Origin of the sequence: Paenibacillus sp. FSL R7-0333 (assembly GCF_038000365.1) — a bacterium.
GTDB classification, from domain to species: domain Bacteria; phylum Bacillota; class Bacilli; order Paenibacillales; family Paenibacillaceae; genus Paenibacillus_AQ; species Paenibacillus_AQ silagei.
Map to the genome: position 1 here is coordinate 7,149,623 of NZ_JBBOBZ010000001.1, position 461,373 is coordinate 7,610,995.

Genomic DNA, 461,373 nt, shown 5'->3' on the forward strand with positions numbered 1-461,373 from the left:
CAATGCCTTCTATATCTTCATCACCCGTACCTTCTTCCAGCAGACGATCCCGGAGGAGATGATTGAATCCGGCAAGCTGGACGGGGCCTCGGAATGGCGGATATTCTTCCAGCTTGTGCTTCCGATCTCCCTGCCTGTTCTGGCTACGATCGGTCTGTTCACTACGCTGATGTATTGGAATGACTGGTTCAACTCCATGCTATTCATTAATGACACCGACAAGTTCTCCCTGCAATACGTCATGATTCAGATGATCCGTCAGGCGGAATTCTTCAAAACCCAGCTTGCCGGCAGCGGTGTCGCCCTGATGGTACAGGAATCCGTTCCGACCGAAAGTCTGCGGATGGCTATGGTCGTGCTGTCGATTGGTCCGATTCTGTTCATCTATCCGTTCTTCCAGAAGTACTTCACCAAGGGCCTTACTATAGGGGCAATCAAAGGTTAAGCGGTCTAGCTCTGGCGTAAATGCCGGTTAGAATATATGATCTAATTATCATTCGAGGAGGTTCATACAAATGAGAACAACAAGAAGCTCAGGCACGGTGCTTGCCGCTCTGACTGCCGTGATACTGGGCATTACCGGATGCGGCGGGGGCAATTCAGGTGCATCCGCCCCGTCCAAGGCAGAATCGACAGCAGCCGCCGCAACAGCAGGCACGGAAGGCAGCACGAATCCTGATACCTCAACGTTCCGGAAGCTGAAAGTTTACACGGTCGGGAATTTCCCGCAGAATGATACCAAGGCGGTTGTAGATGAGATCAATAAGTATCTCAAAGAGAAAATCAACGCCGAGATTGACTTCCAGGGACTCCCTTGGTCCTCCTGGGCCGAGAAGATGGCACTGGCTTACCAGTCCGGTGAACAGGTCGATCTGACCTTCGCCCCCAACTGGGCAGACTTCGCCAATAACGTAGCCAAGGGCGCGTTCCTTCCGCTGGATGATCTGTTAGCCAAATATGGACAAGGCATCAAGGAGACCCTTGATCCCCGCTTCCTTGACGGCGGAACCGTAGACGGCAAAATCTATGCGATTCCTACCAATAAGGAAATTGGTGAGAGCCATACCATTATGTTCCGCAAGGATCTGGTAGATAAATACGGATTCGATGTGAACTCGATTGAGACGCTGGAGGATCTGGAGCCATGGATGCAGACGATCAAGGAGAAGGAACCGGCTATTGCACCGATCTGGCTCTCCGGCAGCGGCTCCGATACCCTGGGCTACTTCGACAAGACCAGAGAGAGCATGAAGGAGAACTTCCGTTATGAGCTGGTGGCCGGCGCTCCTGCCGGAATCGTACTGGATACCAAGACTGATAAGATGGTGATCAGCTCCATGGAGTCCGACACCGCAATCTACCGGATGAAGCTCTACGGCGACTGGTTCAGCAAAGGCTACATCAATAAAGATGCTGCAACGACCAAAACCAGTACTGAAGACGCTTTCAAGGCCGGCAAGACCTGGATGAAGTTCGGTTCAGACAAACCGGACTCCGACAAGGAAGACTCCATCGCCACCGGCATTGAGCTGGTGAAGCTGAAGGGCAATGAGCCTGAGATTAGTACGGCCAGCGTCAGCAACTCCATGATGGCGATCGGGCGTACCTCCATTGATCCGGAGCGGACGATGATGCTGCTGAACCTGCTGCATACCGACCCGGTTCTGGTCAACCTGATTGACTTCGGCGTAGAAGGACGGCAGTATGTTAAGGTGGAAGGCAAGGACAACTTCATCAAGCTGCCTGACGGCATTGCTACCCGTGCCGATACCGGCTGGGCGCCGGGCATTGAATGGATGTTCGGTAACCAGACTATAACCTATCTGTGGGAAGGCGAAAGCGCCGACAAGTGGGAGAAATTCAAGGCCTATAACGAGAGCGCCCATAAGGTGAAGTCCTTCGGCTTCAACTTCAATACCGACGCTGTCAAAACACAGGTCTCCGTGGTCAGCAACATTATCAAGGAATTCCGCCCGCTGCTGGAAACGGGCAGCCTGGGTGTAGATAAGGTGCTTACGGAGTACAATAAGAAGCTTAAGGCTAACGGCATTGAAGAAATCCGCGCCGAGGTTCAGAAGCAATACGATGCCTGGAAGGCCAAACAATCCTAAACAAACAAGTGGAAACGACGATGCCGTCCTTATAAGGACGGCACCCGTTTCAGCGAGAAATATAAGGATAAGTTGTCGTGTGGAACATACAAATTCTTATATTTTAAGCTAAGGGGAAGGACGGCTGCCGTCCTTCCCCTTTCCTGCCGCTCAGCGTGTAAATGTACCTAAGGATAAGGGGGAAGACTGTGAAACTATCATTGCGATTCAAAGTGAGTGCCCTTGTCCTGCTGCTGGTCACGCCGCTGTTCCTCTTTCTCTCCTACACCAACCTCTATTCCACCAACATTGTCCGGGAGAAGGTTGCGAAGTCCGCTTCGGACACGTTGACCCTGCACTTAGGTACGCTCGATGAGCTGCTGGAGCAGACCAGCCATTATCTGCTGCGTACGGCCAATGAAAACATGCTGCTGGAGCTCTATTCCGACAGCGGTCCCGACAGCGTCAATTATTATCTGTCCATCCGTAAGCTGATGGACCAGTGGTACAGCGATGTCAGCTACTATACCATTATCCGCAGTGTCTTCGTCTACCATCAGGACCGGGATGAACTCTTCCTGAGCAGCCAGAAAGAGTATTACCAAGAGAAGGAGATGATTGCCTCGGGGCTGTCTTCACACCTCAAGACCCCTAATCTCCAGGCCTCCCTGAAGTGGGAGACCGTGACTCTCGGCGGAGAGCCGGTGTTATTCAAGGTGCTGCCGGACAAGAGCGGCCGGCTTCTCATGGGGGTACTGGTCAGCATCGACTCTCTGGCCCAGCCCCTGACCCAGCTGGAGTCTACCGGGGGCAGCGGACAGGTCGGCATGATCGACAATGACGGTAAATTACTCTGGGGCCAGTTCGCCAGTGAAGATCTTGCGCTCATCCGCAGCCGGCTTAATCAGCCCAACCCTCGTGCGGATGCCTCGATTCGCCTGAGTAACGGCAATTCGTATCTGCTGATTGACAAGCCATCCCAATATTCCAATCTGAATGTCTTTTTCCTGCTCGACGAGAAATCCATTCTGGACGAGCTGCCGATCTTCCAGCAGATCATCAAGGTGATTCCCTTCGTCATTATCCTCGTAATGGTTATCCTGCTGGCTCTGCTTAGCAGACTGGTGTTCAAGCCTATCCAGCAATTGACCAGCGGGATGCGCATCCTGGGGAAGGGACAGCTGGAATACCGGCTGAAGGATGGCAACAGCAGGGAGTTCCAGATCATTACGATGCAATTCAACCAGATGGCGGAGCAGATCGGCAATCTCAAGATTGATGTGTATGAGGAGCAGATGAAGGTGCAGCAAGCGGAGCTGAAGCATCTTCAGGCGCAGATCAATCCCCATTTTTTCATGAATTCCTTGAACATCGTCTTTCATCTGGTAGAGCTGAAGCAATATGCGCTAATCAAAAAAATGATCGGACATCTGGTCTCCCACTTCCGGTTCATCATGAATACCAACGACGCCTGGCTTCCGCTGCGCGGCGAGCTAGGTCATATTCAGAACTATATTGAGATCCAAATGGTCATGTATCCGAACAAGCTGTCTTATGAGGTGCTGCTTCCGCAGGAGCTTGAGTCTACTCTGATTCCGCCGCTGCTGATCCAGCCCTTCGTCGAGAATGCCATCAAGCATGGCTTCATTAACAATTCGAAGCCCTTCAATGTCGGCATCACAGTCAGTGAAGAAGCCGGAGAGAGCGGCGATTCCTGTATTGCCATTCAGATCCGCGATTCCGGGCCGGGCTTCTCCGCGGCTCAGCTCGACAGGCTCAATCATGGCGTATATGAGCGCAAGCCGACAGACCGCCATCTGGGAATATGGAACGTATACAGACGCATGCTGATGTTCTATAACAACCGGGCACGGCTTACCTTCCACAATGCTCCAGACGGAGGCGCGGTTGTGGAAATCAGACTACCCGTTCAAAAGGAGCTGTGACGTTCAATGTACAGAGTTCTAATCGTTGACGACCAATACTTCGCCTTGCTCGGCCTCCAGCAGGGGGTGGATTGGAGCGCGCTTAGCGTGTCAGATGTCTGTCTGGCGGAGAACGTAGACCAGGCGATTGCCGTTCTTGAGCAGCAGCCTGTAGACCTGCTGATCTGCGATATCGAAATGCCGGGCAGAAGCGGCCTGGAGCTGCTGGCCTGGGTGAAGCAATCCGCTCCCGGTACGCTGACAATTATGCTGACCTGCCATGCCGATTTCGAGTATGCCCAGCGCGCGATTTATCACGGTGCCTTCCATTATCTGCTCAAGCCGGTAGACTATGAGGAATTGATGAAAATCTCCCGTGAGGCGCTATTCGAGATCAGCAAGCAGAGAGAGCAGCAGCAGTTCGAGGCCCTGATCCAGAAGTACCGGAGACAGTGGGAGCATCAGCTCCCCCTGCTGGTGGAACGGTTCTGGCAGGATATTCTCAGCCAGCGGGCAGCGCCCGTGCTGGAATCGCTCACCCTTCCGGCGAACACCTACAATCTGGATCTGCAGCCTGGAGACCGCTACTTCCTCGCTCTGCTGGGGTTGGAGCAGTGGAAGGAGAACCTTAGCGCACGGGATGAGACGATTATGGAATATGCACTGCGCAACATGGCCCATGAGCTGCTGCTAAGCGGGCTGGAAGGCACTGTGCTGCAGGATCAGGTCGGCCATAATCTGGCGGTCATCTACGTGCGTGGCGATATGAACGCCGTCCGGCATACGCTGGAGCAGAATGGCCGCACCTTCCTGGATACCTGCGGACGGCTGCTGCATTGCTCCCTGTCGATTTACATCAGCGCGGGTGTCCCTCTGTCTGGAATCATGAGCGCTTACACGGATGTCACGGAGCGGGAACAACGCAACCTGAACCGTTCGCGTCAGGTATTCGGACCGGAGGATCAGGCATATAGCCGAGATCAGCCGCTTGCGCCGGTGCCTCAGGCAGCGCCTATGCATATCTTCGGAGAGTGGGCGACCCTCCTGGAGCTTGGCGAGCTGGAGGAGCTGGAGCGCCGCGTGACGCTGTGGTTCTCGGGCATCGGGCCCGGCCGCTGGACCAGTGAGCTGCACCGCCAGCTTATCCACGGCATCCTGTTCATTGTACACACCGTTCTCGCCAAAAAAGGCTTATCCGCACACGCCTCAGCGGAGCTGAAGCCCTTGATGGATAAGGAAAATTATCCGAAGCAGTCCGCTTCGCTCCAGAGCTGGGCGATGGAATGCCTGCGAGCCGTAATGCACTTATTGCAGACCAGCAATAACGTATCCTCGGCCACGGTGTCCAAGATTAGGCAGTATATCCGCTCGCGTCTAAGCGAGGAGATCACCCGCGACGAACTCGCGGCCTATGTCTACCTGAACCCGGCCTATTTGTCCCGGCTGTTCAAGAAGGAGACCGGGCTGTCAATCTCCGATGTGATCATTCAGGAACGGCTGCAGAAGGCCAAGCAGCTGCTGGAGGAGACAGAGCTGAAGATCACCGATATCGCCGAGCAGGTCGGATACACCAGCCTCGGCAGCTTTTCCAACCTGTTCAAGCGGATCGTCGGCGCCACACCGCAGCAGTACCGTGCGCGGAATAAGAAGTGAGCGGGGCGGGCGGGGACGTTAGGGACACCAGGGGCACTAGGCATACGAACCGCCGGGCGGGGACATTAGGCCCGTGAATCGCCGCGCAATTGCATTGTAGTCGGTTTTTCGATTACATTTGGTCCGCGCGCCCCCATCCGCTGCATTGTAATCGGTTTTTCGATTACATTTGGTCCGCGCGCCCCCATCCGCCGCATTGTAATCGGTTTTTCGATTACATTTGGTCCGCGCGCGCCCATCCGCCGCATTGTAGTTGGTTTTTCGATTACATTTGGTCCACGCGCCCCCATCCGCCGCATTGTAATCGGTTTTTCGATTACATTTGGTCCGCGCGCGCCTATCCGCCGCATTGTAGTCGGTTTTTCGATTACATTTGGTCCGCGCGCGCCCATCCGCCGCATTGTAGTCGGTTTTTCGATTACATTTGGTCCGCGCGCCCCCATCCTTCCCGGCGGGGCAGGCAGATGTCTTTGGCATACCGCCGCCGCGCCCACCATATCTGCCAAACAAAAAGAGCGAGAGGGCTATATGCCTCCTCGCTCTTTTTAACATCTACATGCTGTTCACTTTAAAGTAACTCAATTACTTAATAATCACGTATTCCAGACCCACCAGCTTGGCGTAGGTAACGATTTGGTCGGTAGTCAGGTTGAGCGATACGACCGTGTGGTGTCCGCCGCCGTTCTCGATCCAGGCTCTTACTCCGTCCTGGAAGTTCGGCTTCACCTGCCACAGTACACGGGCTACCGGCAGATTCGGAGCCGGAACGGTAGGTTCGAAGGCGGTAACTTCGTTGATCAGCAGCTTGTAATGAGTGCCGAAGTCGGCCATCGATACTACGACGCCTTCGCCTGCCTTGCCGTCGAAGACGAGGCGGGCCGGATCTTCACGGTCGCCAATCCCAAGCGGGGAGACAATGATCTTCGGCTGGTTGCTGGCCAGGCTCGGATCAACCTCCAGCATGTGGGACTGGAGAATCGCTTCCTGTCCAGCAGCCATTTCGTAAGTGTAATCCTCCATGAACCCGGTGTTCAGGTTGTGGCTCATCACCTTCATCAGGCGGTCCAGAGCCGCAGTCTTCCAGTCCCCTTCACCGGCGAAGCCGTAGCCTTGGGCCATCAGGCGCTGAACAGCCAGACCCGGAAGCTGCTTCATGCCGTGCAGGTCCTCGAAGTTGGAGGTGAAGGCATTGTAGCCGCCTGCATTCAGGAAGCGCTTAAGGGCAATCTCGTAGCTCGCCTGCACCTTCACGCTGGCTTCCCAATCTTCCTTGCTGTACGTGCCGTAATCAACGGCATACAGCTTAGTATATTCTGCGAACAGGGCATCGATCTCTTCCTGCTTCACTTCATTCACATAAGCGACCAGATCGCCGATGCCGAAGTAGTCTACGGTCCAGCCGAACTGGATCTGGGCTTCTACCTTGTCGCCTTCGGTCACGCCGACGTTGCGCATGTTGTCGCCGAAACGGGCAACCTTGATATTGAAGCCTTCGTTATACGCTACGGCAACATCCATCCACTCGGCAATTTGCTTCTGGACTTCCGGGCGTTCCCAGTATCCTACAACGACCTTATTCTGCTTCTTCAGGCGGGCATTGATGAAGCCATACTCACGGTCGCCATGGGCAGCCTGGTTCAGGTTCATGAAGTCCATGTCAATCGTTGCCCAAGGGATGCTCTCATTGTACTGGGTAGCCAGGTGAAGCAGCGGCTTCTGCAGCAGCTTCGTGCCGCGAATCCACATTTTGGCCGGGGAGAAGGTGTGCATCCAGGTAATAACACCGCCAACCTCGTCACGGTAGTTTACTTCTTTCATGATGGAGGTGATTTTGTCTGCGCTAACGGCCAGATCTTGCAATACCAGCGGATAAGGAAGCACCCCGCTGTTGTTGAGCGCATCGGTCATTTCCTGGGCATGTGCCTTCACCTCACCCAGCGCTTCATCTCCATACAGGTGCTGCGATCCTACGACGAACCAGAATTGCTTGTCGCTTACTGTTGACATATCATTCATCCTCTTCTCTATTATATTGGTAAAAGTCAGTTACTTCTGTCCGTAATACGCATCCTTGCCGTGCTTGCGCAGATAATGCTTGTCCAGAATCCGCTGCGGCAGCTCCTCGGCGAACGTATTCAACTGGCGGGCGAAGTGGTTCATCTTGGACACTTCCTCCAGCACCACACTGTTCATTACAGCGGCGTGGGCATCCTTGCCCCACGTGAACGGCGCGTGGCCCTTCAGCAGAACGCCGGGAATCGCCATCACATCCAGCCCCCGCTGTTCAAAAGTCTCAATGATCACATGCCCGGTCTCTGCTTCATAACCGCGGTCAATCTCTTCCTGTGTCAGGAACCGGGTGCATGGTACAGAACCATAGAAGGTGTCTGCATGTGTCGTCCCCATAACCGGAACATCCAGTCCGGCCTGAGCCCAGATGGTTGCCCACGTGGAATGCGTATGCACGATGCCACCGATCTCGGCGTAATGCTTGTAGAGTACAGCATGAGTGGCTGTATCCGAAGAAGGCCGCATCTCTCCTTCCACCACATTGCCATCGAAGTCCACAACGACCATATCGCTCGGCTTCATCTTGTCATAGCTGACTCCGCTCGGCTTGATAACGAACAGACTGCTCGCCCGGTCCACCGCGCTCACATTGCCCCAGGTGTATTTGACCAGCCCGTGCTTAGGCAGCTCCAGATTGGCCTCGTACACCTCTTCCTTCAGTTGCTCCAGCATGTGTTAATGCCCCCCGTTCTCTACGAGATGATCTACAGCGGCCTGCTCAATCGCCAGACCCGCCGTGTAGCGTTCCATGAACAATTCAAAGCCCTTTACATCCGCCGCAACCGGATGAATGGTCTCGCCTTCGATATCCTTAAAGACCTTCTGGTCGAGGAAATCATCCAGACGCTCCTGCTGCGCTCCGTTCTTCATATAAGAAGCCAGAATCGCCATGCCCCACGCGCCGCCTTCTCCGGCTGTTGCCATCACAGAGACCGGAACATTCATCGCAGCAGCCACGATTCTCTGTCCGACAACAGGCGTCTTGAACAAGCCGCCGTGCGCCAGAATGCTGTCGATGGACACCTGCTCCTTCAAGGTCAGAATATCCATCCCAATCTTCAGCGCGCCAAAAGCGGAGAACAGATGCGTCCGCATAAAGTTGCCCAGCGTGAACCGGCTCTCCGGCGAGCGGACAAACAGCGGCCGTCCCTTCTCCATCCCGGTGATGTTCTCACCCGAGAAATAGCCGTAGCTGAGCAGCCCGCCGCCATCGGCGTCTGCCTCCAGCGCTTTGTTGAACAGAACACTGAATAACTTCGCCGGATCAGCCTTGAAGCCCATCGCCTCTGAGAATTCCCTGAACAAGCCGACCCAGGCATTGATATCGCTGGAGCAGTTGTTGGCATGCACCATCCCAACCGGACTGCCATCCGGGGTAGTCACCATGTCGATCTCAGGGTATACCGCTGTAAGGTCCTTCTCCAGCACGATCATGGCGAACACGGAGGTGCCTACAGAGATATTACCGGTCCGTTTGCGCACACTGTTCGTAGCGACCATTCCTGTTCCGGCATCGCCCTCTGGAGGACAGAGCGGAATGCCTGCCAGCAGGTCCCCGGACTCATCCAGCAGTCTCGCTCCGGCTTCCGTTAACGCCCCTGCCTGCTCGCCTGCAGCGTAGACCTTGGGCAGAAGATCACTCAGCTTCCAAGGGTAATTCTTAGCGGCAATCAGCTCATCGAACTGGCTGACCATGGCCGGGTGGTAATCCTGTGAAGCTTCATCTATAGGGAAGACCCCGGAGGCATCGCCAATCCCGATCGCCTTGCTGCCGGTCAGCAGCCAATGAATGTATCCGCCCAGCGTCGTTACGAACGTCGCCTGCGGAACATGCTCTTCCCCGTTCAGAATCGCCTGATACAGGTGGGCAATGGTCCAGCGCTCCGGAATATTGAACTGGAACAGCTCTGTTAATTCCTTGGCCGCCGCACCGGTTGTAGCATTACGCCAGGTCCGGAACGGAACCAACAGCTCCCCCGCGCTGTCAAAGACCATATATCCGTGCATCATTGCTGAGAATCCGATCGAGCCGACAGTAGTAACCGTTACTCCGTATTTCTGTGCAACCTCCTGCTTCATCTCACGGTAAGCCGCTTGCAGCCCCTTGATGATATCGGTGAGGGGATACGTCCAGTACCCGCCTTCCAGCAGGTTCTCCCACTCGTAGCTTCCGGATGCAACCGTCTCGAATCCCTGATCAATCAGGACGGCCTTGATACGTGTGGACCCAAATTCGATACCCAGTGATGTCTCTCCCTTAAGTATCGCTTGCTTGATGTTCTGATCCATGCCCACGTTACTCCTCTCTGAACCAAACTGTGTGACTTACCAATCTAAAGAATGCGCTTCCTTTATGAACAGGTTTAGTATATTTTTTGTTCGTACATTTGTCAATAATAGATATAAGATATACCTACAAATTTACCGGAAAATCACCCGTATTTTACGAAAAACATTATATACAGTAGACACCGGAGGATAATAAGCTTATATTCAAGCTATAATATGTACGTACAACTACAGAATATTTCTTGTTTTATATAAGAACAACTATGAAAGAAGTGACCCGTGTGAGAACCAAGTACCAGATCATCTTCGATGAACTCAAAAGCAATATCCTGTCCGGCACCTACAGTGTGGGCGAACAAATCCCTACGGAATCTGCGCTGCAGGAGATGTACGGCGTCAGCCGCCAGACCGTGCGGAAGGCCATTCTGGAGCTGTCCAACGAGGGGTTCCTGCGCAGCGAAAAGGGCTCGGGCACCTATGTCAGCCACCAGTTCCGGTCCAAATCCGGGAACAGCGCAGGCAAACGGACAATCGGTGTAATAACTACCTACCTCTCCGATTATATTTTCCCGTCCATTATCCGGGGCATTGAAGGCAGGCTGAATGAAGACAACTATTCGCTGCTGCTCGCCAGCACCAATAACGATGTCGCCCAGGAGAAGAAAGCGCTGGAGATGATGCTGTCCTACGGGGTAGACGGGCTGATCATTGAGCCAACCAAGAGCAACCTGTACAATCCGAACATCGCTTACTACTTGTCATTCAAGGAGCAGGACGTCCCGTTCATCATGATCAACGCTTATTATGAGGAGCTGGAGGTGCCGTTCTTCTGCCTAGATGACGTACAGTCGAGTTATCTGGCGACCCGGGAGCTGATCTCGAAGGGCCACACTCAGATCGGGATTATTGCCAAAATGGACGATCTTCAGGGCAAATACCGTATGAAGGGCTACATCAAGGCGCTCGGCGAAGCCAAGCTGCGCTTCCACCCGGAGCAGGTCCTCTCCTTCGATACCGAATCGAAGCAGGCGCTGTCGTCCAATCTGGAGCAATTCCTGACAGATAACAGAGAGGTGCTGACCGCTATCGTCTGCTATAACGATGAAGTGGGCCTGGAAGTGGTCAAGATGTGCCGTGAGCTGGGGATTTCGATTCCGGGGGAGCTGTCCATTATCGGGCAAGACAATTCCTATATCGCCAAGAATGCAGGGATCAAGCTGACGACGCTGACCCACCCGCAGGAGAGAATGGGCCGTGACGCCGCCGAATGGGTCATTAAGAAGCTTCAGGGTAAAAAAGACCTGAAGAACAGCAACTACTATCTGCCAGAGCTGGTAGAGGGGGAGACGGTGCGGGTGCTGGAGCCGGCTCCAGTAGAATAGGAAGTCCGCCCGGGAATATGCAGACAAAAGACAAACAGCCCTGACCGCTTCATGACCGTTACAGGCCGTGAAGCGGCAGGGCTGTTCTTATTCAATCCCGCTGAACCGGCTCAATGTTTAGTCCAGCAGAGTAGAGATGCTTATGCTTTCAATCTTAGCGCCCTTGACGTGGAACAGCATATAATCCACATAGTTGCTTGGGGCAAACCGGAAGTCATCCTCTTCCTCAGGTGCACCGTCTCCGGTCAGCTTGCCTTCGGGATAGGCTTTTTTGAGCGTATCCAGGCTGTCTCCGACCTTGATATTACGGACCGTAGTGTACTTCGGATCGGTGATCTTCATGCTGAAGATGTAGAACTGCTTGCCGTCACCCGAATCAATGGTCTTAATCTCAAGGCCCGGGAAGGTATACGTATTCTCTGTTCTGCCGATCAGGGTATCCATGTTCTTACCGTCATCCAAGGAATAAGTGTGCGATTTCTTCGCCGTTGCCTTGCCCAGCATACTCTCCAGCTTAGCATCATCCACAATGTCGGAGAGGGCAATGGTCTGGTCCTTATAGACAAAAGCCAGCTCCTTCAGAATCACATTCCCTTCCTTCTCGATGGTTCCCTCCTTGATCGCCTCTGAGCTGCCCGCTGAAGCCGCAGGGGTTGTCTCGGCCGTAGCAGCTTCAGTCGCCGCAGGCTCAGCAGCCGGGGTAGCCGAAGCCTCCGGTGCCGCCGTGGCCACCGCTTCAGCTGTAGGTTCTGCCGAAGGGGTGGCCGCCGGAGCGGCCGAATCGGACTGGCATCCGGCCAGAAGTGTCATTAATAATACTGCGGGCAGCAGCAGCGCTGCCGGTTTTTTAAATGTTCCCATAAGTAATCCCTCCATGGATGTACGCGATGAACGCGTTGTTTGTTTGGTATGAGGTTAGTATACGAAAAGCATTTATTAGTGTAATAACAGAGTTGTATCATTCTTGTAACGTCAACTAAGCGGCAGATGGATGGAGACGGTGGTTCCCGCGCCGAGCTGGCTCTCTATATCCAGGTGCCCGCCGAACTTCTCGGCGATCTCCTTACAGATGGATAACCCCAGCCCCGTTCCGCCTGCCGCGCTGGCATTCCTTGCCCGGTAGAACCGTTCCTGTACACGGGTAAGTTCATCCGCACTGATTCCAATCCCCTGATCGCTGATCTGTACAATGGCTTCCTGCTCACGGACCGAAGTTTCAATACTTACCCGGGTACGGGGACCGGAGTATTTAATCGCGTTGTCCAGCACATTCGCGATGGCATGGGACATCAGCACCTGATTGACATTGACGAAGGCCGGCGGCCCCTGCCGGATCGTAAGCTCTATCCCCTTACTGTCAGCCTTGGTCCTCAATCCAGCGGCTACCCCCGCAGCCAGCTGCGCCAGGTCCGTCTTCTCAGCATCGATGCCATCCTGCCCTGCCTTATCGAAGCGCGACAGCATGAGCAGCTCATTGACCAGCCGGGTCAGGCGGTCCGATTCATTCACCAGATGGAAGTAGATCCGCTGCAGCTCCTCATCCTCGTCCTCACCTTCGTACAAATATTGAGAGAATCCCTTGATAGCAGCAAGCGGCGTCTTCAGCTCATGCGATACGTTCGAGACAAACTGCTTCTGATACTGGATATAATCACTGAGCTGAATACCCATCCGGTTCAGGCCCGCAGCCAGCATGCCCAGCTCATCCTTCCTGTTCAGGTGAACCTCCCGGAACTGCTGCCTGGAGAAGCTCTCTGTGGCGCCAAGCAGGTATTTGATCGGCTTCGTCGTATTGCGGGCGATGAACAGACTGGAGAGCGCAATCAGAATAATGAATCCTCCCGCACCGGCGAACAGGATATACCTGATCTGGTCCATCATCGTATAGAAATAAGAGACATCCTCCACGAACTCGTACACATAGCTGTTCTGATAATACTTGTCTTGGATCGGAACCGCGAAGTACAGCAGGTGATCCTCAGAGACCGTGTATGCATAATTGCCCTTAAGGGCGTTCTGGATATTCCCGGGAAAAATGACGGGGGTCTTGTTATTAATCACAATTCCGTCAACTGCGAGTCCCAGCAGCTTCTGGCTGCTGTCGTAGATCCGCACCTCCTTGACGGAGGCTTTTAACGTCTCCAGCGCGCTTCTCGCCACCTCCTCCATTTGCCCCGCATCTACCTCCTGTTCGTGTCTGGAGAGCACTTCGCGGAAGGACATCTCGCCCAGATCGGCCTTCTCCATCATTTGCTTCTCAATGGTTACGAAGCTGAAATAGTCAATCGCCTTATTCACCGAAATAATGATAACGGCAAAGGACAGCACCGAGAACAGCAAATACATTAGCACCAGCCGGGTCGCGTATTTCAGGCGGAGCCACCTCCCAGCTGATAACCGAAGCCGTAGACGGTGCGGATATATTTCGGATTCTCGGCATCATCCTCCAGCTTCTTTCTTAAGCGCATGATCGTCATATCCACGCTGCGGCTGTCGCCCATGAAGTCATAGCCCCAGACGATCTCCAGCAGCTCATCCCGGGTATAGATTTTGTCCGGGCGCTTCAGCAGGGTCTCCAGAATCCGGAATTCCTTGGCTGTCAGAGCCACCGGAACGCCGCCTTTTTGCACCACCCGGGTCTCCAGATCGAAGGTCAGCTCCTCATGAGTGATCCGGGTATCTTCACCATCTGTCGGCATGCCGCTGTTCTGGGCTCTTCGGAGCACCACCTTGATCCGCGCCAGCAACTCCCGGTTATCGAACGGCTTGGTCATGTAATCCTCAGCCCCCAGCTCAAGCCCCAGCACCTTATCGATAATCTCATTCTTGGCCGACAGCATAATGACGGGAACCGCCTGCCGCTTGGTGATTTCCTTACACAGGTCATAGCCGGAGCAATCGGGCAGCATCAGATCCAGTACCACCAGATCCGGCTGAAAAGCATCCAGGGCCATAAGTCCTGCACTTCCGTTCTCCGCTGTCCGCACCTCATAATTCTCTCTGCGGAGCACAAGCTCGATCAGATCTCTAAGAGCCGCTTCATCGTCGATTACGAGAATTTTGTTCATCCGATCCCTCCTCCTATACTTAATATTAACACCGGCAAAGGACGTTAATCTCCCCGCAGCGCAGATCACCTGTTTCACCGCTTTCCAAAAATAAACCTTCGCAGATGGTTCACCTTGCCCGCTTCTCAACATACCTTGAATAAACCAACTAGAAAGGGGACAAATCAATGTATCTGCTCTGGGTAATCATCGTAGGGGGACTCATCGGCTGGCTAAGCGGCAATCTAATCGGGCGTGATGTTCCGGGAGGCGTACTGGGCAATGTAATCGCCGGGTTCATCGGTTCCTGGCTGGGCTCCGAGCTGCTTGGTCCAAGAGGCCCTGTAGTAGGTGGCTTCCACATTGTTCCGGCCATTATCGGCTCCATCGTTGCGCTATTGATCTTCTTTGCCCTGGCCCGCGGCGGCGCCTTCCGGCGTCGTTAATCCTTCCTGCCGGCTGCTGCAAAGTCAACACAGAGCCCCTCCTGTTCAACCAGGCAGGGGCTCTGCCATGTCATCCTTACAGAATCCTTAGAATCTGCCCTTAGAGTATAGGGAGAGAAAGGATGATATACTATGCAGGAACATATTCTGGAAATACAGGATCTATGCAAAAGCTTCAAACGCCAGACAGCCGTAAACAACGTATCGTTAACTGTTGCACGTAATTCGGTCTACGGGCTGCTCGGTCCGAACGGTGCAGGCAAATCGACCCTGCTCAAAATGATTACCGGCATGCTGCGGCCCGATTCCGGGACAATCCGCTTCCAGGGCCAGGAATGGACCCGGAAGGACTTAAGCCGGATCGGCGTATTAATTGAAGCACCTCCGCTGTACGATAATCTGACCGCCCGGGAGAATCTGAAGGTACGCACGCTGGCCCTCGGACTGCCGCAGTCGCGTATCGAAGAGGTACTTGCCGTTGTCGATCTGACCGCAACCGGGAAGAAGCGGGCCGGACAATTCTCCATGGGGATGAAGCAGAGGCTCGGCATCGCGATTGCCCTGCTGAACCAGCCGGAGCTGCTGATTCTGGACGAGCCGACGAACGGGCTGGACCCGATCGGGATTCAGGAGCTGCGGGAGCTGATCCGCTCCTTCCCGGAGCAGGGAATCACCGTCATCTTGTCCAGCCACCTGCTCTCCGAGGTGGAGCAGACAGCCGACCATATTGGCATCATCGCGGGCGGCGTACTGGGCTATCAAGGTCCAATCTCCCCGGACCAGGACCTGGAGGCGTTGTTCATGCAGGTCGCTGCGGCCCACCGGAGGGACGGTGCGGTTCATGCTTAATGTCATACAGGCCGAACGCCTGAAATGGCGGCGGACCTTCATTCCCAAGCTGACTTGGCTTGCCCCGGCGGTTGCGCTTCTGCTGTGTGCGGTGCTCATGGGCGGCAGCCTGTTCCAGAGCGGCTCCTACAACTGGTGGTACACCCTGTTCCTGCCCGGAGCGCTGAGCCTGATCTGTTCGCTGGCACTGCAGAAAGATGCCAAGCTGAAATACCGCAGCCTGCTGGCCCTGCCCTTTACACCGGGTACGCTCTGGACCAGCAAAATCCTTGCCTGCACCGGTTGGCTGCTCACTACTCTAGCTGTGTTCCTGACCGGCGTGACCGCCGGGGGCCTGCTGTTCGGCCAATCGATTCCGCTGCTGAGCAGCCTGGCGGGCAGCGCACTGATCTTCCTGACCTTCCTGTGGCAGATTCCGCTGTGCCTGTTCCTGGCTGCCCGGCTCGGATTATTCGCAGCCATCCTGCTGAACCTGTTCGGTACTATTCTAGGTGTAGTTCAATTCGACAAGGGCGGCTTATGGGATTACATTCCTTATACAATTACCGCAAGGCTCATGTGTCCGGTGCTGTCCATCCTGCCGAACGGCCTGCCGGTCCCGGCGGACAGCCCGCTGCGCAGCACAGATATGATTCTTCCCGGTACGCTGGTCTCCCTCGGATGGTTCGCCCTCCTGTTCCTGCTGACCACCTTATGGTTCCGTAGACAGGAGGCGAAGTAGCATGAATACACTGCCGGGTCTGCTCAGGGCCGATCTGCTCAAAATGCGGCGCACCCCGTTTCTCCTGACCCATCTGCTGACTCCGCTGATCGGGGCTGCCCTATTCATGGCTTACTACTCCATTTCCTCTGCCAGCGAAGGGGTTAAGGTGATGGCGTTCATGCAGGCGGTCGCCTGTGCGTTTCCTACCCTCATCGGGCTGCTCTGTGCGATGGCAGCGGAGCAGGAGGCTGCCGCCGGAGGATTCCAGGGAATGCTGGCCTTGCCTGCGGCAAGAAGCACAACCTATGCAAGCAAGCTGCTGCTCCTGCTGGGCTCCAGCCTGGGGGCTGTCCTGCTGATCTTTGTCCTGTTCAGCCTGGGCTTTGCCGGAATGCTGGGGCAGGACCGGCACGGCATACTCTTTTATCTGACCGGGGCCGTGATCCTGTTCGCAAGCAACATCCTGCTCTATCTGATTCACTTCGCTGTCAGCCTGCGGTTCGGCCGGGGCGTCTCCATCGGCATAGGAATCACGGGGAGCCTGCTCGCCGCCCTGATGCTGACTGGTCTTGGCGATATCCTGTGGCCGTATATCCCCTTCGCCTGGGGCGGACGTTTCCTCTCCCTGCTGGAGATTCAGCATTCGGGACTCCGGCTGCCCCGGGCTGAAACGGGACTGGCCACCGGCATATCCATCTGTACAGGAGCAACAATAGCCGCTGGCCTCCTCAGTATGTTATGGTTCAACAAATGGGAGGGCCGCTCTACTGATAACTAGCCTCCTAATCTGCAAATGAAGGAAACAATGACTATGGCCAAAATACTTGTGGTAGACGACGAACCCGCTATCCTCTCCCTGATTCATAACGCGCTGAGCACAGACCAGCATCTGGTGACCGCCATTTCCAATCCGGCGGAGATGCACAGCACCGATCTGGGGGCATATGATTTGATTCTGCTGGATGTGATGATGCCGGGAGTGGATGGCTTCACGCTCTGCCGGGAGATCCGCAGCGCAGTAGATTGCCCGATCCTGTTCCTGACGGCCAAAACACAGGAGACGGACCTGATGTACGGACTCGGACTGGGGGCGGATGACTATATTACGAAGCCCTTCGGCATCGGCGCGCTGCGCGCGCGGATTCAGGCCCATCTCCGGCGGGAAGGCCGGGAGCGGCGCAATATGCTGTACCTGGACCCCGTGCGCCTGAACCTCTCCGGTAAGGAGCTGTATATACGCGAGAATAAGGTTCCGCTGACCAAAAGCGAATATGAAATCTGCGAATTCCTGGCCCGCCACCGCGGACAGGTCTTCTCCAAAGACCATATCTATGAAGGAGTCTTCGGGATGGACGGGGACAGTGACAGCAGTGCGATTACCGAGCATATCAAGAATATCCGCGCTAAGCTGGCCCGGCACGGGCTGGAGGCCATAGAAACCATCTGGGGGATCGGATACAAGTGGAAGCTGTGAAACAACGTAAAGCCGTGCGTCTGCGCACTTTTTTCCTAAAATACCTGCTGCTGCTTAGTCTGGGCACCATTCTGCTGCTGGGAGGACTGCTCGGTGTATTCGCGCTGGCGTTCGCCCGGGGGGCGCTGCTGCCTGCCAACTATGAGGAGAAGGCAATTGCCCAGTTCAAGCAGCAGTTAGCTGCTGATGTAACAGATACGGTTCCCCGGGTCCCGGACCGGCTGAATTACACCGTATTCACCTTGGACGGGAAGCCGCTGGCCGGCAACCTGACGGCTAAGGAGGCGGAGCAAGCCTGGAGAATAATCCGGGAGGGGAACAACAGAAGCGCCTACTACTATACCACCGCCGAGCATGGGCAGGAGCTATGGATCTTCCGCTATGTCCTGACACCGCAGTATGCTTCTCCAGTGCTGCGCAGCGCGCTGCCGAATCCCCAGCTCCTGGGCCCCTTGCTCTTCGTGCTCGGGTTCCTGGTGATGGCCGCCCTGCTCGCGGCCCGGTTCGGCCGGAAGCTCTCGGAGCGGATGGCCGGACTGCAGGAAGCGACCGAGAACATCCGGCGCGAGAATCTGGAGTTCGCCGTCCATCCCAGCGGCATTGTGGAGATTGATGAGGTACTGGGCTCGCTGGACCGGATGAAGGATGCCCTGCAGACTTCACTGGAGAAGCAGTGGGAGCTGGAGCGCTCCCGCAGAGAGCAGATCTCCGCGCTGGCCCACGACATCAAGACGCCGCTGACCATTATCCGGGGCAACGCCGAGCTGCTGCAGGAGATTGTAGAGACGGAGCCGCAGCGTGAATACAGCGGCTATATCCGCCGCAGCGCTGAAGACATTGAAGCCTTCGTGCAGGAAGTCATTGATCTGTCCAACCAGCAGGCCGGCTCCTCCCGCCAGAAGGCGCTGGTCCCGGCAGCAGAGATCATAGCTGAGCTGGAGCTGCAGATGAATGCCCTCAAGGCAGGCAGGAACCTGAAGACCTCTATCCGGCAGGAGAAGCTGCCGGAATACCTGTTCATTCACAAGGAGCTGCTGCTGCGGGGCATGATTAACGTGATTACCAATGCCGCCGAGCATACCCCGCCCGGGGGCAGCATTGCCCTGCTTGTCCAGAGCGGGCCGGATGCGGTTCAGTTCACGGTTACCGACACCGGCAGCGGCTTCTCGGCGGCCGACCTCCGGGAGGCCACCAGCCAGTTCTACCGGGGCGACCCGAGCCGCAGCTCCGGGAATCATCACGGAATGGGGCTCTATATTGCACGCTCTGTGGCCGAGCAGCACGGAGGCAGCCTAAGCCTAAGCAATGTCTCCCCTTCCGGGGGCGGGAAGGTGACGATGCGCATTGCCACGCCTGAGTAGCAGCACATCCAGCTCGTGGCTGAATTCCATTGTTCTTAATATTGCTCTTCCTGCGTTCATTGATGGTTCCTCCTAATTAAAAATTCAGGCTTCTCCCCAGTTCCGCTGATACAAGCGGCGGGAGGGTGTGTGTTCCGTATGCTCTGTGTACAGGTTGGTCGCGGTTATAAGCGCAGCCACCTTGTCCAGGAAGACCGCCTTCGGCAACTCCTGGCCGAGAATCACCTCGTAGACCTGCTGCAACTCGGCCAGGGTGAATTGCTCAGGCATTAAGAGCAGCGCGATTCCGGTTCTTTCCGTCTCCTGACGCAGCCGTTCAATGGCATAGGCAATGATCTTGGCGTGATCAAAAGCAAGTCCGTCATTGGACAAGACGGCATATTGCACCGATCTGGCCGACGGTGTCACCGTCACCGTCTGTTCGATCACTGCTGCCAGCTCCTGCCCGCCCGCTTCCAGCCGAAGCTCATAGGTACATGTGCGGATGCAGCCTTGCTCCAGCAGCTCTTTGTGCTCCTGCCGGAGCTGGTAGCGTACCTTGAACCAGGCCGCAGCCTCGGCATCATCCCCTGCCTCTAATTGGCTACGGCGGCTGTCGACCAGCGCCATATAACTGCTGCTGATCACCCAGGTGCGGGGATCGCGCCCGGGGTCTGAGAAGGTGTGCAGCTGCTCCAGATAGACACCGGCCACGCCGGTCTCCTCCTCCAGCTCTCGCGCGGCCGCCTGATCTGTGGTCTCGTCCGGCTGGACGAAGCCGCCCGGCAGTGCCCACTTCCCGAGGCAGGGATGCCCGCCTCTGCTGATCAGCAGGAGGCGCAGCCCCTTCGCTCCAGCCCCGGGTTCCTGATCCGCCGCTGCATCCGCAACGGTGAAAATCACCATATCCGCCGCCACGGAGGGCCGCTCATAATCCCCGGCCCGGTATTGCTCCAGGAATTCACGCTCTGTAAGTCCGTTACCATCTCTCAATTCCACATTCTCCGCCTCCTCTGCCCTCTGGTTCAATGCTCCAGCTCTCCGAAATAATTCCCGTACGGCTTGAATTTTGCCAGTACACTGTCCACCTTGCTTATACGTTCCGTAAGCGTGCCCCTAAGGGTTATATAGGGAATCCGCCTCTCCTTCAGATCTGCGATAATCTGCTTGTGAAACACCTGCCGCTTCTGATCCCCGCTGCGGTCCCACGTATCGTCATACGGAATATCATCGTCGCACAGGAAGAACAGGTCATAGCGCTGCGCGTTCTCCAGGGCCAGCCGGGTCAGCAGTTCAGGTGCCTTCCCATGGTAATCCAGCGCATACATATATGTGGTAATCGCATTCGTATCGACGAATAAATACCTATTGGCGTCAAGCAGTGCCTGCTCTTCCCGCTCCAGATGCCCCACCGCGATCTCATCGAACGCCTCAAGCCCGATCCGGCGGTCCACCTGATGCTCTGTCCAGTAATCCCGCCCGTATTCACTGGCGAAGGACGTGCCGTATCTCCGGGCAAGTGCTTCGGTGATTGTAGACTTGCCGGTAGACATCGCCCCTACAAATACGACCTTGGTAATTAGATCGCGGTACACTAGCCCGCTGACATAACCCCGGTATTGGTAAGGGTCCGAGCGGACCATCGTGGCCGATACCGGAACCTGCACCCTCGCCTCATCCACCCGCCGGTCAATAGCACCCAGCGCCAGACTCATATGCTCTCCATAGAATTCACTCGAATAAAAATGGGTCACCTGCTCGCCCTTCAGCAGCCCGAGAATATACTGCTCCTCCCGGATCTCATGCTCCCTGTCATCCGAGTATCCATCGGGGCCATCCCAGGCCTCGATTACCCGGACCGCAGGATAGAGCCTGCGAATCCAGTTGGCCCGGATCTGCAGCGGTACCGGAGAGACCTTGGTCTCATAGATCACCACAATCAGCTCGTCAACCTCCCGCAGCGCCGTCTCGAACATGAACTGGTGCCCTTTATGCAGCGGGGCGAACTTCCCGAGTGTTAATCCAAGTGTTTTCATGACAGCGCCTCCCTAGCCCCTTTGTTCCAGTTGTAGTAGCCGTAGACCGCATTGATCAGATAGGCGCTCCACATAACAATCATCAGCAGACCCTCCCCGCTGCCTTCCAGCGTCCGGATCACCCAGAGCAGCACGGTGAACATATTCAGCACAATATAGACCAGCCACTGCTCCTTGAAACGGCGCACCATCAGCATCGTTGCCACTACCGATAACACGGTAGTCAGGGCATCGATGTAAGGTGAATTCTGCGCGGGAATGAACGATAAGCCGAAGCCCAGCAGCAGCGCTCCCGCCACACAGACTGCAACGGTGAGCAGGATGCCCCTCGTTTCCATTTGGCGCATGGACAGCTTGCCGCCGTGCATGTTTCTTTTCCACATATAGAAGCCTACAATGTTCATCGGCACAAAAAATAGCAGATTCAGCATAACCTCGCCGAATAATCCGTTGATATAGGCCAAATAAGCATATCCGAACGTATTATACATCCCGAATCCATAGCTCGCCAGCTTCCCCTTCGCCGTCAGCACCACGCATAGTACCCCGGTGATGAAGACCGTGAACCCGAAGAGCGAATCCTTGGACATCACCGTAAAAGTAACAGCGATCAGCGTAAATATCACCAGCCAGGCGAGTTCAAACCCGCTCCAGTTGCCGGGTGCCTTCTTCATGCTCATCCCTCCGCCTCTCTGTATCCTGAGAAATTGATTACTTAATAACTTATTGATAATTACATTTTGTTAATATCAAAATAACAGAATTTATGGCTGAATGCAAGCCCGATTTTCCACAACTTCGGCCCTATTTGTCGTCCTCATACTTTTATTCCATTTGTTGTTGCCTAAACCTCTTTATGCAAATACGATAGATTTATATACTCCAATATCTTACATATTCTCCACCCTATTAGCGAACATATAAGGAGGAACGGCAGCAATGTTCAGGACAAGGATCATGAAACGGAGCTTCACTCTGTTTGTCATTCTGGTATTAGTATTATCGTCTCTTCAGCTCAAGCCAGCTTTAGCACAGGAAGACACGGGCGGGAAGCAGGAAACAACTTACACAGGAGAGGGTTATGAGGTAACCTACACGATTTCCTCCAAGTGGGAAGGCGCCTTTAACGCAGATGTTACGATCAGGAATACGGGTAACCAGACGCTAGAGAACTGGAGTATTGATTTTACATCCCCTTATGAAATTACGAATATCTGGAACGGACAAGTACAGGCCTACGAGAACGGAGTTTATACCATCAAGAATACAGGCAGCAATCAGGACATTCCGGTGGGTGGCAGTGTGAATTTCGGCTTCACGGCTTCTTTTGAAGGAGAGCTGCTGCTACCGGCGTCATTTGATATGCACAACACCGGACAGATCGTACCGGGCGCGCAATACGAGACAAGCTTCACAGTGACAAATGATTGGGGAAGCGCTTTTAACGGCGAAATTACCATTAAGAATACATCGCAGTCAGCCATTGAGGATTGGACGCTGGAGTTCGATTATGACGGGAACCTGGACCGGTTCTGGACGGCTGAAATTACCGGGTATACTGGCAATCATTACGTCATACATAATGCGGGCTATAATGCCAACATTCAGCCGGGCGAGATACTGATCCTAGGCTTCTCCGGGAACCCGGGAAATGTTGTAAGTGCGCCTTCGGGCTATCAGCTAACGCAGATCTCAACCGGGGAAAAATCCCCGGAGCCTGAGCCGGGCAGGGTCTCCGTGCAGCTTGAAACGTACAGTCTCCAGCTTCAGAACAGTCCGGACGGAGACTATTACTTCCTGACCTCCAAGATGGACAAGCTGACGGGAACGCTGGGAGGAGTATCACAGGTCAAGGCCTTCAATTATGAGATTACGGACAAAAACAAAGCAGTCCTCCAGCAAGGGACGATCCCTGTAAGTACAGCATGGTCTGCGGAAGGAATCGGACTTGGCATCGGATACAATCTGCTGAAGCTGAGCGCACAAGTTCAAGATGGGACTGAAGTGACCAAAGAGTATATTATCGTGAACTTCGACGAGAACAATCTGGATAACCTCGGGATTGACCGGGAGAAGGACAGCGATAATGACGGCATCAGCGATTACTATGAGGAGCATTATGGCCTCTCCGCTACCAGCAAGGATACTGATGGTGACGGCTTAAGTGACCGGGATGAGCTGCTCGTGCTGAAGCTGAATCCACTTGAAACGGACAGTGATAAGAATGGGATCGCTGACGGTGATGAGGACTACGATAAAGATGGATTAACCAACCTGGAGGAGCTGATGCTGGGCACCAGCCTCAGCAGCGAGGACAGTGACGGCGATGGTCTTACGGACGGCGAAGAGGTTCATACGCACAAGACCGATCCCCTGAAGGCCGACACCGATGGCGACGGACTCTCTGACGCGTGGGAACTCCAGATCGGAAGCGACCCGCTTGTGCCTGAGACGAAGTTCACAAGAACAATGAAGGCAGAGGATGTCGGGGGCAAGGCTGTTCCAACTGTAACTGTAGAAGGGATCACTGCGGAGCAGGTAGACAGCTTATCTGTTCAGCCGGTCCAGGACGGCATTCTTAGTGATACAACTATTCCCGGATATATTGATCAAGGCTATAATTTCTCCATCGACGGAAGCTTTGAGAAGGCCACAATCTCCTTTGAGTTTGACAAAATTTTACTGAGTCAGGCAGGCTTTGTGCCGCGAATCTACTATTACAATGAGGAGTCGCAGCTGTTCGAAGAGCTACCGGATCAGCAGGTGGCCGGGAATATGATCTCGGTCCAGACGGTTCATTTCTCCAAATACATTCTGTTAAACAAGACAGTATACGACCAGGTCTGGTTATATAAGTTCCTGTATGATGAGGGACAGGAGCATTATGCGGGGATGGATATTGCCTTCGTCATCGATTCATCGGGCAGTATGTCAGATAATGACCGAAGCAATGTGAGAATCAGCGTAACCAGACAGTTCGTCAATCTGCTGACGGACAGTGACCGCGGGGCTATTGTTGATTTTGACGACTCTGCCAAGGTGTTATCCGGCTTCACTTCAGACAAGACCGTGCTGAGTCAGGCTGCGGGGCGGATTGATGCGAACGGCGGAACGACTCTGAGCAGCGGGATTTCCAGTGCAATTAATCTGTTCGCCACCACCAGCAGAGCGGATGTTCTGAAGTACATTATTATGCTTACTGACGGGGAGGGCTCTTATGATACCGCACTAACCAAACGGGCTGCCGATCAGGGTATTGTGATTTATACGGTAGGCCTGGGCAGCAGCATTTCTACGAGTGTCCTGACCAGCATGGCCCAAGGCACCGGCGGCAGCTATTATCATGCAAGTAATGCCAGCCAATTGTATGGGATCTTCGATACCATTGCCGAGACTTCCGACCTGTACAAGGATACAGACCAGGATGGCATCAGCGATTATCATGAGAAGGAGATGCAGGCCGGAAGACTGCGTGTCGGTACTGGCGGTGCGGCGGTCAGGTTGAACTATCTGGATGCGGACAGTGACAACGACGGGCTTAAGGACGGGCAAGAGATCCACATTGTCAAAGCCGGCGACAAGGTCTACGCTTATTTGTACTCCAATCCCAACCTGGCCGATACGGACGGCGACGGCTTGAACGATGCGGTGGACAGCAGAAGACTGATTCCAGATGTGGAGCAGGCATTAATCCTTCAATCGAATCACAGGGAAGGGATTCTGAAGACTGCTGCGCAGGGAACGTCCCCAGTCTCCGATGACCTGACGTTCAATGACTATACGTATTTTGAATTACTCAAGCTGGGCCCGGTATTCTCGGTGGCCAGAATTACTTCCGAGCCCATGATCTGGGGCGAGATGGCCCTCCTGTTCGTTGTCGGCACAATAGGTGCAACGGATGATATGAAACTCGTTCTTGGCGATCTGATCTCAACGTTCAAGTACAGCAAAACCATTAATGAAGGAACCTCGGTAACCCTTGGTGACACCTTCGATACCAGCAAATATATTAAGTATCATAACAGCAAGCTGGATAATGCCGTCATCTCGGACGCCAGCACCCAGAGTTATGTACAATTAATCCGTAATTTCGTGGTGCAGGAGCTGCGCAGTAATCATGGCGATCTGTCCAGGCTGAGATTTGACCCGAACGGAAGCCAGAATGTGGTGAATAGTTACGTGAATCAATTCTCGACCAGCCCGTATCCGGTATTTACGGAGAAGAGCAATTTGGCGTTATCTCTGGCCATCCATGCCTTCCATGGTCATAATATTACCATTAAGGACTTCAACAACAACGGAGGTAAATTCAGCGGCAAGCTGGTGTTCCATTTCTATGATCATTTCGGCCTGGATGCTGATGATGAGATCAATAATCCGGGATTTGTGGACTGGTTCACTTTGCAGCACTACGAACGGTTCAACGGCAAATATGTACCGTTCATTACAACGATTGACTACGAGCTGCCTTTTAGCGGCTCCGTGTATTAATTTCAATCCAATCTAGGCAGGTGAAGCTATTGAGCGTCAGGACACGAGTCTTACTTGGCATTACAGTTATACTGATGCTTGCGGGAATAGGCTCCATCATCGGCTACGATTCCTCCAAGGCAAAATATAAACTATTCCGAGAGCATCGCGCACAGTTTGATGCTGTGAAGACGGAGGCCCTACTGCTGATGGACAGCCTGGATGAACGGAGTGATGTCGGGAATACCTTTATCTACTCCAATAATGGTAATACCACCTCTCCGTTTCATGACAGTGTGAATACAGAAATGCAAGACAAGATCGCGCAGATCGCTGCATGGTCCGGAGACAGCCTGGACTTCGTGCGCTACAGCAGGCAGGACGGGAAGCCGCTCCTCCGGTTCATATTCGACTGGGAAAGGGAGCATGGTCCCACCTATCATATCGTGTATTGTGCAAGTCAGAGCATGGTGGAGCAGGCCTATGCCGCAGAGCCGGTTAAGTATAAGCTGACTCCGCTGGCCGACGGCTGGTACGGAATCGAGATAGAATAGGTACCGTCCTAACAGGTGAAGGATGCTGGTGCTTTTCTCGTCGTCCGCTTGTAAGGAGCAGGATTGTTGCAGGATTTCTCTTATTCAAAGAACTAACAAAAGAAAGGGGTGTCCCACGCCGTATCATGGCTGAGACACCCCTTTCTTTTTTGAATAAACCGGTTGCCCGCTCTGCTCACACCACATATTCGGCCATAATCTGCTCAATGTGGTATGGAGTCACTCCCTGAACCACCGAGAATACGGTATCGGCCTGCTGCGGTGAAGCGGCCAGTTCGCCGCGGGCTTTGGCGTGAAGCGTGAACAGTTCATACAGATCGGGCTTTCGGAGCGAGGTCATCGCCTTGCCGATGATTACCATCCCCTTCTGGTTCCCCTCCACGTTATTCACATGGAACGGATCTCTGGTCAGGGACAGGTCTGTCCAGATCACGGTCCGCTCCGCCAGATCGAGTATCACAGGAATGGCGATTTGGGTATCCGCCGTGACATCAATCTTGTTCGACACTGTGGCTGGCTCATAGATTTCACCAGACCCTGGCTTCTTCCGCATCATCCAGCCCGTGAAGCACTCCGGCAGATTGCAGTACGGCTGTCCAGTGAAAGAATGGAGGGTAGCCACCACATACCTTCCGCCATACTCAACAATAGAAGGAATATGCAGATCAATGAACTCACTGGCCCCGCAGGGCGCCGTTACAATATCCCCGCTATGGGCTGCATGATATTGTGCCGAGCGCAGATTGGTATAAGAGATATGCTCTACGTACTTCCAGTTCTGATCATACATCACGGCGGACAGGTCAATATCTACGCGGCCTGTGGATGAACCGTCCACCTTCCCTTCCTTCCACCAGCAGAAGAAGCGGATCGTGTTCCCTTCGGCCATCGGAATCCGGCTTCCCCGTACCAGAGTATGCAGCGCTTTACTGGCCGATCTCTGGGAGAACGGCACAAGATAATTCTTCAGGCGCTCGTCAACATATACCTTCCCCAGGGAAGGCTGTGCAGAGAAGCGCGCAACCAGCGTCTGCTCGCAGAGATCCACAATATCCCGGCAGGCTTCTTCACTGATCTCTGGCAGGGTATTAGGGGTGGCCCAGGCTTTGGCGACATTTCCCTTGGGGAAAAACACCCTCAACTCCGGCAGCTCCCGCTGGCGCTCAAAGTAGTTCTTCACCTGTAGCAGCACCGGGGTCGATACCTGATCGGCCACTTCGCCGAAGGCCATCACGACATACTCAGGCTCCCGGGTCATCCGCAGCAGCTTCGCCAATCTTCGTGCGAATTCACCCGGACGCTTCGCCAGCAGATCCAGCGCCGTCCACATCTGGTGATACTGAAGGGCCAGCTCCACACTTCCGTTAAAGGTCGTGAAGGCTTTTTTGTTACGCAGGATATCAAAAGCTTCCTCACAGCGCTTATACCGCAGCCTGTATTCAGATGGATGCAGGATCTCGCCGAGACGAATCCAGCGCTCCCTGTACCTAAGCATATCCTCCGTGATCGGCTGACACCGTTCCAAGAGCCCCAGCAGCAGCCGGCGTTCACTACGCTTGAACTTGCGGAAACGGGTGGGCAAGGCCAGACTAACATCGCCCCCCGACCAGGCCACCGCCAGCCGCAGCACATCGGTTGCCGTCTTGAAGTAAGGGCTTATTCTCGCCACATCCGCCTTACCATGCTTAAGCAGCGACGACGCCACATAACCGGCATTCTCCTTGAACGGGATCTCCTGCGGCAGGAGTTCATCCAGCTCTTCGTTGGCTGTATTCGCAATCACAGCATCGATATCCTTCTGATCCTCTGCCGAGATCGAGCCTCTGGCCTCCATCAGCTGGCGGATTAGGGTCCGGAACTCCGTGATGCTGCCCAGGTCAATGACCTTCAGCGTGGCTTTCTCCTGAAGCGGTTCTCTCTGCACAGGCTCAGCACCCGGCACTTCCCAAGTGTAGTAATGGAACATCGCATTGAAATACAGCTCCGCTTCGTCCTCCTGCATGACCTGCTCCGGGAACCCCGGATACATCGGTGCATAATGCACATGCGCGCCAACCATCCGTCTTATATCTGCAATCAGCGGATAGTACAGCTGCTCGAAGGCCTCGCGGGGCAGCCTCTGGACCGCCCGGAGCAAGGCAGGCGACAGGGTATACCCGAGCCCCTGCAGATTGCGGAGAGCTGCGGCCAAGTACCCCTTCGGGAGCTGTTTCGTGTCAGCAGCGTCAGGTGTGTGTTTCAGCATCATTTTGCCTGCTCTACGCAGGTAAATTCGGTTTATTTTCATAGTAAAAGTGTCCAGGAGAGCCGTATCCCTACTCGGTTTCAGTCCATGGGTAGAAGGAAGGAATACAATAGCCTGGACGCCTCCTCTCTGGATAAGCATCCTTCAGGAGAGCTGCGGCTCTAATTCATCCAATTGAGTAGAAGGAAGAACCGCAATAGCCTGAAGATCTCCCGGCGATCTTGCCGCCGTTTGATGAATCCATCATCGCACACGGTCCAGCAGGCCAACAGGGCGGAAGTATTACGACAGAGGGAAATTTTAACTTATAGCTCGTCCCGCCTCTTATCGCACCCTATATTTTTGTTTTCCTTAAGAATATGTTATCATTTTTAATGTAAGTTAAATTTTAAATGTTTAGGAGGGATACCTGATGAAAAAGAGATCTATTCAACATCTGTCTGCTGGAATCGGGTATTCGACTGCTGTTTTTTTCTAGAATTCATGTAGACGGGATAGGTCTGTCCAATATGAAGTAATACTATAAAAAACAGCCCATTTAAAAGGAGACTTATAAGCAATGAGCCTAAATAACAATGTCATTCAAAGATATAATCCGGAAAATATAGCAAAACCGGTTGGAAGCTACAGCCATGTCACTAAGATCAGCAGAGACGCTGAAATGTATGTCTTTTCCGGTCAAATCGGGATCGATCAGAACAATAATATCCCCGCAGAATTCAACCAGCAAGTGACCCATACGATGAGCAATATTGTTGACATTCTGTCCTCTCAAGGACTAACCCCGGATCATGTGATTAAAATCAACATCTGGGCCACGGAGGAAATCGATTGGGATCATTTCTATTCCATCTGGAATAAGGTGTTCGGCCCCACGCCTCCCTCCATGACGGTGGCCTATATCCAAGGCTTAGGCCTGCCTGAGCTGAAGATTGAACTGGATGTTTGGGCCGCTGGTTAGAGCGTAGAGTAAATTAATACACCCAAAACAAGCCCTAGAAGTATTCTAGAGGCTTGTTTTGGGTTTTATTTTTTTACCCATGAATTATGATAAGGTTCAGCATATCATGACAAAAGCAAAACTCAATTGTTAGAAGAGAACAATTCCATGCATCCACTCCTTATCCAATTGTCCCTATTCAATCTTTACTTGTCCTAATTCTTTCCGTTAAAACCTGTCCATCCTTGGTTATCATATGTATCTAATGTCCTTATTCTGTCCTTATTCCGTCCTTAATTGTCTCTATTCCCGATTTAATACATACCTAGCGCCCATTCCATGACCTATAACTTTAACTCCATCTGTCACAAGGTCTTTTATAACTCGCTGAACCTGTTTACTGGTTAGACCTGTCATCTGCCTAATCTCTCTATTCGTTAGCTCTCGCTCCCGCAAGATTGATAGTAACCGAATCTTAATAGCTTCTTTATCCAAGCTCTGTTGTCGCTCATACGTCATGTTACCTTTCAGATGCTCATATGCCGTTCTGGTTAGAGTGTAGTAGCGTCCTCTCCCACGACCGACAGATTCAATTAGATTCATGTTGTGTGCAAGTCTACTAAGCAATTCCCTTGCTTGCTCCAGACTTCTTTGTGTGACTAGAGCAGCATTATGCGTATCAATATCTTCATGCCGCATCAAGTACTGAATAATCAGAAGATGATCGACATCAACAAGCTGATTACTTTCAGTCACTTTATTAATCAAGTTCATAAAACCAGTATTTAAAGGGGAAGCTGTGAATGTTAGTTCGATATGGTTTCCCACTTCCCTGTATATCGGTGGCTCCTTACCCTCAACTAATAGAGAGCGGTAAATGCGGGAGACACCCAGATTAGAACGGTTAACGAGTTTTAAGCGATCCAACAAGTCCATCAGATGATTATTTCTAGCTACTGGAGGATGATGGAGAATATTTAGAGGGGTTATTCCGCCTATGAACTGGCCAGGATTAGTTATGATTAGCTTATCTCGATAATGTTTAAGCATCACTGCACCTATCATTCTAAAATCGCGATGACCGAACGCATTTAGCAACGCTTCACGTAGTGCAATTCGAGGGTAAGTGCTGAACTCTGGATGCACTAATCCAGATTCGATTGTCACCATTGGATTGTCCACAGCTATAAAACGTTCTAATTCGTGTAATGCAATAGGTATTGCTTGCGTTCCATCGTCACGATGGGAGTAGTCTGTATCACTCATCATCTTGCGGTAGGACCAACGATATTCAGGTACTAGACGAGCAATTGCATCAGGCCTTCCAACAAGGAGAATTGCGCCTTTTGTAAGGTGATTTCCTTTCAATGCTCCGATTGAGCTAAGTAAATCCTCATCATTTAAATCTTTTAGTCCATCAGGCGCTCTTTCAGCAGACATCATTTCTCTTATCCGTTCGACTGCAGATGGAGATATGTTATCTTTCCAGTCTTCGTAAACAATCTCTGCAGTTAAATCCACTTGACCTGTTGTCTCAACCAGTTGTCTTCTTAAAGTACCTGTGAATGGAATACAATCTTTTCCTTGTCTAATTGTTGCAGCGCCGTCTGTTAAGGTGTATGGGGGTATACCGGGATACACATGCATCAGAAGAATTCTCCCTGTACCTTCAAAGATTCGGATCTCTTCAAATACAGGCGTTATATGGGGTTCGCTTCTTTCGTATACACACTTCTGTAAAGTAAGCACATCCACCTCATACGGCACACCAATTAGGGCTTTACTCTTTCCTCTAACGCGATCAGCCACACCGAAGACGACTGTACCTCCACCTCCATTAGCCATACAAACTGCCATTTTCACCATAAGAGAGAGGTTATCATTTAAGCTGCGATTGCCCCATTCCTTAAAATCCAAATCCTGCCCTTCAAGATCGTCAGCGACTACAATATCCAACTGATCCAGCAAAGATATGATTTCGATCTTAGACTTCATTATCGCGCTCTCCCTTCTTTGTTAAAATGCAAATCTCGTACTGTATAGTTTTGTCATTACTATTTACGTTTAACCCAAGCTCATGCAACTCCGTCTTCTCTATCCACTCACCTTATATTGCTTTATTATCCCATATGTCTTCCATTTCTGTCCTGAATAATTTCACTTTTTACTTAATCGCAGTATGCACTTTTCTATACTGTAGAAAACAGGCCGCTATCCTTCCTCTGGATACGGCCTGTTCCTTATCTGCCTACATAGGCAGCTCTCTTAAAGAGACCTGTCTAGTCTCCTCTTGTCATCCTTACGCTGTTCATTCCAACTTCATATCACTCCGCCTTCTTCGGCGCAGGCCGCTCATACACCACAGCATAACTCTCGCTGCCCAGCAGAATCCGTTTGCCCTGGAACTCGTCATAGATGTTCACCCGCACCGTGCCGCCGTTAAGGGCCTTGTATGCTTTGTTGTTCAGCGGGAAGGACAAGAAGCCTGTGACTCCCGCACCAGCCGGTCCGTCTCCCAGAGGCAGAAGCTGCTCCGACGGCTGACCGAACGGATCGATCAGCTCGGCCACGAGCTTATGCTCATTCGCCTCAGCAACATACTGCTCACTGCGGGTTAACCGGTAGTTCATCTGTACCTCTATGGACTCCCGGTCTTCAGGCATCGTAGCGGTCACCTGGTTAACGGACAGGGAGTACGGGAACAGGTCCAGCTTCTGAAGGGACGGCTGCGGAGCAGGATTGACCGGACTCAGCCCCAGGCCCACGGTCTCGATATAAGCTGTCGGCACTGCGCCGGGTGCGGTCAGCTTGCCTTCGGCGATGCCTTCCCCGAGGAAGAGAGTTAGATCCGACGCGTTGATCTCCAGAGGAAGCTTGCTCCAGACGGTTACGAGACTCTTCTCTTTGGGGTTGAGGGCCGCGGCGGACTGCGAGATTACCGCCTCGAAATACTGATGATCCGGGGTCCGGTAATACCCCACCAGCTGCGCCGGCTGGGTCTTGCGTAATTCCTCGTTGGTCATCACCAGTTCAGTATAGACCAGCTTGGAATCCGTGCCGGGATAGATCCGGGTCTGCCGCTCCAGAATCTCTGCCTTCTTGTCGGTCAGCTCCAGGCGGAACGGTTCCCCGGCTGCTACGGTTCTTAAAATATTCTCCACTTGGCTGGTGAACAGCGTAAGGAAATTCGCCTGGGTCTCTTCCGAAGAATACTGGAGGATCACCTTCAGCTTCGTCAGTTGATAAGAATAGGGAAGGTTCCCCGTAATGTACAGAACCGCTGTCTCCTGCGGGGCCAATTGGCTCTTGGAGCCTTCGATCACCATCTGCGCACTGCCGCTGATATCTAGATCCCCCGCCTTCAGAAGCGCTGTAAGGGCCGGAAGCTGCACATTCGTGGACCCTGAGTTGCGGAGGCTGATCTTAGTCACGACCTGATCGCGGTCCAACCATGGCAGGCGTTCCACCGATTCCAGCTTCACTACAAAGGTACCCAGACTGTTCTGCACGGGGTACTCAGTCGCCAGCAGATGATTCGGCTGTAAGGAGTAGGGAATCTGATAGTAAGCCGCCGGGAAGGCGATCCGGCCCTCTTCTGCCGGCTCGTTCATCTGTAGCTGGAGCACTCCCTGATTAAGCTTCAGGGGCAGCTCTGCGCTGAGCTCGACCACCCGCTCTTCCAGCGGCTTCAGACTGAGACCGGCCAGTGCCTTATTGCTGACCGGATAGCTGTACCCTTCGGCAGTCGTCAGGCTGAAGGGGTAGGCCGGAATCGTCACCGCTTGGTTGCCTGTGTTGCGCACCCGGAATTTCAGGCTCCATTTCGCCAGATGATCCTCCGAATACACCGCCGCGCTTGCGAGCTGTGTCTCAATTGTATAGTTAGCAATCTTAAGCTTCGCGACGGCATTAGCGGGTACGGTGAAGTTGGGCGACTGTGCAGCAGGCAGCTTATACTCAGCCACTGGCAGGTTCAGCTGCAGCTCGCTGTCTTCCTGGACGAATTGCAGGGACATATTGTCCGTCTTCGTATAGGAGGGGATGTCCGCCAAATACTGCACGGTCCGTTTCTCCTTGGGCTGAATCTGGTAATCGGCAGGAGCGGCATTCAGTTCAAATCTGGAGCCTCCCGAGGATATCAGATATCCCTTCAGGCCCGTGTCCTTAAGCACCTTGGTACCCGAATTGGCGAAGCTGATGCCCACCCTGGCATACACTTTTCCGTTAGCCTTAACGATCTGCAGGCTCTCGGCCTTACTGATCACCGGCATACCCGCCAGGACCAGCTTCTTGCTCTGCCCTCTGGCGGTGGCTACCGAGTAGGAACCTGGAATCGTGAACATCCCCAGCTTCTTCTGGTAATTCGCCTGGCTGAAATCCCAGCCGAATAAGGCGATGCGGACTCCGGTTATTTTGGCAGCCTTACCCGCATTGACATAATACGTGACCGACTGGCTGCTATTAGCCGGAATAGATTTGACGGCAGCACTGCCCGTCACCGGCTTGCCTTGAATAACTGCGCCGCTTGAGGTAGTAACCTTGGAGAAATAATCAATCAGGCTCACGTTGCTGTTACTCCCGTTGACGTAATTCAGGGTGTACGTAATCATATTCCCGCTCTCCTGGGGCTGAAGGGCAGCGTCCAGCAGCTTCACGCTCACCCCGCTCTTCAATGAGACCGCCCCCAGTCCCTCCAGCGTGGACCCGGCGGCTGTAGCCGCCTTTCCCGCTGAAGGCCCGGCCGCCGCATAGGCTCCGAAGGCGATGGACTGGCTGAGAACCGCCAGGCTTAGCATGGCGACAGCATATTTTCTAGTGGTATGATTCATAATTCTCTCCTCCCTTAACTTCGCTTAAGCTTGCGGCAGCCGGACCTCGAACCTCGTCCGCAGCTCATTGCTCTCTACAGACAGGCTCCCGTCATGCTGCTCTACAATATTGCGTGCAATGAACAGTCCCAGGCCGGTCCCGCCCTCCTGATGTGTCCGTGCCCGGTCCCCCGAGTAATACATCTCGAAGATATGCGGCTGCTCCTCCGGCGGAATGGGATTTCCGTAATTGATGACCTCAACCGCTACTGAACCTGAATCAGGGCGGCTGTTAATATCCACATAACCGCCTTCCTGCCCGTAACGGGCGGCGTTAGTCAGCAGATTGCCTAATACGCGTACCAGCAGATCCCCGTCCCCGTAGATCATTAGGCCAGGAGTCACATTCAGCCGGGAGGTCAGGCCATTGCGCTCGAATACCGGGTACATCTCCTCGTTCAATTGCCGCAGCAATTCGGTAATATCCAGATATGTCTTCACCACAGGCAGTGTGCCATGGTTCATCCTGGTGATCTCGAACAGCTCGTCAATCAGCTTCTCCAGCCGCTGGGACTTGGTGAAGGCAATCGTCGCATAATGCCGGATCGTCTCCACTGGTAATTGCTCATCCCTCAGAATCAGATCCAAATATCCGAGAACGGACGTCAGCGGTGTACGCAGATCATGCGCCAGATTGACGACTAGCTGGTCCTTGCTGCTCTCGGCGAAATCACCTCTTTGTACCGCCTCCTGCAGCTTGGCTCCGGCCACATTCAGATCCTCTGCGATGGCGCTGAACTCATCCCTTGAGGCAATCCGCACCTGATTCTGGAAATCTCCGCCCGCCAGATGATGAATCCCCTTGGAAATCTCGTTAAGGTAGCGGATGTACGGCTTGGTGAACATGAAGAATAAGATCAGCATGATTGGAATGAACAGCATCAGAGACACATTGAAGTCTCCGATCCTGTAGATGAACCGGCGGATTTCCGCCTCCGGGTCCTCCCACTTCACCCCGGCGTAATAGAGCTGAAGCAGCTTGAAGATACCGTAGGTGATCCCGGCGGAGAGCAGCATGCTTACGCCCAGTAACTGAACCAGTCTGGTTCTGAAGCCCCGGCTTCTCTTAGGCATTGAACGTGTACCCAACACCCCAGATGGTCTTGATGAACTGTTCCTTGTTCTGATCCTCCCCCAGCTTCCTGCGCAGGGTGCGGATATGTACCATCACTGTATTCCCGCTCTCATAGTACGCCTCGCCCCACACCTGCTGAAATATGCTCTCTGCACTGAACACCTGCTTCGGGTGGCTCGCCAGCAGATGGAGGATGTCGAATTCCTTCGGCGTAAGGTCAATCTCTTCTCCATACAGTGTAACGGTGTGCTGGTCAGGGGAGATGATCAGCCCGCCCAGCTCCAGAACCGAAGTCAGAGGGGCACCCTTAGGCTGGCTGAACTGCAGGGAGCGCCGCAACTGGGAATTGACCCGGGCCAGCAGCTCCATTGGATTGAACGGCTTGATCATATAATCGTCCGCGCCCATGACAAGACCGGTAATCTTATCGAAGTCAGAAGTCTTGGCACTGAGGAAAATAATCGGAAGATTATGCTTCACCCGCACCTGACGGGTGACCTCGTATCCGTCCAGCTTCGGCATCATAATATCCAGGATGGCCAGATCAATGGATTGGGACTGAATAGCCTGCACGGCCGCTTGACCGTCGAATACCTGAATGCAGTGATACCCTTCCTTCTCCAGGTGCAGGGCAATCAGGCCGGCAATCTCTTTCTCGTCCTCTGCGATCAGAATAGTAACTCGCTTCATACCGGGACCCTCCTAGGCCTGAATCTATTCGTTCAGGTAGGTAGTCGCCTTGTTCTGAATCAGCTTCGCCACTTCCTCGGCTGTCTTCTGTCCGCTGAAGAAGGAGACCGCCTCTTCTCCGGCGATGTTCAGAATTTTGACATCCAGCATGGCGAAGTTATCCGCAGTATTCATCCTCTCTCTGAATACCTTGAATTGCTCGTCAGGCACACTTGCAGACTTGCCGTTTGGAAGCTTATACGCCCCGCCCTTCACTTCCTGCTGAAGCTCGCCAAGCTGCTTGTCGTTTACCGACTTCAGCAGGGAGAAGCCTTCTTCACGCTGCAGGTTCTGCACTTCCTCTGACAGCAGGAATTCCATGAACTTCCAAGCCTGTTCTGCCACCGGCGATTTGGCCTGGATCGAGAAGGTGGAGACCGGAATAATCCGCATGGTGCCGGAATTTCCGCTATGCGGCTTATCCAGCAGCTGCGGATTGGTAAAGTAAGCATACGGAACATTGACGAAATCAGCCGGGGTTTGCAGAACGGCGGAATAGAACAATTGATTATCGGCTTCCCCCGAGCCGGCGCTCATCACTCCATCGTCATACATCTCTTTAATCTGCCGCATCATAAATATGAAGGCAGGGGAATCGAATTTGGCTTTGCGCGCCGCAGCGTCTACGAACTGGTTATAGCCGTCCACGACCATCTCCTGAAGCAGCATCTCCGGCGGATACTCCTGGAGCGCGAAGCGGTGCCCGGACCCTGCCTTCTGCCCGGCTTCAATCACCGGTTTGGCAATACTGCTGAATTGCTGCCAGGTCCAGCTCTTATCGTCCACATTCGCATTCTTAAGCGCATCCCCGTCTCCAATGAAAGCTCTCAGATTGTACCCGGAAGGAATGAGATAGGTGCCCCCGTTCAGCTTCAGGGCGTTCAGCACATTAAGCTCCAGATTCTCCTGCTTCAGCGTTTGTGACTGCTTCAGGTAATCATCCATGTTCAGGAATAGCTGCTTGTTCACGTAATCACTGACCGGCAGAGTGCTGGTCTCGTAAATATCGGCGCCTTTGCCCGAGAGCAGTGCCGTTCCGGTGCTTTTGATGTATTTCTCATAATCCTGCGCTTTCTCACCGATCGCCTTGTAAGCCTGCACCTGCAAGTCAATATCAGGGTAGGCCTGTTCAAACTTCTTCTCCAGCGCACGGTAGAATTCACTGTCCTGCCTAACCGATAACGTCAGAACGGTCTTGCCGTCTGTGCTTGGAGCTTCCGCGCTGCTCCCCGAGCTGCATGCGGTCATCACCGTTGTAAAAGCAAGAATCATTCCTAGAAAGCCCATCTTCTTCTTCATCTTCATTCTCAAATACCTCCCAATAATTATTCGTAGAAAATGCCTTACTCCTATGGCTACTGCAGACGTACACGGTTCCCGTCCTGCAGGGGCTCGCTGCTCTCCAGAATAATCAGCTCATCCTCATACAGGTTATCCGTCTGGATGATGCTGTCTATGCCATTGGTTGTACTGGAGCGGATCGTAACCTCGCGGGCGATAAAGGTATTGCCCAGCGCCCCCCTCTGCTCCTCGATCTTATAGATATAGCTTCGCTCACCCAATTGGTGGATAACCTTATTGGATACGAGGAGTCCGTCCTCCCGGGAAGGCTTCTTCAGCTTAATCTGAACCTGCTCACCCCCCTTAAGCGACTCTTCATTCAGCACAATGAAGACATTCTTCTGCGCAATTTGCTCCACCCTGCCGTTCTCCTCAGCGGATTCGCTGCCGGTACGCGTCTGAGCGTCCTTGATCTCTGCAACCTTACCCTGCAAGGAACGGGCTTGCTGGCCCTCTGCCGGATGAACCTGCACCTCAAGCTGCTCCCCTAAGGTAACCCCGAGGCTGGATAACAGCTCCGCGTCCGCCGTGAAGTCGAACTGATACCCCTTGCTGCTGCTCGACAGGACCAGATCCGCTTCACCCGCGGACAGCATTCCCGCAATGGCATTCACCTGGGTGACCACCCCGTCGAAGGGTGCCGTAAGCTGCTGCTGCTCCGTTAACCGCTCTCTCAATCCGGCAATTTTCCGCGCCTGGGTGACCTGATCCACCTTACCCGCTTCAATCTCGCGCCGGGCCTTGCGAATCTGAAGCTCATCGCCTTCCGCATACGTCTGAATGAACTGATCCTGCAGCGTCTGCTGCGCGATCTTTTGCTTATCGAGCGCCGCGACTTCATCCTTCAGCTCCGCTTCGGCGGCCTGGCTGTCATAGCGGATCAGCGTTTGCCCCTTCGTGACCCGGTCCCCCTGCTTCACAAGAACCTGCCGGACCTTCCAGCCGCTGGCATTCAGGAGCTTCGCTTCACTCACGGGCGTAAGCTTTCCGCTGCCCTCCAGCGTGAATTCGAGGCTCTTGGTCTGCGGCTTGACCGTGGTCACCTTGGGCAGGGTCAACGACTGCAGCGTATTGCTGAAGAAGGTGAAGAAGAGTAACACGCCCAAGAGCAGAAGGAAGGCTGTTCTGATATTTTTTTTGCGCCTGCGGTCTGCGGGTACTCCTGTAGTCTCCATATTCCGTCTATCTCCTCCTGCCATTGAAATCCCTCACACACGAACATCAGCCCTTGATTCCTGACAATTGAATCCCTTCGATGAAGTACGTCTCCGCATACAGAAACAGCAGAACCATCGGTGCCATGTAGATCATAGATGCGGCGAACGCCAGGCCCTTCTCGCTGCTGACATTCGATAAGTAGACGGATAAGGGCTGCCTGAGCGGGTCGTCCAGGAAAATAAGCGGCTGCTCCACCATATTCCAATAATCGACGAATAACAGAATCGTCAGGGCAGCCAGCCCTGGCTGGACCATCGGAACAATAATCGTATAGAAAATCCGCAAGTGTCCGGCCCCATCCATCTTAGCCGCTTCAATATAGGCATACGGAATATCCAGCATGAACTGCCTGAGCATGAACACACCGAAGGCCGCAAAAATTCCAGGCAGGATAATGGCCCCCGGGCTATTTAACAACCCCAACCGGTCAGCCATAATATAATTGGGCACCAGCGTGACCTGAAAGGGCATCAGCATCGTCAGGACATAGACCAGGAACAGGAATTCCCGGCCCCGGAATCTCAGCTTGGAGAACGCATAGGCTGCCAGCGCAGCGATAAGCGTCTGTCCGGCAATGATGGGCACCACCAGGAATACCGAATTCCAGAACATCGACAGGTACAACGGGCTCTCCAGCAGCACCTTGCCGTACTGCTCCAGGGAGACCTGATCGGGCAGCCATTTCAGATTGGCGAACGGATCGCTCCTGCCCTCCACAACCTTGTTCATCTGTCCGATGGGGCCGTAATTGATCCCGATTTCGCGGCTGCTCATGAACGAATTGATGAGGGTCACCCCGATCGGGAACAGCATCAGGAGGGCAACCGCCCCCATCAGGACGGTTAATGTCAGCCTTTGTATGACTTTACCAACTGCCAAGACCTCTTTCACCTCTATTCCATATACCGCCGGTAGCGGCGTTCCATAGTGAACAATCCCAGCACGATGATCAGAATGCCGCCGACCATCAGGGTGGATGCAGCCGTCATCTTCTGGAGGTCGAGCGACAGGAACATGTTGTTCATATAATGCTGAAGCATATAGATACTGTCATGCGGGTAAGCTCCGGCAATCAGATACGTCTCCCGGAAGACCTTGAAGGAATTAATGACCGACATAATGACGACAAAAAACATCGTAGAGGTTAAATAGACCAGCGTAATGCTCCGGAACTGCCTTAGACGGCCGGCCCCCTCAATCTGGGCGGTCTCGTAATAATCCTTCGGAATCTGCTGCAAGCCGGCCAGGAACAGGATCACGTTATACCCGATGTTTTTCCAGACATACATCAGCATGATTACATTCCGCGCCGCCTCCGTCTTCATCCAGTCCACCCGCGTCCGGCCGAAGCCGCTCAGCCAGGCATTAAGCACCCCGTTCCAGTCGAACAGGATCTGCCAGACCAAGATAATCGAGGCTACAGGCACGACCAGCGGGAGTACGTACGCAGTTCTCAGCCATTTCTGAAAATACAATTTCCTGTGCAGCAACAGCGCTAGTCCCAGCGACAGCACAATCAGCAGCGGAACACTCACCATACTGAAGTAGAGGGTATTAGAGGCTGCCTTCCGGAAGGACTCGCCCGCAATGACCTCCCGGTAATTATCCAGTCCCACATAGTGGCCCCCCACCGTGCGGTCCATGAAGGAGTAGAACAAGCCCATGCCGAACGGAATCAGATAAAACAGGGCAAACCCCGCCGCACTGGGCGCCAGAAATAACCATGCAATTGTTGAATCTTTACGGGCCCAATTCTTCAAGTCGCTCCCTCCCTGTAATCAAGAATAGGCACAACTGTTTAAGAAGAAGTCGGGTAAAGATTAAAAGTTTCTTAAATTCTCAGCGCAGCAGCACATTCGGCCTGATCGCCCTCCCGCCAGCAGCAAAAAAAGCCGCAAACGGATGCTTCATCCATTCGCAGCTATATTCGTGTAGCGCAAACTCACTACTTCACCGGCTGTACCTCCATGACCTTATCCTTGAACCGGTACGTCACACTAACATTCTCGATAACCGCTGTGTCGTCGTAGGCCAGAGAACCCTCGAACGCTAACGTGTCATTATCTTTCCACATGAGTTGACTCGGATAACTGTAATTCTCATGATCACTGCGCGTCCAAGTATCCAGCTTGCGCTGAGCGCCATGTCTGATTCTCGCCGACTCTACCAGCTCCGGGCTAATGGTTCCCTTCTCCACATCCAGGATTTGCACAAATTCACTCTTATTAGAGCTGGTGACCACCGCAAGGAGCTTGCGGTCCGGAGACGGGAGAATTTCCTTAATATACATCGAAGGGGCCGCGAAGCTGAAATACGGTTCAAGCACATCATCTTGTATACGCCAGAGTACATTCTGGGTACCGTAATCTGAATAATTGTTGAATAAGGCAAATACGATGCTCCCGTCAGCCATTTTGTAGAGATATGGACTCTGATAGCTTTTGGACAGGATATCTGTGGCAAAAGCAGCCGACTCCGCGATCTTCGCGGAATCACTGGTCAAGAACGGCTGCAGCTTCTGCAGCGCCAGCTCCCGGGCCTGCGGGTCATTGAAGCTCTCCACCAGCCGGTTCACCGCAATGTATACATATTCATCGTTGCCGCTGGCTAACGCCTTCAGGAATTTGTCCGCCTCATATTGAGCAGGAGGGGCCAGCTCCATTTCCTCCGCTGTCAGATAACGGATGTAGGGCTCCTCCGTTTTATTTCTGGTGTATTCTGTGGCGAGCAGCACTGTAGAAGTTGAGCTGTACACGACCAGACAGGCGACCAGTGCGATCCATCTTTTGGAGAACCTGTGTCTCCTGTCCCTTCCCCTTACTCCGCTGTGTTCAGCCGCCGCAATCAGCTCCTCGTCAATCTGCCCGATCTCCTTATACAAGTCCTCCCGCTTCATAGGTGAACGCCCTCCTGGTCTAAATGAATTCTAAGCTTGTTCCGGGTCCTGAATAGGCTCGACTTCACCTTACTGCTGCTCATATCGAACCTGCCGGCGAGGGATTCTATGGAATCCGCATACCAATACCGCCTGATGAATAAATTTCGTGTCCCCTCCTCCAGCCCATACAGGAATTCATTGATCAACCGCGCGGTTTCACCGGCGGCATACTCGGTCTCCACCGTCTCTGCTGCGGGCAGGCAGTCCTCCAGCTCCTCCAGAATCACCTCAAGCTGGCGGCTCCGCTTCTTGGCCGTATTATACCCATACTTATCGAGCGCGATATTGCGGGTGATCCGCCCCAGGAATACCGGCAGCCTTCTCGGCTGGTTAGGCGGAATAGCGTTCCATGCAGCCAGGTATGTATCGTTCTCACACTCTTCGGTATCGGAAGGGTTCGCGACAATGTTCCTGGCAATCGCCCGGCAGTAAGCACCATATTTGTTCCGGGTCTCCGTGATGGCCTGCTGTGAGCGCTGCAAGTATAGCTGAATGATTCCCTGATCTTCCATCTGCTAGTTTCTCCTTTAGCATCCTCTTATCTATATAGTAGAGAATTCCGGGTAACGGTTGCACTTATACGCTAATTATTTTTAGCACAAAAAAATCCTGGCACATAAGCATCACTGCTCACACACCAGGATGGGGATATAAATCTCTTGTTAACCGAGGACCGGCGGTTTCAGCTCAGTGGTGCTGTCACCCTCCGCATCTGCCGGTTTCGTGATGACCTTAATGTCCATAATCAGGGAATCCGTCAGCTCCGTATCGGCCCAGGCTGTGCCGTACCATACCTGCTTGCGGTAGATAACCGTTATCTTGTAATCACCTGGGGCAGAAGGAACATAGGCAGCCTGATAGACCTCATCCGTTACGGTGAATACACCCGCCATGCCTTCCTCCGTGGAGCTCCATGCTTCCGGATAATAACGTTCATCTCCGGGTGCTACAGGTACCAGGCTCTGGTTATGGCCTTCAGCCGTCAGAGTAAGTGTCTCTCCTGCAAGCGGGCTGCCCGGGCTAAGGCTGAGCCGGTTGCCTTCAGGCGTAACCGCTTCATACACATCTTGGGTTACCGTCTTAAGCGCATTGGCCGTCACCTTGTGTATCCCTGTAACGCGGGCATTATCGAACACCGCATTCTGGGAGGTTGTTCGGAAGCCGATCTTCCCTGCAGTTAATTCCGTTTGCGGGTTCGTCCATTCGAGCTTTAACTGGCCGTCCACAAAGCCTAGAATTCTATTCCCTTTGATGACCGCCTTCAGGGTATACCACTGGCCCGCAGCCGCATCGGCAAAAAGTGAACTGGACACGGGGGTCAACGTTCCGTTTACTGCCTTGAACAGCTCCAGCTTCTTGTCGTTGACATTGATCCGGTACATGTAATAGTTATTGGCGTCCTGCACCCGGAAGAGAATGCCGGCATTGGCATTCGCGATGGGAACCTTCACCTTGGCTTCCATAGCAATATCTTGCCATGAATCCCCGGCTGTAATGAGCCCCGTTGAATTTCCTTTTGTCTGGATCAATGCTTTCGTACTGCCGTCAGTGGTTACACTCCAGGTCCCGCTGGCAGCCGTCCAGCCCGTCGTATTGCCATCCTCAAAGTTATCCGTGAACCGGACCGAATTAGGATTGGCATCAATCGGGGTCTCATCCACATCGGTAACCTGAATCGTGAAGCTTTTTTCCAGAGACAGGCCATTGGCGTCAATGCTCTTCACCCGGATGCTGTAGCTGCTCTTCGCTTCATAATCCGGCGTGGTGCGGAGGATCAGCCTGTCTCCCTGCGGGGCAATGGAGAAGCTGCTGTTATCGGCGTCTCCTTGCCCCGGAACCAGCGCGTAAATAAAGGTCTGGCCCGCATCCGGATGGGCTGTCGTGAAGGTGCCCACTAGACCGCCTGGTGTAGTCAACTCCGGCACCTGGGTAGCGCTGAGAGTGATATCAGTGGGCGGATTGTGAATGGCGGTCACCTTGGCATCGTCATACCAGACCCCGGCTGAAGTGGTGCGGAAGCCGATTCCGCCCGAGGTTAATTCATTGACCGGATTGGTCCATGTCGTCTTCAGCACTCCATCCACATACCCTTTGATAGTATTGCCCTGAACCGTCGCCTTAAGGGTATACCATTGGTTCTTGACAGGCACAAACGAAGTATTGGAGACCTGCGTCAACGTTCCAGCTACAGCCTTGTAGAGCTGCAGCTGGCTTGTGCTGGCATCGATCCGGTACATATAGAAGTTGTTCTGATCCTGCACCCGGAAGACAATGCCTGCGTTCTCGCTTCCATTAATGAGAGGCAGTCTGGCTCTGGATTCATACGTGTAATCTGTCCAGGATGTACCGGCCTTGGCGGTAATCAGCGCCGTCGTGGTCTGGCTGGTGGACAGCACCCGGTTCCCTGTTCGATCGGTTACCGCCCAACTGTTGGCACCTGAAGCCACGGTCCAATCCGGGAGCAGCCCGGAGGTGAAGTGATCGCTGAACCAGGCCTGATCCGTATTCGCGAAGACGACTCCGCTTACATTCTCATTCTTGATGCTCACCTTCAGATCACTGAGATTCTTCGCCAGCGTTCCTTTGACCACCACATTTTCAAAAGTAACCCCGTTCACCATCCCGCCTCTGGTGGGATTGCCCTGAATAGGAGAATCTCCTCCAGTCTCGCGGACATTGATGTTCCGGAGAATAACATTGCTTACATCCCCTGCTGTACTGGTGGAGACCCGCAGCCAGTAATTGCCGAACTGGTTGATGCCCACCCGTTCAATATCGATATTCTCGAAGGTCACATCCTGGGCCCAGCCTTCGACCGGGAGCGGATTCTCTGTATAGGCATGATCCACCAGCAGCGCCCGCGCGCTTTGATAGACATACGAATTGCGGATGGTTACGCCAATCTGCGGCGTGCATATGCCCATCCCCAGCTTGAAGGCGGCGCAGCGTGTCCAGGCGAAGCAGTCCTCGAAGACCACATTCTCCAGATGCTCGATGGCTCCCGGCCAGTCCTTGGACATTCCTTTCTGCGGCCAGGTCTTGGTGGAGAAGGTATCGTCATCCGAGATGGCAAGCGCATGCTTCACCAGCACGTTCTGGCTCTCGTTAATATCGATGGCATCATCCTCAAGCGTAAATAAATCCTGGTATCCCTTATAGTTGGTGATGGTTACGTTATCGGAGCGGACGACCAGGAACGCCCAGAAGCCGCCGTCCCGCAGGGTTAATCCGTCGAACTTGAAGTTGCTGGTCGCCATCGGCACCACCAGGTTATTAATGAATCCTTCTCCCTGCTTATGGGTTGCAGGCGGGTTCGTCATCTTGCGTTTGCGCATTTCTATCCCTTTGCCGTCAATGGTTCCGCGTCCCCGCATGGTGATATTCACGGAATTGGTGGCCGTGCGGATGAAATAGGTTCCATCCGAGATCGAATCCTTGCGGAAGTCATTCCGGTAGTCCTCGCCCCGGCCTGTTCCAACAATGACGGCTCCTCCGGCCAGGTAGAAGGTGACATTGCTTTTGAGGGTCAGGTTGCTGCTCTTATATACGCCCGCCGGAATATAGACGATACCGCCTCCGGCCTGATTGGCAGCATCAATCGCCTGCTGGATGGCGCCCGAGGTGATCGTTGCCCCCGTCTTGTCTGCGTTGTACGGTGCAGCGGTCACATTGTAGATTCCCGGGCCGGAGGACGCGGGGATGTCAGTCTCCAGCGGATCGGCGGCGATGACGAGTCTTTTGCGGCGCTTGTCCGGGTCCTTCTCATTCGGGTCTTCGTTCGCAGGTGCATTAATGTCGACGATCACATAGGTAGAGGCCGACAGGGTGAAGGTCAGCTTGTTGCCGTTGACCGTTCCCGTGATGTTCTTGGCCAGCGGGCTGATCGAATACGAGGTGATTGGCTTGTCTGCCGTCACCTCAAGGCTAATGGTTCCTTCAAAGGAGAACTGGGCATAGTCATAGTCGGGTAAATACTTGACGACGGGGACCGCCTCATTGTTCACCTTCAACGAGTAAACAGAAGACGGAGTATAGATAGACGGCATCGGGTAATTCTGGATGGTTGCGGGGCCAGCGGCGGCCACCTGCGGCACCGGTTCCGTTCCCGGTTCCGGTTCAGCCGCACCGGCGGTCTGCGGGATGAACCCCGTGAATGCAATGGCAAGCACCAGCAGCAATCTCATGACTTTGTGAGTAAGCATAAATACCTCCTCCAGATCGATTTGGCTCCAGGCAACCGCTTTCAATTCCCAGCAGGATACATAGAGTCATTCCTTACTATAATCCCGGGCCAAAAAGAAAGGAGGGTGGCAAACCCACTCTCCAGGGACACAATTATACTGTTCTAAACCGCTCTCCGGTCTAGATTAAAGCGCCGAAATGGCCCTCACATCCCTGACCGCGCTGCTTCCGGTATGACCGGTTTCTTTCCACATGAAAAAAAAGAACCGCCGGAGCACCGTCCGGCGGGTATTATTTATAAATCTGCACCATTGCTTTCAATCACTTTCTTGTACCAATAGAAGGAGTCCTTGCGTGATCTCTTCAAGGTTCCCTTGCCAGAGTTGTCTTGATCAACATAGATGAAGCCATAACGTTTCTCCATTTCAGAAGTCGAACAACTAATGATATCAATCGGCCCCCAACTGGTGAAGCCCATCAGCTCTACTCCATCCTGAACCGCTTCTCTCATTTGCTCAATATGCTTCTGGAGATAATCGATCCGGTATGAATCATGAATAGAGCCATCTTCTTCCACAACATCCTTCGCCCCAAGACCGTTCTCTACAATGAACAGAGGCATCCGGTAGCGGTCATACAGGCGGTTCAGCGTAATTCTCAGGCCAATCGGATCAATCGGCCAACCCCATTCCGAAACCTGAAGATGCGGATTCTTGATCTGGCTAACGAGCACACCTGAGTTGCTGTTGTCATTCGGGTCGTATTTGCCAATATAGGTCATATAATAGCTGAACGCGATGTAATCAACCGTATTGTCCTTTAGAATCTGATCGTCACCGGGTTCTTTCACCAGTTCGATCTGGTTCTCCTTGAAGTACCGGTCCATGTAAGCCGGGTATTCCCCGCGTGCCTGAACCTCCGGATAGAACAGGTTCATCTGATCTTCCTTGAGCGTCTGCAGCGCATCTTCCGGCTTGGTGGATGCGGCATAGGTCTCCAGACGGCAGATCATACAGCCGATTTGAGCGCCAGGGATTTTTTCCTTGCAGCTTTTGACCGCCAGCGCACTGGCCACGAACTGGTGGTGGGTAGCCTGATAAGCCACCTGCTCCTTGGTTCCCTGAATGCGGTCTTCGAGAATGCCTCCTCCGGTGTACAGGCTGGTCAGGATCATGTTCATTTCGTTGAAGGTGATCCAGTACTTCACTTTATCTTTGTAACGGTCAAATAGAGTATTGGCAAACTTCAGATACAGGTCAATCATGATACGGTTTTCCCAGCCGTTATATTTCCGAGACAGCTCCACGGGCATTTCATAATGGGACATCGTAACCAGCGGCTCAATGCCATGCTTCAGCAGCTCATCAAAAACCTTATCGTAAAAAGCCAGACCAGCTTCATTAGGCACTGTTTCTTCTCCTGTAGGGAAAATACGCGTCCAGGCTACTGAAATACGAAGGACCTTAAATCCCATTTCGGCAAAAAGGGCAATGTCTTCTTTATAATGATTATAGAAGTCTACGCCCTTCCGCTTGGGAAAATAAACTTCGCTATTGCCGCTGAGGTACTCCTCAAGCTGTACAGAATCTACATCGAACGTAAAGTCCTTGCCGCCCCGCAATTCATGCGGAACAAATGGTGCCATATCGGAGGTGGACAGGCCTTTGCCATCTGCATCGTAAGCCCCCTCCAATTGGTTGGCGGCTGTAGCTCCTCCCCATAAGAATCCTTGTGGAAACGATAATCCCTCAGTATGTTTTAACATGATTCATCGAACTCCTTCCAAAATTATATTATTTTTAGAATTGCTAATTATTTAATTGTGAACAGCAGGATTCCGTTCATTGGAATCACCCCCTTCACGTGAACAGGAACAACATCCAGATAGTCCGGCGTATTGGTCACAATGACCGGCGAGACTATATTCAGACCCTTGGCTTCAATAGCCTCCAGATCGAACTCGACCAGCAGGTCGCCTTTTTGCACCTTTTGCTCGGGTACGACTTTTACCTCGAAATGCTGGCCCTTAAGCGAAACGGTATTTAATCCGATATGAACCAGCACCTCCACCCCATCATTGGAGCGCAGCATTACGGCGTGCTTCGATTTGGCAACCATCGTAACCACTCCGTCAAAAGGAGCATTCATCCGCCCTTCGGTAGGCTTAACCGCAATCCCTTTACCTGTCAGCTCGTTGGCAAAGGTCTTGTCCGGCAAGTCACGAAGCGGAACCAGCTCGCCATGGAAGGGACTGAAGATTTCATTCTTTTTGTCCTGTACAGATTGGATAGCCTCAGGTACAGCGGAAGTTGCTTCGCTCTGCTCGCCTCCAGCCTTCCCCTTATGCTTAACCCTGCCGGGCTTTGCAGGATCTGACTCCTTCCAGAGGATTAACGTCATCACGAAGGAGACGACGAAGCTGATGGCGATTCCGATCAGCGCATAACTGAAATTCCTCATTCCCCCACCTGGCTCAATATAGAGCGGGAGCGATAACAGGCCCGGGACGGCAAAGCCGTAACATTTCAGGCCCACGGCAGTGATGAACCCGCCTCCTGCCGCCCCACCGATAATTGAAGCGTAGAAGGGCCTTTTGAGCTTAAGGCTAACGCCGTACAGTGCAGGCTCCGTAATTCCCAACAATGCGGAAATCCCGCTCGACAGGGCCACCGACTTCATCTTCGGATCTCGGGTACGGAGAAATACGGCGAGTACCGCTCCCGCTTGACTCAGATTGGTAATTAGATTAATCGGCAACAACAGAACGTCGTATCCCAGTTTGCTTAAATTCTGCAAGGTTCCCGGGAAGAAAGCATAATGCATACCTGTCATTACAATCAGCGGCATCAACCCTCCAAGCACAATCCCTGTCAGCGGCCCGGAGTGGGCGAACAGCCAGGAGACACCCTTCTCCAGATAGATTCCCCCGAAATTCCCCAGGGGGCCGATAGCGATAAGCATGATAGGCACCGTAATAGCGAGAACAAGCATAGGTGTGAAGATGATTTTGAGCGTATTCGGAATGAACCGGTCGATTAGGCGATAGACATAACTGAGCAACCATACGCCCAGAATGATTGGAATCACCGATTGTGTGTAATTTACAATGGAGACAGGTAGACCTAGAAAGGGAATCGCTTCAAGCTTTCCGGCAGTATACGCATCCAAGATCGTTGGATACAGCAGGGTTCCGGCCAGTGTCAGAGCCAGATATTCATTCACCTTAAACTTTCTGGCAGCAGAGACGGCAAGCAGGAACGGAAGAAAATAAAACGAGGCATTAGAAATCATTGTAAATACGCTGTATTCTCCGCTGCTCTGTGAAATCCAACCCAGTGAGACCAATAGAGCAAGTACGCCCTTGAGCATTCCCGCGCCTACTATCGCCGGCAGAATAGGTGTGAATATTCCGGAGATCGTATCAAGCACGGCATTTAAGCCTCTCGCTCCTGAGCCTGAGCGGTCTGCTCCGCTTGACTCAGACGATGCAGTTTCCTTCATAACATTCTCTACCTCGGTATAGACGGAAGCCACGTTATTTCCGATCACGACCTGGAACTGGTCATTCTGAAATTGTGCCCCAAGCACCCCCGGCAGCTTCGTAATTTCAGCGACCTGAACCTGCTTCTCGTCCTTTACATTGAAGCGCAGCCTTGTAATGCAGTGCCAGGCTTGAACGATGTTCGCATTTCCCCCTATACGGCTGATAATCTCCTCTGACATTTCTCTGTTGTTCACTTGTCATTCCTCCTAAGAATGTAGGCATAAAAAAAACCAAATGTAATCCCGTTCTGCTTGAGCCGCAGAGTCGGCAACATTTGGTGGTGCCTGATCGAGTCAGTAACACTCCATATTTCAAGGACCGGGAATCACTCTGTACCGGAGCGCGAAGTCATTCGCTCCACATGAATGATTAGATAGACCATTTCGTCCTTGTTAATTGAGAAACCGTATTCCTTTTCTACAAAGTGCTTAATCTTTCCTACACACTCGTAACTGTCGGGATATCTTGACGATAATACGTCATATAGAAAATGCTCGTCCTTGAACGAAAGCACAACCTTGTTCATTTGCCTGACAATAAAATACCGCAAATGCGTGATAAATCTAGAGTAATTAATCGAATCCTGCTCCAGCTTGATATTGAAATGCTCCGTCATCAGCCCGATAATCTGATTAATAATCGTTGTAACCTTCATCGTCTGACTCATAGTCCCGCGGTCAATCTGGGCATTCACGAAATGCAGTGCGATGAAACTGGCTTCGGAATCATGCAGCTTCACCTGGAAGGCTTCATTAATCAGGCTTACAGCCGTTTGTCCTGTCATGAACTCTTTGGGGTAGAGATTCCTAATCTCCCATTGCAGCGGATTCTGAATCTCCAGCTCATTCTTCAGACGCTCCAAGGCATAATGGATATGATCGGCCAATGGCAGAAGAATGGAATCATTTAGCTTCGTACTGATATTCTGTTTGCCTAACTGAATAATCTGATCCGTGACATCTATGACCTGCAAAGGGATTTCATTGAAGAATTGCTCCATCCGCTGGTATCGTTCGTCAGCGCCGATTCGGAACGTTTTTTGGATGTCTTCCTGCTTAAGCTCCTGCCCCTTTACCTTTTTGAAACCCACTCCGGTTCCAATGACTATCAGCTCATTCCCTTCCAGGTCTTCTGCCAAGGCGATGTTATTGTTTAGGGATTTCTTGAATTTCATCTACATTTCCTCCCTCTGAAAACAAAAAACCACCACAGTCAGATACACAAGAAAAAACATTTCTTGTAGAATCATCGACAATGGTGGTGCCTGATCGTATCAGTGACACTCCTTAATATAGCCATATTGTATGTTTTTAATCAGACGATGTCAATGCTTTTTTAAAGCGCTTTATTCCAGGAAATTATGGGTGAGTCATAATGGATTAAAGGAAATTTTTGACTCTCGGCTTAGATTAAAGCATCGAAACGCCCCTCTGCATTCACCGTTGCCGTCCGGGGATCGGTCTGGCCGATACCCTTAAGGCCGCCCTTCCACTCCATCCGCCAAGGCGGAGCCTGAACCTTCTGGGCGGCAGTGCTTACATCCGTGACCGCGCTGCTTCCGGCTTTGTGCGCGAGCTGAACCTCAAGGAGGCGGATCTGCCGCTGGAGCTGCTCTCGGCGGTAGGAAGTCGACTGCCCGCCCTGCGCCGCGTTCACCCGGTCCAGCTCCATCATCAGCCGGTTCCGCTGCTTCTCCAGGGAACTGACATCGCTCTGTGTGCCGCCGTAGGCCATGATGACCTGTACCGGACTGATTCCTGATACACTCTGTCCTATCATGATCCATCCCTCCAGTCCTTGGCTCCCGCCTCAAATCCAGATATTTGGAAGCTCCTATTCCTATCTATTACCCTGCTGCTTCCGGTATGACAACATTAAGAAGTACTGCTGACTTACCTTTTTCTATGAAAAATCTCCGAAAACAATTTACATAATATCCTATATATGGTATCCTCGATATGGATGCGCTTACATATTATGTCGGGAGAGGAGGAGGCGGCTCCGTTTCTGTAGAGGGAGGGCAAATAGGCTTCACCAATCGAATGAAGGAGGAGATATGAAATGAAGAAAATAATGACCCGAATTGCAAGTCTGGCTCTGGCGACAGTCCTGCTGTTGCCTGCAATGTCTTTTGCATCACCTGTAGCAGAAGAGCAGGAGTTGAGCCTCTCTGCGGATGCCGCTGCGGCTGTAACCAGCACCATCACTCCCGCTCCGCAAGGCTATGACGGATACCGTAATAATATTCCCCACGGCAACGTACAGCAGATTTCTTATTATTCGACTACTGTAGGCAAGTCAAGAAACGCGATGGTGTACACCCCTCCGGGTTATACCCCTTCCAAGACCTACAACGTGCTCTACCTGCTGCACGGCATCGGCGGGGATCAGAACGAATGGCTGAACGGGATGAATCCGCGGAACATTCTGGACAACCTGTACTCCCAGAACAAGCTGGAGCCGATGATTGTCGTGTTCCCGAATGGCCGCGCCATGGCGGATGACCGCCCGATCGGCGATATTTATGCACCGGACAAGGTAGCCGCCTTCGAGCGGTTTGAATTTGACCTGATTAATGATCTCATTCCTTATGTAGATTCACATTTCCCGGTATACAAAAACAAGCAAAACCGCGCCCTGGCTGGCTTATCCATGGGCGGCGGACAAACGTTGAACTTCGGCCTGAAGCATCTGGACAAGTTCTCCTGGATCGGCGCGTTCTCCTCTGCTCCGAATACGAAGTCGGCCTCACAGCTGATCACTAATCCGGCGCAGACGGCCAGCCAGCTGAAGCTGCTCTGGATCTCCTGCGGCGCTTCGGACGGCCTGCTCTATGTCAGCCAGAATTTCCATAACAGCCTGACCAGCATGAATGTTCCGCATCTGTGGTATCTGGATGTAGGCGGACATGAAGGCAAGGTCTGGAGCAGCGGACTCTATCAGTTCTCGCAGCGGATCTTCAAGTAACTCCCGTCATAGCCTGCCCTCCCCCGATCCGTTAAGGTAGGGGGAGGGCAGTTGTGCTTAATAAGGCCCGGCCAACGATAAGGAGGGCAATATGGTGAGTGCGATAACGGATTACTATGATTCCTATGATGAGGAGGGAAGGCTGTTCAGGGATAACGGGCATCAGATCGAATGGATCACAACGATGTCTTACTTCAAAAAGCTATTTAAGCCGGAAGCCTACATTCTTGACGGCTGCGCAGGAACGGGGAATTACTCCTTTCAGCTTGCAGAATTGGGGCATAAGGTCGTTGCCGGAGATATTGTTCCTCATAATGTAGAACTCATCAGAGAGAAGCAGCGCATACGCCCGGTATTAGCTGATATGTATACAGGAAGCATCACGGATTTATCCCGTTTTGACAGTGAAGTCTTTGATGTTGTCCTGAACATGGGCGCTTTTTACCATATCGGCAATGAAGACAGACAGCTGTCCATGACCGAATGCCTTCGCGTGCTGAAGCCGGGAGGGCTGCTTGCGGTCTCCTATATTAACAATGCAGCAGTTTCGTTATTAGGCGTAGGCGATAGACTAGGAAATATGGAAGATGTACTTACCTGGCATGCCAACCAGACGAAAGATGGCCTATTCCTACATATGTCTCCCTCTGAAATGGAACACATGGCAGCTGCCTATCACACAGAGATCGTGGCCCATATTGGAACAGACGGGGTCGGTTATCTGTTTGCTACGCAAATTAATGAGGCACAGCAAGAAGATTTTGAACGCTGGCTTCAGCTTCATCTGCAGACCTGTGAGGATAAGAGTCTGCTCGGGTATAGTTTGCATGGACTGGCTATTTTGCGAAAATTATAGAAATAGACCTACCATTTGGCCCACGCGCCCACACAACGCCGAATGTGATCGGTTTTTCGATTACATTTGGCCCACGCTACCACGCAACGCCAAATGTGATCGGTTTTTCGATTACATCTGGCCCGCGAGCCCACGCAATGCCCAATGTGATCGGTTTTTCGATTACATCTGGCCCGCGAGCCCACGCAATGCCCAATGTGATCGGTTTTTCGATTACATTTCGCAGACGCACTCTCCCAAGAGCAGAACAAAATCACCCTGCGGGTGAACAAGATTACCTTCGCGCGAAGACAATGTATGCTGTTTTTCACATACATTCAGGTCGTGTGCCTGCTTGCGAGTATAATGTATGCTGTTTTTCACATATATTCAGGCTGTGTGCCTGCTTGCGAGCACAATGTATGCTGTTTTTCACATACATTGGGTCCATATTCCGCTGTAACAGCCCATTGTATTCGGTTGTAAGCATCCCCTCAGCCTTCAGTCACATTCAGCATCAAAGTCATTCTACAATCATTCAAAGAACTCTTATCCACAAATTTACACACACCTTTTCCACAGCAGAAGGAAACTATAGTTTCCTATACCACAAGAAAACTGCACGCTTATCACGTGCAGCCCTTCTCAAACCCTCTTATGGTGTGCCAACACGTATGATTAAGAATGACATCCTGGTCGTCATTCACATATCCCACGAACACTGGTGCGACGTAGATATAGTTTTCTTTTGCAGAATAGATCTGGTCAAAGGTATTGGAAATGTAGAGAGCGACTTGGGTAATCCCCGCCTCTTCCCGAACCTCCCTTAATGCAGCCTCCCACGCTTGCTCCCCTTCTTCAATACCTCCGCCGTTATATCTCTACTCTATTCAAGCTCGGTATAGATCTGGAAGGTCACCCCGAACCGGTCCGTCAGATCGCCGAAGCCTGGGCTGAACGGCTCCTCCCGAAACGGCATATTGACTTGTCCGCCCTCCTGCAGCGCATCAAAAATTCTCCGGGACTCCTCCACACTGTCCGTAGTAACGCAGACCGTTACCCGCTTCCCGCTCTCAACTGGTGTACCACCGGGAGTATCCGAGAACATCAGCTCCGTGCCGCCCACCTGTACCTTGGCATGGGCCACCAGACTCCGCACCTCATCCGGGAACGTGTCCGGGAGGTCCGGCATATCACCATACGTCAGGATAGAGAGGACTTCAGCACCCATAGTCTGTGCATAGAATTGAATAGCCTCCCGCGTGCGCCCCTCCAGGGTGATGTAGGGAGTAAGTTTGATAGTCATTGTGTGTTCCTCCTTGAGTTCGGAATGGTCTCGCTTGTGCGTTTCATTAGTATAGACGTTCCGGCCGCGGCAGAATCATCGGTGTTCCGGCAATCCGAAGCAAATAAATAATTCAGCATCTATAAAATGATGAACATGCGCGATCTTCCCCCCGCTCAGCTCAAGCACATGAATCGCCCACGGGACCAGCAATCCATCTTCTCCAGAGGGAACGTACTGGGCAAATGCGGGCCGGTTCCCGTTCACCCGGACCGGCAGCAACCGCGAGCCCACACAGTGACTGCTTGTGATCTGGTAGAAGGCCGCGAGATCCGCGCCGCCCTGCACCCACATCGTAAACGGCGGCATCGACAGGCTGCCATTCTCCTGGAATAAGGCCAACAACGCATTAATATTGTATTGTTCAAAAGCCTCCACGTACCGGGTAATCAGTCCTTCGTCCACTTCGTCATCGTCAGCCTGCAGTGCCTCGGACCGGAGCTGTGCCTTGGCCATGGTTGCCCGTGCCCGCTGCATCGCGCTGTTCACCGCGGCCACGGTCATCTCCAGTGCCCCGGCGGTCTCGGCTGCCGACCACCGGAACACCTCCTGCAGAATCAGCACGGCACGCTGCCGGGGCGGCAGCAGCTGCAGCAGCGCGATGAAGGACAGCCGGAGGGTCTCTCTGCTAACCAGAATATTACCAGGATCATCCACATAGCCCGGAGCGGGCCAGATCCAGGAATGCTGAGGTAGGCTCTCCCGAGGCTCCGTAACGGCAGCGGCCGGTTCCGAGAGATCCATCGGCAGCGCCCGCCGCTTGGCGCTTCTCAGCCGGTCAAGACAGACATTGGTGGCAATCCGGTACATCCAGGCTCGGAGAGAGTCCTGCTGCCTCATCTGCTCCTGGTGCTTCCAGGCCCGGATCATAGTATCCTGGACGGCATCCTCCGCCTCGAAGATAGAGCCCATCATCCGGTAACAGTACCCTGTTAGCTCGGAGCGCATGCCCTCCAGCCCGTCCAGGGTCTCAGGGGTCTCATGGTTATAATTCACTTCAGACAGTCTCTCCTTCATGATCCGTCCAGCTCTCCCTCCATGAACTGTATGAGGTAGTGTTCAGGCTGCGCAACAAATTCCGGGAAGCTGCACAAATCTGCATACGTCTGATGCTCCACATCGTAACAGCCGAGCTGCCCCTTCTTCTGCGGATTCCAGACCAGCACCAGACCGGAGTAATTATCGATATCGGCAGACAGCCGCAGCAGCTTGCGCCGCCCGGCCTTCATCTCTATCGTGTCAGTGAAGCTGAAGAAGTCGATGTACCCGATCTTATACTCATTCGGGGCAAGCGTCAGGCGCAGCTCGTCCCCTATAAGGAAGCGGACCAGTTCATCCGGCAGTTTATATTTGGCCAGCTCGTATTTCTTGTTCTCCACATCATGAACATCCGGCGGTTCCAACGCTTTCAGGTATTCCGCCATAGCGGTATGCTTGCTGCTGACCGCAATCGTATACGGCCGCTCGCCGTCCTTCTCCGTCATCATAAGGTCCGCACCGCGTTCCACCAGGAAGCGGACCATGTTCAGATTGCCCAGCCGTGCAGCCACTGTCAGCGGCGTCGCCCCGTAAGGATAGACCATATCCGGCTTGTTGTAGTTGATGTCCACTCCCTGATCCAGCAGATAGGTAAGCGTCTTCAGATCATGGTCCGAGGCGGCTTGCCGCAGCACGGCACCGGCATGTTGCCGGATGTCCAGACCCAGCTCATGGATCAGCGGGATATTCTTCTTGTTGCCGTAGTAGGCCTGTGAATAAGCACCCGATCCCGTCCGGTTAAGCAGGTCCAGCTTCGCGCCCTGTGCAGCAAGGTAGCAGATGATGTCCTCCTTGCCATAACGGACCGCCCGCAGGAAGGCCGGATTCTGAGGTACATTCAGCTTCGCGCCATGCTCCACCAGCAGCTTCACCACCTCGGTCTGCTGCGTGATAATCGCCAGGTCGAGCGGGCTGACTGTGGTATGCTTGCTAAGCTCTAGCCCCGCTTCAATATCCCAGCCCGCAGCAATGGCAGCCTGCAAGGCCGGAACATCCCCCTGATAGATCTGCATCGCCCGCTCCGGCAGCACCTCGAATTTCCCTATGTCCTTCAGGACAATCATCCGCACTCCTCCTTAACTTCACTCCCATGAATACTGCTCGCATCCCTTCGACAGAAGCCACTCTTTCATCTTGGCCGATACCTGCCCGGCAGCCTGCTCATAGAAGACGGCTACTTCCTGCCCACCCGCCAGATTCAGGCGGATATAGCCGCCCAGCTCCCGATAGAACAGATAGCAGGTGTACGGATTCTCGATGACGAGATCCGGCGAATGATCCATCCGGCACTGGGCAGCCAGCTCCGTGAGCGCCAGCTGGCCCTCTCCCGGCGGCATCCGCAGGAAGAGATGCCCGCGGGTTCCCGTCCATGGCTCATAATAGACGCTCTCCTCCTGGCTCCGCCCATACATCCGGCGGTAGATGCCGTCTAGGATCAGGGCATAGCTCTCTTCCTTCTCCTGTTCCCCGGATGGCAGCGGGATTGCTTGAATCTGTTCCGCATGACGAGGCAGCCATAGCAGCCCGTCCACCTTGGGATGAACCGCCAAGAAATCACCGTCCACAGTGGTCCCGATAGCGGTACACTCGCCGATCTGTTGCTCCGTTATAGGGCTATCCTGATCATGCTCCCATAATCCGTATTCGGCAAACGGCCGCAGCACTTCTGTGTCAGGGGTCTGCACATTCATCCAGCCCCGATACGTTCCTTCGCCGTACTGCTGCAAGAACCGGATATAGGCTGGAGGATACAGACCTGCGTTCTCCACTTCAAGCAGGCGCCTGTGATGCTCTGACAGCCCCTTGGGCTCAGATACGATATACATTCATCATTCCCCCGGTTTCCTGCGTGAGTTATTCATCAATAACCTTATTCTGCCGCTTCCGCCAGCCAGGCCCGCATCGCCGGAGCTTCCGCCCGGTTCAGCCGCAGGGCAATGTCCGTATTCCCCTCATCCGGCGGCATCACTTCGGCAAGCACACATACGTCCTCCCTGGGCTGATTGAGCGCGAACAGACCCTCAGCATCCAGCATCCGCATCGCCAGCTCCATGGCCCCCAGCCTCATAGTGAACTCATCGTTCCATGCCTCATCCTCAAGCTCCGCAATAGACGGACGCGCCTGGAATAACCGCTTGACCTCATCGAAATACTCATCTCCGAAGCAGCAATACGGCGAATCGGCATACGACCACTTGATCAGCTCGGCGATCTCTGTAGCCGGTGTGCTGTCTTCCTCTGCCTGTCTGTCCGCCTCCTGCTCCAGGGCCTCCCGTGACCAGGCGGAGAGGCTTGGCGCATGTCCCTCGCCCGTTGTATATAGCGTACAGTAATAATAATGCTCCCCATTCGCAAAAAGCGCGCGGAACGACCTCCGGGCCGCCTCCGCAATCTCCGCCGCCAGCCGCTCCACTTCCTTCTGTGCCGCATTCATGGCTACTTCCTCTCGTCGATCAGCTGTTCCAGGAATCCGGCGAACGTGGGGGCATACTCCTCGATCAGATCATTCATGAGGTCATAACGCATGACCGGGAATTCCCCCTGTTCATCGGGGGCAGAGGTGTCAAAGTAATAGAGCTCATCGCTGTCCGGCACGAACAGGTCCATTCGATGTGGAAACCGGGCTACCCACCAATCCTCCGCCAGATTCAGCCGGTGGATATACAGCAGATCCCAGTCGGTATACTCCCTATCCTCAGGAGCAACCAGCGTCAGAATTTGGCCTTCCCCCAGGCTCCCACCTCCATAACGGGCCAGCCACCAGCGGTAGGACGGCGGCAGCTTGAAGCCTAATTCCGCCTCGGCTTCAGCAATCCAGCTCTCCTCGGCCTCATGCCCCGGAAACCACCTTATCGCGGAAGGCTTGCTCAATTTCTCGGTCAGATGCTCATACATAGATTTGCTCCCCTTTCCCTGCTAAGGGTTGATTATAGATTGTCAGGATGATCAGCAGCTGGCGCATCATTATTCATGCTCAGCAGGATATACTCAATCTCCTCCAGCGGCAGCTTCAAGGTCCGGCTAACCTCATGGAGTCCCATCTCCCGGGAGAGGAGGAGGCGTGCCTGATGGATTTTCCCTTCCAGCCAGTTATTGGCCAGCATCCAGCTCTTCACCCGTTCCAGCAGCTCTGCTTGGGCAGTCTTACCGGCATGCTTGGTATACTTGGAAATAGATTCTGCCAGATAGCTGTACAGGTGAGTGCCCAGAGCCTCGCGCTGCTCATTCTTGGACATACGCTGGTACTGCTCATAGCTGAGGCTGATATCCAAATAGAGGGTATGATCCCCGCTGTCAAAGCGTCTGAACGTTCTCCGCCCGTAGCTATCAGGTAACACCCGGAACACAACGAAGATATCGTAGGGGAACTCCAATGTATTCGCCAGCTCCTCTAACGGCAGCAATTCATCTCTGAGTACACCCACACATGTTCCATGGGTATCCAGCGTAAAACCCAGTTGCATATTAGCACCCCTCCCCCGCTTAAGACACGCTTGAACTATTTCCCCCTTCTATAGGCATCTGCCAGCTGGACCAGATACCAGACGGCCGCACCGGTCAGGGCTGCGAACAGCAGATTAATACAGCCGAATACAAGAAATAACTTGGCTTTGCCCGGCCCGATCTGTACAGCAGCAACGAGCTGGAGAATCGCAGGGAGCAGGAACATCAGCCAGGAGACGGTAATCAGCTTTTCGGTCTTGAAGCTCCACCATACCGCACAGCATGATAGAGCCAGCACTCCCCAGGTACAGATCAACTTCAGCGCCATCGGCTCCCCTCCCTTTCATGGATAACCCAGTACATCAGCTAGGCCCTGATTGCCCATGGATCACGAGTCCATATTGTCTGACCATCCACGAGTTGCTTAAATCTTCAGCCGCAGCATTGCTTATGCGTACAGAAGGCTTCTGTTCCTCCATCGCCTCCGGGTCTTGCGCCGAGAAGCGGAGAGGCTTGGTCATTTTTTGAATAGAGCCGGTAATTTCCTTGTACAGGGCATAGCTCAGCGGCTTGTGCTCCCGGACATCCTCATAGAAATAATACTCCCCTTGCTCATCCTGAGCATTGACGCGGTGCCCCTTAGGGCAGGAGATCAGAATACAGGGCAGCTCATTCTCTGCCCATTGCCCGTGATAGGGAATAGAAACCCCCTCATTTCTCGCAAAAAAACCAAAGCTCTCCGTATCCGGCAGAACCGACATCGAATAGATGAAGAAGGGGCGCACCCCGCTCTCTTTTTCCATGGCTGTATAATATTGATAGAAGGCGCGATACGCATCCACCACCTGATTCTGATCATGCTCTGTATGGGTATAATTGGTTAAATAGTACCGTACTTGCGAAGGCTCCAGAAGCTCTACGACTCTCTTAAGCTCCTCGGGTGTGATGAAGAAGCGCAGCTTGTAGAATCCGCTGTTTTTTAGCATCTTCTTCTACCATTCATAGGTAACAAAGCGTGCTCTGAGCGTCTCTTCATACGGTAACCATTCCGCATCGCTCCATAGAGACATTCCAGTAATTTCGGACAGCCGCTCCACCGCTTGCTCCGGGCTGGTAAGGCTGATGAATCCGCCGAAGTTCTCCTCCTCAGTTTGCATGCCGAGCACCCGCTGGATATATTCGTCTGCTATACGCTCTTCCCGCAGCTGTTCATACTCCTCCCGGGTCCACGGCTCACAGAAGATTCGTTCGGCCTGGATCTCCCCCTGTTCAAAGAACGACAGCTCGAAGATCTCCTCATTCATATATGCCACCGTCATCACCGGCTCCTCCAGCAGCCCGGACAACGTTCTGCCAACCTTTTTCACCGTACCCCATACGAAATAATCGTGAAGCACACTGATCCAGCCCTCATTACTTTGGCTTACATAGATAACGGCCTTACGCTCCGGCGTCTCAGAATCAGGATAACCCAGAAGCTTGCCATGCTTGGCGCTCAGCTCCTTCAAGGCTTGAAGGGTCTTATCCAGGTCACCGGACTTGATATGCAGATTTGCAAACGATCTTCCCACGGGTGGATGGCCTCCTTTAATGGCTTGTCTATAGTTACTTGGCATACTAACATATAAACTAGATTTCATTTATTTTACCAAATTAATGTAAGGAGGGGCTACCTTGAATAAGAAATTCCTCTTGGCTAGATGGCAGGACGACCAGCTCTCTGAAGTGAACCGGCGTCTGGCCGCTATTTCAGGCAAACATAATCTCCATCAAAAGGACCGCTCCTTTCCCATCTCCCCTTATGGACAGACGGAGGCAGGACTGGAAGATTACCGGGGAGTTACTCTGATAGAGAGCATACAGTACCTCACTCTACAGGGCATTGATTTCTCTTATTCACGCTTCGAGGATGCGGCAAGCTTAAACACCTCAACGCTTACCCATTGTTGCCTGGACGGTGTCAGACTGGACAACAGGTTCGTGACCCATACCTTTGGCCACTGTTCCTTCCGGGGAGCGAAGCTGAATCGTGCCCGAATCAGCAAGGAGTTCCATGATTGTGATTTCACCGGCTGCAACTTAAGCAAAGTGATTGCAAATGATGTTTCTTTCACCCGCTGCCGCTTTGATGGGGCCAACTTTCGGGGCGCCTTACTCTTGTATTGCCGGTTCGAGGAATGCAGCTTTGAGGGTGCGCAGTTTCAAGATGGCTCGATCGCCGGAAGCCGCTTTGCGGGAAAGGCCCGCTTGCTCCCTGAGTGGGGGAATACGATACTAGACCATGTCAAATTTGAGGAGTGATGCAGGTATACGCACACCCCTCCACTATTTCCAAGGGAGGGGTGTGCTGATATAAGCCTGACCATAGTTCAAAGCAATTTCAAAATAATGTTATCCTTCGAGTATCCGAATAGCAGCTATAACAGCCTCCGCCTGACTCAGTGGAATTTTGTCTTGTTCTCTAAATACATAAATATTTTGCATACGCAAATACTCTTCATGAAAATTCATGTCAGTAAGGAGATCATGTAGATAGCGAAAGTCTTTAATCAAACAATCTGACGGAATACCACCAGAACGTACTTGCTCTTCTTCCCGCTTTAGTCCAATTAGGTACTGAAGGTTAACTTTTTCTGTAAATAAATTTCGGATTTTTTCGTTAGTAAAAAGCACCATTAAATCATACAAATGTTTAGCAACATCAAATGCAAAATCACTTGGATTATCTGTTCTGGAGTTTATATATTGTCTGTATCTTTGATAATAAAACTCGGTAGCAAATACTTTGTCTATAAAGATGCGCTCTAGTTTTATGGTTAATATCTTAAAAGGCCGAACATTAAACTTTGTATCTAGTATATCTTGTGATTCTTTTTGGGCGTACAAGTAAAGAGCTGGGGCTATCAGCATAGGCTCTACAGGTTCGCTTTTAGTAAACGAAGTAGCTTCAATCTTCACTCTTCCAAATCTTTGTAGTGGATCAGTCCCCTCACTACCATTAAAGATGGGATCATATCCATAAACTGTGGTTATATTGCCCTTGCCTTTGCTCGATTGCTGATCATCTGAAAGCTTTTTTAAGCACGAGTAGCCCTCCGCTGACAATTCTAGCCGTTTTTTCTTTTGGGTGTTTGAGCTTACATCATCCACACACACCGTTAAGTCAATATCCTCTGAGAACCGATTAATGGACAACAACGCTTTATATAGTGCAGTTCCGCCTTTAAAATAAGCCTTCCATTGTTCTTGATTCCGAGCCAGCTCCTCAAGCATCAGCGTAACATAATAATCTTTTTCTAAAACATCAGCCCTTATGCCAGCTTTCATACTAACTTGCAGTATGATTTCCTCAAAATCATCCTTACTTTCATGCAATATCATAACCGGGTGCCCTCTGCAACTTTACCTAGGCGCCAAACTATATCCTTAGCGTAGTTCATAGCGGCATATCCTAATAGCTTGCCATAGTCTAACTTGTTAGCTTCAATAAATTTGTTAATTATCCCTTCAGGGTGGGGAGCATCCCAGACCACCTGGTCTTTATTCTCAATGGCATCTAGGATCTGCAAATATAAATAGTTATCAATATTCACTTCCATACGCGGCTTACGTAATACAGTATGCAGCTCTTTCACAACCTTTGGAGCAGCTACGTTAGTTGCAATAAAATTATATTTGGGCATTTGAGTTGTAAGCCCCAATCGGTGTTGGAGCGATGCTCCTGTTTCATAACCGACTCTAATATTTTCTTTAGGTGATACGTACATTTTCTTTACAACCTGATCCGGATTTAAATGGGACTTTCCAAATGCAGTGGTTTTAGGCTTGTAGTAGATTCCCTTCCTAAAGCTCTCCAATACTACACCATTTAACCGGTTTAAATTTGTGTTCACAATTTTCCTTGCCTGAGTTTCTTCAAGCCCAAACTCCTCCATAACCCTCTCAGTAACTTCAGCAGTAAAAATTGGAGTTCCATATGGCGACTGAGCAATATAATTCGTAATGAAATCAACATACTTCCCCTTAATCGCTAATGTCATATATAAGCCACCTCCAATGCACTTGTTATTATTGTATACAAAAAACCAACAAATGATACATATATAATAACACCAGATAAGTGTTGAAGGCCACCCTTCATACCATTTCTCCTTTATATTTCCGTCTCTCCCTTAGGACCAGTCCTCCTCGGTATACGGGCCTACGTGCTGCTTATGTCCCTCCCCAATGGCTCCGAAAGCAGAAGTTAGCACCGCACGTTTGGCCAGCAAGAGACCCTTGAGGAGATCTCCGCGCTCATCCGGCTTTTTCATAAATAATAACGATCCATCCTAGCCATAATAATTCAGATTCTCTTATCCCATCCAAAGGAGCAGTTGATCTTGAAAAAGCTATGGCTAATGGTGTTCACTCTGGGGCTCGTCTTCAATCTGGCGCAAGCTGGAGGAACGGTGCAGGCTCAGGCAGGCGGCAGCAAAAAGGCAGCGGCCTGCTGGAGCCCGCAGAAGATGCAGCTGAGATTCGAGATGCAGCAGGTGTGGATCGACCACACCATATGGACACACAACTATATTGTCAGCGCCCTCTACAATAACCCGGATCAGAAGGAAGTGTTAGCGCGGCTGCTAAGGAACCAGGAGGACATCGGTACTGTCTTCAAGCCTTATTACGGGGAGGCGAACGGCAACAAGCTGGCCGGACTGCTCAAGGAGCATATTCAGATAGCTGGACAGATTGTCGCAGCCGCCCAGAAAGGCAATGCGGCGGAGGTGCAGAAGCTGCAGGTGGATTGGCACAGGAACGCCGATGAGATTGCCCGATTCCTGAGCGGACTGAATCCGAACTGGTCCTTCAAAGAAGTGCAGAACATGCTGTACGAGCATCTTCAGCTCGTCACGGACATCGTGCTTGATATCCTCAAGGGAGACTACGCTGCTTCCATTGCTGCCACCGATAAAAACGAGGTCCACATGATTCATTTTGCCGACCTGCTGACGGAAGGCATTGTGAAACAGTTCCCGGAGAAATTCCGAGGGAAATAGGATACGTGTTCCGTATGACACATAACAAAACAGGCTTTTCACCTCCCCAAGGGATCGTGAAAAGCCTGTTCCTGCGTTTAATCTCTGCGCGCTTTAGTAGATCTTCCCCAGCAGCGCGGTCACTTCCTCCAGCGTAAGGCCGAAGGACTTGTAATACTGAATGTCGCTCTCCATCTGCTTCAGGACCATCTCGTTACGTATCCGCAGCATCTCCTCTGGGGTGAATTCGGCGACAAAGCAGCCTTTGCCGGTTACCGTGTTGATCAGCCCGCTCCGCTCCAGCTCCTCCCAGGCCTTCTTGACCGTGATGACACTGACACCCAGCTCCAGCGCGGCCTGGCGGATTGGCGGCAGACAGTAGCCGCTCTCCAGCTCCCCTTGCAGAATCTGGGCGCTGATCTGTTCATATAGCTGCTGGTAGATCGGCTTCTCGGAGGTGCTGGATATCGTTACATTCATAAGATCTCCACTCTCAGGAATCGTCTCACCGCAATCCGGTAGGCCAGCAGGTTACAGGCAATGAAGATCAGGACGCCGCCAACCAGCATGGAGAACTGCAGCCCTGTCCGGTCCAGCCCGGGGCCGTAGAACAGGCTATGCAGCCAATCATTCTGGATACCTGCCCACTGGACCACGGTGGCGAACAGGACGGCTGCAACGGTCGATGCTGTGGTTGCTAGACCATACTTATAGGCTGTCTTATAGTATATCGGAATGAAGATGAGGTTGAAAAGAGCCATCATCAGGAAACACATTCCCCAAAAGCCCATATGCGGCGCAAAGAAGAAATATTGCATCTTCGGGTATAGCTGAAAGGTAAATATACTGGCAATCATGGCGACCAGCAGATGCATCAGCTCCAGAATGACAAGTACAGCGACTCTGGACTTCACAATATCGCTCTTGGTCACAGGCAATACGGTGCTGAACATCAGATCATTCTGGCTTTTGAAGCCGCCGAAAATATTTGGTACCGTGATGAAGCAGAAATACAGCGGAACCAGGAAGTAGACCCACCCCGGAATGAGCATCAGACCGCCTAAAATTAAAGGTAATACGAAGAACCAGGGATTAACGCCTAGCTTCAAATCCTTCAGCACCAGATTATACATATACACCCTCCTTTTTCGCAAAGTAGATCATGATGTCGTCGAGAGTCGGGATGGCCGTGTTAAGCGCCCAAGCGGGATCGATATCTCGGGCATGAATCAATCCGGTGAAGCCGAAGGAGTTGATTTTGCAGGAGATCAGCTTCCCCTTCACTTCGTTAAGCTGCGACTCGCTGCCGCTAAGTAACCGGTACGACTCCTTGAACTCGTTCTTCTCGCTACTTGCCACAATCTGCCCTTGCTCAATGAAGGTGATATAATCCGCACAGCGCTCGAGGTCAGAGGTAATATGCGTGGAGAACAGAATGCTGATCTCGCCGCCCATGATAAGCTCCTGGAAAATATCCAGCAGATCGTCTCTGGAGACCGGATCGAGTCCGCTGGTCGGCTCATCCAGAATCAGCAGTCTGGCGCCATGCGATAAGGCTAGAGTCAGGCTGTACTTCACCTTCATCCCGGTGGACAGCTCCGCTATTTTTTTATTCTCATCCAGCTTGAACCGGTTCAGATAGCTGTAATACGTCTCGTCACTCCAGTTCTTATAGAACTTCTTCGTAATACCCGTCAGCGTCTTAAGCCTGCTGCGTGTATAGAAATCGATATCGCCGAAGGCGCAGCCGATGTCCTGCTTCAATTCTGTTTCATGTTCAGCGATGTTCTTGCCCAGAATGCTGATCTCGCCGCTGTCGGCCTGAACCATATTCAGGATCGATTTGATCGTGGTGGTCTTGCCCGCACCGTTGACCCCGATGAAGCCCATGATATAACCCTGCTCCAATTGAAAAGAGACGTCTTTGATCTGAAAATTAGGATATTTTTTATTTAAATTCCGGATATCTAAAGCCAGCATAACTAACCCCCTCAACAAATTGTGTATTCCGTGTATATACAATGTATCATGGGGGTTATGAAAAAGTCAATCCTATGCGGCTGTAGACGATGAGGACTCCTTCGGCTTGCGCCGGAAGAACGGCTTGCCTTTGGACCAGTTAATGAACGGCTGTTCTATGGCGTAATACGAAATAGTGGCCGCTGCGTAAGAGATGACCACAACAGACATACTGATGCCCAGCCAGCGCCACACATCCCTGACCCCGGAGTAGTGGAAATCCTGAATGCCGTACTTCTCGATTAAGGTAATGAACAGATAGTGCCATATGTAGAGGCCGAAGGACACTTTGGCCGTATACCGGAACAAGCGGTTATCCAGCACACGCCCGGCGTACCGGCTGAACGGTGCCGAGAACAGCACGATTCCGAACAATATGGCATAGACCGGGAATAGATACGGCTGCTGCTGGAGACTGAAGTCGAATTCGCCTGCGTGACGCATCCGCCAGATCAGGAGACCGGCAAGACCCAGAGCAAGTACTGCGGCGGCATCGAACACGCCCAGTCTGATGAGCCGTTCCACTCTGGAGCGGCGCTGCTGCAAAGCATTCGTTATGCCCGCCGCCAGAATCCCGATGGTGAAGTGGCCGAAGAAGCCGACCGGATTGTATCTCGGCATCCAGAATTTCGCGCCGCCGACCTGGCCATAGTCCCAGCCCCTTCCCTGCTCGCCGGGTGTGAACCAATGATGAATGAGGGCATTGGCGGCAAGCACCAACCCAAATACGGCGACCCAGAACAGGATCGCCTTACCGAAGGAATGCCGCTTGCCGAGCAGGAATAACACCGCCATGAAGAGTGGCATCAGCAGGTAGCAGAATACCTCGAAGCTGATCGACCAGAGCGGCCCGTTCAAGTCGGAGGGGAAGAACGTGGTGTAGTGGAAGCCCGATGTGAAGGTGAAGGCTGTGACAATACGCCGCCCTAAGTACTCCATCGGAATATCCAGCCTCCAGGTCAGGAACAGACACACCAGCAGGGACACATAGAAGCCGGGCATGATTCTCGCGGCACGGCGTAGGGTGTACGTCCGCAGGCTTGGATATGGATCGTTATTCAGATACGCACTCCAGAAGGGGAACGACAGCAGGAAGCCGCTTAGCAGAAAAAACAAGCTGACCCCGCTGTTCCCCAGAAGCAGCACGGATTGCAGCTCCTGGAGCCAGGGTTTTTGTGCGGGCATGATCAGCTTTTGCGACAAGTGATGCAGGATGACTGACAGGCAGGCGATCGCACGAACGCCATCCGCTCCAGATAACCGGGTATTGCTCAGACGAAGGTTTGACATCAGCTCAACTTCCTCTTTTCACCAATGATTCCTGAACGGATGGCCGCCAGCAACACAACCACCACAGCTGTAAAATCACTACTCTTATTCGCTTAGGCGATATACACCGGTATCAGGTACTCCTATCTTTCAATACATGATGGATAAATCCTTCCACTCTTCCGCATTCTGCCAAAATATTTCAGAGCTTGCCCCGGCTGGCCAGCACATTATCAAGGAATTGCACGGCATCACTGTTGAATTTCCACCCCACACCATACTGATCCACCAGCAAGCCGAAGCACGAAGACCATGGTGTAGCGGATAAAGGCATGATGACATGTCCGCCGGCAGACAGGCCCTTAAAGTACGCTTCCAGCTTCTGCTTGTCCTCAATGACCAGGCTGATCGTGAGGTTGTTCCCCTTCACCAGCTCTCCCATTACCGCTTGCATCGAGGGCAGAAGGTCGGACATCATAATTTTGCCGCCTGCGAATTCTATAGAGGATTCCATAATCATCGCTGACTCCTTGTCCGACAGGGGATAATTCGGGTCCTGCGGCATATCTCCGAATTTGACCTTTTTCACCTGGGTGGCCTGTAGAGCCTCTGTGTAGAATTCAATCGCCTGTTCGGCAACACCATCGAAATTAAGATAAGCAATCGCTGACATTGAGCATAACCTCCTTCGTAAGATAAATGTAGTATAATACACGATAGGTGACGGCTGTATGTCACCGTTTCACACTCAACTCAAGAAAGAGGGAACCGGATGGACAAGGTGGAGCGGCTGATTACCATCATCATGATTCTGCTCAAAAAAGACATTGTGCCCAGCTCAGAGTTCGCACAATTATTCGGCGTGTCCAAACGGACAATTCTCCGCGATATGGAAGCGCTCAGCCTGGCGCACATTCCTATATACGCCACACCCGGCGTGCAGGGCGGGTATGGCATTATGGAAGAATACAAGATGGACAAGCGGCTGCTGAGCAGCTCCGACCTGGAGAATATACTGGCTGCGCTCGGCGGGCTGGAGCAAATTCTAATCAGCGAAGATGTGGCCATGACGCTACGAAAAATAGAAGCGATGGTGAGTCCAATCGCTCCTAAGGGGTCGGTTCAGCTGTCCTTCTATGATTGGGAGGGCCGCGCAGAGCTTGCCGGAGCCTTGAAGACCTGCCAGGAAGCCATCGCCGGGAGCTGGCTGCTGTCCTTCGGCTACACCGACAGATCCGGCACTCCGACGACACGGACAGTGGAGCCCTACCAGCTTCATTTCAGTGAATCGAGCTGGTATTTGAAGGGCTTTTGCCTGGAGCGGATGGGAGCACGGATGTTCAAGCTCTCCCGGATGGAGCAGCTGGAGCGGAAGGAACAGACCTTCAGCCCCAGAGCGGATATGCTGAATCAGGCACGGGAGGCTGAAGTTCCGCCGCAGTTAACCGAAGTGAAGGCGCTGATCTCGCCGGGGATTAAGGATCAATTCATTGAACGTTATGGCCGCAAGAGCATCGAAGCCTATAACGCGGAACAACTGCTGGCTACGTTCTATATTCCTCAGCACCCGATCGGATATCAATTTCTGGCCGGCTTCGGCACCCGTCTGGAGATTATGGAGCCGAAGGCCTACCGTGAAGAATTCCGTAAGTACCTGCATGAAATGATGAGCCGGTATACGTAGTAATTACGGTGTTAAGGGAGCGGGCTGCTATTCCAGCTCCTTAAGGAATTCCCCAATCCGATCCATATAGCCTGGAACTGTAATGTGGCGCGGGGCGAAGAGGCTGATCATGAGCGCTCTGAAGCTGGAATCCGCCGTCTTCTTGCTCAGCATCGAATGCTCAGCCTCCGGGAAGACCGCCACGCTCAGCAGCTCCGGCCGGACGAGCTTGCGGTACACCTGCTCTGTCTCCTGCCAGTCTACATGAATATCCTGCTGGCCCAGCAGCAACAGCACCGGGGAATGGAATTGCTTAAGATCCTCCCCTGCATCCGACAGGTAATTCTTGCTGACAAAGGTCCACCGCTCCCGCGTCATCGGGTCATCTTCCTTCACTACAGCCAGATAGTCTTCATAGCTCGCCTTCCGCGCCAAAAGCTCCAGAACCTCGTTGTTAGATACCACTTCCGCTTGAATCTCTGCTTCCGATTTCCCTTCCTGCAGCATTTGCTGCCGGGTATGATAGGCACCCTGGCGCAGCCAGTTAATAGCCGGGGAGACCAGGATGCTGAAGGCGAGCGGCTCCTTGCCCGCCAGCTTGGGAATCACCCAGCCTGCCTGACTGGCGCCCCACACCCCGATCCGGTCCGGATCGATATTCGGCTGCTTCCGGGCCCATGCGATAGCCTCGCGGGCTTCCTCCACCCGGTCATCTATACTCTGATCCAGCCAATTGCCTGCGGAACCACCGATCCCTCTTTTATCAAGAGACAAGGAGGCATACCCCAGACTGGCCAACCGCTCCCATAGCGGCTTATATCCGTCATCATGCGAGGCATTAATCGGCCCGTCTCCATGAATGAAGAGGACTAATCCCAGCTTGCCGGAAGCGGAAGACTCCTTAGGCAACACCAGCGTTCCGGTCAGCTTGCCTTCGGGCGATGCAATCTGGATGGCCTGCTCCGTCATCTCAAAGCGGTTCTGCTGCACAATGTATATCCCCGCACCGCTAAGGAGCAGCACTATAGTTAGCAGAGATATCCATAGCTTCTTCGTTGTCTTCATTTCTGTATCCGCCTCTCTTCTGAACCATGTATTCCCAGCGCAGTTCATTGAACAATAAATACAGGGTATAACGTGTCTCCCGGGCTTCCGTATGGAAGGACCACTTCCCGTATAGCTGACGGGCATGCGGATTACCGGCTGATACATGCAGGCTGAGACGATTCAGTCCCGGGTCTCGATCCACAAGCTTCTGCGCCCACTCTACAAGCAGCCTTCCTACCCCTTTGTTCTGATGCTCCGGGTGGACCGCAAGGTCGGTAATATAACACTCGCCTGCTGCCGGGGTATGGTCTAGTACATAGAGGCCGATCAGCATTCTGATCATGCCCCGTTTGCCTAATAGCTGTGAGGTTCCCGGTAACGGAGGCGTCTGCCTTTTCCCCAAAAGGCGGGCTTCAGGTGTACACTTAATCGCGATGCTGCCAATCACCTGGCCCTGCTGCACAGCAACCATCCTGTGTGTATAGGGATCAGCCGGAGCATACTGAAGCAGAATTTCGAAGCACTCTGCCAGTTCTGCCTCCTTCAGCCTGATCCGGTTCTGGAATTTCCCCTGAAAAGCTTGAGCCAGCAGCCCCCCCACCGCACAATTATACTTCGCTTCCATAAGCTCGATAGTTACTGGCGCTGTACTTATTGACGTTGTACCTGGTGGCATCGTTCTCATACGGAACCTCTCCCTTCCACGGGTGCAGCCGGGTCGATGCAGGCCCTCAGCTCATAATGCAGCTTGCCCGGAACGAACAGGGAGAGATAAGAGCGTTCAATGACCACCAGCGGTCCCGCGAGAGGAATCGCTTGTGCAGCAGCATGCTCCAGCAACCGGCCGGTCCACTGCTCCAGCTCCTCCTCGCGGGCCACACATTGCAGAGTCAGATACTCCCCTTCCGGTAAAATAACTCCGCCCGCCTCCGGCTGCTCCAGACACAAGGTCACAGCGCCCGACTCCTCCAGCACATAATACATATCCGATTCGAACAGATCCGGTATCCCTGCCGCCTGCTCCGCAAGCAGCGCTGCACTCAGCTTCCTGTGTGAATCCAGCTTCATCACCTGCATAAGTCTTGTAGCCTTACACTTCTTGATCTGAAAGGTCTCAGGGGAGGTGCTGTAGCTCTGCTGTTCCTCCAGCATCTTGCGGATGAACTGCCGTAGCTCCCGGAGGCGGCGCAGCTCTTGCTCAATCCCTTCGAGAGAGTTCTCCAGCAGCCCGCGATGCTGCTCCGGACTATAGGTCATACATTCGTTAATCGACTGAACAGGCACTTCAAGCTTGCGGAGCAGCAGGATATGCGCGAGCTGATACACTTGTTCCATACTGTACATTCTGTACTGATTCTCACCGGTATAAGCAGGCTGCAGCACACCCTTCTCTTCAAAATACCGGATCTGGTGGACCGACACATTCATCAGCTTGGCCAGTTCACTAATCGTTATTTCATTTCTCATCCTAATCACTCCCCGGACTGCGGCTTGGAATAGCTCTACGATACACCCTGGGTCTGACCTAAGGTCAAGGGGAGGATTCGAGATCCCGGGCCAGATGGATAAAAGCCTCAATTGCCGGGGAGAGCCATTTCTCCTCATGCCAGAACATTTGGGTGGCAAAAGATACTGCGGTCAAATCCCACGGCAGGGAGATCAGCTCCCCCCGCTTCAATTCTTCGCTTACGGCCATTTCAGGCAGGATGGCGATGCCCATGCCCAGCTTCGCACATTGTTTGATGGCTTCTGCGCTGTGAAACTCAAGTTCCGTAATGCCCGCCATCCCCTTCTGCGACAGGCTGCGCTCGAAGAAGCTGCGGTAGGAGCACCCTTGCTCCGTCAGTAAGAACGTTTCACCGTGGAAATCCTCGATAGCCAGCGCCGGACGCGACGCCAGCGGATGATCGGGAGCAGCCAGAAGGCAGAAGCGTTCCTCCCTTATTTTTTCTCCGCAAAATCCGCTCTCGCCCTTCACTTCATCCAGCATGAAGATAACATCGACATCCCCGTCCCGCAGACTCTGTCTGAGGCTTGGACTCACGAGCGGCAGGAAGATCAAGCGGACTCCGGGATGAAGCTGCCGGAACTTCTGCAACACAGCGGGGAGCCGGTAGGTGCATAATGTCTCATCTGCGCTGATCACGATGGTGCCTGTCAGTTCGCCGGGCTGCTTGAGCGCGTGCTGCGCCTCCTCCACCATACACAGGATGTTATCCGCATAACGCAGGAACGTTTTTCCGGTATCGGTTAACGTCACATTTTTGCCGAGCCGGTCCACCAGCTTCACTCCTAATTCTTCCTCCAGGGCCTTCATTTGCATCGTAACCGTTGAGGGAACGTAGTTCTGCGCTTCGGCGGCGCGGGCGAAATTGAGTGTGGAAGCCAGCGTATAAAAGGTTTTAAGTTGGCGTAATTCCATCTATGTCACTCCTTCATTCAAAAAAAATGAACGTTCCATTCAGAAACGTTTCTTTGACTTAACCTTAGCAGCATCGTAGAGTGATGACAAGAACGGCGGCCGATTCCGTTATGCATGTACAAGGATATGAAACCACAAGGAGCGAATGAACTTGAATAACCGATTGACGATATATATTCTGGCACTTGCCGTTTTTCTGATCGGGACGATTGAATATATTATTACCGGCGTCATTGAGATGATGGCGGCAGATCTTAGCGTATCCACCTCCGAAGTGGGGCTGATGGTGACCGTATTCGCGCTGTCCGCAGCGGTTATTGCCCCGGTTCTCATTGCACTCACCCTTAATATGGACCGCAAAAAGCTGCTGCTGACCGCCCTCGGCGTGTTCATTGCCAGCAACGGGCTGATGCTTCTGAACCTGCCTTATGAAGCTATGCTGGGGGTACGGGTTATCCAAGGGGCAAGCGGGGGCATAGCGACCGTAGTCGCTATGGCTGTAGCTACACGGCTCGTGGAGAAGGAGCGCAGAGGCAATGCGATTGGCATTATTCTGATGGGACTGAGCAGCTCGCTGGTTCTGGGCGTTCCGGCCGGCACTTTTTTCAGCGAACACTTTGGGTGGAGGGCTCTGTTCATCATCGTCGGGGGGCTGAGCCTTGTTCCGCTGTTCATCATCTCTGCCAAGGTCCCTGCCATCAAAGAAAAAGAAGCCGTCACCCTCAGGATGCAGCTGTCTGTGCTGAAGGATTCCAGAATTGTTACTGCTCTGGCGATCACCTTACTATATGTAGGGGGTTACGCTACACTCTTCACTTATATTACCCCTTACCTGCAGGCCGCATCCTCACTGTCTGTGACCGAAATCAGCGGTGTGCTCTTCCTGGCGGGAGTCTGCAGCTTCATGGGCTCCAAGTTAGGCGGGCAATTGGCTGATTCCAAAGGATCGAAATTCACCATAATTACGGGGCTTCTGCTACAGGCAGCCACGCTCCTCCTGTTCGCAATGGCAGGCGTTCATGTAATCGTCCTCCTCCTGATCCTGATGATCTTCATGCTGGGGACCTGGAGCATCTCCCCCGCGCAACAGCTCCTGCTGGTCACCCTGGTTCCCCGGAACCCAGATATGGCCCTGAGCGTCAATACTTCCTTCATCCAGTTCGGATTCGCGCTGGGATCGGGCCTAGGCGGCTATGTGATCAGCCGTACCTCTGTGCTCCACCTGAACTGGGCGGGTCTCGCGGCTGTAGCGGTGGCTCTGATTCTGGCCATCCGGCTGTTCAAGACTCATAAGGCTTGATCTCTTTCTGGTAAACAGCAAGACAAAGAGGCTATCCCAAGGGATGGCCTCTTTACACGTATACAAAAGCTGGCAGGCTTGTGGTCAGCCGCACGCCAATCTTTTCTATAGATGATTGACCGCGGCTGGCGGCTCATGCCCATCTGTTCCATTCGTCAGGCCCAGCGTGTGCGCTGCGGAAGCATGAATGTCGTTCAATAGCTTCGGGTTAGCGGACAGGGACATGCCGTAGGCAGGAATCATCTGCTTGATCTTCGGCTCCCAGGCCTTGATCTGCTGCGGGAAGCACTTGGTGATTACCTCCAGCATGACAGAGACGGCCGTTGACGCCCCTGGAGAGGCTCCCAGCAATGCGGCGATGGAGCCGTCCGCGCTGCTGATCACTTCCGTTCCGAATTGAAGCATGCCTTTACCGGCTGCTGTATCCTTAATAATCTGCACCCGCTGGCCCGCCACCACCAGCTCCCAATCGTCGCTGCTGGCATCCGGGATGAACTCCCGCAGCGCTTCCATGCGCTGTTCTTTGGACAGCATGACCTGCCCGATCAGATACTTGGTCAATGACAGGTTCTTCGCTCCTGCTGCAAGCATCGTAACCAGATTATCCGGCTTGACCGAGGTAATCAGATCGAACATGGAGCCGTATTTCAGGAACTTGGGCGAGAAGCCGGCAAACGGCCCGAAGAACAGGGATTCCTGCTTATCGATCACCCGGGTATCCAGATGCGGAACAGACATCGGAGGCGCACCCACAGCAGCCTTACCGTACACCTTGGCATGATGTTGGGCTACAATCTCCGGCTTCTTGCAGACCATGAACAGTCCGCTTACCGGGAATCCGCCAATCTTTTTACCTTCCGGGATGCCGGATTTCTGCAGCAGATGCAGGCTTCCTCCCCCGCCGCCGATGAAGACGAACTTGGCGTTATGACGCTCTGTTACGCCGCTGGCGAGATTCTTCACCTTCAGCTCCCAGGAGCCGTCCTTCGCGCGCTTCAGGTCATCCACCTGATGATTATACCTAATATCGGTGTTATTGCTCTGCAAGTGGTTGAACAGCATACGGGTCAGGGCGCCGAAGTTCACATCCGTTCCCGAATCGATTTTGGTAGCCGCTATCGGCTGGTCCAGCTTCCGGTTCTTCATCATCAGCGGTATCCATTCCATCAGCTGCCTTGGGTCATCGGAGAATTCCATGCCTTGAAATAGCGGACTATTTGAAAGCGCTTCATATCGTTTTTGTAAAAATGCAACGTCCTTCTGTCCTTCCACAAAGCTCATATGTGGCACAGGTACAATGAAATCCTGCGGATTGTGTATTCGTTTCTGGCTCACCAGATAGGACCAGAATTGCTTGGAGAACTGAAATTCCTCGTTCACCTTAATCGCCTTGCTGATGTCGATCGATCCGTCCGGCTGCTCTGTAGTATAGTTAAGCTCGCAGAGTGAAGAATGCCCCGTTCCCGCATTGTTCCATTCCCCCGAACTTTCCTCCCCGGCACCCGCACGCCGCTCAAACACGGTTATTTGCCAATCCGGTACTAATTCCTTTAACAGTGAACCAAGTGTTGCACTCATGATTCCAGCACCAATTAAAATAACGTCTGTTTTTGTTTGTTGGTTGCTCATATTATACCGTCCTTCTACCCTACGATTTGCAGGAAGGATGCAGACACTCCTGCTTAGGCGCCATAGCAAGCCAGCGCGGACCAGGTCACACACCGTTTGGATCAATCCTGATCCTAGTTTATCACTAATGAAACTAAATTTTAAGATTTATCTTAATTTTTATAAACTTTTTAATTAATAATCACGGGCCGCATCGAACCAGCCCTGCGCCGCTTCCTCTGTTATAGGCTGGCCGAGCTGGTGCTCTGACTGGCTGAGCTGCCATACCGCTTCGCCCAGGTCTTCCCTCTCGGTAGTCTCGATGCCCTTCAGCGAATTGAAGCGCAGGGTGAAGGCGGTAATGGCTGCTTCCGCCTCTTCAAGATTGCGGGCCTCCGCCATAGCTGCTTGTGCAGCATCGTAGGCTTCGTTCGCCAGCTTGGCCAGACGCTTCGGCCAGGCGGAGAACGGGCGGCCGTACTCGCTCACCCACCACTCGGGCTTTCTCAGCTGGCTCACCGAGGCATACTCATCCCAAGGGCGCACCTTGGCCCGCGCCTTCATCTGTTGCCTTAGACGCTTGCCGCCGGCCTCTTCCACATTGAAGGCAATGAACCGGTCCAGCAGCGGCCACGTATCCAGCGAAGGCAGACCGTCAAGCTCCGGCATGAAGCGCAGCTCCAGGCTGGTCAGCCCGGTAAGGCGGGCAAGTGCGTCAAGATCACAGAAGCTGCCCCACAAGCTCAGGGATTCCAGGTTCGGGAACTGCTCCAGGCCCGCCAGCGAGACGGGCTGGCCCAGCGGCGGGCTATTCAGCGCCAGAGTGGTCACCTCACTCAGCATGCCCAAGTCCGGCAGCCGGAAAGGCGCATCGCTCTTGCGCCGGCTTGTGTCCGGCACCAGGGCTAGATAAGCCGGCAGATGGCCGGAAACCGAGAAGCGTGTCAGATCGCCGGACAGGCTCAGGTTGTACAGCTTCTCCGGCAGAACCAGGCTCAGCTGTCCATTTGCCAGAGGACCCAGTTTGATACCCAGGGTATAGATATCCGCCCGGCTACCGTCCAAGGGTGCAGCCTCCGGCAGCACCGGGGTCCAGCTTATACTCTCAATAGGCCGCCGCTCCGCCCACTCCAGGAAGCCCGTGTCACCGCCGGTATAGCTTAGATAACGCGGCCAAGGGGAGCCGGCCGGGGTGGCGAAGGGCTCGAAGACAGACCAGTTGATGCGCTCATCCGCAGCGACCAGCAACTCCGCTGGTTGCTTCGATTCCCTGGGGCCGATCGATAAGCTGCCCATACCGGGCTTGCGGTCAAGCGTGTGGCTGCCGGGCCCCGTCAGATCAAGGACATACCGTCCGGGTTCTGTAATCGGAGCCGGGGGAAGAGCTTGGTTATCTGTGGACATTTGCTTCATCCTTTCTGCTTGATCCTACCTGTATTCTCGATACTACTAATATTCTCCATACTACTTTTGTTTGCTATACTAACTCAACCATACGATATCCTGGGGCTCACAGCAACTTTGCCCTATAACGCGAACAAGCCCGGGCCGTTACCGGCCCAAGCGCTCATCTCTATTTAGTTTGGAGTGCAGCTATTACACGCTCTGCCCTTCATTCGTCCCTGCCTTGTACATACTCTCTGCTTCAACCGGATTCTCTTTGGCTGTCAGATGCTGCGGAGTGATCCGGTACACTTGTACGGGCCCGCCGTACACAGCCGACCGGTATTTCTCGACATGCTGCTTGGACAGAGGCCGGTTATAGTATCCGGGCACATACTTGTTCATCATCTCCTGCAGGACCTGCGTAGCCTCATCCAGATCCATCACCGGCTCTGCCTGCCCGAAGACCATCACGCTCATATAGGCGGTATCCGTCTTGGCGGGCACGGGGTTCGTGATTGTCCCATACTCCTCACAGACTGTGAAGCATACCTCTGAGTTCTCACTCATCACCTGATTGCGTCTTCCATCCCCGGCCCCGTGGATATACAGCTTCCCGTCCATCCATACATAGTTAAGCGGCACAACATACGGGAGATTACCATCCGCTAATCCCAGAAACCCAATTCTCGCCTGATTCAAAAACTGTTCAATTCTCGCCTCATCCTTACATTCCCTAACCTTGTAACGAACCGGATTCATATCGAACCCTCTCCTTCCCGCGTCCTCCGCGTATACGTTATTCGGTAGTATATCAGCTATTGGATTGTGCTAAAATATCCAAAGAGCACAGTTTCAACCAATCCATAATTTAGACGCTGTAACGAAACTACGACCGGGAGGGATTCCTTATGATGTTCGTCAACCGTGAGGATACAAGCCCGATCTGGCAGCAACTGCTGAATCAGGCCATTTATAATATTACACAAGGCATCTGGACCCCGGGTGAGCTGCTGCTCCCTTCCCGTGAACTCGCCGAGCAGCTTGGAGTCTCCCGCTCCACGGTGCAGCTCGTCTATGAGGAACTGCTGAGCAGAGGGTATACCATAACCTCCCGGCGGGGCGGAACACGGGTAAGCCATTGGAACCCGGTTCCTGAAGCGGCACAGGAGGAGTCGGTGCCGGAAGGACCTGTTCCACCTTCAATTCCCCTGCTCAACTCAGCGGTAGATCAGCTGCAAGACTGGTTCGGAGGCCATCAGCCTCAGGAGGTGATGATCGATTTCACCCCCCACGAGCCTTATGTGGATAGGACCTTCCAGAACCACTGGCGGCAATCTCTGCTTCACGCCTCTGCCGCAATGGACGTATCCGATTGGTCCTACGGCAATCCCTATGGTCTCCTGCCGCTCAGGGAACAGATTCAGCGTTACTTGCTGCTTGAGCGGGGCATACGGATTGAGCTCAATCAGATTCTGTTGACCTCAGGAGCGCAGCACAGCCTTGACCTGATTGCCCAATCCCTGCTCACGGAAGGAGATACCGTCTCTGTGGAAGATCCCGGCTTCCCTGCGGCCTGGATGGCGATGAATTACCGGCGGATGCACGTAGCCCCTGTCCCGGTAGACGGACATGGCCTTGTGGTTGACCAGCTTCACCCGGAATCGCGTCTGGTCTTCGTAACTCCATCGCATCAGTGCGCCATAGGCTCCGTGATGTCAGAGCCGCGCAGGCAGCAGTTGCTGCATCAGGCCGTGCAGGAGCAGCTATGGATTATAGAAGACGGCTATGACAGTGAATTCCGCTACCGTGGCGACCCGCTGCCCACACTCTATAGCCAGGCGCCGAATAATACCCTGTATATGATGAGCTTCTCTAAAATGATCGCCCCGGCCATCCGTATCTCGGCGATTGTCGGCCCGGCGCGGGCCATTGCCCAGCTGGCCCGCGTACAGGAGCTGACCTACCGCCACCTTCCAGTGATGGACCAGCTCACCTTGACCCATTTTATTCAAAAAGGGCACTTCATGCGCCATATGCGCAGAGTCCGCAATGTGTACCGCCGCAGACATGAGGCCATCACCAAGGCGATTACCGCAAGCGGTCTAGCCGAGCGGTTCACCCTGAGCGGAGCAGAGACGGGACTGCATGTCTTCCTTGAGGCAGAATCAGACTACGATGAGGAAGCCGTGACCCGGTTAGCCCTGGAGCAGGGAATCCGGGTATATCCTCTTGCACACTACTGTCTGGAGAGCCGCAGGAAGGGTTGGGTGCTGGGGTTCGCCAAGGTGGATGAGACCTTGATTGAGCAGGGGATTCACCGGCTGGCCGGACTGTTATTATAAGCCCCTGCTTATGGTCCCGGATGATCTGCCGCCCCTGCTCCCCAATATAGCAAGGTGTATCACACAATACGCTTGTCCTAATCCAAGAGTGAGGTAACGCCCAGTGCAGCAAATAGGAGCAAGCCCAGCCCCAGCAGAATGCCTCCCATCAGCGAATACCGTACCTCCCGCTGAAACGATGCGGTGCCTGGGCCTCCAGGTGCCGGCGGGCCGGGCTGGGCTACCGCGCCTTCCAGACGGGTTCTCCGGCCTGTGCGCCGCCGTTGATAGCCAATAATGAGTAATACAATCCCCAGCAGACTCAAGAAGCTGCCAGGGTAGACGAATGCCATCCACAGGTTGTCCATAGTACACCTCCCTGTCCGTGATCTTGATCTATACTTAACCAAGTCACGGTACGCCAAACAGGGAGATGCCGCCAGGCTAGAAGCAGGTGAACGAGCTAACCCGGTTCAAATCAACGCCGTAGTATCCCCAGAAGAAGCCATTCCATCTGAAGCCTGCGACCGAATTACGGCCCACGAATACCGGATAGAACCAGAACTGCTCACCATTATTCAGCCAGATATAAGTGTTGCGGAACAGGCATCCTCTGATGCCCCCGGGGTCAACCGCATAAGCCGTGACCGCTGGTGCTTGCGGTACGAATTGCGGTGGTGGCGCCGTCGGGGCGGCTACTCCTCCCGGCGCACCCCCGGGCGTCCCCGGAAATCCCCCAGGCCCTCCGCCTGGTATCCCTGGAATCCCCGGCCCTCCCGGCAAGCCTGGTCCACCCGAAAATCCCGGTATCCCCGGAAATCCTCCGCCGCCTCCCGGCACTGGTATAAATCCCATATCTATCGCTCCTCTCTCGTTTCATTAGGCATAATCATCATATGCATTCGCGGAGAAGATGCCTGGGCGGATGCCCAGGTGCAATGGGCTTTTAACAGCATCCCGCCTAGCGGAGGGTAATCGGCGTTACAGCTCCTTTTGTATGCGGCCATAATAATCCGATAACTCGAACTCCTTGAGCGGAATATACCCCTGCCCTGTAAGAACAGTCCTGCGTGCTTCCGCAGCGTCGATGGCTTTGGTCATGATCCATTTCACACCGAATTCATGGTAGAAATGCTCCTGCACCAGCTCCAGGACAGCGCTCAGCACCTCTTCCTGCTCATATACGCTCATCACATCTATGCGCAATACGCCATGCACCCCATAGCCGGGAGCCTCCCCGCGATTAAACATCTCCACACTTCCGATGATCTCGTTAGTAGAATTCCAGATGATCGTCATGCGGACAAACTGCTCTGTGTCATAGCTGTACTTCCAGAAATCAAGCGCCTGCTTCATCCGCTCCGCTGTTGGATAGTAGAACGTATCGCCGTTGCAATTATCCGCGTTGAACAAGGGCACCGCCTTCTGATCTGCGTAACAGTTAAGCAGACCTGCAACATCCTCCTCTTGCACCGGCCGCAGCGTGATCTGTTCATTTTTAAATACCGGACAATGCTTATAGATGGTGTACATCCCCGTCTTCCTCCTCCTCATGGATCATCAGACTATATCGTAAGAGCGGAACTCATCAATGAACTCCTCCAGCCAGTCTTCCGTGTAATCCAGCGCCCCGCTATCACTGATGAACTCGACATCAAGTCCCATCACCCACAACCGGCGGGCAATCATAAACAGATCAATTACAGATTCATCTTGTTCGGAGAAGTCTCTGACCGAGCGGTAGCCCGACATTAACGCCTGCCACAGCGGTTCCTTCTTCTCCTGAGGCAGGCGTTTTCTATGCCGGACCTGGGCCAAGTCGTAGGCGCGCCAGCCTTGTGCCGCCCATTCAAAATCATAATGCGTGAACGCATCGCCCTCCTGGAAGGCATTGTTATTCCCGTGCAAATCTCCGTGGCAGATGCCCCAGTCCAGGCCCGGACTAGCAGCATTGATCCGTTCCGTTAATGCACCGGCGAACTCGCGCAGGTACGCAGCAGAGCGGTGTCCCTCACCTAGATAATCCACAATACGGTCCAGCGGCTGGGAGATCAGAGCGCGGGTATCCAGATCCGGTCTAGGCAAATCTAAGGAGACCCTGTCCATGGCAGCATGCAATTCAGCAGCGGATTTTCCGAAGGAAGCACATGATTCCTCATCATGCAGCACGTTCTCAGTGCCTGTCAGATAGCTGTAAATCACGGCAACTCTCGGGCCCTCCGGCGCATCGATGACCGTATATAAGCTGCTGTTCTTTTGAGGGAGGGGAACGGAAACCTTTGTATTTACTGCGCTTAATTGGTGTTCCAGCTGTGTCAGGAGAGACAATTCATAGACAACATCACTTTCAGCTATCGATTGGCGGTAGATCCGAAGAATATAAGTGCCTCTGCTGGTACGGATTCTGTAAGTATCGTTCAAGCCGCGTAACCAGAACAAGCAATCTCGCCAATCTCCAATGTCGTACAGAGGACTAAGGCAATATTCCAAATACTTTGGATCTAGAACGGAACGCATGGCCTTCGGTTTATGATACATTTAGCTCTCCCCTAGCTTGCTGCTCCAGCCGGACAACGGTCTCCTCGAACGTTTTGACCGGACTGTAGCCGAGCTCGTTTTTTATTTTGTCGCAGCTATACGCCGTTCTTATAGGGTCTCCGCCCGGTATAATGAACTTCTTATTCAGGGCAAGCCCAATACGCATCGTAAAATCTTTTTCCGGATAATTTCCGTCAATTGCGTTATAGCACTGGTTCCCAGCCGCAGGCTGCGTCGCTGCCAGTACACACATCTCAGCCAGGTTGTCCGCGTGCACCCAAGGCGTTAAGTCCTCCGGATGAATCCAGTCCACTTCCCCGGAATCAGCAAGCTTAGTGATCAGTCGGTCGCCCCAGTGCGAGTTGGATTCGGAGCAAATCACTCCAGGACGCAGGATCACACTTGTCAAACCGTTAGCCCTTGCAGCTTGTACAATCCGTTCCGATTCACATTTGGTTGAAATGTATACCTCCCCGTGGCCGAAGGCAAGGCTGCTAGCCTCATCCAGCTCCACCTCTCCATCAAAATGACCATAGACCGATACCGTAGAAATATGCACGAAGCGTTCCACTCCCGCAGATACAGCACCGTCAACCAGACTCTGAACCCCCTGAACATTGGACGCCTCGGCAATCGCCCGGTCCTCCCCCAGATACGCCGCAGCGTGAATGACAATATCCACATTCCGAAGCGCTCCCACAATAAAAGCTCTATCTGTCAAGTCTCCGATGACGGGTGTAACGCCGAGCTCTTCACATAGCGCGCTCTGGTCCGCATTTCGGATAAGTCCCTTGACCTCTGCTCCCTCACTAACGCATCTTCTGGCAATTTTATCTCCTGCCGTGCCCGTAACGCCTGTGACGAGAACGACTTTATCTCGAAGTCTCATGGAGATCCCCCTCTAGTATATAGTTTCTTTTATCGCCTTCTTATCTATTTTGCCTACGGATGTTCTGGCAAGTGACTGAGTAATCACTAAGCGGGTAGGCAACTTATATTCGGCTATCGATTGACCGCAGAATTGTTGCAAATCCTCTAGAGCGAGTGTCTGCTCATCCTTAAGTACAACTACCGCTGTGACTTCTTCACCTTCATCCGGCAAGGGCGTTCCTATAACAGCAGCCTCAAGAATAGAAGGATGTACGCTTATTGCCTGCTCCACTTCAGCACAGTAGACATTAGAAGCCCCTACTATAATCATGTCTTTCTTCCGGTCCGCAATGTATAAATAACCGTCTTCGTCCAGTCTGCCGAGATCCCCCGTATGGAGCCATCCATTTCGGATGGTTTTGTCCGTCTCTTCCGGATTGTTCCAGTAACCAAGCATGATTTGTTCACTTCGGCATATGATTTCGCCAATATCTCCTTGCTCTACATCTTGCCCTGAGTCATTGACTATACGCACCTCAAAAGGCTTCTGGCCCCAGCGCTCCATATGGGATGGATTTCCGACCGATTGCAGCCGATGTAGCTTCCCCTCTGCAAGGCACTCTTGTACAGATAAAAAGCTGATAAATTGGCCGCTCTCTGTCTGTGAATACACCTCGGATAACTGTGCGTTAGGAAAGACCTCAAGAGCTTGATACAAGGTCTTCTCACTGATCGGAGCACCTCCGCAGGATATGCCTGCAACAGTTCCAACTTCTCTGGAACGGGCCCCTGCCAAGACGGTAATATCCCTAAATAGAAGTCCGACTGTTCCCAGAAATCTGATTTGCTCACGCTCAATAATGTCTATGACCTCGTTAGCCTGCAGCGGATAGGAGTCCGGATAAATGAGACAGCCCCCTTCATAAAGAGTTGTCCAAAGTATAAATTGTCCGGTAAGATGGGCTTGATTGGGAACAAGCGATTTTTTGGCCGGATTATGCCCTCCGCCTCTTGCTGGATTCATGAAAGCCCACTTTCTGATCGCCCGATGAGAGTGCATCACTCCCTTGGAGCGTCCCGTCGTACCTCCGGTATATATAATAAGAGCGACATCATCCGGCTGTGCTGTGTACCATGCTGTTAATGGAGAGGAAGTCGCGATTAAATCTTCTAAGGACAGGCCGCCGTTGACCGGCTTGAATGTGATGGCAAAAGCTATATTGGACGCCGAAAGAGAAGAGGCAATTCTCGGATGCTCCGCATCATACACGATAGCTGTTGGGGCAGCATCATCAAGGATCTGATTCATCTCTGCAGGGGCCAAACCTGGAAAGATTGTAACTGGAATAGCACCTATAGCCATTACGGCACATTCTGCAATCACAAGATATGGGCAAGGATCACCTGCAAGCGCCACCCGTTCACCGGGTCCTATTCCCAAGTCCTTCAGACCTCCCGCCACACAGCTCACCTGATGCAGTAATTGTTGATAGGTCAGATACTCATTTCTGTACTTTGTAGCATAGTAATCTGGCTGTAACCGGGCCACATGAGGCAATATTTCTGAAAGAAGCATACGTATACCCTCCAAGAGTGTTTATCCTGCTATTTGCTTATCACAGAGGCCCTTACAAAGACAGATTTTAGCGGGGAACATCCGCTCAGCCCAAATAATCATCCGGCAGGTGCAGCTCCCGCAAGCAAGCGGTGAATTTCTCCCTGAAATTAGGATTTCCTTTGTATTCGGGCCATATCGCCTTATAGTAAGGCAGCAGTTTCTCATGTGGAATAACGTCCCAATGTGAAATGGAGCTGCGCAGTACCTCTGTACCTCCGGTACGGAACATCTGCTCAATGATCTGCCAGCTCTCCTGCTTATTCCCGCAGTCTCTCACGGCATAGATCGCAGCCGTCTGCATAGCCAGGCTGGCATGGCACAGGAAGGGTGCAAAGTCGCGGAAGTCCATAGCATCGCAGTCTTTTAGAATATAACCGGCATAACGCAGAGTTTCCGCATCATTAATCCCTTCAAGCCTCTCAAGCCTCTGCCGGATCAGCGGAATGAATTCGGTCCGGTCCTCATTCTTGCCGTAAGTATGCAGAATTGTTAAGGCGCGGAGCGCTCCCTCAGCGTCATCCGACTGCAGCAGCTTCTGCAGATAGGGCCTGCCCGCCGCAAAGGACGTTTTGCAGAGCAGCGAGATGGCTGTTGTGGAATCCCGGGGGCTATGCTCCGTCACATGCTTCAGGAATTCCAGGGTCGACGGGGTGATTCGCTTGAACTTGAACATGGCCTCCAGCGCCTTGGCCTGCAGCTTCCCGTCAGGAGTGTTTCGATACAGCTGAATAAGCGTATTCTCGTCACCCGGCAGCCGGCTGCCAAACCATGCGTTGTCATAATCCAGAATAATCTCATCCAGCCAGCGCTCGTACCAGTCCAGGAAGTTATCTTCATAGACGAAGAAGAACGGGCGGTCAGGGAAAAATTCCGAGGTATACACAATCCTCCCCCGGTGCTCCCCTTCCAGCACGAGATACATCTCATATTCGCAGCCCTGGGTGCCGATACACAGCATTCCGCCAAGCGCCTTGTTTCTCGCTTCCTCGTACTCTTCATCCGAGATGTCCCGCTCCCCCGTCAGAGGCTCCGTCAATAGATTCCATTCCTCTGCGGTCATTCCGGGATGAAGCGCCGCCCGGCCCTGGAGTGCCGGAAGCTCGGTATAGGAGGTGGCCTGTGCAAGCGGATAGATCCCGTAATACGGTCCGGCCCCGCCGTTCCCGATCTCTGTCAAGAACCGGGCGAACGGTTCAGGAAGCCTGATCCCATATTGTGCCTCCCAGTCCGCCAGCTCGCCTGCTGTAAGCTTCTCTTTCAGCTTATATCGATGCGATGAAGCCCCAAATTCCGCGAACTCCGCATCCTTGCACAGGGCCTGCTCCAGCTTCGTCCTGATCCGCTCAAGCTGATCAGCCTGCTTCTCTAATTCCATGATGATCCCTCCTGCATATTCAAAGAATGTCACATAATGGCCTGGCCGATTGTCTTCCATCATATCACACCCTGCATATGTTCCAGGCTCCTCGTTTATTAGACAAGAATAAGCCCGCCGCCACGGTGAAGTGGCAGGCGGGCTTATGGCCATGGAAGGTCTATTGGACAGCGTTAGACAGCTCTGTGAAAATAACCCCCAGGGCAAATGCGCCCGCATCCGGGTGGCCGATGCTGCGCTCACCTACTGTCCCGGCCCGGCCCATCCGCGCAACGATGGATTTCGTACGCTCCGCCCCCGTGACAGCGGCTTCAGCCCCCCTGGCGAAGGCCTCCTTCAAGGACAGCTGCTGCTGAGCGCTGCTCTTCCAGGCTTCGGCACAAGGAATCAGCGCATCGATCAGCGTCTTGTCACCCACGACTGCCCCGCGACCGAAGGAGCGTTCACCAGTAGCCTGGATGCCCTGAGCCGCCGCGTCCAGCATCCCGGCCATCTCCAGCGTATTCAGCGAGGTCCGGCCTATGGCATATTTGCCTGCTGAGCGGAAGGCTGAGCCCCAGATTGGACCGGAGGCTCCGCCGCAATGCTCCATAATGATCAGAGAGCAGGCCTGAAGGAAGCTTCCGATATCCGTAGAGTGATGCTGCACAAGCTCCTTCCATTCCCGCTTCAATTGCTTGAAGCCCTTGGCGACACTCATCCCGAAGTCTCCATCACCCGCATGAGCATCCAGCTCACAGAAGGGAGCCTCATTCGCGATAATAATCTCGCTCATCTTATCCACCAGATAGATGATGTTCGTAAGCCGCAGCCGTTCGTCACGGAGGACAGCGAAGCCCGGATCGGTCTCGGCCGTCAGGCTCACCTCAGCCTGAGCCTCCTGCTGTGGAAGTGGGCTGACGTATTGCACCGGCGCAAGCTCACCCGTTAACCGGAGCGCCGGAGTATCGCAAGGCTCAGCAAGCCATCTGCGCAGCTCATCATCCAGCTTCATCAGGCTGATGGAAGCGCCGGCCATATCTATGCTGGTCATATAGTTGCCTACAAGAGATTGGCGGATGATGATCCCCCGTTCTCCCAGACTACGGATTACGGAGTGATTGAGCAGGTACAGCTCCTGCAGAGGCGTTGCGCCGAAGCCGTTGACCAGCACCACCACCTCTCCGCCGCCTGGCTGATCCAGGTTCAGACTGGCCAGCAGGGCAGAGATCATACGTTCCGCCAGCTCATCGGCGGTCAGCAGCTTTTCTCTGCGGATGCCCGGTTCACCATGAATGCCGACCCCATACTCCATCTCATCCTCCTGAAGCTGGAAGGTAGGCGTACCCTTGGCAGGAACGGTACAGGAGGTAAAAGCAAAACCAAGACTGCGCACATGCTCTGCCGCATGCTTCGCGGCCTGCTTCACCTCGGCCAGCGGCAGTCCGGCCTCAGCAGCCGCCCCGGCAACCTTATGCACCAGAATCGTGCCAGCAACCCCTCGGCGTCCCACCGTATACAGGCTGTCTTCTACTGCAATATCATCATCAACCTTCACATAGTCCACAGCAAGGCCGTCCTCAGCCGCCAGATAAGCCGCATTCTGGAAGTTCATCATATCGCCGCTGTAATTCTTGATGATCAGCAGAGCGCCCTTATGGCCGGTATGGTTGCGGATCGCCTGATAGACCTGAATCTGTGACGGGGAGGCGAAGACATCCCCGCAGACTGCGGCATCCAGCATTCCCGGTCCGACCAGCCCGGCATGCGCCGGCTCATGGCCGCTGCCCCCGCCGCTGATCAGCGTTACCTTGTCAGGATTCGGCGCAGACCTGGAGACAATTTTGTATTTGCTGTCGAATGTCAGCTGCGGATGAGCCATCACCAGTCCACTGCACATCTCACGAACGAGATTGGCCGGATCGTTGATTATCTTTTTCATACGCGCTGCTCCTTACTCTTCTTGAAGGCTTCGCCCAGCTTGTCAGCGACAGTAATGGCAGCGGCAACCGCTTCAGCGGTAACCGGGAACGGCATCGAATGAATCGACTCTTCCGGGATACACGCCTTGCGGGCCACTTCCAGCAGCTCCTCATGGGAGATAGAAGCGACACCAATATCGGCCAGGCATACGGGAAGGCCCACGGAGTGGCAGAAGGACAACACCTGATCGATCTCTGCCTGCTGCGCATTCTCCAGAACGAGCTGTGCAATCGTGCTGAAGGCCACCTTCTCGCCATGGTAATAATGATGGGTGCCTTCAAGCGCCGTCAGGCCGTTATGGATGGCATGTGCGGCAGCCAGACCGCTGCTCTCGAAGCCAAGTCCCGACAGCAGGATGTTCGTTTCGATAATATTCTCCAGCGCCGGTGTCACCACGTTCTGATCACAAGCCAGCTTGGCCTTGGCGCCATCCTCCAGCAGTGTATCGTAGCATAAGCGGGCAAGGGCCAGCGCGGCTTTGGTGCCTTTGGCCTCCGTAATCACGCCTGCATGCACTCCGCAAGGAAGCCCCGCATTGACATTGGAATAGGATGCCGCAGTAGCTCTGGCCTCGAAGTAGGTGGAGAGGGCATCGCCCATCCCGGATACCAGGAAGCGGGTAGGAGCCTGCGCAATAACAGTCGTATCAATCAGCACAACCGAAGGACTGGCTTTGAAGTAGGCATAATCCTCGAAAGCGCCTTCAGAAGTGTAAATCACAGCGGAATGGCTGGTGGGTGCATCGGTGGCCGCAATGGTAGGAACGATAATCAGCGCATCGCCTTCTGCCACACATTTGGCCGTGTCGATCGCTTTGCCTCCGCCAAGACCGATTGTACAAGCACACTTGTGCTCACGGGCCAGCTCCTGTAGTCTGGAAATCTCCTGCCGGGAGCATTCGCCCTGGAAATCCCCCTTCACGAGGGTAATGCCGAATTGACTGCTGGTGGCATCGAGCTTGGCCTGCACACGCTTCACATCATCCGGGTGCGCAATCAGCAGAGCCGATGTGCCGAAAGTACTGACGAAGTATCCCAATTGAAGCAGCTCATCCTCACCTTGTGTGTATTTAGCCGGGCTGATAAAGGTTCTTCTCATTCTTTCATTCCTCCTCGAGTCGTATGTCCCCATTATAGACAAGTGGATGGAGGGACGCATGGGACAAAGCAAACGAATTAATATGCTGCAAAATAGTATTATTATGTTGTCAGCATCTGAATTATAATTATCTTGTTCTCATTGTCACTGTAAATGAAAGGAGTGAGCCGGATGCAATCCAAATTCGATTTGAAATATATCATTGATATGGATGAATGGGGCAAGCTTCAGGAATCGTTGTCCCTGGTGACGCGCATGGCCATCATTATGGTCGATTATAAAGGCGTGCCGGTTACAGCACATAGCCGCTGCCAAGCCTTCTGCCAGACCGTGCGCAGCGACAAGGAATTCTCAGCCTATTGTCAAAAATGTGACGCGCGCGGAGGTCTGGAGGCTGTGCGGCTGAGCCGGCCCTATATCTACCGCTGCCACTTCGATATTCTCGACATTGCTATCCCTATCATTGTCGATAATCAGTACATCGGTGCGCTGATGGCCGGACAAATCCGGCTGGCGGAGGGAAGCGGCCCGAATCTGGAGCAGATTGTATCCCGTCCGCAGCAGGACGCCATGACGGAGGATCGGGCCCGTAAGTACGAACTGCTGCCCGTCATGACGTATGAGGAGGTTGTGGCCACCGCCGATATGCTCTATCATTTGTGCAACTATGTGGTCAAGGAATCGATCCTGAAGCATGAGCTGCTGGAGCGAAGCCGGCAGCATGAGGCCTTGAACCCGCAGGAGTCCAAGCTCCAGCTTGAGCTGCCGCATCAGCCCGTAGAGCCGCCCTCGGCTCCTAAGACTCCGGTCTCTTTGGGAAGCGCATACAAGACGGAATGTACCAATCCTACGCTGCAGCCCGCTTTGGACTACATGCTAAGCCACCGGGAGGAGAATTTCTCGCTGAAAATGCTGGCACAGCTATGCCATATCAGCCCTAGCTACTTCAGCCGCTTGTTCACCAGGGAGATGGGCGAGCATTTCTCGCTATATGTCGCGCGCATGAAGATCGGGTGGGCGAAGGAGCTGTTGGCAACAACGGATTGGTCAGTCAACGAGATCAGCAATCACTTGAATTTCTGCGATGCCGGCTATTTCATTAAGATCTTCAAGAAATACGAATCGGCAACGCCCCGGTCCTACCGCGCTTCTCTCAAAACAGATCCGATATAACAAATGTAACACTATTCGACCAGGAGGTTATCTTATGAAGCTGAACGAACAAGGTGTGCTCATCATTGAAGAACAGGATATACACAATCTGTACTTTTATCTGGTCCATGACGGGACGGCGTTCAAGGATTCTTTCCGGTTCGAGATGGCACTTCAAGGGATCGAGCTTCATCCGGGCAGCGTATCCGCTATCTATCACCCGCAGACCATGCCCGAGGACTATGGCTACCCGGAAGAAGACCTTCCCCGTATAGTGGAGGCGATTTATTCGGCCGTCCGGGAGTATGATCCGGGCTTCGGGGTGTGGTAGCATCCCTGCGGCCTGTCTATAGCATCAAGGGATAACCAGGCCGTTCTTGAACGCCAGCTTGACATCATTCTCACGGACATAAGCGGAATAGTCCCAGGATTCTCCCTCCTGCAGCCGCTTGTAGGTCTGATGAATATTCCGGCGCCAAGACGACGGCCGGCTGTTGAAGTAATTCGTGAAGAAGCACTGCGCCTGCTCTTGTGTGCCGAAGCACAGCAGATAGGCCAGCGGACTGGATTCAGCATCGCAGATGCCGGGGAATCCTGCGCCGCAGGCGGCAAGCTGCTCCAGTGCGCGGGGACGGTCTGCGAACAGCTCGAACAGCGGCAGGAGACGTTCCCCAATCAGCTGACCGATCTCCTGCCGGGAGGAATCCAGTTGTGAGCCGGCGACCTGCCAGACGATAGCGCTTGACGATTTCTGCGGCCTGCGCAGCGAGCCGAACAGAACGGTATCGTCCCCTCTGCCAGTTTGTCCGGCAAGCCATTTTTTGAGGGACTTGCTGGCAATCCGCAGGTTCACGGTCATCCGTACATCGGTGCGGGTGTTGTAAGACTGCGGATTGAAAGAGAGCTCAAATACGGTGTCCTTGTCGGCCGCTGTTTTTTTCCATACCGTTCCGGCCTTATTGGATTTGAAGCCCTCTGCCTGGAGGAACTGCTGCCCGGTCTGCTGGCAGGCCTGAAGGAATTGAGCTTTGGGATCAAGCTTACGGTTAGAAGGGCCTTCAGACCAGACCTCCCACTGGGCATAACGTTCGTCCAGCACGGGCTGTAGGCGGTCATAATTCTCCCAGGTGTTCTCCACATGATAGATGCTGGGGTATTCACGGCCTTGTTCAGCCGCCTGGCGGTTGAAGACCTCACAATAATCATTAAAGTAGCTTCCATACTGTGCGGCGAAGGGCGATTGACCGTCGTAATAATCGGCGGCGAAGGCATTGCCGCGCTCATCCAGATCCTCATCCCAGAACTTCCCGTCACAGTACTCCAGCAGGTATTCCAGCCCTGTGAGCTCACGGCGTTTCAGCCGCTTCAGCGCCTCCGCCGACTCCTCAAGGTGAATTTCCCCCGCCATACCGCGGCCCAAGGCCCAGGCCAGAAACATGCCGATATGAATCCCGCCATTCTCTTCCGGCAGATCTGCAGGATAATCTCCCCCGGAATGCCAATCGATCCGATCATATGCCATATAGGTCTCCTTTCGGCCAGCAGGCTCTAGCTCCCGGCTTCCCTTTTTAATTTGTCATCAAGGATGGAATTCAGTACAATGATCAGCATCGGAAAGTACTACCATAGATTATGATATACAGAAGGTGACACCGCAATGGAAAGTGGAGATTTGAGGATTTTTCAAGCTGTTGCCCGTGAGGGTACGATTACGAAGGCTGCGCAAGCCTTGAACTATGTTCAGTCCAATGTGACCAGCCGGATTCAGTTCCTGGAGGCCGAGCTGAAGGTCCCGCTGTTCCACCGGTCCAACCGGGGAATGAAGTTAACGCCTGCGGGTGAGAACCTGCTGGAATACGCGAATGCCATACTGATGCTAATGGATGAGGCTGTCCAATCAACACAATACTCCGAGCACCCGGCAGGCCCGCTGCGAATCGGCTCTATTGAGACAACAGCGGTCATTCATCTCACATCCATGATCGCTGACTACCATTCCCGCTACCCCGATGTCCATCTGTCGCTCATCACAGGCGAAACGCATGACCTTCTGCACAAGGTGCTTGATCACAAGCTGGATGGCGCCTTTGTCTATGGACCTATAGACCAGCCGGATATCGGGCATGTTGCGGCTTACGAGGAGGATCTGGTGCTCATTGCTGAACCGGGGACAACTGAGTTGCATGAGTTGCTGCACAAGCCCATGCTGTTCTTCGACGTTGGCTGCACGCACCGGGTCAAAGCGGAGCGCTTCCTGCGAGAGAGCGGGATGCACTCGTATCAGATCCGGGAATTCGGCACGCTGGAAATGATACTACACGGAGTATCTGCCGGACTCGGCGTATCCCTGCTGCCTGAGTCCTCGATCCGCAAGGCGGAAGAGGCCGGACGAATTATCTCCCACGACCTCCCCGAAGAATACCGGAAGCTAGAGGTATGGTTGATATACCGCCGCAACTCCGTGCTTTCCAGTGCAATGTCCAGGTTTTTGGAGATGGTGGGGCAGAGATAGTAATGATAAAAGGAGTATTTTCCTTGAACGATACACCCCACACCCTTAAACAAATTATCGGAGGTTTAAAGATTACTCCCTCCTACTTCATTAAATTGGTTGAACTTGAGTATGACAGAGACTGGGAACAGGATTGAAGCAACTCTCTAGCTCAATCCAAGCATAAAATGCCTACGGCATCCCCGTTGTGATCGGTTTTTCGACCATATCCGGCCCACTCGCCTCTGCCGCACCGAATGTGGTCGGTTTTTCGACCTTATCCGGCCCACTCGCCTCCGCCGCACCGAATGTGGTCGGTTTTTCGATCATATCTGGCCCACACGCCTCTGCCGCACCGAATGTGGTCGGTTTTTCGACCTTATCCGGCTGTTCGGTGAAATCAGCGAAGTCATTCCTATTACTGATCCAGAATATAGTCATCCTGCCGATGCTCCAAGACACTTACCCCCAGCTTTATACACAACTTATCCACATCGGACGAAAATCATAATCTCCTCTAGAGTAAAGGGCTGGAGTAACCCAGCCCCTCCTCATCAAACCGTACGTGAGGTTTTCCCTCATACGGCTTTCCGATGTTTGTCATTCATGGGCATGCAGATTACAATAGCGTTTTTAGTCCGCACTTATTGGCCATATACTTGACCTCCGGGAATGAACTCATCCATCTCCTCCGATTTCTCTTCTTTGCATACCACCGGGTGAATCGCTGCAGAATATACCAATCCAGCTTCGCTAACCTCTTTTGGCTATACTTCGTGTAATAATAATTTCTCCATTCCTGTATCTTGGGATTGAGCCATTCCACGTGTTCCTCAAACGATTTCCAGCGCATGCCGGGTGGTGCTAATCGGTCTTTGACCACGCCCCGGATACGTTCCTCTGCCTTCTTCGTTAGCCACTGCTGTGTGGTATAGTACACCTTCCCTTGAGAGGTTTCTGCTTTCGTTTTTCGGTGGTGCATTCCTAAGAAGTCGAAGCCTTCGTCTCCTGTCCACAGACCTACAATGCGGGTTTTGGTCGGATGTAGCGTGAGTTCCAGACGTTCCATAATGTTGCGGATGAGTTCATACGCATGTTCCGCATCCTTTTTGGTTTTACAGACCACAACGAAGTCGTCTGCATACCTCGTCAGTTCTCCCAGCCCACTTCCGTGTTTCTCCCATAACCGGTCAAAGTAGTTCAAATAGATATTCGCCAGCAGTGGCGAAATCACGCCACCTTGGGGTGTCCCTAAATCGGAGCGCCGTACGTTTCCTTCTTCCATCACTCCCGCATGTAGCCACTTCCGTATCAGCTTCAAGATCCGCCTGTCATTGATACGCATTTGTATTAACTTCATGAGCTTCTCCTGATTGATATTGTCGAAGTAGCCTTGGATATCGATGTCGACTATCCAATTTCCTTTGCGGTTGCAGGCTTTACGAATTCGCTCCAACGCTCCTTTCGCACTTCGTTTCGGACGAAATCCGAAGGAGACTTCTTTAAAATCGGCTTCAAAGATGGGTTCAATCACCAGTTTCGTTGCCATCTGTAGGACTCGGTCACGCACGGTAGGGATGCCTAGCGGTCTTGGCTTCCCGTCTTTCTTTGGGATATAGTGCCGACGTACGGGCTGCGGATGGTAGCTGCCTTCTTTCAGTTCTCGCTCGCATTCCTTGAGGAATCTTGTTTCTCCTTGTTCTTCAATATCTGCGAGCGTTACGGCATCTACTCCCGCAGCTCCCTTATTCGCTTTCACCCGTTTCCAGGCTTCGCATAGCACATCCCACCGGTAGACTTTGTCGTACAAGGCGTGGAATTTACGCTTGTTGTTCTCCTTGGCCGCATGACCTAGCTTTTCTTGGAGTTCTTGAACTTTTTCCTTGGGTGTCGTTAGCCGTTTGGCATTCACTCACTCGTACCTCCTCCAAAAGCGTAAACAAAGCAGGGCTCCTTCCCTCCCTAAGGTTATGTTGTCCTTAGGTTCTTCGGTACTATAAGCCCCTCGGACTCCCTTCCCACAGACGGTTCACTTCGTCTTCTGGACTTATAGAGCGTCTCTTTACGGGTTCCTTTAAAAAAAATTCTTTTTTTTTTCTCCTCCCGTGTGGGGGAGGGTCTCCCCAGTTCACTGCATTATCTTTCAATCCATGCCGTTCCCTATACGCCGGAGGATTCTTCACTGCTGTTCCAAGTTCTGTACAGTTTCCTTGGCCTTCGTCTATTGATTCGAGACTCGGCATCCTCTCATCCCCTTCGCAGGGCCTTTTTGACGACGCGGCAAGATTCACTTCATGTTGCGGCCTGGATTGTTGCTCGCCCAGTCTCTGACCGGTACTTTTGTCGATGCGCTTTTACTCACAGATTTCGCCATGCGCAAGCATCCTAGCTACAAAGGTGGCTTGGTCCCTCCTTTGGTTGGACTTTCACCAACTAGATAATGCGTGCCTCTGGGCACGCAATCAATAAAAAAGATCAGAACCTATTTCCCCAGGTTCTGATCTTCTCGCATCTTAGAATCTATCTATTCGAATTCGACATCAGCCATGCCAGGAATTCCTCAAACGAATCTGCTACTTTCTCAACCTCTTCAAATTCAGGCTCAACTCCACGGACAATAGTCCCGCTATCCGTTGTTAATTCGAATTCGACATCAGCCAGGCCAGGAATTCCTCAAACGAATCTGCTACTTTCTCAACCTCTTCAAATTCAGGCTCAACTCCACGGACAATAGTCCCGCTATCCGTTGTTAAGTCGATGGCATAGAAGGAATATCCATCCTCCACAGACATTACGATCGGCAAGTGATGATCCCACCAGGCCGTGATCTCGGACTGCCAAGCTGGATCACCCGCTGCTGCCTCCACGCTAAGCATTTCAAATTCATTCCACCGGAATTCGGTTTCCGCGCTATGATTGAACTCAGCCTCACAAATAAACCAGGTTTGCTCATCCGGTGCAACGCAGGTTTCAACTACCTTTAGAAATTCTAAATACTCATCGGGCAGTCCTTTATATCTGGAAGTAATGCCGCTATTCAAATGCAGCTGAGCACCGGACTTTCTCCTTATCTCCCAGCCGTTTGCCTCCGCCCAAGTCATAAATTCCACAACATGAGTTTTTCCTTTTCCATTATTCATGTCCAAATGATACACCTGCCCATCCGCTTAAGAAATGGAAACTCCTACACCAATATACCATTTCCGCAGGTTTGCTTACATACAGCAAGTCATTCCGTTATCTTAAGTTTCCACGTCGCATCCCTTCCCTCCCACTGCTTACCGTTAGACACATAGTACTCTCTTTCCACCGAACCGTCTGTTTTAGTAAGGCTGATGGCAAAGACCTGTCCTTCTTTGATCAGCATCGGATATTGATCATATGGAAGAACATTACCCGTCAGTGGCAGCTTGTTGACATCTTCGTAAGCCCCCTCCAGTCGCCAAAACTCCCGGGAGGCGTAATCCTTGACTCCGCTTATATCCTGCTTCCCATAATACGAAGCCGTGTACTTCTTGCCCTGCAAGGTGATGGGATCCACCCGGATACGGTCAATATCCTTAACCATCCAGCTTATGTCCTCCGTATGCAGGTTACTGCCATAGTGCTTCTGCAACTGATTCGCCATGCAAGGGACCGATTGGGTAATAAGTTCCATTTCATTGACTCCGGTATGCGCTGCCCCGTAAATGCCCATGATGCTCTCGTTGCCCAGCTTTTCAAATTCTCGGATGAAATTCTCCGTCATCTTATTTTCCCGGTATACATTATCGTAACTCCTGTAATACCTCTGGCCCTGCTGAATCGCTTCGGTTGTTAAGGTGTACATCTCCGATCCGGTCAAATCGTTGGCCTTAAGATAAGACAAGAACCGCTCGCCGGTAGTATCAGGTCCATGCCCAATATCTGTTCCGTGGAAAATAGTATCAGGACATCCGCTTTTTATTTTTCGAAAAAAAGTCTTCGTATAGGGAATGTGACCCTGAGTCCCTTCCCAATCCTGATAAAGCTCCTCCAAAATGTCATCATTGTCCGACTGCATCCACAGGTTCAAGTATTCGGCAGCGTAATAGGACTGCTCCACGAATAGGTGTCTCATGCCCTTGTTGTGGTAATAATCAGACCAAGCTTCATATTCCTTGTCCATAATCTTGGCAACGCCATGGGATTCGCCATACAGATAAATCTGGCCGGTCGCTTTGGTCGTTAGCGGGGTTGCTCCAGGGGTTGCCTGGGCCAATCGGGCAGGAGGTGCCGATGGACTGGCTGATTGTGCAGACGGACTTGCTGTTTCGCCCGCAGAAGAGTTGCCGCTGCAGGCTGTCAGGCTGCTGATCAGCAGTATCGCCATTAGGGCAAGCAGCAGAGGACGAGTATACCTTATTCGCGCCTGAGCCGCTACGCCGCCATATGTATTGGAATTTTTTACATCCATAAGGAATATCGCCCTTTCATCATCAACTCTTACAAGTTAATCACAAATTATGGATGTCCTCAGTGCTGTATGTCATGCATAGAGTTACATTACTCTTCTTCTATGGAAATCAGTAAAGCACCCACCCTATGAGAGCAGCAGGCGCTTGGCAGCAATTATGACTTCTGAACAGGCCGGACATACTTGAAGTACCGATCCGGGTTGAAATAGAAGTAGATGATCCGGCCGGGGCTGGGATCGAAGCAGTAGCCAGTACCTGTATAATCAAAAGTGGCCATCGCCTGCTCCATCCGTTCCTCGACACTGCGGTTCTCCTGCTCATAATCGAATGGCCCGTGCTCGAATACGATATACTCGGCCTCGGGGACATCCGCCATCAGCATCTGCGCGGGGACTTCACCTTCATACTCATAAGGGAGACGCACCCCATAACACTCTGTACGCGGAAATCCCCAATCGCAGAGCCTGCCGTCCGGGTCATTCATATAGGCCATAATCTGGCCGTTACCGCTGTTCGTATCGCTTCCGCCGTCATCATCCAGCTTCCCCTTGATACTATCCAGCAAGCCGCTGATGGTCTCGCAGTCCTGCCCTGGAATCAGGCTCTGCTTCTGCCAGAAATCCCAGTACCCGTTGCTCTCGTAATTCTTAATGTGCAGGAATTTGTGCGCCGGAATGGTTACGAAATAAATCTTAACCTCTTCTGTAGATTTGATCATGCCAACCTCTCCTAGTCCGAAAAAGTAGCGGTCAAACGGGTTGATTTTGGTACGAAGGACAACAGGATACGGGTGTCTCCGGTACTCGCTTGGGGCCACACCATAGGTCACCTTGAACGCGCGCGTAAAGGCTTCATGGGAGGAGAATCCATAGTCGAGCGCAATATCCAGAATGCTTTTTTCGCTATCCCGCACCTCCTTCAGTGCAAAAGCCAGCTTCCGGTGGCGAAGGTAATCCCTAAGCTGCATCCCGGATATCTCTTTGAACTTTCTCGTCGTATGAAACTCCGAATAACCCAGCTTGTCAGCAAGAGATTGCAGCGTTATGGCCTCACTGTTATGCTGCTTAATACTTTGGTCCATATCATCGACAATGGTCTGGATCTGCCTGTGCCACTCGTACACCGTCCGCTCACCCCCTCGTTCCAACCGCTCTATGTTCATTCTAGAATACTGGCAAAGGCATTTCTTGATTCTACTTGCGGCGCCCGCATCGGTGCAGGCAATGAAGCCCTCATTCCCCATCTGCCCAAGCAATACAATTGATCCCCGGCAGCTCACGCTCCTCCGTCCAATGCTTCTGGATGAAGTTACTCATGGCCCTATCCTTTCATTGGATTGATTTTCTTGTCTAATATACTATTTCTGTAAGCTGCCGCGTTTTCCCTTCAAAAGGGTAAAGACCATCCTTCGCAGGATGGCATTTCTATATAAGAAACCTGGGGGAATATTTCCCCGTAGTAAATATGAATGAACCGACATAGGATGTGATTTATTTGACTGGATTTCTTGGTGCTGTAATCATAGCTATTGGATTGGTTATCGCCATTTGGCCTAAGGTAGCCTGGTATTTACGGCTGGGCTGGAGGTTCAAGAATGCGGAGCCCAGCGGGCTGGCCTTAGGGGTGGAACGGGTAACCGGTGTGGTCCTGGTAATCGCCGGTTTCATCCTGATGGTATCCAGCTGCTCCTCTGGCAGCGCAGACCGCCGCTGGTCAGAGCAGTTCAAAGAGAAGCTGGACTCGGGGCAGGTTCAGGAAATCAGCATCGGCATGATTAACCCCACCGTATTAAACGAAGAAGCAACGAATAGAATGATCCAAATGATACAGGATGCTGAGCTTAGACCTTTTGATGCAGGGAATTCGTTCGGAGCGAGCAACACCGGGACCATTACCTTTAAGGACCAGACCCGTGTAGATATGGTTATCCTGGGCCCGTCCGGGGGAATTGAGCTGCATCCCGATGATACACAGAGCGAATATGAGATTATGAGCGGATCACTGAAATCTTGGCTGAAGAGTTACGGGGACTAGACATGGCTTTATGCACAAAAAAGCTGGAGGCTACCCGTCGGGACCTTCAGCTTTTTCTTTCGTTACCTGCCCTCAAACCGTTTAACCGCATCCTCCGTCACCGGCTGAAAGAGATTCACCAGGTTGCCGTCGGGATCTCGGAACAGCATCGAACGGTTCCCCCACGGCATCGTGGTTGGCTCCTGTACCCAATCCTCAACAGTTGGCTTCAAGCGTGCATACTCCGCTTCAACATCGTCAACGCGGAACTCCAGAATGACCGTTCGGTTACTGGCCGCCACTACAGAGTCAGTACCGAATAGCTGCGCTGTCTTGGAGTGGCCGATGGCAAGTGTACATGAAGGCATTACGAATTCGGCAAATACAGGAGCGGGCCGTTCCGCTGTCACCCCCGTCACTTGTTCATAGAATTCAACCAGACCCTCAATGTCGTCAGTAATGATACGTATCGAAGCGAAATTCATAAGTGTTCATCCTTTCTTGAATGTTTACATGTCCAATGATAAAAAAACGCTACTGACAACGTTATGTCAGTAGCGTTTTTATTGTAGACGAAAAACCGATCACATTTGGCTGGCGCAAGGCTATCGGGCCGAATCAGTAGCGTCTCTATGTCCTGTCTCTTTACCCTTAGCCTATTCTCAGGGCAATGTTCCCCAGCTGTTCCGCGCGCTCCATCCGCTGAAGGGCAAGCGGAGTCTCCGCTAAGGAATACACGCTATCCAGGATAGGGTGTATCTGATGCTGCTCCATGAACTGAAGCATAGCGGTGAATTCTTCATGGCTGCCCATAGACGTTCCAAGCAACTGAAGCTGCGGGAAGAATATCGCTCTTGCCGGAATGGTGAGATCATCGCCTGAGCTTGCGCCGAACATGACGATTTTCCCGTTAGGCTTAATGACCTCGAAGTATTGCCCGAATGTCGCCGGCCCTACACTATCAAGGATCAGGTCTACAGGCTGATGCTGAAGCTCCTCCCGCCAACGGCTGTTGCTGTCTATCACCCGTGTAACCGGTAATTGCAGAGCTTGCGCACGCTTCGCTTCACTTCTGGACGTGACTGTAACCTGCGCCCCAGCCGCTGCCGCCATAAGAGCGGCAAACGTAGCCACTCCGCCGCCAATGCCAGGAATCAGCACATGCTCGCCCTGCTTCAGGTCCCCTCTGGTAAATAACGCCCGGTACGCAGTGAGTGCCGCTAAGGGTAACACACCCGCCTCTTCCCAGGACAGATACGCTGGCTTAGGCACAACATTCTGATCTGGCACAATGACATATTCCGCAAAAGTCCCGTCTGCAGGGTACCCTAATATGTCAGGAACCACAGGCACCTCATCCGCCCGATCCCAGCCCAGACACGGATTAATGATAACTTCCATCCCTTGAAACAGGCCGGTTACCCCTTCACCCGTCTCTGCAATTACGCCAGCCCCGTCTGAACCAAGCACGCAAGGATGAATCGGACCAGACGCACCTTCTGTAGCAGAAGCGGCAGCCGCGATGATGAACAAATCCCTGTGGTTGAGTCCGGCTGTCTTTAGCCTTACCTTGACCTGCCCCTGTTCAGGACGCTTGTCCGGATGATCCGTATATTGCAGACCCTGCGGTCCAAGTGTAATTGCCTTCATCTTCATATCCTCCTGTTTTACGCTGTAGTGGCTTCATACAAAGTGTAGGCTGTTACAGCGGTCAGGTAAAATGATTAGAAGAGAAGGTGAGTATCATAAATAATGATAGTGCTACTGCGGGGTCAAGGGACGACCCCTAACCTCCCTGCAACAGCCGGAAACGCCCAACAGTAATGATGATCGCCAGCACTATAAAGATGATGTTGATCCACACATCCGGTTCGCTCCGCAGTAGATGGAAGACCAAGCCGGAACATGCGGCAGCAGCCAGACCCATAGCGGCGAGCGGAGTGAGCTGCGGCTGGATTCGGAGCGCCATCGGTAAAATCAACCCTAAGATCCCCAGCAGCTCAGCGATGCCGATCCCCATAACCAGCCCCTGCGGCACATCATTCACCCAGCTCCAGGCCGCCCGGGCCGATTCCAATTGAAATGCCTTCAGCCAGCCCGAATACAGGAACCCCGCACCTAGAACAATTTGTAAGACCCATAGCACAATATTCATGTACAGTGTCACTCCCTCTCATATGTTCACGCAAACACCATCCGCATCCCATCCACCCGGACAGGCGGTTCTTCTTGCGCTCCAGAAACCTTAGTTGCATAATAATATGAAGGGTTTCACATGAGAAGTAGACACTTTTATTAAACCTAGTTACTTAAAAGATACCTTACGTGAATCAAGGGGGCAGCGGCATGACCTACTGCAAATTCGAGTCCGCATTAGAAATCTTCGTGGGGAAATGGAAGCCCGTCATTCTGCTGCGCCTCTTCTCTAACGGAACCATGAGATTCAGCGAATTACAGCGAGCCATTCCTGAGATCACCAAGAAAATGCTCACACAACAATTGCGTGAGCTGGAATACCACAATATTGTCCACCGCGAGATTTACCACCAGATCCCGCCGAAGGTGGAATACTCCATCACGGAATACGGACGAAGCTTGTCAGGCATTATGCAGGCCATGAATGATTGGGGAATCACGCATATCGAACATCTAAACCAGTTATACGGCGCAGAACGTATCGGCGAACTGGAGTCTGACTAGCGCCGCGGATCAATAATGGAATGCTCGATCTCCTCGATGTAGGAATCAAAGGCCTCCACGCCTTCATTTAAAATTAATGCAGCCTCCTGCGCCGTGACTGGCAGCGCCCATAGAATCTCAACCCTCTCGCTCCCGACCTGAAGCTCCTCCAGCTCTTCACTTTCTCCCCTCAGCTCATCCAATAGAAAAGCAGTGGTTGTCCAGTTAGCCGGGGCAAGCGGGCTCTCTTCCATAACCCTAGGTATCCGCGAATCACCGGCAGCCTCTATATGATGGGCGATAAGATCACTGAGATAGGTAAATATCCGGTCCATAGACTCTCCGCCTAAGTCAGAGGTCAGAGCCATCACCCACTCTGTACCCACAGCTTGCCCATTCGGACGGTGAGTCGCGGATAACCCGACTGTTGCAAACCTCGCAATCTCTTCCCCCTCCACTGCAGGAAAATAATAGATCTCAACATAGGCTCCTGTTTCGGGCTTCTTCAGAATGACCCGGTATTCCGGCATCTGCCACTCCCGCATATAGGCACCCAAGATAAGGGTTCTGCGGATATCGAAGGAGAGCTCCCTCTCTTTAGTTGATTCCATGAAGATGGTCATCACCTTTCCTCTTTTGATTAGGATATGGTTAATAAGTTAAGTATCTCTTTTACAAAAGTATCAACAACTGCTCTGTCAGGACGGGACTTCAGGAACACCGTAAGTCCTATTAACGAAATGACCAGTGTCTGCGCCAGATTCTTGGCATTATTCCCGGCATCTAGCTCCCCTGACCGCAAGCCCCGTTCAATCGTTTCCTGGAAGATGACCGAGAGGTACATCTGATGTTCCCTGGTCAGAATCTCGAACTTCTCATCATGGGGAGCCAGCTCCACCATTGAATTGATGCAGAAGCACCCCGTGCTCGGGCTTTTCTCATATTCTTTGGACACCACATCTTCAAAAAAAGTACGGAATGCCTCTTTTACCGAAGAATGCTTGTGCAGACTGCCCCGGACATACGCGGCATGGGAACTTGTATATTTTCGCAAGGCAGCTTCAAATAATCCTTTTTTATCTCCAAAGGCAGAGTATAGGCTTGGACGCTGAATGCCCATTCTTGCGGTTAAGTCGCTTAAGGAGGCCGCTTCGAACCCTTTTTCCCAAAATACATGCATAGCTGCCTCTAGCGCCTTATCCTGATCAAATTCACGCGGCCGGGCCATAGAACTCCCTCTTTTCATATCGAATGGTATATTACGATTGTATTTGCCGCAGATCCTCCTGTCAATCAGAGTGAACATACACAGTTACTCCTTGACAATTAATTTTGGTTAGCGGTATATTAATCAGGAATTATTTCATACCAATCAGTATGTTATTATATCCCTATGTCGAAGGAAGTGTTATCTCTGGTCAGCTTTATAAAAGAACCGCAAGCCATTACCGCACCATCCGGGCCAACGCCTGCATCTTCAATGTCCCGCAAGGTAGCACTTCTGTTTGCCATCACCTGCGGTCTGACCGTTGCCAACATCTATTACGCGCAGCCCCTGCTCGACGCGATCTCCAGCGAATTCGGGATTACGCATTCGTCCGTAGGTATCGTGATTACAGTGACTCAGATTTGTTACGCCCTTGGACTACTCTTGCTGGTGCCGCTGGGCGATCTGCTGGGTCGGCGCTGGCTGATTGCCGGACAGATGCTGGTATCCGTGCTGGCTTTGGTTGTTGTGGGCACTGCCCCCACCAGCATGGTGTTATTCATAGGCATAGCTACGGTCGGACTGCTTGCGGTAGTGACACAGACGCTTGTTGCATTCGCAGCAACTCTGGCTGCCCCGGCCGAACGCGGGCGCACAGTCGGTGTGGTGACCAGCGGAATTGTCATTGGTATTCTACTGGCGCGGACATTCGCCGGCGCGTTAACGGATCTGGCCGGTTGGCGTTCGGTCTACCTTGTCTCCGCAGGACTCACGTTAATCATGGCAGGTGTATTGTTCAGGGTGCTGCCGCAGTCTGAGCCCCGGAGAGAATCCTTATCCTATCCGCAGCTTCTCCGTTCACTGTTCACGCTATTTGCACAAGAACGGCTGCTGCGAATCCGTGCTGTGTTATGCCTGCTGATTTTTGCCGCGTTCAGTATCTTGTGGACTTCCCTGGTGCTGCCCCTCAGTGCTCCGCCGCTGTCCCTGTCACATACCGCGATTGGAGCGTTTGGTCTCGCCGGAGTTACCGGGGCGTTAGCAGCAGCGCGGGCAGGCCGTCTGGCCGATCGGGGTTTGGGGCAAAAGACCACCGGCGTAGCGCTGACTCTGCTCCTTCTCTCATGGCTGCCAATTAGCTATACTACACATTCGCTACTCGCGTTAATCGCCGGGATTATCCTGCTTGACCTGGCCGTACAAGCCGTACACGTCACCAACCAGAGCATGATCCTTAATCTGCGTCCGGAGGCCCGCAGCAGAATTACTGCCGGTTACATGGTCTTCTATTCCATTGGCAGCGCCACTGGATCAATCGCATCCACCAGTATCTACGCTTATGCGGGCTGGACCGGAGTGTGCGTACTTGGTGCAGCGGTCAGTGCGCTCGCTCTGATATTCTGGACGTTAACCCGTCATATGAAATGAACAATGTAACGCCTTCATCTTTCCTCTGAGGTTTGTCAAAATCTGAAATTTCCATTATTGTTATCCTTATCTTACATTTGAGGTTATGGATGCAGAAATGGAGGCCCGGAATTTCTTGAAACCACGGTTATTAACACGTTCCTTCTATTATCTCTGGACAACTCAGACGGCGGCGAATGCCGCGGATGTCCTGTATATTATGGCGCTGACGGTGCTGGTGCTGGACCGGACGGATTCCCTTGTCTCGGCGGCGCTGATGCCGCTGATGCGCAGCTCGGCCCAGATGGTGAGCGGCTTCATTGCGCCGCTGCTCATCAACCGGATCAAGCTGCCCTCGCTGCTGCTAATCTCACAGACAGGCCAGTTCCTGCTGTTTGTGCTGCTGGCTCTGTACCTGCAGCTTAACGGTGCTGCTGCTTCACTCATGCTGGTCTTTGCCCTGGTCTTCGTCATGTCCTTCCTCGACGGCTGGACCGTCCCAGCCCGTAATGCACTGGTGCCGCGGCTCGTAACGCGGGAGGAGGGGCTGCTTCAAGCCAACGGTCTGATCAGCGTCAGTGATCAGGTCGTGCAGTTTGCGGGCTGGGGACTGAGCGGCCTATTGGTCGCATTCCTTGGGCCCAGCCCGGCGCTGCTGCTGACAGCGGCCATCTATGGGCTGGCGGCCGCTTTTACGCTTGGCGTCAGAGAGTCGGCAGAGGCAAGTGTCCAGATGCAGGGACAGCAGGCGGACTCTGAACCGGCACCGTCATCTGCTTCGAAATGGAAGACCTTGACTGAAGGCTGGCAAGTCATCTGGCGTATGCCCCGCCTGCGGATGCTGACCTTCATGGACATCATCGACATGCTTGGAGGCTCGGTCTGGGTCGGCGCGTTCACACTGGCCTTCGTCCAGGTGGCGCTGAAGCAAGGCGAAGAATGGTGGGGCTTCATTAACGCAGCCTATTTCGCAGGAACGGTCGGCGGCGGGCTGCTGGTCCTGTCGGCAGTGCGTCTCATCGGCAACCGTTATCTGGGGGCGATGCTCATCGGTATGGCGGGCTATGGCCTGCTCACCATGGTGTATGCTCTGACTACACAGCCGTATATAGCACTGGTCCTTGTCCTGCTGATGGGACCGTTCGCGGAGCTGTCGGTGATTAACCGGCGCACCCTCATCCAGCGCAGCACCAGTAAGCAGATGCTGCCCAAGGTGCTGTCGGCGCAAGCCTCGCTGCTGCATCTGGTGTTCTGCATCTCGCTGCTGGTCATGGCAGGACTGGCCGAACGGTTCGGGATCGTCAACCTGTATCTGCTGGCGGCGGTTCTGACATCGCTGGCTTTGGTGGTCGGCTTGCTCGGCCGCCGGGCATTCAGGGACGAACCTGAGTCATCAGCAGCCAGCCGCCCAAGCCTGTAATTGTATATCTGTCTGGTATGAAATATCATACAGTTAGGCAGATGGATTTTAGAAGGAGAGATCTGGGATGCAGCATACTGACTCTGTGGCAGATGAACAAGAATGAGCGAATTCCTGAAATTAATGAAGGATGTACGGTTCAGAAGAACCATGCGGATGATTTTCAAGTTTGTCTGGGATTTCTGGTGGCTGAGCAAGCTGAAGGTTGTGATGTCAAGGCGGCGTTTTGCAGCGAAGCAACGGGCCTTATACCGCAAGCAGGCAGCGTATTTCACGACAACCGCCATGGATATGGGCGGGCTAATTATCAAGCTTGGGCAGCATGTGAGTGCGCAGGTGGATATGCTGCCGAAGGAAGTTATCGATGAATTGTCCAAGCTGCAGGATTCTGTAGAATTCGTAGATTTCTCCGAGATCCAGCAGAAGGTAGAGCGTGAACTCGGAGCATCTATAAGCGAGAAGTTTGCTGAGTTCAGCGCGACTCCTATTGCAGCTGCTTCCTTCGGACAGGTCCACCGGGCCACCTTGCAGACAGGTGAGCAAGTCGCCGTGAAGGTGATGCGGCCCGGGGTGGAGGACATTATCGCGATTGATTGGAAATCCATTCAGGTCGCTATTTCGTTATTGAAGCGCCAGAAGATGATTACAGACTTTATGGATCTTGATGCCGTGTATGATGAGTTTCATGACACCATTATGGAAGAGCTCGACTATCAGCAAGAAGGGCGTAATGCCGAAGAGTTCAAGCAGCAGCTAGCCCACCGGAAGGATGTCGTGATTCCGCACATCCATTGGTCCTGTACTACATCGCAGGTGCTGACCATGGAGTTTATGGACGGTGTCAAAATCAATGATTTCGCCAAGCTCGAGGCTTGGGGGGTAGACCGGACCCAACTGGCAACATCGCTGATCGAAATGTTCGTAGAACAGATTCTATTGAACGGGCTTTTTCACGCTGACCCCCACCCTGGCAATGTGCTCGTGCAGCCTGACGGCACCATCGCCCTGATCGATTTTGGCATGGTTGGGCGAATTCCCGGAGATATGAAGACCCAGATGGTCGCCCTCCTGCTGGCCGTATACTTGAAGGACGCACACGGTGCCATCGATGCCCTGAACCGGTTGAGATTTTTAAGACGCAATGTAGATCTGGAGGTCTTCTCCAGGAATCTTACGTTATTATTCGAACAAATCAACGGCGATACGTTCGATCTGAGTTTTGTGACGTCAGGCGACAATGTGGAGGAATTACGCAATTTTCTCTACTCCCAGCCTTTTCAGTTACCTGCCAATACCACATTCCTGGGCAAAGCCATAGGCACCGTGTACGGCCTCTGTACCGGACTGGACCCTGAGCTTGATCTGGTCGGGACGGTTAAGCCTTATGTGGAACAGGTGGTGCGGAGGGATCTGCGGGGAAGTGTCATCTCCAAAGTTGTAGAGGATGGCAAGAATATGCTCAAAGACATCCTTCCAACGACCAAGAAGTTCATGTCGGCAATCGATAAAATGGATAGCGGAGGCTTAAGGGTCAAGCTGGCGAGCTCCCTCGAGCAAAAATTAATCGAGACGCAGAATAAAAATACACAGCGGTTAATTGCCACCATCATTGGCGCAGTATTACTTCTGGCCGGGGTCAACCTGTGGAATGAAGTGAATCCCATCATCTCTTATGTACTCGGCACCCTGGGCCTGCTCATTATGCTGAGCCAACTCCGAACGAGACAAGGCCGCCGGGACGAAAGACATGCGAGGCAAATCAACGCTATGCGTGAACGTAGCCGGTTGGAGAAGCCGAAGTCTAAATCGCGTGGATAACGAAATGTGGATAACATTAACGCTGCGTACGAAACTAAACTGTACAAGTGGAAACGGTACCGTCCTTTTAAAGGAAGGTACCGTTTCCACTTCATCCTTCCGGCCGATCTCATCATTGTTATTCATTACTGCTGAGCGGAACGTGAAAAGTTACCGTTGTCCCTGCATCCAGCGAGCTTGTGATATGAAGGCCTGTTCCGAAATGCCGCTTCAAGCGCTGATCCGTATTGATTAATCCGACGCCGGAACTACTGCTTTTACGCCTTTCCAATAATCGCTGCAATTGAACCTCATCCATTCCGACCCCATCATCTTTAACTGTGATCTCTGCCCGGGTCTCCACGAAGGAAATACGTATGACAATGCTGCCTCCACGCTTGCGCTTCATGATTCCATGTTTAATTGCATTCTCAACGAGAGGCTGAATCGTAAGAAACGGGACTTTGATGCACCTGTGATCATCAATCTCCCAAATCACCTGCAGCCTCTCTTCAAACCGCACCTGTTCAATATATAAATAAGAACGCACTAAACTCAGCTCTTCTGCAACCGGAACAAGACTTGCAATGTTCTGGAATTTAAATTTGTTTCGCAGATAATTAGTGAATTCATCAAGCAAATCACGCATCTTCTCCAGATTAATATCCGTTAATGCTGATATAGCATTCAAAGCATTAAACAAGAAATGAGGCTTAATTTGGGCTTGCAGCCATACAGTTTCTAATCGCAGCTGTTCCCTAATGGATTGCTTAATCGTTGTTAGCGCCTGTATCCGCAATTTAAGTTCTATGGCCTCTACCGGCTTCGTCACATAATCGTTTGCTCCCGCCAGGAAACCGCTATGTATATCCTGTGGCTGGCTTCTTGCAGTAAGAAGCAGAACAGGAAGCTCGGTGAAGGTAAATCGCTCACGAATCCTTCGTGTCAGTTCATATCCGGACATCATCGGCATCATGATATCAGAGATTACCACATCCCATTCCTTCGTGCCCAGAATAGCCAACGCCTGTCTGCCACTGGTTACCATGGTTGTATCATATTCGTCTGGTGGCAGTATGGCTTCAAGCACTTGAAGGTTAACAGGATCATCATCAATAATTAATAGAACCGGACGGTCGGAATCCATCTTGAAGAACGTTGCCGGTGTCTCATCACTCAGGGGGGTTGCGCTGTCCATGATCATTGGAACAGGTTCTTGAATTGCCACAGCAGATATGGGTAACGGTTCAAAAGATTTCGCCGGCGCACTCTCCGCCTCCGCTTCCAAGCCTGCCAGTTGTAAAGAAAAGCTGAATTGCGAACCTTCTCCTTTAACGGAGGTTACATCCAATGTGCCCCCATGAAGCTCCGCCAGTTGTTTGCTTATACTCAGCCCTAACCCGAAGCCGCCTTCAATCATGGTCTCCGTTGTGTTGGCTTGCTCGTATGGATGGAATAGGCATTTAAGCATGTCCTCATCCATTCCAATTCCGGTATCAGCAACAACGATATAAGCCCTCCCGTCGTTTACATAAGCCGAAATCAAAATCACTCCATCATTTGTGTATTTCACAGCATTATGAAGTAAATTGAAGAGGATCTGAATAATCCGGTTCTCATCTGCATGGACCAGAGGAAAATCTTCAGGAATTTGATTTGTAATTTGTATAGATTTCACCTCTGCATTCAATTGCAGCATATCAAGTACTCCCGTCACGATCGGCTGGATCGGTATAACCTTTTTGCTGATACGGGGATTGCCTTCCCGCAGGCTCATCACATCAATCAAATCATTTAATATCAAGGTTAGCCGGTGCCCTACAGAAGAAACAGTTTCAAGCTCTTTGATGCTTCTTGCCTGCATTACATGCTGTTCCCGTTTCATAACAGATTGTGATAGGTTGAGCATGCTGTGCAGCGGATTTTTGAACTCATGTGAAGCATTCGCCAGGAATTGATCCTTATGATCATTCATTCTTTGCAGGGTTGTTGCTAGCTCATTCGTGTTTTCATACATTTTAAAATAATTCCTAAACCATACTGAGGCCAAACACCCCATTGAAATAATCAAATCAAACGGATAATAGAGAAGATTATAACCGCCCTCCCGCCAGAAGAGCATCCAGATCACATGATGGATCAACGCAAGGATGGAGAACAACAATAACAGATTCCCTCTCATATCCTTGACCACTGTTCTACAGATCGCAATCGTTGCAACGACTCCAGCAGTACCGCCTAGCAGATTATACACAGGGAAGATGCTGGTTAACTGATAGGTATCCAACAATAGCGTAATCCCTGCGGTCCCCAAGATCAGTGCCCTAAATACAGGATATATTCTGTGCCAAAGAGCTAGTTCGTGATGATTCGTACACTCCAATAATGCATAGGCTCCAACTAAAAAAGCTACATTGGATAGCCGGAAATCCCATACGTTGCCGATATAAATGATTTGATGGAACAGCTTCTCATCACTGCTTAACGCACCGCTTAGTGTGAAAGAGAATGTCAGCAAAGAGAAATACAGCAACTTTGTCTGCTTGTTACCCAATACAAATAATATAAACGCATAGGCAGAATGGATCAGAAAGATAACCGTTGTCAGAACCTGCATAGATACCGAAAGTTTCATCTCTTGGGTAATTGCTTCTTCTGTCCCGAATTTAATAGACCGGACAATGCCCCCGCTCCGGCTATCCACATAATTGGACGCTTGAATTACCAATTCGATTACACCATCTTTGTCCGCCTTAAAGGTTGTAGAATACGGAAGATTCTTAGCGATAGAGGCTTCTTCCGAATCCGCTACACGCCCGGATTTAGCCAGTAACCGGCCGTTTACGTATACTTCCGACGAAGTGCGTATACTTGGCACACGAATACTATAGTTGAGATCCTGCTGCGGATTCACATATATTCGTAAGCGGTACGAGCCGAATCCATATGGAGTAGAGGTCCCGGGATGCACAGCTTGATTCCATCCCCCTGGAACTTGAATCATCCTTGGCTCTCTCAAGGCCAAGCCCTGCTGCTTTTTGCCATCCATGAACCAATGTGAGGAATACAATTCCCATTCCCCGTCAAGCAAAACAATCTGCCCGTCTTCTGCATTCCAATTACGTAAATGGAGTTCCCCGTTTTTTATCGAATCCTGTTGTAAACCGCCAAACAACTCCATCCACAATAAGCGTGAGCCTGATAGAACAACTAATAGTAACCCCAGGAATAAAAAGATGTACTTCATTTTCATTTGGTGATTCCATGAAAAATTAGCCAAGAGTATCCCTCTCCTACTCATTTCTTCTTCTTTATCTATCGGCTTCATGTAGTTTTTTGCTAAGAAATTTTGTAGCACAAAAAACTCGCAAAAGCCCATTTATGCACCATTCCGACCTACCCTGCTCTATGGTCAGTTTGCTGCTAAATAAAGCTCCTGCGAGTTTTGGATCATAATGACTGATTTTTAAACCATACTGAGAGAGTAAGGGTTAAGAGCTCGGTTTCATCATTTTGTCTATCTTATCAACGTAAGGAGTGAGCGCCTCCAATAACTTCTCTTGCTTTTGTATTTCTTCTGTCGACAACCGATCCATATGAACACTTCCGTCTGCATCAGTTACCTTGGCATCATAGCTTTTCAACTCATTTATTATGGGTTCAAGCTCCCTATACTCCTGTTTAGTGAGTCTCTGTTCAGCCTTCTCAAGCAAGCTATCCCAGAAAGCGCCACGATCTGTGCCAGATGCCTTTGCCTTGGATTTATCCGTTTCGTTCATTTTCTTGAAATACGGTTCAAGCTCCACCAGTAATTTCTTGTAAGCCTTCTGATCTTCTGCATTAAGCCGTTCTATGTGAAAACTCCCCTTGGAATCTGCCGCCAGCAGATTGTAATCGCCTAATTCCTTCAATAAGGACATAACCGTGGCAGCTTCTTCCTCGCTAAAATTATGCTTCAACCTCTGAAGCTTGGTCTCAAACTCCTCATATTTCTGCTGGCTTAGGCCAATCGTAGCAGCTGCTTCTTTCGAACCATACATACTATCCGCCAGATAATGATATCCGGCAAACGCTCCAGTAGGAATTAATAAAGTAGCTGCCAAAACGCCTGCTACGATCCACTTCTTTTTCATTCGTCTTCCCCCTTGTCCGGTTACGGTCTGATTTAGTATTCTCTCCTTCAGTTCCGGTGGGGCATTTAAATTTCTGGCCTCTTCCTGCAGAACTGTTCGCAGCTTTTCATTGAAATTCATGCAGATCCTCCACCTTTCCCTTAAAAAGAGTCTGATTCTCTGGCTTCTGACGAAGCTTGCGCAGTGCAGCATGAATACGGGATTTCACGGTACCTAGAGGAATCCCGAGGATTACGGCACTTTCCTCCTGCGATAATTCATTTAAATAATGCAGAATAATCACCTGCTTCAGCTTATACGGAAGACTATCTACGCTAGCAAGCAAGGAGTGGTTAGAGATCTTGTCGACAATCTTACTTGTGAATTCAGGCTCCACCACCAAATTGACCTGCTCTGCCTTTTTGAGAATTCGGAGATGCGTCCATCTCTTTCTCCGGTAGGCATGAATTTGTCGCACTGTTATTCCCATAAGCCAGGGTCTAAAGGGACGACTGATGTCAAAATGTTCAAGAGATCTGCGCATTTGAATATAAATCTCCTGAACGATATCATCCACCTCAGATGTTTCGCGAACGAGGAAATGAACGGTTTGATATACATCCCTAATCGTAGCTTCATATAGCTCACTAAATGCTTCACGACTGCCGGCTAGCGTAAGCGTAATGAGCTGAGAATATTCTTTTGGATGCTCCATTCATCACCCCTCCCTTCGGTCTTACACTATATATTGGGGAATAAAGAATATTTCGTTCGATTTTTCTTCGGAAAAATACGGAATAAACCGATCAAAGTCCACTAAGGATTTTGGTCGGTTTATTGTTGTCTGCCTAATGTTCACATTGCCCGTTAGTTGAGCAACAAGCTCTCGAAATGTATTATCAGTGAATCCAACGGATTCCCGATTTTTACATTTAACTCTTGCTCAACTTTAACGGCTGATTCCACCATAGATAATTGTGCAACAGAAATTTTCTTATTTTTTTCTGATGCAAGTATCCCCTTTATGTACTTTGATAATTCTTCAACGTATTGCTCATTTTTACCTTGCATGATTAGCTCAAATGTATTCTCTATGACACGTGCCTCAATATGAATTGGCTTATCCTGGATAGAAGCAAATTCATTAAGCCTTCTCATTGTCCCTTCGACGGTTGCTGGATTAGTGAATAATAGAACTTGTGGTTCTGTAATACTGCAGACCGAACTAAAGAAAGGCTCATCGATTTTTATTATAGGAATAGATGTATTAAGCCGGTTTTCTTCAAGAAGAGCAATATAATTAGTACATGTGATAAGAATAGCCTCAACATTTGCTTGTGATATCCATTCTATTTGTTCGATGACTTTATTTTTGGCTTGTCCTTCGTCGAAATTTTTATCTGATGTAATTCTACTCATCAAACCAGGATCCACAAAATGAACCAATTCCAACTCAGCAGAGGTAAGAGCGTTTTGAATATACTGGATATTTGAATAGTGGGCGTGTAAACAGGCAATCTTCTTTTTCTTCATGATTTTATCTCCTTAAACCCGTACTTTGAGCAGTCCCGCTCCTTAATGATATCATGTTTCTCCAAAAAGTTCGTAATGCTGGTCTACCGGGTAACTCACTCTAGTTGCCAACGCAAAAAACACCTCCAAGGATCTCTCTATCTTACGACAGAGTTCATTCTCTTGAAGGTGTTTACATTTTTTTCTTTTCTACTCTGGGATATAAGGAAGATCCAGTGTCTTCGGAACATTGATCACATGCAGCTCTGTATACGTACGGATGCCCTCTGCGCCGTATTCACGGCCGATACCGGACTGCTTGAAGCCACCGAACGGGAACCGGACATCGAGCCCTTGCACAGCAGCTGTATTGATCATGGTCGTTCCCGCTTCGAGCTGACGTGCGACCAAAATGGCCTCCTCTTCCCGCCCCCACACCGAGCTCGTCAATCCATAGATGCTCTCATTGTGCAGATGAATCACCTGCTCCACATCGTCAAAGGGCAGAATCGGAACGGTAGGACCAAACTGCTCCTCCACCACAATCGGATCATGGTAATCGCAGTCCAGAACAAGCGTAGGCTGCAGGTAATACCCTTGTTCAAACCGCTGCTGATCCAGAATTTGGCCGAGCGGAATGACCTTAGCTCCGCGCTGGCGCGCACCCTCAATCAGACCCTGCACGTAATTCTTCTGCTTCAGGTTATTCACCGGACCTACTGTCGTATTGGCATCAAAGGGATCACCGATGCGAATCCAGCGGTTAGCCGCCTCTATATATTTTTCAACAAAACCATCATAGATAGAACGGTGTACATATACACGCTTGGCAATCATACAGATCTGGCCTGTCGTCAGGAAGTTAGAAATAACAATCCGGCGCATGGCCCGCTCATCTTGAACATCAAAGCTATCCAGGAAGATCGCCGCATCATTGCCGCCAAGCTCCAGCGTCATATCCTTAATCGTATCTGAAGCCGCTTTTATAATGTGCTTGGCGGTCGCGGTTCCGCCTGTGAAGGCGATTTTGGAGACAAGAGGATTACTCGTCAGCTCAACGCCCACATCCGCATCCCCATGAACGACATTGATGACACCCGCCGGGAACTCACCTGCGATCAGCTCTGCCACCTTCGCCGCCGCCAGTGGCGCAAACGGACTCGGTTTGAGCACAATCGTATTGCCCGCAAGTAAGGCAGGAGCAATTTTAATCGTAGATAACGCAATCGGATAATTCCATGGACTGATCGCTGCCACCACACCCATTGGATCATAGGACAGGATGGTTTTACCATGATCATGCTCCTGGACCTCTTCCTGTAGAACGGATGCAGCTTCATTACAAGCGAACTCCATCCACATTAACGAGACATAAATCTCACCATGGGCATCATATAGGGGCTTGCCATGCTCTCTGGACAGCAGATGGACAATTTCATTCTCCGCTGCTCTAATCTTCTCTATTGCCTTACGCATCCGGGTAATACGTTCATCAATCGAGGTCTTCTTCCATATTTTAAAAGCTTCTGCCGCCGCTTCAATCGCTTCCACCGCTTGTTCCTTCGTAGTGACAGGGAAATAGCCTACGATTTCAGCCGGGTTCGCCGGATTCTCTTTGGCTGACTGCGAAAGGGAGGGTACATTCTGACCATTAATGAAGGCCTCCACAATAACGGTCTCTTGGTCTGCCTTCCATACTTCTTCGGCAATTTCCTTCACATAACGAAGCTTACGCCACTGTTGTTCTTCCGTTAGAATATTGCCTTCCTCTGTAGAGGAGAATCCGCATTGCGGGCTCAAGCACAGCTGCTCAAGGGGCACATAGGTTGCTGCTTCGGCAATCCGGGCTTTAATATGCTCTTTATCCTCTAGTTCGCCTGTTTTGGATGTGAGCAGACCCAGCACGATTTTCAAATCCGGCCGGTTCACATATTTCAGTGGCTCGAAGCTGCCTGAACGCTCATCATCAAATTCCAGGAATAAGCCATCTACGTCTAAGCCTCCAAAAATGACCTCAGAAGCATAATCATAACCGCCGCTTGAGAAGTAGTTGGATTTATAGTTGCCCCGGCAAATATGCATAGTCACCACTAAATCTGCCGGTTTATGAGCCAAGGTTTCGTTAATCATGCGCTGCATGATCTTGAGCTCTTCCGCCGGTTCCAGACCCTTTGCCCGCAGCTTATCGTGACCCGCTGCTGAGAAAAGGTCTGCCCATGCTGTATCATCCAGTTGCAGGTACCGGCATCCGGCATCATAGAACGCTTGAATGGCTTTTTGGTACGCCACAATCGTATCTTGAAGGAATTGCTCCCGGTCGTTATAACTATTGGCCCCAGGCTCCAGCCGGTAGATCAGCATGTTGGGGCTTGGAATGGTTTGCTTCGCTACGGCGTCACCTGCATGCTTCAGCAAAAACTCAAAATGCTCCACAAAGGGATGGCTCGAGAAATCAACCTTACCCACCACACGGATGCCACCCTTACGGGTCTGCATATTATGGAACTTGGGCCCGTCGATCTCCTCATACAGCTCTACGCCGTCTAGGCCGCCCAGAAAGTCAAAATGCCACCAGCTTCTGCGGAATTCCCCATCCGTCACTGCGAATACGCCATTCTCCTTCTGCTTCTCAATAATCCGGATAATCTCTTGATCTTCCACCGCTTTTAAGGCTTCATATGTGATGTTGCCTGCTTTATATTGTTCACGCGCCTGGCTTAAGTTCGCAGGACGCAGGAAGCTGCCTACATGATCATTACGAAAGGGTATCATCGCTACATCTCCTTACAACTTTTTAGTGTACTGAGTATAGCATGAGGGCAAAGAATGCAGGTTATATGTAAAAAGCATGATTGGTCATAGCTTTTCGCAATAACCTATTTGTAATCATTTAAAGGTCCTTGATCCATTATCACTTCTACCATATTGGAGTCCCCTACCTTAAGAATCGGCCTATACTCTGAATTTGGTCTACTGTAAAGCTCTAGCGGACTAATAATTACGCCATTTGGCGTATTATGAAGTATCCCGGGTACACAGGTATAGATCGTATCATTATTATTTGCATTCTTGGCGGAGATCGTAACTGAGGTTCCATTATGATTATCTATACTCATGGACACCTTATATCTGTAAAATGAACCGGTTCCATTGGATTGCGCTGAATAAACTACAGGAACAACCGCAAGAACATCATCTCTTAGTCTTAACTTTATGACCTCTGTCTTCTTTGATTTTTTACCTCTCCCCACATCGCCCATATGCTCAACTGTCCCTTTACCATAATTTTTGAGGGGAGGTGTTCCCGTTGCACCAAACATAGCTACATCAATCTGCTTTCCATCCTTTGTATAGACTAAAGCATAAATGTCATAATCCGTTCCAGTCTCCCAAGATACCGTAGCCGTAATTTCTGGTGTTTTCTCAATGATAACCGGCTTCTGCCCTTTATCGAGATTGATCTTACCCTTTACCTTCTCAAGGTTGATGGACATAGCCGAACCAGGTTCCTTTGATACAGGCTCTTGAATGAACTGAGGTTTAGAATGCTCACTTGGCTCATCCGCTTCTACTTCAACACCATAGTTTTTGCATAACCCTTCAAGCCCGGAATCAAATCCGCGCCAGATTGATTTTACCTTGGTCTGACCGTTCCTTAGATATAATTCAAGCACTACAATTCCATTCTCGTTCGTGAAACTGGATGGGGATAAGTGAATAATCGTATTTTGCGTACATATCTCTGCTTCCAGATTCTTCACATTCGCGAATCCTGTGCTGTTATCCTCTGTCAGAGTTACAGCTATTTTGGTTATACCTTCAGGGACCTTATCCATGTCGAAATTCAGCTTATAAACTTTGGTATTACCGGCTTGCTCGGCTGGTAAAAGCGTGGCTACACCTGAGGAACTTGTGGGCTGATTATAAAAGATGATTCCGCTATCTCCTTGCACCTTATCAGCATCCGTTAAGAGGAAGGCTGTTAAAGAAACGTCTACCAGAGTAGAGATTTCGTGGCTAATCGTAATGCTACCTTTTGCGGCACTTAAAGTTGTATTTGCTCCCATTTGCAGAAATTGATTCACTCTAACCACTCCAATCCATTTAATGGCTCGTGCTGTCTCAATAATATTAACACAGGGAGGAAATACTTGGGATATAAAACTATAAAGGGCCCCGTTGAGTTAACCGGCACAGTATAATACTCCCCTAATCGCGTCCCGTCAAGAAATAATTTGAGAATGAGCGGCATAGCGAGGGAGACCCCCTTATGTTATTAAAATAGGAATGGATTCCCGAGTATGCAGAGTGATATCGCTTTTTCCATTTGAAACGGTGTCACGTAAAATAGTCTTCAGATCAATGAGAAATACGGAAGGGAGATCTGTATGAATAGTGTGGACAAAATCAGATTTTCACTCTTTTTCGGGGAAGAGCCCGAGGCAGCTTGTTACGGGTATATAGAGCGGAATCGGGATGGTCATATGATCGCGCTCTACAATAGTAATGGTGAGGAGATCGATATGTATGGCGGACATCAATTTGTCAGGGTACAGGCGCTTGGCAAATTTGATGATGAAGACCGCGATAATTTTTACTCCTTGTTGGAAGGTGATGGTGTGGGATGAGTCTCCACCACAATGGTGTGGCTATGGTTCATATCCGTAAGTTGAATGATAACCCCCACCGATTTTTCCTGATTTTTTTACGGCTCGTAGGGAGTTGAGGCAGAAATGCATTTTTCAAATCTTCAGACAGTACGTGTTAATATATTATCAATAATAGAAAATAATTGAAAACAGTACAAAATGATCTACAAATGTAGAAAAGGCCTCAGGAGGATATGGAAATGAAAGTCATCAATACATTCGTGGTTATTGTTGTTATACTTGCTGTTGCGATTCCGGCATATCTATGGAATGAAGCAAAAACCAATCACTCGCCTAAATGGCAATATGAGAGTAATTGGCAGTTGCAATTGCCTTCCGAATTCAAGGAACTTGATCAATATACAAATCAAGGGGGATTTCGTGGGGAGGGAGTGCGTTATACTATTTTTAGAACGAAAGAAAAACAATTGTCTACAATAGTAAAGCCATACGGCGGAAGAAAGATAATTGAACAATATTCCGGGGATAATCTTGATGATAATGAAAGAGATATTCAAAAATATGTTGAGGATACATTGCTGCGTTTAGATGTTCCTGAAGATAAAACGCCAGATTTTAATGGAGTTTACTCGTGGCAAGACTTCAATTACGAATCTGACCGATTAGTTGTTCTGTATTATCCCAATAAGAACATTTGTTATTTTGTGGAGGATTTAAGATAAATGCACTCGGCTACATTTTCACTTTACACCGCAGTCTTTAAGTGGTAGTATCATTTCTATAATTCCATAAATATAGAAATGATGGTGGAAAGGAGACTGTAATGGCTGATGTCGATCACAATCTGGTGCAAGCTGTCAAAGTATACAAGGCTCTAGGGGAGCCTACACGGCTAAAAATAGCCTTAATGCTAATCAAGCAAGAGAATCAATGCGTTACCGCGATCAGTGAACAGCTTGGTCATGTAGCCGGTTCAACGTTATCCCATCATCTTAAGCAACTGACGGAATCGGGTTTAATCCAGGCGCAAAAGAACGGTTCGTTTATTCACTACAGCGTTGATCAAGAAGTGGCAAAGAAGTTTGCGCCATATTTACTGGCGTAAATTTTTTTAAGTAACATTTCTATATTTTTAGAATTATAGAATAACAACAAGAAAGGCTAAAGAAATTGAAAGGGGAACAATCAAATGATTAAATCTTGGAAAGTTTATATTTTAGCGATTATCAGTTTTTTAGTGGGAACCTCGGAATTTGTAATAGCCGGGATATTGGATCTGGTGTCTAAAGATGTAGGCGTAACTATTGCTGCGGCCGGCCAACTCATTTCGGTTTACTCCATATCTTACGCAGTGGGTACTCCGATTCTCATTGCGGCTACCTCCAAACTAAGCCGGAGAACACTTATGCTGGCTGCTTTGACGCTGTTTTTTATAGGGAATTTAATTACGGTGTTCTCGACGGGCTATCCCATGCTTGTTGGTGCGAGAGTGATCTTAGCGCTTAGTACAGGTGTCTTTACCGTGGTTGCCCTAACGGTTTCTGCTCAACTTGCCGGGCCTGGAAAACAAGGCACCGCGATCGCAACGATCATGATGGGATTTAATCTATCGCTTATTTTAGGCGTTCCTCTGGGAAGAGTCATTGCCAGCACCTACGACTGGAAAATCATTTTTTATGGAATCGGCGCTCTTAGTTTTATCGCCATGCTGGTCATTTTAATGGCATTGCCCAAGTCACAGGGAGAAGCCAATGTACCTCTTAAAGAACAACTCGCCCTGTTGAAAAGGCCTCAGCTATTATTCACCTTGTCGATTAGCTTCTTTTGGATGGTCGGTTATACGATCGTTTACACGTTTATTACACCATTTCTGTTGGACATTACGGGCATGAGCAATGGGATGGTGAGCATCGCGCTATTTTCATTCGGCATAGCAAGCTTGCTGGGCGCCCAGGCTGGAGGATTTGGTGCAGATAAATTAGGTATTCCGCGTACGCTGAATGGAAGCTTAATTATCCACGCGGGTATTCTGATCCTTATGACCCTCTTTGCCCATACATCCATAGCTGTCTTTCCGTTGCTGCTGTTATGGTCGTTTTTCGCTTGGTCTACGGGTCCCATTCAACAAGTCTATATGATTAGCTTGGCACCAAGCGCAGCGGGAATTCTTCTGAGCTTGAATACCTCCTTCATCCAGTTGGGGATTGCTGCCGGAGCTGCCATTGGCGGTCTTGTGGTGGAGAGTCTTTCCTTACAGTCCATCGGCGTGGCTGGCGCAATGGGTGTTGCCATCGCACTCCTTCCGGCTATATTATCGTTCTCGATGCGAAGTCAGTCTGCGAATGACATACCGACGGAATAATCTACGGCTGAAATGGAAAACATCTGCCTCCTCCTTTTGTTTTCCCAACCACAAAAGAAGGACTAGGCAGATGTATAGATTTCATTCCGATCTCCGGTCAAAATTCACTCTTAAGCGCCTCAAACCTTTCTTTGTAGCTTGACGCTACATTCGGACGTTGTTGTGGTGGCGTACTCTATGAAATTTACAGAGCCGTTAAAGTTCAAATAAGCTTCATACCGTATGCGGATGGGGGCAGGGTAATGAAATCCAGAACGTTCTCCTTGGCCACCCATCTGCAATCACTGGTTTCATCAGAAGTGGCTAACTCTCCACCCACAACTTTGCACACAAAATCAAACATTACCTTCGTTGGAACATCAGTTACACCGTCATACCACTTATGAACCGCTGTATTTGAAATCACATTGATTAAATGGCTGACAGTAGCGTCTATTCCGCTTTCCTCTTTGATTTCACGTATCACGCCATCGATAAGGTTCTCTCCAATTTCAGTTATCCCGCCAGGATACACCCAACCATTATCATGGGCTTTTACTAATAGGATATTTCCCTTCCCATCTTCTACAATTCCGCCTGCCGACACAATATGCGTTGGAAATGCCATTTTACAACCTCCATTATGAAGTGATCGGATAACTACCTCTGTAGATCCTAACATGGCTAACGAACTATTATTACGATTTACATCCGGTCTGAAAATGCGCTCTGCCCTCTAGCACATCACCCAAAAACTTTTGGGATGCATTCAACTTGGCTTCTAACTCCTGGATTTCTTTGATTTTCTCTTTTACCAATGCTTCCTTCTTAATATACGAGCTCTCATTGATAAGTAAAACTATGTCCTGGATCGTTAAACCTAAAGTGAGTAGCATTCTCACATCATGCAAATAGGTGACCACTCCTTCATCGTATACACGGTAATTATTCTCATCCCTTGATATGAACTGCTCAGGGATCAACTGTTTGCGTTCATAGAATCGCAAGGTGGATATGGGTAGATTCGTCAGCCTGGAGACTTCATTTGCTTTCATACTCTGCCCCTTCTAAATCAATCATTAATTTATATTTGCTATAAACCAAGGTTCATAGTTCAAAATAAAAATATGATAACCCGGGACAGCGATACTGTCAAAATAATGGGTTACCTCAGAAGGAGTGCATTTATGCTGGAATCTATTCAAAATAATGATTTTGTCAACATTCTGACCGGCCGCCGTTCCATACGACAGTACGATGAGGACGTCAAAATTTCGGAGGAAGAAATGCACGCGATGATTCAAAAAGCAAGCTTGGCGCCCTCTTCTGCCAATATGCAGCCCTGGCGCTTAATCGTGGTTCATTCTCCTGAAGGAAAAGACAAGCTTCGGCCTCTAGTCCAGTTCAATACCCGGCAAAATGATACATCTGCGGCGATGCTCATCATTCTGGGAGATACGCAGAGCGATTTATATGTAGAGAAAATCTATGATACGGCTGTGGAGCAAGGAAAGATGCCCAAAGACATACGCGACAAGCAGGTCACGCAAATTCTGGGCATGTATCCGCAAATCCCTAGAGAATTGAAGATTGAAATTGCCAAAATCGATGCAAGTTTATTCGCGATGCAACTGATGCTGGTAGCCCGTGCTCATGGGTATGACACCAATCCGATGGCAGGCTTTGAACGTGATCAGATCGTTAGCGCCTTTGATCTGGACGACCACAGGTATGTTCCAGTCATGATCCTATCCATCGGCAAAGCCAAAGATGAGGGTCATGAATCCGTCCGCCTGGGTAGCGAGGAAATTACCTTTTGGCGCTAATGTGAATGTATGAACGTCACCGATTCTGTGCTCCCCACTCGCACAGCTGCTCCAACACAGGCAGCAGGGTCTGCCCTTTCGGTGTCAGCGAATACTCCACTTTGGGCGGAATCTGCGGATACTCCACGCGCTTCACCAGCCCGTCAGCCTCCAATTCCTTAAGCTGCGCGCTGAGAACCTTGTATGTCACCGCTCCGAGCTGTCTCTGCATTTCATTGAATCGAATCGAGGGTTTGGCGGACAGCAGATACAGAATCGCCATCTTCCACTTCCCGCCGATCACCGACATCGTATAACCGAATGGTGTGTCTTGGATCACCGTCTCCTTGCCCTTCAAATCTGAAATGCCCATGTTCACGCTATCCTTTCGGATAGTAGCCCACTTCTTTGTGCGTACTATCCCTTTATTTTTGCTCAGTCTATAATAGCTTTACTTTGAAGTAAAGGGGCTAAAGCAATGACAACCATCCGAACGTACAACCATACCCTCTGGGATCACGGGATTTCGCAGGGGTACCTTGTCGACAACACGCTGTATATCTCGGGACAGTTCTCCCATGATGCGGAGGGCAGCTTCGTTGGAGCAGGCGATATTCAGGCACAGATGACACAGACGCTGAAGAATTTGGATACCGTGTTACAAGAGTTCGGAGCAACCAAGGATAATCTGGCTTACGTGGAGCTGTATCTGACGAATGCGCAGGAGCACGGGGAAACCGCGATCGGACTGTTCAAAAAGTATGTCGGAGAGCATCGGCCGGCGGGGAGCATGATCGGGGTGACTTACCTGGCATTCCCGGAACAGTGGGTAGAGGTACGGGCTGTGGCGCATGTTGGTTAAGAAAAAGAGGTAGGGTTCAACTAAACAACGCTACTGGCAGAGTAATGTCAGTAGCGTTTTAGTATTTGCGGAATCTCTTCATCAGAGTAGTAGCGGATGGCCTTACCCGTTTTTCCAGCATACTCAATCTCATTTCTTGTGCTGTTGCCAATGTAGCCATTTACATCAATCACGAAGATTTCGTCAGAAAGATCAATCTTTCTAAAATGCAGATCTCCCAGTAACTCCGCTTGTTCTTCCGTGATTTCAAAACCTTCAGATTGTTCAAAGAAGGCTACACTAATCACTATGTTTCCTTGTAGTGTAAGAAATGCATTAGCCTGTTCAAATTGCTCCTTGAATTTTGTAGAACCGCATAATGTAATTATTTTCATAGGCATATCCTTCCTGAGCCGTTTTAGATATTTTTCAGGTAACCCGTACACTGTTCGAATTCTTGCTGAAGCTTGGTTAACCACTTGCCCAGTTACGGAAAATCCAACTCCTCATCGATGATACGGAATATCTCCCTACTCCGCACCGGATAACGGGCATCCAGTTCCCCCCACTTGTGCTTCGGTAAAATCAAAAATTCGTGCGTATCCGAAAAATATGAGGCCTCAAAAAGCCGGATTTCGTATTTATCCCCGACCAGCTCCTGAAAACCGCGAATCGTGATATAGCGATCATTCCCGGTAAAGGTAAGCGCAATCGAATGCAGTTGTCCATTGTAGGTAACGTCCAGTCCTTTGTCCGTTGATGTCACCTCAACCGTTTCATCTGGAAGCCGTTTACCGAACAACCGGACGATCTCCTCATCCTCTTCTCGCCAATCTACAATGACGCTGTACGCAAAAACAAATTGCTGCAGCTGTTGCTCATCTCCTTCGAATAGCAATGTCAGCTCGCTGTCGCTTGGCATTCTCATCCCCGTATCCTCCTTGTGTTCACTTAATGATCAGGCCCAAACCAAATGCTCTACAACTTGGTAGAATCTTATTTTTGCATAATCAATCTCTGATACACCATAGGATGAAAAAAATAACTTGACCCATTGCTCGCCGAAGTTTCTGATAATGCTCTTCTCAGCTACTGCCAAATCATAATAACGGTCCGCAATCCCGCAATTTCCCAGATCGATAAATCCACTTATAGAGTCATCAGCAATAATGATGTTTGGCAGGCTGTAGTCACCGTGTGTGAATACTAAATCTTCTTTGAGTTCCCGAGAATAATTGTTGACTTCAAGTAGCAACTTTTCAACATTGTCCTCACCAAACTTTCTATGCAGCTCCGTTGAGTCAAATTTGTTCCCTCTACTAAACCTGTACTGGATAGTGCTCATCAACTGTTCAAATGAATGATCAAAAGGACAACCTTCAATTGAAACTTCATGAATTCTCCGAAGACCTTGTGCCAATAAAGAGATCATTTCTTCTGTATTTGAAGAATATTGCATGTTGGAAGCTTCAACGCCTGGCAATTCAAGTGTTAATAAATACTCATAATTCCCGATCACACCGAAATCAATAACCTTCGGAACAGGTAACTTATTGTATAACCACAATAACCTTTGGGCTTGTCTTTCTAAAGATTCTGCATGGCCTGCTTCCTGGATTTTAAAATATTTATTTACTCCACTTTTACCCTGAATATAATAAGTCTTCGCTGTATTCACCCAAATCAATGAAGCTTCGTCATCTCCAACCAACTCAAGGAATTCAAAGGGTACTGCATCTTTTTCTCCAAAACTCATAATGTTCACCTCTATGGCTCAATCAATATCGTTACAAAATACATATCATATTCCTGCATACTTAGGCAAGCATTGCAGGGTATTTCAAAGATAGGGCCACAGCACAATCAAATGGATTTCTTCAAAAGCTGATTGACACGCGGCAATTAAAGAGGATAACTTTGATTTACTCATGGGGTGTAGATACGATGGAAATATACCGAACGATATCCGATCACGAAGGTACCCGATCTATAAACGTTATCTCCTCAATATCATGTCTTACAGTGGAATGACCCTCGTGAATCCCTCTGCCCACACTTAATAACATAATGTCTTCATAGTGCTGGGGAATATTGAGCACTTTAAAAAGAGCAGCTTTATCATAACCTGACATAGTGATGGTCTGGTACCCTTTTTCGTTCAAAATAAGGACTAAGGCCATTGCAGCCAGACTGCCATCGCGGACCAGCTCTTTTAAAAAATCTTGATTAGACATGTTTCGATAATAACCAATGGCTGCATTTGTTAAATACGTTTTAGTCTCTTGGGTGAAATAACCTTTCTCCAAAGCCTTGTCTTGAATAGCATGGATATTTTCACTATGAAAAGCACGGTAATCCCCCAAGATCAAAATCAAATAGCTGGAGGTTTCAACCTGCTCCTGGTTATATGCAATTGGTTTAACTTTGGCGCGCAGCTCCTTATCTTCGATGAGCAAATAACGTGTACTCTGAATGTTATTTCCGTTGGGTGATTTGGCAGCCAGTTCAATCGAATCAAGTATTTCCTTTCTTTCAATCGCATAGTTTGGATCATAATGTCTGACTGATTTCCTTTTTAGAATAAGATCTTGCAGACTCATTTTAACGCCTCCCATATCTTAGATTTGTTATAATCATATTATCTGGAGCGTATACAATTGAAAATACTGCACTTTATAGTCACTAGGTTACTTCAAAGTAAGGAGGATCTCATGAATACAATAAATACAGGATTTGATGTGGTACAAAATATCATTAGTGGTAAATGGAAAAGCATTATTCTGTATCAATTAGGATGCATCGCGCGGTATATGCAGACGAGGTTCCCATTAGAGTAGAATACTCAATATCAGACTATGGCCGGACATTCCTTCCATTATTAAAAGAAATGTGTGATGCTGGCGATAACCATCTTAAAAGAGAGGGGATCACCGCAGGTAATAATACAATCTGTGAACATTCTAAATCACTGTGATCGATAACCATGAAACCCTTTTAAGACCTTACTTAAATGAAAACAGCACCATACTCTTCACTAATGAAGAACATGGCGCTGTTAATATTTCGCAGTTATGCGACTGAAGAGACATTGGTAGCTATCTTCTATCTGATTAGCCTTTGTCTACTTATTCCAATCCTTTAGACAGCCGGATCGCAAGCTGCTTAATCTTATCGTTGCGAATCTGAAAATAAAAATCCAAATAGAGAGGGTCCGGGAGGCCGGTTTTGTCGAAATCCCCATCAACCTTGAAAACTACTACGCTTTCTTCCCCTTGCTGTTTATTCTGTATGGGTTCAAGTGTTATGTTAGCTCCAAAATGATATTCGGCACTCCATTGTTTGATAGCAGCTTTGCCTGCCCACTCTTTACCTTCATCGAGAACAAGTGCATCTTCCGAAAAGCAGCCGACATAAGCATCCGGATCGGGACAAACCTGCCCGATAGGGAAATGCCTCAACTGAGCTTCAGATACTGAAGGAGCTGTCCGAAATCCGCGGAATAGACATTTTCAATTCCATGGTAGCCTTCTCTTTGCCCAATAACGCGGGAAAACTTTGCGTACAGTCGATTTAGATAAATGTTGTCGATCTGAGCGCCAAATTGTAGATAGTTAACGCCACAATTCTCTGCGACGATCTGTTGTACCAAATAGCGGAACCCCTGAATAAATACCCTACTGCTGCGATAGGAGGGGTGGACAATGACAGAATTAACAAAAACGATTTCACCTTTGGGATCAAATTTATTCTCAGTATTGAGATACCGATAATGCCCCCAACCTATCATTGCCCCCATCTTGTCCGTTATTAATATAATGCGGGAGTTGGGGATGGATTCCAACACATGTACAAGTGCATCCGCAAGTGAGAATTGGCGGTTAAAATCTTTTCGGTTTCGGATAAAATATAAAGTGAACTGCGCATAATCTTCATCATTTTGGCAATTCCGGTAATGGGCAAGCATAAATGCCCCACCTCCTAATCGTTCATTTGAGCTTAGCTGTCTCGAGGATCGCAACAGAGCAAGCACTACGAAGTGAAATAGGCTACATTTCTGAACTTCATTACGTAGGCTTGCCATTCATTGAAATCGGCATGATATTCATCAATCCCACCTTGCTGTGTATCCCATGTCGCTGTTTTCTCTGCAAGCTTGGCTAGAAGTCTTTGCAGCCGGAGATGGACCGGGACCCAAAAACGGAGCTCAACAATAGGCTCAGGTAGTTGTGATATATATTGCACCAGAAATTGCAGACTCTCTAGGAACAGCCGGCTTCGGCGATACGTTTCAATAAAGAAAACAATCTGGATTTGTGCCACATGCGTATCCTTGTATTGGTTCTCCGCAGTCCCGCAAATGTAACCAATCGCCCCGACAACTTCATCCTCATCGTTGAAACACAAGATAGCTTCTTTTTGCATTAGAACAGAGCTTGCCAGAAAACTCAGCGAGATTGAAAAAGGATAAGGCAGATTTAGTTCATTGTAATGTTCCAATAGAAATATCATGTATTTATCCTGATAACTCTCTGAACTGCAGACTTGAAAGTAATAGCTCATCTGATTAATCAACTCCTTGCATTATGTAGATCTGTTCTTTTTCTTACTTATCGGATGAATGTTGTCCCACAAGAAAAAGCTGCCCGAAAGTCCAAAGACTTAGGTGCAGCTCTTCCCGTACCGAATGCTTATTTCGCAGGCGCTGTTCTCACTTGCTCACTATTCACAAGTAGGTTCACTACAATTTGTAGCGGTCCCCTGCCGCCTTTGTCATTAAATCCGCTTCTTGGTGGAAACATATATGTCACTCCTTCCCTCTTCATTTTCAGTTACTCATTGCTTACTTCGACATTTTATTACATTCCAGTCCACACATACATACCTAAAAAGGGGTATCTTTCACTTTTGGATGATAACTCGTGACTCTTCAACCCCGCCGTTTTTTAGTCTTTTGTAGATGTTTAGATAGTGGTATCAAAATATTCACTGGGCAAGTCATCTATGTTTTCCATAGACATTTGTTGTATGTTCCCGGTCAATCTGTTCTCCTGACCTAGAAGATGCAATTCATCCTTCCAAAATATGGATCAGCTACTTCATCCCATCCTGCTTTGTTGATCTCAAGCATTTCTTTTTGATCTTGCATGACTTCCCCTCCTTTTGCACTCTTTCATTGCGTTAAATTCTTTACATTCGAAAATCCCGTGCTATTATCCTCTGTCAGAGTTACAGCTATTTTTGTTATACCTTCAGGGACTTTCCCCATGTCGAAATTAATTTTATGAACTTTTGTATTGCCCACTTTCTCGGATGGTAAAAGAGTAGCTACACCCGTTGTTTATGGATGAAACTTTCCATATAATTGACCTTACTTGAGCGGGTATACTCTATGTATATCACAGTAAAGATGGAACGCTAGAGGAGGCAGCGCCTGTATGGAGAACCATGATTTTTCATCCGCACTGGGGGAATTTATCAAATCGCGCAGACATCGGCTTCAGCCTGAACATGCGGGAATCAAGCCCTTGCCTGGCCGAAGACGTACTCCGGGACTTCGAAGGGAAGAAGTCGCCTATCTGGCCAATGTCAGCGTAACTTATTATACCTGGCTAGAACAGGGACGGGAGAGGAATCCTTCCCCGGAAATCTTGTCCAACATCAGCCAAGCGCTGCAACTGGATGCAGACGAGCGGAAGCACTTATTCGACCTGGCCGCACCTGATCCAATCAGCTTCAGCATGACCCGGAGTTCAGAACAACCCGATACCGGATTTTTGCAAAACCTTGTGGATCAAATGCGTTATCCTTCTTTCATTGCCAATGAGTTTGCCGATATGATCGTCTGGAATCGGGGAGCGGAGCTCGTTGTCGCGGACTTCAGCCGATTGCCGGAAAGCGAACGAAACATGGTGACGCTGGTATTTCTGGATCCGGAGTACCCCAAGAGGCTTGACAACTGGGAAGAATTTGCCCGTTTCATGACGGCGTTAATCCGGGCAGGCTTCGACAGCAACAAAAACAATCCCCTATACATGGAACGATATGAGCGTCTTAGACAGAATAGCGAAGACTTCATACGGTTGTGGGAGTGGCATGAGATCCGGCAAAAAAGCTCTGCCCCGGTCCATTATCTCCTTCCAGGCGGACAGGAATTGTCATTCACGATCCATTGCGCGGCCCTCGACAATAATCCGGGACTGCAATGGTGCTTCTTCGTTCCTACACCCGGTTCGGGAACGGAAGAGCGGCTAGCGGACCTGCTGAAGCAAGACGCCGAAGGGCGGCCGCAAGCTTAGCCTGTTAGTTCCGTTAATAGTAAAGAGGCACAGTGGTTAGCCCCTTCTATCGTTGGTATGATCATTACCATATCAAGACGAGGGGGCTGTGTCATGAATACATATTCATATCAGGGCAAGCTGGCAGTGGTCACCGGGGCTTCATCCGGAATTGGCGAAGTGTATGCCGGGGCGCTGGCGGCACGAGGCAGCCATGTCGTACTAGCTGCACGCTCAGAAAAGAAACTGCAAGCATTGGCCGGCGAAATTCAACGTAAGCACGGGGTGCAGGCCTATGCCCTGCCCTGCGATTTGTCCAAAGCAGGTGCCCCGCGCCAGCTGGCCGAATCCATTGTAGCGCTCGGCCTAACGGTAGATATTCTAATTAATAACGCAGGCATTGGCACGCATGGCCGCTTTGAGGAGATCGATCCAGAGCGCGAGCAAGCGGAAATTATGCTGAACACTGCGGCTCTTGTCGACCTGACGCATCATTTTCTGCCCGGCATGCTGGAACGCAAGGACGGAGTCGTCGTCAACGTGGCTTCAATGGCCGCATTTGCACCTTGCGCCTATTCGGCTGTCTACGGTGCAACCAAGGCTTTCGTGTTATCTTTCTCCGAAGCGTTGTGGGCCGAAACCCGTGGACGCGGGGTGCGCGTCCTTACCCTTTGCCCAGGTGCGACGGATACAGGCTTTTTCGATGCTGTCGGCAGCAGGGACATGGCGGCGGGTAGCACATTGTCCACTCCAGAGAAAGTCGTTCAAGCCGGATTTCGCGGGATCGACAAAGGCAGCAGTTATATCGTCGACGGGAGAAATAATCACTTGGCCGCTCAGATGGGCCGTTTTCTTCCCCGGCACAGGGCAGCTATGCTAATGGAACGTATCTCGCGCCCCAAAGAACATTGAGGAACCCAATTTAGATGCCATTCTCACGCGTTGTTCACCGTAATGTATCTAAGCACAAAGTACGGTTTGACTCCAAGGGTTACATATCTATATGAACAAAAGCCCCCTAGCAAGCGAAATTGAAGGGTAATATTAGATATAAAGGAGTGTCCGCACTTAGAGGGTGTCCCAGCCATTTCATGGCTTATGGGACACCCTCTTTTAAAAACAATAAAACTATATATATCTAACGAATATATATTGACTTGATATATATCTAAGTGATATATTGTGATCGTGATATACAAATTTCCCTACCCTATAAGGAGGCCAAATTTTGAACAGTCAGGATGTTATTTTAGGCATACTTATGAAAGAAGCGTCGACTGGGTACCAAATAAAACAGTCATTAGAAAATGTATTCTCTAATTTCTATAGTTCCAGTTATGGAACGATCTATCCCACTCTTGCCCGAATGGAAAAGGAGGGGTTAATCACTAAGGAAAATGTGCTCCAGAACGGTAAGCCTAATAAGAATCTTCTAACTATAACGCCTAAAGGCAGAGAATGTTTTAACGCCTATTTACTAGGCCCGCTAGAAGGAGACAGCATCAGGAAATCTGATTTTATGATGAGGCTTTATTTTGGTGAATTCGTCGGATATGACAAGGTGATTGTGTGGTTGAAGCAAGCCCAAGAGGCATCAAACACCAAATTAGATCAATTACTTGAGCAATATTCGCTTTATAAAGATGAAATGCATCCAGCACAGATCATCTGCATCCAAATCGGGATAGAAGAATACAAGGCTAAACTTACAACCATTGCTGAGGGATTGGTAAGCCTGGAGAAGTTAGTGCAAGAGCAGAATTTATAGGAGGAATGGTTATGAATACAATTTTTATCACGGGAGCTTCATCAGGCATTGGAAGAGCTACAGCAAAGCATTTTGCTGAAAGAGGATGGAACGTAGTGGCCACGATGCGTTCACCTGAACAAGAAACTGAGTTTATTACACTGGATAATGTGTTAGTGCTAAAGCTTGATGTTGAAAAAGAACCTACTATCCAAACTGCGTTAGCAGAAGCGATTGAGCGGTTCGGTACTATTGATGTTCTTCTCAACAATGCTGGATATGGAACAATGGGTCTAATAGAAGCCGCTACGGAGGAGCAGATTAGAAGACAGTTTGAAGTGAACGTTTTTGGTCTGATCCGTATGACTAAAGCCATGCTGCCACATTTCCGATCTAATCAAAAAGGGATGCTAATCAACATCTCTTCGATGGGTGGGAAAGTGACCTTCCCTACGATGTCTTTGTATCATTCGTCCAAATTTGCAGTGGAGGGTTTTTCTGAGTCCGTATCTTATGAATTAGCATCACAAAACATCAAAGTAAAGTTGATTGAACCCGGTGCTATTCATACGGACTTTGGTGGAAGATCCATGGAATTCTTTTATAATGATGATTTAACAGACTACAAGCTATTTACTGCTGCGTTTCGGGCTAAATTGGGTGATATGGAAAAACAACCGGCCTACGCCTCGCCTCCAGAAATGGTTGCCGAAACCATATACCAAGCGGCCACAGACGGTACAAGTCAATTCCGGTACATCGTCGGAGATGATGCAAAGATGCTCATTCAGATGAAAGAAAATACGGATGAAGAAGAGTATTTAACTAATATCGCCCAGCATTTTTCTTGAAAAGAGAATATTTAAATAGTAGCTGTAAAAGAGCCTGCACTAATATCAAAGTGGCGGCTCTTTTTACTATGCTTTTATCGGGCATACATTTCTTTGATTTTCTCCTTTACCACTAAGTCCTGGATCGTTAAACCTAAAGTGAGCAGCATTCTCACATCCTGCAAATAGGTAACCACCCCTTCTAAATCAACCATTAATTTATGTTTGCTATAAACCAAGGTTCATAGTTCAAAATAAAAACCCGTCAGCCTCCAATTCCTTAAGCTGCGCGCTGAGAACCTTGTACGTCACCGCTCCGATCGGGGTGACTTACCTGGCATTTCCGGAACAGTGGGTAGAGGTTCGGGCTGTGGCGCATGTAGGTCAAGAAAAAAGAGGGGGCCTCCTAACCTTTGATCGCAAATACGATGGCGCGGGGCTAAGTCGTCGGGTATTGAGGATGGTCCTTAAAACCGTTAGCTTATCTTACCCCCGCCTAATGTGATCGACGTTCCGGTTCATCAGATGCCGAACCACCCTGCTATAGATTATTTTCTTGAACGGGCTGAGCCCTTGCGGATGAGCCGTGAAGAAGGCATCGGGGCTGTCGTAAATCCCGAAATCCTGAACGATTCCTTCTTTTTGCACGTAGGTATCATTTTCATTCCAATAAATTTGCGGATTTTGAAAATTATCTGTTGCAGCGCCATATCCGCAGAAGGAACCCGTACATTGTTCGAATTTTTGCTGAAGCTTGGTCAAATAAGGAACGTCCAGTATGAATCCCTCAATATTCAACCACTTATCCTCATATAGCACTTCAACCCAGCTATGAATGATCTCCCGGGGAGACAACTGGTAATACCACCCTTTCATGGCCCCCTTTTGCAGCTTCTTATCAATCGCGAATCCATGCATACGGCAAGGCACGCCCACAGCCCTAAGCAATGCCATAAACAGCACACCCTTTGTATTACACTGGCCGTAGCCATCCTGCAAGACTTCCGAGGCCGGAATATCGTCCGCCCGGTTGTAGCCGAATCGGATTTCGTCACGAACGTAGTTATAGATGCCGAGAATCTGTTCCTTCCTGGACATCGAATCCCACCGGCGGCTGTGAACAATTTGCTGGATCAACGGGTGAGCATAGTTCAGCAATTCCGTTTCCTTCAAGTATGCACTCATGGAACACACCTCCTGCACCCATTGTAAGGTCAATGCAGGCTGGAAACTTTTAAAAAGACGCTATCTTTACGGATATCCTTCGCCGTCATGCCCAGCAACTGCTTGCTGGTGGCAGCTAAGTGGGACGGACTGTCAAAGCCTGCGGCCATCGCCGCATCCGTAATGCTAAGCCCCTCAAAAATCAAATAGGTTGCCTTCTGAAGCTTGTGCAGCACCATGTACCCGCTAAGCGATATGCCAGTATTTTCTTTAAAGAGATGCGACAATCTGCTGTTAGATAAACCTAACTGCCGGGCGTAATGACTGACGGAGTGTTCGGAGTCGGTGCAATCTTTGAGGAGCTGAATAAGCTCTCTGATTCTCAGATCAACAATAGTGGGTTTCACCTGCTCTACACCTAATAGCCTCATAAGTTGTTCCAGAAAAGAACGATAGCTGTCCGGGTCCTTAACGCCGGCATACTCCTTTTGCACCAATGCACGGATACTCCTCATCACTTCATGCGGGAACACATGGTACTGCTGCCCCTCCAGAACCCGCTTAAAGCTCGCAGCCATGTCAGAGGTGCTGTCGATCAGAAGAAGCATTAGCGGATGTCCCGCTTCTTTTAACCGGTGAACGACGTTAGAATTGATAATGATCCCTGGACAACGCAAGCTTAGCCCCGCCACCTCAATGTCAAATTCGCCCGTTAATGAGATCGTCACCTGTAAAAAAGAATGCCGGTGCTCTTCCGCATCAATCGAATCTGACACCACCATCAAGTGATGCTCCGCTCCATATAAATTCATCATGTTCGAATCACTCCAGGCTTAGCTCTTTGTAGTATGATTTATATATTCTATACCAGCATGTTTATTATAAACAGAGGTGAACCGAGAATATGTTCTTACAAAAAGAAGTAGTACATACCAGTAAGGATAAGTATTTGGCGCTTAGAGGATCTTAACCTAGCTGCTGTCCAAGGAGTTAGAATAAGACATTTATTAACACATACTCATGGACTTAAAAATAATCATGAAAAACTTTTTCTTTTTGTAAGTGCCCGTGAATTGGCATATTGGGGTTACCTTCACTTGAACCGTGGACTCGTTAATGGACAACAGCTTGTTCCAAAAGAGGTTATAGAACAAGCTACAACTAATCAAAGCCCAGCAAATCTTGGTGCTACATTGCCTAGGAATGGTTTCGCTTGGTGGATTCAGGATAAGCCTAGAGCTATTTCTGAAATAGGAAACACACTCCCGCTCGGGTCCTATCAAATACTAGGACTAACTGGCTGTGCCTGTTTGGTTATTCCTGAACATCGGATAGTCGCGGTTAGAATGTACAATCAAACAGGTCCAAATCCACCAGGGCACGACTACTTAGAGGATATTAAGGCATTTGGAGACAAAGTCTTATCGTGTACTTTGAATTCGGCCTCTTTATACGTCTAACCCCTTCCCGCCAACGGGACGGAGTCTAACCTGTTCTGCGCCTGCGATTAAAGGACGTGCGCGTTGAATGGCGGCCAACACTTCTTCGTTCTTGAGAGAGCCGGCATGAGCCTCTCCATCGCTCCACAGCTCCGTGACCCAGATCGTATCGGGATCATCTGCGGATTCATTGATAATATAGAGCTCACAGCCCGCCATATCCTTCAAGCTACGCGAAGCTTCCAGCAGCAATGAAACAAGTTCATCCCGTTTCCCGGGGCTGGCCGTCAATTTTCCGTACATCGCAAATTTGCTCATACCCACTCTTCATCCCTTCTGATCCTCTGATTTTATTTGCATCGCTTCGTAGTGTTTAAACATTTCGAGGCTGACCTCAGCCATTCGATCGATTAGTATTTGCGGCTCAAGTATCTTGAGTGACTTCCCATACGGAAGAAGAAAGTACGGAACATACGTCTGCAGCGACAGTTCCCCCAGCTTAAAAAGAGCTTCGCCGGGCTGCCTGCGTTCGATCAGCGCATGACCGAACAGCCAATGCTTGCATAGCTCGTTAAGCGCATGTTCGTGTCCCTGAAGCCTTACGGTGACTAGCGTCTCAGCTTCGAGCGAATCCGGAAGTAAAGAATGCAAGAGGAAATCCCTCGCGGAAAAGGCAGCTGGACGTTCGAAGCGGGTATCCGCCGCCTCCAAACGGATAATGCGATCCACCCGGAAGCTTCGGATCTCTTGCCGCAACCGGCAAAACCCTGCAACGTACCATAGTCCCTTCCAATGCACGATGCCGTAGGGGTCGAGGACTCGATGGCTTGGAGTAAGCTCCGGTCCTTTGGCATAGTCCATGTTCAGCGACTCTCCCCAGGCTATGGCCTCCTCTAACCGTCTGAGCAATTCAATTTCTCTCGCGTCCGTGGGTGTTTGGATGACGGCAAGCCCGCTGCTATGTCTATTAATCCGCTCAAGCTGCTCTTCATTCGTGTATCGCTTCAGCTTATCGACCGCTCGGGAAAGCGCATCCGTGAACGGATAGCCCGCTTCCCGTGCGAAGACGGATGCATGTACGAGCGCCTTCTGCTCTTCGGAATCGAAGAGCAGCGGAGAATCAACGAATTCACCGAGAAGCCGGTAACCGCCGTTCGGACCGGCATCGGCAATAATCGGGGCTCCGCTCGCGCACAATGAATCAATGCACCGGTATACAGTGCGAACATGAATCTCCAAATCGTCCGCAAGCTGCTGCGCCGTCACCCGCTTACCCGAACGAAGCAACCATAGTATGGACAGCATATTATCCGCTTTTGACAAACCGTTCTTCACTCCCTAGACCATTTATTTCATTGTAAAGGAACTTAGATCAGAGGCGCTATCCCTTTCTCGACCCAAGTATCGTAAGTTGGACCGTAAACATTAGGCGTTCGAAGTCCGGCCTGGCGCATGAGAACGGTCATCTGTCCGCGATGATGCGCTTGGTGCATAATCGTATAACGAAGGGAGCTTCCGTTCAGCCAGGCTTCCTTCTCAATCATGACCGACTCGCGCAAGGATTCGTCATTCCACTGCGTTCGAACCGCGTTCAGCAGATTCTTGCTGATCCGCCGATACTCCGAAGCTATAAATGCAGCAGAATCCGGAGCTTCTTCGCCTCTGGAGGGAGCTTCGAACGCGAGCCCCAAAGATGTCATGTAGTGCAGCGATCGAACCAGATGCCAGGAGATTTGTCCCAGCGTTCGCCGGCCTTCGATAATCTCCTGTCCAAGAGAATCATCCGTAAGTGCATCCAGTACGGAAGCGGTTAGTTCCGCCTCGCTAGTCCATTCCGCAGTAAAGTCTTCAATTTTCGTAAACATTTTTGTTCCTCCAGTCCATTATTGACTAACACTCGACAAGCATACAAAAAAAACACTGACAGTTACGGTCAGTGTTTTTGACTCACCCTGAAATTTTTTTGAAGTAACTGATATACAGCATGAAACCTTAGTAAATGGTACTCACAAAGCTTATGACTGAGACAATTTGCCGGTGAATCAGCTCGCTCATCTGAAATCCGTAACACATCGAGAGAAAAGACATAGCCGTAAGGCGCTCATCCTGTCTAGCGATCACTTTTTTCTTCTGCAGGCGTTCAAAATATTCAACCAGCAAGGAGTGCAGCTTCACTGGCGGATCATCCAAAAACCCCGCGTCAAATTTTTTGAAGTCGCAGCTGGCGTCTTTGCCGGTATTTCGCCGTATCGCGGTATCGGTGGGGCTAATGCCGGGTTCATCAACAAGGGTGAAGGGCTGGTGTATGACACGTTTTTCGATTTGTTCCATGCACGGGAAATGCGGGAGGCTTATAAGGAAGTAAGCAACGGCGGCTCTCCCGCATATGTAGTGAACTCGCACTATAACAGTGATCATGCCTGGGGAAACAAAGTGTTTGAAGATGCTTGCATTATTATGCACAAGGAAGCCTCCAGAGAGCGTCTCACCGAGAATATCAGCTGGATGGACAACGTCATCAGAAGAGGGAACTCTCAATTGGGTTAAAGTGCTTGATCGCATTATTGATGAAATTAAACCCGAGATCGTTGTTCCAGGACATGGCGCCATCTGCGGCCTGGACTTCGTGAAGGAGCAGAGGGACTACCTCCTGAACCTGATGTATCCAACTTGTAAAAGTTACGGAAAATCGAGCTCATCATCGATGACACGGAATATCTCCCTGCTCCGCGCCGGATACCGGGCATCCAGCTTCTCCCACTGCCGTTTCGGTAAAATCAAAAATTCATGCGTATCGGAAAAATATGAGGCCTCAAACAGCCGGATTTCGTATTTATCCCCGACCAGCTCCTGAAAACCGCGAATCGTGATATAGCGATCATTCCCGGTAAAGGTAAGCGCAATCGAATGCAGTTGTCCATTGTAGGTAACGTCCAGTCCTTTGTCCGTTGATGTCACCTCAACCGTTTCATCTGGAAGCCGTTTACCGAACAACCGGACGATCTCCTCATCCTCTTCTCGCCAATCTACAATGACGCTGTACGCAAAAGTAAACTGCTCAAGCTGTTGCCCATCTCCTTCGAATAGCAATGTCAGTTCGCTGTCGCTTGGCATCTTCATCCTAGTATCCTCCCTGTGTTCATTCAATTAAAATACTATATAGATAGAGAATAACCTTGTTGATCAGGACCAAACCAGATGTTCTACAACTTGGTAGAATCTTATTGTAAGATTGCCGGTCGTCTCACCTGTTGTTTTGAACAAGCATACTGTTAAAAAGCCAGCGAAAGTTCCATCTGAAATACTGGGGCAGATGCCAATCCTCATACCCTTTTAATACACCTTGCTCCAGCCAGTAAGACTCTGATTGCCCGCTTGTTACAGCTCCAGCAACATAAGCGATCATTTTCTCCAAAAAGTGTATGACATCTGTGATGCGATCTGAATTAGAGATATCTCCGTGCCCCGGAACGACAGTGTCGATCTTGAGATCTTGCTGCATGCGTTTAAGGATGCGTATCCAGGCGTACGGATTACCGTAGGGGATGACCGGAATGGTCTTAGCCGATACCAAATCACCTGCAATCAAAGTCCGCTCCTCTGGAACGTACACCACGGCATCACTTAAAGAATGACCGCCTCCGTAAGACAACACTTCGATGGTTCGCTTTGTTCCCCGAATCACGAGTTTATCATCAAAGGTTATCTTGGGGATCACCCTGCGCAGGGAAGGGATCGTATCATACAGCGCACGCTGCACGGAAAGATCATAGCCGATTTCAGTGAGCATATGAGGATCTCTTTCCTGTGAACGCATGTGATCTAGACTAGTTATTAACCTGCGAATGTTTTGTTGCATGGCATCAATATTCCCTTCACCCATATCAGCAAGCAAATCTCTTGTCCACACAGTAGATATCAATTCGCTGCTCATAAATTCCTGATTGCCGTTGACATGATCTCCATGGAAATGTGTATTCACTACATATTTGACCGGTTTGTTCGTTAATTGTTCGGCAGTAATACGTAACAAAGCAGCAGAATGCGGCAGATTGGTGGTATCCACTACCACGGTTAAATCTCCAAGATCAATAATGGCTGCATTCCCCAGAGAGCCGCTGCCTGGAACCGAAATAGCCCCCCAGACACCCTCCGAAGCTTGCTGAATCGTGAAATATTCGTTGTTCATTGTGACACCCCTTTAGTGTTTGTTCCTGCATTCGAATGAGTAACATTAACTTACAAGTTAGAGTCAACTGGAAGTCAAGAGCTTATTCAGTACAAGGCTGGGGCGAATGTACACATTGGCTTTGAGCTAACTAAAGGCTGTATAATATCTTTCAATATCAGCTTTCATAAAGGAGGAACAGAAATCCGATGCTCACCATCAGTCAAGTGTCAGAACAAACAGGACTAACTCCGTATACCATTCGTTATTATGAAAAAATCGGCGTACTACATGAACCCATGCGTAGCAATGGAGGGGCACGTGTCTACCAAGAAAGCGAGGTTATCTACATTCAATGTCTAAATAAACTTAAAAAATTGGGTTTATCGCTTGAGGAGATTACGGAATTTACTCGTGAGGGCTGTGTCATGGATAAAATTCAACAAGGGGAGAAACCTTCTACTTATAGTCCAACTTTAAAAAAGCGGATTGAAATCCTTGAGCAGCATCTGATGGAACTGGAATCCAAGCGGCAAGAAATTGATTACATGATTTCTCTCGCCACAGAGAAACTTACCCTATACCAAGAACTTACGAAAGAAGACATAGTGAATACTAGATAATCGCCTGTACAAATATACCCGCAGAAGCCCGTTTACGCATCGTTCCGACCGGAGTGTGGCTACCCTGCTCCTATCGTCGATATGCTGTAAATATAGGCTCCTGCGAGCTTGTCTTCGAATGACCGTCTTTCAAACTGCCTACACAATCTCTTTATTATAATGCCCTCTTGTGTCCGTTTCCGGATTAAAGACAGCATTACTCATTGAGCCGTTTAATTTGCCTGAGGCCATATGAATGACTTGCACAACCTGCTCTTTAGATTCAACGGTGAAGTTTAACCGGAGCGCCTCGATTCCTTTGAGGTCTGGCAGCTCATCCAGAAGATTAAGTGTCTTCCCATTAAGGAGTGTCGCTGTACAATCCTCATGGGAAAGGATAGGGAACGTTCCTTGTTCATCTTTTAACTCATAGCTTTTCGTTCTGCACACTCTGCATTGATTCATTTTTCGCATCGGACAATATTTGGTGAACATCAACGGAGACCTGCCATATACGATCATTTCCAGCGCAGGATAGCCGTCATTTTCTTCAACATAGGCATTCAATAAATCATCCATTTGGCTCTTATTCATTTCATAAGATAAAGTGACTCGCTTGGCACCTAACTTATATAGTTCATAGCAGCTAGTTGCATTAATAACGTTTAGAGAATAGTCCGTAACGAACGGATTGGTTCCTCGGTAGTGATGAATTCCGCCATATCCTCCGATCAGCAGCTGTCCTTCTTTTTCCTGATAATCGTTCTGATTTCTTCTAACCACATTGTCAAAATAGATTTCCGTAATTCCACAGCTCACGCAAACATCATACTGTTCCTGATTCGTTACAGAGGCCGTAAGGTATGGTGTTACAGGGTCGAAGCTTATTTTTTCTTTGGCAGACACAGTCTTGGTTCTTTTCTTCTGGCTGTTGAGCTTCAAGTCATATAAGCCCAGTACAATTTCTCTTCTTGCTGCATTTAACAGTTTGGCTGGAATAAACGCATTACCTTCCTCATAATCGACCTGATGAAGCTCGAATATCGTATCGTTTAATCTGGAGAATTGTTTAATGACCTGGTCCTTGGTGGTTGGGTTATTAATGGCTTCGCCTAATATTTCCTCACTTTCATAGGAATAATTAAAGCCTAAGCCCTCCGCCTTTATGACAAGCTTTGAATCTGGATATGCATATACGCTAAGATCTAGGTTGAACCGCTTAAATTCTTTTTCCAGTGACGCTTCTAATTCTTTGTGGTAGAAATAATCCTTCGTTTTATAGACTATATCTCCCGCAGACATCTTTTCTTTGACTTTGATATAGCAGACATCATCTGCTGTGTTGATTAAGTCGCCGTCTTTGTTGTATAGCTTGGCAACCGTTAAATTAACATCTTCATTGTTATGGCTTATCCGGATTGTATCATTTTGATTTAAAGTACGTGTAAGTGTGATTTCATACCTGTCCTTCTCAATCCTGCTAATGGTTCCAATCTCATAACCAAAGTGATTAGGTCTTGAGATGTTTGTAATATTCCTCCGGTCTTCGTGGAACAAATATCCTTTAGTAAAGGTCCGATTGAATGTCTTCTTCAGATTTTCTTTATCTGCTTCGGTGATTTTATGATCTAAAGCCCTGCGATATTTGGATACCACATTAGCCACATACGTAGGCACTTTCATTCGGCCTTCTATTTTTAAAGAATCGATTTCTTTTAAATCGTCGATATAATCGATGGTGTTTAAGTCCTTAGTAGATAGAATATAGCTTTTCCCTAAAGAGGTATCTGTTGTCTTATCGATTAGTTCGTATTCCTTACGGCATGAACCCACACATCTTCCGCGATTGGCGCACCGAAAGCCGCTTAATCCTGACATTAGACAATTTCCTGAATAAGATACACATAAAGCACCGTGAACGAAAATTTCTAAAGGGATGTCAGCTACTCTTTTGATCTCTTTGACTGTTTCAATCTTAACCTCACGGGACAGAACCACTCTTTTCGCACCAAGTTCTTTGAATAATAAAGTTCCGTCTACATCGTCTATTCCCATCTGAGTGGAACAATGTGCTTCCATATCATGAAAGTTTTTAACAATATAATCGAAGGCCGTCAGGTCCTGGACGATAATGCCATCCACGCCGATTTCATTTAATTCGCGGATCTGCTCTTTCATCTCTTCCACTTCGTTTTCGAACACGATGGTATTCATGGCAACATAGATTTTAACGTCCCTCAGATGCGCATACGTAACAGCCTCTTTTAACGATTCTACATCAAAATTAGATGAATAGGCGCGTGCACCAAATTTTTGCATGCCTAAGTATACTGCATCACAACCATTAGATATTGCAGCTTTCAAAGCTTCCATATTTCCTGCTGGCGCTAATAATTCAGTCATAAATGATCCTTACCTCCTACTTCAAATAACCGCTCAAAATCAGCACCATTAATCATAGAATAAGAGCTACACTTAAGCTACGGCAAATAGCACAAACCAATGGTTTGCAGCTTGTTACGGATATATGGACGGAATCGGAATGGCCATATGATCGCTCTCTACAATAGTTACGGTGTAGGATAAATCTCAGCAAGCTCCGCTTTTTTCAACTTCTCCATGAGTGTATCTACGGCCTTCATTACCTCTTCTGGCTGATGGTGCGGAATCATATGCGCCGCTGTGGGCAGTACCTTAAGCTCAGCATGAGGTAGTGCGCGGTTAAGCTTAAAGCTATGCTCCCTCGTCGGGAAAGGATCCCGTTCGCCAACCAGTATAACTGCTGGAAGCTGTATCTGGGAATATCGTTGCTTCATATATTCTGCCGCCGGGACAAATTGAAGCACATCCTCCCGGTTCGCTCTGAATTGCGCTGGTCTCAGCCATAAGGCATAGACCTCGTCCTCGTAATCCGCCGGAACGGGCTCCGGCGCAAAGGTGGCCTTCATTATGCTCCGCACCATGATTTTGCCCACCAAGGGGAACAAAATGTTCATCATCACATGTCCCACAACAGGCATCATCACCAACCGGGAGAGGGGATCTCCCTTTTCAGCCGGATACCCTTCCTTATACATCCCGCCCGCCACCGTGACCACCCCTGCCACTTGATCGGGATATAAGGACGCATACGTCAACACCAATAGCGCGCTCCAGGAATGGCCGACCAGAACCGGCTTCTCCACACCCATCTCCTTAAAAACCAGATGGAGCCATTGTACCTGATCCATAAGGGCAAACGGAGCCCTCCCGCTCTGCGGGCGCTGACTATAGCCGTATCCGGGGCGGTCGAGAGCCAGCGTGCGGTATCCTTTGGATGTCCCAAGCTTCATTACCTTACCAAAGTCATCACCGCGAAGGACACCCCCATGCAAGAAAACAATCGGCCTCCCTTCACCTTCATCCAGATAATGCACTGGAAGGCCATTGACCCTGACAAACTTCCCCGCCGGGGGGAACCGGCTCTCCCTTTTCTTGTAGCTATAACGGTTGTATAGATATACAACAAGTAACATCACCAACGCGATGATAACGATCAGCACAACAATCAGCCTCCCTCTAATTGTGATACTAACATACTATTAAGTACGTATAAGCTATAACATAGGGCTTCTATCTTCCCCCAGATGAAGCCCTAGTCTTTACGCTATGGTCAAGCTGCTCCAGAGTAATTGCGCCGTATCCCGTGCAATTTCCTCTATTCCTCTATCCCTAGGCTCCATGAGCAAGGGGAGCACAAGGCCGCTAAGAACTGTTTGCACGTATACAGCCAATGACTGCGCCTGCATATCTTTTCGGATAATCCCCTGCTCCTGGAGGTTTTGGAACAATTGAATGATGGTCTCGTTAAACATCTCGAACAGTCCACTAATCTTCTCCCGGGTCTCAGGTTCGCGGCTCAAGGTATACACATCAAAGAACAATAAGGACCGCCGCGGCAACAAAATAGATTCCTCTATATGCCTCTGCAGCCATGCAGCCAAGGCCTGCACCCGGTCCTTTGACTGAACAATCTCACGAATCTGCTTTGGAAGCGCCACCGTCTGCTGTTTCAGATTCCGCTCACACACAGCCAGGTACAAATCATCTTTGTTGGTGAAATGCCAGTACACCACGCTTTTTGTTTGCCCCGCTTCAAGTGCGACCTGATCCAGGGTTGCGCCGGAATACCCATGCCTGGCAAACACCTTAATCGCTGCATCCATCACCCGGGTTCGCGTATCGGAATGCAGCTTCCCTTGCTGCTCCTGCCAGCGGGATAGCAGCTCCTGCAGTTCTTCTTTGCTGCCCAGCTGTCTTCTCACAGTTGTCCAATGGACATCTGCTCTTTTGGCGATACTGGAGTAGCTGATCTGATCCAGGGGATACTGGGCAGCAAGCTCCTCAACAGCCCGCATAATTTTGTCATAACTGCTCATGGCGCACTCGTCCCTTTAATTACAAATATAATAAACGCATACTCATTAGTATGCGTTTATTATATTTACTATAGGGCTTTATGTCAATTTTGGGTGGGGATCGAATTGGAATTATAACAATACAGGAATCAATATGCTGTTTACACAGGCTAAAAAACTACATTTCATCATTGTCCTCACGCATAGTCCTGCAAACTTAGGCAAGCATTGCAGGGTATTTTAAAGATGGTTGCTGTATCCCAAGTAAATCATATATTCTCTTGCTTTAATGCATCAATAATATTCTCCTTTTTTATTTTAGCTCCGGAATAAACAACCGCAGAGCTGACAATGACAAATACACACACAATGACAGACAGAACGCTCATCCAGGGCAGGGTGAACCCATAGCTGAATTTGTTCGCAAATGCTTTATAGATCAGAACCATCAAGGCGAAACTGAGAGGAAGCCCATACAAGAGCGACTTGACCCCATAATAAACACTCTCATAGTTCAGCATTTTGGCAAACCCCTTTGGCGTCGCGCCTACGGATTTCAGCATCGCAAATTCCCGTTTGCGAAGAGCCAGCCCCGTTGAGATCGTATTAAAGATGTTCGCAACGGAAATCACAGAGATTAATACGATAAATCCGTAAGAAAAGACGTTCATCAGCAGAATCTGTTGTTCTTCTCTTATTCTGTATTGATATACATTGTAGACATTCAGATGGGTCTCGTTCATCGCTTCAATTTCCTGCTGCGTTTTCACCGGTTCCGTGCTTTTCAAATGGAGGTACATCGGAGCGTTAGCCAGCTCCTCGCCGTCTGCCAGCCGCTTCATGACGCGTTCCGACACGATCATATTTAACCCGCCTACGCCTACCGGGCTTATCCCCATCGGTGCCTTATCCGTCAATGCGGCGGCAAATATCACTTGATTTGCCTTCGTTTCTTCCCCGCTCGCTTTAAAAAAACTCGTTAGCTCGATAGGTTGTCCGATATTCGCATATATGGACTTCGTCTGAATATATTTTCCCGTATCTATATCTTTGTAATGAATCGTATCCATCACGATTGCGGCGGGATGATCCAGATCCGTAAGCTGTTCGTAATCTGCGTGAGCCGCTCTGGCATAGGCTTGCAGGCTCGAATCATTCAGTGCATAGAGCTTAATTTCGTAAGGGTATTTCCCGTCTTGCAGCATACTCTTATCCTGCTTAACCTTCTCCTGCAATTCGTCGGCGATGCTTGCTGCATCGACCCAAGCGTTCCTGACTAACTCATGACTGACGCTGTATTCCGTGACGCCATCCAGAGATACAAGCGATTGCATCAACCGGTCATCTAGTCTTTCGCCATTACTGGACGACACTTCAATATCGTAATTGATGCCTTCCAGCGACAATGCCAGAGATTGTGTCAGGCCAGCCGTGAAAAACGATATCGTCAAAAACAAAACGATGCTGATGACAAGCGAAAAAAGAATAACATGATGTCTTCGTTTGTTCCTTTTTAAGTTTTTCAGTCCGATTTCTGCTTCAATTCCGAAGAGCTTACGAATGATCTTCGATGTCTTCACTGCTTTGGCCGTAAGCTTTACGTCAGTGGTTTGGCGAATCGCGTCCATGGGAGATACCCTGGAGGCTTTAACCGCCGGGAGATACGCCGAAACGAAAATCGTCAGCATCGAAACAAGACAAGTCATCAAGAGCAATAACGGCGTGACGATCAGCCTCAGCTTTTCACTGGTCCATAATGCCCCTTCAATCATTGTGTTCATGAACGAGAAGGTGATTCCGATGCCGGCAAGACCGCATAAGATGCCAATAGGAATGCTGATCAAACCAATGATGATCCCTTCAAAGAATACGGAATTTCGCTTCTGCCTTTTCGTCGCCCCCACGCTCGCGAGCATCCCTAAATAGCGGGAACGTTCCGAGACGGATATCGCAAAGGCGTTATAGATGAGTCCAACCGAGCCAATGATAATGGTCCCCATAAGGATTGCCGATAATGAGAACATCATGCTGGATGAGGCTCCGCTGCTGGACAAGCCATAATAATGAAGCAAATCGTTATTATATTGGACAGTGTGAATTTGGTTTGTCTCAGCCAGCTTCTCCGCATGTGCGAACAAGAACGGATTGACCTGCTTCAAGACCACCGACGCATCGACCCGATCCTCTCCCCCGATGATTTGATCATCGACATAGCTAATGATCGTATAAGCCGGGGCCCAAGCCGTTTCCGACACCGGACGTTTAATGAAACCTACCACCGTATAATCCTTAATTACGCTATGCTGTAATGTCTCGGTCAATGTGCCGTCTTTCCTGCGCAGCGGTGCCGTCTGATCCAGGGGATGATCGCCCCCTTGTTCGAATCGGTCGCCGACGCGAAGCGTTAGACGGTCACCGATTTCGTACTTCACTTTGCCATTTGTTGCAACAGACTCGGAGATCACAACCTCCTTGTCCGTGTGCGGAAGACGTCCCTTGCTTATTTCAATCTGAAATTGTGTGAACCCTTGCACATCATATTCCTTAATGAACAAGTACGGCTTATTGGAATTTTGTCCCCCTTCTAATGGGGCATACCCAAGGTCTCTTGTGATGGCAACCGTTTTGGTTGCATCATCGCCCTGTATCGCTGCAAGCTGTTTCTTGGTTATATCCTGATACTGAATATGCCACTCCCCTGTATCTGAGATCGTTTGTCTAATCATTAAATCCGCAAAGGAAAAAATAAGCGTAATGACAGCGGTCATCATGGATACCGAAATAATTACGCCAAAAATAGTCACAAGTGTTCGTCTCTTGTTCTGCTTCAGATGCCGGATGGTTAATGTGTTGACAATATTCATCGCCTGATCACCTCGTTTTTGGCAATCCTCCCATCTTCAATCGAAATGATTCTGTCGGCTTGCAGGGCGATCCGTTCGTCATGCGTGATTACGATCAGTGTCTGATGATAGGTCTTATTTAGCATTTTCAATAAAACGATGATTTCGCTGCTATTCCTGCTGTCCAGATTCCCGGTGGGTTCGTCGGCCAGCATGATCGCAGGATTGCCGATGATCGCCCTGCCAATTGAGACACGCTGCTGCTGTCCACCGGATAGCTGATTCGGCAGATGGTTTAATCGATGCTGCAAATTCAGCGTATTCACAAGATCAGCCAATTGCTTTTGATCTACCTTTTGTTGATCCAGCAAGAGCGGCAGCGTAATATTCTCTTCCACCGTCAGGACGGGAATCAGATTGAAAAACTGGTAGATCAGCCCGATTTGCCTGCGTCTGAAGATAGCCAGCTGCGTTTCGTCCAAGGTATACATATCCGTATCCTGAACATACACTTTCCCGCCAGTCGGTCGATCCACACCACCCAGCATATGAAGGAGTGTCGATTTCCCCGATCCGGAAGGTCCGATAATTGCGACGAATTCACCTTTTTGGACCGAAAAAGAAACATCATCAAGCGCCTTCACCGCTGATTCGCCTGTGCCGTATATTTTGGACAAATTTTCAATGGTTAAAATCTCCATTGCCATCCCTCCTTCCCTAGATGCTCAATTCCAGGTATACACCATCTCTCTATATCCAACATCCCAAAGGGTTTCATTCCCCTCAATGGTTATCTTAAGCTCATTAGCCCCGGTGAGATGAAGGATCCTATTATCCGGCTCATGGAGCTGATCTTCTGCAGATACAGACAGGAGCTCCTGCCCGTCAACGGTAACCTTTAGGCTGCCCTGAAAATCCTTATGATCAGGAATTCCATAATTCAAGCTAAGATACAGTTCTCCCTTATTGTCTAGCGAATACGTATAGGTTTCCTTCTTTTTACCTTCGGTGCCATACACATTATACTTAGGTGTCACGTCTTGACCGCCAATCTTAAGACTGTCCTGTTTGATTCCCGTTAATCGATTTCCGGTGCTATCTTTCCATTCGTTTATCGCTACAAAAGGGGCCAACTCTTTGGTGAACACTTGATCAACTACTCCGAAGACCCCCCACACGCCGAGCATTAATACAGCACTGGCAATTCCCGTAGCAGTGATATTTCTCCAGTAGTTTTTTGTACGGAAGCCAATCTTGTAGCCCCCGAATCCAATAGCAGCGCCCACTGAGTTCGTTATGACGTCGTTCATGTCAAAGCTGCCGAGGAATGTTAGGGCCTGGATGGTCTCCAGCACAAGAATGGACAGGATAAACCCTGCCATGAAGCGAACAAAGCTGGTGCGGTATAACAACGGAAACAGTATGCCAATAGGTATGAAGGCTGCAATATTTCCAATACCCACCAAGTCCATCAGTGTCGGATGTAGAAGATCGGAAAGACCCGGCACCCTAAAAAAATCGTCCGGCAAAAAAATAAAGGTGTACTGACTGGTTTGATCTACAGTATCCGCTCTGCCGAAAGCAAAAAACATAAAATAAAGAATAATCAGGGTGTAGCCTATCGTGATGAAAAAAGTAATTTTGCGCTGCTGCTTCATTTGCATGGTTGTACCTCCATCGTTCATCTGATGAATATCATTTTATCTGTCTAAAATGACTTTACAGTGACTTTGGAGGTGACAGTTCAGTCACTTACGGAGTGCTGTTAAATGACATGCTTATAAAATTTGATCCGAAACTCTGTACCGGTCCCGCTGTCGCTCGTTACATCAATCACGCCGTTCTGGCTTGCAATGATGCTGTGAGCCATCGCAAGCCCTATACCGATGCTTCCTTCATTAGCATTCTTTCCTTTATAAAAACGTTTGAATATATAAGGCAAATCCTCTTTCGGAATGCCCCCTCCGTTGTCAGCAATAACGATTTCCGTAAATAGCACATTGTCGGAAAATGTGATGGTAATCGCACCGCCCTCAGGGGTATGCTCCACTCCATTCTTCAAAATATTGATAACCGCTTCAGCAGTCCAATGGAAATCGCCGTCAAAAGAGACGTTATCATCCCCTATGATGGAAACGGTCTGGCCCTTAATATCCATCGGAATCATAACCGGCTCCAGTGCCTTTTGGATTAGGGTTTTCATGTGTATTCGATCTTTTTTGAACGGGATAGTTCCCGCATCCATTTTCGCTAGCTTTAATAAGGAAGAAACAAGCCAATCGATCCGTTCAAGCTGAATGCGGATATGATGGGTGAACTCCGTTCTTTTGAGTGGAGGCAGATCAGGGGCGCTTAACAGATCTGCCATGACTGTCATAGAGGTGATCGGTGTTTTGAGTTGATGTGAAATATCGGAGATGGCATCGGTCAGTTGAAGCTTATCCTGCTGCAATAGCGAACGATGCTCGGAGAGCATGCGTGTCACCTTGTAAATATCATTCTTTAAGATGCTAAGCTCACCTTCTTGATTATCGCGAGGGTCAAGGGAGGCCTGTCCGCTGCTAATCTTCCGCAAATAGACGGACAGCTTCTCCAGCTCGTAATATCTCCGTTTTGTGAATAATATAGCTGTGCCGGTAAGCAGCACGGATAAAATAATAACCAGGGCTGCGGCGGCAGACGAAATGAAAGCAGCAATGACGATCGCCGATAAGCTGATCGAGCCCATGACGAGTAATAATATTCGATTTTCCCGATTGCGCAGCATCTAATCACCAACCTTATAGCCTAAACCGCGTACCGTTTTAATCAGAGCCGGCTGCTCTGGATTATCCTCCAGCTTTTCCCTTAGCCTTTTGATATAAACCGTTAACGTGTTGTCATTCACGAAGTCGCCGGCCACGTCCCAGATTTGCTCCAAGAGCTGATTCCTGGTGAGGACCTGTCCAACGTGGTTGCCAAAGATCAGCAATAAGCGGTATTCCAAGGCGGTTAGCGAAATTTCGTCACCGTTTTTATATACTTTGCCTTCCAGCGTATGGATGCGCACATTGTCAATGTCGATGACCGCTCCGGCGTGGGACAGCTTCTGGTATCTCCGCAAGACGGATTTGATCCTGGAGAGAAGCTCGCGAACCCGAAAAGGTTTGGTAATGTAATCATCGGCTCCCATATCGAGTCCCATCACGACATTGACCTCATCATCAATCACTGTTAAGAAAATGACCGGGATATCCCGTCGTTCCTTCACCATCTTGCATAATTCATAGCCCGTTCCGTCTGGAAGCTGTAAATCGAACAGGCACAAAGTGAACTGATCGATGTCTTCGGCGAGCACCTTTCGGGCTGAAGCGGCATCAGGCAGAGAACGGTCCAATAACCATCTTGCTGCAGCGAATATTCCAGTCCCGACGCGATCGTCTTATCATCTTCAACTAATAATATTTTCATCTGAAGGTCATCCTTATGATTGATTTTAGAACAATTAATGAATTCCACGGATTCGTTTCTTTATAGTGATAAATGCCGCCATATCCTCCGATTAGCAGCTGCCCTTCTTGCTCATTATAATCATTCTGATTTCTTCTAACCACATTCTCAAAATAGATTTCCTTAATTCCACAGCAATGATCCAATTAGTCTATAATAGTTAGGTAAAGGAATGAGGATTAAATGATAAAATCATTTTTAATGTTAGGTCAATCTAATATGGCAGGCCGTGGATTCTTGCATGAAGTCGACCCTATATATAATGAAAAAATCAAAATGCTGCGGAATGGACAGTGGCAGATGATGACAGAGCCGATTAATTATGACCGTCCGGTCTCCGGTGTAAGCCTGGCGGCGTCTTTCGCCGATGCCTGGTCGAACGCCAATCCTAATGAAGAAATTGGTTTGATTCCTTGTGCAGAAGGCGGCAGTTCTTTGAATGATTGGCATCCGGAGGGCATCCTTTTTCAGCATGCTTTGTCCGAAGCCCGCTTCGCCTTGCGGTCCAGTCAAATCTCCGGAATTCTTTGGCACCAGGGTGAGAGCGACAGTTATCATTCGCTGCATGAAACTTATTACGAGAAATTAACCCTGATCATCGAGACCCTAAGAAACGAATTGAAGCTTGATGAGGTGCCGTTGATCATTGGCGGACTTGGTGATTTCCTTGGGAAGACTGGTTTTGGATCAGCAAGCAACAGAGTATAGACAGATCAATGAACAATTGCAGCGCTTCGCTAACGAACAGCCAAATTGTTATTTTGTAACAGCGGCAGAGTTAACCGCGAATCCTGATGGAATTCATATAAACGCGGTATCGCAGCGCAAATTCGGCTACCGCTATTTCGAAGCTTTTTCGAACAAGTGTCATGTCTTGGAGCCCCTCCCGGGCGAGGAGTTATCGCTGAAAGTAGAGCGCGACTATTCGAAAACAGAACAGATCTACCTTCATAGCATGGATTTGGCTTTGGGTAAAATTACTTACGCCGAATTCGAGGCGCAGATGATGAAGGTTATGCAGCCCTGATCCCTTTCGCTTAAAGGGTCTATCGGCGAAAACAAAGGGCGGCCTGGAAGGCCGCCACTGTTGTTTATACTATGAATAGATAGGCTTGATTCATAATGATTCTTTATAGTAATTCCTTCAGTACATTTTTTGCCACACGTACCTTACAACTGAATAATATTCACTTCAAGCGATTCTGCAATCTTATGTAAATTCAATGCAACAATATGTTTTCAAACCATGCAATTTCATTGAGACAGGTTGGTGTAAGAATAGAGAAGACAATTTAGTATGGTTAAATGAAGAATATGCTGATGACCAAGGGGGAGTAGCCAATCTTTTTGTAAGTGCCCGTGAATTGGCTTTTTGGGGTTATCTTCACCTGAACCGTGGACTCGTTAATGGACAACAGCTTGTTCCGAAAGAGGTTATAGAACAAGCTACAACCAATCAGAGCCCGGCAAATCTTGAAGATACATTGCCTAGGAATGGCTTCGCTTGGTGGATTCAGGATACGCCTAGAGCTATTTCTGAAATAGGAAATACACTCCCACCAGGGTCCTACCAAATACTAGGACTAACTGGCTGTGCCTGTTTGGTTATTCCTGAACATCGGCTAGTCGCGGTTAGAATGTATAACCAAGTAGGTCCAAATCCACCGGGGTACGACTACTTGGAGGATATTAAAGCTTTTGGAGACAATGTTTTATCGTGTTCTTTGAATTAATTATTAATTCCTCTGTTGCTTTGGCACTACTTATGATACGGTTCCCCGCGCTGTCTGTAACGGCAAGTTTTAGGGCCATCCTTGGCGGGATGACCCATTTCATGCTTTATTTGACGAAAAATAATACAGTTCCAAAATGATTCGTAAACCTCTTATAATCGGTAACCTCCCGCAACACGATAATGGTCGGGTACGAATTAACCTTGCGTTGGATCAGTCCAGCCAATATCTCCTTCTGTTCGGTACAGTAAAACTTCCCTTGATGATACTCAATGATAAGAGGCGGTAGAGCGGAATGATCTTCGGTTACATTCACATGGGAGTTACTGATATCGATTTCATCACTTTGAATAAGACGCAATGGAAACTTTACGACCCCAAAATAGATTCGGTCTACAACGGCATTTTCTGTATGGACAGATGCGTTTTTAGAAAGCTGCCAGTAGCAGTACATCCACTCTTCAAGTATCCCGCCATTCGCATATTCCACAGCTGACTCAATAGTCGGGGCATATGCTGCGTAGTCAGCCTGTTTCTTCGAGTAAAGGATTTTTTTAATTGAATCCAAAGACAAGAAGTATTCGTCAGCAAGCTCCGACACGGTACGTCCATGGGCGTACTTGTTGCGAATCATACGATTTCTTCTCTGCAACTGCTCCCGGTAACCGGAGGCTGCACCCCAAGCTTTCTTTTCCTCTCCCGCGGGAATGTAAAGAAGTTTACCCGAGGCGTACTTTTGAACTTCTCTCAATAGTTCCTCTGGAAGGATGTCGCTGCCATTCTCATATTTCATATTATCACCGTCTACAAAGCGTAAATTCGATCTTTTAGTTCGCCGATAGATTTCATCATACTTGTACACGATTCTGTATCGTCGATCGATGCGTGCCAGCGCAATCCATCTATCCCTTTATAATACGCCATACATAAGAACCTTTCCTTGAAGTCGGGAATGATGATTTTCCGATTCTTGCAGTACTCCATGAGAAGCTCCGGTATTCGCAGATAAGGCTTGTTTAAATCCATGATTGCAAAATCGATCAGGCAGTCTCCAATGCCAGAGTAGCTCCAGTCGGGAAACCCCACCGTGGTTTTACCATCCGTAATCATGTTGATGAAAAACGTAAAGTTATTTACTAAATAACGTCTGCCCTCGCAATAAGGAATTCGAGCCTCCATCTCTTTGTAGTACTGCTCAAAGAAATCCCGTTGCAAAACCGTCGTTCCGAACATCTCCCTCCAATTATACCAATACCCTTCTTTGTCCTCAGCAAACGTGTCGGTCAGAAAATCTCTGCCACTCTCATATTCCGGTGTGCCATCCTCGTTGAACCGTCCGTAGCCCTCTAATCCCGATATGTCAGAACTATGAATTTCAAATAGACTGTCAAATATCAGCTCGTGACAATCCTTGAATTGTTCGGGGCTTAATTGATCGGCCACGAACCCATTCGGGGTCATGTTGACCTTATCGGATAGCATGGACCGCAAAAAATCATCTTTACTCATCTTCTCATCTCCTTAACTTGATTCACAACTCACTGCCATCAGGTGCGCATCTGATATGTAAAATCATAGCATTGGATAGATTTAGGGAATAGGCAATCAATGGCTTAAAGCGACTTTACACAGGTTAAAAAACTTGCCCCTACTTATAATATGTACTGAAGGCCGCCGAAGTAAATCGGCAGCCTTTGCAATTATGCATTCAGCTTCAGTTCTGCTTGCTCCTAAAATACTCTGCTGTTTCAAGAATTTCATCATTTTCTGATAATAATCCTCGATCAATAAATACTTTTAATAATTCTGGAGCTACCTCTCGTGTCACTTCTAGTAATCTAATGTATTGCCATTCGTCCGCCCAATCAATAATTCTATTAACAACTTCAGGATAGTATTGTGTCAACCACTTGAGTGGTATTTTCTTAATAGCATCTCTTGCTAAAGTAATTACAGTTATGTTCTGACTCTCGCAAGCATAATTAACAAGAACCCCCAGCACTTTCATTCCAATTTCAATTGGCATTTGGTCGAGGGTTTTTAGACTTTCATAGGCATCCGGAAGTACTTTGTTAAGCGCTTTGCGTAACTGTAACTCGTAGGGATCAACTAATTGGCTGTCCATTATTATTCACCTCCGTAATCCACTGGTAAGGCCTTGAACTGACAATAATTCTTTAATGTATGTACTTCATTGCCATTGTGTAATCCATTGCCTGATTGTCTTGACTAGTCATTAATTTTTCGCCGTCACTTATGGTACGGTTCTCCGCGCTCTCTGTAACGGCAAGTTTTGCATCCGAGATTACATTCTTTGCTGCGTCGATGGCATCATGACGTTATAATAATCCGTAAAAGTACTTTATTTATAACGCTCCATTATTTTGTAATTCCAAAAAGCTCGCTAAAGTCCGTTTGCTCCATCTTCTCTGCTACGCGTGACCCCGCCTCAACCCATGTCCTTAAGGCTCCGTTCCAAGCCTGCTGCGGGATTTTCCGAAAAATTCGCCCCTACTTATGATACGGTTCAGCTTAACGAGTCTCTCGGTGAAAACAAAGAGCGGCCTGGAAGGCCGCCACTGTTGTTATAAATTCATTTGTGCATACCATTTTATTTATACTATGAATAGATTTGTGTCACGATTCCGTTGGTGAAGACTACATATTGGTAACCGTACCTCCACACGTCTACTTTAATTTCGCTGTAGACCACCTGAGATGTGGAGGAAGGCTTGCCCCAGGATAAATCCACCTGCGCCTTGCTCATACCTATTGCTATTTGAGATGCTTTAATCGTATTCCAAGTGGATGAGGACCAATTATATTTCTTATAAGGATCATAAGATAGGAAGGTGTATGGATCGCCTAAAATGAGCGTCACGAAACCTCTCGAAGTCACTTCCGACTTTAACGTCTTGCCTTTAACGGTAGCGAATACAATCTCAAAGTTATCTCCGCCTACCGGCAGGATATCTGTGACCGTCACCTTAGAGAATCGTTCCCAGTTGCTATAATTATTGACCCAATACGATTTACCGATTAGTCCGGCAAGATTGCCCTGCGTGACCTTCTTTTTAATCTGCGGTGTGTCGGCCGATTCAACAACCAGCGTCCCTGCACCGATCGACACCTTCATCACTTTAAGTTTCGAATCCCATAGCGTCACCGCGCCGAGATTCTTCTTGAGGAAGTCCGCAGGGAAAACCGCCTCACCCTTGTTTAAGCTAACGGCACTACTCAGCATGACCTCTTTTCCATTCACAGTAGCTGTATTGCGTCCATTCGTTAAGCGTATAGCAGTTAAACCCATTTGGACATTATAACTTTGGTTTGCGGAATCATACGTAACTGTGCCACCCAACGATTTAAAAACACTTTTAATAGGTAGCATGACGATTCCATTAGTATTCGCCGCTCCAGTTAGATTAGCGCCCAGACTGGCCGATACCGTAATCGTTTTGCTATTCCCTGCCGCCGTTGCGGTTATCTTCGAGTCGCCAACTCCTAACACCTTATAGCTGCCGTCATTCTGTTCCTGTAGAAGATAGGGCTTGTCAACCTGAAGAGAGCCTTCCTTGCCTGACAAAGTTTCCTTATAGCCGTTGTTGTACGTTTGTACGATTTTAAATTGAATCGTGTTTCCTACCGCCGGTTTGGAGTTGGAGGCTGTGAGCGTAAGTCCTGACACCGCTGGCGGTTCGACTTGCGTAACACTTCCATCACCATAGATGTTCCAACTTCCATTCGTCTGCAGAACCAGCCACTTCTGGCCGCCTACTGAGGAGACTATAGATTTATTCTTTTCGTCATTAGGCTTGTCTGCGAGCGAACCCTCGTAAGGTGTAACCTTTACGGCATTTGTGATACCTGATATTTGTGTGACTAACTGGAAAGACTTGCTTGTGCCACTCCAGGTAGGTTCGCCTAGCCATGCCGTTCCGTCTTTCTTGGTAACAAGAAGCTGATCTTCACCGGCACTTTCAATATAGGCTGCGTCGGTCGTGACAACTTGAGGGAAGTACTTCACATCTCCATCATTGTAGTCAAACTTCAACAAATCAACGTAAACAACCTTCCCTGTATTATCCATATATGCAAGTGAACGATCACTTACCAATTTCAATGCCACAATCGAAGAGGAATCGGCGACTTTATCTGCCACATATTTAACGTAAGAGTGGTGAATCTCTCCGCTATTTGTCACATAAGCCGTTGATCGAAAGCCTGTTGCAAGCAAAGAGATGTCGGTTAAACTCTCTATTTGCTTACGGCTTTGTAGACTCCATACCGTGCCGTCATTTTTCAAATAATATTGCCCCGTAACCAGTTTGATATCGTTTTGCGTTGTATCAACTGTAGGAAGAGAACCGTTATTCCATAAAATAAGTTCGCCTTTACTGGAAATTCCATAGTCGTAGAATTCGCTAAAAGCACGTTCAGTACTGTAAATTGCCGAGGCGCCAACGTTCACCTTCTGATAACCCGACGCTGCCCACGGTCGCTTAAGCCAGATCGTACCGTCGTCCATCAGAAGGGTGTCCATTTGAACGTCTTTAATGCGCGGGGAAACATCCGCCGCATCGGAGCGCCCAGGAAAATAAAACACGCTTAACATCATAAAAATCGACAATACCGCCACCAATCCTATTTTTCGCACTCAATGCTGCCCCCTAGTGGTTTTCCAGGAATAGAACTCAATTCCTAGTAATGTGAAAATATTACCATGAAGAAGCAGGGATATTCAATCATTAATAAGTGAGTCTTTTAACCCATATTCTTTATAATAATTCCTTCAGTACATTTTTAGCCAAACGTATCTTCTCATCATTGGCCTCACGGAGCATGCTAACGATATCCTGTATATCACTTTCTGCTGCGGTAACCATGAACTCTTCACCCTGGTACGCAAACAACTGAATAATATTCACTTCAAGCGATTCTGCAATCTTATGTAAATTCAATAAAGAAACGTTCTTCTCCCCACGTTCAATCTGCCCTATGTATGAAAAATGAAATCCGCCCTTCTCCCCAAGCGCCTCTTGTGACAGTGCCTGCTCTTTCCGAAGAGCACGTATCCGAGCTCCTACCTGCTTCAATATTTCCTTATCCATCACCGTATTCACCTCTCCATGTCCAAAGTGCAGACAAGTTTCCTATACAAGTCTAGCCCGTTATCACATGAGATTAGCTCATATTATGAGAAATCACAAGCAATACAAGACTGCGTTCTTTCTTTGTCATTCAGCCCTCATCTCCATGATTCGTGCGTTATACATTTTTGAACATAAGACAGATTTCGGCTCAGAGATATCATTAAATGATCTGTTACTCCTGATACATACCGACTATCATCCTGGGCTTGAGATTGTGGTGTTTGTGGGTGAACTGAATTATCTCGTTAATGGGGAGGGGAAGGAGTTAGAGATGATAACGGACGAGGATATGAAGAGAGTGATGAGAAGGGCGGGTGAGGTTTTGGATGAGTTGTGTTGGAGGATGGGGATGTAGAGAGAGGCCATTAATCCTTGTGCCTGGATTGTGTGGAATTACTTTTGGTACTACTCTGAGTTTATCTTCCCTAAAACAAGAAGAGCCAGAGCCGTTACAGGTCTGACTCTAACATTCAGTTTTACCACTACTTATAATATGGTTCATCGTAACATATTAAAGACGAAACTCCTTGAACTGCGAAGTGAATATTAGCCATATTTTTTCTTATAATTTATTAAAATGGTGATTTAATATATTAAAAACCAATAAAAATATATAAATATTTATAACATTAGTATAATTAGTCTTCATCAATATAAAAACGCAACTCAGCAGGGGGAGCATGATTCAATGTTTGTTTTAAATGTTCTAATTCTGATTGAAGCCCGACTCTAACATTGTCAGATACAAAGGTTTCCCTTAATAATCCTTCAATCGCTTCACAACGCAACGCTAATATAACAGGCTTTTCTTTATCTTTTAGATTATTAAGAATGCTTAAGGCATCTGAATAATTTCTAACTGATATTTCATACTTGCTTCTAAGTCCGTCCCTTAAATCTCTTTTTACTCTCTTATATCTTTCATTCAAAATCTTTAAGTTATCAATGGCTACAGTATTCTCACCTATTTCAATTGCACAGTTGATTAACTGTGCAAGCATCTCAAAAGAAGGGCGTCTGTCAGCATCAACTGCTGCAATTGAGGCCTTGTATGCCTCATTAAGATGGTCAAATTGATATTCAACAGTAGAGCATCTATGTAAATAGTAGGATTTAGAATCGAGATCCTTTAAAATTGATAATTTTTCTCTAGCTCTTTCCTCATCCTTCTCTTTTAAATATATTTGGATCTGTAGATCCACAATGAAACGATTATCTGTTTCCTTGCCTGTCATTTCAATGAATTTTCGTGCATTAACATAGTCATTTAATAAAAAGTAACATTGAGCAAGATCACGATAAACAGGGGTATCAGTCCGACCATAATCAATAGAACGTGTATAAGCAGAAATAGCTTCAGAAATCCTTTCCCTTTTCCTTTCTAAAAAACCTTCTAAGTAATATGCATCTCTAAATTTTCTGTCTCGTTTTAATACTTCAATCTCATTCTGAGCCTCTTTCCATTGTTCTTCTTGAATTAAAGCTCGGATTAAAAAACTCCTTGCTTTTACATTATCCGGCCTATCCCGTAATGCCTCTTTAGCAAAAGATATGCAGTGTACATAATCTTGTGAATGATAAAGCTCCTCTGTCAATCGTATGATATCACTTGCTAAATTAATTGCATTGTCATCTGAACGATCAAACTTGTACATCCCTTGAGCTCTAAATAGAACTCTAAAGAGATCGAGATGAGAATCTGTATTTTCTATAAGGTAATCATTTAGTTTTTTAAATACGAGTTTACTGTCCTCAGTTGTTGGCCTTCCAATCTCCCCATATATCGCTTCACGGACAGGTTCAGATATACTGTAGTTCCCATGTTCATCTGGAACAACTAACGCTAAGTTAATTAGGTTTATAATTGCATCCGAAAAAGGATTTGGGGATGTCACTTCAATGGTTAAACCTAGAACCGAAATCGGCAAGGGAGAATGGACAACAAGAATTCTTAATATCCTTCTCTCTGTATCATTAAATCTTACATCGTTTTTTAAGAATCTAATAAAAGAAGTAGATCTAAATTCGACAAGTTTACTTTTATCAGACAAGACTATATCCACACCATATTCTTTGCTTAACGCTATAGAATGGTAAGCAGAAGGTGGAAATCCAGCAACGTATTCTGAAAGCTCAGTTATTTGATTTGAATTCAACTTTAATTTTTCTTTATTGGACAATATGGTTATTAACCTTTTCATCTCTTCGCTTTTCAGGGGATCTAGCCGAAGTATCGGAATTGCAGTATTACCATACTCTGTCTCAATAATAGGCTTGCGAGAGCTGACCAAAGTTAAATATATATCTTCATCCTTCGGAATATTTCTTATGAGTTCTTCAAGAAAAGGAGTTAAATAAGCGCTCTCGTCCAATAAACCACCTTCATCTACCATAACAGGCATAGCTGAGTTGCGAACTAACGTCGCCAAGTAACTTATTGTTCGTTTGATAGTTTCATCATTAGTTTCATTTCTTATTTTCTGAATCATAAATGACAAACCTTCTTTTGTCGTATAGGGCTCAACTATATCAGCAAGCTTGATCGCTAAATCCTTAAGTAAATCACCACTTTCAATTCTCACTTGTTGAATTCGCTCTAAATTGAGTAAATCATTAGATAGCCTCAGAGCAAAGGTTCTTCTTCCGATCCCTCTTAAGCCAAATATACTTACAATTTTGGGAGGGGATGAGCCATCAATCGGCATCATTTTATTCTCCGCTTCCTGTATACTGCTCAATCTACCAACATAATAGGGGAATTGTTGATCTCTCATCAGATTATCTAGGTGCTGTCTTATTTTTCTAGAAATCAACTTGGGAGTTATTTGTCTTTCAATTTTTCCACGCAACAGCCAAGCAGGCATAGCCGAAATATCTACCGTAGAGTCAATTATAAATACTAAGGTTTTTTCGATTTGCCGTTGGATTTTCCTATAGGCAACTTCATGTAGTTCAAGCTCAACCCAAACTGATTCTAAAGCCTTTTGGCTGGCGAGTAATACAAATACCGATGAGTCAGAAAGACCTTCTTCAATTGAGGTAATAAAATCTACTCCTGTAGAAAAGGCTTGTTCATCAAAAATGCAAAACTGTCTACCTAGTTCATTTGCGATAGCACGTACAAGTTCTTTGTCACTTGATGAATGAGATAAGAACGCCTTCATCTATATATCACTCCTTTAACCAAAAATATATTCCTTGTACATTTTGAAACAAGAGCGAAATCCTTCTAATTCTCTCTCTGCTACAATATACTTTTCATATTCATGATTTTTATGGACAAATTCAGGTAGGTAATGTTTATACTGATTCGTTTGTGCACGGAGTATGATTCCACGATTACAGAGTAAAGAAGTACGTACACTCATATTCTACTATGACTAAAAGGCAGTATAACGTTCTTTATGCCCTGCTTGTTAGTATGATAATGGCTAACAAACGTCTTACGAATTATATTTCGCCCCATTTATCGGTGTTTACTTCAAAGATGTCTTTGACAGTCGATTTAAAAAACAGATTCACTCTAGTATATCCTTCACATATTTCCGAATACCTGTAGTATTGTTTCTGCACCTCAGAGATCGGCGTCATATGAAAGCGGAGTTCAGAATCCCCATCAATAGTGGTTACTTTATCAGTATCGGAAACGCGCTTATACCAGCGCCTGTAATTATTCTGATGGGATGTTAGGAACTCATTAAGTACCTGCACAATTTCATTTGTCACTTTATAAAGTTCTTGTTGCTCACCCTTATTGCTCCATCTACCACGCTTCTTTTCATTATCAAGAATTTTCATCTCTTCTCTAAAGAATTCATAGGTCTTATAATATGATGACAGGGTCTCATCAAAGTTATCGCGTTCCAAGTCAATTTTGAATAAGGACCGCTTTGTGTCGAGAAAAGAGCGAACTGCCCTTTTATATAGCTTTGCAGGGTTATCAAACATAAGATTAAAGCCGCCTAGACTAAGCTTTTCAATTTTAAAAGCCCATTTATTTGTCATTAACAAAAGAAATAATCCCACTAAAATAAACAAAGGCAGTATGCCAAAAAAGTAAGTCGAGACTATTTTTATGTTCTGAAAAAAACGCATAGATTTTAGAAAGTTAAGATCATATAAGAAGCATGTAATTAGCAATACAATAATTATTAATAAAATTCCCCAAAATAGTGGATGGAACTTCTTCATGTATCTTCCTCATTCATTAATTTATTTATACAGCACGTGATGAGCATCATGAGCCGCCAAGCAAGTTTGACCCAAAAATTGAACGATCATATTCAGGCCTCTTATAATAATGGAAATGCTGAGGCAGCAATATTATGAATAAATTGGATTCGGTAAGGCGTATTCCCAACACTAATAAGAGAGGTTGAACCATGTGCATTTATTCTTTGGGTTCAGTATGAAGGAACGTATCTGGAGGTGTGATGCATATGACTTCAATAGATAAAATAGGGAGTAGTCTAAACATCAACAACAACAATCTTAGGTTGTAGACATTACCTATCAGTTTTTAAATACGGGTTTAAACTGTGATGATAGTTTGCAGATTCAGTGAGAAACTCATAAGAAGTAGACCCTTTCCTAATTGAATTGAGGTATTTATTTAATCCAATAACACCTTCGATTTTATATGTTATCTTCAAATAATCTGGAAGACTGGTTACATTACGAAGTGCAAGGGTAGACAGTTCCTTGTTGCTCTTTTTCCCATAACCAACTTCGTATGGTACCCACCATGAATTTTTAGTGGCTTCGCTGACAATGCACATCATATGGCTAGAATTTGATACACCCTTCTCAATAGCAGTCGTTACTCTAGCTGCATCATTATTAGCTACTGCTCTTTGAAGGTCTTCATCATTAATATCTAAGTATATGTTAAAGCCAGCATCCTGTATGTAGTCTCCTATTTTGGTTGCTGCAGTTTTATCAACACTAATATGGGATAAAAAAATGCATACATTTTTTCCAGTAAAGTTTTGTGCGGAAAAAGACTCGAAATATCCTTGACTGTTCCGCAATGCAAAATTTCTTCCTCTTATAGCCATGTTTTTATACCTGCCCTTTGTACAGTTTATTGTATTTCATGAGTTCAAATCATTGTATTCTTAATAGCAACAACCGATCATTAAATTCAGCATCGCTGCTCCCCCCCCACCTTAAACTTAATCTTCTGCTTTACCATTATCGATGGGGTGCGTTTTCCCCTTTATGCCAACATCGAAGAAAATCCGCTGCGATTATAGCAAAATTCTCGTTGTCAATTACGGCCTATCTACCACAATCATCTAAAAACCGAAAACCGCTCCAGTAGGGCCTGTGGAATGGGTCCTATGACCGAAGGATGAAATCATGACTTACGGATGTTAGCAGCTGATTTCATTTTCTGCCGACCAAGAGCAAATCAGCCCTATATGTAACTTTGGAGTTAAGCGAAAATTTCGGACTTTCATTGAGTCCACTCACTCCACCCACACTCTAAGCAATCTATGAAATAATAATTATCATCTTTTCTATAATCAGTATGCATATACTTCTTAAACTTTGTGCCTCCACAATCCGGACAAGCTTTGAAAGGTAGGGGATCATCTTTATCTTCATAATCATAAATAACTTCTTTATACTTCTTGACAATTGCCCTTATATACGATTGAGATGCAAATTGACCTGTAATAGCACGTATTATTTTAGATCTATCTTCTTCAGAACCACCGTTATATCTAATGTAAAAAATATCATTTAACAAAGCCGGCAACGGTGTTTGATCCAACACTAATGGAATAATCTTAGGTCGTCCGCTGCTTGAAATTGATGCACTAATTGTGGAACTCAATTCTCTTCTTACCCAATTAGATTTAGATGAATTGTGAGACCATAAAATAATGAAATGTGTACAATCGGACAGACCACCATTAATTTGCTCTGTTATTGAATCGCCAGCAGAAATAACCCATTCGTCATACCATACACCGATACTTTCAGAAACAAGAAATAGCCCTATTTCTCTAGCTATTTCTTTGTCATCCTTATTATGGCTTATAAACACTAATGGATTTTTATCTTCAATCATATAAATTCTCCTTTAGCAGCTATCAGAGATTTCATCTAACATCGTATTAATTGACTTCTTCAATAAATAAGCTCAATCCTTATCATAACACAAAAATGGGAAATGGTGGACACAATTATGACTAAGAGAATCATAACCCTTCTAATCCACAGGGTCTTAGAAACAAAGACTTATTTCCCGATTAGAGGCCTTCTCTTTAAGTACTCATGCAGGATTTTAGACTCTAAATGAAATCAAGTTTTCGCCGTCACTTATGATACGGTTCACCGTATCATCTGTAGGGCGAAATTTAAAGGCACCCCAAAATTGGGATGCCTTTAGGTTCATTTTTTATCCAACTTGATTTAATTGAGGGCTTTTCAAATACTTTTTGTTGGCTGCTGCTTCAAATATTTTCTCTCTGAGCAGATTCATTGTTTCAAGAATTTCTTGTAAAGTTTCAAAGAAATCTTCAGGCTCAAAGCTTGTTACTTCTCCATGCACAACTTTATGTCGATTACTCAAAAGGCTGTAATCAATAAAATGATTTTTTGATTCAAATGGTTCATGTTCCAACCCTATACTTATTAATATCTCTTTCAGAACTTTTGAACTTGGATTAGACTCAGTTTTTATTACCTTTTCATCACTTACTTTAAAGTGTTGTGTCTGAATACTTTGAACATTATCAAGTAAGGAAGTGTAGACACTCAATCTCTCAGTTTCAGTACATTGATCAAATTTCCCCTGGAATCTAATAGAAAGAAAGCAGTTCTTAATATCACAATAAGGGATTTTTTGACAAGAGACAAAAACAATGTACATATTTGCAGCATATTTAATAAAACCTTCAAAATTTGCAGATAGTAGGGCAAAGCCAGCTCGGATATGTAGCTTTTTATTGGAACCTTTCCTACTTATTAATCTCTTTATATCTAGTAGTTCTTTCTTTCTCCAAGCTAAATCTTTATCTATTAAATCCTCAAGTTTTTCAACAGTTTTTATTTTCATACCTTAAAATACTCCAAACTCAATTTCGAAAGATTCTTAAATCGACCTAATGGTCTCGCACCCCTTTTTGTACTATCTACATAAATAGAATTAGAGTATAGAGCTTTGATCATATCTATGACTTCTTCATTATTTTTAGCTTTTAAATCTTCCAAATTTTTACTAACGCCTAAGACAATTGCCTCATATGAACTTATGAGGACAGCCCCCTCATATCTACCTTTATTCTCATAGTATTTCTTGAATACTTCGTCTCCCAATAATTCATTCAGATAGTCAAAGGTTTGTATAAACGCAGCTTTTTCTAGTTCCAAATCAATTGTATTTTCTTGAGCTATCTGTGTTATTCTTTCAGTTAAATATTCATGAATGTTGTCATCCCTGTTCAAAGCCTCTAAATCACTATGTCTAGCTACAATAAATCTTACTATCAATTCCATGTCATTTTGCTGTTCAATATTATTATCTGACAATGGTAAACAATCTGTAAAACTTTTATAATCGCTTAACTCTTTAATCATATTGTAAAGATTCTTATTTATCATAACAAGAAGGCAATTTCTTATCTCCTGAGGACTGAGGTGAGTTCCTCCTGTATTTAACCGTTGAAACAATTCATATTTAGCATTCGAGTCACTCGATTTTTCAATTATTTTTATATCAAGCTTTGCTCTTTTTATAAATCTTCGCTGTGCCTCATCTAGACTTAATTCTACATCTTCATTTTCCCACATTTTGTTATTTAATGACGGAAGGAACTTCGTCTTAATTAACTTACTTGCTGGGACAGTAACCACTTCTCCATCTTCTCCATCATCCTTTAAAATACCCATAAATTCAAAAATTGTAGAGAGTCTTTGAAGGCCATCGATAACATCCCAGACCCCTTCTTTTGTTTGATAAACAAAAATTGGAGGTATGGGAATGCCCAGTAATATTGACTCGATTAGGTTAGATTTTTGTTTTATGTCCCATCTAAAAATCCTCTGAAATTCAGGGTGAAGATCCATGTCGCCTTCTTTATAGATGTTAGTCAGCTCTCCTATAGACATAGGATAACTATCTGTCATGATTACTCGGGACATTGTGTTTATCTCTTCTTGTAAAGACATTCTAACACTCCTCTAATATGAAGTTTATTACATTAATAATATGCTGCATTTTCTTAGAAATAATTCTTATAATGCAAAATGTATTACCTGCTTAGAGTCCTTCCCCTCGGAAAACAAGTATTTGGAGAGCTTTGTCCAATAACCTCAGTCAAAATAGGATTATTTACCTATATCATACTTCTTTTTCGACCTTCCTGTCTTTACAAAATTTTACGAAAAAGGGGTGGTGGTTTTTCTTGCAAATTGCCTAATTGAGTTATAAATAACTGATGAATAGTTGGACTCCGTAAACCTCATACTATAAAATATAATCATTAAGACATCTATCGCACGTATGTTCCCTTTGATATAATTGAACCTATCTTATGTCGGTCAGAATGGAGGCTTATCATGCTAACAATGGATAAACAAAATGAATTACTTTCAGAACTTCTGTTGACTCAGGTCAACGTTACTCGACAGCAAGTGAGTAAAGCTACTGAGAAAGCAACAAAATCGAACCTCGGACAGTTCTTTACCGAGCCACGCATAGCCCTTTTTATGAGCAATATGTTTGACATATATGAGCCTCACTTGAAATTACTTGACCCCGGTGCTGGCATTGGTATTCTTACAACCGCAACCATTACACAAATTTGCAAACATGAAAAAAAGCCGTTGAGCATTCATGTAACAGCAGTTGAAATCGACGAAACTCTTTTAGAACACTTACAGAATTCATTAGAATTATGTAAGGAGCTTTGTCGCAAAAACAACATTATGTTTGAATATTCTATAATTAATGAGGACTTCATAAATTACGGATCTACACTACTTAGTGCCAATAGCAGAGGCATGTATAATAAGGTGATCTTGAATCCTCCATACAAAAAAATCAGCAGTAAGTCTGAAACAAGAATTGCTTTAAGAAGAATAGGCATTGAGACTACTAACTTTTATAGTGCCTTTGTTGCAATATCAAAGAAGTTGCTACTCCCTAATGGTGAGTTAGTGGCAATTACTCCCCGTAGCTTTTGTAACGGAACATATTTCAAGCCGTTTAGAGTAGACTTCTTAACCGACATGAGATTCAGAAAAATACACCTCTTTAATTCAAGAACTGACTCCTTTAAAGATGATGATGTCCTTCAGGAGAACATTATATATCATGCAGTGAAAAACTTAGAGCCAAGAAACGTTATTATTTCAACTTCAGAGAATATAAATGAAGAACCTACTACACATAAACTCGAGTACAATGAACTGATACATCCAGACGATGAAGATAAATTCATTCGGATATTACGAGATGAAGCAGACTTGAGAGTCAAGTTGCGAATGGAAGGAATTACGACGACCCTTGCGGACTTGGGTTTAAAAGTATCTACTGGAAGAGTGGTTGATTTCAGAACTATAGAAAACCTTAGAGATGTACCTGATGACAACACAGTCCCTCTAATATATCCAATCCATTTCCAAAACGGCTTTTTACAATGGCCTATTATCCCAAAAGATAAACCAAATGCGATGTTATTAAATGAAGAAACAGTCAAACAATTGGTCCCGCGAGGGAATTACGTACTGGTGAAGAGATTTTCTCCGAAAGAGGAGACACGACGTATTGTTACAGCAATATATAATGAAACGCAAATAGATTCAGATTATGTAGGTTTTGAAAATCACTTAAATTACTTTCATATGAATGGACAAGGGATACCAATAGACCTAGCTAAGGGTCTGGCTATTTACTTAAGCTCTAGTCTGGTAGACAGTTTCTTTAGACAGTTCAACGGTCACACTCAAGTGAATGTTGGCGATCTAAAGAGTTTGCCTTATCCTCCCTATGATGTACTTATTAATTTAGGGTCCATATTTGGTGATTGTTTTCCCGAGCAACAAGAGATCGATAATATTGTCTCAGATTCACTGGAATAGGTACTTCTTAAAAGGCTGCCATATGACAGCCTTTTAAGTTTTCTAGCTATCTTAGCAGGTCGTTAAGTGTCTTCTTTCCCGTTAATTTTGATTCAGTATCTATTAAGTGAATAATTCTCTCGGGTTCATCCGCAAACCAAATAAACGAGCCCCATGCAATACTGCTCTGAACCTTACGATAAGCAGAGTCAGATCTTGATGCAAAGACAGTAACAAATGTGCATTCTTTTTCTGATAAGCCACTCCCTTCAGCCAACTCAAGCAAGTCCCTCTTTCTGCTATTTGATATTGGCCCATCTGAATGGACAATTTCGATAAATACAAGTCGAAATCCCGAAGGACCTGTCTCTGCAATTATGAGGTCGGGGAGAGTTTTCTTAGGATTGATTGAAAGTTTTAATCGCTCAAGAAGCTTTCCAAACTGCCAGTGTACTTTTTCAGCTGATTCGCTAATTAGTAAGACCTCCGGCTTCTCCATAAAGTTTTGTGCAAAAATCTCTACAGCAGCCTTCGTCAGTACCGAACTCTTGCCTGGGGACATTGGATGTTTTACGTGTCCAAACTCCACAAGAATTTCGCTCCGCAATTCTTGTTCTCTTAAGCCCTGGAGAATAAGAGCCCCCTTGGCCAAATGAGCAACCCTCCATATTGCGATTAACTCATCTAATTCCTCACCATCAAGAGAAGGGTTTAGTAAATTAACGAAGTCCCGGGCTAAAAAATAGCGTGGTTTCGATGAAGTTGTAGGAATACCAGCTACCTCTTCGATTGCTCCAATCTCTCTTAAGGAGGCAATGGTATCGTCTCTGATGGGCTCTCGCGTATTTTCGCTATACCATCTCTCCGTATCATTGGGCTTTTTCGGTCCAAGTACAAGCGCCCGCCACCGCTCTCTTGCCGATCTTGTCTGCTCCAATGATTGTCTATCCGTCATAATAGTCACCATTGAAGGACGTACTCTCCCATCCTCACCTTCGATTGCATACGCATATAACATTACGAAGACAGTTCGGGCTGCGGTAATGTTTCTAGCGTGATTTGCATTCTCAACATTATCAGGAACGATAGTGTGCAATCTGTCTTTAATGAATTCAACATTCGGTAATGCACTCTCGTACCAAGTTGTCATAATATCCCTCCTTGTTTGTCACTTACAGCTTAACAGAAATAACCATCGTCTGCAATGTATTAATTTTTTCTCCAGACAAATTCTACATCTACAGAAACTCCAGTCAATTCCAAGTATCACCATTATATAAAATGTAACGTAGAAAAGATAGACCATATATTATAACAATGAAGGTACTTCTAATAAGAAGTACTAATTCTCTTTTCTGGAGGCTTATCTATGCGCACAATTCAAACCCAGCAAGACCTCAACTCTCTGCGTTCCGCTAACCTTTCCCCACCTCTTCTATCCCACATCAAACGCTACTTTAGCCAACTGAAGGAAATACACGGCGACACAGAAGACACCCTCTTCTCCCTTCAAAGGCACGGCTACATTGTTATCCTTGAGCCAGGTGACAATCTATACGATCTGAGCATTGTCGGACTAAGCCCGGAGGATGCTGGACTGCTCGGTAGCAGGCCAGAGTATGTAGAAGCCATTGATCTCAATGGCCTCACGTTGTACAAGATTGTGGTCATGTACACGGATGATTACCTCATGACCTTCTTCACGCTAGCCGGTTGGCACGATGACGTAATCGAAAGGTGGCTACGGCAAGAAGCTGGAATAGGATGGTGGGCAGACGAGCTCATAGCGGACAAGCTCAGGAATTTGTTTGAACGAAATGATCTCAATCCTGAAAGCCAATCAGGAAGCAACGTCTGGGTTTCCCTCGCGTCAACACTATCAATTACCGAAAATACCCCCTCCGTTTTTATCCCCGAATACGCCCAACCATTCACATTTGATGGTGATCCCTTTTCCTTAAGTAATCAGCCTACGCATATTGTCCGCGCCGTTCTACGTACCACAGACCCGGATACCGGAACCAACGAATATGTGGATGGGAACGCCTTTCTATTTCGGGTCAACGAGGCAACAGACCAAGCAGAGCTTATGTATGAAGACGAAGCTTTCGGTGACACCCCGGATTTCCAAGGTGGCAATGTCCCTGATGCCTATCGCTGGGTATGCAAGTTGGCCAAGCCCTTCTATATACATCTGAAAGATCCCTTCCTCACTCCTGCGCAGCGCACTCTCCTTAATGGGCACGATCAAGACGAGCCGCTCCCTGATCTCACAGTAACGCCAGCCACTCCTCCATCTTCTGATACGATCGAACTCTTTCCTGAAGATTTCGAAGGTCTCTTCTAACTCTTCAAAATACCGCCATATCCGACATTTCCGAATACTAAATGAATAGGAGTTCTAGCCCATGAATCTTTCCCTCAGTGAAAGCAAGAAAAAAGCGCTCTATGGTCTCATCACCCAGCGCTATGATGTGCATATGTCCCGCTTCCCTTACGCCAAATATCCCTCCGAACCGCTTAACGAATGGCGGAAGCAGTTTGCTGAACCTCAGCATGTCCGCTCCGACATGATCCGTTCTGCCCTGAACTGGCGGTGTGGCTTCTGGCAGCGTAGCAGCGCTCCTTTTCCACAAAAGAAAATCGCCATTACCGCCATTAAGTCATGGCCGGAGTTTAATGGACAAGCAATAAATGATCACGCCGAAATTTTAGCCTTCTGGACGGACAAGTTCAGTAATGACACGCTCGGCTTTGACGCTGCAGCCTTCCTATTGCACCTTTTATATCCAACTGACCTGGAAATGGCAGATAGGCACCGATTGTCGGCTATGCGTGATCTTCTTGCCGAAGTCGGACACGAAGTGCCACCCGAAGCTTCTGCTTCCGACCTCACTTCCTTGACGATTTACACCGAGTTTTTTCGTAGCCTCTTGTCCAAAATGCAGGCGCAGCACGGCGAACAATCCGCTGTCAAGCTCGACCAATTCCTCATGGCCTATGGTAATCGGGAAGCGCTGACCAAGCTTTCTGAGAAGTTCGGTCCCAGCGTCGAACCAATCGTTTCCTTTGTGGACTGGAATGATCTGAGCAGCGAGCGTTTCCTGCCGAGTGCAATACTCGGTCGCTCCAATGCTGACATCCTCTTCGCCTGTCTTCTACTTGCTTTAGAGCTTTATCCTGACAAGGCAACCGAACTAACAGTTGAAAGTGTTGTCGAACTTCTCCCGTTAGGTAGCGGTGGAGTTTGCAACCCTGCAAGCTATCATTACGCCATGATCGCCATGTTTGGGGGACAAAAAGGACGAGACTTCTTCGTATTTGAAGATGAGGCTCTCTCGAAGAGTTTTACCGAGCAGGCCAATAATTCTACGCGTGACATGCGCTTTTACAAAAAACATGGAAACGCCAAAATCACTATCCATTCTAATTATGTAAAAGGCTAAGGTTATAAAAGTAGCTCGTCCTTTCCGCCATAGACAGAAAGGACGATATGGGCGATATTTTTCGGGGAATCCATGGAGGTTAGCGCTGATACTAAACTATACGAGGAGAGAAGTTAATGAGTGTGAATAACAACCGCAAGGGTAAGCTATTCGAAAAGGAAGATACCCTGCTTCAACAGGTAGAGTCAGCCCAGCATCTCTTGACGAGCATCATCAGTTTTATTGAAGCAGAGGCTGGTCAGGTTAGAAAAGTTACCGCACTCTCCGTAGCGCTGGAGGCTCACCGACAGTTTGCTCAAATCGACCGAAAATTACTGAAATTCCGATTGGAGAATATTTTCCGTTCCGCTCCCGAGAAAGCGCTCCTACGACCAAACAAAGGGGCGAATCGGAGCTTTTCAGCATCCATTCGCCCTCCTGTGATCTGTTATTTCTTCTTGCTCTCCTGATCCAGGGTATGGAACATATCACGCACCATCCGCTGGACCAGCTTTACTTCCTCTGGACTACGCTCCCTTAGCAGGGAAAGATGAATATCCAAGGCGAGCTCCTTGTCCAAAACACCATCCAAATCCTCTAATTGACCAAATTTCAGCGCTTCCGAGGGGTCGGCCTCCAGGGCTGACATGATCCTCTCCAGGGATTTTAGCGATATATTCCGCTTCCCCCGTTCTACACTACCAATGTATGTATCATGCAGCTCCGAAAGCTCCGCGAGCCGGGCCTGTGACAGTCCCTTTTCCGAGCGTATTTGCCTAATCCGCGCTCCTACAAGCGTCAAAAAATCCGTCATACCCTACCACCTCTACATACAGCGTAAGGAATAGACCCAGAGTCAAACAGAGCACAAAACTAAATAATTCACTATAAAACTGACTTATAAGTTTGTATAATTGAATTGTCTCATCTATATGTAATTGAATTCCACTTTTAGTGAGTCTATTAATCATGAAGTCCGGAAAGGAAAGTGAACATGTCACGTTTAAAACTTATTCAGCAATACCCGTTGACAGATAGTCGGCTGTCCGTACATGAAATCGTTGGCTATATCCTAGTTGTCTGCAAAGAACTAAGAATGGAGAACTACCACGGAGAGCATCTCGCGGCACACACCGCCCTTCGAATCGCTGACACTAACCCTGAGCAAGCCGAGGAAGCTTACAACCATGCAGAATGGATTAGTAAGAAAGCACCCAGCGTCGGAGAATTACTGAGATGGGGCAAGGCTAAGAGCAACATGAAAGGACCTATTTCCGAAAAAATTCTAGAAAAGATCGCCGATGATACTGACCTCGATGACTTAACTGTTACTGAGATCCAAGCCTTTGGATACATAAGTATCGCCGCGACTGATCTTCATTTCTTGAAAAACCAGCTTACGCCGCTAGAGATGGAGTTCAATTATCAGCTTCGTATACTTGAGCCCGATGCAGCACTTGCCGTGGGACTTCGCTTTCTCGGGCTTGAGATGGACGAGGTCTAGTAGACCGGAGGCAATGAACATAGCCTACCTAACTTTAGTTTCATCTCTCGCCATCACACCTTTATATGCAAGGAGTAGATTATATTGACCAATACAAAATTAGATAAACTACGAACTTACTATTCAAAGTACAGCCTGCTTAGCCTTATCCTGCTGACGACAGCTCTTCTGTTGACTGCCTGCTCGGACAAGTCTCCCAGCGACAGCAAGCAGGTGAAGGTTGTCCAAAATTTCATTACTGATATCATGACGTATAATCAGGATCACGACATAGACTTGAGCCAGCGAGCTGTCGATTCAGATCAGTTCTGGTATTACGCTGAGCAAGCCGGACTTACGAAGCAGCTTTCTTCCAGCTACCTCAATCCCAACAACTTTAACAAGGAATACACTGAAGGTTCTAAGGTTGAGGAGAACCTTCTGGACTATTTCCGGCCGATGATTAACTACCTGGAAGGATACACCATGGATGACCTCGTGATTGCCTACAATGAGGAACTGGAAGTGATCACCGTCTCCATTAAGCCGGATCGCGTCGAGAAAGGTATCTATTTTCTCGACGATCCGAAAACTCCGCTCTTTTTCACCTTCTATGTAGATAAGGTCAAGGAAGACGGCATTAAAATTATCTCAATGGCTTGCGTTCAGCCCAAAGCCGTCATCAATAGATATGAATGGTACACGAAAGATGCTCTACAGGAGCTTAAAGAGCTTGCTGGCGTAATCCCTTCTTCCAGTTCCGATGAACTGGCTATCACACCAAGTCCTTCACCTGTATCTGAGATCATTCCTACCGTACCGCCGCAAAACGAAATGCTGAATGAAAATGAAAACCCTGCTGATTTCGACGAGCCTGTAGAAGGGGATGCGCCGGAGACGGAATCCCTCATACGCACAGCAACAGGAATTTCCCTCGTTGACATAGAGTGGCTTCCGGGAAATCCTGATGTAACCATACCAATCAGGTTTGGAACTACTGATGCTGAATTGATCTTGGGGCAAGATCATCCTAACGGTGTCAAGGCATTGGTTGTTTTCACTGCCGATTCTTTTGGCTGGCCACTCGATTTGTCTTCGATGAATCAATCTGACGCTTTTGATGACTTCGGAGAACTGCAAGAAGGTTACAGGCTGCAAGCAAGCGTCTATGACTTTGACAATGATGGAACTAATGAGCTTGTCGTTGCTGCCGGCGACTTATTAATTGACGCTGAGGTATGGGTTTTCTCATTTACAAAAGTAGATGATATTACAAAAATCAATCCACTTAAACAAGAACTGGACATAACTGGTCAGACTTATTTCACACTTGATGGTCATGACCTGTACGCCCCTTATGGATCACAAGGCTTATTTGAGGTGTATAAGTATGTAGATAAAGCGTTTGTTACCCCGGCCAATTATACAACAATAGAGAATTAAAGGAATGCACCAAAGCGGACTGCATACACCTTTACCTACGGGACATTCTACATGCTGCCACTGGAATAATTCTAGCTGCTATTATAATTGATACTCGGATTCATTAAATAAGAACAATTGCGAAGGTGCTAAAAAGCACCTTCTTTTTTTTGCTGTTACCTTCACCGTTAGCTCTAATATGATATTCTAGGAGAGCAAAATTCTATTACAAAAACTGGAGGTACATAAAATATGTCAAAAGAGCTTATCTCTTTCTCTACATTTTCAGAAGAGTGTTTTATTATCGAGGGGAAAAATAATGATCCTGTTTATATGGATGCCCCGGATAAGAATGCCCTCTCGCATCTTATGACTAAAGAGCAAATTAAAACTACCTACAGTAACAAGCAACTTGAAAAATACCGAGAAATTCTCGAAGCATTTGCTGTAAATTTTGAGTTACTAAAGATTAATAAAGAAGTCTTTATTCCTGTGAGTCAAAAGGAAAACGTGATTTGGATCATAAATGAATACTTAAACCCCGTAATGAAATCCTTTCGCAAAATTAGCGCCAAAGCACCAAAAAAAAGTCCAAACCTGGGGGAGAGTCATAGGACTGTAACTATCAGTGATATGGTTTCTTCATTAAAGCAACCACATGAAGTACACCCTAATAGAAAGGAGATCGAAGCTTCTCTGGAAAAGCTCGATCCTGAAGAGATTTCAGACGTGGTTAAACGAATTAGCGCGATATTAACTGACCAACTAGAAGGTGAAATTTTAACAAAAGAAATTAATAAAATTGAGCAACGTGCCGGAGTCATGATCAGGAAAGCGCTTAATGAGTTTTATAACAACACTCTACCACTTATAATCGAGGAATTAAAAAACACCACCTTTATTACAAGTAATGATGCTCTCCTCAACGATATAGATCGCTTAGCTCTCTTGAGATACTATATGAGTGAAATGCAACAAACAAGGAAAAGATTTAGTAGGATTACTGAAATTTTCGCAGACCTTCGTTCAGAACAACTTGCCGATATTAGCTCCGAACAAATCGACTCCGGTATAGAGCCCCCCTCTGACCTGTGGTTTAAGTTAGATCATTTCAATTCAGCTATAGAAAAGGCCATAAGTATTTATAAAGGAGAATAGTTTCATTTTACGTAAGGAGGCTTCGGCCTCTTTTTTGTCTTCAAAAAAAGTCAAGAACTTTTTTTCTAACACTAAATAAGGTTCATTATTTCAAGCTTTAAAAATTATACTATAAAGTTGTCAGTTGGACCTCACGTTGACCCCAACTAATAACAAAACAGGAGGTTATATCTTATGAGTAAACACCCAATCGAAGTTCTAAAAGCTTTAAAGATCAACGAAGTATCGAATGAAATCAACAAGGCAAGATGTAAAAGTAAACGACAGGATATCGCAAGTCAGTATGAATTAGCCCTGCTAGTGCAATACGAAGATTTTTCTTTTGATTCTTTCGAGTACATTTGTTTTAGTGTTACGGGGATGGATGGAGTGGACTTTAGTACCGTCCGTAATGACATCCTGCGAGTCGAGTCGATGGCTGAGGCAAAACTCAGGCTACAAATATACATGGATGGAATTAATGGTATAGATCAAATTCATACCGATCAAGACTCTCTCTATGTCACGTTGAGCTTTCCTTTTCCTCTCCCTCTTGGAATGGGGGCTATAAACGTTAGTGGTATCCATGATGAACACGCCGTCAAAAAAATAAAAAAAGATACTGGGCTAGATATTTGCAATTTCGACCTAAATATTACAACCGCCCCCGCTGACATGGAGGAGACGTTTTTCAATAATATATTCCGCACCAATTTCCTTCTGGACTTGATTGGTCTCAAGCAAGCTTATACTTCTAAGTTAGACATGGATTTATAAGCAACGACCACCACTCTATCGCACAAGTCAATAATGAACAGAGGCAGCTGTTGAAACTATGTAAGCCACAAGTTGATGTTCAGCCAAAAAATAAACACATATTCGAGGAGGAAATTCTATGTCTACAGAATCAAACATTAGTCTGCGTATATCTTTCAAGGAGTTAGCCTGTTCTTATAAATGCATAGATGAAGATTCACTGAGTGGAGACTGGTCTTCTCAGTCTTATCCACTACTCCATTATGTAGAACATGAGATTGTCTTTGCCACTACGAAGAGTACTGCTCCAACTAACCTCCGCAGTATGAGTCAATCAATTATTCAAGCTGAACCATCCTCGCGCAGCGAACAGTCCAGTGTTGACCATAGCATAACGGTCAAAATTCCGTTTCTTGTGTTGAACATTGAATCTATGGCGCTAAAAGTCTTCGCTGCCATTGAGCAAGCAGTCGATACTATATCACAGAATGCATACGCTGAAGGCGATTATAACCTTATTGATACGGTACGTATGATTTTAGCCAAAGAAATCAACGCAGCCTTCGCCAAAGTGATCTGGAACACATCAGTGCCAATTGTTCACAGCGGTGTCACGGAATCTTTTTGGTACCAAGGTCAGTTACTCGCTGATTTTAGAGTGCCGATCATGGCGATCTGGAGACATAATCCCTTACAGTCATCCTTAATCACCGATGTATCATACCTTGTAGCCTAAAACAACTAAGAAAATATTGTCTTTTGACGACTAATTATTCAAATTAACATATCCGAGAGGAAGTACTTAATATGAAAATCAAAAAACTCTATCACTATCCTTCTCCCCCCTCCCAATGCCTAAAACAGCAACCTGTCGATAGCGGCGAACATCTAGCTATTATCACAAATGCCAGGAAAAAACAGCATCATCTCCTTCTGGAAGTCGATGTTCATCCTGATGGACATGATACTATACATCGTCTAGCCTACTCCATCATTGAAGATTGGAGATGGGGAGGAGAGTTTGTAAGCACTTTGACAGATTTAGGAGCACTACTGCGTCAAGGGTCTTATTTTGATCCATCCAGTCTCGAAGGATTACCATTAATCGTGAACATTGATGCTATTGAGGACGAAGATGGGCAGCCCTTATATAAGGTAAAACATATTCGACTCGCCACTGAGCGGGAGGCCACCCGAACAGATTTCGATGAAGAAGATTCATCTGATTTCGATGACGTTTTCAGCCCTTATGCTCATAATGATGAGTTCGAGGATGAGAACGAGTTAGACAGTGACGAAGACGATCTGGCTCTTGAAGATGACTTCATCTGGGAAGATTAATCGGTTTAGACTGCTAAAGCCTACTATACAGAATTGAGGTTTCCATATGGATGATAATAAAAAACCCAGACCCAGAAAGGGCTTCTCACAAAAATCTTCTTCTAAAATGCAGAGTGAGGAAAGCCAGAAACAGAACGAAGCCCAAAAGCTAATTTCTCTCTACTCAAAAAATCACTTTTTTCGCGACCAGCATGACGAACCCTACTGTAAATTGGTTGAGAATGGGGATTCGAAAATATTTAAGGTGAACAGCAAGGATTTCAAATTGAACCTTAGTCGTATGTTCTACCTCTCCGAGGGTAAACCGCCCAGTCCTGATACACTCAAGCAAGCCGTTCATCACTTCGAGGCAATGGCTATGTTTGATGGTAAGGTCAAGAGGCTTGAACGGAGGGTAGCCCAAAAACAAGGATTCTATTTCTATGATTTATGTGATTCGAAAATTGGTACCGTTATGATATCAGCAACGAAATACCAAATCATCACCAAAGATCCATGCATCTTTTATAGAACCAAAAATATGTCTCCACAGTTTGAACCTAATTTCTCTTGTACAAAAAGTTTACTCAAGCTTTTGTCCAAGCATTTTCGGACACAGCGCAGTTCAGACCTGCTCCTATTGGCTATCTATATCATATCTTGTCTTGTACCTGAAATCCCGCATCCACTCCTTGTCTTTACCGGAGAAAAGGGGGCAGCAAAATCAACCACAATGCGTATGGTAAAAGCTGTAGTCGACCCCTCCAAGATCGATCTGCTCTCCATGCCTAACAGCAATGATAATCTAGCCATACAGCTTAACAATAACCACACCCTTGCATTCGATAATCTAGACTACCTTTCATCTGAGCGTTCAGACCTGCTCTGTATGGCTGCTACGGGTGGGAGTATCAGCAAGCGTAAACTATATACCGATGATGACGAGATTATCCTCAATCTTAAGCGGTGCGTCATGCTTAATGGTATCAATTCTGTCGTTACTAGGTCGGACCTTTTGGACCGTTCTATTGTTATTGACATGAAGCGTATCCCTGCTGAGGATCGCAAGGATGAAAGCACAATATGGAATTCATTCTATGCTGATCTACCGGATATTCTTGGAGCTTGCTTCATCACTCTTTCCAAGGCTATGAGCATCCATCCTACAGTCCAACTCTCCAAGTTACCCCGTATGGCTGACTTTGCGAAATGGGGATATGCCATTGGTGAAGCTCTAGGTGATCACGGTGACAATTTCATAAAGTATTACGAGCTTAATCAAAAGCGTGCCAGTGCGGAGATATTGTCAAACAATCCTGTAGCTGCATCCATCTTAAAACTCATGGAGAAGCAAGAACAGTGGAAGGGAAGTGCGACCAGTCTACTCTTCACCCTAGACCATATATGTATGAATATGGGGATTCGAAGGTTCGGAAAGCACTGGCCTGATAGTCCCAACTCTCTAACACGGCGCATGAACAATCTACGTTCAAACCTGGAGCAATCTGGTATATTCTTCGAAAGCCGAAAGAATGGGGTAAGAACGATAACCATTAAGAATGTAAATGCCAAGCAAAGCAAAAAGCCCCGCAAATAGCAGAGCAGTAACCGTACCTATATCTAATCGGACTCAATACCTGAATAGTAGAATTTATCGTCCATAGCGTCCTTTACGTCTTGAGCATAGACGGTAAGGTCACTAAGGGCAGTATTCGGAAGTAGATTAGGGGTAATGGGGAACGTCTCTCTAATGATATGTAAATATTTTGAAATATATATTATATATGGGTACCCCTGGAGTAACAGGGGGCCTATATCCGTAAGGAGGCGAATATATTGCTCACTATCCAATGTACATCCGATTTTGCAAAATACCGTCAAACCCTATCCCCCTGTCTGCTGGAGTCTGTATCACAAGAGCTTTACCAGCTATGCGAGTTGCTGACTTCCCACGAAGATGACCTTGACTTTTGGCTTGATACCTCAAAGCATACCATTGACTGTATGGAACAACTTGAACCTCTAACCAGCCTAAAAACCTTAGGACTCGCATACCCTTTTGTCCATATTGATTATGTAGAAATTTATGTACATCCAGAAGTGCAGTATTATCGAGTTCTGCTTCTATATGATAATGAAAGTTTCAAGACTGTCTTTTCTCTAAAGGGAACTCAGAACACTCAACTGGAGGAATGGCTTGCGAATCAAGCAATTCATGGGGAGGCTGAAAACCAATGAAAAGCAAAGACAAGGAGCCACCCGCAAAACGCATTCAGGTACTAAGTCTCCGTATGGTTCGGGAGCAATCATCTATCCTTTACCCCGAGCGCAGGATCAGAAAACCAGAAGATGCTGCTCAGCTTTTCAGGCAGTTCATTGGTGATTGCGATAGAGAATGCTTATGTCTGCTGACCCTAAACACTAAGAATGAGCCACTCGCCTTGCAAATTGTATCCGTAGGAACATTGAATGCCTCTCTTGTTCACCCTAGGGAGTTCTACAAAATTTGCATATTATCGAATGCCGCTTCTGTTATGTGTGCTCATAATCACCCTAGTGGGGATCCTTTACCAAGTAGAGAAGACATAGAAATTACTGAACGCCTTCGTGACTCCGGTACGCTGCTTGGCATAGATTTCATTGACCATTTGGTTCTCGGCAGTGGACAGTTCGTGAGCATGAAGGAACGGGGATTAATGTAATCTCTACTTCTATAACACAAACATTTATACCTACTTTAAGGGGGAAGCATCTGTGGAAATCATGACAGCAACCAACGAAATGAACTTATTCATTGATATCCTTTCCGATATGATCTGCCATTACCTTGATACTCATTCTTTCGTTCTTGCCGATTCTCTAGCTGTACCAGCCCAGGATATTTCTACGGACCAAACATTGAAGGCAGCTTAGGTGATCGTATGGCATATAAAATTATAGCAGCGCTGTATATCCGCGTATCAACCGAAATGCAGGTAGAAGGATACAGTCTGGACGCTCAGCGTGAGGCACTCCTTGAATACTGCCAAAGGATTGGCGCAGAAGTGCACAAGGTGTACATTGACGCCGGGCGCTCAGGTAAATCAATTGAAGGCAGACCTGCTCTCCATGAGCTGCTTGCTGATGCCGAAAAAGGCTGCTTCAATCGTGTAATGTGCCTGCGCCTCAACCGGCTATCCCGTAATCTGAAGGACCTCCTCACCGTTGTGGAACTTCTGGAGAAACATCAAGTTGGGCTCTACAGTCTCAAGGAACGTTTGGAAACCAATACGACGATGGGAAAGTTCGTTCTGCAAATGATGGGTGCGACAGCCCAGCTAGAACGGGCACAAATCTCTCAGAACGTACAACTCGGAATGCGTGAGCGTAGCAAACAGGGCAAATGGAACAGCGGAAACCAGGTCTTGGGCTATATATGGCTCCCGCATCCTGTTGACCCAAATCTTTCACGCGTGGAAATTGTACCTGAGGAGGCTGTATTGGTTCAGGAAATTTTCGCTTCCTACGCTAGCGGTCAAGGATATAAATCCATCGCTAACCAACTGAACAAAAGAGGAGTTTGTACCAAACGTAAGAAACCTTTCAGCGCTACTTCTATCCGTGGAATCCTGAACAACTGTAACTATATCGGAAAGGTTCAATTTACTTCAAATAGCTCTCAAAAACAGCTTGTAACCGGAACCCATGAAGCGATCATAACAGAAGAATTATGGAAGCAAGTTCAGCTTCAGTTATCCCACCGCTCTCATTCTGTAACAAAAACTAATCAACGTTTCTTTCCACTATCCGGGTTGCTCAAATGCCCGGAGTGTGGACAAGGGATGATACCTGGACATGTACGAAGGTTCCGCAAATATGGCGCTATATCCCGTTCTCAGTATTACATCTGTGGGCGCTCCTCCAATCACGGATCATCCATCTGCCGATCAAACCATGTCAGAGCTCCGGAAGTCGAGGCTTGGGTCAACGAACAGATTATACATTTTCTGAGTAATCCATCTATTGCTGCAAAGCTCATCACAGAAATCAACCAACGACGGGAGAACACTCTGGAACCCCATCTTAAAAAGATACGGCAAATTGATGCACAGTTAACTTCATTGAAGAATCGTAACCTTCGTTGCTTTGAACTTTTTGAAGACGGTCATATCAATAATGACACACTGAAGGAACGCCTGAGCGAGATCAAAAAGGAATCCGACCTTCTTGTACAAGAAAGAGTAACTGTGGAGCGCTTAATATCACAAACCCCAGAACACTCTTATCCTAAAACAAGTATCCAACAGGCGCTTGGAGATATGCGGACGATCCTGCATACCGCTCAACCAGAGCAGCAAAAGGCACTATATCGCAGCCTGATCCGAAGCATTGCTATCTCACCTGACCGAGACATACAAAAGACCGTCATTTACGGCAATATCGCCCTGCTCAATCTGCAAATTCCAACAAAATAATTCGAAAGGGCGAATACCAATATGCAAAAAATAATACGAGTGGCCATCTATGCGCGAGTAAGTACGGATGAGCAAGCAGAGCATGGATACTCTATTGATGCTCAACTGGACACTCTGCGAAACTACTGTAAGCTGTATAACAAGCAGATCATTGGCGAGTATGTAGATCGTGGAGTAAGTGGAAAGAGTATGAAGGGAAGATATGAACTCCAACAACTACTTAAAGATGCCGAGGGCGAACTGTTCGATGAAGTCATCGTCTGGAAGATCAATCGGATGGCACGCAAAAATATCGACCTGCTTCAAATCGTAGATTTGCTAGACAAAAACAATATCGCTTTCCGCTCCTTCTCCGAAAATTTCGAGACAGAAACCCCTATGGGCCGCTTCGCACTTCAAATGATGGGAGCCGTTGGCGAACTGGAGCGAAACACCATTGTAGACAACGTGAAGATGGGACATAAGCAGCGAGCCAAAACTGGAAGCCACAATGGTAAGGTTCCGCTGGGCTATCGTGTGGTGAAAGGATCTGCTGAAGGTCGTGGCAAAAACACAGAAGTGGTTATTGTAGAAGTAGAAGCTATGCTGGTCCGTAAGATATTCGAGCTGTATGCTTCCGGCAAGGGTCTCAAATCTATCGCTAATTCCCTTAACAAGGAAGGATACACAACCAAAGCGAACGGCCCCTTCTCCACTTGCTCCATCCGCGACTTGTTGGATAATCCGATGTTCATAGGTAAGATACGTTACAACCAGTACGAGAATTGGAGTGAAAAACGACGTAAAGGGAAAAGTGCAAATCCTATTCTCGTTGATGGACTACATCCGGCGATTATCGACCAAAGCCTTTGGGACAAGGTTCGGCTGCTCCGGGAGAAAAAAAGCTCTATGCCCAAAAAGCGCTTCGAAGGAGAGTACTTGCTGACCGGAATCATCCGTTGCCCCGAGTGTGGAGCGGCCATGACGGCAAGCCGAACGGTCAATCGGATGAAGGATGGTACCAAAGTAACTCGAATGTACTACTCCTGCAGCAGTTTTCGCAGTAAGGGTAGCTCTGTATGTCACGCAAATAGTATCCGCAAGCTGGAGGCTGAACAAGCAGTTATGGATAGAATTAAGAATGTACTGGTCAAGCCACAATTACTGAAAGCTATCGTTAAGAACGTCAATGAAAGGAAGGTAGGCCGAATAAAGCCGCTTCAGGAGGAACTGGCTAGTTCAAAGGCTAGAATCGCCAAGCTGGAGGAGAACAAGCGGAAATACCTTTCCTTATATGAAATGGACCAGATCGACCGTGACCTATTCTCCGAGCGCCTGAATGGCATCAATGGCGATTTGGACGATGAATTGACGCGAAAGTCCAGACTGGAACTAGAATTGCGTGATGACGAGGCTGAGCCTGTACCCTACGAGCTTGTGCGTTCCCTGATGGAACGGTTCGATGATCTGCTCCGAAAGTCTCCATTCGAGCAGCGTAAGACGCTCCTGCACCTGATCGTCAAGAAGATCACCCTGGACGACAGGCGAAGGATCAAGGATGTGGAACTTAGCTTCAATTCGGAGACCGAAAAGCATTTTTTAAGCGTAGCCCCTTCTACTGATAACATGGCGGAAGGGGCTTTCTCTGTTAAAGAGAAGGCCCTAAGACTTAAAAGCAAACTCCACATATATATTTAATCGTTTCTTGCTTAAGAAACCCCCAACATGTGAAAATTAATACATGATTCTTATTTGTTCACTCGGTTCAGCAGTTCCTCTACTCTAGCTCGACTAAACTTCCACTCATCTGGTATTTTATCATGAGCTCCCACTGCAAGCCCAGACTTCCATATGTGATTTTCTTTTAAAATAGTCTCTCCCAATCCATTTCTACTATTTTTCAAACGTTGGACTACCTCAGTTGGAGTAGCCAGGTAACTACGGGGAAGCTCCCCCTTTATCAAATCTACACCTTTAAACTGCACCAGACAAAGTACTGTCATCTCTTTATGTTTCGCTAACCATAAATTAGCCGCTTCATGGTATGTTCTATCTTTCTTATAACTTTGAGTTAATCCCCAGGCCCCATCTTGGCTACCTTTGACCGACACTTTAAGCATTCTGTCTCCCTGTACGACTACCAAGTCATATTCTGGCTGGTTTGCACCGTATTGTACCGACACATCAAAATCACACCATGCAAATAATGATGCCGCAAGTGCTTCAGCCGCCACTCCTACTTGATGTTGGTTCATTTCATTACTCCTGTTATGAATTCGGGATAATAATCATTTTTGTGACTCATTGCTGTGATAACGTTTTGCACAGATATGGCACCTCTATGTATAGATTTAGGTCTGAGGAAGATTAATTAATATTTCATCTGGTTCATCTGGTTCATATGCTTCAAACAACATATCTAGGAACTTTGATTTTCTGATAATGCTACTGGTCGAGGCAATAAAGGCGTTTTCTGCATCAACATTTTCACCTCTTCAACATTGAGCGACAAATCATTTACAGCTGGCAGATACAAATCAACATTACAAAATGTGATATGCTTTTTCTTGTCACTCCTCACAGTATTGATCACTCCTATATCAATTCCATATTGCTTCATCGTTAGGAGCATTAACCAAAACCTCACTACATCATAATCATCCAATGGACGCATTCCTTCAATAGAGAGGGGCATTCTGTTAAAAACATATCCTGTTATTACAACAGCGGTCATAAAAGCCCTTATGTCTGAAAAATCTCCGCTTTCAATTATTGCAATTGAATGATAAATAGCTTTCAATACTTGTCCAGATAGACGTCCCGATAAAGTATATCCGATATATGTATCTCTTAAATACCCATTAGTTATCTCTTTTACTGTCTCAAGATAAACTTCTGGTGTATTAGCGAGAACTGAAAAATTATACTTATTTGCAGAGCACCGCTTATACCCATTTCGTTTTATGGCTGAGACTAATACCAATTCATTTTTGGCATCCGACACAACGATAGGAGAGTGAAATTTTGAAATGGGCTCAAAACTATTCGAAGCAATAATGCTATGTTGATCATCCAATTTTTCTAATTTTCTAAATGAATAGGGAGAGTATTGCTTAATCCCTATTCGTTCTAGAGTTTCCGTATCACTATTGTTGTAGCCTCGCTGCGATGAGACATTGTTGTATTGTTGTTCACTTTTATGGGTATGCCCAAATATTCGCCAACTATTATCACCTTTAAGTGCTGTTGTTGAACTCCACCAACAATCTTTGTCTTCATTCGTAATATTAATCATAGGAAAATGGGTGACTATTAACACCTTCTCCTCATTATTTAATACATCATTAGCGAAATTCACCCAATCATTGTGCAAAGCTATAACCTTTTTAGGGCTAAAATCTTTTACCTTTTGCACATCTGGAAGACCCATAAACTGCCTCAGAGTGACTTGACGCTTTCCCCGCCGAAAACTCGTCCAACCTGTATCGCCAATAACACAAATATCGTTATAATAATATTTGCGACCAGTAACAAGAAACTTGAAGTATTGATTATCTTGCGTTTCTTTAGAAAACAGCTCGATAATATCCTGATGGCTCTTTGTACCGTCATTCCAGTAATCGTGATTGCCCAACACGAAAAAACCCAAAACTTGTTTTTTCTCTAGTTCTTTCACAAATGAGAGCGTCTTCTTATAGCTATTAAAAAAATCTCCTGCTAAGCATAATATGCTGTCAGAATACCATTCCTTTATAAATGTAATAAAATCATCTTTCATTAACGAAGCTGCTCTTGGCTTGAATTTTCTTTTTGTAAAATCAAAATGCAAATCAGATATGAATAAAATCGGATTCTCTGTCGATTCAACGGGGACATTGTTATTCGAAATAATCAAGTTAGCCATTAGAACTATCACTCCTATTACTTTTATAATAGATTGAATGACTCATTGGAGATTCTTTTGTGCGGTAAATTAGTCCTGTTGCCTCAACCAATGCTCTCATTAATGTAATCGTGAAGGAATTTACACTAAATAGCAAGCACCTTGCAAAAACTGTGATCTTGTATCAAGTGATGAAACCGAAAAGCATTTTTAAGCATTACCCCTTCCGCTGATTATATGGCGAAAGGGGCTTTCTCTATTAATGAGAAGACCCTAAAGCTTTGTCATAAGCTTCATATTTGTATTTAGCACAAATTAGTTATTCAAAAGGAAACTTCCCTCAATCCTTCAACTCTCTATGCCTTTAAAACACTCCTTCGATCACGTATACTAGTTGCCTTATAAAATTTCCTCAATTGAAGTAAAATGGAAGTATTGAATAGGAGGGGAAATAATGTCGGCAAATCTCCCAAGCAAATCGGACATCATCCGCCAGTTGCATAAAGAAGGCAAATCAATTAGCGAAATTAGCAAAATACTCGATATTCGCTATCAGCATGCTTACAATGTGATAGGCAAACGTACTAATAACGAAGGTCCGACTAAGCTAACAATTCAAGTTACACCAGAGGGTAACGAGTCCAAAAGTGTCCTTACCCCAACTAAATCACAGAGAAGAACCGTTGGGACAGGCATGTTCTCGAGAATGAATTATCAGGTTCAACGAGGTATGAAGGAGTTATATTTGTTACGCAATCTTCCACAGGTAGAATGGGAAGAAATAAAGACCTTCTTTAACCGAGAATGTGCTTATTGTGGAACTCCCGATACTGGCGACTCGAGAAATGGACTTGTACCAGACCACCTCATTGCAGTTGCAGAAAACGGAGATTTCGTACTAGGTAATGTAATCGCTGCTTGTCATTCATGTAACGACCAACGAGGGAAAAAGCCTTGGAGGAAATGGCTAGAGGATAAATTCTTAGCAGAGGCTCCTGATCGAATTTCGAAAATTGAATCCTATCTTGAATGCTACCCCTACATCCCCCCAGCCGGGCCTTGGGATCGTTTAACCGAATCTGAGTTGACCCAGTATTATAGCATCATGAATGATTGGCAGGAGATCTGGCTACGTGCGCTGAAACTCCGAGACCAGGTGAATGCTCGCAGAAAACTATCCGATTCCATAATTGATTCAGATTACGAGAACGGAGAAAACGCGAGTATATGATTATTCAGTAAACATTTTAAATTAAACATGGCCCCTTCTACAGTTAATAAAGTGGAGGGGCTTTATCATTGAGAAGGGATGTCTTGAATACAAAGTACGCAAAAGAAAAGTCACTTCCAAAAAAAAATGTTTACAACGTATTACGTTGTAAACTATAATTGAATTAATAATAAAAGGAGGGTTTTAAATTTATGAATAAAGCCGCTGAAAAAGCTCTACAGGATATTCTTATTGGTCGCTCCCTACATAAAAGAGGTTTCTTAAAGAAAAAACAATCAGCCCGATTAATGATTCCCCACTTTCGAATTCTAATACAGTTGGCTACGTCAACAAAAGAAAATATCAGTAATAAAGAGCGCGCCCACCAACGTAATTTAACCTCTACCAAAGCAGGTATAAAACATGGGTATTCTAATATTTCAGCTTTTTTACATGCAGGAAAATATGATACTTGTTCCCCTAAAAAAATTGAAAAGGCTGCTATAAACCTATCCAAAGAAATTTTAGGTAACAAAAGAACAAATAAAATTGTCGATGGTTACAAATACAACTATCATCCATCTCTTAGAGAAGCAATTTCATTTAAAAATGATGACTCCTCATTTTTCCATTAATCTTTTTGGTGATATTAATGGTGAGAAAAAGCGAGTCAACTACTGTTTCTTTCAGGCTGTCAGTAGAAGATAAAAATATTATCACTGATGCAGCACTGGAACTTGAAATTTCTATGTCTGATTTTATGTTAATGAAAATTTTTCAAGAAGATAGACTGGTACCTATTTACTTAGAAACGATCAGTAAAAATATTGATAATCTTGATTCCGATAAAATATTTTATATAAGCGAACAACTCCCTGTTAACTGGAGGATTATTTCAAAACGCACTAGGAAAAAAATTTTAAAAAAAGTATTGGACCTTATGGATGAGGGGGAAATTGAGGCGAATTATCTCACATCAGAATGCCAGAACTCGCATAAGGATATATTGTGCAAAAAGTTGTCTCCCGATATTTTTGCCCTCCTAGAAAGCTTTAAAGACGATGATTGATGATTAAAGATTTGCTCACAATTACTTATACAAAAAGAAACTCACCTTATCCACATATGGATGGTCGGTTTCTTTTTATTTTATCCAACAGCTCATTAGAAAGTTGCTCCCTTATTACAGCAAAATGAGAAAAAATTCGCCCTACTTATGGTACGGTTCCCCCCGATTTATCTTCACCGCCCGGTACACCTGCTCCACCAGCACCAGCCGCATGAGCTGGTGGGGCAGCGTCATGCGGCCGAAGCTCATGCGCTGCTGGGCGCGGCGCATCACCTCATCGGAGAGGCCGTGGCTGCCTCCGATGACGAAGACGACATGGCTCGTCCCGTAGGTGCCGAGCCGGTCGATCTCGGCGGCAAGCTCCTCGGAGCTCCAGAGCTTGCCGTCAATCGCGAGCGCAATGACATGCGCCTCGCTCTTGATCTGCGCGAGGATGCGCTCGCCCTCGCGCACCTTCACCTGAATAACCTCTGCGTCGCTGAGGTTATCAGGGGCTTTCTCATCCGCCACCTCAATCATCTGGAACTTGAGGTAGGGCGTGAGCCGTTTGGCATATTCTGCGATGCCGAGCGTCAGATACTTTTCCTTCAATTTGCCTACGCTTATCAGTTGAATTAACATAGTTCCTCCATCGGTCTGATCTTGTCATGTCCCTGTATTTTATCACATCCCTGTCCATAAGATTCCCTGCTTTCTACGCGCACCCTGTAACATCAAAAGAAGAGCCACCCTTCACGGATGGCCCTAAGATACTTCACTTGCCCTTCCCTTATTGGTTAGGCATATCCACAATCAACTGCTGTGTAATCTTACGGTCTTTCATATTGGTGAAATCCAGGCGAAGCGACTGCGGTTTATTCAAGAAGAAGTAGCTCTCTGACACGATTTTCATCTCATGGTCTGCATAGGTATAGACAGAAGCTCCCTCTTGCGATTTATAATCACCGGTTCCGTTCTTGACCAATAGCGATGGATTATATTCCATATAGAAGGTCTCCATAAACTCTCTGTTTTTAAACAAAGCTTCGTCTGAGGATAATGTGGTTATCGTCGTGAACGGTGTCAATTCCAGCTTTACTTTAATCTTGTGCCCTGCCACATCAATCGTTTCCTCCGGCGTCAGTGTACGGGTCTCCTGCTTCCAAACCTTGGGATTGATATCAAAGGCCACCTTCAGCACAGGGCTATACTTCACGTTGGACTTGATTGCATCATACTTCTTCAGCAGTTCAGGACTGTAGCTGAACGATGAGGTCTGGTCCGGGTTGTCCGCATGGGCCTTTTCGGTGGCAGCGAGCATTTCAGCATCCAGTGCCTTTAGCTGGTTCAGCTCAATGGCGGTTAATGTGCCTAGCTGAAACTCAGCAGCTACTTTTTTGGGAGGCGTGGTCAATGGACTGCTTAACGGGATTTTAGCAATTCCATATAGAATATGATCTTTCTTTGCTGGACTTGCGCCTATGACTAGAGCATCATTGAATTTCTTGCCACTGATGACCTTGCCCGTAACCGCATCGGACAATTGGAGACTATGACCCTTTGGCGGCATGAACACGAATGCTCTCTTACTGTCGGCTTGGGCTGTAAAAAGGATGATCAGCTCATATTTGTCTGCGATAAAACCGTTTACCGTCAACTGGTAACCGTCTTTTTTGACGACTGTGTTCAGCGGCTGCACCAGATTGTGTTTGATGGCATACTCAACCTGTCGATAACCCTGAATCTCGGGATTTACAAAGGGCGCAAGCGCTGCCGACGGTTTCGCGGCGGTTGCCGAGGCGGCCAAAGCTTGACCTGTCACGGCAAAAGGGCTAAGCACCAGCGCTGCGGTTGTCATGACTGCGACGATGGCGGTAGATAGCCGGTTCCTGGAGGACCGCCGTTTATTTGGTGCCGACCCTTGCTTTTGTTCCTGTCCTGGATGCATCTGCGCCGTATGTGAGATCTCCAGTTCATTCCGCTTCATACTAATCATTGTTGCACTCTCCTTCAATACAAGTTGGTTGTTTCATCCGGATCAGCTCTGATCCTGTCCGGGGACATCAAAGGTCATCTGGTATGTATGCTCAAGATCCTTCATTCCAGTAAGTTTCGCCGGACTCTTCATGAAATCCAGCCGCAGAGATTGCAGCTTATCCAACAAATAATAGCTTTCTGTAACCATCTTCATTTCATAGTCTGTAAACGTAATTGATGAAGTGCCTGGCTGCTGCCTATAGTCTCCCGTTCCAGTCTTGCTCCACCACAGGAATGGAGAACCGTACTTCTCAAGGAATGATTTCATAAATTCCTTATTCTTAAACAAAGGTTCATCTGAATAAAAAGTGGCTATGGTTGTTAAGGGTGTCAATTGTAATTTCACTCTGATCTTGTGTCCCGCTACATTAAGCGTTTCTGGCGATGTGATTGTATGCGTCTCTTGCTTCCAGTAATTTGCCCTCACATCAAAGGTTGTCTGGAGTGCCGGAGACTCCTGCATGTTGGACTCGTTGGCTGCCAGTGTGCGCAAATGGAACTCCACCTTGATCTTTGAGGGCACGTCCGTCAAAGGAGTATCGAATGGAAGTCTGGCTACCGCATCTTTAATATGCGGCTCCGGGCTGCTGCTGCTGACCAGCGCATGGGTCCGGCCGTTGATCACCTTGCCGGTAATACCATCCGTAATGATGCATTCTACGAAATGAGGATCGTCAGAGAATAGTGACCTACCGCCGTCCACTCTCGCAGTATAGAAGAGAATCAATTGATTCTTGTCTGCCATGAAGCCTGTCACTGTGACCTGGTAACCGTCTTGCTCAATCTCCACATTCATCGGCACCAGAAGATTATGCCTGATGGCATACTCCGTCTGTTGTTCATCTATGCTCGTTAACGGCACCAGTGTCTCCCCTTGCTCCGTTGCCGTATCTACGCGTTCCCCCGCAGCAACGACTTCTGCATGCGTGCCAGCGGAATTGGCCTCAGGTTCCGTGACAGCAGAGTCACCGGGTTCCCCAGAGACATCTGTAAGCGTCACGACGCTGAGCAGAGCGACCAGAATTACAGCTGCTGCGGAGATGCGGTAGGAGCCTTTTTTGAAGGATTGAATCATACTGATTCTTCTTCTAATCTGTTGCCGCTGCTGCGGGTTAGAGAAATAAAGATGCCCCCTCCGCTCCCGGACTCGTGAGAAGCGCTTCAGGAACTCTACCAGAGTAAGCCCGTAATCAATTGCCTCCTCTTCTCCCAATACCTCCAGCACATAGGCGTCGCACGCAACCTCCCGATCGATCTTCATCCGCCGGATCGCCAGCCACATCAGGGGATTGAACCAGTGTATCGTTGCGGCTAGGCTCCCTAGCAGGTTCCACAGCATATCCCTCCGCTTGTAGTGGGCAAGCTCATGCGCGAGGATGTGCCGCAGCCGGGAAGCATCCAGTTCCCGCAGAGCTTGCTCCGGGACGAAGATCCATGGACGCATTAATCCTGACAGATATGGGTTGTTAGCAGAACCCCCGGTATAGATAGGTATCGCTCTCCTGATTCCAAACTGGCGTCTGGTAGCAAGAACCACCTGAAGAATCTCCGGGGCATTCACCCGTCTAAGCCGTCTGCGTTCACGGTGCATCCGCCGGATATACAGGAGTCCATTCAACAGCATAAACGCAGCGCCCAGTAACCAGATCACGGTGCCTATCTTCATCCAGAGCGGGTAGCCTGCGGCTTGCGCAGAGCTGCGGTTATCCGCTACAGCACCATCCTTCTGCCGGACTGTGTCTGCCTGCCCCTGTACATTCAGAGCGGTGTTATTGACCGGATATGTAACCCGATCTCCCTCTCCCGGCGGAAGCTCCTGATACTCACCCGTAGAAGCCCCGATGTCCGGCCCCTTGTCCAGGATAGTTGTTAAGAGATGCTTACTATTGCCCAGAATATGCAACATGCTGACAGGGCTGTCCGGTACAGCAGGCAATAACAGCCGGGCGATAACAAGCAGCCACAGGAGGTAACGCACCCGGGCGTTGATGAATCGCCGCAGAACATATTGAATGAACAACACAGCCAGAATCACCATGCTTGCCGCCAGTGTCTGTTCTGCGATACAGGCAAACCATCCATAGACTATATTCATTCCTGCTTACCTGAGTTGCCGCTGGTGCCCTGCGACTTCTTCTCCTTGAGCAGCTGTTCGAGTTGTTCAATCTCCTGCTTGGACAGCTCGACATCCTCCAGGAAGCTGGTCACCATTAACTGCGTAGCCCCGCCAAATACGCGCTTCAGGAAAGAGCGGCTCTCGGCCCGGACACACTCATTCTCTGACACCAGCGGATAATAGAGATAGCTCCGGCCGGATTTCTCATACGCTATCGCGTTCTTCTTAAGCAGCCGGGTGACGAAGGTGCGCACCGTCTGCTCGCTCCATTCCACAGATGCAGGCAGGAGCCGGGTGATTTGTTCCGAGGTCAGCTGATGATGCTCCCAGATAATCTTCATAATTTCCCATTCAGCTTCCGAAATCTTCGGCGTTATACTCATCATAACAGCTCCATTCCATCGCGGCGGCATTCAATATACAAGTGTAGATTCAAGGATAACCGGCACTTATTGGTTAGACAAATCCACAACCACCTGCTGGGATACTGTCTTCTTCATCACATTCATGAAGTCTATACGAATCGATTTCGGTTGATTCAGCTGAAAATAGCTTACCATCATAATTTTCATCTCATTATCCGTATAGAAATTTTCAGTTCTTTCCTGATGTGATGTATACTTGCCGTTTCCACTCTCCACCATGAGGGCCGGGAAATAGTCCGCATTGAATGTCTTCAGAAATTCTTTGTCTTTAAACAAGCCTTCATCGGAAGATAACGTTACTATTGTAGTTAATGGTGTCAATTCCAGGTTAATCTTAATCTTATGCCCCGCTACATCAAGCGTTTCTTCCGGCGACAGCATTTGGCTCTTCTGCTCCCAGACCTTAGGGTTGATCTCAAAAGCAACCTTCAACGGCGGACTCTTCTTGATCTTCCCCTTCAACGCATCATATTTCTTCTGCAGCGCTGGACTGGTCTTGAAGCTTGTGGTTTTAGGATTAGCGGCAAAGGCCTTTTGGGCCTCCGCAGACATCTGCGCCTCCACCGCCTCTAGCTGCTTCAGTTCACTGCTCAATAGTGAGGTTAGCACAAACTCGCCAGCTACCTTTTTAGGAGCCGTGGTTAACGGGGTCGTTAGCCGGATGACAGCCGCTCCGTGCATGATGTTATTTTGCTTAGCCGGGCTTACGCCCTGAACGATCGCATCATTCATCTTCCTGCCGCTGATGACCTTCCCGGTGACGGCGTCTGTCAATTGCAGGTCATGCCATTGCGGACCCGAATCCGTGAATGCCCGCTTGCTGTCGGTTTGCGCTGTAAAAAGAATGATCAGCTCATATTTGTCGGCAATTAAGCCCTTCAACGTCAACTGATAGCCATCTTTTTTGACGACTGTATTCAGGGGCTGCACCAGATTATGCTTGATGGCGTATTCGATCTGCTCATAATTCTGAATCTTCGGGTTCACAAAGGGGGCCAGCGCTGATGCCTGATTCGCCGCTGATGCTGAGGCGGTTAAAGCTTGACCAGTCCCGGCAAAAGGGCTAAGCACCAGTGCTGCGGCTGTCATGACTGCGACGATGGCGGTAGATATCCGGGTTCTGGAGGACTGCCGTTTATCTGGCGCTGACCCTTGCTTCGGCTCCTGTCTAGGCAGCGTGTGCGCCGCACGTGAGTTTTCCATTTCGTTCCGCTTCATTCTACTCATGGTTACACTCTCCTTCAATATAAGTTGGCGGTTTATCCGAATTCAGCTTTGATTCAGCCCAGTAGTATCAAAAGTCATTTGATATGAACTCTCAGGCTCTGTCGTTCCCATCAGTACTGGTACCTTCTTGACGAAATCGAGCCGTAGAGATTGCGGTTTATCCATCAAGAAATAGGTCTCTGCAAGCATCTTCATCTCATAATCTGTATACGTAATAGATGTGCTGCGTGTTTGCTGCGTATAGTCTCCCGTTTCTGTCTTGCTCCACCACAGCATTGGAGAACCATACTTCTCATTGAAAGCTTTTTTGAATTCAGTGTTTTTAAAAACCGGTTCATCGGAATAAAAAGTGACTATCGTTGTGAGCGGTGTCAATTGTAATTTCACTCTGATCTTGTGTCCGCCTGCATCAAGTGTCTCCTTCGACTGGATCGTATATTTCTCTTGCTTCCAGTAGCTTGCGCTCACATCGAAGGTGGTCTGAAGTATCGGGGACTCCTGTAACTTGGTTTCGCCTGCTGCCTGTGAGCGCAACCGGAATTCGACCTTGATCTTTGAGGGCGGGTCTGTCAAAGGCGTATCGAACCGGAGTCTGGCAGCCACATTTTCAACATTCTTCTCCGGGCGGTTAGTAATGGTCATCGGGTGAGTCCGTCCATTAATCACCTTACCCGTCACCCCATCCGTAATGATGCATTCTACGAAACGAGGATCATCGGAGAATAGTGCCCTGCCGCCGTCCACCTTCGCAGTATAGAAGATAACCAATTGATTCTCGTCTGCCATGAAGCCCGTCACGTTGACCTGGTAACCGTCTTTAGCAACCTTTACATTCATCGGTTTGAACAGATGATGGCGGCTCACATACTGCTGCACATCCAGATTCAATAGTGGCACCTCGGTCTCCCCTTGCTCCATTCCCGGTTCTGCACGTTCCTCTCCCGGGACACTTTCAGCAAGCGTGCCAGCGGGATTGGCCTTAGTACCCGTGGCAGCAGATTTAACAGGCTCCCTAGAGGCACCCGTAAGCGTCACGATGCTAAGCAGGGCGACCAGAATTACAGCTGCTGCGGAGACGCGGTAGGAGCCTTTTTTGAAGGATTGAATCATACTGATTCTTCTCCTGATCTGTTGCCGCTGCTGCGGGTTAGAGAAATAAAGATGCCCCCTCCGCTCCCGGACTCGTGAGAAGCGCTTCAGGAACTCTACCAGAGTAAGCCCGTAATCCATTGCCTCCTCTTCTCCCAATACCTCCAGCGCATAGGCGTCGCAGGCGACCTCCCTGTCAATCTTCATGCGCCGGATAGCCAGCCACACTAGGGGATTGAACCAGTGTATCGTTGCGGCTATGCTCCCTAACAGGTTCCACAGCATATCCAGCCGTTTGTAATGGGCAAGCTCATGCGCGAGGATGTGCCGCAGCCGGGAAGCATCCAGTTCCCGCAGAGCTTGCTCCGGAACAAAGATCCATGGACGCAGGAGTCCTGACAGATATGGGTTGTTAGCTGAACCTCCGGTATAGATAGGTATCGCTCTCCTGATTCCAAACTGGCGTCTGGTAGCAAGAACCACCTTAAGAATCTCTGGGGCACTCACCCGTCTAAGCCGTCTGCGTTCACGTTGCATCCGCCGGATATACAGGAGTCCATTCAACAGCATAAACGCAGCGCCCAGTAACCAGATCACGGTGCCTATCTTCATCCAGAGCGGGTAGCCTGCGGCCCCCGCAGAGCTGCGGTTAACGGCTGCCGATTCATCGTTCTGTTCGATTGGGCCTGTCTGCGCCACTTCATTCAAGACGGTGCTATTTGCCGGATATGTAGTCTTAGCTCCCTCTCCCGGCGGAAGCTCCTGATGCTCCCCCTTAGAGGCCCCAGTGTCCGGCCCCTTTTCCAGGATAGTTGTTAAGAGATGCTTACTATTGCCGAGAATATGCAACATGCTGACAGGGCTGTCCGGTACGGCAGGCAATAATAGCCGGGCGATAACAAGCAGCCACAGGAGGTAACGAACCCGGGCGTTGATGAATCGCCGCAGAACATATTGAATGAACAACACAGCCAGAATCACCATGCTTGCCGCCAGTGTCTGTTCTGCGATACAGGCAAACCATCCATAGACCATATTCATTCCTGCTTACCTGAGTTGCCGCTGGTACCCTGCGACTTCTTCTCCTTGAGCAGCTGTTCGAGTTGTTCAATCTCCTGCTTGGACAGCTCGACATCCTCCAGGAAGCTGGTCACCATTAACTGGGTAGCCCCGCCAAATACGCGCTTCAGGAAGGAGCGGCTCTCGGCCCGGACACACTCATTCTCTGACACCAGCGGATAATAGAGATAGCTCCGGCCGGATTTCTCATACGCTATCGCGTTCTTCTTAAGCAGCCGGGTGACGAAGGTGCGCACCGTCTGCTCGCTCCATTCCACAGATGCAGGCAGGAGCCGGGTGATTTGTTCCGAGGTCAGCGGATGATGCTCCCAGATAATCTTCATAATTTCCCATTCAGCTTCCGAAATCTTCGGCGTTGTACTCATCATAACAGCTCCATTCTGTGGCGGCGGCATTCAATCTACAAGTGTAAATACAAGCTCTGTTCTATACATTACACTTGTAGATTTAATTTGTCAAATATGCCCTTATTGTCCCGCATTGTGATGAATGCACGCAAAACGACACCCAAAGTGGCTAAGTGACTGTAACCATAGCAAAAAGCACAAGCCAGCGGCTTGTACTTCCTGCTTTCTATCCATAAGAACTGACCTACTCCTGTCACTCACTTGCAGCTAACAACCCTGCCGCTTACACCCCCGCAATCAAAGCCTTAACCGAGCTGTCGCTCTGCAGCGCGCGGATGATTACAGCTACCGCTTCGGCACGGGTAGCCTGACTCTTTGGCGCGAACGCTGAAGCAGAGATGCCCTTCACCAGATTGGCCGAAGCAGCCTGGCGGATGGCGTCAGCCGCCCAGTAGCTGCTGCTGACATCCTTGAAGCTTACCGGAGTGCCGGTCTGGAGCACGCCGAGATCAAGCACACGGCCAATGATTGTGACCATCTCAGCGCGGGTAATGGTCGCGCCCGGCTTGAAGCTGCCGTCCGAGTAGCCGGTTACGATGCTTTTGTCTGCCAAGACACCGATATAGCCTGCCGCCCAATTGGAGGCTGTATCTCCAAATTTAGAGGCCGCCGATGTAGTGCCTAGCCCGAAGGAACGGGCGATCATCGCCGAGAATTCGGCTCTGGTCACCGGCGCATCCGGCCGGAAGGAGCCGTCTGCATAGCCGCTGATAATCTGCAGCTTCACGGCTGTAGCGATGGTGCTGCTGCCCCAGTGTCCTGCGGTGTCCTTGAAGCTGATGCTCTGATTCTTCGTGGCTGCAATAGCTTCAGTCACGGTCTTGTATACTATCTCGCGGCTCACCACTCCGGATTGGAATGGATTAACTCCGCCCTGTGGCTGTTTCTCCGGTTCAGCAGGAGTAGTGCTGCCGTTCCCTGGTGTTGTGCCGGTGGTCCCTGGTACCGTTCCGGTATTTCCAGCCGGAGTACCTGGCGTTCCGCCCGGATTGCCGCCGCCAGTTCCGCCGCTTGTCGTATCTGTAATACTAAGCGCAATCTGATCGCTCAGGTAGACGACCTGGGCGTTATATTTGCTTGGCAATCCTTCAACCTGCACGGAAGCAAACTGCCCGCTGCGCTGGCTGACGCCATGCGTAATGAGCGGAATCCGGCCGCTGCCTGGAACGTAGCTGTTCGCGAAGTTCACCTTCAGCTTCCCGTCAGCCTTCACCGCGCCCTCAACCTCAAGGATATCGTTTGCTCCAGTAAGGCCCAGTACAAGCGTACCTTCGGAGGCCTGGGTGAAGCTGCCGCCGATTACCATTTTACCGTAGACGTTCTCAACTACAGAACCGCCGGTATTCGTCACATTCCCTTTGCCGAAGGCTGTTGCCGAGTCTCCTTCCAGGACACCTTCGTTCACTTCAGTACCGCCGGAATACGTGTTGCTGCCTGCCAGCTTAAGCGTGCCTGTACCCTCCTTGGTCAGTCCGCCGGTCCCGGAGATATCATTGCGCCAGCGGTCTGCGGCGTGGAAGCCGCCCTTCGCAGCGTCCATCGCTATCGTTACATGCTCAACGAATGCACCGTACCCGTCAGCAGCGGCGAACAGGTTCAATCGTCCCCAGCCTTCGGGATCATCCAACAGTGGATAACCGGAAGGGAGTGCCGTTGTTACGAGAACTTCTCTACGCTGATCCGCACTCAGGTAAGGCAGGCGGGTCTCCAGCAAGACCTCTGCTCCCTTAGGAGCAACAGCAGGCTCAGTCGTGGAGTGAATCTGCGGGAAGCCGTAGGTCAGCCGCTGGGTATACTGGGCCTTATTCTTCGCATAATCCGTGAACCGGTCTTCTGCGGTACCCGTCTGTGTAAGCAGCACTTCATGAGCCTGAGTATAGGCCGCCTGCTTCAATGCCGCATTATCCGGATCTGTCAGCGCACCTGCTGCGAAGGCCATGGCCGTCACTCGTCCGCCCATAACATCCAGCGGTGAGTGCATCCCGGCGACGACACGGTTGTTGCCCATCTCCGAGGCCCGGGCCATCAGCTCCTGGAAGCGCTCAGGTACAGAATACGCCAGAGCTAGGGCTGCCAGATAGGAAGCGTTGGTATGTCCGCTCGGGAAGCCGCCGTCTGTGGCAGGCGTCTTGCTCATCGCCGGCACCAGTGTCGGTACGATGACAGAGGTATCCTTCCAGCGGAACGGACGCTTGTAGCTGTAGAAGTTCTTGGCCTGGCTGGTTGAAGCATAATTGCCGCGGATGATTCCGATCAGGTCTACCATTTTGCCCAAGCTTGAATTGGAATCACCGGCCTTGTTGCTGTCATTACCGTCACTATATTTCACGGAAGTGGCATCATCTGGAATGCTGTTAATGGTCGTGAAGGTCCCTGACATCGTACGGTACACCTGAGATAATGGTCCAAGGCCGTCAGCCGCTCCATAAGTCTGGTTCCGCCGGTCATCGTAATACGCTGCCTCCTCCTCTGCCGGAGTACGGGTCTTAGACAGATCCGCCACATACTGAATGTTGTAATCCAGCACACTTTGGTTCTTCTCCTTCCCGGTATCCCAGGTGGCGCCCGGTGTCCAGAGATCCAGGAAGCCGGAGAGAACACCTATCGAGGGGTTGGAATACACCGCCGTATTCACAGGTGTGTTATTCTTATAAGTATCTACGAAATGTCCCCATGCCGGGGCAGCCGGCAGCCCGGTTAATGAATTACCCGTGGCCGCCTCTGCAGGATGTAGCGCGATAGAATTCGTGAGGAGTACCAGACCTGCCGTAACAGACAACAGCTTTCTTTTCGACTTCAAGTTCAATGTGTCAGCCCCTATCTTGTTATTTTGATTGCCTGAATCGGACTCAATATAGCACCTGCCTCCACCGCCGCTCAATAACACAATTTCGCAATTCTATGATTTTGGGAACAATTCAGCTTTTTTCCGGCCATTTTACATGGATTTAACATGAATCCCGAACAGATTGGTGAGGGCCTAATGTATAATCCGCCTGGGAGGAGAATACATCTTGCGAAAATGGAACTCTGCCTTTGCCGCCCTTGCCGCTTCATACATCTCTGTTGTGTTAGTCATTGTCCTTTTACTCTGCTCTGCCTTCTATCTGTATTTCTCGAATCATTATAAGGAAGAGCTTCAGGGCCGCAACCGGCTCATCCTTGACAATACCGCCCGTACCCTTGAAGCCTCCGTGCTTCAGCGGGTCCAGCAGATCTATCTGGAAGTCTCTCTGAACCAGCGGGCTGCGCTCCGTATGCTGCCAGATGCTTCACTTCCAGCGAATCTCAGCAAGGTAAGCAGTCTCCAGGAGTCGCTGAACATGCAGGTATCCAATCATTCGGACCTGATTCAAGCCGTACATCTGTATGCTCCCAGGCAGCATCTCCTGCTGTCCTCGCTGTATGGGCTGAAATTCCGTGCGGATCAGCAGGCGGGTGCCGCCTACTGGATGGATTGGGTGAACGGCATGAACCTGAATTCCCGTAACAGCCTCTGGACGGAGGCCCGGTTCGTGCCGGACGATATCGTCTCCAGCATCCCCGGCGGCAGCGGCAGCCAGCTGATCACCTATGTGCACAGCTATCCGTTCCAATCTCCCGGGGCAGCCAGTGAGCTGCTGATTGCCATTGATCTGAAGGAGAGTGCGCTGCGCGCCATTCTGCAGAATATGATGCCTGCCCGCTATCAGAGCAGCTTCATTGCTACACCCTCTGGCGGGATTGTAGCCGGATCGAATCCGGATGCTGCAGCTCAGGCTGACACCTATGCTGCCAGTATCTCGAATGCACTAGCCTCTCCTGAGACATCCGGGAACATGAGCCAGGAGATCGGGGGCAGCACCTACGTCATCTCCTATCAGGACCTGCCGACCACCGGGTGGAAGCTCTTCAGTGCGGCTCCGGCGAACCTGTTCTATGAGAAATGGCTCGTTGTCCAGAGGGTCATCCTCTCCCTGTGTCTGCTTGCTCTATTGGTAGGAATCTGTCTGTCCGGCATTCTGGCCAAATTGAATTACAGTCCGCTTAAGCGGCTGCTTCGCACTATTAAGGATCTCTACGGCCCGGGGCCTGAGGTGCCAGGAGTGCGGGGACAAGCCCTTAACGAATTCGGAATTATTGATTCCGCCTTTAACCGTCTGAACGACAAAGTGACCACACTGGAGGGAGCGCTTGAGGCCAGCAGTCCGCATATCCGGCAGAACATGATCCTGAATCTCCTTCAGGACAGCCCTGCGCAAGGCAGCGTAACCGTAGATCCTCGATTCCTGGGACTCTCTCCGGACCACCGTCATTACTGCTGCCTGCTCCTCAACACCCGTGGAGCCTACGCCCGCATGAGTCTAAGCGGCTTGCAGGCAGCCATGAGCGGGATGACCGGGACGCTTGAGGCGATCCGGCTTCACGGAATCCGCATTCTGGCCGAGGAGCTGCCGGACAAGCAGACGGTTGTCATTATCAGCGCGCGCGAAGCCTCCGGGACGCTGCTCGAACAGCTCTCGGACCGGATTACAGCAGCGGCGGAGCAGCATTTCCAGCTGAATATTCAGCTCTCGCAGGGCTGCTGGGTGGATGCCATCAGCCTTCTTCACACCAGCTACGCTGAAGCGCAGACCTTAATGAAATATGCTTATTTTCTGCCGGAGAGCAGGATCTTGAAGGACCGGGAGCTGCTGAAGAGGGAGCAGAGTCTTGACGAGATTCCGCAGCCTGTACTGATGAGATTCAAGGACAAGCTGCAGAACCGGCAGCTGGATGAGACTCTGGCCGCGCTGGAGCAGCTGATAGCCGTCATGCGGGAAGGCAGCTACCCGGCGGATTATTGCCACTTCGTGCTGGCGAACACCGTATTTATGTACTCGGATTATCTGAAAAGCATCCGCTACACCCCTTCCGCACACGGGCCTCTGGATCTGTATAACGAATATATTGCCCTGCCGGATATCCGGCATTTGCAGGAGTGGTTCGCCGCTTCCATCGGCATCTTCATTATGGAGACGCAGAAGCGGAACAGTGACCGCGCACTCTCGACCATTGAAGCGGCCAAGGCCTATATCGGGGAGCATCTGTCCGGGGATCTATCGCTGGATGCCGTATCCGCCAAGGTCTTCATCAGTCCCAAGTATCTAAGCAAGCTGTTCAAGGAAGAGCTGGGGATCACCTACACCGACTATATCACCGGCATACGGATGGAAGAGGCCCGGCGGCTGATCGAGAAGAACAATATGTCGATCGAACAAATTGCCGGCACGGTCGGTTATGGAACGACTCCATACTTTATCAAGCGCTTCAAGGAGATCTACGGCTGTACGCCGGGGAATTATCTGCGAACCGTGAATACACTGCCGCCGCAGACGGAGATTAGCATGGGATAAGGGAGGGTGCCTTATGTATTTGTATAAAAGATTAATGCTCTTGCCCCTCCTGGGGCTGATCTGCGGCTGCAGCGGGCAGCCAGCTTCCCTCTCGTCTGCGCCTGGACAAGGGCTGCAGGATGCCGCCGTTTCCGCTTCTGATTCTGCTGATTCTGTTCTTCCCGCTTCCTCTGCCCCGAAGCTCAAAATCTCTTGGACCATGCATCAGAATCTGCCGGTTGCGGAGGATGCCGTAATGGTGCGGGAGCTGGAGCAGAAGTTCAAGGTAGATCTGGAATTCTGGAATCTGCCGAATAACAAATATGAATCCCTGCTCGACCAGAGGCTGGTGCAAGGCAGCATTCCAGACCTGTTCCGGGTCCGGCAGACCCAGGATCTGCTAAAGTACCAGCAGCAGGGCGTACTCGCCCCTATTCCTGAGGAACTGCTGAACACCTACGCTCCCAATATCCTTAAGGCCATCCGCGAGAATGCACCCGCCTATCAGCAATATGGCCGCATTAACGGGGCCTATTACGGCATTCCGGTCATTAATCCTACCAATATCTATCGGGTCCCCGTGGTCTACCGGCAGGATTGGCTGGACAAGCTCGGCCTTAAGGTGCCGGACACCTTGGCCGATTTCGAGAAATTCATCTATGCGGCTACGAACGAAGACCCGGACGGCAACGGTATCCGGGACACCTACGGCTTGTCGCAGGAGGGCATGAATGTTGTCTTCGGCGCATTCGGACAGATGGTCTTCACGGATCAGCTCTACTTCAGCCGGAAGGATCAGGGGCTGGTCATTGGCGCTCTGGAGCCAGACATGCAGGAAGCGCTGCGTTATCTCCGCAAATGGTACCGGGACGGGGTCATCGATCCCGAGTTCATTACCGGGGAGAATAGCGGAGGCTACAAGCATCTGTCGCACGCCTTCATTAGCGGGCGGATCGGCATGACCTCCATGGGCAATTATTATCACTGGACACAGGCAGGGGATTATACAGACTGGAAACTGGATGACCAGAAGGCAGCCAGGCTGGTTCCGGTAGAAGCAATGTTTAACGTCAAGGAGTTAACCGCGAAGCATCCGCAGGCCAAGATCGCTTTCGGGCGGCCGGTTAGCGGTCCGGACGGCAGACGCGGCTCCAAAGCCTACGATATGCTGATGAGCTTCACCGCCATTGGCGCGGATGCCGCCCAGGAGCCGGGCAAGCTGGAGAAAATCCTCCAGCTGCTGGACTACGTCAGCGCAAATCCTGACCCCGATGAAGCGGCATCTCTGCAGTACGGTATTCAGGGGACACACTGGGACTGGGCCGGAACGGACAAGAAGGATATCATCCTGCTGCCGCCGTATAACCATAAGTTCAGCTACCAGAATACGATCGGCGCGGGGATCGGCATGACCCTGCCCATCCTTCCTGCCGGCCGGAGCGAGCAGTGGGCGGCAACCCTGGGGCTGGATCACGACGGCATCTATAATGCCTTGGAGGTGGCTACGTCCTCTCTGATCAGGAACAGCCCTGGGCTTATTAACCTAAGAGACCAGGCGTATATTGCCCTCATCACCGGGGAGCGTCCGCTTGAGGAATTCGGGGAGTTCGTGGAGGAGTTCCTGGCGGCGGGCGGAGCGGAGGTACTGGCGGAAGCAAATGAGTCCTATAAGAAGCTTGATCCATAAAATAACCCCACAAAGTGAGGCTTTAGCTTCGATGATGACTCAGGTACTTTGCGGGGGCCCCAAAACATATAAAGCGAAAACGGTACCGTCCTATAAAAGGGCAGTACCGTTTCGGTGAGAGTGTAGTCTCCTCTATTGCTCCATTGCTCACGGGATGTTTACCGTTATTGTACAGCGTTCCCGGGCAGCTCCCTGTGCCGGTTCCGCGGATGCTCCGCAAGCATGGAATCGAGCAAGCCCCGAACCGCAGGATGAGCGGACTGCAGGAACTGCTCCTTGCTGTCGTTATATTCCACGAGCCTGCCCTGATCCATGACAGCCAGTGCGTCTGAGATCATACAGGCGGCCTTAATATCATGGGTGATGAACAGATATGACAAGCCGAACGCAGACCGCAGCTCCCCCAGCAGCCGCAAAATATTCGCCCCATTAATCATATCCAGACTACTAACCGCCTCATCCAGTACGATGAGCTTCGGCTTCAGCGCAATCGCCCTGGCGATATTGATCCGCTGCAGCTGTCCTCCGCTGAACTGGTAGGGCTGCTTCTGCATGTCCGCCGCACTTAGTCCAACACACTCCAGCAGCTCGCCTACCGCCCGCTTCTGCTCCTGAACGCTCAAGGACTCGTAATTGGACAGCGGCTCACCAATAATCTGCTCTGCTGTCATCCGGGGGTTCACGGCAGAATAACAATCCTGGAAGACCACCTGCAGATCGCGGCGGATGGTCCTGCGCGCCTGCGGGCTCAGCTTATACAGATCCTGGCCCTGAATCAGAACTTGGCCCGCGCGGGGCGGCTCCAGCCCGAGAATAACCCGGCCCAGTGTGCTTTTACCGGCTCCGCTTGATCCCAGCAGCCCCAGGCAGGTTCCCTCCTCTATATGAAGAGACACGCCGGACAGCACATTATCCTGCTTCTCCGAACGCCTCCACCGGCGGGATGCAGCATAGGTATGGGTAACTTCCCTGACCTCAAGCATGTATTCTGCCGCTATTCCAGTCATAGCTGGCCCCCTAACTGCGGACTAAGCTGAAGCAGCGGCCTTGCTGCTAGCAGCTCCCGGGTGTATTCATGCCGGGGATGATCGAATAATTCGAATACATCGGCGGTCTCAACAATCCGCCCGTGGTGCATAACCGCAACTTCATCAGCCAGCTCCGCAATGACGCCGAGATCATGGGAGATCAGTAGAATAGCGGTCCCATGCTCCTGCCGCATCCGGTCCAGCTGCCGCAGCACCTGGAGCTGATTGGTCACATCCAGAGCCGTAGTAGGCTCATCCGCAATGATCACGGAGGGCTTCAGGCACAGGGTGAGCGCCAGCATCACCCGCTGGAGCATCCCGCCGCTCAGCTCATACGGATACTTTCCCAGCAGCGCTGCGGGATCGGGCAGATTCACATCAGCCAGGGAGCGGATGGCGCAGGCTCTGGCTTCTTTTTTTCCCAGCTTCACATGTGTACGGATCGACTCCACGAATTGCACGCCGATGGTATACACCGGAGAGAAGGCTGTCATCGGATTCTGCATAATCAGCGCAAGACTACTGCCGCGAAGCCTGCGCATGTCCTTCTCCGAGAGTCCGTTCAGCTCACGCGTATGCAGCCGGATACTGCCTTCGATCACACTCGTCTGCCGGTCCAGCATCTGGAGGAGCGCCAGCGATGTAACGGTTTTTCCGCTGCCGCTGCCTCCCACAAGACCCAGCACACGCCCCGGCTTCAGCTCCAGGTTAACATCCTCTATGAGGGGCAGAACTCCTGCCGCTGTCTCCACAGATACCTTCAGATCCTTCACCTGCAGCACAACTTCCGCTTGTTCCATGATTCGCTCATTCCTTCTTTCAGGAGCCTCGTTTGATCCCGTACCGTTCAGACAGCGCCTCGCCCAGCAGATTAAACGAAGCTACAACCATAATAATCATCAGGCCCGGATAGAGCATCAGCTCGGGATGATTGCGGATGAAGGATTTCCCTTCATTCAGCATCGCCCCCCATTCCGGTGTAGGCGCCTGGACGCCCAGGCCCAGGAAGGACATCGCCGAGATATCCATAATCGCCCAGCCCATCTCAAGCGTCCCAATCACCACAATCGACGGCAGAATATTGGGAATAAGGTGCCTGCTCATGATCTGCCAGGGGGAAGAGCCGCTGATTCGCGCTGCCGTGATGAAATTCCGCTCCTTCAAGCTGACAATCATATTCCGGAACATCCGGGCGAAGTACACCCACTGCACCAGCATCAGAGCAATAACCAATTGAGACAGGCCCGGCCCCAGGATCCCGATCAGACCGAAGACCAGAATCATACTGGGAAAAGACATAATGCCATCGCACAACCGCATCAGCACAGCATCCAACCACCCGCCGATGTACCCCGAAACCACTCCTGCGAGCAGTCCCACCCCTAAGGAAGCGGCAAAAATAAGTGAAGCAAAGCCCAGTGAGATCCGTGTTCCATACAGTAGCCTGGATAGATTGTCCCGGCCCAGCTGATCTGTTCCCAGGAGATATTCCCACGAGGGCGGACTGAGCTTCGCTGCCAGGTTCACCCGTATCGGGTCATGCGGTGAGATCCACGGGGCCAACAGGCCGGCAAGACCAAACAGGATCAGCAGGCTGCCGCAGATCATGATCACTTTCCTGCCTTTGAAACGGCTGCTTAAGTTATTCATCCTTGGCTGGCCCTCCCTTTACGCGCAATTCGCGGGTCCAGGAACAGCTGGAGCAGATCGGCTATCAGATTGCTCCCGGCAATCACACAGACCGACAGCATGACATAGCACTGAATCACCGGAATGTCACGGTTAATGATCGCTTCAATGAAGTACCGGCCGAAGCCCGGCCAGGAGAATACCTGCTCTACGATAATCGCCCCTGTGAGCAGCTTTCCCAGATTGATGCCCAGTCCTGTAATAAGCGGTGCTATGGCAATTCTCAGCACGTATTTATACAGAATCACCCGTTCCTTAATCCCTCTGGCCCGGGCATACCGGACATAAGCCTCCTTCAGCTCCTCCAGGACGGTCGTCCGCAGCAGGCGCGCGTAGATGGCAATCAGCCAGAGTGCCAGGGTAATAGACGGAAGAATCAGGTGCTGCACAGACCCTCTGCCCTCCACAGGCAGCCATTCCAGCTTGACCGAGATGAAGAACATCAGCAGATAGCCGATCCAGAAGACCGGAACACAGGCACCGATATAAGCGAATACCCGGATCACATGATCTATCAGCCGGTTTTTGTAAATCGCCGCCAGCACCCCAAGCGGGATGCTGACCAACAGCGCCAGCACGATACTGGCGGACGCAAGCTGAAGCGTTGCGGGCAGCTTCTGGGCAACCTCTCCCCATACGGGCATATTGGACAGGTAGGAATGGCCGAAATCCAGCCGGAGCAGCCGGCCCATCGATTGAACATATTGCGCCAGCAGCGGCTGGTCCAGCCCGAATTCATGCCGCTTGGCGGCCAGCACTTCCTCATCCGGCTGGATATGGGCCGCGGCCAGATAGGCCTCGGCCGGGTCCACCGGCCCCACCCGGATCATCACGAACATCAGCAATGAGGAGAACAGAATGATGGGGATGATCGCCAGCACTCTTTTTCCGATATATACGCCCACTTAGAACCCTCCTGAACGGCTGCTACTTCTTCTTGGTGCCATGAAGAGGATATTCATCCCGGTTGGACGGGAACTTGAATTCGGTCACATTGTCCCGGTACACCGCCATCTGCTTGATGTAGGAGATTGGAAGGATCGAAGACTGCTCCTGCAGCGTAGTGAGCACAGAGCCGAACAGCCCGGTACGAGCTTTGTCATCTGTGGTAGCCATACCTTCCTTAATCTTCTGGTCAATCTCAGCCTTCATCGGCAAGGCCGCCAGAGTATCCGAGACCCCGTAGCCCGGCTGTACCACGGCAGTCATGAAGGAATGCGGGTCATACGGCGCACCAAACGTCGAATAGAAATTCATATCGAACTCATTGGCCTTTCTGCGCTGGATGTAGACGGTCAGCTCGACGCCGGTGATTCTCAGATTCACACCGATCCCCGCCCATTCAGCTTGCAGAGTCTCCGCCATGGACCTCATCGTCAGATCGGCCTTATCATACATCAGCTCCAGCTCCAGCGCCTGTCCATCCTTCTCCCGCACGCTTGATCCCGAAGGCAGCTTCCAGCCCGCTTCATCCAGCAGCGCATTCGCCTGCTCCACATCATATTTCACCGGGCTCACCTTGATATCGGCATAAGGCAGATTCGGGGGCAGAATATTATCCGCCTTCTCCTCCAGCCCCAGCGTCACCCCTTCGACCATCGCTTGCTTGTTGAAGCCCATGCTAAGTGCCTGACGGACCTTAAGATCAGCCAGCTTCGGGTTCATGGTATTCAGCACCAGATTGCGGGTTGCGATCGGCTCAGACAGCTTAGTGACGTACTTTCCGGTGCTCTCAAGCTCCTTGTAGGCATCATAGCTGATGAGACCTTCGCCGTAAATCAGGTCCAGATCCCCTTTTTCAAAAGACAGCACACGGGTCTCGGCATCCGGGATCACCTTCACCACCACCTTGTCCACCTTCGGCTTCTCGCCCCAATAGTAAGGATTCGGGGTAAAGGTTGCCGATTCATCCTTCTTATACTCGCTTAACACCCAAGGTCCGGTTCCAATCGGGCTACGAATACCCTTGGACGTATCGCCATCCTCGGGGAAGCCCGCCTCGCCAAGGAAGCGTACCGGCCGCACCACCGCAAGATCGTACAGTGCCGGATAATACGACTCTGTCAGCGTGAGCCGGAACGTAGTGTCATCCAGCGCCTCTGTCTTCTCAATCAGCGGAATCATGCCCAGCCACGTGTGCAGATTCTTATTATGTAAGACCGCATCCATATTCTTCTTCACCAGCTGTGCGGTAAAAGCCGTTCCGTCCGAGAACTTGACGTTGCTGCGGATCTTGAACGTGTATACCTTGCCATCCTGCGACAGCGTCCATGATTCGGCCAGAGCCGGAACAAGCTTCCCGTCTTGATAACTGACAAGCGGCTCATAGATCATAGACTGGGCTAGCAGCTGGGACGGATTATATAAATGCGGATTCATCGGTCCGATATCCCGGGGCCACGCCATTGTAAGGGTCTTCGTAGCTTGGGCATCTCCGGCAGCCGATGATTTCTCCGTAGTATTCGATGAACAGCCTGCAGCGACCATAGATATAACCAATAATACGAGCAGGCCTTGCAGCAGCCTCTTACCTTTAGATGCGAACATAGCGTTGACTTCCTCTTTTCTAATCGAGAATGATTATCATTACAATTTAAAATATTACTGCACCCGTCACAATTCTGTCAATGGTAACGGTTGTATGCTCTGTACATACCAAAGAAACCACCCCAGAATCTGGAGTGGCGATGATGTCATACGGTATATGATTGTTTATCCCTGCTCTTGCCCTTCCTCTTCCGGCTCCCCGAATCCCTCATCCGGCCCGGGTCTGACGTAAGCCTGCAATACGGAATCCAGCAGTCCGGGGAACCGCTCGTCCAGATCTTCCGTCCGCAGGGACAGAATGCGCTGGGTACCCTGCACCCGGGTATGAATGACACCCGCTTCGCGCAGCGTCCGGGCATGGTGGGTCAGCGTGGACTTGGCAATCGGCACCTTGAAGCTGTTGCAGGACTGCGGGCCGTGGTTACAGATCTCCGACACTACATATAGACGGATCGGGTCGCTAAGCGCATAGAGCACCGAGGCGAGCTGAATGTCCTTGCGGTCCGGATGATGGAGCTGCTTCATGAATAAGACTCCTTCAGAGTATATAATAGTACTTCTTTTCACGATGATTTCCTAATTGCATTTTACATTAGCGCATGCTATATTTCAATAGTTCGTAAGTAATCGAACAATACAATAAAAGAATGAAGGAGTGGCTTTCTCATGACCTCATCACCTGCTTCTGAGGGCGATCAAGAGCATTCAATGGCTGCTCCGCAAGCGGCTCTTCCACGGGAAGGACTGTTAACTCTGCTATTCAGCGTTGCTGTCGTCCTCGTTATTATGAACACAGCGATGTTCAATCTGGCCCTGCCTGATGTAACCGAGACCTTCGGCATCACCGCAGCGTCCGCCTCCTGGATTGTAACCGGGTATTCCATTATGTTCTCTATTGCCTCCATCACATACAGCCGGCTCTCGGACTTCCTGCCGATCCGCCGGCTGCTGGTTATCGGGTTGCTCACCTTAGGGCTTGCTGCTGTGGCCGGATTCTTCAGCACCAGCTTCATTTTCCTGCTGATTGTACGTATTCTGCAAGCCTCGGGGGCAGGCGCCGTGATGTCGCTGTCCCTTGTCCTGTTCACCCGCTACATTCCGCAGGCCCGGCGTGGCAAAGCCATGGCGACGATTATGTCGGCCGTCTCCCTGGGACTGGGTCTGGGTCCGGTAGCCGGCGGCTCCATTGTGGAATACCTTGGCTGGACCTGGCTGTTCGCAGTCACTGCCGCCATTCTGCTGCTGGTGCCGCTGTTCCTGATTCTGCTGCCCAAGGAAGTTCCGGCTCGCGGCTCATTCGACGTTCTGGGCGGGATCTTCCTCGGCGTGGGTACCACCGGTCTGCTCCTGTTCCTGACCAGTGGACTGTGGATCGCGCTGATCGCCGGCGTCGCCGCGATTGCCTTATTTGTAGGGCGTATCCGCACGACCCCTGATCCATTCGTGCTGCCAGCGCTGTTCAGCAACCGGCCATATCTGGTACTGGCGCTGATCGGGGTTGCCTCCTACCTGTGCAGCTTCGCTACCCTGTTCCTGCTGCCGCAGATTCTGACTCACCGCTTCGGCTTCAGCGCCAGCCATGCCGGGCTTGTCATCTTCCCGGGCTCACTGCTGGCCATCTTCGTCTCCCGCCTGGTCGGACGGATGATCGACCGCTACGGCAACACCGGAATTCTGCGCTTCGCACCGCTGCTCGTTCTGGCCGCCACCGTATTGTTCGCCCTATTCGCCGGACAATCCTGGATCGCCGTCATGCTCGTCTACATGATTATGAGCCTGTCCTTCACTGTGCTGTCGAGCAGTGTATCGAATGAAATCTCGCGTATCCTGCCTGCTTCGCAGATCGGCTCCGGGATGGGGCTCTTCCAGCTGCTGCAGTTCTTCAGCGGTGCCTTCAGCGTAGCGATGGCCGCCAGCGCCCTGGAATGGCAGCGCAGCCTGCCGCTTCAGGCCGCTTACTCCAACATCTACTGGGGATTGTCAGTTGCAGCAATCGTGGCGATCGGCTCCGCCTTCATCTACCTGCGGAGCAGTCAGCGCAGCCCGCTGGCCGAGATGGCGAAAGCCGCAGACTGCTAACTCCGCAACTGCACCATTCGCGCATACGCCCGCACGCCAAAACACCCTGCAGCCTTCACGGCCACAGGGTGTTTCTTATTCCGGCCGTCCTCAGACGACCAGATATTCCGCATTTCGTTCACATTCCGCACATTTCGCCGGCGGGTCCCAGTCCGAGAACTCCGTCTCCTTCAGATCGACTACATCTGGTGCATCCTCGTACTCGTCCACAAATTTGTCGATGGCCAGCTCTACGTGTTCCTTACAGACTACATACATTCAATCAAGCATCCCTTTCTGTGCCGCTGCGGCGTAGACTTATACTACTGTTCTACCACACTTCCCTGCAAAAAGGAACCTCACGCAGCGCAAAATACACTCTTATTCCCGCCCCGCAAACTTCCGGACATCCCCGGTAATGAATCCGAGCGCCTCCTGCCAGAAATCCAGGGAATGCACATCAATATCCATCAGCTTCGCAGCGTCTGCGATGCTCCGGGTACTGGTCGCTGAGAGGAACTGTTCATAACGGCTCACGAATGCCTGCCCCTGCTTTTGGTACTGGGCATACAGCCCCTTGGAGAACAGCAGCCCGAAGGAATACGGGAAGTTCAGGAACTCATTGCCTGCCATATAATACCCGGCCTTGCTAATCCACTGGTAAGGGTGAATGGACCCGGGCAGCACACTATCCCCGTAAGCGGCAGCCATCGACTCCAGCATCAGTGCGTTCAGTTCCTCTAATGGGAGGAGACCGGATAACCGGCGGGCATAGAGCGCGCTCTCGAAGCAGTACCTGGCATAGAAATCGACAATATAATACCCCGCATCCGAGAGACTACGTTCCAGGATCGCATCCGCTTCCTCCGCAGGCAGCGAGTTCAGGAGTTCAACATGAATCAGACTCTCGCAAAAAATCGACGCCGTCTCCGCAATCGGCACCGGATAATCCATGTTAACCATCGTATGTCCCGCGAGGCGGCTGCTATGGTATGCATGCCCAATCTCGTGAGCCAGCACACTCACATCTATATATTGACCGTGGAAGCTTGTTATGATCCGGCTCTCTCCAATCGGGACGATATCGACACACATCCCGAAATTGCCTTTCCCGCTGCGCGGCTCGGCATCAATCCAGCGCTCCCCGAACACCTTGCGGGCGAACCCGCCCAGCTCGGGGCTGAATCTGCTGAACCCCGCGATAATCATCGCCTGGGCCTCAGCATAGGTGACGCGGATTGAAGACTCCGTGCCAATGGGCGCAAAAACATCCCAGAGCGGCAGCTGTCCCCCCGAATGCCCCAGCCGCCCAGCCTTCTCGGCATAATACTCCCGGAAGACCGGCAGGCTCTCCCGGATGGCCTGAAGCATCACCTCCAGCGTCTCCTCATCCATCCGCGCTGCTTCCAGCACCTTATGCAGCGGGGAAGCATAGCCCCTCAGCTCATAGATGGCTGCCGCCTCACCGGAGACAGCATTGATACAGGCGGCACTCTGCTCCGCTACACTGCGGCAAGCCTCATGCTCTGCTTCAGCCGCCGCCCGCCGTACCGCAGGATCGGGGTCGTAGACCAGATTCCGCAGCTCCGCAAGTGTCACACTGCGGGTCACTCCGGCCAGCTCCAGATCGGTCCGCAGTGTAGACAGCGTCTGCATGTACAGCCGCTCCCACGCTTTGGAGCCGGTGTTCTGCATCCGGGCAATCACCGCTTCGCCTTCTGCGCTGAGCATATGCTGCGATTTCCCCTGTAATCCGCGCAGATAGAAGCTATGCTGCTCCAGATAAGCGCTGAAACGGAGATTCCGCTCCAGTTCATCCGCGCTTACCCCTGCCAGCCATTTGCTGAAGCGGACCAGAGCTTCACCCGCCCCGCTGGTCACCTCTTCCAGCTCGTCCATCAGATTGACGGCTTCCTCACACTGGCTGTCCGCACTGAATCGCAGCTCCGCGTAGCTGAACAGACGCAAATATAGCTGTTGATACGCATTATATTGTTTAAGGAACTCTTCCATCAGTTCTGCAGGAGCATGCCCGCTAACGGGCTGCGAGGCCGACCATGTATTCAAATCCCCGGCAAGGCTCTCCACCTGCCTGCGGTCCTGCTGAAATCCCTCCGACTCGAACGAGGGATAGATCCGGTCCAGATTCCATGTTAATTCGCATGTTGTTGATTCCATTGATTAATCTCTCCTTATTTATAATCGCAGGAGCCCTCCGTTATCACATGCTTCCACCCCGTTCTAATTGATCCTGTAAGGATCATCCATTTCAGTATACCTTAATTCCTGAACTTGTCTCATCCACAGCCAGGCACCTTTTTCCGATTACACCCGGCCCTAACACCCAGCACTTTCGCCCAATGTGATCGGTTTTCCGATTACATCCCGCCCGCACACCCAGCACTCGCCCATTGTGATCGGTTTTCCGATTATATCCCGCCCGAACACCCAGCACTTCGCCCAATGTGATCGGTTTTCCGATTACATCCCGCCCGAACCACCCAGCACTCGCCCAATGTGATCGGTTTTCCGATTACATCCCGCCCGAACCACCCAGCACTCGCCCAATGTGGTCGGTTTTTCGATTACATCCCGCCCGAACACCCAGCACTCGCCCAATGTGGTCGGTTTTTCGATTACATTGGGCCCACGTGCAAAAAAAGCTCTTCCTGCCCCCAGCGGGACAGGAAGAGCTTTTCCGTTGTACTCACACACTTATCTCTGCTCTAATCCTAGCCTCTACACACCATCTGCCCCATTCAGATATTGACCCGGCCGGTCCAGCTCATATAGCCTGCGGTAGCGGGATTCCCGCTCCATCAGCTCGGCATGGGTGCCGCGCATCTCCACTTGGCCGTTCTCCATGAAGATGACCTCGTCCATCTGCTCGGCGCCAACCAGATGATGCGTGACCCAGATCAGCGTCTTGCCGGCCATTGCCTCGAACATCGTGGCCAGCAGCTCGCGCTCCGTGCGTGGGTCGAGGCCAACCGTGGGCTCGTCCAGCACGACTACCGGCGTATTCTGCAGCAGAATACGGGCCAGGGCCATGCGCTGGCGCTCTCCGCCGGAGAAGCGCTGCCCCGCCTCGCGTACCGGAGTATCATAGCCCTCCGGCAGCGAAGAGATCAGCGTATCCAGCTTCGCCAGGGCTGCCGCCTGCTGGACCGCTGCCTCCGAAGCCCCCGGGTCCCCGAGCCGGATATTGTTCGCCACCGTGGTGTCGAACAGATGCGGGCTCTGGTTCAGCACCGCGATGAGCTGCGGAATCCGCTCACCGTAAGCCGCAGCATCGATACCGTTAATCGTCACGGAGCCGATGGTGGGCGCAATCACGCCCTGCACCAGCTTGAGCAGTGTCGATTTACCCGCTCCGCTGCGGCCGATCACTGCAACCTTCCGCCCCTGCGGCAGCGCAAGGTCCAACCCCTGAACAGAGAAGTCGTCACCTGCCGCATAGCGGTAGCCCGCCGACTTCAGTTCAATCTGAACCTGTCCGCTGGCCTTAGCCGCCTGCATCGCAGCGTCAGCCTGAGCTTCAGCTCCGGTACTCCCAGCAGCAGTTCCCGCGCTAAGCGGTGCATCTCCCGCTGCGGCTTCCACGCCCTCCAGCCGCTCCAGTGAATTCCGGTATTGCGGAATTTTCTCCACAGCCTCGGATACGGGCAGGAAGGCATCTGCCACCGGGAAGACCACCAGCACGAACGCCGCAATCAGCGTTCCGGCAATCGCCCCTTCAGCATACTGTCCAGCCGCCCAGTATAACAAAGACAACACAGCCAGGCCGACAACGGCCTGCCCGATGAACATACGCAGCCGTGCCCAGCGCCGCAGCGAACCGTCTATGCGGGCAACCGCCTGCTCGTCTGCTTCGTACGTATCGACGAACTGGCTCTGCCGCCCGCTGATCACCCAGTCGCTTAAGCCAAGCACAGCATCGGTCAGCTTTTGATACAGCCGGTTCCGCTCCTGCTTCACCTGACGCTGACGCTTCTGGGTCAGCAGGAGGGAGATCAGCGGTAATACGACTACCAGCACCAGCATGTAGAGTCCCATAAGCAGAGCAAAGGCCACATCGAACGTCCCGAGCGCAATCATCGCCGCTGCATAGATCAAGAGCGCGATAATGCTCGGAAAGACCGTACGCAGATACACATTCTGCAAATATTCGATATCATCGGCAAGCATACCGAGAATATCCCCGGTACGGAAGCGCGTGGATAAGAACAGTGCCTGCGGCTCCAGCATATGGTACAGCCGGACCCGCATCTTCGACAGAATGCGCAGAATCGTGTCATGTCCCACCAGCCGTTCCACATAGTGGATGACAGCCCGGCTGGTCCCGAAGGTACGCACACCAACAATAGGGACATAGATCATCAGTATATTTTCCGGCGGAATCGAGGCCTTCGAGATCAGGAAGCCGGAGGTGTACATCAGCGAAGACGCTGAGAAGATCGTCAACGCGCCCAGCAAGATAATTAACACGAACCGCCAGAAGTAGGCAGAGTAATAGGGAGCAAACCATCCTTCACGTTTCAATGGATTCCCTCCAATTGACTTTGAATAAGCTCATAATAAGCACCCCTCCGCGCAGTCATCTCGTCGTGTGTGCCTATTTCAGCCACCCGTCCCTGCTGCATAACGACAATCAGATCCATGTCGATCATCCAATGCAGGCGGTGTGTAGCCAGGAATACCAGCTTGCCTTCGAACAGGGGCAGCATCGTCTCCTTCAGCTCATATTCCGTCTCAATGTCCAGATGGGCCGTCGGCTCATCCAGCAGCATGATGGGGCGGCTGCTCAGCAGCGCGCGGGCCAGAGCCACTCGCTGCTCCTGTCCGCCGCTGAGCGAACGGCCGCCGCCGCCGATCATTTCGTTCAGACCTTCCGGCAGCGAGGATACCAGCTTCGATAAACCTGCCGACTCCAGTGCGGCAGCTACCGCTTCATGGGAAGCCTCAGGATAATAGAACCGGACATTATCAGCCAGCGTGCCGCTGAAGATATACGGGCGCTGTGGAATATAAGCCGTCTGCTTCCGCCACCCCTCATCGGTCAGCGCGCTGACACGGTTTCCATTAATCGTTAGGGTTCCAGAGGTTGGATGAAGGAAGCCGCCCAGAATATCTACAAGCGTAGACTTGCCTGCCCCGCTCTCCCCGATAATACCGATTCTCGCATATCCCCTGAAGTCGAGATTCACCCCTTCGAGCGAGGATACACCGTCAGCTTCATATTGTACGCCCACCGCATGAAGCCGAAGTTCACTATCATTGTTCCACGTGAAAACGCCTCCCGGCAGCTCTCCTCCATCGCCCTTCACCGCTCCCTGCCCACCCGGCTCCAGCAGCTTCGCCTGGACCGTCTCACGGTCAATGATGCTCTTCATCGCTTCTCCGGCTTCCTTGCCGTCCAGTGTGGCATGGAAATCTGCACCCACCAGCCGCACCGGCAGGAAATATTCCGGCGCGAGAATCAGGATCGTCAGTCCGGTAACCAGCGTCATCTGCTCATTAACCAGACGCAGACCGAGACTTACCGCTACCGAAGCGACAGACAGCATGGTGAAGAAGTCCAGTGCGAACGATGACAGGAAGGCGACTCGCAGCGTACGCATGGTTGCTGAACGGTAGCGGTCACTGACCTTAGCAATACTCTCACTGTGGCTGCGGCTGCGTCCAAGATATTTCAGCGTCTCCAGACCGCGCAGCGAATCCACGAAGTGATTCGATAAGGTACGGTAGGACTTCAGCTGACGGTCCATCTGCTTGCGGGCCGTCATCCCGATCAGGATCATGAATACAATAATGATCGGCATCGTTAAGGTAAGAATAACACCGCTGGACGTATCCAGGGTGAATACATAGATAAGCAGCAGAGCGGGTGTTACCGCCATACCGACCATCCGCGGAATAATCAGCTCCAGGTATGTGCGGAACTTCGTTACTCCTTCAAGCACTAATGTGACCATATTTCCGGTCCCCCGGTCGCCAGCCAGCCGTGGTCCCAGCTGGAACAGCTTGTCCATCATCTGTCTCCGCATGCTGCTGCCGGTTGCTTCCGCAAAGCGGTACGCCGCCCGGCTCATCAGCATAGTGCAGGCATGACGCACAAGAAACGCAAGAAGGAACAAGAGCGCTCTAGCCCCTTGTTCCTTCAGCGGTTCTCCCGCAAACAGCGCAGAGACAGCTTCTGCCAGCGACTTCGCCAGCAGAAGAATGGAGAAGCTTTGCACCAGGGTCAGGAAGCCAACCAGCAGAAAGACAGGCTTAACTCCTTTGTACCCAAGCAAATTTTTATCCATTAGTATTCAAGATGCTCCTTCTCATGAACCCGTTTGTGGAAGATGAAATAACTCCAGATTTGATAGCCCAGCACGAACGGCAGCAGGGTCAGCGCTACAATCGTCATCACCTTCAGCGAATATTGGCCGGAGGCCGCATTCGTAATCGTCAGGTTGAACGCCTGATCCAGCGAGCTGATCATCACCCGCGGGAACAGTCCGATGAAGATCGATGCAACAGACAGCGCCATCACAGCGCCGGTCATCCCGAAGGCATAGCCGTCCTTCTTCTTAGTCATGAAATATCCGGCCAGCAGATAAGCGGCTACAGCGAGAACAACTACAATCCACAGCAGCGTTCCGCGTTTATCGAAGATATCCGTCATAGTATATGTCATCACAACGAAGGCTACCAAGAGCGCCGCCAGTGGAATCAGCAGCTTCTGGGCCAGCTTACGCGCCCGTTCCTGCAGATCTCCAAGCGTGCGGAGCGTAGTGAACATCAGCCCGTGCACCAGACACAGCAGGACAACCGTAATCCCTGCAACCACCGTATACGCATTGACGATATCGAAGAATCCGGCATACATCTGCATATCCTTGTCGATCGGCAAGCCCTTGATGAAGCTGGCGAATACCACGGCGAGCAGGAACGGCGGCAGGAAGCTTCCGAAGAAGATGCAGACATCCCAGGTTTTCTGCCACGCCTTGGAATCGCGTTTGCCTCTGAACTCGAAGGCGACACCACGGGCAATGAGCGCCAGCAGAGCAAATACAAACGGAATATAGAAACCGCTGAACAGCGTAGCATACCAATGCGGGAAGGCCGCGAACATGGCACCGGCGCCCGTAATCAGCCATACCTCATTCGCATCCCAGAACGGCCCGATCGAATTGATCAGTATCCGTCGCTCCGTATCATTCTTGGCCAGAATCTGCGTCTCCATCCCTACACCGAAGTCGAAGCCTTCCAGGAAGAAGAACCCGACGAACAGCACCGCAATCAGCAGAAACCATAATTCATTAAGTGACATGGGTTAGCCCTCCTTGTTATACGGATCGTGGGATTCACCGTGTTCGTTATCCATAGCATAAGGACCTTTTTTGATCACTTTGACGAACAGGCCGACTAGCACTGCACCCAATATGGCATAGATCGCGGTAAAAGAAATCACCGAGAACAGTACCTGTCCGCTGGTAATATTAGGTGATACACTGTCTTCTGTAGTCATAAGTCCGAATACAGTCCATGGCTGACGCCCGATCTCTGTCATAATCCAGCCTGCCGTGTTGGCAATCGGCGGAAGCAGCAGTCCCCAGAACATGAAGCGCATGAACCAGGTATTGGGTCTGTCCATCTTTTTACGCCACATGAGGTAGATCGCGTATACCCCAAACAGTATCATCAGCGAGCCTGCAGCCACCATGATCCGGAAGCTCCAGAAGGTTGTTTTGACCGGCGGAATATAATCTCCTGGCCCATAGGCCACTTCATACTCCTGCTGCAGCTCCAGCATCCCCTTCACTTCACCGGAGAATTTACTGTAGGACAGGAAGCTCAGCAGATACGGAACCTGAACTTCATTGCTGTTGGTCTGGTTCTTCACATCGATATTGGCAAACACCGTCCAAGGTGCCGGGTCGCCGCTCTCGCCCCACAGCGCTTCGGATGCGGCCATCTTCATTGGCTGTGTCTCTACCAGATATTGAGCCTGTGCATGTCCTGCAACCGCAACGCCGAATGATGAGATAACCCCTACAATTGCTGCAATCTCGAATGATTTTCGGAAAAAGGCAACGTCCTGCTTCTTAAGCAATTTGTATGCACTGATCCCTGTTACCAGGAAGGCGCCTGTAGCGTAAGCGGCAAGCACGGTATGCGGAAATTCCACCAGCAGCTGGCCGTTTGTAATCAGTGCGAAGATGTCATTCATCTCAGCACGGCCATTGTTCATCTGGAAGCCGACCGGATGCTGCATGAACGAGTTAGCCAGCAGAATCCAGAATGCCGACAGCATCGTTCCGAAGGCGACCAGCCAGATGGATAACAGATGAATCCGTTTGGATACCTTATCCCAGCCGAAGATCCAGATTCCGATGAACGTGGACTCCAGGAAGAAGGCCAACAAGGCTTCAATCGCAAGCGGAGCCCCGAACACATCACCTACGAAGCGCGAATAATCCGACCAGTTCATCCCGAACTGGAACTCCTGCAAGATCCCTGTTACTACACCTACTGCGAAGTTAATCAGGAATAGCTTCCCCCAGAATTGCGCCATTCTTTTGTACTCTTCATTGCCCTTTCTTACGTACATGGTCTCCATAATGGCAATTATGAGCGCAAGTCCGATCGATACTGGCACAAAGAAATAATGAAAAATTGTCGTCGACGCAAATTGTATACGTGACAGCAGTACTGTATCCATATTTCTCCCCTTCCTTCTCCCCATTTCGTTATGTCTATTTTGTCAAATTCCCATCACTCAAAGTGTGATAATTATCACATTATACGCCCCGTTTAGGCATAAAAAACAATAAATTTGTGACAAATATCACAATTTTGCATTTAAAAGCAAAAAAAATAAGACGGTTTCACCGTCTTGAAGGTGTCCTGCATATATAGTTGTCTTGACTCATAAAGGTATTGGTCTAGGTAATGGAAATACCTTTCTTAAGCGATTTGAGATCGCCATTTGAATTAAGCAATTGCGGCAGCATCTTCATGCTACGAACCATTGGGGAATGACAGAGACGGCAGGAAGGCGCATGTTCAAATGCGAAATTATCCCTCATCCATCCATTGCAATCCTCATTGGTACAGGCCCAAATTGCGGTATTTTCTTCCGGTACTTCCTCCAAAGGCTTTTTCCGGTAGTTCATTGCCGTTCCTCCCTTCCTTTATGTTGCAAGCAAGTGATGATAAAAAAAGACCGTCCCAACTTTCACAAGCGGGGACGGTACCTTCTATTAATTACAGTTTTACAACGTTTTCGGCTTGTGGTCCGCGGTTGCCTTGAACAACGTTGAATTCAACGCGTTGGCCTTCGTCCAAAGTTTTGAAGCCGTCGCCAGTGATTGCGCTGAAGTGAACGAATACGTCGCTTCCGCCTTCAACTTCGATGAAACCGAATCCTTTTTCTGCGTTGAACCATTTAACTGTACCTGTTTGCATGTGTGTTACCTCCACAAATTTAAATTAATATGTTCTTTTTATCTTCAGACAAAGAAAAAATTCACACATTGAGAAAGGTTGTAGCTTTGGTTGACAGCCCTTTTCAATGCGAGAATAAGGTATCAATGTAAGAACAATTTCATGTTACCACACCTTAATAACAAAGGCAAGCTGTTCTATCCTAATTCCTCCGTTTTTTCCCTTATAAGGACTACTTCCCAATGTAAGGGCTACCAGTCATAATAAATTGTAATATTTATACCCATTGCTACCAATTACCCCATTTATTTATTCTTGAAACAGCCCCGCCCTCTTCTTTTTTTCCTGAAAAGGACGGCTTGAACTGTTTCGGTAATCGTGACTGCCTCATTATTATATACGGCCATTTCCAATTTTATTCCTCTGGCTTCTCAAGAAGCTGGACTGTGGTCTGCTTCACTTCACCATTGCGGTAGAAGGTAATCTTCAGCTTATCACCGATCTTGGTATGATCGTACAGATATTTGCGCAGCGACAGCGTGGAGGTAATCGGCTTATCGTTGAACTTGGTAATCACATCGTTAAGCTGCAGACCCGCTTCCTTCGCCGGTCCCACAGCATCCAGAACCACAACCCCATCGGTTACTAGCGACGGAAGATTGAGCTCCTTACGCTGGTCATCGGCCAGCGGTACATAAGGATTATTCAGATCCACTGAATAGACGCCCAGGTATGACCGGGCTATCCGGCCTTTGGAGGTAAGCTCATTGGCTGTATCCACCACATGATTGGAGGGAATCGCAAAGCCCAGTCCCTCTACCCCCGTATCAGAGATCTTCATCGTATTGATCCCAATCACCTTGCCGTCCAGATCCACTAGTGCGCCCCCGCTGTTGCCCTCGTTAATGGCCGCATCCGTCTGGATCACTTCCTGCTCCCAATCGTACACGCCGTCCTGGTTCAGTGACACCGGTATCGTCCGCTCTGTGTAGCTGACAATGCCGGAAGTCAGTGTATCTCCAAGCCCCAGCGGGTTGCCGATGGCAATGACAGTCTCACCCAGACGCAGCTTGGAAGAATCCCCGATCTCAGCAATCCGGTCGATTCCCTTGCCGTCTATGGAGAGCACAGCAATATCGCTCACCTTGTCGGCACCTACCAGCTCCGCCTTGTGTGTCACGCCGTCTACTGTAACCACTTCCAGCTTGCCGGCACCCTCAATGACATGATTATTCGTGATGATAAATGCTTTATTGTCATCCTTCTTATAGATAACTCCCGAGCCTAGCGCAGATTCATCGAGAATATTAAGTTCCTTATTGTCTTGTTTATGATTAATGATGCTCACTACCGCAGGGCGGATATGTGCAGCAGCCTGAATAATCCGGTCATACGGATCTGCGCTGCTCGCAGCCACCTTATCAATAACCACCGGAGCCTGGGCTCTCTCAGCGGCGAACTGTCCCGTTACCAGACTGAACAGCAGCACAGCCGCTACAGCACTGCAGACAGAGCTGATCAGCGAGATCTGCCAGGTTGCCAGCGACCGCTTCGATTTGCGGACAGCCCACTTGCCGTCAGCATATCCGCCGGTTGATTTAGATTTGCCGCTTTTGCGCCGTGACACCTTGGTTGAATAGAAATCATCATCAAATAATCCCATGTTACACTCTCTCCCCTCTATTGCCACCGCATTCACGACCTGAACGCCAAGCAACCACGCCCGAGCTTAACCGCTATATCTCTTAGACTTCACGAAGTACTAAAAGGTTTCACTTGATTTATTCACCACATTCCAGTGGGTTCTAAGCGCAAGGGATGTCTATTATTCTAATAAGCTACTAAAAAGTTTAACAGCTTGTATCCGGAATATTTTGCAACTTAAAAGACTACAATAGGATTAGAACGCTCTATATGATTGTATCACAGGCAGCCGCGCTGCCCACATGTTTTCTATGTTAAATAAATGTAAATTATTCACAGCTTCATTACTATCCATTTCACAAGGAGGGCCCGACTATGGAATCTTTTTCAACAAGTAAAGATCTGGTGCAATTCATTGGCAAGCTGGGGGACCTTAAGGATGAACATTATCAGCTGATTCTTGTCCAGCATGCAATGATTGAGCTGTTAATTGATAAAGGGCTATTCTCCCGCCAGGAGCTGGAGCACAAGATTACCGAGATTGACCGTCTTATGACTGGCTCACCTTATCCCATGGCGTAGGCCGGTCATAGTAGGTGTCGCAGAGCCTGAACTCACTGTCTTTGTAAAAGCAGCCCCGGTCCTCCATCGCCCCGCGCACGGACATCTTCGCCAGATCCATCATATTATGGTCTCTGCTCAGATGTGCCAGATAGGCGCGCTTGGTCCGCCCGCTCAGAATCTCGCTGAGCGCTGCGCCTGCCGCCTCATTGGACAGATGCCCCAAATCGCCGAGAATCCGCCGCTTCGTATTCCAGGGATAACGCCCCATCCGCAGCATTTCGATATCATGATTCGACTCCAGCACCAGTACATCGGCATCCGATATGGCCGTTCTCACCTTGTCGCTGACATAACCGAGGTCTGTAGCAACACACAGCTTCTCCTTGCCGTCATAGAAATTGTAAGCTACCGGCTCTGCAGCATCGTGGGAGATGGCGAAGGATTCCACCCGCATACTGCCGAAATCCCGGTGCTGCCCGGTCTCCATAATGACCCGGTTATGCTCCTCAATCTTGCCAATCCCCTTCTCAATGGCTCCCCAGGTGTTCGAATTCGCATAGATCGGAAGATTATACTTGCGGGCCATCGCGCCCAGCCCCTTAATATGATCCGAATGCTCGTGGGTCACAAGAATTCCGTCCAGCTCCGCTCCCGTCAGTTCGCGCATGGCCAGCAGTTCGTCAATGCGCTTCGCGCTCAGACCCGCGTCGATCATAAGTGTGGTCTCGCCGTTACGCACCACTGTCACATTCCCGGTAGAACCGCTGGACAGTACTGTAAATGAAATCCCCATATCTCTCCTGCTCCTTCTACTCTGTTGTCTTCGGACTGATAATGTCCGCACTGATCGCATCCATATAATAAGCGCTGCCGTCCTCCAGCATGAACCGCCACATCGGCGAAGCCACCTGGCTCTCGGAGTTGAACAGCTCGCCATAATAGCCCAGCTCAATCTCCTTCACTGCAGAACCCGCAGGAAAATACTTCTCGATCAGACTGCTAAGCGCCTGCGAAGCCGGGAGCACCTTCTGCAGATCCTCGCTCCGGCTTGCTGCGATCTCAATCTTCGGCCAGCGGTAGGCCACAATCTTCTGGTCACTGTTAATCAGCTCCAGCCGCACTCTGAACAGAGACCACTTGTTATCCACCAGCGGATGGAGGACGAACTTACCGACCTCACTCTCCTGTGAATCGAACCGGTAATTGGCAATGTCGGGAATCTGGCTCTTCAGCAGATTGCTAAGCTCCGAGAACGAGGAGTACATCAGCTTGCTGTCGATCGGCTCCTTAAGCTTCACAGGCAGTTCATTCTGCTCTTCGGCCGAATAACGGTACGTGATATCAGGCAGCTGCGGAGTGGCAGCCGGAATCGGGCACAGCAGCCGGATGTTCTTCTCCTCCATCACCGCCTGAGTCTCTGCGGACAGGGAAGTGAAGTCAAGTCCCGCACTGACCTGATCGCGCACATCGATCCATAGCTGATAGCACAGCAGCAGATTCAGCACCAGAAAGGCATATATCAATACACTCTTGGCCCTTCCCCAGTCCATAACGTCCCTCCTCGAATCGGTATTCTGTCCGATTGGCTTAACTCCGCCCTAATTCAATGTAAGCTCACTGCCATCGCTAAGCGTAACCCGCCAGACGGGATGAAGCTGCAGCTTCTCCCCGGCCAGCGCAGGCATATAGGCAGGCGTAAGCTCAATGATCCGCAAGGAACTGCCGATCTGCGCCAGCCGCTGCTTCAGCAGTTCGCCGCCAGGCAGCTCGACAATGGTCTTCTCAGACTTGTCCTCATTCGTATACATCAGGGAGCGCTCATAGGAAGAGACCGTTCCCTGCTGGAGCTCCAGATGAATTACGCCATACTGAAGCTGCGGATTGCTCATGATCGGATAGGAGCCGGACGGATAAGCGCCATAATATTGTTGAAAAGAAACCTTGCGGTCCTGCCGGCCCTCCTCCGTAGCAGCCAGCCTGTAGGTTCCGTTCCAGCCGCCATGGTTATTGACGAATTCCACCGCCTCCAGCGCATCCTTTGCCGGTGTGCTGTCGCCATCCGGCAGTGCAGCCGGGTCGCTATAACTCATCCAGTTCTGCTCCTGGTCCACCTGCAGGCTGCGTTTGCTGTCCGTGTAAATTTTGGAACCGTCCTTCTCAGGAATGTATCTTGTATTGCCTGCATCGAAGAACAAATTGCTTTGCATTTGCTCAATGGTATACATACCCGCAGGCATCACGACTTTAACCAGCGGAACATCCGCCTCAGGGACATAATACTCACCGTTCACGGCTGTATACAGAGTCAGATTCTTGCCGAAGTCCACATGCTGCTGCACATCCTGAACCGTAAGATCGGCCTTGGCCGCCTCGTACACAATATCCCCGCGTGTGCTGAAGAAGATGACATGGGCTTTGGAGTCATTTTTGATATTGTAGATCCAGATCCGGTCAATGCTCTCCCCCTCGAACAGCGAATCCGGCGAGATCTGCATGACCCGCTGCAGCAGCGTTACCGGAATGCCTGCCCCGAACGACAGCTCAATGCCCGGATTCTCGCTGCGGATCTTGTCCCAGTCGAAATCCTGTACGGACCGCCGCTGGAAGCTCTCGAAGCTGCGGCCCTTCAGGCGGTTCATAATCAGATTATAGAAGGTGGAGCTGGGGTAGAACAGCGTATGCTTGTCCCCGCCCATATGAATAATCATTTTATCAGGGTAGAGCAGGTTCTCCACCTTTTCCTTCAGTCCCATATTATCCGTCTTCACATATAGGGTCTTCGACAACACCGCCGAGTCGCTGCCCGGCAGCCTGTAGATCAGGTAATAGCTCTCCACGAGACTTCCGAGTATAAGCAGGACCAGCATCCATGACTTGATTCTCTCCTTCACGCCTCACTCCCCCTTTGCTTCATCAAAGGCAGTGTGAACGTGACCAGCGAGCCCTCATTCAGCTCCGACTGCAGGGAGATGGAGCCGCCGTGGGCTTTGACAATTTCCCGGGCAATGGACAGCCCCAGACCTGTTCCGCCCATGTTCCGCGAGCGTGCCTTATCCACCCGGTAGAAGCGTTCAAAGATCCGCTCAATATCCTTCTTCGGAATCCCTATACCAGAGTCACGGACAGACACGGCCAGCATGCCGTCCTCGTTCTTATGCGCCTCCAGCTGGATCGTCCCGCCTTCCGGCGTATACTTGAGGGCATTGGAGACCAGATTGCCCAGCACCTGATCAATCTGATCGCGGTCCAGCCAGGCTGTAGCGACATCCTTACGCACCCTGGTGCTGATGTGAATCCGCTTCTGGCGGATCTGGAAGGAGAAGCGGTCCGCCACATCCTCCAGCATCTCGGTGATATCCGTCTGCTGAATGCGCAGGCTGGATTCCTTAGAATCAAGCCGCGACAGATGCAGCAGATCCGTAACCAGCCGGATCATGCGCTCCGTCTCATTGCGGATAACGCCGACGAACCGCACGGCAAGCTGCGGATCTTCAAGTGCGCCGTCATCCAGCGCCTCCGCATAGCTCTTGATCGTCGTAAGCGGCGTCCGCAGTTCATGCGACACGTTCGCCACGAACTCCCGGCGAGACTCCTCCAGATTCTCCTGCTCCGTAACATCCTGCAGCACCGCAATCGTCCCGGCGATCCGTCCGCCTTCGCGGCGGTGAATCGGGGTGAAGGTCACCCGCACAATATTGGGGTCCTCTCCGACCATGGGAGACAGATGGAGCATGGCCGACTGGGGAACGCCCTGAGTTACCGAGACAGACTGCTCAGGCTCCAGGCCCAGCAGCCCGCCAAGCGAGGCTCCTGCCGGAAGCGGTCCTTCCGCGCCCAGCATCAGGGCAGCGCGCGTATTCATCAGAATCACCGCGCCGCTCTCGTCTGTGGCTACGACACCGTCACTCATATTGGCGAGAATGGACGACAGCTTCTCCTTCTCCTCTTCGTTCTGCAGCAGCGCCTCGCGCAGCCGGTCCGTCATATAGTTGAAGGCCTGGCTCAGCTGGCCAATCTCATCATTGCCGAACACAGGAACCTTCCGGTTGAAGCGCCCTTCGGCCACAGCCGTGGCATGCTTGGTCATCTCCTTAATCGGATGTGTGATCGTATGGGCCAGAATGACACCCAGTACGGCCGTCAACGCCAGCGCCAGCAGCAGCCCCGAGAGGAACACACTGTTAATCCGGCTCATGGTGGCATATAAGTCTTTCATATCGGCAGCTATATAGATGGCGCCTACCACCTTATCACCGGAAATTACCGGCTTCGCTACTACCTTCTTGCGCACATTATCATCAGCGATGATATATTCCTCATTATCGCTGATCCCCTGCAAGGCGCGGCTGACCACGGTCTGCGTGTTCCGCTGGCCGACATAGTCATTCTGTGAAGGGATCGAGGTGGTAATAATCTTGCCGCTCGCATCCAGCACCTGAATTTCTGCACCATTGATATACAGATTATTCACCATGCCGCGCAGGCTCTCGACCGCCGACTCCTCATCGGCTGTTCCTGTCTCACTGCCGAGTTTGTCAGCGGTGAGGATCGAGAGCATCTCGGCCCGGGCCTTCAGATCCTTGGTGAAGTTATCCGTCAGCGAGTTCTTCATCGAGCTGACAAAGTATACGCCGATCAGCTGCATCGCAATCAGAATCAGCAGCACATAGATTACGATAAGCCTGGCCTGAATCGTCCGGAAAAAGGACAGTGCCTTCATTACAACCCTCCGTTTTTGGGGCTATGCATCAAATAACCGAGTCCGCGCCGGGTATGAATATACTCCGGCTTACTGGGGTTCTCCTCAATTTTTTCTCTGAGCCGGCGGATGGTCACATCCACCGTCCGCACATCGCCGAAATATTCGAAGCCCCACACAGCCTGCAGCAGATGCTCCCGGGTCATTACCTTGCCCGCATGGCGGATCATGTAATAGAGCAGCTCATATTCACGATGTGTCAGATCCAGCGGCTCACTATCCTTGTAGACCATGTACATATCCGTATCAATGAATAATCCGAAATGATAGACCCCCTGCTTGCTCTCCACTGTCTCACTCGGCGCTTCCGACGGAGACGGCTTATGCTGGCGCCGCATTTGGGCCTTAACCCTGGCCAGCAGCTCACGGGTACTGAACGGCTTAGTCACATAATCATCCGCACCAAGCTCCAGACCCAGCACTTTATCAATCTCCCCATCCTTGGCGGTAAGCATAATGATAGGAATATCCAGATGGGCAGAGCGCACCTCACGGCAGACATCCATTCCGTCCTTGCCGGGCAGCATGAGATCCAGCAGCATCAGATCGGGGCGTTTGGACAGAGCCAGCTCCACTGCACTATTGCCGTCGAAGGCGCAGATGACCTCGTAGCCCTCTTTTTCCAGATTGAATTTCAATATATCAGCAATAGGTTGTTCGTCATCCACTACAAGAATCGTTCCCATTTGCATATGCTCAGCTTCACCTTTCTAACGATACTCGAAACCCTGATTCCTTTATTTTAACATACCTGCCTTAGCGTCACATCTATATAAGATGCCAGTTCAAAGAGAAATAAAAACCGCCCGAAATGATCCGGACGGCAGAGAAGAATTATAGAATGGTGGTCTAGCTCTTATCCATTACTTCAGGTATTTCATTGGATTGATGGCCGTCCCGTTCTTGCGGATCTCGAAATGCAGATGCGTCCCCGTGGAGCGCCCGGTGTTGCCCATAATTCCGATGGGGCTGCCCTGTCCCAGCTTCTGTCCGGTAGAGACCGAAATACTGCTTAAATGCCCATAGTACGTAACGTATCCGTTGTTATGGTTAACGATCACCACATTGCCGTACCCGTTCTGCACACCAGCGAAGCTGACCGTCCCAGCATCCGCAGCCTTGATCGTGCGGTTGCCCGATACCAGATCGACTCCCTTGTGTGTGCGTCCCCAACGCTCGCCGTAGCTGCTGGAGATCATCGCTCCGCTAACCGGCCAGGCGAACATTCCTGTTCCTTCACCTACAACCTTGGTGCCGGAATAGACCACTTCAGGCAGAGAAGCCTTCACTACGCTCTGGCCCAGCCACTCCTCCTGAACCACCTGTCCGTTCTCTTTGGTTAGCCTGTACTTCATCGTTTTGAGCCCGGTTTGTCCGGGGCGGACTACCTTCCGCTTGCCTGCCGGCAGCTGGTCACTCTTGCGGATAATAACCTCAGGCTCCGTGACCACCTCTTCGGTTACCTGTTCTACGGTCACTACCGTTAGGTCAGGCTGTGGCACCGTTAGCTGCAATTCATCCCCAATCTGCAGACTAAGCTCCTTCACCTCGGGATTATTGCGGAAAATCTCCGCCTGAGTGATATTGAACCGGGAAGCAATAGCGGAGACTGTGTCGCCTTCTTGAACCGCATAGCGCAGCGGCGCCTCCCTGCCTTCGGTCAGCACCTTCACTGCCTCTTCTACACTAAGCACCTTATTGGGATCTGCCTTCACCGGAACAATGTTAACTTCCTCCCGGATCTTGACTGACTCCACCTGATCATTGGCGGCTGAACCAGCCGCTCCCGCCTTGGCCGCTGTCTTCTTCAGCTTCGCACCCGGAGCTGCCGCCTTCTGCGGAGCGTAATGCGACTTAACGGCCTGAAGCACCGCCGCCGCCGTCTCCTGATCCTTCACAATCCCGAGTGGTTCCCCATCCACAGCCAGTTGTACGCCTACGGCATAAGCCTTGAGCATACCATCCAGCTTGTCCAGTGTAGCCTCGCTGTTAATCTCCGGCTTGTAAGCCCGCTGGGCCTCAGTCGTAATACCGCCGGTCTGTAGCACCATAACAGAGTCAGGATACTTGAGCTGATATTCCCGTCTCTTCTCCTCGAACAGCTTGTTCAAATCCGCCTGCTGGTTCAGCGCTCCAATCTCCTCACCGTTCACCAGCACTTTGTAATAGGTTACTGTATTCGCTGCTACCTGCTTCTTCTGTGCCCCCACCAGGAAGGTGGTCAGCAGAACCAGACCGGCAGAAGCCAGTATCCATGAACGCCGGCGGCGGGATTTCATCTCCGGCTGAAAGACACGGGATTCACCCGAAGTCATTGCATCCTTACCTTGCTCACCTGCTGCACCAGATCCTGCGGATGCTTCTGCACGGTTCCGCAGGTTCCCCATCCGGCGTATAAACTTAAATCCTTTCATGAAACTCTCCCTTTCGGCTGTAAAAACAAGAATGTATATGCTTCGCGCATCCGATTTGCATGAGTACGAATATGACTGTATGACGCATACGAAAAAGGTTACAAAATATTAACCCTTATTAGTCCTTTTTTACTGTACCATAGCCTGAAGAAAAATTTCAACTTTGCTCCCATAGCAAAACCCGCCAATTTCGCGGGTTTATTCCCAAAATATGCGTTTTAAACGGCGAAATCTTGTCCAAAAAATGACAATTTTAATTCTGATTCGTCCCTCCGCTATCTGGTGTAAGCATTTTCATCAGCGCCTTATATTCATCCTCATCTACGTACTTCGCAATGATACCCTGCAGTTCCGTTACTTCGCTCTCTGTCAAGCCGCCCTCCAGGGCAGCAGAGATCTTGATCATCTCCTCCTGGGGAAGCTTATTCATCAGAATATTGAAGATATTGGATTTCGCATTAGCAGGCAGGTTCTCCTTTAGATCATTCATAGCCTCCGGCGTCATCACCAGATTCTGGTCCAGCCCCTGCTCACTCTGTTCTTCTCCCGAAGCGGCTTGTCCCATCACAGGCAGTGCATTATCGGGCACCGTCTCGTCTACCGATTTCTCTTGAAGATTCCCGGCTTTTCCGCCACTGCTGTCCTTCTTCTCTACCTCCGTCTTGCTTGAATCAGCCTCCTTGGTGGAGTTTTTAGTCTCGCTTGAGGCCGCTTTGGAATTCTCCTTGGGGGCAACCCCGCTGCCGCCCATACCGGTCAGACTCTTCACAAAGCCGCCGATTCCCGGCCCCGGCCCGTCCAGCTTAATATCGAAGCTGGCCAGCACCGACTGGATATACGTATTCACCACATAGGCCGTTGTCAGCATGGACAGGCCGCTCGCCAGCACCACAATCAGGCAGATGCTCAGCGCACGCTTCACTATTTTCACCAACATCACTCCCTTACACCCTGCTCTATTCAACCTCAGAAGAATCGGTTCGCTATGATCCCATTCTCACAGTATTGACTAGAACAACGTCCGGGAAACGTCCCCGAAGCACATTAAAGCTGATTAACCTGCTAAAAAAACATCAGAACATACAGAAACAGGAGCCTCACCGAGGCCCCTGCTCCTATACGTATCTATTTAGTTCTGCTTCAGCCTAGATATAGATTGGCAGTACTTGATTAGTCTGTTCACGGTTGCGGCCCACAGAGAAGATCGAGATCGGAATCCCCGTCAGCTCCGATACACGTTCCACGTATTTGCGTGTGTTGGCCGGCAGATCCTCCAGCGTCTTCGCCCCAGTGATGTCTTCGCTCCAGCCTGGAAGCTCCTCGTAGACCGCTTCACACTCTGCCAGCATTTTCAGGCTTGCCGGGTAATGTGTGATAATATCTCCACGGTACTTGTAGCCGGTGCAGATCTTCACAGTCTCAAGACCGCTCAGGACATCCAGCGAGTTCAGCGACAGGCCGGTGATTCCGCTGACGCGGCGGGCGTGACGCACAACCACACTGTCGAACCAGCCCACGCGGCGGGCGCGTCCGGTTACGGTTCCGTACTCATGCCCGGTCTCGCGAATATAATCACCGGTTGCATCGTTCAGCTCTGTAGGGAACGGGCCGTCTCCAACGCGGGTAGTATAAGACTTCGCCACACCGATAACCTGCTTGATCTTGGACGGGCCCACGCCCGAACCGATGCAGACGCCGCCAGCCGAAGGATTCGATGAAGTAACGAACGGATAAGTTCCCTGGTCGATATCGAGCATCACGCCCTGCGCACCTTCGAACAGCACCCGGGAATCCGCATCAATCGCATCATTCAGTACCACCGAAGTATCGGTTACATAGCCGCGCAGCACTTCTGCATACTCCAGATATTTGGTCAGAATCTCTTCCACATTCAGCGGCTCAGCGCCGTATACCTGAGTGATCACCTGATTCTTCTCTTCCATCAATGGACGAAGTCTCAGCTCGAATTCCTCAGCGTCCATCAGATCGGCAATCCGGATGCCGTTACGGGCAGCCTTATCCATGTAGCACGGGCCGATACCCTTGCGTGTTGTACCGATTTTGTTCGGGCCTTTGCGGTCTTCCTCAAGCGCATCCAGCACCATATGATAAGGCATAATGACATGCGCACGATCGCTGATTACCAGGTTCTTCGTATCGAAGCCATTGTCATGAATATAATTAATTTCTTGGATCAGCGCTTCCGGGTTAATGACCATTCCGTTGCCGATAACACAAGTCTTCTCTTTATAAAATACACCAGATGGAATCAAGCTCAGCTTGAACTTCTTTCCGTCAATCAGAATCGTGTGACCGGCATTGTTACCCCCTTGATACCGGGCGACCACATCTGCACTTTCCGCCAGAAAATCCGTGATCTTGCCTTTGCCTTCGTCTCCCCATTGTGTTCCCACGACGACTACCGTTGACATGTACATTCCTCCGTAGGTGCTAGCAAGCACCATTATTTTTCCGCTTATCATAGGGGCTCTGTACGCGCTTCATCTTGTACGCAGCCCTCCGGACACCAGGCGGGCAGGCCGCCAAAGCACAATAATCAGTGTAACAGCGGCACTTTTTAAAGTCAAATAAAAACGAACGATCACAGACTGAAATGTGCAATCGTTCGTGTATTGTGCGAAGTTTGCCTAACCTGCAAATGGTTCTGCATGCGCCCGCTCGTAGTTGACGAACTTGTTGAAGTTCTTGAGGAACACAAGCTCCACCGTCCCTACCGGACCGTTACGCTGCTTGGCAATAATAATTTCGATAATGTTCTTCTTCTCGGTATCCTGATTGTAATAATCATCACGGTACAGGAACGCTACGATATCGGCATCCTGCTCGATAGAGCCTGATTCACGAAGGTCACTCATCATCGGCCGTTTGTCCTGGCGCTGCTCCACACCGCGGCTGAGCTGGGACAAGGCAATAACCGGAACGTCAAGCTCACGGGCGATCTGCTTCAGGGTACGGGAGATTTCCGATACCTCCTGCTGGCGGTTCTCGCCGGCCTTGCCCCGGCCCTGGATCAGCTGCAGGTAGTCGATGACAATCATTCCGAGTCCCTTTTCCTTCTTGAGCCGGCGGCATTTCGCCCGGATATCGGTAACTGTGATGCCCGGAGTGTCGTCGATGTAGATTTCGGACTCGGACAGCGACTGGATGCCCATCGTGAGCTTGGACCAGTCATCATCGCTCTTGAAATCACCGGTACGCATAATATTGGCGTCCAGATTGGCCTCTGCGCAGATCATACGCTGAACCAGCTGGGGCGCCGACATTTCCAGACTGAAGATGGCTACCGTCTCCTTCGCCCGCACCGCCACATTCTGCGCGATATTCAGAGCGAAGGCCGTCTTCCCGACGGAAGGACGGGCCGCCACAATAATTAAGTCATTGCGCTGAAAGCCGTTCGTCATATGGTCCAGGTCAACGAACCCGGTTGGAATCCCCGAGGTTCCGCCTTTATTCTGATGGAGCAGCTCGACCCGGTCGAATACCTGCATGAGCACATCGCGGATGGCAATGAACCCGCTGCCGCTGCGGCGGTTCGAGATCTCCAGGATTCGCCGCTCGGCGTCACTCAGCATAATGCCTACGTCTTCGCCGCCGGTATAGCCTTCGCTGACAATCTGCGTGGCTGTGCGGATCAGCCGCCGCAGCATCGCCTTCTCTTCAATAATCTGGGCGTAATAATCGACGTTGGCCGCAGTCGGCACCGCATGCGCCAGCTTCGCCAGATAGCTGACACCGCCGATATCCTCAAGCTCCCCCTTATCCTGGAGCCGGGATGTCAATGTAATCAGGTCAATCGGCTGGCTCTCTTCTCCGAGCTGCACCATCGCCTCAAATATCATCTGATGCGGTTTGTCGTAGAAGTCTTCGGTATTCACCCGCTCCATCGCGGTAATTAGCGCCTCATCCGACAGTAGAACTGCACCCAGTACGGCCTGTTCTGCCTCCAGATTCTGCGGGGGAACCCGATCGAAAAAGAGATCTCCACCCATCCTACTCCTCCGTTACCTGAACCGTGAGGTTAGCCTTTACTTCAGTATGCAGCTTAACTGTTGCCTGGAACGTGCCTACATGGCGGATCGAATCGCTCAGCTCAATTTTGCGCTTGTCGATGACGATGCCCTGAGTAGCTGCCAGTGTCTCGCCGATCTGCTTGCTGGTAATAGCGCCGAAGAGACGGCCGCCTTCGCCTGCTTTGGCCTTTAGAGTCAGGGTCAGCTCATCCAGCTTCTTGCCCAGCTGTACCGCTTCCTCCTTCTCCTGGTCCTTGCGGCGCTGTTCGGCTGCCGCCTGGTTCTCCAGTGTCTTCACATTACCGTCTGTAGCCGGACGAACCAGCCCGCGCGGCAACAGGAAATTGGCTGCATAGCCCTCCGACACCTCTTTAACCTGCCCCTTCTTGCCTTGACCCTTAACATCCTTCAAGAATATGACCTTCATTCAAATAACCCCTCTTTCGCTTCAATTTCGGCCAGCACTGCGAGCAGTCTGGCTTCCGCTTCTTTGGTTGTTCCTTCAAGCTGTACAGCCGCGTTGGACAGATGTCCGCCGCCGCCCAGCTTCTCCATGACTACCTGCACATTCATCCGACCCAGAGAACGGGCGCTGATGCCGATCAGGCCGTCAGGACGTTCACTGATGACGAAGGACGCCACCACATTCGTCATCCCAAGCAGCGTATCCGCCGTCTGGGCGATCAGCAGCTGCGGAATCTTCATCCCGGGCTGTGTGACCACCAGTGCGATCTGGTCATACACCATACGCGCATGCTTGATGATCTCCGCCTTCGAGATATACTCCTGCAGATCCTCCTTCAGCATGCGCTGAATGAGAATCGTATCCGCCCCGACCCGGCGCAGGAACCCTGCCGCCTCGAAGGTCCGCGAACCTGTATGCAGCGCGAAATGCTTCGTATCGACCGTAATCCCGGCCAGCAGCATCGTGGCCTCCAGCGGGCTGAGCTTAATCTTGTCATGAATGTACTGCAGCAGCTCCGTCACCAGCTCACAGGTCGATGACGCATACGGCTCCAGATACACGAGCACAGCGTCATTGATGAACTCCTCACCCCGGCGGTGATGGTCAACCACCACAATCCGGCTGGCAACCTGCACCAGCCTCGGCTCCATAGTCATGGAAGCCTTGTGTGTATCCACAACAATGAGCAGCGTATGCTCCGTCATCATCTGGAGAGCCTGCTCTGGCGTGATAAAGGTCTTGTAGAGCGCCTCATCCTTACGAATCTCCTCCATCATCCGGGTAATCGAGGGATTCGGTGTCTCCATCACAATGCTGGCTTCCACATTGTACATCTGTGCCGCCTTAAGCAGGCCAATCGCCGCTCCCACCGCGTCAATATCCGGTATCCGGTGCCCCATAATCAGCACCCGGTCGCTCTCCTGCATCAGATCCCGCAGGGCGTGGGCGATCACCCGCGCCCGGACGCGGGTGCGTTTCTCGGCGGCATTGGTCTTGCCGCCGTAGAAGGAGAGCCGCTGGCCCGCCTTCACAGCGGCCTGGTCCCCGCCTCTGCCGAGCGCCATGTCCAGACTCGACTGGGCAAGCGCTCCCAGCTCACTGGCCGATTCCGAGCCGTAGGCAAGGCCTATGCTCAGCGTCATCGGCACCTTGAGGTCTGCCGTCATCTCACGGACCTCATCCAGCACCACGAACCTGCTCTCCTCCAGGGCCTGAAGGCTGCGGTGATTCAACAGCATCAGGTACCGCTCGGAAGACAAACGTCGCAGATATACCTCGAATTGCTTACTCCACTCGGTAATCTCACTGGCAACCTTGGCGATTAGCGAAGTACGCTGCTGATCATCCATCCCCTGGGCGGCCTCATCCAGATTATCCATCATGACAATTCCAATCGCCAGCTTCTCTTCCTCATACCGCTCACGCAGCACCACAAGCTCGGTAATATCGAATAAATACAGCAGCCGTTCGCTTGGAATCACCACGACCTCATAATAACGGTCATCCACCGTAAGCTCATGGCGCTGCTCCTTCAATACCCCTTCCTTAACCGGTTCCCGCTTGGACGGCAGGTTCTGCAGAGAAGCCATAACCTCAGGCATCAGCTCCTGCATATCTTCACCCACAAGAGACTTGCGGGAGAAGATCTGGCCGGCATTCCGGTTATGCCATTCCACCGCCCGGTCCTCACTGTACAGGATAATTCCGAGCGGAAGCATGCTTACAGCCTCTCCCTCCACCCGCTTGATGCGGAAGGACAGGCCATTGATATAATCTACAAGGTTGCGGCGGAACGACAGCTCGGCCTGCAGCATGGTGAAACACAATGTGCCGGCCAGGAAGAGGCTGGCAACACCGAGGACCCAGTTATAGATACTCACTACTATAATCAGGACCAGCAGCAGTAAGAACGCCCACACGGTATGATAGCCGTGCCAGCGTCTTTGCAGAAATTTTGGCATGAGCCCTCACCCTATCGTTTCGATTTCTTCACAAGCTCCCGCAGCGGAAACGCCAGGTCCACCACACCAATAATCCAGAATCCCGGCAGAGCAATAACAGGGATTGCCAGCAGAAGAGCGATGATCTTGCTCCACTTCCGTTCATGCACCAGGAAGAAGAGGAAGCCGATGGTCTGAATCTTGAACGCAATCTGCAACAGCGGCAGCAGATTGGCCGAGACCATTAGCATGAAGCCGCTGTCGGCACCGCCGAACAGCAGGCTGATTACGACGCCAAGCAGATAATACCAGATGAACGCTCTGGCCAGTCTCCATTCCCGCGCCGGCTTCAGCTTGGGCACCGCATATTCCATACTGTTCAGTATAGGGCGGACAATGGAATGGGTAATGACCGCAATCACGAACGCACTGAGGATCAGCGTCATCGGTATCGCCTGGATCGTCAGCCAGCTCATCTGGCCAATTTGATCGGAGGAGAGGGCGATCTCGGACAGCAGCGGATTGCTTGCCCCCATACTTGCCAGCCAGTCTGCATAGGTCTTCAGAACATCATAGACATAGTCGTACAAGTTGAACTTAAGGAACGTCGTACTGATCAGCAGAATCAGCAGGAATTCAGCTAGGATAGCGACCATACCGGCAATCAGTGTAGAAATCGCTGAAGCACGCTTCTTGTACCATCGTCCCATCACAAGGGCCGGGATTAAGAAATAAGCCGCAATCAGGATATACATCGGGGTAATCAGGCCCACAATCAGCAGAACCGGTAACAGATGCAGAATGAACTGCTTGGTGTTAAGGGTCGTAAAGAGCACTATGGCCGGAATAATCATAAAGAATGTTGTAATAAGCAAAAGCGGGGTTGACAGGGATAACAGCAGCAACAGATAAGCTACGCTCCAAGCCACAGATGTCCAGCGAAATTTCAACAGTATTCACCTCTTACGCATATGTTCTTCTAATGCAGATATATCCTGGTACCATTCTTCGAGCTGATGGCCCTCCTGCCTGTGCTTTCTCAGCTTCTCCAGCAGTAAATCATCCAGCTCGCGATAAGGGATACCGAGTCTGCGCCCCAAGATGTACGAGCTCATAATCAGGCTGGCCAGACTGTCGCCGACACGCGTGGTACTGCCTTCCCACAGCGCTTTGAATAACCTTGAGACTTGATCAATAACTTCCGTCTTTAACCACTCAATTACCTTGGCGCGTTTGGCCACATCCAGATCCTTCGGCACATTGGGCACTGTCTCTCTACCTCCGGCAAAAAGCATTATTCTCCATTATAGCATAAAAATTTCCGAGCCACACGGACGCCTGCCGCCCCTGAATACCGCCTTCCATCTTTCAAAAAAGGCCCGCATTCCGCTTCGCCGGAAATACAGGCCTTGGTACCTTATAACGATTCGAGCGATTGCCGTGAGACAAATTTCTCGCAGTATTCAATAATCTGGCTCCGGCGTACAATGCCGATGAACCGCTTCATGTCGTCGACCACCGGTACAAAGTTCTGGACCTTGGCCAAATTAATCAGATCTTCCATATCCGCATCAATCGAAACCGCCAGATTGTTCATCCGCAGCGGGACATCCTTAAGCAGAAATTTGGAAGCATTCTCAAAGGTGACCGCGCCGCCCGACTCCTTCATATACCAGAGCAAATCACCTTCTGTAACCGTTCCCGCATATTCTCCGTTGCGGTTCAGGATCGGCACTGCTGTATAGCGGTGAAACTCCATCCGTTCCAGGGTCTGCCGCAGCGTCGAATCCATGGTAACACATGCGACCTCCTGCTTCGGAAGTAAAAAAAACGCAATGTTCATCTCTTAATCCTCCTCAAAGAATTCCGAAGGAATGCTACTTTACCTTCCTTGCACTAAAGCCCACCGTAGTTATACGTCTGCCCTCAGCAATAAGTTCCATTCCATTATAGCATGAAGACAGTAAACAGCAGCCATTAACCTTGAGGGAATGGCTGCTGTTTTTATAACGGGTCAAGAAAATCGGTTCTGATCCTTATTGTACTGCAGGTGTAGCCGAAGGCTCAAGCGCGTTGCCGGCCTTGCCTGGCTCAATCAGCTGGTCAACCGGTGTGCTGGGGTTCATCCAGTTGTCGATCAGCGCCTTGGCTTTATTCAGATCCTCTTCGTTCACTACATCGTAGTAGACCCCGTCCATCCGTTTGCCTTCCCCCATCACCGTGAAGCTGGAGATATCCATGTCCTTGCCGCCCATGAACTTCTTGGCGAGACTGATGATCATCGAGGGCTGAATATCCGTTTTGAAATTGTCGCCCATGATATCCAGCAGCTCAGGAATATTGCCGATCTGGCTGATCGATAACATTTTATTCGCTACGACATCAATAAAGACCTGTTGACGTTTGGTCCGGTTGAAGTCGCTATCCTCACGGTAGCGGGTATAGTTAAGTGCCTCTTCGCCGCTATAGTTCGACTTATTGGCCTTAATGGTGAATTTCTCATGGTCTTTGCCTTTGTTGACAATATCCTTCTTGATCGGGAGCGGCACACCGCCAATGGCATCGACAGCATCCTTCAGCCCCTGAAAGTTGATGGTGGCATAATATTGAATATCATGGCCGAGGAGCGCTTCCAGTGTATCCTTGGACATTTGCTGCCCGCCGAACGCATACGCATGTGTAATTTTATCCTTCTTATTGTCCTTGTATCCGATAATTTCCGTGTAGGTATCCCGGGGAACGGAGATCAGCAGAATTTTATAATCCTCCGGCCGGATCACCGCATACATCATGGTATCTGAGCGTGCGGTTTCATTCTTCCGCTGATCTGTACCAAGAAGCATCAGAGAGAACGGATCGCTTTTGAGTGCCACCGGTTCAGCCTTAACGGAAGTCGGTGTCTTGCTGGTGTTATTCTCCAGAGGCACATAGGATGCATCCGTCAGCTTCTGCTCCACCTGATCGGATAAAAAGAGGTCGAATGCCAGCACAGCCAGCGGCTTCTGGAACAGAAACCCTCCGGCTGCAATCACCAGTACCAGAATGAGCGCAATGTATCTTTTTTTTATTTTTTTAAGCTTTTTCATCATTTTTGATTCCTTCTTTATGGTGGAATGTACATATTATGAACGTAATCTATTTACAATGGCCGCCTGGGCTTCCAAGGCAGTCATGAGTGGGCTGTTCTAGCTGCTGTACGCCGCCCTGCTTCAGATGGTATTATTCCCCCTTTCCGGGATTCGGGTCGTTCTAATTGTAGAATAAACCTGGAAAACGGCTTTGACACATAAACAATATTTCTATTGTAATCACTTCACCACTAAAAAGAAACAACAAATAACGACAACTTTGACACTTAGGCCGCTTATATTCCATAAAGTATATGACGCAGCAAACGGCGTTTTGATTCTTTTTCAGCCAAAAAAATAAAAAAAGACAGTCTGTTCAGCCACTTAACACAGCAGATCAGACCGTCCTCTTAGCCTATTCAGTATCCTTAATCCACCAGCTCTGCGGATTGATGATATTGCTTAAAGCGTTCATTGTTACCCCTTGCAGGCGCTTATTCACCGCAGTAATATCCGAGCGTTCAGCGAAAAAGATCATTGGAACCTCATCATTGATCAGCTTCTGCCATTCATAATAGATTTCCTTCCGGAAGTCCTTATCATACGCCTTCAGGCTGACCCCTTCCCGGATCAGGTCCTCACTGCGCTTCGATGTCCACCGGGGGTAATTCCACGAATCGGCAGCGCGCCATAAGCCCGAAGGATCAGGGTCGCTGGCCAGTCCCCACACGCCGTTGAACAGCTCCACTGCCGGATCATCCGACTCCACCGCTTCATAAAAGGTATTTAGCTCCTTGAGGCTTCCTCCGCTGAGCCGCACATCCAGCCCGACATCACGCCAATTCTGGAGAATGGCTGCCGTCCGGGCCTCAGCTGTCTTGCTGCCGCTCATCGCATCATAGTGAATAACGAGCTTCTTGCCGCTGGGATCTTCGCGGAGTCCATCCCCGTCCATATCCAGATACCCGGCCTCATCCAGCAGCTGCCCAGCCTTTTCCGGAGAATAGGGATAGGTGTCGATCTCCTCATCCGCGATCTTGGCCCAGCTGGAGCTGGGGATAGGTGTCTCGATAAGCGTCCCAAGGCCATAGGAATATTTATCTAGAATCCCTTGCCGGTCAAGTGCATAATACATTGCCTTACGCAGGCGTTTATCCTTGAACTTGGGATTATCCATGACCACCTGACCGTCTGTCTCATCCCAGTGTCCAAACTTGAACCCGATATATTCAAACGACATTCCTGGTGTGACCCTAATCTCTACATTATCCAATTGCCCTGCGGCCTCATAGGCATCACGCGGCAAAGCCGCCATATCGACAGTTCCTGCTTCAAGCAGAGCGGTAATATCCTTGCTGTCGATCGCCTTATAAGTAATCCCGTCCAGAAGCGCTCCGCCCTTGTAATAATTATCGAACCGTTTCATTTCCACCGTCTGGCCCGGCACAATGCTGGTTACCATGAACGGACCCGTGCCAATTGGCTGCTTGCGCACCTGATCGCTGTCCGGCATGTCCTTAACAGCCACTCCCTCGAAGTACCGCTTGTTCATCGGGTAGGCCCACAGATTATCAATCATGTTCACCCGTGCTGAATTCATTGTAATGCGCAGCGTATACGGGTCCATCACCTTAAGCCCTGTAATTTCCTTCGCCTGGCCCTGGTGGTAAGCTTCTGCGCCCTTGATCATCTCAACGCTATAGTATCTGGAACCCGTATACTCCGGGCTGGCGATAGTCTCCAGAGCAAACTTCCAATCCTCCACGGTCAGCTCATCCCCGTTATGCCAGCGGACCCCGGGCTTAATGGTGAATGTGAACACCGTATGATCCTCGGACTCCTGCCAGCTGGCGATATTAGGAGCAGTGGACAAATCATCCTTCACAGTGAACATGGCCTCAGTGGTGAACTCCAGCACATTGGAATCATCTTCTCCTTCGAAGAATGCCGGTTCAAAAATACCTTGAAAAGCGGACGGGTAGCCGAAGATCACAGTCCCGCCTGTAATGGGTTCATCGGCTGTTTGGCTAAGGCGCGCCACAACATTCTTGACGGCCGGGCTTGGCCCGCTGCATGCCGACAATGCCACCAAGAGCGCAAGCGGTAGCATCAGTCTGCCGATGAGTCGGTTTGACATATATTTCTTCCCTCCCGGGTTGGATCACACAGTAATGTAAGCGGTTTCTACACTAGATTTTACTGTAATGCCTATTATGCAGATTATGGACAATTAATTATTCCACATTATAGAGGATATACAATATTCACTGTAAAGTGAAGTGTTTAATTTATTTCGGGGCAGCCAAGAACCCTTCCGATGTTGAAAAAAGCCTGCCCTGACGGGCAGACTTCAGCTACAGCAGCGCCTTAATTTTCCTTTCCCGGGTGGATGATGCTAAGGCCCTCCACATGCTTTTTCCGCATCAGCTTACGCTTCTTCCGGGTCTCCTTGCTCTCAAAAATAATATCAAAATCATAATCCTCCGGATACAGCTCTTCCTTGGACAGATAAGGCTTCAGCCGCTTATGATTAATGCTCATCTTCTGCTTCTGAATCATCACTCCGACCCTCCCCCGGCTGTCCTTCCTCTCATAGACAATTCCAGTGCGCCCCAGAGAGCTGACATAGACAGCATCCCCTATCGCAAATTCAGGTACTGGAGTATGCGCCTCCTGTGATGCACCGCTTCCCTGCTGTCCTTCAGCCGTTCTATCCGCTTTTGCAGTTATTTCAGCCTCCGCTGCTGTAGCCTTCTGAGCAGCTCTGATAGCGTCCTTCCACGGGCTGTGGCCGCCTCTGTGTCCCTGCTGCTCTGTCACAAGCTGTTTGGCCCGCTCGATAACGGAATGGAGAATACCCAGCTTCTCAGCGATCTGCAGCGCGTAGCTCTCGCCAGCCTCGCCAATCGTTAGCTTATACAGCGGCTGCAGCGTGTTCTGATCGAACTCCATCCGTGCATTCTCGAAGCCTGCCGTTGCCGCCGCGAAGGCCTTCAGCTCATTGAAGTGGGTTGTTACCACGATATTAGCCCCCTTCCGGTTCAGCTCCTCCAGAATCGCGATGGACAGCGCGAACCCTTCACCAGGGTCTGTGCCGGCAGCCAGCTCATCAATCAGCAGCAGCACGCCTCTGCCGGCATCATAGAGCATTCCTTCAATACTCTTCATCTGTGCCGAGAAGGTGCTCAGGGACTGTGTCAGGCTCTGTCCGTCTCCGATAACGCTCATTACATTGGTGAAGACCGCGAAGTCACTGCCGGGATCAACCGGTACCAGCAGGCCGGACTGTGCCATTAATACGAGCAGGCCCAGGGTTTTGAGCACCACCGTCTTGCCGCCTGTATTCGGCCCGGTTACAATCAGCGATTTATACCCCTGACCCAGCTCCAGACTGACCGGCACCATATCCTTCAGCAGGGGGTGACGTCCTCCATTCATCCTCACATACCCGCGTTCGTTCAGAGCAACCGGCCCCGCATCCATTACCCGGGCAACCTTCCCTTTGGCGAAAATAAAGTCATACATGCCCGTTACCTCAATATTAAGCCGGATAGCGGCCTGCTCCTGCTCTAACAGCCCTGTCAGCATACTCAGGATTATTCCTTCCTCGCGGGCCTCGTCAGCAGTCAGGAGTTCGATCTCTCCCTGTAACGAGGCCACCTCATCCGGCTCCACGAATACCGTCTGCCCGCTGGTGGACTGATCCAGCACCGAGCCCTTAATTTGCTTGTGATACTCCCGTTTCACCGGAATGACATACCGCCCGCCGCGCATACTGACCAGACTTTCCTGTAAAATGGATTTGTGGCGGTTCATGATACTCTCCAGCTTCCGGTGCAGGCGCTCCTTGGCGACTGCCAGCCGTTTGCGGACCCGTTCCAGTCCTTTGCTGGCGTGGTCATCAATGACGCCCAGCCGGATACACCGTTCTATCTCGTCCCGAACCCCATTCAGCTCCTGAAGGGATGCCCCGTAAGCGGCGATGCGCGGCGCTATCTGCTCCTTGGCGGCCATGTATTTCCTGAGCTGTCCGCAGCTGTTCAGAAACAGCGAGACTGCAGTGAAATCCTGCTCATTATACATATACCCGGTCCCGAGCAGCGACAGCACCCATTCAATGCCCTCCAGCGAGGGAATCGGTACACTGGCTCCACGTTCCAGCAGCTCTTTCGCTTCTTGCGCCTCCTCAAGCGCCCGGTGTATCGCCGGCAGGTAGATCATCGGCTGAAGCTCTCTGACAACCCTTCTTCCCTCATAAGATACCGCATGACGCAGCAATTCCTGCTTAATCGTCTCATATTCCAATGTGTGCAGACTTTGCAGATTCAAGCTGAATTCCTCCTTGTATACAAGTATATTTCTTATCCCAATCCACTGCGCATAACGCAAAAAGAGGGCAAAGAACCGCCACCACGGCAGTCTTCGCCCTCTTTTTGCTGCTGCTTCTCTTTGGCCTCAGAGTCCCGGCTCTTTCGGGAGGACACCTGAAAACAGAAAAAACCGTGCTGCAAGAGCACGGTTAATCACAAAGAGAACAATAGCCGGATCAAGAGGCCATCATGACGCTTCGCGTGTGTTCTTAACTAAATCATTCATTCCAGCAGCCCGCGGTCTACTCAGTCAGAGATGTCACCAGGACAGACTCCAACAAGACATGCCTCTGGCAAAATCAGAGCATGCGGCGGCTAACAGCCGGAACGATATGAAATTGCTTAGTTAAGAACGCTCACCAACATCAAAATTTCCCCTTTAGTTATAGGATACCTGTAATTTACTACACCTGGAATCCGTTTGTCAATTATGGGTTATCTCATACAAAAAGCAGCCGGCTCAGCCGGCTGCTTCATAAAACGTCCTATTCTGTTGTGTAAGGCAGCAGCGCGATTTGACGCGAGCGCTTTACAGCAATAGTCAGAGCGCGTTGGTATTTTGCACTTGTACCCGTTACACGACGCGGCAAGATCTTTCCGCGTTCGCTGATGAACTTCTTAAGAAGCTCAGTGTCTTTATAATCAATGTGAGTAATCTTGTTCACAGTGAAATAGCACACTTTTTTACGCTTGTTGCGTCCACCACGACGTGCCGGTCTTTTGTCGTTGTCCGCACCTTCTCTTGGTTTGAAAGCCATGTTCAGTTCAGTCCTTCCTTATTAAAATGGCAAATCATCGTCCGATATATCGATCGGTTTTCCATCGCCCGAAAAAGGATCTTGGGTATTGTTGTTACGCGAGAAATTATTGTTGCTTCCATTTCCGCGAGCACTGTTCCCGCCGTTACCGCCGCCACCGAAGGCTGGCTCTTCAGGCATACTTCCGCCACTTGCTGCATTTCCGCCTTCACGGCTCTGCGCGGATTCCAGGAAACGGACATTATCGGCAATAACTTCAGTAACGTATACACGTTTGCCTTCGTTATTCTCGTAATTCCGTACTTGGATGCGTCCTTCCACGGCTGCCAGTCTTCCTTTGCGCAAATAATTGGCACAGGTCTCAGCCAGCTGTCTCCAGGTTACTACCGGGATAAAGTCCGCTTCGCGTTCACCGTTCTGGCCCGTAAAGTTACGGTCTACGGCAAGCGTAAACTGTGTTACGGCAACACCAGCAGGAGTATAACGAAGTTCCGGGTCACGGGTCAACCGACCGATCAGAATGATACGGTTCAACAATTAGGTCCCCTCCTTAATAGCGCGATTCGTTACAAAGCTTGTCAATATCTTAGGCAACGTCGTTCGTAATGAGATAACGAATTACTTCGTCAGAAATCTTCATGATACGCTCAAGCTCAGTAACTACTGCAGGTTCTGCATTGAAGTTAACCAAAACAAAAACGCCATCACGATGTTTCTTGATCTCATACGCAAGACGGCGTTTACCTTGCACATCGTGCTTTGTAATTTCTCCGCCGTTGGAGATGATGCCTTGGAATTTTTCGACTGCTGCTTGAACGGCTTCTTGTTCAATGTCAGGACGAATAATGTACATGACTTCATATTTGCGCATAATTTTCACCTCCTTATGGTCTGCGGCCCCTGATCAGGTCAGGAGCAAGGAACGAGCACAAACATAGACTCGCACCAAATCAATATACCAAACCCAGCAGAGGATTGCAAGTTTTATTAATACGTACCAGATGCTGGACCCCCAAAAAATGTTGGCGGATTCCGAAAGAACCTCTGAGTAATCCCTCATCGTCAAGGCCACAATATAACCGCTTCATCATTCGATAACAGGAGGTTATTCACCAATGGGCGAACAGACGGAGTATGAAAAAGGCGACAAAGCCCCCAACCCGGGCGTTTACACCGAGGTAGGCGAAGCGCGGAGCTTCCACACGGAGATTCAGAATCCGAAGCGGATTACAATGGAGAAAGGCGACACCTTCCCGGAGACCAGCAACCAGAACCGCAAGTGGAAAAAAGTCGAGAAGGCCCGTGTCCATTAATTTCAGCAGCCAGGTATAAAACCTTGAACGCTGCGCATACTAGACCCAGGCAGTACAAAAGAGAGGTGTGGTTCCGTTGAACGTCGCAGACGAACACGATCACAGGGATTCTGAATTCAGCAGCTATCGTACCCGGGGAGAGTGAAGCTGGCTCTGTAAAAAGGAGTAACAGCTTTAGTATTACCCAATCACAGTAGTAGCTATAGACAGAGATTTCCGAACGTCATTGATGTACTGCCTCTGGAAGAGAGACCTGCGAAGGTCTCTCTTTTTGCGTGCTATCTATCCGGACTTCACGATGAAGTATGCAGCAAGTGGAAACGGCTTTGCCGTCCTTTTACAGGACGGTACCGTTTCAGCGAGAAATAGAAGGATAATTAATCGTGTGCAACATATAAAATTCTTATATTTGCACAAAAAAGCCCCCGTATCAGAACGGAGGTCTCATAAATTAAGAATATAATTGCTGAAGTGGCGGAGAGGGTGGGATTCGAACCCACGCACGCTTTGACACGCCTAACTGATTTCGAGTCAGCCCCCTTGGGCCTCTTGGGTACCTCTCCGCAGCAAGAATTATCATATCATGCCAATCGCACAATTGCAAGCGTTATTCATTTGCGTTTCGCTTCCTGCGCCAGCTTAATTATTCTCCGCTCCACTATCCGCTGAATGCAGGACCTTCTTCAGATTCTTTTCGAATTTGGCGCGGGGAATGAGGACACTGTGCTGACAGCCGGTGCACTTAATCCGGATATCCATCCCCATACGGATGATCTCCATCTCGTTCGTTCCGCAGGGATGCTGCTTCTTCATCTGCACAATATCACCCAGCCCGAATACCTTGCGTTCCATTACTCTTCCCCCTCCTCTGCCTCTTGCGCAGCTGCCACCTGCCTTCTTGGGCTGGCCTCCTGCTCCTCACGGGCTCTGCGGGCTTCCTCTGTGCGCTCCTGCTCACGAGCCGCCTTAGCCTCCCTCGCCTCCCTCTCCGCCTGCTCACGCGCCTCCTGCTCGGCCTTAGCAGCCTCCAGGGCGCTCTGCTTCTCCAGAGCATGCTTGATATCATTCTGAATCTGCCGCTCGGCAGCGTCTCTGGCATTAGGCAGGCAATTCGCCGCTATGCGGATGACATACTCCGAAGTACTCATCGACTGGATTCCCAGAATATTAGGGTAGGCAATGACACTGGAGCTGCGTTCCTCGATGCCCTGAAGCGCCTCGCCGATCAGGGCCAGAGTGGCTTCGAGCCCGCGTTCGATTTTAACCGGAACATCTACTACAGCCAGTGCATTCGCCAGCGAATAATTCGTCACATTAACAATCGTGCCGTTAGGAATGATGTGTACCTCGCCCGTTGCACTTAACAGTCTGGTCGTCCTCAGGCCAATCATCTCCACCGTTCCCTTATAGGTTCCGCTCTGGATAACATCCCCGACTGCAAACTGGTCCTCAAAAATAATAAAGAAGCCCGTAATCACATCTTTGACCAAACTTTGTGCGCCGAACCCTATAGCCAGGCCGACTACCCCTGCTCCGGCGAGCAGCGGCTTCAGATCGAAGTTGAACTCCGACAGAACCAGCAGAATCATGGTGAAGTTACAGAAGAAGGTAACCACATTCTTCATCAGTCCGCCGACGGTGGAGAAACGCCGGTTGTTCGCTAACATCCTCCCCCTCGTCTCCCGCTCAAGAGACCGGTCAATCACATTGGAGACCACTTTGATAATCACCCGGGTCAGAATGAAAATTAAGAGAATTCTGATTCCCGAAAACAGGACCGTGGCCCACATATCCGTATTGGTGAACCAGTCCCATAATTTATCTTTGAAGCGGACGGCATCATTAACAACACCGTCAACGCCGTCGGCCGCAAGTAAGCTGTTAATCATCGAACCCCTCCTTCTCCGTTATTTCCACATACCCTGCAACCTCAACGGCCTTGGCGAAGATCCCCCGGATCTCTACGTTCTGCTCTTCGACCAGGACCCTTACCTCATCCAGCGCACTCCGGGAGAATTGGATCGACATCGCACAGCCGGCGGTGATCTCCTTGGGCGTAGGGAAGATATCGATTTCAATCTCCGCATATTCAAGCAACATCTCGGCGCGCAGCGCCTGCTGGGTCGAATCAAACGCTAGCAGCAGTTCCTCCTCCACACTCCACGCCTCCTCTGGGTTATTGGTCCTATCTATTGCCGCCATAGTATAAAAAACCACTTCCATCCATATACTAGGATCATCAGAACACGCTCCCGCGGACGTAAGCCTTGCGTAATCAGCAGCCTGGCAGCCTGACTGCTTTTTTAGCTGATTTTCCCGTGATTTGCAGTCGCCGCCTCAGAAAGGACGATTATATGAATTTCTCTTCCAAAGCTCCACCGCTGCAAGAACCATCCTGTTTAAAAATATCACATGCCGACCCCAATATCTATTCTGCCATTACCCACCGTCTGCTGTTCCACTTTTCGCGCACCCGTCCGGATACGCCCATTGTCATTATCTGCGTGGGCACGGACCGCTCGACCGGCGATTCTCTTGGCCCCCTGGTCGGCACGACACTGGCCCGCTTTCACAGCCCGCTGTTCCATCTCTACGGAACGCTGGAGGAGCCGGTACATGCCATTAACCTGGAAGAGACAGTGGGCCTTGTGTACCAAAAGCATGCCAACCCGTTCATCATCGCCATTGACGCCTGTCTCGGCCAGTCCACCAGCGTCGGCTGCATTCAGGTGGTTGAAGGTCCGCTGCGTCCTGGCGCAGGGGTCAACAAGCAGCTCCCCCCCGTTGGCGATATCCATTTGACCGGCATCGTTAATGTGGGAGGATTCATGGAATATTTCGTATTGCAGAACACCAGATTAAGCCTGGTGATGCGCTTGTCGGATATTATTTCATCCAGCCTCTACTCTGCCTTGAAGCAGTGGAACCTGCATGCTAGATCTGCTGCAACGCGAGAGCAATAACTTCCTTCTCCTCCGGTGACAGAGCATACGGGGTCTCTCCCTGTTCAATCGGCTTAGCATAGATATATGAGTTCTCGCGGTTGTGCAGACTGCTCAGCACAATCCCGCTGTGGTTGTCATCCAGAATGGCAAGCGAGAAACTCAGGTCATTACCGCGTTCTCCAAAAGCATTATAGCGCTTCATAGCCACCTTCGACTTCATGCCGCGCATTTTGGTATGTGCCGCTTCAAGCAGCGTCTTCTGCTCCAACTGGACCTCCTCCAGCATATCCCCCTGATTCTTCAGGTTGACCAGCAGATTCTCCAGATCCTCTATGCCATTCCCGCCCATCATGGCTTCGTACCGGCTCCGCATTCTGCGAAGCCTGGCACCCTGGACGATCATCATAATGGCCATCAGTATGATTACCCCGGCAAAGCCCATGATGAACGCCGATAAATACTCGTTTATGATTTCATTTAACTCCGACATGTTGAATCATCCTTTATACAAAAATAAGAATTCCCACGCTGTAACGACACCGACCTGTATAATCCACCTGAATCCTTATCCACTTATTAGCTTGAACGCGATACGCCGTACATTTCGTCCATGGCTAATAGCAGCCGCTGAACATCCGCTTCCGTGGAACTCACTCCCACACTCGCCCTTACCGCTCCGCTAGCCAGAGTGTCCGCTGCTTGATGGGCCAGCGGTGTACAGTGCATTCCTGCCCGTACAGCAATCTGGTATTCGCGGTCCAGCCGGTGGGCAATATGCGCCGACTCCTGCCCCTCTACGACAAAAGCCACAATTCCGCTGCGCGGAGCGCCCAGTTCCGGGCCCAGAATCCGCATGCCCGGAATAGCAGCCAAGCCCTCCATCAACAGCTGTGTCAGCTTCCATTCCTGCATATGAATCTGTTCCACTCCCAGCGCCTTAACCGCCTTCACGCCAGCCAGCAGACCGGCTATTCCAACGGCATTCTGTGTCCCTGCCTCATAACGGTCCGGGCGAACACTTGGCTGCTCGCTGTTCTCCGACTGACTGCCAGTCCCTCCATGCATCAGCGGTTCCAGATCCAGCCCAGGAGAGATATACAGCCCCCCGGTTCCTTGCGGACCGAGCAGCCCTTTATGTCCCGGAAATGCCAGCAGATCAATGTTCATAGCCGCCACATCAATATTAAGCGCCCCTGCACTTTGAGCGGCATCTACCAGGAACACAGCCCCATGCGATTTCACTATGTCACCGATATCCCCAATAGGCAGAATACTTCCCAGCAGATTGGAACTGTGATTGCAGATCACCATCCGGGTGTTTGGACGCAGAGAACGCTGAAGCTCGTGAAGACTGATTTGGCCCTCGCGGTCCGCCTGTATATAATCCACTTCAATCCCGATGCTCCGGCGCAAATACTCCAAGGGTCTGCGCACTGAGTTATGCTCCGTCATCGTTGAAACGACATGATCCCCTGGTTGAAGTGTACCCTTAATAGCCATATTTAGCCCCATAGTTGTGTTATGGGTGAACGCGATATCCTGAGCATTCGCTATACCAAACAACTCCGCCAGCAGCATTCGTGCACGAACTAATACCCGCCCCGTCCCGATAGCCAGTGAGTGGTTGCCCCGCCCGGCATTGGCCCCTGACTGTTCCAAGGCCTCCACCATAGCTGCAGCCACCTCCGGCGGCTTGGGCCACGAAGTAGCTGCGTGATCGAGATATACCAGCCTCTCCATCTTCCACCCTCCCTCTTTTCGATTTAAAAAACATACCCCTCCATATCCGTATTAAGGATATCTCAGGATATGTCTTCGGTACAAATATCCAAATCAGTTCCCCAGCAGCTCCAGCAATCTTTCCAGGTCCTGGGCACTGTAATAGTTTAATTCGATTTTCCCTTTTTCCTTGCCTTGTTTAATTTTGACTGTTGTCTTGAATCGCTCCCGTAATACTTCCTCTACATTATCAATATAAGGATCACGTTTCACAACCTTGGCCTTAATTCCATTAGCTGGTTTGCGGTCGAGATTCTTCACTACCTCTTCCAGTTCTCTAACACTCCACTGAAGCTCCACACACTGAGCAGCCAATTGCTTGATGACCTCCGGATCTTTCAGAGCCACAATTGCCCGGGCATGCCCCATCGAAATTGTTCCACGTGAAACATAATCCTTCACTTCTTCTGGTAAGCTAAGCAGCCGCAAAAAGTTGGCGATATGCGATCTGGACTTTCCGACTTTAAGAGAAAGCTCTTCCTGAGTTAGTGAGAATTGATCCATCAGTCCTTGATAAGCAACCGCTATTTCCATTGCGTTAAGATTCTCACGCTGCAGGTTCTCGATCAGGGCAATCTCCATCACCTGCTGATCACTGAGGCTGCGGACCACTGCCGGAATTGTAGCTTTGCCGCAATATTGCGAGGCCCTGAATCTGCGTTCCCCGGCAATAATCTCATACCCTTTCAAAACACTGCGAACAATGATCGGCTGGATCACACCATGCTGTCTTATGGATTCTGCAAGCTCCTGAATGGCCTCTTCATTGAAATCCTTGCGCGGCTGATAAGGATTGGCTCTAAGCTGCGTCAACGGAATCTCTACTACCTTATCGTCTTCATTGATCGACAGAGAAGGTATTAATGCATCCAAGCCTTTCCCCAAACGCTTACTCATAAGAGATCACTTCCTTTGCCAACTCTAAATATACTTCCGCTCCCTTGGAACGGGAATCGTAGGTAATAATTGACTGTCCATGTGAAGGGGCTTCGCTTAGGCGTACATTACGCGGGATAATCGTTCTGTATACCTTTTCCTGGAAATATTTTTTCACTTCTTCGATAACCTGGATCCCGAGGTTCGTCCGGGCATCCAGCATCGTGAGCAATACTCCCTCTATTTTGAGATGCGGATTAAGATTCTTCTGAACCAGTCTTACAGTGTTGAGCAGCTGGCTTAATCCTTCAAGCGCATAATATTCGCATTGTATAGGGATAATCACTGAGTCAGCAGCCGTTAGAGAGTTAATGGTAAGAATCCCTAATGATGGCGGGCAATCTATGATAATGTAATCATAATTCGCCTTCACTGCATTCAGTGCCTTCTTCAGCTTCAGTTCCCGCGATATCGTAGAGACCAGCTCGATCTCTGCTCCTGCCAGCTGAATGGTTGCCGGAATAATATGAAGGCCCTCAATCCGGGTCTCCTGTATTGTATCCTGCGGATTCACTTCATTAATAAGAATATCGTAAATGCAATTCTCTACATCCGCTTTGTTGACGCCAACGCCGCTCGTAGTGTTGCCTTGCGGATCAATATCAACAAGCAGCACTCTCTTCCCCAGAGTAGCCATGCTGGCACCCAGGTTCACAGAGGTTGTTGTTTTACCTACCCCGCCTTTTTGATTTGCTATGGCAATAATCTTGGACACTTATTTCACCTCGAATTGTTTAGAAAGAATCATCTTGTAGTTCTTAGCTGTTAACGGCATAATAATCTGGATCTACGGCATCACGTTTGCGGAGATGTAGGCAAATAAGCAAATAGACAACAACTTATCCTTAGAGTGTATATGTGATAACGTTCGGAGCTAGTCATAGAAAAGGCGGCCAACACCTCAGGGCCGCCTTCAGCTTTTGTTGCCGTTATCGTTTTGGAATTTGGATCACAATCTCATAATGATCTCCGCGGTCATTCTCGGAGGTCTTAATCTCCATTCCTGAGCCGGTCACCATGTCTATAGATTGACGAATTGTATTAAGAGCGAGACGGACATCTTTGGTATAGGAGGTCCGTTTTGATTTTTTGGTCTGGGTAACGGCCTTGTAGAAGGCGATACGTGCTTCTGTTTGTTTTACATTCAATTCCTTGGAAATAACCTCAGCCAGAACCTTAAGCTGCATCTCCTCAGTGTCCAGCGACAAGAGCGAGCGTGCATGACGCTCGGTGATTTTTCTTTCCATTAAAGCAGTTTTGACCTGTTCAGGCAAATTCAGCAAGCGGATTTTGTTGGCAATGGTGGATTGGCTTTTGCCAAGCCGCTGAGCCAGACTCTCCTGGGTCAATTGATGCAAGTCAATCAGCTTCTGATACGCGATCGCCTCTTCAATAGAGGTTAAGCCCTCACGCTGCAAGTTCTCTATCAGTGCGATCGATGCAGCCTGTGAATCATTGAATTCGCGGACAAGCGCCGGAATGGTGTCCATGCCCAGCTTTTTAACTGCCCGCCAGCGTCTTTCGCCTGCAATAATCTCATACTGGGAATCACGCATACGCACAACGATCGGCTGGATCACGCCATGAGTTTTGATAGTCTGACACAACTCGTCGATCTTCTCATCATCGAAAATCGTCCGTGGCTGATACGGACTGCTGATGACCTCATGAACCGGGATTTGTTTGATCTCTTCTCCGCTGCTCCGCTCGGTAAATCCAAAAAGCTTGGTGAATTGTTCTTTCATTCCGTTCATAACCACCTAATTTCGTTATAGTACGATCCTCTTAACCTTTCATGCGAAAAGCTTATCGTACAGCGTAAGAAAAGTATCCCTAAGTCATTCTGAGCCACTTCTCTTAAAAGACGGCCTGGCATTCATTCTGATCTTATCTATTAAAAGTCTTACTATATTATTCTATCACTTTTCTGCTAATAATCCTATTCTCCATAATGACCTATTTTTCCTGCAAACCAGCCTGAACATACCCTGCTTTCCAAAAAAAAAGACCAAGCTCATCAAAGATGAGCTTGGTCCAGTATAACAGAAGACTGTCAATTGTTGTTTCACGTGAAACAATTAGATGAGCGGCGACTTCGCAGGTACGCCGGGCTTGCGCGGATACTTGGATGGTGTGGCCCCAGTCTTACGTACAAGAATGATATGCCGGGAAGATTCTTCCACCGGCAGACTGAAGGATTCTACCTTGTGCAGTTCAGCACGCAGCTCCTTGAAGCTGCGCTTGGCTTCTTGCAGTTCCTCCGTCGGATCGCTCCCCTTCATGGCAGCGAAGATACCGTCCTTGCGGGTGAATGGCAGACAGAATTCATTCAGAAGCGATAAGCGGGCCACCGCACGGGCAGTGACTACATCATAAGCATCCCGGTGAACAAACTGTCTGGCGACATCCTCTGCCCGGCCGTGAATGAGCTGTACACCCTTCAATCCCAGGGTATCACAAACATGCTGCAGGAAAGTGATCCGTTTGCTAAGTGAATCCACAATCGTCAGCTTAAGATCCGGGAAGCATATTTTCAGCGGAATACCAGGGAACCCTGCCCCTGAACCAATATCAGCAAGACTCTTCGTCTCCTGCATATTCACATAGAAGGCTAAAGATAAAGAATCATAGAAGTGCTTGGTATATACCTGGCTCCGCTCTGTGATCCCGGTTAGATTCATCTTCTCATTCCAGGAGACCAGCTCCTGATAATAGAGTTCGAATTGTTCCAGCTGCTTCATTGAGAGTTCCAGCCCATGCTCCTTGAGCAGGTCGGTGAACTCAGCTACCGTTGTATCCATAGATTATCCTTTCGCCGCTGTTACACGGTTGTAGTGCTCCAGATAGACCAGCAGAATCGAGATATCTGCCGGGGTAACGCCTCCGATACGTGAAGCCTGCCCAATGGAGATTGGAGCGATTTTGGTCAGCTTTTGCCGGGCCTCCATGGCCAGTCCATGAATCTCATTATAGTTGATGTCGTCAGGAATCTTCTTCTTCTCCATCTTCTGAAGCTTCTCCACATGCAGAAGCTGTTTCTCGATATAGCCGGCATACTTAATCTGAATCTCCACCTGCTCCTTCATCTCTTCATCCAGCTCTTCTGGAGAAGGAGAGATCAGATCCACGAAGCTGTAGGCTAGCTCAGGGCGCCGCATTAAGGTCAGCAGATTGCTTCCGTCAACAATCGGTGCAGATCCATAACTGGCTAGAGCTTCATTCACTTGAACCGGCTTAATCTTCGTCTCCTGCAGACGGATAATCTCACGGTCGACCCGGCCCTTCTTATCCAGGAAGGCTTCATAGCGCTGCTCTGTAATCAGCCCAATGTCATAGCCGATTGGTGTCAGGCGGAGATCTGCATTATCATGACGGAGTAGCAGCCGGTATTCCGCACGGGAAGTCAGCAGGCGATAAGGCTCATTCGTTCCCTTAGTGACCAGATCATCGATCAGAACGCCAATATAGCCCTGCGAACGATCCAGCACCACTGGCTCTTTCTCCTGCACTTTACGCGCTGCATTGATACCGGCAATAACCCCCTGCCCTGCCGCTTCTTCATAACCGGAGGTCCCGTTGATTTGTCCCGCAGTGAATAGTCCCGGCAGACGTTTGGTTTCCAGAGACGGCCAGAGCTGCGTCGGAACCATGGCATCATATTCAATGGCATAGCCGTTGCGCATCATCTCTACCTTCTCCATTCCGGGAATAGACCGCAGAACCGCCAGCTGCACATCCTCAGGAAGGCTTGTCGACAGACCCTGTACATAGTATTCCGATGTGTTTTTACCTTCCGGCTCCAGGAAGATCTGATGCTGTGATTTATCACTGAACCGGACAACCTTATCTTCAATGGAAGGGCAATAACGCGGACCCGTTCCTTCAATAATACCCGTGAACATAGGGGCCCGGTGCAGATTGTCATTAATGATCTGGTGAGTAACCGGGGAGGTGTAGGTCAGCCAGCAAGGCAACTGTTCATTATCCGAGGATTTGGTTTCAAAAGAGAAGAATTTCAGCTTCTCATCGCCCGGCTGGATTTCTGTCTTGGAGAAATCAATCGAATCCTTGTGGACACGCGGCGGCGTTCCGGTCTTGAAGCGGACCAAATCGAACCCCAGTTCGCGCAGATTCTCGGACAGGCGTACAGACGGCTGCTGATTATTTGGTCCGCTCTCATATGTCAGCTCACCCATGATCACTTTGCCGCGCAGGTAGGTTCCCGTTGTCAAAATAACGGTCTTGCTGTGATACACCGTCCCTGTCTTCGTCACCACTCCGGCGCAGCGTCCGTCTTCGACGATCAGCTCCTCCACCATCCCCTGGCGCAGAGTCAGGTTAGGAGTCTTTTCCATCGTTTCTTTCATCGCGTGCTGATAGAGGAACTTGTCGGCTTGTGCACGCAGAGCATGAACCGCAGGCCCCTTGCCTGTATTAAGCATTCGCAGTTGAATGAAGGTCTTGTCTATATTGCGGCCCATTTCTCCGCCGAGTGCATCAATTTCACGCACCACATGGCCCTTGGCGGGTCCGCCAATCGATGGATTACATGGCATGAAGGCCACCATATCCAGGTTAATTGTGATCATCAGTGTGCGGCAGCCCATCCGTGCAGCAGCCAGAGCTGCTTCGCAGCCGGCATGACCGGCGCCGATGACGATAACATCATAGCTGCCTCCATCATAATTCATAACGGTTCCTCCTTCTTATTTGCCCAAGCAGAATTGCGAGAAGATCTGGTCCAGCAGCGAATCAGCCGCCGTATCTCCAATAATCTCTCCGAGCTGCTCCCAGGCCAGACGTACATCAATCTGTATCATATCTATAGGAATCAGCATCTCCGCTGCCTCATAGGCATCCTGTAATGATTTATGTGCCTTCTTAAGCAAGGCTATATGCCTTACATTGCTTACATAAGTCAGATCGCCAGATTCCAGCTTGCCTCCGAAGAACAGTGCGGAGATCGCCTCTTCCAGTCTATCGAGTCCTTCCTCTTCCAGCACCGACATCGGTACAATACTCGCTTCAGCGAAAAAGGAGCGCAGCTTCCCCGTGTCCAGACGGGACGGTAAGTCCATTTTATTCATGATGACCAGCGCTTGTCTACCGTGGATTTGTTCCATCAGTGCCAGTTCATCCTCATGAAGCTCCTCATTGGCATTCAGCACCAGCAGAATCAGATCCGCATCGCTGAAAGCCGCCTTCGAGCGCTCCACACCGATTCTCTCCACCACATCCATCGTCTCACGGATACCGGCAGTATCCAGCAGCTTCAGCGGAATATTATTAATCGTTACATACTCTTCTATCACATCACGCGTTGTTCCCGGAATGTCGGTCACAATCGCCTTGTTGTCGCGGGCAAGCGCGTTCAGCAGTGAGGACTTCCCGACATTGGGCCTGCCCACAATAGCTGTCGTAATCCCTTCGCGCAGAATCTTTCCTTCATTGGCGGTTCGAAGCAGCTTATCTATGCCTTGCATAACCTCTTGACTCTTATCCTTGATGAAATCGGCAGTTAAGGATTCCACATCATGCTCGGGGTAATCAATATTCACTTCTATATGGGCCAGTGTCTCAATTAGCGTGTGCCGAAGCTCATGAATACGTGCGGATAACGAGCCGCTAACCTGCTTGAGGGCAACCGAGAAGGCCCGGTCCGATTTGGAACGAATCAGATCAATTACGGCCTCGGCCTGCGAGAGATCAATCCGTCCGCCCAAAAAGGCACGCTTTGTGAACTCTCCCGGCTCGGCCAGCCGGATGTCCTGCTGCAGCAGCAGATCCATTACTCTTCTTACAGAGATTACACCGCCATGGGCGCTGATCTCCACCACATCCTCCGTGGTAAAGGAGCGTGGTCCCTTCATGACGGTTACCAGTACCTCTTCCAGCTGTTCCCCGTCCTGCAGACTTACGATATGTCCATAATGCACCGTATGAGAATCAGCTTCCGTAAGGGGGATACGGCTTTTGAACAAAGGGGCCACTTGGGGGATTGCCTGCGGTCCGCTAACCCGGATGATGGCAATACCGCCCTCGCCCAAGGCTGTCGATACAGCGGCAATAGTATCACTAAGCATGTTTGTAATTCACCTCTGGTTTTGGTCTCTTCAAAAAAACAATGACTCCTCGCATAGGTCAAGGAGTCATTGCGGCATATGGTTCTACTTCAAAGTTATAACGACGCGGCGGTTCGGCTCTTCACCCTTGCTGAGGGTGTTCACCTGCTTGTGATCCTGTAATCTGGAATGGATAATCTTGCGTTCCTGTGGGGACATGGGCTCAAGGACCACCTCTTTGCGGGTTCTCACCACACGCCCGGCCAGACGGTCAGCCAGCTCCTCCAGTGTCTTCTTGCGGCGCTCCCGGAAATTCTCCGCATCCAGCACGAGCCGGATGAAGCTGTCAGAATACCGGTTGGCCACAATATTAGCCAAATACTGCAAAGCATCGAGAGTTTGTCCTCTTCTGCCAATCAGCAGCCCAAGCTCCGGACCGGAAATTTGCAGAACAGTTGATTCCTTGGCATGAACGATTTCAACTTCCACCTCAAGCCCCATGCTCTTGGCGACATCTACAATGAAATGAACGGCCTGACCGTATGCTTCTTCTACCGGGTGTCCGGAATCCTGGCGCGGTACACCGCTGATCGCCTCTGTATTGCTCTCTCTTGTTGTCTGCTGAGACAGTAGCGGAGCACTCGCCGCTGATGCCGGTGCGGCTTCCGGGATTAAGGTCAATTCCACCTTGGCACCCTTCGCACCGATCAATCCAAGGAATCCTTTTGACGGCTGTTCAAGTACGTTGACCGTTACCCGGTCCTTGTGAACTCCAAGCTGATTAAGTCCCCGTTCTACAGCTTCTTCAATGGTTTTCCCTGTCGCGACGACTTTGCTCATTTTGACTTTTTGACCCCCTTCTTCCCATTGCTTCCGTTTCCTTTAGCAGCAGGAGTTACATCTTTGCGGGCGTTAGAGTTGCTGTTCTTGCTTTTCGTCAGGTTAACATCCTTGGCCTTGCTGTTGCCTGCACTTACCGTAGCATTGGCAGCAACAAGTGCTGCTTTGTGCTTATCATTGTTGCGGTACAGGAAGTAGTTCTGGACAATGGTGTAAATATTGCTGTATACCCAGTACAGAGGCAGAGCAGCCGGGAAGTTGTAGGACATGATGAAGATCAGAACCGGATAGACCATCATCATGAACTGCATTGGACCCTGCTGTTGGACCGGGTTCATCTTGGTCATCATGCGGGTCTGAATGAAGGTGGTTGCGGCAGCGAGAACCGGCAGAATGAACAGGTGGTCGGGCTTGCCAAGCTGCAGCCACAAGAAGTCATGCAATCTGAGATCCGGGTTGTAGTAGATGGAATTGTATAGGGCAATAAAGATTGGCATTTGCACGATCAGCGGCAGACAGCCCGCCATTGGATTGACCTTGTTCTCCTGGAACAGCCGCATCGTTTCCTGCTGTACCTTTTCGGGCTCATCTTTATATTTCTTCTTAATCTTCTCAAGTTCCGGCTGAATCGCCTGCATGGCACGCGAGCTCTTCACCTGCTTAATCGTAAGCGGGAGAATCAGCGTGCGGACAATAATCACCATCACGAGAACGGCAAAGCCGTATTGGCCGTTGAACCACTTGGCGAAAGTATCCAGGGCTAAGGCGAAATAATAGACAACATTACTCTGCCAGAAGCCTCCATTTTTCAAATCCTCCGTAGTGTGCGTCACTGTTGTCGCAGACGGAGAGCATCCCGACAGAACAGCGATCATTAGAACCATTAACCCGAGGAGAAGAAACATTTTTCCTCGCTTAGTCTTCATTAGAGACACTTCAAAACCCCTCTCATAAACATTCCATTGCACCGTAAATCATAACATAATTATGGATACAAATAAACAAGCCCTCTTCAGGCTCTTTTACTTGCGTAAAGCCTTGAGCAGCTTGGCTTTGCGCAGCACATGCAGCACACTTTTCTCCAGCTCGGAGTAATCCTTGGAGAGCGCTCCTTTTCTGACAATGAAAACGATATCCAGATTGCCGGCAATTTCCGCCTCGTGGTGACGGACAATCTCCTTGACCAGCCTTCTCATCCGGTTGCGGACTACGGCATTCCCGACCTTCTTGCTGACGGATATGCCCACCCGGAATCGTTCCACTTCTCTTCTGGGGAACCAATACACCACATACTGATGATTCGCAAATGACTTCCCATGGCGGTATACGCGGCTGAAGTCGGCACGGTTTCGTAATCGTAAACTTTTGTGCACGGAAATCTCCTATTCAAATACCGGAATTGCTCCAGGCTCCGGTATTTCATCTTCTAATTAGTATTGTCATTCAAGGGAGACCATAAACAGTTACTGCGCCGGCCCTGGAGATCCCCTGCCAACAAACATAGACAGCTTGTGGAAGCTACAATCTAGTGAAATTGAATTCTTATATCTTTAAAAAAAGCCCCGCAGTAGCGTTAACATCCCCTGCAGAGCCTATCGTTTATTGTTGCAGCAGCAGAAGTAATGCGTGGGTTTCTGCTCACTGAGCATCATCCCATTCTGCGCTATATATAGAAGAGAAATAAAAACAGCTGATGCATTCTGCAAATAAAGCGTAAAAAAGGACCACAGCAGTGGTCCCAAAGTGGCCTATCTTACGCACTCAAAACTTTTCTGCCTTTCAAGCGGCGGGCTGCCAGCACTTTGCGGCCGTTTTTCGTGCTCATTCTTTTGCGGAAACCATGCACCTTTTTGCGTTTGCTCACATTTGGTCTGAACGTCGGTCTCATGTATTGCACCTCCCTTACAGGAACATAATTACTGTCATATAAGCAGAAACGGACTAAGCCGTCCTTAAAGTAGGGACAGTATCTACAAGTATTATCAATTTAATTTGGAGACATATCCTCACAGAAAACACCTTTATATATTTAAACACATTAATGCGCCAAAAGTCAACCATGTCTCTTTCTCCCTCTTTTTCCGGCTGCTCCACTTGTGCCCCCGATTTTTGGGACCAGCCGGAATCCGGAATCTTATCCCCAGCGTGTCCCGCCTCTTCACTAATCCTAACCCTAACCGCTTATCCACAAAGGAACACATCCAAAATAATAATCCACAGGCTTGTCCAGTTATCCACCTGTGATTAATTCCGGGCGAATTTTGCTCACAGGTGAGCACAACCTGTGTATAAAAAAATTGCCGCAGTCGCGGAAATTGTCGAACGGTAAACAAATTATCAACAATATGTAGTGGTGTGCCTAAAAATTATACACAAGTGATTGAATTTGTGGATAAAATGGCGTCGCTCATTGAAAAATAAGGGGCGTTTTGCTATGATAGTATTACTTTTGAATGTGAATAGATTTGTTTGTTCAATAAATTATCAACAAGCTGTGGATAAAGTTGTGAACAATTCAAATTTATCCATATTTTTTTGTCTCTTGAAGTTGCATACTGGGGATAAGATTAATCACCAACCCATTTTCTTCGACATTTCCACTTCATGGCTGATGCCACATTTGGAAGATTTAAAGGAGTGACAGTCTGTGGACAGCCATACTTCCGAATTATGGCAGCAAATATTATCGATTATTCAAACCAAACTAAGCAAGCCGAGCTTCGATACCTGGTTCAAGGCCACCAAGGCCACGACATTCAATTCCCAGGCTCTTATCATCTCGGCGCCTACAACCTTTGCCGTAGAATGGCTGGAAAGTCGCTATACCAAACTGGTAGGAGCAACGGTATATGAAGTTACCGGACAGCAGGTGGAAGTCAAATTTGTCATTGAGGAGAACAAGCCCTCTGAGCCTGTGGTTCAGCAAAGTGCGCCTACTCCCGTTGTTTCGCGCGAAGAGGCACAGACTCATTTGCTCAATCCCAAATACACCTTCGACACATTCGTGATCGGCTCAGGCAACCGTTTTGCGCATGCAGCCTCCCTTGCTGTAGCCGAAGCGCCGGCCAAAGCCTATAACCCTCTGTTTCTGTATGGAGGCGTAGGTCTCGGAAAAACTCACCTTATGCATGCGATCGGCCATTATGTGCTGGAGCATAACCCCAACAACAAGGTGATTTACATCTCCTCCGAGAAGTTCACGAATGAATTCATCAACTCCATCCGTGATAACCGCGGCGAAAGCTTCCGCAACAAGTACCGCAATGTTGACATTTTGCTGATTGACGACATCCAATTCCTGGCCGGCAAGGAGTCCACGCAGGAGGAATTTTTCCATACGTTCAATGCTCTTCACGAAGAACGCAAGCAAATTATCATCTCTAGCGACCGGCCTCCCAAGGAAATTCCTACTCTGGAAGAACGGCTGCGTTCCCGGTTCGAATGGGGACTGATCACAGATATCCAGCCCCCCGATCTTGAGACGCGGATTGCCATTCTACGCAAGAAGGCCAAGGCGGAGAACCTGGATATCCCGAACGAAGCCATGATGTACATTGCCAACCAGATCGACACGAATATCCGGGAGCTTGAAGGCGCGCTGATCCGCGTAGTGGCTTATTCTTCCCTGACGAACCAGGATGTGACGACACATCTGGCAGCCGAAGCGCTGAAGGATATCATCCCTTCGAGCCGTCCGAAGATGATCACCATTAACGATATTCAGCAAAAAGTCGGTGAATACTACAATTTGCGCATGGAGGACTTCAAAGCGCGGAAACGCACGAAGGCTGTGGCTTTTCCAAGGCAGATTGCCATGTATCTCTCCCGCGAGCTGACGGATTATTCGCTTCCTAAGATCGGCGAGGCCTTCGGAGGACGCGACCATACGACCGTTATCCATGCCCATGAGAAGATTACGCAGCAATTAAAGGTGGACCAGGAGCTCTATAAAGTGGTAAATAATCTTTCGGAGAAAATTAAAAATCCTTCCTAAGAGGAACAAAGAGCCTATACACAATCTATACACATGTGGGTAGGCTTAATTTTATGCTGTTTAGCCACTTATCCACATAAACGGAGCCCCTACTACTAATACTATTAAATAACTATAATAATTCATCTTCTAAGAGCAGGTTTCAAAGAGCATTTACGTACACCCATTTCCCAATTTTTCAGCTAGGAGTGAAATCATGAAAATCAGCATTCTCAAAAACGAGCTTAACGAATCCATCGGCCATGTCTCCAAGGCAATCTCCAGCAGAACAACTATCCCTATTCTGACCGGTATTAAGTTTGAGGTTAGCCATCAGGGCGTTACACTGACTGCAAGTGATACGGATATTTCCATTCAGTCCTTCATCCCTGCCGAGAATGACAGCCAGACGATCGTCAAGGTAGAGCAGCCGGGCAGCGTAGTGCTTCCCGCCAAATTTTTCGTAGAGATTATCAAGAAGCTTCCCTCCAAAGAAATTCACATGGAAGTCAAGGAAGGCTTCCAGACCTACATTTCCTCCGGCTCTACGGAGATTCAGATTGTAGGCCTCGATCCTGAAGAATTCCCTGTTCTGCCAAGCATTGAAGAGAATGAAACCATCTCCATGCCCGGTGATTTGCTGAAGAATATGATCAAGCAGACTGCCTTCTCCATCTCCACCCAAGAGACCACACCGATCCTGACAGGCATTCTGTGGAATCTGGCCGACAATGAATTCAAGTTCACGGCTACCGACCGCCACCGGCTCGCAACCAGAGCTGCACACTTGGAAGGCACAGAGAATATCCAGTTCGCGAATATTGTCATTGCCGGCAAAACGCTGAACGAGCTGAGCAAAATTATCCCTGATCAGAATATGCTGGTGGATATTGTCGTCGCCGATAACCAGGTGCTGTTCAAAATCGACAAAGTGCTGTTCTATTCGCGGATTCTGGATGGCATTTATCCGGATACTTCTAGAATTATTCCAACCACCTACAAAACAGAACTAACTTTGGACACAAAAAAATTAAGCGAATCGATTGACCGTGCTTATTTGCTGTCCCGCGAAGAGAAAACGAACATCGTCCGGATGCAGACCCTGGAAAACGGTGATGTGGAGATCTCTTCCAGCTCCTCCGAGCTGGGGAAGGTCCGTGAAGAGCTGGAAGTTATCGATTTCAAAGGCGAGCCGCTGCGCATCTCCTTCAACTCCAAATATATGCTCGATGTGCTGAAGGTGGTGGAGAGTGAGCAGCTCGTGATCGCCTTCACCGGCATGATGAGCCCGATTATTCTCAGACCGCTCGATGAGAGCCGCAGCCTGTATGTGATTCTGCCGTACCGGACAACTAATTAACGCCCTGTTCATGAACATGTGGATAAGTGGCTGAGAGGATCAAAAACATGAAAAAAATAGTTATCCACAGTGGATATATTAAGCTCGACCAGTTCCTGAAGCTCTCCGATTGTGTATCCACAGGGGGGATGGCCAAGGCGCTGCTGCAGGAAGGGCATGTGCAGGTGAACGGAGAGGTTGAAGAACGCCGTGGCCGGAAGCTCTACCCGGGTGATAGAATAGAGGTACAGGATAACGGCGTGTTTGAAGTTGAGGGCGGCGGCGTCAAGGAGGAGTAACCCTAAGGAGGAACAGGCTCTTGTTTGTCAAAAATATCGGACTGCAGGATTACCGCAACTATGGGCTGCTGCGTCTTGAGCATCTGGGCGATGTGAATCTCATTCTCGGACAGAACGCCCAGGGCAAAACCAATCTCATGGAGGCTTTGTTTGTCCTTGCGATGACCAAAAGCCACCGGACCTCCAAGGACAAGGAGCTGATCTCCTTCGATGCCCCGGCGGGCTCCGCACAGATTGTTGCTGAAGTAGAGCGCAAATACGGCGATCTTAAGCTGGAGCTGACCCTGTCCCCGCAGGGCAAGAAGGCCAGAATTAACGGACTGGAGCAACGGCGGCTCAGTGAATTCGTAGGCTCGCTGAACGTTGTAATGTTTGCTCCGGAGGATCTGGAGATTGTTAAAGGCACCCCGGGCATCCGGCGCCGGTTCCTTGACATGGAGATTGGCCAGGTTCAGCCGAGCTACCTGTTTCATCTGCAGCAGTACCAGAAAATCCTCCTCCAGCGGGGCAATTTGCTGAAGCAGTTATGGGGCAAGGAGGCTGGCGGTCGGGAGCTTCTGGACATCTGGGATGCCCAACTTGTAGAACATGGTGTTAAAATCGTCAAAAAAAGGAAACAATTCATAAAGAAGCTGCAGATATGGGCAGAAAGCATTCACCGGGGCATCACAAACGGCGGAGAAGAGCTCAAGCTGCTCTATGTCCCCTCGTTTGGTGAGCGTGAAGAGGAAGATGAAGCTGTCTTATTGGACAAATTTATGTTAAAGTTATCACAAACAAGAGATCAGGAAATCAGGCGCGGCATGACGCTGACGGGTCCCCATCGGGATGACCTGTCCTTTTTTATCAACGGAAGAGAAGCTCAGGTCTACGGTTCCCAAGGGCAGCAACGTACGGCAGCTTTATCGCTCAAGCTGGCGGAAATTGAACTGATCCATGAGGAGATCGGAGAATACCCTGTGCTGCTTCTTGATGATGTTTTGTCCGAACTTGATCCCTATCGTCAGACCCAGCTTATCGAAACCTTTCAGAGCAAGGTGCAGACCTTCATCACTGCCACCGGTGTTGAGGGACTGAACGCTGATAAACTAAAGGGTGCAATCCTGTATCATGTTCATGGCGGCAAAGTGGGGTTATAAAGAGCGGAGGAAGACCATGTATATTCATTTGGGCGGAGAAAAAATTATTCGATCCTCAGAGCTGATTGCTATATTTGATATATCGATTGAGAAGTCCTCCAAGGTATCGAAGCAGTTTATGACTCATTCCCAGCAGGATAAGAAGCTGGAACGCATTGGTGAAGAGGAAGCGAAGTCTATTGTCGTGACCAGGAATACTGTCTACTACTCCCCGATCTCCTCCTCCACTCTCAAAAAAAGAGCCAAGATCTTGTTAGAAATATAGGTTTCGTAAGTTACAAGAGATAATCTGAAAGAAGTAGGTGAAGGCATGTCAATGAATCAACCGACATATGATGAGAGCCAGATTCAGGTACTGGAAGGGCTGGAAGCAGTTCGGAAACGTCCCGGCATGTACATTGGCTCCACCAGCTCAAAAGGTCTGCATCATTTGGTCTGGGAAGTTGTCGATAATAGTATCGATGAGGCGCTGGCAGGTTTTTGCGACCGGATTCAAGTCATAATTACTGAGAATAACAGTGTGACTGTTATTGACAACGGGCGGGGAATTCCTGTCGGTGAGAACGTCAAGCTGAAGAAGTCCACGCTTGAAGTGGTCATGACTGTCCTGCATGCAGGCGGTAAGTTCGGCGGCGGGGGATACAAGGTGTCCGGCGGTCTTCACGGCGTGGGGATCTCTGTGGTTAACGCTTTGTCCGAGAAGGTAGTAGTGACCGTCAAGCGTGACGGGCATGTCTATCAGCAGGAGTACAACCGCGGCGTGCCGCAATATGACATCAGAGTGATCGGGGATACAGAGGAGACGGGGACCACCACCACCTTCCACCCGGACCCGGATATTTTTACCGAAACCACTACTTTTGAATACTCCACGCTCCTTACCCGTATCCGAGAGCTGGCCTTCCTGAACAAGGGCATTGAGCTGTCACTGCTGGATGAACGGACCGGAGTCAACAATACGTTCAAGTATGAAGGCGGTATTGTGGAGTATGTGAAATACCTTAACGAGAAAAAAGAAGCTCTTCATGAGGAACCGATCTACGTGGAAGGCTCACGGGATATGATCGCGGTTGAAGTAGCTCTCCAATATAACGATTCATATACAGAGAATATCTATTCATTCGCCAACAATATCAATACCCACGAGGGCGGAACGCATGAATCCGGCTTCAAGAGCGCTTTGACACGGATCATTAATGATTACGCACGCAAGGCTGGCGTGATCAAGGATAGCAGCCAGAATCTGACCGGCGATGATGTCCGTGAAGGTCTGACGGCGATTATTTCCGTCAAAATCCCTGAGCCGCAGTTCGAAGGCCAAACCAAGACCAAGCTCGGCAACAGTGAAGTCCGCGGGATTGTAGAATCACTGTTCGGCGAGAAGCTGCAGGAGTTCCTGGAAGAGAACCCTGCCGTCTCACGCAAGGTGCTGGAGAAGTCATTGCAGGCTTCCCGTGCCCGGGAAGCGGCCAAAAAGGCCCGTGAGCTGACCCGCCGCAAAAGTGCGCTTGAAGTCAGCGCCCTGCCGGGTAAGCTGGCGGACTGCTCCTCCAAGGATGCGTCGATCAGTGAGCTGTACATCGTCGAAGGTGACTCGGCGGGCGGATCAGCCAAGCAAGGCCGGGACCGTCATTTTCAGGCGATCCTGCCGCTGCGCGGTAAGATTCTGAACGTCGAGAAGGCCCGGCTGGACCGGATCTTGTCCAATGCGGAAATCCGGGCGATTATCACCGCACTCGGAACCGGGATTAGCGATGATTTCGACCTCTCGAAGGCGCGTTACCACAAGGTTGTCATTATGACGGATGCGGACGTCGACGGCGCCCATATCCGAACACTGCTGCTGACCTTCTTCTACCGCTACATGCGGAAGATTGTTGACGCAGGGTATATCTATATCGCCCAGCCGCCGCTCTTCAAGATCGAGCGCAACAAGGTTGTGCGCTATGCACAGACCGAGAAGGAGCGCGATGAGATCATTGCTGCCTTCGGTGAGAACGTGAAGGTTAATGTTCAGCGCTACAAAGGTCTGGGTGAGATGAACGCCGCTCAGCTGTGGGACACGACGATGGACCCTGAGAGCCGCACCATGCTGCAGGTGACCATTGAGGATGCCATGCTGGCGGACAGCATCTTTGATACCCTGATGGGTGACAATGTCGAACCGCGCCGTGAATTCATTCAGGAGCATGCGCAATCGGTTAAGAACCTGGATATTTAAGCCGCACATAGCGAACCTCCGGATTATCCCTTGCGGATGAAGCCGGAGGTTTTTTAGTAATACAGAGGGGTATATAGCCTGCCGTTTGAATACATAGAGCTAGAAGTTCGATATTCGCTTGCGGCGGCTGGTCACGGACTTCCGGTTAGGCTTCAACCGCCCATAGGCCACAGCGTAACGGTGGATTTTACGGTAAATTGCTTTGTTCGGGAACAATTTGAAGACAATGATGGAGGGTAAGGTGTTTACTTCAAGCAGCCATAGATCGTGATGCTGGTCCATGGCGACATCAAGCCCCAGCTCCTTAAGGCCTGGATAAGCCGTTTCGAGTTGCGCGCCGATTCGGACGCCCAGCGATTTGAGCTGCTGGGTAGTTGCGGACATTTCGTCAGAGGTCATATGCTCCTTGAACAGGGTATCTACCGGAAAAACACTGCCCCCGCTGTGATAATTCGTGATCACCTTCTGCGGTGCGGCGACCCGGCCAAGCATGCCTGTAGTCTCCCAGCTGCCCTGGGGATTCTTCTGGGTAAGCACCCGCAGGTCGAAGGGACGGTCCTGATGCTGCAGCAGATCAATGCCCTGCTGGACCAGATAGCTGCGGTCTTTAATCCGGGGTACCAGTGCGGCATGAAGCTCTTCAGGGCTATTAAAGACCTCGGCGTCCTTCGCATACCTGAGAATATACATCAGCTTCGGCTCTGCCGGTACTTCTGCTTCAATGCCTGCAGCTGCTGTCTCCGGTTCACGGGTCTCCGGCTGCTGCCCGCTGGGACTTAAGTGTACAACCCTCTGCTCGGCTCTCATCACTCCGCTGCCATAGGTGCCGCGGTCGGGCTTTATATATACCGTGCCATACAGATGCAGCATTTCTTTCAGATCCTCCAGGCCGTATTTGCGCGTTTCCGGAATATAGACCGAGAGCTGACGGTTTTGCAGAATGACTTTCGTTTTTGCCCATTTGCTGGACACGCGTTGAATCTTCATGTTCTGCCTCCGTTTCTTTACGCATAGCGAATTTTCAGGACAAGCCAACAAAAAAATGTTATAATATAAGGATATGAGATTATGCTTTTTGGGACGAAAACAGGGGCATGAAGCCAATTCTCTTGTCTCTACAGTCTATGTACTGAAGACAGCAGCGGAGAGGGCGTATACCCTTATCCGTACTAAAAGAAAATCAATATAGACGATAACAGGCTATCATGTTTAATTGTGCTGGTTTTGTGAAAGTAATATAATATAGGGTAGCGGTTTTTAACTGAAGGAGGTCCACCAACTCATGGCTGAACAAAATAACCCGCAAGTCAAAGATCGGGACATTGGCGTGGAAATGCGCGAATCCTTTATGGATTACGCAATGAGCATCATTGTAAGCCGGGCTTTGCCGGATGTGCGGGATGGACTTAAGCCTGTTCACCGACGCATTTTGTTTGCGATGTCGGAACTTGGTATGTCCTCGGATAAGCCACATAAGAAGTCAGCGAGAATCGTCGGTGAGGTTATCGGTAAGTATCACCCACACGGTGACTCAGCAGTCTATGAAACAATGGTACGTATGGCACAGGACTTCTCCATGCGCTATATGCTTGTAGACGGTCATGGTAACTTCGGTTCCATAGACGGAGACATGGCGGCTGCAATGCGTTATACAGAAGCACGTTTGTCCAAAATTGCCGGAGAAATGCTACGTGACCTGAACAAGGAGACCGTTGACTTCGCGCCCAACTATGACGGTGAAGAGAACGAGCCTGTAGTCTTGCCGGCGCGTTATCCCAATCTGCTGGTCAATGGTGTAGGCGGGATTGCGGTGGGGATGGCAACCAACATTCCTCCGCATAACCTCGGTGAGGTTATTGACGGTGTGCAGGCGATGATTAAGAATCCTGATATTACGCCTATGGAGCTTATGGAATATATTCAAGGCCCGGATTTCCCGACGGCCGGATATATTCTGGGCCGTGAAGGCATCCGTCAGGCCTACCGCACTGGACGCGGATCGGTTACCATGCGTGCCAAAGCGGTCATTGAAGAGAATAACGGCAAGGCCCGGATTATTGTGCATGAGCTTCCTTACCAGGTCAACAAAGCCCGGCTCGTGGAGAAGATTGCGGAGCTGGTGCGTGAGAAGCGCATCGAGGGCATAACGGATCTGCGTGATGAGTCTGACCGTAACGGAATGCGCGTAGTGGTTGAAATGAGACGGGATGTGAATCCGAGTGTTGTACTCAACAATCTCTACAAGCATACTTCTATGCAGTCCACCTTCGGGATCAACATGCTGGCTATTGTCAACAATGAACCGAAGATTCTGAATCTGCGCGATGTGCTGTATCACTATCTGCAGCATCAGATCGAAGTCATCCGCCGCCGGACGATCTTCGACCTTAAGAAGGCGGAAGCACGGGCGCATATTCTGGAAGGTCTGCGTATTGCCCTGGATCATCTGGATGAGGTCATTGCCCTGATCCGCGCCTCACGCACTACCGACATTGCCCGGGAAGGTCTGATGGAGACCTTCAGTCTAAGCGTAGAGCAGGCCCAGGCGATCCTCGATATGCGGATGCAGCGCCTGACCGGTCTGGAACGCGAGAAGATCGAGAACGAATATAACGAGCTTTTGGCCAAAATTGCCGAATACCGTGAGATTCTGGCCAATGAGCATCTTGTGCTGGATATTATCAGCAATGAGCTGCAGGAGATCCGGGATAAGTACTCCGATGACCGCCGTACAGAAATTACGGTTGGGGAAGAAAGCATCCTTGACGAGGATCTGATTCCGCGTGAAGAGGTTGTTATCACGATTACCCACACCGGTTACATCAAACGTCTTCCGGTCAACACCTACCGCAGCCAGAAGCGTGGCGGACGCGGTGTCATCGGGATGGACACCAAGGACCAGGACTTTGTGGAGCATCTCTTCGTGAGCAACTCCCATAACTACCTGATGTTCTTCACTGATAAGGGTAAGGTGTACCGGATTAAGGCCTATGAGATTCCGGAGCTTGGACGCACTGCCCGGGGAACGCCGATCATCAACCTGATTCAAATTGAGCAGGGTGAGAAGATCAGCGCGGTCATCCAGGTAGAGGAAGCGGACAGTGACAAGTACCTGTTCTTCGCTACCCGCGAGGGAATTGTGAAGAAGACGCCTCTGGAAGATTACAACAACATCCGTAAGGGTGGCCTGATTGCAATCAATCTCCGTGAGGAGGATTCACTGATTGAGGTGAAGCTGACAGACGGTGAGCAGAATTTGATTATCGGTACTGCACGCGGAATGTCGATTACCTTCTCGGAGAATGATGTGCGTTCCATGGGCCGCAGCGCTACCGGGGTTAAGGGAATCACGCTTGATTCCAATGACCATGTTATTGGCATGGACTGCGTAGACCAGGAGCTTGAGGTGCTGATCGTAACCACCAAGGGCTATGGTAAGCGGACACCTGCTGCTGACTACCGGTCCCAGACCCGCGGCGGTAAAGGCATCAAGACCATTAACCTTACGGATAAGAACGGACCGGTTGTCGGGCTGAAGGTCGTCAAGCAGGACGAGGACCTGATGATTATTACGACCAGCGGTACCCTGATCCGTACCAGCATGGACGGAATATCCACCATGGGCCGTTATGCGCAGGGCGTTAAGCTGATTAATATCCGTGAGGATGATGCTGTAGCTACACTGTGCAGAGCGGACAAAGAGGATGAAGAGCTGTCTGAGCATGAGGATGGCGAAGACATTCAAGGAGTTCCTGTAGAAGACGAAGGCGAAATTGAAGCTAGCCAGCCTGAAGCGGATGCCGTGAACGAAGACGATAGCCTCGAATAAGGATTGCAGGAGAGTATGGGTTTCTGATGTATAGAAATCCATGCTCTTTTTTTATACTCTATTAACTGATGAACGGGGAATTCTCTATCTAGCCGCTTCCCGGGTTCCATACTATAATTAGAGCATCATAGGTGTCACCGACATAAAGGGGCTTGGGCTAATGCCAAACATATCCGTTGGAGAGATTAAAGCGGGTTCAAAGATTATAAAGGATGTAATTACTCCTTTAGGAGGAGTATTGTTCGGGAAGGGCAAAATCATTCTCCCCCGGGATATTGAGATTTTGCAGGCTTTTTTGATCGGACAGGTTGAGATTGAAGGGGCACAAGGGGAAGACAAATCGGCAGAGAGCGCTAAACCGGCAGTGAAGCAGCAAGCGGCTAAGGCGGGTGCTCTGATTAATGAGTCGGTGCTGGCCAAGAGTAATTCTCCGCTTCACGATGAGTATGAGAAAATGCTGGTGCTTATCAAGCAAAGCTACCGTGCAGCGGCCGCAGCGGCTCTTCCGATCTTCGAACTGCGGAGTCAACTGGAGCTGCTGATTACCCATTTGAAGGATTACCATGTCTTAAAGTTTGCGCCGCGTGTGCTGATTGACCAGGAATATAACTATCATAATGCGGTCTTGTCTGCCCTGACCTCCTATCGAATTGCCCAGTGGTGCGGATATCCGCAGAAGGACTGGATGCAGGCTGCTTTTGCCGGCTTGCTGCACGATATAGGTAACATTAAGGTAGACGAAGCGCTGCTGCAGAAGCCAACCCCTCTAAGCGGTGCAGAGATTGACGAAGTACGCAGGCACACTACATACGGTTATCAGCTGCTGCGCAATGTTACAGCCATTAACGAAGGGGTTAGACTCGCCGCCTTGCAGCACCATGAGAAGATAGACGGTTCAGGGTATCCACTTAGGCTGGATGGCAGCCAGATTCATTTCTACGCCAAGATTGTGGCAGTCGCCGATATCTTCCATGCCATGACGCTGGGAAAAGCCTACAGAAAGGCACAGTCGCCTTATCTGGTATTGGAGCAGCTGCAGAAGGAGAGCTTCGGGAAGCTCGATCCGGTAATCGTACAGACCTTCATTCAAAAGACGACAGACCTATATAACGGTACACGGATACGGCTCAGCGATGGGCGTCACGGGGAAATCATCTTTACCGATCGTAACAACCCGACAAGACCTATGGTTCAGGTTGAAGGAAATATCGTTAATCTGATCAATGAACGGGAGCTTCATATTCAAGAAATTATTGCTTAAGCACGCGGACAGAGGAGTAGAGCTATGCTAACTTGCTTGCCGGGTTAGGGCCGGTTAGGGGAAGCGTAGCTTTAGATAATGATTTAGAAATAATGCTTGCATTGAATCTCAATCCGTGATATATTCTATTTCTGGCCGCGAAACATCAACGCCTGGCTCGAACAAGAAGTTAAAAAAAAGAGCTTGCATTGATCGGTTGGATATGATATATTATAAGAGTTGCTGGTGACGACGACATCGTCGCTAACAACGAGCTTGATCTTTGAAAACTGAACAACGAGTGAGTATCTGGAAATCACTTCGGTGAGATCCAAAATTAGAGAATGTAAATTCTCGTCAGATGTTTCAAAATGAGCAATCGCTCTTTCTAAATACCAATTTGGAGAGTTTGATCCTGGCTCAGGACGAACGCTGGCGGCATGCCTAATACATGCAAGTCGAGCGGAGTCTGAAAGGAAGCTTGCTTCCTTTCAGACTTAGCGGCGGACGGGTGAGTAACACGTAGGCAACCTGCCCTCAAGCCTGGGATAACTACCGGAAACGGTAGCTAATACCGGATAATTTCTTTTTTCTCCTGAAGAGAGAATGAAAGGCGGAGCAATCTGCTGCTTGGGGATGGGCCTGCGGCGCATTAGCTAGTTGGTGGGGTAACGGCCCACCAAGGCGACGATGCGTAGCCGACCTGAGAGGGTGAACGGCCACACTGGGACTGAGACACGGCCCAGACTCCTACGGGAGGCAGCAGTAGGGAATCTTCCGCAATGGGCGCAAGCCTGACGGAGCAATGCCGCGTGAGTGATGAAGGTTTTCGGATCGTAAAGCTCTGTTGCCAGGGAAGAACGTCCGGTAGAGTAACTGCTGCCGGAGTGACGGTACCTGAGAAGAAAGCCCCGGCTAACTACGTGCCAGCAGCCGCGGTAATACGTAGGGGGCAAGCGTTGTCCGGAATTATTGGGCGTAAAGCGCGCGCAGGCGGTTATTTAAGTCTGGTGTTTAAACCTTGGGCTCAACCTGAGGTCGCACTGGAAACTGGGTGACTTGAGTACAGAAGAGGAAAGTGGAATTCCACGTGTAGCGGTGAAATGCGTAGATATGTGGAGGAACACCAGTGGCGAAGGCGACTTTCTGGGCTGTAACTGACGCTGAGGCGCGAAAGCGTGGGGAGCAAACAGGATTAGATACCCTGGTAGTCCACGCCGTAAACGATGAGTGCTAGGTGTTAGGGGTTTCGATACCCTTGGTGCCGAAGTTAACACAGTAAGCACTCCGCCTGGGGAGTACGGTCGCAAGACTGAAACTCAAAGGAATTGACGGGGACCCGCACAAGCAGTGGAGTATGTGGTTTAATTCGAAGCAACGCGAAGAACCTTACCAGGTCTTGACATCCAACTAACGAAGCAGAGATGCATCAGGTGCCCTTCGGGGAAAGTTGAGACAGGTGGTGCATGGTTGTCGTCAGCTCGTGTCGTGAGATGTTGGGTTAAGTCCCGCAACGAGCGCAACCCTTGACTTTAGTTGCCAGCAGGTTGAGCTGGGCACTCTAGAGTGACTGCCGGTGACAAACCGGAGGAAGGTGGGGATGACGTCAAATCATCATGCCCCTTATGACCTGGGCTACACACGTACTACAATGGCCGGTACAACGGGAAGCGAAGCCGCGAGGTGGAGCCAATCCCAGCAAAGCCGGTCTCAGTTCGGATTGCAGGCTGCAACTCGCCTGCATGAAGTCGGAATTGCTAGTAATCGCGGATCAGCATGCCGCGGTGAATACGTTCCCGGGTCTTGTACACACCGCCCGTCACACCACGAGAGTTTACAACACCCGAAGTCGGTGGGGTAACCCGCAAGGGAGCCAGCCGCCGAAGGTGGGGTAGATGATTGGGGTGAAGTCGTAACAAGGTAGCCGTATCGGAAGGTGCGGCTGGATCACCTCCTTTCTATGGAGAATCGTCACCTGCAACGGTGACATTCAAATCGGAAGCTTAGCTTCCACAATAGAACCCTTGGGTTCGAATACTCACTCGTTGGTCAGTTTTGAGAGTTTAAGCTCTCAAGTAAGAAACTTGATCCTTGAAAACTGGATACCGAAACGAATTTGCGTTTTAGAACATTCCTTTAAGCTGAACTTGTGTAAACAAGTTTTGAATTAATGGCGATACTAGCGATTTTCCTTAGGGAAAACGCATTGGTTAAGCTACTAAGAGTACACGGAGGATGCCTAGGCGCCAGGAGCCGACGAAGGACGTGGCGAACAACGAAACTGCCTCGGGGAGCTGTAAGCAAGCTTTGATCCGGGGGTGTCCGAATGGGGAAACCCAGCTGTGGTAATTCGCAGTTACTCGTATCTGAATACATAGGATACGCAGAGGCAGACCAGGGGAACTGAAACATCTAAGTACCCTGAGGAAGAGAAAACAATAGTGATTCCGTCAGTAGCGGCGAGCGAACGCGGAACAGCCTAAACCAAGGGGCTTGCCTCTTGGGGTTGTGGGACGTCTCACATGGAGTTACAAAGGAATATGGTAGGTGAAGAGGTCTGGAAAGGCCCGCGATAGAGGTAAAAGCCCTGTAGCCTAAACTGTGTTCTCTCCGAGACGGATCCCGAGTAGTGCGGGGCACGTGAAACCCCGTATGAATCCAGCAGGACCATCTGCTAAGGCTAAATACTACCTGGCGACCGATAGTGAAACAGTACCGTGAGGGAAAGGTGAAAAGCACCCCGGAAGGGGAGTGAAATAGAACCTGAAACCGTGTGCTTACAAAAAGTCAGAGCCCTTTCTATGGGTGATGGCGTGCCTTTTGTAGAATGAACCGGCGAGTTACGTTTAAGATGCAAGGTTAAGGTGAGAAGCCGGAGCCGCAGCGAAAGCGAGTCTGAATAGGGCGACTAAGTATGTGGACGTAGACCCGAAACCGTGTGATCTACCCCTGTCCAGGGTGAAGGTGCGGTAACACGCACTGGAGGCCCGAACCCACGCATGTTGAAAAATGCGGGGATGAGGTGGGGGTAGCGGAGAAATTCCAATCGAACTCGGAGATAGCTGGTTCTCCCCGAAATAGCTTTAGGGCTAGCCTCGGTGAATGGAGTGGTGGAGGTAGAGCACTGATTGGGTGCGGGGCCCGCAAGGGTTACCAAGCTCAGTCAAACTCCGAATGCCATTTACTTCTTGCCGGGAGTCAGACAGTGAGTGCTAAGATCCATTGTCAAAAGGGAAACAGCCCAGACCATCAGCTAAGGTCCCCAAGTGTGTGTTAAGTGGGAAAGGATGTGGAGTTGCACAGACAACCAGGATGTTGGCTTAGAAGCAGCCACCATTGAAAGAGTGCGTAATAGCTCACTGGTCGAGTGACTCTGCGCCGAAAATGTAACGGGGCTAAACACACCACCGAAGCTATGGCTAGATGCTTTGCATCTGGGGTAGGGGAGCGTTGTATGTGGGTTGAAGGTGTACCGTAAGGAGCGCTGGACAGCATACAAGTGAGAATGCCGGTATGAGTAACGAAAAGATCAGTGAGAATCTGATCCGCCGAAAGCCCAAGGTTTCCTGAGGAAGGCTCGTCCGCTCAGGGTAAGTCGGGACCTAAGGCGAGGCCGACAGGCGTAGTCGAAGGACAACAGTTTGAAATTACTGTACCACCGTAATCCGCTATGAGCGATGGGGTGACGCAGGAGGGTAGTGACGCGGACTGATGGATGTCCGTCTAAGCAGTGAGGCTGGTGTGTAGGCAAATCCGCACATCGTTAAGGCTGGGCTGTGATGGGGAGCGAAAATTACAGTAGCGAAGGTCATGATCTCACACTGCCAAGAAAAGCCTCTAGTCAGGAGAAGGTGCCCGTACCGCAAACCGACACAGGTAGGCGAGAAGAGAATTCTAAGGCGCGCGGAAGAACTCTCGTTAAGGAACTCGGCAAAATGACCCCGTAACTTCGGGAGAAGGGGTGCCTCGGTAGGGTGAATAGCCCGAGGGGGCCGCAGTGAAAAGGCCCAAGCGACTGTTTAGCAAAAACACAGGTCTGTGCGAAGCCGTAAGGCGAAGTATACGGGCTGACGCCTGCCCGGTGCTGGAAGGTTAAGGGGAGCGGTTAGGGGTTACACCCGAAGCTGTGAACCGAAGCCCCAGTAAACGGCGGCCGTAACTATAACGGTCCTAAGGTAGCGAAATTCCTTGTCAGGTAAATTCTGACCCGCACGAATGGCGTAACGACTTGGGCGCTGTCTCAACGAGAGATCCGGTGAAATTTTAATACCTGTGAAGATGCAGGTTACCCGCGACAAGACGGAAAGACCCCATGGAGCTTTACTGCAGCTTGATATTGAATTTGGGTACGATCTGTACAGGATAGGTGGGAGCCGGTGAGGCAGGAGCGCAAGCTTCTGCGGAGGCGCCGTTGGGATACCACCCTGATCGTATCTAGGTTCTAACCTAGTGCCCTTAGCGGGTACGGGGACCGTGTCAGGCGGGCAGTTTGACTGGGGCGGTCGCCTCCTAAAGAGTAACGGAGGCGTTCAAAGGTTCCCTCAGAATGGTTGGAAATCATTCGCAGAGTGCAAAGGCATAAGGGAGCTTGACTGCGAGACCTACAAGTCGAGCAGGGACGAAAGTCGGACTTAGTGATCCGGTGGTACCGCATGGAAGGGCCATCGCTCAACGGATAAAAGCTACCCTGGGGATAACAGGCTTATCTCCCCCAAGAGTCCACATCGACGGGGAGGTTTGGCACCTCGATGTCGGCTCATCGCATCCTGGGGCTGAAGTAGGTCCCAAGGGTTGGGCTGTTCGCCCATTAAAGCGGTACGCGAGCTGGGTTCAGAACGTCGTGAGACAGTTCGGTCCCTATCTGTCGTGGGCGCAGGAAATTTGAGAGGAGCTGTCCTTAGTACGAGAGGACCGGGATGGACGTACCGCTGGTGCATCAGTTGTTCCGCCAGGAGCATGGCTGAGTAGCTACGTACGGACGGGATAAGCGCTGAAAGCATCTAAGCGTGAAGCCCCCTCAAGATGAGATTTCCCAGTATGTAAGACCCCTTGAAGACGACGAGGTAGATAGGTTGGAGGTGGAAGTGCAGCAATGCATGGAGCTGACCAATACTAATCGGTCGAGGGCTTATCCAAATTTCTAACACGCAGATTCGTTTCGGATTCAGTTTTCAGGCGATCAAGCCTGGCAGGATGTTAAACCGATGGTTTGATATTTTCTGTAGCGATTTCGAGAAGCGTAGGCTTCGAAAAATCACGTTTGGTGGCGATAGCGGAGGGGTTCCACACGTACCCATCCCGAACACGACCGTTAAGCCCTCCAGCGCCGATGGTACTTGGACCGAAGGGTCCTGGGAGAGTAGGACGTTGCCAAGCACACATGAGCCATTGTCGAATTATCGACAATGGCTTTTTTGTATACCCTTATATATAAAAAGCGAGCAGGGGTGCGGTGTTTTATTATAAAAACGCTTACAAACGAGTGACATTTTTGTTACCGACGAGGCGATGGTTCCAAGTATAATGGAAAAGTGCAATAAATAAGCAAAAGCCTTAATACGAATGAACTACGTATAAATTCTATCTTGGAATTTTCTTGCGTCTTTAGATGCATGGTAGAGGTAAGGAGGATTTAAGGTATGAAGCGAACTCAACCTTTGTGGATATTAGTTATTCTTTGTATAGTCGGAGTAATGCTGGCGGGTTGCGGAACGAAGGAGCCGGCTTGGGATACTTTTAACGGTGCACTTAATGAGGAAGACTTCCCCGTTCCCAAAGAGGCAAGCTCACCCGACAGAACAACTACAAACGTAGCCATGGACTATGTACGGTACTCCTTGCCGGGGTTGAAGGAGAAGAAAGGCGTACCGGAGCCTTATCTTGCAGCCATTAAAGCATGGGGCTGGGAAGAGCAGGAACAGAAAGCAGACGATTCCGGGAGCTCCCGTGTTTTTCAGAAAGAAGGACTTATTGTACATCTGACCGTGCATGATGACTATTTCATCGTGATGATTCCGAAGGAAAAGAAGGTCACGACCAAAGGCTTGAAGAACAGATAAAAAATCGCCGTCCGGTTATGGATGGCGATTTTTTTTGAAAGATAAGAATTTATATGTTTTGGAGTCCCCGCAAAGTACCTGAGTCATCACCTACGCTAAAGCCCCACTTTGTGGGGTTATTTTGCGTGCATGCTTGGCCGCTTAAATACAGCGCTATGTATATCTGGTTGGGATTACTGGGCGTAATAAGAGGCGTCTGCCGCACCCAACTTGAGCATCCCGTCTTTGCCTACACTTGTTAACCGCAGCAGCGCATACAGACGGGGTAGCAGCAGCCACAGGTGGCATACCGCAAGCGAAACCGTGAAGGCTGGCGGAGCCCAGACGATGAAGAGTGCGGCTATACAAAGACCGATCCAGAGGTTATGCAGCTGTACGGTACGGAAGATGCCGTAATTGATATATTGATCGGGCATGTAACCGGGCCAGGGCAGGCGCAGGGATAATCTCCAGCGCTTGGCGATAGGGTGTCCGCTAATCAGCAGCACAGAGCGTGAGATGACATACTGAATCCACAGCATGACAGGTCCGGCTATAATCATGAACAGAACACTAAGCCAGGAGAGAAAGACACTTTCGAGCACAAGGCATATAAAGGGCAGGGTGATATAGACCCGCAGCAGGAATGCTGTAATAGTAATTTTTTTGATAAGCTTGTATTGATAGAATGTAGCGGCACCTTTGGTGTTTGGTTCCATACCTGGAATTCGGACCTCCTCGCAAGTTCTCTTGTTATTATTATCGGCCTGCTCCTGCGTTTTATTAAACAAAGGGCTCACATTCACCGAATGGGCAGCGGGCGAATATATATATTTTAGGCTATGAAGGATTAGGAAAAAACTATGAAAAGGTTTAAAATGATAGAAGGTGTACCATACTGTTCTTAAAAGAGTCAAGGTGGGATGAAAATGGAACAGCAAACCGGGCAGGCCTGCATTATCTGCGGGCAGCAAAAGGAAGAAGGCATTGTGATTGTCTCGCACTTCATCTGTGAGGACTGTGAGAGTGAGATGGTGCGTACGGAGGCTGAGGATGTGAAGTACAACTTTTTCATTAACCGGATGAAGAAGATCAATCTGCGTATGCATGCTTAATGTACGAATTGCAGGACCTGTAACAAGCAACATATAAAGAGCGGGCGGTGAATCTGTGTCGCGTTGGCTGCAAATACAAGGTTCTTCTTAACGGCTTCTCCGCCCTGACCGGGTGAGGGGAGCCGTTTTATTGCGTGCAATCCTTTGCGGAAGTGATAGGCGTTTGGGTGCATTTGCGTTAAAATAGAAGGTAACCCCCAGGGGAGGAAGAATCTATGGACAAGCTACAGCCTGGCAGGGCACCTGTATACGAAATGCTGGAACAATATAGACATAAGGGTAATATATCTTATCATGTGCCGGGTCACAAGAACGGGGAGGCTTACCGGAGTACTGTCAGTGCAGAGAGTGCGGGGTATCTCACGGAAGTGATGCGTTACGATGTGACGGAGATTACGGGAACGGATGACCTTCATCATCCGGAAGGGGTAATAAGGGAAGCACAGGAGCTGGCAGCCGATTGTTACGGCGCGGAGGAGAGTTATATGCTGGTGGGCGGAAGCACCGCGGGTAATCTGGCTCTGATCCTGACGGTCTGTTCTGAGCCCGGAAGTTTGCTTATTCTGCAGCGCAACGTCCACAAGTCCGTGATCCATGGACTGATGCTGGCGGGAGCGCGTGCAGTCTTCCTAGAGCCGCAGATCGACCCGGGCAGCGGCCTTGCGGTGGCTCCGTCTGCTGAGACGGTGCAGGCGGCGCTGGCTGCATACCCGGAGGCTGCCGGGGTCCTAGTCACCATGCCGAATTACTACGGCATGGGCAGTGACCTAGCGCCCCTCGCGCAGGCCTGTCACGCTTGCTGCGTGCCGCTGCTGGTGGATGAGGCGCACGGGGCGCATTACGGGCAGCACCCCGCGCTTCCGGCGGGGGCGCTTGCCCAGGGCGCGGACGGCGTGGTGCAGTCCACGCATAAGATGCTGACGGCGCTGACGATGGGCGCCATGCTGCATGTGCAAGGGCCATGGCTTGACCGCGCGCTGCTGCGGCAGCGCCTGGCCATGGTGCAGAGCTCCAGCCCATCCTACCCCGTGATGGCTTCGCTCGATTTGGCCCGGCGCCTGCTGCACAGCCAGGGCGCCGGTGCCTTCACGGCGGGGCTCGCCGCCGTGGATGTCCTGCGGCGCGGCCTGGCGGCGCTGCCGCGCTTCGGGCTGCTGCAGCCGGCCTCGCCGCAGCAGCCTGTCTGCGGCGAGGCCGGCGCCGCAGGAGTGAGTACGCCGCCGCTGCGCGGGGCGGCGTACGTGACCCAGGACCCCTTCAAGGCGGTCATTTATGACGCCGCGGGGGTCCTGGGGGGCTTCGAGCTGCAGCGCAGGCTCGAAGCGAGGGGAATCGTGCCGGAGATGAGCGACGACCGGCACGTGGTTCTGGCCTTCAGCCTCGGCTCGAAGGCTGAAGAGGCAGCGGAGCTGCTGACAGCGCTGCAGGACATTGCAGCGCAGACCTCCTTGGCAGCGCAGCAGACCGGCGGGAGCGCAGCCCCCTCAGACCTTGATCTTACCGCTGGCCTTGATCCTATCGCTGGCCTCGATCTTACCTCTGGTTCTGGCCCTGATACTGATCCTGACCGATTTCCGGGCCCAGGATCGGCTCCCGGTTGTGATCGGGCTTCCGGACCCAGCCAGTCTACTTACTCAGACACTGCCGCAGCTCCCGCTCCCCAAGGCGGAGAATCCTTCTTCAGCGCACGGACCGCAGCCCAGGCAGCGTCATATAATAGCAGAGAAGGGGAATTAACCTTCTCCGGTCATATTTCCACGTGGAACAATTTCGACATTCCGGCAGTATCGGCTCCGGTCGCGTTCTCTATCCGGCCGGTGGCTGCCGGGGAGACAGAGAGTGTAGAGCTTGAGGCAAGCGCGGGCAGGATTGCGGCGGAGATGGTTATTCCCTATCCGCCAGGCATCCCGCTCTTATATCCCGGAGAGAGCATTACAGCGTCTGTCTGTGACAGGCTGATCCGTCTGAGAATAGGCGGGGCGAAATTTCAGGCCTGTGCTGATCCGGCCTTACAGCATATTATGGTATACAACATTCAGAAGGGCGGAGAAGCATAAGTGAAGCGAGAAGGATTCTTCATTACACTGGAGGGAGGCGACGGCTCCGGCAAAACAACCGTACTCGGCAGGGTGGCAGCTTATCTGCAGAACCATTCCATGCCCTATTTAATCACCCGCGAACCGGGAGGGATTGAGATTGCCGAGAAGATCCGCTCTATTATCCTCGACCCGGCGCATACGGCTATGGATGCCCGGACAGAGGCACTCCTGTATGCGGCGGCAAGAAGCCAGCATCTGGCGGAGGTGGTCGAGCCTGCCTTGCAGGAGGGAATTACCGTGCTCTGCGACCGTTTTGTAGACAGCAGTCTGGTCTATCAAGGGTACGCCAGAGGGCTGGGCATCGAAGAGGTGAGGGGGATTAACCGGTTTGCGACTGGCGGGAGAATGCCCGATCTTACCTTTTACCTGGATGTAGATCCTGAGGTGGGCCTGTCCCGGATAGCGGCCAATCAGAACCGGGAAGTGAACCGGCTGGATCTGGAGAGCCTGGAGTTTCATCAGAAGGTGCGGGCGGGCTATGAGCTGGTAACCAGCTCTGATCCGCAGCGGATTGTGGTGCTTGATGCGGGTCGTCCCATCCATATGGTGGAGCAGGATATTGTACGTGTACTGAAGGACAGGATATTAAAGGATTTCTAAGGTGTTTTGTCAAATAAACAATAGAGGTATAATGATTGAACAGGGCTTCTCTGCAGATTGAATCGATGTTGTGCGGATAGCCTGTGAACATAACTAATTAGGAGGGGATACGAAGATGAATTTGATCATTGCAATTATCCAGGATAAAGACAGCAACCGGCTATCCAGTGAACTGGTGAAGGCGAACTTCCGTGCCACCAAGCTGGCCAGTACAGGCGGATTTCTCCGTGCGGGTAACACTACCTTTTTGATTGGGGTAGATGATATTCAGGTAGACGCCGTACTCAGTGTAATCCGTAACAGCTGCAAAGTGCGCGAGCAACTGGTCACTCCGGTCACGCCGATGAGCGGCACGACAGATTCCTATTTGCCGCTTCCTGTTGAAGTGCAGGTGGGCGGAGCTACCGTATTCGTACTTCCCGTCGATCGTTTCGAGCATTATTGAGCATAATGAAGATCAACCCGGGCTACAGGCCCTTAAAAAGCGAAATGCTGACCACGGAGGCTGAGAGGCGTCCGGTCCAGCAAAAAAACTTCAACGATGTATTTCAACAGCAAAGCCAGCAGAAAACTATAGATGAGTTAAACCGTCAGATTAAGGATATCCAATTGCAAGGCGACCGGCTCTCCAAATCCATGACTGTGCGTGAGCTATCCATCTACCGGAACCTGATCAAACGGTTCCTGGAGGAGACGGCCCGCCGCGGAGTGATCCTGAAGGATACCAAGGGCTGGGACCGGCGGGGCCGCGGCAAACGCTACAAGCTGCTCGAAGAGGTTGATGCCGCTCTGCTGAATATGGCAGATGATCTGCTGGACAGCGAGCAGGGCCGGATCGATCTCCTGGGACGGGTTGGAGAGATCCGCGGGCTGCTGATTAACCTTTCTTTCTGACAACTTGGAGGAATATATGTCTTTTCATGAACTATTAGGCCAGGAGGACGCCAAGCGGCTGCTTCAGAATGCCTTACGCAAGGATGCTGTCAGCCATGCCTATCTGTTCACGGGTCCGGCAGGCAGCGGGCAGGTGAAGATGGCTTTGACGTTCGCCCTGGCGATATTCTGTACCGCCAGCAAAGATGATGCCTGCGGAGAGTGCCTGGAATGCCGCAAGGTGGAGCATGGCAATCATCCTGATTTAACGCTGCTGCGCCCCGATGGGGCGAGCATTAAGATCGATCAGATTCGTGAACTTCAGCGTGTTTTTTCCTACCGCTCGGAAGGAATTAACCCGAAGGTTTATATTATAGAAGGAGCGGACAAAATGACGGTGCAAGCCGCGAATAGTCTGCTGAAATTCCTGGAGGAGCCGCCGGCCCCTGCGGTAGGCATTCTGATCTCCGATAACAGCAGTTCCCTGCTCCCGACGATCCAGTCCAGAACCCAGCGCATTCCGTTTAGCCCGCTCCATCCGGATATTATGCTTCAGGCGCTGTCCGGTGAAGGGGTTCCGGTGCCGCTGGCACGGTGCGCGGTGTCGCTGACTGCCGGTCTTGACGGCTGCAGGGAACTTTTGGCACAGAATTGGTTTGCAGAAATGAGAAATCTAGTGTTACAATTAGCGAAGGAGTCTCTGGGCAAGGGCAGCACTGCGGTAGCAACCGCGGGTTCGAAGTTGTTCAAGACCGGACTTGGTGAACATTTGGACACTCTATTCAGCATGTTCCACTTATGGTTCAAAGATATGCTCTACTTCCTGTACCGAAAGCACGAAAGTATCGTTTTCATAGATCAGTTAGACTTTATTTCGAGGGCTGCCCGTCAGAGGAGTACGCAGCAGTGGGTGGCTTATATGGAATATGCGGCGGAGAGCAAGCGGAAGCTGCGTTCCAATGCCAATGCCCAGCTGTGTCTGGAGCAGTTTTTAATCCGGCTGGAAAGCTAGAGGCTCGGGTTATTTATAATAGATCCTCCGGGATATAATCCTCAGCACCTGGAAAGACCGGGTATAGCGGACGAGGAAGGACAAGCATGGATCATCAGGGAAGCAGTCTTGCTTAAGGGTTCCTTTACCGTCAAACAAGGGGGTTAATTTTTGTACAGCGTAGTAGGCGTCCGCTTCAAAAAAGCGGGTAAAATATATTATTTCGATCCGCTTGATTTCCCGATTGAACGCGATCAATGCGTGATTGTCGAGACTGCAAGAGGGGTCGAATACGGTAAGGTTGTCGTTGGCAAAAAAGAGGTGCAGGAAGCTGACGTTGTACTGCCGCTCAAGAAAGTCATGCGCATTGCCGGTGAAACCGACGCGCGCGTGGTGGAAGAGAACAAGGGTGCAGCGAAGGATGCTTTTACCACCTGTTTAAATAAAATCCGCGATCATGGCCTCAAAATGAAGCTGGTGGATGTGGAGTTTACGTTTGACCGCAACAAGATTATTTTCTACTTTACGGCCGAGGGCCGCGTGGATTTCCGCGAGCTGGTGAAGGACCTGGCCAGTATTTTCCGTACCCGCATTGAGCTCCGGCAGATTGGTGTGCGGGATGAAGCCAAGATGCTGGGCGGATTAGGCCCATGCGGACGGGTGCTCTGCTGCTCCTCCTGGCTTGGTGATTTCGAGCCGGTGTCCATCAAGATGGCGAAGGATCAGAATCTGTCGCTTAACCCGACCAAGATCTCGGGATTATGCGGACGGCTGATGTGTTGTCTGAAGTTTGAGCATGATAATTATGAGAGCACGAAGGAAGAAATGCCGGCTGTAGGCAAAATGGTCGTTACTTCACTGGGTGACGGCAAGGTAGTCGGTATCAATGCCGGCAGCCGCACGGTTCATGTGCAGCTGTTTGAAGTGGGCAAAGTTAAAGAACTTCCAATGGATGATGTTGTCGTCAAGTAAACCATTATAAGGTTACTTTCGGGGTGGAAACTTGGAGAAGAAAAATATATTTGCACACATGCAGGAGATGGAAGCGCAGATGGATGAAATGCGCACCACTCTGGGCGATTGGAAGCAGACGGTCAAAGAGCTGATGGAAGCGAATCAGAAGCTGAGTCTGGAGAACGAGCAACTTCGTATCATATTGAAAAGGGAAGCGCCTGTAGATAAGGCCGCACTGTCTGCGGAGGCGGAGGCTATACTTGCTGCCGAAGGGAAAGAGGAGGTTGTCGGGGAAGGCTACGATAATCTGGCCCGGCTGTATCACGAAGGCTTCCACATCTGCAATGTCTACTTTGGGCATTTGCGGACGGAAGGGGATTGTCTGTTCTGCCTTTCTTTTCTTAATAAATGAGGATATCCAGCCGTAGGAGATTGTCGCCTACGGTTTTTTTGAATGTAAGGCTATGATTCCGAAGCATACGCTCAACAAAAACTTTTAGGAGATTACATTACAATGACCCATTCAATGAACAATACACCTGTACCCTTACATGAAGCTGAACGGGTCGATGACCTGCTCACCCATGATCTGAGAATTATCCAGAGTGACGAGGTGTTCAGCTTCTCGATGGATGCCGTACTGCTGGCACGGTTCGCCAGTGTACCGCCGCGCGGACGGGTGCTTGACCTGTGTACGGGTAACGGAGTAATTCCTATGCTCCTGACTACACGGACGAAGGCTTCTATTGAAGGAATCGAGATTCAGCCCCGTCTGGCAGACATGGCCCGGCGCAGTGTATCGCTTAACGGTCTGGAGGAGCGGGTACAGATTCATGAGGGCGATTTGCGGGAGCTTCATCTTACAGCGGGCTATGGCGTATACGATGCGATCACGGTGAATCCCCCTTATATGACGCTGAACGGGAGCGATCTGAAGCTGAATTCCCATCAGGCGATGGCCCGCCATGAAATCGGTTGTACCCTGGAGGAGGTCATTCAGGCCTGTGTCCGGCTGGTCCGTACCGGAGGCAAAGTCAGCATGGTGCATAAGCCGCAGCGCCTCGTGGATATTATCAGTCTGATGCGGAAGCACCGGCTGGAACCGAAGCTGATCCGCTTTGTACATCCCCGCGCCCATCTGGAAGCGAATATGGTTCTGATCGAGGCCGCGCGTGACGGGAAGCCGGAGGTGCGTTTACAACCGCCTTTAATCGTATATAATGAGGACAATCAATATTGCCCCGAGATTATGGATATTTATTACGGAAACAAAGAGGATACGAGCCAATGACCATACAATGCCAAAGCAGCTTTCAAAATAACCATGACGGAGCGAAGCCCGAAGGATGCGGATGCCTGTATCTGGTGGCTACGCCGATCGGCAATCTGGAGGATATGACTTACCGGGCAGTACGCACGCTGAAGGAATGCGATATTATCGCTGCTGAGGATACGAGGCAGACGCGTAAGCTGCTGAGCCATTTTGAAATTACACCGTCCATGCTGTTCAGTTACCATGAGCATAACAAGGCCGCCAGTGGACCGGAGCTGATACGCTATATAATAGAAGGTAAAAATCTGGCACTCGTCAGCGATGCCGGTCTGCCGGCGATATCCGACCCTGGTGCCGATCTGGTAGCTCTGGCTGTCAGCCATCAGATTCCGGTGATTCCGGTGCCTGGAGCGAATGCCGCCTTGTCGGCTTTGATTGCCTCAGGGCTGCCTACCGCCAGCTTCACGTTCGTCGGCTTCCTGCCTAGAGAGCGCAAGGACATAAGGGCCGTTCTGGCACCTCTGCGCTCTGCCCAAGGGACACTGCTCTTCTACGAATCGCCGCACCGCGTGGCCAAGACCCTTGTTCATTTGCAGGAGGCCTTCGGCAACCGCCGGATCACACTGGCCCGTGAGCTAACTAAGCGGTATGAGGAGTTCCTGCGTGGAAGCATTGAGGAGTGCCTGGCCTGGCTGGAGGAGCATCCCCCGCTTGGCGAATACGTAATTGTGCTTGAGGGAGAGAGCAAGGAGGAGGCCGAGCTGGCCGAGTCTTCCTGGTGGCGTCAGCTTAGTACCGGGGAGCATGTAGCCCACTATGAGGCTTCAGGTTTAACACGTAAGGATGCGATGAAAAAGGCAGCGTCCGACCGCGGCTTGTCCAAGCGCGATATTTATAATGAACTCCTGGAGCGGAGTTAGAACACTGTTGTGCTGAAGTTATTTAAATTCCAGTAAAAACCTAAAAATGGGTTTAATCATCTGAGCACCCAATGAAATAAATGTATTCCATACACTTATATGGATTGTATTATTCCTTTTATTAGTTATAGTTGTAGTTTATACATTTATATGTATAGGAGAATGAATCTTTTAGAGGAATTATGTGGATATAAGTGTTCAAAGTACACTTATAATGATCAAATGGATGTTTTAGCAATAAATAGCTGTACAGAATACAGTTATCCAAATTTCTCAAGACCATTTTTCTTATATAATGATTCTCACCTTAGGGGCGTTTGGCTTAGCGTAACGGACTGAGGTGCTCTTATCCGGGAAGAAAGTCGTCACTTGGGCGATTAACGGACCGCAAGGACCTTATCGCCTGCAATTCAGCTCCAAAACGTCTCGCAGAAAGATGACAAGGTCGCCTGAGTCCGTTACGCTGCAAAAGGTGGCGTTCTCGTAGGGATAAGGTCTCTTCGGTCCGTTAGATTTTTTGGGGTGATAGGGTTTCATTACACGAACCCCTGAGTTCACAAAGCTTATGCACCCTTTTAAATCCGACACTGTACTAGTCGCTCCACATAGCAAGTTCTGGCAAAAAGAAAGTCAGCAGCCAGTAACCATCCAGTAACCCTCCAGCACCAAAGCCGCTAGTGACTCTACAGGTAAGCGTATCCCGCAGGGAGAGCGATCTGCTCATCCATGGCACGGGAGCACCCGGCGCAGCCGCCATAGGCACCTGACTATGGCGAAACCCTTCGCATGGCAAGGCCTGAGGGATCACCGCAGGGAGGCCGAAAGGGGCCGGTCCACCGCCGAAACCCGCTTCCTTCCGCGCCAGCAGCAGAGATTCCACCAAGCTTCCGGGTGTCCAGAGGGCCGGGGCCCTTGGGGCCCTCCCTGCAGGGAGGGTTTGGGAGGGTAAGAATCAGAGGTTTAAGAATTAGATGTGAGGTTTAGGAAGCAGACAGGGTAGGAAAAAGGGGCATCCGGGGAAAGTCGCCGAAAATAGCGCAAAAAAATACCTCCCGCGCGAACGGGAGGCCAAGGAGATATAAAAAGGTTAGAATTAACAATTGGATTAGTTCCTATTATACCCTATTTATTTTAGTTTGTCACAGGGGTAGGGATAGCCGAAATGCATTCATGACAAACAATTTTACCTTTGAAGTAAGTTACATTCTCAGCATTGCCGCAGAAAATGCAAGCAGGCTCGTATTTCTTAAGCATGATCCGCTCACCGTCCACGTAAATTTCGAGCGCATCTTTTTCTCCAATGCCCAGGGTGCGACGCAATTCAATTGGAATAACGACCCGTCCAAGCTCATCTACCTTACGTACAATTCCTGTTGATTTCATCATTACAATCGTTGCTCCTCTCAATGTTCAAAAGCGTCATTATTCGACATTCTTCACTGTTTTATGATATTTATAATACCAACCATTCCCAAAACAGTCAACCTTTTTTCAGGCTAATTTTAAGAAATCTTTTGAGACCACATTTATTCCGCGTTTGATCGGGCAAATCACTCTTAAAAAGCTTATGAAGATGTTTGTCGATTTGGCAGTATATGAATCGCTAATATTCGACAAATAGCGACAATATATTATATAAAACAAGAAAAGGAGATGATTTCATGAAGCAACCACTGTCAGAAGAGAAGGTATTTAAGGACCCGGTTCACAACTACATCCACGTACAGGATACTATTATCTGGAGATTGATCAACACTAGGGAATTTCAGCGTCTGCGGCGCATCCGGCAGCTGGGCACCTCCTATTTGACCTTTCACGGGGCGGAACACAGCCGGTTCTCCCATTCTCTGGGGGTATATGAGATTACGCGGAGGATTATTTCCCAGTTTGAACGGAGCGGCTATAAGGACTGGATGCCGGAGGAGAGACTGCTTACCCTGTGTGCGGCACTGCTGCATGATTTGGGGCATGGCCCATTCTCCCATTCTATAGAAGAAGCTTTCGAAATGGATCATGAAGACTGGACCTGCCGTATCATTCTGGAGGATACAGAGATTACGGCTATTCTGCGTGATGTGGCTGAAGATTTCCCCGGTAAAGTAGCCTCGGTCATCTCCAAAACCTATGAGCATGAAATTGTTGTCAATTTGGTGTCGGGACCACTGGATGCGGACCGGATGGATTATCTGCTCCGGGATGCATATTATACAGGGGTGAATTATGGAACCATCGACATCGACCGGATTCTGCGGATGCTGCGCCCTTATGACGGCCGGGTGGTTGTGAAGGAATCGGGGATGCATGCGATTGAGGATTACCTGATGTCACGGTACCAGATGTACTGGCAGGTCTATTTCCACCCGGTAACCCGCAGCTCTGAGATTATTCTCAGGCAGATTCTCCGCCGGGCCAAGGAGCTGGTGCAGCAGCAGCATGCCTTCCGCTTCATGATTGAGCCCTTAAGTGATCTATTCAGCGGAGAGGTAACGGTAGGGCAGTACCTGCTGCTGGATGAAGCCTTGATGCAGACTGCCTTCATGCAGTGGACGCTGGAGGAGGATGACATCCTGAGCGACTTGTGCAGCCGGTTTATCCATCGTAAACTGTATAAATATGTGGAGATGGAGCATTTGGATTCTGACACGATTGACGAAATCCGCCGCAGCTTCGCCGGTGCGGGACTCCGGCCCGATTATGATCTGGAAATTGATTATCCCACCGATCTTCCCTATGATGTGTTCCGTCCGGGAGACGGCTTTGACAGCAAGCAGATCCTGCTTCTGGACAAGCATGACCGGCTGAGGGAAATCTCCGAGGTCTCGGATATTGTTCGCTCTATCAGTGGTATTCACCGCGGCAGATACCATCTGTATTTTCCGCAGGACAGACTGCAGAAAGCCCTTCCACAGCTGCCGCCGTCCATCGCAGAGATTTTTGCCAAATAAGCAGATCAAGCTTGGAATTATAGATACAATAACAGGCCGAAAGGATGTAATGTAATGCAGTTATTCGACACCCATACCCATCTGGATGCTCCACAATTCGACGAAGACCGCGAAGAGGTCATTGCCAGGGCGCTGGAAGCCGGCGTCAGCAAGATGATCAACATCGGTTTTAACCGGGATACGATACCGACTACCATGCAGCTTGCCGAGAAATATGATTATATTTATGCAGCCGTTGGCTGGCATCCCCAGGATGCCATCACGATGAAGGACGGAGACCTGGAATGGATCGCCTCCTTATGCGCTCATCCCAAGGTGGTTGCCATCGGCGAGATTGGACTTGATTACTACTGGGATACCTCTCCTAAGGATGTGCAGCATGAAGTATTCCGCAAGCAGATCGGGCTGGCCCGAGAGCTGAAGATGCCGATCTGTATTCATAACCGTGATGCTCATGAAGATGTGATCCGCATACTCCGTGAGGAGAAGGCGGGCGAGGTTGGCGGCGTAATGCACTCCTTCTCCGGGAGCTGGGAAAGTGCCAAGATGTGTCTTGATTTGGGCTTCCATCTTTCTTTTGGAGGACCGATTACGTTCAAGAATGCCCGGGTGCCCAAAGAGGTGCTTGCCCAGACTCCGCTGGACCGGCTGCTGATCGAAACTGACTCCCCATATCTGACTCCGCACCCCTTCCGGGGCAAGCGAAATGAGACCGCTCATGTGAGGCTGGTAGCGGAGGCGGCCGCGGCAATAAAAGGGATTGAATTACAGGAATTGGCGGAAATTACGTATGCGAACGCACTGGAACGATTTGGGATACTCTGAAAACAGGAGTAAAAGCGGCGAAAAATGAAGTATAGCGGATATATTAAACTTTTATGACGGAAAAACGGCCGATTATTACAATATTTTAATCATTTTTTTACGTAAACGTGGTTGAATCGTCCTTTACAACATGTATCAAAACAGGATATCATCTTTTCAGTGCAGTGAGCTGTTGTAACTGTGACAGTCACTAATTTCATGGATCGTCTCGCTGAGTCTCCGTATGGAGAACGGGGGAACCAATAATGCGCTGCCGCATGAACGTACAAGAGTACTGGCACAGAATTGCCGCAGGCATTATTTGATTTCTTTACGTGGTCTTTGGGGTGAATTTGAGGGCAACCGCCGTGAGCGGGTGACCTGAGATAGGGCGTCTCTCTTATGTCCGAACCCGACAGCTAACCCCGTAAGCGCAAGTAAGAGAGGAAACCTCGTGCATAAGCATTCCGACGTATTCGACACCGGGAAGCCACGAAAGAGTCCTCTATGAGCTCTTTTTAGGCTTCTTTTGTTTTGAATAATGAGAATGCTCCCGGCATACTGTTATATAACAGATCTCCGGAGTAACTATGCCGAGCAGGCGATCCATGAGCAGGAAACGCTGAAGCAAGTGCGGGCGTATCCTGTTGCAAACTCAAACCTAGTTTCGTCAGAAGTGATACAGTCACCTTGAACTAACTTGGACGACGGGGCTATGTAAGGAGGATGGAGAGAGTGGGCGTATTCCAACCAGAGGTATCCCATGATTCGCAATCATCCAGCAGGTCTTTCGCATTACGGTTGAAGCAAGTGAATCCCCGCGTAGTTTTACTTGCCGGTGTGGCATCGATTGTTATCGCACTGTTAATACTGCTGTACGTACACGGTCAGAGCAAAAAAGAAATTACCCTAGTAATAGACGGACAGGTACAGACACTGGAGACGCGGGAAACGCTGTTCAGTGATGTGCTGGCTAAGGAACAGATTTCGCTGCAGGCGCATGATGAATTATCTATTGGCCTTAGTGATGAAATAAAAGACGGCGACCGTATCGTGATTAACACTGCGCAGAAGTTCGCTCTTACCGTAGACGGAAAGACCGAGACGTTATTTACGACCGAGGATACCATTGGTGAGGCCATCGACAAGCTGGGCTACAGCCTGGAAGGCTTAGACAAGATTTACCCTTCGCTAGAAACCGCAGTATCTGCAGACATGGAAATCAAAATTGTCCGGATTAAAAAGCATGTGGTTCAACGGACAACTAATTTGCCTTTCCGGGTCATTAAGACAGCAGACCCCTCATTGACCAAGGGAACCGTAAGAGTGGCACAGGCAGGTAAGCCTGGCGTAATGGTCCAGCACATCGAGAAGATCTATCAAGATGGCGAGCTGGCATCCATGCGCATGATCGGCAAGGAAGTACAGACGGTTACCAAGGACAAAATCATTGCCATTGGAACCAAGCCGCTTCCTAAGCCCGTCGTAGTTACTGCCAAAGTTTCCATACCTGTAACAACCTCCAAGTCATCTAAAGCCAGCGCAAAGGCCAGCAATGTTACCAGTAAGGCTGGTGTGGATTTCGAGTACAAAAGAATGATCAAAAACGTATCCATGACTGCGTATTCGTCTCAGGAACCGGGTATTGGAACACGTACTGCCTCCGGCACACGCGTAACGGAAGGCCGCACTATAGCTGTAGATCCTAGTGTTATACCGATTGGCTGGTGGGTGTACATTGAAGGATTAGGGTTTCGCCGAGCAGAGGATACCGGCGGTGCCATCAAAGGCAACAAGGTGGATGTCTATTACGATTCACTGAGCCATGCCCGTAATTTCGGCCGCAAGTCGCGCACACTCTATGTGATCGGACCTGTGAAGCCGGAGCTGAACTAAACGTAAAGTCTTTTGCAAATTAGCGGTTAATACGATATAGTGAGGGAAGCACTTACGAAATTTTAGAGAGCTGCCGCTCATCACTTATACATTCTTTAGCCAAAAAGAAGGGGAGCGAATCCTCTTCTTTTTGCGTTCTGGAGTAAGGAGTAAAAATATTTATGATTAAAGAGCTAATTGTGGTTGAAGGGAAAAGTGATACCGTTGCCGTTAAGCGGGCGGTTGAGGCCGATACGATTGAAACCGGGGGTTCGGCAGTGGATAACAGGGTCATTGCCAAGATCAAGCTGGCCATGGAGCGCCGGGGTGTAATCATTCTTACCGACCCGGATCATGCCGGAGAGCGAATCCGCAAAATCGTCGCGGCCAAGGTGCCGGGCTGCAAGCATGCCTTCATCCCGGAGAAGGATGCAACCCGCAAAGGAGATATCGGAATAGAGAATGCTTCGCCTGAGGCTATCCGCCATGCGCTGGAGCATGTACATACCTCCTTCGAGGGGGCGCCGCCCATCATTGGGCTGGATGAGCTTATGGCCGCAGGGCTGATGGTGCATCCCCGGGCGGCTGAGCGCAGAATGCAGCTTGGCAATCTGCTCGGTATCGGTTATTGCAATGGCAAGCAACTGTACAAACGTCTGGCGATGTTCGGCATTACCCGCGAAGAATTCGCGCAGGCCCTCGCCCAAATTGATCAGGGAGGCATTACTTCATGAGCGGTATCGAGAATATCTCGTCCCCAACAAGAACCAAAGCGATAATTCAGCGTTACGGATTCTCCTTCAAAAAAAGCCTGGGCCAGAACTTTCTGATCGATCAGAATATTCTGGACAAAATTGTGGATGCCGCCGGTCTGGACAGCACAGCCGGTGCGCTTGAGATTGGGCCGGGGATTGGAGCACTGACGGAACGGCTGGCGTTGACGGCCGGGGCCGTCACTGCGGTAGAGATTGACCGCAGGCTGATCCCGATTCTTAGGGATGTCCTGTCGCCTTATCCCCATGTAAAGATCCGTAATGACGATGTGCTGAAGGTGAATCTGCAGGAGCTGTTCGCTGAGGATTTCGCGGGCAGGGACCGGGTTAGTGTCGTAGCTAACCTGCCGTATTATGTGACTACACCCATCCTCATGAAGCTGCTGGAGGAGAAGCTGCCGCTGGATAATATCGTGGTCATGATCCAGAAGGAGGTTGCCGAGCGTATGGCGGCGTCTCCGGGCGGCAAGGAGTATGGCAGCCTGAGTATTGCCGTCCAGTATTACAGCGAGCCTGAGCTGGTCTGTATGGTGCCGCGTACGGTGTTCATCCCGCAGCCTAACGTGGAATCAGCTGTGATCCGGCTGAAGGTCAGAGAACGTCCTCCGGTGGAGGTAGCCGACGAGCAGCATTTCTTTGGTGTGGTTCAGGCGTCCTTTACCCAGCGGCGCAAGACGATTGCCAATAATCTTAAGGCACGATTCTTCCCGGAAGAAGGGCGGGAGCGCCTGGAGGCGCTGCTCTCCGAAGCCGGCATTGAACCCTCGCGGCGCGGAGAGACGCTTAGCATTGAAGAGTATGCGCGGCTCAGTGCGGTTCTTCTGGCTGCAGGCATCGCATAGAATACAGAAAACCCTCCCGGCGGATGAACCAACCGGGGCCTTTGCCCATAACATGGGGTAGAGGTGGTGTTGTAATGAATCTAGGAGACTTGGTCATTCGTAAATCCTATGGCGGCGATGTGACCTTCCGGGTAGACAATATATTGCAGAATAGAGCAGTCATTAAAGGCACGGAGTTCCGTCTGCTGGCGGATTCCCCGCTGGAGGATCTGGTGCAGGTGCCTCCTACACGGGTTACCGAGCGGGGAGCGCGTGCGCAGATCAAGGCAACAGAATCTCTAACCTGGTTGCGTAAAGACCGGCAGGTGCAGAGCCAGCGAAGCGGAGAGAGCGTGTCGGGGTCCACGGGAACCTGGGGCCCATCTCCGAAGGAAGCGGCTTATTTTGAAGTGCCGGGTAAGGTCCTGCATTTGGATGGTGATGCACTCTATCTGAAGAAGAGCCTGAGCCTCTACGAGCAGCTGCGCATACCGGCTGAGGGACATCATGTCAACGAATCCAAAATGGCGGAGACGCTGTACCGTCTGCTGCCCCGTGTGCGTCCCGATATCGTAGTGATTACCGGCCATGATGGAGTACTTAAGCAACAGCAGAATTATGATCTGTACAGTCTGAGCAGCTATAAGAATTCACAGAATTTTGTGGCAGCCATCCGGGTGGCCCGTGAATATGAGCGGAATTTCGATGCTTTGACGATCGTAGCCGGAGCCTGCCAGTCGCACTTCGAGGCTCTCCTGGGCAATGGTGCCAACTTCGCCAGCTCCCCGGGCAGAATACTCATTCATGCCCTGGACCCGGTGTATATCGCGGCCAAGGCCTCTTTTACCTCTATCCGGGATACGGTGAACTTAAGCGATGTACTGAGCCATACGATCAGCGGCAATCAGGGGATGGGCGGAATAGAGACGCGGGGCAGCTTCCGGATCGGAATGCCTCAGCTGCAGAACCTGGCTACGCTGAAGGTAGCTCCTTCGGTGCTATAACCGGGTAAGTGATAACTGAACAGGCGGAAGGAATAGGGTAAGCATTCGTGCTTATCCTATTTTGCTGCCACGGAAGCCGCTTATGACACAAGATGGGTCAGGGAGGAGCCAGTCATCATTACTGATAACAAGGTGCTTAAGTCAGGAATTTCCCCGCCTAAAAAAATTCCGTTGACAACTTTTTTCTCATCATCTATAATTATTTATTTAATTTGACAAGTGGTTATGGAAGTTGTATAATGGACAAGGAAAGAGGTGGTCGTCAGGTAATGGCTAATAACGCGCTGTTAGAAATTAAACGCAGTCTTGAAGCTCACGTCGGTCATAAGATCACGTTGCGGGCTAACGGTGGCCGTCGGAAGACCGTTGAACGCACCGGTGTCCTGGAAGAAACGTACCCTTCTGTATTTATTGTCAAACTCGATCAGGAGCAGCAGACCTTCAAGCGTGTCTCCTATAGCTATGCCGATATACTTACTGAATCTGTGGAAATCACAGTTACCGAAGACGATGGGCAGATGCGGATTATGTATATCAAAGCTTAGCGTCATGACAGTCTCCCTGCGGGGGGGCTGTTTTTTGATAGAATTTTTATGTTTTGGGGTCCCCGCAAAGTACCTGAGTCATCACCTACGCTAAAGCCCCACTTTGTGGGGTTATTTTGCATGTAGGGGGTCTTCCTGAATGATGCTGCATGACACTGGCCTCCCGGCTGCATACTACATAGGCAGTACGTTCATCATAGAGCAGCATACAAGGGAGGCATTCGTAATGAGCCGCAGAAGACGAAGCATGATGTCGGAGGAATTGAAGACGGAGCTGGCCAAGGAGCTTGGGTTCTACGAAACGGTTGAGCAGGAGGGCTGGGGCGGAATCCGGGCAGTCGATGCCGGGAATATGGTGAAACGGGCGATTCAGCTGGCAGAGCAGGCTGCTGCGCGGAAATTGTAAGCGGCTATAGCGGTGTCATGCCGCACCGGGTATCGCCTGCGGGCGGTACCTTTTCTGCTTCATAGAACCGGATGTATATTTAATGGACTTCACTGTCAGTTTCTCATATAATATGTTAAGTTGTTTTGTACGGGAAAAGCTGAGGGTGGGTGAACGCCTTGAAAATGTATGAGAAGGCACCGGCAAAAATTAATCTGATGCTGGATGTGCTGCATAAGCGGGCTGATGGATTTCATGAAGTGGAAATGATAATGACAATGGTCGATCTGGCGGACCGTCTGGAGCTGTCGGAGCTGAAGCGGGATTCGATTATTATCTCAAGCCAGGCCGGGTATATTCCGCTGGATGAGAAGAATCTGGCCTTCCAGGCGGCAAGGCTGATCAAGGACCGGTATAACGTCAGAAGCGGAGTACATATCCATCTGGACAAAAGAATTCCGGTCGCTGCCGGCCTCGCCGGCGGCAGCAGCGATGCCGCGGCTACGCTGCGCGGCCTGAACCGGCTCTGGCGCCTGGGCATCCCGGTGCAGGAGCTGCAGGAGCTGGGCGCTGAGCTGGGCTCAGACGTCCCGTTCTGCGTCACAGGAGGCACTGCCCTGGCTACGGGCAGGGGCGAACGGCTGACCCCAATCGCGAATCCTCCGCAAATGTGGGTCATCCTGGCGAAGCCGCCGATCAATGTATCGACGGCTGAGGTATACGGACGCGTGCGCGCCGGCAACATAGCGGTGCATCCGTCCGCGCTCCGCATGCAGCAGGCTCTGGAGGCCGGTGACTTCTCAGCCGTCTGTGAGGGCCTTGGCAACGTGCTGGAGGATGTGACTCTGAAGCTGCACCCTGAGGTGCAGCAGCTCAAGGAAGCGATGCTGAAGCTGGGGGCGGACGGCGTGCTGATGTCGGGGAGCGGTCCGACCGTATTTGGCCTTGTCTCCAGGCACTCCAAGGTGGCGAGAATCTATAACGGGCTGCGCGGATTCTGCAAGGAAGTCTATGCAGTGCGTTCGCTGAGCTAAGCGGAGCGGGACCATCCTCTGATAACGGAGGCAAAGCGGTTTCCGCTTGTGCAAATCCGTACAATAATGATATTATTCATAGTAATATTCGGTTTTGTATAAAGTGAATTTAAGAATCGAGCATGCATTATTCTTAAATTCAGCTTATAAGGCGAGGAGCATTCCGTGAAAAAACTTAAACGAAGCCAACGGTTAGTTGATATGACCCAATTTTTACTGGAGAAGCCGCATGATCTGCTGCCTCTGTCCACTTTTGCAGAGCGGTACGGTGCGGCGAAGTCATCGGTCAGCGAGGACCTGGCTATTATAAAAGAGGTATTTGAAGGCGAAGGAATGGGCGAGCTGCAGACACTGGCCGGGGCAGCGGGCGGAGTGCGTTATATTCCGCGCATGCCTATGGATATGGCGCTTGCCTTCGTGAACCGTCTGTGCGGGCAGCTTGAGCAGAGCGACCGGATACTGCCCGGCGGTTATCTGTATATGTCGGATCTGCTCGGCCTCCCGTCCCTGATGGAGCAGGCCGGCAAGATCATTGCCACCGCCTTCTACGGCGTGGAGATTGATGTCGTCATGACGGTGGAGACCAAGGGGATTCCGCTGGCGTACGCAACGGCTGCGCAGCTGGGGCTGCCGGTCGTGCTGGTCCGCCGTGACCATCAGGTAACGGAGGGCTCGGCTGTAAGCATCAACTATGTATCGGGCTCCCATAAGAGCATCCATACGATGTCCCTGTCCAGACGGGCACTGCGCGAGAAATCCCGGGTGCTGATTGTCGATGACTTCATGAAGGCGGGTGGCACCGTACGCGGAATGGTCGATCTGTTGGGTGAGTTCAATGCAGAGGTCGCAGGTGTGGGCGTACTCGTAGAGTCCGGCGACGTGGAGAATGAAGAACGCCTGCTGCATGACTACGTGTCGCTGGTGAAGCTGACAGAGGTGGACTCCAAGGTGCGGCGTATTTCGGCGTTTCCGGGCAACTATTTCTCCTCCTGAACGAGGGATGCTGCCGGTTCTGAAAAGACGGGCATAATGTCGAAACTGTGAGGATTCTTAAGATAACTGCACGAAATCTGTCGAAATCGACGATTCTGCAAAAATAATCTTCTTAATCAGGCATTATTTGGAATGAAAAAGAAGGAATTCGCTTTGCTGTGTGGAATTATACACCAAGTCTCTGATGGAAAAAGGTGGTGAACACACACATGCAAATTACGGATGTCAGACTCCGCCGCGTCAACTCTGAGGGGAGAATGAAAGCAATCGCATCCATTACAATCGATAACGAGTTTGTTGTTCATGACATTCGCGTCATCGACGGGAATAACGGGATGTTTGTTGCAATGCCCAGCAAGCGTACACCTGACGGAGAATTCCGCGATATCGCACACCCGATTTCTTCGGGAACGCGCGAGAAGATTCAATCTGCGGTTCTGGCCGAGTACGAACGTGCCGCTACGGAAGAAGAGGAAGTAATTGAAGAGGGAGCTTAAGCGGTGAACCGCTGACTCTCTGGGAGTTGCTGCCTCCCCAGGGCGGCAATAGGCCATACCGTTTTATATGTTTCGGGGTCCCCGCAGAGTACCTGGGTCAGCCTCGGAGCCAAAGCCCCACATTGTGGGGGGATTTTATTGGGGTTCGAAGAAAAGGGAACCATGCCTGCATGGTTCTCTTTTCTTTTTGCCCGGAATGAGATATATTCAGTAGTGAGTTCAAGAAGTGGGAGGTTGGCATTCTTGAAAAGAATGGCTGTTGTACTTGCTGCAGGCCAAGGCAAGCGCATGAAATCTAAATTATACAAGGTACTGCACCCTGTCTGCGGTAAACCGATGGTAGGGCACGTGCTTGATACAGTGAAGGCGACCGGATGCCAGCATAATGTAGTTGTTGTAGGCCACGGCGCCGAGAAGGTTAAGGCATACTTAGGCGAGAATGCCGAATATGTGCTGCAGGATGTCCAGCTTGGAACCGGCCATGCCGTCAAGCAGGCCAAGGATCTTCTGGGCAGCGAAGAAGGAACCACCATTGTCATCTGCGGAGATACGCCGCTTGTCATGAGCGAGACACTCGAAGGCATGATGGCGCTGCATGAAGCGCAGAATGCTGCTGCAACGGTCCTTACTGCTGTTATGGAGCAGCCTGCCGGATATGGACGGATTATCCGCGGCGAAGACGGCGGAGTGCTGAAGATTGTGGAACAGAAGGATTGCACAGAGAGTGAAGCTGCGGTTAACGAGATTAATACAGGGACGTATTGTTTTGATAACGCGAAGCTCTTTGCTGCTCTCGAGAAGGTTACGAATACCAACAACCAGCAGGAATATTATTTGACGGATGTTATCGGTATACTCCGGGCGCAGGGCGATATCGTTCTGGGCTATCAGGCCCATGATGCAGCAGAGTCCATTGGTGTGAATGACCGACTGGCGTTGTCTGAAGCCGAAGGCTATATGCGTCAGCGCATCAACCGGGGGCATATGCTCGGCGGAGTCACTATCATCGATCCGGCTTCAACCTACATCGGAGCAGATGTTGTCATTGGAGCAGATACTGTGCTGTATCCGGGCACGGTACTCAAGGGCAAGACAGTGATCGGCGAAGATTGTGTGATTGGTCCGGCAAGTGAAATTGAAGACTGCGTGATTATGGACGGAGCGGCTGTGAAGCATTCCGTGCTGAATCAGGCTCAGGTCGGCACACGGGCTTCCGTTGGGCCTTTTGCGTATTTACGTCCCGGAACCGTTCTGGGTGAGGGTGTTAAGGTCGGCGACTTCGTAGAGATCAAGAATGCTACAATCGGCGACGGCTCCAAGGTATCTCATTTAAGCTATGTCGGTGATGCTGAGGTCGGTAAGAATGTCAATATCGGCTGCGGCGCGATCACCGTTAATTATGACGGCTATAATAAGTTCAGAACCGAGATTGGCGATGATGCCTTTATCGGCAGCAACGTGAACCTTGTGGCTCCGGTTACAGTGGGCAAGGGCGCATTCATTGTCGCCGGTTCCACGATTACGCGTCCGGTTTCGGAGAACGATCTGGCGATTGCCAGAGCAAGGCAGGAGAATAAGCCGGGATATGCAGAGAAGATCCGCTCCCGGGCCAAGGCGAAGAAAGACCAGCATAGTCCATCGTAAAGCGTGTAAGCAGAAAGCAGCTGTAGGCTTAGAGCGCCGGACGGACTTCTTGCACATCCGCGCCGGTGCTTTGGCCAGTTAAATTCCGTCACGGAGGGTTTATATTTTATGACTTATTGTGATTCCAAACTCAAGATTTTCACCTGCAACTCCAATCCTAAGCTGGCCAGCCAAATTGCTGATTATATCGGCATTCCGATGGGCGAGTCCCATACGACAAGCTTCAGTGATGGAGAGATTCAGGTTAAGCTGTCGGAGAGTGTCCGGGGCTGTCATGTCTATATCGTACAGTCCACCTGCGGACCGGTGAACGACAATCTGATGGAGCTTCTGGTGATGGTAGATGCGCTTAAGCGTGCCTCCGCGAAGAGCATCAATGTCGTGATTCCTTACTACGGGTATGCCCGTCAAGACCGTAAGGCCCGTTCCCGTGATCCGATTACGGCCAAGCTGGTAGCGAACCTGATTGAGAAGGCGGGTGCACATCGCGTCATTACTATGGACCTTCATGCGATGCAGATTCAAGGCTTCTTCGACATTCCAGTAGATCATCTGCTGGGTGTTCCGATTCTGGCTCAATATTTCCGTTCGAAGCAAATTCAGAACCCGGTGGTCGTCTCTCCTGACCATGGGGGCGTGGTGCGTGCCAGAAAGCTGGCTGACTTCCTTAACGCTCCGCTGGCGATTATCGACAAGCGCCGTCCTGAACCGAACGTCAGTGAGGTTATGAACATTATCGGTAATATTGAAGGCAAAACGGCGATCCTGATCGATGATATCATCGATACGGCAGGAACGATCGTTCTTGGAGCCAATGCTCTGATGGAAGGCGGCGTGAAAGAAGTCTACGCCTGCTGTACGCATCCTGTATTATCCGGTCCGGCGCATGAACGTCTGGAAAACTCTCCGATCAAAGAAATTATCGTGACGGATACCATTCCAATTCGCAGCAGCAACCCGACCTCCAAGCTCAAGGTACTGTCCGTAGCCCCGCTTATGGGCGAAGCTATCATTCGCGTGCATGAAGAGCTGTCGATCAGTAAGCTGTTCGAAATCGAATAGGCCGCAGGCAGATCAGCAGAAAAAGGGTTACACCTTTCGTCAAGCGGAAGGTGTAACCCTTATCGGCGTGATACAGCGGCAGGGACTAAAGGCTCGTATAAGCTTCAATATCCCGGACGGGAGATGAAGGTGAAGAGGCTGCGGTTGTACAGCGTACCCTGCAGCTCTACGAAGCCTTCGTCCACCGCTGTAATCACACCGATGTCTACGTGCGCGTTCCCCCTATAGACTTCAACAGGCACAGCATATTGAATATGGTACTGGAAATGGCGCTGCAGTGTTAAGATATCGCCCTGATGTGGCATGTTCATCACCTGTCTCCGGAGTATAAACTTATTGTACCAAAAACGGAACTCTTCTGCTGAGAGTACCGGGTGGAAAGGAAAAACCTTAAATATGAAATGGATTGTTGGACTCGGGAATCCCGGAACGCAATACGCGAAGACCAAGCATAATGTCGGCTTCATGGCCCTCGATGAGCTTGCGTCCAGACACGGAATTGCCTTTAACCAGAATAAATGCAAATCGGTAATCGGTGAAGGGATGATCGGCGGTGTGAAGACGGTGCTGATCAAGCCGATGACCTTCATGAATCTGTCCGGGGAAGCTGTACGGGCTTATATGGATTATTATAAGGTCCAGCTGGAAGATATGATTGTGGTCTATGATGACCTGGATACGGAGCTGGGTAAGATCAGGCTGCGATATCAAGGCAGTGCCGGCGGGCACAATGGCATCAAGTCCATCATTCAGCATACGGGTACCCAGAGCTTCAACCGGGTGCGGATGGGCATATCCCGTCCGGAGCCGGGCTTTGCTATAGTTGACTACGTACTATCTACCTTCGCCAAGAAGGATGGAGCAAGGCTTGAGAGCATGATAAGTGATACTTGCGATGCTGTGGAATTCAGCCTGCAGCATACCTTTGAACAGACCATGGCCAAATTTAACGGATGAAATACAAGGCATAGGGTTCAGGACCCTGCGGCTAAAGCCCTCCCGGGCGGGGCATACTGAAGGTATATACTACCTTCAGGAGGCATATAGATGGCAATACACTATGTATGCAGGCACTGCCGGACGTTCTTGGGAAGCATTGGCAGAAGCGATATTACAGAGATGCAGCTGGGGCTGCAATCCTTGACCCCTGCGGAGCGCAGAGATATAATAGCGTATGATTCAGAAGGCGAGATTACGGTGAAGGTGACCTGCGATTACTGCAAGCAGGCGCTGGATAACAACCCCGAGCTCAGCCTGCTGGCCAGTCCGCTTCAGTAAGGTGGAAGCGCCTGTCTCTATCGTCATCCGCAAGCCTTGGCCTTATCCGCTGAGGCTTGTTTTCGATTCCAATTATAATAGGTGACAGCGGCATTGCCGCTGTCAGCCTGTTTAGTAAGAGAGGTGCACCTGTTGTTACAAGGTCTTATAGAAGCTTTTTCCAAGGATACTGATTTCCAGTCTGTCACCCGTGGCATCGCAGCAGGGATGAAGGAACAGCTTATCTCCGGTCTGTCCGGCTCGGCCAGACAAATCATGCTGGCTGCCCTGCATGAGGAGACGCAGCGTCCGCTCTTGGTTGTGACCCATAATATGTTCTCAGCCCAGAAGATGGCTGATGATTTGCAGGAAGCGCTTTCCCCGGAGCGGGTGCTGCTCTATCCGGCCAATGAGTTGGTGGCGGCTGAGGCCGCTGTCTCAAGCCCGGAGACGCTGGCTCAGCGGATTGATGTACTGACGCGCTGCGCCCAGGGCTTCCGGGGAATTGTAGTTGTTCCCTACTCCGGCGTTCGGAGGCTGCTCCCCGCTCCGCATGTCATGGCTGAAGCCCAGCTTACGGTTTCGCAGGACGGAACCTTGCCACTGGATGACTTCCTCATGTCCATGATTGAGATGGGCTATGAGCGGGTGGAGCGGGTAGAGAACCGCGGTGAGCTTAGTGTACGCGGCGGTATTATCGACTTCTATCCCATGACCTCTCCACTGGCTTACCGGGTGGAGCTGTTTGATGATGAAGTAGACTCCATCCGTACCTTCGACCCTATGGATCAGCGCTCCATCGATAAGGTCCGCAGTGTGAAGATTACACCGGCCAAGGAGATTATATTCGATCAGCTCCGCCAGGATGCGGCTTCTACCGCTGCGTCTGCAATGCTGGAGCGGCAGCTTGAGAAGATGAGTGACCGTCAGGCCAAGCTGCGTCTGCGTGAGGAGATGGGCCGGGAGCTGGAGATGCTGCGGCAGGGTACCTATTTCCCGGAAGTCTATAAATATATCAGTCTGCTCTACCCTGAACGTATTCATCTGTATGATTATATGGCTCAGGATACTTTGCTTGTCCTGGATGAGCCGGCCAGACTTCTGGAGACCGCCAAGCAGCTGGAGCGGGATGAGTCGGAATGGAATCTGCACTTGCTGCAGAACGGCAAGACGCTGCCTGAGCTGCAGCTCTCTGTCGACAGCGAGGTTATTATGTACCAGCGTCCGTTCCAGAGCCTGTTTATGTCGATATTTCTGCGTCAGGTTCCACATATTCAGCCACAGAATATCTTAGGCTTCATCAGCCGCGGAATGCAGGACTTCCATAGCCAGATGAATGTGCTGAAGTCCGAGATGGAGCGTTGGCACAAGTCCGGCGTGAAGGTGATCATGCTGGCGAACGGCGAGGAGCGGATGGAGCGTATCCGCCGGGTACTGGATGACTATGGCATTGAGGAACCGACGATCCTGCAGGGCAACCTGGGCTCCGGCTTCGAGCTTCCTTCGATTCATCTCGCAGTGATCACTGAGGGTGAGATGTTCTCGCAGAAGCAGCGTAAGGCGCGGAAGGTCTCGAAGGGCATTGATAATGCCGAACGGATTAAGAGCTATACCGAGCTGAAGATCGGGGATTATGTGGTTCACCAGAATCACGGGATCGGTAAATATATGGGCATCGGGACGCTTGAGGTCAGCGGTATTCACCGCGACTATATGCACATCCTCTATGCAGGAGGCGACAAGCTCTCTGTTCCGATTGAACAGATTGACCTGATTCAGAAATATGTCGGCTCGGAAGATAAGGAGCCGAAGGTCTATAAGCTGGGCGGCAATGAATGGACCCGGGTTACCAGCAAGGTACGGAGCTCGGTTCAAGATATCGCCGATGATCTGATCAAGCTGTACGCAGAGCGCCAGAGCGCGCTTGGCTATGGCTTCGAGAAGGATACGCAGGAGCAGCGCGAATTCGAAGAGATGTTCCCTTATGAGGAGACACGTGACCAGCTGCGGGCGATCGAAGAGATCAAGAAGGATATGGAGCAGAACCGTCCGATGGACCGGCTGCTCTGCGGCGATGTAGGCTATGGCAAGACAGAGGTGGCGATCCGGGCTGCTTTTAAATCTGCTATAGAGGGCAAGCAGGTGGCTGTGCTCGTGCCGACGACGATTCTGGCGCAGCAGCACTACGAGACCTTCCGTGAGCGCTTCGCCAATTATCCGCTGAATATTCAGGTATTGAGCCGGTTCCGCAGCCGCAAGGAGCAGAATGAGACGATCAAGGGAGTACGCCAGGGGACAGTGGATGTTATTATCGGCACACACCGGCTGCTGTCACAGGATCTGGTCTTCAAGGACCTCGGCCTTCTGATTGTCGATGAAGAGCAGCGTTTCGGCGTGACCCACAAGGAGAAGCTGAAGCGGCTGAAGACCAATGTCGATGTATTAACTCTGACAGCCACACCGATTCCCCGCACGCTGCATATGTCGATGCTCGGGGTGCGTGACTTGTCAGTTATTGAGACACCACCGGAGAACCGCTTTCCCGTACAGACGTATGTGGTGGAGCATAGCCAGACGCTGACCCGGGAAGCAGTGGAGCGCGAGCTGGCCCGTGGCGGGCAGGTCTATTATCTGTACAACCGTGTACAGGGGATTCAGGAAATGGCGGCGCAGATCTCCATGCTGGTGCCGGAGGCAAGAGTGGGTATCGGGCATGGACAGATGTCGGAATCGGAGCTTGAGAAGACGATTCTCGACTTCCTGGACGGAGAGTATGATGTGCTGGTCAGCACCAGTATTATAGAGACCGGTGTCGATATTCCTAATGTAAATACACTGATTGTTCATGATGCTGACAAAATGGGCCTGTCCCAGCTCTATCAGCTGCGCGGACGCGTCGGCCGTTCCAACCGGATTGCTTATGCCTACTTCACCTACCAGCGCGATAAAGTGCTGACCGAGGTGGCTGAGAAGCGCCTGCAGTCCATCAAGGAATTCACTGAGCTCGGGTCAGGCTTCAAAATTGCTATGCGCGATCTCTCCATCCGGGGAGCAGGCAATCTGCTGGGGGCGGAGCAGCACGGCTTCATTGCCTCGGTCGGCTTCGACCTGTATTCGCAAATGCTGGCGGAGGAAATCCGCAAACGCAAGGTGAGTGTGCTTGGCGAGGAGGATACTTCGCTGAAGCAGGGGAATACGGTCATTGATTTGTCGATTGACGCGTATCTTCCTTCCGAGTATATTTACGACAGTATCCAAAAAATAGAAATCTATAAAAAGGTTGCTGCTGTGGCTTCCTTCGAAGATGCCTCCGAGCTTGAGGATGAGCTGCTGGACCGGTTCGGCGAATTGCCGGAAGCCGTTATTAATCTGCTCTCTGTGGCCCGGTTGAAGGTGTATGGCAAGCTGTACGGCATGGAATCCATGGTCCGGCGCGGGGATGATGCCCTGCTTAATTTCCACGAGGGCAGCCTGGGGGCGTTTGATACGGCAAAGCTCGCCAAAGTTGGTAATAGCTTCGAAAGGCGTGTACAATTTGATAAGGATGCCAAGGCAACGATCCGGATCAAAGCGAAGGATTTAGGTGACAAGGGGCTGCTGGATGTGCTGGAGCAATTCCTCGCGGCAGCCAAACAGTCTTTAAAATCGAAGGGAGAATTACACAATGTCGTTAAATAAAAAATCCTGGAAGGTACTGGTGGTCTCGCTGACCGCAGCCCTGTCCTTCTCCATGCTTGCTGCCTGCAGCAATAAAAGTGATGATACTGCGGTGGCAACGTATAAGGGCGGCACCATTACCCAGAAGGAATTCAATCTGGATACCCGCGTAATGAAATTCCTATCCCCCGAGCAGGCGCAGTATCTGGAGATTGATATGTTCAAGGAGTCCATCCTGAAGCAGGAGGTCGCGTTCGAATACTTGGCGGACAAGGCCACAGATGAAGCGAAGAAGGCTGCGGAGAAAGAAGTCGATACTCAGATCGGCTCTATCAAGACTGCGCTGGGCGATAAGTACAAGAGCACGCTGAAGGAACAGGATCTGAGCGAGTCGGACCTGCGTTCCTATATGCAGCGCGTACTTACCGTATATCAGGACATGCTGCTGAAATTAACGGACGAGCAGGTCAAGACCCATTATGAAGCCACCAAGGCTGATTATAGTGTGGCTACTCTGCGCCATGTCCTGGTTGGCCTGACCGATAGCGCCGGCAAAGAGCGGACGGATGCCGATGCGCTGAAGCGCGCCCAGGAAGTGAAGGCGAAGCTGGATGGCGGGGCGGACTTTGCAGCCGTGGCCAAGGAATACTCGGATGATACCAGCACGAAGGAAACCGGCGGTGAATACAAGGACAAGGCACTGGTAGATTATGTAGCAGAGTTCAAGGCTGCGGCCCACTCTCTTCCGCTGAATACGATCAGTGAGCCGGTCAAGACTACCTACGGATATCACATTATCAAGGTGGAAGCCCGCAAGGACACTACCTTCGATACGCTGACTGCCGACCAGCTGAAGGCTGTGAAGAACTCTGCCGCTTCTGCCAGCCTGGAGACCTTCCTGGAGAAGGAACTGGACAGTCTGGAGATTAAAATCAATCTGCCGAAGAGCTCAGCTGCTGCAGGCAGCGCGGGAGCCACAGCTACACCGGCTCCGGCTGCGGGTAGTGACACGCCACCCGCTACAGATACACCGGCTGCTACAGAAGCCGCTAAATAAATTTAGGCTGGACAAGCCGCCTGATGCGCCATGCATCCGGGCGGTTTTTTTTGCCACAATAGAACAAAATGGGGAAAATACTGCGGCGGTATAGAAATGACTATTTGTGATCATAACTGGAATGATGCCGGGCCGGGGCGTTCTCATTCTCCATGAACAATTATATGCGGGCTGAGGGATGTATAAGGAACTGGGAAGAGATGAATACTATGGTCAGATATTACGATAAATCACCGGGATTAACCATTCCCATAATGGACAGTAGTTGGACCATACTTCTTAAGGAAAGCGGGGCAACATTTGAAATGAAAGCTACTGGTATTGTAAGACGTATTGATGACCTCGGACGAGTTGTTATCCCCAAAGAGATCAGACGCACCTTACGGATTCGTGAGGGCGATCCTCTGGAAATTTTTGTTGACCGCGATGGTGAGGTTATATTGAAAAAATATTCACCGATTGGTGAATTGGGCGATTTCGCCAAGGAATATGCAGAGTCGCTGTATGAAGGAACAGGGCATATTACCATGATTACGGACCGGGACACGTTCATCGCGCTCGCCGGCGGCTCCAAGAAGGATTATCTGGAGAAGCAAGTGGGTGTGCTGCTGGAAAAGGTAATGGAAAGCCGTAAAACGATGCTTGAGAATAATGCAGGCAGCTATGACATCAGCAAGGACCACACGGAGCTGTTATCCACGTATGTGGCAGCGCCTATTATCTCCGGAGGAGATCCCATCGGCTGCGTAGTGCTGCTGAATAAGGATGATTCGGTCAAGATGGCCCAGATGGAAGTGAAAATGGCGGAGACAGCCGCAGCCTTCCTGGGCAAGCAAATGGAGCAGTAATCAGCTGGTGCTGGAGAGTCCCGCTTTTCCTTAGGTTATTATGACCGTAGGGAATGGCGGGTTTTTGCTGTGAATCGGCAAGCTAAGGAATAGACGCATGGTCATTTACACTTCTACCCTTAGATAAGTTATAATATAGAAATTCATTTGCTTAGGTTAAAACAAGCTCTATATTATGGCAGTTATGGCTGTAGAAGCAGGTAAACGATGACATCCAATTCGCAAGGCTCGAAGCTGCTGCAGGGCGCTTTTATTCTTAGCGCGGCAGCTATTTTCTCGAAACTGATCGGTACGCTCCAGAAGATACCGCTGCAGAATCTGGGCGGTGACGCCGCGTTCGGTATCTACAATACGGTCTATCCGCTGTATACCATTCTGGTTACGGTGGCGATGCTCGGGCTGCCTGCCGCCATCTCGCGGTTCGTGGCCGAGGCTTCGGCGGCACAGGACGCGCAGAAGGGGCGGCGGGTCCTGCTGCTATCCGCCGGAATTACAGCGGCCAGCGGCCTGGTGCTCGGCATTCTGGTCTACGCCGGGGCTCCGCTCATTGCGGTATGGGTCGGCAGCTCCCATATTGTCCCGGCGCTGCGCAGCAGCGCCTGGGGGCTGGCGGTGGTGCCGCTGATGGCTGCGCTGCGCGGCTACTTCCAGGGACTGCATAATATGATGCCGACCGCCGTGTCGCAGGTGGTCGAGCAGTCGGTACGCGTGGCGGTCATGATCGCGCTTCTGCTGTATCTGACGGGCGCTGGCGCAGATGCGGCAGGAATTGCTGCCGGTGCGATGCTGGGTCCAGCCGGGGGCGGGATCGCCGGTCTCGGCGTGATGCTGCTGTATTGGCGCAGCCACCGCCGGGGCTTGCAGGACAGGCTGCCTCAAGCTCCGCTTCAGAACAGAACAGCATCGGCTGTACGAAGGGATAAGCAGGGCATTCCTGCCCGGGAGCTGTTAGCCTATGGCCTCCCGGTGATGCTTGGTGCGCTGGCTGTTCCGTTAATCGGACTGGTCGATGTCTTCACAGTTCCCCGTCTGCTGGCGGGGAGCGGGAGCAGCGAGACGGCGGCGATGGCCCAGTTCGGCATCTATAACCGCGGGCTGCCGCTCGTGCAGATCGTAACGATGCTGGCGACCTCGCTCTCGGTCGTCTTCATCCCGGCACTGGCCGAAGCGAAGTACCAGCGGGATGAGGCCTTGATCCGCACGCGCATCACGCTGTCGCTGCGCTGGTTCTGGCTCCTCGGGCTGGCCGCCTCCGTAGGCCTGGCCGTGCTTGCAGAGCCGGTGAACACGGCTCTGTACGGGGACGCCGCCGGCAGCGGCGCGATGACCTGGCTGGCCTTCACCGCCGCGGGCGGCACGGTCAGCATCATCTCCGCCGCGCTGCTGCAAGGCCTGGGCGCCGTGCGGGCGCCGGCGCTGACCCTGCTGGCCGCCGCTGCGCTTAAGGCGGCCCTCAACCTGCTGCTCGTCCCGCAGCAGGGCATTACCGGTGCGGCCATCGCTGGCGTGGCCGCACATCTCTTCGCAGCAGCGCTGAACGTGCTGCTGCTCTACCGGCAGGGACATCTGCGGCTGCGCGCCGCAGATGTCCTGCTGAAGCCCGCGGCGCTGCTCGCGGGCCTGGGGCTGGCCGCCGCGGCTGTGAGCCACGGCGCAGCCAGGGCGGCAGACGCCGCCGGCTTCGGCGGCGGGCGGACCGTGGCCCTGGCGCAGAGCCTGCTCGGCGTGCTCGCAGGCTGCGCCGTCTTCGCACTCGGCGCAGTGGCGCTGCGGCTGCTCAGCGAGAGCGAGCTGCGCCAGCTTCCGGGCTTCGGCCCGCGCTTAGCGGACAAGCTGAAGAAGCTGCGCCTGTTCCCATAAGGCGCAGCTCAATAGATACATAGCGCAGCCGCCTTTCGCGAATAGCAGCAGGCGGCTGCCTGGAAGGAGTAGACTGGCATGAGCGCAACATTAACGATCGTCGGCCTGGGCTCCGGGAACCCGGACCGGCTGACGCTGGGCATTATCAAGAAGCTGAAGGCGGCCTCGGCCGTATACGTGCGGACCGCAGAGCATCCTGTCATGGCTGCACTGGCGGAGATGGAGATAGCCTGGGAGTCCTTCGACGGGCTGTATGAGTCGCTGTCGTCCTTCCCTGAGGTCTATGAAGCCATTACGGCAACGCTGATCGAGAAGGCTGCGGCCGCTCCGCAGGGCACGGAGATCGTCTATGCCGTGCCGGGGCATCCCATGGTGGCTGAATCCGCCGTCTCCCTGCTGCGCGGGCGCTGCCCGGAGGCGGGCATTGAGCTGAATATCCTCGGCGGCGAGAGCTTCCTGGATGAAGCGTTTGTCCGACTGGGCTTTGATCCGATTGAAGGCTTCCAGCTGCTGGATGCCTCCGGTATCCGCAGCTCCCAGCTTCACCCGGAGCTGCACACCCTGATCGGGCAGGTCTATGACAGCTTCACCGCGTCTGAGACCAAGCTTTGCCTGATGGAGCTGTACCCGCCCGAGTATGAGGTCATTGCCGCACATGCGCTTGGCGTGGAGGGCGAGGAGCAGATTCTCCGGGTGCCGCTGTACGAGCTGGACCGGCAGGACGGCTATGGTAACCTGTCGCTGGTGTATGTTCCGGCGAACCGTGCGGATGAAGCGCGTAACCGCACCTTTGCCCGGCTGCATGAGATTGTCGATATTCTGCGGAGCCCCGAGGGCTGTCCTTGGGACCGTGAGCAGACGCATGAATCCTTGCGCAAAAATCTGATCGAAGAGACCTATGAGGTGCTGGAGACGATTGACGAGGATGATCCGGACCATATGAGGGAAGAGCTGGGCGACCTGCTGCTCCAGATTATGCTGCACTCCCAGATGGAAGAGGAGCTGGGAACCTTCAGTGTCTACGATGTCATTGAGGGGCTGAATGAGAAGCTGCTGTTCCGCCACCCGCATGTCTTCGGCGATCAGGCGGCGGGCAATGCCGAGGAGGCGCTGCAGAACTGGGAAGGGATGAAGGCCGAGGAGAAGCGGCGCAAAGGCGTGAAGCCCGAAGCCCTGTCCGCACTCAGCGGGGTTCCGAGGGATCTGCCGGCTCTGATGAAGGCGTATAAGCTGCAGAAGAAGGCGTCCCGCGTCGGCTTCGACTGGGATAACACCAGTGATGTGCTGGCCAAGATCCGCGAGGAGGTTGACGAGCTTCAGGAAGCGATTGAGACGGGACAGTCCGCCGGGGAGCAGATGCTGGAGCTGGGCGACCTGCTGTTCGCAGCCACCAATGTGGCCCGCTTCATCGGAGCCGATCCGGAAGAAGCGCTGACCCGCACCAACCGCAAGTTCGTAGCCCGCTTCGAGTATATTGAGCAGCGTCTGCGGGATCGGGGGGTCCGGCTGGAGGACAGCCCGCTGGAAGAGATGGAGGCCCTCTGGCAGGAAGCCAAGGCAGAAGAGCGGAAGCAATAGATTTTAGAATTATAGTCTTCGGCGTATATCCCGCGCGTTTCACGGCAATGCTGTGACTATTGGCGCGAATCTCTGATTTAAAATGCATTGAGAGGTTTATAATGTTATAGTGCTATAACCCCCATATCCTACGCAAGATGTTACTTTTTCAAAAAAAACGGCGGATCGTGGCAGGAATTGAGGGCGGAATCCAGAATATCATAAAGACGAAATGACGATTTGCCGTGATTTTCCGGTAAACCTGATTTTCATTTATTTTTTGTATCCTAGGAGGAACTTCAAATTATGAACAAGACAGATCTGGTAAACAACATTTCCGAGAAAAGCGGACTATCCAAAAAAGACGTAGAAACCGTACTTAACGGAATGCTGGGCGAAATTACAGAAGCTCTCGCAAGCGGAGATAAAGTACAGCTGATCGGCTTCGGTACTTTTGAAACGCGCAAACGTTCCGGCCGCACCGGCCGTAACCCGCAATCGGGCACACCTATCGAAATTCCTGAATCCACAGTGCCGGCCTTCAAGGCAGGCAACAAGCTCAAAGAAGCCGTTAACTAATGCGTCTGGACAAGTTCCTGAAGGTCTCCCGTCTGATCAAGCGCCGCACCGTGGCCAAGGATGTGTCCGAACAGGGCCGGGTGTTGATCAATGGACGGGAGTCCAAACCGAGCAGCACGGTGAAGATCGGTGACGAGATTACCGTGCAGTTCGGCCAAAAGCTTGTGACGGTCAAAGTGGAAAAGCTGGTGGAAACCACCCGCAAGGACGAGGCCGCCGGAATGTATACCCTGCTCCGTGAAGAGCCGGTTGCCAAAAGCACGGGACTCGACTGGTAGCAAATGATTGCAGCATAAGGTTAAGAGGTATTCCTGAAGCCGGAAGACGGCGGAGCGGGATGCCTCTTTTTTCTTGTTCTATACCCTGTCCTTCCTTCATAGATTAGAACCAAGAAGGAGGGGTACATGCTATGATGGAGCCAACTAAAGTCAACAAACAGCATGATCTGCACATGCGCAGCCGTAAGCAGATTGAGCTGACAGGTGTGCAGAATGTGGAGAGCTTTGACAACGAGGAGTTTCTGCTAAGTACAGAGCTCGGCCAATTGACCATTCGGGGGACTCATTTACATATCAAGAATTTAAGTCTGGAGAATGGAATGCTGTCCCTTGAAGGCAATGTTCATTCCCTGATTTATCTGGACCCCGGGGCGCAAGGCAAAAATAAAGGGATTCTCCGCAAGCTGTTTAAATGAATCCCTCCGTTCAATGGATCACCCTGCTCTATATGATTCTGTCCGGCATTGCCATGGGACTGGCCTATGACAGCTACCGGGTGCTGTCGCAGAAGCTGAGATTTCCCAATTGGCTGAATGCGCTGCTGGATTTGCTGTATTGGATAGGGGCTGCCCTGCTGGTCTTTCGCATGCTTTATGCCGGAAACCAGGGACAATTGAGGTTTTATGTCGTTCTTGGCCTCTTTCTAGGTGTATGGATCTATTTTTTGATCTTCAGTATTACAGTGCAGCGTTTTGTGGTAAGGTTAATTCAGTCAGTTCAGTATGTATGCAGGATGCTATGGCGGTTCATTACCATAGTCATCGGAGGTCCGATTCTCTGGCTGTGGCGCCTGGTTAAGGGAATAGTACTGCTGCTCGGCCGGGTCCTTCTTTATATTTTTAAGCTGCTGCTGCGTCTAACCAAGCCAATCTGGGTACTTCCTGTAAGGTGGGCCTCTCCGTATGCATCCCGGTTCGTTCATAGCGCCCGGATCGTGAGGATCACCGAGTGGATATCAGGGTGGCGGAAGCGCTGACCTTGAACCCTGGAACTGGAGGTAAGCTTAAATGAACAGATTCTCTGCGGAAGAGAAGAATACGAATCAGAGTGCTTCGGCCGCAGGCGCGAAGAGAAGAAAGTTTATATGGATTCTTGTGATGGCTGTTTTCTTCGGCTGGGCCGGATTCACTTTCTTTGCCCAGAGCGCAGTAATCGCCGACAAGAGCGAACAGCTCGCCCGTAAGAAAGAGAACAGTGAGAGTGTAACAGCCACGATGAATCAATTGAAATATGAGGTCTCGCGGCTGAATGACGATGAGTATATCGGACAATTAGCGCGTAAATGGTACAATATGTATCCTGCAGGGGAATCCCCTATCCGTACCGAGCAATCCGGGCAATAAAAGCAGGCGAAAAGAGGCTTACGCTGTGTTGCCTTGCTTTGCTCTTTACTGTATAATCAAATCACCGCAGACAGGATGGACATTATATTCGTCTGTATATTTTTAAGGGAGGATCATTTTATTCTATGGCAATTGAAGTGGGCACCAAGTTAGAGGGCAAGGTGACAGGCATCACGCATTTCGGAGCATTTGTGGATCTGTCAGGAGGTGTCACAGGTCTCGTTCACATCTCGGAGATCGCCGATAACTACGTCAAGGATGTTAACGATCATTTGAAGATTGCGGATGTAGTAACCGTTAAGGTGATCAATGTTGACAAGGACGGCAAGATCGGACTTTCCATTAAGCAAGCCGTTGATAAGCCGGCATCGGAAGTACGTCCCCCCAGAGCTCCAAGACCTGAACGTCCAAGCGGTGGAGACCGTTTCGGCGGTGGTGGCGGCAGTGGCGGAGGCGGCGGTGGATTCAATCGTGAACGGGGTGGGCGTCCATTCAAGCCTGCAGCCGGTAAACCTTCATTCGAGGATAAAATGTCACGCTTCCTGAAAGACAGCGAAGAACGGATATCTTCGATCAAGAAGAACACAGAAGGAAAGCGCGGCGGCCGTGGAGCCAAGCGCGTATAATCTGAGTCTTGCACATCATAAATAACCGCAGGGGCGTTTCGCCCTTCGCGGTTTTTTTGTTGCGTCCGGCTATTTTTGTCGGGCTTTGAACAAATTGCCGACAGCATCTATGCCATTCTCACATAACTCTAGGGCAATCGCTGACGAATGTCCGCGCGGCCACTACCTGCAACCGGCAGTCTGACTGCGGCAGTCCGCAGCCGATCTTTTACCCCGTATGGGATTGGGAGGCTTTTCCACAGAATGTCGGGACAGGCTTTTTTGTCGGAAATTTTTTACAGATTGCTCTCCGTTTCTGACAAACTTTCTTAAGACCCCCGCTATATAATGAGAACCATAAAATTCATAAACGGGTGGTGCATGGAATGAGTAAAAGCAATGTGGTGAATTTGCCGGAGTGGACAAGAGCAGGAAGCAAAGACAAAAATCAGAAAGAAGCCTTAGGTACGCGCTTGAAGGCGTGGGGCACCAAGCTGCCGGTTATCCAGTTCATCGCGGTCAAGAAGTGGGTGCTGCTGCTTAGCCTTATGGGCTTTTTGCTGGGACGGGCTATGATCCTGGATGAGCTTACCCCGTTTGCTGCTGCTTATTTCGCCGTCATTGTATTTATGCGCAGGGATTCCATGCTGCCTGTGGCCGCAGCCATCGTGCTCGGCAGTCTCTTCACCCCGTTTCCGGGTGCCATCGTGGTTGCGGCAGAGCTGATTATTTTTTATCTGATCTACAAAGGGCTGGAGAACTTCCAGCGGGTGGATCTGTCTTATGCCCCTCTGATGGTGTTCGTAGCTTCGTTTATGGTGGGACTGTTCCAGGTCGTTATCGGTCCTTCGCTCACGTGGTATCCGCTGATGATGGCGGCCATTGATGCCATACTCGGATTCGTGCTGACGCTTGTATTCCTGCAGGCGCTTCCTTTATTCACCTATAAGCAGAAAAGCAGGGCACTCCGCAATGAGGAGGTACTCTGTCTGATCATCTTGCTGGCTTCCGTCATGACCGGCCTTGTCGGCTGGACCATTAACGGTCTATCGCTGGAGCATGTTTTATCGCGGTTTCTGATTCTGATCTTTGCCCTGGCCGGAGGAGCGCCGCTTGGTGCTGCGGTTGGTGTAGTGACCGGACTAATTCTCAGTCTGGCCGATATCGGAGCCATCTATCAAATGAGCCTCCTGGCCTTTTCCGGGATGCTGGCAGGTATGATGCAGTCCGGACGCAAAGGGGCGGTCTCCATCGGGATGCTGCTGGGATCAACGATTCTCTCCGTATACTTCATGGGACCGGGCGATGTCATGAATTCTACCTGGGAGACCTGTGCAGCTGTAGTATTGTTTCTTCTAACACCTAAGGGGATGATTACTGCCATTGCCAAATATGTACCAGGCACAGCCGATCACAGCCGTTCCCAGCATGAATATGCCCGGAGGGTCCGGGATATTACAGCAGACCGGGTGACCCAGTTCTCGCAGGTATTCCAGCAGCTCTCCAGCAGCTTCGGGCAGATTCCCCGGGCCGCAGAGGCGGGCAAAAGCGACCGTGAGATGGAGGACTTTATGAATACGGTAACAGAGGGAGCCTGCGCCGGATGCATCCGGCGGACCCACTGCTGGGATGCCAAGTTCTATCAGACCTACAGGTATATGACGGACATGATGACCACGGTCGAGGAGTGCCCGGACATTACCGCTGCCCAGCTGCCGCCGGAGTGGAGCCGGATCTGCGGCAGGACGGGGGAGGTTCTTGAGGTGATGAAGGGCCAATATGAGCTATACCAGCATGATATGCGCTGGAAGCGGCAAATATACGACAGCCGCCAATTTGTGGCCGAGCAATTATCCGGCGTATCGCAGGTCATGGAGGACCTGGCGAAGGAGATTAAGCGGGAAGGGCAGGCGATGTACCGGCAGGAGAGCCAGATCCGGGAGGCGCTGGAGAAGCTGGGCCTCTCCATTCACAGCATTGAGATTCTGAGTCTCGATCCCGGCCGGGTAGAGATTGAAGTCGTGCATGCCTACACCCGGGGCTTCGATGAATGCCGCAAAATGATCGCCCCGCTGCTCTCAGATATTCTGGAGGAGAATATCGCAGTGGTCAGTGAGACCGCCGTCCATCCCCGCGAGGGCCTGTCGATGGTGACCTTTGGCTCGGCGAAGGCTTACGAGATAAGCTCCGGCGTAGCTGCCGCCGCAATGGGAGGCGATATGCTGTCGGGAGACAGCTTCAGTACGGTGGAGCTGGGTAACGGCACCTTTGCCGTCTCCATCAGTGACGGAATGGGCAACGGGGAGCGGGCCCGGATGGAGAGCAGCGCTGCGTTATCTATGCTAGAGAAGCTGCTGCAATCGGGAATGGATGAGAAGCTGGCGGTGAAATCCGTTAACTCCATTCTGCTGCTGCGCTCCCCGGATGAATTCTATGCGACAGTAGATATGGCGCTGATCGACCAGTATTCGGCTCAGACCATCTTCATGAAGATTGCTTCCGCTCCGAGCTTCATCCGGCGGGGCAGCGAGGTGATCCCCGTGACGGCCAGCAATCTGCCGATCGGCATCATCAAAGATATCGAGGTGGATCTGGTCACCATGCAGCTTCGCCCCGGTGATATCCTCATTATGATGACCGATGGTATTTATGATGCGCCCGGTTATGCCGTTAATAAGGAGATATGGATGAAACGTCTGATTCAGGAGCTGGAGGGTGATGACCCGCAGGATATGGCGGACGAGCTGCTGGATAAGGTAATCCGCTATCAGGGCAATGAGGTCCATGATGATATGACCATCGTAGTCAGCCGTGTGGATCATTACCACCCGGAATGGTCCAGCCTGCATATGCCCGGCGTGGGCCGGATGGAGCGTCCGCGTACGGTTAGCTAACGCAGTAAGCCATTGACCTGACAACTAATTAGTCTATTTGGATGAGTAAGCTGAAAATGTTGTACGAAATGCAGCCTGATGCTGAAGATACCTGGGTGTTGGAGTGGATTGCTGCATGAATTGCAAGATTTTTTACACTAATCTGCTTCAAGGAGGAGGATTCCTGCCTTTTGTGCAACAATTTCGTTATTTGAGTGGATTGATGGAAGGAATGTTGCATTTAAGGCAGGATTATTGGATTTGAGCGAGCCGAGAGCAAAGTCAGTGCTGAAAATCCGGGTCTTGTCTTTAAACTATTCGGCGAGTGCATTCCAGTCACTCGCCAGCCCCTGCTCCTCTCCTTTTCAACCGCTGCTGGTTAGCGGACGAAAGTTGAGGTTGAAGGTTTATCGTAAAATAAACGGAACGGAGAGAATTTTGGAGCCGTAGAAGCGAAGCGTTCGCCTTTGTCTTCCGATTTCAACCGCGAGCTGCGGTACAAAAAATCAAGAAATCGGAAGACAACAGCGATCGAAGGCCCAAAATTCTCGCAGAGACTCTTTTTTACGAGCTCATTCAGATCTAATCTTTAAGCGTTAAGCGGCGTTTGAAATCTCTCAACCTTGGCAATGCTAGTAACTAGACAAGGAAGGGAGGAACGGTCATGAAACAAATTCTGCTGATCACGGACGGTTGTTCGAATGTGGGGGAGAGTCCGGTGCTGGCGGCAGCACACGCCCGTCAGGAGGGCATCACGGTCAATGTTGTAGGGGTCGTAGATTATGGAACCATCGGTGAGCTGGGCAGCCGGGAGATTGCCGATATTGCCAAGGCAGGGGGCGGGATCAGCCGGATCGTGGGAACCCCGCAGCTGGCCCAGACCATTCAGATGATGACACGCAAGACGGTGGTTCAGACCATTCAGCAGGCGGTTAATAAAGAGGTGCAAAAAATTCTCGGCGACGGCTCACTGGCGGAGCTGCCTCCGCAGCAGCGTTCACAGGTGGTTACCGTGGTCGATGAGCTGACCGAGACCTCGCCGCTACGCATAGCGCTTTTAATTGATGCAAGCGCCAGTATGAAGCCGAAGCTTGGCGCGGTGGAGGATGCCATCCGTGATCTGGCGCTCAGTCTGGAGGCCCGGGAAGGGCGCAGCGAGATTGCCGTGTTCCATTTTCCCGGACGCTCCGGCAGTGAGGATGCCATGCTGGATATCGACTGGACCCGGAATGTGTCCGAGGTCCGCTCCCTCTTTTCCAGATTGAAGATGCGGGGGGCTACGCCGACCGGGCCAGCTATTTTCAAGGTGCTGGAACATTACCGTTATGATAAACTGGAAGAACATCGTAATTATCTTCCAGGGGAAGATGACGGGGCAAGAGAAGGGATGATTGATGGGTATGTCGTCTAATCCATCCTATCCGGCAGGCACAGTAATTACCGGCAAATGGCGGGGGAACCGTTATGTCGTGGAGCGTGTACTGGGGAAGGGGGCAAACGGAACCGTATATCTGGTGCAGCGGGAAGGCAGACGGGAGCGGTATGCGCTCAAGATCGGATACGATACGCTGGAGCTGCAGTCTGAGATTAACGTGCTGACCTCTCTGCAGTCCTGCCGAAAGCGCAGCGAGCACCGGGCCCGCAAGGAATCGCCGCTATCCTCCTATCTGCTGGAATCGGATGATTTCAAGGACCGGGACCATACTCCCTTTTATGTAATGCGTTATGTGGAAGGCAGGCCGCTGCACCATTTCCTGTCCAGGAACGGTGCCTCCTGGCTGGGGCTTGTCGGAATGACGATTCTGGAGAAGCTGCAGACGCTGCATGAGTGCGGCTTCGTGTTCGGGGACCTGAAGCCGGAGAATGTCATGGTATCCAGCTACGGGGAAGCCGAGCTGATTGATTACGGAGGGGCAAGCCCCATCGGACGGAGCGTGAAGCAGTTCACAGAATGGCATGACCGCGGATTCTGGAATGCCGGCAGCCGGACAGGCGACCAGAGCTATGACCTGTTTGCTTTTGCCGTCCTGTGCCTGCGTCTGCTTAATGAAGAAGGGCTGAAGTCTGCCGCCCAGCAGCTGCCGCAGACAAGGAGCGTAGAGGAGCTGATGAAGCTGGCCCGGGAGCTGCCGGATAAGAAGCTGTCCTCCTGGCTATGCCTCGCGCTTAAAGGCGGTTTCCCCGGTTCCGCGCAGGCAGCAGAGATCTGGAGAAGCCACATCTACAGAGGACGGAAGAGCGGACACGAGACGATGGCGACTCCGCGCTGGCTCAAAAATGCGTTCGCGCTGTCTTTATTTCTACTGGCATTCACGCTATACTGGGTTTTCCGTTTCTGAGATCTGATATCGTACATAATCAACAAGATGCTGACCGCCGGAGCAGGCGGTGTAAGGGATGGCAGGAAAGGAAGCCCCTATGGAGCACAGGAAGGAACTGGTGGAATCCGTAATGGAGGCTGCGGCTGAATATGAGCTGTGGGCGCCGCATGACACCATTGTAGTCGCAGTTTCCGGAGGGCCGGACTCTGTGGCTCTTTTGCGTATTCTGCATGAGATCTCCCTGACCCGGATGCCGCTGACGCTGATCTGCGCCCATGTCAATCACGGCTTCAGAGCCGAATCGGTTGAGGAAGCAGAGCTGGTCCGGGACCTCGCGGCCGAGCTGGGCATTCCCTTCGAGCTGGGCGAATTCGATATTCCGTCCATTATTAAGGAGAGCGGGCTTGGCCCGGAAGGGGCTGCACGGGAGAAGCGTTACCAGTTCCTGATTGCTACCGCACACCGTTACCGGGCGCGCTCGGTAGCGCTGGCCCATCATGCAGACGATCAGGCCGAGACGGTGCTTATGCGGCTGCTGCGGGGGAGCGGGCCTTCGGGCCTTGCAGGCATGCGCTGGAAACGGACCGAAAAAAAGGTGGAACTCATCCGCCCCTTCCTGCGTATTAACAAAACGGCTCTTGTCGGCTTTTGCCTAGAAGAGGGCTTAGCTTATGCGGAGGATGCGACCAACCTCCTGACGCAGTACAAGCGGAATGCAGTCAGGCTGGAGCTGCTCCCTATGCTGGAGCAGCATAATCCGAGAGTGAGACAATCGCTTCTGCAACTGGCTGAAATTGCCTCGGCGGAAGATGAATATATGGAGGCGAATGCGGCAAAATGCTTTGATGAGCTGGTTTTCACCGAGCATGGAAAATACACCTTGAAAAGAGCTGCCTTTGCGGCCATACCCTCCGCTTTACAACGGCGTTTGATTAAACTAATATTAAATTATCTGTCGGCGGATTCATCATTCATGGATTTTTCCAAGATTGAAGCAGTACGCCGGGGAACGCTGCAGGAATACCCTACCGTCTGGACGCTGGATATGGGTGGCGGTTATGTCTGCGTGCGGCAATATGATACCATTGTGTTCTCGTCCAAGCCCTTGACCCGGCAGGTAAGCTATACATACCTGCTGTCTTTGACTCATCCCCGGATTAAGCTGATGGAGATAGGAAAGGTTATGACGATGAGGGGGCTTGCGGGGGAAGTTTTTTCTGCACAGGAGGAGGATTACGGGAAGAACTCGGCTTGGTTTGACGGGGACGATCTTGTCCTGCCGCTCACCATTCGTTCCCGGTTGCCTGGAGATACCATAAGGGTTATGGGATTAAACGGAAGCAAAAAGGTAAAAGATATTTACATTGATGATAAAATACCTTCTTCCGAACGGCCTGCAATTCCCCTCGTATGTGATGCACTCGGCAATATCGTCTGGATTCCGGGCGTAAGGCGCTCGGTGCATGCCGCAGTTGGGCGGCACACGGCCTCAGTTCTGCTCCTGACCCTGGAAGACATGGAACAGGGCGAAGAATCGTAATGGCCGAAGTAAGTCTTTCATAAGTATATCTTAGGAGGTTCGCAAGTTGCAGAATGATATTCAGGAAATCTTGATCAGCGAAGAAGAAATTCAACAAAGAATCAGGGAGCTTGGCGCCCAGCTGAGCAAGGAATATGCAGACCGCACACCTTTAGTGATTTGTGTACTCAAAGGTGCGTTTATTTTTATGGCGGATCTGGTTAAAGTGATTACAGTACCCGTTGAAATGGACTTCATGGCGGTATCCAGCTATGGCGGTACAACCAAATCATCCGGCGTAGTCAAAATCATCAAGGATTTGGACACATCGGTTGAAGGCCGTGATGTTCTGATTGTCGAGGATATTATCGACAGTGGCCTTACACTCAGCTATCTGATTGACATGCTGCAGGGGCGCAATGCCGCTTCTGTCAATGTAGTCACTCTGTTCGACAAGCCCTCGGGCCGTGCCGTGAATCTTGAAGCCCAGTATACCGGCTTTGTGATTCCTGATGCATTCCTTGTAGGCTATGGACTGGACTATGCCGAGCTGTACCGGAACCTCCCTTATGTCGGTGTACTGAAGCCTGAGATTTACACCAAATGAACTACCCGACAGCCTTAGATCTACGGATCACTTTTCTGGATTTCCTGACAATTTGAGGAGTCCGGTCAGGCTATGGTACAATAACTTGAGCGTTGCGAGAGGAGGTAGGGGATGAATCGGTTCATCCGGAATTCTGGTTTTTATTTGATTTTATTTTTAGTCGTGGTGGGCATAGTCCAGTTTGTAAGCAATGGAAATGAATCCGCCGATCTCCCTAGATATGATGAGTTGCGGCAGGAGATCTCGAACAATAATGTGAAGAGCATGACGGTTCAGTTTGAGGGGAATGCATTTCTGGTTACTGGCGAATATAAAGAGCTGCCACCCGAGGCTAAATCGAAGAATTTCTCCACTTATGTTCCTCCTACAGACGAGGCCCTTAACGAGCTTGTGGATGCCAGCGATAAGAACGGCATAGAACTTAGCCAAAAGAAAATGGAAGGTGACAGCATCTGGCTGACATTCCTCTCTTCCATGATTCCACTGGTCATCATGTTCATCCTGTTCTTCTTCCTGTTCAATAATGCACAGGGCGGCGGCGGCAAGGTGATGAACTTCGGCAAGAGCAAGGCCCGGTTATATAATGAAGAGAAGAAGAAGATCAGCTTCGAGGATGTTGCAGGAGCTGACGAAGAGAAGCAAGAGCTGGTTGAGGTTGTTGAATTCCTCAAGGACCCCCGCAAATTCGCAGCGGTAGGTGCCCGGATTCCGAAGGGGGTACTCCTTGTAGGTCCTCCGGGAACAGGTAAAACCTTGCTGGCCCGTGCAGTTGCAGGGGAAGCAGGCGTTCCGTTCTTCAGCATCTCCGGTTCCGACTTCGTGGAAATGTTCGTCGGTGTCGGCGCATCCCGCGTACGTGACTTGTTCGAGAACGCGAAGAAGAACGCTCCTTGTATTATCTTTATCGATGAGATCGATGCTGTGGGACGTCAGCGCGGCGCAGGACTTGGCGGCGGACATGACGAACGGGAACAGACCCTTAACCAATTGCTCGTTGAAATGGACGGCTTTGGCGGCAACGAAGGCATTATCATTGTCGCGGCTACCAACCGCGCAGATATTCTTGACCCGGCGCTGCTCCGTCCGGGCCGTTTCGACCGTCAAATTACGGTTGACCGCCCAGATGTGAAGGGCCGTGAAGCTGTACTGAAGGTTCACTCCCGCAACAAACCGCTGACCAAGGATGTAAGACTTGACGTTATCGCCAAGCGTACTACCGGCTTCACCGGTGCCGATCTGGAGAACCTGCTCAACGAAGCGGCATTGCTTGCTGCACGCCGTAACCGCAAGGACATTACGATGCGTGAAGTGGATGAAGCGATTGACCGTGTCATCGTCGGTACCGAGAAGCGCAGCCGCGTCATCAGTGACCGCGAGAAGCGGATTGTCGCATATCACGAAGCAGGCCATACCATTGCCGGGTACTTCCTTGAGCATGCTGATGTGGTTCACAAGGTTACCATTATCCCGCGTGGCCGTGCCGGCGGATATGTTATTATGCTTCCTAAGGAAGACCGGATGATCGTAACCAAGCAAGAACTTCTGGATAAGGTTACCGGATTGCTTGGTGGACGCGTTGCTGAAGAAATGTTCATTGGCGAAATCGGCACAGGCGCTTATAGTGACTTCCAGCAGGCTACGCGCATTGTGCGTGCGATGATTATGGAATATGGAATGAGCGATAAGCTTGGGCCCTTGCAGTTCGGTGCAACCCAAGGCCAAGTCTTCCTGGGCCGGGATATCGGACATGAACAGAATTACAGTGACTCCATTGCTTATGAGATTGATCAGGAAATGCAGAACCTTATCCGCAGCAGCTATGAGCGCTGCAGAGAGCTGCTGACCAAGCATTCCAAGGAAATGCACCTGATTGCCAACACCCTGCTTGAGAAGGAAACGCTGGAGCTTGATCAGATCACAGAATTGATTGAGCAAGGCTACCTGAGCGAGGATGGCAAGCCAGAAGAAGGCGACGCCATTACCAATGAAGCGGGCGAGCCGATTATTGATTCCATCGGTGATGTGCGTGTCCGGATTCAAGGCAAAACTGGCGAGGAATCCCCATTAGACCTGTCCAAGGATATTCCAAACAAGCCGGACCCTGAAGAGGGCAACGGACCGGATGACGGGAATAAGGGCGGCGGAAGCCTGGTCTAAGCTGTACCGCAGCAAATTGTGTAATCTAGTCCGGAGAACCACTGGTTCTCCGGACTTTTCTTTTGAATACAGGCATGCACAGGTTTCACACGGCAACTTGTCCTCCGGTTTCTCTCTGAAACAGAGCACCCGCTTGGATTGACAGGGGGTGGAACGTTGTGTACATTAGTGAATAAATATTAAATTTATCATTTATAAGAAATGTACTGGCGGCAAGCCATGATGACATAAGGGGGAGACTGACCGTGGAAGCTCTGGCGCTTGAGCGCAAGCAGGAACAGAATCGTGAACTTCGTGTGCGCCTCGAACAGCTTAAGAAGGAACGGAATGCTATTATTCTGGCTCATTATTATCAGCGTGATGAAATTCAGGAAGTCGCCGATTTCCGGGGAGACTCGTTTTTGCTGGCCCAGAAGGCAGCGGAGACAGAGGCAGATGTAATCGTATTCTGCGGCGTTCATTTCATGGGGGAAAGTGCCAAGATTCTGGCGCCGAACAAGACGGTCCTGATTCCTGACGAACGTGCAGGTTGCCCGATGGCTGACATGGTCAATGTGGATGGGCTGCGCAAGCTGAAGGCTCAGCATCCGGGTGCGAAGGTAGTAACCTACATCAATTCCTCTGCAGAGATCAAGGCGGAGACAGATATTTGCTGCACCTCAGCGAATGCGGTGAAGGTGATCGAATCACTCGATGCTGAAGAAATCATCTGGGTGCCCGATAAGAATCTGGGTCAATATGTGCAGGATCAGACCGGCAAGAAGCTGATTATCTGGGAGGGCTATTGCAATACTCATGACATGCTTACCGTCAAGGATGTCATGGAGATGAGAGCCAAATACCCGGAAGCTGAATTTGTTGTACACCCCGAATGCCGCCCGGAAGTCGTGGCAATGGGGGACTATGTGGGCAGCACTACCTCAATTCTGGAGTATTGCCGGAAATCGGACCGCCGGCAGTTTATTGTGGGAACTGAGGATGGAACCGGGTATCAGCTAAGGCTGGATAGCCCGGATAAGGAGTTTCATTTTGCTACCAAATTCCTGGTATGTCCTAATATGAAGGTAAATAATTTGAAAAAGCTGGTCAAATGCCTGGAGACGATGAAGCCGCAGATCTATGTACCGCCTGCAGTCGCCGACAAAGCCAGAACATCCCTAGAGCGCATGCTACAAGTCCGGTAGCATGCGCTACTCTTTCGTTGAAACAGGTGAAAAGCGGTCATGATTCCACAATATTTGGTTGATTTTGATCTTCAGGGACTTCCTGTAGTTAAGACAGACTGCCTGGTCATTGGTTCCGGTATTGCCGGGTTATTCACAGCGATCAAGGCCAGCGAAGACCGGAAGGTTATTATGATTACGAAGAAGACCGTAATGGAGAGCAACACACGGTATGCCCAGGGCGGAATTGCGGCCGTCATTTCGGAGGATGATTCGCCGGCGTATCACCGTCAGGATACCTTGATGGCCGGCGCGGGACTGAACTCCTCTGCGGCTGTGGATGTGCTGGTCAATGAAGGACCCGAAGGCGTCCGCGAACTGATCCGGCTTGGCACTATTTTCGATAAGGAGAATGGTGTACTGGCCTTAACCCAGGAGGGGGCACATAGCCACCGCCGTATTTTACATGCAAATGGGGATGCTACAGGATATGAGATTGTCCGCGCACTCGCTGAACAGGCTGCCCGGCATGAGAATATTGAGACCTGGGATGACCATTATGTCGTTGACCTGATTACGGAGGACGGAGAGTGTCTGGGAGCGCTTGTACAGCGGCCTGACGGCGGGCGGTTATTCCTGCAGGCAGATGCAACAATCCTATGCTCCGGCGGAGCAGGACAGCTATACCGTTACACGACCAATCCTGAGGTGGCCACCGGAGACGGGGTAGCCATTGCCTATCGTGCCGGTGCCCATATCCGGGATATGGAGTTCATTCAGTTTCATCCGACCGCACTCAGCTATCCTGGCGCTCCGCGCTTCCTGATCTCGGAGGCTGTGCGGGGAGAAGGCGCTGTGCTGCGGAACATTAACGGTGAGCGGTTCATGGAACGTTATCATGAGCTGCAGGAGCTGGCCCCGCGGGATATTGTTGCCCGTGCCATTGTAAGCGAGATGGAATTGACCAAATCCACCTTTGTCTATCTGGATATTACGCATGAACCGGCGGATATGGTTAAACACCGCTTCCCGACCATTTATGCAACCTGCATGAGCTACGGGCTGGATATTACAAGTGACTGGATTCCGGTGGCTCCTGCTGCGCATTATATGATGGGGGGCGTGAAGACCGACCTGAGCGGAGAGAGCACGGTTGCCCGCCTGTTTGCCTGCGGTGAGGTATCATCTACTGGTGTGCAGGGTGCCAACCGGCTGGCCAGCAACTCCTTGTCGGAAGCTGTTGTGTTCGGCCGCCGGATCATTGAACGAATCCGCCAGCTGCCGCCGCTTCACCGGGATAACCTACCCTCAGCCTATCATCAGGCAAGGGTAGAAGCTCCTGCACAGGCTATTGTTGAACGGCGGTTGAAGCTTCAAAAGGCTATGGTGCGGTACGCCGGACTGCGGCGGAACCGGGAAATGCTGAACAAAGGCCTGGATGAGATAAAGCGCCAGCTGCCGATTTTTAAGACCAAACTGACAACACGGGAAGAATACGAGTTCGCCAATATGCTTACATGCTGTCTGCTGATCACTGAATCGGCCCTGGCACGGGAGGAGAGCCGCGGTGCGCATTATCGTGAGGATTATCCGCTGCGCAGTGACGCACAGTGGCAGAAGCATCTGCTCCAGATTCGCGAACTTGGAATAGTGGAGGAATTAAGTGATGATGTTTAACGGATACAATGAAGATCTGCTTAAGGCTATTAAGGGCTGGCTGCAGGAGGATGTCGGCTCGGGGGATATTACTACCCGTACTACCATTCCAGCCGGGCATGAGTCCAAGGGAATCATCCATGCCAAGGAAGACGGGATTATTTGTGGAATCCCCGTGGCTGAGCTGGTATTCGAGGTTGTTGATCCTGGGCTCGTATTCACGGCGCTGGTCCAGGAAGGACAAGCGGTCTCCAAGGGCACTGTGATTGCTGAGGTAGAAGGCAGCACTCATGCCATCCTGACGGGTGAACGGCTTGCCCTCAACTTGATGCAGCGTTTATCCGGTGTGGCCTCGCGCACGGCTTCTTTTGTTGAGAAGCTTCAAGGGCTGCCGACCCGCCTGGTGGATACCCGCAAGACCACACCGGGTCACCGGATGCTGGAGAAATATGCAGTTCGCATTGGCGGCGGAGCCAACCACCGTTACGGTCTGTATGATGCGGTAATGATTAAGGACAATCATATCAAGGGGGCCGGCGGCATCCGTCAGGCAGTAGGACGTGCCCGTGCCAATATCCCGCACACCATGACCATTGAAGTAGAGACGGAGAGTCTGGAGCAGGTAGAGGAAGCGCTGGCGGCCGGAGCTGATATTATTATGCTCGATAACATGTCTCCTGAGCAGATGGCTGAAGCCGTGAGAAGAATCCGGACCAAGGCGAAGCATGTCACCATTGAGGCATCGGGCAATGTATCTCTGGAGACGGTCCGGGGCATTGCTGAATCGGGTGTGGATGTGATTTCGGTAGGACGGCTGACGTATTCCTTCGCGAGTCTCGATATCAGCCTGGATCTGAATGGCAAGAAGGAGGGAGCCCTCTGATGATACTTGTCGTCGATATCGGCAATACGAACATCGTACTGGGCGTCTACCGGGGCAGTGAGCTGTTGCACCATTTCCGGCTGAGCACTGCCCGCGGGTCCACTGTCGATGAATATGGTGTGATGATTCATAATCTGTTCAGCATGTCGAATCTCTCGTTCAGGGATGTCGAGGGGGTCATCATCTCCTCGGTTGTTCCGCCGCTCGTGCAGGTTATCGTAGAGATGTGTGTCAAATTCATCGGCAAGGACCCGCTCCTTGTGGGGCCTGGTATCAAAACCGGGCTTAATCTGCGTTATGAGAACCCGCGCGAAGTGGGGGCGGACCGGATTGTGAACGCGGTTGCGGCGATTGAGCAGTATAAATGTCCGCTTGTCGTCGTTGATTTCGGCACGGCAACCACCTTCGACTGCATTGATGCCGGGGCCAACTATCTGGGCGGTGCTATCGTGCCGGGTCTGGGCATTTCCACGGAGGCCCTCTATCTGCGTGCATCCAAGCTGCCCCGGATTGAGCTGGAGAAGCCCAAGAAGGTAATCGGGCGCAATACCGTACATGCGATGCAGGCGGGAATCATTTTTGGCTATGCCGGTCAGGTTGAGGGTATCGTCAGACGCATCAAGCAGGAGATGAACGCTCCCGTTCTCAAGGTTATTGCTACCGGAGGGCTGGCCTCACTGATTGCCAGTGAGACAGAATGTATCGATGAGGTTAATCCGATGCTGACGCTTGAAGGATTGCGCATTATTTACAACCGTAACAAATAATCATAAAGATGAACCTATACAGAAGAGAGAGATAGGAGGAGTATGCACCCAATGGATAATAAGAAGGACCGGCTGGTCCGGGGGACGGCGATGAACGGAAAAGTCAGAGCGTTCGCTGTCCGTACCACTGAGCTTGTCGATGAATTGCGGCGCAGACATGATACGTATCCGACGGCTACGGCAGCGCTTGGACGTACGGTTACTGCCGCAGCTATAATGGGGGCCATGCTCAAGGGGCAGGAGAAGCTTGCGATTATGGTCAAAGGAAACGGTCCGCTCGGGCAGATTACGGCTGAATCCAATGCCCTGGGAGAAGTTCGCGGCTATGTGCACAATCCGCATGTTCATCTGCCAAGCAACAGCATGGGCAAGCTGGATGTTGCAGGGGCGGTAGGCACGGAAGGCTTCATTGATGTCAGCAAGGATCTGGGGATGAAGGAGCCGTACCGCGGCAGTGTGCCTATCGTTTCAGGAGAGCTGGGTGAGGATTTCACCTATTATTTTGCCCTCTCGGAGCAAACGCCTGCTGCTGTAGGACTTGGAGTGCTGGTGGAGACCGATAATTCAGTCAGAGTTGCCGGAGGCTTTATTATTCAGCTGCTGCCCGGCCTGACCGATGAGGAGATTACCGAGGTTGAGCAAGCGGTTGGAGCCATGCCTTCGGTTACGTCCGTGCTGGATCAGGGGCTTGAGCCTGAGGAAATGCTGCGGCTGCTGCTGCCGGATGCTGTGATCCTGGATGAGCTGGAGGTCCGGTTTGTATGTCAGTGCTCACGGGAACGGATTGAGCAGACTCTGGTTAGTCTGGGTGAGCACGAGCTGGAACGGCTGATCGAAGAAGATGATACGGCAGAAGTCGTCTGCCATTATTGCAATGAGAGCTATGTATTTAACAAGGATGAACTGCAGGTAATCCTCGATCAAGCGAAGTCATAGGGCTATGAAATGGTGACAAGACAGGAGCGCGCGCTGCGCAATGCCGTTATATTACTTGCCGTGGCAACGCTGGTGCTGGGAGGGCTATTATTCTGGAGCCTGCGTGCCATGGCACTGCTGAAGGCAGAAACGGCTGAAGGAGAAGCCTCGGATGTCGCTGCTGCCGGAGGACAGCCGGTCACGGAACAGGAATGGATAGAGGAGCTTCAGAAGAAGCACGGGGAAGAAGTGCTGCTGAGCATGCTGAATCATATCGTGGTGGGCAAGGAAGCCGCAGCTCTGGGAATTATGGTCACGGATGATGAGATTGAACGGGAACTGAAGCGGGGAATGTCCGGTTACAGCTCGGAGGAGCAATATTATCAGCAGATGCAGTCTGAGCTTGGACTATCCCGTCAGGAGCTGCGTGAGGAGACGGCATACCGGCTGACGCTCCAGGCCATAGCAACGGCCGGCATTGCGGTCAGTGATGCGGAAATTGATGATTATCTGAAGCAAAATAGCGAGAGATTCATGCCCCGCAAGCAAATGCAGCTCTCTATCATCCAGACCTCCACCTATAACGAGGCCATTACAGTGATGGATCGCCTGGAGCGGGGTGAGGATTTTGCAGAGCTGGCCCGTGAGGTCTCGATCGACGAGGAGAGCCGCCAGCATGGCGGCAGTATCGGAACGGTCGAGGAGAAGGACCCGTTCTGGCCTGAGGAGCTGCTGGAGACAGCAGCCGGGCTGGAGAATGGCGATATCGCAGGACCGCTGCAGGTTGACGGGGGGTATGCTGTGATCCGTCTGGAGAAGCTGATTGATCCTGTGAAGCCGGATCAGGAGGAACTGCGGCGGATGATCGGCCAGCAGCTGAGACTGGAGCAGGCAGCGCCCTTGCAGCAGGTAGAGCGTGAATTACGGGCCAAATATGATACAGCAATATATATTGACAACAGCCTGCAAGATTGATAATATGAAATTAAATATAAAACCTACTGATTTAGTCGGAAATATTAAGCGGTACAATTACAACTGTTAGTTACCCAGGCATTGTGAACCGGGGGCTACGGTAATATATGCTGATAGCATCTCTCATAAGTTCCGCACCCTAATTCATTTATCATTCCAAGGAGGTTTTTACTCATGGCTAAAGTCGTCAACAGTGTAACAGATTTGATCGGTGGCACACCGCTCGTCCGCCTGAACCGGATTGTTCCGGAAGGCTCGGCAGAGATCTTCCTGAAGCTGGAATACCAGAATCCAGGCTCCAGTGTGAAAGACCGTATTGCCATCAGCATCGTAGAAGAGGCTGAGAAAGAGGGCCTGCTGAAGCCGGGTGGCACGATTGTAGAAGCGACCAGCGGTAATACAGGGATCGGCCTGGCGCTTGTGGCAGCTGCCAAAGGCTACAAGGCTATTATTGTTATGCCGGAAACGATGAGCCTTGAACGCCGCAACCTGCTGCGCGCTTACGGCGCTGAGCTCGTATTGACTCCGGGATCGGAAGGAATGAACGGTGCGGTCAAGAAGGCCGAGCAGATTCTGAGCGAGAATCCGGATTATTTCCTTGCGGAGCAGTTCAAGAACAAGGCTAACGTGAAGATCCATCGCGAGACCACTGGACCGGAGATCGTTGAAGCGATTGAATCCGTAGGCGGCCCGCTGGATGCATTCATTGCCGGTGTCGGCACAGGCGGAACGATCAGCGGTGCAGGTGAAGTGCTGAAGAGTCAATATCCGGGCGTGAAGATCTATGCGGTAGAACCTGCGGCTTCACCGATTCTGGCTGGAGGCAAACCGGGCCCGCACAAGATTCAGGGTATCGGCGCTAACTTCGTGCCAGAAATTCTGAACCAGAATATCTATGATGAGATTATTCATGTTGAGAATGATGAAGCGTTCGAAACTGCCCGCCGCGTAGCCAAGGAAGAAGGCGTGCTGTCCGGCATTTCCTCCGGTGCGGCTGTATTTGCTGCACTGAAGGTAGCGAAGGAACTTGGCGCAGGCAAGAAAATTGTTGTCATCATTCCAAGCAACGGCGAACGTTACTTGAGCACTCCGCTCTATAACTTTGAAGTATAATTGCTGAGAATTCAGCTCTTACGAAGAGCCTGCCCTATCCGCTTTCACAGGGATACCGCAGGCTCTTTTTTCGGATAATAAGCATTTATAAGAATTGCGGGCTTTTCAAAGTAACCCTATGTACAGTATACTGACAGGCAATAAACTATCGATGAGACGGGAGAATGGTTGTGGAGATCTTAACGGCTTGGCAGGACTGGGAGCAGTGGGCAGAGGCAGATGAGGCCTGGAGCGTCCTTCCCCTGATCCTGAGGAAACGGCAGGACAACCAAGGCTTGCCCCGCAGCTGGAAGCAGGCCTGGGAACAGGCTTCCCCCTATTCGGTTGTCCTGGAGAGCGGCAAGGGCGGGCGCTACACCTATCTTGGCCTGAGCCCTGTCTCGATCATCGAAGGCCGGGGAGCCGTTGCGGAGAGCTATACTCCCGGAGCCAAGGCTTCGGGGCATATAGAGTCTGCCGTAACGGAAGGCCAGCCGCTGCAAGTGCTGCAGGCATGGATGAGGGAATATACGTCTCCCCGCCTGCCGGTTGACGGTCTGCCGCCGTTCACCGGCGGCTGTATCGGATTTCTTGGCTATGATGTGGCCCGTTCCCTGGAGAAGCTGCCGTCGCTTGCCAGGAACAACCCTGAGTTTCCGGATTATCTGTTCATGAGACTGGAAGAAGTGTGGATCTACGATGAGCAGGAGCAGCAGCTCTACTGTGCAGTTCATATCCCTGTGCCGGATACTGTATCCAGCGGTAACCTGGATGGGCTAAGGAGTCTGTATGAGGCTGCTGTGCACCGTGCGGAGCGCATGCTGGAGCAGTGGAGCCTTCTCTACGCACCGGCAGAGCCGGAAGAAGCAGCCGCTGCAAGGTACGCCGGGCTTACCCGCAGGGTGGAGGGCGAGGCCGAGATCACCGGCGAGTGGCCCGGCATGAGCTCGGATTTCTCTGCCGCACCCTTCCAGCAGGCTGTGCTGAAGGTCCAGGAATACATCCGTGCCGGAGATGTATTCCAAGTGAACCTCTCGCTGCGCCAGCAGGCGCAGCTCAAGTCTACACCCGAGGAAGTCTACGAATGGCTCCGTAGACTCAACCCGTCCCCGTACATGGGGCTGCTCCGCACGCCCGGCTTCGCGCTCTCCAGCGCCTCGCCGGAGCTGCTCGTCAAGCTGCACGGGGACAAGGTCAGCGCCCGCCCCATTGCCGGCACCCGGCGGCGGGGCCACACTCCCGCGGAGGATGCCGCCATGGAGGCGGAGCTGCGCGGGAGCGAGAAGGAGATCGCCGAGCATATTATGCTTGTCGATCTGGAGCGCAGCGACATCGGCCGTGTCGCCGCCTACGGAACGGTCAGCGTGCCGGAGCTGCTGACCGTAGAGCGATACTCGCATGTCATGCATCTCGTCTCGCAGGTTGAGGGGATCATCGCACCCGGCAGGGATGCGTATGATGTCATTGCCGCCTTGTTCCCCGGCGGCACCATCACGGGCGCGCCCAAGGTGCGCACCATGGAGATCATCGAAGAGCTGGAGCCGGTCCGCCGGGGACCCTATACGGGATCTATGGGCTGGATTGACTATAACGGCAATATGGAATTAAATATAATCATACGCACGCTCGCAGTGAAGGACGGAATCGGCTACATTCAGACAGGTGCGGGAATTGTGATCGATTCAGACCCTTACCGGGAGTACCGGGAATGCCACAACAAAGCCAAAGCGGTAGTCAAAGCCATTCTCTGCAGTGAACGCGAGCAGGAAGAGCGGGCTGCCCTCGGCACCGAAGGAGGAAGCGCAATATGATCTTGGTCATCGATAATTATGATTCCTTTACGTATAACCTGGTGCAGTATCTGGGTGAGCTGGGGGAAGAGGTTAAGGTAGCGCGCAACGATGAGATCAGCATTGAGGAGATAGAAGCATTAGCCCCGGATCATATTCTGATCTCTCCGGGACCCTGCACACCGAATGAGGCAGGCATCAGCCTTGCGCTGCTGCAGCATTTCAAGGGCATCATCCCCATATTCGGCGTATGTCTCGGACACCAGGCCATCGGACAGGCTTTTGGCGGTAATGTCATCCGCGCTGAACGCCTGATGCATGGCAAAACCTCGCCCATCCATCATAACGGCACCTCCGTGTTTGAGGGGCTGGAGTCTCCTTTCACAGCGACACGCTATCATTCACTGATCGTGGAACGTGAGAGTCTGCCGGATTGCCTGGAGATTACTGCCGAGACCGCTGAAGGCGAGATTATGGCCTTGCGGCATAAGGAATACCCGATTGAAGGGGTACAGTTCCATCCCGAGTCGATCATTACGAACCACGGTCATACCATGCTGCGCAATTTCCTGAAACGGAGAGCCGGAGAACCGGCATGAAATATATAGGACTTAACAACAAAGCAGTCGACGCCAAAGACGCCGTGGTCTCCGCTCTGGATCACGGCTTTTTGTACGGCATGGGCCTGTTCGAGACCTTCCGCACCTATGGGGGGCAGCCCTTCCTGCTGGAGCGCCATCTGAGCAGAATGGCAGAGGGTTGCCGCCAGCTGGGCATTCCCTTCGAGCCGGATATACAAGGGCTGCGGGAATGGATTCAGCTTGTAATGGACAAGAATGAGCTTAGTGAGGCATATATCCGCTACACAGTTACGGCGGGCGAGGATATTCTGGGTCTGCCATCCGCAGCCTATAAGCAGCCTAATCAGCTGCTCTATATCAAAGCCCTGCCGGTCACGCCAACCAGCCTTTATACGGAAGGCAAAGAACTTCAGCTCCTGAACCACAGACGCAATACCCCGGAGGGCCCGGTAAGACTCAAATCGCTGCACTATATGAACAACATTCTGGCAAAACGTGAATTGGCCGGTTATCCGTCCGCAGAGCGAGGAGCCGAGGGACTGATGCTCACCGCACAGGGCGAGGTCGCCGAAGGGATTGTGAGTAATATTTTTTTTATCTCCAATAAGCAGCTCTATACCCCCGATATCTCCACCGGGATTCTTCCGGGAATTACCCGGGAAATGGTGCTTGAGCTGGCAGCGGCCAGCCATCAGCCTGAACAAGGCTTTTACCGCTGGGAACAGCTTGCGGCTGCGGATGAAATCTTCCTCACCAATTCCGTGCAGGAGATCGTACCGGTGAGCACCTTGTGGAATGGGGACCGGAGGGTAACCATAGGCAGCGGGCGCTGTGGAGAGCGGACGGCTGCACTTATGAGGCTGTACAGAGAAAGGACGGATATGCTGATATGAAGCCGATGATCTATGAGCGGACTTACCGCTGCGGAAGCAGCGAGCTGAAATTGGGCAAGCGCACGCTGATTATGGGCATACTCAATGTGACGCCGGACTCCTTTTCGGATGGGGGCCTGTGGACAGAGCGGGATAGAGCGGTAGAGCATGCGTTGCAAATGGCGGCAGAGGGTGCCGATATTATCGATATAGGCGGAGAATCCACGCGTCCGGGTCACCAGCCGGTGAGTGCTGAGGAAGAATTGGCCCGTGTACTTCCTGTCATTGAGCGCATCCATCAGGCCGCCCCGCATCTCCCCCTCTCTATAGACACCTACAAGGCGGAAGTCGCCCGCCAGGCGATTCAGGCCGGTGCGCATATCATCAATGATGTATGGGGAGCCAAGGCCGATCCGCAGATGGCGGCGGTTGCTGCGCAGGCAGACTGTCCGATCATTCTGATGCATAACCGCCATGACCGAGATTATAACGATTTGATCAGCGATATGACGGATGACCTGAGCGCGAGCATTCACCTGGCGCTGGCAGCGGGAGTGAAGCCGGAGAATATTATTTTGGACCCGGGAATCGGCTTCGCCAAGGACTATGCAGAGAATCTTCAGGTCATGACCGGCCTCGGCGCACTGACGAAGCTGGGATATCCGGTGCTGCTGGCCACTTCGCGCAAAAAATTCATTCGTACCGCCCTAGGTCTGCCCGCAGATGATGTCCTGGAGGGGACCGCAGCTACTGTCGCCTTCGGGATTGCCCAGGGCTGTCAGCTTGTGCGGGTTCATGATATTGCGGCAATAAAACGTACAGTAGAGATGTGTGACGCCATGTTATATGCAGGGTCACCTGTGTTCTGCGTATAGACTATATTCTTCAAGAGAAGGCAGGTACCCTTAATGGATAAAATGAAGCTGCACCGCATGGAGTACTACGGTTACCACGGAGTGTTCGAAGAGGAGCGGAAGCTCGGACAACGTTATTATATCGACCTTGAGCTGGAGCTTGATTTGCAGGGAGCAGGGCTCAGCGATGATCTGGAGCAGACTGTGAATTATGCTGAAGTTCATGTTTTGGTCAAAAAAATTGTCGAAACCCAGTCCTTCAAGCTGATAGAAGCTTTGGCGGAACATATTGCATCCGGGTTACTGGACACTTATACTGTTATCAATGCAGTAACGGTCCAGGTGACCAAGCCGCATCCTCCTTTTGATATTCATTTCCAGGGAGTCACTGTAGAATTGCGCCGGACGAGAAAGTGAGACAGACTGATGAACATACCTTCCACCTCTGAGGCATCAGAGGCTTATATTGCTTTAGGGGCTAACCTGGGTGACCGTCAAGGCACCTTGAGAGAAGCCCTGCACCGGCTGGAGCATCACGACAAGATTGAAGTTATGCGCACCTCCCGGGTCTACGAGACGGAGCCTGTCGGATATCTGGATCAGCCTCAGTTTCTTAACATGGCGGCTGTTCTGCGCACCACACTAGCACCGGAGGAGCTGCTTCATGTGATGCTGGACACGGAGACCCAGTTAGGCCGGGTCCGGGATGTGCGGTATGGACCGAGAACGGTAGATTTGGATTTGCTGTGGGTAGAGGGGCTGACCCTGGACACCCCGGATCTGACGCTGCCTCATCCGAGGATGCTGGAGCGGGCGTTTGTCCTTCTGCCGCTCAGCGATATCTTATCGCAGAACGAAGAGTCTTCCGGATTCCGCAGATTAATTACAACAGCGCTGCAAGACATAGACGGAAAGGCAGGAATTCGCCTGTGGACAACAAACGTATGGGAATGCGGGTCAGAGCGTTCCGGAAGCTGAAGGGCTACACGCAGCAGGAACTGGCGGATTCTGTCGGAATATCACTTGCTGTGCTTGGCGCAGTGGAGCGGGGCAACAGACGTTTGGAAGATCAAATTTTAAATAAAATTGCGGATTTTCTGGAAGTGACAGTAGAGGAATTGGCCCATCCGGCACCCTAAGACCGGGCTGAACGTTACAAATTAAGGTAGGGAAGTGATTGGGCCATGCTGAAGATTGGTGATATTGAATTGAAGAATCAGGTCGTGCTGGCGCCTATGGCTGGCGTATGTAACCCGGCATTTCGTCTGATTGCCAAGGAATTCGGGACTGGCCTGGTCTGTGCGGAGATGGTTAGCGGCAAAGCGATTGTACATGGCAACCAGCGTACGCGTGAGATGCTGTTTGTTGATGAGCGTGAGAAACCGCTGAGCCTGCAGATTTTTGGCGGGGACCGGGAGTCGCTGGTGGATGCGGCGAGAATTGTCGATAAAGAGACGAATGCCGATATCATCGACATTAACATGGGCTGTCCGGTGCCCAAGGTGACCAAATGCGATGCCGGAGCACGCTGGCTGCTGAATCCGGACAAAATCTATGAGATGGTATCCGCAGTAGTGGAGGCCGTGGACAAACCGGTCACCGTGAAAATGCGGATCGGCTGGGACAGCGAGCATATCTTCGTTGAAGAGAATGCGCGTGCGGTGGAACGGGCCGGCGGAGCGGCGGTCAGCGTACATGGGCGGACCCGCGAGCAGCTCTATACGGGACGCGCTGACTGGAATTATATCCGTATGGCTAAAGAGGCAGTATCGATCCCGGTAATCGGCAATGGCGATGTGAATACGCCGGAGGATGCGCGGGCGATGCTGGACCAGACCGGCTGTGACGGTGTAATGATCGGGCGGGGTGCACTGGGCAACCCGTGGATGCTGTACCGGACGATTCAGTATCTGGATACCGGTGTTCTGATGCCTGAGCCTGGAGCTGAAGAGAAGATTAAGGTAGCGATTCTTCATATGGACCGCCTGATTGCTCTTAAGGGTGAAGCTGTGGCTGTCCGCGAGATGCGCAAGCATCTGGCCTGGTATCTGAAGGGCTTTAAGGCGGCAGCCCGCGTGAAGGACGTTATTATGGAAGAAACTAAACGTGACGAGATGGTGCGGATTTTGAATGATTTTGTCGGTCAGCTTAAGCAGGATGAGGAGCAGAACAGCGCGGATAGCGAGCTTTTTGCCGTATGAGCCTCACATATTCCTGGGACTAAGCCCCGTTCCTGTGTGCTTTATTGATTATTGCTAAACATTATATGGGGCGTCATTGACATTTTGTAGCGGTTCCAATATAATTTCACAGTATAAAATCGCCGTTACAGCAGGAGCAATGGTGAAGGAGGGTTCTGATCCCTCCGGATTCGCATATAGTATGGTGTTTTCAATAAATGTATACGACAGGAGAATCGGTTAAGATGAGCGATAAAGAAGTCATCCTTACACCGGACGGACTTAAGCGTCTGGAAGAAGAACTGGAGTTCCTCAAATCCGTTAAACGCCGCGAGGTAGCGGAACGTATCAAAGTGGCCATCGGCTACGGAGATATCAGTGAGAACTCGGAATATGAAGACGCGAAGAATGAACAGGCCTTCATTGAAGGACGGGTTCTTACTTTGGAGAAGATGCTCCGCAATGCCCGTATTATTAATAGCGATGAGATCGTGACAGATGTGGTAAGCATCGGAGTAACGGTGAACGTTGAAGATATGGAGTATGGCGACATTATGGAATACACCATCGTGGGTACTGCCGAATCCGATCCGCTGAACAACAAAATTTCCAATGAGAGCCCTGTAGGCAGAGCGATCATCGGCAAGAAGATTGGTACGATTGTGGATGTTAGTGTCCCTGCAGGCGTCATTCAATATAAAATTCTTGATATCAAAATGAAGTAAAACGGTTCCGAAAGCTTCCTTAGGGAAGCTTTTTTCAAAGTTACAGCCAGCCGTAAAATATGGGTGAACACATACAGCTTATATTTTGTACCTTGTACCGGAACGGACTGTCCGCAAGATCGGGGCGGAGCCGTTTCTTCTTTTGTATAGTGAGTAAGAGAGGATGAAGAACATGACGGAAGAAATCAACAACGTCGAAGCTACAGAGAATGAATTAAGTGAATTGCTGCAGATCCGCCGGGGCAAGCTGGACGAGCTCCGCGCACTCGGGATCGATCCGTTTGGCAAGAAATATGAGCGTACCGCTGCTGCTGGCGATCTTCTGGCCAAATACGACGGGCTAACCAAGGAAGAGCTGGACGAGCTGGCGCTGGAGGTTAGTGTGGCCGGACGCATTATGGCGAAACGGGTCATGGGCAAGGCAAGCTTTTCTCACATCCAGGACCTTAGCGGCAAAATCCAGATCTATGTGCGCCAGGACAGTATCCCTGAGTCGCAATATGCAGCCTTCACGATCCTTGATCTTGGCGATATCGTCGGTATCCGGGGAACCCTGTTCAAGACAAAGACCGGCGAAACCTCTATTAAAGTGGATAACCTTGAGGTGCTGTCCAAGTCCCTGCTTCCGCTTCCCGAGAAGTATCATGGTCTGAAGGATGTAGAGCTCCGCTATCGTCAGCGTTATGTGGACCTGATCATTAACCCTGAGGTACAGCAGACCTTCATCATGCGTTCACGGATTATCCAGTCGATGCGCCGTTATCTGGACTCGCTGGGCTATTTAGAGGTGGAGACTCCGACCCTGCATGCCATCGCTGGCGGAGCAGCGGCCCGTCCGTTTATTACCCACCACAACACGCTGGATATGCAGCTGTATATGCGGATTGCCATCGAATTGCACCTGAAGCGTCTAATCGTCGGCGGTCTGGAGAAAGTCTATGAGATTGGCCGTGTATACCGTAATGAGGGTATTTCAACACGCCATAATCCGGAATTCACAATGATCGAGCTGTATGAAGCGTATGCGGATTACAAGGACATTATGCATCTGACAGAGAGCCTGATCGCTCATATTGCCAGCGAGGTGCTGGGCTCCCAGATAATTAATTATCAAGGACAGGAAGTGGATCTGTCTCCAGGCTGGCGCCGCGTTACTATGGTGGATGCCGTTAAGGAAGTAACCGGAGTAGACTTCGGTGTTCAGATGACGGATGAAGAAGCACAGGCTCTGGCTAAGGAACACCGGGTACCGGTAGAGAAGCATATGACCTTTGGACATATCCTGAATGCGTTCTTCGAGCAGTTTGTGGAAGAGACGCTGATTCAGCCGACATTCGTAATGGGACATCCTGTAGAGATCTCACCGCTTGCCAAAAAGAATGAAGAGGACCCGCGCTTCACCGACCGGTTCGAGCTGTTCATTGTGGCCCGCGAGCATGCCAATGCGTTCAGCGAGCTGAATGATCCGATTGACCAGCGTCAGCGCTTCGAAGCACAGATTCACGAGAAAGAGCAGGGCAATGATGAAGCCCATGAGATGGATGATGATTTCATCCGTGCTCTGGAGTACGGCATGCCGCCAACAGGCGGACTGGGTATCGGTGTAGACCGTCTGATCATGCTGCTGACCAACTCAGCATCTATCCGTGACGTGCTGCTGTTCCCTCATATGCGTAATAAAGACTGAGGATTTCTCTGATTCCAGACCCGGATAACCAAGGGAGCTGCTCAGGCAGTTCTCTTGGCATCGGGGATTGAATACTCTGGTTAAATGATTTAGAAATAATACTTGCAATGAATCTCTATCCATGATATATTCTATTTCTGGCCGCGAAACATCAACGCCTGGCTCGAACAAGAAGTTAAAAAAGAGCTTGCATTGATCGGCTGGATGTGATATATTATAAGAGTTGCTGGTGACGACAACATCGTCGCTAACAACGAGCTTGATCTTTGAAAACTGAACAACGAGTGAGTATCGGAGATCGCTTTGGCGAGATCCAAAAATGAGAATGTAAATTCTCGTCAGATGTTTCAAAATGAGCAATCGCTCTTTCTAAATACCAATTTGGAGAGTTTGATCCTGGCTCAGGACGAACGCTGGCGGCATGCCTAATACATGCAAGTCGAGCGGAGTTTGAGAGGAAGCTTGCTTCCTTTCAGACTTAGCGGCGGACGGGTGAGTAACACGTAGGCAACCTGCCCTCAAGCCTGGGATAACTACCGGAAACGGTAGCTAATACCGGATAATTTCTTTTTTCTCCTGAGAGAAGAATGAAAGGCGGAGCAATCTGCTGCTTGGGGATGGGCCTGCGGCGCATTAGCTAGTTGGTGGGGTAACGGCCCACCAAGGCGACGATGCGTAGCCGACCTGAGAGGGTGAACGGCCACACTGGGACTGAGACACGGCCCAGACTCCTACGGGAGGCAGCAGTAGGGAATCTTCCGCAATGGGCGCAAGCCTGACGGAGCAATGCCGCGTGAGTGATGAAGGTTTTCGGATCGTAAAGCTCTGTTGCCAGGGAAGAACGTCCGGTAGAGTAACTGCTGCCGGAGTGACGGTACCTGAGAAGAAAGCCCCGGCTAACTACGTGCCAGCAGCCGCGGTAATACGTAGGGGGCAAGCGTTGTCCGGAATTATTGGGCGTAAAGCGCGCGCAGGCGGTTATTTAAGTCTGGTGTTTAAACCTTGGGCTCAACCTGAGGTCGCACTGGAAACTGGGTGACTTGAGTACAGAAGAGGAAAGTGGAATTCCACGTGTAGCGGTGAAATGCGTAGATATGTGGAGGAACACCAGTGGCGAAGGCGACTTTCTGGGCTGTAACTGACGCTGAGGCGCGAAAGCGTGGGGAGCAAACAGGATTAGATACCCTGGTAGTCCACGCCGTAAACGATGAGTGCTAGGTGTTAGGGGTTTCGATACCCTTGGTGCCGAAGTTAACACAGTAAGCACTCCGCCTGGGGAGTACGGTCGCAAGACTGAAACTCAAAGGAATTGACGGGGACCCGCACAAGCAGTGGAGTATGTGGTTTAATTCGAAGCAACGCGAAGAACCTTACCAGGTCTTGACATCCAACTAACGAAGCAGAGATGCATCAGGTGCCCTTCGGGGAAAGTTGAGACAGGTGGTGCATGGTTGTCGTCAGCTCGTGTCGTGAGATGTTGGGTTAAGTCCCGCAACGAGCGCAACCCTTGACTTTAGTTGCCAGCAGGTTGAGCTGGGCACTCTAGAGTGACTGCCGGTGACAAACCGGAGGAAGGTGGGGATGACGTCAAATCATCATGCCCCTTATGACCTGGGCTACACACGTACTACAATGGCCGGTACAACGGGAAGCGAAGCCGCGAGGTGGAGCCAATCCCAGCAAAGCCGGTCTCAGTTCGGATTGCAGGCTGCAACTCGCCTGCATGAAGTCGGAATTGCTAGTAATCGCGGATCAGCATGCCGCGGTGAATACGTTCCCGGGTCTTGTACACACCGCCCGTCACACCACGAGAGTTTACAACACCCGAAGTCGGTGGGGTAACCCGCAAGGGAGCCAGCCGCCGAAGGTGGGGTAGATGATTGGGGTGAAGTCGTAACAAGGTAGCCGTATCGGAAGGTGCGGCTGGATCACCTCCTTTCTATGGAGAATCGTTTCCTGCAACGGAAACATTCAAATCTTAAATCTAGCCGGTCGGCTAGTTACTCACTCGTTGGTCAGTTTTGAGAGTTTAAGCTCTCATCTTTACCTTGATCCTTGAAAACTGGATACCGAAACGAATTTGCGTTTTAGAACATTCCTTTAAGCTGAACTTGTGTAAACAAGTTTTGAATTAATGGCGATGCAACGATGATCTGGATGGAAATACAGGCGTTGAAGAAATTCATTGTCCGATATTTTCCTAAAGGAAAAATCGAGGTTAAGCTACTAAGAGCACACGGAGGATGCCTAGGCGCCAGGAGCCGACGAAGGACGTGGCGAACAACGAAACTGCCTCGGGGAGCTGTAAGCAAGCTTTGATCCGGGGGTGTCCGAATGGGGAAACCCAGCTGTGGTAATTCGCAGTTACTCATTTCTGAATACATAGGAAATGTAGAGGCAGACCAGGGGAACTGAAACATCTAAGTACCCTGAGGAAGAGAAAACAATAGTGATTCCGTCAGTAGCGGCGAGCGAACGCGGAACAGCCTAAACCAAGGGGCTTGCCTCTTGGGGTTGTGGGACGTCTCACATGGAGTTACAAAGGAATATGGTAGGTGAAGAGGTCTGGAAAGGCCCGCGATAGAGGTAAAAGCCCTGTAGCCTAAACTGTGTTCTCTCCGAGACGGATCCCGAGTAGTGCGGGGCACGTGAAACCCCGTATGAATCCAGCAGGACCATCTGCTAAGGCTAAATACTACCTGGCGACCGATAGTGAAACAGTACCGTGAGGGAAAGGTGAAAAGCACCCCGGAAGGGGAGTGAAATAGAACCTGAAACCGTGTGCTTACAAAAAGTCAGAGCCCTTTTTATGGGTGATGGCGTGCCTTTTGTAGAATGAACCGGCGAGTTACGTTTAACATGCAAGGTTAAGGTGAGAAGCCGGAGCCGCAGCGAAAGCGAGTCTGAATAGGGCGACTAAGTATGTGGACGTAGACCCGAAACCGTGTGATCTACCCCTGTCCAGGGTGAAGGTGCGGTAACACGCACTGGAGGCCCGAACCCACGCATGTTGAAAAATGCGGGGATGAGGTGGGGGTAGCGGAGAAATTCCAATCGAACTCGGAGATAGCTGGTTCTCCCCGAAATAGCTTTAGGGCTAGCCTCGGTGAATGGAGTGGTGGAGGTAGAGCACTGATTGGGTGCGGGGCCCGCAAGGGTTACCAAGCTCAGTCAAACTCCGAATGCCATTTACTTCTTGCCGGGAGTCAGACAGTGAGTGCTAAGATCCATTGTCAAAAGGGAAACAGCCCAGACCATCAGCTAAGGTCCCCAAGTGTGTGTTAAGTGGGAAAGGATGTGGAGTTGCACAGACAACCAGGATGTTGGCTTAGAAGCAGCCACCATTGAAAGAGTGCGTAATAGCTCACTGGTCGAGTGACTCTGCGCCGAAAATGTAACGGGGCTAAACACACCACCGAAGCTATGGCTAGATACTTTGTATCTGGGGTAGGGGAGCGTTGTATATACGTTGAAGGTGTACCGTAAGGAGCGCTGGAGAGTATACAAGTGAGAATGCCGGTATGAGTAACGAAAAGATCAGTGAGAATCTGATCCGCCGAAAGCCCAAGGTTTCCTGAGGAAGGCTCGTCCGCTCAGGGTAAGTCGGGACCTAAGGCGAGGCCGACAGGCGTAGTCGAAGGACAACAGTTTGAAATTACTGTACCACCGTAATCCGCTATGAGCGATGGGGTGACGCAGGAGGGTAGTGACGCGGACTGATGGATGTCCGTCTAAGCAGTGAGGCTGGTGTGTAGGCAAATCCGCACATCGTAAGGCTGGGCTGTGATGGGGAGCGAAAATTATAGTAGCGAAGGTCATGATCTCACACTGCCAAGAAAAGCCTCTAGTCAGGAGAAGGTGCCCGTACCGCAAACCGACACAGGTAGGCGAGAAGAGAATTCTAAGGCGCGCGGAAGAACTCTCGTTAAGGAACTCGGCAAAATGACCCCGTAACTTCGGGAGAAGGGGTGCCTCGGTAGGGTGAATAGCCCGAGGGGGCCGCAGTGAAAAGGCCCAAGCGACTGTTTAGCAAAAACACAGGTCTGTGCGAAGCCGTAAGGCGAAGTATACGGGCTGACGCCTGCCCGGTGCTGGAAGGTTAAGGGGAGCGGTTAGGAGCAATCCGAAGCTGTGAACCGAAGCCCCAGTAAACGGCGGCCGTAACTATAACGGTCCTAAGGTAGCGAAATTCCTTGTCAGGTAAATTCTGACCCGCACGAATGGCGTAACGACTTGGGCGCTGTCTCAACGAGAGATCCGGTGAAATTTTAATACCTGTGAAGATGCAGGTTACCCGCGACAAGACGGAAAGACCCCATGGAGCTTTACTGCAGCTTGATATTGAATTTGGGTACGATCTGTACAGGATAGGTGGGAGCCGTGGAGGCAGGAGCGCAAGCTTCTGCGGAGGCGCCGTTGGGATACCACCCTGATCGTATCTAGGTTCTAACCTAGTGCCCTTAGCGGGTACGGGGACCGTGTCAGGCGGGCAGTTTGACTGGGGCGGTCGCCTCCTAAAGAGTAACGGAGGCGTTCAAAGGTTCCCTCAGAATGGTTGGAAATCATTCGCAGAGTGCAAAGGCATAAGGGAGCTTGACTGCGAGACCTACAAGTCGAGCAGGGACGAAAGTCGGACTTAGTGATCCGGTGGTACCGCATGGAAGGGCCATCGCTCAACGGATAAAAGCTACCCTGGGGATAACAGGCTTATCTCCCCCAAGAGTCCACATCGACGGGGAGGTTTGGCACCTCGATGTCGGCTCATCGCATCCTGGGGCTGAAGTAGGTCCCAAGGGTTGGGCTGTTCGCCCATTAAAGCGGTACGCGAGCTGGGTTCAGAACGTCGTGAGACAGTTCGGTCCCTATCTGTCGTGGGCGCAGGAAATTTGAGAGGAGCTGTCCTTAGTACGAGAGGACCGGGATGGACGTACCGCTGGTGCATCAGTTGTTCCGCCAGGAGCATGGCTGAGTAGCTACGTACGGACGGGATAAGCGCTGAAAGCATCTAAGCGTGAAGCCCCCCTCAAGATGAGATTTCCCAGTATGTAAGACCCCTTGAAGACGACGAGGTAGATAGGTTGGAGGTGGAAGTGCAGCAATGCATGGAGCTGACCAATACTAATCGGTCGAGGGCTTATCCAAAGACTACCCCAAAAAGTGAAGATGAAGCTGACGAAGCGGATTCCGAGTACTTTCCGGGGGCTCCGTAAGAAGGGCAGACGCAGATTCGTTTCGGATTCAGTTTTCAGGAATCAAATTCCTGAAGCATTTACGCTGTAAATGCCCGTTTGGTGGCGATAGCGGAGGGGTTCCACACGTACCCATCCCGAACACGACCGTTAAGCCCTCCAGCGCCGATGGTACTTGGACCGAAGGGTCCTGGGAGAGTAGGACGTTGCCAAGCACACAAGACCACTGTTGAGAAATCAACAGTGGTCTTTTTGTATATCCGGTGGTGCAGCCGAAATTTGTTCTATTGTCCACTGGAGACGGACTTTAGTCCAAGAATTCGCTTACCGGAGGGCGGATTGCCTAATCCCTTCACAGAGCGGTGTAATATTCTTGACAGGCCAAATGCCCTTTGCTAAGATGGACAATAATATATTTTTGGACAAGCCTCTCAAACCTTAACAGAAGACACAATTATGTATAACTCCCAGGCCTCTACTGCTGTCTATCGGGTATGGACTTGACGCAGGAGTTTCTTTATTCATAAGTTGGCGGGCGGGTAGAGAAAAGAATTTAGAGGAGGAATGACCCAGGTGTGGGAAGATAAGTTTGGTAAAGAGGGATTCACTTTTGATGATGTGCTGCTGGTTCCGCGTAAATCCGAGGTATTGCCTAAGGAAGTGGACTTAACCACTGTACTCAGCAAGAATGTGAAGCTGAATATCCCTTTGATGAGTGCAGGTATGGACACAGTCACAGAAGCCGCTATGGCGATTGCTATCGCCCGTGAGGGCGGGATCGGCATCATTCATAAGAATATGTCCGTGGAGCAGCAGGCAGAAGAGGTGGACCGTGTGAAGCGCTCAGAGAGCGGGGTTATTACCAATCCATTCTCACTTACGCCGGACCACTGGGTATCCGATGCTGAAGTTCTGATGGGCAAATACCGCATTTCGGGTGTGCCTATCGTAGATGAAGAGGGCAAGCTTGTCGGTATTCTGACGAACCGCGACTTGCGTTTCATCCATGATTTCAATATTCAGATCAAAGAAGTGATGACTCATGAGAATCTCGTTACAGCTGCTGTAGGAACCACTCTTCAGGAAGCGAAAGGCATTCTGCAGCGCCACAAGATTGAGAAGCTGCCGCTGGTAGACGAGCATAATATTCTCAAAGGTCTCATTACTATTAAAGATATAGAGAAAGCTATCCAGTTCCCCAACGGTGCCAAGGATGCTCACGGACGTCTGCTGGTTGGAGCGGCAATCGGGATCTCCAAGGACACGCTGGAACGGACTGAAGCACTGGTAAAAGCCGGTGTGGACCTGATTACCGTGGATTCCGCACATGGCCATCACATCAATATTATCGATGCAGTGCGTAAGCTGCGCGAGACTTATCCTGACCTAACCATCGTAGCCGGTAATGTGGCTACAGGCGAAGCTACCCGGGAATTGATTGAAGCAGGAGCCTCTGTAATCAAGGTGGGTATTGGTCCAGGCTCTATCTGTACTACCCGCGTAATTGCCGGTATAGGCGTTCCGCAGGTTACCGCGATCTACGATTGTGCGACAGTAGCCCGTGAATACGGCATTCCGGTGATTGCAGACGGAGGCATTAAGTACTCCGGAGAGATTACCAAGGCCATCGCTGCCGGTGCTGCTGCAGTCATGATGGGAAGCCTGTTCGCCGGTACGGAAGAGAGCCCGGGAGAGTCGGAAATCTACCAGGGACGTAAGTACAAGGTATACCGCGGCATGGGCAGCATGAGCGCCATGAAGCAGGGCAGTAAAGACCGTTATTTCCAGGATGATGATAAGAAGCTGGTACCGGAAGGCATTGAGGGCAGAGTCGCTTTTAAAGGGCCATTGTCTGACACGGTTCACCAATTGATCGGCGGACTGCGCTCCGGTATGGGCTATTGCGGAACGAAGACGTTAGAAGAGCTTCGCAATGATACCTCGTTCATCCGTATCACTGGGGCAGGCCTGCGTGAGAGTCATCCCCATGATGTCCAGATCACCAAGGAAGCCCCGAACTATTCTCTATAAACCGGAGAGAATCACTTATTTTGCCGACAGACGGGACGAATTCGTCCTGTCTGTCTTTTTTTGCAGATACCCCTGTGTTAGAATAGAACAAGCACTGATTTGAGGATTAAAGGAGAGTTAATCATTGAAGGCCAAGCGAAAACTTAGCAGTAAGCAAATTGTGATTAAGACAGCGACAGTAGGTCTGCTTTTAAATATGTTGGCATTTCCTGCGGCTTCTGCGATGGCAGAGGCAGTAAATAAACCGGCTACAACCGAGGCTGGAACCAAGGCGGCAGCTACCCCTGCCAAGACGGCAGTAGCCAAGATTCCAAGCGTGGAATCTCTCGGACTGAAGCTGAAATCGGCAGTATTGATTGAGCCTACAACGGGTGAGGTTCTGCTCTCGCTTAATGCGGATCAGCCTATGCCTCCGGCGAGTATGACGAAGATGATGACAGAATACCTTGTAACTGAAGCGGTGAATAGCGGCAAGATTTCCTGGGATCAAAAGGTCATTATACAGGAGAATGCGTCCAAGCAGATCGGGTCTCGGATTTTTCTGGCAGCGGGCGATGAACATACGGTTAAAGAACTCTACATAGCGATGGCGGTAGGCTCTGCCAATGATGCTACAGTTGCTTTGGCTGAACTGGTAGCTGGCTCGGAGCAGCAGTTTGTGACCCAGATGAATGAGACCGCACAGAAGATGGGCATGAAGAAGGCTTATTTCATTAATTCCACCGGTCTGGACCGGAAGGACATGCCTGCTAAATACCGGCCTGAAGAGGACCGTGAGACGGTAATGTCTGCGATGGATGCAGCGATTCTGGCCAAATATATTGTCACCGATCATCCGGAGTTTACAGATTTTACGACAATTCAATCGTATAAATTCCGCGAGCGTGATTCGAAGCCGATGATTAACTACAACTGGATGCTGGAAGCCAACAAGAATATCCCCAATTTCAAGGCATACGCTTATCCGGGCCTGGACGGACTGAAGACAGGACATACCACTAACGCCGGTAATTGCTTCACGGGTACTGCGGTGCGTGACGGCATGCGTCTAATCAGCGTAGTTATGGGAGCGGACTCTGAGGCCCACCGTTTCACCGAAACGAAGAAGGTGCTGGATTTTGGCTTCAATAATTTCGAGATTAAGCAGGTAGTTGCGCCCAAGGCTGTGATTGCCGGCACTGAGACTGTGCCTGTGCTGAAGGGCAAGAATAAAGAGGTATCCGTAGTAACGGATGCTGGTGTAACGTTCATGGTCCCTAAGGGTACTGTATCGCCTCAGATCAAGACCACTGTGGTCACGAATGATCCGGCTACGCTGGTCGCACCGATTGCCGGAGCCAGTAAGGTAGGTAAGGTCACGTACTCCTATAAGATTGAAGGAATGAATCAGACGCAAGAGAAGACGGTGAACCTGATTACTGCCGAGGAAGCGGAGAAGGCGGGCTGGTTCAAGCTGCTGCTGAGAGCCATAGGTGATTTTTTCGGTGATCTGTTCAAAGGAATTAAAAATCTGTTCTAACCTTAACAGGTGCACAGGTACTAGCTTCACGACAAAATCCCAGTAAATAGGTTGTATATATTACAGCCTTGCGGTAAAATAACATGTTAGATTAGGTTAGATCTAACGGGAGGCGTAGATATGGAAACAGGAACATCGCGAGTCAAAAGAGGCATGGCAGAAATGCAAAAGGGCGGCGTCATTATGGACGTCATGAATGCAGAGCAGGCGAAAATTGCCGAGGCCGCAGGCGCAGTAGCCGTAATGGCCCTGGAGCGTGTACCTTCTGATATCCGCGCTGCGGGTGGTGTCGCACGTATGGCCGATCCTACTATTGTAGAAGAGGTTATTAAGGTAGTGAGTATCCCTGTAATGGCTAAAGCGCGGATCGGTCACTATGTGGAAGCCAAGGTTCTAGAATCTCTGGGTGTAGACTATCTCGATGAGAGTGAAGTGCTAACTCCTGCCGATGAAGTGTTCCATATCAACAAACGCGAATTCACGGTTCCTTTTGTATGCGGAGCCAAGGATCTTGGGGAAGCGCTGCGCCGGATTAGCGAAGGGGCCTCCATGATCCGCACCAAGGGTGAGCCGGGAACCGGCAACATCGTGGAGGCTGTCCGCCATATGCGCCATATCAACAGCCAGATCCGCAAGGTGACCGGCCTCTCGCTTGATGAGCTATATCATGAAGCTAAGACGCTGGGTGTTCCGTATGAGCTGCTGCTGGAGGTTCACGAGCTGGGCAAGCTGCCTGTCGTTAATTTCGCTGCCGGTGGTGTAGCTACGCCTGCCGATGCCGCGCTCATGATGCATCTGGGTGCTGATGGGGTGTTTGTCGGCTCAGGGATTTTCAAATCGGACAATCCTGAGAAGTTCGCCCGTGCCATCGTCGAAGCGACAACCCACTTCACGGACTACAAGCTGATTGCTGAAGTATCCAAGAATCTGGGCGCTCCGATGAAGGGGATTGATATCGCCACGTTGTCCCCGGCTGAACGCATGTCGGAACGCGGCCGATAATAGAGAGAAGGCTTCCGGATGAGAATTGGAGTGTTAGCGCTTCAAGGCGCTGTTACAGAGCATATTGTCAGTATTGAGAAGACCGGCGCGCAGGGCCTCCCTATTAAGCGTGTAGAGGAGTTAGACGGGGTAGATGGTCTGATCATTCCCGGCGGTGAGAGTACAACGATTGGCAAATTGATGCGCAAATATGGCTTTATTGAGGCTGTTCGTGAGTTCGCGGGTCAAGGGAAGCCTATTTTCGGCACATGCGCCGGGATGATCGTGCTGGCGAAGCGGATTGCCGGAGACGAGGCCGGTCATCTGGAGCTGATGGATATTACCGTGGCCAGGAATGCCTTTGGCCGCCAGCGGGAAAGCTTTGAATGTGATCTCGAGGTTAAGGGGATTGCTGAGCCTGTGCGGGCGGTATTTATCCGCGCTCCGCTTATTGACGAGGTGGGGCCTGATGTCGAGGTGCTTACCCTCTATAAGGATGAGATTGTAACCGCTCGCCAGGGCAATTTGCTGGCCTGCTCTTTTCACCCGGAATTGACTGATGATTACAGGCTGCATCAATATTTTGCCGACATGGTAGAGGACCGTATTGCAGCCAATCTATAGAACCGCATATAAGGACACTTTGACTCTTTCAAAGCTGCAAACAAAACAGCATTTTGAAAGAGTTTGGGCTGTTTTCAGGAGGGAAACTTTGTGTTAGATGTTAAAGTATTGCGCAGCGATTATGCAAGAGTAGAAGAGGCACTGAATAAAAGAGGAAAGTCGCTGGATTTGATTGCCGGCTTCCCGGCGCTGGATCAGCGCCGCCGTGAGCTGCTTCAGGAAACGGAAGGGCTCAAGAACCGCCGGAACACTGTGTCCGGAGACGTAGCCAAGAAGAAGAAGAACGGGGAACCGGCTGATGATCTGATCGCAGAAATGCGTACGGTGTCGGACCGGATCAAAGAACTGGATGATGAAGTGCGCGAGCTTGAGGCCAAAATTGACGAGCTGACGATGAGCATCCCGAATATTCCGCATGAATCGGTACCGGTAGGTACCTCCGAGGCGGACAATGTCGAAGTGCGCCGCTGGTCAGAGCCTACAGAGCTTGGCTTCACTCCGAAATCCCACTGGGAGCTGGCGCAGCAGCTGGATATCATTGATTTTGAGGCAGCGGCGAAGGTTACGGGTTCCCGGTTTGTCTTCTATAAAGGACTGGGTGCCAGACTGGAACGTGCCCTGATCAATTTCATGATGGACCTGCACAGCGGGGAACATAACTATGAAGAGATGCTGCCGCCTTATATTGTTAATAAGGACAGCCTCTATGGAACGGGACAGCTGCCCAAATTCGAAGAGGATCTGTTCAAGCTGCGGGATACAGAGTATTATCTGATTCCTACGGCGGAAGTGCCTGTGACGAACTATTACCGTGAAGAGATTATGACGGCTGGCGATCTGCCGAAGTATCATGTGGCTTATAGCTCTTGCTTCCGCTCGGAAGCCGGTTCTGCCGGACGCGATACCCGTGGTCTGATCCGTCAGCATCAGTTCAACAAGGTGGAGCTGGTGAAGCTGGCCAGCCCGGAGAGCTCCTATGAGGAGCTGGAGAAGATGACAGCCGATGCTGAGCGCGTCCTGCAGCTTCTGGGACTGCCCTACCGCGTCCTGCTGCTCTGTACGGCAGATATGGGCTTCACCTCTGCCAAGACGTATGACCTTGAGGTGTGGCTGCCTGAGAGCGGTATGTACCGCGAGATCTCCTCATGCTCCAACACCGAGGACTTCCAGGCACGCCGGGCCAACATCCGTTACCGCAAGGAGCCGAAGGCGAAGCCTGAATTCGTGCATACGCTGAATGGCTCCGCCCTGGCTGTAGGGCGTACAGTAGCAGCTATTCTGGAGAATTACCAGCAGGAGGACGGAAGTGTGCTGATTCCGGAATGCCTGCAGCCGTATATGCGTAATGTGAAATCCATTTCTGCAAAAACAACTCAATAATAATAGTTGCATATTATTTGCGGGGCGTGGTATAATTCCTATTGCATGTGAAATTTCAGTGCATTGGAGAGGTACCGAAGCGGTCATAACGGGGCGGTCTTGAAAACCGTTAGGGTGCAAGCCCACATGGGTTCGAATCCCATCCTCTCCGCCATTCCTTTACATCTAAATAAGTGCAGATAGAAGCCGTTCTCTCAGGAGGACGGTTTTTTTGTTTGCCAAGGCCTCTTTTTCACAGAAGCGGTTCCAACGGGAATAAAAAGCCGTCTTTCTCCGCAATGTATTAGAGAAGGAGGCTGATAATAAAGATGGACCGACAATTGCAAGTAGATCAGCAGAGTCTGGTGTCTGCCTGGCAGGAGAGGCTGCCGGAACTGATGGAGAGTGGGGACAGCTTCAGTGTGCAGGGGGATGCGGCGAACCAGAACAGTCTGCTCATCCATTTCAATGCAGCGGGACGGCAGGGGTATTCTCTGGATTTCCGCTGCACCTATGTGGATAGCCGCGAGGTTGCTGTAGATTTGCTTGACGCCGAACAGGCCGGGGTACACGCGGATGAGCAGTTAGATGCTGTTCAGCTGTTGGCACAGCAGTATACGAGACAGATTCATGAGTGCGCACAGGCCCTTCAGGGCTTAACTAATCCATAGGAGGTAATCGAAGTGAGCAAACCCAAGAGCATGCCTGTACCCGGCGTACAGCAGGACAATCAGGAGCCCCGCAAGGAGCATCATTCATCGGGTCCTGAGCCATTGTCCGGGTCTAAAAAGGTGAAGCAGGCCAACCATGTGGACCACAATAATCCTCAGGGCTGATAGGCTAATGGAACGAAATTACTGAGAAATGTTTCTCATAATTGCCAAATGGTTTATCATTAGGGAGGGGAAAAAGTTTTTTACATGGGAGAGGAGAAAAATAATGAACAAAAAGTGGGGGTTATCCGCTGCCGCGTTACTGTTAACTGCTGCAGTAATTCTGCCGGGATGTGCAAAGAAAGAGGAGCCGAAGGAGGCTCTGACTTCAGCTGCAGCCAAAGCTACAGCTATGACATCTTACGAAATGAAGAGTAAGGTGGTCATTAACGATCTGACGATAGACACCGGTACTAATGAGGCTGACGCTTCGACGGGTCAGATTCTAAGCATGCTTAAGAATGCAGAGCTTACGATTGATGGAGTCTATCAGGCTGAGCCGATGCAGACAGAGCTTACAACGGTTCTGAATCTGAAGGGGGATATGGCTATGTCCTTCACGGTTCCGATGGTTATGTCCGGACAGAAGCTGTACGTCAAAGTGCCTTCGATTCCGTTCCTGCCGATTCCTGAGACGATTGTCAATAAATTCGTAGAGGTGGATCTGAAGAAGCTGGCCGAAGAGCAGGGAACTGAATTCAATCCTGCACAGATGGATGCACAGAAAGTGCAGAAGCTGTCGAATGAAGTGATGAATACGCTGCTGGGTGAGTATGATGAAGCGAAATACTTCAACAATATCAAACCTAAGGATGCCGGCCTGCCTGAAGGCGTGGATGCCAAGCAGGTGGTTCAATTCAAGGTAACCAATGATAATGTCAAAGAGGCGCTTACGATCCTCGTGAACAACGCATTGCCTAAGATCATGGATATTCTGAGTAAGGATGAATATAAAGATCTGCTGCAGGTTGACTCTGCTGACCTGGCCAAAGCCAAGGAAGAGCTGCAATCCAGCGAAGCACGTGCCGAGTTTGATAAGAGCCTGGCCGATCTGAATAAGTATCTTACCATTAACCAGTTCCACCTGAATACAGCGGTTAATAAAGATGACTATCCGGTATACCAGGATATGCTGATGGACATCAAGGTTAATGATCCTGACAAGGGTGAGAACGTTACCTTATCCATGAATGCAAGCAACCAGTACAGCAAGATCAATGAGAAGCAGACCTTCAAGATTGGCATTCCGCAAGGCGATGATGTCATTACTCTGGAAGAGCTGCAGCAACAGTTCGGAAGCACAGGTACGGGTACTTATTAATACCATAGTTCCGCACGCCAAAAACCCGTATGAGCAAATTTCGCTCATACGGGTTTTTGTGTGGATATATGAAGGTTAAGGGGATTCCTGTCCCTCTGGCAGGAACTCCTCAGCCAGAATGGCGTAGGTGCAGTGATCCTGCCATTCGCCGTTGATCCGGATGAAACGGCGCGCGAGTCCTTCGGCCTGGAAGCCGTTCTTTTCCAGCACTCTGCGTGAACCGGTATTATGGGGCAGAATGGCAGCCTGTACCCGGTGAAGCCCCAGAGAGCGGAAGGCATACCCGAGGATCAGGTGTACGGCGGCACTGGTATAGCCTTGCCCCTGCTGCTCATGATCGATCATATAGCCGATATCGCAGAATTGTCCGACTCCCCGCACTACATTGGAGATCGTAATCTGGCCGATCAGCTCACCGCTGAGCAGATAAATCCCGAACATATACGCGCTGTCCTGCTGCGCATCCAGGATACGCTGGTTAATCAGCTGCCGCTGGCTCTCCAGGGTGAAGTAGTCTTCACTGCGCAGGGGCTCAAATTGCTGGTGTGCGGTTCGGTTACGCAGACGGAGGCTAAGCAGCCCTTCGGCATCCGTAAGCTCCAGCAGCGAGAGATAGATCCCCTGTGCATTGTTATACAGCTTGTACGACATCTGGCATTCTCCTTATGAGCATAATATAAGTGTTAATGGGCGTTCTAGAGCTTCGCAGGCCGCTTCCGCAGCTTGCGGAAGAAGGAGGTCAGAAGCTCCGCGCATTCCTCCTGCAGCACGCCCTGGATGACCTCTGTACGGTGATTAAAGCGAGATTCCTCCAGCAGGTTCATCAAGGTCCCTGCACAGCCAGCTTTGGGATCTGGAGTGCCATACACGGTGAGCGGCACCCTGGACTGCACCATCGCTCCTGCACACATAGGACAAGGCTCCAAGGTAACATAGAGCTGGCAATCGAGCAAACGCCAGGAGCCCAGGGCTGTACTGGCTTCCCGGATCGCTACCATCTCCGCATGGGCAGTGGAGTCAAGCGTCGTCTCACGCAGATTATATCCGCGGCCTATAATTTGGCCTTCGTGGACGACCACGGCACCAATCGGCACTTCGCCCAAGGCCTCGGCCTTGCGGGCTTCTCCTATCGCTTCTGTCATCCAATGTTCATGAATGGCCCGCTCCTCCGCCGGCAGTTCTTCAAGCCTGGTATTCAAATGCATCTTCCCTTCTTCTATGCCCATTGTACAACGAACAAATATTCGTTCTTAACAAATTGTGGACAACTCTGTGGATAAAGGCCGACTTATACACAAAATTGTGCACATCGCGATTTGGCAAAATGTTTATATGTGCATAACCTGTGGATGGTTTCTTACCTATTGTAGTGAAACTGCCCCGATAATTCAATATCTGCCAGCACCCGGCTGTGGGGAAAGGCCTTTTCAAATGGGAGGGCAAAAGGTATGATTATGTTGAATGCCCGCTAGGATTTACCAGCGGATAAGAGGTGAACAATACGCTTGTCCATAAAAACGAAATTATCAGCGATTATATTTGGCTCGGTGCTCTTAATCTTGATGCTTAATCTTTCGCTCAATCTTTATGCTGCCCGGAATAATCTGCGGAATGAGAGTGTAAGCAACATGAAGATCACTGCGAAGCAGGTTGCCGTATCGGTGGAGCAGAGCGGCTACAGCTCGAATTACGTGCAGGATAAAATTGCCCAGAACCTGCGCTTGACCGCCATTCTGGCCTCCTATGAGCTGGACCCGGATATCAGGAATATTACCAATCAACAATTGAAGGCGCTATCCACCAAGCTGGGGGTGTCGAATATCTCGCTGCTGGTGAAGACTGCGGATGATATTATCGTAGCCAAATCTTCAGATCCTGCAGAGATTGGACTTTCGACCAGAGGCATGGGTTTTTGGTATGTAGCTTTTCTGGAGCTGTTTGCAGGCCAGCGGGTATCTGTCGATCAGGGGCAATCCCTGGAGAATTTCTGGTCCGGGCCGTTTGAATATTCAACCTCCAATCCGGAGTATATTGATAAATGGGGTTATTATTATGACGGGGCACGCAATTATATCATAGATCCATTCGTCCGGAGCACAGCGGTAAGCGATTATGTCAAAATTATGAGTCCCGATGAGATCATCCAGGAATCCAAAGCTGTAAATCCCGGAATTCTGGAGATTACGGGAATCAATCCGAAGACCTTCGGGGCCTCAAGCATGCTGCCTGATGGTACAGATCCCAAGAACACGAAGCTGCGGAACCGCCCTATTCAGTACGGAACCTATTCCTACGGCAATATTGCAGAGGACAAGGCGGCAATCCGTGAAGCATTGAACAAGGGCGAGCCGGTAACGCTGGATACGAAGGCATTGGGTAAAAGAGTGCTCAAAAGCTTCATTCCGATTGAGCGGCCGGGAGCCGCAGATTATGTGATCAGTGTAGTCATGGACTACCAGGCGATCTCCTCAGTCATCCGCGAGCAGCTGTTCAATAATATCACCACCTCGGTACTGCTGCTTATTATCTTTCTCTTGGCGAGTTATGTCCTGGCCGGTGTTGTTACACGCCCGATTCAGGATATACTGGCTAAGGTCAATGATGTGGCCAAGGGCAAGTTCGAGCCCCCGCTTAATGTATCCAGCCGCGATGAGCTTGGACAGCTGGCCCAGCGCATCAATGCGATGACCTCACATCTGCTGCAGCACACGAACCGGCTGGGGCAGACACTGGAGGAGAACCGTGCGGTTAAGGAGCATCTGGAGTCGGTCATTAACGGCACTTCGGATGCCATCCACACGGTGGATATGGAGGGGCGGATCATCAGTACGAACAGAGCGTTCGAGGATCTCTATGGATGGGGCGCTGCGGATGCTCTGGTCAAGCCGCCTTATCTGGTTCCGGCCACTGTGCAGGAGCAGGAGAGTATACGATTGCAGCAGCTTAAGGATGGGGCATCTCTGCCGCCTGTGGAGACCGTCAGGCTGAAGCGTGACGGCTCCCTGGTAGAGGTCAGCGTCAGCAGCTCGGTTATCCGGGATGAAGAGGGCCAGCCGCAGTCGGTTGTCCATGTATCCCGTGACATGACCGAGCGCAACCGCATCGAGGAGCTGCTCAGACGCTCGGAGAAGCTGACTACAGTCGGCCAGCTTGCCGCAGGCGTTGCCCATGAGATCCGCAATCCCTTGACCACCCTGCGGGGCTTCCTGCAGCTTCAGCAGGAGAAGAAGGTTCTCGTTCCGCTGCATATTGATCTGATGCTCTCGGAGCTGGACCGGATCAATATGATTGTCAGTGAGTTCCTGATTCTGGCGAAGCCGCAGGCTGTTCATTTCCAGCAAAGGGATCTGCGGCATATTGTCGGCGATGTCATCTCCCTGCTGGACAGTCAGGCCCACCTGTTCGGCATTGAATTCACCACACATTTCTCGGGAGTACCCGCCATGGTGCACTGTGAGGAGAATCAGCTGAAGCAGGTATTTATCAATGTAATCAAAAATGCGATCGAAGCGATGCCGGACGGGGGAACGATTACCGTGGAGCAGCAGGAGCAGGATGATTCTGTGGTTGTTGTGATCACGGATGAGGGCGGAGGCGTCCCTGAGGACATGCTGCCCAAGCTGGGAGAGCCGTTCTTTACGAACAAAGAGTCCGGAACCGGTCTCGGCTTGATGGTCAGCCAGCGGATTATTCAGGCCCATAAGGGCAGCCTGGAGATAAGAAGCGAGTATGGCCGGGGGGCACAGGTAATTATCAAGCTGCCTGAAGCGAAGGAGCCAGTACCTCCGGCCGTTATGAATATAGAACGGAGTGAAGACGAACATGAGAATCAATAAATTCATCAGTGAGACAGGCTATTGTTCACGCCGTGAAGCAGACAAGCTGGTCGAGGGAGGGCGGGTCACCATCAACGGTGAGCCCGCTATGCTGGGCAGCCAAGCCGAGGCCGGGGATACCGTACTGATTGACGGCCAGCCGCTTCAGACGGGCAGCAGGATTGTGTATATCGCGCTTCATAAGCCGGTTGGCATTACCTCTACTACAGAAGCGCATATTCAAGGCAATATTGTTGATTTCATAGGGCATGAGGAGCGGATTTTCCCGATCGGGCGGCTCGACAAGGATTCAGAGGGATTGATTCTGCTGACCAATGACGGTGACATTGTTAACAAAATATTACGCTCAGAAGGCAGGCATGAGAAGGAATATGTGGTCACTGTAGATCGACCCGTCACGCCTTCTTTTCTGACCGGTATGTCCACCGGCGTGAAAATTCTGGGCAGCAAGACACTTCCCTGTGAAATTACGCGTATTAGTGAACGGGTATTCCGTATCGTGCTGACTGAGGGCAAGAACCGGCAAATTCGCCGCATGTGCAGCGCCTTCGGTTATGAAGTCCGGCGGCTGCAGCGCATCCGGGTAATGAATATCCGACTTGGCGCACTGAAGACCGGAGAATGGCGGGAGCTGTCCCAGGAAGAGAAGCAGGAGCTGGGGGCTATGCTGAACTATCAGCTGCAATAAGATTATAATGCCCATACCTATAATAAGAGCTGCTCCGATAGACCCTGGTAGGGCCGTTCGAAGCAGCTCTTATTTATTTCATTACTATTCAGGGAGCTGTTACATTAGAGACATCCGTTGTCTCCGCAGCAGCGTCCTTATATTTACGTAGGATGGATACTTCTACCCGGCGGTTCTTGGCCCGCCCGGCAGCCGTAGCATTGGTAGCGATGGGGTGGTATTCGCCAGAGCCGGTCGGGCTGAACTTCGTCGGGTCCAGGTTGGGATTGAGCAGCAGAATCTTCATGAACTCCAGGGCGCGATCTACGCTAAGATCCCAGTTCGAGGAGTACGTGCTGTTGGAGATCGGAATATTATCGGTATGCCCCTGCACCAATACTTCATAATCGGGAAATTGCTGCAGCATGTTAGAGATCGACTTGGCCAGCTGGCGGGATTCGTCCTTCACTATAGCCTGTCCCGAAGCGAACAGGGCATTGTCACTAATCGTGATCATCAGCTGGGACTGATTCAGCTTCGTGCTAAGCAAGTCAGTCATCCCGTTGTTCTTGATGTACTGGTCGAACTGCTTCTTCAGCTTCTCCAGATCCTCCTGCTCCTTGGCACGGAGCTTGGACAGATCGGAGGTGCCGGTGTTCTTGGCAATCACACTGTTCATCTTATCCTGCTTGCCCTGGTCCAGCTGGGAGCTGGTTGGGGAATCCGACCGGTACTCCAGGACGCCGCCGCCGCCGCTGAGCGCTGAATTGAAGGCTTCAGCCATTTGCTGGAACTTCACGGCGTCCGTAGCGCTCATGGCGTACATAACCAGGAACAGAGCAACAAGCAGGGTCATCAGATCAGAATAGGGAAGCAGCCAGGATTCATCGGCATGCTCTTCATGTTCCTCATGCCTAGTCTTTTTGCTCACTGGAAGCCCCCTCCTTCTCGCTAAGCTTGGCACGCTCGGACGGAGTCAGGAAGACAGACAGCTTCTGGTTAATGGCAATGGTAGACACCCCAGACTGAATGGAGAGCAGACCCTCGACCATCATCAGGCGGACTTCAATCTCGCGTTTGGATATCCGCTTCAGCTTGTTCGCCATAGGGTGCCACATGACATAACCGGTGAATATCCCGAGCAGGGTTGCAATGAAGGCACCGGCAATCGCGTGGGCCAGGACGTCCATGTTACTCATATCCCCCAAGGCGGCGATCAGCCCGATAACAGCCCCGAGTACCCCTAGTGTAGGGGCATACATCCCGGCCTGGGAGAAGATCAAGGCTCCGGCTTTATGTCTGTCTTCAGTGGCATGAATATCTTCCATTAATACATCACGGACGAACTCCTGATCATTGCCGTCAATAATCATCCGCATGCCGTTACGGAGGAAGTTATCTTCTATTTCATCGACATTGGACTCCAGAGCGAGCAGCCCTTCGCGGCGGGTAATGGAAGCCCATTCCATGAACATGGTAATCAGTTCGGGCTTACCGACCATCTTTTTCTTCGTAAACAGGATCTTCAACAGCTTAGGGAAATTCTTGACTTCCGACATCGGAAAGGCCATGAAGATAGAGGCAGCCGTGCCAAGAAAAATAATGACATAGGCAGCGGGGTTGTTCAAGCTTGCAAGCGGAGCATGCTTGAGTATCATCCCCCAGATTACTGCGATCAGACCAAACACCAGGCCTAGAATTGTTGAGATTTCCATTTATGCACCTCGTCCATGAGAATTAAGAAGTGATCGACTAACCGCGTAATTCGTCCTTGAACCGCGGGAGAACACTCTGTTCGTAACCAAATCACGTATATTCTTCTTTATCGACATCATTCCCTTTTTTGTGAAGTGATTTTTTCGGCTATAATAGATAAGGTAGGTTATTATTCATCAGCGAAGAAAACGGAGTGATTGATGTGGGAGTTAAGCATGGCAGGGATTACGGTGAAATTCTGGTTGAACTGACAGGAGCCGTTGGACGGATTGCAGACGGGTACATTTTTTTTGAAATGGAGCCTGAAGAGTGGACGAATCTGCCGGAGGAATCGAGGCAGGAGGTCTGGGAGGCGCTTGCGGAAGACCTGTTCTACGCGCTGGGCAACGAGCCGGTCATTCAGGTGGGCAGCGGAGTTGTGATGTACGATAAAGAAACACACCGCATTAATATTCTGCTGGGCGATGAGGATCTGGCTTCAGTCGTTCTTGTATAAAGCAGGGGAAAAATGCGGCAGCGGGTTTGTCCCGGGCATCCGGCCATGTTAAAATTGGAAGTGGAGTACTAATTGCTGGGATGTCAGAATACATTTAATCAAAAATCTTTGGCCTGGCACATCCCTTGGACTTTCAGAAGCTGAGGGATGTTTTATTTGAAGGAAAGAGCAGGCTCAAGAAACCGTTAACTTAGCAAGGGAGGAAACGAATTGCAATTAACTGAGGAACAACTGCAGGAGCAGATCGGCAAGCTTGAGGGCTGGAAGCTGGAGAGGGATAGGCTGGTGCGCAAATATATGTTCAGTGAATATATGAAGGGAATTGCCTTTGTGGATGAGGTAGCGACAATTTCGGAGGCCTTTGACCATCACCCGCATATCACCATTGATTACAAGACGGTTGTTCTGCGGCTGGCTGCAGATGTGGAGAAGCTTGATCTCCGCCAAGCGCATGAATTTAATGAGGCATTCGAGAAGACCCGCTAGAGGACAAGGCCCCTATGGAGACAACAGGAATATCTAATTAATAGAAATGCCCGTGCAAGGATCGTTCGTTATCCTCGTCACGGGCATTATACATTTAGAATGAGGAGCAAGGTGTGAGTACAGGTTGCGGATTATTTCTTCTCGGCCAGCCATAGGGCTACATTCGCAATCTCTTCAGGGGCCAGCCTGTCTTTGAAGGGAGGCATCTGTCCGCGGCCCTTGGTGACTATGCTGTAGATCTGAGCTGCGTCATGCGAAGCGCCTTCCTGCTGCAGGCTGGGTCCCGCCCCGCCCTGAAGCTGGTCTCCGTGGCAGGAGATACAATTGGCCTTCACTGTGGCTTCTGCGCCCGCAGCGTCCAGCACAACCTCCGGCATGGTCGGCTTGTTCTGCTCCGCCACCTCGGATTTACCGGGTAGGGTAAACATTAAGATTACTGCAAAGGCACAGGCGGCAAAAAACAAACCGCTCATGATCCATTTCTGCATCTGCATCCGTCCCTCCATGTGAGCTGCTGTCTCCATTATAGCGGATGGTGAAGCGTTATCATAGTATGTGTGTCAAAAAAATGAACACAAATGATCCATTTTTTGCAAATCCCTCTTGTCTCCGGTGCTATTCCTCATAGACCATGCAATAAAAAGGCTTATTGCCGGTCGGAGTGCGGCGTTCATAGGTATCCGTTATAGTGAACCCGCATTTCTGGTAGGCGCGGATGGCGCGCTGGTTCCAGGTCAGCACCTCCAGGTCGATCTCACATTCCGGGTAACGCGACCGTGCTGCCTGCACAATAGCCTTCATGAACAGATGCCCCATTCCATGACCGCACAGATCGGGCTGCATTCCGACTCCAAGCCGGACTACCCCCTCCATCGGAAAGAGCTGGGCGAAGCCGCACAGATCCCCCTCTCCATTCACAACCGACACATATTGCTCGCTGCGCAGCTGCGGGTCTCCGAACTCCACGCCCAGCGCCTGCATCTGCTCCCAGGACATCCAGCCGTAAATATTATACGGAGGCTTGTAGCTCCACTCACAGATCTCAGCGGCATGCTGCGGCTCCATAGGCACCACATAAAAGGTTAGCGGGGAGCTAATCATTAGGGGAGGCCTCCTTCCAAGGGACATAAATTCATTTCTTCTATTAATTATATACAAAAACAGCCAGTTTCGACGCAATTTCCTTACGGAAATGCAGGAACTTGACAAACGGCAAAATATATTTTCCGAAAGCGCAGAATCAGTGTTTTACAAATATAGAGAGGGGTAAGTAATTTTATAGACAAAAAAAGCCCTTCTCCAAGATTTCGGCAAAAATCTCGGAAGAGAGCGTTAGGTTACAAAGGATTATTGTACATCATCGTTGTCTTGGGAATCCGAAGCTACAGTCTTGTAGGCATCTGTACTCATGATTCGCTTGGCGCCAACGTAGCGGTTGACGTAATAGCTGTCACTCAGCGAACTGATGGTTACACCACGTGAGGAAGAGGCATGGGCGAATTCGCCGTCACCAACATAAATACCAACATGGGATATGCCCTTACCGCTTGTATTGAAGAATACAAGGTCGCCCGGTCTCATCTCGTCACGGGACACGGCAGTGCCCATCTGATATTGGGAGCCGGATTGATGGGGCAGGTTAATGCCGATCTTATCAAAAACATACATTGTAAATCCGGAGCAATCAAACCCGTTAGTTGATGTACCGCCGGACACGTATTTGGTTCCGATGGCTTTGTCGATCACTTTATCCATTTTGGAATCCGCGAAAGCGCTTCCTGCTCCGATGGTGAAGATAATGGACAAGCTTAGTACTGCGGCTGCTAGCTTCTTCTTCAAAAGTAAATACCCCTTCCAATGCCTACGAGGTTAGCTTAAGGGTTCGGTTGAAGGTCCCCTATGACCCCTCTTAGAATAGGAGGTCAATTCACCCAAAGTGGTTCCCCCGTTTCCCTAATTCATTAGGGAACTCGGCACGACTGTTGATTAGGATTAGCGGTTCATTCAATACATGACAAAACCTTTGTTAAAAGCGATTCAATAATTACAAAAATGTTACTAAAAGATCACTGCGATAATTGTAACAAAGACTAAGGCGCTTGGCAATCACTTATAACATATTAATGCATCTTTTTTGCTGTTTTTTAGAGTTATAGCCCTTTCGAAAGACTCATATCTATGCGCAGGGGTTAATTTATATGATAATTTCTTTATTTTTGCAAGAAAATGCTGTTTCAAGGCTGCGAATTCGGTGTAAAAGGTAGAATAAGGAAAAGGAAAAACCCGGAAATGATTACGGCAATAATCATCCCGGGCTCGTATAAGTTACATTTAGTTGTTAGAGGCTGAAATATTCGGGGTATGCTTCAAGGGTTCAATCGTAAGCGACAGCTTGGTAGGCTGTTGTGCTCATTACTCGTTTGGCGCCAACGTAGCGGTTGGCCCAGTAGGACTGGCTCATCGAACTGATGGTTACACCACGTGAACTCGAGGACTGTGCGAACTTCCCGTTTCCAACATAAATACCGACATGGGACACTCCGTTACCCAGGGTATTGAAGAACACGAGATCACCGGAACGCAGATTGCTCTTGGATACACTTGTTCCAACTTTGAACTGTGCTTTGGAGGTACGGGGCAAGGTAAGCCCGACATTCTTGAACACATACTTGGTAAATCCGGAACAGTCGAAGCCGCTGGTGGTTGTGCCCCCGGTTTTATACGACGTTCCAATGGTTTTTGAAATCACAGTATCCATTTTGGAATCTGCGAAGGCACTGCCCGCTCCGAGTGTGAATACCATCACAAGACCCAGCGCTGCTGCGGTGCATTTTTTCTTGAAATTCTGACTAATCAAAAGATGTACTCCTTCCAGGGCCTGCGAGGTTAGCTTAAGGATTCGGTAGAAGGTTCCCCTATGACCCCTTTAAAGCGAGATCAATTCACCCAAAATATGGTTCCCCCACTTCCCGGTGCAGGGAATTCGGCGTTTTATGCACCAGAACAGTGACTTATCGGTATTGCTTAAATTGCAAGAGTTACGGAATATTTTGCTTGAAAGATTACAACTTTGTTACTACTGGTACAGCCATCATTGTATCAGAGGATTTCCCCTTTTGCAAATGCTTTTGTCCTCTGTTCAAGCAAAAAAGAGTCCCGCTCCCGGATAGAGGGGCTGTGACTCTCTTTAGTATGCCGCTTCAGCAGCTTATTATTGTGGAAATGATTTACTGGACCAGAGGTGGTATTGGGCAGCGATTCCCCACATATCGAACAGCGTGGAGGGCAGCGGAGCTGCCTGGCGGAGCATAAGGGCCGGCAATCCGGGATAGAACAGAGCAGAGGCGCTGCAGAGCAGAATTACGGCCAGGCTTCCCGCCCCCAGAACGATGGATATACCGATCGAAGGCATCAGCATCTTCAGGCAGATCAGCAGTGAGGAGAACATGCCGGTACCGGCGGTATAGCCGAATTGCATATAGAGCAGAAGCTTGCGGACAAGGAAGAGATAGAGCAGCCAGCCCAGCACATAAGGCACCAGCTTCAGCAGAAGCTGGACATCGAGAACGCCGCTGAGCAGATGACGGTACATACGCGGAAGCAGCCAATAGAGCGGCAGGAGGGTTAGCGCCCATTCGATGAGGCTGAACACCAGCACCGGCAGCCCATATTTTCTCATTCCGGGAAAAAAGAACAGTCCCCGCGCTCCGTCGCGCTCCTGGTGAAGCTCGTGCAGCAGCCCTGCACGGATAAAGGGAGTCACCAGCAGCCTTAGCACTGTCAGCGCAAGCAGCATCCACAGCCAGTGCTGGACGGCGGAGTCGGTGCGCAGCGCGGTCTGCCCCTCGATATAATACAGCAGCCTGCCTATTCCGCTGCCGCCGGCATTCGCATCCGGGTAGCGGAGCAGGACGGGGACAACCGCGCTTTTAATGAATTTGTACAGGAAATATCCCCAGAACAGCCGGTAGATAAATAGCAGAATCAATATATAGAATTGCTCTTTCATGCTGATCCAACCGCGGGCAATTGAACTTTTCACCATTCCTTCACCTCACCAGACAAGAGTTCCGAGCAGGGTTTCAAGCAGAGTTGATGCACTAAGCGTCCAGCGGGAGAGTGTACGCGGCTCAAGCTCCGCCATTCTGAAATTATTAAGATGCCTGCTCTCCAGCAGAATGGAATGCCCCGGATCGATCTCTGCGGAGACCAGCGGCGCTTTATACGCTAACTCAAAGGAAGTAGCCTTACCCTCGCCATTCCAGTATTGCTGTACCGTGTACCCGTCTGCGAAGGTGAATTTCACGGGAACATCGGGGTACAGGCTGCCCTTATTGCTTACATCAACCACAGCGCTATAGCGGCTCCCCCCGCCGTCACTGTTGTCCCGTCTGACGGTGAGCCTGATATCGTCAACTGCGAAGTCGGGTGCCCCCCCGCTATAGACATACCGCTCAAAATACGTCTGCCAGGATTGCTTGGTCACTTTCTCCACAACCTTCTGGAAGTCGGCGGTGGTCGGATGCTGGAAGCGGTATTTGCGGGCATAGGCGGCGAGGATGGCGTCCATATTCTTGGTCCCGGCGATGCGTTCGATATCCTTCAGCACCAGCTTGCCCCGGATGTATACATTGCGCGTGTAGGCGTCATCACCGGTGTATTTCCAGGTCTCCAGCTTAAGCGGCTGTGAAGAGGAGACCAGGCTGGACTGCAGCGGGAGGCTTGAGACCACACCGTATTCCTGTTCCATCAGCCGGTCTTCGGCATAAGAGGTGAAGCTCTCATCCAGCCAGGCTTCTTCGAATTCATTGCTGGCCACCAGACCGTAGAAATATTGGTGCCCGATCTCATGGATGATCGTGCGCTCCAGGGAGGTGCCCGGTGAAGTGTCCGTGGCGCCGAAGGCGGTAATCAGGGTCGGATACTCCATGCCTCCGGCCCCGTTGCCGGACTCCGGCGGGACAACAATCGATAAGGTAGAGTAGGGATAAGGGCCGTACCACTTGCTGAATGCCATCAGTGCAGCCTCAGCCGCCTGAAAGTAACGCTCCTGGAGATGCTTATGCAGCGGGTCCAGATAGAGCTTAATCTTCACCCCGGGCACCTGCGGCGCGGAGAAGGCCTTCTCGGCAACCACGAAATCAGGCGATGCCGCCCAGGCGAAGTCGTGGACGTCATCTGCATAGAACTGATAGATCTTGCGCCCCTTCACCACCTTGGCGTCTCTCACCGGGAACCCGGTTGCGGCGACCTTATACTCGGGCGGGACAGAAATCGATACATTGTAAATTCCAAAATCACTGTAGAACTCGGAGTTGCCGTGGTATTGATGCAGGTTCCAGCCTTCTTCCTTGAGTCCTCTTCTGCCGGCAGGCTCATAGACGCTAAGCTTCGGAAACCACTGGCCGGCCATCACGAAGTCGCCAGCGGTTCCCATCCGGGCGAAAATTTTCGGCAGCTTGACTTCGAATTTAAGCCTTACCGTAACGCTCTCGCCGCCGTTCACCGGCTGCGGCAGATGGACCTTGAGCAGTGTTCTGTCATTGACATTGCCGTCGTCCGGCTGCACATATTGGGTGCGCTGCATCAGCGAAATGCCCTCGGAGGTCCGCAAATCTGTCAGGGTAATGCTCCCGTAACCCCCAGCAGGCATGGTGTCACCGCGAAGCGTGCCCCCGGACTCCTTCATGAAGGTGGTGCCGGCGGATGAGAATGCATTGGGATACAGATGAAAGTAGAGCTCCTGGACCGGCTTTGCGCCCGGATGGGTCCAGGTCAGCGTCTCGGAGGCGACCAGGGTCTCCTTATCAGGCAGGAGCTCCACATCCATGTGATATTCAACCACGCGCTGGCTTAAAGCCTCTGTCTCCGATGTGTAGATCGTATCTGAAAGATCGGACTGCACGGGCTGCTGCCGGGGGATAATGGCGGGGGACTTGGCCTCTTTTGGAACAGAGGCAGTCCATACGGCAGGGCTATGCCCTGACAGAAACCATATTCCGCCTCCAAGCAAGGTGAGGACAGCCAGGACTGCGAAGATGAGGGTATACCTTAATGAATGTGGCTTCATACTATGATTCCTCCCGTGACAAGCATCTACGGGATGTATATGTTTGCAATCGCCGCATTATTAGCTAAAATTAAATAATTAGTGAATGGAAAGGATGTGCACATGTGGATAACGTACAACCGGAGGGCAAAAAACAAATTGCCTTGAATATTGTGAACGCCAGAGCCAAGCATAAAGGCTTCGGTGCAGGCTCGATTGATCTGAACAATGTATCGCCTGTCATTATTGATCAGGGCATCGCCGTTATTGATATAGGTGCCATGCATGCCAAGAGCAAAGTGGAGAAGGGAATTAAATTCTCTATGAACCGTGAGGATGTTCCGGCGGGAAGACAGGTTTGGGTCGTATGGGTCGCCGTTGACCGTACCCCGGAGGGACAGTTCTACGGCGGAATTACCGCCTGTGAGATGTGGATTGACACCGAAGCGCGGCGCGGCTGGAAGATTCTTGCGGATCATGTAAATAAGCTGGATGCGGCCTTGAAGCGCAAGCTTATTCTGGATGGACTTGGAAGTGCTGAGCGGGCAGCGCTGAAATCCCTGCTGATGGCCCATAATGAAGAGTGGTGGGCCGCTTCGCCTGAGGAGCTGAAAGCTGCGCTATCGGAATAGAAGATCAGGTTATATGCTTCGCCCAAAAATTAAGGCTTGGCCCCAACGGGGCCAAGCCTTATCTGATGTCTAAGCAGGGATGAATGGATAACGGTTACTGCGGATCTGTTCTGCCGGGAGTGTTCAGCTTGCGCTTGAGTTGGCTGACTCTGGCTTGGCTGATGCCGAGAACCTCGGCAAGCTCCTTCTGGTTGGCATAGGGATGATCTTCGATCGCTTTCATAAGACGCAGACTCATTTCTTCGGTCTTGCTTCTCCGTCCCCCGCGGGCTGGCTCGGGATGCTCTTCTGCTGAACTAGGGGAGGCATGGATGGGTTCTGATCCGCGGTCGGGGTCACTAAGCTCCTTCAGACAGGTGTTGCAAATGAACTGATCCTTATAGTAGGTCACATGATCAAGACTTCTGCAAAAGGTGCATTCTGTGGAGGTGTACTTTCGGAGGACGATGATATCCTCATCCAGTATAAAAAATTCGATAGGATCCCCAATGTCAATATTACGTGTCATGCGGATTTCTACGGGAACCACAATTCTTCCGAGACTGTCTAAGCTTCGGATCATGCCTGTATCTTTCATCCCATGTCCCTCATTTACATCTTTATATTTTTTGTAGATATATATGATTATAGCAGTAATTGTAAGTTTAGAGAACGGGGGAAGCGTATACAAATAGGGGGATTTATTGTCATTTTATAGGAGTGTTTATCATTTTTTGGCGCCTAAGGGTGCGGAGATCAAAATATAGAAGAAAAACCTCTCCGCCTGGAAAGTTCCAAGGGAGAGGCTGATTAGGGTTCTCTTATTAATACCCAATATACCACAGCCGAAACAGCGGTATAGGCCTTTAGACCAGCCTGTGGGGCTGTGCCTGCGGATCGCTGACCGAGACATAAGGATTGCCCTTCAGATAGAAGCGCCAGGGGCGCCCGGCATACTCTTCCGCATAAGGAATATTGATGCGCGGGGCCTCGACAATATCCAGGGACTCCGGGTCATCCCCCTGCTCGATGCTCAGCGGGCCTTCCGGCAGATCGAACCTGGTATTGTTAAGACTCTTGTCAATCCGCAGCGCCCGGCACAGCTTGCCCGGCCCGCCCGAGAGGTCCGAGGGCTTCCTCACGGCAACTCCTCTATATGCCGCCATAAGCTCGGCATCCCTCTCCGTAAGCGGCTCTACTGCCCGGATCAGAACGGCATGCGGCTCGTCCTGAGCGGCAGTTACGACATTCAGGCAATGGTACATGCCGTAGATCAGGTATACATACACTGCGCCTCCGGCGCTAAACATGACCTCCGTCCTGGCGGTCCGCCGGCTGCCATACGCATGGCTGCCTTTATCCTCGGCACCTCCGTAGCTCTCTGTCTCCACAATGCGGCAGCGGATGTTCCCGTCTTCCGTGCGGCGGACCAGATGCTGGCCAAGAAGGCGCGGCGCTGCTTCAACTGCTGCGAGCTTGTAGAGCTCAGGCTGCAACAGCTGTGGCGCGTCCGGCTCAAGGCCAGCGGAGTGATTCGGCTTCATGAATGGATGGCACACCTTCCTGCGGCGGAGTTAGGCGGGCGTACGCCTCTGCCGGTCTCCCCATCGTAACGCAGACAGCGGGGAGCGGCAATCCCAGGTTAGTTCATCCACCAGCGCTTGATATTATTCCAAAGGGAATGCTCTTCCTTGACCGGATCGGCAGGGCCGGAAGGATCGGAGCTTCCGGAAGCACCGGGTTCACCGGAGCTATGCTGGTCACAATATGCGGTAGGCTCTGTGCCGCTGATGAAGGTCTCCAGCTTTTTCTCCGGACAGTCTGCTGTAGCCAGCATGCCGGACAGCGGATCGATATATACGCTGACCACGCCATCGGGAATGGGAAAAATCTTCGGCGGCACATTCTCCAGTGCTTTTTCCGTGAATCCGGCGAAGATCGGTGCTGCCCGCCTGCCGTCGGTGGTCGCAATATCGCGGCCCTTATCGTATCCGACCCAGACGGCGGTTGAGAGCTCAGGCGTGAAGCCTACCATCCATCCGTCGGTATCTGTAGTGCCGGTCTTGCCGGCAACCGGACGCTTGATCATCGAGGCCACCCGGTTCCCGGTGCCTCCGCTCTCGAAGACCCCCTCCATCAGCCGGGTTAACACGTAAGCCGCTGCCGGCTCAACCACGGGCTGACCCTCTGGCTGAGGAGCTTCATATAGAAGATGTCCGCCCGCATCCGTGATCTTCAGGACCGCAGTGACCGGCTGCTTCACTCCGCCATTCGCAATCACTGCGAAGGCTGCGGCCATCTCCAGCGGGCTGACAGGCGAGGTTCCAAGCGCCAGAGAAGGAACGCTCTGCAGCGGGCTGTTAATCCCCATGGCGGCCGCCATAGCGGCGACCTTATCTGCCCCGATCTTCATAATAGTATTCACTGCATAGATATTGTCGGACGCAGCAATGGCCTGCCGCATATTAATCTCTCCCAGATATTTATCCCCGAAATTCCGGGGCTGGTACGTCTTGCGGTTGTTATCATAATGGAACAGCGTCGGCTGGCTGTTGAAGACGGACAAGCCGGTCATTTCTTTGGTCGACAGCGCCGCCAAATACATAATCGGCTTAAAGGAAGAGCCGGGCTGGCGCGTCTTTGCCAGCGCATGGTTGAAGGAGCTGGTCCGGTAATTTGTGCCCCCGACCATAGCCTTCACATAGCCGGTGCGGGGATCAACGGAGACCAGGGCCGTCTCCAGCTCGCTGCTGTGGTCCATGCCTTGATCCACAGCCGCTTCCGCAGCCTGCTGCATATCCGGGTCAAGCGTTGTATAGACATTCAGCCCGCCCCGGTCCAGCTCGTCACTGCTGATATGCAGGCTGTCGATCACCAGACTGCGCACATAATCGCGGAAATAGGGTGCAGCCACCGTGGTATCCTTTTGACCCTGCGGGCTCAGCTTCAGCTGCTCCTTAGCGGCCTCCTGTGCCTGCGACTCCGTAATATCCCCCGTCTCGACCATGGCAGCCAGGATAATGCCTTGACGCTTCAAGGCGCTGTCCAGATGATTATAAGGAGAATAATAGGTGGGTCCCTTGGGCACTCCGGCCAGCAGGGCGCTCTCCGCCAGATCCAGATCTGCGGCAGCTTTGCCGAAATACATCCGGGCCGCAGCCTCGATTCCGTAAGCGCCGTGTCCGTAGTAGATTTCATTTAAATACATATTCAGAATTTCATCCTTAGAGTATTTCATTTCCAGCTGCAGAGTGTATAGCGCTTCCTTGGCCTTGCGGGTCCAGGTCTTCTCATGGGTCAGGTACAGATTGCGCGCGAGCTGCTGGGTTAAGGTGCTGGCCCCTTGCGTGCGTCTGCCCGCCTCCAGATTGGCGAGCACCGCTCTCCCCATGCCTTTCAGATCAAAGCCGATATGATTATAGAATTTCCGGTCCTCCACAGCCAGCGTGGCCTTGATGAGCAGCGGGGAGATCCGGTTAAGCTCAACAGGCTCGCGTCTGCGGCCGTCTGTGGTGAAGGTGGTCATCACATTGCCCCTGGCGTCAAGCAGTCTGGAGCGGACATCATCCCCGAGCGGGGGGAGCGGCTTCTGATATAGGTATCCAAGCAGAGCGCCGGCTGCCAGCAGGAACAGCAGGGCGGAGACAGCCAGCAGCCGAAAGAGCAGGCGGAAGCGGCGTTTGCGGACTTTGGGTGTGGCAGAATCGCGCGTCATGGTATCAGGCTCCTTCGAATTCAAGCAATAACACAGGCTGTCCCCATGAGGGCTGCCGCTGCTTGTATTCCTCATTATGGGAAAGGATGAGAGGAGATATTCACCATTGGCAGAGAAAGCGGAACTTGCCCGACCCGGCGGGGAACTTGGGAGTGTCCTTTAAAAGGACGGCAAAGCCGTTTCTACTTGTGAACGGTTATGGTAAAATTTTAGATACTTATGAAAATGCATGTAACTATCATGCCCGGGAGGACTGCCGCCATGGCTTTTCGCGTATCTGCTGTACAATATCATCTGCATACCATCTCTTCCTTCGGGGAGTTTGCTGCCGAGTGTGAGCACTATATCAAGACGGCCGGAGAGTACGGCGCCGAATTTATCCTCTTCCCTGAATTTCTTACGACACAGCTGATGTCGATCGGAGGCGAGGACGGGGAGGCGCTGGGGATAGAGGATCTGCCGCAGTTCACAGACCGTTACCTGGAGATGTTCTCCGGGTACGCTGGGAAGTATGCGGTACATATTATTGGGGGGACCCATGTGCTGCGGCGCGGCGGCAAGCTGTATAATGTAGCCCATCTTTTTTACCCGGATGGAAGAATTGCCGAACAGGCCAAGCTGCATATTACCCCTGCTGAGGTAGAGGGCTGGAATATGGGGGCCGGTGAGGAGCTTCAGGTATTCCAGACAGACCATGGAACCATTGCCATGCTGACCTGCTATGACATTGAATTCCCTGAGATTGTGCGCATGGCCCGGGCCAAGGGTGCAGATGTGATCTTCTGCCCGTCCTGCACGGATGACCGCCACGGCTTCCACCGGGTAAGGTATACGAGCCACGCCCGGGCTATCGAGAATCAAGTCTACGTGGTGCTGACCGGCACCGTAGGCTCACTGCCTACGGTTGATCTGATGCGGGCCAACTTCGGCCAGGCGGCGGTTATCACACCCAATGACATTCCGTTCCCTCCGCAGGGTCTGCTGGCCGAAGGAGAGATCAACAACGATATGATCATCACCGCCGATCTGGATCTGGAGCTGCTGTACCGCGTCCGGGAACACGGGTCTGTAACCACGTGGCGTGACCGCCGCACCGATCTGTACACCGACTGGACGTAAGGGGGAGACTAACGGATGTATTATAAGAAGTTCTACGCTCTGGACGGCAAGACGCCGGTGCCTGCGGTGATCCGTTCCTATACGGAAGCTGACTTCACCGAGCTGATCACGATTCAGTCCGAGGCGTTCCCGCCGCCTTATCCTGCGGAGCTGTGGTGGAACCGGGAGCAGCTGCTGAATCACGTGACACTTTTTCCGGAAGGGGCCTTATGTGTAGAGGTGGCCGGGGAGCTGGCCGGATCGGTTACCGGATTCCTGATGAATTTCGACCCGGAGGCGCAGGCGCATCATCATACGTGGTCAGAGGTTACGGCAGACGGTTATCTCACTACGCATCAGCCGGGCGGGAACACGCTGTATATCGCGGATTTGTGTGTCCGTCCCGGATACCGCAAGCTGGGTCTGGGCAAGGAGCTGGTCCAGTCGTTATACCATGTGGTCGTGGAACAGAAGCTGGAGCGGCTGCTGGGAGCGGGCCGGATGCCGGGCTATCACCGGGTGGCCGGGCAGATGACAGCGGAAGAGTATCTGGCCGGGGTTATCGCCGGAAGCTGGTCTGATCCGGTGATTACTTTTCTGCTGCGGTGCGGCCGGTCTCCCGTTCGTGTGGTCGCAGGTTATCTGGAGGACGAGGAATCAGGGAATTACGCAGCGCTGATGGAATGGCGGAATCCTTTTCAATAAATGAATACAGCCTATCACTTGGAGGAGATCCCTTGACTATGGATTATAGAAGAATTACAGATATTGCCGACCCGTTGTTCAGAGAGGTGCATCAGCTGCTGTCGGATGTATTTCCGCCCGAGGAAGTGCTGGAGTACAGCTTGTGGAAGGAGCCGCTTGCCGATCCGGGAATACGCGTGTTCGCTGCGGTGCATGAAGGGAAGGTTGTAGGCACTACGGAATACCGTTACTATGCCGACTGGAATGTAGCGATGACCGATTTCACCATCATTGGCCGGGAAGGGCTGGGCATTGGCCGTTTTCTGGCGCGTCAACGCTTGAAGGACCTGGAGAAGCTGGCGGCTGAGAATCACACGGAGCTGCTGGGGATGTTCGCTGAGATCTATGATCCGTACCGTGTGGGGTATGATTTTGGCGGAATTAAGCCGATGGACCCGTACGTCCGCCGTGAAGTTCTGTCGCATTTGGGCTATAAAAGAATAGATATTCCCTATGTCCACCCTTCCTGGCAGGGAGATGGCGAGGCGGTGTCCGGTCTGGACCTCTGTTTCATGCCCGGAGATGAGGAGCTGGAGAGCATCGCGGCGCCGCTGGTGGCCGATTTCCTGACCCGTTATTACGCCGTGCTGGAGAGCAAGCCGGAAGCCTGGACATCGATGATCAGCCAGCTTCGCGGCAGGGAGAGTGTGGCGTTATTGCCGCTGTGAGGGCCAGGGCAGATGAAAAAGCGATTGAAATGCCCTCCTGATCTGGATATAGTGTACAATGGGAAAGCGAATATGACCTCTATGATTACAAGTACGAATAAGCGGGGAACATGTGATGACTGAAGGACCGCAAGGCAAATACGGCGTTTCGGTAACGCTGGAGAGTGTGCAGGGCACAGAGCGCAGTGTGGTACATGCTGCAGGAGAGGCTATTGCCAAGGGGCAGTCGCTGTACATCATTTATGAAGAGCAGCAGACCGCACCCGAAGGCGCAGCAGTTGTGGTACGCAACACACTGAAGATTTCAGAGGGCAGAATCAAGCTGATCCGCCATGGCGCTGTCCAGTCGGAGCAGTCTTTTGAGCCGGGGCAACCGCTGCCCGGATTCTACCGCTCGCCTTATACACAGTTCAATCTCACCACAGACACGAAGACACTGGACATCAAGCGCGAAGGAAGATCGCTTGCCGTTTCATGGGAATATGATCTCTACGTATACGGGGAAATATCAGGACAGTTCGCTATAAGTTTGAATATACAGGAGGAACCACAATCATGACACAATCTTTAAATCCGCTCCAGCTTGCCCATGAACGGGTGAAGGAGGCCATCGCCGATGCGGTCGTAGCCGCAGGTCTGGTGTCCCGCGAAGAGCTGCCGGCCATTGTGCTGGAAGTGCCGAAGGACAAGGCCCATGGAGATATGGCTACGAATGCTGCGATGCAGCTGACCAAGATCGCTAAGCGTAACCCCCGGCAGATCGCCGAGGCGATTATAGAGCATCTGGATACGGGCCGCGCTTCTATTGAGAAGGCGGAGATTGCCGGACCGGGCTTCATTAACTTCACTTTGTCCAAAAGCTATCTCTACCCCGTGATCGCACTTGTGGCCGAGCAGGGTGACGGTTATGGCCGTGTGAACATAGGCCAGGGCAAGCGTGTAGAAATGGAGTTCGTCAGCGCGAACCCTACCGGCAGCCTTCATCTGGGACATGCCCGCGGGGCTGCGGTCGGCGATGCCCTGTGCAACGTGCTGGATTATGCCGGTTACAACGTGACCCGGGAATACTACATTAATGATGCCGGCAACCAGGTCGCCAATCTGTGCAAATCCATCGAGACCCGGTACCTGCAGGAGCTGGGCCAGCCGGCCGAGATGCCGGAGGACGGTTATCATGGAGAGGATATCAAGGGCTTCGCCAAGGAGCTGGTGGCGGAGAAGGGCGATTCCCTACTGGCTATGACACCGGGCGACCGGGCGGCATTCTTCCGTACCTACGGGCTTGCCAAGGAGCTGGACAAAATCAAACGCGACCTCAGCCGGTTCCGGGTTAACTTCGATATCTGGTTCAGTGAAACCTCCCTCTATGAGAACGGAGAAGTGCTGCGTTCACTGGATGAGCTCCGCGAGCGCGGAGAAGTCTATGAGAAGGAAGGCGCCACCTGGCTTGCGACCACCAAATACGGGGATGATAAAGACCGCGTGCTGATCAAGAACGATGGCACGTATACGTACCTCACACCGGATATCGCTTATCACAGCGACAAATACGGCCGCGGCTACGATACGATGATCAACATCTGGGGAGCTGACCACCACGGCTACATTCCACGGATGAAGGCGGCTATGGCGGCGCTCGGCAATGATCCCGAGAAGCTCGTGGTGCTGATCGCCCAGATGGTCAGCCTGTTCCAGGACGGCGAGAAGGTCAAGATGTCCAAGCGTACCGGCAAAGCCGTAACGATGGAAGACCTGATGGAGGAAGTCGGAATCGACGCGATCCGTTACTTCTTCACCATGCGCAGCATGGATTCGCATCTGGACTTTGACATGGATCTGGCGATTTCGACATCCAATGAGAACCCTGTTTTCTATGTACAGTACGCACATGCGCGGATTTGCAGCATATTCCGCCAAGCGGAGGAGCAGGGGATTGTAGTGCCGGATGCAGCCCAGATTGATTACAGCAAGCTGACTGCCGTACATGAATATGATCTGCTCCGCAAAATCGGTGAACTGCCTGCAGAGATTACCATTGCCGCCGAAGGCTATGCGCCGCACCGCCTGGTCCGTTATGTATACGACCTGGCTTCGCTGTTCCACAGCTACTACAAGGCAGAGCGCGTAATCACTGAGGATGCTGCTCAGACGGTAGCCCGCCTTGCCCTGCTGGGCGCTGCACGGACGGCCATTGCCAATGTCCTGCGGCTGGTTGGTGTTACCGCACCGGACCGGATGTAACTATACTTGGAAAGCGCCGCCCCTATTTTCTGAGGGGCGGCGCTTTTTGGTCTTGTCATGCCGCTGTACCTTACGCCTTTGCCGCCGCAGCGGCCTTCGCCCCGCTGCTGCTTCCGCCGCCAGCGGAGCTGCCACCGGCTCCGCTGCCGCCAGCTCCGCTGCTGGCACTGCCGCTGCCGCGCCGGGCCCGGATGCCTACGCGCAGCAGCCGCAGCGCATCGACCGCGCCGCCGCCCAGCGATGCGCGGCGCTGGCCCTTACGCAGCCGCACCGGCGAGGCGGTGCGGCGCAAGAGCAGCTTCAGCTCGCGGGGCGACAGCCCCGGCCGCAGCGCGAGCAGCAGGGCCGCGGCACCGGTGACATGCGAGGTCGCCATAGAGGTGCCGCTCATTTCCTTGTACCCCTCCCGCAGCCAGCAGGAGGGGATGCCCTCGCCCGGACCGTACACATCGATGTACGGTCCGCGGTTGCTGAAGGCTGCGACACGCTGCCTTCTGTCAAGGGCGCCTACGGCAATCGTCTCCGGATAGCGCGCGGGGTAATCCCCGCCGCGCTTGCCGTCGTTGCCGGAGGAAGCGATGATGGCAATCCCGGCCCGGTAGGCCTTGATCACCACATCATGCAGAGCCTTGCTCCGGTTCCTCATCCCGAAGCTCATGTTAATGATATCGATTTTGTTCTGTACGCACCAATCGATGCCAAGGACAATATCCGACACATAAGCGGAGCCGTTGTGGTCGAAGGCCTTGACCGGATAGAGCAGCGCCCGGGGGGCTACGCCCATCATGTTGCGCGCACCCCCGGCCGCCGCCAGGGTGCCGGCAATATGCGTACCGTGGCCGTTGTCATCCAGCGGCATCATGCCGCGGTTCAGCAGGTTGACCCCGGAGGCCAGAGAATGCCGGAGATCGGGGTGGCGGAAATCGACGCCCGTATCGATGACGCCGATCTTCACATGGACGCCGGTCGATTTGGACCAGGCCTGCGGAGCACGGATGGCCCTGATCCCCCAGGGCATCAGGGCGGAACCGCTTTTGTCCGCCAAGGGCGAGTGAACCTTAATCCGGTGGTCTTCTTCTATACTGAGGGAATCTGCATAACGGTCCATCAGCCGCTCTGCTCCGGCGGCGGGCACGAAAAAAGCCCGGATCAGCGTAGAGACCTGAACCTGCCGCAGGCCAGGCTTTTTACTCTTCAGAGATTTCCACTGCGACAAGGCGCCGGCATACATGCGGGGGTCGTTGAAGGTCACAATGTGCCGTGGTGCACTTTTGGAGGCAGCCTTCATTTCTTCAAGCAGCATCTGCCAAAATCCGTAATAATCCATAGGTTACGCCGTCCCCTCCTCGGTGCCGTGCTGCCATATTGTATGAAAGGGGGATGGCGTCCGAATGGGAACTTGCCCTTTTTTAACGAAATAGGCTGCCCATCGTGTCAAAAGGCTGGAGTTTACATAAAATAAACAGAGGGAACCGCGAGGCGCCCTGCAACATCCCGTAAGGAGCCGATCCTTGGCGTGGATACAGTCATGCGCGGAGGGGTAACCCCTCCGCCTTTTTGGAATGAAAAGACCGTCCATGCTCATCCCATTTATTGCCCTGTCCAGGTGGACAAGCCTTCTTCATGCGGAAGCACCGCCAATCCTGTTTCCCTGATCTTGCTGCAATAGACTTGCAATTTACCCGCAAATAGGTTTTACTTAGTTTTGTTAATGGATATCATGAATGAAGCATGATTGAATGTGAACAATGCGTGAGAGGAAGTGTCCTTTAGTGAGTACGCCACTCAATTTAAAGCTGGACCCTGAGAAAGTAAAAGAAATGCCGATGGTAGACCTGGCCTTCCTGGTGCTTAAGGCAGCCAATACGCCTTACTACTACCGTGATCTGATGGTGGAGGTTGCCAAACTGCGCGGGTTGACCGATCAAGAGAGCCAAGATACGATCGCCCAGCTATATACCGAGATTAATATTGACGGACGTTTTGCCTGTGTCGGAACCAACCTGTGGGGGTTGAAGCGCTGGTACCCGCTCGAACGCTCCGATGACCCTGTCGGCAACACCAAGCGTGTGCGGATTATCAACGACGAAGACGACGATCTGGAAGATGACGACTTCACCGATGAAGAAGAGAATTATGCTGCCGAGGAAGAGGATTTCGATGCGATTGACGAAGATCGCGACGACCTCTATTCCGACGACGACAGCGAAGAGGAAGTTGACGAAGATGTGGTCATCGATGAAGACGACATTGACGAAGACGAATCGGACGATGAAGATTCCGAAGACGGCGAAGAAGACGATGCCGACGATGAGGACGAGGAAGATAAATTTTAGAACAGTCTTTGCAGCGCGCAATTCCTCACTTGACAGGGGCGGGACGCTCAGAGTAAACTATTGCATGGGCTTATAATGAAAGTTAATATTGTTTTCTAAAATAAAAAGTGCCCCGGGTCTACGGGTGTCACTTTTTTGTTTTTTTACAAGATAAGAAGGAATAGGCTTCGCTTCATTTGTATGCCAAGAAGCTGCGGTTTTCCGCGATTTCCAGGCTGCCGGCCTTGAATTTTGGCGGGTGGAAGCAACTTTCGGGTTCCCCGGTTGGATGATGGAAAAAAGGGATACGATAAGGGGCAAGCGTCCCCTGAATTTCTGGACTTTATTTAGGAGGGTTTTACAGTGACAAAGTATATTTTCGTAACGGGTGGCGTTGTGTCTTCCCTTGGCAAAGGCATTACCGCTGCTTCGCTGGGCAGACTGCTCAAGAACAGAGGGCTCAAGGTAACGATCCAGAAATTCGATCCTTACATTAACGTGGACCCGGGAACAATGAGTCCTTATCAGCACGGGGAAGTATTCGTGACCGATGACGGCGCGGAGACCGACCTCGACCTTGGGCATTACGAGCGGTTTATTGACATTAACCTGTCCAAGAACAGCAACGTAACCACAGGCAAAATCTATTCCTCGGTCATCAGCAAAGAACGCCGCGGGGAATACTTAGGGGGAACCGTACAGGTTATCCCGCATATTACGAACGAAATCAAGGAACGCGTCTTCCGTGCAGGCCGTGAGACCGGCTCCGATGTAGTCATTACCGAAATCGGCGGCACCGTGGGCGACATCGAGAGTCTGCCGTTCATGGAAGCCATCCGTCAGATCAAGAGCGACATCGGCCGGGAGAATGTCATGTACATTCACGTAACCCTGATTCCTTATATCAAAGCCGCCGGAGAAGTGAAAACAAAGCCGACCCAGCACAGTGTCAAGGAGCTGCGAAGCATCGGGATTCAGCCCAATGTGATCGTATGCCGTACGGAATATCCGCTCACCGACGATATGAAAGCCAAGCTGGCTCTGTTCTGTGATATTGATGCGAACGCCGTTGTGGAATGCCGCGATGCCTCGACGCTCTATGAAGTGCCGCTGAATCTGCGCGACGAAGGCCTGGATGAGATTGTCGTCAACCACTTGAAGCTGACCACTCCTGCACCGGATATGCGCGAATGGGAGAGCATGCTGGAGCGGATTCAGAAGCTGGAGCGTACCGTTGAGATTGCCATCGTCGGCAAGTATGTGGCGCTGCACGATGCTTACCTGAGCGTGGTTGAATCCTTGTCCCATGCCGGATTTGCCTCCAATGCCGAAGTGAAGCTCCGGTGGGTCGATGCAGAGCTGGTGACAGATGAGAATGTGGACGAACTGCTGGGCGGCATCGGGGGGATTCTGGTTCCAGGCGGCTTCGGTGACCGGGGAATCGAAGGCAAGATCTCGGCCATCCGCTATGCGCGGGAGCAGTCCATTCCGTTCTTCGGCATTTGCCTGGGAATGCAGGTGTCTGTCATCGAGTACGGCCGTTCCATGCTGGGACTGGCAGGAGCGAACAGCTCCGAGATCGATCCTGCGACTCCGCATCCGCTGATTGACCTTCTGCCAGAGCAGAAGGATATCGAAGATATGGGCGGCACGATGCGCCTCGGCCTGTATCCTTGCAAGCTTTTGCCGGATTCCCTGGCTATGTCCTGCTATGACGATGAACTGGTCTACGAACGTCACCGTCACCGGTATGAATTCAATAATGCTTACCGTGATGAGATGGAGAAGGCAGGTCTGGTTATTTCGGGAACCTCGCCTGACGGACGTCTGGTGGAGATTGTGGAGCTGCCGGGTCATCCGTGGTTCCTGTCCGTGCAGTTCCATCCGGAATTCACTTCCCGTCCGAATCGTCCGCAGCCGCTGTTCCGTGAATTTGTCAAAGCCTCGCTTACACATTCCGAGCAAATGTAACTATAGAATGAATAGGCCAGACAGGCCTGTGGGAGCTCCCGGTACGGGGGCTTTCTTTTTGACAAAACATCCTTTGCATAATAGCTCCCGGAATGCAAGGGGACTGTATTCCCGCTTTTTCGCCGGAATTCCTCCTTTATATGGCATAGATTTACGCATTTTAGCCAATTAGCAGGATTTTGGCTGCAAAGCACGAATAATAGGTTTCGTATAGACTAAGTTGAAGCGGGGCCGTTAGCTGTTGAGAGGGCGCGGTATGGACAATCTGCCTTAAACTCTGGGAGGGTAACGTATGGAAAAGAAAAAAGTGTTAATCGTCGACGATCAGAATGGAATCCGGATTCTTCTCATGGAAGTATTCAATAGTGAAGGTTATGCCACCTTTCAGGCAGCTAACGGGAAATTGGCGCTGGACATTGTCAGGAACGAATCGCCGGATATGGTTTTGCTGGATATGAAAATTCCGGGGATGGACGGACTCGAGATTCTCAAGCATCTGAAGGAGCTTAATCCGGCGATCAAGGTCATTATGATGACGGCCTACGGAGAGCTGGACATGATTAAGGAAGCGACCAAACTGGGAGCCCTGATGCATTTTACCAAGCCGTTTGATATCGATGAGATGCGTGTTGCCGTCAATATGCACCTGCACAACAAATCAGTAGATCAATGCAGCTAGCTTAGAAATTTATAGTTTGGGGACATCCTGTTATGGATACGCTAAAATGAGGAAATGGTCCGCCGGCAAAGGGTTGGCTGAATATCGTCCCACCGGGACATTTTTTTGTGTATCCTATTTAGTATTTAACACAGGATGTGCTATAATAGGCCTGTATGTGATGTCGGCTTATATAAGCAACCCAATATTTTAGGAGGATTGAAACCATGCCATTAGTATCTATGACAGACATGTTGACCAAAGCACTTGAAGGAAAATATGCAGTTGGCCAGTTCAACATCAATAACCTGGAGTGGACGCAAGCGATTCTTGGTGCAGCAGAAGAAGAGAAGTCACCGGTAATCCTTGGCGTATCCGAAGGTGCAGCTCGTCACATGGGCGGCTTTTACACAGTAGTTAAGATGGTTGAAGGTCTTATTCATGACATGAAAATCACCGTTCCTGTAGCCATCCACTTGGACCACGGTTCAAGCTTTGACAAATGTAAAGAAGCCATTGATGCCGGATTTACTTCCGTAATGATCGACGGCTCCCACCACCCGATTGATCATAACATTGAGATGACCAAGAAGGTTGTTGACTATGCTCACGCTAAAGGTGTTTCTGTAGAAGCAGAAGTTGGTACTGTAGGCGGACAGGAAGATGACGTTATCGGCGGCATCCAATACGCTGACCTTAACGAATGCGTACGCATTGTTAAAGAAACAGGCATTGACACTCTGGCTCCTGCACTGGGTTCCGTACACGGTCCTTACCTGGGCGAACCAAACCTTGGATTCAAGGAAATGGAAGAAATCCGCGATGCAGTTAACCTTCCGCTTGTACTTCACGGCGGTACTGGAATCCCGGTACATGACATTCAGAAATCCATCTCCCTGGGTACTTCCAAGATCAACGTTAACACTGAGAACCAAATCGCGTTCGCTAAGGTTGTCCGCGAAGTTCTTGCTGCTAAGCCGGATGCTTACGATCCGCGTACATTCATCGCACCGGGCCGCGATGCTATCAAGCAGACTGTTATCGGCAAAATCCGCGAATTCGGATCCAGCAACAAAGCCTAATTACCCTGCCGCATAACGTTTTTCCGCACAAGCTATTTCGTTTTCCTCAGAAACGGGTGCCGTCCTTCAGGTAAGGGCGGCGCAGCCGTTTCTTCTTCTAATCACCAATCACAAGCAGTCCTTATGTCACCTTAAGCCACAACTGGTATTGCCACAACAAGCTGCAATACACGTAGGGGGAACCAGATAAATTTATGGAAAAATTAATGATTGGCGGCGGACGTCCGCTAGAGGGCGTTGTTACCATCAGCGGAGCAAAGAATAGCGCCATTGCGCTTATTCCTGCAGCCATTTTGGCGGAGTCTGAAGTTGTGCTGGATAATTTGCCTGCGCTTAGTGATGTTGCCGTTTACTCCGAGATTCTGGAGGAGCTTGGCGCGAGCGTGTCATGGACAGGCAGCCAAATGAGAATTAATCCCTCCCGTATCGTATCCATTCCCATGCCTAACGGACCGGTGAAAAAGCTCCGGGCCTCTTATTATATGATGGGCGCACTTTTGGGCCGGTTTAAGGAAGCGACCATTGGATTACCCGGCGGCTGTAATTTTGAGCCCCGTCCGATTGACCAGCATATCAAAGGCTTTGAGGCGCTTGGTGCGACTGTTACCAATGACCATGGTTCGATTCACCTGTATGCCAAAGAACTGCGCGGTGCCAAGATCTATCTGGATGTATCCAGTGTCGGCGCCACTATTAACATTATGCTCGCGGCCTCCCGTGCCAAAGGCTCAACAATTATTGAAAATGCGGCTAAAGAGCCTGAGATTATAGATGTAGCTACCCTGCTCAACTCCATGGGCGCTGTTATTAAGGGCGCCGGTACCGAAACAATCCGGATTGAAGGCGTAGACGAAATGCACGGTTGCCGCCATTCGATTATTCCTGACCGTATTCAGGCTGGAACTTACATGATTGCCGCAGCGGCTACGCGGGGCAATGTCTTAATTGATAACGTGATTCCCAAGCATCTGGAGGCGCTCACTGCCAAGCTGCTGGAAATGGGAGTTGACATAGAAGAACTGGATGAGAGTATCCGGGTGATCGGCAAGGCCAAGTACCAGCACGCGGATGTCAAGGCGCTGATCTATCCCGGTTTCGCGACCGATCTGCAATCTCCAATGACGAGCATGCTGACTCAGGCTGAAGGCGTTAGCGTCCTGAGCGATTTCGTCTACAGTAACCGGTTCAAGCATGTTCCTGAATTGGTCCGCATGGGCGCTAAGATTCGTGTAGAGGGACGTTCCGCTATCATTGAAGGCGGCCGGCTCAATGCAGCCAAGGTGAAGGCTGCCGACCTCCGTGCAGGCGCAGCGCTGGTGATTGCCGGTCTTACTGTTGAAGAAGGTATCACCGAAGTGACAGGTGTAGAGTATATTGACCGCGGTTATGACAACCTCGTAAGTAATCTTCGCAGTCTGGGAGCCGATGTCTGGCGCGAGAACGAATAATGAGAATATCCGGATTGGCAAGGGCAGAAATTGGCTGCTTCAATGCATATCTCCTTCCAATTCGGGTAATCCTATCCTAATAAGCATTTTCATAGACTCATAGTTTAGAACTCATCATACACAAATTGAATAGGTGGTTATAGCACATGGATCTTCAAATTTCCGATCTGGAAGAAATGAAGCTTACCGATCTGTATAAGCTTGCCAAGAAATACCAGATTCCTTATTATGGAACGCTTAAGAAGCGGGAGTTAATCTTCGCTATTCTTAGAGCACAGGCAGAGCAGAGCGGTCTAATGTTTATGGAAGGCGTGCTTGAGATTCTGCCGGAAGGCTATGGCTTCCTTCGGCCGATTAACTACTTGCCGAGTGCAGAGGATATCTATATCTCCGCATCGCAGATCCGCAAGTTCGACCTTAGAAGCGGTGACCTGGTCTCCGGGAAATGCCGGACGCCGAAGGAGAACGAACGCTATTTCGGACTCTTGCAGGTGAATGCCGTCAACGGCGAGAACCCGGCAACTGCAGCTGAACGGTTACATTTTCCGGCGCTTACGCCGCTTTATCCGCAAGATAAGCTGCCGCTCGAAACATCCCCAACTCATTTATCGACCCGTATCATGGATTTGCTTGCTCCTGTAGGTCTGGGGCAGCGCGGTTTGATTGTAGCACCTCCCAAAGCAGGGAAGACGCTCCTCCTCAAAGAAATTGCCAACAGTATCTCTACGAACAATCCCGAGATTGCACTGTTTGTTCTGCTGATCGATGAACGTCCCGAGGAAGTAACGGATATGCAGCGTTCGGTAAAAGGTGAGGTAGTGGCTTCGACATTTGACGAGCTGCCGGAGAATCATATTAAAGTGGCAGAGCTTGTACTTCAGCGCGCGCTGCGTCTGGTAGAGCACAAGAAGGATGTCGTTATTCTGCTGGATAGCATTACCCGTCTTGCCCGTGCCTACAATCTCGTAGTTCCGCCATCCGGCCGGACACTTAGCGGAGGGATTGATCCTGCCGCGTTCCATCGGCCTAAGCGTTTCTTCGGTTCCGCACGTAACGTGGAGGAGGGCGGCAGCTTAACTATTCTTGCCACCGCACTGATTGATACCGGCTCACGGATGGATGATATTATTTATGAGGAATTCAAGGGTACTGGGAACATGGAGCTCCATCTGGACCGTAAGCTGGCTGAACGCCGGATCTTCCCGGCAATTGATATCCGCCGTTCGGGTACGCGCCGTGAAGAAGTATTGCTTAGCAAGGAAGAGCTGGATACCATCTGGTCGATCCGTAAAAATATGAATGAATCCTATGACTTCGTAGAAGGATTCCTGAAGAAGCTGCGTGACAGCAAGACGAATGCGGAGTTCCTGGCCTCCTTCGATGTGGCTGGAGGCAAGGATTCCTCGTCAGCAAGCGGTACGGCCAGCAAAGGCGGTACCTCGAACAGTGGCTCGTCTGCCCGCCGCACCACGCGTCCCAAGGCGCCTACTGTGCCGACTACCTGAGAATAGATAACAAGAGGAGAATAACATGTATTTGGTATATGCCGACGAACAAGGAAACGTATATGATCATCCCGAGCTGTATGCCCTGGCCCGCAGTGGCGATATGATCGTTGAGATACTGGAGGAAGAGCTGGTTCCGCTGCCTGAGGGGGCCACGCTGGTCGGGCTCCCGAGCACCCGGGCGATTGGGATGAATCCGGAGACCGGCGAGATGCTGCCCCTGCCGGCAGGTTCGCAGGCTGTCGGAGCCTTGCTGCCGCAGGGATACACCCGCCTGTGCCTTCCCGGTTACGTCAAGACAGACAAGACCTACAAGCTTCCGCTCTTCGGATATTCCGCTGTAGTATGGAAGGACGGCGGATTCTATGTGGCGGCTGATCTTACGGATGATCCGGAGCAGTGGAACCCGCTTAACTGCGACCGGGACGATGTGAAGAACGGTGTGGGCGAACTGACTGCCAAATACCCGGAGAACCGTCTGTATAATCACTTGTCCAACTGCGCGCTGGAATATGAATGCTTAACCTCGTCCAATACCTTCCTCGGCCGCTGGGAAGGCGCTGTTCCGGTCTCATACTCCTGCAACGCCGGCTGCTTCGGTTGTATCTCTGAACAGCCCGATGACAGCGGGTTTGTGTCCCCGCAGACACGGATGAACTTCCGTCCGGCAGTGAACGAAGTATCGCAAGTGATGCTGGAGCACCTGAAGACGCCGGAATCCATTGTCAGCTTTGGACAGGGCTGTGAAGGTGAGCCTTCTACGCAGGCGAAGCTGATTATTGAATCTATCCGTGAAGTCCGGTCCATTACGGATATGGGTTATATCAATATCAACACCAATGCCGGCTTAAGCGATCATATCCGCGGCATTGTCGATGCCGGTCTTGATCTGATGCGGGTTAGTACCATCAGTGCGCTGGATGACCATTATAACGCCTATTACAAGCCTCGCGGGTATACGCTGGCTAACGTGGAGAAGTCGCTGAAGTACGCTGCCTCACAAGGCGTATACACCTCCATTAACTATTTGATTTTCCCGGGGGTTACAGACCGTGAGGAAGAGATTGAAGCGATGGTGGAGTTCGTCAGACGTACAGATCTTAAGCTCATTCAGATGCGTAATCTCAATATTGACCCGGAGAGCTATCTGGAGCTTATTCCCCCTGCACGGGGCGAGATCCTTGGTATGAAGACCATGCTTGAGATCTTCCGTGAGGAGCTCCCGGAGGTTGTGATTGGTTCCTTCACCCATGTCCCCCCTGCTGAGCTGGCCCGTGCCAAGCAGCGCAGAGTGCAGCTTTAGGCTTTAGGTTTTTTAAGAATTGCTGGCCTATTGCAGAGCCTGGGCTTCACATGCTAGAATGTAGCTTGCGTAATCATATAACTCTAGGCCCGCATGAGGCTTAGGGCGTGAGAGGTGAGATTTCATATGCAAACAACCATTCAACCCAAGTACAATGTAACGAAGGTAACCTGCGCTTGCGGCAACACGTTTGAAGCCGGTTCGACAGTACAGGAGCTTCGCGTCGAAATTTGCTCAAGCTGTCACCCGTTCTTCACCGGCAAGCAGAAGTTCCTGGATGCCGGCGGACGTGTGGACAGATTCAAGAAGAAATACGGTGTCTAATATTGCATAGTTGATTTTTGCCTGTCCGTAAGCTATACTTATCTTCGCCGTGCTAGACGGGGAGGTAGCGGTGCCCTGTAACTCGCAATCCGCTGTAGCGAGGTTGAATTCCTGTTAGAGGTGCTGTCGATGTGAGGCCTTGGTTCCTATGGGCTGTGTTGACGGTTGGGTCCTCCGCAATGAGTGCTTGTGAACCTGGTCAGGTCCGGAAGGAAGCAGCCATAAGCGAGTTTGCTCTTGTGCCGGAGGGTGGCCTAGCCCGAGCAGTTTTGTAGGGTTACCGCTTGGATCGCAGCCATCAATAACAGGTGCACGGTTTAAATAAGGATGATGATAGCGTCTTTGCTACAAGCAAAGATGCTTTTTGTTTTTCTAGTATCCTAGGTAATGAGATATTATTTCCGTTCTGGCTAATATCCTTACCTTTCGGATGGTGAGCCGCTTCTGCTTGGTCAAAGACTTGGGAATATAGTATAATAAATTAGCGACAAATGCCGGAAAGCGGCAGCCTGAGAGAGGGTAATGCATAGTGGAACATATCGCGCTGTACCGTGCCTGGCGGCCGCAGTCGTTTCAAGATATGGTAGGGCAGCAGCATATTATCCAGACGCTGCAGAATGCGATCCGTGAACAACGGGTTTCGCATGCCTATCTGTTCAGCGGACCGCGGGGAACCGGTAAGACGAGTGCGGCCAAGGTATTGGCCAAGGCAGTCAATTGCGAGCGGGGCCCGGGTCCTGAGCCCTGCAATGAGTGTCCGTCCTGCCTGCGGATTACGGCAGGCAACATCATGGACGTTCAGGAGATTGATGCGGCATCCAACCGGGGCGTTGAAGAGATTCGCGATCTGCGGGATAAGGTGAAATATGCACCTACCGAAGTACGCCGTAAAGTGTATATTATTGATGAAGTGCATATGCTGACAACAGAGGCATTTAATGCTCTGCTGAAGACGCTCGAAGAGCCTCCGCAGCATGTGATGTTTATACTGGCGACTACCGAGCCGCACAAGCTGCCGGCTACGATTATCTCGCGTTGCCAGCGGTTTGACTTCCGCCGGGTCTCACTGGAGGAACAGACGGGCCGCCTGACCGAGATTTGCCAGAAGGAAGGCATTACAGCAGATGCAGATGCGCTCCAGTATATCGCCCGTCTGTCTGACGGGGGAATGCGGGATGCGCTCAGCATCCTGGATCAGATCTCATCCTTTACAGATGGGAATGTGACCTATCAGCAGGTGCTGGGAATGACCGGGGGCATCCCCTCCGAGCAGTTCGCGCGTCTGGCGAATGCTATTCTTGAGAGTGACATGGGGCAGCTGCTGGAGCTTGTGGAGCAGATGATGCATGAGGGTAAGAGCGCAGATAAGTGCCTGGAGAATCTTCTGTATTATTTCCGCGATTTACTGATGATCAAGATGGTGCCTGGAGCGGATCAGCTAACGGACCGCGTGCTGAATCCGGCAGATTTCCGCGATATGGCTAAGGCCTTTACCCGCGACCGCTTATTCCTGATTGTGGAGACGCTGAGCCGTTATCTGGGGGAGATGAAGTATGCTACACATCCGCAGACCATATTCGAGGTAGCGCTGATGAAGCTGTGCAGCGGTCCGCAGGATGCTACTGCTCCTTCTGTAGGCGATCCGGCAGTGAATGCAGCCACACCTGCAGCTGCGAATGGTTCTCCGCAGGTACAGTCCGGTGAGCTGGATCAGCTCAAAGCGCAGATTGCCGCGCTGGAGAAGAAGCTGGAGCAGGCTATTCAAGCTGGCGGGGTTGCCGGCGGCGGGCGTGAGCAGGCAGCGCAGCGCACTGCCCCGCCAAGCGCTCCGCGCGTATCCTCGGCCTCTAAGCTTCCCCCGCAGCTGGATAAGTTTATTGCGGGTAAGGACAGTCCTGATTTTAGCGCGGTCTATAAGCAGTGGAGTCTTGTTCTTCAGGGTGTGAAGGAAGAGAAGGTCACGGTACATGCGTGGTTTGTGGACGGTGAGCCGGTGGCGGTGATGGAAGATGCTGTGCTGGTTGCCTTCAAGAATACCATTCACCGGGATACTACCGAGAAGCCTGCGAACCGGCAGGTCATCGAGAACGTAATGAACGCCAAGCTGGGTAAGCCATTCCGGCTGGTAACTATGATGATGCGTGACTGGAATGAAGCTGCGACGAAATCCGCGGCTTCGGCCGGAACAGAGGAGCTGCGTCTGGAGCATGAGCACGAGAGCGGCGAAGGCAAGTCCGAACCATGGATTGATGAGGCGATCCAGCTCTTTGGAGAAGACCTTGTTGTCATAAAAGAATAAGGATTCAGCTATCAGCGCGAAGATGCGCATCCCAAAGGAGAGATGATCTATGAATAATATGAACCAAATGATGAAGCAGGTTAAAAAAATGCAGGAGCAGATGCTCAAAGCCCAGGAAGAGCTGGGCAGTAAGACGATTGAAGGTTCTTCCGGCGGCGGCGTGGTTACCGTTCAGGTGAACGGACACAAGAAATTGCTGTCCATTCAGATCAAACCGGAGGTTGTAGATCCGGAGGATATCGAAATGCTGCAGGATCTGGTGATCACTGCTGTTAATGATGCTCTTACCCAGGCAGAAGAGTTGGCGAACAACGATATGGGTAAATTCACAGGCGGAATGAAGATTCCTGGCTTGTTCTAGGCTTACTCCACTCCCTGCCAAAGGAGAACCGATACTTTGTATTATCCAGAACCGCTAGCCAAGCTAATAGAAGCTTTTACACGTTTGCCCGGGATTGGCCCGAAGACAGCTGCCCGGCTGGCCTTTCATGTGTTGAACATGAAGGAGGACGAGGTGATTGATTTCGCCAAAGCCCTGGTCAGCGTCAAGCGTAATCTTCATTATTGCTCGGTCTGCTGCAACATAACGGATACCGACCCGTGCCGGATCTGCCAGGACAAAACCCGCGATGCTTCGGTAATCTGTGTGGTTCAGGACTCGAAGGATCTGGTGGCTATCGAACGAACCAAGGAATTTGACGGCTATTATCATGTGCTCCAGGGTGCAATTTCGCCGATGGAAGGCATAGGGCCGGATGATATAAGGCTGAAGGAGCTGCTGACCAGACTCAGCGATGAGCGGGTGAAGGAGCTGATTATGGCTACCAACCCCAACATTGAAGGGGAAGCCACTGCCATGTATATCTCGCGTCTTGTCCGTCCCTTTGAGATCAAGATCACCAGGATAGCCCATGGCTTGCCTGTAGGCGGCGATCTTGAGTATGCGGATGAGGTAACCCTGTCGAAGGCACTGGAAGGCCGTCGTGAGCTGTTCTGAGTGCTTTGCAGTTGTATTATAAGTGTAGGGAGCCCTCGGGCTCCTTTTTTATTTCCCGGAGAGCCGCTGATATTCTGCTAAAAGTTCTACTAAGCCCCTTCTCCCGGTTCTAAGTTTGTCCCTATTCCGATATGTATGAGATTAACGGGTGTGAATCACCGGTTGCATCTGCAGTTATTCATATATCTTAGGAGGGATTGCAATGGGTTGGTGGAGTACCAAGTGGCTGAGCGGGAATACGGATAAGGAAAAGGCAGTGCAGACGGAAGAGGAATGGGGGACAGTATACCAGGAGGTACGTAAAGCGCAGTCTGAATGGGAGCGGGCTTACCTGATGTTTGATGAGGCTCTGGGCCAGGATCAGATTGACTATGCAATCTATATCCTGGAGGCGGCTGAGCGTAAATATCAGATACACCTTAAGGATGCCAAGCGGCTGGGGCTTAACCGGAGCCAGCTGCAAGTATGAATAGACTGAGTCAGCGAGGAGGAGAACAATGCTAAGAACTGTTGCGATGGGTGTGCTGATTATATCTGCAGCGCTGCTGGTCCTGATTGTATTCAGGAAAAGACTGGGCTGGGCTTGGTTGAGTGTATTTGGAACCCATCTTATATTGGCGGCGCTCGGGATTTATATCGTTAATTTCTCAGGAGTTGTAAGCGATCTGCACATTCCGCTTAACCCTACAACCATAGGTGCTGTAACCATTCTTGGGCTGCCGGGAGTGGCGCTGTTATTGGGATTAAAATTAACTTTGTTTTAGAGGTTGACGAAGGCTCCTGATTCATGATACATTAAGTCTCGGCCCTTTGGACAGGAGATCTTCGGATCACTTGCTGGAAGCTAAAGCGAAAAAAGAAATTAAAAAAACGCTTGACTAAAACAAGGGTGCTGTGATATATTATAAAGGTCGCTGCTGAGACAAACATCAACGACAAAAGATGAGATATTGATCTTTGAAAACTGAACAACGAGTGAGTGGGAAATCACTTCGGTGAGATCCAAATTAGAGAATATAACAATTCTCGTCAGATGCTTCAAAATGAGCAATCGCTCTTTCTAAATACCAATTTGGAGAGTTTGATCCTGGCTCAGGACGAACGCTGGCGGCATGCCTAATACATGCAAGTCGAGCGGAGTTTGAAAGGAAGCTTGCTTCCTTTCAAACTTAGCGGCGGACGGGTGAGTAACACGTAGGCAACCTGCCCTCAAGCCTGGGATAACTACCGGAAACGGTAGCTAATACCGGATAATTTCTTTTTTCTCCTGAGAGAAGAATGAAAGGCGGAGCAATCTGCTGCTTGGGGATGGGCCTGCGGCGCATTAGCTAGTTGGTGGGGTAACGGCCCACCAAGGCGACGATGCGTAGCCGACCTGAGAGGGTGAACGGCCACACTGGGACTGAGACACGGCCCAGACTCCTACGGGAGGCAGCAGTAGGGAATCTTCCGCAATGGGCGCAAGCCTGACGGAGCAATGCCGCGTGAGTGATGAAGGTTTTCGGATCGTAAAGCTCTGTTGCCAGGGAAGAACGTCCGGTAGAGTAACTGCTGCCGGAGTGACGGTACCTGAGAAGAAAGCCCCGGCTAACTACGTGCCAGCAGCCGCGGTAATACGTAGGGGGCAAGCGTTGTCCGGAATTATTGGGCGTAAAGCGCGCGCAGGCGGTTATTTAAGTCTGGTGTTTAAACCTTGGGCTCAACCTGAGGTCGCACTGGAAACTGGGTGACTTGAGTACAGAAGAGGAAAGTGGAATTCCACGTGTAGCGGTGAAATGCGTAGATATGTGGAGGAACACCAGTGGCGAAGGCGACTTTCTGGGCTGTAACTGACGCTGAGGCGCGAAAGCGTGGGGAGCAAACAGGATTAGATACCCTGGTAGTCCACGCCGTAAACGATGAGTGCTAGGTGTTAGGGGTTTCGATACCCTTGGTGCCGAAGTTAACACAGTAAGCACTCCGCCTGGGGAGTACGGTCGCAAGACTGAAACTCAAAGGAATTGACGGGGACCCGCACAAGCAGTGGAGTATGTGGTTTAATTCGAAGCAACGCGAAGAACCTTACCAGGTCTTGACATCCAACTAACGAAGCAGAGATGCATCAGGTGCCCTTCGGGGAAAGTTGAGACAGGTGGTGCATGGTTGTCGTCAGCTCGTGTCGTGAGATGTTGGGTTAAGTCCCGCAACGAGCGCAACCCTTGACTTTAGTTGCCAGCAGGTTGAGCTGGGCACTCTAGAGTGACTGCCGGTGACAAACCGGAGGAAGGTGGGGATGACGTCAAATCATCATGCCCCTTATGACCTGGGCTACACACGTACTACAATGGCCGGTACAACGGGAAGCGAAGCCGCGAGGTGGAGCCAATCCCAGCAAAGCCGGTCTCAGTTCGGATTGCAGGCTGCAACTCGCCTGCATGAAGTCGGAATTGCTAGTAATCGCGGATCAGCATGCCGCGGTGAATACGTTCCCGGGTCTTGTACACACCGCCCGTCACACCACGAGAGTTTACAACACCCGAAGTCGGTGGGGTAACCCGCAAGGGAGCCAGCCGCCGAAGGTGGGGTAGATGATTGGGGTGAAGTCGTAACAAGGTAGCCGTATCGGAAGGTGCGGCTGGATCACCTCCTTTCTATGGAGAATCGTCACCTGCAACGGTGACATTCAAATCGGAAGCTTAGCTTCCACAATAGAACCTTCGGGTTCGGACACTCACTCGTGTTCAGTTTTGAAAGAGCAAGTCTCTTTCGTATGCGTTTGGTGGCGATAGCGGAGGGGTTCCACACGTACCCATCCCGAACACGACCGTTAAGCCCTCCAGCGCCGATGGTACTTGGACCGAAGGGTCCTGGGAGAGTAGGACGCCGCCAAGCGAACAATCAATTCATTGATTGCTTCACTACTGCAAGTTTTGTTATATGGGCTTTTAGCTCAGTTGGTTAGAGCGCACCTCTGATAAGGGTGAGGTCGGTGGTTCGAGTCCACCAAGGCCCACCATATAACAATCTGAAATTGAATAGTAAGTACCGGGGTCCCCGAAAAGTAATCGGAATTAACCTCGAAGCTACACCTCACTTTTTGGGGTGAATTTATGGGGCCATAGCTCAGCTGGGAGAGCGCCTGCCTTGCAAGCAGGAGGTCAGCGGTTCGATCCCGCTTGGCTCCACCAAAACTTCTTTACAACAGTATATGCACATCGTCTGTTATTCCGAACATCACAGTCGTGATTGTTTCATAATAACAGCAACTTGATCCTTGAAAACTGGATACCGAAACGAATTTGCGTTTTAGAACATTCCTTTAAGCTGAACTTGTGTAAACAAGTTTTGAATTAATGGCGATGCTAAGCGGTTTTCCTAACGGAAAACACATTGGTTAAGCTACTAAGAGCACACGGAGGATGCCTAGGCGCCAGGAGCCGACGAAGGACGTGGCGAACAACGAAACTGCCTCGGGGAGCTGTAAGCAAGCTTTGATCCGGGGGTGTCCGAATGGGGAAACCCAGCTGTGGTAATTCGCAGTTACTCGTATCTGAATACATAGGATACGCAGAGGCAGACCAGGGGAACTGAAACATCTAAGTACCCTGAGGAAGAGAAAACAATAGTGATTCCGTCAGTAGCGGCGAGCGAACGCGGAACAGCCTAAACCAAGGGGCTTGCCTCTTGGGGTTGTGGGACGTCTCACATGGAGTTACAAAGGAATATGGTAGGTGAAGAGGTCTGGAAAGGCCCGCGATAGAGGTAAAAGCCCTGTAGCCTAAACTGTGTTCTCTCCGAGACGGATCCCGAGTAGTGCGGGGCACGTGAAACCCCGTATGAATCCAGCAGGACCATCTGCTAAGGCTAAATACTACCTGGCGACCGATAGTGAAACAGTACCGTGAGGGAAAGGTGAAAAGCACCCCGGAAGGGGAGTGAAATAGAACCTGAAACCGTGTGCTTACAAAAAGTCAGAGCCCTCTTTATGGGTGATGGCGTGCCTTTTGTAGAATGAACCGGCGAGTTACGTTTAACATGCAAGGTTAAGGTGAGAAGCCGGAGCCGCAGCGAAAGCGAGTCTGAATAGGGCGACTAAGTATGTGGACGTAGACCCGAAACCGTGTGATCTACCCCTGTCCAGGGTGAAGGTGCGGTAACACGCACTGGAGGCCCGAACCCACGCATGTTGAAAAATGCGGGGATGAGGTGGGGGTAGCGGAGAAATTCCAATCGAACTCGGAGATAGCTGGTTCTCCCCGAAATAGCTTTAGGGCTAGCCTCGGTGAATGGAGTGGTGGAGGTAGAGCACTGATTGGGTGCGGGGCCCGCAAGGGTTACCAAGCTCAGTCAAACTCCGAATGCCATTTACTTCTTGCCGGGAGTCAGACAGTGAGTGCTAAGATCCATTGTCAAAAGGGAAACAGCCCAGACCATCAGCTAAGGTCCCCAAGTGTGTGTTAAGTGGGAAAGGATGTGGAGTTGCACAGACAACCAGGATGTTGGCTTAGAAGCAGCCACCATTGAAAGAGTGCGTAATAGCTCACTGGTCGAGTGACTCTGCGCCGAAAATGTAACGGGGCTAAACACACCACCGAAGCTATGGCTAGATACTTTGTATCTGGGGTAGGGGAGCGTTGTATATACGTTGAAGGTGTACCGTAAGGAGCGCTGGAGAGTATACAAGTGAGAATGCCGGTATGAGTAACGAAAAGATCAGTGAGAATCTGATCCGCCGAAAGCCCAAGGTTTCCTGAGGAAGGCTCGTCCGCTCAGGGTAAGTCGGGACCTAAGGCGAGGCCGACAGGCGTAGTCGAAGGACAACAGTTTGAAATTACTGTACCACCGTAATCCGCTATGAGCGATGGGGTGACGCAGGAGGGTAGTGACGCGGACTGATGGATGTCCGTCTAAGCAGTGAGGCTGGTGTGTAGGCAAATCCGCACATCGTAAGGCTGGGCTGTGATGGGGAGCGAAAATTATAGTAGCGAAGGTCATGATCTCACACTGCCAAGAAAAGCCTCTAGTCAGGAGAAGGTGCCCGTACCGCAAACCGACACAGGTAGGCGAGAAGAGAATTCTAAGGCGCGCGGAAGAACTCTCGTTAAGGAACTCGGCAAAATGACCCCGTAACTTCGGGAGAAGGGGTGCCTCGGTAGGGTGAATAGCCCGAGGGGGCCGCAGTGAAAAGGCCCAAGCGACTGTTTAGCAAAAACACAGGTCTGTGCGAAGCCGTAAGGCGAAGTATACGGGCTGACGCCTGCCCGGTGCTGGAAGGTTAAGGGGAGCGGTTAGGAGCAATCCGAAGCTGTGAACCGAAGCCCCAGTAAACGGCGGCCGTAACTATAACGGTCCTAAGGTAGCGAAATTCCTTGTCAGGTAAATTCTGACCCGCACGAATGGCGTAACGACTTGGGCGCTGTCTCAACGAGAGATCCGGTGAAATTTTAATACCTGTGAAGATGCAGGTTACCCGCGACAAGACGGAAAGACCCCATGGAGCTTTACTGCAGCTTGATATTGAATTTGGGTACGATCTGTACAGGATAGGTGGGAGCCGTGGAGGCAGGAGCGCAAGCTTCTGCGGAGGCGCCGTTGGGATACCACCCTGATCGTATCTAGGTTCTAACCTAGTGCCCTTAGCGGGTACGGGGACCGTGTCAGGCGGGCAGTTTGACTGGGGCGGTCGCCTCCTAAAGAGTAACGGAGGCGTTCAAAGGTTCCCTCAGAATGGTTGGAAATCATTCGCAGAGTGCAAAGGCATAAGGGAGCTTGACTGCGAGACCTACAAGTCGAGCAGGGACGAAAGTCGGACTTAGTGATCCGGTGGTACCGCATGGAAGGGCCATCGCTCAACGGATAAAAGCTACCCTGGGGATAACAGGCTTATCTCCCCCAAGAGTCCACATCGACGGGGAGGTTTGGCACCTCGATGTCGGCTCATCGCATCCTGGGGCTGAAGTAGGTCCCAAGGGTTGGGCTGTTCGCCCATTAAAGCGGTACGCGAGCTGGGTTCAGAACGTCGTGAGACAGTTCGGTCCCTATCTGTCGTGGGCGCAGGAAATTTGAGAGGAGCTGTCCTTAGTACGAGAGGACCGGGATGGACGTACCGCTGGTGCATCAGTTGTTCCGCCAGGAGCATGGCTGAGTAGCTACGTACGGACGGGATAAGCGCTGAAAGCATCTAAGCGTGAAGCCCCCCTCAAGATGAGATTTCCCAGTATGTAAGACCCCTTGAAGACGACGAGGTAGATAGGTTGGAGGTGGAAGTGCAGCAATGCATGGAGCTGACCAATACTAATCGGTCGAGGGCTTATCCAAAAAAATACCCCAAAAAGTGAAGATGAAGCTGACGAAGCGGATTCCGAATACTTTCCGGGGGCCCCGTAACAAGGGCAAACGCAGATTCGTTTCGGATTCAGTTTTCAGGAATCAATTTCCTGTGCGGATTTACATGGCTACCATTAATTTGGAGAGATACCCAAGTGGCTATAAGGGGACCCTCTGCTAAGGGGTTAGACTGCGTAAGCGGTGCGAGGGTTCGAATCCCTCTCTCTCCGCCATTATAAATCCAATACTTGTAGTGTGGCGGCGTAGCTCAGCTGGCTAGAGCGTACGGTTCATACCCGTGAGGTCGGGGGTTCGATCCCCTCTGCCGCTACCATACATACCCGGAGGCTTAGCTCAGCTGGGAGAGCATCTGCCTTACAAGCAGAGGGTCGGGGGTTCGAACCCCTCAGCCTCCACCATTTTTATGTTCGAATTGTATCGCCTTACACCGTGCCGGTGTAGCTCAACTGGTAGAGCAACTGACTTGTAATCAGTAGGTTGGGGGTTCAAGTCCTCTCGCCGGCACCATTTTTAAGAGCAAATTGTGGAACCGTGGTGTAGTTGGCCTAACATGCCTGCCTGTCACGCAGGAGATCGCGGGTTCGAATCCCGTCGGTTCCGCCATTTTCAATGGCATAAGGGATGAGAATTCCCTGGGTTCGTTGAAGCATAGGCATCGTAAGGAATACTTCGCAATCTCTTAACGGAGTGAAGAGTATCCCGTCGGTTCCGCCATTTTTTTGTTTTTAGGTTTTTTTTATGGCTCGGTAGCTCAGTCGGTAGAGCAAAGGACTGAAAATCCTTGTGTCGGGGGTTCGATTCCCTCCCGCGCCACCATCATGGAGGCTTAGCGAAGTGGCCAAACGCATCAGACTGTAAATCTGCTCACGTACGTGTTCGGTGGTTCGAATCCATCAGCCTCCATCCCTTTTTAGGAGCCATTAGCTCAGTTGGTAGAGCACCTGACTTTTAATCAGGGTGTCGAAGGTTCGAGTCCTTCATGGCTCATCTTAAGTCAAACGGTCATCACTTTAGGGTGGTGGCCTTTTTTGTATTTTGATACATGATACAAGTATGCCGGTAAGCGCAAATTCCGCATTTTACAGCAAAATATGATAAAATAAGCGAAAAAAGCAAAAGTGGTGGAGAATGGTGATGATGGATAGTGAGGGTTTGCGTCAAAAATTGGAGCAACTCACCGGAAAGAGGACCGGAATCAAGCAGCTGGGGAGACAGCATTCCGCTTCACTTTTTGGCATAGGTACGGATAAGGATCAGGAACTGCCGGTCATTCATGAGGGTTATCTCTGGATTCCCCTCTATGAGAATGATGGCCGTGTTACAGCAGTGTGGGTGGAGACAGAGGGGCTGTCGCCGCTGGAGCTGGAGCTGGTGAATTATGCCGGACGCAATTTTGCGGTAGCGCTGAAGGCAACCGGGTTCAAGGAAGAAGGGGAGATGGAGGCGCGGCAGCTTAGCGGCTGGCTGAATGCTCAACTGGAGCAGGAGAAGGACGATGCGGAGATCCCGGATGAAATCTCGCTGAAGGGCCGGCTGTTCGGAGATATGATTCCGTTCATGCTGGTAAGCGAGAATGTTCATAATCCGCAGATGACGTATCGCTCCTTAATGAAGCTGCTGCGCAGTTATTTCGAGAATGATGTATTGCTGGTTCCCCTGCAGGATAAGGAATGGTTAATTTTAGCCCGTAAGGAACTCCTCACAGGCGGAGATGATAAAGAGGATGAGGAAGAGAGTGCTGAGGATTTGCTGTCACAGACTTCTATGGGGCTGCATGAACTGATTGCCAGCGAGTGGGTTGGCGTCTTCCATCTGGCGGTCTCTCCAGCCATTATCCCGGTTAAAGGTCTGACAGGAGCAGTCGCCTTGCTGCGGGAGACCATTATTCTTGGCCGTATCTTCCAGGTAGGCGATTATATTCATCTGCCGTGGGAGCTGCACATGGAGCGGCTGGTTAACAGTATTCCGGATGACCGGCGGAGACAACTGCTGGGCCAGATCGGTGATTACACGGCGGTACTGGCGGATAAGGAAATGCTGCTGACGCTGGAGAGTTTTTTTGAAATGGACTGCAATGTCAGTGAAACCGCCAAGAAGCTGTACATTCACCGCAACACGCTGCTCTACAGGCTGGACAAGATCAAACAGGAGACGGGGGCCGATGTCCGCAGCTTTGGGGATGCCGCTATTGTGAAGCTTGCCATGTTATTGTATAAAGTGACGAAAAGAAAATAGGTTTTTTGTGAACCTTGCAAATAGCCATGAGGCCGGCTCTGGGGTAAGATAAGTGTACAAGAAAGCGTTTGATTTTCTAATCCAATACTAGACTCGAGGGGGAAATACAATGGCAGGCGTACGTTTAGAGCATATTTTCAAAAAATACCCGGGTTCCGATAAAGCAACAGTAATCGATATCAATCTTGATATTAAAGATAAGGAATTCCTCGTACTGGTTGGTCCTTCCGGTTGCGGTAAATCCACAACCCTGCGTATGATCGCTGGTCTGGAAGAAATCTCTGAAGGTAAAATGTACATTGGTGACCGTGTAGTGAATGACGTTGCTCCTAAAGACCGTGATATCGCGATGGTATTCCAATCCTACGCGTTGTACCCGCACATGAGTGTATATCAGAACATGGCTTTCGGTCTGAAATTGCGCAAAGTGAAGAAAGAAGAAATCGACAAGAAAGTGCGCGAAGCAGCGAAAATCCTGGATATCGAGCACTTGCTGGAACGCAAACCTAAGGCACTGTCCGGTGGTCAACGTCAACGTGTCGCTCTAGGCCGCGCAATCGTCCGTGATCCACAAGTCTTCTTGATGGATGAGCCTCTTTCCAACTTGGATGCTAAACTTCGTGGTCAAATGCGTGCTGAAATCACTAAGCTGGTGAAACGCCTTGAAACTACTTGTATCTATGTAACGCATGACCAGACAGAAGCAATGACGATGGGTGACCGTATCGTAGTTATGTACGATGGTATCATCCAGCAGGCAGCTTCCCCTGAAGAACTGTACAATGAGCCTACGAACCTGTTCGTAGCCGGATTTATCGGTTCCCCTACCATGAACTTTATCAACGGTACTCTTTCCGAAGTGAACGGCGCTGTCCGTTTCCGTGCAGAGAACCTTGATGTTGAAGTTCCAGGCGGCAAAGCTACAATCCTGCGTAACAAAGGCTTCATCGGTAAAGATGTAATCATGGGCGTTCGTCCAGAAGACATTCATGAAGAGCCAGTGTTCCTGGAAGCTTCCCCTAACACAATCTTCACTTCGATGGTTGATGTTACGGAAAACCTTGGTCATGAAATGCTCCTCTACTTGAGCGGTCTTGGCAATAACACTGTAATTGCGCGTGTAGATGGACGTTCCACTACCCGTGAAGGCAGCAAGCCTAGATTGGCCATCGACATGAACAAAGTCCACATCTTCGACAAAGAATCCGAACTTAACGTTCTGCTGGGATAAGATTCTGCAGGGTAACATAGTTTATAATGAAGAAAGCCGCCTGGTTAGGCGGCTTTTTCTTGTAATGATCATGGTGGAATGGAACGATAACAGCTGGGGTTAAGATTGCATTCACTGGCATAATCCATTAAGATAGCAGGAGAATTACCTGTAGCTGGAATGGATAAAGATGTAACCGGTATGCGGGGAAGCGGCATAAGCCGCGGGTGACGAAAGGACGGACATATATGGCTAAGAAGGTAAAAGTATCGGAATTGGTGCAGCATTTTCAATTAGAGGTAGTATCCGGACATGAAGGTCTGAAGAGACCGATCACAGTGGATGATTTGAACCGTCCCGGGCTGGAAATGGCCGGTTATTTCGAATATTATCCGGAAGAACGTGTGCAGCTACTAGGCAAAACAGAGCTGGCTTTCTTCTCTATGCTCTCAGAGGAAGAACGGAAAAGCCGGGTACGCGGTATCTGTAACGACAATACCCCGTGTATCGTCATTACTCGTGCGTTGGATGTACCTCAGGAGCTTGTAGACATCAGCAACGAGAAGGGACTTCCCGTGCTTCGCAGCTCGATGGCGACCACGATTTTCTCAAGCAGACTGACCAGCTTCCTTGAGGGCAGACTGGCACCGACAGCAACAATTCACGGTGTTCTCTGTGATGTATATGGGGTAGGGATGCTGATTACAGGCACCAGCGGCATTGGTAAAAGTGAAACGGCACTGGAACTCGTTAAACGCGGTCATCGCCTGATTGCCGATGATGCGGTGGAGATCCGTCAGACCTCGGATAATCAGCTTCATGGTACCGCACCGGAATTAATCCGTCACCTGCTGGAGATCCGCGGTGTCGGGATTATTAATGTGATGACGCTCTTTGGGGCAGGCGCTATCCGTAATCACAAGCGGATTACTCTGGTGGTCAGACTGGAAGCCTGGCAGCAGGACAAGCAGTATGACCGACTGGGACTGGATGAGGAGACGACACGGATTATTGATACCGATGTGCCGCTAGTTACCATCCCTGTCCGTCCGGGACGTAACCTCGCTGTCATTATCGAGGTGGCTGCGATGAATTACCGGCTCAAGCAAATGGGCTTTAATGCCGCGCTACAATTTACGAATAAACTTACCGCCACCATCTCAGAAGATATGGATGATCTGGATTAGGAGTGTGAGAGCATGTTTTATTCACTAGCGATTGACCCGATTGTCTTCTCGATTGGTTCTCTGCCGGTTCACTGGTATGGCCTGATTCTGGGTCTTGGTGCGCTTACCGGGCTCTTCCTATGTATTCAAGAAGGCAAACGGTACGGCATTTCGCAGGAGTTCTTCATGGATATGCTGCTGCTGGGCTTGCCATCGGCCATTATTGCTGCGCGGATTTATTTTGTAGCGTTCAAATGGGAGGATTATAAGGACAACCTGCTGGATGTCTTCAAGGTCTGGAACGGCGGTATTGCAATATACGGTGCGCTGATCGGAGCAGTTGTCTGCGGAGTGATCTATTTCCGCTATAAAGGCTACTCGGCTTGGCGGCTCATTGATATTTGTGCACCGGGACTGTTGGCTGGTCAGATGATCGGACGCTGGGGGAACTTCGTGAACCAGGAAGCTTACGGCGGCGTGGTGGAGGAGTCGTTCCTGCGCGACAAGCTGCATCTGCCGGATTTCATTGTGAATCAAATGTACATAGGGGATGCCTTCCATCACCCGGCCTTCCTGTATGAGTCACTCTGGTGCCTGCTCGGGATCCTGCTGCTGTTCGTTCTGCGACGTCAGAAATTTGTGCGTGCCGGAGAGATCTTCGTATCCTATTTAATTTGGTACTCCATCGGCCGCTTCTTCATTGAAGCGTTGCGGACGGACAGCCTTGCCTTCAATGGCAGCAGCGGAGCGGCCTCATTCATTAATGCGCTATGGAGCCCGATGAAGTGGCTGGGCTTCGAGCAGGGGTATCTTGACCCGGCGTATGGCAATATTCGTGTCTCGCAATTATTGTCGCTGCTGATTATTATTGCGGCAATCGCCTTGATCATTATCCGGCGCGTAAGCGTCCGGCCGCTGCCTTACTACTCAGACCCGATCATCAGTACCAAACCGGCAGCGGCAGATGCGGTAGTTCCAGAGAGTGCTGTGAATACGCCTCAGAAGCCTTCTCAGCCAGTTCAGCCGGTGGAAGATCCCTCTAAAGATAAGGAAACAAAGGAGTAATACAATCAATGATAGAATGCGTGTTATTTGATCTGGACGGAACGATTGTGAATACGAATGAGCTGATCATCAATTCGTTCATGCATGCGCTGAAGGAGAATAACCTGCCGGCGCTGACCCGGGAACAGATCATTCCCTTGATGGGAACTACACTTCAGCAGCAGCTAGGCGCATTCTCCGGCCTGGAGCCGAAGGATATAGGTGTGCTGGAACGGTCCTACCGTTCGTACAACAATGCGCATCATGATGAGCTGGTCCAAGCTTTTCCCCATGTGAATGAGACGATGGAGGAGCTGCAGCGCCGGGGAATCAAGCTTGGGATTGTGACCACGAAGATCCGGCCTAACACATTGAAGTCACTGGAAATGTTCGATCTGTTGAAATATATGGAGACGATTGTTACGGTGAATGATGTGACTCATCCGAAGCCGCATCCGGAGCCGGTGCTCACGGCAGTGGCCAATCTGGGTGTTGATCCAGCCAAGACACTGATGGTTGGCGACAGTGCTGTCGATATTCAGTCTGCGAAGGCAGCAGGGGTTCGTGTAGCCGCTGTGGCCTGGTCGCTTAAGGGTGAGGCTGTGCTGCGCACCTATGAACCGGATTACATCATCCAGGAGATGAAGGATTTGTACTCTATTGTGGAGCAGGAGACTATGCAGCCGTGAGAAAGATAACCCGTTATCCCGTGGAGGGGCATAATTCGCTCTGGCATATTTACCGCACGGTCAGCCCGTGGAAGGGTGTGCGCAATTTTATTTTTATCCAGATTGCCCGTTATTGCCCGATTCTGCCGCTCAAGAACTGGATTTACCGCCGGGTGCTCGGGATGAAGATAGGTAAGCATACTGCGTTTGGACTTATGGCGATGGTGGATGTTTTTTTTCCGGAGAAGATCTCTATCGGGGAGAACACGGTTATCGGCTATAACACTACGATCCTGGCTCATGAGTATCTCATCAAGGAGTATCGGCTGGGTGAAGTTATGATCGGCGAGAATGTAATGATTGGGGCTAACACGACTATTCTCCCTGGGGTTACGATTGGGGATGGGGCTACGGTTGCGGCGGGATCGGTGGTTCACAAAGATGTTGCTGCCGGTTCGTTCGTCGGGGGGAATCCGCTCCGCGAGCTGCGTAAACAGGAGGAATCATAATGGCTCAAAAGGAAAGAATTCCACAGCTTGATATTTTTCGGGCAATCGCTATTTTTGCGGTGATCGCCATCCATGCCACTTCACGCACGTTGGCTGAGACACTGGGCACTTCCATGTTCCCTCCGTTTCTGTTTATTAACAAGTTCAGCCAGTTTGCGGTGCCTTCCTTTATATTCTTAAGCGGGTTCGTCCTGTTCTACAATTATATTGACCGTCCGCTGGGCGGGAAGGTACTGGCCAAATTCTACAGCCGCAGACTGATCTATATTATTGTGCCTTATCTTGTGTTTACGGTGCTGTATTTTGGACTGAAAATGACGGCCGGTCATACCTGGGGGATGCCTCTTCAGGAGATGGGCGGGAAGTTCTTCAAGTATCTATGGACGGGTACGGCGTATACACATCTCTATTATATCATCATCATTATCCAGTTCTATCTGCTGTTCCCGTTGATACTCTGGTGTCTGCAAAAAGTCCGGCATCTCGCGGCATGGGCACCGGTGATCGGGCTTGCTCTACAGTGGGGCTTCGTGCTGCTTAACAAATATATGGTGAACCATGGGTATTGGCAGCTGTCCAAGGGTAGTCTGGCCATTACGTATTTCTCGTATTTCCTGTTAGGTGCGGCGATTGCGATCTACTACAGCTCCTTGAAAAAGTGGCTGGTTCCCTCCCGCGAAGGCTGGTGTTCCGGTAAAGGGACAAGCTGGGTGGTACTATGGCTCTTATGGGCGGCTGCCGGAGCTTACCATGTGGTCTTGTGGTATAACAACTATACGAAGAAAACAGTAATCAATAGTCTATGGTACGAAGGGTTTTCGAACCTGCATGCCTTGCTCTCTTGTCTGGTACTGTTCCAGCTGTCCTTCCTGCTGTACGGGGCAGGACGCAGCGTGCTGAGCAGACTGCTGCTCTCGGCCGGGGCATGCTCCTTCGGTATCTATCTGCTCCATCCGCTGTTGCTGTTCATGTACCGGAAGCTGCCGTTCCACGGCGGATCGCTGGCCTATACGGCGGCAATAGCGGGCGGCTGGCTGGTGGCCCTCCTGGGCTCCTGGCTGGTGGTTGCTCTTGCCTTCCGTTATGTGAAGCCGGCCTGGATGGTGTTCGGCTCTGCACCGCAGAAGCCTGCAGCAGCGCCAAAGGCGACAGTGTAGACTTAGGCTAAGTTCATATATTGAAAGCGCCGGCTGGCCGCATCTGCGGCTGTCCGGCGCTTTGCTGTAAGCAGGCGGTTCTGGAAAACACGTTAGCCGGGCTGTTCTCCCGCCTGCTCGCGCTGGAAGTCGGCGATAGCCTGATACTGATCCTCCAGACTGCGGGATACCGAGATGAAGATGGGCAGCAGCTGTTTGTAGGCTTTGGCGTGGGCAGTAACAGGCTCATGCCGGTGAGTGGAGCCAATCATGCTGAAGACAGCATCCAAGGAATCGATCCGCCGGATGGCGTATAATCCCAGTACAACAGCGCCGAGGCAAGAGCTCTCGAAGCTCTCAGGGACGACTACCTCCTGATCGAAAATATCCGCCATCATCTGCCGCCATAGCGCCGAGCGGGCGAAGCCGCCGGTAGCCAGGATTCTAACGGGCTCACCGATACATTCCTCAATGGCCAGCAATACGGTGTACATATTGAAGATGACACCTTCCAGCACCGCACGGATCATATGCTCCTTACGGTGATTCATGCTTAACCCGAAGAAGGAGCCGCGGGCATCAGGATTCCACAGCGGTGCGCGTTCTCCGGTCAGATACGGATGGAAGAGCAGTCCGTTGCTGCCGGGCGGCACCTGCTCGGCGATCCGGGTTAATACTTCGTAGGGATCAATGCCCAGGCGCTTCGCCGTCTCTACTTCAGAAGCAGCGAACTCATCACGCACCCAGCGGAAGAGCATCCCCCCGTTATTCACGGGGCCGCCAATCACCCAATGCTTGTCTGTCAGGGCGTAGCAGAAGATCCGTCCTTTGGGGTCGGTCAGCGGATGGTCAACTACAGTACGGATGGCACCGCTTGTGCCTATCGTTGCAGCGATTACCCCCGGCTCCATTGCCCCTACGCCCAGGTTGGACAGAACGCCGTCACTGGCGCCTACTACAAACGGAGTGTCCGTGAGCAGACCGAGCTTTCCGGTAAGCTCCGGAAGCAGGCCCTGCAGGATATGGGTGGTCGGGACCGGACGGGATAGCCGCTCTGGAGTAACACCGGCAATCCGGAGCGCCTCCTCGTCCCAGTCGAGCTTCTCCAGATTGAACATGCCGGTGGCAGAGGCGATGGAATGGTCAATCACATATTCTCCGAACAACCGGAAGAAAATATATTCTTTGATGGAGATGAACTTGTAGGTCTGCCGGAACAGCTCGGGCTGCTCCTCGCCCAGCCACATCAGCTTGGTGATTGGAGACATAGGGTGTATAGGCGTTCCTGTCCGCAGGTACAGCTCATGTCCATTCAATTCATCCTTCAACCGCCGGGCATAGCGGCTGCTCCGGTTATCAGCCCAGGTGATACAGGCGGTCAGCGGCTTACCCGCAGGATCTACAGCGATGACGCTATGCATAGCGGAGCTGAACGAGACCAGCAGAATGGATTCAGGTGTTGCAAGGCTCTCCTGCATGACCGATGCTATGGTATGAATTACGGCTTCCAGAATCTGCTCCGGGTCCTGTTCTGCGACAGAGGGGGAGGGCTGATGCAGCGGATAGCCCTGATTGCTCTGAGCGACAATTGTTCCGTTCTCCTCAAAGAGGACAGCCTTCGTGCTGGTGGTTCCAATATCAACGCCAATCATATAGGATGTACTCAAGCCGTCAGTCCTTCTTTCTGCTTCTGAATTAGATACCGGGAATACTTAATGGAGGAAATAAAGTACAATCATATTAACTTATTATATTCGCCGCTTATCCTGGTGGCAAAAGGAACTCTGGAATTCAAGCGAATTGTTGACGCAAAAGGATGGTCCGTGATACGATATTGCCACTACTTTACTTTGCTACCACTTTACCATGATAAAGCATTTGATGATACCCTTTAACATATCCGATGAGGTGAACAATGAAGATGGCCAAACCAAAGGGATTTGAAAAGCCTGCCGGCGTAAGAGATTATCTCCCGCGTGCGGTAACGAAGCTGCGCAAGATCGAGAAGGATGTACTTCACTGTATGAGCCGCTGGGGCTACCGGCAGATGATTACGCCTACTCTTGAATATTACGATACGGTCGGTGTAGCCAGCTCTACATCTGATCAGAAGCTGTATAAATTGCTGAACAACCGTGGGCAGGCGCTGGTGCTGCGTTCAGAAATGACGGCACCTGTAGCCCGTGTGGTCTCCTCTCTATTGAAGGATGAGCCGCTGCCGCTGCGTTTGTCCTACCATGCCAACGTCTTCCGGGCCATTGAAGAAGAGGCCGGGCGGGAGGCAGAATTCTTTCAGACCGGTGTAGAGCTTGTCGGTGATGATTCGCCGGAGGCTGACGCGGAGGTAGTCGCGCTGGCAATTGCTTCACTGCAGGCGGCGGGCGTAAAGTCTTTTAAAATAGCAATTGGACATGTGGGCTTCCTCGACGGTCTCTTCCAGGAGGCGGTATCCGGTCTGCCCCAGGCTCAGGAGGAGCTGAAGAGCCATCTGCTCAGCCGCGATTATGTAGCCTTCCGCCAGACGCTGCGGCGTCTTGAGCTGTCTGCTGCCCAGAAGCAGGAGCTGGACGGACTGCTGCGGTTGCGCGGCGGGAAGGAGATCTGCGGTCAGGCGCTGGAGCTGAGCAACCATCCGGTGGCGCGCGCGTCGATCGAGCATCTGTGCAAGGTCTGGGAGGTGCTGGTTGCTTACGGTGTCTCCGAGCATGTGCTGATTGATCTGACGATGATCGGTGATTTCTCTTACTATACAGGCATGACCTTCGAGGGATATGCTTCCGAGCTGGGCTTCCCGGTATGCAGCGGCGGCCGGTATGACAACCTGCTGCAGCAATTCGGGCGTCCGATTCCCTCCACCGGCTTCTCCCTGAAGACCAACCGTATTCTGGATGGAGTCTCCGGGCTGCTGGAAGAGGAAGAGCTGCCGATTCTGGTCCAGTACGATGTACTGCGGCGCCAGGAGGGTCTGGCCGAGGCTGCGAGGCTGCGCTCGGAAGGGCATGCTGTGGTTACACGGCTGGCAACAGGCCCGGAGGAGCTGAAGACCGTGAAGCGGCTGGATGCGGATACTATTCAGGCAGAGGGCGAGCTGTACGGCGAGATCTACACGTTCGTGTCGTTTGTCAGCGAGCATGGGTGAGCGGAGCTGCTGCAGGTGGTTTTGAAATGATGAGTACACACGAAACGGGGGCGGGTATTGATGGCACAGATTCTTAAGGTGGCCATGCCGAAAGGCCGGATTTACAATAAAGCGGCAGAGCTGTTCCGCCAGGCGGGACTGCCGATTCCTCCGGACGGAGAAGAGTCGCGCAAGCTGGTGATTTCCTTGCCGGAGGCCGGAATGGAGTTCATTCTGGCCAAGCCGGTGGATGTGCCCACTTATGTAGAGTATGGAGTGGCGGATATCGGTATTGTCGGCAAGGATGTGTTGCTGGAGGAGAGCCGCGATGTGTACGAGTTGCTGGATCTCGGGATCGCCCGCTGCCGGATGTCGATTATCGGGCTTCCGAACTGGCAGCCGGGCATTCAGCAGCGGGTAGCTACCAAGTACCCGAACGTGGCTTCGCGGTATTTCCGTGAGCAAGGCCAGCAGGTGGAGGTTGTGAAGCTGAACGGCTCCATCGAGCTGGCACCGCTGATCGGGCTGGCTGACCGGATTGTGGATATGGTAGAGACCGGCCAGACGCTGAAGGATAACGGTCTGGTGGAGATGACGAGCATCTTCGAGATCACCAGCCGCCTGGTGGCGAACCGGGTAAGCTACCGGATGAAGAATGAGGAGATTCAGCAGCTGTGCGACCGGCTGCAGGCTGTTATTGCAGAACCGGGGTTGCAGGTAAAATAATATAAGCAAAACTATAAGCTCAAGGGGGAAGCGGCGGTGAAGATCCAGTCCAGTAAGGAATTTAAACTGCAGCGTGAGGTGGAATACGGCACGCCGGAGCAGAACAAGGCCGTACGTGAAATCGTGGCCGATATCAAGCGGGAAGGCGACGCGGCGCTGCTCCGTTATACGGAGCGCTTCGACGGCGCTGTACTGACGCCAGCGCAGCTGCGCGTAACGCCGGAGGAGCTTGAGGCCGCCTACGGCCGGGTAGAGGAGTCCTTCGTGACGGCGATTCGCGCAGCAGCCGTGAATATCCGTGCGTTCCATGCGCGGCAGAAACGCAATTCCTGGATGGATCTGCAGCCGGACGGCACGATCCTCGGCCAGATCATCCGCCCGCTGAAGCGCGTGGGCGTCTATGTTCCCGGCGGCAAGGCGGCCTACCCGTCCTCGGTGCTGATGAACGTGATACCGGCACAGATCGCCGGGGTGCCGGAGATCGTGATGGTGACGCCGCCTTCGACGGGCGGCTCTGAAGGTATTGATCCTTATATTCTCGTGGCCGCCGCTGAAGCGGGCGTACACGAGATCTACCGCGTAGGCGGCGCGCAGGCCATCGCCGCCCTCGCCTTCGGCACGGAATCGATCGTGCCGGTCGACAAGATCTGCGGGCCAGGGAACATCTACGTGGCCCTGGCCAAGCGCGAGGTCTACGGCGCTGTCGACATCGACAGCATCGCCGGACCGAGCGAGATCGTCGTGCTCGCCGACGATACCGCTGAGGCCGCCTACATCGCGGCCGACCTGCTCTCGCAGGCCGAGCACGACGAGATGGCGTCGGCGATCCTCGTGACGCCGTCGCAGCGTCTCGCGGAGGCGGTGGCTGCCGAGGTTGAGCGGCAGCTGCAGGCATTGCCGCGCGAGCAAATCGCGCGGGCCTCGGTCGAGAACTACGGCGCGATTATCGTCGTAGACTCGCTTGAGGAGGGCATCTCCGTGGTGAACCGGCTCGCGCCGGAGCATCTGGAGATTGTGGTGAACGACCCGATGGGGCTGACCGGCGCAATTGAGAACGCCGGTGCGATCTTCCTCGGGCCGTACAGCTCGGAGCCGGTCGGCGACTACTTTGCCGGACCGAACCATATTATACCGACGAATGGCACAGCACGGTTCTCCTCGCCTGTAGATGTGGATGACTTCATCAAGAAGTCCAGTCTGATCTATTACAGCAAGGAAGCGCTGCTGCGCGACGGGGCGGCGATTATGGAGCTTGCCCGGCGTGAAGGACTGGAAGGCCATGCACGCGCGATAGAAATCCGGCTTACGAACGAAGCGAAAGGTGGAGACGGAAATGGAGAACAATAATAACGAAGTGGCGCTGCGTAAGGCCGGACTTAGCCGTACAACCAATGAAACGGACATCAAGCTAACCTTTGCCGTGGACGGCAGCGGGGTCTCCGAACTGGAGACCGATGTACCGTTTCTGAATCATATGCTGGATCTGTTCACGCAGCATGGACAGTTTGACCTGAGTGTGCAGGCTCGGGGCGATATCGATATCGACGATCACCACACGGTGGAGGATATCGGCATCTGTCTGGGACAGGCACTGCGGGAAGCGCTTGGCGACAAAAAAGGCATCAAGCGTTACGCAAGTGTCTTTGTCCCAATGGATGAGGCACTGGCTCAGGTAGTCATTGATGTCAGCAACCGGCCGCACTTTGAATACCGGGCGGAGTATCCTTCCCAGCAGGTGGGCAGCTTCTCAACAGAGCTGGTTCAAGAATTCCTCTGGAAATTCGCGCTGGAAGCCAGAATTACACTGCATGTCATCGTGCACTATGGGTTCAACACCCACCACATGATTGAAGCGGTATTCAAGGCGCTGGGACGGGCACTGGACGAAGCGACTATCGTAGATCCCCGGGTGAAGGGCGTGCCTTCAACGAAGGGAGTGCTATAGGATGGCCGTTGCAATCGTCGATTACGGCATGGGCAACCTGCACAGTGTCAGCAAGGCCGTAGAGCGGCTGGGGTATACGAGTCTTGTAACCTCGGATGCCGCCGAGATCCTGGCGGCAGACAGTGTCATTCTGCCGGGAGTCGGTGCCTTTGGCGATGCGATGGAGCACTTACGGGAGAGCGGAATGGATGATGTCGTCCGGGCCGCAGCGTCAGCGGGCCAGCCGGTGCTGGGCATCTGCCTCGGAATGCAGCTGCTGTTCAGCAGCAGCGAGGAGCATGGCGAGCATAAGGGGCTGGGGCTTTTGCCCGGCGCAGTGGTGCGCTTCGCCCCCCGGGACGGCTACAAGGTGCCGCATATGGGCTGGAACAAGCTGAGCTTCCGCCAGCCGGAGAGTCCGCTGCTGGCCGGCCTGACGGAGGGGCATGTGTACTTCGTGCACTCCTATCATGCACTCGCGGCAGACAGCGATCTGCTGGCTGTCACAGACTACGGACATCCGGTAACGGCTATCGTGGGGCGCGATAATGTCTACGGCATGCAGTTCCACCCGGAGAAGAGCGGAGAGCTTGGCATGAAGCTGCTGGGTAATTTCCTGCAGCTCCGGGGACAGCAGGCTTAGCTGCCTGAATCACTAAATTGCAATGAAAGCGGGGAGTATTCATGTCTTCTTTTATCCTATATCCGGCGATTGATATCCGGGACGGCAAGTGTGTCCGGCTGCAGCAGGGTGATTATGCCCAAGAGACGATCTATAACGACAGTCCGGTAGAGGTGGCTAAGTCATGGGAAGAGCAAGGCGGGCAGTATATCCATCTGGTGGATCTGGACGGAGCCAAAGCAGGCTGCCCTGTGAATGATTCCATCATTGGGGCCATTGCTAAGCATGCGAATGTTCCTGTACAGGTAGGCGGCGGTCTCCGTACACTTGCCGATGTTGAGAAGCTGCTGGGCCTCGGCGTCAGCCGGGTGATTATCGGAACGGCGGCTATTAATGATCAGGCTTTTACAGAAGCAGTTCTTGCCAAATACGGCGACAAGGTAGCTATCGGCATCGATGCGCGCAACGGCTATGTGGCTACGCACGGCTGGCTTAACACCTCGGAGGTTCGCGCTGAAGACCTGGCCAGGGAGCTGGCCGCCAAAGGTGCCGAGACCTTCATCTATACCGATATCTCCCGTGACGGGATGATGCAGGGGCCGAACGTGGAAGGCATTCTCTCTATGGCTAAAGCAAGCGGCCGCAGCGTAATCGCTTCCGGCGGCGTGACCAGCCTTAATGATCTGCAGCGCCTGAACGTACATAGCGGCAGCGGAATCGGCGGGGCGATTGTGGGCAAGGCGCTGTATACCGGCAATATTAATCTGGGTGAAGCGCTGCAGACCCTGGGCCAATCCTCCGGATTGCGGTAAGTCTATACTAAGGAGGGGTCTTGGCATGTTGGCGAAACGGATTATTCCTTGTCTGGATGTGAAGGACGGGCGTGTGGTAAAAGGCGTGAATTTTGTGAATCTGCGCGATGCCGGAGATCCGGTGGAGCTTGCGGCGCTGTACGACCGCGAGGGCGCGGATGAGCTGGTATTCCTCGATATTTCCGCTTCTGTGGAAGGCAGGGCGACCATGATTGAAGTGGTGCGGCAGACGGCGGGTGAGATTGCCATTCCCTTCACGGTGGGCGGGGGCATCTCGACACCTGATGATATGAAGCGGATTCTGCGTGCCGGAGCGGACAAGATCGGCATTAACACGGCCGCTGTAAATAACCCTCAACTGATTTTGGAAGGGGCCCGTCACTTCGGCTCCCAGTGTATTGTAGTGGCGATGGATGCCAAATATAATGAGGCTTGGGGCGAATGGGAAGTGTATACGCACGGCGGACGTACGCCCACGGGTATCCGGGCTTTGAACTGGGCCAAGGAAGCCGAGCGGCTGGGCGCGGGTGAGATTCTGCTTACAAGTATGGACGCGGACGGGACCAAGGACGGCTTCGACCTGAAGCTGACAGCGGCGGTCAGCGACCTGCTGAGTATTCCTGTCATTGCTTCCGGCGGGGCCGGGAGAATTGAGCATTTCTATGATGTATTTACGCAAGGCCGGGCAGATGCCGGACTTGCGGCAACCATTTTTCACTATAAAGAGATTGCTATTCATGATCTGAAGGTTGATCTGAAGCAAAGAGGAGTAGAGATCCGATGAGCGAGGACAAGAAGGATATCGCACTAAGCCAGCAGGAGGCTGTGTCCGGCATCCGTTGGAATGAATCAGGCCTGCTGCCTGCTGTCATTCAGGATGCGCGCACCCTGGAGGTATTAATGTTCGCCTATATGAATCCTGAATCGCTGCAGCGCTCCCTTGCGAGCGGCCAGACCTGGTTCTGGAGCCGTTCACGCAGCGAGCTGTGGCATAAGGGGGGAACGTCCGGCAATACGCAGGCGATCACTTCGATCCATTACGATTGTGACAGCGATACGCTGCTGGTGAAGGTAGTGCCGGAGGGACCGGCCTGCCATACCGGGGAGAACAGCTGCTTCTTCCGCGAGATTCCGCTCGATTCACCGGCAAACGTAACTGACACTGCCGGGGCTGCCGTGAATGCTGCTGAAGCAGAGAGCGGCCGGTTTGCGGTACTCGGGGAGCTGGAGCGTGTGATTGCCGAGCGTGAGGTGAACCGTCCTGAGGGGGCGTATACGACCTATCTGTTCGACAAGGGCGTGGACAAGATCCTGAAGAAGGTCGGTGAGGAAGCCTCCGAGACGATCATTGCCGCCAAAAACAAAGATAATGCCGAGCTGCGCCTGGAGGTCAGCGATCTGATCTATCACCTGCTGGTGCTGCTGCAGGAGCGCAAGCTTCCGCTGGATGAGATTCTGGAAGAGCTGAGCGCCCGCCATGAACGCCCGCGGCGGGATTAGGAGGAACTTTCTGCATGCATATCGATTATCATACCCATCATGAACGCTGCGGCCATGCCGTCGGGAAGCTGGAGGAGTATGTGCAGCAGGGCATCGCTCTGGGTCTTGAGCAGCTCGGGCTGTCGGATCATCTGCCGCTGATCCATGTCGACCCGGACCACTACTATCCCGAGATGGCTATGCCTCTTGCGGAGCTTCCGCGATATGTGGAGGAATGCCTTACGCTGAAGGAGCGCTACCGGGGCACGATTGAGCTGCGGGTCGGGCTGGAGGCGGATTATATTGAGGGATATGAGGAGCAGATCCGCGAGCTTTTGGCACCCTATCCGTGGGATTATCTGATTGGCTCGGTGCATTTCCTGGGAGAATGGGATATTACCGACCACCGGCAGACCCATGGCTGGGAAGGCCAGGATGTAATGGCGGTATACCGCCGCTATTATGATGCTGTACAGAAGTCGGCGTTATCAGGATTATATGATATTATAGGACATATGGACGTCATCAAAAGGTTCGGTTACGGACCCCGGACGCCGGAGGACCTGGCGGAGGCTAAGAAGCTTGAGCTGGATACGCTGAAGGTCATTGCCCGCAGCGGCATCTCGATGGAGCTGAACGCTTCCGGGCTGACCAAGCCGTGCGCCGAGATGTTCCCGGCAGAGCATGTGCTTGTTCAGGCGCTTGAGCTGGGCATTCCGCTCACGGTTGGCTCTGATGCGCATGATCCCATGAAGCTGGGAGACGGCTTAACAGAGGCCCGGGACATGCTCTGGCGCACCGGCTTCCGCGAACTGGCCGTCTTTGAAGGACGCCGCCGTACATCTGTTCCGTTCAACGTATAAATTTATAATCCCAGGAGGGTACTATGCATCATCAATTACGGATTTTTTCCGGTTCGTCGAATCCGAAGCTTGCCGCTGATATTGCGGAGCGCCTTGGTGCGCCGCTTGGCCAGATTAAGCTGACCCGTTTCAAAAGCGGCGAGATTTATGTGCATTATGAAGAGAGCATCCGGAACTGCGACGTATTTTTGGTGCAATCCCTGGCTCATCCGATTAACGAGCTTTTTGTAGAGCTGCTGGTCATGATTGATGCCGCCAAGCGCGCATCGGCCAGAACGGTGAACATTATCGTTCCCTATTACGGGTACGCCCGGCAGGAGCGTAAGTCCGCACCACGTGAGCCGATCTCGGCCAAAATGGTCGCCGATGTGCTGACCACCGCCGGTGCAACGCGCGTAATTACGATTGATCTGCATGCCGCAGCCATACAGGGATTCTTCAATATTCCGGTCGATCATCTGACGGCGCTTGATCTGATTAGCGGTTATCTGAAGGTGAAGGGGCTTACCGATCTGGTCGTGGTCTCCCCGGATGCGGGACGAGCGTCCATGGCGGAGAAGCTGGCCAGCCGGCTGGATTCGCCGTTCGCCATCATGATTAAGAAGCGTCCGGCGCATAATGAATCGGTGATTACGCATGTCATTGGTGATGTGGAAGGCAGGACGCCAATCATTATAGAGGATCTTATAGATACCGGAACCACGATCGTCAATGTGGTGGAGGGCCTGAAGGAGCGGGGCGCCCGGAACAGTATCGTCTGTGCTACGCACGGACTGTTCTCCGGGGATGCGCTTGAGCGGATGGATCATCCCAATATCGACGAGATTGTCATTACCGATTCGATTGCCCTGCCGGACGAGCATTCCAGCAGATTCGCAGTGCTCTCGGTAGCTCCCATGCTGGCTGAGGCCACGCGTATTATCATCGAGGGCGGTTCCATAGATAAGCTGTTCAGAGACGCGGGGATTTAACTCCCGCGTCTTTTTTTGAGCTTTTCCCTCCCGTTAGCTCTCTCTCTGAGACTTGAGAATCTCGTTGCCACATGTGGTATACTGTGTGAAGAAGACAGCCGAGACCATAAATGGAAACGAACAGGTAAGGCTAGGGAAGCTGAAACAAGGGAGGTGCCTTGCTTCCATGATAGAGAGAACTTCAGAGAATGCCGCGGAGCACAGTAATGTCATTCCGGTCACTCTGGATGCCAATTTTTTCTTTGAAAGAGCCGTTCGGTCGCTGGACCGCTTTCAATATGATAAGGCATTAAGAAATTTTCGCAAAGCTGTTGAATATGAGCCGGATAATCCGGTGAATCATTGCAATATGGCGGGTATATTATCTGAGATGGGCAATTATACCGCATCTAACGAGATTCTTATCCATGTTCTGGAGAAAATCGACCCCGCTATGACAGAATGCCATTTCTACATGGCTAATAACTTCGCCAATATGGAAAGCTTTGAAGAGGCGGAGCGTTCGCTGGTCACTTACTTGGAAGAGGATGCTAACGGCGAGTTCATGACCGAATCCGAAGAACTGATGGAGCTGCTGCAATATGAGCTGAACCGGCCTGCTCCGCTGGTGCGTATCCGCAGCCGTGAGGGAGTCGTAGAGCATGACCGGGCGCGTAGTCTGCTGGAGGAGGGTAAGTTCCCTCAGGCTGTAGAGCTGCTGGAGGAGATCACTGCGGGTACCCCGGATTTTTTGGCTGCGCATAATAATCTGGCATTAGCTCATTTCTATATGGGCCGGTTCGCCAAGGCGAAGGAATGTCTGAATGAGGTGCTGAAGCAAGACCCCGGCAATCTGCATGCTCTGTGCAATATGGCCATCTTCCTGCAGTATGCAGGAGATAAGGAACAGCTTGAAACGCTGCTCGGTATGCTTGAAGCAACGGTGCCGTTCCATCAGGAGCATGTATTCAAAATGGCTACAACCATGGGTATCCTGGGCCGGCACGCTGCCGCTTACAGCCATTTCCGCCGTCTGCTGAAGGATGAGGAGGTCGCCGGAGATGCCGGGCTGTATCATTACTGTGCGGCCGCGGCAAGCAATAGCGGAAAACATGATGAGGCGCTGCGCTGCTGGAGACAGGCAGCCAAGCTGGACCCTGCTTCCGCTGTCCCGGCGTTCTTCCTGTCCCAGCTCCAGCAGGCCCGGGCAGAAGGACAGCCTATGCCTGCTGTCAGCTATAACTATCAGCTGCCCTTCCAGGAGCAGCTGAAGCAGTGGAAGGGCAATACGGGCAGATTCACTGAAGAAGTGCGGAATAATCCGCTGCTGCGCGCCTCGTTCTTCTGGGCGCTGCGCTACGGCGATTCCGCTACGAAGCTTCAGGTGACCGAGGCTCTCCGCTGGATTGAGGACGAGGAGATGTCCGAGGTACTGCGCGGAGTTCTGGAGCAGGAGCCGCTGCAGGAGGACCGCCTGCAGGAGGCGGTATTGTTCAGCCTTCAGCGGCTGATCGGGGAGAACCTGAATGAAGCCGGCGGCTCGCCCGGCGAAGAGCAGGAGCCTGCGGCTGCTCCCGGACCCAAGGGGATGCTGCCCGGAACCGGCGGCTTATCGCCGTCCACTACCCGTATTTGAAGCAATTGCTGTTGTAAGAACACCTACTTGTAAGGAGGCCAATGTAATGTACAAAACGATTGTAATCGGAACAGGCCCGGCCGGGCTGACTGCCGCGATTTATCTGGCGCGTGCGAACCTGAGCCCGCTGGTCATTGAAGGTTTGCAGCCGGGGGGACAACTGACAACGACGACAGAAGTGGAGAACTTTCCAGGCTTCCCTGAAGGGATTCTGGGTCCGGACCTGATGGACAATATGCGCAAGCAGGCGGAACGCTTCGGCGCTGAATTCAAGAATGGCTGGGTGGAGTCGGTGGACTTCTCACAGCGTCCGTTCAAGGTAACAGTGGACGGAATGGGTGTACTGGAAGCGGAGTCGGTTATTATTTCAACCGGGGCCTCTGCAAGATATCTGGGCATTCCGGGCGAGCAGGAGAATGTGGGACGCGGGGTCAGCACCTGTGCGACCTGTGACGGCTTCTTTTTCCGTAATAAAAAGATTGTCGTCGTCGGCGGCGGAGACTCCGCTATGGAGGAAGCCAGCTTCCTGACCCGCTTTGCGTCCAGCGTAACGCTGGTTCACCGCCGTCCCGAGCTGCGGGCCTCGAAGATCATGCAGGACCGGGCGCGTGACAACAGCAAGGTAACCTGGGCCTTGAACCGCACACCGGTTGAAGTAACGGTAGGAGAGACCGGAGTGAAGGGCCTTACGGTGCTTAATAATGAGACAGGTCTGACAGAGCTGGTAGAAGCAGACGGTGTGTTCGTAGCGATTGGACACACACCGAACACAGCCTTCTTAGGCGGCCAGATTAACACCGATGCCAACGGTTATATCGTGGTGAACCCGGGTACCACCGAGACCAACATCCCGGGTGTATTCGCCTGCGGCGATGTACAGGATACACGTTACCGTCAAGCGATATCGGCAGCGGGAACCGGCTGTATGGCCGCTATGGATGCCGAGAAGTTCCTGGAAGGTACGATGGTGCACGACTGGAGCGAATCGCTGGATAAATAACGGGTTTACAAGAATTACCCATACAGGTAAAATGTATTTAATTAGATAAGATACCCACTAGGGGAGCCTGAATAGGCTGAGACGGGAAAATTGAATTTCCGGACCCTTGAACCTGATCTGGATCATACCAGCGTAGGAAAGTGGAGTCGGACCTTTTTTGAATACAGTCTTATTTGACTGTTCCTTTAATAAAGCCGCTCCAGGTGGAGCGGCTTTTTGACTTGCAGGAATCTATAGATTCTTCGGCTCAGTCTGCTGCGTGACATCTTATCTGATTGACTCACAGAGTGAAGAGGAGGAGATTGGAATGTCAGAAATGATGAAGAACGAAGAGGTGGATCTTTCCGGATTCCCCGCAAGCCGTAAAGTGTATGTGGAGGGCTCACGCCCGGATATCCGGGTTCCGATGCGGGAGATCAGCCTCAGCAGAACCGAAGGCGTTGCCGGGGAAGAGGACAATGCTCCGCTGCGGGTCTATGACACAAGCGGTATGTACACGGATGCCGCGGAGGAGATGGACATTCGGAGGGGGCTGCCGCCGCACCGTTCAAGCTGGATCGCGGAGCGTGGCGATTCGGAGGAGTACACCGGAAGAGCCGTCCGGCCGGAGGATAACGGAATCCGCAGAGAAGGGGCTGCCGCAGAAGCTTATCCAGGACTGTGCAGGAATCCCCGGCGGGCCTATGTAGGCGGCAATGTGACTCAGCTGCATTATGCAAGGCAAGGGATCATCACACCGGAAATGGAGTATATTGCGATCCGAGAGAATACCCGGAAGGAGTTCGTAAGGGATGAGGTGGCTGCGGGCCGTGCTATTATTCCGGCCAATATCAATCACCCGGAGAGTGAGCCGATGATTATCGGCCGTAACTTCCTGGTGAAGATCAATGCCAACATCGGAAATTCGGCGGTCACTTCTTCTATTGAAGAGGAGGTGGAGAAGATGCGGTGGGCGACCCGTTGGGGGGCTGATACCATCATGGATCTCTCCACCGGCTCTAAGATCCATACCACCCGGGAGTGGATTATCCGCAATTCTCCTGTGCCGGTCGGGACAGTGCCCATATACCAGGCGCTGGAGAAGGTGAACGGTATAGCCGAGGACTTAACCTGGGAGCTCTATCGCGACACGCTGATTGAGCAGGCGGAGCAGGGGGTGGATTACTTCACCATTCATGCCGGGGTGCTGCGGCGCTATATTCCGCTCACTGCCCGGAGAATGACCGGCATCGTATCCCGGGGCGGATCGATTATGGCTGCCTGGTGCCTGGCCCATCAGCAGGAGAACTTCCTGTACACACACTTCGAAGACATATGTGAGATCATGAAGACGTATGATGTGGCCTTCTCACTGGGGGATGGCCTGCGTCCCGGCTCTATCGCCGATGCCAATGACGAAGCCCAGTTCGCCGAGCTGGAGACGCTGGGAGAGCTGACGGCGCTTGCCTGGAAGCATGATGTTCAGGTTATGGTAGAAGGTCCGGGCCATGTGCCAATGCACAAGATCAAGGAGAATATGGACAAGCAGCTTGAGATTTGTCACGAAGCCCCTTTTTACACCCTCGGTCCGCTAACTACGGATATTGCACCCGGCTATGATCACATCACGTCGGCCATCGGGGCAGCGATAATCGGGGGGCTTGGAACGGCAATGCTGTGTTACGTTACACCTAAGGAGCATTTAGGCCTGCCTGACAAGAATGATGTGCGCGAAGGCGTCATTACCTACAAAATTGCTGCACATGCCGCAGACCTCGCCAAGGGACATCCGGGTGCGCAGGACCGGGACAACGCGCTGTCCAAGGCGCGGTTCGAGTTCCGCTGGCGCGACCAGTTTCATCTCTCCCTGGACCCGGAAAGGGCGCAGGCGTATCATGATGAGACGCTGCCTGCGGAGGGGGCAAAGCAGGCGCATTTCTGCTCGATGTGCGGCCCTAAATTCTGCAGCATGCGGATTTCGCATGATATCCGGAATTCCCATAGATGGAGCCAATCACTGTAACTTAGCTGCATGACCTAATCTATATGTAGGTATGTTGTTCATGGCCGAGAGGCCGTGAATACAGCGGAAACGTATAATTCTGAGGCTATCCCCCCAAGCTGAATGGCTGGCGGGGATAGTCTTTTTGTAGTTAGTGATTACAATCACAATTCACCCCTGTACCCTATGCTAAGCTGGTGTTGAGAAGAATTCTCATTAGTGAGGTGTGCAAAAGGATGAGCAAAGCGTTGAAGCTGGATGAATCGGTCTTTGAGCTGGTAACCAGGCACCCGGAAGTGGTGGAGATCATGGTGGAGCTGGGATTCCGTGATATTGCAAAGCCTGGAATGCTGCAGACCGCAGGACGATTCATGACCCTGTCTAAAGGAATGAAGTTAAAGAAAATAGAGCTGGAAACCGTTCGGCTGGCCTTTCAGCAGCATGGTTTCGAGATTATAGAATAGAAGGAGAGATTGCGATGAGCGAACTGATTAATAACCGCGAGGTCGATATTCCGGAACAGACACGCCGCCAGGCTATGCTGAGAGAGATCATCAAGGAGCTGCATGCGGGCAAAAGCGTGGAGGAGGTTAAGGCGCGATTTGAAGAGGCGGTAGGCGATGTTACGGTGGAGGAAATCTCCGCCATGGAGCACTCCCTGATGACCGAGGAAGGCATTCCGGTAGAGGAAGTACAGCGCCTCTGCTCTGTGCATACGGCAATTTTCAAAGGCTCGATTGAACAGATTCACCGTTCTTCTAAGCCCGAGGAGCAGCCCGGTCATCCCGTGCATACGTTCAAGCTGGAGAACCGCGAGATCGAGCGTCTGGTCAACTTCCGGCTGGAGCTGCATGCAGATAAGTTCAAGAAGAACGCCACCGAGGAGATTATTTTCAAGCTGCTGGAGGACCTGAGTCTGCTGCTGGATCTCGACAAGCACTACAGCCGCAAGGAGAATCTGCTCTTCCCCTACCTGGAGAAGTACGGCATATACGGTCCTACGAAGGTAATGTGGGGAGTGGATGACGGAATCCGCAATATGATCAAGGAAGCCAAGAAGGCGCTTAGCGCCTATAACGGGGACAGCGGGCAGATTACAGCCGCACTGGAGGAGATCATTAAGGAAGTCAATGAGATGATCTTCAAAGAAGAGAATATTCTGCTCCCGATGGCGCTGGATAAGCTGACTGAGGATGAGTGGGTCCGGATCGCCCGCGAAAGCGATGAAATCGGCTTCTGCCTGACTGCGCCCGATCAGGAATGGATACCGGAGCGTGCAGCGGAGCCTGAGGGTGCTGATGTTCCGGCGGAAGAAGGGGAAGGCCTGTCCCCGCAGGGCTTCATCCGGTTCGAGACCGGGCTGCTGTCGCTCCACCAGCTCGAGACGCTGATGAATCATCTGCCGGTGGATCTGACCTTTATCGACGAGAACGATGTCGTCCGCTACTTCTCGCATGGCAAGGAACGGATCTTCGCCCGGACGAAGGCCGTTATCGGCCGCACCGTACAGAACTGCCATCCGCCGCAAAGTGTGCATGTTGTTGAGAAGCTGCTGGCTGATTTCAAAGCCGGAGTGAAGGATGCCGAGGATTTCTGGATTAACATCAAGGATAAATTCATCTATATCCGTTATTTCGCCGTGCGGGATGCAGAAGGCCGTTATATGGGGACGCTGGAATTCACCCAGAATATCGCACCGATCCGTGCCCTTGAGGGCCAGAAGCGGATTTTGTCCGAATAGCATTAAGGTATCTGGCACCCTACAATAGAAGAGAATGAACGGACTTTCTTGCCTGCCTGGTGAGAAAGTCTTTTTGTTAACAAATAAGAACTGAAGTCCATTGCCCCGGGTGTATCGCCTTTCCTTGACCGCAGGGGAGGGTTCTATTATAGTGGGTACGTAGGATTAACTATTTTAGCATAGAAAAAGGTGGCTTGTAACATGTCTGAACATATCTACGTTGGCGTGGATTTAGGTGGTACCACGATTAAGGTTGGAATCTGTAATGCCGAGGGAAGCCTGCTGCACACTTACGAAGGTCCGACAGGGACTGCGGATGGCGTCGATGCTGTCATCGATAATATCGAGAAGTATGTACGCCAGATTGTGGAGGACTCTCCGTACTCCTGGGACCAGCTGGCTGGTGTCGGTGCGGGACTGGCCGGATTTACGAATATTCGTGAAGGTATCATCATCCTTGCGCCCAACATAGGATTTAGAGATGTGCCGATCCGCTCCATTCTGGAGGGTCGCCTGAACAAGCCAGTCAAAATAGACAATGATGCCAACGTGGCTGCACTGGGCGAAGCCTGGAGCGGTGCAGGGCGCGGCATAGAGAATTGTGTCTGCTATACGCTCGGTACGGGTGTCGGCGGCGGTATTATCATTAATGGTAAGGTGTATCAGGGATTTGCCGGTCTGGCCGGTGAGCTTGGACATATCTCCGTGGTGCCCGATCTGGAAGCGATCCAGTGCGGCTGCGGGAACATGGGCTGTTTGGAAACCGTTTCCTCAGCGACAGGCATTATCCGTATGGCGAACGATGCTGTAGCACGCGGGGACCGGACCTCCTTGTCCACCGTTGAAAAAATCGCTGCGAAGGAAGTATTCGATGCCGCCAAGGCAGGCGATGAAGCTGCGCTGCGGATTGTGAACCGGGCGGCCTTCTACCTGGGCAAATCAATGGCCTCCGTTGCAGCGGTTCTGAACCCTGAAGTATTCATCGTCGGCGGCGGAGTCTCCAAGGCAGGCGATATTCTGTTCGATGAAGTCCGCCGGGTATTCGCCAAGCTGGCGCCTGCCCCTCTGCAGACCGGTGTTACGATTGTACCTGCAGCGCTTGGCAATGACGCCGGTATTATTGGTGCGGCAGGTCTGCTGCTGCGTTCTTAAAAGACCGGAATTATTCATATACTAATCATAGGGAGGGATGCTGTAATGACCGACCTCGAGCAAACCCTGCCCGCCCATGCCACCCTGATTATCATTACAGGCATGTCGGGTGCGGGCAAGACGATTGCCGTGCAGAGCCTGGAGGATCTGGGGTTCTTCTGCGTGGATAATCTTCCGCCTGTACTAATCCCGAAATTCGCTGAGCTGATTGAGCAGTCCAAGGGTAAAATCGCCAAGGTGGCGCTGGTCATCGACCTTCGGGGGCGGGAATTCTTCACCGCTCTGTCGGAGTCTCTGGCCTACATCAAGGACGAGTCAACGATCGGGTGTGAGATCCTTTTCCTGGACGCCACAGATTCAGTGCTTGTACAGCGTTACAAGGAGAGCCGGAGGCATCATCCGCTTGCTCCGAAGGGCATGCCGCTGGACGGCATCCGCATGGAGCGCCAGATGCTGGAGGAGCTGAAGAATTCAGCTACCCTGTGTCTGGATACCAGCAGCATGAAGCCGGTTCAGCTCAAAGAAAAAATAGTGTCACGCTTCTCCCACCTCGGGAAAAGCACCCTCTCGGTTAACATTACTTCGTTTGGATTCAAGTATGGGATTCCGATTGATGCTGACCTGGTGTTCGACGTCCGCTTCCTGCCTAATCCGCATTATGTGGATCAGCTGCGGCCCAAGACAGGCCAAGACAACGAGGTGTACGACTACGTAATGAAATGGCCTGAAACGCAAGAATTCCTGACCAAGCTGCTAGATATGCTTCAATTCCTTATTCCGCAATACCGCAAGGAAGGCAAATCCCAGATTATTATCGGCATCGGCTGTACGGGCGGCAAACACCGTTCGGTAGCCATCGCCGAATACCTGGGCAAAATGCTGGGGGTTAGCGAGACGGAAGCGGTGGCAGTCAGCCATCGGGACTCCGAACGCGACCGGCATTGATGAGAGAAGGGATGAATAGTGGCTGAAGAACAAGGACAGCGTCCAAAGATCGTCGTGATGGGCGGCGGGACCGGACTCTCGGTGATGCTCCGGGGGTTGAAGGAGAAGCCGCTGGATATCACGGCGATCGTAACTGTCGCAGATGACGGGGGAAGCTCCGGGATTCTGCGCAGTGAGCTGCAGATGCCGCCGCCCGGGGATATCCGCAACGTACTTACGGCTATGGCTGACGTTGAGCCTCTGATGGCACAGATTATGAAGTACCGCTTCAGCAGCGGAGAAGGCTTAGCCGGGCATAGCCTGGGCAATCTGATTCTGGCTGCACTGACTGACATCTCCGGGGACTTCGTTACAGCAGTCCGGGAGCTTAGCCGGCTGTTCGCCGTTCGCGGCCGGGTGCTGCCTGCGGCCGGAGAGGCGGTAATCCTGCACGCCGAGATGGCGGATGGAACGCTGATTACCGGTGAATCCAAAATCCCGGAGGCGGGAGGCGTCATCAAGCGCGTATTTCTGGAGCCGGTGGATGTTGAGCCGCTGCCGGAGGCGCTGGAGGCTATCCGCAACGCAGATGCTATTCTGCTCGGTCCGGGCAGTCTGTATACCAGCATTCTGCCGAATCTGCTGGTGCCGAAGCTGGCAGAAGCCGTGGTAGCTTCCGAGGCCATTAAGATTTTTGTATGCAATGTAATGACCCAGCCGGGTGAGACGGATAATTACACGGTTAATGACCATCTACAGGCCGTATATGACCATATCGGGCTGCATCTGTTCGATTATGTGATCGTCAATGACGGGGAGATCCCGGAGCAGGTGCAGATCAAATACGCCGAGAAGGGTGCCCGTCCGGTACAGCTTGACCGTGAGGCCGTGGACGGCAACGGGTATAAGGTGATTGCTGACAAGCTGGTATTATTCAAAACCTATTTGCGGCATGATACAGATAAGCTCAGTCACCATATTTTCCAGCTGGTGAAGGATTGGATTGACAGAAAGAGTTAAATGAAAGAGGTGAGCCCCTTGTCTTTTGCGGCCCTTACCAAAAAAGAGCTGACGATGGTCGAGAGCCAGCCCTGCTGCGAGAAAGCGGAAATGTCAGCGCTGATCCGAATGAATGGTTCGGTGCAGCTTTCGAGCAAAAAGGTGGTTCTCGACATTTCGACGGAGAACGCCGCGATTGCAAGGCGGGTATATTCTTTGCTTAAGAAATATTACCAGGTCCATATCGAGCTGCTCGTGCGTAAAAAAATGCGTTTGAAGAAGAATAACGTCTATATTGTAAGAATCCCGAACCAGGTCCAGGAGATCCTGAAGGATCTGCGGATTGTCTCTGAGGGTTTTATTTTCACAGACGGGATTGATGAAGAGATTGTCGGCAAGAATTGCTGCAAGCGTGCCTATCTGCGCGGGGCCTTCATGGCCGGCGGTTCGGTCAATAACCCGGAGGGCTCTTCGTACCACTTGGAAATCGCTTCCATGTATGAGGAGCACTGCAAGGCGCTCGTTGAGCTAGCTGGTGAATTTCACCTGAATGCCCGCTGTATAGAACGCAAAAAAGGCTTCATCCTATACATCAAGGAAGGCGAGAAGATCATCGAGTTCCTCAGTCTGATCGGCGCTCATCAGGCGCTGTTCAAATTCGAGGATGTGCGGATCATGCGCGATATGCGCAACTCGGTCAACCGGATTGTGAACTGCGAAACGGCCAATCTGAACAAGACGATCAGTGCGGCGGTACGCCAGATTGAGAACATCAAGCTGCTGCAGCGCGAGGTGGGTCTGGAAAGTCTGCCGGATAAGCTGCGGGAGGTTGCCGAGATCAGACTGGCGCACCCGGATATTAACCTCAAGGAAGTCGGGGATATGCTGGGCGGGACGGTCAGTAAATCGGGTGTGAACCACCGTTTGCGCAAAATTGATGAGCTGGCGGACAAGGTCCGCGGCGGCTGATTATTTTTTTTCTAGTGCGGTATGCGTTATAATGATATAATATTATAAAATTAATGTGAAATTTTTGGGCAGATCTCAAATAGGGGGTAAGCGTTTCATGACAAAGCACCCGGTAGTTGTTCGGTTGAAGACGGGGCTCCATGCTCGGCCGGCAGCATTGTTTGTGCAAGAAGCTAATAAGTTTTCGTCGGAGATTTTCGTGGAAAAAGACGATAAAAAAGTGAACGCCAAGAGTATCATGGGCATTATGAGCCTTGCGATCAGTTCCGGTACGGAGATTCATATCAGCGCAGACGGTGCAGACGCGGAACAGGCTGTAACCGCTTTGACCAGTCTGGTAAGCAAGGAAGAGCTCGAGAATCAATAAATGCTACATGGTCTAACCAAAAGCCCTTAGGGGCTTTTTTTCATATCAGCTTTAGAGGATAAGGAGAGGTATGCGGATGCAGATTCAAGACGGTGAAGTATCATTAGTTGAGCCTGCTGAGGCGCTCAGAGAGCCGTATTTAGCCTTTTATGAGGAGTGGAAGGCCAGCGGGGAGCCGTTTGTGCCCTGGGTAACAGAGATGGACCCCGCTGACTTTGACGGTATGATTCAGGCTCTTCACGGGTATGCCCGTGGTACAGATATACCGGACGGCTGGGTGAGCAGCTCAACCTTCTGGCTGGTGACCACGGACAAACGGGTAGTGGGAGCTGTGAACATCAGGCACCGGCTGACCGAAAGGTTGCTCCATTCTGGCGGGCATATCGGTTACGGCATCGTCCCCTCTGCACGCAGACAAGGCTATGCCAGTGAGCTTCTGAAGCAGGCTCTCCTGAAGTCCGCTGAACTGGGTATCGAGCAGGCACTCGTAGTTTGTGACTCCGTCAACACCGCATCGGAACGGACAATCCGCAGGAATGGCGGTATCGAGGATAGCGAATATATAGAGGAGGACGGAAATGTCATCCGCCGGTTCTGGATCGGGACGGGGAACAAATAAAAAATAAATATCGTACATCGCTCATGCAACTTTTACCATGCTGTCCCGTCTAGAGGGTAATAACACTTAAACGAATCGAAAGGGGATGGCAAGCATGATAAAATGGGGTAAATCGATTGGATCAGTTCTGCTGGCAGCTAGCTTGATGATTGGAGGAATGGGGTTGAGCGGAGTGCTAAAGGGTCCTGAAAAGGCTTACGCCGACGAAGTACAGAAGAATGTGGTGAACGTGGTAGGCAAAGGCGAGCTGTCGATCAAACCGGATATTGCGTATCTCTCCATCGGCGTAACGACAACTGCCGAAACCGCGCAGGAAGCACAGAAAGGCACAGCCGCGAAGGTCTCCAAGCTGACCGCTTTGTTCAAGACCACTTGGGGCATTGCAGACAAAGACATTCAGAGCACCCAGTTCAACGTACAGCCTAACTACACTTACAGCGAGAAGGACGGCCAGAAGGTAAAAGGCTATAACGCCCAGCACACGCTAGAGGTCTCTTACCGGGATCTGACAAAGGTTGGACAATTGCTGGACGCTGCCTCTGCGGCTGGAGCGAACAACATCGGCAATGTGCGGTTTGCGATCGAAGATCCGTCCGCCTTTGAAGCACAGGCTATTGAGAAGGCTATGCAGAATGCAGATGTCAAAGCTGCGGCCATCGCCAAAGCAGCCAAACGCGGACTGGGTCAGGTAGTCACTGTCATTCAGAGCGATGACGGGAATCATCCGGTGGTCTATGCTGAAGCAGCCTCTTTACAAAAGATGTCCATGGATAACAATGCCGGCAGCTCCGTTGAGCCCGGGCAGGTTAAGATCATTACCCAATTGAGTGTAACTTATGAATTGAAATAAAACGTTTCGTAAGAGGCGCTTGCTCTGCTGTTATAGCGGGGTAGGCGCTTTTTATAATCATATAAATGTATATATATGCACACAGCCGCTATCTAAAGCTCTCAATTTGTTTAAATTGAGGTAACAGGATCTTTAGATAATCACGGCAAACCTTAAGAAACTGTAAAGCGGATTGTAACATCCCCCGCTAGTTCTTTTACTATAATAGGAACAGTGATACGGAAGAACACACATCATGACTAATCATACCACCAGGTGGAAGGGGAAATAACAATGAATTCGAACTCTAAGAAATACATCAGCAAATGGGGTGCAGGAATGCTCGCCGCAGGAATCCTGCTGGGAGGAACAGGAATAATTCATGCAGGCATCACTGAGGCCGCTCCGGCAGCCGCTCAGGTCAAAGCCAAATCCTCATCTGTAGTGCTGAAGGTTAACGGGAAAAGTACAGCCCAGACGGGCCTGCTTCAGGAAGGAAAGGTATGGGTGCCGGTAACCTTCCTGCGCGATGCGCTGGGGATGCCGCTCTCTTATGATAAAGCGGGGAAGACGTACACCATCGGGACAGGAACTGCTCAGACAAGGCTGACGATCAATGATTATGGCATTTCTGTTATGGTGAACAATTATTATGTCGGTGAAGGCAAGCAACTGAATAACCGGCTGTATGTTTCGTCTGAGCTGCTTAGCGATTACTTGGGCTACAAAGTAGACGGGAGCGCAGCAGCAGGACGGCTGAATGTTATGAAGAAAGTGCAGAATGCGGTAACCATCAAAACAGTGAGCTATGTGAAGGATCATAAGGATGCGCCTATCCGGCTGGATTATCCGCAGGTCAGCGGCCTGGCAAGTGCAGAAGCAGAGAAGGCAATCAATGATACGATTAAGCAGACCGTTCTGAACTATGCGAAGGATGCTGAAGATCAAATCTCCAAGCGGTCAAAGGATGACCGGCCCTATGAATTCGAAGGCGGTTATGTGGTCACGTATAACCAGGATGGCGTGCTCAGCCTAATCACCAATCAATACGGGTATACCGGCGGTGCCCATGGGATGACTTACCGCAATGCGTTCACCTTCTCGCTCAAAGACGGGAAACGTCTGTTGCTGGGCGATCTGTTCGGTGCCAACCCTAATTACAAGAAACAGCTCAATGCCAAGCTGGCCACCGAGATCAAAGCTAACGGAGGATATCTGGGCGGGTTCAATGGACTGAATACCGAGAAGTACTTCTATCTGAAAGATGGCAAAGCGGTGCTCTTCTTCCAGTTATACGAATACACGGCATATGCCGAGGGCTTCCCGGAATTCAACTTCAGCTTCAAGGAACTCCTGCCGGATGGAAGCAGTCCGTTCGCGGCGCTGAAATAATAAAATAATTATCCAGATGCCCTTGCATCTCCTCCGGGAGACGCAGGGGCATTCTTCATGCAAACCCTTCATCCACGGCCTAATCAGCCTGCCCTGCCGTTACCACTTCACCCGGATAGTCATAAGCTATAGAAGGCAAGCAGCTTATAACGGGGAGGGGAAGGTTATGGTCTATGCTTATACAGCGATCGGGGATTCACTTACAACCGGCTTCGGGGCGCTGCCCGGGAACGGCTTCGTCCCCGTCTACCGCCGGATGGCGGAAGGGAGGCTGGGTACACCAGTGGTGCCGGCGAATCTTGGCGTCAACGGTCTGACCACCGGGGGGCTGAAGCAACGGCTGAGAAGCTCGAATGTCTACCGGGCGGCGGTGAAGGATGCGCAGATCATTACGCTGTCCATTGGCGGCAACGACTTGATTAAGGCAGCCCGGGCAGCCGGGCCCCGGCCCGGTGAATTCCAGGGCTTACTGCAGCAGGCGCTTAGGGACTGCAAGCGTAACTACAGCGACATCATGGGCAGCCTGACACAGCTCAAAGCAGGTTCCCGCAGCCCCTACATCATCCGGATGGTAGGCCTGTATAATCCCTACCCTCAGGTGAATGAAGCAACAGAGTGGGTGCGCGAGTTCAACCGCTATGCAGCAGGCTACAGCAGCAATAACGTAGGGTTTGCTTCGGTATACCATGAATTTGCCGGTAATGAGCGGGGGCTGCTGTTCCTGGACCATATTCACCCGAACGGCAGAGGCTACCGCGTAATTGCAGGCAAGCTGGATGCCCTTGGGTACGGGAGCTTAAGGTAGGCAGCAATGGCTGGGCATAAGAAAGAGGCTGTAACGGGACCGGACCGGTCTGTTACAGCCTCTTTGTGTATTCATTGGAGCAGGTACTTATACGCCTGTGGGCAGAGTCTTCTCAATTACCTTGTCTACGATACCGTATTCAGCAGCGTCTGCAGCGCTCATGAAGTAGTCGCGGTCAGTATCCTTCTCGATCTTCTCCAGCGGCTGGCCTGTACGCTCGGACAAGATGCGGTTCAGCTTCTCACGCAGCTTGATGATGCGGCGGGCGCGGATCTCGATATCCGAAGCCTGCCCCTGAGCACCGCCTAGCGGCTGGTGAATCATGATTTCGCTGTTCGGCAGGGCGAAGCGCTTGCCCTTGGCGCCGGCATTCAGCAGGAACGCTCCCATGGAAGCGGCCATACCTACACAGATGGTGGACACATCCGGCTTAATGTATTGCATTGTATCGAAGATGGCCATACCCGCTGTGATGGAACCGCCTGGGCTGTTCACATACAGGTGAATATCCTTATCCGGGTCCTCGGCAGCCAGGAAGAGCATTTGTGCGATGATGGAATTGGCAACCACGTCATTAACCTCCGTTCCAAGGAAAATGATGCGGTCCTTCAGCAGGCGGGAATAGATGTCATAAGCGCGCTCACCGCGGTTGCTCTGTTCTACTACCATAGGAATATAACTCACGTGGAAAACCTCCTTGAAATTGGTGCTTCGAATGGGTTCATTTTTTACTGTTACCGTATTAACCACATGATAAACAAATTCAAACAAAAAGTCAAAGAAAGTCAAACTTACTTTCAAAAAAAAGAGCCCTCAAGCGGCTCATTGGTTAAATATAATATAATCGTCACTAAATTATGTACAAGCTTGAAAATAATGGCGCGCCCGCCAAGAATCGAACTTGGATCTCAGGCTTCGGAGGCCTACGTCATATCCATTGGACCACGGGCGCAACAGAAGTTATTATAATATATTTCTCGGATAAAAGCAATGCGTATTAGGCATCCTGCGCAAAAATAGTTTTCTCTGCCTCCATTAATAGAGCCGGAGATGCGCCTCCTGCCAGCGGGCTTCCGGACAAGCCCATGTATAAGATGAAAGCGGGCTGAGAATTATAGTCTCGGAACACTTGCACTTGGCGTCAGTTTTGGGTAGAATATGGGTGGGACTTAAAAAGTTAACCCGGGACATTTTGAGACCACGAACAAGGGATAAGAGAAAGACGAAGTTGCAGGAGTGAAAGCATGCGTAATCTATTGGAAATCCAAAAGCAGCTTCTGCCTGATCTCATGGAAACCCTTAAGAGACGGTATACGATTCTACATCAGATCATGCTGTCCGATATTATTGGGCGCAGGACGTTAGCCGCATCGCTTGATATGACCGAGCGGGTGCTGCGCGCCGAGACGGATCTTCTGAAATCGCAGGGGCTCATTGAGATCGAGAGCGTCGGTATGCGCATTAGCGATGCCGGTCGCAGACTGCTTGACCTGCTGGAGCCGGTCGCCAAGAGCCTATTCGGCCTGGATGATCTGGAAGAGAAAATTCGTACAACGTACGGTCTCACCAAAGTAATTGTGGTACCTGGCGATTGTGAGACATCGCCGTTCACCAAGCGTGAGCTGGGGCGCGCAGGCTCCAAGGCACTGCTCAGCGTACTGCGGAGTGACGATACGATTGCCGTCACAGGCGGATCAACGCTAGCCGAGATGGCCGATCAGTTGACCCCGCCGCTATCCCTTTCCTATAAGAACGCCTGGGTTGTTCCGGCGCGTGGAGGACTGGGAGAGAGCATGGAGATACAGGCCAACACCATTGCTTCAACCATGGCCAAACGGATTGGCGCCAATTACCGTCTGCTGCATGTGCCCGATCTGCTTAGCGGAGACGCATATGAGTCGCTTGCGCAGGACTCCAATATTGGAGAGATTGTACAAATTATCCGCAGATCGCGTATTATTGTACATGGAATAGGCGACGCCATTGAAATGACCCACCGCCGCAAGCTGGACTCCGGGACGATCTCAGAGATTCAGAGCGAGGGAGCCGTAGCCGAGTCCTTCGGATACTATTTCAATGAAAATGGCGAAGTGGTTCATACGATGCGGACCATGGGGCTGCGCCTGGAAGACATTATCCGTACGGAAGTCGTTATCGGTATTGCCGGTGGCAAACGCAAGGCGAAGGCCATTCATGCGATGCTGCGGTTTGGGCAAGAGGATATTCTCGTCATCGACGAGGCGGCGGCTGTTGAAATCGGCAAGGAAATCGACACACAGCTACAAAAGGCCCTATAGATTCCATTAAATGGGGCGCGCGCAAAGGGTTTATGCATTATACTTAACATTGTTGTCTTGACGAGCCTCACGGCCTGTCTTGAATAAATAAAACGAACTCTAGGAGGAACTATTCAATGAGTGTAAAAGTTGGTATTAACGGTTTTGGACGTATTGGACGCCTTGCATTCCGCCGTATTCAAAATGTAGAAGGTATCGAAGTGGTAGCAATCAATGACTTGACTGACGCTAAGATGCTTGCTCATTTGCTTAAATATGATACAACTCAAGGTAAATTCCAGGGAGACGTTGAAGTTCATGACGGATTCTTCAAAGTAAACGGTAAAGATGTTAAGGTTCTGGCGAACCGCAACCCTGAAGAACTTCCTTGGGGAGAGCTTGGCGTTGATATCGTTCTGGAATGTACTGGTTTCTTCACAACTAAAGAAGCCGCTGAGAAGCACCTTAAAGGCGGAGCTAAGAAAGTAGTTATTTCCGCTCCAGCTACAGGCGACATGAAAACTGTTGTGTACAACGTTAACGATGACATCCTTGACGGTTCCGAAACAGTAATCTCCGGCGCATCTTGCACAACGAACTGCCTGGCTCCAATGGCCAAAGTCCTGAACGACAAGTTCGGTATCATCGAAGGCCTGATGACTACGATCCACGCTTACACAGGTGACCAGAACACTCTTGATGCTCCACACGCAAAAGGCGATTTCAGACGCGCCCGCGCTGCTGCTGAGAACATCATTCCTAACACTACCGGTGCTGCTAAAGCCATCGGCCTGGTTATTCCAGAACTGAAGGGCAAGCTTGACGGTGCAGCACAACGTGTGCCTGTAGCTACAGGTTCCCTGACTGAGCTGGTTACTGTTCTGGATAAGAGCGTAACTGTTGAAGAAATCAATGCAGCCATGAAGGAAGCTTCTGACCCAGAAACTTACGGCTACACTGAAGACGAAATCGTATCTTCCGACATCAAGGGTATGACTTTCGGTTCCCTGTTCGATGCAACTCAGACTAAAGTACTGACTGTTGGCGACAAACAGCTGGTTAAAACTGTTGCTTGGTATGACAATGAAATGTCCTACACTGCACAGCTGGTTCGTACTTTGGAGAAATTCGCTAAGCTTGCTAAATAAGACCGATTTCATATAAGAAGTACAATAGAGCGGAAACAAGGAAAGTCTGTTTCCGCTCTTTCTAAATGAACTGGATTCGCGTGAAATGGCTTTGTGAAGGAACCAATTTTGGGTGTGGAGGAAATGTTAATCATGAACAAAAAAAGTGTCCGTGATGTAGAAGTAAAAGGCAAACGCGTATTCGTGCGTGTAGATTTCAATGTGCCAGTGGAAGACGGCAAGATCACTGATGATACCCGTATCCGCGAAACCCTTCCAACAATTAAATACCTGATTGAGAACGGTGCAAAGGTCATTCTGGCCAGCCATATGGGCCGTCCTAAAGGCGAATTCGTCGATTCCATGCGGTTGACTTCCGCTGCAGTCCGTTTGTCTGAATTGCTCGGCAAACCGGTAGCCAAGGCTGATGAGGCCATTGGTGAAGCTGTAAAAGCGAAAATCGCTGAACTGAACGATGGCGATGTGCTTGTGCTTGAGAATGTCCGTTTCTACAAAGGCGAAGAGAAGAATGATCCTGAACTGGCTAAGCAGTTCGCTGAACTGGCTGACCTGTTCGTTAATGACGCATTCGGCGCAGCTCACCGTGCCCATGCTTCGACAGAAGGAATCGCTCACTTCCTGCCGGCAGTATCCGGTCTTCTGATGGAGAAGGAATTGTCCGTTCTCGGCAAGGCGCTTTCTAACCCGGAACGTCCTTTCACTGCCATCATCGGCGGTTCCAAGGTGAAAGACAAGATTGACGTTATCGACAATCTGCTGAATCTGGCTGACAATGTACTGATTGGCGGCGGCCTCTCTTACACGTTCACCAAGGCTCAAGGTTACGAAATCGGTAAATCCCTGGTAGACAACGACAAGATTGATGCAGCGCTTGGATTCATCGAGAAGGCCAAGAAGCTGGGCAAGAACTTCGTGCTTCCGGTTGACGTTGTAGTCGCTGACAAGTTCGGTGCAGATGCCAACACTAAGATTGTAGATGCAACAGAGATTCCCGCAGACTGGGAAGGTCTGGACATCGGTCCTAAGACCCGTGAAATCTATGCCGATATTATCAAAAACTCCAAGCTGGTTGTATGGAATGGACCGATGGGCGTATTTGAAATCGACATCTTCGCTGAAGGTACCAAGGCTGTGGCTCAAGCTTGTGCTACTACCGAAGGCTACACTGTTATTGGCGGCGGCGATTCCGCTGCGGCTGCTGAGAAATTCCACCTCGCAGACCAGATGGATCACATCTCCACTGGCGGCGGCGCATCGCTCGAGTTCATGGAAGGTAAGGCTCTTCCAGGTGTAGAAGCACTGAACGACAAGTAATACCGAAGAGGGAGGCAATACATCACTATGAGTAGAACACCTATTATTGCAGGCAACTGGAAAATGTTCAAAACCGTTCCGGAAGCCGAAGGCTTCATCGCTGAAATCAAAGGCCAGGCGGAAGTGGCAGGCGTAGAGACTGTAATCTGCGCGCCATTCACGAACCTGCCTGCACTGGTTGCAGCGGTACAAGGCACTACCATCAAAATTGGTGCACAGAACCTGCACTTCGAAGATAACGGCGCTTATACAGGTGAGATCAGCGGCGTAATGCTGAAGGATCTTGGTGTAGAGTACGTTATTATCGGCCACTCCGAACGCCGTGCTTATTTCGGTGAAACGGACGAAATCGTTAACAAGAAGATGCATGCGGCCTTCCGTCACGGCATTACTCCAATTGTCTGCGTAGGCGAAAAGCTGGAAGAGCGCGAAGCTGACCAGACTAAGGACGTATGCAAGGTGCAGACTGAAGCGGCATTTGCCGGTCTTAGCGCAGAGCAGGCAGCAAGCGTAGTTATCGCTTATGAGCCGATCTGGGCGATTGGTACAGGTAAATCCTCCACTTCCCAGGATGCTAACGAAGTTATTGCTTATATCCGTACCCTTGTTAAAGGCCTGTACGATGAAGCAACGGCTAATGCAGTCCGTATCCAATACGGCGGCAGTGTGAAGCCTGAGAATGTAACGGAGTACATGAGTCAAAGCGACATCGACGGCGCTCTCGTCGGCGGTGCCAGCCTGCAGCCTGCTTCCTTCGTTTCACTCGTTGAGGGGGCGAAGTAAGAATGTCAGCTCCAAGACCTGTAGCACTGATTATCATGGACGGCTTCGGACTGCGGAACACGGATGAAGGCAACGCTGTTGCCCAAGCCAACAAGCCGAACTACGACCGTTACCTGAAGCAATATCCGAATACTACGCTTACCGCTTGCGGTGAAGCTGTAGGTCTGCCGGAAGGCCAAATGGGTAACTCTGAAGTAGGGCACCTTAACATTGGTGCCGGCCGGATTGTATATCAAGACCTGACCCGTATCGACAAGTCGATCCGTGATGGAGAATTCTTCGATAACGAGACGCTGGTGGCTGCCGTAAGAAGCGCTAAGTCAACCGGCAAAAAGCTTCACCTCTATGCACTGGTATCCGATGGCGGCGTACACAGCCACATCAATCACCTGTTCGCCATGCTCGATCTGGCCAAAAAAGAAGATCTGCATGAAGTCTATATTCATGCCTTCATGGATGGCCGTGACGTACCACCCGACAGTGGACAGAAGTTCATTCAGGATCTGGTCGCCAAGATTGAAGAGGTTGGCGTAGGTACGATTGCTACGGTATCCGGACGCTACTTCGCGATGGACCGTGACAAGCGCTGGGAACGTGTAGAGAAGGCTTACCGTGCAATGGTATATGGGGAAGGCCCTAAATATACCGATGCCCTTCAGGCCATCACTGTATCCTACCAGAATTCTGTGTTCGATGAATTCGTGGAGCCAAGTGTAATTGTAGACAGCCAGAACAACCCGGTTGCGACCGTGGAGAGCGGCGATTCCGTCATTTTCCTTAATTTCCGTCCTGACCGTGCCATCCAGCTGTCGCAAGTATTCACCAATTCCGATTTCCGCGGCTTCGACCGTGGTCCGAAGTTCCCGGAGAACCTGCATTTCGTATGTCTGACTACCTTCAGTGAGACAGTTCAAGGCTTCGTGGCTTACTCCCCGAAGAATCTGGACAACACGCTCGGTGAAGTGCTGGTTCAGCAGAACAAGAAGCAGCTGCGTATTGCAGAGACCGAGAAGTATCCGCATGTGACCTTCTTCTTCAGCGGCGGACGCGATGAGGAGCTTCCGGGCGAGACCCGTATCCTGATCAACTCGCCGAAGGTGGCAACCTATGATATGAAGCCAGAGATGAGCGCTTACGAAGTGGCGGCGGCCTGCGTAGCGGAGATCGAGGCGGACAGACAGGATGCCATTATCCTGAACTTTGCTAACCCTGATATGGTAGGACACTCCGGCATGCTGGAGCCTACAATCAAGGCAGTCGAAGTAACGGACGAATGCGTAGGCAAGGTTGTGGATGCTGTAGTTGCCAAGGGCGGCGTTGCTATTATCATTGCCGACCACGGAAATGCGGATATGGTATTCGATGAGAACGGACGTCCGTTCACAGCCCATACCACCAACCCGGTACCGTTCATCGTTACCACTGAAGATGTAGTTCTGCGCGAAGCTGGTATTCTCGCAGATGTGGCACCGACAATCTTAGATCTGATGGGACTTCCGCAGCCTGCGGAAATGACCGGACAATCCATGATTGCCAGCCGCAAATAAGCAAGACACCCTGTTTGTGTAAACCCAAAACCATTGTATAAAAGGAGATTAAACTTACATGACTATTATTTCTGATGTGTATGCACGCGAAGTCCTTGACTCCCGTGGTAACCCTACTGTAGAGGTTGACGTATATCTGGAGTCCGGCGCAAAAGGCCGCGCTATCGTTCCTTCCGGCGCTTCCACTGGCGCTCATGAAGCTGTAGAGCTTCGTGACGGCGACAAATCCCGTTACATGGGTAAAGGCGTTCTGAAAGCTGTTGAGAACGTAAATGAAATTATCGCTCCAGAAGTAATCGGTATGGACGCTCTTGACCAAGTGGGCATCGACAAGCTGATGATCACTCTGGACGGAACTCCTAACAAAGGCAAGCTGGGCGCTAACGCAATCCTGGCTGTATCCATGGCTGTAGCTCGCGCTGCTGCAACTGCTCTGGATATTCCTTTGTACGTATACCTGGGCGGATTCAACGCCAAGACGCTTCCAGTACCAATGATGAACATCATCAACGGTGGTGAGCATGCTGACAACAACATCGACGTTCAAGAGTTCATGGTTCTTCCTGTAGGCGCTCCAAGCTTCAAGGAAGCACTGCGTACTGGTGCAGAAATCTTCCACAACCTGAAATCCGTACTGCAATCCAAAGGCCTGAACACAGCTGTTGGCGACGAAGGCGGCTTCGCACCGAACCTGGGTTCCAATGAAGAAGCGATCACTACAATCATTGAAGCCATCGAAAAAGCCGGTTACAAACCAGGCGTTGACGTATTCCTCGGTATGGACGTTGCTTCCACTGAGTTCTACAAAGATGGTAAGTACACACTTGCGGGCGAAGGTAAATCTTACACTTCCGCTGAGTATGTTGACCTGCTGGCTTCATGGGTTGAGAAGTATCCAATCATCACAATCGAAGACGGTATGTCCGAAGATGACTGGGATGGCTGGAAATTGCTGACTGAAAAATTGGGCGACAAAGTCCAATTGGTGGGTGACGACCTGTTCGTTACAAACACTGAGCGTCTGGCAACAGGTATCGAAAAGGGTATTGGTAACTCCATCCTGGTTAAGGTTAACCAGATTGGTACACTGACTGAAACCTTCGATGCGATCGAAATGGCGAAACGTGCCGGTTACACAGCTGTTATCTCCCACCGTTCCGGTGAGTCCGAAGACAGCACCATCGCTGACATCGCTGTAGCGACTAACGCTGGCCAGATCAAGACTGGTGCTCCTTCCCGTACAGACCGTGTGGCTAAATACAACCAACTCCTTCGCATCGAAGACGAGCTGGGCGAATTGGCTCAATACAACGGCCTGAAATCCTTCTACAACCTCAAAAGATAATTTCTTTTGAATCTATAGATACAATGAGCCTGCCGGTTTCCGGCAGGCTTTTTTGATGTTGATATCCGCGATAGAGGGACAACATGAGATTTTCATAGTGTGATAGGGCGGGAATGCCGTCTGGAAGGTTGTATTCATTCTGTGGCTATGATAAAATAAAAATGCTGTTTATGAAACGGAAATTCTAATTTAGCATAGATAGTGATGCTTGGACGTAGGAGGTGGAAGTGAATGGATATCTTTTTGAAAGTGGTGCTTCTGATTTTTGCCGTAGGTCTGATTGCGGTCGTTCTTCTGCAAAAAGGGAAAAGTGCAGGTCTTTCCGGTGCCATCTCCGGCGGTGCTGAGCATCTCTTCGGTAAAACAAAGGCGCGCGGTATGGAGCTTGTGCTGCAGCGTGTAACAGTTGGCCTGGCGGCCGGATTCTTCATCATGTCAATTGTTGTTGCCATTGTTGTTGAATAGTATGCCTACAGTAAACCTTCGCTCTGTTCTGAAATGGAATAGGCGGAGGTTTTTTTGTATGCAGATTTAATATTGTGAACATCATAACAGGGATGCCCGGGATTAAATTCGTGTATACTAGGGTATGAAGTATAGAGAGGTAAATTTTACTTGAAATGATTAGTTGTGCAATAGGACAAGGCATACATATATGCCAGCGGCATAGGAATGCTGCGGAGCGGAGAAGAGAAGGTGACGAACATGATAACACAGGAAATTTTACTTGATTTCATGCGGGAGACCGCTTATAAACCACTAACTTATGAAGAACTGGTGAGCCATTTCTCCACTGAGGATAGTGCTGAATTCAAGGCCTTTGAGGCCTTACTGATTGACTTGGAAAAGGACGGCCGGATCATATTAACCCGGGGTAGCCGTTATGGTGTGCCTGAGCGGATGGATTTGCTGCGCGGACGGCTGCAGGTTCATGCCAAGGGCTTTGCTTTTCTGATTCCCGATAACCGGGAGCACCCGGATGTGTATATCCACGCGAACGATCTGAAGGGTGCTATGAACGGCGATATCGTCTTGATCCGTATTACCTCTAAGAGCCCGTCCGGCGGGCGAATGGAAGGCGAAGTGGAACGGATTCTGATCAGAGGTGTGTCGCAGACGGTGGGTGTCTTCCAGAGCCTGGAGACCTACGGCTTCGTGCTGCCTGATGATAAGCGGATTAACCGGGATATTTTCATCCCAAGGGAGTCTTTCAAGGGTGCGGTTGACGGGGAAAAGGTGGTTGTCCGCATTGTGAGCTATCCGGAGGGCCGTGCTGCGGCTGAGGGTGAGATCATTGAGATCCTTGGCCATAAGGATGATCCGGGCGTGGATATTCTGTCGGTAATCCGTAAGCATCAGCTTCCGGAGGCTTTTCCGGCTGAGGTGATGACGGAAGCGGAGCAGGCGCCGGATTCGATCACTGATGAAGAGATTATCGAGCAGGGGCGGCGTGATCTGCGCGGGCTCAATATCGTAACGATTGACGGCGCAGATGCCAAGGATCTGGATGATGCGGTCAACGTTGAGCGTCTGGAGAATGGCCATTATAAGCTGGGCGTTCATATTGCTGACGTAGGCTATTATGTGCGTGAAGGCTCTGAGCTGGACAAGGAAGCCTATGACCGCGGATGCAGTGTGTACCTGGTGGACCGTGTCATTCCGATGCTTCCGCACCGGCTGTCGAACGGGATCTGCAGCTTGAATCCGCAGGTTGACCGTCTGACGATGTCCTGTGAAATGGAATTCGACGAGCAGATGAAGGTCGTGAACCACGATGTTTTCACCAGTGTCATCCGTACGAAGGAGAGAATGACCTACTCTGACGTACGTAAGATTGTCGAGGATGAAGATCCTGAGCTGCTGGAGCGTTATGCTCCGCTGATCGGGGATTTCCGCCTGATGAAGGAGCTGGCGATGAAGCTGCGGGGTGCCCGGATGCGGCGCGGGGCGGTGGATTTCGATTTTGAGGAGAGCAAGATTATTGTAGATGAGGCCGGTAAGGCTATCGATATTGTAAAACGTGAACGCTCTGTGGCGGAGCAGATTATTGAAGAATTCATGCTGGTGGCTAATGAGACGGTGGCGGAGCACTTCCACTGGCTGAAGGTTCCGTTCCTGTACCGGATTCATGAGGACCCGGACCCGGAGAAGCTGCAGAACTTCATGGCTTTTGCGGCTAACTTCGGCTACCACGTGAAGGGCCGGGGGAATTCGGTTCACCCGCGTGCCCTGCAGGATCTGCTGGAGCAGATTCAGGGAACGAAGGAGCAGACGGTAATCAGCACGATGATGCTGCGCTCCATGAAGCAGGCGAAGTATGATGCCGAGAGCACCGGGCACTTCGGACTGGCAGCGGAGTTCTATTCCCACTTCACCTCACCGATCCGCCGTTATCCCGATCTGGTCATCCACCGTGTGATGCGTGAGGTGCTTGAGAATGGCGGAGCGCTGAGCGAGAAGCGCCACGAATATCTGGCCTCCCGGATGCCGGATATTGCCCAGCAGTCCTCGGAACGTGAGCGAGTGGCTGTTGAAGCCGAGCGCGATACCGAGCAACTGAAGAAAGCAGAGTTCATGCAGGACAAGGTTGGCGAGGAATTCGACGCCATGATCAGCAGCGTGACCAGCTTCGGGATGTTCATTGAGCTGGACAATACGGTCGAAGGTCTCATTCGCCTCAGTGCGCTGACAGACGACTACTACCACTTCGATGAAGCTCATATGGCGCTGATCGGCGAGCGTACCTCCAAGGTCTTCCGCATCGGCGATGAAGTGAAAATCCGGGTTGCCAAGGTTAACATGGATGACCACACCATCGACTTCGAGCTGGTTGATATGAAGCCGCGGGCGGCCGGAGACCACCGGAGCTATGGCGGCAAAGGCGGCCGTCCGGGCGCAGGTGGCTTCAGCAAGCCCGCCGGTAAGGCTGGAGGCGGCAAGGGCCGTGGCGGTAAAGGAAAGCCCGGCAGCGCTGCTGCCGGAGGCAAGAGTGGTGTTGCCAAGGGCAAGAACGGCGCGATCTTCGGTGCTGGCGGTAAGGGGAAGAGCGGCGGCGCAGGTGCCGCTGGTAAGAGCAAGAATGCTTCTCCCGCTGGCGGCGGTGAAGCGGCTGGTGGCTTCGGCGCCGCTGCGGCAGGCGCCGGGAACGCCGCAGGCGCAGCGGGCGGCGGCAAGGCGGACCGCCGGGGCGAAGCCGGCGGGTCTGGCGCTCCGCGCGAGGGCGGCAGAGGCATCGCCTTCGGCTTTGGCTCGGGCAAGGGCGGCTACGGCGCGCCGGGCGGTGGCGGGTCTGAGCAGGCGGGCGGTGAGCTGCGCGGCGTAGACGCGAGTACACGGTTCCGCAGCCGCGAGGATCTGGGGGCCGACGGGCGCGGCGCAGCGCCGGAGGGCAAGGGCCGCCGCAAGAAGAAGGGCGGCGTGTTCATTAGCCCCTCCGTGACGCCAGGCAGCGGGGAGTCCGCAGGCCAGGCCGGTGCTGACACTGGCGAGAAGAGCGGGCGCCGTAAGCGCAAGAAGAAACCTAAGGCGTAGGCTGAACGATATGAGCGCTGTTCCTTTAGGGGGACAGTGCTTTTTTAATAAGAATCAAGCTTCACACGACCGCGGCATAGAGCGATCCTTCCTTGCGTTGGCAGCTCCGCTTTTGATACAATATAGACCTGGTGTCCGTGAAGGATTGCCGGGAATTCGATTCAAGGAGTGACGCTCATGGGTAAAAAAGCAGACGGGAAAGTGCTCGCCCAGAACAAAAAAGCTTCCCATGACTATTTTATTGAGGACACCTACGAAGCGGGTTTGGTTCTTACAGGAACAGAGATCAAATCGCTGCGTAATGGCCGCGCTAACATTGGGGATGCGTTCGCAACGATCCGTAATGGCGAGATTCATATCCACAACATGCATATCAGTCCTTTTGAACAGGGAAACCGTGCCAATCCTACCGACCCTACGCGCACGCGTAAGCTGCTGATGCATAAGGAGCAGATACACAAGCTGCTGGGCTCGTCCAAACGGGATGGCTTCACCATTGTGCCGCTTAAGATTTATGTGCGTAATGGCTACGCCAAGCTGCTGATTGGTCTGGGTAAGGGGAAGAAGGAATACGACAAACGGGATTCCGCCGCGAAGCGTGACGCACAGCGTGATATCCAGCGTGTGCTGCGTGACAAGCAGAAGGTCGCCAGATAGACGGACTACTGCACTTGCGCGAAGTGGTTCCAGATTCAACCTTCAATTCCTTTAACCCACGTGTTAAAGTGTTGATAAATGTGCTATACTGGGTAAGTAGATTTTTTGCTTCTGAACAGCCATCTTAAGTCAGATCGCTGTGTACCGGATCAGCATTTGTGCTTGTGACTGATCCGTTCATCCGAAGCGCCCTTTCTAATGAGGGGCCGTTCTTGGATTCGACGGGGATAGTTCGAGCATGAGTAGCGAGTAGTGGGGACGCGTCCGCTTCATCAACGCTAAAGCCTATTAAACGGCAAACAACAAAACAACTACGCTTTCGCAGCCTAAGAAACTGTGTGCGTGCTTCTACTCTGCATCGTCCATGTGACAGGGCTAGGGGCTAACAAATAGTGGAATACGCTGTCTCATCTCCGCCTGGGGTGAGCTGAAGAAGATAATCAGGCTGACCCGAAGGGGACCCGGTTACGGGGGGCTTCTAGGGTGACATCAAAACTGTAACTACACTCGTAGAAGCTTATGTGCCGTTATCTTCGGACAGGGGTTCGACTCCCCTCGGCTCCATATGGAGTATCAGTGAAAGACACCTTAATAGGTGTCTTTTTTCGTTATAGGTATTTTCCTTCTAAGCCCATTTCAAATGAAAAATGTTATAATAAATATTAAAGAATGGAGCTGATGCCGATGGAATTACTCGACCCGCGTGTGGATTTTGTGTTCAAACGGATATTTGGCAGCGAGAATAATAAGGATGTGCTGCTGGCGTTTCTTAACCGCATTTTTACAGAGGCTGGCGAGCCGCCGCTGACCGAGATCATTCTAATGAATCCCTATACGGACAAAGACGATCCACTCGACAAACAATCCATCTTTGATGTTTATGCCAAGACTTCTGAAGGTAAACTAATTGATATAGAGATGCAGTTATTTAATAAATACGACATAGAGAAAAGAACTCTCTTTTACTGGAGTAAACGATATGCGAGTCAACTCAGTGAGGGTGAGAAGTATCTAGAGTTGAAAAAATGCGTAACGATCAATATTTTGAATTATTTGTTCTTGAAGAATCAGCAATATCATAACGTATTTCATTTGCGGGAAGACCGGACAGGAATATCCTTGATTGATGACATTGAGGTTCATTTTTTGGAGTTGCCGAAGCTGGATGAACATAGTGTTCCGTCTGAAGGCGGATTGATCAATTGGCTGTTGTTCCTGAAAGGTGCCGATATATCACAATGGGAGGTGCTGAAGATGAATGAGCCGGGTTTGGAAAAGGCAATGGATACTCTGCAATATTTGAGTCAGGATTCTGATGCTAGACGACTTTATGAGGCTAGACAGAAGTATCTTCATGATGAAGCATCTATGCTGGGAAGTGCTAAATTGGCAGGTATAAAGGAAGTAGCGAAGAATATGCTTGACTTGAATCTGGACATAACGACGATTGCAAAGGCCACTGGATTAACAGAGCAGGAGATCAATGCTTTGAGGAAGTAAAAAATGTGGGAGCATCCAATGTGAGGGTGCTCCCTTTTTTTGTTACTAACGATGCCTTCCTTTATTAGGGGTGATGATTGATTTATTCGGGGGATTGCGGGAATTTCAAAAGTAGAATATTATTACCTTATGATTAATGTATTGGATTACTAATTAATGTTTATATTAATTTAATTGGAGTGGATGTATTATGTATCCCCATCATCAAGCTGCCATTGATGCCATCACCAACAAGCTTAAAGCCAGACCCGACGTACAAGGGATCATCATCGGGGGTTCCGTGGCGCATGGCTTTGCGGGCGAAACCTCTGATATCGACATTATGATCGTCCTTTCTGAAGAGGATTACAAGAAAGCTTGTTCCATCCATAATCTTGGGTATTTTGAAACGGAATCCTGTTCTTATGAAGGCGGTTACGTGGACGGGAAGGTTGTATCCGCTTCCTACATCAAGCAAGTGGCCGAATCCGGCAGCGATCCTGCTAAGTTCGCATTCCAGGATGCGTTCGTCACGTATTCCAATATTGAGGGGTTGGAACAGTTGGTCCAAGACGCTCCCCGATATCCGGTGGAGAAAAAGGCAGAGAACATGCAGAAGTTCTATGCACAATTCGAAACCTGGAAATGGTATTATTACGAAGGACTGAAACGCAACAATCGTTTATTAATCGACTACTGTTTGACCCACTATGCCTTTTTCGCAGGTAGGCTGATTTTGGTACACAACGAAACGCTGTTCCCTTCTTATAAGTGGTTCTTAAAGGTTCTGGAAGGGGTAGAAAAGAAGCCGGAGAATTTGTTGGCGGACATCCATCGGGTACTGGAAGAACGAACGCCGGAAGCCGTCGAGAATCTGTACGAGAGTATTGTGGAATTTAATAACTGGTATCAGGCAGAGCATCATTGGACGGTTCAGTTCATGATGGATAGCCAGCTGAACTGGATGGACGGACCGGTTCCGGTTCTCGATTTATAAACTGTTCCGCTAACACATAACAAGCCGTCTCCCCTGGATGGCTAATAGGAAAATGATGACCATAGGGAACAACATCAATCTTACCAAGCTGTACTGGAGCAGAATAGCGCCGATCTTGATCTCCCCACATGATATGAAGATTAGACCCCGGTACTTTGGTGAAATCGCCCTGATAGCCTTTCGACAGAAAATGGTTGAGCTGAAGAGTGGTATTTATAATTCTGGGCGAAGTGAAGCTACTGCGTACTTTGGCAATATAATGTTTCGGGATGCTCTCTGTGGTTTCAAACAGACCATGACCAATTAAATAACGTTCTAATGAATTAGCCGTTGCTAATTTCAATGCCCACTTGTTCATAATTTGAGGAGCATGAAACGACTTAGGATTTTTTCTCTCAACAGGTGGCTGAAGTAAAGTAATCGTATTCTTCGTATCCAGGTACTCTCGCGCTAACGCTTCCAGCAGAATAACCGCTCCGAAGGAATGGCCAATCCAATGTGCGCCATGAGCAGCTTTTCCTGATAACTCCTTAACTACATTCAAATAGAGATCTATAAGATTCTTCTCATGCTTAAAAGGGGACCGTCCTAAACCTGGAAGATCCGGAATCCATACAGGTTGACCCGTTTGTTCATGAAGCTCTAGACCTAAAGGAAATAAATCGGCTCCATCACTCAACAAACCATGGAATAAAATAAATGGCCTGCCCTCGCCTGGTATTTGATAAATCACAGTATTTCCGGTTAAGGTTCGTTCAAATGAATGATTATGCTGGTTATTTGGGTACATCAGGCGATAATCCAAATCTGCGACTACGGCCGGGAAAAAATTCATAACACTCGTCTTAGTAAACCAATCTGCTCCCATGACTTTTTTCGGTAAATCATTTGAAAACTTTCGATTTGTAATAAAGTTCAGTCCATCCGATGGAATTTGTGTGATTTTACTGAGCCCGCTGTTCATAAGTGCCTTCATGAAGCGAAGCGGCACAGAGATTGTAGGTGCGGGCATATTCATACTTTCTGACATCACGCCTAATAATTCAGATATATCCGGGTCCAGCGGTTGGTCTGGAACAAGGGTATAGGTTTGAATTGACGATGTCTCCAGCTTAACAACCTGAACCATAAACTTCGCCAGCGCATCGTTTGCAATCAGCGGTAATTTATACCCCTTGCCTCCAGGTATAACTGGCATCAGCCCTCTGCGCATACTCTCCACAAGCAAGCCTAAGCCGGCAACCTGCTCCGTACTTCCTGTTGTACTGCTGCCGACTACGGTGGGTGGATTAATCACAGACAGTGGATAGCCGATTGCGGAGGCCTGCTGGCGAATATACAGATCTGCTAAAAATTTGGTTCTTTCATAAGGATTTTTTATTTTCAGATAGTCGTGTCCTTCTTTAAACACATCGATCGCAACCTTGCTGTTATGGTCATCAAAGGGGGACATATATCCAACTACATGAATAAATTGCTGCAAACCCTTCAATTGATGGATACGTTTAGCGAATTCACTGATATGCTTGGCACCGTTTAAAAATACAGAGGTTGCTTCTTGCGTTGTCGCTTGAATATCCATTTGTCCGCCTGCGTGAATAATAACATCCGTGCTCAGTACCTTCTTCTTATCTTCATCACTTAGACCTAAATCTGGTTTCGTCAAATCACCTTCAATAAAGTGCATGGCTGCCTCGTTGAAAAAACCTTTTTTCTGAAAAACGCGTGTTGCTTTACTTTTCGACCTCACTAAAAGAAAAATCATAACCTCCTCTTTAAGAAGCTCCTCCACGAGTTGCCTCCCAATAAAACCTGTTCCACCTGTTAAAAATATGGTTCTCATATCAACCGCGCTCCTTTTAGTGCTGATTGGTACTAATTTTGTGTAAAAAAAATGCTTCTTATCGAAGCAAGTTGAAAAGGTGGCTTGCTGTTCTCGTGATCACCGTTGCATCCTTCAATGTCTCTGCAAGAAACAGCGCTCCTTCCAGATTCGTTATAAAAAGTGCCGCTACCTCGTCAATATGAATCGTATCTCTAAACTCGCCTTTTTCTGCTCCTTGTTGTAGTAATAGAGAGATTTTCATTTGTAATCCTGTGAAAAAGAGACCTATTTTTTCCTTGATGTGCGTAGCTTGTGCCGGAGTTTGAATATAAAGTGTAATAAACGGACAGCTCCCCTTATAGTCTCTTGACTGAACTCCCTCCGATAAATGCTTTAAAAACATCTGGACACGATCTTCAACGGATAACTGGTTCTGAGAAAGGATTTGATCTATTGCCCGCTCATACGTTTCAATCCAATAATCAACGACCCCTGCTAACAATTCTTCCTTATCCGCGAAGTGATAATACACATTAGATTTGGACACTTTGCTTACACGTACTAATTCATCCATGCTGGTATAAGCAAATCCCTTTTCTAAAAATAAGGCTGCCGCGACTTCAAGCACACGTTTTTGGTTCATTATTTTTGCCTTTGTCATGAGTAGAACTATACAGTACTAAATTGAGCGTTGCAAGTATTTTTATTTTTGCATAACACCTAACAATCCTCTATAATTGTAGGCTACTATGCACCCAGTCAGGAGGAAATGATGAATTTTATACAAGAGCACCTAGCAGGATATGGAATGAGCGAGCAGATGGTTGTGTATCTCTCGAACATCATTATGGTTTTATGTATTGCTTTACTCTCTATAGTGGCTAATCTTGTTGCCAAAAAAATCGTACTGAAGATCATCATCCATATCATTCATAACAACCGGTATACGTGGGATAATATCTTTTTGGAGAAAAAAGTATTTCACAAGCTGTCGCATCTCGCTCCGGCCTTTATCATTTATTACGCCGCGCCTATTTTTCCGCTGTATCAGTCTTTCATTGTAAAGTTCGCCTTAGCTTATATGATTATTGTAACGATCACGGTGTTTAATGCCCTGCTTGATGCCATCGATGCTATTTATCGTACGTATGAAGTGTCCAAGATGAGGCCGATCAGAGGCTACATTCAGGTTGCGAAGATTATACTGTATATAATTGGTGCGATTGTGGTGATTTCTAACCTCATGGGTCAGAATCCGCTGATTCTGCTTAGTGGACTGGGCGCGTTATCCGCTGTTCTGATGCTAGTGTTCAAAGATTCGATATTAGGCCTCGTGGCAGGTATTCAATTATCTTCTAACGATATGGTTCGTGTAGGCGACTGGATTGAAATGCCTAAATATAATGCCGACGGCAATGTAATTGATATTACGCTGAATACGGTAAAGGTGATGAATTTCGATAAAACCATTACCATGATTCCGAGCTATGCCCTGATCTCAGACTCTTTTAAAAATTGGCGGGGGATGGAAGCCTCCGGGGGCAGAAGAATTAAACGAAGTGTCTGTATTGATACAAGCAGCATATGTTTCTGTACCAAAGAAATGATTGAGGAGTTCCAAAAGGTTCACTATCTTAGCAATTATGTCCTGACCAGATTAGATGAAATTAACGCCTATAATACGGAACATCATATCAATAGGGAGAGCAAAGTGAATGGAAGACAGCTAACGAATATCGGGGTGTTCCGGGAATATGTCCAAGAATATCTGCGCAATCATCCCAAAATTCATAAGGATATGACGCTCATTGTCAGGCAGTTAGCACCAGGAGACAGCGGACTGCCTTTAGAAATTTATGCGTTCAGCAATGAAACTACCTGGGGTGTGTATGAGTCCGTCCAGTCGGATATCTTTGATCACATTTTTGCGATTATCCCTCTGTTTGGACTTCGCGTTTTCCAGAACCCGACGGGCCAGGATATTGTTAATTTAAAAGAAAGTAGGGAGTATTCGGCGGGATATTGAGGTGTGATTAGATGGAATCAAAAAAGGCCCTTTGGGGTCTTTTTTTATGTGAAATTATATTGATTGCAGTTGTTTATATGGTGTTACCTATACTCATAATATTAATAATGGCATAGTCTTGGATGAACTTATCATAAATAGTTAGCGATAATCATAAATTAATAATTAGTGATATTGATAAATAACAAAGTTAGCGTTAGAATGGGGGAATAAAGGAGATGAATCTTATGAGTAAAGCTCTTTTCGATCTTACCCAGCAACAAATCAATATAGGCTATAAAGAACAGAATGAAGGGATTCTTGAAAAGGAGACTGAATTTCTCTTCAATATGATTTATAAAACGTTCTTGGTTGCTTTTTCAGATAAGGTTGCTGCGATTAAAATGGATATGCAGACTTTGAGTCTAACGCCCAGCTATCTCTTTTCTGAAGAACATAAAGGCAATTTAATTAAATGGCTTAGTCGCTTTTCGAAAATGGAATTACCCTCATCTGATTTGAATTTTGGGAAACTCAAAATAGATTTTGAACATTGGTATATGCAGCTAGGCGGAGAAAAGATTGAATTTGTTTTTGTGGAACACTATCTTATGACACCATCTGAAGCAGCTGCTGCTTTAAATATTTCTACGGTCACTTTGCAAAAATATATTAAACAAGGACTAGACTGTGTTGATACGGAAAAGCATCGTAAAATCCCAAAGTATGCCATAGAGCTTCTTAAAGATCCCATATATGGTATACGTATGCAGATCCTAGCGCAGGAAAAGAAAAAGGGTAAGCAGTCAAAAGAGGAGCGAGCTAAGGAAATTGCTCTAGAACTGATGGATCTTCAACTAAAATTTAAAGGTAAAACGTTTAAGGAAGCATTTGCAGACTACAATGGTGATGAAATGGATGATCCAACGGATTACCATCGGTGGTTAGACCTCGAAGAGGAATTAGCTGAAATTATGAAGCTCAGCGGAGGTGCAAATGACGCAAAGTAAGATTGAGCAATTAGCTCTCAAAAAACTCTTACCCGCGAATCTTTTTAGTATTACAGCTCAATTCGGTCATTTGCTTGAGACTTATCCTAATGTTCCAGGGAATTCAGGTATCTATGGTAATTACACGAGAAATACAAATAAGTTAGATGTGCTTTTTCCTTTAAAAGAACATCCTGTACACGGCATTACTGGTTTACATGCGCTAGAATCATACGACGCCGCTGGGTATGTCCGAAGATACACTTATAGCTGGAAAATTATCATTCCTAAGATGGGCGTCAGTCTGCATCATATATCAGCTTGGGGTAATGACCCTCATGATTCACCAGATACACCTGAAGAGTTCAAGGTAATTACCGAACCTCATCACCATCATCACATTCCTGGCAACCGGAGGCACAGAAAAGAGAATTGGGATGTGCATACTCTGGAAGAGGCGTTTAATTTTGTAGAGCCTTATATAGTTAATGGTATCGAATATAAAGGAAATTTTTAGAGAGACCGTCTTATGGCGGTCTTTTGATCGATTAGGTAGTTGTTCTTAAATGGTGCCGATACATCACACTGGGAGGTGCTGAAGATGAATGAACCGGGATTAGTAAAGGTGATGAGTACTTTGCAGTATTTGAGTCATGATTCTGAGGCAAAACGGTTGTATGAAGCCAGACAGAAGTATCTGCATGATGAGGCGTCCATGCTGAGTAGTGCGAAAATGGCAGGTGTAAAAAAAGGGAAAATAGAAGTTGCACGAAATTTGTTAGCTATGGCGATGGATCATGCGTCTGTCGTTAAACTAACTGCTCTAAGTGAGGATGAAATCCGTACTATAAAGTTGTTATAGTATACCTTGAAAGCCCTAGAGAGGAGTGCTCCAGTGCCGAAGCTAAGAAAAACAACACTCAAAAAGCATCTGAACCAATTTACGAAGGAAGAGCTTGTTGAAGAAATGATGAATCTGGTGAAGCAGCAACCGATGCTTGAGGAATATTACATATCATTGTTAACTCCAAATGAGAAAGAGATTCTGAATAAATACAAGAAAATCATTGAGAAGCAATTTGGCGACAGAGGAGAGGTTCTGCGCTACCCCGTTATTAAGAAGGCGATTAAGGACTTCAGTAAGGTATCCGCCAACAAGGAGCAGATTGCTGAAATTATGGTGTTCACGGTGGAGTGCGGGGTGGACTTCACCCGGGCTTACGGAGACATCGATGAGCGGTTCTATCTGACGGTGTCCAGTATTTATAGACAAGCGTTGGAATACATTATGAAGAATGATTTGGAGGAAAAATTTGTAGACCGTTGCAGAAGGTTGATGGAACGTAGTCATGATATTGGCTGGGGCTTTGGAGATGCCATGGTCGAATTCTATTATGACTATTTAGGGCACATGGAGGAAGAAGGGGAAGAGAATTAGCCTATACGTGCGAGGCCGGAGGCTGGGCAACCTTGTCCGAATAAAGAATAAAGGAGCCTCCCTGTAGTGTATAATAAAGCAAATTAAAGCCCCTATCCCTGGATCGGAATGGACAGGAAGCTGAGGAGGAATCGTTGTGGCCAGTATCAGACAGAGAATTGTCCCGCATCTATGGTATGACAAGGAGGCGGCAGAAGCCGCCCGCTTTTACGCTACTGTGTTCCCGGAATCCAAGGTAACGAGTGTGACCACCATTCAGGATACGCCGTCCGGCGATGCGGATCAGGTCTCTTTTGAGGTCTGGGGGCAGCCGTTCATGGCGATCAGCGGAGGTCCTTATTTCAAGCTGAATCCGTCGGTGTCTTTCTTTGTAAATTTTGATCCCTCACGGGAAAAGGATGCAGCAGAGAGATTAGATGAGGTGTGGGATAAGTTAGCGGAAGGCGGCACCGCCTTGATGCCGCTTGGCAAGTATCCGTTCAGTGAGCGGTACGGCTGGATTCAGGACAAGTATGGGGTGTCCTGGCAGCTGATTCTAACGAATCCGGCAGGGGAGGAGCGGCCTGCAATTATTCCTTCCTTGTTGTTCGTAGGGGATCAGTGCGGGAAGGCGGAGGGGGCGATGTCCTTCTACTTATCCGTATTCAAGGATTCGCGGCAAGGTCTTCTTACCCGCTACCCGGCAGGCTCTGCGCCGGATCAGGAAGGAACGATTATGTTCGCAGACTTCATGCTGGAGAATCTGTGGTTCACGGTCATGGACAGTGCGCATAATCATCAGTTCAGCTTCAATGAAGCCGTCTCCTTCATGGTGTCCTGCGATTCTCAGGAAGAGATTGACTACTACTGGGACAAGCTGTCCGCAGTTCCTGAAGCCGAGCAATGCGGCTGGCTGAAGGATGCCTTCGGTATCTCCTGGCAGATTATTCCGGTGGAGATGAATGAGATGATGAAGAAGGGCACACCGGAGCAGCTGGCGCGTGTGACGAAGGCTTTTCTGCAGATGAAGAAGTTCGAGCTTACGGAACTGCGTAAGGCCTATAAGGGAGAATAAAAGCGGCAACTTGCTGGAATACCAACACAAGCGATAAGGACCTAATCCTTATCGCTTCTTTGCGCGCAAATATAAGAATGTATAGGTTTCACTTGCCTCACACCTTCCCCCCGCCATCCCCCGCCCGGTACTTCTTGCGGTACTGGGCCGGGGTCATGCCGTACACCTTTTTGAAGCTGGAATAGAAGGTGTTCAGGGACGAGAAGCCGAAATGCTGCACGATGGGCTCGATCGGCGAGTCGGAGGCAATGAGCTCCTGGCAGATGAACGTCAGCCGCTTCTCGGATATTTTGTCGGTGATGGACTGGGTGGTCTCTGCTTTGTACAGACTGCGGAAATAATTGACGGACAAGCCCAGGTGATCGGCCAGCATGGTGGCCGACAGATTCGGATCGGTGAGATGACTCTCGATGAACTGGTCCACCTGTCCGATCAGGGCGATATTCTTGGATTGGCTGCGGGCGGCCGCAATGTCTTCGAGTGTTCGGGTAATCAAGGCCTCCATCCACGGCATGACGTTATCCATTGTTTCCTGCCGAATGATCTGTTTCTCAATGGACGTCAGTCCCCACGAGCTGGGCAGCGGCTGGGAGGAATGCTCCTGGATGAGCCGGCGGATGTCCATAAACAAGGTAATCAGAGACATTTTACATTCAAAATAAGGAAGTTCCCGCAGCTTCACAACCGCTGAGCGTAAGACCTCCAGAATGACGGCGGCGTCCCCCTTGAGTATGGCCTGGGCGATCTGCCGCTCCTGACTCACAGGCAAATGATATAATTCCCCGGGTGCAGCGGGCAGCCATTCCTTCACAATGAGCGACCGGTGTCCAAACCGGAACCGCTCCTGCGTCAGATCATACGTCTCCAGATACACCTCATGCATGTCGGTTAAGCCAGGCAACGTCCGGCCCCAGGCAATGGTAGTTCCTACGGACAAATACTGCTGGATTAACTGCCCTGCCACTTGCAGCTCCTTCGCGAATTCCTCTGACAAGGGAGCCGATAAGACTACAGCCACGTGGTCGTCCCCCATATCTACCGTCTGCAGCTTGTGCCTGGACGATTGCAGCGACTCCTGAATGATATTGGACATCGCGAACCGGAGCAGGCGCCGGTCCTTCTCCGGGTACACTCCCGAGAATTCCGCGAAGTGGTCGATCCGGAAGATGGCTACGGACAACTCATCGCTTGGCAGATCAATCCCCCATTCTAAGAATTGAGCGCGGATCTCCGTTGCCGAATGGTACGTCTCCCCGAGGAAATCCCTTAAGAACCGCTCTCTGCCCAGAAATTTATTATGCCGCCATTGCTCGGTAAGCTCGTGAATCTGATTATGCTGCGAGGTAAAAACGCTCGATAAGTATTCGAGTTCATTGGCGTTCGCCTCAAGGCCGGGCTTCTCCGCCTGATGCTGCCGCATGACCCGGCTGATCAGCTCCTGAATGGGGGAGTACACCCGTTTGGAGATTAGTATAATCACCGCCAGGGAGGCCGCGAACAAGACAAGGAACAGGATCAGACTGGTGTCGCGCAGGACCGTGATTTTATTCAGAATGGCGGACTTCGGGATCATCTCAATGAAGGTCCAATCCTGGATACCCTTAACGGAGGAGTCGGCATAGACCACTAGCTTCTCCCCCTGATCCTGTGGCTGAAATAGCTTCCAGCCGCTGGCTCCCTTCATTCCGTGGCTTCTGAGCTCGGCAATCTGCTGCGGATTCATGGGCGTGCTGCTAAAAATCGTCTCGTCCCGGTCATTCAGCACGGTGATCGACCGGCTGGCGAAGTTTGAATTATTCTGCAGCAGGGTCATGAGATTATCCGTATCTACATTCATGACGAATGCGGAGATGGAGCTGCCTTTTTCATAAAATCTGACAATAGTCATCACTTCTTTGGGGGTGTTCCCGGTAAGAGGGAGAGACAAGGTTCGCGGAATGAGCACGCTGTGGTTCGCTGTTTCCGGGTCACGTAAGCGCTTAATAATATCCTGATCGTAAAAAGCGGCGGTATCATTTAACCCAAGTCTGGAGTCAATAACCGTATTCGTATAATCGTTAATGAGGTAGACCGAATCAATGGAGGGGTTGGCGTTCTTAATGTCCGTCAATTGGCTCCATACCTCATAGGTCTCGAAATCGCTGTAATGGTCCGAAAGGGCATACACCTTAAGCGCGCTGTCATTACTGGAGGAGAAGCTGAAATCAAGCGCCCATTCCATCAGCCTTGATGTATTCCGGGCCCCGTTCACGAGGAGGGACTCTGAATGATCGCCGATTTCCTCCAGCAGTGTCTTGGAAGATTGCCCATAGAGCAGGACGAAGGATACCCCTAATACCAGAACGTTCGCACTGACAAAATAAAAAATAAGCTTCATGTAGGTAGGGTGCCGCTTCAGCGAGGCGAAGAACGGTTGTCTGAATTTCATGGCTCTGGAACCTCCGTAATCATAACTGTCCGGCTCATTATAAGTAGATTTATTATAGCACACCGGGTATTTTCGTCTGCCGAATCGTTTGTTTTCGGAAGAGTGTTGTTTTTGGGAAGGCGGTAAATCTGCACTTGCGGGAAGAATTGGCGTTTCTCGGAATTGCTCAGGGCGCAATGGCTTGATAAGGTGACGGCATAGATAACGGGACGCTTATGGGGCGGTTACCGGTCTTGAGGAAGGGGGGATGTACAAATGAACTACCAGCTTAACGCAGGTAAACGTTCAAAATGGAGGCATATCACGCAGAATCCTTTTCTGTATGTGATGGCTGTACCGGGGCTGTTGTTTTTTCTCGTGTTCAGCTATTTTCCTATATACGGGATTATGATTGCCTTCAAAGATTATGATTTTGCCAAGGGGATCACGGGGAGTGACTGGGTAGGGTTTAGAAATTTCGATTACTTTTTTACATCAGATGACTTCTGGACGATTCTGCGGAACACACTGCTGCTCAACGTGCTGTTTATTGTGTTCACGACAGTGGCGGCCGTCCTGATTGCGCTCATGTTCAATGAGATCCGCAATAAGTATTTCAAACGAATCTCGCAGTCGCTTATTTTCCTTCCATACTTCATGTCCTGGATTGTAATCGGGATGATTGTGCAGTCCTTGTTCGGCGGGGAAGAACCAATGATTAATACCTGGCTGATGAATCTCGGGATGGAGCCGGTCAATTGGATGTTTGAGTCCAGTCTTTGGCCAGCTATTCTGACCGTGATTCGCGTGTGGCAGGGTGCCGGTTATCTCTCGATTATTTTCCTGGCCGCCATTACGGGCATATCGGAGGATCTGTATGAGGCGGCCCGGATCGACGGAGCTTCTAAACTGCAGATTGTGACGCGCATTACGCTGCCGCTGCTGGTTCCGACGATTATGATCATGACGCTGCTGGCCGTGGGCAAAATTTTCAACGGGGACTTTGCAATGATCTATGCCATCATTGGCGACAACTCCATGCTGTATCCGACGACCGACGTCATTGACACCTTTGTCTTCCGCTCGATGCGGCAGCTGCATGATTTCGGCATGTCTTCGGCCGTAGGCCTGTTCCAGTCCATTATGGGTCTGATCTTCGTCATTGCCGCCAACTGGGTAACCCGCAGGGTATCCAAAGAATCTGCTTTATTCTAGGAGAGGTACTATGATACAGAAACAAAGCGCTGCGGACCGTACCTTTACGGGATTCGCCCATACGTTCATTTTGCTGTTCACTCTATTTTGTCTGTTTCCTTTTCTGCTGATGATTGCTGGCTCGTTTACGGATGAGGAAGAGCTGATCGCACACGGCTATACCTTATTTCCGTCTAAATTATCGCTGGCCGCATATAAGGCGGTTTTGCAATCCGATGTACTTTTTAACGGCTATGGAGTCACCATATTCATCACGGTTGTCGGGGCCTTAAGCGCCCTGTGCATTTCCGCTATGCTCGGCTATTCGCTGGCGAATAAACGGAATGTTCTGCAAACGCCCTTTCTGTTTTTTTGCTACTTGCCTATGCTCTTCTCGGGAGGTATCATTCCGTTCTATATTGTAGTCAGCCAGTGGCTGCATTTGCAGAATACGATCTGGGTGCTCATCCTGACGATGTTATGCCAGCCGTTCCTCGTCTTCCTGCTCGTCAGCTTCTTCCGCACCATACCTGAGGAGCTGGAGGAAGCCGCCAGAATCGACGGAGCGAATGAGATGAGAGTGTTCTTCCAGATTATGATCCCGATCTCTAAGCCCATTCTGGCTTCTGTCGGTCTCTTCTATGCGCTGAGCTTCTGGAATGACTGGTTCATGGGACTGATGTTCATCGATAACGAGAAGTTATTCCCGCTGCAGTTAATCCTGCGCCGGATGGTCTCCAATATGGAAGCGGCCAGGAATCTGATTCCTTCCGGTGCAGCGATTGCAGTGACCCCACCGACGTACGGGGTGCGGATGGCGACCACGGTACTGACCATCGGCCCGATTGTGCTGCTGTATCCGATGCTTCAGAAATATTTTGTCAAAGGTCTAACGGTTGGTGCTGTCAAAGGGTAAGCTATTCAGATTGTCCATAGATACAGGAGGGTAACGAGATGAGGTTGAAAAAATGGTTTGGCACGGCAACAACAGCGGTATTGGTATCATCACTGGTGCTGGCAGGCTGCGGGGGAAATGCGAAGAATGAAGGCAATACGGCGAATTCTGCGAATTCCCCGTCCAATTCAGAGGGGGCAGCGCCTGCTGCCAAAGAAGTAGTTACGCTGAAGGCTTATTTCCCGGGAGATAAACCTGCGGGGTTCGATACTGTGCTGCAGGCAGTCAACGACAAGCTGAAAAAGGATAATATCGGAGCAGCGCTGAATATCAACTTCATGCCTTGGACCGATTACGGGAATGCGGTATCCGTGAAGATGTCTGCCGGAGAAGAGTTCGATATGTATCTGGATGCCCCTTGGTTATCCATGAACCAGATGATTGAGAGTAAATCGTTAACGGAGCTGGATGCGGCAGTGGCTGCACGGCCCGAGCTGAAGGCGTCCATTCCGGAGGAAATGTGGGAGTATAACAAATTCGGCGGCAAAATTATGGGGATTCCGCTTGGCACCACCCAAGGCCAGCTGTATGGCGTACTGATCCGTAAGGATTTACGCGAGAAATACGGGCTTCCCGAGCTGAAGACCCTCGATGATCTGGAGAAATTCCTGTATGCAGTCAAGGAAAATGAGAAAGACATTAAGCCTTTTGTCATTAACGGAATTAAGGCCGATAAGCTGCCATTCATCCTGAGCAACTCTGCGAATCTGGCGCAGGATGAAGTGCTGGAGATTGGGGTCAACATGTTCTCGTATTCGATCAAGGATAAGAAGGTTATTGGCCAGTGGGCCAGCCCGACGATTGCGGATGCCTATGAACGTGTCACCAAATATTATAAGGATGGAATTATCTCCAAAAATATTGCCCAGGAGCAAAATGCCGAGACACTGTTCAAGCAAGGTAAGTATGCAGCGACCTACTATGCAGCCGATGGGGTCGAGGGGCTGAAATATTCGGAAATGCTGAAGGATGGCAGCGACAAGCTGGAGATTTTCATACCGAACGGGGAGCAGGCTAAGCCTTATACGGCTTATCAGCAATGGAACTTCCTGTGTATCCCGACGACCTCCAAGCATTCCGATGTCACTATGGATGTAGTGAACTGGCTGTCGATTAAGGAGAACCATGATCTGATGGAATACGGCATTCAAGGAAAGGACTGGGAGCCTGTCGGCGATTCGAGCTATAAGGCGCTGTCCGGCTATACCTTCCCTGGTTATGTGCTGACCTGGCGGCCGACGCTGAATCGTACACCTGACACCATGATGCAAGATGACAAGAAGTGGTTCGACTTCTCGACCAAGACATCCAATTTCACGCTTAGTCCAATCGCAGGTTTCAACTTCAACGCTGAGAAGGTAAAGACGGAATATGCCAAAATCACGCCGCTGCACGATTCAATCTTCTTGCCGCTAAGCCAAGGCCTGATCCCTGCGGCAGAAGGAAAGAAAACGATGGAGGATAAAATGGCCAGTCTCGGCGGGCAAAAAGTGATCGATGAAATCCAGGCCCAGATTGATGCTGTAACTTCCGGGAAATAACCGTACTTCACACACAGAAAGAGGTCACTCCAATGAAAATAACACGCAGCGCGCATAATCCGCTGATTGAAGCCGTGGATGTTGTCCCCTCCCGTCCCGATTTCCGGGTGCTGGGCGCGTTCAATGCAGGCGTGGCGCAGCTACAGGATGAGACGATCCTCTTGCTGCGCGTGGCCGAAGCGCCAATATCAGACCGGGCGGACGAGGTACTTGTTCCCCGGCTGAATGAAGCAGGAACGGAGGTGCAGGTCGAACGGTACGACAAGAACGATCCGGACTACGATTTCGCGGACTCGCGTTTTGTCGCCAAGGATGGACAGACGGTGATGCTCACCTCCTTGTCCCATCTCCGGGTAGCGCGGAGCCGGGATGGCATTCATTTCGAGGTGGAGCCGCAGCCGGCTCTGTTTCCGGAGCATCCGCTGGAAGCCTGGGGGATTGAAGATCCGCGGGTGACCCGGATCGGGGACATCTATTACATCACTTACAGCGCAGCCTCCGCGCGCGGTGTCGGTGTCGGGCTGGCGGAGACCCGCGACTTCCGGACCTTCAAGCGGCGCGGGATGATGCTGCCTCCCGAGAATAAGGATGTCATGATTTTCCCCGAGACAATTGGCGGCAAATACTACGCCCTGCATCGTCCGGTACCGAAGTCCTTCGGCGCGCCCGAGATGTGGATCGCGGAATCGCCCGATCTCGACCATTGGGGGAACCACCGCTTCCTGATGGGACTCGGCGAGCAGGGCTGGGACTCCGCCCGTATGGGCGGCGGAGCAGTTCCCATCCGCACACCGCAGGGCTGGCTTGCGCTCTACCATGGCGCGGACAGCAGCCACCGCTATTGTATGGGGGCTGTGCTGCTGGATCTGGAAGAGCCGTCCCGTGTCATTGCGAGATCGCGCGTCCCCGTATTGGAGCCGGAAGCTTCCTATGAGGTGAACGGATTCTTCGGAAAGGTCGTGTTCTCGTGCGGTGCGCTGCTGCTGGACCAGACGGTCCGCATGTATTACGGCGCGGCGGACGAAGTGATGGCTGTGGCCGACATCCCGCTCCAGGATATATTAGATACTCTTGTGTAAGAGGAAGAAGGCAGTGCGAAGCTGCCTTCTCTAATTCCTAGAATAGAAAGCGCTAACAAATATCTGCTGGATAAGCAAAGGAGCGTGTACATGACTGGCAACATGCAAAGCAGGATCAAGAGATGGATATGTCTCGTGATGGTTGGTTTGATGATCTCGACCCTCGGGTTCCAATATCCTGTATCGGCGGCGGATAGCTCGTCGCAGGAGCTGGCTGAAATGAAGCTGATGAAGCAGCGGGCGGTGGATTTCTATATCTCCAAAGACATCATCAATGACGGAACGAACGGCCGGGTTGAATGGACCTTCAAATCACAGGCCGGGACCTACTTATCTAGTCAAAAGGCGAATGGAAGCTGGGGCGATGTAGATTATACCAGTACGGCTTCCAGTGCCAACGGGCGGGCGTGGTCGCCTTACCTTGCGCTGGACCGGATGCAATCGATGGCTCAGGCTTTTGCAGACCCGAAGGGGCCTTACTATCACGATGAAGCCATGTTAGCTGGTATTCAGAAAGCGCTGGATCACTGGCTCACGGTCAAGCCGACCTCCACCAATTGGTGGGAGACCGGCATCGGCAAGCAACTGCGGCTTAGCAAAATCGCGCTGCTGTGTGAAGGCTATCTGACTGCGGAGCAGGCTGCGAGTATTATCGATACGTTAGACAAAGAGCCCAACACTATCGATGGAGCCAACTCGTCCTGGTATAACCAGAATTATATGATCCGCGGCTTATTGCTGGAGGATGCCCGGAATGTCCGCAGCGCTGTAGAGGCGTTTAACGTGCTCTCGGCGGTGACGGAGACGCTAACGGGAATCCAGTCTGACATGTCCTTTTTCATGCATGGGAAGACGAATTATACCACGGGCTACGGAAGAAGCTTCGCGAGAGATATGTCCTTCTGGGCTTATGTCGCCTCGGGCACAAGCTTCGCTTACAGCCAGGCGGCGATTGACTCGTTGTCCTCTTATGTGCTGGATGGGACCAGGTATCTGGTCAGAGGCGATGTTGCCGATCTCGGCATGGGAATGAACGGACCGGAGTGGCCGGATTATGAGAGCTCTGCGCTGACCTTCTACGAAGATCCGCTGGAGTGGATGCAGGCGGCCAATCCGAAGCGGGCGGATGAGTTCGCTGTTTTCCTGAATAACATCCGGGGTATTGGCACGGTCTCGGGCAATGGACTGGATGCGAACAATATGACGCAATGGCAGACCCTGGTCTCCTCTCATATGCGCAAGGATTATGGAATCACGGTCAAGATGTCGTCCAGTACGGTCAAGGGCGGCGAAATGAGAACCATTAACCCAAGCGGATACAACCTGCTCTACTGGACCCCGCAAGGCGCCACGGCTATCCAGAGAACCGGGGATGAGTACAGAACCGTGTACCCGCTGATGGACTGGAATCATGTTCCGGGAACAACAGCTCCCTACGTTTTCACGAAGGAGAATAACTTCAACAACCCGAAGACCTTTGTAGGCGGCGTAACCAATGAGCGCTACGGAGCCACGGCGTTTGATTTCAACAAGCTGAGTACCAGCGGGAAAAAGGGCTACTTTTTCTTCGATGATGAGATGGTAGCGCTGGGCGCAGGCATCACTTCAACGAATGCTGCTCCAGTCCATACCACGCTGAATCAGAGTCTGGCTGTCGGCGATGTGCTGGTAGACGGCAAAGCCGTTGCAGACGGAACGTCACAGGTGAACGGACGCTGGGCGTATAACGATCAGACCGGGTATGTTTTCCCGGATAATACGGATTTCCAAGTCAAGAAGGAGACAAAGACCGGGAAATGGGCCGATGTGGTTACCGGCAGCTCCACGGAGCCGATCACGAAGCCGGTGTTCTCGATGTGGCTGGATCATGGCGTGAAGCCGGTCAATGCCTCCTATCAATACATCGTATTGCCAGGTAAAAGCCCTGAAGAGGTTGGCAGCTACGCGGAAGCAAGCCCGATTAGTATTCTCGCGAATACACCGTCCGTGCAGGCGGTCCGGCATAATTCGCTGGGCATTGCCGAATTGCTGTTCTATCAGCCGGGTACAGTGACGTTAAGAGAAGGCCTCAGCGTAACCGTAGATAAACCGTCGATGGTAATCGTCGATGAATCGGCAGACCCTGTCCGCATCTCGGTGGCGAATCCCGAAACGCCGGGAATTACAGTGAACGTAACACTGAACCGGAACGGGGACCAGACAACGACAACTTACAGACTCGGTAAAGATACGTTTACCGGCCGGAGTATGACGCTGAGCGAGGGAGCTTCTATCGACGATAGAGGGTATGATCTGGCTTACAGTAAAGGCACGGTTGCTTCGTCCAGCGTGGGCGAGCAATTTGCCTCCAATGCTACAGATCTCTACAGAACCTCCAGCTGGAGCTCAAACGCTTCAGACGATGAGTGGATTTATGTGGATCTGCAGGATCAATATATGATCAATAAGGTTAGACTGCATTGGGAGAAGGCGTTCGGACGAAGCTATAAAATTCAGGTATCCGATGATGCGGCCACATGGAAGGACGTTTACGCGACCTCGATGGGAGATGGCGGCATCGACGACATTTCTTTCGGTAAAACCAGTGCCAGATTCGTCCGCATGCAGGGCGTTCAGCAGGGAACCGGAGAGGGCTACTCGCTTGCTGAATTTAACGTGTATGAAGCGGTTGCCCTGAACCTTGCGGAAGGCCAGACTGCGATTGCAAGCTCGTCTAAAGCCGCCGATGTGCCGGCGGGGAGTGCAGTAGACGGCTCGTTGACTTCACGCTGGGGATCTAATTACGCTGATCCGCAGTGGATTTACGTCGATCTGGGCTCCATTCAGGCCATCTCCAAGGTGATGTTGCATTGGGAGGATGCCTATGGAAAAGAATACCGCATCGACGTCTCCGATACCCTGGACGACTGGAAGACGGTATATAGTACGTCCAATGGAGACGGGGGTATCGATGAAATCTCTATCGATCCGGTGAATGCCAGATATGTCCGGATGTATGGAACGCAGAGAGGGAGCAAATACGGATACTCGCTCTGGGAATTCAAAGTGTTCGGTCCAGAGACTGGGGCCAGCGTTCCCGCCCGGGTTGAGCTTGCAGCAACGCCATCTTCGGTAATGCCTGGGGGCAAAGTATCCGTTATGGGGGCCGTCTACGCTGACGGTGATCTTCCGTTGTCTGGTGTAGACGTTGAACTCACAGCAGCCGATGGAAGCCTTGAACCTGCGAAAGTAACTACAGATGTGTACGGCAAGTTCAGTACGGTCTTTACTGCACCGTCTGTTCCCGGTAAGGTATCCATCTCAGCCGTCCTGCCGGCAAGCCCATCTGTGACAGGGGCGGTTACCGTATCTGTTGAAGAAGAGGCTGTGCCTGTATCCGCCCGGATTGAACTGGAGGCTAACCCGTCCTCCGTATCCGCAGGAGGCAAAGTGTCCGTTACGGGAACCGTCTATGACGGTGAAGATCTTCCGTTAGCCGGTGCTGCGCTCAGTCTCATGGCAGCCTCGGGCAGTTTCCAGCCTGCACTTGCCGTAACGGATGAGAACGGCCGGTTCAGTACGGTGTTTACGGCACCATCCGCAGCCGGGGATATCGCAATTACGGCTGTACTGACCGATAATCCTTCCGTGACGAATACAGTAACCGTTTCTGTAAGCAAAGCCATGCCAGTCCCTGTTCTTATTGAACTTCAGACGGCAGCGTCTGCCGTGAATACCGGAGATGACGTATCCATCACGGGAATCGTATCAGGTAGCGACAATCTTCCGGCTTCCGGCCTGGAGGTTGAACTCGCTGCTTCCTCGGGCAGCCTGGAGCCTGCTCATGCTGTAACGGACGCAAACGGCCGGTTCAGCGCGGTCTTTACGGCACCATCCACACCTGGAGAAGTGACGATTACGGCATTCATGAGCGCTTATCCGTCCATTACGGGAAGAATTAACGTGTCGGTCAATGAGCGTTCGGGCGGCGGAAACGGCGGCGATCCCGGAGGCGAAGCGCCAGTGACTCCGTCAGTACCAGTCCCGCCGGTTATTGTTGGAACGCCTAGTAAGCCGGACGAGGGCCCGCAAGCCCCGGCTACTCCTCCGGTGGCTGGTCCATCCCTCACCGATATTGCGGGCCATTGGGCCGAAGCCAGTATCCGGGAAGCGGTTAAGCAGGGCATCATTACAGGGTATCCGAACGGTTCGTTCCAGCCTGACCGTACCGTGACCCGT

The 461,373-nt window shown here is 50.9% G+C and carries 419 protein-coding genes, 13 tRNA genes, 9 rRNA genes, 2 other RNA genes, 4 pseudogenes and 4 riboswitches (2 of these 451 only partly in view); of the genes and pseudogenes, 244 read left to right on the top strand and 203 right to left on the bottom strand.

Going from position 1 to position 461,373, the window contains the following annotated elements:
- The 4 genes from MKY86_RS30665 to MKY86_RS30680 all read left to right on the top strand — a co-directional run.
- Window positions 1-445: the end of a carbohydrate ABC transporter permease gene (locus tag MKY86_RS30665; RefSeq protein WP_036722857.1), read on the top strand. The gene continues 470 nt to the left of window position 1, outside the view; 445 of the gene's 915 nt are visible here — the last part of the coding sequence; its start codon lies beyond the left edge, outside the window; its stop codon occupies window positions 443-445.
- A 70-nt stretch (window positions 446-515) separates the two neighbouring features.
- Window positions 516-2,111 carry an ABC transporter substrate-binding protein gene (locus MKY86_RS30670; protein ID WP_076080753.1) on the top strand — a complete coding sequence of 532 codons (1,596 nt, stop codon included), beginning with the start codon at window positions 516-518 and terminating at the stop codon, window positions 2,109-2,111.
- Window positions 2,112-2,299: 188 nt separating this feature from the next.
- A complete protein-coding gene (locus tag MKY86_RS30675) occupies window positions 2,300-4,036 on the top strand; it encodes a sensor histidine kinase (protein WP_340827691.1) in 1,737 nt (578 codons plus the stop codon).
- 6 nt (window positions 4,037-4,042) lie between these two features.
- Window positions 4,043-5,668 carry a response regulator gene (locus MKY86_RS30680; protein ID WP_076080749.1) on the top strand — a complete coding sequence of 542 codons (1,626 nt, stop codon included), beginning with the start codon at window positions 4,043-4,045 and terminating at the stop codon, window positions 5,666-5,668.
- Window positions 5,669-5,733: 65 nt separating this feature from the next.
- Here the strand turns inward: MKY86_RS30680 and MKY86_RS30685 are convergent, their stop codons facing one another.
- The 4 genes from MKY86_RS30685 to MKY86_RS30700 all read right to left on the bottom strand — a co-directional run bounded on the left by MKY86_RS30685 (window position 5,734) and on the right by MKY86_RS30700 (window position 10,027).
- Window positions 5,734-6,111, bottom strand: coding sequence for a hypothetical protein (locus MKY86_RS30685; RefSeq protein ID WP_340827692.1), 378 nt, complete (start codon window positions 6,109-6,111; stop codon window positions 5,734-5,736).
- A 139-nt stretch (window positions 6,112-6,250) separates the two neighbouring features.
- A complete protein-coding gene (araA, locus tag MKY86_RS30690) occupies window positions 6,251-7,675 on the bottom strand; it encodes an L-arabinose isomerase (protein WP_076080745.1) in 1,425 nt (474 codons plus the stop codon).
- 39 nt (window positions 7,676-7,714) lie between these two features.
- Window positions 7,715-8,410 carry an L-ribulose-5-phosphate 4-epimerase gene (locus MKY86_RS30695; protein WP_036722865.1) on the bottom strand — a complete coding sequence of 232 codons (696 nt, stop codon included), beginning with the start codon at window positions 8,408-8,410 and terminating at the stop codon, window positions 7,715-7,717.
- A gap of 3 nt (window positions 8,411-8,413) precedes the next feature.
- On the bottom strand, window positions 8,414-10,027 hold the full coding sequence (locus MKY86_RS30700; RefSeq protein ID WP_076080743.1) for a xylulokinase: 1,614 nt from the start codon (window positions 10,025-10,027) through the stop codon (window positions 8,414-8,416).
- Window positions 10,028-10,308: 281 nt separating this feature from the next.
- On the opposite strand from MKY86_RS30700, the gene MKY86_RS30705 reads away from it, so the two are divergent.
- Entirely contained in the window at window positions 10,309-11,409 is a 1,101-nt protein-coding gene (locus tag MKY86_RS30705; RefSeq protein WP_076080807.1) for a GntR family transcriptional regulator, read from the top strand.
- A gap of 117 nt (window positions 11,410-11,526) precedes the next feature.
- On the opposite strand, the gene MKY86_RS30710 is transcribed toward MKY86_RS30705, so the two are convergent.
- The 3 genes from MKY86_RS30710 to MKY86_RS30720 form a co-directional block, all read right to left on the bottom strand.
- A complete protein-coding gene (locus tag MKY86_RS30710) occupies window positions 11,527-12,270 on the bottom strand; it encodes a hypothetical protein (RefSeq protein WP_076080741.1) in 744 nt (247 codons plus the stop codon).
- A 111-nt stretch (window positions 12,271-12,381) separates the two neighbouring features.
- Complete coding sequence (locus MKY86_RS30715) at window positions 12,382-13,755, bottom strand: sensor histidine kinase (protein ID WP_340827694.1); 1,374 nt, start codon at window positions 13,753-13,755, stop codon at window positions 12,382-12,384.
- 23 nt (window positions 13,756-13,778) lie between these two features.
- On the bottom strand, window positions 13,779-14,477 hold the full coding sequence (locus MKY86_RS30720) for a response regulator transcription factor (RefSeq protein WP_076080739.1): 699 nt from the start codon (window positions 14,475-14,477) through the stop codon (window positions 13,779-13,781).
- 167 nt (window positions 14,478-14,644) lie between these two features.
- Between MKY86_RS30720 and MKY86_RS30725 the strand changes: the two genes are divergently transcribed.
- The 6 genes from MKY86_RS30725 (at window position 14,645) to MKY86_RS30750 (ending at window position 19,289) form a co-directional block, all read left to right on the top strand.
- Complete coding sequence (locus MKY86_RS30725) at window positions 14,645-14,902, top strand: GlsB/YeaQ/YmgE family stress response membrane protein (protein ID WP_036722871.1); 258 nt, start codon at window positions 14,645-14,647, stop codon at window positions 14,900-14,902.
- Window positions 14,903-15,034: 132 nt separating this feature from the next.
- Window positions 15,035-15,751 (top strand): lantibiotic protection ABC transporter ATP-binding protein, encoded by a 717-nt coding sequence (locus MKY86_RS30730; protein WP_036722872.1) that lies wholly within the window; start codon window positions 15,035-15,037, stop codon window positions 15,749-15,751.
- Window positions 15,744-16,472 (top strand): lantibiotic immunity ABC transporter MutE/EpiE family permease subunit, encoded by a 729-nt coding sequence (locus tag MKY86_RS30735; protein ID WP_076080737.1) that lies wholly within the window; start codon window positions 15,744-15,746, stop codon window positions 16,470-16,472. The genes MKY86_RS30730 and MKY86_RS30735 overlap by 8 nt, the downstream gene beginning before the upstream one ends.
- A gap of 1 nt (window position 16,473) precedes the next feature.
- Window positions 16,474-17,232 carry a lantibiotic immunity ABC transporter MutG family permease subunit gene (locus MKY86_RS30740; protein WP_076080735.1) on the top strand — a complete coding sequence of 253 codons (759 nt, stop codon included), beginning with the start codon at window positions 16,474-16,476 and terminating at the stop codon, window positions 17,230-17,232.
- A 33-nt stretch (window positions 17,233-17,265) separates the two neighbouring features.
- Window positions 17,266-17,928, top strand: a complete 663-nt coding sequence (locus tag MKY86_RS30745) for a response regulator transcription factor (protein WP_076080733.1) — start codon at window positions 17,266-17,268, stop codon at window positions 17,926-17,928.
- Window positions 17,925-19,289, top strand: a complete 1,365-nt coding sequence (locus MKY86_RS30750; protein WP_143803780.1) for an ATP-binding protein — start codon at window positions 17,925-17,927, stop codon at window positions 19,287-19,289. The genes MKY86_RS30745 and MKY86_RS30750 overlap by 4 nt, the downstream gene beginning before the upstream one ends.
- A gap of 84 nt (window positions 19,290-19,373) precedes the next feature.
- Here the strand turns inward: MKY86_RS30750 and MKY86_RS30755 are convergent, their stop codons facing one another.
- From MKY86_RS30755 to pnuC, 3 genes are read right to left on the bottom strand one after another with little or no spacing between them, the layout of a single operon-like run.
- Window positions 19,374-20,267: an NUDIX domain-containing protein gene (locus tag MKY86_RS30755; RefSeq protein ID WP_076080803.1), complete on the bottom strand. Its 894-nt coding sequence runs from the start codon at window positions 20,265-20,267 to the stop codon at window positions 19,374-19,376.
- 26 nt (window positions 20,268-20,293) lie between these two features.
- Window positions 20,294-21,304, bottom strand: a complete 1,011-nt coding sequence (locus MKY86_RS30760; protein ID WP_076080729.1) for an AAA family ATPase — start codon at window positions 21,302-21,304, stop codon at window positions 20,294-20,296.
- Window positions 21,301-21,978, bottom strand: a complete 678-nt coding sequence (gene pnuC / locus MKY86_RS30765) for a nicotinamide riboside transporter PnuC (RefSeq protein WP_076080727.1) — start codon at window positions 21,976-21,978, stop codon at window positions 21,301-21,303. Before pnuC ends, MKY86_RS30760 begins: the two co-directional genes overlap by 4 nt.
- 265 nt (window positions 21,979-22,243) lie before the next feature.
- Here pnuC and MKY86_RS30770 point away from each other — a divergent pair, with 265 nt between their 5' ends.
- Window positions 22,244-25,795: a DUF3289 family protein gene (locus MKY86_RS30770; protein ID WP_076080725.1), complete on the top strand. Its 3,552-nt coding sequence runs from the start codon at window positions 22,244-22,246 to the stop codon at window positions 25,793-25,795.
- A gap of 29 nt (window positions 25,796-25,824) precedes the next feature.
- Window positions 25,825-26,328: a hypothetical protein gene (locus tag MKY86_RS30775; protein WP_340827696.1), complete on the top strand. Its 504-nt coding sequence runs from the start codon at window positions 25,825-25,827 to the stop codon at window positions 26,326-26,328.
- A gap of 175 nt (window positions 26,329-26,503) precedes the next feature.
- On the opposite strand, the gene MKY86_RS30780 is transcribed toward MKY86_RS30775, so the two are convergent.
- On the bottom strand, window positions 26,504-28,615 hold the full coding sequence (locus tag MKY86_RS30780; RefSeq protein ID WP_076080801.1) for a TerD family protein: 2,112 nt from the start codon (window positions 28,613-28,615) through the stop codon (window positions 26,504-26,506).
- Window positions 28,616-29,132: 517 nt separating this feature from the next.
- On the opposite strand from MKY86_RS30780, the gene MKY86_RS30785 reads away from it, so the two are divergent.
- Window positions 29,133-29,534, top strand: coding sequence for a RidA family protein (locus MKY86_RS30785; protein ID WP_076080721.1), 402 nt, complete (start codon window positions 29,133-29,135; stop codon window positions 29,532-29,534).
- Window positions 29,535-29,816: 282 nt separating this feature from the next.
- Here the strand turns inward: MKY86_RS30785 and MKY86_RS30790 are convergent, their stop codons facing one another.
- The 15 genes from MKY86_RS30790 to MKY86_RS30860 form a co-directional block, all read right to left on the bottom strand.
- A complete protein-coding gene (locus tag MKY86_RS30790; protein WP_076080719.1) occupies window positions 29,817-31,508 on the bottom strand; it encodes an ATP-binding protein in 1,692 nt (563 codons plus the stop codon).
- A gap of 329 nt (window positions 31,509-31,837) precedes the next feature.
- On the bottom strand, window positions 31,838-34,342 hold the full coding sequence (locus MKY86_RS30795) for a hypothetical protein (RefSeq protein WP_076080717.1): 2,505 nt from the start codon (window positions 34,340-34,342) through the stop codon (window positions 31,838-31,840).
- A gap of 24 nt (window positions 34,343-34,366) precedes the next feature.
- The gene (locus MKY86_RS30800; RefSeq protein WP_076080716.1) at window positions 34,367-35,455 is read right to left on the bottom strand and encodes a HAMP domain-containing sensor histidine kinase; all 1,089 of its coding nucleotides are present in this window, start codon (window positions 35,453-35,455) and stop codon (window positions 34,367-34,369) included.
- A complete protein-coding gene (locus MKY86_RS30805; RefSeq protein WP_076080714.1) occupies window positions 35,448-36,146 on the bottom strand; it encodes a response regulator transcription factor in 699 nt (232 codons plus the stop codon). The genes MKY86_RS30800 and MKY86_RS30805 overlap by 8 nt, the downstream gene beginning before the upstream one ends.
- 24 nt (window positions 36,147-36,170) lie before the next feature.
- On the bottom strand, window positions 36,171-37,490 hold the full coding sequence (locus MKY86_RS30810) for an ABC transporter substrate-binding protein (protein ID WP_340827697.1): 1,320 nt from the start codon (window positions 37,488-37,490) through the stop codon (window positions 36,171-36,173).
- Between the two features lie 50 nt (window positions 37,491-37,540).
- A complete protein-coding gene (locus tag MKY86_RS30815) occupies window positions 37,541-38,701 on the bottom strand; it encodes an efflux RND transporter periplasmic adaptor subunit (protein WP_076080712.1) in 1,161 nt (386 codons plus the stop codon).
- A 46-nt stretch (window positions 38,702-38,747) separates the two neighbouring features.
- Window positions 38,748-39,578 carry a carbohydrate ABC transporter permease gene (locus MKY86_RS30820; protein ID WP_083685377.1) on the bottom strand — a complete coding sequence of 277 codons (831 nt, stop codon included), beginning with the start codon at window positions 39,576-39,578 and terminating at the stop codon, window positions 38,748-38,750.
- 59 nt (window positions 39,579-39,637) lie between these two features.
- Window positions 39,638-40,504: a carbohydrate ABC transporter permease gene (locus tag MKY86_RS30825; protein WP_076080707.1), complete on the bottom strand. Its 867-nt coding sequence runs from the start codon at window positions 40,502-40,504 to the stop codon at window positions 39,638-39,640.
- 185 nt (window positions 40,505-40,689) lie between these two features.
- The gene (locus tag MKY86_RS30830; protein ID WP_076080692.1) at window positions 40,690-41,640 is read right to left on the bottom strand and encodes a hypothetical protein; all 951 of its coding nucleotides are present in this window, start codon (window positions 41,638-41,640) and stop codon (window positions 40,690-40,692) included.
- Window positions 41,637-42,194, bottom strand: coding sequence for an RNA polymerase sigma factor (locus tag MKY86_RS30835; protein WP_076080690.1), 558 nt, complete (start codon window positions 42,192-42,194; stop codon window positions 41,637-41,639). Before MKY86_RS30835 ends, MKY86_RS30830 begins: the two co-directional genes overlap by 4 nt.
- Before the next feature lie 150 nt (window positions 42,195-42,344).
- Window positions 42,345-45,884, bottom strand: a complete 3,540-nt coding sequence (locus tag MKY86_RS30840; RefSeq protein ID WP_076080688.1) for a family 16 glycoside hydrolase — start codon at window positions 45,882-45,884, stop codon at window positions 42,345-42,347.
- A gap of 275 nt (window positions 45,885-46,159) precedes the next feature.
- A complete protein-coding gene (locus MKY86_RS30845) occupies window positions 46,160-47,629 on the bottom strand; it encodes a glycoside hydrolase family 1 protein (RefSeq protein ID WP_076080686.1) in 1,470 nt (489 codons plus the stop codon).
- 47 nt (window positions 47,630-47,676) lie between these two features.
- Window positions 47,677-49,602 (bottom strand): beta-glucoside-specific PTS transporter subunit IIABC, encoded by a 1,926-nt coding sequence (locus tag MKY86_RS30850; protein WP_076080684.1) that lies wholly within the window; start codon window positions 49,600-49,602, stop codon window positions 47,677-47,679.
- 131 nt (window positions 49,603-49,733) lie between these two features.
- Window positions 49,734-50,582 carry a BglG family transcription antiterminator LicT gene (gene licT, locus MKY86_RS30855; protein ID WP_076080682.1) on the bottom strand — a complete coding sequence of 283 codons (849 nt, stop codon included), beginning with the start codon at window positions 50,580-50,582 and terminating at the stop codon, window positions 49,734-49,736.
- A gap of 230 nt (window positions 50,583-50,812) precedes the next feature.
- The gene (locus MKY86_RS30860; RefSeq protein WP_076080680.1) at window positions 50,813-51,187 is read right to left on the bottom strand and encodes a hypothetical protein; all 375 of its coding nucleotides are present in this window, start codon (window positions 51,185-51,187) and stop codon (window positions 50,813-50,815) included.
- Between the two features lie 282 nt (window positions 51,188-51,469).
- Here MKY86_RS30860 and MKY86_RS30865 point away from each other — a divergent pair, with 282 nt between their 5' ends.
- Both MKY86_RS30865 and MKY86_RS30870 read left to right on the top strand, forming a co-directional pair.
- Window positions 51,470-52,375, top strand: coding sequence for an alpha/beta hydrolase (locus MKY86_RS30865; protein WP_076080678.1), 906 nt, complete (start codon window positions 51,470-51,472; stop codon window positions 52,373-52,375).
- Window positions 52,376-52,469: 94 nt separating this feature from the next.
- Window positions 52,470-53,231 carry a class I SAM-dependent methyltransferase gene (locus MKY86_RS30870; RefSeq protein WP_340827699.1) on the top strand — a complete coding sequence of 254 codons (762 nt, stop codon included), beginning with the start codon at window positions 52,470-52,472 and terminating at the stop codon, window positions 53,229-53,231.
- Window positions 53,232-53,839: 608 nt separating this feature from the next.
- Here MKY86_RS30870 and MKY86_RS30875 read toward each other — a convergent pair.
- The 11 genes from MKY86_RS30875 to MKY86_RS30925 all read right to left on the bottom strand — a co-directional run bounded on the left by MKY86_RS30875 (window position 53,840) and on the right by MKY86_RS30925 (window position 60,608).
- On the bottom strand, window positions 53,840-54,073 hold the full coding sequence (locus tag MKY86_RS30875) for an NUDIX domain-containing protein (protein WP_083685369.1): 234 nt from the start codon (window positions 54,071-54,073) through the stop codon (window positions 53,840-53,842).
- 23 nt (window positions 54,074-54,096) lie between these two features.
- Complete coding sequence (locus MKY86_RS30880; RefSeq protein ID WP_076080674.1) at window positions 54,097-54,516, bottom strand: VOC family protein; 420 nt, start codon at window positions 54,514-54,516, stop codon at window positions 54,097-54,099.
- 75 nt (window positions 54,517-54,591) lie between these two features.
- The gene (locus MKY86_RS30885) at window positions 54,592-55,572 is read right to left on the bottom strand and encodes a sigma-70 family RNA polymerase sigma factor (RefSeq protein ID WP_076080671.1); all 981 of its coding nucleotides are present in this window, start codon (window positions 55,570-55,572) and stop codon (window positions 54,592-54,594) included.
- Entirely contained in the window at window positions 55,569-56,657 is a 1,089-nt protein-coding gene (locus MKY86_RS30890) for an ankyrin repeat domain-containing protein (RefSeq protein WP_076080669.1), read from the bottom strand. Before MKY86_RS30890 ends, MKY86_RS30885 begins: the two co-directional genes overlap by 4 nt.
- 18 nt (window positions 56,658-56,675) lie before the next feature.
- Window positions 56,676-57,419 carry a hypothetical protein gene (locus MKY86_RS30895; RefSeq protein WP_076080667.1) on the bottom strand — a complete coding sequence of 248 codons (744 nt, stop codon included), beginning with the start codon at window positions 57,417-57,419 and terminating at the stop codon, window positions 56,676-56,678.
- A gap of 44 nt (window positions 57,420-57,463) precedes the next feature.
- The gene (locus MKY86_RS30900; RefSeq protein WP_076080665.1) at window positions 57,464-58,027 is read right to left on the bottom strand and encodes a DUF4303 domain-containing protein; all 564 of its coding nucleotides are present in this window, start codon (window positions 58,025-58,027) and stop codon (window positions 57,464-57,466) included.
- Between the two features lie 2 nt (window positions 58,028-58,029).
- Window positions 58,030-58,488 (bottom strand): SMI1/KNR4 family protein, encoded by a 459-nt coding sequence (locus MKY86_RS30905; protein ID WP_076080663.1) that lies wholly within the window; start codon window positions 58,486-58,488, stop codon window positions 58,030-58,032.
- A 32-nt stretch (window positions 58,489-58,520) separates the two neighbouring features.
- Window positions 58,521-59,057, bottom strand: coding sequence for a hypothetical protein (locus tag MKY86_RS30910; RefSeq protein WP_076080661.1), 537 nt, complete (start codon window positions 59,055-59,057; stop codon window positions 58,521-58,523).
- A 35-nt stretch (window positions 59,058-59,092) separates the two neighbouring features.
- On the bottom strand, window positions 59,093-59,365 hold the full coding sequence (locus tag MKY86_RS30915) for a hypothetical protein (RefSeq protein ID WP_076080658.1): 273 nt from the start codon (window positions 59,363-59,365) through the stop codon (window positions 59,093-59,095).
- Between the two features lie 34 nt (window positions 59,366-59,399).
- Window positions 59,400-60,023, bottom strand: a complete 624-nt coding sequence (locus tag MKY86_RS30920) for a hypothetical protein (protein ID WP_076080656.1) — start codon at window positions 60,021-60,023, stop codon at window positions 59,400-59,402.
- Between the two features lie 6 nt (window positions 60,024-60,029).
- Complete coding sequence (locus MKY86_RS30925; protein ID WP_076080653.1) at window positions 60,030-60,608, bottom strand: hypothetical protein; 579 nt, start codon at window positions 60,606-60,608, stop codon at window positions 60,030-60,032.
- 103 nt (window positions 60,609-60,711) lie between these two features.
- On the opposite strand from MKY86_RS30925, the gene MKY86_RS30930 reads away from it, so the two are divergent.
- Window positions 60,712-61,338, top strand: a complete 627-nt coding sequence (locus MKY86_RS30930; RefSeq protein ID WP_076080651.1) for a pentapeptide repeat-containing protein — start codon at window positions 60,712-60,714, stop codon at window positions 61,336-61,338.
- A 90-nt stretch (window positions 61,339-61,428) separates the two neighbouring features.
- Here MKY86_RS30930 and MKY86_RS30935 read toward each other — a convergent pair whose 3' ends face one another.
- From MKY86_RS30935 to MKY86_RS30945, 3 genes are all read right to left on the bottom strand, one after another.
- Window positions 61,429-62,418: a nucleotidyl transferase AbiEii/AbiGii toxin family protein gene (locus MKY86_RS30935; protein ID WP_076080649.1), complete on the bottom strand. Its 990-nt coding sequence runs from the start codon at window positions 62,416-62,418 to the stop codon at window positions 61,429-61,431.
- Entirely contained in the window at window positions 62,415-63,077 is a 663-nt protein-coding gene (locus MKY86_RS30940; RefSeq protein WP_076080646.1) for a hypothetical protein, read from the bottom strand. The genes MKY86_RS30935 and MKY86_RS30940 overlap by 4 nt, the downstream gene beginning before the upstream one ends.
- A gap of 132 nt (window positions 63,078-63,209) precedes the next feature.
- Window positions 63,210-63,350, bottom strand: coding sequence for a hypothetical protein (locus MKY86_RS30945; protein ID WP_340827700.1), 141 nt, complete (start codon window positions 63,348-63,350; stop codon window positions 63,210-63,212).
- Between the two features lie 69 nt (window positions 63,351-63,419).
- Between MKY86_RS30945 and MKY86_RS30950 the strand changes: the two genes are divergently transcribed.
- Complete coding sequence (locus tag MKY86_RS30950; protein WP_445669918.1) at window positions 63,420-64,079, top strand: glycosyltransferase; 660 nt, start codon at window positions 63,420-63,422, stop codon at window positions 64,077-64,079.
- 93 nt (window positions 64,080-64,172) lie between these two features.
- Here MKY86_RS30950 and MKY86_RS30955 read toward each other — a convergent pair whose 3' ends face one another.
- From MKY86_RS30955 to MKY86_RS30975, 5 genes are all read right to left on the bottom strand, one after another.
- On the bottom strand, window positions 64,173-64,538 hold the full coding sequence (locus MKY86_RS30955; RefSeq protein ID WP_076080642.1) for a GntR family transcriptional regulator: 366 nt from the start codon (window positions 64,536-64,538) through the stop codon (window positions 64,173-64,175).
- Window positions 64,535-65,191 (bottom strand): ABC-2 transporter permease, encoded by a 657-nt coding sequence (locus tag MKY86_RS30960; protein ID WP_076080640.1) that lies wholly within the window; start codon window positions 65,189-65,191, stop codon window positions 64,535-64,537. Before MKY86_RS30960 ends, MKY86_RS30955 begins: the two co-directional genes overlap by 4 nt.
- On the bottom strand, window positions 65,184-66,038 hold the full coding sequence (locus MKY86_RS30965) for an ABC transporter ATP-binding protein (protein ID WP_036722917.1): 855 nt from the start codon (window positions 66,036-66,038) through the stop codon (window positions 65,184-65,186). Before MKY86_RS30965 ends, MKY86_RS30960 begins: the two co-directional genes overlap by 8 nt.
- A gap of 72 nt (window positions 66,039-66,110) precedes the next feature.
- Entirely contained in the window at window positions 66,111-67,367 is a 1,257-nt protein-coding gene (locus MKY86_RS30970; protein WP_076080638.1) for an acyltransferase family protein, read from the bottom strand.
- A gap of 181 nt (window positions 67,368-67,548) precedes the next feature.
- Window positions 67,549-68,019, bottom strand: coding sequence for a VOC family protein (locus MKY86_RS30975; RefSeq protein WP_076080636.1), 471 nt, complete (start codon window positions 68,017-68,019; stop codon window positions 67,549-67,551).
- A gap of 99 nt (window positions 68,020-68,118) precedes the next feature.
- Between MKY86_RS30975 and MKY86_RS30980 the strand changes: the two genes are divergently transcribed.
- A complete protein-coding gene (locus MKY86_RS30980) occupies window positions 68,119-69,030 on the top strand; it encodes a helix-turn-helix transcriptional regulator (RefSeq protein ID WP_076080634.1) in 912 nt (303 codons plus the stop codon).
- A 27-nt stretch (window positions 69,031-69,057) separates the two neighbouring features.
- Here MKY86_RS30980 and MKY86_RS30985 read toward each other — a convergent pair whose 3' ends face one another.
- The 4 genes from MKY86_RS30985 to MKY86_RS31000 all read right to left on the bottom strand — a co-directional run bounded on the left by MKY86_RS30985 (window position 69,058) and on the right by MKY86_RS31000 (window position 72,478).
- Window positions 69,058-70,074 carry an alpha/beta hydrolase family protein gene (locus MKY86_RS30985; protein WP_076080632.1) on the bottom strand — a complete coding sequence of 339 codons (1,017 nt, stop codon included), beginning with the start codon at window positions 70,072-70,074 and terminating at the stop codon, window positions 69,058-69,060.
- Entirely contained in the window at window positions 70,019-70,741 is a 723-nt protein-coding gene (locus MKY86_RS30990; protein ID WP_076080630.1) for a GNAT family N-acetyltransferase, read from the bottom strand. Before MKY86_RS30990 ends, MKY86_RS30985 begins: the two co-directional genes overlap by 56 nt.
- Complete coding sequence (locus tag MKY86_RS30995) at window positions 70,738-71,523, bottom strand: MerR family transcriptional regulator (protein ID WP_076080628.1); 786 nt, start codon at window positions 71,521-71,523, stop codon at window positions 70,738-70,740. The genes MKY86_RS30990 and MKY86_RS30995 overlap by 4 nt, the downstream gene beginning before the upstream one ends.
- A gap of 64 nt (window positions 71,524-71,587) precedes the next feature.
- A complete protein-coding gene (locus MKY86_RS31000; protein ID WP_076080626.1) occupies window positions 71,588-72,478 on the bottom strand; it encodes a LysR family transcriptional regulator in 891 nt (296 codons plus the stop codon).
- 151 nt (window positions 72,479-72,629) lie between these two features.
- Between MKY86_RS31000 and MKY86_RS31005 the strand changes: the two genes are divergently transcribed.
- Entirely contained in the window at window positions 72,630-73,778 is a 1,149-nt protein-coding gene (locus tag MKY86_RS31005; RefSeq protein WP_076080624.1) for an MFS transporter, read from the top strand.
- 105 nt (window positions 73,779-73,883) lie between these two features.
- Here MKY86_RS31005 and MKY86_RS31010 read toward each other — a convergent pair whose 3' ends face one another.
- The 3 genes from MKY86_RS31010 to MKY86_RS31020 all read right to left on the bottom strand — a co-directional run bounded on the left by MKY86_RS31010 (window position 73,884) and on the right by MKY86_RS31020 (window position 77,531).
- Window positions 73,884-75,407 (bottom strand): malate:quinone oxidoreductase, encoded by a 1,524-nt coding sequence (locus MKY86_RS31010; protein WP_076080622.1) that lies wholly within the window; start codon window positions 75,405-75,407, stop codon window positions 73,884-73,886.
- A 174-nt stretch (window positions 75,408-75,581) separates the two neighbouring features.
- On the bottom strand, window positions 75,582-76,790 hold the full coding sequence (locus MKY86_RS31015) for a hypothetical protein (RefSeq protein WP_076080620.1): 1,209 nt from the start codon (window positions 76,788-76,790) through the stop codon (window positions 75,582-75,584).
- A 192-nt stretch (window positions 76,791-76,982) separates the two neighbouring features.
- The gene (locus MKY86_RS31020) at window positions 76,983-77,531 is read right to left on the bottom strand and encodes a pyridoxamine 5'-phosphate oxidase family protein (RefSeq protein ID WP_076080609.1); all 549 of its coding nucleotides are present in this window, start codon (window positions 77,529-77,531) and stop codon (window positions 76,983-76,985) included.
- 149 nt (window positions 77,532-77,680) lie between these two features.
- On the opposite strand from MKY86_RS31020, the gene pdxR reads away from it, so the two are divergent.
- Entirely contained in the window at window positions 77,681-79,114 is a 1,434-nt protein-coding gene (gene pdxR / locus MKY86_RS31025; RefSeq protein WP_076080607.1) for a MocR-like pyridoxine biosynthesis transcription factor PdxR, read from the top strand.
- Window positions 79,115-79,191: 77 nt separating this feature from the next.
- Here the strand turns inward: pdxR and MKY86_RS31030 are convergent, their stop codons facing one another.
- The 9 genes from MKY86_RS31030 to MKY86_RS31070 form a co-directional block, all read right to left on the bottom strand.
- Complete coding sequence (locus MKY86_RS31030; protein ID WP_076080595.1) at window positions 79,192-79,461, bottom strand: hypothetical protein; 270 nt, start codon at window positions 79,459-79,461, stop codon at window positions 79,192-79,194.
- A 76-nt stretch (window positions 79,462-79,537) separates the two neighbouring features.
- Window positions 79,538-79,948, bottom strand: a complete 411-nt coding sequence (locus tag MKY86_RS31035; RefSeq protein WP_076080592.1) for a transporter — start codon at window positions 79,946-79,948, stop codon at window positions 79,538-79,540.
- Window positions 79,949-80,074: 126 nt separating this feature from the next.
- Window positions 80,075-80,626 carry a GNAT family N-acetyltransferase gene (locus tag MKY86_RS31040; protein ID WP_076080590.1) on the bottom strand — a complete coding sequence of 184 codons (552 nt, stop codon included), beginning with the start codon at window positions 80,624-80,626 and terminating at the stop codon, window positions 80,075-80,077.
- Window positions 80,627-80,653: 27 nt separating this feature from the next.
- Window positions 80,654-81,532: a phosphotransferase gene (locus MKY86_RS31045; protein WP_340827702.1), complete on the bottom strand. Its 879-nt coding sequence runs from the start codon at window positions 81,530-81,532 to the stop codon at window positions 80,654-80,656.
- Between the two features lie 88 nt (window positions 81,533-81,620).
- Complete coding sequence (locus MKY86_RS31050) at window positions 81,621-82,520, bottom strand: NAD-dependent epimerase/dehydratase family protein (protein ID WP_076080585.1); 900 nt, start codon at window positions 82,518-82,520, stop codon at window positions 81,621-81,623.
- A 12-nt stretch (window positions 82,521-82,532) separates the two neighbouring features.
- Complete coding sequence (locus MKY86_RS31055; protein ID WP_076080582.1) at window positions 82,533-84,077, bottom strand: class I adenylate-forming enzyme family protein; 1,545 nt, start codon at window positions 84,075-84,077, stop codon at window positions 82,533-82,535.
- An 85-nt stretch (window positions 84,078-84,162) separates the two neighbouring features.
- On the bottom strand, window positions 84,163-85,494 hold the full coding sequence (locus tag MKY86_RS31060) for an SMI1/KNR4 family protein (protein ID WP_076080797.1): 1,332 nt from the start codon (window positions 85,492-85,494) through the stop codon (window positions 84,163-84,165).
- Window positions 85,495-85,654: 160 nt separating this feature from the next.
- Window positions 85,655-87,415 carry a dihydroxyacetone kinase subunit DhaK gene (gene dhaK, locus MKY86_RS31065; protein WP_076080580.1) on the bottom strand — a complete coding sequence of 587 codons (1,761 nt, stop codon included), beginning with the start codon at window positions 87,413-87,415 and terminating at the stop codon, window positions 85,655-85,657.
- On the bottom strand, window positions 87,412-88,554 hold the full coding sequence (locus MKY86_RS31070; protein ID WP_076080577.1) for a glycerol dehydrogenase: 1,143 nt from the start codon (window positions 88,552-88,554) through the stop codon (window positions 87,412-87,414). Before MKY86_RS31070 ends, dhaK begins: the two co-directional genes overlap by 4 nt.
- A 171-nt stretch (window positions 88,555-88,725) precedes the next feature.
- On the opposite strand from MKY86_RS31070, the gene MKY86_RS31075 reads away from it, so the two are divergent.
- On the top strand, window positions 88,726-89,727 hold the full coding sequence (locus MKY86_RS31075; RefSeq protein WP_076080575.1) for a PocR ligand-binding domain-containing protein: 1,002 nt from the start codon (window positions 88,726-88,728) through the stop codon (window positions 89,725-89,727).
- Between the two features lie 34 nt (window positions 89,728-89,761).
- Window positions 89,762-90,037 (top strand): hypothetical protein, encoded by a 276-nt coding sequence (locus tag MKY86_RS31080; RefSeq protein WP_076080573.1) that lies wholly within the window; start codon window positions 89,762-89,764, stop codon window positions 90,035-90,037.
- Between the two features lie 24 nt (window positions 90,038-90,061).
- On the opposite strand, the gene MKY86_RS31085 is transcribed toward MKY86_RS31080, so the two are convergent.
- Window positions 90,062-91,228 (bottom strand): DUF7832 domain-containing protein, encoded by a 1,167-nt coding sequence (locus MKY86_RS31085; RefSeq protein WP_076080571.1) that lies wholly within the window; start codon window positions 91,226-91,228, stop codon window positions 90,062-90,064.
- Window positions 91,229-91,363: 135 nt separating this feature from the next.
- Between MKY86_RS31085 and MKY86_RS31090 the strand changes: the two genes are divergently transcribed.
- Entirely contained in the window at window positions 91,364-92,218 is an 855-nt protein-coding gene (locus MKY86_RS31090) for a LysR family transcriptional regulator (RefSeq protein WP_076080569.1), read from the top strand.
- Window positions 92,219-92,389: 171 nt separating this feature from the next.
- On the opposite strand, the gene MKY86_RS31095 is transcribed toward MKY86_RS31090, so the two are convergent.
- The 5 genes from MKY86_RS31095 to MKY86_RS31115 all read right to left on the bottom strand — a co-directional run bounded on the left by MKY86_RS31095 (window position 92,390) and on the right by MKY86_RS31115 (window position 97,756).
- The gene (locus MKY86_RS31095; RefSeq protein WP_076080567.1) at window positions 92,390-92,638 is read right to left on the bottom strand and encodes a hypothetical protein; all 249 of its coding nucleotides are present in this window, start codon (window positions 92,636-92,638) and stop codon (window positions 92,390-92,392) included.
- 178 nt (window positions 92,639-92,816) lie between these two features.
- On the bottom strand, window positions 92,817-94,109 hold the full coding sequence (gene ltrA / locus MKY86_RS31100) for a group II intron reverse transcriptase/maturase (RefSeq protein WP_340827704.1): 1,293 nt from the start codon (window positions 94,107-94,109) through the stop codon (window positions 92,817-92,819).
- A gap of 724 nt (window positions 94,110-94,833) precedes the next feature.
- The gene (locus MKY86_RS31105) at window positions 94,834-95,337 is read right to left on the bottom strand and encodes an SMI1/KNR4 family protein (RefSeq protein WP_340827705.1); all 504 of its coding nucleotides are present in this window, start codon (window positions 95,335-95,337) and stop codon (window positions 94,834-94,836) included.
- A gap of 89 nt (window positions 95,338-95,426) precedes the next feature.
- Window positions 95,427-96,632, bottom strand: coding sequence for a hypothetical protein (locus MKY86_RS31110; RefSeq protein ID WP_340827706.1), 1,206 nt, complete (start codon window positions 96,630-96,632; stop codon window positions 95,427-95,429).
- Window positions 96,633-96,787: 155 nt separating this feature from the next.
- The gene (locus MKY86_RS31115) at window positions 96,788-97,756 is read right to left on the bottom strand and encodes a helix-turn-helix transcriptional regulator (RefSeq protein WP_076085655.1); all 969 of its coding nucleotides are present in this window, start codon (window positions 97,754-97,756) and stop codon (window positions 96,788-96,790) included.
- A 371-nt stretch (window positions 97,757-98,127) separates the two neighbouring features.
- Here MKY86_RS31115 and MKY86_RS31120 point away from each other — a divergent pair, with 371 nt between their 5' ends.
- Window positions 98,128-98,667, top strand: a complete 540-nt coding sequence (locus tag MKY86_RS31120) for a DUF6199 family natural product biosynthesis protein (protein ID WP_076085658.1) — start codon at window positions 98,128-98,130, stop codon at window positions 98,665-98,667.
- Window positions 98,668-98,729: 62 nt separating this feature from the next.
- Here the strand turns inward: MKY86_RS31120 and MKY86_RS31125 are convergent, their stop codons facing one another.
- The 3 genes from MKY86_RS31125 to MKY86_RS31135 form a co-directional block, all read right to left on the bottom strand.
- Window positions 98,730-99,131 carry a VOC family protein gene (locus tag MKY86_RS31125; RefSeq protein ID WP_076085661.1) on the bottom strand — a complete coding sequence of 134 codons (402 nt, stop codon included), beginning with the start codon at window positions 99,129-99,131 and terminating at the stop codon, window positions 98,730-98,732.
- Between the two features lie 166 nt (window positions 99,132-99,297).
- Complete coding sequence (locus MKY86_RS31130; protein ID WP_076085664.1) at window positions 99,298-100,296, bottom strand: zinc-binding dehydrogenase; 999 nt, start codon at window positions 100,294-100,296, stop codon at window positions 99,298-99,300.
- Window positions 100,297-100,432: 136 nt separating this feature from the next.
- A complete protein-coding gene (locus MKY86_RS31135) occupies window positions 100,433-100,801 on the bottom strand; it encodes a DoxX family protein (RefSeq protein ID WP_076085667.1) in 369 nt (122 codons plus the stop codon).
- A gap of 191 nt (window positions 100,802-100,992) precedes the next feature.
- Between MKY86_RS31135 and MKY86_RS31140 the strand changes: the two genes are divergently transcribed.
- Complete coding sequence (locus MKY86_RS31140; RefSeq protein WP_076085670.1) at window positions 100,993-101,346, top strand: winged helix-turn-helix transcriptional regulator; 354 nt, start codon at window positions 100,993-100,995, stop codon at window positions 101,344-101,346.
- Here MKY86_RS31140 and MKY86_RS31145 read toward each other — a convergent pair.
- Window positions 101,343-101,936, bottom strand: a complete 594-nt coding sequence (locus MKY86_RS31145; RefSeq protein ID WP_340827707.1) for a suppressor of fused domain protein — start codon at window positions 101,934-101,936, stop codon at window positions 101,343-101,345. The genes MKY86_RS31140 and MKY86_RS31145 overlap by 4 nt on opposite strands.
- Before the next feature lie 29 nt (window positions 101,937-101,965).
- The gene (locus MKY86_RS31150; RefSeq protein WP_076085676.1) at window positions 101,966-102,553 is read right to left on the bottom strand and encodes a TetR/AcrR family transcriptional regulator; all 588 of its coding nucleotides are present in this window, start codon (window positions 102,551-102,553) and stop codon (window positions 101,966-101,968) included.
- A 252-nt stretch (window positions 102,554-102,805) separates the two neighbouring features.
- Between MKY86_RS31150 and MKY86_RS31155 the strand changes: the two genes are divergently transcribed.
- The 3 genes from MKY86_RS31155 to MKY86_RS31165 all read left to right on the top strand — a co-directional run bounded on the left by MKY86_RS31155 (window position 102,806) and on the right by MKY86_RS31165 (window position 107,177).
- Window positions 102,806-103,960 carry an MFS transporter gene (locus MKY86_RS31155; protein WP_340827907.1) on the top strand — a complete coding sequence of 385 codons (1,155 nt, stop codon included), beginning with the start codon at window positions 102,806-102,808 and terminating at the stop codon, window positions 103,958-103,960.
- A 115-nt stretch (window positions 103,961-104,075) separates the two neighbouring features.
- A complete protein-coding gene (locus tag MKY86_RS31160) occupies window positions 104,076-105,359 on the top strand; it encodes an MFS transporter (RefSeq protein WP_340827709.1) in 1,284 nt (427 codons plus the stop codon).
- A 102-nt stretch (window positions 105,360-105,461) separates the two neighbouring features.
- Window positions 105,462-107,177: an ABC1 kinase family protein gene (locus tag MKY86_RS31165; protein WP_076085681.1), complete on the top strand. Its 1,716-nt coding sequence runs from the start codon at window positions 105,462-105,464 to the stop codon at window positions 107,175-107,177.
- 118 nt (window positions 107,178-107,295) lie between these two features.
- Here the strand turns inward: MKY86_RS31165 and MKY86_RS31170 are convergent, their stop codons facing one another.
- The 7 genes and pseudogenes from MKY86_RS31170 to MKY86_RS31200 all read right to left on the bottom strand — a co-directional run bounded on the left by MKY86_RS31170 (window position 107,296) and on the right by MKY86_RS31200 (window position 116,865).
- Window positions 107,296-110,409: an ATP-binding response regulator gene (locus tag MKY86_RS31170; RefSeq protein WP_340827908.1), complete on the bottom strand. Its 3,114-nt coding sequence runs from the start codon at window positions 110,407-110,409 to the stop codon at window positions 107,296-107,298.
- A gap of 238 nt (window positions 110,410-110,647) precedes the next feature.
- Window positions 110,648-111,409 (bottom strand): DUF3600 domain-containing protein, encoded by a 762-nt coding sequence (locus tag MKY86_RS31175; protein WP_076085684.1) that lies wholly within the window; start codon window positions 111,407-111,409, stop codon window positions 110,648-110,650.
- Window positions 111,396-111,983, bottom strand: coding sequence for a sigma-70 family RNA polymerase sigma factor (locus MKY86_RS31180; protein WP_076085687.1), 588 nt, complete (start codon window positions 111,981-111,983; stop codon window positions 111,396-111,398). The genes MKY86_RS31175 and MKY86_RS31180 overlap by 14 nt, the downstream gene beginning before the upstream one ends.
- A 152-nt stretch (window positions 111,984-112,135) precedes the next feature.
- Window positions 112,136-112,804, bottom strand: a complete 669-nt coding sequence (locus tag MKY86_RS31185) for a hypothetical protein (RefSeq protein ID WP_143803900.1) — start codon at window positions 112,802-112,804, stop codon at window positions 112,136-112,138.
- Window positions 112,805-112,990: 186 nt separating this feature from the next.
- On the bottom strand, window positions 112,991-114,490 hold the full coding sequence (locus tag MKY86_RS31190; protein WP_076085728.1) for an aldehyde dehydrogenase family protein: 1,500 nt from the start codon (window positions 114,488-114,490) through the stop codon (window positions 112,991-112,993).
- A pseudogene (locus tag MKY86_RS31195) lies at window positions 114,470-115,552 on the bottom strand (5-methyltetrahydropteroyltriglutamate--homocysteine S-methyltransferase); the annotation flags it as partial. The gene MKY86_RS31190 and the pseudogene MKY86_RS31195, both read right to left, overlap by 21 nt.
- Before the next feature lie 104 nt (window positions 115,553-115,656).
- Window positions 115,657-116,865: a TerD family protein gene (locus tag MKY86_RS31200; protein WP_076085693.1), complete on the bottom strand. Its 1,209-nt coding sequence runs from the start codon at window positions 116,863-116,865 to the stop codon at window positions 115,657-115,659.
- 303 nt (window positions 116,866-117,168) lie between these two features.
- Between MKY86_RS31200 and MKY86_RS31205 the strand changes: the two genes are divergently transcribed.
- The 4 genes from MKY86_RS31205 to MKY86_RS31220 all read left to right on the top strand — a co-directional run bounded on the left by MKY86_RS31205 (window position 117,169) and on the right by MKY86_RS31220 (window position 119,752).
- A complete protein-coding gene (locus MKY86_RS31205) occupies window positions 117,169-117,408 on the top strand; it encodes a hypothetical protein (protein ID WP_076085696.1) in 240 nt (79 codons plus the stop codon).
- A 221-nt stretch (window positions 117,409-117,629) separates the two neighbouring features.
- Window positions 117,630-118,112 (top strand): hypothetical protein, encoded by a 483-nt coding sequence (locus MKY86_RS31210; protein WP_076085698.1) that lies wholly within the window; start codon window positions 117,630-117,632, stop codon window positions 118,110-118,112.
- 101 nt (window positions 118,113-118,213) lie between these two features.
- Window positions 118,214-118,495: an ArsR/SmtB family transcription factor gene (locus MKY86_RS31215; RefSeq protein ID WP_076085701.1), complete on the top strand. Its 282-nt coding sequence runs from the start codon at window positions 118,214-118,216 to the stop codon at window positions 118,493-118,495.
- A gap of 84 nt (window positions 118,496-118,579) precedes the next feature.
- Window positions 118,580-119,752 (top strand): MFS transporter, encoded by a 1,173-nt coding sequence (locus tag MKY86_RS31220; protein WP_076085704.1) that lies wholly within the window; start codon window positions 118,580-118,582, stop codon window positions 119,750-119,752.
- 202 nt (window positions 119,753-119,954) lie between these two features.
- Here MKY86_RS31220 and MKY86_RS31225 read toward each other — a convergent pair whose 3' ends face one another.
- Together MKY86_RS31225 and MKY86_RS31230 are read right to left on the bottom strand one after the other, a co-directional pair.
- Entirely contained in the window at window positions 119,955-120,359 is a 405-nt protein-coding gene (locus tag MKY86_RS31225) for an NUDIX hydrolase (protein WP_340827710.1), read from the bottom strand.
- A gap of 70 nt (window positions 120,360-120,429) precedes the next feature.
- Window positions 120,430-120,786, bottom strand: coding sequence for a helix-turn-helix domain-containing protein (locus tag MKY86_RS31230; RefSeq protein ID WP_076085707.1), 357 nt, complete (start codon window positions 120,784-120,786; stop codon window positions 120,430-120,432).
- 132 nt (window positions 120,787-120,918) lie between these two features.
- Here MKY86_RS31230 and MKY86_RS31235 point away from each other — a divergent pair, with 132 nt between their 5' ends.
- Entirely contained in the window at window positions 120,919-121,557 is a 639-nt protein-coding gene (locus tag MKY86_RS31235; protein ID WP_076085709.1) for a nitroreductase family protein, read from the top strand.
- Window positions 121,558-121,573: 16 nt separating this feature from the next.
- On the opposite strand, the gene MKY86_RS31240 is transcribed toward MKY86_RS31235, so the two are convergent.
- Entirely contained in the window at window positions 121,574-121,909 is a 336-nt protein-coding gene (locus MKY86_RS31240; RefSeq protein ID WP_076085712.1) for a winged helix-turn-helix transcriptional regulator, read from the bottom strand.
- Window positions 121,910-122,014: 105 nt separating this feature from the next.
- Between MKY86_RS31240 and MKY86_RS31245 the strand changes: the two genes are divergently transcribed.
- On the top strand, window positions 122,015-122,398 hold the full coding sequence (locus MKY86_RS31245) for a RidA family protein (protein WP_076085715.1): 384 nt from the start codon (window positions 122,015-122,017) through the stop codon (window positions 122,396-122,398).
- 47 nt (window positions 122,399-122,445) lie between these two features.
- Here MKY86_RS31245 and MKY86_RS31250 read toward each other — a convergent pair whose 3' ends face one another.
- The 4 genes from MKY86_RS31250 to MKY86_RS31265 form a co-directional block, all read right to left on the bottom strand.
- Window positions 122,446-122,772: a hypothetical protein gene (locus MKY86_RS31250; RefSeq protein ID WP_076085717.1), complete on the bottom strand. Its 327-nt coding sequence runs from the start codon at window positions 122,770-122,772 to the stop codon at window positions 122,446-122,448.
- 92 nt (window positions 122,773-122,864) lie between these two features.
- Window positions 122,865-123,305, bottom strand: coding sequence for a hypothetical protein (locus MKY86_RS31255; RefSeq protein WP_340827713.1), 441 nt, complete (start codon window positions 123,303-123,305; stop codon window positions 122,865-122,867).
- 30 nt (window positions 123,306-123,335) lie between these two features.
- Complete coding sequence (locus tag MKY86_RS31260) at window positions 123,336-124,133, bottom strand: APH(3') family aminoglycoside O-phosphotransferase (protein ID WP_076086556.1); 798 nt, start codon at window positions 124,131-124,133, stop codon at window positions 123,336-123,338.
- A gap of 214 nt (window positions 124,134-124,347) precedes the next feature.
- A complete protein-coding gene (locus MKY86_RS31265; RefSeq protein ID WP_076086559.1) occupies window positions 124,348-124,977 on the bottom strand; it encodes a nitroreductase family protein in 630 nt (209 codons plus the stop codon).
- 194 nt (window positions 124,978-125,171) lie between these two features.
- Between MKY86_RS31265 and MKY86_RS34255 the strand changes: the two genes are divergently transcribed.
- A complete protein-coding gene (locus tag MKY86_RS34255; RefSeq protein ID WP_076086562.1) occupies window positions 125,172-125,351 on the top strand; it encodes a winged helix-turn-helix transcriptional regulator in 180 nt (59 codons plus the stop codon).
- A gap of 151 nt (window positions 125,352-125,502) precedes the next feature.
- Here MKY86_RS34255 and MKY86_RS31270 read toward each other — a convergent pair whose 3' ends face one another.
- The 3 genes from MKY86_RS31270 to MKY86_RS31280 form a co-directional block, all read right to left on the bottom strand.
- Window positions 125,503-125,835: a nuclear transport factor 2 family protein gene (locus MKY86_RS31270; protein WP_076086565.1), complete on the bottom strand. Its 333-nt coding sequence runs from the start codon at window positions 125,833-125,835 to the stop codon at window positions 125,503-125,505.
- The gene (locus tag MKY86_RS31275; protein WP_076086568.1) at window positions 125,832-126,341 is read right to left on the bottom strand and encodes a GNAT family N-acetyltransferase; all 510 of its coding nucleotides are present in this window, start codon (window positions 126,339-126,341) and stop codon (window positions 125,832-125,834) included. Before MKY86_RS31275 ends, MKY86_RS31270 begins: the two co-directional genes overlap by 4 nt.
- Window positions 126,342-126,406: 65 nt before the next feature.
- On the bottom strand, window positions 126,407-126,937 hold the full coding sequence (locus tag MKY86_RS31280; RefSeq protein WP_076086570.1) for a hypothetical protein: 531 nt from the start codon (window positions 126,935-126,937) through the stop codon (window positions 126,407-126,409).
- A gap of 875 nt (window positions 126,938-127,812) precedes the next feature.
- On the opposite strand from MKY86_RS31280, the gene MKY86_RS31290 reads away from it, so the two are divergent.
- The 4 genes from MKY86_RS31290 to MKY86_RS31305 all read left to right on the top strand — a co-directional run bounded on the left by MKY86_RS31290 (window position 127,813) and on the right by MKY86_RS31305 (window position 131,250).
- Window positions 127,813-128,673 (top strand): helix-turn-helix transcriptional regulator, encoded by an 861-nt coding sequence (locus MKY86_RS31290; protein ID WP_076086573.1) that lies wholly within the window; start codon window positions 127,813-127,815, stop codon window positions 128,671-128,673.
- Window positions 128,674-128,766: 93 nt separating this feature from the next.
- Window positions 128,767-129,564, top strand: a complete 798-nt coding sequence (locus MKY86_RS31295) for an SDR family NAD(P)-dependent oxidoreductase (protein ID WP_076086576.1) — start codon at window positions 128,767-128,769, stop codon at window positions 129,562-129,564.
- Between the two features lie 316 nt (window positions 129,565-129,880).
- Window positions 129,881-130,420 carry a helix-turn-helix transcriptional regulator gene (locus tag MKY86_RS31300; RefSeq protein WP_083685826.1) on the top strand — a complete coding sequence of 180 codons (540 nt, stop codon included), beginning with the start codon at window positions 129,881-129,883 and terminating at the stop codon, window positions 130,418-130,420.
- 11 nt (window positions 130,421-130,431) lie between these two features.
- A complete protein-coding gene (locus MKY86_RS31305; protein ID WP_083685827.1) occupies window positions 130,432-131,250 on the top strand; it encodes an SDR family NAD(P)-dependent oxidoreductase in 819 nt (272 codons plus the stop codon).
- Window positions 131,251-131,715: 465 nt separating this feature from the next.
- Here MKY86_RS31305 and MKY86_RS31310 read toward each other — a convergent pair whose 3' ends face one another.
- Entirely contained in the window at window positions 131,716-132,414 is a 699-nt protein-coding gene (locus MKY86_RS31310; RefSeq protein ID WP_076086582.1) for a transglutaminase-like domain-containing protein, read from the bottom strand.
- Window positions 132,415-132,443: 29 nt separating this feature from the next.
- Window positions 132,444-133,208: a helix-turn-helix domain-containing protein gene (locus MKY86_RS31315; protein WP_076086585.1), complete on the bottom strand. Its 765-nt coding sequence runs from the start codon at window positions 133,206-133,208 to the stop codon at window positions 132,444-132,446.
- A gap of 180 nt (window positions 133,209-133,388) precedes the next feature.
- On the opposite strand from MKY86_RS31315, the gene MKY86_RS31320 reads away from it, so the two are divergent.
- A complete protein-coding gene (locus tag MKY86_RS31320; RefSeq protein WP_340827909.1) occupies window positions 133,389-133,853 on the top strand; it encodes a serine hydrolase in 465 nt (154 codons plus the stop codon).
- On the opposite strand, the gene MKY86_RS31325 is transcribed toward MKY86_RS31320, so the two are convergent.
- The 4 genes and pseudogenes from MKY86_RS31325 to MKY86_RS31340 form a co-directional block, all read right to left on the bottom strand.
- On the bottom strand, window positions 133,842-134,150 hold the full coding sequence (locus tag MKY86_RS31325) for a putative quinol monooxygenase (protein WP_076086602.1): 309 nt from the start codon (window positions 134,148-134,150) through the stop codon (window positions 133,842-133,844). The two genes, MKY86_RS31320 and MKY86_RS31325, sit on opposite strands and share 12 nt — an antisense overlap.
- A 9-nt stretch (window positions 134,151-134,159) precedes the next feature.
- Window positions 134,160-135,155, bottom strand: a complete 996-nt coding sequence (locus MKY86_RS31330; RefSeq protein ID WP_076086591.1) for a helix-turn-helix transcriptional regulator — start codon at window positions 135,153-135,155, stop codon at window positions 134,160-134,162.
- A gap of 44 nt (window positions 135,156-135,199) precedes the next feature.
- Entirely contained in the window at window positions 135,200-135,697 is a 498-nt protein-coding gene (locus tag MKY86_RS31335; protein ID WP_076086594.1) for a DinB family protein, read from the bottom strand.
- Between the two features lie 157 nt (window positions 135,698-135,854).
- Window positions 135,855-136,022 (bottom strand): annotated as a pseudogene (locus MKY86_RS31340) (TetR/AcrR family transcriptional regulator); the annotation flags it as partial.
- A 111-nt stretch (window positions 136,023-136,133) separates the two neighbouring features.
- Here MKY86_RS31340 and MKY86_RS31345 point away from each other — a divergent pair.
- Window positions 136,134-136,379, top strand: coding sequence for an MBL fold metallo-hydrolase (locus MKY86_RS31345; RefSeq protein WP_340827714.1), 246 nt, complete (start codon window positions 136,134-136,136; stop codon window positions 136,377-136,379).
- 132 nt (window positions 136,380-136,511) lie between these two features.
- Here the strand turns inward: MKY86_RS31345 and MKY86_RS31350 are convergent, their stop codons facing one another.
- Both MKY86_RS31350 and MKY86_RS31355 read right to left on the bottom strand, forming a co-directional pair.
- A complete protein-coding gene (locus tag MKY86_RS31350) occupies window positions 136,512-136,952 on the bottom strand; it encodes a hypothetical protein (RefSeq protein ID WP_340827715.1) in 441 nt (146 codons plus the stop codon).
- 124 nt (window positions 136,953-137,076) lie between these two features.
- The gene (locus MKY86_RS31355) at window positions 137,077-138,021 is read right to left on the bottom strand and encodes an MBL fold metallo-hydrolase (protein ID WP_076083944.1); all 945 of its coding nucleotides are present in this window, start codon (window positions 138,019-138,021) and stop codon (window positions 137,077-137,079) included.
- A 188-nt stretch (window positions 138,022-138,209) separates the two neighbouring features.
- Between MKY86_RS31355 and MKY86_RS31360 the strand changes: the two genes are divergently transcribed.
- On the top strand, window positions 138,210-138,623 hold the full coding sequence (locus tag MKY86_RS31360) for a MerR family transcriptional regulator (protein ID WP_076083947.1): 414 nt from the start codon (window positions 138,210-138,212) through the stop codon (window positions 138,621-138,623).
- A 138-nt stretch (window positions 138,624-138,761) separates the two neighbouring features.
- On the opposite strand, the gene MKY86_RS31365 is transcribed toward MKY86_RS31360, so the two are convergent.
- The 8 genes and pseudogenes from MKY86_RS31365 to MKY86_RS31400 form a co-directional block, all read right to left on the bottom strand.
- Entirely contained in the window at window positions 138,762-141,005 is a 2,244-nt protein-coding gene (locus MKY86_RS31365) for a U32 family peptidase (RefSeq protein WP_076083969.1), read from the bottom strand.
- A 167-nt stretch (window positions 141,006-141,172) separates the two neighbouring features.
- Window positions 141,173-142,144: an alpha/beta fold hydrolase gene (locus tag MKY86_RS31370; protein ID WP_340827716.1), complete on the bottom strand. Its 972-nt coding sequence runs from the start codon at window positions 142,142-142,144 to the stop codon at window positions 141,173-141,175.
- A gap of 99 nt (window positions 142,145-142,243) precedes the next feature.
- Window positions 142,244-143,020, bottom strand: coding sequence for a TetR/AcrR family transcriptional regulator (locus MKY86_RS31375; RefSeq protein WP_076083972.1), 777 nt, complete (start codon window positions 143,018-143,020; stop codon window positions 142,244-142,246).
- A 248-nt stretch (window positions 143,021-143,268) separates the two neighbouring features.
- Window positions 143,269-145,863, bottom strand: coding sequence for an ABC transporter permease (locus MKY86_RS31380; RefSeq protein ID WP_076083976.1), 2,595 nt, complete (start codon window positions 145,861-145,863; stop codon window positions 143,269-143,271).
- Window positions 145,860-146,543, bottom strand: a complete 684-nt coding sequence (locus tag MKY86_RS31385) for an ABC transporter ATP-binding protein (protein WP_036723022.1) — start codon at window positions 146,541-146,543, stop codon at window positions 145,860-145,862. The genes MKY86_RS31380 and MKY86_RS31385 overlap by 4 nt, the downstream gene beginning before the upstream one ends.
- Before the next feature lie 24 nt (window positions 146,544-146,567).
- Window positions 146,568-147,506 carry a VanZ family protein gene (locus MKY86_RS31390; protein ID WP_076083979.1) on the bottom strand — a complete coding sequence of 313 codons (939 nt, stop codon included), beginning with the start codon at window positions 147,504-147,506 and terminating at the stop codon, window positions 146,568-146,570.
- A gap of 101 nt (window positions 147,507-147,607) precedes the next feature.
- Complete coding sequence (locus tag MKY86_RS31395) at window positions 147,608-148,609, bottom strand: sensor histidine kinase (protein WP_076083982.1); 1,002 nt, start codon at window positions 148,607-148,609, stop codon at window positions 147,608-147,610.
- Window positions 148,610-149,292, bottom strand: a pseudogene (locus MKY86_RS31400) (response regulator transcription factor).
- 222 nt (window positions 149,293-149,514) lie between these two features.
- Here MKY86_RS31400 and MKY86_RS31405 point away from each other — a divergent pair.
- Together MKY86_RS31405 and MKY86_RS31410 are read left to right on the top strand one after the other, a co-directional pair.
- Window positions 149,515-150,358, top strand: a pseudogene (locus MKY86_RS31405) (sialate O-acetylesterase).
- A 175-nt stretch (window positions 150,359-150,533) separates the two neighbouring features.
- Window positions 150,534-151,064, top strand: coding sequence for a serine hydrolase domain-containing protein (locus MKY86_RS31410; RefSeq protein ID WP_340827910.1), 531 nt, complete (start codon window positions 150,534-150,536; stop codon window positions 151,062-151,064).
- A 106-nt stretch (window positions 151,065-151,170) separates the two neighbouring features.
- Here MKY86_RS31410 and MKY86_RS34260 read toward each other — a convergent pair whose 3' ends face one another.
- The 11 genes from MKY86_RS34260 to MKY86_RS31465 all read right to left on the bottom strand — a co-directional run bounded on the left by MKY86_RS34260 (window position 151,171) and on the right by MKY86_RS31465 (window position 164,398).
- Entirely contained in the window at window positions 151,171-151,857 is a 687-nt protein-coding gene (locus tag MKY86_RS34260) for a CD3324 family protein (RefSeq protein WP_076083988.1), read from the bottom strand.
- 11 nt (window positions 151,858-151,868) lie between these two features.
- The gene (locus MKY86_RS31420; protein ID WP_076083991.1) at window positions 151,869-152,573 is read right to left on the bottom strand and encodes a hypothetical protein; all 705 of its coding nucleotides are present in this window, start codon (window positions 152,571-152,573) and stop codon (window positions 151,869-151,871) included.
- 205 nt (window positions 152,574-152,778) lie between these two features.
- The gene (locus MKY86_RS31425) at window positions 152,779-153,189 is read right to left on the bottom strand and encodes a hypothetical protein (protein ID WP_076083994.1); all 411 of its coding nucleotides are present in this window, start codon (window positions 153,187-153,189) and stop codon (window positions 152,779-152,781) included.
- A 495-nt stretch (window positions 153,190-153,684) separates the two neighbouring features.
- Window positions 153,685-155,721 (bottom strand): copper amine oxidase N-terminal domain-containing protein, encoded by a 2,037-nt coding sequence (locus tag MKY86_RS31430; protein ID WP_076083997.1) that lies wholly within the window; start codon window positions 155,719-155,721, stop codon window positions 153,685-153,687.
- Window positions 155,722-155,842: 121 nt separating this feature from the next.
- Window positions 155,843-156,178: a helix-turn-helix domain-containing protein gene (locus tag MKY86_RS31435; RefSeq protein WP_076084000.1), complete on the bottom strand. Its 336-nt coding sequence runs from the start codon at window positions 156,176-156,178 to the stop codon at window positions 155,843-155,845.
- Window positions 156,179-156,855: 677 nt separating this feature from the next.
- Window positions 156,856-159,381, bottom strand: coding sequence for a toll/interleukin-1 receptor domain-containing protein (locus MKY86_RS31440; RefSeq protein WP_076084006.1), 2,526 nt, complete (start codon window positions 159,379-159,381; stop codon window positions 156,856-156,858).
- 286 nt (window positions 159,382-159,667) lie between these two features.
- Window positions 159,668-160,408: a hypothetical protein gene (locus tag MKY86_RS31445; protein ID WP_076084009.1), complete on the bottom strand. Its 741-nt coding sequence runs from the start codon at window positions 160,406-160,408 to the stop codon at window positions 159,668-159,670.
- 314 nt (window positions 160,409-160,722) lie between these two features.
- On the bottom strand, window positions 160,723-161,274 hold the full coding sequence (locus MKY86_RS31450; RefSeq protein ID WP_083685651.1) for a TIR domain-containing protein: 552 nt from the start codon (window positions 161,272-161,274) through the stop codon (window positions 160,723-160,725).
- Between the two features lie 401 nt (window positions 161,275-161,675).
- Window positions 161,676-162,296, bottom strand: coding sequence for a toll/interleukin-1 receptor domain-containing protein (locus MKY86_RS31455; protein WP_076084015.1), 621 nt, complete (start codon window positions 162,294-162,296; stop codon window positions 161,676-161,678).
- Window positions 162,297-162,626: 330 nt separating this feature from the next.
- The gene (locus tag MKY86_RS31460) at window positions 162,627-163,286 is read right to left on the bottom strand and encodes an MAE_28990/MAE_18760 family HEPN-like nuclease (RefSeq protein ID WP_076084018.1); all 660 of its coding nucleotides are present in this window, start codon (window positions 163,284-163,286) and stop codon (window positions 162,627-162,629) included.
- The gene (locus MKY86_RS31465) at window positions 163,283-164,398 is read right to left on the bottom strand and encodes a DUF262 domain-containing protein (RefSeq protein WP_076084021.1); all 1,116 of its coding nucleotides are present in this window, start codon (window positions 164,396-164,398) and stop codon (window positions 163,283-163,285) included. Before MKY86_RS31465 ends, MKY86_RS31460 begins: the two co-directional genes overlap by 4 nt.
- 390 nt (window positions 164,399-164,788) lie before the next feature.
- Between MKY86_RS31465 and MKY86_RS31470 the strand changes: the two genes are divergently transcribed.
- Window positions 164,789-166,312, top strand: a complete 1,524-nt coding sequence (locus MKY86_RS31470) for an Eco57I restriction-modification methylase domain-containing protein (protein WP_076084024.1) — start codon at window positions 164,789-164,791, stop codon at window positions 166,310-166,312.
- A 46-nt stretch (window positions 166,313-166,358) separates the two neighbouring features.
- Here the strand turns inward: MKY86_RS31470 and MKY86_RS31475 are convergent, their stop codons facing one another.
- Window positions 166,359-167,441: a BsuBI/PstI family type II restriction endonuclease gene (locus tag MKY86_RS31475; RefSeq protein ID WP_076084027.1), complete on the bottom strand. Its 1,083-nt coding sequence runs from the start codon at window positions 167,439-167,441 to the stop codon at window positions 166,359-166,361.
- Window positions 167,442-167,660: 219 nt separating this feature from the next.
- Between MKY86_RS31475 and MKY86_RS31480 the strand changes: the two genes are divergently transcribed.
- The 3 genes from MKY86_RS31480 to MKY86_RS31490 all read left to right on the top strand — a co-directional run bounded on the left by MKY86_RS31480 (window position 167,661) and on the right by MKY86_RS31490 (window position 170,186).
- Window positions 167,661-168,638: a hypothetical protein gene (locus MKY86_RS31480; protein ID WP_076084030.1), complete on the top strand. Its 978-nt coding sequence runs from the start codon at window positions 167,661-167,663 to the stop codon at window positions 168,636-168,638.
- 61 nt (window positions 168,639-168,699) lie between these two features.
- Window positions 168,700-169,737, top strand: a complete 1,038-nt coding sequence (locus MKY86_RS31485; RefSeq protein WP_076084033.1) for a hypothetical protein — start codon at window positions 168,700-168,702, stop codon at window positions 169,735-169,737.
- A 116-nt stretch (window positions 169,738-169,853) separates the two neighbouring features.
- Entirely contained in the window at window positions 169,854-170,186 is a 333-nt protein-coding gene (locus MKY86_RS31490; RefSeq protein WP_076084036.1) for a hypothetical protein, read from the top strand.
- Here MKY86_RS31490 and MKY86_RS31495 read toward each other — a convergent pair.
- Window positions 170,165-170,530: a helix-turn-helix domain-containing protein gene (locus MKY86_RS31495; RefSeq protein ID WP_076084039.1), complete on the bottom strand. Its 366-nt coding sequence runs from the start codon at window positions 170,528-170,530 to the stop codon at window positions 170,165-170,167. The two genes, MKY86_RS31490 and MKY86_RS31495, sit on opposite strands and share 22 nt — an antisense overlap.
- A 180-nt stretch (window positions 170,531-170,710) precedes the next feature.
- Here MKY86_RS31495 and MKY86_RS31500 point away from each other — a divergent pair, with 180 nt between their 5' ends.
- The 12 genes from MKY86_RS31500 to MKY86_RS31555 all read left to right on the top strand — a co-directional run bounded on the left by MKY86_RS31500 (window position 170,711) and on the right by MKY86_RS31555 (window position 181,965).
- Window positions 170,711-171,220, top strand: a complete 510-nt coding sequence (locus MKY86_RS31500; RefSeq protein WP_076084042.1) for a hypothetical protein — start codon at window positions 170,711-170,713, stop codon at window positions 171,218-171,220.
- Window positions 171,221-171,304: 84 nt separating this feature from the next.
- Entirely contained in the window at window positions 171,305-172,642 is a 1,338-nt protein-coding gene (locus MKY86_RS31505) for a hypothetical protein (protein WP_076084044.1), read from the top strand.
- Window positions 172,643-172,873: 231 nt separating this feature from the next.
- Window positions 172,874-173,779 carry a hypothetical protein gene (locus MKY86_RS31510; RefSeq protein WP_076084047.1) on the top strand — a complete coding sequence of 302 codons (906 nt, stop codon included), beginning with the start codon at window positions 172,874-172,876 and terminating at the stop codon, window positions 173,777-173,779.
- A gap of 174 nt (window positions 173,780-173,953) precedes the next feature.
- Window positions 173,954-174,535: a hypothetical protein gene (locus MKY86_RS31515; protein ID WP_076084050.1), complete on the top strand. Its 582-nt coding sequence runs from the start codon at window positions 173,954-173,956 to the stop codon at window positions 174,533-174,535.
- A 118-nt stretch (window positions 174,536-174,653) separates the two neighbouring features.
- The gene (locus MKY86_RS31520; RefSeq protein WP_076084053.1) at window positions 174,654-175,250 is read left to right on the top strand and encodes a hypothetical protein; all 597 of its coding nucleotides are present in this window, start codon (window positions 174,654-174,656) and stop codon (window positions 175,248-175,250) included.
- A gap of 71 nt (window positions 175,251-175,321) precedes the next feature.
- Entirely contained in the window at window positions 175,322-175,855 is a 534-nt protein-coding gene (locus MKY86_RS31525; RefSeq protein WP_076084056.1) for a hypothetical protein, read from the top strand.
- Between the two features lie 46 nt (window positions 175,856-175,901).
- Window positions 175,902-177,431 (top strand): hypothetical protein, encoded by a 1,530-nt coding sequence (locus tag MKY86_RS31530; protein WP_076084059.1) that lies wholly within the window; start codon window positions 175,902-175,904, stop codon window positions 177,429-177,431.
- A gap of 239 nt (window positions 177,432-177,670) precedes the next feature.
- Window positions 177,671-178,072, top strand: coding sequence for a hypothetical protein (locus MKY86_RS31535; RefSeq protein WP_076084061.1), 402 nt, complete (start codon window positions 177,671-177,673; stop codon window positions 178,070-178,072).
- Window positions 178,069-178,536 (top strand): JAB domain-containing protein, encoded by a 468-nt coding sequence (locus MKY86_RS31540; protein WP_076084064.1) that lies wholly within the window; start codon window positions 178,069-178,071, stop codon window positions 178,534-178,536. The genes MKY86_RS31535 and MKY86_RS31540 overlap by 4 nt, the downstream gene beginning before the upstream one ends.
- Window positions 178,537-178,588: 52 nt before the next feature.
- The gene (locus MKY86_RS31545) at window positions 178,589-178,747 is read left to right on the top strand and encodes a hypothetical protein (protein ID WP_340827722.1); all 159 of its coding nucleotides are present in this window, start codon (window positions 178,589-178,591) and stop codon (window positions 178,745-178,747) included.
- Window positions 178,748-178,755: 8 nt separating this feature from the next.
- Window positions 178,756-180,288, top strand: coding sequence for a recombinase family protein (locus MKY86_RS31550; RefSeq protein ID WP_076084067.1), 1,533 nt, complete (start codon window positions 178,756-178,758; stop codon window positions 180,286-180,288).
- Between the two features lie 21 nt (window positions 180,289-180,309).
- On the top strand, window positions 180,310-181,965 hold the full coding sequence (locus MKY86_RS31555) for a recombinase family protein (protein WP_076084069.1): 1,656 nt from the start codon (window positions 180,310-180,312) through the stop codon (window positions 181,963-181,965).
- Window positions 181,966-182,015: 50 nt separating this feature from the next.
- Here the strand turns inward: MKY86_RS31555 and MKY86_RS31560 are convergent, their stop codons facing one another.
- Both MKY86_RS31560 and MKY86_RS31565 read right to left on the bottom strand, forming a co-directional pair.
- Complete coding sequence (locus tag MKY86_RS31560; RefSeq protein ID WP_076084072.1) at window positions 182,016-182,522, bottom strand: hypothetical protein; 507 nt, start codon at window positions 182,520-182,522, stop codon at window positions 182,016-182,018.
- Between the two features lie 164 nt (window positions 182,523-182,686).
- Entirely contained in the window at window positions 182,687-184,171 is a 1,485-nt protein-coding gene (locus MKY86_RS31565; RefSeq protein ID WP_076084075.1) for a metallophosphoesterase, read from the bottom strand.
- 433 nt (window positions 184,172-184,604) lie between these two features.
- Between MKY86_RS31565 and MKY86_RS31570 the strand changes: the two genes are divergently transcribed.
- From MKY86_RS31570 to MKY86_RS31580, 3 genes are all read left to right on the top strand, one after another.
- A complete protein-coding gene (locus tag MKY86_RS31570) occupies window positions 184,605-185,381 on the top strand; it encodes an HNH endonuclease (protein WP_076084095.1) in 777 nt (258 codons plus the stop codon).
- Between the two features lie 191 nt (window positions 185,382-185,572).
- Complete coding sequence (locus tag MKY86_RS31575) at window positions 185,573-185,995, top strand: hypothetical protein (RefSeq protein WP_076084098.1); 423 nt, start codon at window positions 185,573-185,575, stop codon at window positions 185,993-185,995.
- Window positions 185,996-186,015: 20 nt separating this feature from the next.
- Complete coding sequence (locus tag MKY86_RS31580) at window positions 186,016-186,429, top strand: hypothetical protein (protein ID WP_143803863.1); 414 nt, start codon at window positions 186,016-186,018, stop codon at window positions 186,427-186,429.
- Window positions 186,430-186,570: 141 nt separating this feature from the next.
- On the opposite strand, the gene rlmH is transcribed toward MKY86_RS31580, so the two are convergent.
- From rlmH to MKY86_RS31620, 8 genes are all read right to left on the bottom strand, one after another.
- A complete protein-coding gene (gene rlmH, locus MKY86_RS31585; RefSeq protein ID WP_036699737.1) occupies window positions 186,571-187,050 on the bottom strand; it encodes a 23S rRNA (pseudouridine(1915)-N(3))-methyltransferase RlmH in 480 nt (159 codons plus the stop codon).
- A gap of 148 nt (window positions 187,051-187,198) precedes the next feature.
- Window positions 187,199-188,404 carry a DUF4179 domain-containing protein gene (locus MKY86_RS31590; protein WP_076084104.1) on the bottom strand — a complete coding sequence of 402 codons (1,206 nt, stop codon included), beginning with the start codon at window positions 188,402-188,404 and terminating at the stop codon, window positions 187,199-187,201.
- Window positions 188,405-188,446: 42 nt separating this feature from the next.
- Entirely contained in the window at window positions 188,447-190,540 is a 2,094-nt protein-coding gene (locus MKY86_RS31595) for a M56 family metallopeptidase (protein WP_340827723.1), read from the bottom strand.
- On the bottom strand, window positions 190,537-190,944 hold the full coding sequence (locus MKY86_RS31600) for a BlaI/MecI/CopY family transcriptional regulator (RefSeq protein WP_340827911.1): 408 nt from the start codon (window positions 190,942-190,944) through the stop codon (window positions 190,537-190,539). Before MKY86_RS31600 ends, MKY86_RS31595 begins: the two co-directional genes overlap by 4 nt.
- A gap of 66 nt (window positions 190,945-191,010) precedes the next feature.
- On the bottom strand, window positions 191,011-192,213 hold the full coding sequence (locus MKY86_RS31605) for a DUF4179 domain-containing protein (RefSeq protein ID WP_076086917.1): 1,203 nt from the start codon (window positions 192,211-192,213) through the stop codon (window positions 191,011-191,013).
- A 42-nt stretch (window positions 192,214-192,255) separates the two neighbouring features.
- On the bottom strand, window positions 192,256-194,337 hold the full coding sequence (locus tag MKY86_RS31610; protein ID WP_340827725.1) for a M56 family metallopeptidase: 2,082 nt from the start codon (window positions 194,335-194,337) through the stop codon (window positions 192,256-192,258).
- A gap of 2 nt (window positions 194,338-194,339) precedes the next feature.
- Window positions 194,340-194,747, bottom strand: coding sequence for a BlaI/MecI/CopY family transcriptional regulator (locus MKY86_RS31615; RefSeq protein WP_339257674.1), 408 nt, complete (start codon window positions 194,745-194,747; stop codon window positions 194,340-194,342).
- 265 nt (window positions 194,748-195,012) lie between these two features.
- Entirely contained in the window at window positions 195,013-197,595 is a 2,583-nt protein-coding gene (locus MKY86_RS31620) for an S-layer homology domain-containing protein (protein WP_076081886.1), read from the bottom strand.
- 208 nt (window positions 197,596-197,803) lie between these two features.
- On the opposite strand from MKY86_RS31620, the gene MKY86_RS31625 reads away from it, so the two are divergent.
- Window positions 197,804-200,164: an AraC family transcriptional regulator gene (locus tag MKY86_RS31625; protein ID WP_076081887.1), complete on the top strand. Its 2,361-nt coding sequence runs from the start codon at window positions 197,804-197,806 to the stop codon at window positions 200,162-200,164.
- 13 nt (window positions 200,165-200,177) lie between these two features.
- Entirely contained in the window at window positions 200,178-201,830 is a 1,653-nt protein-coding gene (locus MKY86_RS31630) for an extracellular solute-binding protein (RefSeq protein ID WP_076081888.1), read from the top strand.
- Between the two features lie 164 nt (window positions 201,831-201,994).
- On the opposite strand, the gene nikE is transcribed toward MKY86_RS31630, so the two are convergent.
- The 6 genes from nikE to MKY86_RS31660 all read right to left on the bottom strand — a co-directional run bounded on the left by nikE (window position 201,995) and on the right by MKY86_RS31660 (window position 207,619).
- A complete protein-coding gene (nikE, locus tag MKY86_RS31635) occupies window positions 201,995-202,813 on the bottom strand; it encodes a nickel import ATP-binding protein NikE (RefSeq protein ID WP_076081924.1) in 819 nt (272 codons plus the stop codon).
- A gap of 20 nt (window positions 202,814-202,833) precedes the next feature.
- The gene (locus MKY86_RS31640) at window positions 202,834-203,658 is read right to left on the bottom strand and encodes an ATP-binding cassette domain-containing protein (RefSeq protein ID WP_143803815.1); all 825 of its coding nucleotides are present in this window, start codon (window positions 203,656-203,658) and stop codon (window positions 202,834-202,836) included.
- Window positions 203,659-203,677: 19 nt separating this feature from the next.
- A complete protein-coding gene (gene nikC / locus MKY86_RS31645; RefSeq protein ID WP_076081890.1) occupies window positions 203,678-204,508 on the bottom strand; it encodes a nickel ABC transporter permease subunit NikC in 831 nt (276 codons plus the stop codon).
- Window positions 204,505-205,452, bottom strand: coding sequence for a nickel ABC transporter permease (gene nikB / locus MKY86_RS31650; protein WP_076081891.1), 948 nt, complete (start codon window positions 205,450-205,452; stop codon window positions 204,505-204,507). The genes nikC and nikB overlap by 4 nt, the downstream gene beginning before the upstream one ends.
- A gap of 22 nt (window positions 205,453-205,474) precedes the next feature.
- Window positions 205,475-207,094, bottom strand: coding sequence for a nickel ABC transporter substrate-binding protein (nikA, locus tag MKY86_RS31655; RefSeq protein ID WP_076081892.1), 1,620 nt, complete (start codon window positions 207,092-207,094; stop codon window positions 205,475-205,477).
- Window positions 207,095-207,259: 165 nt separating this feature from the next.
- On the bottom strand, window positions 207,260-207,619 hold the full coding sequence (locus MKY86_RS31660) for an ArsR/SmtB family transcription factor (protein WP_036728009.1): 360 nt from the start codon (window positions 207,617-207,619) through the stop codon (window positions 207,260-207,262).
- A gap of 141 nt (window positions 207,620-207,760) precedes the next feature.
- On the opposite strand from MKY86_RS31660, the gene MKY86_RS31665 reads away from it, so the two are divergent.
- Entirely contained in the window at window positions 207,761-209,173 is a 1,413-nt protein-coding gene (locus MKY86_RS31665) for an MFS transporter (protein WP_340827727.1), read from the top strand.
- 90 nt (window positions 209,174-209,263) lie between these two features.
- Here the strand turns inward: MKY86_RS31665 and MKY86_RS31670 are convergent, their stop codons facing one another.
- The 9 genes from MKY86_RS31670 to MKY86_RS31710 form a co-directional block, all read right to left on the bottom strand.
- Entirely contained in the window at window positions 209,264-209,431 is a 168-nt protein-coding gene (locus MKY86_RS31670; RefSeq protein WP_063829067.1) for a CxxH/CxxC protein, read from the bottom strand.
- Between the two features lie 102 nt (window positions 209,432-209,533).
- On the bottom strand, window positions 209,534-211,330 hold the full coding sequence (locus MKY86_RS31675) for a M3 family oligoendopeptidase (RefSeq protein WP_076081893.1): 1,797 nt from the start codon (window positions 211,328-211,330) through the stop codon (window positions 209,534-209,536).
- 561 nt (window positions 211,331-211,891) lie between these two features.
- Window positions 211,892-213,694 (bottom strand): thiol reductant ABC exporter subunit CydC, encoded by a 1,803-nt coding sequence (cydC, locus tag MKY86_RS31680; RefSeq protein ID WP_076081894.1) that lies wholly within the window; start codon window positions 213,692-213,694, stop codon window positions 211,892-211,894.
- On the bottom strand, window positions 213,691-215,460 hold the full coding sequence (gene cydD / locus MKY86_RS31685; protein ID WP_076081895.1) for a thiol reductant ABC exporter subunit CydD: 1,770 nt from the start codon (window positions 215,458-215,460) through the stop codon (window positions 213,691-213,693). Before cydD ends, cydC begins: the two co-directional genes overlap by 4 nt.
- The gene (gene cydB / locus MKY86_RS31690; protein WP_036728016.1) at window positions 215,460-216,473 is read right to left on the bottom strand and encodes a cytochrome d ubiquinol oxidase subunit II; all 1,014 of its coding nucleotides are present in this window, start codon (window positions 216,471-216,473) and stop codon (window positions 215,460-215,462) included. The genes cydD and cydB overlap by 1 nt, the downstream gene beginning before the upstream one ends.
- A gap of 3 nt (window positions 216,474-216,476) precedes the next feature.
- Window positions 216,477-217,865: a cytochrome ubiquinol oxidase subunit I gene (locus MKY86_RS31695; protein WP_036728017.1), complete on the bottom strand. Its 1,389-nt coding sequence runs from the start codon at window positions 217,863-217,865 to the stop codon at window positions 216,477-216,479.
- Window positions 217,866-218,088: 223 nt separating this feature from the next.
- Window positions 218,089-218,319: a cold-shock protein gene (locus MKY86_RS31700; RefSeq protein WP_036699797.1), complete on the bottom strand. Its 231-nt coding sequence runs from the start codon at window positions 218,317-218,319 to the stop codon at window positions 218,089-218,091.
- 91 nt (window positions 218,320-218,410) lie between these two features.
- Entirely contained in the window at window positions 218,411-218,611 is a 201-nt protein-coding gene (locus tag MKY86_RS31705) for a cold-shock protein (protein ID WP_019914582.1), read from the bottom strand.
- A gap of 394 nt (window positions 218,612-219,005) precedes the next feature.
- Complete coding sequence (locus MKY86_RS31710) at window positions 219,006-220,253, bottom strand: S1C family serine protease (protein ID WP_036728019.1); 1,248 nt, start codon at window positions 220,251-220,253, stop codon at window positions 219,006-219,008.
- Between the two features lie 356 nt (window positions 220,254-220,609).
- Between MKY86_RS31710 and MKY86_RS31715 the strand changes: the two genes are divergently transcribed.
- Window positions 220,610-220,816, top strand: coding sequence for a hypothetical protein (locus MKY86_RS31715; RefSeq protein WP_076081896.1), 207 nt, complete (start codon window positions 220,610-220,612; stop codon window positions 220,814-220,816).
- Here the strand turns inward: MKY86_RS31715 and MKY86_RS31720 are convergent.
- The 20 genes from MKY86_RS31720 to rpsF all read right to left on the bottom strand — a co-directional run bounded on the left by MKY86_RS31720 (window position 220,785) and on the right by rpsF (window position 243,475).
- Window positions 220,785-221,591, bottom strand: coding sequence for an MBL fold metallo-hydrolase (locus MKY86_RS31720; RefSeq protein WP_036699804.1), 807 nt, complete (start codon window positions 221,589-221,591; stop codon window positions 220,785-220,787). The two genes, MKY86_RS31715 and MKY86_RS31720, sit on opposite strands and share 32 nt — an antisense overlap.
- A 16-nt stretch (window positions 221,592-221,607) precedes the next feature.
- Window positions 221,608-222,348: a two-component system regulatory protein YycI gene (gene yycI, locus MKY86_RS31725; protein ID WP_076081897.1), complete on the bottom strand. Its 741-nt coding sequence runs from the start codon at window positions 222,346-222,348 to the stop codon at window positions 221,608-221,610.
- Between the two features lie 48 nt (window positions 222,349-222,396).
- Entirely contained in the window at window positions 222,397-223,689 is a 1,293-nt protein-coding gene (locus MKY86_RS31730; RefSeq protein WP_076081898.1) for a YycH family regulatory protein, read from the bottom strand.
- Window positions 223,686-225,518, bottom strand: a complete 1,833-nt coding sequence (walK, locus tag MKY86_RS31735) for a cell wall metabolism sensor histidine kinase WalK (protein ID WP_076081899.1) — start codon at window positions 225,516-225,518, stop codon at window positions 223,686-223,688. Before walK ends, MKY86_RS31730 begins: the two co-directional genes overlap by 4 nt.
- Window positions 225,518-226,249 carry a response regulator YycF gene (gene yycF, locus MKY86_RS31740; protein WP_036728027.1) on the bottom strand — a complete coding sequence of 244 codons (732 nt, stop codon included), beginning with the start codon at window positions 226,247-226,249 and terminating at the stop codon, window positions 225,518-225,520. Before yycF ends, walK begins: the two co-directional genes overlap by 1 nt.
- Window positions 226,250-226,420: 171 nt before the next feature.
- Complete coding sequence (locus MKY86_RS31745) at window positions 226,421-227,971, bottom strand: M23 family metallopeptidase (protein WP_076081900.1); 1,551 nt, start codon at window positions 227,969-227,971, stop codon at window positions 226,421-226,423.
- A gap of 253 nt (window positions 227,972-228,224) precedes the next feature.
- Window positions 228,225-228,902 carry a hypothetical protein gene (locus MKY86_RS31750; protein WP_340827728.1) on the bottom strand — a complete coding sequence of 226 codons (678 nt, stop codon included), beginning with the start codon at window positions 228,900-228,902 and terminating at the stop codon, window positions 228,225-228,227.
- Window positions 228,903-229,116: 214 nt separating this feature from the next.
- On the bottom strand, window positions 229,117-230,403 hold the full coding sequence (locus MKY86_RS31755) for an adenylosuccinate synthase (RefSeq protein WP_076081902.1): 1,287 nt from the start codon (window positions 230,401-230,403) through the stop codon (window positions 229,117-229,119).
- A gap of 216 nt (window positions 230,404-230,619) precedes the next feature.
- The gene (dnaB, locus tag MKY86_RS31760; protein ID WP_036699821.1) at window positions 230,620-231,981 is read right to left on the bottom strand and encodes a replicative DNA helicase; all 1,362 of its coding nucleotides are present in this window, start codon (window positions 231,979-231,981) and stop codon (window positions 230,620-230,622) included.
- A 1-nt stretch (window position 231,982) separates the two neighbouring features.
- A complete protein-coding gene (gene rplI / locus MKY86_RS31765; RefSeq protein ID WP_036728030.1) occupies window positions 231,983-232,429 on the bottom strand; it encodes a 50S ribosomal protein L9 in 447 nt (148 codons plus the stop codon).
- Window positions 232,426-234,429: a DHH family phosphoesterase gene (locus tag MKY86_RS31770; RefSeq protein WP_076081903.1), complete on the bottom strand. Its 2,004-nt coding sequence runs from the start codon at window positions 234,427-234,429 to the stop codon at window positions 232,426-232,428. The genes rplI and MKY86_RS31770 overlap by 4 nt, the downstream gene beginning before the upstream one ends.
- A gap of 11 nt (window positions 234,430-234,440) precedes the next feature.
- Window positions 234,441-235,358: a DUF2232 domain-containing protein gene (locus MKY86_RS31775; RefSeq protein WP_076081904.1), complete on the bottom strand. Its 918-nt coding sequence runs from the start codon at window positions 235,356-235,358 to the stop codon at window positions 234,441-234,443.
- Between the two features lie 6 nt (window positions 235,359-235,364).
- Window positions 235,365-235,667 (bottom strand): MazG-like family protein, encoded by a 303-nt coding sequence (locus tag MKY86_RS31780; RefSeq protein WP_179090524.1) that lies wholly within the window; start codon window positions 235,665-235,667, stop codon window positions 235,365-235,367.
- 158 nt (window positions 235,668-235,825) lie between these two features.
- Window positions 235,826-236,251 carry a CBS domain-containing protein gene (locus MKY86_RS31785; protein WP_036728036.1) on the bottom strand — a complete coding sequence of 142 codons (426 nt, stop codon included), beginning with the start codon at window positions 236,249-236,251 and terminating at the stop codon, window positions 235,826-235,828.
- A 193-nt stretch (window positions 236,252-236,444) separates the two neighbouring features.
- The gene (locus MKY86_RS31790; protein ID WP_076081905.1) at window positions 236,445-237,497 is read right to left on the bottom strand and encodes an LCP family protein; all 1,053 of its coding nucleotides are present in this window, start codon (window positions 237,495-237,497) and stop codon (window positions 236,445-236,447) included.
- Window positions 237,498-237,891: 394 nt separating this feature from the next.
- Window positions 237,892-239,613, bottom strand: a complete 1,722-nt coding sequence (gene opp4A, locus MKY86_RS31795; RefSeq protein WP_076081906.1) for an oligopeptide ABC transporter substrate-binding protein — start codon at window positions 239,611-239,613, stop codon at window positions 237,892-237,894.
- Window positions 239,614-239,843: 230 nt separating this feature from the next.
- The gene (locus MKY86_RS31800) at window positions 239,844-241,805 is read right to left on the bottom strand and encodes an endonuclease MutS2 (RefSeq protein ID WP_076081907.1); all 1,962 of its coding nucleotides are present in this window, start codon (window positions 241,803-241,805) and stop codon (window positions 239,844-239,846) included.
- 526 nt (window positions 241,806-242,331) lie between these two features.
- Window positions 242,332-242,604, bottom strand: a complete 273-nt coding sequence (gene rpsR / locus MKY86_RS31805) for a 30S ribosomal protein S18 (protein ID WP_036699837.1) — start codon at window positions 242,602-242,604, stop codon at window positions 242,332-242,334.
- Between the two features lie 21 nt (window positions 242,605-242,625).
- Window positions 242,626-243,141, bottom strand: a complete 516-nt coding sequence (gene ssb, locus MKY86_RS31810) for a single-stranded DNA-binding protein (RefSeq protein ID WP_076081908.1) — start codon at window positions 243,139-243,141, stop codon at window positions 242,626-242,628.
- A gap of 49 nt (window positions 243,142-243,190) precedes the next feature.
- The gene (gene rpsF / locus MKY86_RS31815) at window positions 243,191-243,475 is read right to left on the bottom strand and encodes a 30S ribosomal protein S6 (RefSeq protein ID WP_036728042.1); all 285 of its coding nucleotides are present in this window, start codon (window positions 243,473-243,475) and stop codon (window positions 243,191-243,193) included.
- A gap of 244 nt (window positions 243,476-243,719) precedes the next feature.
- Between rpsF and MKY86_RS31820 the strand changes: the two genes are divergently transcribed.
- Window positions 243,720-243,917: a YjzC family protein gene (locus MKY86_RS31820; RefSeq protein ID WP_036728044.1), complete on the top strand. Its 198-nt coding sequence runs from the start codon at window positions 243,720-243,722 to the stop codon at window positions 243,915-243,917.
- Between the two features lie 472 nt (window positions 243,918-244,389).
- On the opposite strand, the gene MKY86_RS31825 is transcribed toward MKY86_RS31820, so the two are convergent.
- The 4 genes from MKY86_RS31825 to MKY86_RS31840 all read right to left on the bottom strand — a co-directional run bounded on the left by MKY86_RS31825 (window position 244,390) and on the right by MKY86_RS31840 (window position 246,074).
- Window positions 244,390-244,480: transfer RNA gene (locus MKY86_RS31825), tRNA-Ser, on the bottom strand.
- Between the two features lie 76 nt (window positions 244,481-244,556).
- On the bottom strand, window positions 244,557-244,769 hold the full coding sequence (locus MKY86_RS31830; protein ID WP_076081909.1) for a DUF951 domain-containing protein: 213 nt from the start codon (window positions 244,767-244,769) through the stop codon (window positions 244,557-244,559).
- Entirely contained in the window at window positions 244,769-245,806 is a 1,038-nt protein-coding gene (locus MKY86_RS31835; protein WP_076081910.1) for a mechanosensitive ion channel family protein, read from the bottom strand. Before MKY86_RS31835 ends, MKY86_RS31830 begins: the two co-directional genes overlap by 1 nt.
- Window positions 245,799-246,074 (bottom strand): DUF3343 domain-containing protein, encoded by a 276-nt coding sequence (locus MKY86_RS31840; protein WP_076081911.1) that lies wholly within the window; start codon window positions 246,072-246,074, stop codon window positions 245,799-245,801. The genes MKY86_RS31835 and MKY86_RS31840 overlap by 8 nt, the downstream gene beginning before the upstream one ends.
- A gap of 197 nt (window positions 246,075-246,271) precedes the next feature.
- On the opposite strand from MKY86_RS31840, the gene yyaC reads away from it, so the two are divergent.
- Window positions 246,272-246,880, top strand: coding sequence for a spore protease YyaC (gene yyaC / locus MKY86_RS31845; RefSeq protein WP_076081912.1), 609 nt, complete (start codon window positions 246,272-246,274; stop codon window positions 246,878-246,880).
- Here the strand turns inward: yyaC and MKY86_RS31850 are convergent.
- From MKY86_RS31850 to rpmH, 12 genes are all read right to left on the bottom strand, one after another.
- Window positions 246,852-247,352 (bottom strand): DUF4446 family protein, encoded by a 501-nt coding sequence (locus tag MKY86_RS31850; RefSeq protein WP_076081913.1) that lies wholly within the window; start codon window positions 247,350-247,352, stop codon window positions 246,852-246,854. The genes yyaC and MKY86_RS31850 overlap by 29 nt on opposite strands.
- An 86-nt stretch (window positions 247,353-247,438) precedes the next feature.
- On the bottom strand, window positions 247,439-248,602 hold the full coding sequence (locus MKY86_RS31855) for an aminotransferase class V-fold PLP-dependent enzyme (protein WP_076081914.1): 1,164 nt from the start codon (window positions 248,600-248,602) through the stop codon (window positions 247,439-247,441).
- Between the two features lie 93 nt (window positions 248,603-248,695).
- The gene (locus tag MKY86_RS31860; protein ID WP_036728055.1) at window positions 248,696-249,538 is read right to left on the bottom strand and encodes a ParB/RepB/Spo0J family partition protein; all 843 of its coding nucleotides are present in this window, start codon (window positions 249,536-249,538) and stop codon (window positions 248,696-248,698) included.
- A complete protein-coding gene (locus MKY86_RS31865) occupies window positions 249,531-250,292 on the bottom strand; it encodes a ParA family protein (protein ID WP_076081915.1) in 762 nt (253 codons plus the stop codon). The genes MKY86_RS31860 and MKY86_RS31865 overlap by 8 nt, the downstream gene beginning before the upstream one ends.
- Window positions 250,293-250,506: 214 nt before the next feature.
- Window positions 250,507-251,322, bottom strand: a complete 816-nt coding sequence (gene noc, locus MKY86_RS31870) for a nucleoid occlusion protein (RefSeq protein ID WP_036728058.1) — start codon at window positions 251,320-251,322, stop codon at window positions 250,507-250,509.
- Window positions 251,323-251,655: 333 nt separating this feature from the next.
- Window positions 251,656-252,378 carry a 16S rRNA (guanine(527)-N(7))-methyltransferase RsmG gene (rsmG, locus tag MKY86_RS31875; RefSeq protein WP_076081916.1) on the bottom strand — a complete coding sequence of 241 codons (723 nt, stop codon included), beginning with the start codon at window positions 252,376-252,378 and terminating at the stop codon, window positions 251,656-251,658.
- A gap of 3 nt (window positions 252,379-252,381) precedes the next feature.
- Window positions 252,382-254,268, bottom strand: coding sequence for a tRNA uridine-5-carboxymethylaminomethyl(34) synthesis enzyme MnmG (gene mnmG / locus MKY86_RS31880; protein WP_076081917.1), 1,887 nt, complete (start codon window positions 254,266-254,268; stop codon window positions 252,382-252,384).
- A 15-nt stretch (window positions 254,269-254,283) separates the two neighbouring features.
- A complete protein-coding gene (gene mnmE / locus MKY86_RS31885) occupies window positions 254,284-255,660 on the bottom strand; it encodes a tRNA uridine-5-carboxymethylaminomethyl(34) synthesis GTPase MnmE (protein ID WP_076081918.1) in 1,377 nt (458 codons plus the stop codon).
- An 84-nt stretch (window positions 255,661-255,744) separates the two neighbouring features.
- Window positions 255,745-256,479, bottom strand: coding sequence for an RNA-binding cell elongation regulator Jag/EloR (gene jag, locus MKY86_RS31890; protein ID WP_036699874.1), 735 nt, complete (start codon window positions 256,477-256,479; stop codon window positions 255,745-255,747).
- Window positions 256,476-257,414: a YidC/Oxa1 family membrane protein insertase gene (locus MKY86_RS31895; RefSeq protein ID WP_076081919.1), complete on the bottom strand. Its 939-nt coding sequence runs from the start codon at window positions 257,412-257,414 to the stop codon at window positions 256,476-256,478. Before MKY86_RS31895 ends, jag begins: the two co-directional genes overlap by 4 nt.
- Window positions 257,415-257,501: 87 nt before the next feature.
- Window positions 257,502-257,852, bottom strand: a complete 351-nt coding sequence (gene rnpA / locus MKY86_RS31900) for a ribonuclease P protein component (RefSeq protein ID WP_076081920.1) — start codon at window positions 257,850-257,852, stop codon at window positions 257,502-257,504.
- Between the two features lie 380 nt (window positions 257,853-258,232).
- Entirely contained in the window at window positions 258,233-258,367 is a 135-nt protein-coding gene (gene rpmH, locus MKY86_RS31905; RefSeq protein WP_039295761.1) for a 50S ribosomal protein L34, read from the bottom strand.
- Window positions 258,368-259,126: 759 nt separating this feature from the next.
- On the opposite strand from rpmH, the gene dnaA reads away from it, so the two are divergent.
- From dnaA to gyrB, 6 genes are all read left to right on the top strand, one after another.
- A complete protein-coding gene (gene dnaA, locus MKY86_RS31910; protein WP_036728066.1) occupies window positions 259,127-260,473 on the top strand; it encodes a chromosomal replication initiator protein DnaA in 1,347 nt (448 codons plus the stop codon).
- Between the two features lie 196 nt (window positions 260,474-260,669).
- Entirely contained in the window at window positions 260,670-261,812 is a 1,143-nt protein-coding gene (gene dnaN / locus MKY86_RS31915) for a DNA polymerase III subunit beta (RefSeq protein ID WP_036728067.1), read from the top strand.
- 47 nt (window positions 261,813-261,859) lie between these two features.
- The gene (yaaA, locus tag MKY86_RS31920) at window positions 261,860-262,090 is read left to right on the top strand and encodes a S4 domain-containing protein YaaA (RefSeq protein WP_076081921.1); all 231 of its coding nucleotides are present in this window, start codon (window positions 261,860-261,862) and stop codon (window positions 262,088-262,090) included.
- 20 nt (window positions 262,091-262,110) lie between these two features.
- A complete protein-coding gene (recF, locus tag MKY86_RS31925) occupies window positions 262,111-263,229 on the top strand; it encodes a DNA replication/repair protein RecF (protein WP_036728069.1) in 1,119 nt (372 codons plus the stop codon).
- A gap of 16 nt (window positions 263,230-263,245) precedes the next feature.
- Window positions 263,246-263,494, top strand: a complete 249-nt coding sequence (remB, locus tag MKY86_RS31930) for an extracellular matrix regulator RemB (protein WP_036728071.1) — start codon at window positions 263,246-263,248, stop codon at window positions 263,492-263,494.
- 45 nt (window positions 263,495-263,539) lie between these two features.
- On the top strand, window positions 263,540-265,450 hold the full coding sequence (gene gyrB / locus MKY86_RS31935) for a DNA topoisomerase (ATP-hydrolyzing) subunit B (protein ID WP_036728073.1): 1,911 nt from the start codon (window positions 263,540-263,542) through the stop codon (window positions 265,448-265,450).
- A gap of 99 nt (window positions 265,451-265,549) precedes the next feature.
- Here the strand turns inward: gyrB and MKY86_RS31940 are convergent, their stop codons facing one another.
- Window positions 265,550-266,437, bottom strand: a complete 888-nt coding sequence (locus MKY86_RS31940; protein WP_076081922.1) for a YheC/YheD family protein — start codon at window positions 266,435-266,437, stop codon at window positions 265,550-265,552.
- A gap of 295 nt (window positions 266,438-266,732) precedes the next feature.
- On the opposite strand from MKY86_RS31940, the gene gyrA reads away from it, so the two are divergent.
- The 6 genes from gyrA (at window position 266,733) to MKY86_RS31970 (ending at window position 276,578) form a co-directional block, all read left to right on the top strand.
- Window positions 266,733-269,279, top strand: a complete 2,547-nt coding sequence (gene gyrA / locus MKY86_RS31945) for a DNA gyrase subunit A (RefSeq protein WP_076081923.1) — start codon at window positions 266,733-266,735, stop codon at window positions 269,277-269,279.
- A 160-nt stretch (window positions 269,280-269,439) separates the two neighbouring features.
- A complete protein-coding gene (locus tag MKY86_RS31950; RefSeq protein ID WP_036728078.1) occupies window positions 269,440-270,540 on the top strand; it encodes an HD-GYP domain-containing protein in 1,101 nt (366 codons plus the stop codon).
- 376 nt (window positions 270,541-270,916) lie between these two features.
- Window positions 270,917-272,477 (top strand): 16S ribosomal RNA (locus MKY86_RS31955).
- A 250-nt stretch (window positions 272,478-272,727) separates the two neighbouring features.
- Window positions 272,728-275,655, top strand: a 23S ribosomal RNA gene (locus MKY86_RS31960).
- Between the two features lie 123 nt (window positions 275,656-275,778).
- A 5S ribosomal RNA gene (rrf, locus tag MKY86_RS31965) occupies window positions 275,779-275,895 on the top strand.
- Together the 16S, 23S and 5S rRNA genes form the textbook arrangement of a ribosomal RNA operon.
- A gap of 263 nt (window positions 275,896-276,158) precedes the next feature.
- A complete protein-coding gene (locus tag MKY86_RS31970; RefSeq protein WP_036723990.1) occupies window positions 276,159-276,578 on the top strand; it encodes a hypothetical protein in 420 nt (139 codons plus the stop codon).
- A 173-nt stretch (window positions 276,579-276,751) separates the two neighbouring features.
- Here MKY86_RS31970 and MKY86_RS31975 read toward each other — a convergent pair whose 3' ends face one another.
- Window positions 276,752-277,276, bottom strand: coding sequence for a hypothetical protein (locus tag MKY86_RS31975; protein ID WP_076082748.1), 525 nt, complete (start codon window positions 277,274-277,276; stop codon window positions 276,752-276,754).
- A 210-nt stretch (window positions 277,277-277,486) separates the two neighbouring features.
- Between MKY86_RS31975 and MKY86_RS31980 the strand changes: the two genes are divergently transcribed.
- The 10 genes from MKY86_RS31980 to rsmI all read left to right on the top strand — a co-directional run bounded on the left by MKY86_RS31980 (window position 277,487) and on the right by rsmI (window position 285,382).
- On the top strand, window positions 277,487-277,672 hold the full coding sequence (locus MKY86_RS31980; protein ID WP_076082751.1) for a sigma factor G inhibitor Gin: 186 nt from the start codon (window positions 277,487-277,489) through the stop codon (window positions 277,670-277,672).
- A 215-nt stretch (window positions 277,673-277,887) separates the two neighbouring features.
- Entirely contained in the window at window positions 277,888-279,729 is a 1,842-nt protein-coding gene (locus MKY86_RS31985) for an aminotransferase class I/II-fold pyridoxal phosphate-dependent enzyme (protein ID WP_340827730.1), read from the top strand.
- Complete coding sequence (tmk, locus tag MKY86_RS31990; RefSeq protein WP_036723984.1) at window positions 279,730-280,371, top strand: dTMP kinase; 642 nt, start codon at window positions 279,730-279,732, stop codon at window positions 280,369-280,371.
- Window positions 280,372-280,486: 115 nt separating this feature from the next.
- On the top strand, window positions 280,487-280,816 hold the full coding sequence (locus MKY86_RS31995; RefSeq protein ID WP_036723983.1) for a cyclic-di-AMP receptor: 330 nt from the start codon (window positions 280,487-280,489) through the stop codon (window positions 280,814-280,816).
- A 5-nt stretch (window positions 280,817-280,821) separates the two neighbouring features.
- Complete coding sequence (locus tag MKY86_RS32000; protein WP_036723982.1) at window positions 280,822-281,265, top strand: YaaR family protein; 444 nt, start codon at window positions 280,822-280,824, stop codon at window positions 281,263-281,265.
- Between the two features lie 16 nt (window positions 281,266-281,281).
- Entirely contained in the window at window positions 281,282-282,256 is a 975-nt protein-coding gene (holB, locus tag MKY86_RS32005; RefSeq protein WP_076082754.1) for a DNA polymerase III subunit delta', read from the top strand.
- A gap of 150 nt (window positions 282,257-282,406) precedes the next feature.
- On the top strand, window positions 282,407-283,207 hold the full coding sequence (locus MKY86_RS32010) for a PSP1 domain-containing protein (protein WP_036696365.1): 801 nt from the start codon (window positions 282,407-282,409) through the stop codon (window positions 283,205-283,207).
- Between the two features lie 31 nt (window positions 283,208-283,238).
- The gene (yabA, locus tag MKY86_RS32015; RefSeq protein WP_036723981.1) at window positions 283,239-283,601 is read left to right on the top strand and encodes a DNA replication initiation control protein YabA; all 363 of its coding nucleotides are present in this window, start codon (window positions 283,239-283,241) and stop codon (window positions 283,599-283,601) included.
- Between the two features lie 102 nt (window positions 283,602-283,703).
- Window positions 283,704-284,480: a tRNA1(Val) (adenine(37)-N6)-methyltransferase gene (locus MKY86_RS32020; protein WP_340827732.1), complete on the top strand. Its 777-nt coding sequence runs from the start codon at window positions 283,704-283,706 to the stop codon at window positions 284,478-284,480.
- Window positions 284,477-285,382, top strand: a complete 906-nt coding sequence (gene rsmI / locus MKY86_RS32025) for a 16S rRNA (cytidine(1402)-2'-O)-methyltransferase (RefSeq protein ID WP_076082757.1) — start codon at window positions 284,477-284,479, stop codon at window positions 285,380-285,382. The genes MKY86_RS32020 and rsmI overlap by 4 nt, the downstream gene beginning before the upstream one ends.
- A 1,131-nt stretch (window positions 285,383-286,513) precedes the next feature.
- Here rsmI and MKY86_RS32030 read toward each other — a convergent pair.
- Window positions 286,514-286,768: an AbrB/MazE/SpoVT family DNA-binding domain-containing protein gene (locus tag MKY86_RS32030; protein WP_019914502.1), complete on the bottom strand. Its 255-nt coding sequence runs from the start codon at window positions 286,766-286,768 to the stop codon at window positions 286,514-286,516.
- A 275-nt stretch (window positions 286,769-287,043) separates the two neighbouring features.
- Here MKY86_RS32030 and MKY86_RS32035 point away from each other — a divergent pair, with 275 nt between their 5' ends.
- The 13 genes from MKY86_RS32035 to MKY86_RS32095 all read left to right on the top strand — a co-directional run bounded on the left by MKY86_RS32035 (window position 287,044) and on the right by MKY86_RS32095 (window position 299,764).
- Window positions 287,044-288,327 (top strand): HD domain-containing protein, encoded by a 1,284-nt coding sequence (locus tag MKY86_RS32035; protein ID WP_076082760.1) that lies wholly within the window; start codon window positions 287,044-287,046, stop codon window positions 288,325-288,327.
- A gap of 54 nt (window positions 288,328-288,381) precedes the next feature.
- Entirely contained in the window at window positions 288,382-289,152 is a 771-nt protein-coding gene (locus tag MKY86_RS32040; RefSeq protein ID WP_076082763.1) for a TatD family hydrolase, read from the top strand.
- A 199-nt stretch (window positions 289,153-289,351) separates the two neighbouring features.
- Window positions 289,352-289,580, top strand: a riboswitch (cyclic di-AMP (ydaO/yuaA leader).
- Window positions 289,581-289,866: 286 nt separating this feature from the next.
- Window positions 289,867-291,027: a 3D domain-containing protein gene (locus tag MKY86_RS32045; RefSeq protein WP_076082766.1), complete on the top strand. Its 1,161-nt coding sequence runs from the start codon at window positions 289,867-289,869 to the stop codon at window positions 291,025-291,027.
- A gap of 161 nt (window positions 291,028-291,188) precedes the next feature.
- Window positions 291,189-291,740, top strand: a complete 552-nt coding sequence (gene rnmV / locus MKY86_RS32050) for a ribonuclease M5 (RefSeq protein WP_036723973.1) — start codon at window positions 291,189-291,191, stop codon at window positions 291,738-291,740.
- Window positions 291,737-292,621, top strand: coding sequence for a 16S rRNA (adenine(1518)-N(6)/adenine(1519)-N(6))-dimethyltransferase RsmA (gene rsmA, locus MKY86_RS32055; protein ID WP_076082769.1), 885 nt, complete (start codon window positions 291,737-291,739; stop codon window positions 292,619-292,621). The genes rnmV and rsmA overlap by 4 nt, the downstream gene beginning before the upstream one ends.
- Window positions 292,622-292,695: 74 nt before the next feature.
- Window positions 292,696-293,604, top strand: coding sequence for a sporulation peptidase YabG (gene yabG, locus MKY86_RS32060; protein ID WP_036723969.1), 909 nt, complete (start codon window positions 292,696-292,698; stop codon window positions 293,602-293,604).
- Window positions 293,605-293,873: 269 nt separating this feature from the next.
- On the top strand, window positions 293,874-294,149 hold the full coding sequence (gene veg / locus MKY86_RS32065; protein ID WP_036696386.1) for a biofilm formation stimulator Veg: 276 nt from the start codon (window positions 293,874-293,876) through the stop codon (window positions 294,147-294,149).
- Window positions 294,150-294,375: 226 nt separating this feature from the next.
- On the top strand, window positions 294,376-294,555 hold the full coding sequence (locus MKY86_RS32070; RefSeq protein ID WP_036723967.1) for a small, acid-soluble spore protein, alpha/beta type: 180 nt from the start codon (window positions 294,376-294,378) through the stop codon (window positions 294,553-294,555).
- Window positions 294,556-294,713: 158 nt separating this feature from the next.
- Complete coding sequence (gene ispE, locus MKY86_RS32075) at window positions 294,714-295,568, top strand: 4-(cytidine 5'-diphospho)-2-C-methyl-D-erythritol kinase (protein ID WP_036723966.1); 855 nt, start codon at window positions 294,714-294,716, stop codon at window positions 295,566-295,568.
- 165 nt (window positions 295,569-295,733) lie between these two features.
- Entirely contained in the window at window positions 295,734-296,561 is an 828-nt protein-coding gene (gene purR / locus MKY86_RS32080) for a pur operon repressor (protein WP_036723965.1), read from the top strand.
- 209 nt (window positions 296,562-296,770) lie between these two features.
- Window positions 296,771-297,058: a septation regulator SpoVG gene (spoVG, locus tag MKY86_RS32085; RefSeq protein ID WP_036696395.1), complete on the top strand. Its 288-nt coding sequence runs from the start codon at window positions 296,771-296,773 to the stop codon at window positions 297,056-297,058.
- 243 nt (window positions 297,059-297,301) lie between these two features.
- Entirely contained in the window at window positions 297,302-298,702 is a 1,401-nt protein-coding gene (glmU, locus tag MKY86_RS32090) for a bifunctional UDP-N-acetylglucosamine diphosphorylase/glucosamine-1-phosphate N-acetyltransferase GlmU (RefSeq protein WP_036723963.1), read from the top strand.
- A gap of 108 nt (window positions 298,703-298,810) precedes the next feature.
- Window positions 298,811-299,764 (top strand): ribose-phosphate diphosphokinase, encoded by a 954-nt coding sequence (locus MKY86_RS32095; protein WP_019914487.1) that lies wholly within the window; start codon window positions 298,811-298,813, stop codon window positions 299,762-299,764.
- Window positions 299,765-299,868: 104 nt separating this feature from the next.
- On the opposite strand, the gene MKY86_RS32100 is transcribed toward MKY86_RS32095, so the two are convergent.
- On the bottom strand, window positions 299,869-300,075 hold the full coding sequence (locus MKY86_RS32100) for a hypothetical protein (RefSeq protein WP_379254216.1): 207 nt from the start codon (window positions 300,073-300,075) through the stop codon (window positions 299,869-299,871).
- 85 nt (window positions 300,076-300,160) lie between these two features.
- Here MKY86_RS32100 and pth point away from each other — a divergent pair, with 85 nt between their 5' ends.
- From pth to MKY86_RS32340, 48 genes are all read left to right on the top strand, one after another.
- On the top strand, window positions 300,161-300,721 hold the full coding sequence (gene pth / locus MKY86_RS32105; protein ID WP_076082772.1) for an aminoacyl-tRNA hydrolase: 561 nt from the start codon (window positions 300,161-300,163) through the stop codon (window positions 300,719-300,721).
- Between the two features lie 90 nt (window positions 300,722-300,811).
- A complete protein-coding gene (locus MKY86_RS32110; protein ID WP_036696405.1) occupies window positions 300,812-301,042 on the top strand; it encodes an anti-sigma-F factor Fin family protein in 231 nt (76 codons plus the stop codon).
- Between the two features lie 132 nt (window positions 301,043-301,174).
- A complete protein-coding gene (mfd, locus tag MKY86_RS32115; RefSeq protein WP_076082775.1) occupies window positions 301,175-304,699 on the top strand; it encodes a transcription-repair coupling factor in 3,525 nt (1,174 codons plus the stop codon).
- Window positions 304,686-305,735 (top strand): peptidylprolyl isomerase, encoded by a 1,050-nt coding sequence (locus MKY86_RS32120; RefSeq protein ID WP_076082778.1) that lies wholly within the window; start codon window positions 304,686-304,688, stop codon window positions 305,733-305,735. Before mfd ends, MKY86_RS32120 begins: the two co-directional genes overlap by 14 nt.
- 305 nt (window positions 305,736-306,040) lie before the next feature.
- Window positions 306,041-306,583 (top strand): stage V sporulation protein T, encoded by a 543-nt coding sequence (gene spoVT / locus MKY86_RS32125; RefSeq protein WP_036696414.1) that lies wholly within the window; start codon window positions 306,041-306,043, stop codon window positions 306,581-306,583.
- 207 nt (window positions 306,584-306,790) lie between these two features.
- Window positions 306,791-308,443, top strand: a complete 1,653-nt coding sequence (locus MKY86_RS32130) for a putative polysaccharide biosynthesis protein (RefSeq protein ID WP_076082781.1) — start codon at window positions 306,791-306,793, stop codon at window positions 308,441-308,443.
- Between the two features lie 78 nt (window positions 308,444-308,521).
- Complete coding sequence (mazG, locus tag MKY86_RS32135; protein WP_076082784.1) at window positions 308,522-310,021, top strand: nucleoside triphosphate pyrophosphohydrolase; 1,500 nt, start codon at window positions 308,522-308,524, stop codon at window positions 310,019-310,021.
- A 285-nt stretch (window positions 310,022-310,306) separates the two neighbouring features.
- Window positions 310,307-310,579, top strand: a complete 273-nt coding sequence (locus tag MKY86_RS32140; protein ID WP_076082787.1) for an HU family DNA-binding protein — start codon at window positions 310,307-310,309, stop codon at window positions 310,577-310,579.
- On the top strand, window positions 310,579-310,857 hold the full coding sequence (locus MKY86_RS32145; RefSeq protein WP_036723951.1) for an RNA-binding S4 domain-containing protein: 279 nt from the start codon (window positions 310,579-310,581) through the stop codon (window positions 310,855-310,857). The genes MKY86_RS32140 and MKY86_RS32145 overlap by 1 nt, the downstream gene beginning before the upstream one ends.
- A 131-nt stretch (window positions 310,858-310,988) precedes the next feature.
- Window positions 310,989-311,273, top strand: coding sequence for a sporulation protein YabP (gene yabP / locus MKY86_RS32150; protein ID WP_076082791.1), 285 nt, complete (start codon window positions 310,989-310,991; stop codon window positions 311,271-311,273).
- Complete coding sequence (gene yabQ / locus MKY86_RS32155; RefSeq protein ID WP_076082795.1) at window positions 311,270-311,833, top strand: spore cortex biosynthesis protein YabQ; 564 nt, start codon at window positions 311,270-311,272, stop codon at window positions 311,831-311,833. Before yabP ends, yabQ begins: the two co-directional genes overlap by 4 nt.
- 31 nt (window positions 311,834-311,864) lie before the next feature.
- Window positions 311,865-312,200: an FtsB family cell division protein gene (locus MKY86_RS32160; protein WP_036723947.1), complete on the top strand. Its 336-nt coding sequence runs from the start codon at window positions 311,865-311,867 to the stop codon at window positions 312,198-312,200.
- A gap of 125 nt (window positions 312,201-312,325) precedes the next feature.
- Window positions 312,326-312,826 (top strand): S1 domain-containing RNA-binding protein, encoded by a 501-nt coding sequence (locus tag MKY86_RS32165; RefSeq protein WP_036696437.1) that lies wholly within the window; start codon window positions 312,326-312,328, stop codon window positions 312,824-312,826.
- A gap of 365 nt (window positions 312,827-313,191) precedes the next feature.
- Window positions 313,192-315,699 carry a stage II sporulation protein E gene (gene spoIIE, locus MKY86_RS32170; protein ID WP_076082799.1) on the top strand — a complete coding sequence of 836 codons (2,508 nt, stop codon included), beginning with the start codon at window positions 313,192-313,194 and terminating at the stop codon, window positions 315,697-315,699.
- A gap of 643 nt (window positions 315,700-316,342) precedes the next feature.
- Entirely contained in the window at window positions 316,343-317,089 is a 747-nt protein-coding gene (locus tag MKY86_RS32175; RefSeq protein WP_036723943.1) for a hypothetical protein, read from the top strand.
- Entirely contained in the window at window positions 317,079-318,017 is a 939-nt protein-coding gene (locus MKY86_RS32180; protein ID WP_445668081.1) for a serine/threonine protein kinase, read from the top strand. The genes MKY86_RS32175 and MKY86_RS32180 overlap by 11 nt, the downstream gene beginning before the upstream one ends.
- A 58-nt stretch (window positions 318,018-318,075) precedes the next feature.
- Window positions 318,076-319,539 carry a tRNA lysidine(34) synthetase TilS gene (tilS, locus tag MKY86_RS32185; RefSeq protein WP_445668024.1) on the top strand — a complete coding sequence of 488 codons (1,464 nt, stop codon included), beginning with the start codon at window positions 318,076-318,078 and terminating at the stop codon, window positions 319,537-319,539.
- A gap of 46 nt (window positions 319,540-319,585) precedes the next feature.
- Window positions 319,586-320,125, top strand: coding sequence for a hypoxanthine phosphoribosyltransferase (gene hpt, locus MKY86_RS32190; protein WP_036696450.1), 540 nt, complete (start codon window positions 319,586-319,588; stop codon window positions 320,123-320,125).
- Window positions 320,126-320,236: 111 nt separating this feature from the next.
- Entirely contained in the window at window positions 320,237-322,282 is a 2,046-nt protein-coding gene (gene ftsH, locus MKY86_RS32195) for an ATP-dependent zinc metalloprotease FtsH (protein ID WP_076082807.1), read from the top strand.
- Between the two features lie 245 nt (window positions 322,283-322,527).
- Window positions 322,528-323,466 (top strand): quinolinate synthase NadA, encoded by a 939-nt coding sequence (gene nadA / locus MKY86_RS32200; protein WP_036696456.1) that lies wholly within the window; start codon window positions 322,528-322,530, stop codon window positions 323,464-323,466.
- Between the two features lie 39 nt (window positions 323,467-323,505).
- The gene (gene nadB / locus MKY86_RS32205) at window positions 323,506-325,122 is read left to right on the top strand and encodes an L-aspartate oxidase (RefSeq protein WP_076082810.1); all 1,617 of its coding nucleotides are present in this window, start codon (window positions 323,506-323,508) and stop codon (window positions 325,120-325,122) included.
- Window positions 325,112-325,984, top strand: coding sequence for a carboxylating nicotinate-nucleotide diphosphorylase (gene nadC / locus MKY86_RS32210; RefSeq protein WP_036723928.1), 873 nt, complete (start codon window positions 325,112-325,114; stop codon window positions 325,982-325,984). Before nadB ends, nadC begins: the two co-directional genes overlap by 11 nt.
- Complete coding sequence (locus tag MKY86_RS32215) at window positions 325,984-326,751, top strand: type III pantothenate kinase (RefSeq protein ID WP_036723925.1); 768 nt, start codon at window positions 325,984-325,986, stop codon at window positions 326,749-326,751. The genes nadC and MKY86_RS32215 overlap by 1 nt, the downstream gene beginning before the upstream one ends.
- A 51-nt stretch (window positions 326,752-326,802) precedes the next feature.
- A complete protein-coding gene (hslO, locus tag MKY86_RS32220; RefSeq protein ID WP_076082813.1) occupies window positions 326,803-327,687 on the top strand; it encodes an Hsp33 family molecular chaperone HslO in 885 nt (294 codons plus the stop codon).
- A gap of 9 nt (window positions 327,688-327,696) precedes the next feature.
- Entirely contained in the window at window positions 327,697-328,641 is a 945-nt protein-coding gene (locus MKY86_RS32225) for a peptidylprolyl isomerase (protein WP_083685576.1), read from the top strand.
- Between the two features lie 174 nt (window positions 328,642-328,815).
- On the top strand, window positions 328,816-329,754 hold the full coding sequence (gene cysK / locus MKY86_RS32230) for a cysteine synthase A (RefSeq protein WP_036723922.1): 939 nt from the start codon (window positions 328,816-328,818) through the stop codon (window positions 329,752-329,754).
- A 164-nt stretch (window positions 329,755-329,918) separates the two neighbouring features.
- Complete coding sequence (locus tag MKY86_RS32235) at window positions 329,919-331,544, top strand: anthranilate synthase component I family protein (protein ID WP_076082817.1); 1,626 nt, start codon at window positions 329,919-329,921, stop codon at window positions 331,542-331,544.
- A complete protein-coding gene (gene pabA / locus MKY86_RS32240; RefSeq protein ID WP_076082822.1) occupies window positions 331,541-332,122 on the top strand; it encodes an aminodeoxychorismate/anthranilate synthase component II in 582 nt (193 codons plus the stop codon). The genes MKY86_RS32235 and pabA overlap by 4 nt, the downstream gene beginning before the upstream one ends.
- Window positions 332,119-332,997, top strand: a complete 879-nt coding sequence (locus MKY86_RS32245; protein WP_076082826.1) for an aminotransferase class IV — start codon at window positions 332,119-332,121, stop codon at window positions 332,995-332,997. The genes pabA and MKY86_RS32245 overlap by 4 nt, the downstream gene beginning before the upstream one ends.
- Window positions 332,994-333,851, top strand: coding sequence for a dihydropteroate synthase (gene folP / locus MKY86_RS32250; protein ID WP_076082830.1), 858 nt, complete (start codon window positions 332,994-332,996; stop codon window positions 333,849-333,851). Before MKY86_RS32245 ends, folP begins: the two co-directional genes overlap by 4 nt.
- A 33-nt stretch (window positions 333,852-333,884) precedes the next feature.
- Complete coding sequence (folB, locus tag MKY86_RS32255; RefSeq protein WP_076082833.1) at window positions 333,885-334,247, top strand: dihydroneopterin aldolase; 363 nt, start codon at window positions 333,885-333,887, stop codon at window positions 334,245-334,247.
- Window positions 334,248-334,256: 9 nt separating this feature from the next.
- Entirely contained in the window at window positions 334,257-334,808 is a 552-nt protein-coding gene (gene folK / locus MKY86_RS32260) for a 2-amino-4-hydroxy-6-hydroxymethyldihydropteridine diphosphokinase (RefSeq protein WP_036723913.1), read from the top strand.
- Window positions 334,760-334,969 (top strand): helix-turn-helix domain-containing protein, encoded by a 210-nt coding sequence (locus tag MKY86_RS32265; protein ID WP_036696484.1) that lies wholly within the window; start codon window positions 334,760-334,762, stop codon window positions 334,967-334,969. The genes folK and MKY86_RS32265 overlap by 49 nt, the downstream gene beginning before the upstream one ends.
- A 45-nt stretch (window positions 334,970-335,014) precedes the next feature.
- Window positions 335,015-336,031: a tRNA dihydrouridine synthase DusB gene (gene dusB, locus MKY86_RS32270; protein ID WP_036723910.1), complete on the top strand. Its 1,017-nt coding sequence runs from the start codon at window positions 335,015-335,017 to the stop codon at window positions 336,029-336,031.
- Between the two features lie 224 nt (window positions 336,032-336,255).
- Window positions 336,256-336,735 (top strand): transcription elongation factor GreA, encoded by a 480-nt coding sequence (greA, locus tag MKY86_RS32275; RefSeq protein WP_036696487.1) that lies wholly within the window; start codon window positions 336,256-336,258, stop codon window positions 336,733-336,735.
- Window positions 336,736-336,907: 172 nt separating this feature from the next.
- The gene (lysS, locus tag MKY86_RS32280) at window positions 336,908-338,422 is read left to right on the top strand and encodes a lysine--tRNA ligase (RefSeq protein ID WP_076082836.1); all 1,515 of its coding nucleotides are present in this window, start codon (window positions 336,908-336,910) and stop codon (window positions 338,420-338,422) included.
- Between the two features lie 378 nt (window positions 338,423-338,800).
- Window positions 338,801-340,361, top strand: a 16S ribosomal RNA gene (locus tag MKY86_RS32285).
- 277 nt (window positions 340,362-340,638) lie between these two features.
- Window positions 340,639-343,564 (top strand): 23S ribosomal RNA (locus MKY86_RS32290).
- 145 nt (window positions 343,565-343,709) lie between these two features.
- Window positions 343,710-343,826 (top strand): 5S ribosomal RNA (rrf, locus tag MKY86_RS32295).
- A gap of 358 nt (window positions 343,827-344,184) precedes the next feature.
- A complete protein-coding gene (gene guaB, locus MKY86_RS32300) occupies window positions 344,185-345,642 on the top strand; it encodes an IMP dehydrogenase (RefSeq protein WP_076084859.1) in 1,458 nt (485 codons plus the stop codon).
- A gap of 124 nt (window positions 345,643-345,766) precedes the next feature.
- Window positions 345,767-347,161 carry a D-alanyl-D-alanine carboxypeptidase family protein gene (locus tag MKY86_RS32305; RefSeq protein ID WP_076084800.1) on the top strand — a complete coding sequence of 465 codons (1,395 nt, stop codon included), beginning with the start codon at window positions 345,767-345,769 and terminating at the stop codon, window positions 347,159-347,161.
- A 120-nt stretch (window positions 347,162-347,281) separates the two neighbouring features.
- Entirely contained in the window at window positions 347,282-348,163 is an 882-nt protein-coding gene (gene pdxS / locus MKY86_RS32310; RefSeq protein WP_036724406.1) for a pyridoxal 5'-phosphate synthase lyase subunit PdxS, read from the top strand.
- An 18-nt stretch (window positions 348,164-348,181) separates the two neighbouring features.
- Entirely contained in the window at window positions 348,182-348,766 is a 585-nt protein-coding gene (gene pdxT, locus MKY86_RS32315) for a pyridoxal 5'-phosphate synthase glutaminase subunit PdxT (RefSeq protein WP_076084804.1), read from the top strand.
- Between the two features lie 90 nt (window positions 348,767-348,856).
- Window positions 348,857-350,146, top strand: coding sequence for a serine--tRNA ligase (gene serS / locus MKY86_RS32320; RefSeq protein WP_076084808.1), 1,290 nt, complete (start codon window positions 348,857-348,859; stop codon window positions 350,144-350,146).
- 65 nt (window positions 350,147-350,211) lie between these two features.
- Window positions 350,212-350,300: transfer RNA gene (locus tag MKY86_RS32325), tRNA-Ser, on the top strand.
- A 154-nt stretch (window positions 350,301-350,454) separates the two neighbouring features.
- The gene (locus tag MKY86_RS32330) at window positions 350,455-350,796 is read left to right on the top strand and encodes a hypothetical protein (RefSeq protein ID WP_036724411.1); all 342 of its coding nucleotides are present in this window, start codon (window positions 350,455-350,457) and stop codon (window positions 350,794-350,796) included.
- A 12-nt stretch (window positions 350,797-350,808) separates the two neighbouring features.
- Complete coding sequence (locus MKY86_RS32335; protein WP_076084811.1) at window positions 350,809-350,961, top strand: small acid-soluble spore protein P; 153 nt, start codon at window positions 350,809-350,811, stop codon at window positions 350,959-350,961.
- Between the two features lie 103 nt (window positions 350,962-351,064).
- Window positions 351,065-352,159, top strand: a complete 1,095-nt coding sequence (locus tag MKY86_RS32340) for a DUF6612 family protein (protein WP_076084814.1) — start codon at window positions 351,065-351,067, stop codon at window positions 352,157-352,159.
- Window positions 352,160-352,234: 75 nt separating this feature from the next.
- Here the strand turns inward: MKY86_RS32340 and MKY86_RS32345 are convergent, their stop codons facing one another.
- The gene (locus tag MKY86_RS32345) at window positions 352,235-352,810 is read right to left on the bottom strand and encodes a GNAT family N-acetyltransferase (protein ID WP_076084817.1); all 576 of its coding nucleotides are present in this window, start codon (window positions 352,808-352,810) and stop codon (window positions 352,235-352,237) included.
- A gap of 44 nt (window positions 352,811-352,854) precedes the next feature.
- A complete protein-coding gene (gene tadA, locus MKY86_RS32350) occupies window positions 352,855-353,358 on the bottom strand; it encodes a tRNA adenosine(34) deaminase TadA (protein WP_268748444.1) in 504 nt (167 codons plus the stop codon).
- A 363-nt stretch (window positions 353,359-353,721) separates the two neighbouring features.
- Here tadA and MKY86_RS32355 point away from each other — a divergent pair, with 363 nt between their 5' ends.
- Both MKY86_RS32355 and MKY86_RS32360 read left to right on the top strand, forming a co-directional pair.
- On the top strand, window positions 353,722-355,995 hold the full coding sequence (locus MKY86_RS32355) for an ATP-binding protein (RefSeq protein ID WP_340827916.1): 2,274 nt from the start codon (window positions 353,722-353,724) through the stop codon (window positions 355,993-355,995).
- Window positions 355,982-356,683, top strand: coding sequence for a pseudouridine synthase (locus tag MKY86_RS32360; protein WP_076084823.1), 702 nt, complete (start codon window positions 355,982-355,984; stop codon window positions 356,681-356,683). Before MKY86_RS32355 ends, MKY86_RS32360 begins: the two co-directional genes overlap by 14 nt.
- A gap of 88 nt (window positions 356,684-356,771) precedes the next feature.
- Here the strand turns inward: MKY86_RS32360 and MKY86_RS32365 are convergent, their stop codons facing one another.
- Together MKY86_RS32365 and motA are read right to left on the bottom strand one after the other, a co-directional pair.
- The gene (locus tag MKY86_RS32365) at window positions 356,772-357,593 is read right to left on the bottom strand and encodes a flagellar motor protein MotB (RefSeq protein ID WP_076084826.1); all 822 of its coding nucleotides are present in this window, start codon (window positions 357,591-357,593) and stop codon (window positions 356,772-356,774) included.
- Complete coding sequence (gene motA / locus MKY86_RS32370; RefSeq protein WP_036724422.1) at window positions 357,577-358,377, bottom strand: flagellar motor stator protein MotA; 801 nt, start codon at window positions 358,375-358,377, stop codon at window positions 357,577-357,579. Before motA ends, MKY86_RS32365 begins: the two co-directional genes overlap by 17 nt.
- Before the next feature lie 203 nt (window positions 358,378-358,580).
- Between motA and MKY86_RS32375 the strand changes: the two genes are divergently transcribed.
- Both MKY86_RS32375 and MKY86_RS32380 read left to right on the top strand, forming a co-directional pair.
- Entirely contained in the window at window positions 358,581-358,874 is a 294-nt protein-coding gene (locus tag MKY86_RS32375) for a hypothetical protein (protein ID WP_036698940.1), read from the top strand.
- A gap of 210 nt (window positions 358,875-359,084) precedes the next feature.
- Window positions 359,085-359,360 carry a 4a-hydroxytetrahydrobiopterin dehydratase gene (locus MKY86_RS32380; protein WP_036724424.1) on the top strand — a complete coding sequence of 92 codons (276 nt, stop codon included), beginning with the start codon at window positions 359,085-359,087 and terminating at the stop codon, window positions 359,358-359,360.
- A gap of 131 nt (window positions 359,361-359,491) precedes the next feature.
- Here MKY86_RS32380 and MKY86_RS32385 read toward each other — a convergent pair whose 3' ends face one another.
- The 6 genes from MKY86_RS32385 to MKY86_RS32410 form a co-directional block, all read right to left on the bottom strand.
- Window positions 359,492-359,848, bottom strand: coding sequence for a c-type cytochrome (locus tag MKY86_RS32385; RefSeq protein ID WP_076084861.1), 357 nt, complete (start codon window positions 359,846-359,848; stop codon window positions 359,492-359,494).
- Window positions 359,849-359,975: 127 nt separating this feature from the next.
- Window positions 359,976-360,461: a GNAT family N-acetyltransferase gene (locus MKY86_RS32390; RefSeq protein ID WP_076084829.1), complete on the bottom strand. Its 486-nt coding sequence runs from the start codon at window positions 360,459-360,461 to the stop codon at window positions 359,976-359,978.
- A gap of 246 nt (window positions 360,462-360,707) precedes the next feature.
- Window positions 360,708-361,199, bottom strand: a complete 492-nt coding sequence (locus MKY86_RS32395; RefSeq protein WP_036724428.1) for a C40 family peptidase — start codon at window positions 361,197-361,199, stop codon at window positions 360,708-360,710.
- Window positions 361,200-361,203: 4 nt separating this feature from the next.
- Window positions 361,204-361,346: riboswitch (cyclic di-AMP (ydaO/yuaA leader) on the bottom strand.
- A 388-nt stretch (window positions 361,347-361,734) separates the two neighbouring features.
- A complete protein-coding gene (locus tag MKY86_RS32400; protein ID WP_051477954.1) occupies window positions 361,735-362,163 on the bottom strand; it encodes a C40 family peptidase in 429 nt (142 codons plus the stop codon).
- Window positions 362,164-362,220: 57 nt separating this feature from the next.
- Window positions 362,221-362,359: riboswitch (cyclic di-AMP (ydaO/yuaA leader) on the bottom strand.
- A gap of 212 nt (window positions 362,360-362,571) precedes the next feature.
- The gene (locus MKY86_RS32405; RefSeq protein WP_083685702.1) at window positions 362,572-363,405 is read right to left on the bottom strand and encodes a hypothetical protein; all 834 of its coding nucleotides are present in this window, start codon (window positions 363,403-363,405) and stop codon (window positions 362,572-362,574) included.
- Between the two features lie 9 nt (window positions 363,406-363,414).
- Window positions 363,415-365,430, bottom strand: a complete 2,016-nt coding sequence (locus MKY86_RS32410; protein WP_036724429.1) for a M1 family aminopeptidase — start codon at window positions 365,428-365,430, stop codon at window positions 363,415-363,417.
- 104 nt (window positions 365,431-365,534) lie between these two features.
- Between MKY86_RS32410 and MKY86_RS32415 the strand changes: the two genes are divergently transcribed.
- Entirely contained in the window at window positions 365,535-366,041 is a 507-nt protein-coding gene (locus MKY86_RS32415; RefSeq protein WP_036724431.1) for a YwhD family protein, read from the top strand.
- Between the two features lie 94 nt (window positions 366,042-366,135).
- On the opposite strand, the gene MKY86_RS32420 is transcribed toward MKY86_RS32415, so the two are convergent.
- From MKY86_RS32420 to MKY86_RS32430, 3 genes are all read right to left on the bottom strand, one after another.
- The gene (locus MKY86_RS32420; RefSeq protein WP_036724433.1) at window positions 366,136-366,618 is read right to left on the bottom strand and encodes an AbrB/MazE/SpoVT family DNA-binding domain-containing protein; all 483 of its coding nucleotides are present in this window, start codon (window positions 366,616-366,618) and stop codon (window positions 366,136-366,138) included.
- Window positions 366,619-366,886: 268 nt separating this feature from the next.
- Window positions 366,887-367,564, bottom strand: coding sequence for a DNA-3-methyladenine glycosylase (locus tag MKY86_RS32425; RefSeq protein ID WP_036724434.1), 678 nt, complete (start codon window positions 367,562-367,564; stop codon window positions 366,887-366,889).
- A gap of 98 nt (window positions 367,565-367,662) precedes the next feature.
- Window positions 367,663-369,735 carry a transglycosylase domain-containing protein gene (locus MKY86_RS32430; protein ID WP_076084832.1) on the bottom strand — a complete coding sequence of 691 codons (2,073 nt, stop codon included), beginning with the start codon at window positions 369,733-369,735 and terminating at the stop codon, window positions 367,663-367,665.
- Window positions 369,736-369,996: 261 nt separating this feature from the next.
- On the opposite strand from MKY86_RS32430, the gene MKY86_RS32435 reads away from it, so the two are divergent.
- The 5 genes from MKY86_RS32435 to argS all read left to right on the top strand — a co-directional run bounded on the left by MKY86_RS32435 (window position 369,997) and on the right by argS (window position 374,486).
- Window positions 369,997-370,854, top strand: a complete 858-nt coding sequence (locus MKY86_RS32435) for a carbon-nitrogen hydrolase family protein (protein WP_076084835.1) — start codon at window positions 369,997-369,999, stop codon at window positions 370,852-370,854.
- A gap of 15 nt (window positions 370,855-370,869) precedes the next feature.
- Entirely contained in the window at window positions 370,870-371,538 is a 669-nt protein-coding gene (locus MKY86_RS32440; RefSeq protein WP_076084838.1) for a GNAT family N-acetyltransferase, read from the top strand.
- Window positions 371,539-371,576: 38 nt separating this feature from the next.
- Entirely contained in the window at window positions 371,577-372,245 is a 669-nt protein-coding gene (locus tag MKY86_RS32445; protein ID WP_076084841.1) for a GNAT family acetyltransferase, read from the top strand.
- A 115-nt stretch (window positions 372,246-372,360) separates the two neighbouring features.
- Entirely contained in the window at window positions 372,361-372,804 is a 444-nt protein-coding gene (locus MKY86_RS32450; protein ID WP_076084844.1) for a DUF1934 domain-containing protein, read from the top strand.
- The gene (gene argS, locus MKY86_RS32455) at window positions 372,801-374,486 is read left to right on the top strand and encodes an arginine--tRNA ligase (protein WP_036724447.1); all 1,686 of its coding nucleotides are present in this window, start codon (window positions 372,801-372,803) and stop codon (window positions 374,484-374,486) included. Before MKY86_RS32450 ends, argS begins: the two co-directional genes overlap by 4 nt.
- 70 nt (window positions 374,487-374,556) lie before the next feature.
- On the opposite strand, the gene MKY86_RS32460 is transcribed toward argS, so the two are convergent.
- Window positions 374,557-375,813, bottom strand: coding sequence for a S8 family serine peptidase (locus tag MKY86_RS32460; protein WP_083685704.1), 1,257 nt, complete (start codon window positions 375,811-375,813; stop codon window positions 374,557-374,559).
- Window positions 375,814-376,258: 445 nt separating this feature from the next.
- Here MKY86_RS32460 and rpoE point away from each other — a divergent pair, with 445 nt between their 5' ends.
- From rpoE to MKY86_RS32630, 34 genes are all read left to right on the top strand, one after another.
- A complete protein-coding gene (gene rpoE, locus MKY86_RS32465; protein ID WP_036724449.1) occupies window positions 376,259-376,822 on the top strand; it encodes a DNA-directed RNA polymerase subunit delta in 564 nt (187 codons plus the stop codon).
- A 342-nt stretch (window positions 376,823-377,164) separates the two neighbouring features.
- Window positions 377,165-378,772 carry a CTP synthase gene (locus MKY86_RS32470; protein WP_036724451.1) on the top strand — a complete coding sequence of 536 codons (1,608 nt, stop codon included), beginning with the start codon at window positions 377,165-377,167 and terminating at the stop codon, window positions 378,770-378,772.
- Window positions 378,773-379,064: 292 nt separating this feature from the next.
- Entirely contained in the window at window positions 379,065-379,451 is a 387-nt protein-coding gene (locus MKY86_RS32475; protein WP_036698896.1) for a response regulator, read from the top strand.
- A gap of 206 nt (window positions 379,452-379,657) precedes the next feature.
- Window positions 379,658-380,512 (top strand): class II fructose-1,6-bisphosphate aldolase, encoded by an 855-nt coding sequence (gene fba, locus MKY86_RS32480; RefSeq protein ID WP_036724454.1) that lies wholly within the window; start codon window positions 379,658-379,660, stop codon window positions 380,510-380,512.
- 194 nt (window positions 380,513-380,706) lie between these two features.
- Window positions 380,707-381,960 carry a UDP-N-acetylglucosamine 1-carboxyvinyltransferase gene (locus tag MKY86_RS32485; protein ID WP_036724455.1) on the top strand — a complete coding sequence of 418 codons (1,254 nt, stop codon included), beginning with the start codon at window positions 380,707-380,709 and terminating at the stop codon, window positions 381,958-381,960.
- Window positions 381,961-382,106: 146 nt separating this feature from the next.
- Complete coding sequence (gene rho, locus MKY86_RS32490; protein WP_036724456.1) at window positions 382,107-383,465, top strand: transcription termination factor Rho; 1,359 nt, start codon at window positions 382,107-382,109, stop codon at window positions 383,463-383,465.
- Between the two features lie 25 nt (window positions 383,466-383,490).
- Window positions 383,491-384,768 (top strand): radical SAM protein, encoded by a 1,278-nt coding sequence (locus MKY86_RS32495; RefSeq protein ID WP_076084847.1) that lies wholly within the window; start codon window positions 383,491-383,493, stop codon window positions 384,766-384,768.
- Window positions 384,769-384,894: 126 nt separating this feature from the next.
- Window positions 384,895-385,092: a 50S ribosomal protein L31 gene (gene rpmE, locus MKY86_RS32500; RefSeq protein ID WP_036724459.1), complete on the top strand. Its 198-nt coding sequence runs from the start codon at window positions 384,895-384,897 to the stop codon at window positions 385,090-385,092.
- Window positions 385,093-385,139: 47 nt separating this feature from the next.
- Window positions 385,140-385,408: signal recognition particle sRNA large type (gene ffs, locus MKY86_RS32505), an RNA gene on the top strand.
- A 264-nt stretch (window positions 385,409-385,672) separates the two neighbouring features.
- Entirely contained in the window at window positions 385,673-387,391 is a 1,719-nt protein-coding gene (dnaX, locus tag MKY86_RS32510) for a DNA polymerase III subunit gamma/tau (protein ID WP_445669944.1), read from the top strand.
- A 49-nt stretch (window positions 387,392-387,440) separates the two neighbouring features.
- Window positions 387,441-387,752, top strand: coding sequence for a YbaB/EbfC family nucleoid-associated protein (locus tag MKY86_RS32515; RefSeq protein WP_036698884.1), 312 nt, complete (start codon window positions 387,441-387,443; stop codon window positions 387,750-387,752).
- Window positions 387,753-387,788: 36 nt separating this feature from the next.
- On the top strand, window positions 387,789-388,388 hold the full coding sequence (recR, locus tag MKY86_RS32520) for a recombination mediator RecR (protein WP_036698882.1): 600 nt from the start codon (window positions 387,789-387,791) through the stop codon (window positions 388,386-388,388).
- 202 nt (window positions 388,389-388,590) lie between these two features.
- The gene (locus MKY86_RS32525) at window positions 388,591-388,857 is read left to right on the top strand and encodes a DUF2508 family protein (protein ID WP_076084853.1); all 267 of its coding nucleotides are present in this window, start codon (window positions 388,591-388,593) and stop codon (window positions 388,855-388,857) included.
- Between the two features lie 28 nt (window positions 388,858-388,885).
- Window positions 388,886-389,152, top strand: a complete 267-nt coding sequence (locus MKY86_RS32530; protein WP_076084856.1) for a pro-sigmaK processing inhibitor BofA family protein — start codon at window positions 388,886-388,888, stop codon at window positions 389,150-389,152.
- A 305-nt stretch (window positions 389,153-389,457) separates the two neighbouring features.
- Window positions 389,458-391,018: ribosomal RNA gene (locus MKY86_RS32535) — 16S ribosomal RNA — on the top strand.
- A 124-nt stretch (window positions 391,019-391,142) separates the two neighbouring features.
- A 5S ribosomal RNA gene (gene rrf / locus MKY86_RS32540) occupies window positions 391,143-391,259 on the top strand.
- 47 nt (window positions 391,260-391,306) lie between these two features.
- A tRNA-Ile gene (locus MKY86_RS32545) sits at window positions 391,307-391,383 on the top strand.
- Window positions 391,384-391,479: 96 nt separating this feature from the next.
- Window positions 391,480-391,555: transfer RNA gene (locus tag MKY86_RS32550), tRNA-Ala, on the top strand.
- Between the two features lie 204 nt (window positions 391,556-391,759).
- Window positions 391,760-394,685 (top strand): 23S ribosomal RNA (locus MKY86_RS32555).
- Between the two features lie 150 nt (window positions 394,686-394,835).
- Window positions 394,836-394,927 (top strand) — tRNA-Ser (locus MKY86_RS32560).
- A gap of 24 nt (window positions 394,928-394,951) precedes the next feature.
- A tRNA-Met gene (locus MKY86_RS32565) sits at window positions 394,952-395,028 on the top strand.
- A 9-nt stretch (window positions 395,029-395,037) separates the two neighbouring features.
- Window positions 395,038-395,113: transfer RNA gene (locus MKY86_RS32570), tRNA-Val, on the top strand.
- A gap of 33 nt (window positions 395,114-395,146) precedes the next feature.
- Window positions 395,147-395,222 (top strand) — tRNA-Thr (locus MKY86_RS32575).
- An 18-nt stretch (window positions 395,223-395,240) separates the two neighbouring features.
- Window positions 395,241-395,318: transfer RNA gene (locus MKY86_RS32580), tRNA-Asp, on the top strand.
- Between the two features lie 137 nt (window positions 395,319-395,455).
- Window positions 395,456-395,531, top strand: a tRNA-Phe gene (locus MKY86_RS32585).
- 4 nt (window positions 395,532-395,535) lie between these two features.
- A tRNA-Tyr gene (locus MKY86_RS32590) sits at window positions 395,536-395,618 on the top strand.
- A gap of 11 nt (window positions 395,619-395,629) precedes the next feature.
- Window positions 395,630-395,702, top strand: a tRNA-Lys gene (locus MKY86_RS32595).
- Window positions 395,703-395,849: 147 nt separating this feature from the next.
- Window positions 395,850-396,950: a helix-turn-helix domain-containing protein gene (locus tag MKY86_RS32600; RefSeq protein WP_036726230.1), complete on the top strand. Its 1,101-nt coding sequence runs from the start codon at window positions 395,850-395,852 to the stop codon at window positions 396,948-396,950.
- A gap of 109 nt (window positions 396,951-397,059) precedes the next feature.
- Window positions 397,060-398,181, top strand: coding sequence for an ABC transporter ATP-binding protein (locus tag MKY86_RS32605; RefSeq protein WP_036726231.1), 1,122 nt, complete (start codon window positions 397,060-397,062; stop codon window positions 398,179-398,181).
- A 227-nt stretch (window positions 398,182-398,408) separates the two neighbouring features.
- The gene (gene hprK / locus MKY86_RS32610) at window positions 398,409-399,347 is read left to right on the top strand and encodes an HPr(Ser) kinase/phosphatase (RefSeq protein WP_036726232.1); all 939 of its coding nucleotides are present in this window, start codon (window positions 398,409-398,411) and stop codon (window positions 399,345-399,347) included.
- A 12-nt stretch (window positions 399,348-399,359) separates the two neighbouring features.
- Window positions 399,360-400,391, top strand: coding sequence for a prolipoprotein diacylglyceryl transferase (gene lgt / locus MKY86_RS32615; RefSeq protein WP_076077014.1), 1,032 nt, complete (start codon window positions 399,360-399,362; stop codon window positions 400,389-400,391).
- Window positions 400,392-400,399: 8 nt separating this feature from the next.
- Entirely contained in the window at window positions 400,400-401,059 is a 660-nt protein-coding gene (gene ppaX / locus MKY86_RS32620) for a pyrophosphatase PpaX (protein WP_076077032.1), read from the top strand.
- The gene (locus tag MKY86_RS32625) at window positions 401,056-401,547 is read left to right on the top strand and encodes an acyltransferase (RefSeq protein WP_076077035.1); all 492 of its coding nucleotides are present in this window, start codon (window positions 401,056-401,058) and stop codon (window positions 401,545-401,547) included. The genes ppaX and MKY86_RS32625 overlap by 4 nt, the downstream gene beginning before the upstream one ends.
- The gene (locus tag MKY86_RS32630) at window positions 401,547-402,704 is read left to right on the top strand and encodes an acyltransferase (RefSeq protein ID WP_076077038.1); all 1,158 of its coding nucleotides are present in this window, start codon (window positions 401,547-401,549) and stop codon (window positions 402,702-402,704) included. Before MKY86_RS32625 ends, MKY86_RS32630 begins: the two co-directional genes overlap by 1 nt.
- 92 nt (window positions 402,705-402,796) lie before the next feature.
- Here MKY86_RS32630 and gntK read toward each other — a convergent pair whose 3' ends face one another.
- The gene (gene gntK, locus MKY86_RS32635) at window positions 402,797-404,335 is read right to left on the bottom strand and encodes a gluconokinase (RefSeq protein ID WP_076077551.1); all 1,539 of its coding nucleotides are present in this window, start codon (window positions 404,333-404,335) and stop codon (window positions 402,797-402,799) included.
- A gap of 269 nt (window positions 404,336-404,604) precedes the next feature.
- Here gntK and MKY86_RS32640 point away from each other — a divergent pair, with 269 nt between their 5' ends.
- The 24 genes from MKY86_RS32640 (at window position 404,605) to MKY86_RS32755 (ending at window position 427,591) form a co-directional block, all read left to right on the top strand.
- Window positions 404,605-405,822 carry an ATP phosphoribosyltransferase regulatory subunit gene (locus MKY86_RS32640; protein WP_076077553.1) on the top strand — a complete coding sequence of 406 codons (1,218 nt, stop codon included), beginning with the start codon at window positions 404,605-404,607 and terminating at the stop codon, window positions 405,820-405,822.
- A 60-nt stretch (window positions 405,823-405,882) separates the two neighbouring features.
- Complete coding sequence (gene hisG, locus MKY86_RS32645) at window positions 405,883-406,527, top strand: ATP phosphoribosyltransferase (RefSeq protein WP_036726240.1); 645 nt, start codon at window positions 405,883-405,885, stop codon at window positions 406,525-406,527.
- 36 nt (window positions 406,528-406,563) lie between these two features.
- Window positions 406,564-407,874, top strand: a complete 1,311-nt coding sequence (gene hisD, locus MKY86_RS32650) for a histidinol dehydrogenase (RefSeq protein WP_076077040.1) — start codon at window positions 406,564-406,566, stop codon at window positions 407,872-407,874.
- Window positions 407,861-408,472 (top strand): imidazoleglycerol-phosphate dehydratase HisB, encoded by a 612-nt coding sequence (gene hisB / locus MKY86_RS32655; protein ID WP_076077043.1) that lies wholly within the window; start codon window positions 407,861-407,863, stop codon window positions 408,470-408,472. Before hisD ends, hisB begins: the two co-directional genes overlap by 14 nt.
- A gap of 1 nt (window position 408,473) precedes the next feature.
- The gene (hisH, locus tag MKY86_RS32660) at window positions 408,474-409,094 is read left to right on the top strand and encodes an imidazole glycerol phosphate synthase subunit HisH (protein WP_076077045.1); all 621 of its coding nucleotides are present in this window, start codon (window positions 408,474-408,476) and stop codon (window positions 409,092-409,094) included.
- A 41-nt stretch (window positions 409,095-409,135) separates the two neighbouring features.
- Window positions 409,136-409,885, top strand: coding sequence for a 1-(5-phosphoribosyl)-5-[(5-phosphoribosylamino)methylideneamino]imidazole-4-carboxamide isomerase (gene hisA, locus MKY86_RS32665; RefSeq protein WP_036726245.1), 750 nt, complete (start codon window positions 409,136-409,138; stop codon window positions 409,883-409,885).
- A 25-nt stretch (window positions 409,886-409,910) separates the two neighbouring features.
- A complete protein-coding gene (gene hisF, locus MKY86_RS32670; protein ID WP_076077048.1) occupies window positions 409,911-410,669 on the top strand; it encodes an imidazole glycerol phosphate synthase subunit HisF in 759 nt (252 codons plus the stop codon).
- Window positions 410,666-411,385, top strand: coding sequence for a bifunctional phosphoribosyl-AMP cyclohydrolase/phosphoribosyl-ATP diphosphatase HisIE (hisIE, locus tag MKY86_RS32675; RefSeq protein ID WP_076077050.1), 720 nt, complete (start codon window positions 410,666-410,668; stop codon window positions 411,383-411,385). Before hisF ends, hisIE begins: the two co-directional genes overlap by 4 nt.
- Window positions 411,386-411,399: 14 nt before the next feature.
- Window positions 411,400-412,227 carry a histidinol-phosphatase HisJ gene (hisJ, locus tag MKY86_RS32680; protein WP_076077053.1) on the top strand — a complete coding sequence of 276 codons (828 nt, stop codon included), beginning with the start codon at window positions 411,400-411,402 and terminating at the stop codon, window positions 412,225-412,227.
- A 23-nt stretch (window positions 412,228-412,250) separates the two neighbouring features.
- Entirely contained in the window at window positions 412,251-413,198 is a 948-nt protein-coding gene (locus MKY86_RS32685) for a ribose-phosphate diphosphokinase (RefSeq protein ID WP_036726251.1), read from the top strand.
- Between the two features lie 166 nt (window positions 413,199-413,364).
- Entirely contained in the window at window positions 413,365-414,813 is a 1,449-nt protein-coding gene (locus MKY86_RS32690) for a tetratricopeptide repeat protein (protein ID WP_340827736.1), read from the top strand.
- 46 nt (window positions 414,814-414,859) lie between these two features.
- Window positions 414,860-415,813, top strand: a complete 954-nt coding sequence (gene trxB / locus MKY86_RS32695) for a thioredoxin-disulfide reductase (protein ID WP_076077056.1) — start codon at window positions 414,860-414,862, stop codon at window positions 415,811-415,813.
- A 49-nt stretch (window positions 415,814-415,862) separates the two neighbouring features.
- A riboswitch (TPP riboswitch) is annotated at window positions 415,863-415,969 on the top strand.
- A 151-nt stretch (window positions 415,970-416,120) separates the two neighbouring features.
- Window positions 416,121-417,815 (top strand): phosphomethylpyrimidine synthase ThiC, encoded by a 1,695-nt coding sequence (gene thiC, locus MKY86_RS32700; protein WP_143803620.1) that lies wholly within the window; start codon window positions 416,121-416,123, stop codon window positions 417,813-417,815.
- Between the two features lie 215 nt (window positions 417,816-418,030).
- Window positions 418,031-418,258 (top strand): DUF1858 domain-containing protein, encoded by a 228-nt coding sequence (locus tag MKY86_RS32705; protein WP_076077059.1) that lies wholly within the window; start codon window positions 418,031-418,033, stop codon window positions 418,256-418,258.
- A gap of 14 nt (window positions 418,259-418,272) precedes the next feature.
- Window positions 418,273-419,535 (top strand): DUF438 domain-containing protein, encoded by a 1,263-nt coding sequence (locus MKY86_RS32710; protein WP_076077061.1) that lies wholly within the window; start codon window positions 418,273-418,275, stop codon window positions 419,533-419,535.
- Window positions 419,536-419,736: 201 nt separating this feature from the next.
- Window positions 419,737-420,687, top strand: coding sequence for an ROK family glucokinase (locus tag MKY86_RS32715; RefSeq protein WP_036690067.1), 951 nt, complete (start codon window positions 419,737-419,739; stop codon window positions 420,685-420,687).
- 45 nt (window positions 420,688-420,732) lie between these two features.
- Window positions 420,733-421,632 carry an RNase adapter RapZ gene (rapZ, locus tag MKY86_RS32720; RefSeq protein WP_036690069.1) on the top strand — a complete coding sequence of 300 codons (900 nt, stop codon included), beginning with the start codon at window positions 420,733-420,735 and terminating at the stop codon, window positions 421,630-421,632.
- A 57-nt stretch (window positions 421,633-421,689) separates the two neighbouring features.
- Window positions 421,690-422,631, top strand: coding sequence for a gluconeogenesis factor YvcK family protein (locus MKY86_RS32725; RefSeq protein ID WP_200869550.1), 942 nt, complete (start codon window positions 421,690-421,692; stop codon window positions 422,629-422,631).
- A gap of 18 nt (window positions 422,632-422,649) precedes the next feature.
- Window positions 422,650-423,579: a DNA-binding protein WhiA gene (gene whiA / locus MKY86_RS32730; RefSeq protein WP_036726258.1), complete on the top strand. Its 930-nt coding sequence runs from the start codon at window positions 422,650-422,652 to the stop codon at window positions 423,577-423,579.
- A 97-nt stretch (window positions 423,580-423,676) separates the two neighbouring features.
- Entirely contained in the window at window positions 423,677-423,946 is a 270-nt protein-coding gene (locus tag MKY86_RS32735) for an HPr family phosphocarrier protein (protein WP_036690075.1), read from the top strand.
- 76 nt (window positions 423,947-424,022) lie between these two features.
- Window positions 424,023-424,565, top strand: a complete 543-nt coding sequence (locus MKY86_RS32740; protein ID WP_076077064.1) for a GNAT family N-acetyltransferase — start codon at window positions 424,023-424,025, stop codon at window positions 424,563-424,565.
- A gap of 94 nt (window positions 424,566-424,659) precedes the next feature.
- Complete coding sequence (locus MKY86_RS32745; protein ID WP_076077067.1) at window positions 424,660-425,415, top strand: SIMPL domain-containing protein; 756 nt, start codon at window positions 424,660-424,662, stop codon at window positions 425,413-425,415.
- Window positions 425,416-425,688: 273 nt separating this feature from the next.
- Window positions 425,689-426,786: a PdaC/SigV domain-containing protein gene (locus tag MKY86_RS32750; protein ID WP_076077070.1), complete on the top strand. Its 1,098-nt coding sequence runs from the start codon at window positions 425,689-425,691 to the stop codon at window positions 426,784-426,786.
- A gap of 166 nt (window positions 426,787-426,952) precedes the next feature.
- On the top strand, window positions 426,953-427,591 hold the full coding sequence (locus MKY86_RS32755; RefSeq protein WP_036726263.1) for a GDSL-type esterase/lipase family protein: 639 nt from the start codon (window positions 426,953-426,955) through the stop codon (window positions 427,589-427,591).
- A gap of 87 nt (window positions 427,592-427,678) precedes the next feature.
- Here MKY86_RS32755 and clpP read toward each other — a convergent pair whose 3' ends face one another.
- Window positions 427,679-428,275, bottom strand: a complete 597-nt coding sequence (gene clpP / locus MKY86_RS32760) for an ATP-dependent Clp endopeptidase proteolytic subunit ClpP (protein WP_036690083.1) — start codon at window positions 428,273-428,275, stop codon at window positions 427,679-427,681.
- 193 nt (window positions 428,276-428,468) lie between these two features.
- Window positions 428,469-428,543: transfer RNA gene (locus MKY86_RS32765), tRNA-Arg, on the bottom strand.
- A 292-nt stretch (window positions 428,544-428,835) separates the two neighbouring features.
- Here MKY86_RS32765 and MKY86_RS32770 point away from each other — a divergent pair.
- The 12 genes from MKY86_RS32770 (at window position 428,836) to MKY86_RS32825 (ending at window position 442,668) form a co-directional block, all read left to right on the top strand.
- Window positions 428,836-429,888: a sugar-binding transcriptional regulator gene (locus MKY86_RS32770; protein ID WP_036726264.1), complete on the top strand. Its 1,053-nt coding sequence runs from the start codon at window positions 428,836-428,838 to the stop codon at window positions 429,886-429,888.
- Window positions 429,889-430,004: 116 nt separating this feature from the next.
- Window positions 430,005-431,015, top strand: a complete 1,011-nt coding sequence (gene gap / locus MKY86_RS32775) for a type I glyceraldehyde-3-phosphate dehydrogenase (protein ID WP_036690087.1) — start codon at window positions 430,005-430,007, stop codon at window positions 431,013-431,015.
- Window positions 431,016-431,147: 132 nt separating this feature from the next.
- Window positions 431,148-432,329: a phosphoglycerate kinase gene (locus MKY86_RS32780; RefSeq protein ID WP_036726266.1), complete on the top strand. Its 1,182-nt coding sequence runs from the start codon at window positions 431,148-431,150 to the stop codon at window positions 432,327-432,329.
- 27 nt (window positions 432,330-432,356) lie between these two features.
- Window positions 432,357-433,112 (top strand): triose-phosphate isomerase, encoded by a 756-nt coding sequence (gene tpiA, locus MKY86_RS32785; protein ID WP_036726267.1) that lies wholly within the window; start codon window positions 432,357-432,359, stop codon window positions 433,110-433,112.
- A gap of 2 nt (window positions 433,113-433,114) precedes the next feature.
- The gene (gene gpmI / locus MKY86_RS32790; protein WP_076077072.1) at window positions 433,115-434,659 is read left to right on the top strand and encodes a 2,3-bisphosphoglycerate-independent phosphoglycerate mutase; all 1,545 of its coding nucleotides are present in this window, start codon (window positions 433,115-433,117) and stop codon (window positions 434,657-434,659) included.
- A 58-nt stretch (window positions 434,660-434,717) separates the two neighbouring features.
- Complete coding sequence (eno, locus tag MKY86_RS32795) at window positions 434,718-436,004, top strand: phosphopyruvate hydratase (RefSeq protein ID WP_036726271.1); 1,287 nt, start codon at window positions 434,718-434,720, stop codon at window positions 436,002-436,004.
- A 231-nt stretch (window positions 436,005-436,235) separates the two neighbouring features.
- Complete coding sequence (gene secG, locus MKY86_RS32800; protein ID WP_036690096.1) at window positions 436,236-436,469, top strand: preprotein translocase subunit SecG; 234 nt, start codon at window positions 436,236-436,238, stop codon at window positions 436,467-436,469.
- A 240-nt stretch (window positions 436,470-436,709) separates the two neighbouring features.
- On the top strand, window positions 436,710-439,535 hold the full coding sequence (rnr, locus tag MKY86_RS32805; protein ID WP_076077075.1) for a ribonuclease R: 2,826 nt from the start codon (window positions 436,710-436,712) through the stop codon (window positions 439,533-439,535).
- Between the two features lie 177 nt (window positions 439,536-439,712).
- Entirely contained in the window at window positions 439,713-440,192 is a 480-nt protein-coding gene (gene smpB / locus MKY86_RS32810) for an SsrA-binding protein SmpB (protein ID WP_036690100.1), read from the top strand.
- Between the two features lie 202 nt (window positions 440,193-440,394).
- Window positions 440,395-440,759, top strand: a transfer-messenger RNA (tmRNA) gene (gene ssrA / locus MKY86_RS32815).
- A gap of 117 nt (window positions 440,760-440,876) precedes the next feature.
- Window positions 440,877-441,692 carry an Rpn family recombination-promoting nuclease/putative transposase gene (locus tag MKY86_RS32820; RefSeq protein ID WP_340827738.1) on the top strand — a complete coding sequence of 272 codons (816 nt, stop codon included), beginning with the start codon at window positions 440,877-440,879 and terminating at the stop codon, window positions 441,690-441,692.
- Between the two features lie 190 nt (window positions 441,693-441,882).
- Complete coding sequence (locus MKY86_RS32825) at window positions 441,883-442,668, top strand: nucleotidyltransferase domain-containing protein (RefSeq protein ID WP_076077080.1); 786 nt, start codon at window positions 441,883-441,885, stop codon at window positions 442,666-442,668.
- Here the strand turns inward: MKY86_RS32825 and MKY86_RS32830 are convergent.
- Both MKY86_RS32830 and MKY86_RS32835 read right to left on the bottom strand, forming a co-directional pair.
- Window positions 442,610-444,511, bottom strand: coding sequence for an alpha/beta fold hydrolase (locus MKY86_RS32830; protein ID WP_076077083.1), 1,902 nt, complete (start codon window positions 444,509-444,511; stop codon window positions 442,610-442,612). The genes MKY86_RS32825 and MKY86_RS32830 overlap by 59 nt on opposite strands.
- Before the next feature lie 58 nt (window positions 444,512-444,569).
- Window positions 444,570-445,136 carry a TetR/AcrR family transcriptional regulator gene (locus MKY86_RS32835; protein WP_076077085.1) on the bottom strand — a complete coding sequence of 189 codons (567 nt, stop codon included), beginning with the start codon at window positions 445,134-445,136 and terminating at the stop codon, window positions 444,570-444,572.
- Window positions 445,137-445,265: 129 nt separating this feature from the next.
- Here MKY86_RS32835 and MKY86_RS32840 point away from each other — a divergent pair, with 129 nt between their 5' ends.
- From MKY86_RS32840 to MKY86_RS32865, 6 genes are all read left to right on the top strand, one after another.
- The gene (locus MKY86_RS32840) at window positions 445,266-446,519 is read left to right on the top strand and encodes a mechanosensitive ion channel family protein (protein ID WP_076077088.1); all 1,254 of its coding nucleotides are present in this window, start codon (window positions 445,266-445,268) and stop codon (window positions 446,517-446,519) included.
- Window positions 446,520-446,746: 227 nt separating this feature from the next.
- Complete coding sequence (locus tag MKY86_RS32845; RefSeq protein WP_076077106.1) at window positions 446,747-447,508, top strand: hypothetical protein; 762 nt, start codon at window positions 446,747-446,749, stop codon at window positions 447,506-447,508.
- Window positions 447,495-448,004, top strand: coding sequence for a DUF6516 family protein (locus tag MKY86_RS32850; RefSeq protein ID WP_076077108.1), 510 nt, complete (start codon window positions 447,495-447,497; stop codon window positions 448,002-448,004). The genes MKY86_RS32845 and MKY86_RS32850 overlap by 14 nt, the downstream gene beginning before the upstream one ends.
- An 84-nt stretch (window positions 448,005-448,088) precedes the next feature.
- Complete coding sequence (locus tag MKY86_RS32855) at window positions 448,089-448,349, top strand: hypothetical protein (protein WP_076077111.1); 261 nt, start codon at window positions 448,089-448,091, stop codon at window positions 448,347-448,349.
- 33 nt (window positions 448,350-448,382) lie between these two features.
- Window positions 448,383-448,925: a DUF6155 family protein gene (locus tag MKY86_RS32860; RefSeq protein ID WP_076077113.1), complete on the top strand. Its 543-nt coding sequence runs from the start codon at window positions 448,383-448,385 to the stop codon at window positions 448,923-448,925.
- A gap of 136 nt (window positions 448,926-449,061) precedes the next feature.
- Window positions 449,062-449,979, top strand: coding sequence for a VOC family protein (locus MKY86_RS32865; RefSeq protein ID WP_076077116.1), 918 nt, complete (start codon window positions 449,062-449,064; stop codon window positions 449,977-449,979).
- Between the two features lie 97 nt (window positions 449,980-450,076).
- Here MKY86_RS32865 and MKY86_RS32870 read toward each other — a convergent pair whose 3' ends face one another.
- Complete coding sequence (locus MKY86_RS32870) at window positions 450,077-452,407, bottom strand: helix-turn-helix domain-containing protein (RefSeq protein ID WP_076077119.1); 2,331 nt, start codon at window positions 452,405-452,407, stop codon at window positions 450,077-450,079.
- Window positions 452,408-452,662: 255 nt separating this feature from the next.
- Here MKY86_RS32870 and MKY86_RS32875 point away from each other — a divergent pair, with 255 nt between their 5' ends.
- The 5 genes from MKY86_RS32875 to MKY86_RS32895 all read left to right on the top strand — a co-directional run.
- Window positions 452,663-453,601, top strand: a complete 939-nt coding sequence (locus tag MKY86_RS32875; RefSeq protein WP_076077121.1) for an ABC transporter permease — start codon at window positions 452,663-452,665, stop codon at window positions 453,599-453,601.
- A gap of 10 nt (window positions 453,602-453,611) precedes the next feature.
- On the top strand, window positions 453,612-454,496 hold the full coding sequence (locus MKY86_RS32880) for a carbohydrate ABC transporter permease (RefSeq protein WP_076077124.1): 885 nt from the start codon (window positions 453,612-453,614) through the stop codon (window positions 454,494-454,496).
- Window positions 454,497-454,534: 38 nt separating this feature from the next.
- A complete protein-coding gene (locus tag MKY86_RS32885; protein ID WP_076077126.1) occupies window positions 454,535-456,076 on the top strand; it encodes a DUF3502 domain-containing protein in 1,542 nt (513 codons plus the stop codon).
- Window positions 456,077-456,108: 32 nt separating this feature from the next.
- On the top strand, window positions 456,109-457,155 hold the full coding sequence (locus MKY86_RS32890) for a glycoside hydrolase family 130 protein (protein WP_076077129.1): 1,047 nt from the start codon (window positions 456,109-456,111) through the stop codon (window positions 457,153-457,155).
- Window positions 457,156-457,245: 90 nt separating this feature from the next.
- Window positions 457,246-461,373 carry the 5' portion of a polysaccharide lyase family 8 super-sandwich domain-containing protein gene (locus tag MKY86_RS32895; RefSeq protein ID WP_076077131.1) on the top strand. 411 nt of this gene lie beyond the right edge of the window, so the window shows 4,128 of its 4,539 coding nt (coding positions 1-4,128); its start codon is at window positions 457,246-457,248; its stop codon lies beyond the right edge, outside the window.

What these genes read in the sequence shown, in the direction of transcription:
- MKY86_RS30670 (WP_076080753.1), top strand. Translation starts at nt 516, where the DNA reads ATGAGAACAACAAGAAGCTCAGGCACGGTGCTTGCCGCTCTGACTGCC.
- MKY86_RS30680 (WP_076080749.1), top strand. Translation starts at nt 4,043, where the DNA reads ATGTACAGAGTTCTAATCGTTGACGACCAATACTTCGCCTTGCTCGGC.
- MKY86_RS30685 (WP_340827692.1), bottom strand. Translation starts at nt 6,111, where the DNA reads ATGGGGGCGCGCGGACCAAATGTAATCGAAAAACCGACTACAATGCGG.
- araA (WP_076080745.1), bottom strand. Translation starts at nt 7,675, where the DNA reads ATGTCAACAGTAAGCGACAAGCAATTCTGGTTCGTCGTAGGATCGCAG.
- MKY86_RS30695 (WP_036722865.1), bottom strand. Translation starts at nt 8,410, where the DNA reads ATGCTGGAGCAACTGAAGGAAGAGGTGTACGAGGCCAATCTGGAGCTG.
- MKY86_RS30700 (WP_076080743.1), bottom strand. Translation starts at nt 10,027, where the DNA reads ATGGATCAGAACATCAAGCAAGCGATACTTAAGGGAGAGACATCACTG.
- MKY86_RS30710 (WP_076080741.1), bottom strand. Translation starts at nt 12,270, where the DNA reads ATGGGAACATTTAAAAAACCGGCAGCGCTGCTGCTGCCCGCAGTATTA.
- MKY86_RS30715 (WP_340827694.1), bottom strand. Translation starts at nt 13,755, where the DNA reads ATGTATTTGCTGTTCTCGGTGCTGTCCTTTGCCGTTATCATTATTTCG.
- MKY86_RS30720 (WP_076080739.1), bottom strand. Translation starts at nt 14,477, where the DNA reads ATGAACAAAATTCTCGTAATCGACGATGAAGCGGCTCTTAGAGATCTG.
- MKY86_RS30725 (WP_036722871.1), top strand. Translation starts at nt 14,645, where the DNA reads ATGTATCTGCTCTGGGTAATCATCGTAGGGGGACTCATCGGCTGGCTA.
- MKY86_RS30730 (WP_036722872.1), top strand. Translation starts at nt 15,035, where the DNA reads ATGCAGGAACATATTCTGGAAATACAGGATCTATGCAAAAGCTTCAAA.
- MKY86_RS30735 (WP_076080737.1), top strand. Translation starts at nt 15,744, where the DNA reads ATGCTTAATGTCATACAGGCCGAACGCCTGAAATGGCGGCGGACCTTC.
- MKY86_RS30740 (WP_076080735.1), top strand. Translation starts at nt 16,474, where the DNA reads ATGAATACACTGCCGGGTCTGCTCAGGGCCGATCTGCTCAAAATGCGG.
- MKY86_RS30745 (WP_076080733.1), top strand. Translation starts at nt 17,266, where the DNA reads ATGGCCAAAATACTTGTGGTAGACGACGAACCCGCTATCCTCTCCCTG.
- MKY86_RS30760 (WP_076080729.1), bottom strand. Translation starts at nt 21,304, where the DNA reads ATGAAAACACTTGGATTAACACTCGGGAAGTTCGCCCCGCTGCATAAA.
- pnuC (WP_076080727.1), bottom strand. Translation starts at nt 21,978, where the DNA reads ATGAAGAAGGCACCCGGCAACTGGAGCGGGTTTGAACTCGCCTGGCTG.
- MKY86_RS30770 (WP_076080725.1), top strand. Translation starts at nt 22,244, where the DNA reads ATGTTCAGGACAAGGATCATGAAACGGAGCTTCACTCTGTTTGTCATT.
- MKY86_RS30780 (WP_076080801.1), bottom strand. Translation starts at nt 28,615, where the DNA reads ATGAAAATAAACCGAATTTACCTGCGTAGAGCAGGCAAAATGATGCTG.
- MKY86_RS30785 (WP_076080721.1), top strand. Translation starts at nt 29,133, where the DNA reads ATGAGCCTAAATAACAATGTCATTCAAAGATATAATCCGGAAAATATA.
- MKY86_RS30790 (WP_076080719.1), bottom strand. Translation starts at nt 31,508, where the DNA reads ATGAAGTCTAAGATCGAAATCATATCTTTGCTGGATCAGTTGGATATT.
- MKY86_RS30795 (WP_076080717.1), bottom strand. Translation starts at nt 34,342, where the DNA reads ATGAATCATACCACTAGAAAATATGCTGTCGCCATGCTAAGCCTGGCG.
- MKY86_RS30800 (WP_076080716.1), bottom strand. Translation starts at nt 35,455, where the DNA reads ATGCCTAAGAGAAGCCGGGGCTTCAGAACCAGACTGGTTCAGTTACTG.
- MKY86_RS30805 (WP_076080714.1), bottom strand. Translation starts at nt 36,146, where the DNA reads ATGAAGCGAGTTACTATTCTGATCGCAGAGGACGAGAAAGAGATTGCC.
- MKY86_RS30810 (WP_340827697.1), bottom strand. Translation starts at nt 37,490, where the DNA reads ATGAAGATGAAGAAGAAGATGGGCTTTCTAGGAATGATTCTTGCTTTT.
- MKY86_RS30815 (WP_076080712.1), bottom strand. Translation starts at nt 38,701, where the DNA reads ATGGAGACTACAGGAGTACCCGCAGACCGCAGGCGCAAAAAAAATATC.
- MKY86_RS30820 (WP_083685377.1), bottom strand. Translation starts at nt 39,578, where the DNA reads ATGGGGGCGGTTGCCCTCCTGATGCTGTTCCCGATCGGGGTGACCCTC.
- MKY86_RS30830 (WP_076080692.1), bottom strand. Translation starts at nt 41,640, where the DNA reads ATGAAGCGGGAGGACTTGTATAAGGAGATCGGGCAGATTGACGAGGAG.
- MKY86_RS30835 (WP_076080690.1), bottom strand. Translation starts at nt 42,194, where the DNA reads ATGGAAGATCAGGGAATCATTCAGCTATACTTGCAGCGCTCACAGCAG.
- MKY86_RS30840 (WP_076080688.1), bottom strand. Translation starts at nt 45,884, where the DNA reads ATGCTTACTCACAAAGTCATGAGATTGCTGCTGGTGCTTGCCATTGCA.
- MKY86_RS30845 (WP_076080686.1), bottom strand. Translation starts at nt 47,629, where the DNA reads ATGTTAAAACATACTGAGGGATTATCGTTTCCACAAGGATTCTTATGG.
- licT (WP_076080682.1), bottom strand. Translation starts at nt 50,582, where the DNA reads ATGAAATTCAAGAAATCCCTAAACAATAACATCGCCTTGGCAGAAGAC.
- MKY86_RS30860 (WP_076080680.1), bottom strand. Translation starts at nt 51,187, where the DNA reads ATGATAGGACAGAGTGTATCAGGAATCAGTCCGGTACAGGTCATCATG.
- MKY86_RS30865 (WP_076080678.1), top strand. Translation starts at nt 51,470, where the DNA reads ATGAAGAAAATAATGACCCGAATTGCAAGTCTGGCTCTGGCGACAGTC.
- MKY86_RS30880 (WP_076080674.1), bottom strand. Translation starts at nt 54,516, where the DNA reads ATGACTATCAAACTTACTCCCTACATCACCCTGGAGGGGCGCACGCGG.
- MKY86_RS30885 (WP_076080671.1), bottom strand. Translation starts at nt 55,572, where the DNA reads ATGAAGGAGAGACTGTCTGAAGTGAATTATAACCATGAGACCCCTGAG.
- MKY86_RS30890 (WP_076080669.1), bottom strand. Translation starts at nt 56,657, where the DNA reads ATGATTGTCCTGAAGGACATAGGGAAATTCGAGGTGCTGCCGGAGCGG.
- MKY86_RS30895 (WP_076080667.1), bottom strand. Translation starts at nt 57,419, where the DNA reads ATGTATATCGTATCTGAGCCCAAGGGGCTGTCAGAGCATCACAGGCGC.
- MKY86_RS30900 (WP_076080665.1), bottom strand. Translation starts at nt 58,027, where the DNA reads ATGAATGCGGCACAGAAGGAAGTGGAGCGGCTGGCGGCGGAGATTGCG.
- MKY86_RS30905 (WP_076080663.1), bottom strand. Translation starts at nt 58,488, where the DNA reads ATGTATGAGCATCTGACCGAGAAATTGAGCAAGCCTTCCGCGATAAGG.
- MKY86_RS30910 (WP_076080661.1), bottom strand. Translation starts at nt 59,057, where the DNA reads ATGCAACTGGGTTTTACGCTGGATACCCATGGAACATGTGTGGGTGTA.
- MKY86_RS30915 (WP_076080658.1), bottom strand. Translation starts at nt 59,365, where the DNA reads ATGGCGCTGAAGTTGATCTGTACCTGGGGAGTGCTGGCTCTATCATGC.
- MKY86_RS30920 (WP_076080656.1), bottom strand. Translation starts at nt 60,023, where the DNA reads ATGCTAAAAAACAGCGGATTCTACAAGCTGCGCTTCTTCATCACACCC.
- MKY86_RS30935 (WP_076080649.1), bottom strand. Translation starts at nt 62,418, where the DNA reads ATGATATTGCATGAAAGTAAGGATGATTTTGAGGAAATCATACTGCAA.
- MKY86_RS30940 (WP_076080646.1), bottom strand. Translation starts at nt 63,077, where the DNA reads ATGACATTAGCGATTAAGGGGAAGTATGTTGATTTCATTACGAATTAT.
- MKY86_RS30945 (WP_340827700.1), bottom strand. Translation starts at nt 63,350, where the DNA reads ATGAAAAAGCCGGATGAGCGCGGAGATCTCCTCAAGGGTCTCTTGCTG.
- MKY86_RS30955 (WP_076080642.1), bottom strand. Translation starts at nt 64,538, where the DNA reads ATGAATGTAACGATATCCAGCACCTCCGAGAAGCCGATCTACCAGCAG.
- MKY86_RS30960 (WP_076080640.1), bottom strand. Translation starts at nt 65,191, where the DNA reads ATGTATAATCTGGTGCTGAAGGATTTGAAGCTAGGCGTTAATCCCTGG.
- MKY86_RS30965 (WP_036722917.1), bottom strand. Translation starts at nt 66,038, where the DNA reads ATGCTGGCTTTAGATATCCGGAATTTAAATAAAAAATATCCTAATTTT.
- MKY86_RS30970 (WP_076080638.1), bottom strand. Translation starts at nt 67,367, where the DNA reads ATGTCAAACCTTCGTCTGAGCAATACCCGGTTATCTGGAGCGGATGGC.
- MKY86_RS30975 (WP_076080636.1), bottom strand. Translation starts at nt 68,019, where the DNA reads ATGTCAGCGATTGCTTATCTTAATTTCGATGGTGTTGCCGAACAGGCG.
- MKY86_RS30980 (WP_076080634.1), top strand. Translation starts at nt 68,119, where the DNA reads ATGGACAAGGTGGAGCGGCTGATTACCATCATCATGATTCTGCTCAAA.
- MKY86_RS30985 (WP_076080632.1), bottom strand. Translation starts at nt 70,074, where the DNA reads ATGAAGACAACGAAGAAGCTATGGATATCTCTGCTAACTATAGTGCTG.
- MKY86_RS30990 (WP_076080630.1), bottom strand. Translation starts at nt 70,741, where the DNA reads ATGAGAACGATGCCACCAGGTACAACGTCAATAAGTACAGCGCCAGTA.
- MKY86_RS30995 (WP_076080628.1), bottom strand. Translation starts at nt 71,523, where the DNA reads ATGAGAAATGAAATAACGATTAGTGAACTGGCCAAGCTGATGAATGTG.
- MKY86_RS31000 (WP_076080626.1), bottom strand. Translation starts at nt 72,478, where the DNA reads ATGGAATTACGCCAACTTAAAACCTTTTATACGCTGGCTTCCACACTC.
- MKY86_RS31010 (WP_076080622.1), bottom strand. Translation starts at nt 75,407, where the DNA reads ATGAGCAACCAACAAACAAAAACAGACGTTATTTTAATTGGTGCTGGA.
- MKY86_RS31015 (WP_076080620.1), bottom strand. Translation starts at nt 76,790, where the DNA reads ATGTCCACAGATAACCAAGCTCTTCCCCCGGCTCCGATTACAGAACCC.
- MKY86_RS31020 (WP_076080609.1), bottom strand. Translation starts at nt 77,531, where the DNA reads ATGAATCCGGTTCGTTACAAGGTTAGGGAATGTAAGGATGAGGCGAGA.
- pdxR (WP_076080607.1), top strand. Translation starts at nt 77,681, where the DNA reads ATGATGTTCGTCAACCGTGAGGATACAAGCCCGATCTGGCAGCAACTG.
- MKY86_RS31030 (WP_076080595.1), bottom strand. Translation starts at nt 79,461, where the DNA reads ATGGACAACCTGTGGATGGCATTCGTCTACCCTGGCAGCTTCTTGAGT.
- MKY86_RS31035 (WP_076080592.1), bottom strand. Translation starts at nt 79,948, where the DNA reads ATGGGATTTATACCAGTGCCGGGAGGCGGCGGAGGATTTCCGGGGATA.
- MKY86_RS31040 (WP_076080590.1), bottom strand. Translation starts at nt 80,626, where the DNA reads ATGTACACCATCTATAAGCATTGTCCGGTATTTAAAAATGAACAGATC.
- MKY86_RS31050 (WP_076080585.1), bottom strand. Translation starts at nt 82,520, where the DNA reads ATGAGACTTCGAGATAAAGTCGTTCTCGTCACAGGCGTTACGGGCACG.
- MKY86_RS31055 (WP_076080582.1), bottom strand. Translation starts at nt 84,077, where the DNA reads ATGCTTCTTTCAGAAATATTGCCTCATGTGGCCCGGTTACAGCCAGAT.
- MKY86_RS31060 (WP_076080797.1), bottom strand. Translation starts at nt 85,494, where the DNA reads ATGGAATTAGAGAAGCAGGCTGATCAGCTTGAGCGGATCAGGACGAAG.
- dhaK (WP_076080580.1), bottom strand. Translation starts at nt 87,415, where the DNA reads ATGAAAAAGATAATCAACGATCCGGCCAATCTCGTTCGTGAGATGTGC.
- MKY86_RS31070 (WP_076080577.1), bottom strand. Translation starts at nt 88,554, where the DNA reads ATGAGAAGAACCTTTATCAGCCCGGCTAAATACACACAAGGTGAGGAT.
- MKY86_RS31075 (WP_076080575.1), top strand. Translation starts at nt 88,726, where the DNA reads ATGCAATCCAAATTCGATTTGAAATATATCATTGATATGGATGAATGG.
- MKY86_RS31080 (WP_076080573.1), top strand. Translation starts at nt 89,762, where the DNA reads ATGAAGCTGAACGAACAAGGTGTGCTCATCATTGAAGAACAGGATATA.
- MKY86_RS31085 (WP_076080571.1), bottom strand. Translation starts at nt 91,228, where the DNA reads ATGGCATATGATCGGATCGATTGGCATTCCGGGGGAGATTATCCTGCA.
- MKY86_RS31090 (WP_076080569.1), top strand. Translation starts at nt 91,364, where the DNA reads ATGGAAAGTGGAGATTTGAGGATTTTTCAAGCTGTTGCCCGTGAGGGT.
- MKY86_RS31095 (WP_076080567.1), bottom strand. Translation starts at nt 92,638, where the DNA reads ATGACTATATTCTGGATCAGTAATAGGAATGACTTCGCTGATTTCACC.
- MKY86_RS31105 (WP_340827705.1), bottom strand. Translation starts at nt 95,337, where the DNA reads ATGAATAATGGAAAAGGAAAAACTCATGTTGTGGAATTTATGACTTGG.
- MKY86_RS31110 (WP_340827706.1), bottom strand. Translation starts at nt 96,632, where the DNA reads ATGGATGTAAAAAATTCCAATACATATGGCGGCGTAGCGGCTCAGGCG.
- MKY86_RS31125 (WP_076085661.1), bottom strand. Translation starts at nt 99,131, where the DNA reads ATGAATTTCGCTTCGATACGTATCATTACTGACGACATTGAGGGTCTG.
- MKY86_RS31130 (WP_076085664.1), bottom strand. Translation starts at nt 100,296, where the DNA reads ATGAAGGCAATTACACTTGGACCGCAGGGTCTGCAATATACGGATCAT.
- MKY86_RS31135 (WP_076085667.1), bottom strand. Translation starts at nt 100,801, where the DNA reads ATGAATATTGTGCTATGGGTCTTACAAATTGTTCTAGGTGCGGGGTTC.
- MKY86_RS31140 (WP_076085670.1), top strand. Translation starts at nt 100,993, where the DNA reads ATGACCTACTGCAAATTCGAGTCCGCATTAGAAATCTTCGTGGGGAAA.
- MKY86_RS31145 (WP_340827707.1), bottom strand. Translation starts at nt 101,936, where the DNA reads ATGGAATCAACTAAAGAGAGGGAGCTCTCCTTCGATATCCGCAGAACC.
- MKY86_RS31150 (WP_076085676.1), bottom strand. Translation starts at nt 102,553, where the DNA reads ATGGCCCGGCCGCGTGAATTTGATCAGGATAAGGCGCTAGAGGCAGCT.
- MKY86_RS31155 (WP_340827907.1), top strand. Translation starts at nt 102,806, where the DNA reads ATGTCCCGCAAGGTAGCACTTCTGTTTGCCATCACCTGCGGTCTGACC.
- MKY86_RS31165 (WP_076085681.1), top strand. Translation starts at nt 105,462, where the DNA reads ATGAGCGAATTCCTGAAATTAATGAAGGATGTACGGTTCAGAAGAACC.
- MKY86_RS31170 (WP_340827908.1), bottom strand. Translation starts at nt 110,409, where the DNA reads ATGAAAATGAAGTACATCTTTTTATTCCTGGGGTTACTATTAGTTGTT.
- MKY86_RS31175 (WP_076085684.1), bottom strand. Translation starts at nt 111,409, where the DNA reads ATGAATTTCAATGAAAAGCTGCGAACAGTTCTGCAGGAAGAGGCCAGA.
- MKY86_RS31180 (WP_076085687.1), bottom strand. Translation starts at nt 111,983, where the DNA reads ATGGAGCATCCAAAAGAATATTCTCAGCTCATTACGCTTACGCTAGCC.
- MKY86_RS31205 (WP_076085696.1), top strand. Translation starts at nt 117,169, where the DNA reads ATGAATAGTGTGGACAAAATCAGATTTTCACTCTTTTTCGGGGAAGAG.
- MKY86_RS31210 (WP_076085698.1), top strand. Translation starts at nt 117,630, where the DNA reads ATGAAAGTCATCAATACATTCGTGGTTATTGTTGTTATACTTGCTGTT.
- MKY86_RS31215 (WP_076085701.1), top strand. Translation starts at nt 118,214, where the DNA reads ATGGCTGATGTCGATCACAATCTGGTGCAAGCTGTCAAAGTATACAAG.
- MKY86_RS31220 (WP_076085704.1), top strand. Translation starts at nt 118,580, where the DNA reads ATGATTAAATCTTGGAAAGTTTATATTTTAGCGATTATCAGTTTTTTA.
- MKY86_RS31225 (WP_340827710.1), bottom strand. Translation starts at nt 120,359, where the DNA reads ATGGCATTTCCAACGCATATTGTGTCGGCAGGCGGAATTGTAGAAGAT.
- MKY86_RS31230 (WP_076085707.1), bottom strand. Translation starts at nt 120,786, where the DNA reads ATGAAAGCAAATGAAGTCTCCAGGCTGACGAATCTACCCATATCCACC.
- MKY86_RS31235 (WP_076085709.1), top strand. Translation starts at nt 120,919, where the DNA reads ATGCTGGAATCTATTCAAAATAATGATTTTGTCAACATTCTGACCGGC.
- MKY86_RS31240 (WP_076085712.1), bottom strand. Translation starts at nt 121,909, where the DNA reads ATGGGCATTTCAGATTTGAAGGGCAAGGAGACGGTGATCCAAGACACA.
- MKY86_RS31245 (WP_076085715.1), top strand. Translation starts at nt 122,015, where the DNA reads ATGACAACCATCCGAACGTACAACCATACCCTCTGGGATCACGGGATT.
- MKY86_RS31250 (WP_076085717.1), bottom strand. Translation starts at nt 122,772, where the DNA reads ATGAAAATAATTACATTATGCGGTTCTACAAAATTCAAGGAGCAATTT.
- MKY86_RS31255 (WP_340827713.1), bottom strand. Translation starts at nt 123,305, where the DNA reads ATGAGAATGCCAAGCGACAGCGAGCTGACATTGCTATTCGAAGGAGAT.
- MKY86_RS31260 (WP_076086556.1), bottom strand. Translation starts at nt 124,133, where the DNA reads ATGAGTTTTGGAGAAAAAGATGCAGTACCCTTTGAATTCCTTGAGTTG.
- MKY86_RS31265 (WP_076086559.1), bottom strand. Translation starts at nt 124,977, where the DNA reads ATGAGTCTGCAAGATCTTATTCTAAAAAGGAAATCAGTCAGACATTAT.
- MKY86_RS34255 (WP_076086562.1), top strand. Translation starts at nt 125,172, where the DNA reads ATGCATCGCGCGGTATATGCAGACGAGGTTCCCATTAGAGTAGAATAC.
- MKY86_RS31275 (WP_076086568.1), bottom strand. Translation starts at nt 126,341, where the DNA reads ATGCTTGCCCATTACCGGAATTGCCAAAATGATGAAGATTATGCGCAG.
- MKY86_RS31280 (WP_076086570.1), bottom strand. Translation starts at nt 126,937, where the DNA reads ATGAGCTATTACTTTCAAGTCTGCAGTTCAGAGAGTTATCAGGATAAA.
- MKY86_RS31290 (WP_076086573.1), top strand. Translation starts at nt 127,813, where the DNA reads ATGGAGAACCATGATTTTTCATCCGCACTGGGGGAATTTATCAAATCG.
- MKY86_RS31295 (WP_076086576.1), top strand. Translation starts at nt 128,767, where the DNA reads ATGAATACATATTCATATCAGGGCAAGCTGGCAGTGGTCACCGGGGCT.
- MKY86_RS31305 (WP_083685827.1), top strand. Translation starts at nt 130,432, where the DNA reads ATGAATACAATTTTTATCACGGGAGCTTCATCAGGCATTGGAAGAGCT.
- MKY86_RS31310 (WP_076086582.1), bottom strand. Translation starts at nt 132,414, where the DNA reads ATGAGTGCATACTTGAAGGAAACGGAATTGCTGAACTATGCTCACCCG.
- MKY86_RS31315 (WP_076086585.1), bottom strand. Translation starts at nt 133,208, where the DNA reads ATGATGAATTTATATGGAGCGGAGCATCACTTGATGGTGGTGTCAGAT.
- MKY86_RS31325 (WP_076086602.1), bottom strand. Translation starts at nt 134,150, where the DNA reads ATGAGCAAATTTGCGATGTACGGAAAATTGACGGCCAGCCCCGGGAAA.
- MKY86_RS31335 (WP_076086594.1), bottom strand. Translation starts at nt 135,697, where the DNA reads ATGTTTACGAAAATTGAAGACTTTACTGCGGAATGGACTAGCGAGGCG.
- MKY86_RS31350 (WP_340827715.1), bottom strand. Translation starts at nt 136,952, where the DNA reads ATGAAGATGCCAAGCGACAGCGAACTGACATTGCTATTCGAAGGAGAT.
- MKY86_RS31355 (WP_076083944.1), bottom strand. Translation starts at nt 138,021, where the DNA reads ATGAACAACGAATATTTCACGATTCAGCAAGCTTCGGAGGGTGTCTGG.
- MKY86_RS31360 (WP_076083947.1), top strand. Translation starts at nt 138,210, where the DNA reads ATGCTCACCATCAGTCAAGTGTCAGAACAAACAGGACTAACTCCGTAT.
- MKY86_RS31365 (WP_076083969.1), bottom strand. Translation starts at nt 141,005, where the DNA reads ATGACTGAATTATTAGCGCCAGCAGGAAATATGGAAGCTTTGAAAGCT.
- MKY86_RS31375 (WP_076083972.1), bottom strand. Translation starts at nt 143,020, where the DNA reads ATGAGCAGTTATGACAAAATTATGCGGGCTGTTGAGGAGCTTGCTGCC.
- MKY86_RS31380 (WP_076083976.1), bottom strand. Translation starts at nt 145,863, where the DNA reads ATGAATATTGTCAACACATTAACCATCCGGCATCTGAAGCAGAACAAG.
- MKY86_RS31385 (WP_036723022.1), bottom strand. Translation starts at nt 146,543, where the DNA reads ATGGAGATTTTAACCATTGAAAATTTGTCCAAAATATACGGCACAGGC.
- MKY86_RS31390 (WP_076083979.1), bottom strand. Translation starts at nt 147,506, where the DNA reads ATGCAAATGAAGCAGCAGCGCAAAATTACTTTTTTCATCACGATAGGC.
- MKY86_RS31395 (WP_076083982.1), bottom strand. Translation starts at nt 148,609, where the DNA reads ATGCTGCGCAATCGGGAAAATCGAATATTATTACTCGTCATGGGCTCG.
- MKY86_RS34260 (WP_076083988.1), bottom strand. Translation starts at nt 151,857, where the DNA reads ATGAAATATGAGAATGGCAGCGACATCCTTCCAGAGGAACTATTGAGA.
- MKY86_RS31420 (WP_076083991.1), bottom strand. Translation starts at nt 152,573, where the DNA reads ATGAGTAAAGATGATTTTTTGCGGTCCATGCTATCCGATAAGGTCAAC.
- MKY86_RS31425 (WP_076083994.1), bottom strand. Translation starts at nt 153,189, where the DNA reads ATGGACAGCCAATTAGTTGATCCCTACGAGTTACAGTTACGCAAAGCG.
- MKY86_RS31440 (WP_076084006.1), bottom strand. Translation starts at nt 159,381, where the DNA reads ATGAAGGCGTTCTTATCTCATTCATCAAGTGACAAAGAACTTGTACGT.
- MKY86_RS31445 (WP_076084009.1), bottom strand. Translation starts at nt 160,408, where the DNA reads ATGAAGAAGTTCCATCCACTATTTTGGGGAATTTTATTAATAATTATT.
- MKY86_RS31450 (WP_083685651.1), bottom strand. Translation starts at nt 161,274, where the DNA reads ATGGCTATAAGAGGAAGAAATTTTGCATTGCGGAACAGTCAAGGATAT.
- MKY86_RS31455 (WP_076084015.1), bottom strand. Translation starts at nt 162,296, where the DNA reads ATGATTGAAGATAAAAATCCATTAGTGTTTATAAGCCATAATAAGGAT.
- MKY86_RS31460 (WP_076084018.1), bottom strand. Translation starts at nt 163,286, where the DNA reads ATGAAAATAAAAACTGTTGAAAAACTTGAGGATTTAATAGATAAAGAT.
- MKY86_RS31465 (WP_076084021.1), bottom strand. Translation starts at nt 164,398, where the DNA reads ATGTCTTTACAAGAAGAGATAAACACAATGTCCCGAGTAATCATGACA.
- MKY86_RS31470 (WP_076084024.1), top strand. Translation starts at nt 164,789, where the DNA reads ATGCTAACAATGGATAAACAAAATGAATTACTTTCAGAACTTCTGTTG.
- MKY86_RS31475 (WP_076084027.1), bottom strand. Translation starts at nt 167,441, where the DNA reads ATGACAACTTGGTACGAGAGTGCATTACCGAATGTTGAATTCATTAAA.
- MKY86_RS31480 (WP_076084030.1), top strand. Translation starts at nt 167,661, where the DNA reads ATGCGCACAATTCAAACCCAGCAAGACCTCAACTCTCTGCGTTCCGCT.
- MKY86_RS31485 (WP_076084033.1), top strand. Translation starts at nt 168,700, where the DNA reads ATGAATCTTTCCCTCAGTGAAAGCAAGAAAAAAGCGCTCTATGGTCTC.
- MKY86_RS31490 (WP_076084036.1), top strand. Translation starts at nt 169,854, where the DNA reads ATGAGTGTGAATAACAACCGCAAGGGTAAGCTATTCGAAAAGGAAGAT.
- MKY86_RS31495 (WP_076084039.1), bottom strand. Translation starts at nt 170,530, where the DNA reads ATGACGGATTTTTTGACGCTTGTAGGAGCGCGGATTAGGCAAATACGC.
- MKY86_RS31500 (WP_076084042.1), top strand. Translation starts at nt 170,711, where the DNA reads ATGTCACGTTTAAAACTTATTCAGCAATACCCGTTGACAGATAGTCGG.
- MKY86_RS31510 (WP_076084047.1), top strand. Translation starts at nt 172,874, where the DNA reads ATGTCAAAAGAGCTTATCTCTTTCTCTACATTTTCAGAAGAGTGTTTT.
- MKY86_RS31515 (WP_076084050.1), top strand. Translation starts at nt 173,954, where the DNA reads ATGAGTAAACACCCAATCGAAGTTCTAAAAGCTTTAAAGATCAACGAA.
- MKY86_RS31520 (WP_076084053.1), top strand. Translation starts at nt 174,654, where the DNA reads ATGTCTACAGAATCAAACATTAGTCTGCGTATATCTTTCAAGGAGTTA.
- MKY86_RS31525 (WP_076084056.1), top strand. Translation starts at nt 175,322, where the DNA reads ATGAAAATCAAAAAACTCTATCACTATCCTTCTCCCCCCTCCCAATGC.
- MKY86_RS31530 (WP_076084059.1), top strand. Translation starts at nt 175,902, where the DNA reads ATGGATGATAATAAAAAACCCAGACCCAGAAAGGGCTTCTCACAAAAA.
- MKY86_RS31540 (WP_076084064.1), top strand. Translation starts at nt 178,069, where the DNA reads ATGAAAAGCAAAGACAAGGAGCCACCCGCAAAACGCATTCAGGTACTA.
- MKY86_RS31550 (WP_076084067.1), top strand. Translation starts at nt 178,756, where the DNA reads ATGGCATATAAAATTATAGCAGCGCTGTATATCCGCGTATCAACCGAA.
- MKY86_RS31555 (WP_076084069.1), top strand. Translation starts at nt 180,310, where the DNA reads ATGCAAAAAATAATACGAGTGGCCATCTATGCGCGAGTAAGTACGGAT.
- MKY86_RS31560 (WP_076084072.1), bottom strand. Translation starts at nt 182,522, where the DNA reads ATGAACCAACATCAAGTAGGAGTGGCGGCTGAAGCACTTGCGGCATCA.
- MKY86_RS31565 (WP_076084075.1), bottom strand. Translation starts at nt 184,171, where the DNA reads ATGGCTAACTTGATTATTTCGAATAACAATGTCCCCGTTGAATCGACA.
- MKY86_RS31570 (WP_076084095.1), top strand. Translation starts at nt 184,605, where the DNA reads ATGTCGGCAAATCTCCCAAGCAAATCGGACATCATCCGCCAGTTGCAT.
- MKY86_RS31575 (WP_076084098.1), top strand. Translation starts at nt 185,573, where the DNA reads ATGAATAAAGCCGCTGAAAAAGCTCTACAGGATATTCTTATTGGTCGC.
- rlmH (WP_036699737.1), bottom strand. Translation starts at nt 187,050, where the DNA reads ATGTTAATTCAACTGATAAGCGTAGGCAAATTGAAGGAAAAGTATCTG.
- MKY86_RS31590 (WP_076084104.1), bottom strand. Translation starts at nt 188,404, where the DNA reads ATGATTAGTATGAAGCGGAATGAACTGGAGATCTCACATACGGCGCAG.
- MKY86_RS31595 (WP_340827723.1), bottom strand. Translation starts at nt 190,540, where the DNA reads ATGAATATAGTCTATGGATGGTTTGCCTGTATCGCAGAACAGACACTG.
- MKY86_RS31600 (WP_340827911.1), bottom strand. Translation starts at nt 190,944, where the DNA reads ATGAGTATAACGCCGAAGATTTCGGAAGCTGAATGGGAAATTATGAAG.
- MKY86_RS31605 (WP_076086917.1), bottom strand. Translation starts at nt 192,213, where the DNA reads ATGAGTAGAATGAAGCGGAACGAAATGGAAAACTCACGTGCGGCGCAC.
- MKY86_RS31610 (WP_340827725.1), bottom strand. Translation starts at nt 194,337, where the DNA reads ATGGTCTATGGATGGTTTGCCTGTATCGCAGAACAGACACTGGCGGCA.
- MKY86_RS31615 (WP_339257674.1), bottom strand. Translation starts at nt 194,747, where the DNA reads ATGAGTACAACGCCGAAGATTTCGGAAGCTGAATGGGAAATTATGAAG.
- MKY86_RS31630 (WP_076081888.1), top strand. Translation starts at nt 200,178, where the DNA reads ATGTATTTGTATAAAAGATTAATGCTCTTGCCCCTCCTGGGGCTGATC.
- nikE (WP_076081924.1), bottom strand. Translation starts at nt 202,813, where the DNA reads ATGCTTGAGGTCAGGGAAGTTACCCATACCTATGCTGCATCCCGCCGG.
- MKY86_RS31640 (WP_143803815.1), bottom strand. Translation starts at nt 203,658, where the DNA reads ATGGAACAAGCGGAAGTTGTGCTGCAGGTGAAGGATCTGAAGGTATCT.
- nikC (WP_076081890.1), bottom strand. Translation starts at nt 204,508, where the DNA reads ATGAATAACTTAAGCAGCCGTTTCAAAGGCAGGAAAGTGATCATGATC.
- nikA (WP_076081892.1), bottom strand. Translation starts at nt 207,094, where the DNA reads ATGTTCGCATCTAAAGGTAAGAGGCTGCTGCAAGGCCTGCTCGTATTA.
- MKY86_RS31660 (WP_036728009.1), bottom strand. Translation starts at nt 207,619, where the DNA reads ATGAAGCAGCTCCATCATCCGGACCGCAAGGACATTCAGCTCGCCTCG.
- MKY86_RS31665 (WP_340827727.1), top strand. Translation starts at nt 207,761, where the DNA reads ATGACCTCATCACCTGCTTCTGAGGGCGATCAAGAGCATTCAATGGCT.
- MKY86_RS31670 (WP_063829067.1), bottom strand. Translation starts at nt 209,431, where the DNA reads ATGTATGTAGTCTGTAAGGAACACGTAGAGCTGGCCATCGACAAATTT.
- MKY86_RS31675 (WP_076081893.1), bottom strand. Translation starts at nt 211,330, where the DNA reads ATGGAATCAACAACATGCGAATTAACATGGAATCTGGACCGGATCTAT.
- cydD (WP_076081895.1), bottom strand. Translation starts at nt 215,460, where the DNA reads ATGGATAAAAATTTGCTTGGGTACAAAGGAGTTAAGCCTGTCTTTCTG.
- cydB (WP_036728016.1), bottom strand. Translation starts at nt 216,473, where the DNA reads ATGTCACTTAATGAATTATGGTTTCTGCTGATTGCGGTGCTGTTCGTC.
- MKY86_RS31695 (WP_036728017.1), bottom strand. Translation starts at nt 217,865, where the DNA reads ATGGATACAGTACTGCTGTCACGTATACAATTTGCGTCGACGACAATT.
- MKY86_RS31700 (WP_036699797.1), bottom strand. Translation starts at nt 218,319, where the DNA reads ATGAACTACCGGAAAAAGCCTTTGGAGGAAGTACCGGAAGAAAATACC.
- MKY86_RS31705 (WP_019914582.1), bottom strand. Translation starts at nt 218,611, where the DNA reads ATGCAAACAGGTACAGTTAAATGGTTCAACGCAGAAAAAGGATTCGGT.
- MKY86_RS31710 (WP_036728019.1), bottom strand. Translation starts at nt 220,253, where the DNA reads ATGGGATTATTTGATGATGATTTCTATTCAACCAAGGTGTCACGGCGC.
- MKY86_RS31715 (WP_076081896.1), top strand. Translation starts at nt 220,610, where the DNA reads ATGGAATCTTTTTCAACAAGTAAAGATCTGGTGCAATTCATTGGCAAG.
- MKY86_RS31720 (WP_036699804.1), bottom strand. Translation starts at nt 221,591, where the DNA reads ATGGGGATTTCATTTACAGTACTGTCCAGCGGTTCTACCGGGAATGTG.
- yycI (WP_076081897.1), bottom strand. Translation starts at nt 222,348, where the DNA reads ATGGACTGGGGAAGGGCCAAGAGTGTATTGATATATGCCTTTCTGGTG.
- walK (WP_076081899.1), bottom strand. Translation starts at nt 225,518, where the DNA reads ATGAAGGCACTGTCCTTTTTCCGGACGATTCAGGCCAGGCTTATCGTA.
- yycF (WP_036728027.1), bottom strand. Translation starts at nt 226,249, where the DNA reads ATGCAAATGGGAACGATTCTTGTAGTGGATGACGAACAACCTATTGCT.
- MKY86_RS31745 (WP_076081900.1), bottom strand. Translation starts at nt 227,971, where the DNA reads ATGAAAGGATTTAAGTTTATACGCCGGATGGGGAACCTGCGGAACCGT.
- MKY86_RS31755 (WP_076081902.1), bottom strand. Translation starts at nt 230,403, where the DNA reads ATGTCAACGGTAGTCGTCGTGGGAACACAATGGGGAGACGAAGGCAAA.
- dnaB (WP_036699821.1), bottom strand. Translation starts at nt 231,981, where the DNA reads ATGGGTGGAGATCTCTTTTTCGATCGGGTTCCCCCGCAGAATCTGGAG.
- rplI (WP_036728030.1), bottom strand. Translation starts at nt 232,429, where the DNA reads ATGAAGGTCATATTCTTGAAGGATGTTAAGGGTCAAGGCAAGAAGGGG.
- MKY86_RS31770 (WP_076081903.1), bottom strand. Translation starts at nt 234,429, where the DNA reads ATGCCAAAATTTCTGCAAAGACGCTGGCACGGCTATCATACCGTGTGG.
- MKY86_RS31785 (WP_036728036.1), bottom strand. Translation starts at nt 236,251, where the DNA reads ATGAACATTGCGTTTTTTTTACTTCCGAAGCAGGAGGTCGCATGTGTT.
- MKY86_RS31790 (WP_076081905.1), bottom strand. Translation starts at nt 237,497, where the DNA reads ATGATGAAAAAGCTTAAAAAAATAAAAAAAAGATACATTGCGCTCATT.
- opp4A (WP_076081906.1), bottom strand. Translation starts at nt 239,613, where the DNA reads ATGTCAAACCGACTCATCGGCAGACTGATGCTACCGCTTGCGCTCTTG.
- rpsR (WP_036699837.1), bottom strand. Translation starts at nt 242,604, where the DNA reads ATGGCTTTCAAACCAAGAGAAGGTGCGGACAACGACAAAAGACCGGCA.
- rpsF (WP_036728042.1), bottom strand. Translation starts at nt 243,475, where the DNA reads ATGCGCAAATATGAAGTCATGTACATTATTCGTCCTGACATTGAACAA.
- MKY86_RS31820 (WP_036728044.1), top strand. Translation starts at nt 243,720, where the DNA reads ATGGGCGAACAGACGGAGTATGAAAAAGGCGACAAAGCCCCCAACCCG.
- MKY86_RS31830 (WP_076081909.1), bottom strand. Translation starts at nt 244,769, where the DNA reads ATGGAACGCAAGGTATTCGGGCTGGGTGATATTGTGCAGATGAAGAAG.
- MKY86_RS31835 (WP_076081910.1), bottom strand. Translation starts at nt 245,806, where the DNA reads ATGATTAACAGCTTACTTGCGGCCGACGGCGTTGACGGTGTTGTTAAT.
- yyaC (WP_076081912.1), top strand. Translation starts at nt 246,272, where the DNA reads ATGAATTTCTCTTCCAAAGCTCCACCGCTGCAAGAACCATCCTGTTTA.
- MKY86_RS31850 (WP_076081913.1), bottom strand. Translation starts at nt 247,352, where the DNA reads ATGTCGGAGTTAAATGAAATCATAAACGAGTATTTATCGGCGTTCATC.
- MKY86_RS31855 (WP_076081914.1), bottom strand. Translation starts at nt 248,602, where the DNA reads ATGGAGAGGCTGGTATATCTCGATCACGCAGCTACTTCGTGGCCCAAG.
- MKY86_RS31860 (WP_036728055.1), bottom strand. Translation starts at nt 249,538, where the DNA reads ATGAGTAAGCGTTTGGGGAAAGGCTTGGATGCATTAATACCTTCTCTG.
- noc (WP_036728058.1), bottom strand. Translation starts at nt 251,322, where the DNA reads ATGAAAGAACAATTCACCAAGCTTTTTGGATTTACCGAGCGGAGCAGC.
- rsmG (WP_076081916.1), bottom strand. Translation starts at nt 252,378, where the DNA reads ATGGATACAACGGTAGCTGAGTTCACCGACCTGCTCAAGGAGCATGGG.
- mnmG (WP_076081917.1), bottom strand. Translation starts at nt 254,268, where the DNA reads ATGAATTATGATGGAGGCAGCTATGATGTTATCGTCATCGGCGCCGGT.
- mnmE (WP_076081918.1), bottom strand. Translation starts at nt 255,660, where the DNA reads ATGCTTAGTGATACTATTGCCGCTGTATCGACAGCCTTGGGCGAGGGC.
- jag (WP_036699874.1), bottom strand. Translation starts at nt 256,479, where the DNA reads ATGAGCAAAGTCGTCGCGACAGGGAAAACCATTGAAGAAGCTGTAGAA.
- rpmH (WP_039295761.1), bottom strand. Translation starts at nt 258,367, where the DNA reads ATGAGACCGACGTTCAGACCAAATGTGAGCAAACGCAAAAAGGTGCAT.
- dnaN (WP_036728067.1), top strand. Translation starts at nt 260,670, where the DNA reads ATGAAAATCAGCATTCTCAAAAACGAGCTTAACGAATCCATCGGCCAT.
- yaaA (WP_076081921.1), top strand. Translation starts at nt 261,860, where the DNA reads ATGAAAAAAATAGTTATCCACAGTGGATATATTAAGCTCGACCAGTTC.
- remB (WP_036728071.1), top strand. Translation starts at nt 263,246, where the DNA reads ATGTATATTCATTTGGGCGGAGAAAAAATTATTCGATCCTCAGAGCTG.
- gyrB (WP_036728073.1), top strand. Translation starts at nt 263,540, where the DNA reads ATGTCAATGAATCAACCGACATATGATGAGAGCCAGATTCAGGTACTG.
- MKY86_RS31940 (WP_076081922.1), bottom strand. Translation starts at nt 266,437, where the DNA reads ATGAAGATTCAACGCGTGTCCAGCAAATGGGCAAAAACGAAAGTCATT.
- gyrA (WP_076081923.1), top strand. Translation starts at nt 266,733, where the DNA reads ATGGCTGAACAAAATAACCCGCAAGTCAAAGATCGGGACATTGGCGTG.
- MKY86_RS31950 (WP_036728078.1), top strand. Translation starts at nt 269,440, where the DNA reads ATGCCAAACATATCCGTTGGAGAGATTAAAGCGGGTTCAAAGATTATA.
- MKY86_RS31970 (WP_036723990.1), top strand. Translation starts at nt 276,159, where the DNA reads ATGAAGCGAACTCAACCTTTGTGGATATTAGTTATTCTTTGTATAGTC.
- MKY86_RS31975 (WP_076082748.1), bottom strand. Translation starts at nt 277,276, where the DNA reads ATGGAACCAAACACCAAAGGTGCCGCTACATTCTATCAATACAAGCTT.
- MKY86_RS31980 (WP_076082751.1), top strand. Translation starts at nt 277,487, where the DNA reads ATGGAACAGCAAACCGGGCAGGCCTGCATTATCTGCGGGCAGCAAAAG.
- MKY86_RS31985 (WP_340827730.1), top strand. Translation starts at nt 277,888, where the DNA reads ATGGACAAGCTACAGCCTGGCAGGGCACCTGTATACGAAATGCTGGAA.
- MKY86_RS31995 (WP_036723983.1), top strand. Translation starts at nt 280,487, where the DNA reads ATGAATTTGATCATTGCAATTATCCAGGATAAAGACAGCAACCGGCTA.
- MKY86_RS32000 (WP_036723982.1), top strand. Translation starts at nt 280,822, where the DNA reads ATGAAGATCAACCCGGGCTACAGGCCCTTAAAAAGCGAAATGCTGACC.
- holB (WP_076082754.1), top strand. Translation starts at nt 281,282, where the DNA reads ATGTCTTTTCATGAACTATTAGGCCAGGAGGACGCCAAGCGGCTGCTT.
- MKY86_RS32020 (WP_340827732.1), top strand. Translation starts at nt 283,704, where the DNA reads ATGACCCATTCAATGAACAATACACCTGTACCCTTACATGAAGCTGAA.
- rsmI (WP_076082757.1), top strand. Translation starts at nt 284,477, where the DNA reads ATGACCATACAATGCCAAAGCAGCTTTCAAAATAACCATGACGGAGCG.
- MKY86_RS32030 (WP_019914502.1), bottom strand. Translation starts at nt 286,768, where the DNA reads ATGATGAAATCAACAGGAATTGTACGTAAGGTAGATGAGCTTGGACGG.
- MKY86_RS32035 (WP_076082760.1), top strand. Translation starts at nt 287,044, where the DNA reads ATGAAGCAACCACTGTCAGAAGAGAAGGTATTTAAGGACCCGGTTCAC.
- MKY86_RS32040 (WP_076082763.1), top strand. Translation starts at nt 288,382, where the DNA reads ATGCAGTTATTCGACACCCATACCCATCTGGATGCTCCACAATTCGAC.
- rnmV (WP_036723973.1), top strand. Translation starts at nt 291,189, where the DNA reads ATGATTAAAGAGCTAATTGTGGTTGAAGGGAAAAGTGATACCGTTGCC.
- rsmA (WP_076082769.1), top strand. Translation starts at nt 291,737, where the DNA reads ATGAGCGGTATCGAGAATATCTCGTCCCCAACAAGAACCAAAGCGATA.
- yabG (WP_036723969.1), top strand. Translation starts at nt 292,696, where the DNA reads ATGAATCTAGGAGACTTGGTCATTCGTAAATCCTATGGCGGCGATGTG.
- veg (WP_036696386.1), top strand. Translation starts at nt 293,874, where the DNA reads ATGGCTAATAACGCGCTGTTAGAAATTAAACGCAGTCTTGAAGCTCAC.
- MKY86_RS32070 (WP_036723967.1), top strand. Translation starts at nt 294,376, where the DNA reads ATGAGCCGCAGAAGACGAAGCATGATGTCGGAGGAATTGAAGACGGAG.
- spoVG (WP_036696395.1), top strand. Translation starts at nt 296,771, where the DNA reads ATGCAAATTACGGATGTCAGACTCCGCCGCGTCAACTCTGAGGGGAGA.
- MKY86_RS32095 (WP_019914487.1), top strand. Translation starts at nt 298,811, where the DNA reads ATGACTTATTGTGATTCCAAACTCAAGATTTTCACCTGCAACTCCAAT.
- MKY86_RS32100 (WP_379254216.1), bottom strand. Translation starts at nt 300,075, where the DNA reads ATGAACATGCCACATCAGGGCGATATCTTAACACTGCAGCGCCATTTC.
- pth (WP_076082772.1), top strand. Translation starts at nt 300,161, where the DNA reads ATGAAATGGATTGTTGGACTCGGGAATCCCGGAACGCAATACGCGAAG.
- MKY86_RS32110 (WP_036696405.1), top strand. Translation starts at nt 300,812, where the DNA reads ATGGCAATACACTATGTATGCAGGCACTGCCGGACGTTCTTGGGAAGC.
- MKY86_RS32120 (WP_076082778.1), top strand. Translation starts at nt 304,686, where the DNA reads ATGTCGTTAAATAAAAAATCCTGGAAGGTACTGGTGGTCTCGCTGACC.
- spoVT (WP_036696414.1), top strand. Translation starts at nt 306,041, where the DNA reads ATGAAAGCTACTGGTATTGTAAGACGTATTGATGACCTCGGACGAGTT.
- MKY86_RS32130 (WP_076082781.1), top strand. Translation starts at nt 306,791, where the DNA reads ATGACATCCAATTCGCAAGGCTCGAAGCTGCTGCAGGGCGCTTTTATT.
- mazG (WP_076082784.1), top strand. Translation starts at nt 308,522, where the DNA reads ATGAGCGCAACATTAACGATCGTCGGCCTGGGCTCCGGGAACCCGGAC.
- MKY86_RS32140 (WP_076082787.1), top strand. Translation starts at nt 310,307, where the DNA reads ATGAACAAGACAGATCTGGTAAACAACATTTCCGAGAAAAGCGGACTA.
- MKY86_RS32145 (WP_036723951.1), top strand. Translation starts at nt 310,579, where the DNA reads ATGCGTCTGGACAAGTTCCTGAAGGTCTCCCGTCTGATCAAGCGCCGC.
- yabP (WP_076082791.1), top strand. Translation starts at nt 310,989, where the DNA reads ATGATGGAGCCAACTAAAGTCAACAAACAGCATGATCTGCACATGCGC.
- yabQ (WP_076082795.1), top strand. Translation starts at nt 311,270, where the DNA reads ATGAATCCCTCCGTTCAATGGATCACCCTGCTCTATATGATTCTGTCC.
- MKY86_RS32160 (WP_036723947.1), top strand. Translation starts at nt 311,865, where the DNA reads ATGAACAGATTCTCTGCGGAAGAGAAGAATACGAATCAGAGTGCTTCG.
- MKY86_RS32165 (WP_036696437.1), top strand. Translation starts at nt 312,326, where the DNA reads ATGGCAATTGAAGTGGGCACCAAGTTAGAGGGCAAGGTGACAGGCATC.
- spoIIE (WP_076082799.1), top strand. Translation starts at nt 313,192, where the DNA reads ATGAGTAAAAGCAATGTGGTGAATTTGCCGGAGTGGACAAGAGCAGGA.
- MKY86_RS32175 (WP_036723943.1), top strand. Translation starts at nt 316,343, where the DNA reads ATGAAACAAATTCTGCTGATCACGGACGGTTGTTCGAATGTGGGGGAG.
- MKY86_RS32180 (WP_445668081.1), top strand. Translation starts at nt 317,079, where the DNA reads ATGTCGTCTAATCCATCCTATCCGGCAGGCACAGTAATTACCGGCAAA.
- tilS (WP_445668024.1), top strand. Translation starts at nt 318,076, where the DNA reads ATGGCAGGAAAGGAAGCCCCTATGGAGCACAGGAAGGAACTGGTGGAA.
- ftsH (WP_076082807.1), top strand. Translation starts at nt 320,237, where the DNA reads ATGAATCGGTTCATCCGGAATTCTGGTTTTTATTTGATTTTATTTTTA.
- nadB (WP_076082810.1), top strand. Translation starts at nt 323,506, where the DNA reads ATGATTCCACAATATTTGGTTGATTTTGATCTTCAGGGACTTCCTGTA.
- nadC (WP_036723928.1), top strand. Translation starts at nt 325,112, where the DNA reads ATGATGTTTAACGGATACAATGAAGATCTGCTTAAGGCTATTAAGGGC.
- MKY86_RS32215 (WP_036723925.1), top strand. Translation starts at nt 325,984, where the DNA reads ATGATACTTGTCGTCGATATCGGCAATACGAACATCGTACTGGGCGTC.
- hslO (WP_076082813.1), top strand. Translation starts at nt 326,803, where the DNA reads ATGGATAATAAGAAGGACCGGCTGGTCCGGGGGACGGCGATGAACGGA.
- MKY86_RS32225 (WP_083685576.1), top strand. Translation starts at nt 327,697, where the DNA reads ATGGTGACAAGACAGGAGCGCGCGCTGCGCAATGCCGTTATATTACTT.
- cysK (WP_036723922.1), top strand. Translation starts at nt 328,816, where the DNA reads ATGGCTAAAGTCGTCAACAGTGTAACAGATTTGATCGGTGGCACACCG.
- MKY86_RS32235 (WP_076082817.1), top strand. Translation starts at nt 329,919, where the DNA reads ATGGTTGTGGAGATCTTAACGGCTTGGCAGGACTGGGAGCAGTGGGCA.
- pabA (WP_076082822.1), top strand. Translation starts at nt 331,541, where the DNA reads ATGATCTTGGTCATCGATAATTATGATTCCTTTACGTATAACCTGGTG.
- MKY86_RS32245 (WP_076082826.1), top strand. Translation starts at nt 332,119, where the DNA reads ATGAAATATATAGGACTTAACAACAAAGCAGTCGACGCCAAAGACGCC.
- folP (WP_076082830.1), top strand. Translation starts at nt 332,994, where the DNA reads ATGAAGCCGATGATCTATGAGCGGACTTACCGCTGCGGAAGCAGCGAG.
- folB (WP_076082833.1), top strand. Translation starts at nt 333,885, where the DNA reads ATGGATAAAATGAAGCTGCACCGCATGGAGTACTACGGTTACCACGGA.
- folK (WP_036723913.1), top strand. Translation starts at nt 334,257, where the DNA reads ATGAACATACCTTCCACCTCTGAGGCATCAGAGGCTTATATTGCTTTA.
- dusB (WP_036723910.1), top strand. Translation starts at nt 335,015, where the DNA reads ATGCTGAAGATTGGTGATATTGAATTGAAGAATCAGGTCGTGCTGGCG.
- greA (WP_036696487.1), top strand. Translation starts at nt 336,256, where the DNA reads ATGAGCGATAAAGAAGTCATCCTTACACCGGACGGACTTAAGCGTCTG.
- lysS (WP_076082836.1), top strand. Translation starts at nt 336,908, where the DNA reads ATGACGGAAGAAATCAACAACGTCGAAGCTACAGAGAATGAATTAAGT.
- pdxS (WP_036724406.1), top strand. Translation starts at nt 347,282, where the DNA reads ATGGAAACAGGAACATCGCGAGTCAAAAGAGGCATGGCAGAAATGCAA.
- pdxT (WP_076084804.1), top strand. Translation starts at nt 348,182, where the DNA reads ATGAGAATTGGAGTGTTAGCGCTTCAAGGCGCTGTTACAGAGCATATT.
- MKY86_RS32330 (WP_036724411.1), top strand. Translation starts at nt 350,455, where the DNA reads ATGGACCGACAATTGCAAGTAGATCAGCAGAGTCTGGTGTCTGCCTGG.
- MKY86_RS32340 (WP_076084814.1), top strand. Translation starts at nt 351,065, where the DNA reads ATGAACAAAAAGTGGGGGTTATCCGCTGCCGCGTTACTGTTAACTGCT.
- MKY86_RS32345 (WP_076084817.1), bottom strand. Translation starts at nt 352,810, where the DNA reads ATGTCGTACAAGCTGTATAACAATGCACAGGGGATCTATCTCTCGCTG.
- MKY86_RS32355 (WP_340827916.1), top strand. Translation starts at nt 353,722, where the DNA reads ATGCTTAATCTTTCGCTCAATCTTTATGCTGCCCGGAATAATCTGCGG.
- MKY86_RS32360 (WP_076084823.1), top strand. Translation starts at nt 355,982, where the DNA reads ATGAGAATCAATAAATTCATCAGTGAGACAGGCTATTGTTCACGCCGT.
- motA (WP_036724422.1), bottom strand. Translation starts at nt 358,377, where the DNA reads ATGGAAATCTCAACAATTCTAGGCCTGGTGTTTGGTCTGATCGCAGTA.
- MKY86_RS32385 (WP_076084861.1), bottom strand. Translation starts at nt 359,848, where the DNA reads ATGCAGAAATGGATCATGAGCGGTTTGTTTTTTGCCGCCTGTGCCTTT.
- MKY86_RS32390 (WP_076084829.1), bottom strand. Translation starts at nt 360,461, where the DNA reads ATGATTAGCTCCCCGCTAACCTTTTATGTGGTGCCTATGGAGCCGCAG.
- MKY86_RS32400 (WP_051477954.1), bottom strand. Translation starts at nt 362,163, where the DNA reads ATGGTATTCACACTCGGAGCGGGCAGTGCCTTCGCAGATTCCAAAATG.
- MKY86_RS32405 (WP_083685702.1), bottom strand. Translation starts at nt 363,405, where the DNA reads ATGGTGAAAAGTTCAATTGCCCGCGGTTGGATCAGCATGAAAGAGCAA.
- MKY86_RS32410 (WP_036724429.1), bottom strand. Translation starts at nt 365,430, where the DNA reads ATGAAGCCACATTCATTAAGGTATACCCTCATCTTCGCAGTCCTGGCT.
- MKY86_RS32420 (WP_036724433.1), bottom strand. Translation starts at nt 366,618, where the DNA reads ATGAAAGATACAGGCATGATCCGAAGCTTAGACAGTCTCGGAAGAATT.
- MKY86_RS32425 (WP_036724434.1), bottom strand. Translation starts at nt 367,564, where the DNA reads ATGAAGCCGAATCACTCCGCTGGCCTTGAGCCGGACGCGCCACAGCTG.
- MKY86_RS32430 (WP_076084832.1), bottom strand. Translation starts at nt 369,735, where the DNA reads ATGACGCGCGATTCTGCCACACCCAAAGTCCGCAAACGCCGCTTCCGC.
- MKY86_RS32435 (WP_076084835.1), top strand. Translation starts at nt 369,997, where the DNA reads ATGGCTTTTCGCGTATCTGCTGTACAATATCATCTGCATACCATCTCT.
- MKY86_RS32440 (WP_076084838.1), top strand. Translation starts at nt 370,870, where the DNA reads ATGTATTATAAGAAGTTCTACGCTCTGGACGGCAAGACGCCGGTGCCT.
- MKY86_RS32445 (WP_076084841.1), top strand. Translation starts at nt 371,577, where the DNA reads ATGGATTATAGAAGAATTACAGATATTGCCGACCCGTTGTTCAGAGAG.
- MKY86_RS32450 (WP_076084844.1), top strand. Translation starts at nt 372,361, where the DNA reads ATGACTGAAGGACCGCAAGGCAAATACGGCGTTTCGGTAACGCTGGAG.
- argS (WP_036724447.1), top strand. Translation starts at nt 372,801, where the DNA reads ATGACACAATCTTTAAATCCGCTCCAGCTTGCCCATGAACGGGTGAAG.
- MKY86_RS32460 (WP_083685704.1), bottom strand. Translation starts at nt 375,813, where the DNA reads ATGGATTATTACGGATTTTGGCAGATGCTGCTTGAAGAAATGAAGGCT.
- MKY86_RS32475 (WP_036698896.1), top strand. Translation starts at nt 379,065, where the DNA reads ATGGAAAAGAAAAAAGTGTTAATCGTCGACGATCAGAATGGAATCCGG.
- fba (WP_036724454.1), top strand. Translation starts at nt 379,658, where the DNA reads ATGCCATTAGTATCTATGACAGACATGTTGACCAAAGCACTTGAAGGA.
- MKY86_RS32485 (WP_036724455.1), top strand. Translation starts at nt 380,707, where the DNA reads ATGGAAAAATTAATGATTGGCGGCGGACGTCCGCTAGAGGGCGTTGTT.
- rho (WP_036724456.1), top strand. Translation starts at nt 382,107, where the DNA reads ATGGATCTTCAAATTTCCGATCTGGAAGAAATGAAGCTTACCGATCTG.
- MKY86_RS32495 (WP_076084847.1), top strand. Translation starts at nt 383,491, where the DNA reads ATGTATTTGGTATATGCCGACGAACAAGGAAACGTATATGATCATCCC.
- rpmE (WP_036724459.1), top strand. Translation starts at nt 384,895, where the DNA reads ATGCAAACAACCATTCAACCCAAGTACAATGTAACGAAGGTAACCTGC.
- dnaX (WP_445669944.1), top strand. Translation starts at nt 385,673, where the DNA reads ATGGTAGGGCAGCAGCATATTATCCAGACGCTGCAGAATGCGATCCGT.
- MKY86_RS32515 (WP_036698884.1), top strand. Translation starts at nt 387,441, where the DNA reads ATGAATAATATGAACCAAATGATGAAGCAGGTTAAAAAAATGCAGGAG.
- MKY86_RS32525 (WP_076084853.1), top strand. Translation starts at nt 388,591, where the DNA reads ATGGGTTGGTGGAGTACCAAGTGGCTGAGCGGGAATACGGATAAGGAA.
- MKY86_RS32530 (WP_076084856.1), top strand. Translation starts at nt 388,886, where the DNA reads ATGCTAAGAACTGTTGCGATGGGTGTGCTGATTATATCTGCAGCGCTG.
- MKY86_RS32600 (WP_036726230.1), top strand. Translation starts at nt 395,850, where the DNA reads ATGATGGATAGTGAGGGTTTGCGTCAAAAATTGGAGCAACTCACCGGA.
- MKY86_RS32605 (WP_036726231.1), top strand. Translation starts at nt 397,060, where the DNA reads ATGGCAGGCGTACGTTTAGAGCATATTTTCAAAAAATACCCGGGTTCC.
- hprK (WP_036726232.1), top strand. Translation starts at nt 398,409, where the DNA reads ATGGCTAAGAAGGTAAAAGTATCGGAATTGGTGCAGCATTTTCAATTA.
- lgt (WP_076077014.1), top strand. Translation starts at nt 399,360, where the DNA reads ATGTTTTATTCACTAGCGATTGACCCGATTGTCTTCTCGATTGGTTCT.
- ppaX (WP_076077032.1), top strand. Translation starts at nt 400,400, where the DNA reads ATGATAGAATGCGTGTTATTTGATCTGGACGGAACGATTGTGAATACG.
- MKY86_RS32630 (WP_076077038.1), top strand. Translation starts at nt 401,547, where the DNA reads ATGGCTCAAAAGGAAAGAATTCCACAGCTTGATATTTTTCGGGCAATC.
- gntK (WP_076077551.1), bottom strand. Translation starts at nt 404,335, where the DNA reads ATGATTGGCGTTGATATTGGAACCACCAGCACGAAGGCTGTCCTCTTT.
- MKY86_RS32640 (WP_076077553.1), top strand. Translation starts at nt 404,605, where the DNA reads ATGGCCAAACCAAAGGGATTTGAAAAGCCTGCCGGCGTAAGAGATTAT.
- hisG (WP_036726240.1), top strand. Translation starts at nt 405,883, where the DNA reads ATGGCACAGATTCTTAAGGTGGCCATGCCGAAAGGCCGGATTTACAAT.
- hisB (WP_076077043.1), top strand. Translation starts at nt 407,861, where the DNA reads ATGGAGAACAATAATAACGAAGTGGCGCTGCGTAAGGCCGGACTTAGC.
- hisH (WP_076077045.1), top strand. Translation starts at nt 408,474, where the DNA reads ATGGCCGTTGCAATCGTCGATTACGGCATGGGCAACCTGCACAGTGTC.
- hisA (WP_036726245.1), top strand. Translation starts at nt 409,136, where the DNA reads ATGTCTTCTTTTATCCTATATCCGGCGATTGATATCCGGGACGGCAAG.
- hisF (WP_076077048.1), top strand. Translation starts at nt 409,911, where the DNA reads ATGTTGGCGAAACGGATTATTCCTTGTCTGGATGTGAAGGACGGGCGT.
- hisIE (WP_076077050.1), top strand. Translation starts at nt 410,666, where the DNA reads ATGAGCGAGGACAAGAAGGATATCGCACTAAGCCAGCAGGAGGCTGTG.
- hisJ (WP_076077053.1), top strand. Translation starts at nt 411,400, where the DNA reads ATGCATATCGATTATCATACCCATCATGAACGCTGCGGCCATGCCGTC.
- MKY86_RS32685 (WP_036726251.1), top strand. Translation starts at nt 412,251, where the DNA reads ATGCATCATCAATTACGGATTTTTTCCGGTTCGTCGAATCCGAAGCTT.
- MKY86_RS32690 (WP_340827736.1), top strand. Translation starts at nt 413,365, where the DNA reads ATGATAGAGAGAACTTCAGAGAATGCCGCGGAGCACAGTAATGTCATT.
- trxB (WP_076077056.1), top strand. Translation starts at nt 414,860, where the DNA reads ATGTACAAAACGATTGTAATCGGAACAGGCCCGGCCGGGCTGACTGCC.
- thiC (WP_143803620.1), top strand. Translation starts at nt 416,121, where the DNA reads ATGTCAGAAATGATGAAGAACGAAGAGGTGGATCTTTCCGGATTCCCC.
- MKY86_RS32705 (WP_076077059.1), top strand. Translation starts at nt 418,031, where the DNA reads ATGAGCAAAGCGTTGAAGCTGGATGAATCGGTCTTTGAGCTGGTAACC.
- MKY86_RS32710 (WP_076077061.1), top strand. Translation starts at nt 418,273, where the DNA reads ATGAGCGAACTGATTAATAACCGCGAGGTCGATATTCCGGAACAGACA.
- MKY86_RS32715 (WP_036690067.1), top strand. Translation starts at nt 419,737, where the DNA reads ATGTCTGAACATATCTACGTTGGCGTGGATTTAGGTGGTACCACGATT.
- rapZ (WP_036690069.1), top strand. Translation starts at nt 420,733, where the DNA reads ATGACCGACCTCGAGCAAACCCTGCCCGCCCATGCCACCCTGATTATC.
- MKY86_RS32725 (WP_200869550.1), top strand. Translation starts at nt 421,690, where the DNA reads ATGGGCGGCGGGACCGGACTCTCGGTGATGCTCCGGGGGTTGAAGGAG.
- MKY86_RS32735 (WP_036690075.1), top strand. Translation starts at nt 423,677, where the DNA reads ATGACAAAGCACCCGGTAGTTGTTCGGTTGAAGACGGGGCTCCATGCT.
- MKY86_RS32740 (WP_076077064.1), top strand. Translation starts at nt 424,023, where the DNA reads ATGCAGATTCAAGACGGTGAAGTATCATTAGTTGAGCCTGCTGAGGCG.
- MKY86_RS32745 (WP_076077067.1), top strand. Translation starts at nt 424,660, where the DNA reads ATGATAAAATGGGGTAAATCGATTGGATCAGTTCTGCTGGCAGCTAGC.
- MKY86_RS32750 (WP_076077070.1), top strand. Translation starts at nt 425,689, where the DNA reads ATGAATTCGAACTCTAAGAAATACATCAGCAAATGGGGTGCAGGAATG.
- MKY86_RS32755 (WP_036726263.1), top strand. Translation starts at nt 426,953, where the DNA reads ATGGTCTATGCTTATACAGCGATCGGGGATTCACTTACAACCGGCTTC.
- MKY86_RS32770 (WP_036726264.1), top strand. Translation starts at nt 428,836, where the DNA reads ATGCGTAATCTATTGGAAATCCAAAAGCAGCTTCTGCCTGATCTCATG.
- gap (WP_036690087.1), top strand. Translation starts at nt 430,005, where the DNA reads ATGAGTGTAAAAGTTGGTATTAACGGTTTTGGACGTATTGGACGCCTT.
- MKY86_RS32780 (WP_036726266.1), top strand. Translation starts at nt 431,148, where the DNA reads ATGAACAAAAAAAGTGTCCGTGATGTAGAAGTAAAAGGCAAACGCGTA.
- tpiA (WP_036726267.1), top strand. Translation starts at nt 432,357, where the DNA reads ATGAGTAGAACACCTATTATTGCAGGCAACTGGAAAATGTTCAAAACC.
- gpmI (WP_076077072.1), top strand. Translation starts at nt 433,115, where the DNA reads ATGTCAGCTCCAAGACCTGTAGCACTGATTATCATGGACGGCTTCGGA.
- eno (WP_036726271.1), top strand. Translation starts at nt 434,718, where the DNA reads ATGACTATTATTTCTGATGTGTATGCACGCGAAGTCCTTGACTCCCGT.
- secG (WP_036690096.1), top strand. Translation starts at nt 436,236, where the DNA reads ATGGATATCTTTTTGAAAGTGGTGCTTCTGATTTTTGCCGTAGGTCTG.
- rnr (WP_076077075.1), top strand. Translation starts at nt 436,710, where the DNA reads ATGATAACACAGGAAATTTTACTTGATTTCATGCGGGAGACCGCTTAT.
- smpB (WP_036690100.1), top strand. Translation starts at nt 439,713, where the DNA reads ATGGGTAAAAAAGCAGACGGGAAAGTGCTCGCCCAGAACAAAAAAGCT.
- MKY86_RS32820 (WP_340827738.1), top strand. Translation starts at nt 440,877, where the DNA reads ATGGAATTACTCGACCCGCGTGTGGATTTTGTGTTCAAACGGATATTT.
- MKY86_RS32825 (WP_076077080.1), top strand. Translation starts at nt 441,883, where the DNA reads ATGTATCCCCATCATCAAGCTGCCATTGATGCCATCACCAACAAGCTT.
- MKY86_RS32830 (WP_076077083.1), bottom strand. Translation starts at nt 444,511, where the DNA reads ATGAGAACCATATTTTTAACAGGTGGAACAGGTTTTATTGGGAGGCAA.
- MKY86_RS32835 (WP_076077085.1), bottom strand. Translation starts at nt 445,136, where the DNA reads ATGAACCAAAAACGTGTGCTTGAAGTCGCGGCAGCCTTATTTTTAGAA.
- MKY86_RS32840 (WP_076077088.1), top strand. Translation starts at nt 445,266, where the DNA reads ATGAATTTTATACAAGAGCACCTAGCAGGATATGGAATGAGCGAGCAG.
- MKY86_RS32845 (WP_076077106.1), top strand. Translation starts at nt 446,747, where the DNA reads ATGAGTAAAGCTCTTTTCGATCTTACCCAGCAACAAATCAATATAGGC.
- MKY86_RS32850 (WP_076077108.1), top strand. Translation starts at nt 447,495, where the DNA reads ATGACGCAAAGTAAGATTGAGCAATTAGCTCTCAAAAAACTCTTACCC.
- MKY86_RS32855 (WP_076077111.1), top strand. Translation starts at nt 448,089, where the DNA reads ATGAATGAACCGGGATTAGTAAAGGTGATGAGTACTTTGCAGTATTTG.
- MKY86_RS32870 (WP_076077119.1), bottom strand. Translation starts at nt 452,407, where the DNA reads ATGAAATTCAGACAACCGTTCTTCGCCTCGCTGAAGCGGCACCCTACC.
- MKY86_RS32875 (WP_076077121.1), top strand. Translation starts at nt 452,663, where the DNA reads ATGAACTACCAGCTTAACGCAGGTAAACGTTCAAAATGGAGGCATATC.
- MKY86_RS32880 (WP_076077124.1), top strand. Translation starts at nt 453,612, where the DNA reads ATGATACAGAAACAAAGCGCTGCGGACCGTACCTTTACGGGATTCGCC.
- MKY86_RS32885 (WP_076077126.1), top strand. Translation starts at nt 454,535, where the DNA reads ATGAGGTTGAAAAAATGGTTTGGCACGGCAACAACAGCGGTATTGGTA.
- MKY86_RS32890 (WP_076077129.1), top strand. Translation starts at nt 456,109, where the DNA reads ATGAAAATAACACGCAGCGCGCATAATCCGCTGATTGAAGCCGTGGAT.